The following is a 461,373-nucleotide window of genomic DNA, read 5'->3' on the forward strand; positions in this document are numbered from 1 at the left end:
AAAGGAAATAGATTGATCTCCTTGTAAGTGACAGATTAGCAGCCCTGTATCTTGCTCTGGAAAGAAACCTTTTGGCATAGTGATAAAGAGAAAGACCATAAGGATAATCGTCGCAGGGATAGACAGGACGACTAGTACAGGATGTTTTAAGGCGGTCTTTAAAGTATCTTGGTAAAAATAGCTAAGCCCATTTAAAAATGCTTCGCATCCATGGCTTAGTTTTTCAGTGAATGTTGGTGTTGAGTTTTTCTTTTTAGCTGATGGGCGTGATAAAATATACGCACACATCATAGGGGTTAATGTCAAAGATAAAAGCAAAGAGGCCAATAAAGCGATTGATAAAGTCATTGCGAATTCATGAAATAATCTTCCGACCATACCTCCCATAAAGAGAATAGGTAAAAAGACTGCAATCAAAGAAACTGTGATTGAGATAACCGTAAAAGAAATTTCTTTTGCACCGTAAAGGGCAGCTTTTTTTGGAGATAAGCCTGCTTCTATATGACGGTTGATATTCTCTAAAACAACAATCGCATCATCCACAACAAATCCCGTGGAAATCGTCAGTGCCATCAAAGAAAAATTATTTAAAGAATAGCCTAATAATTTCATCATACCAAAGGTGGCAATGATAGATGTTGGCACGACAATGGCGGGGATAATTAAAGAGCGTAGATCTCTTAAAAAGAATAATACAACAATGACAACTAACACCACAGACAGAATCAATGTCATCTGTGTATCTGCTAATGATGCACGAATGGTTAAAGAACGATCAATGGCAACATGAATATTAATATCTGGTGAGGATGACGCTTGAATTTGAGGAAGCCTGGCGTTAATCGCATCAGTTGTGTCAATTATATTTGCCCCAGCTTGTGGAAAGATAACGGCAATAATTGAGGGTTCATTATTATAGAATCCAGCATTATGAATATCTTCAACACTATCCGTGATAGTAGCGACATTTTTCAACATCACAGGGGCGTTGTTACGATATGCAATAACGATGCTTTTATAATCATCGGCCTTAGGAGCTTGATCATTTGTGGCAATTTCAAAGCGTTTATTGCCTTCATCAATAAACCCTTTTGGGGTATGTGCATTTGTAGAGGCAAGGGCAGCCCTGACATCTTCAAAGCCAATACCATATTTAAATAGAGGAAAAGGATTTAAATCAATTCGAACAGCGGGTAAAGAGCTGCCACCAATTTCAACTTGTCCAACACCTTCAACAGCTGAAATTTGTTGTTGTAAAACATTAGTAGTGTAGTCATAAAGCTGTGCAAGTGTTTTAGTTTTAGAAGTAATCGCAATAATCATAATCGGTGCAGCCGCAGGATTCATCTTGAAATAAGATGGATTAGACCGCATCGAGGTTGGTAAATCGGCTCTGGCAGCTTGCAAAGCGGCTTGGACATCGCGCGCCGCGCTATTAACATCACGGGACAGATCAAATTGCATAATAATTCTGACCTGTCCCTGAGTGGATTGCGAGGTCATTTCATTCGTGCCAGGTATTTGTCCTAGTCTTTTCTCCAAAGGGGCTGCAATAGAGGATGCAATTTGTTCTGGTGTTCCTCCTGCTTGTTGAGCTCTGATCATAATCACAGGCATATCAACATTAGGTAAGTCTGCAATAGGTAATAACCGATACCCCAAGATCCCGCTTAATAATAACGCAATCGTTAGTAAAATAGTACCAATGGGACGTTTAATAAAAAGCTTGGAAATATTCATTGCCCAGCTTTCTGCGAAGAATGTTTTTGCCGATAGCGTGATAAGCTGCGTTTACGCAGCCATAGACTGATCCGTTCCATGTATAAATAAACTACGGGAATGGTAAATAAGGTTAAGAGTTGACTGGCGACCAATCCCCAAAAGATACATACCCCCAAAGGGTGACGTAATTCTGATCCCGTGCCTGTACCAAGCATCATCGGAACTGCGGCAAACATTGCGGCCAAAGTTGTCATTAAAATTGGGCGAAAACGCAGTAATGCTGCTTGATGAATGGCTTCTAAAGAAGATTTTTTTTCAACTCTTTCTGCTTCTAGGGCAAAGTCGATCATCATAATGGCATTCTTTTTAACAATACCAATAAGCAGCACAATACCAATAATTCCCATAATATCGAGGTTACTGCCATCTATCCACAATGCAAATAACGCCCCAATAGCAGCAGAAGGGAGGGTGGAAAGAATAGTAATAGGATGGATAAAGCTTTCGTATAAAATTCCCAGCACAATATAAACAGCGACTACAGCAGCGATAATTAAAAATAGTTCATTACTTAGGCTTTTTTCAAAAGCTGATGCTATCCCTTGAAAGTTGGTAACGAAACTTTTGGGTAGGTTAAGCTCTTTTTCTGCTTGGGTAATAGCTCTTGTTGCCTCTCCTAAAGATGCGTGATTAGCAACGTTAAATGAAATGGTTGTAGCAGGGAATTGCTTGTAATGTGTCAACAATAAAGGTGCTGTTGAGTATTCAACCCTGGTAACCCCAAGTAATGGGACCAAACCAGCAGTTGGATTTCGTGTTGGGCCACTGGTGCTGGTAGAGCCACCACTAATCCCAGGAAGATATAGTTGACTTAAGGATTTAATTTGTTTTTGGAATTTTGGTTCCGATTCAAGAATAATCCTGTATTGATTAGACTGAGTATAAATTGTAGAAATCTGACGCTGGCCAAATGAATCATAGAGAACATTATCAATAGTTTGAGGTGTGATAGAGTATCTTGCTCCGGTGGTACGGTCTAAGAGAACGTTGGCAACCAGACCTTCTGATTGAAGATCAGAGGTAATATCTGTTAAAATAGGGTTTTGTTTGAGTTTTTCAACAATACGAGGAACCCATACTTTAAATTGGTCATAATCGGGGTTCTCTAGTAGAAATTGATATTGTGTGGCACTAAAGGATGTTTCAAGAGATAAATCTTGAACAGGTTGAAGATAAAGTTGTGTACCAATGACTTGATGTGCTGCTAGACTAATTCTTTTAGAGATCTCTTCGGCGGTAGCAGAGCGCTTACTGCGTTCTTTTAAATTGACTAAAAAACGTCCCTGATTGATGGTCATGTTTTGTCCATCAATTCCTATAAAAGAGGAAAGACTGACAACATCAGGGTCTTTTAAAATAACATTTGCCAGCTCTTGTTGTTTTTTAGATACAATCTGCAAAGAAGACGTCTGTGACATTACAGACATTCCTTGCAAGATGCCATTATCTTGAACGGGGAAAAATCCTTTGGGGATATAATAAGCTAAAATAAAAGTCAGGAATAAAGTACAAATAGTAACAGTTAAAGTAGCAGGTTGATGGCGAAAAACAAATTGCAATCCACGATCATAAAGGGCAATTGTCTTGTGAATCAAACGGTCAAAGAATGTGTCTTTTTGATGAACTTCGTGTTGTTCTTTTAACATACGTGCGCATAACATCGGCACAAGGGTCAAGGAGACAATTGCAGAGATCATGATAGTTACAGATAAAGTGACTGCAAATTCATAAAATAACCGTCCAATAACATCTCCCATGAACAGTAAAGGGATTAAAACTGCAATGAGTGAAATGGTCAAAGAAATAATAGTAAATCCAATTTCAGCAGATCCTTTAAGAGCTGCGGTCATTCGATCTTCACCCATTTCAATATAACGGCTGATATTTTCAATCATAACGATGGCATCATCTACAACAAACCCAGTTGCAATGGTTAATGCCATTAAGGATAAGTTATCCAGTGAAAATCCCAGCAAATACATAATAGCCAAGGTTCCGATTAAGGATAAAGGCACAGAAAGACTAGGGATGATGGTAGCAGGAATATTTTTTAAAAAAATGAAAATAACCCCAATAACCAAGAGCACAGCCAGAAACAATTCTAATTTTACATCGTGAATAGAAGCCCGAATGGTTATTGTACGATCTGTTAATGGAATAATAGAGATTCCAGTAGGTAAAGAGTTTTCTAGTTGTGGCAGAATAGCTTTGATATTATCAACCACATTAACAACATTAGCACTCGGTTGGCGTTGCACATTTAAAATTAAGGCCGGGGTTTTATTCGCCCATGCTTGCAGTTGAGTGTTTTCTGGCCCTTGTACAACTGTTGCCACGTCTCTTAGACGAATGGGTCCACCATTACTATAGGCAATAATTTGATTTAAGAGTTGCTCTGGGCTTTTAATTTGTCCATTGACTTGTAAGGTAATGGAACGTTGTGGGCCGTCGAAATTCCCTGTGGGTGAATTGACATTAACATTGCCGATAGTTGTACGTACACTGTCCAAATCAATACCATAGGATGTTAATTTGGGAATATTCATCTGCACGCGAATGGCTTTGCGTTGACCACCTGACAGGGTAACCAAACCTACGCCAGAGATTTGACTTATTTTAGCTGCTAACCTTGTGTTGACGTAATCTTCAACCTCGGTCAAAGGGAGCGTTGAGGACGTGATGCCTAGGGTAAAAATAGGTGTATCTGCAGGGTTGACCTTGGCGTAAATAGGGGGTGTTGGTAGATCAGAAGGGAGTAAAGAATTGGCTTGGTTAATTCCCTCTTGCACTTCTTGTGAAGCAACATCCATGGACATGTTCAAATTAAAACGCAGAGTAATAACGGATGCACCTCCAGAAGATTGAGAGGTCATTTCATCCAAGCCTGGTATTTTGCCCAGCTGTGTTTCCAAAGGGGCAGTGACAGAAGTCATCATAACCTCTGAGCTAGCACCTGGATAAAACGTCGAAACTACAATTGTTGGATAATCTACCTGAGGCAAAGCAGATAAAGGTAAAAAACGGTAGCCTAATATTCCACAAATCAGAATAGCAAGCATGAGCAAAGTTGTTGCTACGGGGCGCAGAATAAAAAGGCGTGAAGGATTCATCAGAATTATCCAAACTTAACGAGTAATAAAATTATTGAGGATCTTGGGGAATCGTTACTTTTGCACCGTTACGCAGCTGATCAATGCCGTCTGTAACGACTTTATCATTTAATTTTAACCCAGTTTCAATAACAGTATATTCTCCGTCATTATATCCTGTTTTAATATTTTGCAGCTTGACTGTAGAATTATCCTGAACGGTATAGACAAAAGACCCATCAGGTCCTGTTTGAATAGCATTATTCGGCACGGTTAGCACGTTATGAAGGGTTTCTACTAAAATATGTGCATTTACAAATTGATTAGGGAACAATTCCCAATTAGCATTTGGGAAAATTGCACGCATCCTTACTGTGCCTGTTGAAGTATCAATTTGACTATCAATAACGCTGGTCTTCCCATCGGCAAGTTTGGTTGTGTTATCGCTATTCCATGCTTCTACAGAGAGTTCAGGTTGTTTTTTTAAAGCATCTAATACCATACTTAGTTTATTTTCTGGTACAGTTAAAATAACAGAAATAGGGGTCATTTGCGTTAAAATAGCAATTCCATTACTTTGACCCTCGGTTACATAATTTCCAGCATCAACTTGCCTAATTCCAATTCGCCCATCGGCAGATGCGCGAATATGAGAATACATAATATTCAACTCTTGTTGCTTGATTAAGGCTTCATCAGCTTTGATTTGTCCCTCAAGTTGGGCAACTTTATATTGTTGATCCTGAGCAGTCATGGGGGCGATGCTATTTTGTTTTAATAGCTGTTGATAGCGTGCATTATCAAGTTTGGCTTGTTTAAGTAATGCTTGGTCTGCTTTTAATGTACCTTCATATTGTGCTTTTAGCGCTTCATATGGACGAGGATCAATCAAAGCAAGTAAATCGCCTTTTTTAACTTTTTGTCCCTCTGTAAAATAAACATCTTGTAAGTATCCAGATGTTCTGGCTGGAACGGTAATATTGGCAATGGGGATGACGGTACCGAGTTCAGTAAAAATAACGGGGATATCTGTATTTTTTGCCACCGCTATGGCAACAGGTTTGGGCAGAGCCTCTATTTTTTTCTCTGAGCTTGAAAAGGAAGAGTGGATAAAACGATATCCAATAACCAAAATAATAAGCAAAATAATCAGTAATAAAATTCTTTTAATCCATCGATAATGACGAGGAGGAGCGGATATTGAAGTTTCTGAGTGATGATCATTTTGTGATGAGTTGGTCGGCGTCATTAATTTTACGATCTTTTAAAAGAGTTTTATTAAAATTATATTTTTATTGAGTGCATTTTTAAGGCTTATTTGCATTAAAATAATGATTTTTTTATGACAGAGCTTACATAAAAACCAATAAATCATAATTTTGCTTAAAGATATAGTGTTTGGCGAAGATAAAAAACAGTGTTTTATATATTTTTCTATTGAAAATTAAGGATTTTATGGATTGAGTATGGACTTTGTTAAAGAGTGTTGCCATAATTAAAGTATCGAAGATATATCTAACGTTTTTTTAAGAGGAATGTCTTATTATGAGTAAAGATCTAAAAGATACAGTTAAAGAAGTCAGTGACAAAGTTGATACTGCTATTGACCAAGGAAAAGACACATTAAAAGATACAGCTGATAAGGCAAAAGATAGTTTGCATGATTTTAAAAACGATGCCAAGGACAGTTACCACGATCTTAAAAATGATGCCAAAGATAGCTTTCATGATTTAAAAAATAAAGCAAATGATCATTTTTCTGGTTTTCAAGGTAAAGCTGAAGATTTTGCTGCTACTGCCGAAGATGAATTTAACCGTTTATATGGCGATGAAGGAAAATTAGAATCTATGGTTAATTTTGTGCGTGATCGTCCATTTCTTTCTTTGGGTGTTGCAGCGTTAGTAGGTATAGTTTTAACGAAGATGATCAGATGTTGTGGTCATAAATAACCTAATTTTATCAAACTATCTATTATATATGATTTAAATATATAAGTAGCTATTTTTCTTTTTTTAAGAAAAATAGCTTTTTTTTATTTTCCCTCTATTTTTTTGCGACTCGTTGAGTATATTATGGTTTTATTTAAAACCGATACAGAGTATTCAAGCACAAATGCACTATGCAATTGAAATAGCAGGCGTTGATGAGGTGGGCGTTGGATGTATTGCGGGCCCTGTTGTGGCCGCAGCAGTAATGTTCCAAGGTCTTATACCGAAAGAGTTACGATGCCGTTTAGATGATTCAAAAAAAGTAAAAATAGCTTTGAGAGAGCAAATTTTTATGCAACTTATGAACTTGCCCCAAACTTACATTGGGATTGCAGCTGCCTCTGTTGCTGAAATTTTAGTATTGAATATTAAAAAAGCCGCAGGTTTGGCTATGCAAAGAGCTGTTCATAAACTCTCTTTATCGCCTAAACTTGTGCTAGTTGATGGGAATTCCTCTCCTGATTTTGGATGTATGGCGCAACCGATTATCAAAGGGGATGGATTATCTTTTTCTATTGCAGCAGCTTCTATTGTTGCCAAAGTTATTCGTGATCGTTTAATGGCGCGATTATCCAAAAAATGGCCTGCTTATGGTTGGGATAAAAATGTTGGTTATCCAACGGTTTTTCATCGTCAAGCTTTGAAAGAGTATGGATGTTCTCCACATCATCGCCAAGGCTTTATTACTGTAAAACAGCTTTCTTTTCAAATGAATTTTCTAAATAAAAAGGCGGCATTCGTGTCGAAAATGTTATGAGTGGTGCTGTCATGTTAGATCTTCCTTTGGATCAAGTGGTCAAAGGGGAGTGCGTTCAGGTAATGAAAAAGCTGCCATCGGCATCGATTGATTGTATTTTTGCCGATCCACCTTACAATTTACAGCTGCAAGGCGAGTTGCGTCGACCTGATGATACTGTAGTTGACGGGGTAACTGAGGAGTGGGATAAGTTCCAAAGCTTTGCGACTTATGATCAATTTTGCAGGGATTGGTTAAAGGAATGTCATCGTTTATTACGTAAAGATGGAACGATTTGGGTCATTGGTTCTTATCATAATATTTTTCGTATTGGTACAATTCTACAAGATCTTGGCTTTTGGATTTTAAATGATATTATTTGGCGCAAATCAAACCCTATGCCCAATTTTAAAGGGCGTCGTTTTACAAATGCTCATGAAACTTTAATTTGGGCAGCCAAAGGTGCAGATAGTAAATATCGCTTTAATTATCAGGCAATGAAAACGCTGAATGACGATCTTCAAATGCGTTCAGACTGGTTTTTACCTTTATGTACAGGGAATGAACGTCTTCGTAATGAGCATGGATTGAAACTTCATCCTACACAAAAACCTGAAAGCCTTTTATATCGAGTGCTTTTGTCTTCGACGAATATTGACGATGTTATCTTAGATCCTTTTGCAGGGACAGGAACGACATTAGCTGTAGCAAAACGTTTGCAACGCCGTTTTATAGGAATAGAGCGTCACCCTGACTATTTAAAGGCTATTAAAGCTCGTCTTGAAACAGAAACGCCACTTCCTGTAAAAGATATTAAACTTTCGCCTACAAAACGTGAAATTCCAAGAGTACCGTTTGGAAATTTGATAGAGCAAGGCTATATTCAACCAGGAACAGTGTTAATGGATCGGCAAAGGCGTGTTTTCGCAACAATAACTTCTGATAGTACAATTGTTAGCGGAAATAATAGAGGTTCTATCCATAAAATAGGCGCTGTAGTAATGAATGCACCATCTTGTAATGGATGGACGTTCTGGCATTTCGAACAAGATGGTGCTTTACACGCATTGGATGTGTTGCGCACCAAATATAACCAAGTTATGGAAAGTAAAAATTAATTTTTAAGGTTTAAATTATTTGTTTTGGAATCCTAAGAATCCAACTTCTGGCTTAGGAATTCCGCTGTTTTGAAGATGAGATCCCGAACCATTTACAGCAGTCAACGTGCCGTGTTTATTTTTACCTTTAACTGACATTTTTGCCTTACCATTTTTAACAGTAACACCTGAGGCTTCAGTTGATACGCTGGAAAGTTGTTGAGGCGAATTATTATATCCACGCATAGATAACAGTAAGAATGTAATTCGATCTCTGTTAAGATCAACAGACATTTCTAGTGGTGTTTGTCCTAAAATATTCTCAGCATATAAATCAGCCCCTCTACCCACTGCATCTTGAGCTAGGCGAAGATTGCCAGTGTTGATGGCATCAAACAAAGCTTGGGTTGGGTTTTTATCTTTATTTCCTGGATTTGCATTATCATCCCCATCTTCATCATCAGAATTTTGTTGTTTGGGTTGATGTTGTTGATGCTTGTTGTTTTGTGCATGGGGATGCCCTGTGACGGTTTGTGCATTTGCAGGTGCAAACAACATTGTCATACAGGCAGATCCTAGCAATAAGGAGAAGAGAGGCAATAAACGAGGTTGAGAAGTCATGATGCTAATTCCCATGGCATTACAATCGATCCTAGACAGTAGTTTTTTCTTTGTATCAAATCAAGTCCTAATCTGATGGTTGGTTTAAGAAAAACTTTCTTTATACCATGCCATAAAAATGCTTCCCAATCCAAGTATTAAGGCCAACCATGGCGATAAAATATGGTGAATAGATTGCTTTGTTGATGTATAAGTGACATGTTCTGGGAATTCCATAGAGCTTGCAGTATTACTGGCTTTGTCTTTTTTTACAATTTTAATTCCAGGAACTTTTAATTGATTGGGTTCATCTCCTAACCAATAAATACGTCCATAATTATCTAATAAGGGCGCAAGCTTCTGCCCAGTAACCGCCAATTCTGTCATTTCTATAGGATCAGTGGATTGAGAGGCAGCATAAGCCGTTAAATTACCGTTGGTTATTTTCCACAAACCCTCTTCTTTGGTGGAAAGCGTTGCGGTGGCTTTACCATTTTGGTGCATGATTAGCTGAATAGGCTGCAAAGTTCCTGAGGGGGAAGTTACTGTAAACTCTTTATTGCCCACATCATTTCCGAGTGTATGAAGCTCAATAGTAAGTTTTTGATCTTTAATAAAAGCACTAAGCCTTTCCTCTTCTAGTTCAGGCTCTTTCATTAACCAATGAGATAACCTGCGTAACAATTCGGCCTGAGGACCATTTTGATTAGTTCCTTTTGACCACAACCAGATTTGATCGGATAAAAGTAATGCAATACGACCTTTATCTACATGATTCAAAATCAGTAAAGGTGATTGATTGGGGGCCTGCATTAAAATTTGGCCTTTGGTATGGTTGGCTTTGAGGTGTCTAAACCATGACCCCCATTTTGTATTATTTCTATCTAGATCGTGGGTAATAGGATGTTTTTTACCTAACTCTGTTAATTCGGGTTTAAATTCTTGATTGATTACGTCTTTTGATGAGGAAACCGTGGCGGGCAGTATAGAACGTAAAGGAGAGTTTTGTAAAGAGAACTGGCTTGCATATTCAGGCCCAGCAATCAGTAAAAGACCACCACCATTTTTTACATAATTTGCAATAGAGGCAATATAATAAGGTGGTAAAGCAAAGCGATTTTCAAAATTATCTAAAATAATCAAATCAAACTGGTCGATTTTTTGCATGAAAAGCTCATTAATAGGAAAAGGTATTAATGCAAGCTCTGAATCAGGGATATTTTCATTTTGCTCACCTGACCGTAAAATCGTAAAATGTACTAAATCTACAGAAGGATCAGATTTTAGTAAGCTTCTCCATGCGCGTTCTCCTTGGTTTGGAGAGCTGGAAACTAATAACACTCTTAATTTATCGCGGATACCATTAATATAAAGTGTTTGATGATTATTGATTGCTGTAATTTCATCCTTTAGCGGAGAAACAGAAAGTCCGATAAGATTTTTCCCAGTATGCATGACAGGTATAGTAATTGTTTCTGGCTTACCAACGGGAACCTCCATTGTAATAGGTTGTTTGTCCTCTTGTACAATGGTTAAATGAGCAGATTTCTCATGGGCATCACCTGTATCGTTAACTTGAAGTTGAATCTTGGCCTCTTTACCAACAATTGTATAAGCAGGTGCATGGATAATTTTAAGATTACGGTCTGTTTGCTCTTTGGAGGCAGGTAATAATGCATATAAAGGAATAGTTTTTTTATTAGGTAGCGTTAGGAATTTGGGGAACTCTTTGGGGACATCATGCACCTGCCCATCTGTAATTAAGATGATCCCTCCTAATTGAGAGGCTGGGATTTCATTCGTTGCTTTTTGTAGTGCTTGAAAAAGCTGTGTGCCTTGTTGGGAAATATTATGCAAATTAATAATTTTCACACGTGTATTGGCAGGGATTTTATTTTGTAATTGCTGTAATGCTTGATTAGCAATTTCGGTGCGTTTTCCAATTGACATAGATTCAGATTGATCCATGACCATTAAAATCGTTTGAGGTAAAATTTCGCGGTGATTTTTTAAAATAATAGGCCCTGCTAGCCACACCAAAAAAACTAATAAAGCAATAAAACGCCAAATTAATCCCTTGTAAGATTGGTTAAAAAGACTGAAAGCCAATACAAGAACACAAGCAATCGCCAGGGCAATAATTCCCCAGACAGGCAATAATGGATCAAAATGAAGGTTCAATGAGGAAAGAGATTGAAACATTATTGTTGTTTTCCTAATTGCTTTAGCAAAGCAGAAACATGGACTTGATCGGCTTTATAACTGCCTGTTAAGGCGTACATGACCAGATTTAAACCAAAACGAAAACTCAAATTGCGCTGTTCCTCGGTATTGGGAAAAATGGGATAAGTATGGGATGCATCTGGGTTAACAGCCCAAGCATGTGCCCAATCATTTTCTCCAACGATGACAGAACTTACACCATCATTGACCAAAGGATTACTTTGCGCGATCCAAACAGGCATAGCATTATAACGTCCAGGAAATTCATGTAAAATATAAAAAGTTCTACTGAGGAGGTCTTTGTCTGATAAACGTGATAATGCAGGGATTTTTAGACCTTCAGTTGCAATTTTCAGGGCTTGTGATGTGCCAGAGGCTTCTCCTGCAAATTGATCCGCATGCGATGGTTCAATGGACGAATTGGAATCATGGCCTTGTGTATCTAAAACCAATAATCCACCATGAGCAATATAATCATTTAGCGCATCATTACGTTGTGGATTAGGCTGAATATCCGCTGTAATAGGCCAATAGATAATAGGGTAAAAGGCCAGATTATCTTTGCTTGGATCAACCTCTTGTGGGCTGGCTAATTGTAAAGAAGTTCTCTCATTGATAAATTTAGATAGACCTTCAAGTCCTTGCTTTGAAGCAGCATTAATTGTTGGATCCGAAGTATGAATATAAGCCAATCTGGTATGCAGGGCTGCATCAGGAACAGATGAGGGGGTTTGTGCAAACCCATGAAAGCTTAAACAGCACAAAGCAATGATTGTCATTGAGCTTGCTGCTGTGGTTTTTCTTAAATATCCTCGTAGAAATAAACTCACTAAAACATCAAGCAAGAACAAAGCAATACTGAGGACAATAAATAGGCTGCCCAGCGTATAAGATAAAGACACAGTTCCTAAATTGATGACCTTACCAATAGGAGCTGAAGCTTTTAAATCAGGTATATGCTCTCCCAGATTAAAAGCAACAGTTGTGCCGTTATTTCCATATAATCCAGGAGGATGTTCGGGGGAAATGGTTGCTTTTTGCAATGCTTCAAAAGAAAGTGCTTTGGCATAAGGCGTAGGAGCTTGTAACGATCCATTGCCATTTAACATTAAGATTGGATTTAATATTTCTCCTGCTTGTGTAGATTGCACGCCAAAAGAGATTTGAATTAGACGATTTAACATATCTTCAAACAGGCTAGATAAAGGTAACGAAGACCAATCTGGTGTGCTATTCGTATGAAATAATATAACCTGTCCTTTACCAGTCGAGCGGTGGGTAACCAAAGGCGTTCCATCCTCTAGCTTCGCCCATACATATTGATCATTATCAAGAGCAGGTTTAACTAGAACTTGTTTACTAATGGTGACATCCTTAGGGATGTTCAGTCCATTAAATGGAGATTCTTTGGGAAAAGGCGCGATTTTTTGGGGTTTTTCCCACGTCATAGCACCGCCAAGTTCTCTGGCTCCTTGTAACATAGGCAAGGGGATTAAAAGTGTTTCTTGTTGATTCAAAGCACTGCCTGCCAAAATGTCTCCAGAAAAACGGATCAACATGCCTCCTTTTTCTACCCATTGTTGCAGTTCTTTTTCAGTTTTGGGGTCGGAAAAAACAGTATCTGGGGCAACAAGCACGGATAAAGGTTGCGTCAGTAATTCGTGAACAGAACCTTCTTTTATTTCTCCAAGCGGCTCCAAGGCTTTCTTAAGGTAATATAAAGACCCCGTGAACGGTGTGTTGGTATTATTTGAGCTAGAAATAAAGCCGATAATATGTTTACGATCACGCTCATCAAGTAGATAAATACTGCCAGCCCCAGTATGATTGGCAATTTGTATGTAATCGATTTTATTACGTGCTTCTAAGGGCAAAGTAAATTCAATATCGGCCTTGGTTGTATGTGCTGGTATGATCTTTTTGATCGTTGTGATTACTTCACCCTGTTGCGTAAAAGCTTGCATGGTCATTTCTTGAGGAAGTGCTTGGGATAGGAGCGTAATGGATTGCTTGAACCCATTTTGAGTCTGTGTATTTTTCGTTAACAAGATCGGCGATAAATTTCCCTCTTGAGGGCGTATTTCATAAAGATTAGAGTTTTTTGTTATGATTTTTTGAAACAGTTGATCCTGAGGATGTTCAATTCCATCTGTAAGATAATAGATCGTTTTATAATGGGATGCGTTTTGAATAAGGTCAGCAGCTTTTTGATGATCAACAGACCAAGGCATTGGATGTAAAGGGTTAAATTGCACTGAAGAGCTGGTGTTGGCGGATAATGGTTTAATGATTAGTGCGTTATTTTGTTCATCATGAGCTGTTAATAACAAATGCACAGGTGTATTTTTTTGTTGAGCCTGCGTTAAAATTTGTGACGCATTATTTAAAAAATGTTGCCATTGAGGTGCCGAAGCCCATCCGTTATCAATCATTAATAAAATAGGTTCTTTGGAATGTTGGATCGATAAATCCTTGGATGGAAATACAGGTCTTGCCAGCCCAAAAATAAGTAACGCTACAGCAAGCAATCGCATTAGTATTAACCACCAAGGCGCATGAACTGATTCTTGAACTTTGGTTTGTAATTGATGTAACAATCGAATAGGTGGGAAAGATTGGGCTTTGGGACGAGGTGGGGTTGCTCGTAAAAAGAACCAAATTAAAGGAAGTAATAAAAGTGCGAATAAGAGGTAGGGGGTAAGAAAGATCATGTTAATCTTGGGTTGGTTTTATTTGACAAAATATTCCATGCTTGCAATAAAGTTTGAGCAGCATGTTGATCAGAGAAATCATACAATAAGGGAATACCAACATTTTGGCTGAGATTTTTAAGTTTTTTTTGATGCTCAGCCCATAACGTTTCGTAATCACTTGAGGATTGTGCATTATTGGACAAAATCAATCCTTCTTCGCCCTCCAACCCCCTAAATTCAATACGCCCTTTGAAGGGAAGTGTTTTTTCGGCAGGGTCAGCGACTTGTATTAACAAAAGATGGCTGGGACGCTCGGCCATTTTCTTCAAGAAGTTCGCAAGTTGATCATAAGGGTGTAAAAAATCGCTGATTAATACCGTCCAAGCATGTGGTGAAACTTGCTCTGGCATTGGAAAAGGGCTGGTAGAGGAAAAACTGTTAGATTGTGTTAACTGCTCCGCAAGTGGGTAAAGCTGGTGCGTGCCTCGAAAGCCATTAATTTGCTGATTGGGCAGTAATAATCTGACACGTTCTCCACCATTAAGTAATAAAGAACTCAGGGTTAATCCCAATAAAAAAGCTCTGTTTTGTTTGGTAGGTAAATCTTGCCTGGATCGCCAATGCATAGATCCTGATACATCACACCATAAATATAAAGTTTGAGTATTTTCTTCTTCTGTTTCTTTGACATAGGCTTTATTACTTTGGGCAGATTTGCGCCAATCAATCGTTTGAATTGATTCCCCAGGTAAAGCATGACGATATTGCCAAAATTGGCTGCCTTGCCCAGCACGTTTACAGCCATGACTGCCTGCAAGAACACTTCGGGCAATTTTATGAGAAGCCAATAATAAATCAGGTAAAGTGTGTGCTAAATGTTCGGACGAGGGAACAATAGACGTAAGGGAGGGCTCATGCGATTGCTGTGCAGAAGCAAGAGGCGATCTTTGCGATTTTTTATTAGACTTTATTTGTAAAATTTGCGACCACCAAGAACGCTCCACCATCATTAAATCGCTTTTTGCAAAAGAGTTTGGATAATATCATTCAACTGTATATTCTCTGCCCTGGCTGCAAATGTGAGTGCAATACGATGCCTTAAAACAGCAGGGGCTAATGCGACCAGATCTTCGTGATTAGGTGCTAAACGTCCATCAAGTAAGGCACGAGCACGTAATAATAAGACCAAAGCCTGAGCAGCTCTGGATCCTGGGCCCCAAGCAATATTTTGTTGAATAAAGGGATCATCACTGGTTTCTGGGCGAGCGTTACGTACTAGATTAAGAATACTATTAACTAAATTTTCACCAATGGGTAAGCGTCTGACCAAAGATTGTGTTTTGATTAACATTTCTGGGGTCATAACTTGTTGTGCTTGAGTTTCGTGATCTCCTGTGGTTGCCAATAACATGGCTTTTTCAGTTTGTTGATCAGGGTAACCCAAGTTTACTTGCACCATGAAGCGATCTAATTGTGCTTCGGGTAGAGGATAGGTGCCTTCTTGCTCAATTGGATTTTGTGTTGCCAATACATGAAATGGTTTTGGTAAAGAATAATCTTTGCCAGCAATAGATATATATTTTTCTTGCATAGCCTGAAGCAAAGCAGATTGGGTTCTGGGGCTGGCACGGTTAATTTCATCAGCCATTAAAAGCTGACAAAATACAGGGCCAGGAACAAAGCGAAAACTGCGTTTGCCTTCAGAATCTTCGTCTAGGATTTCACTTCCTGTGATATCCGCAGGCATGAGGTCGGGTGTAAATTGAACGCGTTTGGCAGATAACCCCATTACCGTTGCCAAAGTGCTGACCAATTTGGTTTTGCCAAGACCAGGGGCACCCACTAATAAAGCATGTCCTCCACTTAAAACACTGGCGAGGATTTGCTTTATTTCTTCTTGTTGTCCGAAAATAACGCGGCTTGTTTCGGTAATGATATTGGCTAGATGTGGAGCCAACTCATCTGCCAGCTGTATATCATCAGAGGTAAGGGGAAGGTGCTCGGCATTCATAGAATTATTGTCTAAAGAGGTCATGTGCATCATAAAGGGTTAAGATTGAAGATAAAAGTATAACAAAGATCTACTCGGTTGCAGTATAAAAGATTGTATGAGCATACTGCAAGTTTTGTAAAATATTTTAGTTATATTTATATATAAAAACGAATTTTTTGATGAAAAAGGCTATGAAATGGGTATCATAGAGAAAATACCATGCTTAGATGATTTAAATCAAATATGGAATTCTTTGCCCGATGCGCGCTTGGTGGGGGGAGTTGTCAGAGATTTGTTGGCAAACAAACCTATTGCTGATATTGATCTTGCCACTTCCGAGCCTCCTGAAAAAGTGATGGAGACTTTGAAAAATAAAGGTATTTCTGTGATTCCGACAGGATTATCACATGGGACTGTTACTGCGGTGATCAATCATTGCCCCTATGAAATTACGACTTTACGTAAAGATGTTGTGACAGATGGTCGTCACGCTCAGGTTGTTTGGAGTAATAGTTGGGAAGAAGATGCCGCACGTAGAGACTTTACGATTAACGCGATGTATTGTGATAAAGAGGGCCATATTTGGGATTTCCATCATGGGCAAGCAGATTTAAAAGCTGGCATTATTCGCTTTGTTGGTAATGCTAAGGAGCGGATCCAAGAAGATGTTTTACGTATATTACGTTTTTTTCGTTTTTACGCGCGATATGGTAAGGGAAAACCTGATAGTGAAGTCATTACTGCCATTCAATCTTTAAATAGTTTAATTTCAAACTTGTCCGCGGAACGTGTATGGTCAGAATTACAAAAGATTCTAATGGGACCGATTGCTGATCAAATTATAGGAATGATGGATCAGTATGATGTTTTGCCTGAGTTAATGCCCTTTGGTTATAATTTGTCTTTTTTTCAAAAATTTGTTCAGATTGGAGCTCCCCCTCAAGCGGTCTTGCGACTGGCTGGATTAGTTACAGCTTCCAGTCAAGTGGTTGCTAAGAAATTGCGGTTATCACGTAAACAAGAAAAGTTATTATGGGGATTGCAAAAAGATTATGAGATTGATCCTTTGAATACTGAAATTCAAAAAAGACAATTGCGTACTAAATATGATTTGGAATTACTTATAGGGAAAAGTTGGTTGCTACAAACCATGCCGTCTCATAATAAATCGCAAACTTGGAGTTTATGGCGGCACTCTTTGATGGATATGGAACAGCCTATTTTTCCCGTTATGGGGCAGGATTTAATTAATATTGGTATTCAACCAGGTCCTGATATAGGAAAAGCTTTAAAAACAATACAAGAATGGTGGTTGCATCATGGTTGCTATGCAGATCAACAAGAGTGTTTAAAGTGGTTTAAAAGCCACAGAGATAAAAGAATAAATTAAAACGTTTAATTCTTGTTGCTAAATGGGTTAAATAAAGAACGATGATATCGTGATATACGATTATTTTTGTAATTATATTTAAAGAAAATATATAGTGCCTACTATTTTAGAAAAACCAATCAAAAAAAATAAAAAACCGTTTTTTTCATCATTGTTTGGAAATAATCCAAGCTTTCCTTTTATGCAGCGTTTATGGAAGGAAGAAATCCGTTTTCATCCTAGGCGTATTGTTATCATTATTATTTTAACACTTATAATGGCGGGATTAACGGCTTTATATCCATTAGTAATTAAGCGTGCCCTTGATATGTTTAAGGATAATGACCCTCGAATTTTATATCAAGTGCCTTTGTTGGTAGTTATCGTAACAGCGGCCAAAGCAGCCTCTCAATATGGCCAAAGCTTGGCTATTCAAGGATTGGTTTTGGTTGTTATTCGTGGTTTGCAAAATAAAATGTTTTTGCATTTAGTTCATACGGATATTGCCAAGGTTGAAAAAGAGGCTCCTGCACAGCTAGCATCTCGCTTCACCACGGATGCACTTTCTATTCGTGAAGCAATGATCCGAGTAGTGAATGCTTTTGGTGATAGCATCACCGTGGTTGGTTTAGTTGCCTCTATGTTTTACATGGATTGGGAGCTCAGTTTGATTGCGGCTCTTTTATATCCAATTGCTGCGGTACCTATTCAAAAACTAGGGAAAAGAGTTCGTAGAGCGTCTGGTAATATGCAAGAACAAGTGGGTAAAACTGCCGCTTTATTGAATGAAACTTTCGCTCAGGCCAGAACTGTACGTGTTTATGGCATGGAAAAGCGTGAAATTGAACGTGCCGGGCATTCTTTTGATCAGCTTTACGATGCGACGCTCAAAATTATTAGTGGTCGAGCCAGAGTCGATCCAATTATGGAAGTTTTAGGTGGTACTGCCGTGGCTGCTGTATTAGGGTTTGCAGGCTGGCGGGCTGCTATGGGTGGCGCCACGCTGGGTGATTTTTCCGGATTTGTAGCAGCATTGCTTTTGGCAGCGCGTCCCTTGCGCGCATTGGGCTCTTTGAGTGCAGCTATGCAAGAGGGAATTTCTGGTCTTGATCGTATTTTTAAAATGATTGATGAGCCTATTGAAATTATTGATAAAAAAGAGGTAACTCCTTTGCCAGCAGGGCAAGGAAACATTAAATTCGAGGATGTTCACTTTATTTATCCTGGCCGTGAATTGGGTTTGCAAGGTCTTGATTTTAATGTAGAGCCAGGACTAACAGTGGCTTTAGTAGGGCCTTCTGGTGCAGGCAAATCAACAGCGTTAACTCTGATTCCCAGGTTACATGATGTACAAAAAGGGCGCATCCTTTTTGATGGTGTTGATTTGCGTGATATTGCTATGGGTGAATTACGTTCTGCAATTGCTTATGTTCCTCAGGACCCATTATTATTTGATATGTCCGTATTAGAAAATATTTTGATAGGGAAACCTGAAGCAACACAAGAGGAAATACAACAAGTTCTTGATGGAGCTGCGGTGACATCATTTCTTCATAATTTGCCTCAAGGAGTTAATACCAGAGTAGGACATGGTGGCCAATTATTGTCTGGGGGACAAAGGCAACGTGTTGCTTTGGCCAGAGCTTTATTACGAAATCCACGTTTATTATTGTTAGATGAAGCAACGAGTGCTTTGGATACAGAAAGTGAATATATGGTTCAACAAGCTCTGGTAAAGTTACGCAAAGATCGCACGACATTAATTGTTGCGCATCGTTTATCTACAGTACGTGCTGCTAATTTAATTATTGTGATGCATGATGGTTTGGTCGCAGAGTGTGGAAATCATGAAGCATTAATGGATTATAATGGATTATATGCAAGATTAGTTCAAACTCAGGATTTAAATCGTTAATTTTTGATTATATGTATTAAATAATTATTTTAAAAATGTGATAGGCTTAAGGGAAAATAAATGACAGATGCGGAGGAAGGGGCGGATCAGCAATCCGCTTCTGCAACAGAAGATATACAAAATAAAAAAAAGCGTTCTTTTAAAAAATATATAATTATTTGTTTATCTATAATTTTAATTTTTGGTGCTGCGATTTATTGGTGGTTAACGCGGCATGATGTTGATACAGATGACGCCTTTACTGCGGGGCGAATTGTGTATATCGCCCCTCATGTTAATGGATACGTAACTGACCTTTTAATTAATGATAACCAGTTCGTTCATAAAGGTCAGTTATTACTGAAAATTGACCCTAGAGATTATCAAGCAGCAAAAAAAGAAGCAGAAGGCAATTTAATTAGAGCTCAAGGTCAATATATTGCTTCTCAATATATGTTAGAAGTGGCCAAAAAGAACTATCCAGGTCAACTCAAAGTTGCTCAAGGGGATTTGGGTATTGCTAAATCTCAGGCCTTTAAAGCTAAAACAGAATATGTCAGACAGCACAGTATTGTTAAAGCTGCGACAACTCAACAAGCGATTGATTATTCTACGGCGGCTTATGATCAAGCTAAAGCAGAAATTACAAAGGCAGAAGGTAATTTATTAATTGCCGAACCAGTTGAAGCTAATATTCAAACAAGTAATAGTCAAATAAATGAACAAAAAGGTGCGCTGGAAGCCGCAGAAGCTAAATTAAGGCAGGCAGAGCTTAATTTAGGATGGACCGAGCTTAGGGCACCTCATGATGGTTGGATTTCTAAACGTAATGTTGAACAAGGGAATTATGTTACAACAGGCCAATCGATTATGGCTATTGTTGAACCCGAAGTTTGGGTGATTGCGAATTATAAAGAAACTCAAATTACAAATATGCGTCCTGGACAAAAAGTTAAAATTGATGTTGATGCTTATCCATTTTTAAATCTCAAGGGTCATATCGATTCTATTCAAGCTGGTACAGGGGCTGTGTTCAGTGCATTTCCTCCTGAAAATGCAACGGGTAACTATGTTAAAATTGTTCAACGTGTTCCTGTTAAAATTTTGATTGATGAAGGGTTAGATCCTAAAATCCCATTGGCTTTAGGACTTTCTGTTGTACCGACGGTCTATACAAAATGAGCCAAGCGATTGCACAAGAAGTTGATCGTGAGGACTGGAAACCAAAACACAATCCATGGTTGATTGCTGTTGTTGTAACGCTTGCTGCATTTATGGAAGTTTTGGATACGACAATTGTGAATGTGTCTTTACCTCATATTGCAGGAACGTTATCAACAACTTATGATAATGCAACTTGGTCTTTAACGGCTTATCTTGCAGCAAATGCAATTGTCTTAACAATCTCTGGATGGTTAGGGCGAGTCTTAGGGCGTAAGCGTTATTTCTTGATTTGTATTATTATGTTCACTCTATCTTCTTTCCTTTGTGGAATGGCCAGTAGTTTGGGAGAGCTAATTCTATTTCGCTTGATGCAAGGTTTTTTTGGAGGGGGGCTGCAACCTAACCAGCAATCCATTATTCTTGACATCTTTCCTCCTGATAAAAGAGGAGCAGCTTTTGGCTTAACAGCGATGGCAACAGTTGTTGCGCCTATTTTAGGCCCCTCATTAGGAGGATGGATTACAGATAGTTATTCTTGGCGTTGGGTTTTTTATCTGAATGTTCCTATTGGTATTGTGACGGTTTTTGCAGTTATGATGTTATTAGAAGATCCTCCTTGGGCTAAAAAACGTAAAGAACGTGTTGATGTCATTGGATTAACGTTAATTACTGTTGGGCTGGCGTGCCTTGAGGTCATGGTGGATCGTGGAGAGGATGCCGATTGGTTCGGATCAACCTCCATTTGTTGGTTGGCATTTTTTGCTGTTATTGGGATTGTTGGTGCGATTTTCTGGTTACTAAAAGCCAAAGACCCTGTTGTTGATTTGCGGGCTTTCAAAGATCGTAATTTTGCGGTCAGCTGTATTTTAATGGCAGGGTTGGGTGGTTGCTTATACGCTTCGGCTATTATTGTTCCGCAATTCTCGCAACAAATTATGGGCTATACAGCGTTTCTTTCAGGACTAGTTTTAACCCCAGGAGGAATAGTGATTGTATTTTTAATTCCTCTTGTCGGTCGCCTTATTAACTATGTGCAAATTCGATATGTCATTGCATTTGGTTTTTTTTGGATGGGGTGTTCAATGTTTATATCGGCACATCTTACCCCAACATTAGATTTTGATCATTTAGTTTTATATAGAATCTCACAAACAGCTTGTTTAGCATTTTTGTTTGTTCCTTTATCTACGATTGCGTTTATGACTATTCCTGCCAAATATAATGCCGATGCGTCAGCATTATTTAGTATGGTAAGGAATGTTTTAGGAGCGTTGTGTATTTCAGGCGCAACCGCTTTGGTCACTGAAACCAGGCAAGCTGATCAAGCACATATTGTTCATCATATGAGTCCGTTAAACCAGCCATATAATGAATATCTAGCGCACATGAAAGCAGTAGCTCAGCAGCTTGGTTATGCAGCGCAAGATCAAGCAACTTTTGCGATAAGTACTTTATATAAGGATTTTCAAAAACAAACAGCGATATTAGCCTATAATGACGTTTTTATAATTATTGGTTTTTGTGCGTTTCTTTTAGTGCCTTTTTGTTTTTTTCTAGATGGTTATACAGCCAGAAAGAAAAAAAATAGATAAACGCTATAAAAAAAGACATTCACTTTTAAAGGAATGTCTTTTTTATTATGATTATTATTAAAAATTAGTCTTGAGTATATTTCTTAAAATGATCTGCTATTTTACAATATATAGTGTGCTTGTATCCAGTTTTAATGCGATCTAACTCGGTAATATCAATCCATTTCCACTCATCGAATTCTTTTTCAATATCGCTGTCCAGATTGATATCAGAATCTTTGCCAGTAAAACGAACTGCAAACCATTTTTGGGTTTGTCCTTTAAATTTACCTTTCAAAGGATTTTTAATAACATCAGGTGGAAAATCATAAGCCAGCCACTCTGGATATTCTTCTAAAACTTCGATTTGGTCTGTGCCAATTTCCTCGAATAATTCGCGTTTAATTGCTTCACAAGGGTCTTCATTGGCATCAATCCCCCCCTGAGGGAAAGACCAAATTCCTTCCTGAGCCAAATCATGGCGCAGTGCAATAAAGATTTTTCCCTTAGGGTTAAAAATAATTGCTGCAACATTGCGGCGATAAGGAAGGTCAGTCATGATTTATATCCTATGAATTAGTGAGCAGCAGGAACGTTGTTTTGAGGTGGTTTTTGCTCATTATTAGCAGGTTTGTTTTCGTTTGCAGGTTTTGGTGTTTTTGCTGCTGGTGGTAATGGTTTGCTCTGATCTTTATTTTTTTTCCATACCTCAGGGTGCATGACAGGATCAGGTTTAATGACAGGAATTGGTGTGTCTTTTTCAACAGGTAATCCGGCCATAGAACGTACGACCTTTAATCCTTGCTGCAATTGAAAATCTGTGGCTGGATTGGCGTAATCATATTTAGGCCAGTTTTTAGGTGGCTGTTTTGGAATAGAACCGGCAATTGCGGGAAGATCATTTCTGACAGGTGGTTTTTCTTTGTTACCCCCTTCATTTTTGATAATGTGGTCAAGATCAGCTTCACGAATGCTGAATTCTGGTTCATCGTAACTATCTTGAACAGGAATGTCAGGGGTAATGCCCAGTCCTTGGATAGAACGACCAGAAGGGGTATAATAACGTGCAATGGTTAAACGAATAGCCCCGTTTCCTGGAATTGGCATAATAGATTGCACAGAACCTTTACCAAAAGTTTTGCCACCCAGAATGATCGCTCTACGATGATCTTGCAGTGCACCTGAAACAATTTCACTTGCAGAGGCCGAACCACCATTGGTTAAAACAACAATCGGAAGACCATTCGTAATATCTTTTCCACTGGCATTCCAACGTTGACTTTCTTTGGGGTCACGGGCTTTTGTTGAAACAATTGCGCCATCTTTGATAAAGTCACGACTTACTGCAATGGCTTGGTCTAATAGTCCACCAGGGTCGTTTCGAAGATCTATAATTAATCCAGCGAGTTTGCCACCAGCTTCTTTTTGAAGTTTTTCATACGCTTTTAACATACCTTTTTCGGTTTCTTCGTTGAACTGAGAAATGCGAATATAACCGATTTTTCCGTATAAAGCTGATTTAATGACTTGAATATGAATGATCTCACGCGTCATTGTGACTTTGATAGGTTTAGGTGTTTTTAACCTTAACAAAGTCAGTGTAATAGGGGTGTTGGGCTTTCCGCGCATTTTGTCAACAGCGGCATTCAAAGGTGTACCATCAATATTTTTACCATCAATAGCGATAATATAATCTCCAGCTTTGATACCAGCTCTAGCAGCAGGGGTGCCATCAATTGGAGAAACGACTTTAATATGGCCGTCTTCTTCTTGGACTTCCAAGCCTAATCCACCAAATTCACCTTTGGTTTGGATTTCCATATTATGATATTGCTTTTCAGTCATATAAGAGCTGTGTGGATCAAGCCCTGTTAACATCCCGTTTAAGGCATTGGTAATCAGATCGCGATCGGAAACAGGCTCAACATAATTAGCGCGAACCCGTTCAAAAACATCACCAAACAAGGTTAGTAAACGATAGGTTTCAGCACTTTTATCAGCATTTGTTTGGTCTTTTTTTACTTCTTGAGCCAAGGCTTGGACAATGAGATGGTTATTCGAAAAAGAAGACCATTGTCCCAATTGGGATCCAATTCCAAGCCCAACAATTAATAATCCAGTACTAACAAGCAGCCCTTTACGGAACTTCATGCTGATTTTCTCCTGATGACCTATCCCTTAAGGGAGGATTAACGTGAATAATGAAATCCAAAATCTTATTGTATTCTTTATGTATATTCTTTCTAGTATAAAATTAGAAAAAAATCGACTTATAAAAATGGTGATGGATTAATTGCGCGCTCACCATGTCTTAGCTGTACAAATAATGTTGGTCGCCCTGTGTTACCACCTCCAGACCACACAGGCATTCGACCTATGGCGACGCCTTTGCTGATACTTTGTCCAACACCTACATTTAAAGCACCCATACCAGCCAAGACAAAACGATAATTTTTGCCGCAATTCAGAATAACCATTTGACCATATCCACGAAACGGACTGGCGAATTCAATTTGTCCATTGCAAGGCGCACGAACCGAGGCCATAGATTGAGGTGCATAGGTTGTCCCTTGGGCTGGTCCAGTATCGGTTGAACTGCCCCACAAAGAAACGACGCGTCCTGCAACGGGGGCTCCTTTACTATTGGAACTGAGTCCTGGGCCATCATTACTTTGGGTAATAGTTTTAATTTCTTTTCTTGCAGATTCAGCTTTGGCTTGGTTTTTTAAACGTTCTGCTGCCAGTGCTTCGGCTCTTAAACGATTTTCTGCTGCTTGTCTTGAGGCCGTGATTTTACGAATAGCATCATTGATGTTGCTGGCTTTGGCCGCAGCTTGGGCTGCATCTTGGGAAACTTTAAACGCAGCTGAAGCAGAACGTTTTTGAATAGCTCTGGCTTCTTCTGTAGCTTTGGCTAGTTGATTGCGTTGTTGTTCTTGTTCTTTATGTAGTGCTTCTAGTTTTTTTGTTTCTTCAGTCAGTTTATTTTTTAATTCATCCAACTCTGTTTTATGTTTTTTGATAAGTTGCGCTTTTTGCTCTAACTGAGCAGAAATGCCTTTAATGACAGAAAGACCAAGAGTGGAGCGTGATGATTGTGGAGCTGCCAGTAATGTATCGGTTGGATACAGAGAAAGCCGTTCCATAACAGGTAAGAACTTAGAAAAATGCTTGGATTCTTCTTGGAGTTTTTGATCTAAAAGAGCAATTTTCTTTTTAAAAGCTTCTATTTGTTCTGCTAATAGTACAGATTTTTTTTCCGTCGTCTGTAAAGTCTGTGAAGCTTTGAGCATTTCTTGATTAAGTTGCTCTGCTTTTTTACGATCTTCAGAGGCCTTTTTAACAGCATCAGCTTTTTGTTGCTGTAAATTTTTAAGTTGGTTGGCGGTTTGTTGTTTTTGTTGTTGCAGTTTTATTTGCGCTTCTTTAGCTTGTTCCAAAGCTTCTTTGGCAGAAGAATTTTTTTCTGCTGCGGCAGAGTAATTTGTGAAAGAGGCAATAAGAAAAAGGGCACAACTGCCCCTTAAAACGATTTTTACAGATCGTTTAAAAGTAAAAGGGGTATGTTGTGCAACTCGTTTCAGAAAGCCCTCATATTATTCTTTAATCAGTGACTTTCCTGTCATTTCTTTGGGTTGAGGTAAATTCAACAATTTTAATATTGTCGGTGACAAATCTGCCAAACGACCATCACGTAATTGAACCCCAGGAACCCCCTCTAAAATCACAGGAACTTTGTCCAAAGTATGTTGTGTATGAGGTTCCCCAGTAATTGGGTCTACCATAATTTCACAGTTACCATGATCGGCGGTAATTAACAAAGCACCATTTTGTCCTTTAATGGCTTTTACAATTTCACCTACACTTTTGTCAACGGCTTCAACTGCTCTAATAGCCGCATCTAGCTTTCCTGTGTGTCCAACCATGTCTGGATTAGCGAAATTAACAACGATCAAATCATATTTTGCACTGCTAATTGCTTGAACAATTTTTGAAGTAAGTTCTGGCGCAGACATTTCGGGTTGTAGGTCATAGGTCGCAACTTTTGGAGAGTTAACCAAAATACGATCTTCACCAGGGAAAGGTTCTTCACGTCCACCATTAAAGAAATAAGTAACATGTGGATATTTTTCTGTTTCCGCTGAACGAAGTTGTTTTAACCCAGCTTTAGAAACGATTTCACCAATGACATTTTCATAAGAATCAGGTGGGAATAATACGCCCATATATTTGGTTAATACGTCACTATATTGTGTCATCCCCAGAACTTTAGAAAATTTAACGATTTTAGAACGTTTAAATCCATCAAAATCAGGGAACAAAAACGCATCCATTAGTTGGCGAATACGGTCTGCACGGAAGTTGAAAGACAAAATACCATCATTATCGTTCATACCTTGATAATCACCAATCACAGTAGGAAGGATGAATTCATCAGTAATTTTTTCTTTGTAAGAATCTGTAATGGCAGATAACGCATCTGATTTATGAGGCCCTTCGCCAGAAACCAAAGCATCATAAGCTTTGCTTACTCGATCCCAACGGTTATCACGGTCCATAGCATAATAACGCCCAGAGACAGTTGCAATTTTAACTTCTTTGGGGAGTTCTTTTAAAGCTTCTGATACAAAATCTTTGGCTGATTCAGGTGGGGTATCACGTCCATCTGTAAATACATGTAAAGTTACTTTGATTCCTGCTGCATGCAAAGATTTTGCAAGACCGACAGCATGGTCTTGATGAGAATGAACCCCACCAGGAGAGAACAATCCAAGTAAATGGCAAGTCCCACCATTTTTCTTTAATGTTTCAATAAAATCAACCATCAAAGGTCTTTGAAGAATAGAACCATCTTTGACAGCTTTACCGATTTTAGGGAGCTCTTGCATAATGATGCGGCCCGCACCAATATTCATATGTCCTACTTCTGAATTTCCCATTTGCCCTTCGGGAAGACCAACATCTTCACCACTAGCTTCAAGTAAAGCATGAGGGCATTCATTTAGGAGATAATCCAAGTTAGGAGTATTGGCATTTGCAATAGCATTATTTTTGTGTTCTGGATTATATCCAAACCCATCAAGAATGGTTAACATAACGGGACGATATTTTGTTTGAGACATTTTATATCCTATTCATTGAAACAAGTAAAAAATTAAATAAATGTTTTGTAATGTGCATTATAGAATGAGCTGATAAGAATATTATGGATACCACTATAACATAATAACAGACATTGCTTGTGAATTTTTTTATAAAAATAGTAAATGTTTTTATATAGTAAAAGTGTGTTTTGAATGTGTTTATCAATAGATAATATAATTATTAGGTATATGGTTGTGATATGCAAGATGTAATAAAAAGTTTTTCAAATTATAACCTAGAATTACTTGAAAATCTAAGATTTTTGCAAAAAGCAGATAAGGCGCTCATAGCATTATATTTAAATATATTAGAGAAAATCTGTATTGGATATAAAAATTGAGGTTAATTGCTGCTTGAGATAATATCGAAAGTTCAATTCACTATTTTAAAGGTGAGGATCTTCATAAAATTATAGCTTTAAATCGATAGTTTAATATATTTTTTGAGTGCATTTCCTTTTAATTTTATGGCTTAAAAAAAGAATACTTGATTATTTCCATTTTGATAAAACATATATAAAATATATATAAATAAATATTTTAAGTATGCAAAGTTTTATAAATGACAGATCAAATAGCAAAAGAACATTTATGGTTCTCTGACTTATCTTGTGAACAATTAAACGTAATGCGCGATCATGGAACCGAGCCTCCTGGAAGCAGCCCTTTAAATTACGAAAAGCGCCCTGGCACATATTATTGTGCGGGGTGTCAGACCCCTTTGTTTCATGGGGATATGAAATATGACAGTGGTTGTGGATGGCCTGCTTTTTTTACTGTTATAGAGGGAGCGGTTGAGATGGAGATTGATCATAGTCACCATATGACCAGAACTGAGGTTCATTGCGCGCGTTGCAAAGCACATTTAGGCCATATTTTCCCTGATGGCCCTATGCCTACAGGTGAACGTTATTGTATTAATGGTGTTTCCTTGAAGTTTAAAAAAGAAGATGTTTGATATTTAAGAGATTTTATAGGGAGAGTTGCTGTTATTGGCGACCAGCCAGAAGCAGAGTCCAATGACGGCAATCAAAGATAATGCAAGAAAAGCCATGTTATAATGGTAGTGTTTTGCTATTATACCTGCGATAGAAGGACTGAGAGAGGCACCAATCCCTTGAACGGTCATAATAATTCCTATTCCACTATTAATACGCCCCGATCCACTTAGGATTTTAGCCGTAAGGCCGGGAACTGCAACTCCCATCAATCCAGCGCCTATGCCGTCCAACATTTGCACAGGGATTAGAATAAAAGGATGTTGGATCATGCCTGCTAATAACCCTCTGATTGGTAATGCGATTAAGGCAAAGATAAAAATAGATTTGTAACCTTTAGTTTGCGCCATTTGAGATGCCAGTAACGCCATAGGGATCATGGTCATTTGGGCGATAATAATAGTTAATGCAGTGTAAGTCCCAGCATTTCCAGCAGTGCCTCTGGCTACCATAGCTTGACTTAATAAAGGCAACATCGCAGCATTAGCTAGGTGAAACAAAGTAACCGTAATTGCTAATACTAAAAGATGTGTATTTTTCAAAAGATCGGAAATAGGTCTGGGGTCTTTTTGGGTTTCATTCAGTCCTCTGGCAGCTTTATAATCAATTTTCTCGGGGCGAATAAATTGAATCGTGATGATGGATAATATTGTCCAAATAACCATTAAGGCAAAGACAGCTTTTAACCCAAAATAATAACTGAAGATCCCAGTCATCATTGCTGAACATGCATTACCACCATGATTATAAGATTCATTGCGTCCCAATTGATGATCAAATCCTTTTTGTCCAACCAGCCCAAGCGTAATAGCATTAATGGCTGGAGGAATGGCAGCTCCGGCAATAGCGGTCAGGATCTGTGCAGATAAAGTCACGTAAAAAAAGGGATAATAATAGTTTAAACAGCAGGCTAAAATAATTATCAGTGCTGAAATTATAATTATTGCACGTTTCGCATGAATAATATCAGCCAAGGTGCTGATAGGGGTGGTAATAATCATACCTGTCAAACCACTGATCGTCATTACCCAACCAATCTGGTCTACTTCCCAATGGTTTTGCTGTAAGAACACAGCTAAAAAAGGCCCAAGCCCATCGCGAACATCAGAAATGAAAAAATTGAGCAAGTTTAGTGGTATCATGTTCATACTGCAATATTTTCTATAAATAAATAGTGTTGGTGTAATAGCTCATAGTAATTCGTAAATATTTTTAAATACAATATTTATAAACAAAAACCGAGATATACTTATTTACAAATAATCACTTTTGATAAGTTATAGAACTATACTTTGTGATTATTGTTCTATGTAAATATGAGTGGTAACATTTTGGTTACTATAACTAATGATTAACATTGTTTGAATTTTTTCATCAAAGTGAGGCAATTATGGATCCGATTAAATTGATTATTATTGGAAATGGAATGGTAGGGCATAAATTTGTTGATGAGCTGTATAATAAAGCAGATCAGAACCAGTTTGATGTTACTATATTTTGTGCAGAACCATATGTTGCTTATGATCGTGTTCATCTCTCATCATATTTTTCAGATTATCAAGCTTCATCTTTATCTTTGGTTCCCCAGGGATTTTATGAAAATCATCATGTCCAACTTCTGCTTGGAGAGCAAGCGGTCTCTATCGATTGCCAAAAGAAAGAAGTCTATGGTGCTTCAGGTTGTATAGTTCCATATGATAAATTAGTTATTGCGACAGGCTCCAATGCTTATGTTCCGCCTATTCCTGGGGCTGATGGTAAAGATTGTTTTGTTTATCGAAGCTTAACTGATCTGGATAAGATTGCTGATTGTGCCAAACGTAGTAAAGTAGGCGCCGTTGTTGGTGGTGGTTTGTTAGGACTAGAAGCAGCAGGAGCTTTACGAAAATTACGAATTGAGACTCATGTTGTAGAATTTGCACCTATTTTGATGTGTGAACAGCTTGATGAAATGGGTGGTCAGCTTCTTCGTAAAAAAATAGAAGCAATGGATATCACTATTCACACGCATAAAAATACCAAACAGATTATTGATGCCGAGCATGGTAAGATAATGCAATTTGCAGACGGTTCATCCATTGCAATTGACTTTATTGTTTTTGCGACAGGTATTCGTCCAAATGATGCTTTGGCAAAACAAAGTCAGCTTTTGATAGGTCAAAAAGGTGGTATTCAGATTAATGAATATTGTCAGACTTCTAATCCCGATATTTATGCGATTGGAGAATGTGCGGTCTGGAATAGTCAGATTTTTGGCTTAGTTGCGCCAGGGTATAAAATGGCACAAATTGCAATTGATCACTTATTGGGTGAGGATACAGCCCCGTTTGTTGGTGCAGATATGAGTGCCAAATTAAAATTATTAGGCGTAGATGTTGGAAGTATTGGTGATGCAAAAGGTCGAACACCATCAGCAAATAGTTATATTTACTTAGATGAAAAACAAGAAATTTATAAACGTCTCATTGTAAGTGGGGATAATAAAAAACTATTGGGTGCTGTCTTAGTAGGGGATACATCTGATTACGGTAATTTGTTACAATTAATGTTGAACCAAATTGACTTGCCAGAACATCCTGATGCATTGATTTTACCTTCTTATACAGGAAGCAAACCTATTATTGGTGTTGAATCTTTACCAGATAGTGCGCCCATTTGCTCTTGTCTTGATGTGACCAAAGGCCAAATTGTTGCCGCTATTCAAGCGGGATGTCATACAGTAGATGAAATCAAAGCAACCACAAAAGCTGGAACTGGATGTGGTGGGTGTATCCCAATGGTTACACAAGTTTTAAATGCAGAGTTAAGTAAGCAGGGAATCGAGGTTAAGAAACAACTTTGTGCTCACTTTGCTTATACAAGACAAGAGCTATACCATTTAATCAAAGTTGGTAATATTAAAACATTCCAAGAGCTTCTTGAGAAACATGGTCAGGGTTATGGTTGTGAGATTTGTAAACCAACAGCAGCATCTTTATTTGCTTCTTGTTGGAATGAATATGTTTTGAAACCTGAATTAGTTTCGTTACAAGATTCTAATGATAATTTTTTAGGAAATATCCAAAAAGACGGCACCTATTCTATAATTCCTCGCTCTGCTGGAGGGGAAATAACACCTGATGGATTAATTGCTGTGGGTGAAATTGCTAAAAAATATAATTTATATTCTAAGATCACGGGCTCTCAACGAATAGCGTTGTTTGGTGCGAAATTAAATGAGTTACCAGAAATTTGGAAAGCCTTAATTGCTGCTGGATTTGAAACAGGACATGCTTATGCCAAAGCATTACGAATGGCAAAAACATGTGTTGGCAGTGAATGGTGTCGATTTGGTGTTGGTGACAGTGTTGCCTTTGGCGTAGAAATTGAGAATAGATATAAAGGAATCAGAACACCTCATAAGATGAAAATTGGTGTTTCAGGGTGTACTCGTGAATGTGCCGAGGCTCAGGGTAAAGATATTGGCTTGATAGCAACCGAAAAGGGGTGGAACTTATATGTTTGTGGAAACGGTGGAATGACACCTCGTCATGCTGATTTATTAGCTGGGAATTTAGACCGTGAAACTGTTGTAAAATATATGGATCGTTTTATGATGTTCTATATTCGTACCGCTGATAAATTACAGAGAACTGCGGTATGGTTACAATCCTTAGAAGGTGGCATTGATTACTTACGCAGTGTGATTATTGATGATAAATTAGGAATTAATGCTGAGTTGGAAAAGGATATAACAGGTTTACGCGAACAATTTAAATGTGAATGGAAAGAAACTGTTGAAAATCCACAATATCAGAAACGATTTGCACATTTTATGAATAGTGACTTACCTGATAATTTTGTGCAAATGGTCTCTGAACGTCAGCAACATCGTCCTGCAAAACCAGAAGAACGTATTTTTAGTTAAAGAGGAGAAGAATAATGAGTGAATGGATAACAATCTGCCAAATTAATGATCTTATACCTCAGACAGGAATATGTGCTTTAGTTAAAAATGAGCATGTAGCGATATTTCGACCAACAGAAAATAAAGAATTATACGCGATCAGTAATATTGATCCTTTTGCAAAAGCGAGCGTGTTATCAAGAGGTTTGATTGGTGAGCATAAAGGTGATTTATGGGTTGCCAGCCCTTTGAAAAAGCAACGTTTTCGACTGAAGGATGGTGTTTGTTTAGAAGATGTTGCGTATAATATTAAAGCTTATGACGTACGTGTAAGTAACGATAGTGTGGAGATCAGAGTAGATTAGGTTTTTAAAACGCATCAATGTTAAGGTAGGAGATACTATTTGATGAATATAGTATCTCTTACTTGTTTTTGGTAAGGTTGCTTTATTGGTAAATAATATATTGATTTATATTATAGAATAGAGAACGGTAATGGATGAAATGTGTTCGGATGAACGAGAACAATTCTCTTTAAAAATTACAGATTTTATTTCGCAGGAACTAAAGCTTCCTTCAGAGAATGTTACGCCTGATCTTATTATAAATAAAGGTCAGCATATGTTGGATTCAGAACAAATTCATATGATATTGGCGCGTATTGCTGATGATACAGGGGTCTCTATGATCTTGTTACGACGTACTTTTCCTTATTATCGTTATTTTATAACATTAAAATCAGATGTGTATGTGTCGTTTGGTGTTTTGTGTTTGCTTGTTGTGCCGATTATTTTCTTTACGGACAGAGAGACGGATGGTTTGATCTCTTTATTTCTATTGGTAATATCTTTTTTATTTTTTATAGGGGCATTTTTAAAATTTCTTGATACTGGCTTTATTAGAAATAGAAAGCCAGTATTAACTGTTCAATTATTTATAGAAATTATTATTTCAATCCTTCATAAATATTGTGATGAATGCATTTTTGGAGTTGGTTTTCAAGAGCGTCAGTTTTGGCGATATAAGATATATGAGGTGTGTAATCGGTATATTAATATATTTTTTCCCGCTAAAGAGTTCTCACCCGTTTTAATTGTTCCTTTATCAGACCCAGATGAATATGATATGGGAGTATTTATAGAGGAGTGTGGTGAAGTAATGTCACTTTCTTTTGAAGTAATTGATCAATCCGGAATCTATGACAAATATATAGAATATGATGAAGATGAACTGTTAACTGTGGTGCATTTTGCAGATTTATTAATTGATTTTTGGGCAGAGAATAAAATAAAGAAGCAAAATGAAAATGCATCAACTCTAGGGTTGAGATTAAATATTACAGATAAAATTGGATATCACGAGTAAGAACATAGAGTCATTGATAAACTCTATGTTTGTAAAAGGATTATATTCTTTCCACTGTATATTTTGCTTGTAAACACTCTACAATTTCTTGAGAATGTTCGGCACTACGTGCTTCAATCATAATTTCCAGAACTGCTGATTGCACGCTGGAGGTTGTGAAAAGACGTTGATGAGAAACTTCTATGATATTGCCATTCATTTCAGTCCCGATAATATGAGATATATCAGCCAAAACACCAGGGCGATCAGGAATAAAGAACCGTAATCTTAGCAAACGCCCTTCACGTAAAAGGGTGCGTAATAAAGTATTAGCTAAAATACGTGTATCAATATTTGCCCCGCTGATTGGGTAAGCAATATTTTTGTTTTTAAATCGTTCTGGATAGGTTAAAATGGCAGCCAAAGCATTGGCTCCAGACCCTTCTGTCACTTGTTTGGCATGTTCAGCGGTCAAAGTGATCGCATCTTCAATAGCTTGCTCAGGGACAGAAATAATATCATGAACGTATTTCTTAATAACTTCAGAAGTATGTTGTCCTAATTTGCGAACGGCAGTACCTTCGGCAATGGTTGCGCCACCTAATACAGGTAAATCTTTGTTCTGAGCAATAGAATAAGAGAAAAATTGATCACTCTGTACGCCAATAACTTTTGTATATGGGCGTAAAGCAGCGGCAGCTACGGCAAAACCAGAAATTAATCCACCCCCTCCAACAGGGACAAGCAAATAATCAATATCTCCAGGGGCATCTTCAAAAATCTCTAATGCTGCTGTACCTTGTCCAGCCATAACCCCAATGTCATCATAAGGATGAACAAAAATGCGACCATCTTTGGCCGCCAGTTGATCTGCGAATAAAGAAGCTTGTGTAAAATCTTCACCTTCTAAAATAATTTTCGCACCCCATGCAGCCGTACGATTGACTTTGGAAACAGGGGTAAATTTAGGCATAACGATGACGGCATCTATGCCCATTAATTGTGAATGTCGAGCGACACCTTGGGCATGATTTCCCGCTGATACAGTAATTATCCCACGTTTCTTCTCGTCCTCGGTAAGCATGGCCAACCGATTTGCCGCACCTCTTTCTTTGAAAGAGCCAACAGATTGCAGGTTTTCAAGCTTTAAAGTAACATTAGCATTAATGCGTTTGGACAAAGATTGACAAGCAATCGTAGGAGTACGAACAACGCGACCTTTAATCCGTTCAGCGGCGGCATAGATATCATCAATAGAAAGCATTATTTTAAACCAGACCTAAGCACCATAAGTTATATCAAGGATTTCATAAGAGCGATCTCCGCCAGGTGCAGGGACGGAAACTGTCGATCCTTTTTCTTTACCGATCAGGGCTTTTGCCAGAGGGGAAGAAATAGAAAGTAACCCTAACTTAATATCAGCTTCATGAACACCTACGATTTGATAGGTAATTTCTTTGTCGGTTTCTTCATCAACTAACAAAATTTTTGCACCGAATTTAACGGTATTTCCAGATAAAGTTGATGGATCAATAACTTGTGCAGAAGAAATAATTTGCTCAAGCTCTAAAATACGTCCTTCTGTAAACGATTGGCGATCACGAGCCGCATCATATTCTGCGTTTTCAGATAAATCACCATGGCTGCGTGCTTCTGCAATTGCACGAATAATTTCAGGGCGTTCCTTATCTTTGAGACGACGAAGCTCTTCCTCCAGACGTTGAAGCCCCTGAGCCGTCATTGGAAATTTTTGCAAGATTAACTATCCTTAAAAAAACGAACAATAGAGTAGTATAGCGAAAGTAATTGTAATAATAAATAGCTTTCTAAAGAAACAAATTTAGATATTTTAAATATGTTATTAATTCCTAAAAGATTGTCAAATATATTTATAATATGATTACGATGTTGATAGGGATACATATCTAAATGAATTTTTGTAAAAGTTTTTTCTTAATAATCGGTTTTTGGTTGTATCTTGGATCAACAGCTTATGCGGATGGGATATCTTTTGAGCATAAAGATTGGCAAATCGTTTGTGATAATACGCTTACATGCCGTGCAGCTGGATACTCTGTTGAAGATGCAAAAAATCGAGTTACTGTTTTGTTAGTTCGAAAAGCAGGAATAGGGCAGGATGTTTCTGCTTTGGTTAAGTTTGCAGATATAGATGATCAAACTGTTAAAACTACCAATAAAGTAACGTTAAAAATTGCAGATAAATCCTATGGTAAACTGGGATCAGAATCTATCCAAGATATTAATGATAAGCAAACCACAAATTCTTTAACAAAAGAACAAACACAAATATTAATATTAGCACTTAAAGGCACTTCCAAGATTGCTTTTGTTGATAAAAATGAAGAATGGGTATTGCCTGGAGATGGTGCCGTTGCAGTTTTGTTAAAAATGGATGAAGTACAAGGGCGTGTTGGTACGAGCTCAGCTTTGATTAAAAAAGGAAACCAACCTGAGAGTAAAGTTTTACCTGCATTACCAAAGCCTGTAATATTTCAGAAGCCTTTAATAAAAGGGGATCCAAAATCATGGCAATCTAAAGTTAATTGGTATGTTCTAAAACAAAAACTGTCAAACGGTAAGGATCTTGGTCCAGATAAGGAAAGAGGAGATTATAATTCTTGTGATCTATTGATAAAGGGTGACAGTGAATATAATAAATTTGATCCAAAAGTGGTCGCTATATTACCAAATAACCAATTATTAATTAGTGGTTTATGTGCGAGAGGAGCCTACAATGAAGTTTATGGTTATTGGATAATTAATCAACAAGAACCTTACCAACCTAAACTAATCACAACTATGGCGGATGGTGCTATTGATGATATTATAGAAGGTGATGAAATTTCATCAAGCAGTAAAGATAGAGGAATAGGGGACTGTTGGTCTCATAAATCTTGGATATGGAATGGTAAGAATTTTGTTAAAGCATATGATGGTAATAGTGGAATTTGTCGTAATATTGAAGCCGGTGGAGCTTGGAATTTACCAACTTATGTTACCACTGTTAAATAGGTTTTGAGTGCATAAAATGATCAAACTATGCTGGCAAAATTATAATGAGATTAAGGATCAACTTTCTATTGTTGAAAAGGATTGGCTGTTTGATAAGGGTTCTTTAACAAAAAGATTAATAGAATTAAGCCAGAATGCATTTTCGCTAGAAATATTATCAGAAAAAAAACAATTTCTAAGAGAGGATGAATATACAATTTTAAATATTTCCTCTTTACAACAAGCATGGGTGAGAGAGGTTATTTTAAAAGGAAATGATACCCCATGGGTTTATGCACGCAGTATTATTTTATCAGATTCTATAAAAGAAAATGATCCAGAGACTTTGAAAAATATAGGAAAACAACCTCTTGGGTCCATGTTGTTTAATAGAGGAAGTTTCAATAGGTCTATTATAGAGGTAACCCGTTATCCCAAAGAAATTATCTCTTTAGAATATATCCATACCTATTTGTGGGCAAGGCGATCCTGCTTTAAAAGCAATACACAGACAATCCTTGTACAAGAAATATTCTTGCCAGAATTTTGGAAGGCAAATTTATAAACATAGTATTATTTCTTTACTATCTTCATAAATTTACTTTGTAACCTGATATAACATATTTATAAGTTTAAATTGTGAGGAAAGTCTGCAGGTAATTCACTTGCTGCACATGCAATGACGCTTTCATTATTTATCCCACGATCCTTGATGAAAGTAATATTGGCAAATTCATCAATAATTTCAATTGGGTAGGTTGGTCCAGCCTCGCGGTAAAATTCCATTAGAGCAATTTGATCATTTTGAAAGCCTTTGCATCTTTCTGGGTGGTTAATAACCCAACGAGGGAAAAAGATGGTGCCTTGATAGAAGTTATCTTGTAGATTAATAACGATCCCTACATTAATGCCTGTTGGTTCTGTCCATGAAATTTTGCAGATTTCTTCTCCAATGCGAGCGATACTAACGGGTTGATTTTTAACCCATTTTTGACCAACAATACCGTAATGAATTCGATAATCAACGAGCTGTTCGTTTTTTATATAAAGTTCATAATTCCAACCATTATCATAAGTAAACATAAGTTGTTTACCTAGAAAATATGAGAGATCTTTTCTATCAAAAGTTGACATAGAAATTTCCTTTAATACTCATAGAACATACATATATTCTATACTTTATTTATTACAAATAAGAAATGATTTATTTTATTATAGGAAATAAGTTGTAATTACTTGAAATAAATAAGATGTTTGATCTAGGGAAAAGATATTATATCTTTTCCCTAAGTATAGTTTAATGCTTAAAATAAGATTGTAAAGGTGCTACATCTAATTGTCCTGCACGTAATGCAGAAATTGCATGAACCGCCGCCATGGCACCAGCCATGGTTGTATAATAGGGTATAGCATGAGTTAATGCAGAATGACGAATATCAAAACTGTCTGCAGTAGCTTGCGCACCTTGAACCGTATTGATAATCAGTTGGACTTCCCCAGAGAGAATTGCGTCAATACAATGAGGACGACCCTCTAGAACTTTATTGACAATTTTTGCTTCAATGCCAGCTTGCTTTAAGGTCTCAGCAGTTCCCCGTGTCGCAAGAATTGTAAAGCCCATTTCGGTTAATTTACGCCCTATAGAGGGTAAAGAAACACGATCATTGTGACGTACAGAGAGAAAAACATTGCCAGATAAAGGTAAGGTCACCCCAGCGCCTAATTGAGATTTTGCAAAAGCACGTTCAAAGGACGTATCAATTCCCATAACCTCACCTGTTGAACGCATTTCTGGCCCCAAGATAATATCCACATTGGGAAAACGTGCGAAGGGGAATACAGCTTCTTTGACCGCAACATGACCAGAAATAGAACGTTCAGTTAGACCAAAAGAGCTCAATTTCTCGCCAGCCATAACGCGAGCACCGATTTTTGCTACGGGAACACCCGTTGCTTTGGCAACAAAAGGAACCGTTCTGGATGCACGAGGATTTACCTCAAGAATAAAGACCTCGTTATTCTTAATGGCATATTGGACATTCATTAAGCCAACAATGCCTAAAGCCTTGGCTAGGGTAGATGTCTGTGCTTTAAGTTCAGTTACGATTGAAGGGGCTAGGGTATATGGGGGAATAGAACATGCACTGTCTCCAGAATGGATACCTGCTTGTTCAATATGTTCCATAACGCCAGCAACGTAAACATCCTCACCATCAGATAAACAATCAACATCTGTTTCTATTGCATCGCTTAGATATTGGTCAATTAATAATGGGCCAGAACTGACATCAATACCAGCAGATTGTAAGACTTCACGTAAATAACGATGCAGACTGTTTTTATCATAAACGATTTCCATCGCCCGTCCACCCAAGACGTATGAAGGGCGTACAACTACAGGATAGCCGATTTCTTCAGCGATCTGTTCCGCTTCTTCGCCATTGCGTGCAATTCCGTTTGAAGGTTGGCGTAAGCCGAGCTTTTTTAATAAAACTTGGAAACGTTCACGGTCTTCAGCCAAATCAATTGCATCAGCAGGGGTGCCAAGTAATGGAATACCAGCATCTTCAAGGGCTTTTGAAAGTTTTAAGGGGGTTTGACCACCATATTGCACAATACAACCTTTGACAGTCCCGTTTTCTTGCTCACGACGTATCAAAGAGATAACATCTTCGTTGGTCAAAGGCTCAAAATATAACCGATCAGAAGTATCATAATCTGTTGATACTGTTTCAGGGTTACAATTGACCATGATGGTTTCGTAACCCGCTTCTCTAAGCGCATAAGAAGCATGAACACAGCAATAATCGAATTCAATCCCTTGCCCAATACGGTTGGGCCCACCACCTAAAATAATGATTTTTTCACGGTCTGTTGGATTGCTTTCACAAACAGGTGTATTAAAGCTGCCTTCATAAGTTGAATACATATACGAAGTAGAAGAGGCAAATTCTCCTGCACAAGTATCAATACGTTTATATACAGGCAAAACTTTTAAATTTGCACGATGCTGTGCGATTTCTGCTTCTGTTTTATTTGTTAATTGTGCAAGTTGCTTATCAGAGAAGCCAAGCGCTTTGATTGATCTTAGTTGATAGGTGTCATTTGGTAGCCCATTGGCTTGAAGCTCTTTTTCAACATGAATGATTTTTTCAAGCTCACGTAAGAACCAAGGGTCTAAACGACACGCTTCGTGAATGCTTTCCAAAGAAATACCTGCACGAATAGCTTGTGCTGCCATCAAAATACGATTAGGGCGGGGCTGAGAAAGCGCACCGCGGAACGAGTCAATATCTCCATCACCAGGAACTTCAACAGGATCAAGCCCAGAAAGCCCAATTTCCATTGAACGTAGACCTTTTTGTAAGGCCTCTGGGAAAGAACGACCAATTGCCATAGCTTCACCAACAGACTTCATGCTGGTGCTCAGTAATGCTGGCGTTCCAGGGAATTTTTCAAAGGTGAAACGAGGAATTTTAACAACGACATAATCAATTGTAGGCTCAAAAGAGGCTGGTGTTGTTTTGGTAATATCGTTTTTTAATTCGTCTAGTGTATAGCCGATTGCCAATTTCGCAGCAATTTTTGCAATTGGAAACCCTGTAGCTTTCGAAGCCAGTGCAGAAGAGCGAGACACACGAGGATTCATCTCAATAACAACCATACGCCCATCAACAGGATTTAACCCGAACTGAACGTTTGATCCACCCGTATCGACCCCAATAGCACGCAAACATGCAATTGATGCATCACGCATACGTTGATATTCTTTGTCGGTTAATGTCAGGGCTGGGGCAACCGTGATTGAATCGCCTGTGTGAATCCCCATAGGGTCGATATTTTCAATGGAACAAATAATGATACAATTATCCGCACTGTCGCGAACAACTTCCATTTCAAATTCTTTCCAACCCAAAATACTTTCTTCGATCAGAACTTCTGTTGTAGGCGATGCATCCAAACCAGAGGTAACAATTTGTTCAAACTCATCTTTGTTATAAGCAATACCGCCACCAGAACCGCCAAGGGTAAAGGAGGGACGAATAACAGCGGGAAGCCCTGTGAATTTCAATGCTTCTCTGGCTTCTTCAATTGTATGGGCAATGGTGCTGCGAGGGCTTTCGATTCCAATTTTTTCCATGGTTTCACGGAATTTTAAACGATCTTCAGCACGATCAATCACGTCTGCTTTGGCACCGATGAGTTCAACATTATGTTTGGCTAGGAATCCAGATTTGTCCAATGCCATTGCTGTATTCAAAGCCGTTTGTCCACCCATTGTTGGCAGAATAGCATCGGGTTTTTCTTTGAGAATAATTTTTTCAACAGTTTCTGGGGTAATTGGCTCGATATAGGTTGCATCTGCCATATCAGGATCAGTCATGATCGTGGCAGGGTTAGAGTTAACCAAAATAACGCGATAGCCTTCTTCTCTCAACGCTTTACAAGCTTGAGCACCAGAATAATCGAATTCACATGCCTGACCGATCACAATCGGTCCAGCACCAATAATCATAATAGAGGATATGTCTGTCCGTTTAGGCATAGGAACACCTTATTGTTTTTTGTTAGGAGAGTGTTGATCCATTAATTCCGCAAAGCGTTGGAATAAATAATGGCTATCGGTGGGGCCGGGGCTGGCTTCTGGATGATATTGCACAGAAAAAGCAGGATATGTATCCGAAGCAATGCCTTCGTTTGATCCATCAAATAAATTGATATGCGTTTCATGTGCATCGGATGGTAGACTTTTTGGGTCAACGGCAAAGCCGTGATTTTGGCTGGTAATCTCAACGCGACCTGTTTTTAAATCTTTGACAGGTTGATTAGCACCACGATGCCCTTGATCCAGTTTATAGGTTTTGCCACCCAAAGCATGAGCTAAAAGCTGATGTCCCAGACAAATCCCAAAAATAGGAATGCGTTTTTCAAGCAATGTTTTTAAGACGGGCACAGTATAATGTGCAGTTGCTGCAGGATCGGCAGGGCCGTTGGATAAGAAAACGCCATCAGGATTATGGCTCAGGATTTCTTCGGCAGAAGCGGTGGCAGGCACAACGGTAAGGTTACAGCCAACTTCGACAAGATTACGGAAAATATTATGTTTGGCTCCAAAATCAATCGCAACCACGTTGTATGTTTTGCTTGGTTTTGGTGATGTCTCGTCACCCCAATGCCAAACCCCATTTTTCCATTGGTGCGATGTTGCACAAGTGACTTCTTTGGCTAAATCCATGCCTTGTAATCCGGGCCAAGCTTTTACTTGTTCTTGCAAGAATGGAATATCAAAGATGCCATCTTCTGGGAAATATAATAACGCATTTTGTGGCCCTTGGTCACGAATGCGTAAGGTTAAAGTGCGCGTATCAATGCCACAAATCCCAGAAACGTGATGTTGTTTTAACCATTCTTGTAAAGGACTGGTTGATCGCCAACTGGCTGGTTCTGTAATGGGTTGTTTAACAATTAACCCTTTGGCAACGATTTTATTGGCTTCGTTATCGTCAATATTTGTGCCAACATTTCCAATATGAGGAAAGGTGAAGGTAATGAGTTGCCCAGCAAAAGACGCATCTGTCAATGTTTCTTGATATCCAGTCATGCTGGTGGAAAAGCAAATTTCACCAATAGAAAGATTATCTTTGGAGGAAAATGCCCCAAATCCGATCCCCCATAAAAAAGTACCGTCCTCTAATAAAAGGACGGCATTGGCACCTGCGGGACAGGTATGAGGAATAGAATCGGAAAGTTCATTTGGTTGTAAATCAGACAATGTTAGACCCGTTTCTTGAATAATAGTTGCCCAATGTTTGGATGGAATGGCACGGGCTTGTTTCCACTTGCGGATAGCCTCGGTGCTGACTTTGGTAATGCGGGCGGCGTTTTCGATCCCCCCAAGACGAGAAATAATTGTATCAATATCCATCATGTCCTTGTGTCCTTTGCTGGACGAATGTCGTATACTATATATAGAGCATTGGGAAAAAAATTCCCAGAGCATTTATAAAATTTTTATTTTGGGAATTTTATTCCTGACCAAAGTTATGGTATAAACTATTTAAATTATAATCGGAGAAATATTGTGGATTTACGCGAGCGTTTTAAAGAAGAAATTAAAGTGGCAATGAAAGCCAAAGAAGCAGATAAATTGTCAACATTGCGTATGATAAGTGCCAAATTAAAAGATTTGGATATCAATGCCCGTCCAAAAGGAATTGACGCTGTAGGAGAAGATGAAATCATTGCAATGTTAAAAGGCATGATTAAATCTCGTCGTGAATCTGTGGAAATGTATAAACAAGCAGAGCGCCAAGAATTGGCAGAAAAAGAAGAAAGCGAAATTGCTGTGATTGAATCTTTCTTACCAGCACAGCTTGATGATGCCGCAATTGCAAAGGTTGTGGATGAAGCAATTGAAAAGACGGGTGCTACTTCTGTCAAAGAAATGGGTAAAGTCATGGCGTTCTTAAAAGAACATTATGGCGCAGTACTAGATTTTTCCAAAGTGGGTCCATTAATAAAAGCAAAATTTTCTTAATCGACAGGTGAGTTGTGGCGTTTGATCAGCGTTTTCTTGAGGAGTTACGACAACGGATTCCTTTACATAGTATTATATCAAGAAAAGTAAAAGTTACCCGATCAGGTCGCCATTGGAAGGCGTGTTGTCCTTTTCATGGGGAAAAGACGCCTTCATTTTATATTTATGACGATCATTTTCATTGTTATGGTTGCGGTGTTCATGGAGATGTCATTTCCTTTGTTATGCAAAACGAAGGTCGGACGTTTAATGAAGCTGTTACAGAACTTGCCTCTTTGGCTGGTTTAGAAGTTCCAGAGCAAACCCCACAACAAAAACAACGCCAAGAACAGCAGCATAATTTATATGAGTTAATGGCGTCGACTCATGAGTATTATCTATCTGAATTTCAAACGAATAAAGCCAAAATTGCTAGAGATTATTTATTAAATCGCGGTATTACACCGCAAACGATCCGTCATTTTGGTCTTTGCTGGTCAGGCGATGGTCGAGGAGGACTGATACAATATTTAAAATCTAAAGAATATAGTTTGGAGATGATCGGAGAAGCTGGATTATTGAGAAAGCAAGCTGATGGGCAATGGGGAGGAGAGCTCTTTTTCAATCGGGTAATATATCCTATTTGTGATCGAAGAGGGCGCGTTATTGCTTTTGGTGGACGAATTATTGGTGATGGGCAGCCTAAATACTTGAACAGCCCAGAAACACCTTTATTTTCAAAACGTAGAGTATTGTTTGGATTAAATAATTTATCTTCGGTTTATGCACGTAAAGAGATAGATCCACTTTATAATACAATATTAGTCGTTGAAGGCTATATGGATGTTATTGCCCTTTATCAAGCTGGCTTTCATGGTGCTGTTGCGCCATTAGGAACGGCTTTAACGCAAGACCAATTGGCTTTATTATGGCGTGCAAGCGCTCAACCTGTTTTGTCCTTTGATGGCGATGGGGCGGGACGCAGGGCAATGCTGCATGCGGCCGAAGAAGCTCTGCCAATTTTAACCCCAGAGCAGACTTTAAATTTTATTTCACTTCCAGATGGCGAGGATCCAGATAGTTATATTCAAAAAAATGACGCAGAAGCCTTTTTAGAAATTATCCGACATAAACAAAATTTAAGTAATGTTTTATATGATTTATCTGTTGAGGCAATGACAGATCGCTCTCCAGAGCAAAGGGCCGCATTGAGGGCACGTCTGATTTCAATTTCAGAACAAATTAAAGACCAAAATCTCGCAAAAGAATATCGCAAAGTTCTTTTGGATCAGTTTTATGCGCAGTTTTATCCTCGGAATGATAGATTTGATAATAAAACTACATTTGAGAAAAAACAAAAAAAAATTGCCAATGTGTCTATTGTTCGTCCGGTCTTGCAGAAGACGCAGGTCGAATATGAGCGCATGTGTATTTTAATTGCTCTATTATTTTATTGTCCCAGCATTATTCCAAGTGTTGAAGAAGCACTATGTCGTTTAGATTTGCCAGAGGATCTGGCAATGGCCAGAGAAATATTGTTGGATTTCCCCCTTGATTATGGAGATATTTATTTGTATTTAAAGCAAATTGGTAAGATAGAACTAATAGAAAAAATTACAAGCAATTCTAATTTAAACTTGTTAAATCAGAATAATTACGATAAAGTTACTGACTTTCAATTATTTGAAAAACAATGGTGGCATTTTTACGGGTGGTTAAATCTCCAAGAATTAGAGGAGCAAGTTACACAAGCACAACAAGCATGGATTAAATGTCCAGATGAAGCTCATCAACGCACATTAATTGCCAGATTAAATGCTTTAGATGCGGTAAAGCATGGAGAATTTGATGTATAATGAAGTGTTTTAATGAAAGTTTCATAATAATTTTAGTTTAGGTCTTGATTTATTTTAATAAAATATCATCTATAATAATGATTCCATTTTTTCGACTACATAGTTGTTCCGCTAGCCCGTTGTAGGTTTTAATGGTATGGGCGTTAAAAGAGCCGAGAAAAAGAATCAAACAAATGTATGTTCTATATTATTGGTCAAGTTATTATAAATATAAAAAAAATAGAACTATTAGGTAGTAAACTATTTTTTCTTTGAGGCGGAAACATGGTTGTAAAAGCAGCAGGTAAAAATGATGGAAATGCGAATGATCGTGATAATGACACGAGTTTGCTAGATGTCAGGTCTGCAGATGTAAAAAAATTGATCAGCAAAGGTAAAGAAAGAGGATATGTTACTTTTGATGAGTTAAATGCTATTCTTCCTCAGGACAAGATGTCTTCAGAGCAAATTGAAGATGTTATGGCTGCTTTTTCAGAGATGAGTATTCAAATTATTGAACACGAAGAAAATGAAGAGGAGAGCGCTGAAGAAGAAGGAGATGCCACAGAGACTGAGGCTGATTCTTCTGAATCTGACGAGGAAAGTGAAAGTCCTGTTGCTTCTGTTGAATCCACGGCAGGAAGAACTGATGATCCCGTTCGTATGTATTTGCGTGAAATGGGTGCTGTTGAGCTTTTGTCACGTGAAGGCGAAATTGCCATTGCCAAAAGAATCGAGGCTGGACGCAACCAGATGATTGGTGGACTTTGTGAAAGTCCACTTACTTTTAAGGCAATCATTGGCTGGCATGAGCAATTACAAGCTGGCGATATTTTACTTAGAGACATTGTTGATTTAGAAGCTACACAGATTGAATATGATCAGACTGGTTTGCCAGAAATGGAAGAGTCTTTGGTAGTTGCTGATGACACTGTTGAAAATGAAGGTGAAGAAGAGGGAGACGAAAATGGAGAGGATTCCAACGAAGAAAATAATCTTTCCTTATCAGCCTTAGAAGAAAAATATAAAGATGAAGTTTTTAGCCATTTCGAAGAAATTGAAAAAATTTATGTAAAAGTTTATCAGCTTCAGGTTCAACGTTTAGATGTATTGCAAGCAGGTGAAAAGCTTACCCCTAAATTTGAAAATGAATATGAAGAGTTAAGAAACAAGCTGATTATCGAAGTTCAGCAAGTTCATTTGCAAAGTAATAAAATTGAATTCTTGGTTGAGCAATTAAAAACAGTTTCTAAGAAATTAGCAACGTTAGAGGGTGGTCTCTTGCGTATGGCAGAGAAATGTAAAATATCTCGTGATGATTTCCTCTCCAAATATCATGGTTATGAACTTAATCCAGATTGGATTGATGCCGTTCGTGCTTTACCAGGAAAATATTGGAAACTTTTTGTTGAGCGCTATGAGGACGATATCAATAAGTGTCGTGATGAAATTGCCGAACTTTCTCAAAGAGTTGGCTTGCCAATTAGTGAATTTCGTCGCGTGTTCTCAACCGTTTCTTATGGTGAACGCGATGCTTCACGTGCTAAAAAAGAAATGATTGAAGCGAATTTGCGTTTGGTTATTTCTATTGCCAAAAAATATACGAATTGTGGCTTACAATTTTTAGATTTAATTCAAGAAGGCAATATTGGCTTAATGAAGGCGGTTGATAAGTTTGAATATCGCCGAGGTTATAAATTCTCTACTTATGCAACATGGTGGATACGTCAGGCAATTACACGATCTATCGCTGATCAGGCGAGAACGATTCGTATTCCAGTGCATATGATTGAAACGATTAATAAATTAGTTCGTACGTCTCGTCAGATGCTTCATGAAATTGGCAGAGAGCCTACTCCAGAAGAATTAGCTGAAAAACTTGGTATGCCTTTGGAAAAAGTCAGAAAAGTTTTAAAAATTGCTAAAGAGCCAATTTCCTTGGAAATACCTGTTGGGGATGAAGAAGATAGCCATCTGGGTGACTTTATTGAAGATAAAAGTGCTGTTATTCCTCTGGATGCAGCCATTCAAACCAATCTTCGTGAGGCAACAACGCGTGTGTTGGCATCCCTTACCCCAAGAGAGGAACGTGTTCTTCGGATGCGCTTTGGGATTGGAATGAATACGGATCATACTTTGGAAGAAGTTGGGCAACAATTTAATGTGACTCGTGAACGTATTCGTCAGATTGAAGCCAAGGCTTTACGAAAATTAAAACATCCAAGTCGCAGTCGCAAATTACGTTCTTTTTTGGATGATAATTGATTTTTTGATTTTTTTTTGACTATAAGGAGGGAGGGCATTTTGCCCTCTTTCTGTTTTTTGTGGTAAGTTTATGTCACCCCTTAATAATATTCGCCCAGCTACGCCTGTAACGGTTTCAATTACTTTTTTACGAATGGACCATCCTCCAATCCAGCCATTATTGGAGCTGCCAGTGAGATATTCTGTTGAGAAACTTTCCGTTGTTCCTATTCCTTTATATAGGTATGTTTATGGGACTGTTGGTAGGGAGTGTTGTTGGTGGATGCGCAGAGTGCTTTCTGATCAATATCTAGAACAATTATTTTCTAATCCTTTAATCGAAGTTTATTTATTAAAAGATGATGAAAATGTTGTTTGTGGTTTTTTTGAGCTGGATTGTACATTAGAATCTAACGTTAATATTGCTTATTTTGGATTAATGCCTCATTTGGTTGGGCAAGGGTTAGGAACCAGTTTTTTTCATCAGGCATTGCGAAAAGCCTGGCAGAAAGATCCTAGTTGTGTAAGAATTAATACATGTAATTTAGATCATCCTAGGGCTTTAGAGATATATAAAAAGGCTGGTTTTGAACCATTCAAAGTAGAGCAAGAACTTTGGAATATTCCTGATATTTTAAACCTGCCTATTCCAAAAAAATTTTTGAAGAAAATAAGATAAACTCTTGCATTCTTTATGTATTTGTGGTTTTAAAAGAGTTCTTCCCTGCCAAGGTTGTACGGCTATGCCTTGGCTATACCCAAAAAATGGAAGAATAATCGGTATTTTACTGGTTTTATTGGGTTGAAGTCAGCCGAAGGGAGATAATATGCCATTATACGAATGCGTGTTTATTGCACGTAATGATGTCACTCAACAACAAGTTGAGGAGATCGCTAATGGAGTTGCTTCTTTGATCGAAAGTGAAGAAGGCTCTGTACAAAAGCGCGAATATTGGGGATTACGCAACTTAGCATACCGTGTTAAGAAAAATCGTAAAGGCCATTATATGCTATTGGGTGTTGATGCAAAAGCAACAACAATCAAAGAAATTGAACGCCAATTTAATTTAAATGAAGATGTTCTTCGTTTTATGACATTGCGTATTGAAGAAATTGATGAAGCACCATCTGCCATTCTTTCTCGTAAAGGGGATGATAGCAGAGACCGTTCAGATCGTTCTGACCGTTCTTCAAGTAGTCGCTCTTCTAAACCATCTGGACGCTATGATAGTGGCCGTAAAAATGCAGAAGAAGACGATTTAAGCTCTGATAACAGTAATATCTCTGTTGATCAAGCTGAAGAAGTGGAGGCATAATCAATGTCAGAAACAGCTCAAGTAAATCCAGCTGCACGCCGTATTGCTGTGGGGGGACGTCGTCCTTTTCACCGCAGACGTAAAACATGTCCTTTTTCATCTGCAAATGCATCAAAGATTGATTACAAGGATATCCGTTTATTGTCTCGTTTCCTTTCAGAAAGAGGCAAGATTGTTCCAAGTCGTATCACTGCAGTTTCTGCAAAGAAACAACGTGAATTGGCACAGGCAATCAAACGTGCTCGCTTTTTAGCACTATTGCCTTACGTTCAAGACTGAGGGAGAAGAGATTATGGCTGCAACTGAAGTTATTCTGCTTCAAAGAGTAGAAAAACTAGGGCAAATGGGTGATGTCGTTAAGGTAAAACCTGGATTTGCTCGTAACTATTTGCTTCCTCAAGGTAAAGCAATCCGTGCAACGGCTGCTAATCGTGATCGTTTCGAAAGAGAACGTAGTCAGTTAGAAGCACACAATGTTAAACGTCGTGAAGAGGCAGAACGTCTCTTGGAACGTTTACATGGATTGTCAGTAGTTATTATTCGTCAAGCTGGCGAAAGCGGAAACCTATATGGTTCTGTAACTGCTCGTGATATTTCCGAGGCTGCTGTGAAAGAAGGCGTGACCTTCTCTCGTCAACAAGTGGAAATTTCACATCCGATTAAAGCATTAGGCTTGTATCAAGTTAAAGTACAACTTCATCCAGAAGTTCACTTGGATGCAAAAGTTAATGTTGCTCGTTCTGTTGAAGAAGCTGAACGTCAAGCAAAAGGCGAGGTTCAACACGTTGATGCTGCAGAAACACACGTTGATGCATCATCAGTGGAACATGTTAATGCTGAAATGTTAGAAAATGCACCTGTAGCAGAAGAAACAGCTGAATCAGCTGAATAAATGCACGATACATTTTCTTAATGTGAATAAAGGCGAGAGCTATACTCTCGCCTTTTTTTGCTTTATGTAATCAAATGTAAAATTTTTGGCATATAAGTCATTACCTATTTGTCTTTTTATAAAAAAAATAGGACAATTACGATATCAATTATAAATATCTTAATGCCTAGGAGCTTGAACATGTCTGGTTTATTGAAAGCTGTATTCAAAAAACTTATAAAAAAAGGTCGTTTAGAGGTCGTTTATCCAGATAAAAGGCGCGAGATATATGGTGATCAAAATGCAAAAGATTCCGCAGCAGTCGAAATTTTAACGCAAGAAACCTGTTTACGTTTATTAGTAAATCCTGGGCTAGCTTTTGGCGAGGGATATATGGATGAAACGATTAAACCGATAAATTGTTCTATTTATGATGTGTTGAATGTGATTTTACAAAATGATCTTGCTGAAGGACATTATGTAGAAAAAATAGCTTCTGTTTTAAGATTTGGTAAACGATTTTGGTCGCAATTAAATAGTTTAAAAACTTCTCAAAAAAATGTTGCCCATCATTATGATCTTAATGGGGCTTTATATAGTTTATTTTTAGATGAGGATCGACAATATTCTTGTGCATATTTTCGTACAGGAAACGAAACTTTGGATGAAGCACAACTAGCGAAAAAGAAGCACATTGCGGCAAAATTAAAACTAGACCAGCCAGGTCTAGAAGTTCTGGATATTGGCTGTGGTTGGGGAGGGATGGCTTTATTTCTAGCCAAAGAGTTTGATGTTCATGTAACAGGAATTACGCTTTCTCAAGAACAATTGCAGGCAGCTAAAGAACGCGCAAAAAAAGCAGGGTTAGAGCATAAAGTTTGCTTTGAGTTACGTGATTACCGACTTGTTGAAAAAAAGTTTGATCGCATTGTCTCAGTCGGTATGTTTGAGCATGTAGGTGTAAATTATTACGTTGAGTTTTTTAAAGATATTAATAAAATTTTAAAACCTGATGGTGTAATGCTTTTACACTCTATCGGACGTTCTGATGGTCCAGGCTCTACCAATCCTTGGATCAATAAATATATTTTCCCTGGTGGATATTCCCCATCGCTCAGCGAGGTCTTTGCTTCAGTTGAAAAAAGCGGTTTATGGGTTACAGATTGTGAAATATTAAGACTTCACTACGCAAAAACGCTAAGATTATGGCACGATCGTGTAAAAGAAGAAAAAGAAAAAATCATTCAAATGTATGATGAACGGTTTTACAGAATGTTTGATTTTTATCTATCAGCAAGCGAGTTATCTTTTTATTATCATAATCACATGAATTTTCAGTTGCAAATCAGTCCGAGTCTTGATGCCTTACCAATGACACGTGATTATATGTTTGAAGTTGAAGGTAAATTAGACTCATAGCCATTTATTTGTTGGTACAAACGAGCAAGTTGATCAAATTCTAAGATTGTTAGCGTTTCAGCTCTTCTTGTACCATCAATGTTTGCACCAGAAAGCAAGATGTCTCCACCAATGTTTCTTAAAGCACCTTTAAGCATTTTACGGCGTTGACCAAAAGCTGCTGCTGTCACTTTTTCCATTGCTTTAAAAAGATCTGCTGAAGGTTGCTCGGCTTTGGGAATGATATTAATGACCGCAGAATACACTTTAGGAGGTGGTGTAAAGGCGCCAGGGGGAATGTGCTTGACAATTACACATTGGGCAACCCATTGCGCTATGACGGATAAACGTCCATAAAATTCGGTGTTAGGAGCCGCACATACCCGTTCAGCGACTTCCTGTTGGAACATGAGCGTCAAACGGCTCCATTGCTGTCCTTGTCTTAACCACCCAAGTAATAACGGTGTTCCAATATTATAAGGAAGATTGGCTACAATTTGTCGAGGTGCTTCACATAGAGTGGTTAAATCTAGCTTTAAAGCATCATGCTCAACGATAGTGAACCGTTTGGGGTAATAAGTTTGTAGCTCGTGAAGTAATTGTAAAGCGCGCTGATCAACTTCAACACCGATAATTTTCTGAGCATGACTTCCCAGTAAAGCCCTGGTTAGTCCACCAGGGCCAGGGCCAACTTCTATAACGTTTTTATCGGTTAAATCTCCAGCCAAAGCAATAATTTGCTGATTAATCATAGGATCTAGTAAAAAATGTTGTCCCAGTGATTTTTTGGCGTGAAGATTATACTTATTTATGCTTTCTTTTAGACTGGGTAACTGGTTTTGATGCAGATTCATTGGTATTTGTGTGCATTTCAATAATTGCTTGACGGTGTAAATCACGATCTAATTGTTGGGAAACTTGTTCTACACGTTGGCTTAACAGTTGATTAGCAATTTCACTTGCAGAAATATCAGCAATATTCTTCTTTTCTTTTGAGCAAACCATGATCAGAGCAATACCATCAATCGAAACCAAAGGTTTACTGACTTGCCCTGGTTGTAAACCTTGTAAAACATTACCCATTTCAGGATTCATACGTTCAAGTTGCATCGGACCTGGATCAGAAGGCCGTGTTCCGCCCGCTTTTTGGTTTGCTTCTTCCACTTGTTGACACGTATGTAAAGATTGTTGCATTTGATTAACTTGCTTTAATACGCTGATTTGTTGTGGTGTCGGATTCTTAGGATTTAACTTAGAAGAGAACGGCAAGAAAACTTGTCTGATAGTCATCAGAGTGCCCATTTCATTACCGATTGTTCGTTTGCCACTTAACATTGCAATAATATAACCACCAGCCACTTTAATGGGGTTAGAAATAGCACCAACGGGCATTTTATTTGCTAAAGTAGCAACTTCTGGGTCAAGACTATCTTTTTGAACCCATCCTAATGAACCACCTTGTAGAGCACTTTGAGCTTGTGAAAACTGTGCTGCAACAATAGGGAAGGGAGCACCATTTCTTAACTGTTGAATAATAGTTTGAGTGAATTGTAATTCTTGTTCTGGATGACGAGCATTTTCAACAGGAACAAAAATTTCATTAAATAAATATTCAGGTTGCCCAACCTCTTGTTTTAATGCCTTTTGACGTTGTTCTACATCTTGAGCAGTAATACGATTTTGGCTGCCTAATTCTTGTTGAATAACTTGTCCCCAACCCAGCTGTAGGCGAATTTGATCAATCAATGTGCTCATAGAAACGCCGTCAGAAGAGAGCTGATTCCTAAGCGCATTGGGTGGCATGCCATTACGCTTTTCAATATCAGCAATGGCTTCAGCAATTTGTTCAGGAGCTATGTTGATATTTCTTCTAAGCATTTCTTGTGTATGTAAACGCTCGGTAATTAATTGCTTGATTAATTGAGGACGCATACGTTGCATTACATCAGGCGTTAAGCGAATGCCAGCGGTGAGTTGGAATAATTGCTCTCTGTTATTAACGTCTCTTTGTGTTAAAAGCTGACCATTAATAACTGCAATAATTTTACTCTCGGCATCTCCTTGTGCATCAGGGATAGAATAACTCTTACCCATTGCTTTGGAATTGACACCTGAAGAAGATGGGTGATTTTTATGTTCGGCGGCTATGGCAATAGAGGTTGTTGAACTTAGGAAGGTTCCAATCATGGCTAGACAAAGGCTTAACTTACATTGAGAGCGAAAAGAGGAGATACTATGTGTTTTATACATCATCCATTGATTCCAAAAGTTCCAAGCGTTTTAAAGGTTAGCATAAATAAAACTGTATCTGTATTTTGCTCACCATTAATCATTGTATATTGTTTAAGATAGATTACGTCCATGCTAAAGCAGTCATTTCTGTAACCAGCAGTTCCACCAATCGCAACATTTTCTTTTCTGGATAGGCTTCGTCTTCCGAAGGCTGATGCGTGCCAGTTCTTCCAATCCGTAGATGCACCCAATGTAAGTTCACTTGTTTTTTGATCAAACAAATTAGATGGGCCTTGAGCGCTAAAAGGATTACCCCAATAGTAGTAATAGGGTGTGATGGGCTCATAAATATACCCACCATTAATTCCGAAATGATTGAAACCTACGTTAAATATGCCTTCACCATATGTAACTTTTCCATCATATGGACTTACACGCATTCTTCCAGTTGTGCTGAAGTATTGTGATGGGCTAAGACGTAAACGACCTACGACGTCAGACATATGACGATTAACACCAGAATTTTCAGGCAAGTTCTTTGTTACATGTTCCAGATAGCTTTGTCCTACCAAGAAATCAACTTGACGGCCATCCCATGCCCAGTTTCCATGAACGCCAACATTAGCTCTGGCACCACCATCTAAACGGTCAGTTCCTTGAAAGCGATTAAGCGCAAAAAGGGTTGTATCGGAAAATTCATAGGCCAAGCTGTCTTCGTTAGGCATATTCCAGTTGCGTCCACCTTTGGAGTGAGGTGCTGCAATTAATTGCACAATAGGTTCTATAACTTGAGTACCTGTTGTATCACCAAGTTTAAATTCTCTCAGGAATGGCCAGTTCATCTTAACAGCTAACGTTGGTAAGGCTTGTCCTGAGAATTGCCTGCCACGTTTATCATTTAAATAAAGTGGTTGTTCGTATAAATGGGATGCATTGTAAATGTTTGAATCTACATGCAGCGTCACAAGCCACTTTTGTCCTATATCAGTATCAAAAGGTCTATCCCAATTCAGAGATGCTTGACCTCTTTGATCGCTGACACCATTAGAGCGATAGAGAACAAAATTAGTTGTATTAAATGAAAAACGACCACCTAAAGCATCAGGTTGCCCAAAATAGTTGTAAGTGTATCGAGGAAGGACGAAGGGAAGATCTGAGCTATTAACAGTATAATGATTGATACCCTGATAGCCTTGTAGAGTGACCTTGGAGTAAGCGCCCTCACCAAAACCTTCTAAATAAAGATCGGAATTTAATGTATCTTGCCCGTATCCATTAATACGGTAATCTTGCATATAGAAAGAAGATGTAGCAAGGTTAAGATTAGCGCCATAGCGCCAATTCTGATTTAACGCCCATTCTGTCTTTAAGAATAAATATCCTTGTGCACCATTATCTTTACTATGGGTAGAATAATCGCCTAGTTCTCTTTGTCTTCTTCTATGGTTAATTGTATCGTCAGCTATACCACCTTCAACACGTAGCATGCCTTGATTAAACCTGGCTCTATATATAGCGCTTAATTGAGGGCCTGTTTTTGTAGCAAAAAGTGGATTAAAGGTTAAGTCTGACCATTTGTTCATGGCCCAGTAATAAGGGATGGTTGTATAGGCCCCCATATATTTACCACTAAAGTTAATACTGGGGATTAAAAAACCACTTTGGCGTTTAACAGAAGGATCGACGATTGAAAAGAAAGGCATATAAAAAACAGGAATGCCAAAAAAATCAATAAAAGTATCAGAAAAATCAATACGTTGATTTTCCATATCTCGAATGGCTTGATAGGAACGTAATTGCCAAAATGGTGCCTTTTTAGGATCTTTTTCACAAATTGGACATGCTGTATAAACAGATCTGCTGAAATCGTGAACTTTTCCCCCAGTACGACGAGCACCATTAGCAGCTAGTTTCCCATTATCCGCGAGTAATGCATAAACTTGATCCATGACCCCTTCACGCATATTTTCACCTAATTGAACATGTTGGGTAAATAAGATTTCCCCGTCAGGTTCAACCATAGAAACATTTCCGTTGGCTGTTGCAATATTCGTGGTACGGTTATAGACAACTTTGTCTGCACGCAAAATATGGTCATTTTGCCAAATATGTACATCACCTTGCCAAGTAACTTCTCCAGTTTTGGAGTCATAAGATACGTTATCTGCTTGAAAGGTAATCGGATCCTTTCCAGAAAAGGGTGTTCCACTATTTTTACCAATATTAGAAGTCGCAATTTGAATTTGTTGTTGAGCAAAACCATCTTGATCAACAAGCAAACCAATGCCGCCAATAGATCCGCTGACTATACTGATTAACAGCAAAGTTTTACGTTTGTTTTTACGAGCCAACTTTCTGGCTAACTTTTTAAAGAGTGCGGGTGAAGAGTAATTACGCATCAGCCATCTTCCAAGTGAATAAGAAGAGATATTGCTAAACAAAGTCCAGCAGCGGTAGGTGCCCAAGCTGCCATAAAAGCTGGTAAAGCACCAGATTCACCAAATTGCTCTGCAATTTTCGAAATTGTAAACAAGGCAAATCCAGCAGCAACTCCAGAGCCAATCATTCTTGCGACACCACCTCTACGTGTTGATCGTGTTGCAAATCCAGCAGCAACCAAAGCCATTGTACAGGCCAGTAATGGTTGTGCCAGTAGTGCTTGGAAACGCAAGCGATGACTGATAGAAGAAAATCCAGATTCGTTTAGCAAACGAATGAACCCTGGTAAAGACCAAAATGATAAGGTATCAGGTGAGGAGAAGCTTTCTTCAATATTTGATAATGACAGATTTGTTGGCAATTTAATGGTTCCTAAATTGACAGGCAGTTTATCTGGTTTAATAGAGCGTGCATTATTTAATACCCAATAATGTTGATGTTCTAAATATCCCGAAGGCGATTCAATACGAACCAGTAAATGGTCATTATCGTCAAGTCTGAAAATACTGATTCCTTCCATATGAAGGACATTATTCTGCACTTTCACCTTTTGAGCATGTAAAATTGCAACACCTTTCAGGCCCAGCCCTTGATCAGATTGGCGAACCCATAAAGACCCACCGGATAAGGTTGTTAATTTTCCTCCGTTTGTATTTAAATAGGTTTGATCAAGAATTTCAGCTTTGCGAAATAGGTTGGAAGATATTGGTGATATTACCATAATTGAAAATAGTCCCAACATAAACGCGCAAACTACAGGAGCAGTTAGAAATTGCCATGCAGAAATCCCAGCTGCGCGAGTTACGATTAATTCTGATGAACGTGTTAATCGCCAAAAGCAAATAATCCCACCCAATAGAATACCAAAAGGGAGAATTTGCATACAGAAATTGGGAATATGGTATAAAGCAATAGAGGTTGCAATACTGGTTGAAACATGTGGTTTGGTCGCAACACGACGCAATAAATCAATAAAATCAAATAAAGATACAAGTGCGGTTAACGCAAGTATCATAGATACTGAGGCAAAACTGAATTGTTTTGCAATGTAAATTGAAATTGTACGAGCAATTAACATGTTTTATCTGCCTTTTTTTGTAGAAGATAAAAGGACAGGATTATTGTTTTTGCTTTTAAGCTCGGGTAAAAAAAGAATAAATGAAGCAATAATACCAGGTAGAATTGCTATAACCCATATCAAAGGAATAGCAGCCATATTTCTGGTTGCAATATTTTGTACGATTAAAATCAATGACATTAATCCAACAATTGTAAAAATTGCCCCTAAGGGTCTTAAAATATTACCATATCGAGCAAAATTGCCTTTTAATACGCTTACCAAGGCAATCATTGTAAACGATAAAATCGTTAATGGTGAAGTTAAACGCCGATGAGCTTCGACTGCCAGCTTGCCATAATCCCGATCGAATACTGCTTGTTGATCAGGATGTAGTAATTCATATAAAGACATTTCGGTAGCATCTTTGAGGCGCGCAGTTTGTTCTTTATTCGAGGAAAGATCAATCGTATTACGTTCGAAATTTAATACATTTAAGCGCCCTGTTTTTTTATCAATAACTTCACGAGATCCGTTAAGGAGGACAACTTGAGGTTTATCGTTAATAATAACGATATTACCACTTTCGGCCAAGATTGTAGCCTTATTATCTGGTTGCCTAGCATCTTCTACTAAAATGCCTTTAAGAACGCCGTTATGATCTTTGGAGCGAATATAAACAGTCAAGTTATTAGAGACACTTGTAAAAACACCTTCTTGCAACATAAAAGCAGCCATCTTATTGCGAATTTTAAATTCGTTTTTACGAAAAGAGTGATAAGCAGCAGGTACAATCCATATATTTAATAAATAACATATAATCGTTGCAGCTATTGCACATATCATACCAGGCTTTGCTAAAGCAAATGAAGACATGCCAGCAGCCCGCATAACAATAATTTCTCTGTCCCCAGCTAGACGATTATATATGAATTGAACAACGACAAAAGTGGTAATGGGTAAGATAACAGCAACAAAAGAAGGGACTAGTAACCCTGTCAGCTCTAGGAAAACGCCTAAAGATAAACCACGGTCCACAACCAATGATACAAAACGCAAAGATTGTGTAAGCCAAATTAATGCTGCCAACCCTCCTGTTGTGGCCACTAACGCGATCAATAATTGATGTAAAATGTAGCGGTCAAACATAGGGAGACGCAAGGAAGTAAATAAACGCATATGAAAATTATCCCACCTTGTTCCCTAGATCTTTCTTCTTTACTATTATTAAGTCGAAAAAGAAAACAAAAACTGTAAATTACATACTTAAATAAAGACATTTCACTGTTGCGTTTCATTAAGTCAACAGTGAAGGCCTTTGTAATTTTTTATATAATCTAATCAATTGTTAAAGTTGAACGATATTAATATAGTTCAGATTAAGACAATATTATGGTTTATGTGCTTGTATCTGGAAATATTTTCCCAGGGTTCAAAAGGTTCCTAGGATCCAGGCTCTGTTTGATTTTTTGCATAAGCTCAAGTTCAGCACCACCGCGCCAAGAGGGCATCATATAGTTCTTTAACTGTCCTATGCCATGTTCTGCTGAAAAAGATCCTTCAAGATCATAAACAACTGCACATACCGCGTCCATGAGGTCATGACTTTTACTCATAAAATCATTTCCATTATCATTGGATGGTTGAACAAGATTGAAATGAATGTTTCCATCTCCAAGATGCCCAAATGGTACGACTTGTATTCCAGGGCATAGATCTTCGCATGCTTTGGTTGCACGGGTAATAAATTCAGGAATAGAAGATATTGGAACAGAAACATCATTTTTAATATTTGCGCCAGCGCGTTTTTGTGATTCTGCTTGTTCTTCTCGAAAACGCCAGAGGCTTTGGCGTTGAGTTTCACTTTCTGCTAGCACAGCATCTAAAACAATTTCTTCCTCAAAAGCATGTTCTAATACTGTTTCAAAGAGTTCTCTTAAACCATTACCTTGCGCGGGAAGCGCTAATTCTATTACGATGTAAACAGGTGCTTTTGTTTCTAATGGACATTTTAGTTCTGGAAATTGCTTTAAAACTAAATCCATGCCTTTTTGAGAGATATATTCAAAAGCTTGTAAGGCGGCTGGATTATGGTTGTTAAACAGATGTAATAATTTTAAGGCATGATCTAAATCTGGTACAGCACATAGAGCTACTTCAGTAGAACGGGGATAAGGGTGAAGATGTAATACAGCAGCAGTAATAATCCCTAAGGTTCCTTCAGAACCAATAAAAATCTGTTTTAATGCATAGCCAGTATTATCTTTCCTGAGCCTGCGCAAATTATGCAAAATCTGTCCATCAGCTGTAACGACTTCTAACCCCAATACAAATTCTCTGGTATTTCCATAGCGTAGGGTATTATTACCCCCAGCATTTGTAGCAATAATACCGCCAATTTGAGCTGAACCTTGAGAGGAAATAACGATGGGTAGATATAACCCAGCATTTTTGGCTGCATTTTGTGCTTCTTCTAAGATAACACCAGCTTCCAAAGTAATCGTAGAATCAATTTTATCAATGTTGCGAATTTTATTCATACGACTAAGGCTTAATACAATTTGATTACCTTGCTTTGGAGGTGTTGCACCACCTACAAGGCTTGTATTCCCACCTTGAGGAATAATTGCGACGTTACGTTGTGCACATAACTTGACAATATTTGCTACTTCTTGGGTATTTTGTGGTCTAATAACGGCAATACTATTTCCCCGAAAGATTTCTCGCCAATCAGTGTTATAGCTTTTTGTATCCTTTGGGTTAATCAGAATTCCTTGTGTACCGACAATCGCTGTCAGATCATGAATAAAGCTGTTCGTATCCATAAATAAATCCATTAATGAAGGTAAATTGTATTGTCGGGTTGATGAGGTTGATTAAAGGCGGTATTCACGACTGCAGTACCTGCAATACCGAAAAATAAACCACAAAGTAAAGATACAATGACTAACACAGTTTTAAAAGGGGACTTTTCTTGAACGACAGAGAGGGCAGATTGCATTTCAGCTCTGGAACGTTGTGTTAGTAATAATTCTGATCTTAAAGCTTCATTTTGCCTTCTTAGATTTCGGATCGCTGAATCGAGTTGGTTGATACTGTGTGTAAGATCAGAGATTTGAGAGCGAGCTTTGATAAGATCAGCAGAATCATTGCTTTTTTTGGATTGAGAATTGCTTGTTTTTCTGGGTGGAGGATTATTGACAATGTTAGTAAAAAGATTTTTTAATGCACCACCTGTAGTCGCATTTTTTTTTGCTCTTTTTTTGATAGCTTCCAATGCATTGGCGGACTGCCCTGGCTGATCCTCTAAAACTAAGGCCAGAATATCAGATAGGACTTTGAGTTCTTTTGGGTCTATTTTTTGATTCATTGTTATCTATGCTAATCTTGGTGCTGCAGCACGGGTAAGCCTGTCACAAATTGCAAGTCCAAGACCCGTTTTGGGAATGGGCATAACTGCAATTCCTTTTAACCCAAGTTCTCTTCCTTGAACATCTAAAAAGCGTAAACATGCAAACAAATTTTGAGCAGCCTCTTCTAAATTAGCTGTGTTACTTAGATTTTTAGAGAGACCAGTATGTTCGATTGGTGGGCCAAATGCAAGTAGTGCCTCATCAGGAAAAATTTCATGGCAATTAAGTCTCACGGGTAAATGGGGTGCGTAATGTGAGCTCAGTTGCCCTGGGGCTATAATTTTTGTTTCTATGGGCTGGTTCGAGATAATTGGGCCGCAAATGGGAATAAGGTCTTCCAAAGTCACGCCACCTGGGCGCAACAGGGTTGGGACATTATTACTTAGATCAAGAATGGTGCTTTCGACGCCAACTTGGCAGGGGCCAGAATCAATAATAGCATCAATTTTATGATTAAGCTCTTGAAAGACGTGTTGCGCCGTAGAAGGGCTGATCTTACCAGAACTGTTGGCCGAAGGGGCAGCAATGGGTTTTTGGCTGAATTTAATAAGTTGACGTGCCACTTTTGTACTAGGAATACGCACTGCCATGGTTGATAAATTTGCCGTGGCAATAGGACTGATTTGAGTGTTGGTATTCTTTTTTTGTGGTAAGACCAATGTTAAAGCACCAGGCCAAAATTTAAGGGCAAGCTCGTGGGCTAGTTCAGTTTTAATTACAAATTGAAAAACATGATCAAGATCAGAAAAATGAATAATAAGAGGATTAAAACTGGGACGACCCTTGGCTTGATATATTCTTTGCACAGCTTGACTATTCGTCGCATCTGCACCCAGTCCATAGACAGTTTCTGTGCCAAAAGCAACGATACCGCCTTGTTTAATAATAGTTGCAGCTTGTTTAATTTCAGAAATGGAATCAGAAAATAAAGACGTCATCATAAATTAATCACACAAGTTACTTAAAAAACGATCAATTAAGGTTCCAGAACAAAAGAAAGGAGGGATGCGAGAACCTTCCTTACCATATTGTAAAGGTTGATTATCTAAACCGCGCAAATATCCTCCAGCAGCTTCTAAGATGGCCTGAGGAGCAGCCGTATCCCACTCCATAATAGAATTAAAGCGAAAATGCAAATCTGCCTTACCTTCGGCAATACGAATTATTTTTGCCGCAGATCCCATTGCGTTGACTGAACAAGTGGGAAAACCTTCCAACGCTTTACTAAGTTGAGGATCGTTAACATGGTGATGAGAGGTAATAATGCGAAAACCATTTTGGGGGAGAGGACTTACATGAATAGGGGTTTTACCATTTTCATCAATACGCCAAGCACCTTTACCTATAATTCCGCAAAAAATTTCTTGATGAGCAGGTAATGCAACCACGCCTATTACAGGTTTGCCATTACGAACAAGACCAATATTAATAGTAAAATTTTTGCTGCCTCGAATAAAGCCTTTTGTTCCGTCCAAAGGGTCTACAAGCCAAAATTCTGATCCTATTTGAGTGTGTATCCCTTTGGAGGCCTCTTCTTCAGCGATGATGGGAATAGAAGGAACGGCCGTTCGTAAACCTTGGAGAATAAGGTTTTCCGACGCTTGATCCGCTTGGGTTACGGGGCTTTGGTCTGTTTTTGTAGAGACAATCACCCCTTCTTCACGGATTTTATTGATAATGATTGCAGCTTGTTGTGCTAAATCAATTGCCAGTTCCATTAATTGTTGGTCAGAGACAGGATGCATTATAAAATCCGAACCCAAATAATATGTCAGGTAATTTTAAGGTAATAATACTCTCACATTAAAGTGAATTTTATTTTATAATTCAATTATCGTTTAGAGAATATACCAAAAATATCACGGTAAGTAGATATTTATAAAATGTAGTAAAGTTAAATAACTTTTCTATATAGAAATTATTGCTGGGTATGAATTATTTTTATATAAAGAAACTGCATTTAATTTGGCAATTATTATAAAAAAATGCAACCCAATCCTTATTAAATACAGCCAAAGTGATGGTGGATAATCCCATTATGCTGAGTTTATAAGAATTGGAAAGTCTTAAAGCAATCGTTGTTAAAGTCGATCATTTTACCGTTCATAATGGTAATTAGGATTTAATGAATGATTTGTTAAAATTGATTATTGATCAATGATAGTTAATATATTTTAATTGATCAATATGGTTCTTTATCGATTGAAAATATTGAAAATAATAAATATATCTCTATTTTAGAGGCTGATAGTTGGGAGAATTTACTATTCAGATTAATTGAATTTTCTTAAACACTAGGCAAATAACGGATTATCACGGGCTCTATAAATTCTAATTTTAGTTTATGGGGCAACGATTCTTAGATTATTGGTATAAGTTCAATTGGTATTCTTGTAGATAACGTAATTGAGCATTCTATTGCTAGATTTTTATCATAACTTTTTAATTTAATGATAAAATCATAAACAATTATTAATGTATATAAAATTTAATTATTAGAGAAGTATGATGAGTAATATGGTTTATTGCAGAGGCTGTGGAAAACAAATTGATGAAAGTGATTCTTTTTGTCCTCACTGTGGTACTGCACAAAAGGTTATGAATACAAATGTTAATCCGAACGTTTATTCTGGTGACAATGTAAATATGAACCCCAATGTCGGCGGAATGTCGCAAAAAAGACTGGCAGCAGCGTTGTTTGCATTTTTCTTGGGTGGGTTTGGTATTCATAAATTTTATCTGGGACAAGTGGGAATGGGAATTTTATATTTATTGTTCTGTTGGACAGGTATTCCTTTTATTGTTGGATTTATCGAAGGTATTATTTATATTTGTATGTCTGATGCGGATTTTACGGCTAAATATGGTAGATAATTTTTTGATTTGTTTTGTTTAAATACTGAACTATCATAAAGAAAAATAAATTTCTTTGCTCTTTGGTTTCTATGCTGGATATTTTTGTTATAGTAAGCATAATAGATGTCAATTTAATTAAGCATATTTTAAAATAACAAAGGAATATTCTCATGATACCAACAGTTAGTTTTGCAAGTTTAAAGAAACCAGAAAAAGGTGATATTGTTCTTTTTGTTTTCGAAGGTGGAGAGCACGGAGATTCTTTTCGTGTGATTAACAAAACCTTAGGTGACGCTTTAACACGTGCAATGGTTGCAGAAGATTTTACAGGCAAATTGGGACAGGTGTGTAAACTTGTCTCTCCCAGCGCTGAATATACTCATGTTGTGATTGTTGGTTTAGGTGTAAAAGAAGAGTTTTCGAATGATAAAGCTCGTCAAGTAGGCGGTGCCGCAGCAAAAGTATTAAACCATAAAACAACATCAATTACGTTGATGACAGATTGGGACTTTACAGAATATTCAACTTATATTGCATTAGGTGCTTTGTTGAGTGTGTATGAATTTAACAAATATTGCACAGAAAAAAATAAGAAAACAGATACTAAATATTTGCAAGAAATCCAGGTCTTAACGTCTGATTACGAAGCTGCCCAAAAAGGTTGGTCTAATATTGCCGCAATAGCCGAAGGATCTTATTTAACCAGAAATCTCGTTAATGAGCCAGCTAATCATCTTACACCTCCAGAATTTGCAAAACGCATTCAAGAGTTAGAATCTTTGGGAATTTCTATCGAAGTGTTGGGCAAAGCTGAAATGGAAAAATTGGGCTTTGGTGCTTTACTTGGTGTCGCACAAGGAAGTGATGCAGAACCTAAAACTGTAATTATGCAGTGGAAAGGTAACCCAGAAGATAAAGAAGCACCAATTGCTTTCTTGGGTAAAGGGGTTACTTTTGACTCTGGTGGAATTTCCATTAAGCCAGCTGGTGGTATGGAAGATATGAAAATGGATATGGCAGGGGCCGCTACAGTAGTAGGGTTAATGAAAACCTTGGCTACACGCAAAGCCAAAACCAATGTCATTGGGGTTGTTGGGTTGGTTGAAAATATGTTATCAGGCAACGCACAACGTCCAGGCGATATTGTTACCAGTGCATCAGGTCAGACCATTGAAGTATTAAATACCGATGCTGAGGGGCGTTTGGTATTGGCAGATATTCTTTGGTATACTCAAGATCGTTTTAAACCCCGTTTCATGATTAATCTAGCAACCTTAACAGGTGCGATTGTTGTGGCGTTGGGTTATGAATATGCTGGGTTATTCTCTAATAATGATGAATTATCCGAACGTCTCTCAACGATCGGGAATGACATTGGTGAAAAAGTATGGCGTATGCCAATGGGGCCTGCTTATGACAAAGCGCTGGATGCACAATTTGCTGATATGCAGAATATTGGTGGTCGTGATGGTGGCTCGATAACAGCGGCTCAATTCTTACAACGTTTTGTTAATAAAACCCCTTGGGTGCATTTGGATATTGCGGGTACTGCTTATACTGGTAAAGGCACGAATAATGGCCCCAAAGGTGCTACATCATTTGGTGTATGTTTATTAAACCAATTGGTCAAAGAGCATTACGAAGCCTAAGGATTTAATTGATATGGCCTCTATTGGTTTTTACCATTTAACCAAGACTTCTTTGGAACAAGCTTTGCCTGCTTTGTTAACTCGCACGATGCAGGTTAAAGAGCATGGTTTGGTGTTGTGCAAGGATGATGCGCAGGTAAAAATTTTAACTGAGGCCTTATGGCGGATAACGCATCCTGTATGGTTACCTCATGGCTGTCACACCTCTAAACATCAAGATATTTCCCCTGAGTGGCAGCCTATATGGCTTACAATATTCGAGGAAAATCTTAATAAGGCTGCCTTTCTTTTTTTAGTGAGAGGGCAGTCTTTAAGTGCTTTAAACTCATTTAAACGCGTCTTTGACTTATTTGATGGGAATGACGAGCAGGCAGTGCTTGAGGCACGTGAACGATGGCGTTTATTAAAACAAGATGGACATGAGTTGACTTATTGGAAGCAAACTGAAAAAGGATGGGAGCAAGGGGGAAAAGGCTGAATAAAGAAGGACTTTTGCTTATTTCTTTGATGAAATTACTATATTTTTTGTAGATTTTGCGTTAGTGAATAAACTCCATTCTAAATAATATTTCCTCAATGATAAAGGAATAAGGCTCTGTCTATTTTTATTCTAAGTTTGTTATTGTTGATAGTAGTCTTCATAGGGCTTCAAGGGGGAATAGCAGCAAAAAGATATTATCAGGGACGAGCTTTAACGGGATTAGAGAATGCCCCTTTGATTTTATCAGTAATAGGATGCTTTTTAACCTTTATCTATTCTGTATTTTACCTGTCATCTATATCGTTAATAATACCGATTTTAGGAAAAATATTTGGAATCAGTTTTTATCTTGATTCATTAAATTCCTTTTGTTTGTTTTGTCTCTTTTTTTGCGGCGCTTTATTTATTTTTTTTAAAAAAGAGCTTGGTGTTTCGCATTATTTTTTATTACCCTATGTCAATGTAACTTTACTATTATTGGCAGGTAATTTATTCTTTGTTATTGGGTTGCTGGCCTTCTTGATTATGATGAATTATGGATTATCTATTGGGAAAAGCCTAGCACCGTTTGTTGGTTTAGCTAGTTTGTTTTTGGGAATTATATTACTTCCTGCTCAAATGGGAGAGCAGGGTAATTTTGCTTATTTATCTTTTGAAACGATAAGACAGATTAGCTTTTCACCTTGGGTATTATTTTGTGTTTTAATAACCAGTGGTGCGTTAATGGGCTTTGTGCCTTTTTCTCAATGGCGAATGAATATAGCAAGACAAGGTAAAGGGGACGTTGTCTATAGTTTTATGCATCTTTTATTGTCGATGGCGGGTATCTACTTACTTTTGCGGTTTTACATCGACTTAGGTAAGCATAGTGAAACTTATTGGTTGTCATTTCTGGTAAAAATATTAGGTGTTATCGCGGCCTGTTATGCAGGATGGCAAAGTTTAGTTGTAAAGCAATTCCATGAACGAGTGAGCTGTCTATATATTTTAGGAAATGCAGTTCTTGTACAAACAATTGGTATCGTAACTTCTTTTATGGGCTCTGATCATCAACAATCGATCGCATTTGCGAATGATGCGCTTTATTTTGGTTTATTTGTTCAGTTTGTGGGCTTCACGTTTGTTTTTTTATTATCGGGATTTTTGAAAGATTATTATAACGCGAAACCTAAAGAAACTTTAATACCTTCATCTATATTAATTTCTTTATTCTTATTAAGCTTTTTACTCTCAGGATTACCCCCTTTTGCAGGGTTTTCAGTGTTTTGTGAAAATTTACAATTATTACTCTTCATGCCATCAGGGCATTACCTTAGTAACAGTTTATTAGGAATTCTTATTATCGGTTTGAATGCGGCGATTTTAATCCTTGGTGTACTGGGATGGATCAGGTTGATTTTGACAGGTGGAACGGGGTCATTGCAAAAAGCATTTTCTGAATTGTCAGAATATCTCTCTTTGAAATTCTTTGCTGAAGTAAAAATAGGAATATATTTTTTATTCATAATTACTTTATTACCAGGATTAATTTTTATTATAGCTCGTTCTGTTGCTGTGAATGTGATGGGGTTATCTCTATCGTCTCACAACTTTTTAACGTTTAGTGTAGACCCACAACAGACAGTTTTTATGCCTTGGTTAATTGCAGTTTTATTAACTGTGATTATGTTGATTATTACTTGGGTTGCACGTAAAGAAAAAAAGAAAACCTATGATTTTTTATTAAGAGACTCAATTGCGCAACCAAATATTCATCGTTCTGTTATCGTAGAAGAAACAAGTTTTTCTTTTGGTCAAGCTTGCTTTGAATCAATGTTGAAAAGACGGTTTTCATTGATCACTTCTTTTTCTACGGTAAATTATGTGATTTTTAAAAATTTGCTCAGGTTTAAAAAAAATTGCCTTAGTTATACACATCGACTTAATCTTTTAACATGGCAATACCAGAATTTTCTGATGTTATTTGTGCTGGCAATTGTGCTTATTTCGATCAGTTTTGTCGCACGGTGATCGCATGCTGTTTTGGTTTTTAAGTTTTGTGATTGCTTTGTTGCATTTAGGAATGATCTTGTTATTAGCACCTTGGGTCATGGGATTTCAAAAATGGTTGGAAGCAAAGATTCAAGGTTTACCAGCGGTTCCCTTTTGGTTTTATCGTAGAGAATTATACTCGGCTAATATTAAACGCCTTTCTAGTTTTTCAACGACCACATCTTTTTATAGTCCATTATTGCCTTACACAGGTTTGGGTGCAGTTATTATTGCAGCTTTGTTGGTTCCCACTTTTAGTGTTGGTATGGTAACTGGATCTTTAGCCGATTTGTTATTGATTATCGCTCTATTAATGGTTGTGCCTGTGGTCTTTTTCTTAACTGCCCTTCGATATACTTCGTTAAAGAGTTTGAAATTATTACAAACAACGCTTGTAGATAGTCTTTTATTTCTTCCTGTTTTATTTTTTATTGCAGCCATTATTCATTTTATAACTGGTAGTACATTTCTTGACGCTGTGGTGGTTTTCTTTCATCAGTTTGGAGAGCTACCTCTAATGGCTTATAGCCCCTTATTAGTGGCGGCTTGTTCATTATTTTTTGTGGTTTGGGATATGCCAACATTTTCACAAAAGGAAGGCATCGATGGATTTGGAGGGTCTGATAAAGGGCTGTTATTATATATTAATGATGTGAGATTTCTAGTTTGGTTATCTTTGATCGCTTTATTTTTATGGCCACAAAGTTTGGCGGTTCTACAATCTGGAGATCAAGATTTTACGATTTGGTTACGTGCGGTTCCTTTTGGATTATTGGCTTGGGTTACGAAGATTTTTGTAGAGTGCATAATTTTGGCTATCATGCGTAGTTTATTGCTATTTTCAAGTGGAATTTATCGTGTAGGGATTGCTGTTATTTTAAGTTTCTTGGCCATTATTCTGTATTTTGCTGGTTTAAGTGGAGCATAAAAATGTGGCTTTCCCTTTTTATTAGTATTTTATTGCTTGCTACAATTGGCGGAGTATCGCACCCTTCAGCGCAAAGTTTTTCTCATGCTTTACTGACGGTTTTTTGCTTACTTGCGGGGCAAGCCAATGCTCTTGATCCAATAATTGCGTTGAGTTGCATGGTTTTGTCATTTTTATCAGGAATAATTTTAAGTATTTTATTAAGAAAGCAATCATTTTCACGTTCGTTTAGAGAGCTATTCTCGGGTTTGTTTTTCGTCATTTTGATAGTATCATTAACGGTTTCTATTTTACCTCCGTCTTTGCCACGCTTAGAATATGGTATTGTTTTATCCATTATATTGATTGGTATGGTGTATAGTGTCTTGGGTAAGACAGTAGGAGGGCAGATTATGGGTATAGCTTGTGCGTTAAATGCACTGTCTGTAGTTGTTGGATTAAATGGCCGAGGAATGGCTTTCATTGCATTGGCAATATTTTATAGTGTTTTTTTAATCATGTCATTTATTGTTGTTTCTAGATTAAGGCATTATTGATCGTGGAAACTATTAATGATCTGGCTAAATTATTTTATTGGGGTTGTGTAATCTGGCCTCTAGTAGGAATGATTGGTATTTTCGCCTGTGAAGGACAAGCTGCCAGAGCACGCTGTCATTTTATCGTTTCTATTATATTAATTATTATTACTGCGTGTTCTGCATATTTGGCAGATGATTTCTTTTTATCAGCGATTTGGAGCAGTGACGGTTTAACAAGGTTTTTACGCTTTGCTATTGCGGTTGGTGCAGGAATATCGACCATTTTATTGCGGTTTTGGGCTCCTAGAAGCTTGTTTTTTTCTAAAGAAGATAAACGGCTTTTATGGAATTTAATGCTTTTTCATTTGCTTACAGCGGTATCTTTATTAGCCGTTGGGGTGAATAACTTATTTTTATCCTTGTTATTTATAGTTATTTTGGCAGCTCTACTAATGTCGGGTTGTATTTTTAATCAAGGGAGCAGCAGCATCAAGGCAGGATGGGCATATTTTCGTTTGGTTTTGTTATTTGCGGTGATGGCCGTTGTTGCAGCCTTTTTATTAGCTTCTGTCCCTATAGATAATGCACCTTATCTTGCAAAATTTAGCAGTGTTTTATTAAGTTTTAGTCTTGTGTTAATTGCAGGCCTTTTTCCAATGTCTCTGCCTTTTTTAGGTATGACAATGGAGTTGCCATTAACCCTAGGAGGGATTGGGTCTTTTATTCTATCGGTTCCTGTGATTGCAACCTTCCTGCGATTATACCAAATTCCTGCATATGAACCTCCTGAAAATTTATTAATTATTTTAGTAATAGTAAGTTTATGCTTTGTCATTTTAAATGAACAAAATCGTCAGCGTTCCTCTTTGTGTCTGAGTTCCTTATTTCTGGTGGCGTTGTCTATCCTAGGGGGCATTTTTGCCAATCATATAGAAGGTATTTATAGTGCATGTCTGTTTATAATTGCATTAGTGGTTTTTGCTCCATTAGGATATATGATGAGCCAAAAGCAACGTGATCATCAGGAAGCTTGTGAGGGTTGGGTTATGTTTGCACTCTCTGGATTGCCGCCAATCGGAATTTTTTGGGCATGTGCAGTATTATTTGCTTATTTAATGCAAACTATGCCTATGATTGTGGTTACTATTTTGGGATTATTTTTAATCAGAGGGTATATTTTATTTCAAAAAGGGAGAAATATATTTTTCTTACAAGGGATGTTTTCCAAGGAAATACAACTTATTCTGGGAATTATCGCTGTGCAAACCGTTTTATTGCCGTTATTGACGTCATCTTGGTTACAGCAAATTGCTGTTGAATTTGTAAAATATCATGGTGGGTCAGGATCATGACACAGTCTGAAACATCTTTTGTAACCCATTCTAAAGCTGTAGATCTAATTAAAAAGCACAAACGAGAAACTAAATTCTTCTTTAGGGTGGAAGAAGAGGAGTGGAGAGAAATTGTTTCTAAACTACCCATGGATCGCCTTATCTTTTTGGCAATGTGGTGCAGCGGTGAGGATATTAATGTTTTATTTTTAGAGAATGGTTTTCGCCCTTTAGGGGTTAAGGTAGCCTTTTCGGTTGATCGTTATTTAGCCATTTCCCAGATTCGTCCTGCGGCCATTATTTACGAACGTATGATTTGGGAGTTGTGGGGAAAAGAGGCGATGAATGCCAAGGATTTGCGTCCTTGGCTTGATCGTGGGATGTGGAAGCACACATGGCCCTTATCTATTAAACAAGGGCCTGTTTGTTGGCCACCTGAACCATATGATTATGAAATGCCTTTTGATCTTATTCAAAAGGGTGGAGAATTTGCAGTTATTGATCCTTCTTCATGTGATGGTTTTTCACCTTCACTGTGGCGCTTTGCTATGATGGGAGAAAGGATTATCAAAGCAGAATCTTTATATGGCTATACACATCGAAGCATTTTATCAAACTTGTCTGACAAAAATATTCTTGATGTTTTGCCGAAAATTAGTCGCATCAATGCTGTAGATAGTGTTGCTCATCAAATTGCTTTTTCTCATGCGATAGAAGATATTGCAGAGTTCATGCCAACGGTCGACGTATTACGAAAAAGAGTAATATTATCTGAATTATCGAAGGTTAATGCACATTTATTATATTTATCTAAGATTTTCAGAGATTTAAATATTGGAATTATTGCATCTCGATGTGAGTTAGCGCGTGAGTTATTAATGCGGTGGAGTGCGCATTATTATGGGCATCGATGGTTAATGGATTGTGTTTTTCCAGGAGCTGTACGTTCACTTGAAGAAATAGGAGAGGGGAGTGCTGAAAAACTTCCTGAAAAAGTGAAATATTTATGTGCAGAAGCATTCAAACTTATGCATGGTTTTCCAGGGTTAATGGATAGTTTACAAGGTATTGGTGTTTTAAGCACAGAGCAAGCAATTGCTTATAATATTGGTGGTATTATTGGGCGCTCTTCTGGCAGGGATATTGATATTCGTCGTTATATGCCTGAATATCGTCTTGAATGGCTTTCTCCACGTAATTATACCAGTGGAGACGTTTATGCACGAATGCAGTTACGCTTTCAAGAAATACAAAGTGCTTTACATATTATCGAAACAATATTGCAAGATGTTGAAGAGGCCTCTCCAGTAGAAGAAAAAAAAATAATCATTGAAACGCTTTACGGCGAGGGTATAGGCGTTTGTGAAGGTGTGCAGGGGGATTTATGGTATTACGTCAAAGTAGAGGCTGGTATTATCAAAGATATTTTTATTCGTGATCCTGCCTCTAATCAAGCCTATGTTTTGCAAGGGCTTTTAGAAGGTGAGCTTTGGGAAAATCAATCGATTATCAGAAGTTCATTTGGTATTTTATCAACAGGTGTGGACCTATAAAAGGATAAAAAATGGCTGTTATTCGTGCATTATTTGATTCTGTTTTTGGTAAAGTAAAGCCTTTGGATAAAAAAACAGGACATACCGATCAAATTTTGCATCTTTTTGCGGTGCCTTGTGGGGATTGTAATGGCTGTGTTTTAGAAGTGATGGCATTAAGAGGGGCAGCATTTGATATATCTGCAAGTGGTTTGGTCTTCGTTGATCATCCTGCTATTGCCAATATTTTACTGATTAGTGGAGTATTGACGCGATCAATGATTCCTTATCTAGAAAAAAACTGGGAGCTGATGCCTGAACCCAAAGCCATTGTTTCGATCGGATCTTGTGCAATTAATCAAGGTGTTTTTGAAGAAAATTACGCGGTCTTAAAAGAGAGTACTGGGGGAGAGGATTGCATTTTAGAAATAGAAGGCTGTCCCCCAGCACCCCAGCAAATTATGGAGGGGTTGTTGGGGTTGTTAGGTCTTTCTGTTCAAGTTGATCTAAACTCTCGCCCTCATCATCATCTGTCTCATCTGTCTCCTTGTGAAGAGCCTCAGCATCTGCTTTTAATAAACGAAAACTCCGATAGCTTAAAGGAATAGTTCCTAAATATAACAAGCCACTAAAAGCTAGTGTTCCCCAAGGGTCTGCAACAAGGGTCGTCGCATAGAGTGTTGTGCCTAAAAGTAGGGGCAAAACATACGTTGTTGGGACTTTGAAATTTTTAAATGACCAAATAGGAATCGTTGAAATGAGTAAGAAAGAGGTCATTACAAGCATAATAATTGTTAGTAATGGAGACTGTGCAATATCAATTAGAAAATTCCATTGAAGCTTTTTTGCTTCTAATCCAAGGAAAATTGGGAACAAAACAATACCGGCTCCTGCTGGGGCTGGCACTCCTGTAAAAAAATTACTGGCGTATTTTGGTTTGTCTTCATCTTCTAATGCAGCATTAAATCGAGCTAGTCTTAACGACATACAAACCGCAAACAAAGCACACGGAACAAAAGCATAACTTCCTTCATCTTTTAACGCCCACATATATAAAATGAAACACGGTGCGATCCCAAAAGAGAGAAAATCTGCCAAGCTATCAAGTTCGGCTCCAAATCTACTGGTGCCTCGTAAAAGACGTGCAATACGGCCATCTAGACCATCAAAACAACCAGCAATTAAAATAGCAATAACAGCTGTCGCAAATTCACCATGAATGGCACTGCGAATACCAATTAATCCTGCACATAGTCCTAACAAAGTTAAGAGATTAGGGATCATGCGATTAAAAGAGATACCTTTTACCCTAGGACGTATTTTTTGCCGCAATAATAATTTACGTCGTGCACGCAAGGATGAGTTCGATGTTTTAGAGTTTTGAGACAATGGTTTCCCCACCAATCATAGTTTGTCCAACTTGTACATTAGGAAGACAGCCTTCGGGTAAGTATAAATCAACGCGAGATCCAAAGCGAATTAATCCATAGATATCACCAGTTTCATATTGATTTTCAACAATAGCTTCACAAACAATACGACGAGCAATTAATCCAGCAATTTGCACAATAATTAATTTTTTGTCATTAGGTAAAGTCATACAAATAGCATTACGTTCATTATGTTCAGACGCTTTATCTAAAGAAGCATTTAAAAATTTGCCTTTGATATAAACACGACTGGTAACGGTACCTTTGGCTGGAATACGTTGTAAATGAACATTAAAAACAGACAGGAAAATCGAAACGCGCCATACGGGTTTTTCAGGCATACCAAGGTTAGCAGGTGGCATTATACAATCAATCGCAGAAACAGTGCCATCAGCGGGAGATACAATTATGTTTTCTTCTACAGGTATGATGCGTTTGGGATTTCGGAAGAAATACCAGACAAAACCAAATAAAATCAAACCAAGCTTGCCAATAAAACGGGTTAAACGCCAAGGTGTCATCCGTCCCAAAATTGAAACTGTTGCTGCAATAATAAGAAAGGGGTGGCTTGCGCGATGGGGTTTGCAAATACCAGATTTAATTGATTGTAAAATAGACATGTTGTCGTAACCTTTGGACGTAATATACTTATTGGTCTGAATTTGTAAGGTTCAGACTGGTTTTGGATAATTTTTCTTGTAGTATATAGTTTTTTTTCAAAGGCGTCACTGTAATTGGTGCATAAAGATTTTTTTCAATTTCAATGAGGTGATATCCACCAAGAAAAGGTACAAAGAATACCCCTATAAATTCTAGAATTTTATTATTTCGTAAAGAAAGTGAATTCATTACTTTAGGTGGAAAATATATTACACGTTCATAATGGCTGATATGAAACATATGTTGTTTCAAAATAATATTCAGCTTTTGAATAAAAAAGGAGTTTCTGTATCGTAAAGAAAGATTGTCAATTATGGACCACCAGCCTAGTTTATTAGGCAAGAGTAAAATAATTTTTCCATCATCATTTAAAGTGTTCCAGCAAGAACGTAGAAGTGAGTAAAACTGTTGTTGCGTTACTTTTGCATCGTGTACATACAAAATGCGGTCAATGCTGCAATCTTGCAAAGGAAAAGAATCTGTTGAAAAGCAGCAAGTTTTTTGGTTGTAATGGTATAAATGTTTTAAATTACAATTAGGGATAGAATCTAACACGCCATGGAGGTGGTAATGAGGATACCAGGTCTTTTGTGGAAACAAAGAAAATGTTTGTCCAAGGGTAAAAAGGGATAAACCACATAAATTGGGCCATAATTGGGTTAATTTATATTGAAGATAGGTTGTTATTCCTTGCTTTTTTTGACATTGATTAACTAGAATAGAATTAAAATCGTAGGCCATTGCAACTCTTTTTATAGATATTTTGTTTAGTTTATAAAAGTATAGTGGTCGAAATAAGGAGAAACTATGACTGTAACTATAGAACCTATTCCTTTCTTTGAATCAAATTATGCATGGTTAATGATTGATGAAAAGAGTAAAAATGCAGTTATTGTTGATCCAGGTGATGCAAAACCGATCTTACAATTTTTAAAAGAAAGGCAAATTTCTTTAAAAGCGATATTAATTACACATTTTCACAGTGATCATATCAATGGCATTACCGAATTAAAAAACATTTTTGAATGTAAAGTATATGCGCCATTAAAGGAAGCAGACAAAATTCCTGATATTGATCAAACTGTTCATGAAGGAGATATTATCTCTTTAGAGGGGATAGGGGATGTACAAGTAATTGAAACACCAGGTCATACATTGGGTTCTATTTGCTACTATATTTCTGATTTAAAACTGATTTTTACAGGAGATACATTATTTAGTTTAGGATGTGGTCGTTTGTTCGAGGGCACACCCGCTCAAATGTTCAACAGTTTAAATAAAATCGCGGCATTGCCAGAGGATATCAACGTGTATTGTGGACACGAATATACTGTCGATAATGGCCGTTTTGCGCTTTCTGTTTTTCCAAATTATCAGCCTCTTAGGAATAGGTTAGAAAATGTAAAACAGTTAAGGGAACAACGTTTACCAACTTTACCTGTTTTATTATCAGAAGAGAAAAGAACAAATCCATTTTTACTAGCAAAAAATATAACTGAATTCACAGATTTTCGCAGAGGGAAAGATCATTTTGTATAAGTCTTTACAAGTGCTTTAAAACGATCATACCAAAGAGTTTGTAAAGGAATTGCTCCCAGATATATAACCCCTTCACGGATGAATAATGTCAAATTTAATTGTGAAGGAAGTAATGTTTGGGAGAGTTCTTGTTTTAATTGTATACAACAATTAAGAGACATTAATTGTTGATAAATGGTTTGATCAATACCACTGAAATGAAGTGACATTTCGCCTGTAGGTAAAAGTTGTGGATGGGGAAAATACAATTTTCCTGTCGAATGAATAGATAAAGTGTTCCATGAAAAATTTATTTTTTGGATTAATAGTTTATATAAATTACTTGCAAAGTTCTGAGCGTTGTTATCTTTGATTAAAGCTGCTTGTAGTTGTATATTGTTTAATTTTTGAACTGGAAAAGAATCAAAGTTGACAAGAGCTTGCTGGATACTAATCTGAGAATAACCCAAGCTATTGCTTTGATCTTGGTTGCTATCCCAATGTAATTTGGTTTGTATATTCTTTAATTGTAAAGATTGAATGCCCCAAGTTGATTGAGAAATATTGGTATAGAAAATTTCTTTAGACTGTAGCGAAATTGTTTCTTTATGATAAGTTCCCAAAAAAGGTATGTAAAGATTCCATGGAGCCCCATGAAGCTGAACACAATCATGAGGGCAAAAGATTTGCTCTCCATCCAATCGTATAGCAAGACTAAAGGGGTGCCACAACGAATAAGAAAGTGTTGCTTGTTTTGCTTGCCAAAGTGTTTGAGATTCAGAAATTATGTTTCTTTGTATGGTAGGATAGGCAAGGGTAACTTGTGGCCAAAGTCTCCATGATGAAGTTGATATTAATTTATATTGAAACGTTAAGTTTTGTTTTTTTAAAAAATGCTGTTGGCTTGTTAAGAGGTAGTTTATATTGTTAATTAAATAAGTATGAGCAAATAAGTAATTACCCAATAAAACTAAAAAAACGATACTTATAAAAAAAAGTTTTTTATAAGTTGTTTTCTTTTGGATAAACAAATGTTTTCGGCGATTAAACATATAATATTCAAATATTTTCATATAAAACAGAGTCGTTGTATTAAAACATCCACAAGACAGATTCGCTTGAAATCAAGAAAAAAAATAAATTATTTTTTTGTTTGACTGTTGTAAAGCGCTAGAAACTCAAGCTTTCTAGCGAATCTATAAAAACTGCCAACGACTCTGGTCCTTAAAAGCTATACTAAAACATCCACCAAGTTATCCACAGGGTTATTAACTACGATTCTATACTGGACCAACTGCGCTCTATAGCCGCTAAAGTTTCTTTGCGATTGCTGGTATCAGTGATGGCTGGGTGAATAGTGATGTGGATAGTTCCAGGATATTTCTTAAAAGAATTTCTGGGCCAGCAATAACCAGAGTCAATGCTCACAGGTACTATTTTTAAGTTGAGTTGATTGGCAATAGCTACTGTTCCAGCATGTAATTTAACTTTTTCTCCTACAGCTGTGCGTGTACCTTCTGGAAAAATAATAATTTGTCTGAAATCATCAACAGCTTTCTGACAATCTTGGATCAGATTTTTAAGAGCCTTGATACCACCTTGCCGATCCAAAGGAATCATACCAGATAGTTTTAACATTGGTCCGACTAAAGGAATACGAATTAGCTCACGCTTCATAATATAGGCAGGACGTTCCAACAAATTCATCCAAACAAAAGTGTCAAATGCAGATTGATGCTGAGAGGCAATTAAAAAAGAATGTTCTGTGGGTAAATTTTCTTGACCAATAATCTGTGTAGAAATCATACATAATTTTTCAAGCCCTTGCAAAGTAAGGCGTGTCCATAATTGTGCGTAAGACAAAGCATGTTTCTTAGCAAAAAAACGAATAATAAAAGCAAAAATACCCATAAAAATAGTTAGGGTAACAAAATAGAGTGTAAATAAAATAGAACGAATGAAAACCATCAGAGATCAGCTTTTTATGGAATGTTTTTTAAAAAATCTTCTTTTGGGCGGGTAGTATGGATTAACCCTGTATAAGCTGCAAGGAATTTATTATATTCAAGAAAGAGTAGCCTTATTGAGTGTATATGTGAAAAAGTTTCTTTTTTATCATTACGAGCAACATAAGGATAAAGTGTAACATTATCTAATAAAGTCTGCATTTCTACAAGGGCACGACGAATATGATAACTTGAGGTTACAATAATCAACGAGTTTAGATTGTGATAATGTGCCCAAGCAGCAGTTTCAACAGCGTTTCCCATGGTCGAGGTTGCGCTGTGTCCTATGGTAATCCGATCGCGATCACTTTGGCTTAGGGTAAAAGGTAAGATTCTTTCTAAATCTTGTAACGTCGTCGTTGATTGAACCCCAGATATTAATAAATATTTTCCATGATTGGATTGTAATAACTTAACAGCAGTCTCAATGCGTTTAGCACCCCCTGTTAAAACCACAATTCCTTGAGCTGTAGGGGCAGGGGGATAATAGGTTATGGTATCAATAATAAACAAAACAAAACCACCCCCCCATAAAAGAATGGTTCCCAATATTCCCCACAGAATAAGCCATCTTGGTTTAGAACGTATTTTTCCCATGTTTTATGTTAAATGCCTTAGCCAGAAATATACGATAATGGTTGTGGTTATCCATCCTATTAAATAGTTACATATTGGTAAAAGAATAAACAACGCGAAAAGCTGAAAAGGGGTTGTAATCAAAAAATAAAACCAGCTAGCGTTGGATAATGCTTGCCAATTTGGATCGCTGCTGAAGGGCAAGCATAAATAGGTCAGGAATAAAAGCAAGGGAATTGAAAACACACTCCCTATTGCTCCACCGATGCTAGCAAGGTATGCGCTTCTATTTGCAAAACGTAGAGCAATATATGTATCTGATGCCCCTAAATTATGTATAATTTCAATAGTTTGTCGACACTGTATTAACCCATTTCTTGTGGATAAAGCAATGACGGTGGCAGCAACCGATATTACAATAAGAAGTGCCAGAAAGGCACTGGTTTGTAAGCTGTTGGCGAGTGCATTTAGTCGTTGATTCCAAAAATTACTTTGTTCGATGACAACATCAGGAATAATTTCTTTCAAAGACTTTTGTAAAGTATCTGAAAGAGGAGGATCATTTTTTAAATGAAGTTCAATAATTACAGGAATAGGAAGTGCAAAAGATTGAATACTCTCGTGAAGCCAAGGCGCTAATAACTCATCAATCTCTTTGTCGGTTAATTGATGAAAAGAGGTAAGTTCTTTTGATTTGGCTAATAAAGCAAGAATAAGTTGTGTTTTTGTTTTAGCTGTTGGTGAGACCGTTGTTTTATTATCAGAAAAAGGAATGTCACTTGTCGTTGGAATCTGTAAAATAACCGTTGAAGCTGCACCTGCACTCCATCGATTTGCCAGTTGTTGGCTTGCATATGCTCCAGCGATTGAAAGAGCAGCCAAAAATGCCATTGCTGCGACAAGAGGAATTAAATATTGCCCAGGTAATGCTCGTTGCAGCTTTAAACCATCTGTTGTTTTGTATTTAAACAGCATCACTTGTCCATAATTGTCCGTTTTCCAACTTTAAACGCGGGGCAGGAAATTGACGAATTAGCGCATCATTATGAGTTGCAATAATAATGGTGCATCCTAAGTCGTTCAAGTCATAAAATAAATCCATTAAGCGTTTTACTTGATAGTCATCCAGAGCATTAGTGGGTTCATCTGCCAGTAATAAATTGGGGCGATGAATTACAGCCCGTGCAATGGAAATTCGTTGCTGTTCTCCTCCTGACAAGAATTTAGGATAGACATATTTTTTATGCTCAAGCCCCATCCACCCCAGAATACGCATTGTCCAGCGTTGCACGGTTTCTTCGTCTGAATGTTGCAATCTTAATGGTAGTGCAACATTATCGAATACTGTTAAATTAGGGATTAGCCTAAAATCTTGATATACCATTCCAATGCGTTGCTTTAATTTGCAAAGTATTGATCTGCGTGCATGATTGGTAGGGGTGTCTAAAATTGTTACCAAGCCTGTGCTCGATTTTTTTTCAAGATGCAACATGCGTAACAAAGTGGATTTTCCAACTCCTGATGGTCCTGTTAACCAACAAAACCCACCTTGAGGAATATGTAAGTTTACATTTTCCAAAAGAGGAATATCGTCTTTATAGTTTAAACTGACACCATCAAGTTGAATCATGCGTAATGCTTTAACTCTTTCTTATGTTAGGCTAGGGAAAACCTTTTTTATAAACGTCTTCCTAAAAAGGCGGTAATGGTTGCACAAAGTGCTGTAAGCGCTATTAGTAAAATTCCATCAAAAATAAGAGAGGATGCAGTAATGATATGACCAGCAACATTAATAGAGGTTGGAATTAATTCTGTGCCACGTCCGACCATATCGCGTATTTGTGGATCCGCGGCATCGACCATACCAACAGCCGAATGGACCAAACTCGGTAAAATTTTCCACACAATGCCGATAATTAATAAAAGAGGCGCAAATATTTCAGCAATTTGCTGAATAAAGAAAAATATAAAATGACAAATAGCCCATATAATAGTCAAAATCATATGAAATAAAGCGTTATCTGGCATTGAATTTCTTTTGATGCGGCGTTGTTCAGGTGCAGAGGTGGCCAAACGTTCATTGGTGTGTGTAGTATCTGTGGGTATATTCACGAAATAATCCTCAAATAGACATTGAATTAGAACTGATTATCTTTCGGTTCGAAGTAATATGCAAGCCTATAAAAAGCAACTTTTTTGTATAGGAATAGCATCGATATACCATAATTCATCGATTATAACAGGGTAAACTGTATTTTATAGATGTATATTAAGGATTAAAATCTTTGATTTATAATAAATAACTATTTGATAGCGTGTCTAAATCAGTTACAAGCATGGGGATATGAACGATAGTTCTTTAGCGTAAAGGAGAACAAGCATGGATATGCTTCCAGCTGTTTTGGTTGTAGATGACGATCCTAAGATTTTGCAAGAGCTCAAGGAAATCTTGGGGGATCAATTTTGTGTCTATGCCACGCAATCTCCTCATTGTGCATTAGATATGATCAAAAGAGGTGTGCATTTCTCGGCGATTTTATACAATTATTGTATGCCAGCAATGTTTGGAAATGTTTTCTTTGCCCGTGTAAGAAATATTACCGTGGCAACGCGTATTCTTTTGGCCTCCAAAGATCGAACCGATTTTTTAATTACGGCCTTGAATCAGGGGGGGATTTCTTTTTTTATTCCTAAACCTTTAGAACCATTTACAGTAAAAGAGATCGTGCAACGCGCAGTTGCTCGTTCTGAATATCGCAGACAACTTAGGCACGAGCAGATCTTGTTAAAAGGACTTCTTGATCATTTGCCTTATGGACTGGCCTTTAAAGATGAGCAGGGCAAATTTACCAAAATGAATGAGCTGGCTGCAGCACGTAGGGGCTTGACGGTTCAAGAATGCTTGGGAAAAACCGAAGAGGAAATAGAACCCTCTTTTAAACCAGAAGAATTGTCTGCGTTTAAACAACGCTTACAAAAAGAAGAGCGCTTTGTTGCAACTTTGGAAGTGCCATCTCCACATTTACATGAGCCTTCACAATGGTTTGTGATTACTCGGTTATTACTGGGAAGGGCAAAAGGGGAAATCGCACGTTCTTCGGTTATTATGGAGCTTGATATTACCGAGCAGAAGGGGCTGGAGGCCAAGCTTCAACAGTCAGAAAAGTTACAAGCTTTGGGGACAATGGCTGGTGGTATTGCTCATGATTTTAACAATCTTTTAACAACTATGATAGGCTCTTTGGAGCTTTCAGAGCAATTGTTAGCGCAAGATCAGTTGCATGAAAAACAAATCTCCTCTGTAAAACGCTTACTGGTCAATGCTCTAGCAGCAGCACAAAAAGGATCAACTCTGACAGAAAGATTGCTTAGCTTTAGTCGCAGGAAAAAACTTTCTTTACAAGAAGTGGATGTTCGTAAGCAATTGCAAGAAAACTATGAATTATTATCGCAGACTTTATCAATGCGGCACGCGTCTCGCTGGAAAGAGACTAATAATACAGTGTTAAAAGAAAGTATTTATTTAGACATTCGCTATCAGGTTCCTATTGGTGTCTTAGTCAAAACTGACCCTTCACAACTGGAGTTAGCAGTGATGAATCTTTGTATTAATTCTGCTGATGCAATGCCTCATGGTGGAAGAATTATGGTCATTTTACATCAAGAGAGTATTGCTGACACATCATTACATAATAATCAACTGCCTCGTGGAGAGTATATCGTTATTACAGTCAAGGATGAAGGCGAAGGTATGTCCGTAGAAACGATTGCTCATATTTTCGAACCATTTTTTACAACCAAAGAGGTAGGTTGGGGAACAGGTTTGGGGTTGGCAATGGTTTATGGATTTGCACAACAATCTGGTGGTGATATTATGGTTAAAAGTAAACTTGGGGTTGGCAGTGCTATTAGTATCTATTTACCGATTTTGAACCAAGAAAATTAGGTCGATATATTAATAAAGCTACTGATAAAGTGACTTGAACTTTTATAGTATTCTATTGATTTTATATGTGTTGTCATTAACAATGTATCTGTTTGTCGTATGAATTTAATTCAAGATTAAGATGATGTCTGTTATAATTTCTTCTTTTTCTTCAGGGGTATAAGGAATAACATCATGAATGAAGAAGAAGATAAAATCAAAAAATTAATTTTAGTGGTAGAGGACGATTCTGTTTTACGTCCATTATTAGTTGAATTACTGAGCGAAATGCAGTTTAATGTGCTAGTTGCAGAGGACGGTCAAGCAGCATTAACTTTGTTGCAAGAGATAAATGGCCAGCAAAATAATATAGATTTATTACTTACAGATATTGGTCTTCCTGGTATTAATGGAAATGATTTGGCCAAAACGGCACGGAAAATGTGGCCTAATTTATCTATATTATTTATTACAGGATATGCTCATGGTGTTGGTCAATTACCAACGGATGATAATATAAAACTTATTACGAAACCTTTTTCTTTGGGTGCTTTGACAAGTAGGGTTGAAGAGCTCGTTACAAGATAATAAAAAGGTATTATATTTATTTAATAAAAAGGCTATTTGATATAAATGCAAAATCATAATTCACCTTCACATGATCCGATACAGTGGCATGGGACAACGATTTTATGTGTTCGTCGTGATGGTCATGTCACGATGGCAGGTGACGGCCAAGTAACCTTGGGACATACCGTCGTCAAAGGAAATGCAAAAAAAGTTAGAAGAATAGGATCTGGTGGTAATATCCTTGCAGGATTTGCAGGGGCTACAGCAGATGCATTTACTTTATTAGAGAGACTTGAGAAAAAATTAGAACGTTATCCTAATCAGCTGGAACGTGCTTGTGTGGAATTGGCACAAGATTGGCGTACGGATCGTTATTTGCGTCGATTAGAAGCTATGTTATTGGTTGCTGATCATTTGCACTCTTATACTTTAACAGGTAATGGGGATGTATTGGAACCAGAGGATGGTGTTGTCGCCATTGGTTCAGGTGGAAATTATGCGCTGGCTGCAGCACGTGCTTTATTAGGTGTTGATGGATTAACATCTGAAGAAACAGCACGACGTGCGATGGCAATTGCAGGTGAAATTTGTATATATACAAATTCCTCCCTTACCGTAGAGACATTGTCAGCCAAAGGTTAATAATTATGAGTGATACTATTCCTACCTATTCTCCTAAAGAGATTGTTGCAGAACTAGACCGTTATATTGTCGGTCAGAATGATGCTAAACGCGCCGTATCGATTGCCCTTCGTAATCGCTGGAGGCGTGCAAAATTGTCTGATAGTATTCGTGAGGAAGTCGTTCCCAAGAATATCTTGATGATTGGCCCAACGGGATGTGGTAAAACTGAAGTTGCACGTCGTTTGGCGCGTTTATCTCAGGCACCATTCTTAAAAGTTGAAGCAACAAAGTTTACAGAAGTTGGCTATGTTGGCCGTGACGTAGAAAGCATCGTACGTGACTTGGTTGAGGCTTCATTGATTATGTTACGCGATATTAAACGTCGTGATGTCAAAGAAAAAGCTAAAGATGCAGCGAATGAGCGCTTAGTGATTGCATTGGTTGGAGAAAGTGCATCTGCGGAAACTAAAAATAAATTTATGCAGATGCTATTAAATGGTGAGTTAGAGGGCAAGGAAATTGAAATCAGTCTTACTGATGTTTCTTCATCTGTAAATCAATTTGATATTCCAGGTATGCCTTCAGCTCAAGTCATTAACTTTTCCGATATGATGAAAGGGTTGATGAATAAATCTGAAAAATCTCGTAAGTTAACGGTTTCCAAAGCTAGAGAAGCATTAATCCGTGAAGAATCAGATAAGCTTTTAGATAATGATGCATTGGTACAAGAAGCTATTAATCGTACTCAAAATCATGGTATCGTCTTTTTAGATGAAATCGATAAAGTTTGTGCACGTTCTTATGAAGGTGGTGGCGGACGAGGGGGAGCGGATGTATCTCGTGAAGGGGTGCAACGTGATTTGCTTCCTTTGATTGAAGGGACTACCGTTTCTACGAAATATGGATTAGTGAAAACAGATCATATTTTATTCATTGCGTCTGGTGCTTTTCATTTAGCAAAACCTTCTGACTTATTACCTGAATTACAAGGGCGTTTGCCTATTCGTGTTGAGCTTGCAGCTTTAACATGTGAAGATATGCGTCGTATCTTAACTGAACCCGAACATTCTTTGTTAAAGCAATATATAGCTTTGATGGAAACCGAAGGGGTAAAATTAACCTTTACCGAAGATGCGGTTGATGCAATTGCCCAACTGGCTACGGATATTAATGAGCGGGTTGAAAATATTGGTGCACGTCGTTTGGCAACGGTAATGGAAAGATTGTTAGAAGAAGTTTCTTTTACAGCTTCTGAAAGACCTGGGGAAGCAATTGAAATTACGCGTGATGATGTTCAAGAGCGTGTAGCCTCATTAGCAAATAAAAGTGACCTTAGTCGCTTTATTCTGTAATCCTGTAATTTTGACCTGGACCACACGAGATTTATGAATGTCTGACCCTTTTATTGTTCCTCTAGAGCAGAGTGCATCCGAAGCTATTGAAGTTATTCGAGATGAATTGGAATTATTCGATGACTGGATGCAGCGTTATCGTTACTTGATAGATTTAGGGGAAAAGCTGCCAGTGTTCCCTCAAGAATGGCAGAATGATGAGTTTCGTGTCGTTGGTTGCCAAAGTCAGGTTTGGCTTAATTTTTGTGAAAAAGAAGGAAATCTTTTTTTTGCAGGCAGCTCTGATGCTGCGATTGTAAAAGGATTGGTAGCGTTGTTGCTCAGAATTTATTCTGGGCGATCTTATCATGAGATTTTAAAGATTGACCCCATTTTTATCAAAGATTTGGGCTTGGCTGGGGCGTTATCTGCTAATCGCAGTAATGGGGTTGCGTCAATGGTCAAAGCAATTCAAGGAATTGCACAAAGTTACTTATAATTTTATTTATAGATGTTTTTTTTATCCGTATAAGCGCGGAATTGTGATTTTGTTTTATTTTAAGAGCAGAGTAAAAATAAACAAAATCAACTTTTTCTTTGATTATAAAGAAAAAATATAGAGAGGCTACATATGAAACGGACTATAGGAGATTTTCTACTCGACAGATTGTCTCAAATTGGTGTTAAAGATATCCTTGGTGTTCCAGGAGATTATAATCTTCAACTTTTAATTCAAGCAGAAAAAAGAAAAGATATTAATTTCGTAGGTACTCGTAATGAGCTTAATGGTGGTTATGCTGCGGATGGATATTCTAGATTAAATGGAATTTCAGCATTACTAACGACCTATGGGGTTGGAGATCTTAGTGCAATTAATGCGATAGCAGGTGCTTATGCTGAATATGTTCCTATTGTTTGTATAACAGGTGCACCTCCATTAAATAGTATGTATCGACGTCGTTTTTTGCATCATACAACCGCAGAAGGTAACTTTGAAGATGTTATGAGCTGTTATCGATCTTTTACGGTGGCACAAGCAAGGATTGCACCTCAAAATGCAGTAGAAGAAATTGATCGTGTGTTACGTGCTTGTGTTCGTAAAAAACGCCCTGTTTATCTGCAAATTCCTTCTGATATTACGTTTTTTGAAATTGATGTTTACAATGAAAAGCTTTCATTGCGCCAGCAAACGAGTGATGCTCAGCAACTAAATGCTGTTGTTGCGTGTATAGAAGAAAAGCTTGCCAAAGCACAAAATCCTTCTGCGTTACTTGGAATGGCGTTAGATCGATTTGGGTTGCATGATGCTACTCAATCTATGATTGAAAATTTGCAGATACCTTTTGCAACAACATCTGCAGCACAATGTGTATTAGACGGTGACCATCCTCAGTGGATTGGTGGATATAGTGGACATTCATCTTCTGATTTAGTTAAAGCTGCGATTGAGGAATCAGATTGTTTATTTGGATTAAATGTCAAATTTACAGATAGTAATTCCAGTTATTTTACCCAAAAAATCCCAGAGAATATGATTGATATTCGTCCATTTAGAACGATCATAGGCCATCAAGTTTTTGAAGGTGTTTCTGCGATTGAGTTACTAAATCGTTTATCTGAGATAAAACCTCCTAGAAAATATCAAAACTGGAAACCAAAGACAGCTAAAACGGGTAATTCTTGGGTAGCCAAAAAAGATGAAAAACTTATTCAAAATCGCTTTTGGGAACGTGTGGAAAAATTCATTAAGCCTCATGATGTTGTCGTAACTGAAGCTGGAACTTCTATGCGTGGGGTTAAGATTTTAGATATGCCTTCTGGTATTACGATTATCAGTCAACCTTTATGGCTTTCTATTGGATATTCTTTGCCAGCACTCTTTGGATCTTCATTGGCACAGCCAGACCGTAGACAAATGATTTTCATTGGGGATGGTTCATTTCAATTAACTGCTCAAGAAGTATCTTCATTTTTTGAACACGATCTTAAGCCAATTATTTTCTTGATTAATAATAGAGGTTATACGATTGAGCGCGCCATTATGGGCTTTCATGCTAAATATAATGATATTCCGAACTGGAACTATCGTCAGTTATTTGATGCATTTAGTGATGGAAAAGAATATTTTGCCCGCCAAGTTAACACTGAAGATGATTTGGAAAAGGCATTAAATGAAGCTGAAAAAGTGCCAGATCAATTGCGTTTGATTGAAATTATGTTTGATCCTTTGGATATTCCCAAAGCGGTTCAATCTTCTGCTAATATGGTGGCGGCTTTTAATTATGGCCCAAGGGGTCTAAGAGAGCTTGATAAAAAGATAGATGATTAAGCTATTTATATAAAATATAAATTAAAAAACCAGTAAATAATTTATTTACTGGTTTTTTTATACGCTAATTTAACAAAAATATTTATTTTAAGTAATATTTTCTTGTTGAGGAACTTCGATATCGATTTCTAATGTAGAGAAATCATTACCTCTATCGACTTTGATCTGAATTTTTTCTTGATCAATAGAAATATGTTTTTGAATGACTTCCATAATTTCTTTTTGTAATTTTTGTAACAAATCTGAATTTGAATTTCTGGAAGACCGCTCATGTGCAAGTAGGATTTGTAAGCGATCTTTGGCAACAGGGGCAGAATTTTTCTTAGTAAACAAATTTGAAAAAAAACTCATGATCCATTCCTTCCAAGTAACCAGTTAAAGAATCCTTTTTTATCGGTAGGAACGGTTACTTCAATTTTGTCCCCTTGCAAACGTTTTACGGCCTCAGTATATGCGCGAGCTGCGGCAGAATTAGGGGAAGATAATGTAATAGGAGAGCCAAGATTTGAGGCTTTTAAAACATCCTCACTTTCTGGGATGATGCCAATCAAGGGAATTGAGAGAATTTCAAGAATATCATCTGTATTTAGCATATCGCCACGAGATGCTCGGCTAGCTGCATAACGAGTTATTAAAAGATGTTTTGGTATTTTTTCACCTTTTTGTGCTTTGTCAGTGGTACTGTCTAAGATACCAATTATACGATCACTATCGCGTACAGATGATACTTCTGGATTCGTAATAATAATGGCTTCATCGGCGAAATGCATAGCCATCTTTGCGCCGCGTTCGATTCCAGCAGGGCTATCACAGATAATCCAATCGAATTTTTCTTTAAGTTCGGTAATAACTTTTTCGACACCATCTTCGGTTAAGGCATCTTTGTCTCTGGTTTGTGAAGCGGCAAGAATATAAAGGTTTTCAACACGTTTATCTTTGATCAATGCTTGGGATAATGCTGCTTCACCTTGAATGACGTTTACAAAGTCAAAAACTACACGCCGTTCAGCCCCCATAACGAGGTCCAGATTTCGAAGTCCAACATCAAAATCAATCACAACAACACTTTGTCCTGTTTGCGCCAAGGCTGCCCCAATCGCAGCTGTTGATGTTGTTTTACCAACCCCGCCTTTTCCAGAGGTAACAACGATTACCTTTGCCATATTATTTCCTTTAATTCTTACCAGTTAGAAAATTATTACTTGATATTATGTAGCAATGCTAGAGATTTAGAAAGGGATTTACCCATTATTATTTTATTTTTATTAAAGGAGTTACAGTCATAACATCATGATCTAAGTAGACTTGTGCTGCTTTCATGCTTAAATGATCGTCGACTTCTTCTGCGGTCATGTAAAATCCATCAATTGCCATTAGTTCTGCCTCAAGTTGATAAGCAAAAATTCTGGCTTTGGGTTGACCACTAATCCCTGCAATGGCTCGGCCTCTTAATGCCCCATATACGTGAATAGATCCCCCGGCGACGATCTCAGCACCAGAGGCAACAGAATTAGTGATAATGACGTCTCCTTCGGGGAAAAGGATACTTTGACCAGATCTGACAGGCTCATCAACAATAAGACATGGGGTCGGTGCGTTTGAAGGTAGAGGATTAGCAGGCATATCTAAATTATCGATATGTTTTCCATTACCGAAAATAAAAGTTTTTGGCCAATTTTGAAGAGCGTCCCATGTGGATGATCCGCCTTCGACGCAAATTACTTGAATATTCCTTTGAGTTAAAGCAGTATGAAGTTCATCCAACCCTTCTTCATTTCCAGAGAGAAGTTCAAGATTAACAATAACAGGCTTACCCAAGAAAAAGAAAGAAGAGCTTTTGAGTTGTTGGTCCAAGCTTGATAACCAGTCAGACAAAGAGCCTTCTGGAGAGAGAACTAAGGCCAAGAAAGAGCGGCCTCTAATACGTATTTTGGGAAGAGAGGGAGAGGTGTCCGGCACGAATAATATTTCCTATTATACAAGCAGAAAGAAAGATCAGATTAACTTATAATGTTTTATTTAGGATGAAAATTAAAAATTGATTTTAATATCCATTTTATCTTTTTTTGTCACTTAAATATCTATTATTTTCCAAATTTTAAAAAATAGTGTTTTTTGGAAAAGTTTGATATTATAAATTGTTTTTTAGCAATATTTCATAGGATATTGAATGTAATGGTGATAAAGCTGTTAAATTTAAAAGTTCAATGTTATATTTTCATTCGTTTATGATTTTATAGAAAAAATGGCTAATTTATATGCGTATGTTGTATCATCTGCCTCTTTGTCCGTTTAGTCGAAAAATTCGCCTAATTATGGCAGAAAAACGGTTGTCTTTTGAATTAATGACAGAGACGGTGTGGAAAAGAAGACCAGAATTTCTTGCGATTAATCCTGCTGGAATGGTGCCCGTTCTGGTAGAGGAAACAGGATTAACTATTCCTGATTCTTATGCAATCTGTGAATATTTAGAAGAAGCTTACCCTGACACCTCATTGATGGGACGAACGCTTGCCGAGCGAGTTGAGGTGCGGCGTTTAACAGCTTGGTTTGATGATAAATTTTCGCGCGAAGTTACGCACAATCTTTTATATGAAAAAACCTTTAAACGTTTTTTTGGTAATAATAACCCGAATGCACAAGCGTTAAGAGAAGGTTATGAGAATATCAAAACACACCTTAATTATATTGCTGAACTAACTGAAAATAGAGTGTGGTTGGCAGGAAATAATTTATCTATGGCCGACTTTGCAGCTGCTGCGCATCTATCTGCATTGGATTATATTGGGGATGTAAATTGGGACAAGAATCCTTTGGTCAAAGATTGGTACGCACGTATTAAATCCCGCCCTAGTTTCCGTTCTTTGTTAAATGATCGAGTAAGTGGTGTTATTCCTCCGAAATATTATGCTGATCTAGATTTCTAATCATTTGGATGAGGGTATGAAGTCTGAAAAACCTGTTATTTTGCAAGTGTTGCCGGCCTTGGGGACTGGGGGTGTAGAGCGTGGCACTGTTGAAATGGCGCAGGCAATTATTAATGCAGGTGGAGTGGCTATTGTCGCAAGTGCCGACGGTATTTGGAAAAATGCATTAGAACGCATGGGTGCGGTTTATATTAATCTGCCTTTAAACTCAAAAAAACCTTGGGTGATTTGGAAAAATCAATTTGCTTTGGAAAAAGTAATTAAGGATTATCATGTTGATATCGTGCATGTACGTTCCAGAGCGCCAGCATGGTCTGCTTGGTTGGCAGCAAGAAAATCAATAGTTCATTTCATCACAACTTGGCATGGTGTATTCAGTGAAACTTGGAGAGGGAAACGCTGGTATAATCAAGTTATGACCAAGGGTGAGCGTGTGATTGCGATTAGTCATTATATTGCTGAACGATTGAAAAATAACTATGAAGTAAAAGAACAGATATTGCGTGTTATTCCTCGTGGTGTTGATTTAAAATCTTTTGATCCAGAGCATCTTTTAGGGGACAGAGTCGCTGATATTGCTCAGAGATGGAGAATTCCTGAAAGTAAAAAAATTATTTTATTGCCAGGGCGTCTAACAGCTTGGAAGGGACATGAATTGCTGGTGCGTGCGATGGCTAAGATTGGTTCAGAGCATCAAGATTGGATTTGTGTTTTTGTTGGGCCGTCGAAGGTCAAAGATCAGTTTACTCAAAAGCTTATGTTATTAGCAGAACAATTAAAAGTTAGAGATCGTTTATATTTTGTCGGCAATTGTCAAGATATGCCCGCAGCTTTGACATTGGCTAATATTGTCGTTGTGCCTTCTTTAAAGCCTGAACCTTTTGGTCGCGTTGTGATCGAAGCTCAGGCGATGGAAAAACCTGTAGTCGTGGCTAATCATGGTGGGGCTGCTGAAACGGTCATAGATGGTAAAACAGGATATGTTTTTGAACCTGGAAATTCAGATGCTTTGGCTGATTTATTACAGCAATTGATGGAACAATCAGAAGCTGATTTAAAATGGGTAGGAAGGCTTGCCAGAGAGGATGTGCAAGAGCATTATACGCTTGAGCAAATGCAACAAGCAACATTAAAAGTTTATAATGAGATCCTGCCTGAAACAAAACAATTAATGCTACTATGAATAGAACATCGAAAATTTTGGTGATCAGATTAGGTGCTTTGGGAGATTTTATACAAAGTTTTTATCCTTTTGCCGCTATTCGTCAATATCATGCACAAGATGAGATTACATTATTAACCACAGCGCCTTTTGTCGAGCTAGCACAGCATAGTCCTTGGTTTAACTCTGTAATTGTTGATGATAAGCCACATAAATTTAATATTGTGGGTCGATTAAAATTGCAAAAAAAATTGCAAGGGTTTGATTTTGTTTATGATTTGCAAACCTCTGGACGTTCCAGTCAATACTTTAAATTAGCAGGAAAACCACGATGGTCCGGCATTGCTAAGGGTTCATCTCATCCACATGATAACCCTAATCGTAACGAGATGCATACAATTGACCGTCAAAAAGATCAGTTACAAAGGGCAGGAATTACTGATTTTCCTGAACCTGATTTATCATGGTTAGCGGCAGAGACTGGTTCTATTCATAAACCTTATGCGATTTTGGTTCCTGGTTGTTCTATTAAACGACCTGAAAAGCGATGGCCTGTTGAATATTATGGAGAAATTGCCAAACTTTGTGTTGATCAGAGTATTCAACCTGTTGTTGTAGGCAGTCATGCTGAGCAAGCGCTTGTTGAGAGCATCAAAAAGCAGTGTCCACAAATAATTAGTTTAATTGGACAAACAACTTTGTTAGAGTTGAGTGCTATTATGAAAAAGGCAAAATTTGCACTGGGAAATGATACAGGTCCGATGCATTTAGGGGCTATGGTGGGGTGTCCCAGTGTGGTTTTGTTTTCATCTGGCAGTGATCCTCTATTAACTGCCCCGCGTGGACGTGATGTAAAAATAATATATAAAGAAAATTTAAAGGATCTTTCTGTAAAAAAGGTTGCGCAAGCGCTGAAGTGGGTTCATTAATTTCTTGTTGTTTTGAGATAAAGATTTGAATTTTTTTGTTCTGGAGATTTGATTATGCTTTCTATTACTTTGCCTGATGGTTCTATCCGAGAATATGATGGACCAGTAACAGGCTTGACGATCGCACAATCTATTGGGGCGGGGCTGGCCAAAGCAGCTTTGGCGATGGAAGTGAATGGTAAGTTGGTTGATTTATCTGTGGCCATTACCGAGGATTCAACCGTTAAATTTATTACTAGAAAAGACGAAGAAGCACTAGAACTGATTCGTCATGATACTGCTCATATTTTGGCTCAGGCAGTTCAAGAAATTTATCCTGGAACACAAGTCACGATTGGCCCTGCAATTGAGAATGGATTTTATTATGATTTTGCACGAGATGAGCCTTTTAAGCCAGAGGATTTAGAAAAAATAGAACGTCGTATGCATGAAATCGTGACACGCAACGAAGCTTTTATCCGCAAAGTCATGCCTCGCGATGAAGCGATTCAATATTTTGAAAAAATTGGTGAACATTATAAAGCAGAACTTATTCGTGATTTGCCAGAAACTGAAACAATTTCAGTGTATCAACAAGGCCCTTGGTTAGATTTATGTCGTGGCCCACATATGCGTACAACAGCTGATGTTGGGAATGCGTTCAAGTTGACCAAAGTTGCAGGTGCTTATTGGCGTGGGGATTCTAAAAATGCGATGTTATCTCGTATTTATGGAACAGCTTGGCGGGATAAAAAAGAGCTGGATGCGCATTTAACGCAACTAGAAGAGGCAGCACGTCGCGATCATCGTCGTATTGGTAAAGAAATGGACTTGTTTCACTTGCAAGACGAGGCCGCGGGTTCAATTTTTTGGCATCCTAAAGGATGGCAACTTTATACTACTTTACAAAATTATATCCAACGCACGCAACGTCGATATGGATATGTTGAAGTTCGTACGCCTCAGCTGGTTGATCGTTCCTTGTGGGAAGCCTCTGGGCATTGGGAAAAATTCAGAGAAAATATGTTTATTGCCTCTGTTGAAGATGAAGATCGTACTTATGCGTTAAAACCTATGAATTGTCCTTGTCATATTCAGATTTTTAATCATACGTTACGTTCTTATCGTGAACTACCTCTACGTATGGCTGAATTTGGCGCGTGTCATCGTTATGAACCTTCGGGTGCTTTACATGGTATTATGCGGGTGCGTTCTTTTGTTCAAGATGATGCGCATATTTTTTGTAGTGAAGATCAGATTACTTCTGAAACAGCTTTATTTGTTCATATGCTTTCTGAAGTATATAAAGACCTTGGATTTGAGAGTTTCCGTGTAAAATTTTCTGATCGTCCTGATGTTCGTGCAGGAGATGATGCAACTTGGGATAAGGCTGAAAACAGCTTAAAGGATGCTTGTAAACAAGTTGGTGTTGAATTCGAGCTTAATCAGGGTGAAGGGGCTTTTTATGGTCCTAAACTCGAATTTGTACTTAGAGATGCCATTGGTCGTGATTGGCAATGTGGTACATTGCAAGTTGATTATGTATTACCAGAGCGTTTAAAAGCATCTTATATTGGTGAAGATAGTGCCAGACACCGTCCTGTGATGTTACACCGTGCTATTGTTGGCTCATTTGAACGATTCTTGGGGATTTTAATTGAGCAGTATGCGGGTTCTTTTCCACTATGGTTAGCACCAGTTCAAGTCGTGGTTGCAACTATCGTTAATGATGCTGAAGAATATGCGCAAGAGGTCGTGGATTTATTGCGAGCAACAGGCATAAACGTAGAGCTTGATGCCAGAAATGAAAAAATAAACGCAAAAATTCGTGAACATAGTTTGCAACATGTTCCTGCTATTTTGGTCGTTGGGCGTAAAGAAGTTGAAGAACGAAAAGTTGCTATTCGCAGGCTGGGTGGCGCAGCACAAGAGGTGCTTGATCTAGATGAAGCGGTAGAGATTTTAACCAAAGAAGCAACTCCTCCAGATCATAATCGTGTTCCTGTTGCAAAACAAAAATTAAATCTTCATTGTGAAGGCTAGATCGTTTAATAAAAATAGATTATACTAAGAATCAAACAGTTTATATACCTTTAGAAAGAGTATCATACAGAATATATGTGCATTTATTGCAAAATAAAGTTATGTCTTTCTAAGGTAAATTATTAGAAGGAAAAGTAACCATAGTAGTAAAGACATCGACACCTCCCACGACAAACCGCGAAGGTCCGCTTGTTGATGAGGAAATTCGTGCACCTCAGGTTCGTCTTGTTGGTGCTGAAGGCGAAATGTTAGGCATTGTTGCGACACGTGAAGCTTTGAAAATGGCTCATGCAGTTGGGTTAAGCCTTTTAGAGGTTAGCCCGAATGCAGAGCCTCCCGTAGCAAAGATTCTTGATTACGGTAAGTTCAAATATGAACAACAAAAAAAGAAAAATGAAGCGCGTAAAAAACAAAAAGTCATTGAGATCAAAGAATTAAAAGTTCGTCCAAATATTGATCAAAATGACTACATGGTTAAATTAAATGCTGCAAAGCGTTTTCTTGCCGGTGGTGATAAAGTTAAGTTAACGCTTCGTTTCCGTGGTCGAGAAATGGCTCACCAAGAGTTAGGTGTTCAACTTTTAGAACGTTTTCGTTTGGATTTGGAAGCCGAAACTAAGGTAGAACAATTGCCAAAACTTGAAAATCGCCAAATGATTATGGTTTTAGCGCCACGTTAAAAAGATAAGGTATGTAAGAGATTACATACCTTTTTTATTATAATTAAATTTATAAAAAATCCTCGCTTTTCATATAATGATAGATTAATTTTACTCTGAGATTTTATAAAAATATTGTACTATATGAAAAGCATCAAGGAATTTTTTAATGACAATACAGTCCCGTTTTACTGGTTTTTGCCAAGAGGTTAAGGATGGGATTGTTGTCGGCTGGGCAATTAATATTGTCGCCCCTCAAGAGCATGTTATTCTATTTGTTTATATTGATGATCAAAAAATAGCTGAAATTAAATGTGATCAAAATAGAGAAGATATTCAAAAACAAATTAATTTCTTACGCGGAGATATTGGTTTCCAATTTATTATTCCTGATAAATTTCGAGATGAAAAAAAACATGAACTCTGTTTTCGTTTTTCAGATAACAATGTATTATTGTTTTTAGATCCTCAAAAACAAGGGGGAAGGTTGCCTTTTATATCATTTTCGCTATCTGAAAATAATAAGGTAAATCAATATGTTTCTTATATTGATGGATGGAAAAATGGCGCAATTAATGGTTGGATTTTAAAAAAAGATTTATATACAGGTCAGTATACGGGAAATTGTGAAGTTAAGGTTTTCGTTAATGGTACTGAATTAAAAACAATTTCTGCCAATCGTTATCGACCTGATGTTGCCAGTGCTTCAGGAGGGGATCCATATTGTGGTTTTTCCGTAGTTGTACCGACAACGTTAAGAAGACGTTATCGTGCAACGTTCAGGTTATTAATTTTGCCTGAGGAAATAGATGTCGAAGGCAGCCCTTATGAGGCAACGCTTATTGATGATGTTTTAGAACAACAGCTGATTGTAATGAACAATCATGTTGACTCTCTTTATAAAGAAATCACACAATTACGCAAAGAAATACAAAAACTTGTTGCTTTACCTGAATATGTCATAGAGGAATATGATGTGTGGGCAAGAAAATATTTTCCTTTTCTTGAGCCTAAAACTAAATCACTGCAACAACAAATAAGAAAAAAAAATATTCCTTTTCAGAATCCTCTGGTTACAATTATTTGTCCTGTTTATGACCCGGAATTACAATATTTCAGTGAGGCTGTTGAATCTGTATTTAGACAGACATATCAAAACTGGGAATTATTATTAATTGATGATGGTGGTAAATCAACAGAAATAAAAAAAGAATTAAAGTCTTTAGCTAAAGAAGACCCTAGAATTAAAGTAATTACATTAAAAGAAAACAAAGGTATCTCAGCAGCAACCAATGCTGGAATTAAAAAAGCAACAGGTGAGTGGATAACTTTTTTTGATCATGATGATTTGCTGGTTCCTCAAGCATTGGAAATAATGCTTTATTCTGCTTATTTGCAAAAGGCTAAAATTGTATATTCTGATGAGGATAAGCTTGAGAATAGTGGTATATATATTCAACCTCATTTTAAACCAGATTTTAATTATCGTTATTTGTTAGGTATCAATTACATTTGTCATTTTTTAATGGTTAGTGCCGATCTTGTTAAGAAAGTAGGGCAGCTTCGATCAAAATATGATGGTGCTCAAGATCATGATTTCTTATTACGTTTAACTGAAATCACGCCTCACGATACAATTTATCATTTACCTGAAATTTTATATCATTGGCGAATGACCCGTAACTCTACAGCTGAGACAATAGATCATAAACATTATGCAATTGATGCTGGTGTCGCATGTGTTAGTGATCATTTAAAAAGGATGAAAAAACCAGCTATAGTGTCTTCTTTGGATGGGTCTACGGCTTATCAGATTGAGTGGAAAAGCCAAACATCTCCCCATGTTGCCATTATTATACCTTTTAAAGATCAAGCAGAAATAACACAAGAATGTGTAGATCGACTATTAAAGAACACAAATTACATAAATTATACTATTTTACTGGTTGATAATGGTTCGTGTGAAGAGAAGACTTTACGATTTTTAGAGGAATATAAAAAGCATGATCGAATAGAAATTCTGCCAATTCATGAAGAATTTAATTTTGCTCGATTAAATAACTTAGCCGCAAACCATATCAAAGCTGAGTTTTATCTCTTTTTAAATAATGATGTTTTTGTAGATGATCCAAATTGGTTAACGAAACTGGTGAATGAAGCCGCTTTATTTGATGATGTTGGTATTGTCGGGAGCAAGTTATTATATCCTAATGGCCGTGTACAACATGCGGGTGTTATTGTATCGCTTACTCACGTTGCTGATCATTTGGGTAAAGGGGAGAAAAAAGATGACGAAGGATACATAAAGCGCTCTATATTATCTCAAGAATTGACAGCAGTTACAGCGGCAATGATGTTAGTTAAAGCCTCTGTCTTTCATGAGGTCAATGGTTTTAATGAAATTCATCTTAAGATTGCGTTTAATGATGTTGATTTATGCTTAAGAGTTAAAGAAGCAGGGTATAAAGTTGTTTTTTGTGCAGATTGTGTTGCTGTGCATCATGAAAGTCTCTCTCGGGGGAGTGATGATCAGCCAAAACATAAAGCCAGGTTTGAAGCAGAAATTAAATATATGAATGATACATGGAAAGATACGAAAATGTATCAAAATGATCCTGCTTATTCACCTTATTTTTTGCCTGAACCTCCATTTTTTCATAACTTAGTCGATCCTGATAAATAGAAATATGATTAAATCCCTATTTTCATAAGTGTTAATATTAATGAAAATAGGGATTATATAAATTATTTCTCGATCTGGTTAAAATCAGCTATCAGGCAAGCAGTTTGGTCGATTTGAGAAAGTAATTTAAGACGATTGCTGCGAATAGCAGAATTTTCGTCATTGATGGTTACCTTTTCAAAGAAAAGATCCAAAGGACCTTTTAGGGTTGTAATGCTGTTCATGGCCTTATCGAATTGTTCTTGTTTAACGGATGCACTGATTTGTTCCATGGCTTTATTCAATGCAGAAGAAAGATTTTTTTCTTCATCTTGTGTAAATAAAGCAATATCAGTTTCCCCTTGATGAGGTCCGTCTTTTTTATTTTCGATACGTAAAATATTGCTGGCGCGTTTAACAGCTGCCAGTAAATCTTTACCATCGTTTGTTGCAACAAAAGTTGTAATAGCTTCTACTTTTTTCAAAAGTTCAACTAAATCGGTAAACTGCTTGGTTGGGGCAACAGCAGATAAGATATCGTATCGAGAACCTTCACTGCGTAATTGCACATAAAGACGTTCGTAAATAAATTCTGATAAAAGTCCAAGATCTCCAGAAGATTGTAACGCTTGTGGCAAGCCAAGGACAGCAAAGTCAAAGAGCGCTTTAATATCAAGGCGAAGTTGATTTTCACGAATAATACGAATAACACCCAAAGCAGCACGACGCAAAGCATATGGATCACCAGAACCACTAGGTTTTTCACCAATAGCAAAGAACGTGGTTAAAAGATCAATTTTATCGGCCAGAGCTGTAATGATAGAAACTATTTGTGTTGGAACACTATCACTTGGGCCAACAGGTTTATAATGTTCAGAAATTGCAAGGGCAACTTCAGGGGATTCTTGGTCATGTTTGGCATAATACCCTCCCATAATCCCTTGAACCTCTGGGAACTCACCGACCATGCCTGTGGTAAGATCGGCTTTACAAAGTAAAGCAGCACGTTTTGCAATTTTTTCATCGGCTTTTAATTGTTTAGCAAGATATCCTGCTAATCGTTCTAAACGTTGGATACGCTCATATTGACTGCCAAGTTTGGCATGAAAAATCACATTTTGCAGTTGTTGATTACGTTGTTCCAAAGAAGTTTTGCGATCTTGATCCCAGAAATAACGAGCATCAGCAAAACGTGCACGTAAAACACGCTCATTTCCTGCGATAATTAGCTTGCCTTCATCATCAGGAATAATATTGGCAACAAATGCAAAGGCACTAGCAGGTGAACCATCTTTATTTTTTAAGGCAAAATAGCGCTGATTGACTCGCATAGATACTTGCATAACTTCAGGGGGGAGGTCCATGAAGATTTCATCAATTTTACCCAACAAAGGAACGGGCCATTCAACCAATCCTGTAACTTCGTTTAATAGTCCTTCATCAGGAACTAATTCCAGATTTGCTTTTTGCGTTAACGCTGTAATGTCATTAAGAATTTTTTCACGACGTTTATCTGGATCTGCAATGACGAAACGAAATTCTAATGTATCTTCCCATTGTTGTGCATTTTGTATTTCGAATATTTCAGGTGCAAGATAACGGTGGCCTTTTGTCTTATTACTACAAACCAACCCATGTGCGTCATCTTCAGAAGTAGCCAAATTTAATGGAATAATTAGTCCATCTAAAAGACAGGTAATATAGTGAAGAGGTCTAACCCAAGTAAATTGACTGCCATTACCCCAACGTTGAGATTTAGGCCAAGGGAATTTCCAGAAAATCTGTGGTAAAGCGTGAGCTATGAAATCTGTTGCTGATACTTCAGCGACATTCTTTTGTAATACCCAAAACCCATTTTCTTCAATAAGATCAGATTTTTGTGCTTGATGCTTACGCAAGAACCCTTCAAGCGCTTTTTCTGGTGCCGTTGTGCGTGGTCCGCGCTCTTGCACTTCTTGAGCTGGGATAGAATTTTTGATTGCTAGTTGAATAGCAATGCGGCGTGGTGTGCTGAATGTTTTAATCTGTTGAGGTGACAGATTACCCAGAGCATCACATAACAAGCGCTGAAGATTCTCAGTAGCTTGGCGTTGCATACGCGCGGGAATTTCTTCGGAAAATAATTCAATAAAAAGTTCTGACATCTTACTTTTCCTCTGCTAGCCAAGTTTCACAACAATGTTTAGCCAAGTTGCGAATACGACCAATATAAGAGGCTCTTTCATTCACACTGATCACCCCACGGGCATCAAGCAAGTTAAATAAATGGCTGGCTTTTAAACAATAATCATAAGCAGGTTGCGCCAATTTTTGATTAGCTAATGCTTCGGATTCTTTTTCTGCGTCTTTAAAGTGGCTAAATAGAATTTCCGTGTCTGCACACTCAAAATTAAAACGAGAATAATCTTGCTCTGCTCTAAGGAATACTTCACCATAAGTTAGACCATGATCATTAAACGCCAGATCATACACATTTTCGATACCTTGGATATACATTGCCAAGCGTTCCAAACCATAAGTAAGCTCTGTGGATGGAACCGAGGTTGTAATTCCTCCAACTTGTTGGAAATATGTAAATTGGGTGACTTCCATCCCATCGCACCAAACTTCCCAACCTAATCCCCACGCACCAATTGTTGGGTTTTCCCAGTCATCTTCAACAAAACGAATATCGTGTTTGCGAGGATCAATCCCAATTGCTTTATAACTTTCAAGTAAAAGTTCTTGGCTGTCTTTAGGTGAGGGTTTTAATAAAACTTGATATTGATAATAATGTTGCAAACGGTTGGGATTCTCGCCATAACGGCCATCTGCTGGTCTGCGGCAAGGCTGTACATAAGCCGCCTTCCAAGGGGTGTTTCCCAATGCGCGCAATGTTGTATGCGGGGATAGTGTTCCTGCACCAATTTCAAGATCATAAGGTTGTAAAATAGCACATCCTTTGGAATCCCAAAAATCATGAAGTTTTAAAATAAGTCCTTGAAAAGACAATGGACGGTTTAAAGAAGGTTTTGAAATCGTATTCGAAGGCATGAAGGTTATAATTCCAAGAAAACGAACAGAACAACAACATATTTTGAACAAATATTATTGTTATTTCTTTAGGTGTAAATAAAACAATTAACTATATAGTATATAGGATATAACACAATCAAAGCGAAAAAAAACTTGTTAAATTTGCTGTAAAAGCCACATACTATTACAAAGATTAAATCTTACAAAAAGGTTATGAATAAATGAATAATGAAGAACGTGAGCTTATTAATAAATTTTTTGATAGGGTCGGTGGTAGTGCCTCATCCCAACCTGGTTCCGTTCCTGTAGCGAATCAGATGCCGCCTGTTGATCCTGATGCAGACCGTTTGATTAAAGATAATTTACAAAAATACCCAGAGGCTGGGTATCGCATGACACAAATGGCAGTTGTGCAAGAAGCTGCGTTGGTTGAGGCACAAAATCGTATTCGTCAATTAGAATGGCAGGTGCAACAAACATCTCAACAAATGCAACAGATGCAACAACAAAGTCAAAACCAACCACCTGCATCTGGTGGCTTTTTGGGCGGGTTGTTTGGCGGAAATCGTCAACAAAGTCAGGCAGCATCACAAAATCAAGTTCCCCCTCCTGGGTGGGGAGCTCCGAATAACCAACAACAATTTCAAGGACAGCAACGCGGGCCACAGGGACAACCTGGACGTCCTTATCCTGGACAACAAGGGACTTATGGCGCCCCACCTCCTCAAAATTATCCTCCTGGATATCAACAAGGAATGTTCAATCGTGGCGGTGGCGGTTTTCTTGGTAGTGCTTTGACAACAGCAGCTGGGGTTGCTGGGGGAATGTTTGCTTATAATGCGCTTAGTGGCATGTTTGGTGGTAGCCATGCTGGTGGGGGTGCAGCAGCAGGAGGCGCCGTTGATCCAGCAGCGGCAGGTGCTGCTGATCCTTTTGGTGGTGGCGCAGATCCATTTGCTGGGACTGGAGCTGGGGTTGATCCTAATTTTGATGCAGGTGCAGGCACTGATGCTGGTTGGGGTGATGATACTTCTACTGATGATAGCGGCTGGGGTGGTGGTTCCGATGATAGTAACTGGGGCGACGATAGTTTTTAATAATCAGTTTCCAACTCTGTTAAGGAACTAATAATTTTACAGAGACAGGGCAATGATCTGATAATTTATTTTGCGCGTCATTGCTTTGTTCTTTGTATTTCATAACCCTTAGAGAGTCAGGTAAAAACCATTTATTAGCATTTGGGTCTATGATAAATCCATCAATGAAATAATTACCTTCCCAACAAGGATTAGCTTTGTAAGCGGTGGGGAAATATAGGTCTATATTGGATAATGATTTAAAAAATAAATCCTGTGGAGAAACAACCCGATTAAAGTCTCCTATGATGATAAAAGCTTGTTTTTCTTTGACGCGATTTTGAATCCATTTTTGTATAATTGGCTGTTGATCTTTTAATAAAATGCAAGATGGCTTCAGTTTCGGGCGGTCCAAGGGATAATCTTGACATCCAGATTTCAAATGAATAACGAGTATTCGCATGCTGCTTTGTTTTGTATAAAGAGTAATATCCAAGCCACTGCGTAGAGGGCGAAATCTATCAATATGACTCAGCTCTGTTAAATCCGAGTTTTGTTTTATATCTTTGAATATGTTTTTACGAACGGCAAGGGCTGTATGTTGAGCAATAGGGTCTTTTGAAATATAAAAGAGATATTGATCTTTTGGAAAAATTAAATTTAAAGTTTCAATAGAACCGACTTCTTGTAAAGCAATAATATCAGCCTGTAATTTTCCCCCATAGTGAAGCAACATTTTAAAATCAGCGGATTGCCTAAGATTGACATCTTGAGGAATAGGAAAGTTTTGAGTGTCTTTCTGTGAAACTAGCCACTCTACATTCCAAGTGGCCAGTTTTAGTATTGTTGCCCGTCCAGGCCTAGTGGTCAGTAAAAGTAATGTATAAAAAACATATAATAGAAACTTTTTATACATTAATGTTTAATAAATTATTCTTGTAATTTTCGTTCGTCAACTTGGCCTTGTAACAGGTCAATTGCTTGGCTGACGGTCATATCATGACGAGTTTCTTCGTTAAGAACATAAACCTGGCCATTGGGAATATCGTAATACCATCCTTGTAGTGCAATTTCATTTCTTGCTAGAGCCGCTGCAATAGAGGGGTGGGTACGAAGATGTTGTAATTGTAGTAAAACATTATGCTCGGTTAATGTTTGAATATTTTCAGGGCCAACATCAGTTGCCGTTAGAGCATCTGTAACAGCATGTGCTGTGGCTGCAAATCGTAACCAGCTTTTTACTGCAGGCATCGAATCTGTTTTTTCTGGATGAATTAATGCACTCATTGCACCACAATTAGAATGCCCACATACAATAATGGTTGATACTTTTAATGCGCATACGGCGTACTCAATGGCGGAGGTAACACCTCCCATAGCATTTCCGTATGCTGGAATGATATTTCCAATATTTCTTAAAACAAATAAACTGCCAGGATCTTGATCAGTCAGAAGTTCTGGGTGAATACGGCTATCTGCACAAGTAATAAAGAGTGTTTTAGGTTCTTGACCGTTGGCTAGTTTACTAAAAAGTTCTTTGCGCTCAGGAAATTTCTCTGTTTTAAAGCGTTTAACACCGTGTAAAAGATTTAATAAAGTCTGTTTAGGATTTGAGTCTGGCATATAATTTCTTTCATTTTTGTAAAACCAAGAAGCTGTTATTCAGCAAGAAGATAAAAATATCTTAAAGAGATAAGAGGATATTGCAATTTAATTTTGTATAAATTTTTGTTACAATAAAAAAAAGCAGGCTTAAAAACCTGCTTTTTTTGAATTTATGAAGCGATTTTTTTAATCTCTTTTAAAATAGCATCAAATGCTTTTTGGTATTGACTTGCATCGGGACCTCCTGCTTGGGCCATATCAGGTCTTCCACCTCCGCCTGTACCACCAACCGCAGCACTGGCAATTTTTACCAGATCAACAGCACTGATGGTTTGAGAAAGTACTTTATTAACAGCTACCACAAAAGAGGCTTTCTCCCCAAAAGAAGAGAAAACAACGGCAATACCGTTATTCATTTTTTTGACTAAGCTTTCTGCTAATGATTTTAGCTCTTTGGGAGCAACATCCCCAAGATTACGCATGATATATTCAATATCACCAACTTTATCTGTACTACCCTGTTTATCCCCTCCAACAGCGATTTGGTGTTGAAGTTTTGAAACTTGTTGTTTTAGTGATTTACGTTCATCAAGTAATTGCTGTAAGCGTTCTACCAATTGAATGGCTGGTGTATTCAATAAAGAAGCGGCTTCATGTAAAGAAGCTTCATTTTGTTTGAAATAACTTTCAGCAGCTGCGCCAGCCACAGCTTCAATACGACGAATACCAGCTGCAACACCGCTTTCAGAAATAATATGGAATAAACCGACTTCAGCTGTACTGGTAACGTGAGTACCACCACAAAGCTCAATAGACCAAGCTTTTTGTTTTTCTATGTCGTTACCCATAGCAACGACACGAACTTCATCGCCATATTTTTCACCAAATAACGCCATAGCACCCATTTTAACAGCCTCATCTGGGGTCATAATACGCGTTACTACGGGCTCATTCTTACGAATTTCAGCATTAATGGCGTCTTCAATTAACTTGAGCTCTTCGGAAGTTAATGGCTTTGAATGGCTAAAGTCAAAACGTAAACGATCAATAGAATTCAAACTGCCTTTTTGAGTAACATGATCACCCAGTTGGTTTCTTAATGCCTGATGTAGCAAATGCGTGGCAGAATGGTGGGCTTTGATTGCCTGACGCTCTGTATGATCTAAATCAGCTGCAACAGGCTCCCCGACTTTCACAGAGCCTTTGATGACTTTACCATAATGAACGGTCAGTTCACCTAATTTTTTTTGTGTATTGGTGATGCTAATAATGGCATTCTTAGTGGTAATATAACCTGTATCGCCTGCTTGGCCGCCACTTTCGCCGTAAAATGGGGTTTGGTTAAGAAGGATTGCAACTTCATCATTCTCTTTGGCTTCTTGCACGGATTGATTGTTAACAATTATAGCTTGAATTTCTGCATCGGCGGTTTCGTTTTTATAGCCTAAGAATTCTGTAGACCCATGTTTGTCTTTTAATTCAAACCAAACCGTTTCTGTGGCATTGTCACCCGATCCAACCCATGCAGCTCTGGCTCTGCTACGTTGTTCATTCATAGCAGTATCAAAACCTTCTTGATCAACGGTAAAGCCTTTTTCACGTAAAGCATCTGCGGTCAAATCAAGAGGAAAACCATAAGTGTCATATAGTTTAAATGCGACATCACCAGGAAGCTTTCCTTTACTTGGTAGTTTGTTAGTTTCGTCATCAAGTAAAGAAATTCCTCGATCAAGCATTGTTTTAAAACGTTCTTCTTCACCTTTTAAGGTTTCTGAGATTAATGCTTCAGCTTGAATGAGTTCTGGATATGCAGCCCCCATCTCTGTAATTAAAGCAGGTAATAATTTATAGAAGGTTGGTTCTTGTGTGCCAATCATATGTAGATGACGCATTGCACGGCGCATGATACGACGTAGTACATATCCACGACCATCTTTAGAAGGCAGTACACCATCAGCAATTAAAAAAGCAGCAGAGCGCAAATGATCTGAAACGACACGATGACTAACTTTGTGTGGTCCAAAAGGATCCGTATGAGTAGCCTCAGCAGATGCACGAATCAAAGCTTGGAATGTGTCAATATCGAAATTGTCTCTTTTCCCTTGCATGATCGCTGCAAAGCGCTCAAGTCCCATACCTGTGTCAATTGATGGACGAGGAAGAGGGGTACGTGTTCCAGGAGGGTCTTCAAAATATTGCATAAAGACCAGATTCCAGATTTCCACAAACCGGTCTCCATCTTCATCAGGCGAACCTGGAGGGCCACCAAAAACATCTTCACCATGATCGTAAAAGATTTCAGAGCAAGGCCCACAAGGCCCCGTATCCCCCATGCGCCAAAAATTATCAGAGCTGTTGATACGAATAATTCGATCATCAGAAAAACCTGCGATCTTTTTCCATAAAGTCGCGGCTTCTTCGTCCTCAGCGTACACAGTGGCAAGCAGCTTGTCTTTCGATAAACCAAATTCCCGCGTGATTAAATTCCATGCAAACTCAATTGCACCTTCTTTAAAATAATCACCAAAGGAAAAGTTACCCATCATTTCAAAAAAGGTATGATGGCGTGCTGTATATCCAACATTATCAAGATCATTATGTTTACCACCTGCTCTGACTACTTTTTGAGCAGTTGTTGCACGTGAGTAAGGACGATGCTCTTGTCCAGTAAATACGTTTTTAAATTGAACCATTCCTGCATTGGTAAAAAGCAAGGTTGGGTCATTTTGTGGAACAAGTGAAGAAGAGGGAACATGTTGATGATTATTTTTCTTGAAATAATCAAGAAAAGTAGAACGTATTTCGTTTGTACTGCGCATGGTAAAATAAATAATCCTAATCAGAATATAAACATGATCTGTTTAAAACATTTTTGGATAAAAAAATAGAGTAATAAAACTTTATGAACTATTTCACTATTTTTCTGATACTTTGCAAGTATAGCTGTTTAAACTTTTGCTGTGAAAGTTAATATTTTATGTCAGATGTTATTAAAGATACACTATCTTTATTTGATCGAGGTTTAATTGGACGTTTCCGTCGTGATTGTCAAAATGATTGGTTACAATTTACCCAACATAGATTTGTTAAAGAACTAGCAGCAGGCACATTGGAACAAAAAGAATTTCAGCAGTTTTTGATTCAAGATTATTTATATTTACATGATTATTGTCGTGTTGTTTCTTTGGCGATCTATAAAAGTAATGATTTCACAGAAATGCAATATTTTGCCTCTTTGATGCAAGGATTGTTAAATGCTGAGTTGCCTTTTCATATTAAATATTGTCAAGAGAGGGGAATTACGCAAGGACAGATTGAGAAAAGTTCGAAAACATTAGAACTTGTTGCCTATAGTCAGTATTTGTTAAGTAAATCTATGCAAGGAGATTTGTTAGATCTGATTGTGTTACTGTCCCCTTGTTTGGTGGGATATGGTGAGATAGGTTTGAGGATGTCAATTGATAAGTGCACAAATATCAAAAATAATCCTTATCAATCATGGTTGAATACATATACTGATTCTCTGTACATAGATTTGATAAAAAAAAGTTTTTATTTTATTGACGAACTAGGAAAAAAATATGGTGCTGAACAACGGTATCAAACGCTGTTAGAAAAATTTACAATGTCTGTACGATTGGAAAGTGCTTTTTGGAATGTTGGACGCGCCAATCTACTTGGGGCTATTTCCTAGTTTTTTTTGAAAATTTATTAGTATAAACAAGTTTGCGAGAGAGGTTAAAATTTGCAAGCATTCCAGCAGCGGCACCAGCGATTAATGCGATAATAGGGTGATTTAGGCAAGTTGTGCTTAGACTAAATAAAATAAAAACAGTACCGCGGTTTAAAAAAAACCCCATACTATTAGCAATAATATATTTTATCCATTGATATAAAATATATTGCTGTTTTCCCAATCCATTAAATGTCCAAAACCGGTTAATAAACCAATTTGATGTTGCAGCAATAAAATAAGCAATTAGGGTCGAGATGGTTAGTCCTATTAAAGGGCATAATAAATATACCGTGCTTGCATCAATTATTAAACCTGTAAACCCAACGAGTGCGAATTTGGTGAATTGTATCAGTTTTTTATGATGTTTATCAGGAGCTATATAATTGAAGAGCTTTTGAAATAATATATCAATAGAAGTTTTGACCACTCAGGAAAGACCTATAATGTTAAGTAATTATACGTATCTTATTTCATAAAAAAAAGGAGATATCAAAAGATACCTCCTTTTTTGAATTATTATCTAAATAATAAATTATTTAAGAATAATTTCTACGCGACGGTTTTGTGGTTCACGCACATTTGGTCCCGTTGGAACTAATGGATGAGATTCACCAAAGCCTTGTGTATAGATAGCACTTGCAGGAACGCCATCACGGATCAACTCAGCTTTAACGCTTTTTGCACGGCGTTGTGATAGACCCATGTTATATTTTGCACCAGCTGCGCCACCACGAGCAGATGAAGTATCGGTATAACCGTTAACTTCGATACGTGTTGTTTGAACGCGTGTAGATGCTTGAGCTGCTTCACGAACGATTTCACGAGCGCGAGGTGTTAAAGCATATTTATCGAAGTCAAAGAATACTAAGTATGTACGAGCAGCTTCAACTGGAGGAGGTGCTACAGTTTGAACTGGAGGAGGTGCTGGTGGAGCTGTATCAAATGCATAACGCAGACCTAAAATAAATTGGTGGTTGAAACGATGATCAACTTTACCATTACCTTTGTAAACACCATTACCAACCCAAGAAGTTGATTTATATGTAGATTGGTCTAATTGACCCATCATACGATATTCTGTTGTAACAGCAAGACCAGGTACGCCTGGGATGTCGTATGCAGCACCAACGATACCTTGGTATGCAAATCCACCATTGGTTCCACCAAGACGGTTTACGCTGCCATTACGGTAATTGGTTTGTAATGGACCCATATCTTGCCATAAGTAACCAGCACCAACACCAACAAATGGTGTAATAGGAACATCAATTCCGAATTGACGTAGATCGATATCATAAAGAACGTTTACTAATCCACCGTAACCTTGGTCATGTCCTTTGGTTTTGTATGCAGGTGATTCTGTACCTTTACGGCCATTAATGTTAGAATAGTTGTAAACGCCTTCTACTTCAACGCGAAGACCGTTACCAAAACCCCAACCAGCAGAACCAAAAGTTGTAAACCCGGTACCATGACGATACTGTGATTTGCTTCCTGCAGCACTGTTTGTGCCATTTGCACGTGTGCTAGGTGAGAATGTAGCATGTTGATTTTGAACTAAGTTATAACCACCACCCAAGCTAACATAAGGGCCAGTAATTGTGCTAGCCATCGCTGCAGCGGGTGTGGCTACTGCAAAAGTCGTTGCAAGTAATGCTGTACGAAGACGCATCTTGACTTATCCTTTTAATTAAGTTTTGAGCGATAGACCACCGATTAAGATGGAAGCTCTTAAATAAATGAAACTCTATAACTAGGTATTAATCTAATCAATTTTATTGTAAAACCAAGAGTTTTTTTTTGTTTTACATGCAGTTCTATAGCACATGTAATAAAAATAACACAATAAAATATCTCAGTTTTTTTTAACCGTTAAAGATTAGTTGTAATAATAATAAAGTTTAAATTGAATGACAATCGTGGAAATGTTATTCTTGATAGAGAAATTAAATGATGTGCTTTCCATACAACAAAAAAGGTTTCAAATACAGCCATCATTCATTAGTAATTTTAGCAAATCTTCTTCTCTAACATCTTGAGAAGTAAAAGTTTTTCCTATTCCATTGACAAGTATGAAAAGTACTTTTGTATTTTTTACTTTTTTATCATGTTGCAGATGTCTCAGCAGGCTTGATGCTTGTAAAGGGAATGAGAGGTCTCTAATGGATGTTGGTAGTCCTACGCTTTTGAAGTGATGTAAAACGCGATCTGTATCCTCTTGTGGGCATATTCCCATGCTTGTACATAGTTTAAAAATCAAACAACATCCCAAAGCAACAGCTTCGCCGTGAAGAATACGACCATCATAACCTAATTCTGCTTCTAATGTATGTCCTAAACTATGCCCTAGATTTAAAAGATTTCTACCCTTTGAATGTTGTTCAAACTCATCATTTTTAATGATTCGTGCTTTGAAAGCGCATGCTCGCTCAACGGCCTCATCAAGATAGTGAGATTCTTTCGAAAGAATTTTTTCTCCGTTATTTTCACACCATTCAAACAGTTCTATATCATCAATAAGGCCAGCTTTTACGATTTCAGCATAACCAGCCAACAATTCTCTTTGTGGAAGCGTGTTTAAAGTATGAGTATCAGCAATGACAATTTGCGGCTGATAAAAAGCACCAAGTAGGTTTTTACCAGTAGGGGTATTAATACCTGTTTTACCACCTACAGAAGAATCAACTTGTGATAATAAAGTCGTTGGAATTTGAATGAATGGTAAGCCTCTTAAAACAGTTGCCGCAGCGAACCCGCTTAGATCCCCTGTAACACCACCACCCAACGCAATAACTGGAGTTTGTCTTTCAACATTCTTTTCTAAAAGGGTGTTGACAACTTGTTCGTAATATTTGAAAGATTTTGTGTTTTCCCCAGGAGGAATCAATATTGTTTCATATTCTATTTGAGATAAAGTTAAACTGTTGGCTAAAGTTTGCAAATGAAATGATGCAACGTTTTCATCTACGACAATAAAAACTTTTTTCTGAGATAGGAGAGGCGTTAGTAAGATCCCTGCTTGTTGAAGCAAATTGGGACCAATTAGAACATTATATTGAGTATTAGATAGTGTAACAGGTAACGTGCGCATTTTTTTTGCTTGCTCCAAAATTGAAAGAATCTGAGTAAGGGTCGTTTCAATTTTATTGTCATGACAAGGGATTATATAGTCGGCTTCAGCATATACAGGATAACGTGTGGTTATAAGGTCTGATAATATTTCACGTTTATTACCTGAATTTAATAAAGGCCGATGGGTATGATGAGAGATGCGTTCTAATAACGTATCAACGTTACAATGAAGCCAAATAGTTGTTGCTTGTTCTTTTAACAGTTGACGAGTTTTAGCATGCATAAAAGCCCCACCACCCGTAGCAATGACAACAGAGGATTGTTTGATTAAACGGCGAATCACTTCGTGCTCAACGCGTCTAAATTCTGCTTCTCCATATTGTTCAAAGATATCTGTGATGGTACAACCAGCAGTCTTTTCAATTTCATGATCGGAATCAATAAAAGGAATAGAAAGATATTGAGCCAGTTTTTTTCCAATGGTTGTTTTACCAGCGCCCATTAAACCAATTAATATAATAGGGCCATTTTTTTTTATATCTTTGTTTATCATAAAATTTACCAAAAACTGTGATTTGTTTTAAATATACGAACTGAAAGAAAATATTGAAACAGTATAACTTAGATTTGTTTTCCTAAAACAACCTATCGTAAAGCTTGATGTGTTATGGTATGGAAACAGTGTATTGTAACGGCTAAATTATAGAAATCATAGATTTAAAATTTTTAAGGAAAGATGATGCGTCGTCCTATTGTTATTCTTCTTGGCTTTATTGTGCTTGTATTTGTTGTTGTAATTGTACTTTTTGGATTAAAGGGACCTGAAATGCCAATTCAAGAAGTGCATAAAGTTATTCCAATGTCTAAATTCCAACAACAAACACCAACTCAAGCAATTCCAGCGCTTCCCACGACTGCAAATAATGTTCAACAACCTATTCCTGCAATGCCTCAACCTGGTGCTACCCCTGTAAATGCAACAACAGGCAATGTCGGACAACCAACTGGGAATCCTGTAATCCAAGGCGTACAAGCACCAACGGCTCCACCACAACCTGTTAATACCCCAAGTAACGGGACAGGAAATGCAACTGGGAAACCTCAACCTAATACTCAATCAACGGTTCCTTTGATTATTCCTCAATCGAATAATGTTTTAGGGAATACCACTGCACAACCAACGGCTAATCCTCCACAGCCTATTCCGGCAATGCCACAACCTGGCGCTGTTCCTGGAAATGCTGCTGGAACCCCAGCACAACGTTAAGTTTGTTTAATTTATAATGAATAGTGCATATCTTGAGTCTTTTCTTGAAATGCTAACCGCAGAACGTGGGGCTAGTAAAAATACGTTACAAGCTTATCAGGCGGATTTATATGATTTTGGATCCTATTTATTTCAAAATCATAAAGAAGAACTAGAATCCGCCTCTAAGGAAAATATTCAAGCTTATTTTGAGTGGATGGGTAAAGAGGGAAAATCTGCACGTACCGCAGCTCGGCGGTTATCTTGCTTACGTCAATTCTATCGTTTTTTAGTCAAAGAAGGAAATAGGCAAGATGATCCATCCTATTTATTACAAAATCCTTATTTGCCACAGACATTGCCTAAATATTTAACAGAGCTTGAAGTTGGTCTTTTGTTGGATGCTTGTGATCTTTTGGAAGATTATCGAAGAGGATTGGTTGCCAAAGCCGCACTAGAAATTTTGTATAGTTCAGGATTACGAATCTCTGAATTGCTTAAATTACGTAAAGATCAAATCCAATCAGATATAAAAATTTTACGAATCTATGGTAAAGGCGGCAAAGAACGATTGATTCCTGTTTCCGATTCGGCAATCAATGCCGCGATTGATTTAAAGAAAAATGACCATTATTTACAAAGTATCTTTTTGTTTCCTGGCCGAAACCCGTTAAAAAATCTTACTCGGCAAGGTTTTGATAAAATTTTATATCAAGTCGCCTTGCAGGCAGATATAGATCCACAACGAGTTTCTCCTCATGTATTACGTCATTCTTTTGCAACTCATCTTTTAGCGCACGGGGCAGATTTACGCTCTTTACAAATGATGTTGGGACATGAAGATATTTCTACAACACAAATTTACACACATGTTCAAACCGAACATTTGCAAAAAACTGTTCTAAATCATCATCCTTTATCATGTGAAATTAAAAAGAAGTGCGATTAGAAATCATCACTAAAGATAAAATGATAGATTTTCTGGTAAAGAAGCTATAGAATTTTATTTATTTGTGATATTTGCGGATGATTATGCGTCAATTTTTAGATTTTGAAAAATCAGTTGCTGAACTTGAAACAAAGATTTTCGAGTTACAGCGTGTTGAAGACTCCTCTGATGATGTAAATATCTCAGAAGAATTAAAGCAACTTATCGAAAAAGCAGATAAGCAACTTATTGCTTTATATGCCAAGCTTACCCCTTGGCAAAAAGTTCAAGTTGCTCGTCATGCACAGCGTCCTCATGCTTTGAATTATATCCAAGCTTTTATCGAGGATTTTACACCTCTGGCTGGGGATCGATTATTTGCAGAAGATCACGCCATAATTGGTGGAATTGGACGCTTTCATGGGCAAACCGTTGTGGTCATTGGGATTGAACGTGGTTCAGATCTGGATACACGTTTACAACATAATTTTGGAATGGCTCGTCCTGAAGGATATCGCAAAGCACAACGCTTGATGCGTTTGGCTAGTCATTTTGATGTTCCTGTAATCACCTTAGTGGATACTCCAGGTGCTTGGCCAGGGATCGATGCAGAGGAAAGAGGGCAAGCAGAAGCTATTGCGAAGTCTATTCAGACTTGTTTGCGCACTTCTGTACCAATTATCGCTGTGATTATTGGCGAGGGTGGCTCTGGTGGTGCAATCGCACTGGCAACGGCAGATAAAATTTTAATGTTAGAACATTCAATTTATTCTGTAATTTCGCCAGAAGCGTGTTCTTCTATTTTATGGCGTGATGCATCTCAGGCTGCACAAGCTGCTGGGGCATTATGTTTGACAGCTCAAGATTTGTTGAGATTAAAGTTAATTGATCAAATTATTCCTGAACCTATGGGTGGAGCACAACGCGACCCTCAAATTGCGATCGAATCAGTAAAGAAAGCAATTCAAGAAGCTTTGGATCAATTAAAAGATATCCCTAAACAAGTTTTACAAGCTCAGAGAAGAGACAAGTTCTTGGCGATGGGTCGCCAAGAAGCAGAGTAAATTATTTAATGGGGTTCACCTTCTATAGGTTGATACCCCATCTTGACCAACAGATTATAAACCTCACTGGCGGCTTGCTCAACTGCTTGTTGATCTTGACCTTTGGTCACTAAGGCAACACCATTTTGTTTTTCATTTAGATAGAATGGATAAGATCCAATATCTGTTTGTGGAAATTTATTTTGAATTTCATTTAAATCAGCAGCAACTTTACCTTCAGAAGCATGATATGCGTACCATGTTTTCGAAATGATAGGTGGTCCATGACGTAAAGTAGGAATAATGCTATCCAGCATGGACTGCATGATTTGTGGAACCCCAGCCATCACAAATACATTACCAATTACATATCCAGGTGCAACAGAAATGGTATTAGGGATTGGTTTAGCACCTAAAGGTAAATGAGCCATACGTTGACGAGCTTCGTTAAAGTTTTCTTTGCCGATATAGTCTTCTAACAATTTAAAAGATTCTGGGTGAATTTGATTGGGAACACCAAAAGCTTCTGCGATACAATCAGAGGTAATATCGTCATGTGTTGGGCCAATTCCTCCTGTGGTAAAGACATAATCAACAGCTGCTTTGATTTCATTAACAGTGTTAATAATGACTTTTGGATCATCGGGAATAACTCTGGCTTCCTTGAGTTTAATTCCTGAAATTGCCAGACTTTTTGCAATATAATTAATATTAATATCTTGCGTGCGCCCCGATAAAATCTCATTACCAATAATAATAATTGCGGCTGTAGGATTCATTGAAACTTTCCTGTGACATAAAAATATAAAATGATCTAAGATCAAATAGCAGTTGCTTTATAGTATAAGCGAAGGATTAAGAATGATACATACAAAATTTTTCGAGCCAGTTTGTTTGTGGGATGCCAAAACGTTACTTGGGGAAGGGGTAGTTTGGGTAGAACGAGAACAAAGTGTTTATTTTGTAAATATCTTAGAAAAGAAAATTTATAAATATCATCTTCAAACTCAGACGAAAACGATCTGGAATGCTCCAAAACAACCAACTTTTATCTTTCCAACAACAGGGCATCTTTTACTTTGCGGAATGGAGGATGGATTATATTGGTTTGATCCAGCTCAAGGAAAATTTACTCAGTGGTTTGTCATGCAAGAGTCCCATGAAGGTAACCGATTGAATGATGGCTATATAGATTCTTTGGGACGCTTGTGGTTTGGTACAATGGATAAACAAGAGCAACATCCTTTTGGTTCGCTTTATTTATTAGATTTTCAAAAAGATGGCAAGATCTGCGCGGTTCCTCAGGATAGTCATTATACAGTTACAAACGGTCCTTTGATCATAGAAGAACAGCATAAATTATACCATAATCACTCAAATGAGCAGATCGTTTATCGTTTTGATTGGCAAGATTCTGGACAAATTACAAACAAAGAAAAATTTTTAGAATTGGATAAAGGATATCCAGATGGAATGGCCGTTGATATGGCAAATCATCTCTGGATTTGCTTGTTTGGTGGACACCAAATTAGTGTTTATTCTGTTGACGCAGAATTGGTGCAAACAATTCCAATTCCCAGTTTAAATATTACTAAAATTGCTTTTGGAGGAGATGATTACAAAACTGCCTATGTAACAACAGCGACCAAAGGAATGACTGAAGCCGACAAACAGCTTTATCCATTAGCAGGAGGATTATTTTCTTTTAAGGTTTCTACACCAGGTAAACCTCAAAATTTATTTCAAATTCCAGAAATGTCGATTTTAAAATAATAGGTCTTTGAGTAATGGAATAAAAGGTTTATCTGCCTCCATAACTAGGTAATTATCTAACTCATCAGCGGGGACCCATGCCAGCTGCTGATTCTCTCTGGGTTCTGGCAGGTTTTTCCATTTATGACAGACATATAAAGGCATGAGTAAATGGAAATCTGTATATTCATAAGAAGCAAAGGTAAATGGGGCTAGGCAGCTTTGGGAAACATCAACATTAATTTCTTCTTTTAATTCTCTAACTAAAGCAGCCTCTGGTGTTTCACCAGGCTCAATTTTCCCCCCTGGGAATTCCCACATTCCTGCCATAGATTTTCCTTCTGGCCTACGAGCCAGTAATAAACGGCCATCAATATCAATGAGTGCTCCTGCAACGACTAATAAGATTTTTTTGGGTATTGAGGATGATGGGTTTAAGGAAACTGGAGATTTTCCAGGGCAGATATCTTCACGTTTCAGCAAAAAATAGGATACGGGTTGTTCTGCAGCGCGAGCTAAAAACTTTTCTTTTCCTTTGCCAAAAGACTGATATCCACATTTTTTCAAAACAGAAATAGAGGCTAAGTTATCATCAGCAGCGGTAGCTCGAATGTAATTTATGTTAAGATTTGCCAAAGCCCAAGTACTGATACGCTGAAGGGCTCTGCTAGCAATTTTATTCCCCCAGTATTTATGAGCGATCCAATAACCGATTTTACCAAGTTGGTCTTTGCTATCCACACGCAGGCCAATACAACCAACAATTTGATCATTAGTATCATCAATGATAGAGAAATGATAAGAAGCGCCAGTGTGAATCTCTTGAATGATAGAATCAATCCATTTCTCAAGTAAAGGCTTTGGATATGGAAAAGGAACTTGGCTTAACATCCTGACGACATTCCAGTCATTAATCAATGGATGCAGCGCGTTTATATCCTCAGTTTGAATAAGGCGCAAGGTATAATGATCGATTTTTAATGGAAGTATAGAAACACTATGGTTCGTCATATTAACCTCGTTAATCGTTTATAATTTTTTAGCTGCAATTAGGAATTCTACATTCCCTTCGGGTCCTGTAATTGGACTGGTCTCAATTCCAAGTATTTCCCAATCTTCAAGAGATTCCCACCATATTTTAATTTCTTGGCAGACTTTTTCATGAATGACAGGATCGCGAACAACCCCTTTCGATCCAACATGTTCACGCCCTGCTTCAAATTGTGGTTTGATAAGCGCAACTGCCCATCCACCAGACTGGCATAAAGATAGGGGTGCAGGTAACACAGTTTTTAGGCTAATAAAACTAGCGTCACAGACCACCACTTGAATAGGGTCTGGTACAATATCTGTTGTTAAATAACGTGCGTTGCATTTTTCATGTACGACGACCCGTGCATCATTTCGGATCTTCCAAGCGAGTTGACCGTGTCCTACATCAATAGCATAAACTTTGTTGGCCTCATTAGTTAATAGCACATCGGTGAACCCTCCTGTCGAAGCACCAATATCTAAACAGTTGAGACCCTTAGGAGATAAATTAAAAGAAGATAATGCATGATTGAGCTTGACCCCACCACGAGAAACCCAAGGGTGAGGTTGTTGTTTAACATTCAGCTCAACATCTTCTCTAATCATATCCCCAGCTTTATTGACGCGCTGTTCTTTGCTGAAAACAAGGCCAGCCATAATAAGAGCTTGGGCTTTGGTGCGGCTTTCTACTAGCCCTCTTTCGACCAGTAAAATATCAATACGTTTTTTAGCCGCCATATGTACGAAGCTCTTTACAATTAAAATACAAGGGAGAGTTAGTTTTTACGATAAACAACATATTCCGCTAATGCACGAAGGTTGTCTGCTGTATCTCCAAAGGGTTCAAGATGGCGAATAGCTTTTGCCACTAAACGATCAGCTTCTTTTCTAGCATCTTCAATTCCTAGCAAAGAAACAAAGGTGGATTTACCAGCAGCACCATCTTTACCTGCCGTTTTACCTAATTCTTCTGCACTAGCTGTGGCATCTAAAACATCATCAGCAATTTGGAAGGCCGTTCCAAGATCTCTGCCATAGCTGATAATATGATTATGAAGATCAGGCGTCGCATTGCCAAGGATTGCACCTGCTTCAGCAGAGTAACAAATTAAACGTCCAGTTTTCATAGCATGTAAATTAAGAACTTCTGGAAGGGTTAAATGCGAATTTTCACCCTCCATGTCGATCACTTGCCCACCGACCATCCCTCTTGACCCACTGGCCTCTGCTAATGCTTGAACAAGTTGAATACGCACCATTGCATCTTCATGTGCTTCTTCCATAGCAATTAATTCAAAAGCTTTGGTTTGCAAAGCATCACCCGCCAAAATCGCAATGGCTTCACCATATTTAATATGAGTAGAGGGTTTCCCACGACGCAAGTCGTCGTCATCCATGGCAGGTAAATCGTCATGGATTAATGAATAAGCATGTAACATCTCCACAGAAGCACCAACGTAAAGTGCTTTTGATAAAGGATAATTAAATAAAGATGCAACTTCGGTTACCAGATACCCTCTGAGGCGTTTTCCACCACCAAGTACTGCATAACGCATGGCTTCCATTAAATTAGCTTCGCCACTTTTCATTCGTGGAAGCATTTTATCTAATGTTGTTTCAAGTTCTTTGGCACGTTGGATCAAAGAATTACGAAGGGTTTCAGCGTTATATTTTGTAGAAGAGGGGGAAGTCATAAGGGGGGTGACCTTCAAAGATTATTCAAGAGTTTCAGTAACAAGGCTGGCGTCATCTTTTTTTACAATAATTTGAACACGAGCCTCTGCTTCATTCAGTTTTTTTTCGCAATAACGGCGTAATTGCGCACCACGTTCATAAGAAACAATTGCTTCTTCTAGCTTTTGTTGACCAGTTTCAAGGTTATGAACAATTTTTTCTAGTTCGTTTAAAGCATCCTCAAATGAAAGAGAGGATAAATCATCGGTCATGATATCTTCCAATAGCTATTGAGTGTAGAAATATGGTGTACCTGTTTATAAGACGACTTGTCTTGATTGTATAGAAAATATTATGGTTATTTTCGTTTTATTAAAAAGGATAAAGATGCTCCTTGATCTGAAAAAGCAATAAGTGCATGTCCTGTTTGGCGACAAAATTCTTGAAAATCTTTGATAGCACTGCGGTCTGTTGCCAGAACACGTAAACAATCACCTTTTTGTAGTTTTTGTAATGCACGGTTGGCTTTTAAAACAGGCAAAGGACAGGATAATCCTTTGGCATCCAAAACCGTCTCAATCATGAAAATATTCCTAAAAAAGACCTTGTTTCCAAGGTCTTCAATACACTAATTTTAACTATTTGTATAGAATATTTGTGTTATTCCAGTTCTGAATGTTTCATTTCACCAGTATGGCTGTGTTTATAAGTAAAAACACGACAAATGCCAATAACTCCAAGAATTGCACAGGTGATGATGATTTGTGTTCTAGAAACACTATTAAAGAGCATTGCGATGACTACTGCAATCAAAGATAAAACAGTAAACCATGATAGATATGGGAAAAGCCACATTTGAAAAATAGGAAGTTGGTTTGCTTTTTCCATTTTTTTGCGTACATTAATCTGGGAAAGACCAATAGCAATATAAACAAATAAAATGATAGAACCAGCACAACTTAATAGATATGAAAAAGTATGGCTTGGAGAAATATAAGAAGCAATTGAAATAGCAATACCAATAAAAGAAGCTGTGATAATAGCACGTTTAGGCACACCATTGCTGGTGGTATGAATAAGCCATCTTGGAGCATCATTATATTCAGCCAGTTCAAATAATGTTCTGGATGTTGCATAAATTGAAGAATTTAAACATGAAAGAATAGCAATTAAAATCGTAAATTCCATAATATCTGCCGCATATGGAATATGAATGGCTTGTAATGCCATTAAGAACGGAGAAACCCCTGGAACAACTTTATCCCAAGGTACAATGGCTAAGATTACACCAATTGATAATACATAAAAAGCGATAATTCTAAAGACAATAGTTCTTGTAGCATAAGCAACATTTTCAGCAGGTTTATCAGATTCAGCTGCAGCAATAGTTGCGACTTCGGATCCTGTTACAGTAAATAAAACCGTTGGAATAATGGTCAAGATCGCAATTAAACCATTGGGGAAAAAACCACTATGTGTCCAAATATTTTCTATATGACCCTCTGTAAAACCAAATAAATGGGTGATTGCAATACCACCAACAACAATAAAAGCAGCAATTGCAACAATTTTAATCAGTGCAAACCAAAATTCAAACTCGCCATAACCACGTACAGAAAACAGATTGGTCAACATCATTGCAATTACCAGGATTGGTCCCAACAGCATTGTCGCAGTAAAGCTGTATTCTTTGGGGATATGCATATAATGTTGTAACATTTCGCCACCTGCAATTGATTCAGCGGCAATCGCAGAAATCCAGAATAGCCAATATCCCCATCCTAAAACAAAGGTAACATTATGCCCCAGTCCCCTACGAATATGGTTTAAAAAGGAACCAATTTCTGGCCTTTGGATAACCAATTCACCCAACATTCTCATCACAAAGAAAATCATAAGCCCAGTGATAATATAAGATAATAAAACGGCAGGTCCTGCAGCATGAATAGAAGCTGATGCACCAACAAAAAGACCAGCACCAATGATACCCCCCATAGAAATCATTACAACATGACGACGTTCAAGGGTATGGGCCAGCTCACCATCTTTTAATGGAGGAGAGATAATTTTTTCTTTGTTTTTTTTACTTGTCAATGGAAGGTCCTTTATTATCGTAAGTAATCATATTGTTAATGTAATCTAAAAGATGAGGCGTAATCTTTTCATTTATTGCAAAGTTCAAAAATTATCGTGAAATAACTTTGAAAATAAAATATTCTACGCAATCACCCATCTTAGGTTAGAGGATGGATGCTTTTGCTATAATAAAATAATTTTTGTTACTTTTAATATATTTTTGCTTATTTTATTTAATTTTGCAAATAGAGATTATGTTACATTAAAATAATTTATAAAAAAATTTGTTACAATTTTGGAAATATTTATTTATTTTTTACTCATTTTAGAAAATATAATTACATATTGGGGTTTCATTTTTTGATTAATAGGAAATAAAAACATAAGAGATTTTTACCTAATGTGCAAATTCACTGATAATTCATGAAAGAATATCATATTCATTCCAAAAAATAAAACCAACTTTCATGAACATTGAAGTTGGTTTTATATAAATCAATACAGCTTTATTGTCTTTAAGATAAATTACTTGTTTAAGACAAATTATGTTTTTTAGTTTTTATTTGCTTCGGAAGCATTTTCTGGTTTTTTCACATTAACCTTAGGTAAATTTAAAGCCAAAGAAAGCTCTTTTAAACGTTCTGGTGTCGTAGGAGCAGGGGCGCACATCATTAAATCTTCACCTTGTTGATTTAATGGGAACAAAATCACTTCGCGAATATTAGGTTCATCCGTAAGCAACATGACAATACGATCAACACCAGGGGCTGCACCACCATGAGGAGGGGCACCATAACGGAATGCGTTTAACATACCACCAAAGCGTTTTTCGACTTCTTCTTCTGGATAGCCAGCAATTTCAAAGGCACGGATCATAATGTCTGGGCGGTGGTTACGAATAGCACCAGAAGAAAGCTCGATACCATTACAAACAATATCATATTGATAAGCGTTAATTTCCAAAGGATCTTGACTGTTTAAGGCTTCTAACCCACCTTGAGGCATAGAGAAAGGATTATGAGAGAAATCAATTAATCCTGTTTCTTCATTAAGTTCATACATTGGGAAATCAACAATCCAACAGAAACGGAATGCGTTCTGTTCAATTAAACCAAGTTCTATTGCGATCTTTGTGCGCACAGTTCCAGAGAACTTAACCATTTCCAGCCCTTTGCCAGCCACAAAGAAAACAGCATCGCCATTTTGTAAGTTACAAGCTTGCTTGATCGCTTCACAACGTGCTTCGTCAAGGTTCTTAGCAATTGGGCCTTTGGCTGCACCAGTTTCATCAAAAGTGATATATCCAAGGCCACCCATTTTTTCTTCTCTAGCCCAACCATTGAGTTTATCAAAGAAAGAACGAGGTTTGCCACCAGCACCAGGAGCAGGAATAGCACGAACTTCACCGCCTTCAGCAGTAATTTTTGCAAATAATCCAAAATCAGAACCATCAAAAGCACTGGTTACATCGGTAATTTTTAAAGGATTACGTAAATCAGGTTTGTCGCTACCATACTCTTTCATCGCCGTTTTATAAGGGATACGTTCGAAAGGGGCAGGGCTGATTTTGTGGTTTGGTGCAAATTCTTTGAAAATGCCTTCCATAACAGGCTCAAGTGTTTCAAAAACATCTTCTTGAGTAACAAAAGACATTTCAAAATCTAATTGATAGAACTCACCAGGAGAGCGATCTGCACGTGCGGCTTCATCACGGAAACAAGGGGCAATTTGGAAATAACGATCAAAACCAGCAACCATTGCCAATTGTTTAAATTGTTGAGGGGCTTGAGGAAGTGCATAAAACTTGCCAGGATGTAAACGTGCAGGCACCAAAAAGTCTCTTGCACCTTCAGGTGATGATGCAGTCAGGATTGGTGTTTGGAATTCAGTAAAGCCTTGTTCGATCATACGATTACGTAGGCTAGAGATGACGTTTGATCTTAATAAAATATTACGATGCAGTCGTTCACGACGTAAGTCAATATAACGATAGGTTAAACGTAAATCTTCAGGATAATTTTCATTTCCATTAACTTGGAAAGGTAATACCGCAGCAGAAGACAAAATTTCGATATTATCAGCTTGAATTTCAATTTCACCCGTTGGTAGTTTTGGGTTAATAGTTTCGCCTTCACGTGAAACAACTTTGCCAGTAACGCATAAAACGCTTTCTACTCTGATTTTTTCAATGGTTTCCAGTAAAGAGGAATTAGCTGGAATAACAATTTGAGTAATGCCAAAATGGTCACGAAGATCAATAAACAATAATCCGCCATGGTCTCTTTTACTATGTACCCAGCCAGAAAGTTTAACAATTGATCCAACGTCATTTGCTCGTAGAGCAGCACAATTATGGGTACGATAGCGATGCATTGATTTATCCTATATCCTGTTATTAAATTTTAATTATAGTTTTTATGATATGAAAGGAATGATTACAACAAAAATGCTGTATCACTTGTTTAAAGTCGTGATTATAAAGGAGATAATGTATTCTTTCAAATTCATTCCTTGTTATTCGGAATTATAATCTACCATTAATTTTATAATATTAATTAAAGAACAAGGAGTGATAGAATTAATTCAGTAATATTTTGTATTTCTCTTTAGTTTCAAATCATTATATATCTGTTATAAATGAAAATAGCTAATAAACAATTTGAAAATAAGTTATGTTGCAAGCAGCTGTAGAATACATTAACACCATTAAAAAAAAGTTAAATATTCAATTTCCAGAGCTTCGTAAAATTTTCTACTTAAAGAAATTAACAATAATGACAAATATTAAGTGACCAATATTCAAGGCAATATTGTGTCTTTATATTCTTATTTAGACTTGCTGGAACGTAATGAGATCTATTAAATACAAGCCCATGAACCTAATTATTTAATAATTGGCCAGGATGGAGATCAAGGAAATTTTATTAATGCAAATTCTGTTAATCCTTCAGAAATTATTTACATCAACGATCTTGGTGCATTAGGGTGTTTAGAAATGGAACTGGTTGCATCGACTATTAACGCTTTTGTACAAAAAAATATAATAAATAAATCAACAAAGTCATAAAACGTCTGTGATTCTTAGCCCTAGCATCGCACGCCTTATTAAAATATTCCCTTAACTTCTCACCTTGTTTATGTTCAGAATAAATACGGCACAAAGCGTGCAGTGCGTCATCGTTTCTTCTGGTGCCAGCCTGTTCGTATTAAGAGAAAGTCTGGTCTACATGATAGTAAGTTAATTAAAGCAAAGTATTTTTAAAAAGAATTTTAAATCTCTATATAAATTACATATAAAAATTTATATAATTTATATAGAGGTTAATGTGATTTACTCTAAGTTTATGCATAGGTAGATAAGTTAAGAAAATGTAGTTTTACAATCTATATGTTGGGGTCGTATTGTGGTTAATAAAACCTCTAACTTATCATAATCCTGTAAAATGCAATCCAAAGTATATTGGTCTAATACGTTATAGAAAGCATCAAAAGCTTTATGTATTATTGTTTTGATCGCACAAGCCTCTTTAATGATACATTTTCCACATTTTATAGGTTGCTCGGTATCCTCTGTATGCCTGACGATACTGCCAAGGGTAATTTCCGAAGGGGGTCTGCTTAATTGTAATCCTCCTTTTCTCCCTCGAACAGTTGAAATCAAGTCAGCCTTTCCAAGGTGATGAACAACTTTCATCAAATGGTTTTGCGAAATATCATAGCAAGTTGCTATTTCGTTAATAGAGCTGAGACGATTTTGGTGGATACTCAGATAAACTAAAACTCTTAGCGCATAGTCTGTATATAAAGAAATTTGCATACAACACCTCATTCACTTAAAAAATATAAAGTAGAATTACAATATATTAACAGGCCTGGAGATATATACTATCAGTCCAGGCCTTTATGTATAAGTCTATATAATCATTAAGTCTTAGCGTTTCCACCACCCCGCACGAGGTGTTGGTGTAGGAGCATCATCATCTATGACAATTGGTTTAATTGCTGGAGTTTGGCTGTTATCTTTAGATGCCTCTTCAGCCTTAGACTTTGTTGACTTTGTTTGTTTGGTCGTTGTTTTTCGTGCCGTTGGTTTGGCTTTCTTTTCCTCTGTAGTTTTTGTAACTACTTTTTTTGTAGCACTCACTTTTCTGCCACGAGTTGTCTTTTGAACAGGCTCTACATTCAATTGATCAGAAGCAGCAGGAATTTCAGTGGGTTTATCCTCACTTGCTTCTACTGTTTTTTTCTTAGGTGAAGCGGTTGTTTTTCTGCTTTTTGTAACACCAGTTGTTTTTGTGGTTTTACGCGTTCTTTTAGCAGGTTTTTCTTCTATAACAGCATCATCTTTAACAGGCTCTGTGATAGTCGTTAAAGCTTTTGAAGTAGAGATTTTTTCCTTTATTTGATCATTCTCTTTTTTATCCGTAATTTCAATAGCAATAAAAGCAGGTGATTCTGGTTTGTTACTATTGATTTCAAGAGTATTTACAACAGGTTGTTGTTCAATTGTTGTAATGGGAGTAATGTCAATTGTCGTTGTATGAGTTATGTTCTCAGATGCCTCTTGTGTAACATTTTCATCGTTGTTCTGTTGATATTTATTACGTTTCCAACGTGGTTGGCGTGGATAGCGATTAGAGCGTTTAGGGCGATCTTCTTTTTTAGATGCAAAATATTCATCTTGATTAACAACAGGATGAAAACTGATATCAGGTTGTTCATCTTGATCATTTACAATAATCGCAGCAACATCCTGCTCAGGAACCGTTTCTATCGGTTCGATAAGTTCTGATTGTTCATCTTTGTGTTGTCGATAATTATTATAACGTGAGCGTCTATTATTATTGTTATTACGACGTTTACGTTGTTGATAAGAGTCTTTTTCTTCTGTCGCTTCTACAGCTTCAGAAGATTCGGATTGAATTGGAATTTCTCTTATAAAGGGGCTATCTTGTTGTAATAAAATATCAGCTTTTTCTTGCTCAGCCTCTAGCTCTTGTTCAAGGGCTTCATTAATTTCATGAGAAAATGAAATCTGTGAGTTTGGTAATGTGGTATCAATTTCTAAAATGATTTGTATTTTGTATTTACTCTCAATGTCTAATAACCAGCTTCTTTTCTGGTTTAAGATATAAAAAGCGATATCATTAGAATTGGTATATACAGTTAAAATACCAGGTTTTGACCTGCGTGCTTCCTCGTCAATTTGGCGTAAAATATGCAAGCAGGCACTTGGAGTGCTGCGAATAATTCCTGTTCCATTACAATGAGAGCAAGGGACGAAAGAAAACTCAGAAATAGAAGGTCGTAAGCGTTGACGGGTCATTTCTAATAAACCAAATGACGAAATGGAACCAACTTGGATGCGTGCACGATCTTTGTGAATAGCATTTTTTAAACGCTTTTCAACCATGTAATTGTGTTTTCTATTTTCCATGTCGATAAAATCGACCACAATTAACCCCGCCAAATCACGCAGGCGTAATTGACGTCCCAGCTCATCAGCTGCTTCTAGGTTGGTGCGTAACGCTGTTTCTTCTATGTCTTTTTCTTTAATAGAGCGCCCTGAATTGACATCAATAGCAACCAAGGCCTCTGTTTGATTAATGACTAAATACCCACCAGATTTTAATTGTACTGTTGGTGAAAGCATTTGATCGATTAAATTTTCAACTTTGTAATGAGAGAAGAGGGTTTGTTTTTGATCACGCCAAAGGTGCAGTTTACGCATGTTTTGAGGCATCAAAGCACGCATATAATCTCTGGCAACATTCCAACCATCTTCACCATCAATCAAAATTTCACCGATGTCAGGTGTATAGGTATCTCTGATAGCACGTTTTAAAAGGCTTGAATCTTCATAAATTAAGGATGGAGCAACAGCTTTCATCGTACGGTCACGGATTTCGTCCCATAAATGTAAAAGATATTCGCCATCTTTTAGCGCATCAGGTTTTGGACATTGTGCACCAGCAGTACGAATAATCATCCCCATGTGAGAAGGAATATTCAATTCGGCAATAATATCTTTTAAGCGACGACGTTCTGCAATAGAGGTAATTTTTCTTGAAATTCCACCGCCTCGGAGAGAGTTGGGCATTAAAACACAATATCTTCCTGCCAAAGATAGATATGTTGTTAAGGCAGCACCTTTATTTCCTCTTTCTTCTTTAACCACTTGGATTAATAATATCTGCCGTCTATGAATAACTTCTTGAATTTTATAGTTTTTTAATATGTTGGCGACAGGTTGGCTGATTTCATCATCATCATTAAATGTTGTCGTTTGCTGATCATCAGAAATATCATCATCTATTTGATTATCATCAAGATCATTTTTTTCGTTTTTATTTAGCTCAAGCAGTTTATTACGATCCGCAACAGGAATTTGATAATAATCAGGATGAATTTCACTGAATGCCAAAAAGCCGTGACGATTTCCACCATACTCTACAAATGCAGCTTGCAAGCTTGGTTCAATACGGATAACTTTGGCGAGATAGATATTTCCTTTTAATTGTTTTTTTGTGGCATTTTCAACGTCATAGTTTTCTATACAATTACCATCAAGGATAACGATGCGTGTTTCTTCTTTATAGCTGGCATCAATCAGCATTTTTTTATTCATGTTATATATTGCTCCGGTGATTGATCTATACAATCAAATAAATGTTTCTAACAATGTTTACGATGGGAGCGTGCATTTTATATTGTTTTTTACGACGCAACCATGAAACTTGTTAGAAACTGGTAAAACTGGTGATCTTGTTTATCAGATTTAGAAAATAATTACAGTATTAAAATTATTTTTAAATTTTATATTTGCACTTCTTTGTGCTTATCTTTATTAAAACAGCATAATTAAAAATAATTTGAAATAATTTTTAATAGGGTTTTATCAAAGTTTATGGCTAAAAATATCATTAGAAAGACTCTTTATATAAAATATAATAAATATGATTTTAACATGTAATTTTTACCACTATAAGTTGAGTGGTTTTCATAAAATTCATTATCTCAGAATTATAAGGTAACGCAAAGTCTTTTTTTAGTGTTTTTTAGGTTAATTAGTAACTTTAAATAAAAGAACTTTTTGAATTCTCGTCGAGAATCAGGCAATATGAGTTTGCATGGTTGTGAGTTGGTTTTGTTTAATCAAAAGTGTAAGCAGGAAAATGAGTGATAGCAAAGAAAAGAGCTATAATAAAATTATAAATAGAATAATTCCTAAAATATCAAGAAGAGTTATGCTATCTGCTTCTGTGGCTTTTATTATCCCGTCAATTGCTTTGGCGGTTGAAAAGAGCACAAGGAATAAATCTGTATCCAAAACAGTTCATAAAAACTCTGCTAAATCTGTAACCAAATCTCCTGCAATTCTTGGTAAGGCAAAGCGTGCTTTACCAGTTGTCATACTTGATCCTGGACATGGTGGTAAAGATCCCGGTGCAGTTGGATATTCTGGCACTTATGAAAAACATGTAGCTTACGCAACAGCGGTCGAATTATCAAGACAGCTAATGCGAACGGGTAAATATAATGTTAAACTGACACGTAATTCAGACAAATTTGTCCCTTTGGATGGTCGTGTTGATTTTGCTCAAGTAAATAAAGCAAATTTATTTGTTTCGATACATGCCGATGCCCTTAATAATCATTCAATCAAAGGGGCCAGCGTTTATACATTGTCTAATCATGCTTCTGATGCTCAATCTGCAGCGCTTGCCTCTGTTGAAAATAATGCTGACAAATATGGTGGTCCTGATGTGCACGTTGCTTCTCCAGCTGTACAAAAAATACTAGCAAGTCTAGTAAAGCTAGAGACAAAAAGAGAATCAGTTGCTATTGCACAAAATGTTGTAAATTCTTTTAAACCACGTCTGGGATTGTTACCTAACCCTAGACGATATGCTGCATTTGTAGTATTAAAATCTGTAAATATTCCATCAGTTTTGGTTGAGATGGGTTTTATGTCTAATCGAAATGATGAGGCAGCATTAAGAAGAGCAGGATATCGTTCTTTAGTTGCTTCTTCTATGTGTCAAGCAATTGATCGTTATTTTGCTATTGGTGGTAGTGTTACACATTTAGCTGGTTAAAATAAATATTTGATTTTTCAATTAAGAAATGATAAAATAGAAAGCATGCAATTTATGGTATTTAATCTCTATGTATTAGAGTAAATATCTATAGTTTTGTTGGATCTTTTGACTTATATCTCTATTATTATTATGCATGATAATAGAGATTTTTTTTGAAAAATTTACAGGCAATCATAATCGCCTGTAATCTTCATTCAGTTTAGTAACCTTGATTATAATTTCCTTGTTTAGGTCTGTTTGGTGTAGTTGCGGCTCCAACACCTGCGCCTAAGGCTCCCCCAGCAAGAGCACCGATAGCAGCGCCACCGCCACCGCCAGCAAGCGCACCAATGGCAGCACCTGTTCCGCCACCAATTAATGCACCTGTACCTGCACGTCCACCCATACTATATCCATTATCGCATGCAGTTAAAAAAGAGGTTGATAGAATAACAATGGCTAAACCAGTATAAGTGGATTTTAATATTTTTTTCATCTTTTAGTTCTTTCTTAAAGTTTGGCGTTTAAACAACTGCTTATTTGTATTCATACTATAACAAAATGTTTTCTTTTTGGCAGCCTTTTTTCTTATTTATAATCAAGTTAGGGGGGTGATATAATCCTTTGCGAAAATGTATTCTGATAATTATTATTATATTGAAGTTGTGATAGATTATATTTTTCGATTCGTATTAATTGATTAATTAATGTATAATTGATAAAAAATTACAAAATTTTGACATAGTTTAAAATTATTTAAAATTTCAATAGAAAGAAAACTATAATATCTCTTTTTTATGTTGTTTTTATGCAACTATGTTGATGTTGAGTTATGTTTATTATTAAAAACTGAAAAAAATAAAATAAATCTTTGTTTTTTATGAGATAGGGGTTGCTCCTAGCGCTGCAAATGGGTAATCCCAAAAGAGAGCTTTGTGATTTAGGGGCTATGTGTTTTCTATTCCAAAATGATGGATATAGAAATTATTGATAAGTTTGATTTAAAGCATTTAAAGTTTTGCTGTCGGGAGTTATGCATGTTTTCTCGTCTGTTCGGTTTTATGTCTGCAGACATGGCGATCGATCTTGGAACTGCCAATACATTGGTGTATGTCAAGGGTCAGGGAATAGTTTTAAATGAGCCTTCAGTGGTTGCAATTGCTGAAGTTCGTGGAAAAAAACACGTTTTGGCAGTTGGTGAAGAAGCCAAAAATATGGTAGGACGTACTCCTGGCAATATTACTGCTATTCGCCCTATGCGTGATGGGGTGATTGCTGATTTTGAAGTGGCAGAAGAAATGATTAAGCATTTTATCCATAAAGTGCATAATCGTCGGATGTTTGCTAGTCCTCAGATTGTTATTTGTGTACCTTCTGGTTCAACAGCAGTAGAACGACGTGCCATTCAAGAAAGCGCCGAGGGTGCTGGTGCGCGTAGAGTACAATTAATTGAAGAGCCGATGGCTGCAGCTATTGGTGCGGGATTACCTGTAACAGAGCCTTCTGGCAGTATGATTGTTGATATTGGTGGCGGTACAACAGAAGTTGCGGTAATTTCTTTGGGTGGGATTGTTTATGCTCGTTCTGTTCGTGTGGGTGGAGATCGAATGGATGAAGCCATTATAGCTTATATCCGTCGTCACCATAATTTGCTAATTGGTGAAACTTCTGCTGAAAAGATTAAGATGGAACTGGGTGCAGCTATTGCTACACCAACTGAAGATGGTGGACCTTGGCGTGAAGTGAAGGGGCGTGATTTGATGAATGGGGTGCCAAGAGAGGTTTTGGTTTCTCAGGAACAAATAGCCGATAGTTTGGCAGAGCCTATTGCGCAAATTGTTGAAGGTGTTTCTATAGCTCTTGAAAATACTCCTCCAGAACTGGCTGCTGATATTGTTGACAAAGGTATTATGTTAACAGGTGGTGGTAGTTTACTGTCACGTTTAGATGACGTTTTACGTCAAGCAACAGGGTTACCTGTTATTGTAGCAGAGAATCCTTTGGATTGTGTGGCTTTGGGCACGGGTCGAGCTTTGGAAGAGATGAAACGTCTAAGAAATATTTTAACAACAATGTATTAATATCATTTGTTCATTAATAATATTGATATCAATCAAATAGTGTGTGTTTATCCAATGCACACTATTACTGTATGAACTATAAACAATTGTAACTGTTTGTTCTAATAATGATTCCTCTATCTATTCATATTAAACAAGGGCTAGCAAAATTAGTATTGCCATTTTTATTTATAATGGCATGTTTAATTATGTTGATTGGTCAAGCACAACCAAAGATAATTGAAAATGTACGTTTAAAGGTGACTGATTTTTTGGCACCTGGATATGCATTGATAGAAGAACCTTTTAATTTATTATATAGTTTTGTCCGTAGTATAAAGGATATTCAAAATATCTCTGCAGAGAATAAAGCTTTAAAGGAAGAAAATTTACAACTTCATCGTTGGTATCACGTAGCGATTGGCTTAGCGGATGAAAACGCCCAGCTTAAGAATCAGCTTCATTGGATACCTGATCCAGTGCTATCGTTTGTAACAGCGCGTGTTGTTGCCGATGTTAGCGGTGTTTATCACAAAGCTATTTTAGTTGTGTTGGGTGAAGATCATTCGGTTCATCCTGGACAAGTAGCTTTAGATGGTTTTGGATTGGTGGGTAGAGTAACAGAGGTTGGCAATCGGTCTGCGCGGATACTGCTGATTAACGATGATTCTAGTCGTATTCCTGTAAGTTTAGAAAGCTCTCATGCACCTGCTATTATGGCAGGAGATAATACTTTAAACCCTCGATTAATTTTTTTTCCAGAAGATAAACACCCAATAGAGGGAGAGAAGGTTGTAACGCGTGGGCAAGGGGATGTGCTTCCTGCGGGTATTCCTATTGGTTATGTGCATTATTTTAAAAAAGGGCAACCCGCTGTAGTACCGTATTTACCATTGGATCATTTGAGAATGGTTCGAATTTTTAATTATGGAAATAAAGAGGTGGTCGCACCTGATGCACCAGGAAGAGTAATGCCTTCTGTTAAAAAAAATAGACAAGGGCCAGTAGCAAGCCCAAGCATGCTTGGGCGTGATAATAATGAATAAAAAAGATAATACTTACAATTTTAACGATCAGAAAAGCCCAGGAATAAGGCCATCATTGAGTAAATTTCAATGTATAGATATGGCTATACGTTCTTTTGTTCCCATGGGTTTTACTATCTTTGTGGTATTATTCTTATCGATCCCTTTTGATATTCCGGGCAAAAATGAGTTATTACCAGCAGTTGTTGTAGCTTCGGTTTATTTTTGGTCTATTTATCGTCCTAAATCTATGCCAGCAGTTGGTGTTTTTTGTATAGGATTTTTGATAGATTTATTAAATTTTTCTCCACCAGGAGTGGTGATTTTTATATTGTTGATTACTTATGGGATTGGAGTTACGCAACGTTTTAGGTTAGCCAAGTATAATTTTTTATTAATTTGGTTAATTTTTGCTTTTATTGCAATAGGAATGTTCATGTTACAATGGGTATTAACATCTTTATTTAGTTTAAAACTAATGCCGTATACCTCTTTTTTGTTTGAAATTATATTTGCAATTGGGTGTTACCCTTTATTATCTGTTTTATTTACTTGGGCACATCGTACTATTGCTAATCCTGCAAAAGTATAGGTGTTACTGTCAAGATGAAAAAAAAGAAGTCCTTTAACGCAAGTAAACAATTACAACAAGAAGCTCAATCTTCTAGGCGTGTTTTTACCCGTCGGGCGTTATTGTTGATTGCTACGCAAACAGGGATTCTTTCTTTATTAGCAAGTCGCCTTTACAAATTACAAATTACCGATGGCGATAAATATATTAAAATGGCCAAAAGTAATTTGATTAGTAAACGTTTATTAGCGCCCCCCAGAGGTAGCATTCATGATCGTTATGGGGATGTGGTTGCAAATAACAAGATTAACTGGAGAGCTTTATTAATCCCTGAGGAAGCGAGTGATTTCTCAGATATTATTGAACGATTTAGTCAATTAATTACTTTGGATGAGCATGATTATGCTCGTATTCAATGGGCTATTGATCACCAAAGACGTTTTATTCCTATTATGTTAAAGGATTTTTTATCTTGGGATGAAATGGCGTTGATAGAGGTCAATTCACCGACCTTACCAGGGGTTATTATTGATACCGGAACGAAGCGTGTTTATCAAACGGGTCCCTTGTTGGCACATTTGGTAGGGTATGTTGCACCTCCTAATGAAAAAGATGTTGCTGCTAATCCAATTCTTGCTCTGCCTGGAATACGTGTGGGGCGTGCGGGTATTGAAAAAACACAAGATGACGTTTTACGAGGTACAGCCGGTGATGTTGAAGTAGAAGTTGATTCTGTTGGGCGTATCATTACGACATTGGGGCGTAAGGAAAGCATCCAAGGCCAAGATATTCAATTAACACTAGACTTGCAGTTACAGCAGGAAGTGAACGATTTAATTGGTGAAGAAGCTGCAAGTGCTGTTGTACTAAACTGTCAAAATGGTGAAGTGATGGCGATGGTGAGCACGCCTTCATTTGACCCGTCTTTGTTTGATAGTGGGGTTAGTCACTCACAGTGGAAAGCGTGGATGAGTGATGAGCGTAACCCTTTAATGAGTAGAACGGTTGCAGGATTATATCCTCCAGGATCGACGTTTAAACCTGCTGTTGCTTTGTCTGCTTTGGAAGCTAAAATAATTACAGAGAATGATCGAGTTAACTGTCCAGGATATTATGATTATGGTGGAACACGTTTTCACTGTTGGAACAAGTACGGACATGGCTCGCTGAATTTACATGAAGCCATAAAATTCTCATGCGATGTTTATTTTTATGAAGTGGCACGTCGTACTGGTATGGATGCTATTCATAGAACTTGCCAAAAGCTGGGGTTAGGGGTTTCTTTGCCAATTGAGCTGACCCATGTCAAAGCTGGACTTATTCCTACACCATCGTGGCGTGAGAAACGTGGACATCATTGGAATGTGGGTGATACGATTGTCAGTGGGATTGGACAAGGGTTCGTGCAAGTCTCTCCGCTACAGTTGGCCACTTATACAGCACGTATGGCGACAGGAAAAAATATTAATCCACATCTCGTTAGAGCAAGGGATAATGTTATTACTCCAGAGGCTAACCCTGATTTTTGGCCGCAACTTGATATAAAGCCTGAATTTTTAAAGATGGCTCGTTTTGGAATGTATGCTGTTGTTAATGATGCTACTGGGTCTGGGAAAAAAGCTAAGATTAACTATAATGGTATGTTATTGGCTGGAAAAACAGGAACTGCTCAAGTTAAAAGAGTATCAAGAGCTATGCGTGAAAGTGGCCGTTTTAATTCTGCGAATTTACCGTGGAAATATCGCCCACATGCCTTATTTATTTGTTTTGCACCTTACGATAATCCACAATATGCGATTTCTGTTATTGTAGAACACGGAAATGCTGCGGCTTCGGTGGCTGCTCCTTTGGCAAGAGATATTATGTTAAAAACATTGCGTCGTGATCCTGCGAATAAGCAACAACGCGATGTAACAGAGCAAAAGAAACCTGAAGATCAAGAGCAACAACAGCCTCAGCCTCCCAAAGATTCACAAGATGAATAATAAGCTATATGCCGTATAGGTTCTTAATGAAGAGTAAAAACAATGGTTTTTGAAAAACGTTTACTAAGAGCAGAGCCCAACCTAAAGATTCTCAGTAAATTATGGCGTATTAATTGGTTGTATGTTGGCTTAATTTGTTTGCTGGCAGCAGTTGGTTATATTGCTTTATATTCTGCGGCTGGTGGGGCTGATTATCCTTATGCACGTCCTCAGATGATGCGTTTTGCAATAGGGTTTGTTGTGATGATTTCTGTGGCATTAACGCCATTGAGATTTCTTGCAAAACTCGCTTGGCCCTTATATGGGCTGGGTATTGTGTTGTTGTTGGCTGTTTTGCATATGGGTCATGTAGGTAAAGGAGCAGAGCGGTGGATTGTTATTGGAGGTATTGCTTTGCAGCCCTCCGAGCTTATGAAAATAGGGTTGGTTTTGTTACTGGCGACTTGGTTTCATAAAATCAGTTGGAAGCAAATGGGTAATCCGTTGCGCCTCGTTGTTCCAGCTTTTTTAGTATTAGTTCCTGTTGTTTTAATATTGAAAGAGCCTAATCTGGGAACAGCGGTCATTGTTGGCTGCATTGGTGCCTCAATTTTTTTTGTTGCAGGAATGCGTTTATGGTTAATTCTTTTATTGGTATGTCCAATACCGTTTGCATTTGAATTTATTTATAGTCATCTTCATGATTATCAAAAAGCAAGGATTACTACATTTTTACATCCAGAGAGCGATCCCTTAGGTGCAGGATATAATATTATTCAGTCAAAAATTGCTTTGGGTTCAGGAGGGATGTGGGGACAAGGTTTTTTACATGGAACCCAAGCACAATTAAATTTTTTACCTGAAAAACAAACTGACTTTATTTTTACCATGTTATCAGAGGAGTGGGGTTTTGTCGGTGGAGCTTGTATTATTGGGTTGTTACTGTTGATCATTATCGGAGGAATGATTTTTGCCATCCGTTCTAAAAATCAATTCGGTCGCTTGTTGGCTTTGGGGCTAACAATGAATTTCTTTTTCTACTGTGCAGTTAATTTGTCGATGGTAATGGGGGCTATTCCTGTTGGGGGGGTGCCTCTACCGATGGTGTCTTATGGTGGATCGGCAATGTTAACCGTTATGTTTGGGTTTGGGTTGTTATTATCGGTGCAAGTGCATAAAGATTCGACTTTTGGTATGGAAAAAAAAACCGAGGATTAAAGAATATGGCGGGTATTTTGCCTCCCACAGCAAAAATAAATGTTGCATATAGGCAGAGTATTTACCAGGCTGGATCTGTTGTAAGTCAAATTGGTCATTACCCTAAAGGCATTCCTAGACATCTAAATAAATCGATATTGGTCATGTTGAGTGCGTATAATCCAGGAGGAAGATTAAAACCCTTGGGATGGAATATGCGTATGATGCAAAAGTTAGAGCAATATTTATATCACTACGAATATTTTACAGGAACAGGTTCGTTAAAAGAGATTTCAGAGCCTCTTTTTATGGTGAATATTCCTGTATCAAAAGCAATATTACTCGCTAGGAAATTTCGGCAAAATGCAATTGTAGTTATTCGCTCTCAAAGGCGTTCAGCACTCGTTTTTTTGGCTTAAAAATCATTATTGGGATATTTTAATCTTTAAAAATAATCATAGGATTTTACAAATCTGTTCAAATTAGACCTAAATTATATTTATAACCACTATTAGCTATAGTCCAAGTTTTACATTTTCTGTTTGGTTTATATAAATAGTAAAAGAGTAAGATGCTAAATAATACAGACTAAAAGTAATCATTAAATTTTATAATCATAATATTAATATAGTTGAAATATAAAAGATGACTAAAACAACATCATAATCGCAAATTGAGGTTGTATAAAATCATTTGTATTATGACCATTTACAGTTAAAGCAGAGCCAACAATAACGCCGATTGTGGGTGACCAGTTATACTCAATGGCAGGTGCAATTTGAACATCATGAGAAGCCCCTGTAATATGGCGGTTATAAATAGCGTGTTTATCTGTGCCCCTTATTCTGGTTCCTTTGGCCCAATCATAGACAAAATCAAAAGAAAGAAGCCATTTTTTATTTAGGCCATATTCAAGAGAAAAGCCCGTATTTCCAAATAATCCAGGTCTTGCATTTCCTCTATATCCTAAGGAAGTCCCATAGTTACTGATGTTTTTAATATTAACAGAATTCAATGGCTGCCTTCCAACCCCCCAAACACGAACGCGAAAAGCACGGTTAAAAACTTTATAAGCTGCTTGGGATTGTAAGCCAAAACGTAATGCGTAGGTTCCATTACCAGCGCCGTCCAGAGCTCGTCCTAAATTAGAATAGTTTCCTGTTGGGAACGTCATGCCCAATATCGCGGTTACATTGGGTTGCAAAGTTCCGCGAATTTGATCAAGAATGCGATATTGAAACTCTATAGGTAAGTCTGCGAAATGAAGGCTGCTTGATGTTGTATGTCCATTCCACGCATAGCGAATTTGAGGGGTACTTTGTACAGAGAAATGATTGGTAACAGCGTATTTAACCAAGGTGAAATTAATAAAATTATCAGTTCTGTGTTGATTATTTTTAACATTTCCATTGGCTTGATAGGCACCACGACTGATAGTCATTTGAGCATAAGGCTCAATTGCCCAAAGACCAGCTTTGGCCATAGCACCAGATGGTGATAGTAAAGATCCAGTATAGCGTTGCTCATCTAAAATATTTGTTGTTTGTTGAGATGGCGGGATAACTTGAGCATTAGCATGTGATAATGATTGGTAAAAGATCCATGCAAAAATACAAATGTTTAAAAGGTAATAGTATTTTGTAAAATATGCATGTTTCATATAAGGATCCTTAGTCAACGTTAATCTGTAAGTTGACTTGATATTGATATTGTTTTTTCGTCTAATAATCCTGTTAAAAAAGTATTTTATTATAGGTTAAGACAAAATTAATAATGGATGGGATATTATAAAAACAACTCTAGAGAAAAACATTGATCTTTTGAGTTGTTTTCATCACTAAAAAGCAAAGTTTACTGCGAATTGAGGTTGCACAAAATCATTTGTATTATGACCATCCACAGTTAGTGCTGCGCCCACAATTACACCCATTGTTGGTGTCCAGTTATATTCAATAGCAGGCGCAATCTGAATATCATGAGAAGCTGCACTTACGTAACGTTCGAATGGACCATTTGTATAAGCACCTCTCATCCGAGTACCTTTTGCCCAATCATATTGAAAGTCAAAAGCCAAAACCCATTCTTTGGTAATTCCATATTCCAAAGAGAATCCCCAGTTTCCAAAGAGGCCAGATTTAGCATTTCCCTTATAGCCATCGTCTGTTCCATAGCTGCTGATATCACGTATATTTGCTGAAGTGAGAGGTTTTCTAGCAACCCCCCATAATCTAACGCGTAAGGCATGATTATTGATATCATATGCCGCTTGTGACTGTATTCCGAATCTCAGAGCATAAGAGCCACTTCCTGCTGCATCAAGAGCTCTACCTAGGTTAGTATAATCTCCTGTTGGAAAATTCATACCTAAATAGGTAGTAAAACTGGGAATGTATTTTTTGTTATTTTGGTCAATCCAACGATATTGTAATTCAACAGGCAAATCAGAAAAATGCACCGTACTTGCTGTAGTTCTGCCGTTCCAGTAATAGTTGACTTGTGGGGTGACCTGAACGCTCAGGTTATTGGTGATACCATATTTCACCAAAATAAAACTATCAGCAGAATCGGTTCTATGTTTATTGCTTCTGACGCGACCATCATTTAAATAACCACCACGGCTAATGGTTGATTGGAAATATGGTTCTATCATCAAAGATCCTGCCTGGGTCACAGCGCCTGATGGTGAAAGTAAGGATCCTGTGTATCTTTGAATATCAAGAATACTTACATTAGACGGCTTGTTTAGTACAGTGCTGTCAGTTGCTGCATTTGTTGACGGAACAGGTGTAATTGCAGAGTAATCTTGTGTTATTTTAGCATAGCTATGAGGTGCTAATGCGCAAAAAAAACCCATAGATAGAAAAGAGATTTTAAATTTTTGAGTCTGTTTTGATAATACTACAAAGGAAGGGTCTTTAAATAAAAAACGCATCAGCCTGTCTCCAAAAATGGGGGAAAAATTAAGGTTGAAACGATAGTTAATCGTTGGTTAGTGAATTAAGATACCAAGCTAATAAATATAAGATGAAAATACTATATGGAAAAAACATACGTACTTCATTTACTTTTGCTTGTGTGCATAGACGACACAATATTTAACATCATCTGGATCAAAGACGTTGTATATACACTTTTTTGTTAAATTAAGATGAGGGGGAGGTGAAAATAATTAATTATCAGCGTCTTTGGGGCGATGTCCAACAATGGCAGATATTTTCAAAAGGTGTTTATTGCGCCTAATTTGTAATTCTACAGTTGCTCCTGGATGGGATACAGCAATTGTTTTCATGAATGTACGTACAGTATCAACATGTTGTGAGTCAATCATTTCTATTCTGTCACCTACTTTGATTTTGGCATTATAAGCAGGGCCCTTTTTGTCAATATCAACAATTTTAACCCCGTTATGTCTATCATCATCACCAAGTGTAACACCTAACCATCCACGATCAATGAATCCTGTTTTGCAAAGTTGAGTAACGATAGGGGCAACAATTTCAGAAGGAATTCCAAATCCGATACCTACAGAGCTTCCCGTTGGGGAAACAATGGCGGTGTTTAATGCTACAACTTGTCCAGCAAGATTAAAGGAAGGGCCACCTGAATTTCCTGGATTCATTGGGGCATCAAGTTGTAAAAAATCATCAAAAGGTCCAGAACCAATGTCACGACCCCGAGCAGAAACAATTCCTGCAGTAACGGACGACCCTAAACCAAAAGGATTCCCTGTGGCTAGGATCCAATCTCCAACTTCTACTCTTTTACTATCGCCCCATATAACATAAGGTAAGGGGTGCTTTGCATCGATTTTAATGACAGCAATGTCTGTCAAAGAATCACTACCAATCACAGTGGCTGGAAACTGTGAGCCATCTTGCAGGGAAACAGTGATATCGTCTGAATCTCCAATAACGTGTGTATTGGTTACAATAATTCCACTGGGATCAATAATAAAACCCGAGCCAGCTTCGGTAATTTTTTGTTGTTGTTGATGTTGCCTTTGCCTAAATTCTTTTTCTAGAGGTGTTCCTTTGACAGAAGGTGGAATAATAATTTTCTTGCGACTTTTAATCGGAATATCTTGAGACACCGCGATATTCACAACAGCTGGTACAACTTTTTTAACTAATGGGGAAAAAGTTAAGGGACCATATTCTACGAGTAGAGGTGAGGTCTTGGCCAGTTCAGCAGAAGGAATAACTTTTTCAGGAGCAGGAGCAGGAGCAGGAGCAGGAGCAGGAGCAGGAGCAGAGCCATTGTCTTGCTTAGTGATGGTTTCGGTCTTTTTTGTGACCTCTTGGGCGACAACCGATTGCAGAACCATGGACACAAAAAAAGATGAGACACTAAAAAATAGTGCTGTTTTAAAAGTTGAACGCAAATGGAAAACTATGGGTAATTTAGGCATATTCATCAAGATTTATGCTCTGAGGCAATAGCAGGGTTTTCCGGCCAGTGATGTTTTGGATATCTTCCTTTCATATCTTTTCTCATATCTTTCCATCCTTCATGCCAAAAACGTTGTAGATCACTTGTAATCGCTTGGGGGCGATTAGCAGGCGATAATAAACAACATTGCAATGCAATTTTTCCTTTTGCAATGGTAGGGGTGGTATTTAATCCAAAAAAATATTTTGCTGGTGCAGAGACCACAGGTACAGCCTGAGTGTAATCAATATAAATTTTATGATTATTTAATGATATCGCTTTAGGTAAGAGCTGATTTAAATCTTTGCAAACTGTATATCCCAGATAGGCTTCAAGCATATCAGCAACATTAAGTTGTTTTACTTCGTTAAGACAAGTTAGTCCATTCATCCAAGGTAACAACCACGCTTCACAATTCTCAATAAGCGCTTTTTCTGATAAATCAGGTAAGGATTCAAAAGAAAATTGTGATTGTGCAATTTGATATCGAGCTAGCAATTGTTTGCTTTGTTCATCCCAGTTTAAGGTTTTGGATAGATTATTTTTGATATAACTGAATAAAACAGGAATGGCCTCTTTGGTGGAGGCAATGATATTGCGGTCTTGTAATGTAAGCCTGCCAAATTTAAGACGTTCTCTGATAATGACTTTACCACTGTTGGTATCTAAGGTTGTTTCTTGTTCAATTTCAGATCTTTGTTCAATAAAGCTGGAAAGGGCTTGTATTTTAACAGGGAAAGCCAAACAAATATTTGTGCGTTTATGTACATGCACACTGGCAACCGCCAACAGACCTTCTTTGGCAAAAGGATCTTGAGGTGATAAATGGGCAGCACCTCCTCCAGCAAGTCTAAAAGAGCCAATTTCACTGCGCCTTTGCGCCAAACGATCAGGAAAAGCAGCACAAATTAATAAAGCAGGATCTATTGCTGGGGGTTGCATTGCAGAGATTTGTAATCTTTTACGATAATCTTGATTAATTTTACGAATGCGATGCCATAGCCCTTGATCATTTCTTGAGATTGGAGGTTGGTGCAACCAAGCAAAGCGAAGTTTGATATCCACCGAAGCTGGCTCTTCATGACGCAATGGATCTCGTTCTTCTAATAAAGATGCAATATCTGCTGCTAATGCTTTTTCTTCGTTAGATCTGGCACTTAGCATCATGCAAGCAAGGCGTGGATGTGCTCCAAATTGTGCGACCTTATGTCCAAATTTGGTTATATGACCTTTATGATCAAGGCATCCCAACAGGATTAAAAGCTCTTTGGCTGCTTCCATAACACCGAGAGAAGGCTTGTCAGGAAAAGGAATATCCGAGATTTCGATCCCCATAATATCCGACCATGTTTGACAAACAAGTAAAAACTCACTGAGCTCGGCCTCTAATATTTCAGGGCGATCATGTAAAGGCAGGCTGCGTTCGGTGGCTTGTGTCCATAATTTGTAAACAACCCCTTCGCCTTCACGTCCAGCACGTCCTGCGCGTTGTGTCGCAGCAGCTTTGGAAATACGCTGCGTTTGTAGACGGGTTAACCCTGTATCAGCGTTTAGCTGAGGCATTCTGCGATACCCACCATCAATAACGATGCGAACGCCAGGAACGGTTAAAGAAGTTTCTGCAATAGAAGTGGCTAAAACAATCCGACGTGGTGTTTGATCAGAGGCTGGTCGCAAGGCTTTATCTTGCTCGGTGGCGGGTAAATCTCCGTAAAGTGGTAAAATTTCTGCATTTGGCAAAGAAAGCAGATTGATCGTTTTATGGATTTCGCCAGCACCTGGTAAGAAAGCCAGAATATTGCCTTTCTCAGAGTGATAAGCTTCGGTAATTTGAGCTGCCATCACTGAAGAAAGGTCTCTGATATGGGTTAGGTCTCTTTTACGGTGGTGTGTCGTAATTGGATAGTAATCCGTTTTACTTTCGATAATATCGCAATGCAGGATTTTTTGGAGATTTGTTAAAGACGGAGTTGCCGACATAGCAATTAAACGCAGATCTGGGCGAAGGTTAGCTTGTAGATTACGACATAGCCCTAGGCATAAATCAGCATCCAAAGAGCGTTCGTGAATTTCGTCAAAAATAATTCCAGCAACATCGTCTAGCAGCGGGTTATTGAGTAATCGCCTAAGGAATAAGCCTTGGGTAACGACTTCAATTTTTGTCTGGGCACTGATTGCCTTGTCCATACGTGTTCGGTAACCAATGGTTTTTCCGACTTCTTCATTTGATAAATGTGCCATTTGTCTTGCTGCTGCTCGGGTAGCAATACGACGTGGTTCCAACATAATCAGCTTTTTACTTTGTACCCATTGAGCGTCTTGTAAAGACAAAGGTACCAGGCTTGTTTTCCCCGTTCCAGGTGGGGCAACCAAGATCACATTTGGATGTTGATTTAAATAATCATAAAGTTTGGGCAGTGTCGATTGGATAGGTAGAGAAATATTTGGTATACTATACATAAGAATTCATGAGTATGAGGATAATGAATCAGATGGCTTATTTATTATTATCTTCATATATAAAAGACAAACCTAGTTTTATCAAAGGATAGTTTCATTGCGTGTTTGGTTTTTGTTTTTTCTTGGGATGATAGGCTTTATTACCTCGGGCTCTTATTCTGTTTTAGCTAAAGAAACTGATGCGGTTATCAGTAAACAGGATCAAACGACTATTTTGTCAGACAGTGATCACTATGATGGCCGTAAGGAACTGCTTTTGGGGTTGCGTATTAAACTGGCACCTGGGTGGCATACCTATTGGATTAATCCTGGCGATGCGGGGGAACCTGCCTCGGTCTCTGCCCAAATAAATAATTCTGGTGCTCAAGAAGGTAAAATTATGTGGCCGTCACCAGAGCAATTAACCGAAAATGGTTTAATGTCTTATATTTATAAAGGAGACGTTATCTTACCATTTAAAGTTTTGGTACCTGATGATCAGATTGGTAAAGATTTAAATTTTAAAGTTAAAGCCAGATGGTTAGTTTGCGCAGATGTTTGTATCCCAGAGGAAGGGGAGTTTGTTTTCGATTTACCAAAGGGACAGGCATCTATTTCACCAGACGCTTCTCTTATTCAACAGGCTTTATCGAAAAAACCAAAAAAAAGTCCATGGGATGTTTATATTACCTCATCAGGAAAGTTATGGGTAAAACAGGAGGGCGTTGATCCTGCACTTATAACCAAAGCATGGTTTATGCCAGAAAAAAGCGGTATAATCGACCAAGTTGCATCTCAAACACTTTACGTAAAGCCAGGTTTGCTAACCTTAGATATTCCTTTGGCAGTTAAAAAAGAATTACAGCAACCTGTTCATGGTGTTTTAGCCATTCAAGATGGCCAAAATCAAATACAGCATTTTTCGGTTCAAGCCAAAGTTGCACCTTTATCAACGCCTGTTCAAACGAGTTTACTTCTTTTGATCGGCAGTGCTTTTTTAGGTGGAATTTTATTAAACCTTATGCCTTGTGTATTTCCTGTTATTGCGATGAAACTCTTATCACTTAGTCGTATTGGGCAAGAACACATAAACGTGCGATATAAGAGCAGTATTGCTTATACAGCAGGCATTTTATGCTGTTTTATTATAATGGCATTTGCATTTGTAGGACTGCGGTGGATGGGATCGCAATTAGGGTGGGGGTTTCAATTTCAATCTGCGGGATTTGTTATTTTGTTATGCTGGTTACTTTTTGTCATTTCTTTAAATTTTCTTGGCGTATTTAACGTTCAATTTTCATTAAACAATACAGGTCCAGCAGGTAGATCATCAGAGTATTCCTCTGACTTTTTTACTGGCTTACTAGCGGTCTTGGTTGCAACGCCTTGTACGGCTCCTTTTATGGGGATAGCGATTGCAGGGGCATTGAATGCACCTTTGTGGATAAGTATTTTGATTTTTGTTGGTATGGGATTAGGATTGGCATTACCTTATGTTTTATTTGCATGCGTTCCTTCTTTTGCACGTATCTTACCACGTCCAGGTTTGTGGATGGATATTTTAAAACAATTATTAGCGTTCCCATTATTGCTTAGTTGTTTATGGTTGGCTTGGGTTGTTTATCAACATCAGCAATCAATGAGTTTTTTTGTATTACTCAGTGGATTTACAGGCCTAGGATTTGTTTGTTGGGCAATAGGATTAATACAACAGCTTTATATGCAAGGGATTTATAGAGTCTTTCGGATTTTCTTTGGTATTTTAATTGTGCTTATTTTGTGTTTACTCGGTGGTGGATTTTATTTTTTTGTTCATGATCAAAATGGTAAAATAGAAACACAATTAAAAGAAAATGTAATGACTTACTCTGCGCAAAAACTTGAATTGTTACGGAAGGATCATAAACCAGTTTTTATAAATATGACGGCTTCTTGGTGCTTAACTTGTATGGTAAATGATAAAGTTGCTTTGTCTTCTACAAAAGTACAAGAGGCGTTTAAACATCAGCATATTACCTATATGGTTGGGGATTGGACGCAGTATGATAAATCTATTGGTGATTTTCTCAAGGCGCATGGAAGAGAAGGGGTGCCGTTATATATTTACTATCCAGCTTATGGAAAACCAAAGATTTTACCACAGATTTTAACGTCTAATATTGTGCTTAGTTATTTGTCTGACTTAAAAAAATAGATTTTAAAAAAGCTGCATAATCAATAATGATCGATTTTTTCTTTTATTAAAGCACAATTATTTGAATTAGAATAATTTTCAGAATGATGATAAAACGACCACAATAATATATAAAAATAAAGGTTCAAGATAATGAAAGTTGGGTTGTTTATCCCTTGTTATATGGATGCGTTGGAACCAGAGGTTGGGATATCAACCTTAAAATTACTAGAGCGTTTTAATGTCGATGTGACTTATCCTTTTGATCAGACCTGTTGTGGGCAACCAATGACCAATACAGGGTGTCATAAAGAAGCTGCGGAAACAGAAAAATTATTCGTCAAGAATTTTGCCGAGTTTGATTATATCGTGATGCCTTCTGGCAGTTGTACTAACCAAGTAAGGCATCATTTTGATGCAATTGATCAAACCAAAGAGGTGCAACATGTTCGTAAAAACACCTATGATTTAGTCGAATTTCTACATGATATTTTAAAAGTAGATGCTTTTCCGTGGGCGACTTTCTCTCATAAAATAGCTATTCACTACAATTGCAATGCGTTAAGAGGATTGCGCCACGCCAGCATGTCTGAAAGGCGAGAACCATTTTTCTCAAAACCCAAAGATTTATTATCAAAAGTCAAAGGTATAGAATTCGTAGAGCTGGAACGTCCAGATGAATGTTGTGGATTTGGGGGGACTTTTTCTGTGTTTGAAGAAGGGGTTTCAGCCAAGATGGGGCAAGACAAAGTCATGGATCAACATCGCAGTGGTGCGGAATATGTGATTTCTGCAGACAGCTCTTGTCTAATGCATCAAAAGGGCTGTGCGATGCGTATGGGGGTTAATTTGAAATATGCGCATATTGCTCAGATCTTAAACGGGGATTTGTCATGAGTGCATTACAAGACGAAGCTCAACCAAGAGGTGCAAAAATCAAAGGTAACAAGCCTGTTGATCAATTAGAAGCCGCCAACCGTTTTATTGCAGCTTCTGCACATCAAAAAATGCATGATGAACGCTTATGGGATTTGCGAAAAAAACGTGATGCGCAAATGCATCTTATTTCTGAATGGGAAGAGTTAAGAGAGCTAGCCTCAGATATTAAATCGCATACTTTGGATCATTTGGCAGATTATTTAGAAGAGTTTGAACGTAATGCCAAGGCCAACGGCGTACATGTGCATTGGGCCAAAGATGCTCAAGAAAGTAATCAGATAATTACTGATATTTTAAAAGAACATAATGCCAAGACACTGGTCAAAAGTAAATCAATGTTGGGTGAAGAATGCAGATTACGCCAGCATCTAGAAGAAAACGATATTCATGTCATTGAGACAGACTTAGGAGAACGAATTCAGCAATTAGACCATGAAGATCCCAGTCATGTCGTGGTGCCAGCAGTTCATAAAACCAGAACCGATGTTTCCAAAGTGTTTGTCAAAACACTTAATGCTGAGCAGGGGAATAATGACGTTCACTATTTGGCGGAGACACAAAGGGAAAATACACGTCCTTATATCCTCAATGCTGATGCAGGAATGACTGGAGGGAATTTTCTGGTTGCTGAAACGGGTGCTGTGGTGGTTTGCACAAACGAGGGGAATGCTGATCTTTCTGCTAATACGCCGCCTTTGCATATTGTGACGGTGGGGATTGAAAAAATTATTCCCAAGATGGAGCATCTGGCAGTTTTTATTCGACTGTTATCACGCAGTGCTTTGGGGTCTCCGATCACGCAATATACTTCTTATTTTCGTGGCCCTCGTAAAGGGGGAGAAATGCATGTGGTTTTGGTGGATAATGGTCGATCAACCCGTCTTGCCAGTAAGAAATTCAAAGCAGGATTAAAATGTATCCGTTGTGGTGCTTGTATGAATACATGCCCTGTTTTTCGTCGCAGTGGTGGTTTAAGTTATGGCAGTGTTTATGCAGGGCCTATTGGATTAATTTTAAGTCCTACTTTTAATACGCATAAATATCGGAATTTACCTTTTGCATCGACTTTGAATGGCAGTTGTACGAACGTTTGTCCTGTAAAAATCAACTTACATGAACAGGTTTTTGCTTGGCGAGAAACATTGGCAGATGAAAAAGAACTCTCTTTATCAAAGCGAATTTTAATGACTGCGATGGGTAAGTTATTAGCCCACCCCAAGGCTTATCGAACTGCAGTGCAAACAGGGGATAAGGTTTTATCGTATTTGCCACATTTTGTTGTTTATAACAAACTTAATGCTTGGGGAAGGCAAAGAGATTTGCCGCCAGCACCCAAAGAAACTTTTCACAGTTGGTATGCAAAAAATTATAAAAATAAAGGAAAAACGGATGAGTAGTCGTGAGTTCATTTTAAACCAGATCCGTGAATCTTGTAATGCAGAGCCTTCTGTTGGGCCGAACGTTCCTTTATTTCATAAAGATTCATTCGATATTGTCGAGCAGTTTAAACAATCTTTACTGATTATGGGTGGAAAGATTATTGAAAAAGGTCAAAATGACCCTTTCGAATTTGTAAAAGCGAAATTGGAGGATGCTAAAGTTATTTGTTCACTAGTACCAGATATCGAAGGAAATAAAAAATTAACAGATAATATGCATCCCAAAGAGTTGCAGGATATAGATTACGGTGTTTTACGTGCGAGTTTTGGTGTTGCTGAAACAGGTTCGATTTGTTTAACGGATCAGGATTTATTGATTAATACGTTGGGGTATTTGCCTCAACACTTGATTGTGTTGCTTGATCCAAAACAGATCGTAGAGAATTTACATGATGCATATGCGCGTCCAGAATGGAAACAAATTCACTATGGGGCGTTGCATAGTGGACCTTCTGCTACCGCCGATATTGAAGGTGTATTAATTAGAGGGGCACAAGGAGTGCGTTCTTTATCTGTATTATTGATTACATAATTTTTTAGGATTGTTTTTAGTTATCCTAGTTGTAATTCCAGGTATCAATAATTTACATTTAAATATTGTAACTATTTATATTTAATAATCATAAAGACTGAATAAACCTTTACGATTATTGAAAAAAATTAATATTTATCGGGAACAGCTGAAGCTGGTAAAGTGCCTAGACTGCCCGTTGGCAGTTGATTTACTTTTGCTTTTTCAGGAGAATATTGTAATTTTTCTGATGCTTTGACGCTATCAGGTTTTCCACCTGGGAATACTGCACTAAGATCTTCATCGTCATTAGAACTAGATGGAGTGGTTGAATTATTCTTGTTTGTTGAATTGGGTGTTGCTTTTGTAGGTGCTGTTACAGCTCCAGGTTTACCTAGATCTTGAGTTTGGATACCTCCAGAAACAGGAGTGCCCGTTGCATCCACAATCCAATTTCCCAAATGCTTACGGATTTGGAATTCAAGCTCTACATTCATATCTTGCATCAGCTTTTGCGTTGCGTCATATAAATTACCTTTACTGCTGGCAGCACCTTTGGATGAATCTATATCATATGTATGATTAACACTTGCTTGAACAGAGGCAACTTTTTGGTTGTTGTTATTATAAATGGATAAGGTAGCATCCATTTGTCCATAAATACCGTTATGCCCTTGTTCTTGAAGGGAAGCACGGTTAATTGTAAAGATACCTTTTCCAGAAGAACCACGTGCTTGAAAGCGTGTATTAGCCATATTTTGCAAAGCAGTAGCAGGTAAAATAGGGCTAAGATTGGTAACATCACGATTATATTGTTGATTTTGTGATAAATTCTGCACATCCATTTGACTTACATTTAAGAAAATGGGGGTCAGATAATCATAAGTCAAAGGCGCAAATGTTTTAGGATCGTCATGAGAGCAAGCGGTAAGCCCAATTATGGGTGTAACCAATAATAATGCAGAAGCACATAATTTCAATTTTAATGAAGTTGTGTTTTTTTGGTTTGATGACATTTGATATTCCTTATGTGCAGAAAAAAGAAAATAACGACTTAACAATATTAAACGCAATTATAGAGATAATTTTGACAAGATACAGATTTTATTTTGTTGATTGAATTTCATTTTGGTTAAATACAAAATTATATCGACAAAATTCACAAGTCATAGTGATATTCCCTTCTTCATTCATATTCTCTAAATCGTTCTGGTTAAATGTTTTTAAGATATTTTGCAGACGCGAACGTGAGCAACGACAACCATAAGAAACAGGTTTAGGATTACCTATTGTAATGGGGGTGCTATTAAATAAACGATAAAGTAAATCATTATTACTTAAGTTGGTGTCTAATACTTCTTTTGCTGTGACTGTTTCAGCTAGAATGGTTAATGTATTCCATTCTTCTTCGTCATTGGTAATTTCTGCCTCATCCTTGAAAACAATAGAAGGGTCACTGGCAATTTTTTCTATAATTAACCCAGATGCTTGCCAACCTTCAGAAGTTTCTTCGCAAAATAACCGTATCCAGCTGTTTAATTGCTCACTCGTTTCAAAATAATGACTGGCCATTTCTGATAGGCTGTTACCTGTGATTTCAACCATTCCTTGATAGCTATCTTTGTCATTATGTTGATCAACAGTTAAAACAAACAAGCCTTTTTCAAATAATTCTAACGCTGTTGCTTGTTTAGGAAGCAAGTCGAGTTTTTCTTTATCATAGCGAGCGTAAAAGCGTAGCTGACCATTATGCGTGCAATCTACGACTAATAAAGAAACAGCACCTTCACCTTTTACCTGAAGCGAAAAAGAGCCTTCGAACTTAAGAGCTGCTGCTAGTCCTGAGACCAGAACCAATGCTTCACCTCCTAGTTTTGAAATCGCATGAGGATAGTTGTGACGTGATAATAAAGTATTTGCCAATCTATCGAGGCGAACAAGCCGCCCCCTGGCAGAAGGGAAGAAAAAAGGCGTAATCCCTGTCGGGATGGTTAAATCAGGAACATCAGGACGATCAGAAATATGTGTATGTTCAGTCATAAATTATGCTTCTTTGTATCGCTAAAGTTTTTTTAGTTACTTGTTGTTTGTTTTAACAGTTCTTCTTTGGATTTTTGGAAATCTTGCATAAATTCTTTATTTGCATGTAGCCTTGCAACAATTTCAGCACCTATGATACGCCCAGCATCCACATCGCTTTGCCAGTGTGCACCACAAATGACGCGACTTTGACCAAAATCATATCCTCTTTGTAAAATTTGATTTTGCTTTTGAGGAAACATTTCAGAAAGAATCAAAGCAGTTGACCACCCTAAAGCAGAGTGCCCAGAAGGATAAGAGCCGTCTTTCCTGAGCAGTTTATCATCTTGGGGCCAACAGGTTTGTGTTTTATAATATACAAAAGGTCTGATGCGTTGATAATGATTTTTAGCAATATCGGTACCTAAGAACCCACTATCAACCATTATGTGACGTAATAGATAATAAGTGTTTGGGGTTTTTTCTTTGGATATTACAATCCCCAAAGCCTGAGCAAACGGTTTTCCAATATTACTATCGGCAAGGTTCGCATCCGATTGAGCCAAAGCCCATCTTGGGGTGTTTATCAAGGTATGACCTTGTTTATATGCGGCTTGGTCTGCTAAAAAAGCAGGGCTGTCTTGTTGGGGAGGGGGAGGTAAAAGGGCTAGACTATTAGCAACGTCATCACGGTTTAAATAAGATTTATAGGGCTCGCTGGGTTTGGTTTGTAAAATAGAGTTGCTTTGTGCAGCAAAGGTATTTGATGTGAAACTTAAGACAATGCTTCCGGCGACAAAGAATATCGCTTTTGTTGAAATAGACATTATTACTCCCGTAAATAGACTGTATTTGTCACATAATTTTTTTTGATATTATTATTTTGATATGGTTATAACTAATTTAAAAATTAGTTTAATAAATTAGATATACTCGTTTTTATGGCTTTTAAACAGTATTTTTTATTATATGCTAGGTCACTGATTTTGTTAAATCTTAAATATGTTTTATAAGACCAAGCTGTGCGACCTAACTCATTGCAGTTTGCACCATCAAAATTACCAAATAAAAGGGTTTTTAATAAAGATTTAGGTTTTTGAAACACTTCCATTTTCCATAAGTCGTCCGTTAAAAAACGAAAAATAATAATGTTAGGTTGTGCAAGAGTGAAATGTGATACGTAATTTGAAGGATCACCCCAACAATCTATAATGAGGTTTGGAGGGTAAGGAAAAATTGTAACTGTTTCTAATAATAGACCTTTTTGTGTGACTAATGAAATAATTAAAGAGTATGTTTCATCTCTGTCATATGAGGAAAAAAGAATATAATAATCTATTGTCTTAAAAGTCTGATCTAAAAAGGTTCCTTTTATAATGCATTCTGTCTGATAACCATTGATATAAACTCTGCTTTGCCCCGTGTAGCCATCATTGGGTTTGAAAGTAGGCCTGATACAGATCTCATTTGTGTTTATAATATCGTCTTGCATGGATTGAGCTCATTCAGAAGGAATAAAAAAGGATCTATAAATATTATAGATCCTTTTCATTTAAGCGTAAAACTTCTTAAGGATTTTACTTAGAGCCATAGCTTCGCCAATCATTGCCCATCATAGACCAGATTAAAATGGCTTTGTGAGCATGAAGACGGTTTTCAGCTTCATCGAATACGACTGATTGACTGCTTTCGAAGACTTCTTCAGTTACCTCTTCACCAATGTGAGCCGGTAAACAATGTAAGAATATTGCATCCTTAGCAGCTAAGTTCATTAACTCACGATTAACTTGGTAAGGGCCTAATGCTTTGAGGCGTGCTTGTTTCTCATTATCACTATCTGACATGCTGACCCAAGTATCGGTTACAACAGCATCTGCGTTACGAACGGCTTCTTTGGGATCATTCGTGACATTGATTTTTCCACCATTTTTGCTGGCCCATTCCAAGACTTCCTTAGATGGAGCATAATTTGTTGGAGTTGCAAGGTTTAATGCGAATTCGAACTGTGTAGCAGCTTCTATCAAAGAACTTGCGACATTGTTTCCATCTCCAAGCCAGGCCAAGGTACGCCCTTTGATAGAGCCTTTATGATCTTCAAAAGTCATAATATCAGCAATAATTTGTGATGGGTGAGAGGTGGGAGTTAATCCATTAATGACAGGGACAGAGCTAAGCTCTGCAAGGCCTAACAAATCGTCAGTACATCCCGTTCTTAATACCATAGCATCTACAAAACGAGAGAGGACGCGTGCAGTATCAGCAATAGTTTCCCCACGACCAATTTGCATGCTATCCGTTGATAAAACAACAGAATGCCCACCTAGTTGATGAATACCCACTTCAAATGAAACGCGTGTCCGAGTTGAGGGTTTAGAGAAGATTAAAGCAACATTTTTACCTTGTAATGGGGCTGCGGGATGCAAAGGGTATTTTCTATTCTCTTGCATATCTTTCATTTGCTTGCCCAATATTATCATGTCTTGAAGGTCTTGTTTAGACAGATCACGAATATCAAGAAAATGTTTATATTTTTTATCTTGAGCGCTGTTTTTTTGAGAATTTGATAAACTGCTCATGGGCTTTGTTCCATACTATTTTGTAATTGTTGCGCAGCTTTGGCCAAACGATTTGCTCCTTCTTGGCATTCTTCTTCTGATACAATCAAAGGAGGAACAATTCGCACTACATTATTACCTGCGGCAACGGTTAATAAATTTTGATGCAAGGCTGCATTTTGAACTTCAACAGGTGCTAACTTGCCTTTTATCCCTAACATTAAGCCTTTACCTTTGACTTCTTCATAAATAGATGGGTATTGCTCAATGAGTTTTTGCAGCGCGTTTTTTAAATAATTCCCTGTCTTCGCAATATGATCCAAGAAACCAGGCGCAAGTAAAATGTCTAGCACTGCGTTTCCTGCTGCACATGCCAAAGGATTACCTCCAAATGTTGATCCATGTGTCCCAGCGGTTAAATGTTTGGCGATAGATTCTTTGGCTAAGAATGCTCCCATAGGAACGCCTCCTGCAATTCCTTTTGCCAAAGACATGATGTCAGGTTCAATATCCGTCCATTGATATGCGAACATTTTTCCAGTACGACCCATACCACATTGAATTTCATCAAAACCAAGGTATAGATTTTTATCATCACAAATTTTTCTAAGTTCACGCAAAAAATCTGTTGGAATGACATTAATTCCACTTTCACCTTGAATAGGTTCAATCAAGAAACCAGCCGTATGTTCATCAACAGCATTATGTAAGGCTTCTAAATCACCCACAGGAATATGTTTGATCCCAGGAAGTCTTGGTTCGAACCCTTCTAAATATTTAGGGTTTCCCGTAGCAGTTAATGTTGCCAAAGTGCGACCGTGAAAAGCATTTTCAAAACAAATAATATCCGTACGTTCTGGATGTCCATTTTTAAATTGTGCCCGACGTATGCCTTTGATTAAGCCTTCATTGGCTTCAGCTCCAGAGTTACAAAAGAAAACACTATCGGCAAAGCTGATCTCTACCAGTCTTTCTGCCAGTCTTTCTGCTTGTGGAATGCGATATAAATTAGAAGTATGTAAGACAAGCTTGGCTTGCTCAGCTATGGTTTTGGCTAGGTGAGGGTGATTATGTCCAATTGAGGAGGTCGCAATCCCAGCACCGAAATCCAAAAATCGTCGGCCGTCTTCCGTAATAAGCCAAGCACCTTGACCTTGCGTAAAAGCAAGGTCTGCACGATTATAGGTAGGCATAAGAACGGAAATCATAGTAACTCTTCTTTGTTAATTTTTTGATTAAATAAAAGAATCATATTCTGTTATTGTATTAATAATGTCAATTTCTTCTTGATGTTTTTATTTATTTATTCTTATATTTTACAATATAAAATAAGTATGTATAGATCTTTTGATAGAGTAACTGCCTGTGAAATTTCCTGATCTGCAAGAATATACGATGATGTATTTATCTCGGTATAACAATACCGAAAAAGGATTATTGCGTGTTTTAAAGGCCAGGTTGCAACGTTGGGCGATTAAGGCTGAAAAAGAAGGAATAGAATCTTCACAAATTAACAGCAAATTAAGGCAAGGGTATCAAGAAATACCTGATATTATTGCTAAAGTGAAGCAGCTGGGGATTGTTAATGATCAGGTTTTTACCGAGCACAAAGTGAGTTCTTTGATCAGATCAGGGCGTTCTCAAAAGGTCATACAAAATAAATTATTACAAAAAGGTGTTGCTTTTGATGTTGTTCAATCGGTATTAGATCAGTATCAAGATAAGGATATAGAATTACTTGCCGCTTTGGTTTATGCAAAAAAAAAGCGTATAGGTCCGTTTCGTCGCGTTGATCGCGAGTTTAATATAGAGACCAAACAAAAAGAGCAATCCTCTTTTGCTAGAGGAGGGTTTTCTTTTGCGATGACGGATAATGTTTTGTCTATGGAGCTTGTCGAGGCAGAGGAAATGATACAAAAGCTTCGGTCTTTATAAAGATAATTAGGGTATTATGGAATGGCTATACTCAGATCATTGATTGTATTTGTGTTTTTATTACCCTTACTTGCGGCTTGTGGTGGCCGCAGTTATAGCGGAAAGCTACAATGCGCTCCTTATGCGAGAAAGCTTACAGGGGTTGATCTTAGAGGATCTGCATATTCTTGGTGGTCACAGTCTCAAGGGAAGTATTCTCATACAAAACAACCTCAAAAAGGGGCTATCTTAGTATTTCGTAAAACCTCTAAATTGCCAGATGGACACGTATCTGTTGTAAAGAAAATCAAGGATTCACGTACAATTATTGTTGATCATGCAAACTGGGATGCACAAAGAATTAATCATAATGCTTCTGTGGTAGATGTTTCCTCTCGTAATGATTGGTCGTTGGTTCGTGTATGGTGGCCACCAATCAATAAATTAGGAACCAGGAAATATCCAACCTATGGGTTTATTATTCCAGGAAAAACTTAATTATATAAGCAGTGAGGTTATCTCTTTTAGGTAAAGATAATACTTTGTTTTGAATAGAGCCTTTTGTTTGTAAAAAATTATAATGAGTAAACATGACTCTCGGTTCTTCGTTGTTAAAAAATTTTTACCAACCCGATATCAGAATAAAAGGTAAGATGATAATCTTTTTGGTCTATGAGATGCTTCCAAGGAATATTCTTTGTAATTAATGTAATATTTTTTAATTTTGCATAGAACAAAAAATTATAGTATTACCCAACCAATCAGATTATGGTATGTTTCTTAATGATTTTATATAATATTTGGTTGTGATGTTTAAATGATTTGAATATCATTTTAACCCAAACATAAATATGAGGATACTATGGGTAGCTTAAGTATTTGGCATTGGCTGATTGTATTAATTGTCGTTTTATTATTATTTGGCGGTAAAAAAGTATCCACATTAATGGGCGACTTTGCCAAAGGTATTAAAGATTTTAAAAAGAACATAGCCGAAGAAGAAACATCGTCTAAAGGGTCTGACACACAACCCACTAAGACATTATCTGCATCAGATCACAAAGATGAATCTGTATCCTTTAATGAAAAAGAAACAACGACTGTATCTTCTGATTCTGATAAAAAATAATACTGCCAAAAGATAAAGTTCTTTTGAAGGGCAACGATAAGGAATATAGAGCCGTTTATGACTGTGATTTTTCAAAATGGTCAGCCAATTTCTCCTAAAGCAAGAGGAAGTGTGACTGCACTAGGGAATTTTGATGGTGTGCATCGTGGCCATGCATATTTATTACAAAGCTTACGTAAGCAGTGTCCAGATCGTTCTTTGTCTGTTGTAACTTTTGAGCCTCATCCACGCCAATTATTTTTCAAAGAAGATGCTCCCTTTCGATTAACCAATGCTGAAGAACGAAATGCTGCTTTGGCTGCGGTCGGTGTCGATACGATTTTTCAAATTAATTTTAATACTGATTTTTCTTCACTTAGTGCGCATGACTTTGTTCATAAAATCCTTCAAGAGCAACTGGGTGTGACTCATGTTGCTTGCGGTGAATGTTTCGCATTTGGTAAGGGGCGTAGTGGAAATATAGATTACCTTGCATCCGAGACAAAATCTTTGGGAATAGGGTTAACGGTTGTGCGGCCTTTGGAGGATGAAAAAGGGATTATTTCCTCTAGTCGTATTCGTCATTTATTGCGCAATGGACATCCTAAACATGCAGCGGAACTATTGGGACGTGTTTGGAGTGTCCAAGCGATTGTTCAACATGGCGATAAACGTGGCAGAACGATTGGATTTCCCACCGCGAATTTATTGATGGGCGAACATGTAGAACCAATGTGTGGGGTTTATGCGGTTAAAATAGCTTTACCAAGTGGGGAAATACATACAGGGGTTGCCAATGTTGGATATCGTCCTACTTTTGGTCATCATAATGAATGCCGCCTTGAAGTACACTTGTTTAATTTTGATCAGGATATTTATGGTCAAGAAATCAAAGTATGGTTGCATCAATTTATTCGTGCTGAAAAACGTTTTGATGGTCTTGATGCATTAAAGCAGCAAATTACAAAAGATGCGTTGGATGCAAAAGAATTTTTTAATGCTCTTGAACTAATTTAATAATTTGTTGATTATGAATTGAAAATAATCTGTTAAATAGGGTATTTCTGGCTTTTAGTTGCTATTGATCTTTAATTTTAAAAATTAATAGTTTTTTTATTTATTATTGTTACAGTTAGAATGACATTATGACTGAATCCAAATCGACCGATCTGTATCGTGATACAGTATTTTTACCGTCTACTTCCTTTCCTATGCGTGGTGGCTTACCAAAAAAAGAGCCTGAGATTTTGGCTCATTGGAAGAAGATAGGGTTGGATGCAGCCATACAGAAAAAATCGGATGAACGCTTGGCTGCGGGTCATAAAGTTTTTACGTTGCATGATGGCCCTCCATATGCAAATGGTCATTTACATATTGGTCATGCACTTAATAAAATTATCAAAGATGTTATTAATCGTTCACACCGAATGAATGGTGAAGTTGTTCGGTATATTCCTGGTTGGGATTGTCATGGCCTTCCTATTGAATGGCGTATAGAGGAACAATACCGTAAAGCGGGTAAAAATAAAGATGATGTTCCTGTTTTACAATTTCGTGCAGAATGCCGTAATTATGCCAAGGAATGGTTGACAACCCAATCTTCTGAATTTCAACGATTAGGTGTTCAAGGCGAATGGGAAAATCGTTATGCAACGATGGATTTCTCTTCTGAAGCAACGATTGTCGAGGAAATTGGTCGCTTCTTATTAAATGGCAGTTTATATCGTGGCTTGCGTCCTGTTATGTGGAGCCCCGTTGAAAAAACGGCTTTGGCAGAAGCAGAAATTGAATATCACGATCATACATCTGTGACGATCTTTGTTGCTTTTCCAATTGCTAAAGATTTAACCTCTAATCATGTATTAGAGGGTGCTTCTGCGGTTATTTGGACGACGACCCCTTGGACTATTCCAGCAAACAGAGCGATAGCATACAATAATGACATTAATTATCAAGTGATCATTGTTAATGCTGCTAGTGAGGAATCCCACGTAACTGTAAATGCTAAGTTTTTAATAGCACAGGATCTTGCTGATTCATTTTGTCAACAAGTTGGTATTACAGATCACGCTATTTTACATACATTTTCGGGGCATGAATTAAAAGGCTCTGTTGCAAAGCATCCTTATCATGGCAAGGGATTTGATTATGATGTGCCTTTATTAGCAGGTGAATTCGTAACAACAGAGGCTGGAACAGGGTTGGTTCATTGTGCGCCTGCGCATGGTGAAGACGATTTTTATCTTTGTCGTGACCATCAAATTGGTGTTGATGAATTGGTTCAAGATGATGGTGTATATGCTGATACTGTTCCATTATTTGCTGGTATTCACGTTTTTAAAGCAGCAGAGCCCGTTTGTGACCAACTTATAGAATCTTCTCAAAAAGCACGAGCAAATGGAGAAGCTTTTACGGGGTTAGTTGCAAGATCTTCTATTGTTCACTCTTACCCACATTCATGGCGTTCCAGAGCACCAGTCATTTATCGTGCCACACCACAATGGTTTATTGCGATGGATGATGATAGGAAAATTCGTCAAAATGCGCTGTCTGCATTAGAGGACGTTACCTTTGTTCCTGCTCAAATCCGTAATCGTTTGACCAGTATGGTGGCTTCTCGTCCAGATTGGTGTATCAGCCGTCAACGCGCTTGGGGCGTTCCTATTGCTGTGTTTGTCAATAAAGAAACCCGTGAAGTATTACGTGATGCAGATGTGATGCAACGTATTGTTGAGGCCTTTAAAGTCGAAGGTGCTGATGCTTGGTATACCTCACCAGCTTCTCGCTTTTTGGGGGATGGGTATAATGCAGATGATTTTAATCAAGTATTTGACATTGTTGATGTTTGGTTTGAAAGCGGTTCAACCCATGCGTTTGTGCTTGGTCAAGATAAGTTAAATTTCCCTGCTGACTTATATCTCGAAGGTTCAGATCAACATCGTGGTTGGTTCCAATCTTCTTTATTAGAATGTGTTGGTACGCGCGGTGTTGCTCCTTACAAAGCGATTGTCAGTAATGGTTTTGTGATGGATGAACAGGGACGTAAAATGTCTAAATCTTTGGGAAATGTTGTTGCCCCACAGGAAGTTAATGATACAATGGGCGCAGATATTTTGCGTCTTTGGGTCATGAATTCGGACACAAATGATGATTTGCGTATTGGCAAAGAAATCCTAAAGCAACAAGGCGATTTATATCGCAGACTACGTAATACCTTACGCTGGTTACTTGGCGGTTTGGACGGGTTTACTGATGCAGAGAAATTACCTTATTCAGAATTACCAGAGCTTGAAAAATGGGTTTTACATCGTTTAACCGAAGTCAATCAAGTCATTCAACAAGCAATAAAAACCCATGAGTGGGTTGGTGTTTATCCAATGTTACATAATTTTTGTAATGTTGATTTATCTGCCTTCTATTTCGATATTCGTAAAGATGCTTTATATTGTGATGGTCAAAGTAATCTTCGCAGAAGGGCAGCTAGAACTGTTTTAGATATCTTACATCGTTGTTTATGTGCGTGGCTTGCCCCTGTATTGTGTTTTACTGCAGAAGAAGCATGGGCGGCACGCTTTGGTGAAGAGCAAAGTATTCATTTAGAAGATTTTCCAACACTTCCTGCACAGTGGCATGATAAAGAGTTGGCTGCACGTTGGGTTCAAGTTCGTGCAATCCGTCGTATTATTACCACAGAAATCGAAAATGCAAGAAGAGAAGGCGTGATTAAATCTTCCTTACAGGCAGCTATTGAGCTAAGTTTCTCTGATAAAGAAGCCGCTTTGTTTGGGCAATATGATTGGGCTGAATTGGTAATTGTATCACAAGTGGACATCAATGTCGTGCCTGGTTCTGCTTCTCTTTATACTGAGGAAGAAGAACAATTGGGTGAACCTCATGCTCCTCCTGTTATAACGATTGCTTCTGGACAAAAATGTGCACGTTGTTGGAAGGTTTTGGATGAGGTTGGTGAAAGTGCTGATCATCCAGAATTATGCTTACGATGTGTTGATGTGGTTAGTTAGACGATTGTAGATCGAATGAATAATGTCTTAAAATTTTCTAAAAAATCACGAAAATGGCTATTCGGATTGATGATATTATTTGTTGTGCTGGTTTGTGACCAGCTCAGTAAATATTGGATTTTGAATATTTTTGACTTGCCAGAGAAAAGATCTGTCGAGATACTTCCTTGTTTGAATTTTACCATGGTATGGAATAAAGCCATTACGTTTGGAATGTTGGGTGATGTATTAGGTCAATATGCCCCAATCATTTTTGCAGTTTTAGCATTTTCTATTGCAGTTGGTTTGTTTGTATGGATGATAAGAGCATCTAAGCTATGTGTTATTCTTAGTTTAGGGGCAATTATAGGTGGTGCTGTCGGAAATATTATTGATCGTGTACGTTTTGGGGCCGTTGTGGATTTTATACATCTTCATGTTAACGGTTGGTCGTGGTATGTATTTAATATTGCCGACAGTGCAATTGTTTGTGGCGTAGGTATGTTGTTAATTGATGCTTTTTTCCGTCAAGGGTCAAAGTATTAGTCAATGTGTCTATTGAATGTTTGTTGATTTTTATTGTTAGTAAAGGGTGAGGCAAATTATGGTGCATAAGTTAAGCCTGAATTATTTGATGCCAGTTGGCTGTCTTATGACGGTGTTTCTTCTTTCTGCATGCTCAGGAGAGGATGTTTCTCGTGCTTTTGGGCTGAAACGATCAATGCCTGATGAATATACGGTGACGACGCGTTCACCGTTATCTATGCCTCCGTCAGAGAGTTTATTATTACCTGACAGCAATGCTGGACGTCCTGCAGGGCAATCTATTCGTCAACAAACGTTGGAAATTTTATCTCCTGATGTGGCGTTGGATAGAGATAAAGATGTTCCAAGTGCAGGGCAATCTGAGTTGGTTACTCAAGCAACACAATCTGCTGACACATCTCGTCAGCATGAGTTGGTTACCGATCAGGGATTTGTTGATCAAATTATGTTCTGGGACAGTGGTAAACCTGCTGATTTAGCAGTTGATGGGGCTGCTGAAAATAAACGTTTACATAATAATTTAAGCTTAGGGCTCAGCCCAGATCATGGGGCAACGCCGACGACAACAAAAAAATAAGGTGAATAATGTTTAGAGAAGATACAATCAAAGAGAATTCGTCTTCTCCAAAACAGAATAAAATTCGCCAATTATCCGAGCATACAATTAATTTAATTGCTGCGGGTGAAGTTATTGAACGTCCCGCAGCAGTTGTTAAAGAACTTGTTGAAAATGCTTTGGATTCTGGGGCGAATCGTATTGTCATTCATCTCATTAATGGAGGCATAGACCGTATCCAAGTGAAGGATAATGGATGTGGTATGTCTTCTGATGATTTATCTCTAGCCATAGAGCGTCATTGTACTTCTAAAATTATAGAAGAAGACTTGGTTCAGATCAAAACGCTTGGGTTTCGTGGTGAGGCATTACCTTCTATTGGTGCGGCAGCACGGTTAAAAATTATTTCACGTACGATGGATGCCTCACAGGCCTGGCAAATTCACGTTGAGGGTGGAAAAACAAAAGCCGTATCGCCTGCGGCGGGCCAATGTGGCACTCAGGTTATTGTAGAGGATTTGTTTTTTGCTACGCCTGCTAGGCGTAAATTTTTAAAAACACCTAGGGTAGAATTTTCTCGTTGTGAAGCAATGATTCAACGGTTGGCAGTGGCTCGACCTGAGGTGGCTTTTTGCTTGATTAGAGATGATAAAACGATTTTTGACCTTCCTATTCAAACGCGTAAAGAGCGAATTTTATCTATCTTAACCGATATTCGTGAAGAGGAATTAATCTTTATTGATTTCCAACGCGAAGAGTTGCACTTAACGGGGTTTATTGGTGCATCCTCTGTTAATCGATCTACAACGAATGGTCAGATTATGGTTGTTAATGATCGCCCTGTTGTAGATCCCGTCATGCAAACTGCTATCCGTGTTGGATATAGAGATGTGTTGGAAAAGGGACGACATCCAGTTGTTGCTTTATTTTTAACGGTGCCTATGGATCAATTAGATGTAAATGTTCATCCTGCCAAAACTGAGTTAAGATTTTCTGATGATGCCGCTGTTCGTGCGCTATTAATTGGCAGTATACAAAAAAGTTTAGCGATGGGGGCAGGGAATAGTGGCGTTCATCCTGAATCGTTACAAGTAGTTCCTAGGCAATATCAACAAAAATCGTCTAATATTCAATATCCTTCTGTGACACAACGTCTTTTTTCTGAACCGAATGATTTGTCTGTTATCCAAACTATAAAAAGTCAGGAAAATTATTCTTTTTTAAATGAAGGTGCTTTGTCTGTTCGAGATGTAGATAGTGCTTTGGTGCAGTTTTCAAAGTCTAATGGTGTGTCTAACCACTCAGAAATTAATTTGCCACTGGGAACTGCCATTGCCCAGATATTTAAAACTTATATTTTGGCTGTGACTACTGAAGATGAGTTTGTGATGGTTGATCAACATGCAGCGCATGAACGATTAACTCATGAAGCCTTAAGAAAACAATATTTGGAGCAGGGGATTCGTTCCCAACCCTTATTGTTACCAGAAGTCGTTGACCTAACGGATTCTCAGATACAATGTTTACTAGAATTCAAGAAAAATTTAGAGGGGTTGGGTATAGAGCTTGAATCTTTTGGAGGTAAATCAATTTTGGTAAGAGCATTACCTCAGTTATTAGGACCTATTTCAGCAAAAGAGTTGTTAACCGATCTCGTTGAAGAGCTGGAAGCAGATGAGCAAGCCAATCCAAATGAGGCAGATTCTTTGCATCTTCGCCTGGATGCTATTATATCAAGGATGGCCTGTCATCATAGTGTTCGGGCGGGGCGCATGTTAAATACGGATGAAATGAATGCGTTACTTCGTCAAATGGAGGAAACACCGCGAGCAGGGACTTGCTCTCATGGGCGTCCAACTTGGCTAAAATGGTCTAAAAAAGACATAGAAAAACTATTCCATCGTTCTTAAAAAAACTCTGAAAGCAAAGGGAATGATAGAAAAAATGAAATCATTTCTGGGCAATTTTGTTATAAAGATGTATAAACTTCCTATTATCGTATTTGAATCAATTAATTAATGAGAATACCGTGCACACAGTATTGCTTACACTCGTAACTTATTTGCCCTTACTCGGGGCTTTAACAATCTTCCTGATGCGTGGATCTTCTGAAGAAGTGGCACGTACCGCCAGATGGATAGCCTTATGGACAAGTGTTGTTGTCTTTGGTTTGTCTATCGTCATGTGGAGCCTTTTTGATCCAACATTACCTGGGTATCAATTTGCTTATCAAAGTGAATGGCTTGCAGGTTTTGGCGTGTCTTATCACGTCGGTGTCGATGGAATCAGTCTATTCTTTATTATTTTATCTACTTTGTTAACCTTGGTAGCAATTTTATCTGCATGGCAAATGATTACGGATCGTATTCGTGATTATATGGTTGCTGTTTTATTGTTGGAAACTACTCTTGTTGGGTTATTTTCTTCATTAGACATGGTCGTATTCTATTGTTTTTATGAAGCTACCTTAATCCCAAGCAGCATGCTTATTGGGATTTGGGGTGGACCAAAACGTATTTTTGCATCTTTACAATTCTTCTTATACACATTTACTGGCTCACTCTTTATGATGATCGGTATCTTGTGGATGTGGGTTCATACAGGTACAACTGATATTCCTGTATTAATGCATCAATCCTTCTCTGGAACAGTTCAGGGGTGGTTATTGCTTGGATTTGTATTGGCTTTCGGTGTCAAACTCCCACTATTTCCACTCCATGCTTGGTTACCTTCTGCTTATACTGAAGGTCCAGCACCAACGACTTTGTTGGTTTCTGGTGTTATGTCAAAGGCTGGCGCTTATGGATTGCTGCGGTTTGGCGTATTGATGTTACCAGAAGCATCTCATCGTTATGGGATGTTGATTATGATATTAGGGGTTTGTGCCGTAATTTATGGTGCAATTATTGCGTTGTCTCAAACTGATATTAAACGCATGATTGCTTACTCTTCTTTTTCACATATGGGCTTGATTGCTATTGGTTTATTCTCGTTAACTCCCGAAGGTATTAACGGGGCCCTGATGCAAGTAATTTCTCATGGGGTAACAATTGCAGCATTATTCTTATGTATCGCAGCAGTAACTTACCGTGTTGGCTCACGTTCCATTACAGAATTTGGTGGTGTTGCTAGTAAAATGCCAAAATTAGCTTTATTGGCAATGATCTTTATTATGGCGAATGTTGGCCTACCAGGAACAGGTGCCTTTGTTGGTGAATTACTTGTTATGGTTGGGGCGTTACAAGTTTCTTTCTGGATTGCATTATTGGGCGGATCCACCATGATTTTAGGTGCAATTTACACCCTAGTTTTATATCGTAAAGTTATCTTTGGAGGGGTTGTTAAACCTGCTGTAGATCATATGCGTGATCTTAGTGTCAGAGAGTTAACAATTTTGGTTCCACTTGCTTTGATCACACTGTGGATGGGAATTTATCCCAACAGCTTTCTGTCAGTATTTGATCCTGCAGTAATGTCTTTTACGTCTTCTGGTAGAGTGGCCGAGCTAACGTCTCATGCTTCTACAGTTGCTGTAAACAATATTGATGTTCATCAAATAGCTGTTCGCTAAAATGTGAAGGATTTTCTTCCTTTAAATGCTTTAAAGCCCATTGCAGCCCTTGGCTTTGCAGTGGGTTTTTTTTATGATGGTTTATAATTTATAACAAAGGATTATCTTAATGGCTCAGGATAAAGCGTCTTATCAATATATAGGGATTGGTATTCAGGCAACTGGAAATCGTCAAGAAAGTGATTCTATGGGAGCGGTTGAAGTTCCAGCAGATCGCTATTGGGGCGCACAAACACAACGTTCTTTGCACCATTTTAATATTGGTGGTGACGTTATGCCTCGTGAGGTTTACCATGCTTATGGAATCGTTAAAGGGGCAGCAGCCGAAGTAAATGCAGCCGCAGGACGTTTGGATAAAACGCTTGCTCAAGCAATTGTACAAGCCTCAAAAGAGGCTACAAAAGGTGAGTTAGACGACCATTTTCCTTTGTGCGTATGGCAAACTGGATCGGGCACACAGACTAACATGAATGCAAATGAGGTTATTGCTAATCGTGCGATTCAATTATTAGGTGGGCAAATTGGATCTAAAAAGCCAGTCCATCCAAATGATCATGTGAATATGGGACAATCTTCTAATGATAGTTTCCCAACGGCAATGCACGTGGCAATGGTTTTGGAATTAGAAAAGAAATTTTTCCCAGAATTAAATCAATTGGTCAAAGCAATTGAAGCTAAAGCAGAACAATGGTTTGAAGTTGTGAAAATTGGCCGTACACATTTACAAGATGCAGTTCCTTTGACTGTTGGGCAAGAATGGTCTGGCTGGGCTTCTCAATTAAAAGATGGTTTACAACGTGTTAAAGAAGCCGAAAGAAGTGTTTTTGAATTGGCCGCTGGTGGCACTGCCGTTGGAACAGGAATGAATGCTCCAAAAGGATTTTCTAAAGCCATTGCGGCAAAGATTTCTGAAATTACAGGCCAACCTTTTATTACAGCACCAAATAAATTTGCAGCTTTGGGTGGGCTTGATGGTATGGTTGCAGTGATGGCAGCATTACGTGGAATTGCAACGATTTTGATGAAAATAGCTAATGATACGCGTTGGTTAGCCTCAGGCCCTCGTTGTGGATTGGGTGAGCTTCATCTTCCTGAAAATGAACCGGGTTCTTCTATTATGCCAGGAAAGGTCAATCCTACACAATGCGAAGCTATGATTATGGTTTGTACACAAATTATGGGTCTTGATGCTGCTGTTGCAATTGCTGGATCTCAAGGAAACTTACAATTAAACGTGACACGCCCATTGGTAATCATGAATGCTCTACATGCTTCTCGTTTGTTAACCGATGCAGCCAAAGCTTTCCGTGAGTTCTCTGTTGAAGGAACAACTCTTAATGAAAAGCGCATTCAACATTATATTGATAACTCATTAATGTTGGTAACTGCATTGGCACCAGTTGTAGGTTATGATGGAGCTGCAAAAATTGCTCATTTGGGAGATGTTGAAGGGTTAAGCTTGAAAGAGGCCGCTTTAAAAACAGGTCTTTTGGATGAAAAACAATTTGATGAACATATCAAACCACGCCTTATGGCTGGTGATGGTGTAGAAGGGGCTTAATACCTTCTTTTTTAAATATTTTCTTTTATTATAAAGTAGTTAATGTATTTGATTAACTACTTTATTTTTTTATTCTACTAAAATAATTATTAATTTTTTTTATAATTGATAGTTTTTAAATATTAGTCCCTTTCTTAAAGCGCCAACAACAATTTTATTAGAAAATGAATTGATTTCATTAGTCTATTTAAAAAAAGGAGGTGCAAATTTTGCTTGGGAACATATTATAAGTATTATTAATATTTAATATGTTGGTTAGTGACGACAAAAACAATATATTATTATTTCTGATCGTGTGTTTACTTCATAGGAACAAAAAAACTGTCGATTTTATTAGAACAAAATTGCATCAGTAAAAGTAGAAGATACAAATATTTTATCATGAGATGATGGGGAAATACTATTTTTCAAATATCTAAAGAGTCCACTGTGCCAGCATGTTCTTGTATAAATTGAAAACGCATTTCGGATTTTTTCCCCATGAGATTAGAAACACGTTCTTCGGTAAAATCCTTATCTTCATAAGGAATAGTGACCTTTAATAAAGTTCTATGCTTAGGGTCCATGGTTGTTTCTTTAAGGTCTTTTGGAGGCATTTCACCTAGACCTTTAAAGCGTGAAACCTCTACTTTACCACGACCTTGACTGAGCTTATTTTGCTTTTTATCTTTATCTTTATCATCCATAGCATAAATACTTTTTTCACCCTGGGTCAATCGATAAAGAGGTGGTTGAGCCAGATAAAGTTTTCCTTGGTTTATGAGTTCAGGTAATTCTTGGTAGAAAAAAGTCATTAGAAGAGATGCAATATGTGCACCATCAACATCAGCGTCAGTCATAATAATGATGCGACCATAGCGTAATTTTTCGATATTAAAATACGATCCAATTCCACATCCTAGCGCCTCAATTAGATCTTTTAACTCTTGGTTATTATTCAGTTTTTGATTGGATGCGCTGGCTACGTTCAGAATTTTTCCACGTAAAGGTAAAATTGCTTGTGTCTCACGGTTACGCGCTTGCTTTGCAGAGCCACCAGCAGAATCACCTTCTACAATAAATATTTCTGTAACAGCTGCATTCTCTTTGGTACAGTCAGTTAATTTACCAGGAAGGCGTAACCGTCTTGTAGCGCTCTTTCGAGGAGTGTCTCTAGCTTCTTTGCGACGTAAACGTTCTTCCGCTTTTTCTAAAATTGCAAGGAATAATGTATCTGCTTGGCTTGGGTCTGCAGCTAACCAATGGTCTAGACGGTCTCGTAAAGCGGTTTCGACAAGTTTGATTGTTTCTTTGGAGCTGAGTTTTTCTTTAGTTTGTCCTTGGAATTCTGGGTCGCGAATAAAAACAGATAGTTTAGCTGCTAATGAACCTAGGACATCATCTCCTGTAATAATTGATGTACGTTTATTAGAGCGTTGATCCCCCCATGTTTTGATGCCTTTAAGTAAAGCATTTTTAAAGCCTTGCTCATGAGTTCCCCCAAGAGGTGTAGGGATAGTGTTACAAAAAGAGCTTAGCGAAGAATCACCTTTTGTAAGCCAAGCAATAGACCATTCAATACGGCCTGTATCTTTGCCTTGTGCATCCGTTGGTAAAGCAACATCGCCCGACCAAATAGGGCAGATTAAATTATTTAGGTCTATTTCTTCCCTTAAGCTGTCCTCTAAACCATTAGGAAAATGCAGTGTTGCCTGTGCAGGAACGTCACTGCCTTTAAGAAGGGATTCGTCACATGACCAACGAATGGTAACCCCTTTGAATAAGAATGCCTTAGCACGGCAAAGCTTAAAAAGTTGTTTAGGTGAAAAGTTAATATCGCCAAATATTTCTGTATCAGGGATAAAGCTGATTTGAGTCCCACGGCGATTTTGTACAACACCTATTTTTGTTAAAACAGAAGTTGGATTACCACGGCTATAGGTTTGTTGCCAAAGGATTTTATCTCTGGCAATCTCGACCTCCATCCACGAAGATAGAGCATTAACAACTGAGGAACCAACGCCATGTAATCCGCCAGCTGTGTTATAAATTTTATTAGAAAATTTTCCACCTGCATGTAAAGTTGTAAGGATAACTTCTAATGCAGATTTATCTTTATATTTTGGATGAGGATCAACGGGAATCCCACGACCATTATCTCGAATAGTTAATTTATTACCAATATCTAAACTGATTTGAATAATACTTGCAAATCCACCAACAGCTTCGTCCATGGAGTTGTCAAGGATTTCTGAGGCCATATGATGATATGCTGCCTCATCAGTACCACCAATATACATACCAGGTCGTCTGCGAACCGGCTCAAGCCCTTCTAAAACCTCAATATCTTTTGCATTATAATCACTAGAGATCGAAATAGAGGGCTGTTCTATGGATGGTTTGGAGTTATCAGAAGAAAATAAATCACTCATATTAGGACTGTTCCCACGAAAGGTACAATTTCATAAATTATTTTCTTCATATCTCTCAATCTATATTATTTTTTGCTAGTTTTTTTTGTATGGCGTACTGTGCTTTTTTTGCTCGTTCTTGCTTTGCTTTTTGAAGAAGGCGCATCACAGACTTCAATTGAAGTTGGTTGCATAATATCTTTGGCATCAGCATATTGAGATAAATCTGTTGCTGTTTTTAAAGGTTTAATCTCGTCGAACATGCTCATTCTTTGTAAACAGAAAATTGTTCCTGCTTTTAACCCTTGAGAAGATTGAACATTTGCCAATTGCGTAATATAATCGTCTTGTGCCTTTTGAGCACCTTTGCCGTAAGTAGTACGGAAATGACGTTTTAATTTAGATTCTTCTTCATTAACAATAGAACCAAATTGTTTAATAAATCCGTTATATTGGTCTTGTGCTTTACAAGAAAGGGCTGTGACCATAAGTTCACTTTTTAAGCCTTCGATATTAAAAGCATCGCGAGCAACAGACGTTCGGCAAGCTGCATTTGCAACATTAACCTGACCCAAAGTAAGGCCGCTAAGAATAAACCCAGAAAGAGCAAGACGTTTAATTGAAAAAGACATTCAATTCTCCAAATCAGGAAAGGGTAAATGATTATAAGAATATATCAAATGAATATAAAATAACCGATTCGATAATTTTTTTCAGCTATTTTTATTTTCTTAGCAACTCAAATCTGTATCAGTTCATATGATTTGCCTTTTCGATATAGCAGGTATTTGGTATAATGCAATAGTTTATTGTCCATTATTAACTTATCATGTGGGATAAAAAATCATTGTTTTATCTTCTATAAGTGATAAAGATAATTTTAATTTTCTAAAATTATATAAATATATTTTGTTTAAGTAATATGTATTGTGTAAATGAAATATTGAGTATGCTTTGGGCTGTTTGGATGTAGATCAAACATTTTATATAATTTATGTTATAAGTGAATGGTTTGCTTAATAATCATAAAACGAAAAATGGTTTTTCGTTGAATGCAATGGGGGCTAATAAGTGCGTCTTCAATTATCTTTAGTTTTGGTTGGTTTGGGTTTTGCTCTAACTGCATGTCAACATAATAATCTTACTTCTGTTGATAGTGAGGTAAATAACCCTTTTAAATACGACAAACGTTCTGCAGTATGTACAGTAACACCAATTGTCAAAGAAAAAGATGGTAGTTGGAAAACAACCATGGCTGTGCGTAGTGATGATGGTCAATGCCAATTTGTGGTAAATGATCCAGATTCAAAAGGTGCATTTCCCTCTTTTGGGATGACCGCTACACCAACAAATGGTAAAACATTTTTGTATAATTATGATAATCGCACTTATGTGCGTTATACACCAACAATGGCATATGCAGGTTCAGATAAATTTACTGTTAATCTGATTCATAAAGATGGAACATTAAAAACACCATTATCTGTTGATGTTACTGTTGATAACACGGGTGTACAAGTGCCTAAACCTGCTGTAGCAGCACCTGTAAGTAGAACAACAAGCAAAACGAAAGCAACCAAAAGTCGCAAAAAAACGGCTCGTCATTCTACTGTTAAGAAAAATTAGTTTTTTTAATAAATCAAACTTAAATAAATATGAAGTTATAGAACTTCATATTTATTTTTATATTGTGAAATAAATCGGATTAGGGCGAGGCCGCTTCATTCCTTTTTCCTCTGCATTTTTTATTAAGTCTTGCAGCGTAATTTTCGACGTATCTTTTAATATTTTATGATCTGTTTCTTCCCAAAAAGGTTTAACCACTTGTTGGTATAATGGAGACAGAATTTCTGTATATTTTTCTTTTTCCTGTACTGAAATTGCTTGAATGATGTTCGCAATTGTAATCAGCCGTTTGGGCTTACCTAAATGATATCCTCCATGAGGGCCTCTGGTGCTTTCTAAAATCGATGCTTTTGAGAGCAGTTGTAATAGGGGTTCAATACTTCTTTTAGGTAAATTGGTTCGTGTAGAAATATCTGCAGCACTGACCGTGTTATTACGACTGGAATAAAATGCAATATCTGTTACGATTAAAATAGCAATAATTGCACGATCTTGTCTTAAAATCATAAAAATTGTCCACCCTCAGGTTCTTTGTGTAAATAATAAATTTATTTGTGTTATAAAAATATATACAATCTATAGTAAGATAAAAAATAGGGTTATTCTATAGGAAATAATTTATTTACAACAAATTATAGTAAAATATTTTTTAATAAATTAAAAAAAGGAACAAAGTCAAATGGTTGATGCCCAAAATAATAATTTTGGTTTCTCTGAACCAAGAGGTAAAATTTATAACTCATTGATCGAAACCATCGGAGGAACTCCTTTGGTAAGACCTTCTAATCTTTTGAGAAAAGAGCAGGTTTCCGCAGATATTTTGCTAAAATTAGAGTGTTTTAACCCTTTGGCATCTGTAAAGGATCGTTTGGCAACAGCCATGGTTTTACAGGCAGAGGCAGATGGATTAATTAGTCCTCAGAAAAGTATTTTAGTTGAGCCTACATCTGGAAATACTGGGATTGGTTTGGCTTTTGTAGCAGCAGCAAGAGGGTATCGGTTAATTGTAACGATGCCTGAAAAAGCTTCTATAGAACGTAGAAAAATGATGCGTTTTTTAGACGCACAACTTGAACTTACACCTGGGCACTTAGGAATGGCTGGTGCGATTGCTCGTGCAGAAGAGATTGTAAAAACCACCGAAAATGCGTGGATGCCAAAACAGTTTGAAAATCCAGTAAACGCGGTTGTTCACGAGTTAACAACAGCCGAGGAAATCTGGCAAGATACTGCGGGTAAGGTTGATATTGTTGTTGCTGGTATTGGAACTGGCGGGACAGTAACAGGGATTGCTAAAGGATTAAAAAAGCATAATTCAAATATAGAGATTTATGGAATAGAGCCAGCTGAAAGTGCTGTGTTGAATGGTGAAGAACCTGGTCCTCATGGTATTCAAGGGATCGGTGCTGGATTTAGACCAAAAGTTTTAGAAACAGACTTAATTAAGCAAATTTTAATGGTATCTGAAAATGATGCATTGTCAGCTTCACGCAGGCTTGCAAGTCTAGATGGAATTCCTGTAGGAATCTCATCAGGTGCGGCTTTGCATGCAAGTTTATTGTTAGCATCACGCCCTGAAAATAAAGGAAAAATGATTGTTGCTATTGCACCATCTTTTGCAGAGCGTTATTTATCAACACCACTATTTAATGGTTTAGGATAAGTTACAACTTTATTATAGAAAAATAAAAAAAGCGGGAAATAATCCCGCTTTTTTTGAATTATTTATATATTAACGTAATATAATTTCTACACGACGATTTTGCGCTTCACGAACATTTGGTCCTGTAGGAACTAATGGATTTTCAGATCCATAGCCGTGGATATCAATATTACTTGCTGGGACACCATTTTTAATCAATTCAGCTTTGATGGTGCGAGCTCTTTTTAAAGAAAGTGCTACATTGTAGCGTTTTCCTTGTGCGTTAGGTGCAGCAGAAGAGTCAGTATATCCATCTGCTTCAATACGTGTGCTGTGCACGCTGTTATATGCCTGCGCAGCTTCTTTGACGATAGAAATTGAACGATCGTTTAGAGCGTAACTATCCCAAGCAAAAAAGACTAAATATGTACGAGATTTTCTTGATTGAGGAACTGTCGGTGCTGCCTCTACAGGTGTCGTTGGAGGAGGAGCAGGGTTGAATTCGTATCTTAACCCCAATAAAATTGAGTGGTTAAAGTAAGTAGTTGTGTCTCTGTTTCCTCGAGCTTGGCTATAGGCATGGGTTGTATTATACCCACCTTGTGTTCCCCAAACATCAGCTGTATGACTTTGTGGGCCTAACATCGTCCAAAAGCGATATTCTGTTGTAAACGACAATCCAACAACCCAAGGGGTTGGAAAAGACAGACCACCAATTGCTTGATATGAGAAATTCCCAAAAGTTCCACCTAGATGCTCTGTTAGACGATTATCAGATGTGCGTAATCTAACGCCATTCATTGATGACCAGCCATAACCAATACCAGCACCGAAATAAGGGAAAATATAGGGGCTTCCAACATCCATATCAAAAAGTGCATTTGCCATAAAACCGTAAGTTTGTTGGCGACCTTGCCCCCAAGCTTTATATGATCCTAGATTTTGATATTTTAATGGATTATTTCGATAGTTTCCTTCGACTTCAACTCTGAAGCCATTTCCTAACCCGTAACCAAGACTGGTAACAGCAGTAGCACCAGGAGTATATTTATCTCTACCTCCAGGCATAAACTTGTTTAATCGAACAACTTGATCCTGATTAAAACTCACGCCACCTGCACCAGTAACATATATTCCTTGAACAGGTTGCGCTTTAGCTGTGGATGCTAAGAACGATGTTACACAAAAAGATGCTGAAAGGCTGAATAGTGATGTCATTAATAGACGAAAGCGAAAGTTCATCTTAACCTTTAAACTCCTGTTTAGTGTAACGGCTGTTGCGTTATGATCAATATACTGATTGGAAATAGCGTGTTTTTTCATAAGAAAGAAGTAAAAAATCGATTTTTTAATAAAAAGTTTTCTTTTTGTCATACAAACATCACATATTTATACAAATTGCTGGATATGATTTTTAAATTTACGATTATTCACTAGTAATTAAATTTAAGGCTTGTTTATAAAGTGCTGGTTTAAGGATTAATGTATTAGCAATAGCAAGATCAGCATCCGTTCCCAGGGCAGCGGGGCAAGCGCTACGAATAGTTTGAATGGTTTTTGCATCTAAAGGTGGACGAGCTTTACGAGAGGCGGTAACGTTATTTTTGTAAAAAGAAGTGGGAGTTTTTAAAGCATCCATTTGTTTTTTAACAAATTGTTCTCCACGACTAGTGCATATTTGTGGCATGACCCCTAATCCTTGTAACGGCCATCCCAAAGGAGCTAAGACACGACTCCACGTAACGAATAACTCACCTTCATCAGGAAGTTGGGCTATGGTTTGTACCAATCCTTTTCCTAATGTTGTACTTCCGACAACGACGGCACGTTTATGATCAGCGAGGGCTGCTGCCATAATTTCAGCTGCACTGGCGGTATGCCCATCAACCAATATAACAATGGGTATTCCTTGAGTAAGATCACCACCTTGTACCGCCCAAATATGATTGGCTTCTTCAAATCTCCCTTGGGTAGTTGCGGCAATACCGTTATCTAAGACTAATGCTACGCTGGTGATGGCTTGTTGTAAAACCCCTCCACGATTACCTCTTAGGTCTATGATTAGACCTTTAATCTTCATGTCTTGAGTTGCCTGATCAAGATATTGACTAATCTCTTCAGCCGTATCAGTAGAGAAGGAAGTTACTTTGAGCATGACAATATTGTCGCTAGTAAAAGCAAAAACTGTTGCTGGTGGGACGGCTTCTCTTTTAATATGAACAGTTTTAACTCGTTTACTGCGTGCAGAGCCAACGGTTAAGGATAATGAAGAGCCTTCCTTTCCTTTTAACCATTTTACAATTGTATCTAAGGATTCCTTAGCTGTTTTTTTACCATCAACAGCATATAAACGCTGACCCAACATTAATCCACTGTCCCAAGATGGACCGTTTGGATTGATAGAAGAAATAATAAAAAAATTTCCTTGCTTTATGAGGGAAATACCAGCACTTGCATCTCCACCATCACGAGCATCTCGGTCTGTCGAAGCTGAACTGGGAGCAACGTAACGAGAATATGGATCCATATGATCAAATAATTCATCAAAAAAAGCTTGGATAACCCCTTGCTTACCAACAGACTGAATAGCTGTTGAGTTCTGCCAAGCGTTATACCAAATATTAATTACATTTTGTGACCAGATTTTTATATTATCTTTGTCAGTTGCGACAGGGATTGTGGCACTATAAATTAATTTTTGTACTTTATATAAATTTAACTTACCATTTTCCTCTTTTACAGAAAATGTTGGATCAATTGCATTCAATCCATTTAAGCCCCATAGGCATAATTGTTCAATAGAGTGCTCATCTAGGGTTCTGGGCTGTAAAAATGTTAGCGCTGTGGCGATAATATTAACATAGTTGCTTTGATCAAAATCTTTTTCAGGAGGTGCAGAAGAAGCATTCGGTTGTGTTTGCTGAGCCAAAGCAACGGAAAAGCTCATCACCATTACAAAGATGATGATGAGTAACCTCTTTGATAGCCACTTATAAGCAAGCATAATTGACACAATGAACTGCATGGCAGTTTCAAAAGTTGGATGAGTTGCTTGCCTTAACAGGACTGGAATCGTCTTTCTCCGCTTAGAGTAAAATCAACAATTAAAATCTCAAAGAATAATAGGACAAATTTTGTATATAACAATAGAGCATATGCATAATAAAGATAGCTTTTATGTTACAAAATACACATATTGTTACATAAAAATTACACAATACTGTTGCGTATTTAAGTTTACTTTTCTTTTTTTACAGCCTTTTTCTTTGTTGCAGTTGATTTTTTTGCTACTGCAGTTTTTGTTGTTGCTTTTTTAGTCGTGGTTGTTGTTTTCTTTTTCGTTGCTTTACCTTTTGTAGCTTTTCCCTTTTCCTCCAGAATAGATACTGCTGTTTCAATGGTCAAATTCTCTCCATTATCGCCCTTGGGTAAAGGCGCAACTGTTTTTTTATGTTGCAAGTAAAAGCCAAAGCGACCTTTGCGTAATAGGATCGGTTCTTTATCTTTGGGATGAGGCCCAAGATTATGAATTGAAGCCATTTTCTTTTCAATGACTTCTAAAGCACGTGGTAACCGAACGGTTAAAACATTATCTGTTTTATCGAGAGAGGCAAAAATACTTCCTACTTTAACGTATGGTCCAAACGGCCCAAGGCCAGCTTGAATTGCTTCGCCAGTTGTTGGATATTCCCCTAAATTTCTTGGTAAAGACAATAATCCCATTGCTTCGTCAAAAGTAATGGCATTACCATCCATACCTTTTGGAATAGTAGCACGTTTAGGCTTTTTCTTTTTATTTTCAGGGTCAGCTTCACCACATTGAATATAAAGGCCCCAAGGCCCGCGCTTTATAATAATTTCTTCATTAGTTTCAGGATGCTTCCCAAGAACGCGTGAGCCTTCTTTAAGGTCCTCTTCCTCTTCAGGATTAGCCCCTTCGACGCCTAATCTACGTGTGTACTGACATTCAGGATAGTTTGTACAACCAATAAAAGCACCATAACGTCCAAGTTTTAAATTAAGCCTACCATCTTCACAGGCTGGGCACTTGCGCGGATCACTGCCATCTGTAGATTCGGCAAAAAAGTGGCTGCCTAGATCATGATCAAGTGCGTCAATAACATCAGAGATTTTAAGGTCCTTAGTTTGCTCAATAGCTTTGGAAAAATCATCCCAAAAATCTCTAAGAACTTTTTTCCAATTGACTTTGCTATCTGAAATATCGTCCAGTTTTTCCTCAAGATTAGCCGTAAAATCTATATCGACATAGCGTTTAAAGAAAGAGGTCAAAAAGGCGGTTACCAAACGCCCTCTGTCTTGAGGAGTAAAGTAACGATTTTCTAGGGTTACATACTCTCTATCACGTAATACACCTAATATGGATGCATAAGTAGAGGGGCGACCAATCCCTAACTCTTCCATCTTTTTAACCAAAGAAGCCTCACCATAACGTGGTGGGGGTTGGGTAAAATGTTGTTCTGGAGTAATTGTTTTCGTCGTAACACCTTCTGCTTCTTTCATAGCAGGCAGCATAGTAGAGCTATCTTGTTTAGAAGGATCTTTTTCTTGATCCTCGGTAATATCTTTATAAAGCTTTAAGAAACCGTCAAAGGCAATCATTGACCCATTGGCTCTGAACAAATGTTCTTTATTTGAATTGGCAAGTGTTACAGCCACTTGATCCAATTCAGCTGATTGCATTTGACTGGCAACCGCGCGTTTCCATATAAGCTCGTAAAGCTTTTTTTGATCAGGTGTTAAATAAGAAGCTACTTGATTGGGTGTATAGCTTATATTGGTTGGGCGAATAGCCTCATGTGCTTCTTGGGCATTTTTAGCTTTGCTGGTGTAATGACGAGGTTTGGAAGGGAGATATTTATCTCCGAATTCAGATTCTATATGCTGGCGAATAGCTTGAATGGCTTCACCTGCCATTTGCACGCCATCTGTTCTCATATAGGTAATTAAACCGACTGTTTCTCCACCTAGGTCAATGCCTTCATAAAGTTGTTGCGCTGTACGCATGGTATTTTGCGCACTCATATGAAGTTTACGAGAAGCATCTTGTTGTAAAGTTGAGGTGGTAAATGGAGGAGCTGGATTCCGTTTGGTTTTTTTTCTTTCAACAGCATTAACAGCAAACTGTTCTTGTTGTAATATTTGAATAGCTTGTTGAGCTAGGTTTTCATTATTTAGATCAAATTGTTCAAGTTTTTTTCCTTGAAACTGTGTGAGCTTTGCCGTGAATGGTGCATTAGCTGGGGTTAAGAATGTACCACTTATGGTCCAATATTCTTTTGACTTAAAGATTTCAATTTCGGCTTCACGTTCACAGATTAAACGTAATGCAACGGATTGTACGCGTCCAGCACTACGAGAACCAGGAAGCTTTCTCCATAAAATAGGGGAAAGGGTAAAGCCAACTAGATAATCCAATGCACGTCGAGCAAGATAAGCCTCGATAAGAGGTTGATCCAGTTCACGTGGATGTTGCATTGCGTATTGAACGGCTTGTTTGGTAATTTCGTTAAAAGTTACGCGTTCAACATTAATATTCTTTAATAGCTTTTTATCTTCTAACATGGCACGAACATGCCAAGAAATTGCCTCTCCCTCGCGGTCAGGGTCAGTTGCTAGATAAAGGTTTTTTGCCCCTTTAAGGGCTTGTGAAATTGCTTTGATTTGTTTGGCACCACGTTCATCCGCAGCCCAATCCATAGCAAAATCTTCGTCAGGTCGTACACTTCCATCCTTTGGTGGCAGGTCGCGCACATGACCAAAGGAAGCAAGAACAGTATATTGATTGCCAAGATATTTGTTAATTGTTTTAGCCTTGGCAGGTGATTCTACTATGATGACGTCTGTCATTGGTTCTCCAGACGAGGATTAAGTGTAAAGTAAAGTCAAAAAATACAAAGAACAAGATAGTATCGTTTCTTTACAAAGAAGCAAATATTATTTTGTTGCTTGTTCATAGTCTGCGCTTATATATTTGTAAAGGTCAGAGGAAAAATTTATAAATTATTTAATAATCCTAAGGGGCTAGGATATATCCGTTGTGCTGAAAAATAATTTTATTGTTGATTTCAAGTAAAGCAATAACGCTGAGTGTTTCAGTAGCAGAATAAGAAATATTACGAATAATTAAATCTATAGGGGTAGGCGTTGTTGATAATAGAGCAATAATTTCTGCCTCTATAGAGTTGTCAACTGTATCTTGCTTATTCGTAGGTGTAACTATATCAGGACAGTCTTTTGGGGCGTTATCAGTGAATAAATCTTTTGTTAAATTAAATTTAGATTTTGTGCATATAGGGGATAGTTCTGGTAAGATATCTAGGGCATTTTCCGTTAGTACTGCCCCCATACGTAAAAGATTATTACTGCCCTTACAACGAGGATCCAGTGGAGAGCCAGGGACTGCAAATATTGGCTTATTATAATTTAAAGCAAGCTTGCTGGTAATAAGACTGCCAGAGTTAAGTGCGGCTTCTATAACGACACATCCATAACATAATCCAGCAATTAGTTTATTTCGTCGAGGGAAATGTGCTGCCTGAGGCATTGTACCTAGAGGGAACTCAGAAACAAGAACTCCTTTTTCAGCAATTGCTTGTTGTAGTTTTTGATGCTCTGTTGGGTAAACAATATCTACCCCACAAGCAATGGCAGCAATCGTAAAACCAGTATATAAAGCCCCTTTGTGAGCTGCCTGATCAATCCCTCGGGCTAAACCAGAGGTGATTCCAATTGAGTGTGACGATAAATCAGCAGCTAAGCTTTCAGCAATTTTTATACCATGCATGGATGCATTTCTTGCTCCAACAATAGCAATATTTCGTTGATGTAGAAAATCACGATTGCCTAAAACTGTAAGGACAGGAGGGGCATCATCAAGTTGTGTTAATAATTCTGGATAATCTTTGAAGCCATAGATTAGAAATTGCCCTTGCAGTTCAAAGGTTTTTTCAATCTCCTCTATAATAGAAGCAAGAGGAGGAGGAGAAAAATAAGCTTTTATTTTTTTATTTTTAATTATAGAGGGCAGAGCTTCTATGGCTGCTTCTGGAGAATGATATTTATTTAAAAGTTGATGGAATCTGACTGCTCCAACACCGTCTGTTCTGGCTAGTCTTAAATATGCTGCTAGCTTATGAATTGACAAATTGTTGGAGGTTTTATCCATTAGGTAGGGTCGGATAATGTAGATTGCTCTTTTTTATCCCCAATACGTGGTTCTGTTCCTTCTGCTAAACGATAAATATTTGCTTTATGTCTCCAAATAACAAGCAAACTGACAACCAAAGCTGGGAATAATAAAGGTTCTTTTAGATTAAAATGATATTCGATAATCACCACCAAAGGCCATGCAATAAATGCAGATAAAGCCCCAACAGAAGAGATCTTGGAAAATTTTGCTCCTAGAAGCCAAATAATACAACATAACACGCCTGAAATAGGGGTTAAAGCAAGGGCAACGCCTAATCCGGTAGCAACACCTTTCCCACCCTTGAAACCCAGCCATACAGGAAAACAATGTCCCAGAACTACAAAAATAGCCGCTAAAGAAATGGCTGGGGTCAAGTTTACTAGACCAAAAATATAACCACAAGAAACAGCAAAAGATCCTTTGCCCATGTCACAAAGTAATGTCAGTGCAGCAAGCTTTCTGTTGCCAGTTCGCAGGACATTGGTTGCACCAATATTGCCAGAGCCGATTTTACGGATATCACCTTCACCCCCGAGCTGACTAATTAACATTCCAAAAGGAATACTGCCAATCATATAGGCAATCAGTGCAATGCCAGCCATTAATGGCATGGCAGAGAAGGGAATATGCCACATCATGATGCATTTTGCCTTGTATAAACACGGCGACCAGATTTCCATGTACCTAAAACAACACCAGGTAACTCACGATTATCAAAAGGTGTATTTTGCGCGCGCCCTGGTAATTTACCTGCTTCGACCAACCATGTTTGGTCTGGATCAAAAAGGCAGAGATCTGCTTCAGCACCTAGGCTCAATGTGCCAAAAGGTTGCCCTAATAATTCTGCAGGACGATGGGTTAATAATGAAAGCGCACTGAGTAAAGACAGATTACTTTCCTTCATACGTAACAGGGTTACACTTAATAAGGTTACTAATCCCGTGCCCCCAGCGGCGGCTTCAGCAAAAGGTAATCGTTTGTCATCTACATCTCGAGGTAAATGATCTGAAGCAATAGCATCAATAGTACCATCACCCAGAGCTTGACAAACGGCTTGGCGATCCTCTTCTGATCTTAACGGTGGGGATAGTTTTGCGTATGTGCGGAAATCACCAATGGCCTCTTCATTAAGGTCAAAATAAACTGGGGCTGTATCACAGCTGACAGGTAATCCTTTAGTTTTGGCTTGTCGAATGAGAGCTAACCCTTCAGCAGTAGAAATATGCCCGAAATGTAATCGACAACCTGTTAATTCAGCAAGTCGTAAATCTCTTGCAATCATAATCGCTTCGGCAGCTGCTGGAATAGAAGGAAGGCCAAGTTTAGTGGCCAATTCACCTCTGGTAGCACTACCACTTTTGGCAAGTGAAGGGTCTTCTGGATGTTGCACAATTAAACAGTTATATCCACGTGCATAAGACATGGTAAGCATCATTAAGCGTGTATTTTCCAAGGCCTTGTTGCCGTCAGTAAAAGCAATCGCTCCAGCTTCGTGCAAAAGGCCTATTTCAGCCATTTCTTTGCCTTCACAGCCAACACTGAGAGCACCATAAGGCAAAATCGTTACAGATCGTGTTTCTTCACCTTTTGCCTTGAGTAATGAAACCAAAGCTGGGTTATCAATGGCGGGTTTACTATTAGGCAAGATCGCCATAGTAGTAATCCCACCAGCCGCACTGGCCTCTGCTGCGGTGGCAATGGTTTCGCGGTATTCATAACCAGGTTCACCAACCGTAACCCGCATGTCCACTAAACCTGGGCATAAAACTGCACCTTGACCGTCGATGGTTTCACAGTCTTCAGGTGTTTTTTCTGCTTCAGGTAAGTCAATAGCAGCAATTTTCCCGCCTTTGACAAGTAATCGCCCAAGTTTATCCAAGCCAGATTTTGGATCAATTAAACGCACATTGGTAAAGAGCAAAGGTTTCATGGTTGTGCCTTTATCTGAGAGAATTTTTCAAGAACGGCCATACGTACAGCAACACCCATTTCAACTTGTTCTTGAATGACGCTTTGAACAGGATCGTCGGCGACATTACTATCGATTTCTACGCCACGATTTAAAGGGCCTGGATGCATCACTAATGCTCCAGGTTTTGCAAGATTCAAGCGGCGACGATCTAAACCAAAGAAACGGAAATATTCTCGGCTGCTGGGGACAAGACCTGCTTGCATACGCTCTTTTTGCATACGCAGCATCATAATAACATCAACGTCTTTGATACCTTCATCCATAGAATAATAAGGTGTTGCCCCCATTTTGGCGATCGTTAATGGTAATAGAGTAGGCGGTCCAATGACACGTACATGACAGCCCATTGTCTTTAAAAGTAAAATATTAGAGCGCGCAACACGGCTATGTAAGATATCGCCACAGATAGCGATGGTTAATCCTGATAATTTACCGTAATGACGACGAATGGTCAGTGCATCTAGCAAAGCTTGTGTTGGATGTTCATGCATGCCATCACCCGCATTAATAACACTGGCATCGACTTTTTGAGCAAGTAATGCAGGCGCACCAGAATGTGCATGTCGAATGACGAGCAAGTCTGCTCTCATAGCATTCAGGGTATAAGCCGTGTCTAAAAGCGTTTCCCCCTTGCTGACAGAAGAGGTTGAAACAGACATATTGATAACATCTGCTCCTAATCGTTTGCCTGCCAATTCAAAGGACGTTCTGGTTCTGGTACTGTTTTCAAAAAAAAGCGTAATTAAAGTGCGTTCTCTAAGTAAAGTTCTTGGGGTTTTACGAGATCGGTTTAATAACGCATAATTATCTGCACGGTCTAATAAAGATTCTATATGATGAGGGGATAAGCCTTCTATTCCCAGGAAATGCTGTCCAAAGGGATTATCCATTGGTAACGGCTCCTAATCTAGCCAGAACTTCCTCTTTACCCAAAGCTAATAACGTATCATCAATTCCAGGGGACATCGTGCTGCCTGTAACAGCTGCGCGCAAAGGCTGGGCAACTTTTCCCAGTTTTAGTCCTTCTGCCTCTGCAAATTGATGAAGAGTATGGTTAATGCCTTCTTTGGTAAAAGGGGTTAATGTGGCAAGTTGTGATGCAAGTTTGCTTAACATACCACAATTTTCTTCGTTGAGTAGCTTTTGTGCTTTGTCTGTAAAATTTAAAGGGACTTGCGTGCAAAGGAACGCTGCATTTTCAGCAAGCTCTATCAAGTTTTTTGCCCGTTCTTTAAGCCCACTCATCAAGAATGAAATACGCTCTTGATGTTCCTGATCAAGCACATATCCTTCATGTTTAGACAATCGTTCGATGACATCTTGAGTAAGGCGAGAATCATCGGCTTGGCGCAACCAATAGCCATTTACATGGGATAGTTTAGCATAATCCATACGTGAAGGGGAACGTCCGACTCCATCTAGATCAAAAAGATTGATTTGTTCTTCGCGACTTAGGATTTCATCATCCCCATGTCCCCATCCTAAGCGTAATAAATAATTACATAAAGCTTCTGGTAAATAACCCTCTTCGCGAAACTCTACAACCGAGCTGGCACCATGACGTTTGGATAATTTAGCCCCATCGGGACCATGGATTAAAGGAAGATGCGCAAATTGGGGGATATCCCATTCCATGGCGCGATAAATCATTAGTTGTCTGAAGCTATTGGTTAGATGGTCATCTCCACGAATAACATGGGTAATTTCCATATCATGGTCATCACAAACAACTGCGTGTTGATAGGTCGGTGTGCCATCAGCGCGCAAGATAATCATGTCGTCAAGTTCGATATTAGCAACGGTAACCTCGCCTTGAACCAAATCATTAATAACTGTTTTTCCTTCGCGAGGGGCTTTGATTCGTACAGTGTAAGGCGCATCTGTGGGTGCTTCTGAAGGATCACGATCACGCCAATAGCCATTATAACGTGGCGGTTTCCCCTCGGCTTGTGCTTTGGCACGCATATCGGCAAGTTCTTCTTGGGTACAGAAACATTTATATGCCTTACCTGTTTTTAGTAAATGCAGCGCCACCTCTTGATGACGTTCAATACGGGTTGATTGATAAACAGGTTCATTATCAGGAGTTAATCCCATCCATGACAGACCATCAAAAATGACATCAACGGCTTTTTGAGTAGAGCGCTCTTTGTCTGTATCTTCGATACGAAGTAAAAATTGACCATTATGATGTTTGGCATAAAGATAATTAAAAAGTGCAGCTCTTGCATTCCCGATATGGAGTAATCCTGTTGGACTTGGGGCAAAACGTGTACGAACTGTCATAAGCGTCTTTCATAGTGCGCAAAGTTAAAATATATTTTCTATAAACGGTCATACTATAATTATTTATACGATATATGTGAAGTCTAGTTTCATATTTGTTAATATATTTATTTGTTGTTTAAATAATATGAATGTTTAATGACGTGCTAAATTCAAAACTGTTATTATTTAAAATTGAAGTCATTAGGATGGTTATCAAGACTGCCAGTCAATGCTGCGAATAGAATGGTTTTCCCATCAATAGATAGGTTATCTGGAACACTCAACCATTTCAATTTTTCACTTCCATCTTTCTCATTCATTGATGAGAAAACCCCAGCTATTTTTTTTGTTGTAGGTTCATAAATAAATGCAACTTTTTGTGAATTACAATCATGGGGTTTACATGAAGTCATTACTAAATATTGATTACCTTTGATTTTAACTTTTTGAGTTGGAGAATCTGTTCCTGCTTGGGTTATCCATTTTGGTAAATGTTGATCTGCAACAATCTTCTCTAACGCTTTCTTTGTGTTCTGATTAGTTGCTAGTTTATTAATAGTAACTTCATCTTGTGCATAGGCGTGTGTAGATAAGCCAAAAGTTGTTAACAAGAATACTGCAAGTATTTTTTTCATCAAATAAATTCCTATATCTATAAATAATTATAAAGTTAACTTTAATTAATTTTAACACCAACGCCTTTAATTTTGGTGCTGTCGCAAACTTAGAGTGTGTAGGATAATCTGTTATAAGTATGAATGGAATATTTATATTTAGGAACGGACGATGTTTTACGTTCTAAGTTTGCGACAGCAGCAAAATTGAAATTGCTTGATGATGGATTAATCTAAAATTTACTTACAACTAGATTGATCCGCAAATACAGGTAAATTATAATTTTTATGTTCATAAGTAGCGATAGGATGGTTTCATATCCTTATTATGAATTTCATTTTTCTTACTAATAATTTTAATTTTTTATTAAAAAATCGTTTGATACTTATTTGTTGTATTCAATCATAATTGATAATAAAACTTACATATAACTTTTCTAACGAACAACATACATACTTATTAGTCAAAATTACATCATGATCACCATGACCAAATAAAGTTTCATCATAATAAAAAAGAATATCCTTTTTATTGATATGATTATTTTTAAAATTAACGTTAATTTTATTCTCTACCCAAAATAATTTATGGCATATGATATGAATAGCTTTAAAGAGAAAATTAATATAGTTGTAATAATTTATGAATATTTTATAGTGATAACCAAGTGAAGCTAACTTTATATATTGGTTTTTATATAATATATTAATTATATATTGGTTTTTTATATAATATATTAAGATGAAGTTGATAAGTTATAGATAGGATTATTCAAACTTTTTTAAAAATTATTATCCAAGAAACAGAATTCTTAATCCTATGGATTCCTGTTGTTTTGGCATTTGGTTGTTTGATTTATTTTTTACTGCCTACAGAACCTAGCCTTTATTGGGGAGTGGCTGGTTTAGTCATCGGATTAGCTGGATGTGCGATTATTCGTTGCCGTTTTACAGCTTATCTTGGATGGTATCAAATGTGCTGTGCATTGTTTTTAGTGTCATCGGGTTTTTGTTTATCGTGGTGGCAAACGCATCGTCAAGAACCTTTTTATCATGTGCCTTTTCATGCAACGACAATTCAAGGAAAAATTAAAGCTGTTGAGTATTTAAACTCTGGAAAAAAGAGGGTTTCTATACAATATGTTCGCTTTTTAACACCGCCTGAATCTGATCAGCAAGAATGGCAGAGATTAGTTCTTTTTACACTTTCAAAAAATGATACGCAAATTTTAGAAAATGGTGATCTCATTCAAGCCAGAGTCATGTTGCACCGTCCATCTTCCCCGCAGCTTGTAGGAGGGTATGATTTACAATTTTATTCATGGTTTAAAAATATTGGGGCTTATGGTTACGCGCTTGAACCAGTAAAAATAATCTCTTTTCAGCCAGCATATTCAATCCAGTATCTCAGAGAGAAGATCGCTGCGCATATTCGAAAATTAGAGCCTGGGTCAGCTGGTGTAATTTCGCAAATTTTGCTGACAGGCATAGGGGGTGAATTAACTCAACAAGAACGTCATGCATTTGCAGCTTCGGGACTGGCGCATTTGCTGGCGATTGCAGGATTGCATCTAGGTATTGTTATGTCGATTGTAACGTTCACTGTGAGGTGGTTGCTTTTGCGTAGTGAATATATTGCTTTATATTGGCCAGTGAAACGCATAGCTATTATTATTGGTTGGAGTATCGGATGCTTTTATTTGGTTTTAACAGGATTACATTTACCCGCGATCCGCAGCTTGCTGATGGCCAGCATCGTGATGTTGGCTTTGCTTTGTAATCGCCCTGCTTTTTCTAAACATAATTTAATGCTAGCAGCTTTATTTCTGCTGTTATTATCCCCAGCCTCGGTGTTGAATGTTTCTTTTCAAATGTCAATGGCAGCCGTAATGGCTTTGGTTTCTGGTTTTCAATTGATTTATCAATGGATTGGTAAAGGGCATGTTCAAGATTCTTACTTTTATCGTTTTATAAAAATATATCTTTTAGAGGCGGCTTGGGTCAGTATTTTAGCAGGAACCGCGGTTGTTCCAGTAATAATGTTTTATTTTCATGAATTAAATCTTTATTTTGTTTTTGCTAATTTGATTGCTGTTCCTTTGATGGCTTTTTGGATTTTACCTATGGGGTTATTGGCTTTATGTACGATGCCTTTCGGTTTGGATGCTATTTTTATTAAATTGATGTGTTTTGGAATAGACGGAGTAATGTTTTTGGCTGAATGGGTGGCATGCTTGCCTTATGCCAGCATTGCAATTCCGGTATTTCCTGGTTGGGGATATTGTGTTTATTTCTTTGGATTATGTGTTTTATGTTTATGTATAACGCCTTTGCGTTGGAGCGGAGGTATTATGATGGTTGTAGGTATTTCTTCTATTTTTTTGGTGAACCCTCCAGATATTGTTACCGCTGCCAATGGGCGCATGATAGGCATTAAAAATAAACAGCAATTGCTAACGATATGTCAAGGAAACTGTGATAATTCTACGCTTGAAGAGTGGCGTAAAGTATTACATGTTAACTCTGTCAAGAATATTGCTCTAGATGACCATGATTACAATTATAATTGTAATCAGGATTATTGTTTTTTTTATGTGCAAAAAATAATAGTGATGTTCAATGCTGTACAAAAGGAACAAAATGCCTGTCAGCCTGGTCTTTTGGAATTTTCTTTTTTATGGAATGGATCAGTATGTCAGTACGGTTTCGCAATTAATAAAAAATCAAATTGGATAAATGGTGCCCATAGTATTTGGTTAACACCCTTTAAGGTTCGCACTGATCTTCAAAATAGAGGAAAGCGTCCATGGGTTATGCAACCTATTCAAAGAGGTATTCCTAAATTACCGATGGCACAAACTGAATAATTAAGGAGTAAGAATTTTATCAGGATAATGACATATTTTCGGGGCAGGGCAGCGCCAACATTCTGGTTTCCTTGCTTTGCAAATATAACGCCCATGTAAAATTAACCAGTGATGAGAATCTCTTAACAGATCTTTGGGAATGCGTCGGACGAGGGCCTTTTCAACCGCCAAGACATCTTTGCCAATGGCAAGGCCGGTGCGGTTCCCAAGTCTGAAAATATGCGTATCGACGGCCATAGTGCTTTGATTAAAAGCAATATTTAATACAACATTAGCTGTTTTTCGACCTACACCAGGCAAAGCCTCCAAGGCTTCTCGTTTGCCAGGAACCTCCCCTTTATAAAGCTCAATTAATTGTGCAGATAAGGCAACAACATTGCGGGATTTAGCACGCCATAAACCAATAGAGTTAATATATTGTGCCACACCGTCTTCGCCCAAAGCCACCATTGCTTGTGGTGTAGAGGCAATTTCAAAAAGTTTCTCAGTTGCTTTATTTACCGAAGCATCTGTTGCTTGAGCAGACAGAACAACGGCAACCAACAAAGTATATGGGGTGGTATAAATTAATTCACTTTGTGCATTAGGATTCTCTTTGGCTAGAAGTTCGATAAATTCACGAACCTCTGCCAAAGACATTGCAGTGACTTTTTTACCTGAAGCGACGCTTTTAGATGCCATAAATACGTAAGCTTAGCCCATAAAGCCCATGGGGCGACCACCCATGATATGCATATGAAAATGAGGAACTTCTTGTCCTGAATCCTTGCCTGTATTACTGATGACACGATAGCCTCCTTCTGAAAGGCCAAGCTCCTTGGCGACAAAAGCTACGGCTTTGGTAAAGGCGACTATTTCTTCGGGTGCCGCACGTTCGGCAAATTCTGCATAAGAAATATACGGATTTTTAGGTATGACTAAAGCATGAACAGGGGCTTGGGGTGCAATGTCGTGAAAAGCTAAAACAAAATCATTTTCATAAATGGCTTTACAAGGAATTTCTTTACGTAAAATTTTAGCAAAAACATTTTGCGGATCGTATTTGGTATGACTTGTGGGCATTGTTTTCTCCTATATATTTATGTCAAAGAATTATGAGGGCGAGCAGCTTTTTCTGTAATGCCGCTGATGCCTTCTCTTCGATGTAATTCAGTCCATACATCATCGGGGGAAACCCCAGCACTGACCCACATGACTAATAGATGATATAATACATCGGCACTTTCAGTGATCAATTCTTTTTGATTACCAGTTGCACATTCAATTAGGCACTCAATGGCTTCCTCGCCAAATTTTTCAGCAGTTTTTTTAGATCCTTTAGCCAGTAATTTGGCTGAATAACTTGTGTTTGGATCAGCATCTTTTCTGGATAGAATAACTTGATATAGTTGATTAAGAATATCTGCGTTGATTGGTGTATTCATGGATTTATTCTTGGTTCTTAATGATTATTTTGATAAACGAACGGGGATATTATTTTTTGCCAAATCTTCCTTAACTTGAGCAATTGTGAACTGCCCAAAATGAAATACACTGGCGGCCAATAATCCTGTTGCTCCTGTTTTTGCGCCTTCGGTAAAATGATGTAATTCTCCAACCCCACCACTGGCAATGACAGGAATTTTAACAGTTGAACATACTGTTTTAAGCAGTTCTAGATCAAAACCTTTGCCTGTACCATCGCGATCCATGCTGGTTAATAATAACTCACCTGCACCACGTTCAGCCATTTGTTTACACCATTCAGTAGCATTAATTCCTGTTGGATTGCGTCCTCCGTGGGTATAAATCTCCCACGAACCTTTACCATCAGAACGTGCATCGACAGCAACTACAACGCATTGGCTGCCAAATTTAGTGGCTGCTTCATTGATTAGTTCTGGCGTTTTGATGGCCGCAGAGTTTATTGCACATTTATCTGCACCGGCTAATAACAAAGCACGCATATCCTCAACGCGGCGCACACCGCCACCAACGGTCAAAGGTAAAAAGATTTTTTCGGCGGTACGTGTAACAACATCAAGGATGGTATCTCTGTTTTCGTGGCTGGCGGTAATGTCGAGGAAGGTTAGCTCATCCGCGCCTGCTTGGTCATAAACCAAAGCTTGTTCAACAGGGTCCCCCGCATCACGCAAAGAGACAAAATTAACCCCTTTGACGACACGACCATCTTTGACATCAAGACAAGGGATTACACGAGTTTTTAACATGTTTCCAAAACCTTTAATGCTTCGGCAATATTGATACGCCCATCATATAAAGCACGTCCTACAATGACGCCTTCTATGCCAGGCTCAGTATTAGCGATTTCGCGTAAAGCACGCAAATGTTCAAGATTACCCACACCACCACTGGCAATCACAGGAATGGATAAATGATGTGCTAATTCAGCTGTTTGCTCAAGGTCTAATCCAGATAACATCCCATCACGTTGAATTTCGGTAAAGATAATTGCCCCAGCACCGCTATCTTGCAGTTTTAATGCTAAATCCAAAGCTTTCATTTCAGAAGTTTCAGCCCAACCCTCAGTAGATACAAATCCAGATTTGGCATCAATTCCAATCACGATCTGATTTGGGAACGCTTTACAAGCATCATAGACAAGTTGAGGGTTTTTAACAGCAACGCTACCTAAGATTACGCGGGTGACCCCTTGAGATAGCCAAAACTCAACAGATTGTAAGTCTCTGATCCCCCCACCTAGCTCAACAGGAACCTCTGAATTCGCAAGGATTGCTTGCACAGCTTTAATATTCACAGGTTTTTTTGCAAAAGCACCATCTAAATCAACAACATGTAACCATTTACATCCTTGTTTGTGCCATTCTCTAGCTTGGCTGCCTGGATCATCAGAATAGATCGTTGCTTGATCCATTTCCCCTTGGCGCAGGCGTACACATTGCCCACCTTTTAAATCAATAGCGGGGTAGAGGGTTAATGGACGAGGAGCAGGAAGAGATGACATTAATAGTACTTTCTTGATTAAGAAGAGGAAGTATTTAAAAAAGACTTATAGAGAAAAAGGCCTTTAACAATTTGGCCGTCTATTCTTTGATAATAAGGATGGGTTGCCCAATGTAAATATTCATTTTGCAAATAAAACTGTAGTAACTTTTTCTGTGTTTCATCAATAATAACATTGATGATAGGAAAGCCAAGTTGAGATACGATTTGTTCCATTTTAGCAAGCAATCGTTGTTCAATACCCATATTTAACGCATAAGGAGCAACTGTGAAAATATCTATTTTTACAGAGATATCACATGAATTTATTTGTTTAGGTGGGGTATTTACTTCGCAAATACCTACAATATTACCATCGAGCCGTGCAACCAAGAGGGTCTTTTCAGGAACAAGTAAAACCCCTTTAAAATGATTTTCGATTAAATGTCGTGGAGGTGGTTTTGTCCATTTACAATGATACCCTTCAATAATAGAAGCCTCTAGTGTTTCACATAAAGAGTGAAGCTCTTCTTCATTATCAAGAGATATAATCTGTTCGATTTGTATCTTGGGAAGTAAAGTTGAATTATGGTGATCCATTGTAACACTTAATGTTGATGAAAGGGTAGGGTGATTTATAGTTCCCAAGTTAAAAAATTAGCTAAGATTCGCAAGCCAACTTGTTGGCTTTTTTCAACGTGGAATTGTGTTCCTATTTTATTGCCTTTAGCAATAATAGCAGGAACGGGGCCTTCATAATCTGTTGTAGCGATAATGGTATTTTGTTCTGCTTTGGTCAAAGCATAAGAATGTACGAAATATGCATGGTCTCCAGGTTTAATTCCTTCTAAAATTGGATGGCTTCCAACTTTGAATTGTAATTCATTCCATCCCATTTGCGGTAATGGTAGATTACAAGGTGTCATCGGGGCAATTTCACCCTCTATCCATCCTAAACCTTGAGTAATTTGATGCTCCAGTCCCCTTTGTGCCATTAACTGCATACCAACGCAAATTCCTAAAAACGGGATTTCTTGTTGTGTGCTTTGTTCAATAGCATTTAACAGATGAGGAATAGTTTGTAACCCATTCATACAATCAGCAAAAGCGCCTTGACCAGGAAGAATAATACGATCTGCCCCAAGGATTATTGCAGGATCATTGCTGATTTCTACTTTGACTGCAAGATTGATTTGTTGTGCAGCATACAAAGCTGCACGTTGTGCAGAGGCAAGGTTACCTCCGTTATAATCAATAACAATAATTTTTAAAGGAGATGTGATCATAATAATTATATCTTTTGGCTTAAATCTGGATATTGATCACATAATCTTAATAGAGCTGCTTCTTTGTTTCGTCCAGCAACGATGGTTTTAATTTTCCATCCCGATAAGGTTAGCTCGGCTCTTTGGAATTGATACGCAAAACAAGCAAGCAAGAAATGAATTAATATCAAAATGGCAATTGATGGGCTTAACCAAAAACGAATAGAAATACATAGGCTGAAAATAATTAATCCATGGATCCAGCTTTTTTGAATAAACAGGCCAATCGCCCCCAAAACAAACACTAACCAAGAAAAGCCATTTGGTACTAATTTAACAGTTTTGGGATGTTGTGGGTTGGTATAAACGGTAAAAAATTTCATAATACACCTTTGGTTGATGGAATATTATTCAATGCACGCATGTCGAATTCACTGGCACTTCGTAAAGCGCGTGCTGTGGCCTTAAAGGTTGCTTCGGCAATATGATGAGAGTTACGACCAGCATGTAAAATTGCATGTAAATTAATATGTGAGCTCATGACAAAGCCACGAAAGAACTCTTCAAAAAGCTCTGTATCCATTCGCCCAATTTTTTGTGTAGGAAATGGAATGTTCCATGCCAGATATGGGCGCCCAGAAATATCGATAATTACTTCGCTTAACGCTTCATCAAGAGGAACAGAGGCTTGTCCAAAGCGGCTAATACCCTTTTTATCGCCTATTGCTTGGCGAAATGCTTGACCCAATGCGATGCCAGTATCTTCGACACTATGATGGTCATCAATATGAAGATCACCTTTGACAGTTAAATTTAAATCAAACAAGCTGTGTTTGGTTAAAGCAGTCAACATATGATCAAAAAACCCAATTCCTGTATTGATTTCAGAGCGACCCGAACCATCGATATTCAGGATTAATTGAATATCAGTTTCCGAAGTTCGTCTGTGTATAGAGCTCTGTCTAGGTTGGGTCATGAAATCGTAATCCATAGATGATCATTGAGGTGGTGTATCGGTTCGAAATATAAGCCACAGAAAAAGAAAAGACAATCTTATAGAAATATAATAATATAAGAAAAACCGTTTTTTACCAGTTTTATAGCTATTTTAAATTTTTATCCAACAATATGGATGGTTAACTTATAAAATTATTCTATATATTCTGTATTCAGCCTAGTGGATTAGCAAATGACAAATATTGATTTCTTACTTTCTCGTTTTTCAAGCGTTGCGTTAAGAGACCCAGTACCAGATGATCAGCAATTGCATCAAATATTATCTGCTGCGATGTGTGCCCCTGATCATGGTCGTTTGCGTCCTTGGCGTTTTGTAGTTATTCCCAAAAATAAACGTGCGGAATGGTTGAAATCTGTCGAACAATCTATGACAGAACAAGGTTATGATTATCCAGAATCTTATATTAAAAAAGTCCAACATAATTTTTCTTGCGCACCTATGGTCATTGCCTTGGGTATGCGTAAAATTACCGAAAAGACCAGTGTTTCAATAGATGAACAATTGATGGCAAGTTCTGCTGCGGTGATGAATGTTTTAAATGCAGTGCATGCGTTAGGTTTTGCAGCAAAGTGGATTACAGGGCCTATTGATAATAAAGGCGTGGTTCAACATATAGGATTTTCAGAACCATATAGAATGCTTGGTTTTTTATTTGTAGGAACACTTTGTGACGCCGAACAAACACCTCCTCGTTTGAATGTTGATGACTATGTAGTGGTATGGGATGGAAAGCCAGCACAGTTTAAAGTTGATCAATAACCCGTTTAAATTTACCTAAAATAGAATTCATAGTAATGGAGAATATAAAATGCCGTTATCAGTAGATATGAAGGATGTTATCGTCATTGGCGGTGGCCCCGCTGGTTTAGCATCAGCCTTATCACTAGAAGCTCTGGGCTTAAAAGTGATTGTAATTGATCCTGCGCCATTGCATGCATTGCAGAATCCATCTTTTGATGGACGAGAAATAGCCCTCACACATCATACTGTTACTGCTATGCAGGCGATGGGGGCTTGGGATCATATCGAGCCTAATGATATTTCTTTCATACAAGAAGCTCGCGTTGAAAATGGTGAAGAAAATCATCCATTGATCTTTGATACCAAAGGTAAAGATGAAGATGCCTTGGGTTATCTGGTTCCTAACTTTGCTATTCGCAAAGCATTATTCGAAGTAGTACAAAAACGAGAAAATATTACAGTTTTATCTCAAGAAACCTGTGAAAAACTAAGTTGTTTCGTAGATTTTGTAACGGTAAAGTTAAAAGGTCAGCAACTAACAGCAAGATTAGCCGTGGTTGCAGATGGACGTTTTTCTAAAACCAGAGAAAGCCTTGGTATTGGTTATCATTTACATGATTTTCATCGTCATATGATGGTGTCCCGATTTGAACATGAACAGCCTCATCAAGGTGTCGCATTGCAGTGGTTTGACAAAGGACAGACGATTGCTTTACTCCCATTAAATGGGAATATTTCTTCGGTTGTTTTATCTTTGCCACCAGATGAAATGAATCGTGTTCGTGCTTTGGATGAAGATGCTTTTAATGCAGATATTAATGCCAGATTAAAAAATCGCCTGGGTAAAGTAAAATCAGTTTCAACACGTCATGTATATCCTTTAAAAACGGTTTTTGCTAATCGCTTTGAAACCCGTCATACAGCCCTTGTTGGGGATACGGCTATTGGAATGCATCCAATTACGGCACATGGATTTAATTTTGCGATGACGGCGCAAGAGCTGTTGGCTGAAGAGGTCTTTTCAGGGATCGAACGTGGTGAAGAAATTGGAGCAGCTCGACAATTGCGGAACTATGAACGCCGTCTAAGAGCCAAAACCTTACCTATGTTTACGGTTACGAATACAATTGCGACTTTGTATACTCGCGAAGAGAAAGGGTTGTGGTTGTTAAGACAGGCAGGAATGAAAGCTGCAAATCTGTTAAACCCTATTAAAAATAAAGTTGTTGATCAATTGATTGAAAAAGGTGGTCGATTGCCTTTTATGAAATAATGCTGAAAATATATTAATATTAATATATTTTTGAATTACTAATGATCAATTGTTGAATGGTTCAATCGGGTTATGAAGCATATTTTGAAATATGGCTCTTTTATTTTTTTACTGTCTATAAACTTATCTGTTTCAGCAAAAGTTGTTCATTCGATTGATCAAATACCATCCCAGATTCACAGCGAAGAGGGCAAAGCAGTTTTTGCACAAGAAATGAATGGTGATAAATTTCCAGATGGGTTTGGTAGTCATTTTTTGTCTATGCAAAGTGCTTTGAAGCCTCAAGATATTATCAAAATTATATATCCGCAGGGTAAAGATGAAAGGTGGAGTCTTATAGGGGTGAAGCCATGGCCTGGACAGAAAGACCGCTATATTGTAGTGGCTTGCTCAACAAAAATAACACAAAAGGAACTAGATAAAGATCAAAAAAACAGTTGTTCTTATGATATAAATCCTAAAAGTAAAATTGTTATAGCTGTTGTTGATTATGATGGTTCAGGAATGCTAAAATTAATAGCTCAACCTTATATAGAGACCGTTGTTGGGGATGAGAATGGTTATGTGGATGATGATAATGGAGATGCGCTGGAAAAGAGTGCATTTAACCTTAAAAATGGGAACGGTGAAGTTGTCGTAGGCAATTTGCAGCGCTTAGATTTTGCTCATTATCAGTTAAATTCACAAATACTTGCCTTTGGTATACGTTTTGGGGCAGAGGTAGGGTATGCAGGTGGAAATGATTCTACTCAAGCAATGACGTTATTTGCTATTTTACAAGGAACGCTTCGCCCTGTTCTGAAGGCGGATATGTATCATTTTGAAAACATTGCAGGTGATTGGCATAAAGATGGAACCCGAGATCATGATATCAGCGAAGAGGAGTATGTTTTATCCATTCTGCCGCACCAAACAACAGGGTTTTATGATATAAAACATACACAAAAAGGATCTCGTAATAATAATGGCAAAATTTATCACTGGAACGATCAGAAATTACAGTATCAATAGTTTGTCATTATTTTACTTTTATAATTCATTCTTACGCCGTTGTTGACGTAATACAGATTCAATCCAATCATTAAGCTCTCTGGTAGTTTTTTCAGCAGCTTCCAAATCTGGATATATATCAGGAAAACGCAAAGATAACCAACGCCAAGCAACTAAACGTTTATGACGTTTTTCTGCACGTTCTAACTCTTGCCGAGACGCATTGCTGGGGCTGGGCAGTTTTCCAGTGCTGGGTGCGGCAATGGTTTTTCCAGAAGCATGATCAGCAGCCCATCGGATTAAACGTTGAATACCATTATCGCGATCATCAACGGGACAGACTGAATATGTCCAACGATCTCTTAACTCTAATCCTTGCACACCTTCCAAAGCAGAGGCAATAGCAAATGTTTCCTCCATCGGAGCAAGTCGATAATTAGGATCATCAGAGCGCAATACCGCACGTTTTAACCTGGTTAAAACACCAAATAAACTATCAGAGTTAATTTCATTAGCAATAAGCTGCACAATCGCACTGTCTGGTTGCACCAAAGGGCGTAGGTCTTTTTGCTCTTCTGGTGGAGCTTCTAACTGACGACGAATAAAGTCGGGATCACCAGCGCCTGCTAATAATCCAACAGTGCCAGTTTCATGCTTACCATAACGCCCAGCTCGCCCGCCAATTTGCTTGACTTCTTGAGACGTTAACATTCGTCTGCTGGTCCCATCAAATTTATAAATTGTGCTGAAAATAATGCGTTTAATTGAAAGGTTTAATCCCATGCCAATTGCATCTGTGGCAATTAATATATCTGCCTGACCATCATTAAAGCGTTTGGCTTCTGCCCTGCGAACCTCTGGGCTTAAGGCACCGTAAATAACAGCAACACTATGGCCTTTTTGCATTAGGATAGCACGCAAATCTAAAACTTCACGTCTGGAAAATGCGATTAAAGCATCTCCTGCCTGTAACCGATTTATCCCAATAGGAGAGCTGGCAGTTTGTAAAGCACTTTTGCGTTGTAAAGAGATTTCTTCCCATGGATCATCACAAAGCCTAGCAATATTTTTAACAATAGGAATACATTCAGGTGAGCCCAATACATAAACGTGCCTAGCAGGCACACCCATGATGGCTGCTGTCCACGCGGCTCCTCTGTCTGGATCTGTAAGCATTTGTGCTTCGTCAATTAGGGCTACGTCAACAGGATTATCCATTGGGCACATTTCAACGGTGGCCGCAAGGAAACGACTATTAGGAATTAGTTGTCTTTCTTCACCAGTCTTTAAAGACGCTGCAATATTTCTTTCTGATAAAGCCTCTTTAAATTCATGAGCTAATAAACGCAAAGGTGCCAGTGCAATTCCACTTTCGCTTTCAGCCATTGTTTTTAAGGCAGTATAGGATTTTCCACTATTGGTAGGGCCGGTGACAATGGTGATACGACGTTTTAGACTGCGTGCTGTTACAAAGTGGCCTGCATAACGATCCATAGCGGCAACACTGGCGATGACTTTGTTTTTAATATTTAAATCGCCCAAATTAATATAGGCGTTTTTTTTATCTTTTGCTGGGGTGCCATCACGCCAATTTGAAATTTGTGAACGTAATGCTTTGATTTCTTTTGGATCAAAACGCCAAATTTCTTTTCCGTGTTTTTTAATTTTTTGCGCAACAGGGATCTTATTTTCTGCAATCCAACGCAGAACCTCTTTATGAGAGCAATGCAGCAAAGGTGGGATCTCTTTAAAAGAAACAAGGCTGGATTCCCATTCTTTTTGTTTCTTGATCTCATCTCTTTTACGATCACGAGCCGTTTGTTGGATTTCTTGATCTTTTTGTTGTTGCTTTTGCTCTTGATAGACAATTTCCTCAATGAACTGTTCTGTATCATTGGATTCTAGTCCAAAGGCTATTGCCACATCTTGAGCCATTAAGCGCAGAGCTTTGGTGCCGATAATAGGCTTACCGCTGTCTATTAAGTCAGTATATAATGTTTGAAAACAATCAATTGGACTTTTACCGTTTTGTCGCAAACGGGTGTGCAACGCTTGTTGTAAAGCAGATTGTAATGCGTCTTCACTGGGTTCAGGTTCGTGAACAAATGACACAGCCCAAGCAATATCTTCTGATTGTATCCAAGGTTTATTTTCCTGTTGAATCTGCCTGTTTAACCGTTTAGCCCATTCTTTTCTGCGAATAATGCAAAGCAGTTTTATAAAAGTAGCCGCAGTAATATGGTTGGTGTCAGGCTGAAGGTTCCTGGCAACCAGTTTTAATAAGCGGGGCTCTTCTTGCGGTGTCAGGCTAAGTGAGGTTTCTTGTAATGCTTGGTCTATAGCAATTTTAGCAGGAGATAAATTCATGGATTTCCAAAGATAAAGGATTAGTAAATAAACTATACAATATAGGTTTAATTAAATAACATATTGCAAGTTCAAAAAATTTTTATTGTTTATAATGAATATTTATAACACATTGATTTTTGGTTTGTTACTTTTAATATATTAAAGGATAATATGATCTATTATTTAAAAAAAGAGTAGTGATAAATTTGTAAATATAAAAATTTTTTAAATTAGGTTTTGAAATTTGTTCAATTTTTCTTGGGAATGGGTTAAAAATACTTTTTAAATGTGAATAATTTTTATTTACGCAATAATTTAGGTTAATTAATCAGGAGATCCCTTTATAATGTCTGAACCAATCGTTATTGATGATTCTTTTCGTCTAACAGACCCAACCAAAGAATATAGCCATTTAAATGCTGAAAAAGTGCTGAGTGTTCATCATTGGACAGACCGTTTATTTTCTTTTAAATGCACTCGTACATCCAGCTTGCGCTTTGAAAATGGACAATTTTGTATGATTGGGATCGAAGTTAACGGCAAGCCTTTGTTGCGTGCTTACAGTGTTGCCAGTGCAAATTATGAAGAAGAATTAGAGTTTTTGTCTATTAAGGTTCCAGATGGCCCATTAACCTCTCGTTTATGTCACATGCAAGTTGGAGACACGGTTCTAATTGGACGTAAACCGACAGGAACATTGGTTCTATCTAATTTAAAACCTGGTCGTAATTTATACTTTTTCTCTACAGGCACTGGGCTTGCTCCATTTATGAGCCTCATTCGTGACCCAGAGGTTTATGAAAATTTTGAGAATGTGATTTTAACTCATGGTGTACGTACTGTGGGTGAGTTGGCTTATCGTGATTATATTACAAAAGAATTACCAAACCATGAATTCCTTGGTGAAGATATTTCTAAAAAGTTAATTTATTACCCAACGGTTACACGTGAAGATTTCCCTGTTCGTGATCGTATTACAACCTTGATTAATAATGAAAAATTATTTTCGGATACAAATTTACCAGTGATGGATCCAGAGTTGGATCGTGCAATGATCTGTGGTTCACCAGAAATGTTGGCAGAAATTAAAACGATCCTTGAAAATCGCGGTTTTACCGAGGGGAATGGAAACTCACCTGGATCTTTCGTAATCGAAAAAGCATTTGCGGAGCAATAATCTATGACATATGACTTTGACCTTATCGTAATCGGTGCGGGTTCTGGTGGCGTTCGTTGTGCACGAATTGCTGCTGGACATGGAGCAAAAGTTGCCATCATTGAAAAACAACATTGGGGCGGAACTTGTGTAAATATTGGCTGTGTTCCCAAAAAACTGATGATGTATGCCAGCACTTATGGCGATTTGGTTGAAGATAGTCATGGATATGGATGGGATACGAAAAAAGGGCAGCATCATTGGCAACAGCTTATTGAGGCAAAAGACAAAGAAATCCATCGTTTAAATGGAATATATGTGTCTATGTTACAAAAGGCTGGAGTTACTATTTTTAAAGGTGCTGCTTCTTTTAAGGATGCGCATACAATTAATATTGCCCAAAGCGTTCTTTCCGAGGATGTAACTCAAGGGGCGTTAGACATCACGGCAAAACATATTGTGATTGCTACGGGTTCATCCCCAAGCCTTTTGGATATAGAAGGTAAAGAACATGGGATTGTTTCTGATCAAGCATTTTATCTCAAAGAACGTCCTCAAAGAATTTCTATTATTGGTTCAGGTTATATAGGGATAGAATTTGCTGGTATTTTTGCAGGTTTGGGATCTCAAGTTGATTTGATTTATCGTCAACCTGTGCCTTTGCGTGGATTTGATCAAGATATGCGCCAGGCCTTGTATGATGCTATTGCTGTGCGCCCAAATATCATGCAGCATACAGGCAAAAATCCTGTAAAAGTTGAAAAAAATGGTGATACGTATAAGCTTCATTTAGATGACGGTGATGTCATTGAGACCAATTGTGTATTTTTTGCGACAGGACGTCATCCGAACATTAGTGGATTAGCTTTGGACCATGCAGGTGTAGAAATTACTGATAAAAAGCAAGTTATTGTAGATGATAATTTTGTTACTTCTTCCCCTAATATTTATGCAATTGGGGATGTTATTGATAAAATCAATTTGACGCCAGTTGCGATTGCACAAGGTCATGCTTTGGCAGATCGCTTGTTCGCTGGTTACAGCAGAAAAGCAGCCTATGATTCTACCCCAAAAGCCGTTTTCTTTTATCCACCTTTGGCTAGTGTAGGTTTGTCCGAAGAGGAAGCTGTAAAAAAGGGTGAAGTAGAAATATATGTTTCTCAGTTTACTGCGATGAAGTATGTATTTACAGAGCGTAAAATCAAAACCTTTATCAAGATGATCGTTGATAAAAGAACTCAATTAGTTGTTGGTCTGCATATGTTGGGCGACGATGCCCCAGAAATTATGCAAGGTTTTGCCGTGGCAATTGCTGCAGGGCTGACAAAAGCCGATTTTGATCAGACAATTGGTATTCATCCATCCTCAGCTGAAGAACTTGTTACTTTAAGACAAGTAACAAGAACTAGCCAAAAACAATAATCACTTATCTTGGGGTTAACCAACCATTACCTGTTGAATCCCCAAGTTTTCCACTGCCCATAGGACCGCTTTCTCTGTATGCAGTTCCATAGCGAGATAGGTTAGCCCCACTAACTGCGTCTTTATTTTCAGAAAGAGCTCGTTGATGCTCTGGATCTGGGCCTTTGGTCATATCCATAGATGGTGCATATGTATATCCAGGAGGTGGTGCCCTACGTCCACGAACGGTAATATGTTCACCTCCACCAGATCCTTTATCCGCAGGGGTCTGTGTATGTATATTGGCAGATTGCCCTGAAAGACCTGGTAATGTGGCACTGTTAGAGTTCACATTCATCTCTTGTCCATAACTATTAGTTATAAATAAAGGGGTGATTAGGAATAGCCCATATAAGCTATGTTTCAGCCAGTGCATGTTTGTATCCTTTTATTTCTTAGCAGTAAGAACTGTATATTCTATGATGGTTACAATCTATTTTATATATAATTTGAAAGAAAATATAGATTCAAAATGATTTATTTATGGCATGATCTTATTCGAAGATTTATATTAATTTTACTTTGAGAAAAAAAATAAAAGTTAGCGTGGAACAATAGTCTGAACGAGCTGGATATTTATTTGTAAGTAAATTATTATGGATCTGAAAGAAATCACTTCGATCGTTTATAATGCTTGGTTGTAGAGAAAATGGTGGGCCACATTTTTTACTGAATTATGCTTGAGTATCTATGTGTTGCGCCAACACCTAAAAACAAATGTTCATGTTTTAAAGTGGAGTATGTAACAGGCACAAAACTTGGTATGATTTGGGCATTAATAAATTCTGCAAAATCAATCATAGTAGCTGCGAAATTTTATTATGAAACCTCTCCATATAATCATGAGGCTGGCCCCAGATTACCAAAATCGCTGCTCCCTTTATCGGGAGATCAAGAGGTATCTTTGTTGATTGATTTGCGACCAAACAGTTTTGGAAATATTTTGTATTATCTAGAGTTAACTTTTTATACGTTTGGTACTGATCATCAATGAATGGTGGAGAATTGGTTATGTTGCACCAACTTTTACAGGTATGCTCAAAGAGTTAAATACTGAAGAGATTATTTGTCAGCGTTATAATTTATAACCTGGAAACTATGGTTAGATTGATTTTGCATGTTCATGTTGGGAACAATAAGTTAGAATTTTATCGATGGTTAAATTTGCTGGCTAAGTAATCTCCAGCCCACTGAATTGCAGAAATCATGATGACCAACAGAACAATAACAATAGCCATTATATCAGATCTAAATTGTTGATAACCATATTGAATTGCGTATCGTCCCAATCCACCTGCACCAATCGTGCCTGCCATTGCAGAAATACCAACAATCAAAATAATGGTAACGGTAAAACCAGAAATTAATCCAGGCAGAGCTTCTGGTAATAAAACTTCTTTAATTATGGCGATACGGCTGCCGCCCATAGCTTTGACAGCTTCGATCAGCCCATGGTTAACTTCTCGTAATGATACTTCAGCGATGCGTGTAAAATATGGAATCGTAGCGATAGCAAGTGGGACAATAGCAGCTTCGGTACCAATAGCAGTTCCTACGAGAAAACGCGTAACAGGAATCAAAGCAACGAGTAAGATGATAAAGGGAATAGACCTGAAGATATTGATAATTACGCTCACAATGCGGTGGGGAATAGGGGAAGGCCTTAAACCATCTGGTGCAGTGATAATTAAAAATAATGCAATAGGCAGACCACCAACAAGGGTTAAAAACCCACAGGCAACAGTCATCTCAGTGGTTTCCCAAATCGCTTTATAAAGCTGTTCAAGCTGATAAGGAGAAATATTGCTGATATGACTAAGATATTGGTTAATTTGATCTATATTAAAAAGAGACATACCCAACTCTTTCGACGCTTTCGACACCCATTAAGGTTAATGCTTTCATGGTTTTATCACAATCCTCTGCACGTACGGCTAGGAATGAAGTTCCAATCGGAGTTTCTCGAATATGAGAAATACTTCCCTCTAATAAAGAGGCAGAAATAGAATATTCTTTTTGTAAGTCAGCAATTAAAGGTTTGCGAACAACGTTACCTAACATAATGACATGCAAAATGCCATAATCATTGGCTTGGGGAGTATCGCGTAATTGACTGATAATACTTTGAGGTAATGAAGGTTGTTCTTCGGTAAGCAACTGTTTGGTAGTTTCTGCTTTAGGATGGGAAAATACGTGGGTTACAGGACCTTCTTCAATAATTTTTCCACCTTGTAAAACAATCACTTGGTCTGCTAGCAGGCGGATAACACTCATCTCGTGTGTAATTAATACAATTGTTAAATTTAGTTGTTTATTAATTTGTAATAATAAATCAATGATAGAACGTGTTGTTTCTGGATCAAGTGCAGAAGTTGCTTCATCACAAAGCAAAAGGGCAGGGTCTGCTGCCAAAGCTCTAGCGATACCAACGCGTTGTTTTTGTCCACCTGAAAGTTGTGCAGGGTAATTATCAGCTTTGTCTGGCAGTCCAACAAGATTTAGTAGCTCTTGAGCTTTTTTGAGACGTTTTTCTTTGGATATGCCTGCAATTTTCAGCGGAAGGGCAATGTTTTTTAAAACAGTTTGATTGCTAATTAGATTAAAATGTTGAAAAACCAAACCTATTCTTTGTTGTAAAGGCAAAAGCTCTTTACGAGGAAGATTAGCAATATCCTTACCTTCGATTTTGACCTTACCCGTATCGGGTCTCTCTAATCCAGCCAAACAGCGTAATAAGGTTGTCTTTCCTGCGCCTGAATGGCCAATAATTCCCATGATTTCTCCCTTTTTAACAGAAAAGGAGAGGTGGGATAATGCGACATGATTACCAAAGTTGCGGCAAACATCTTCGAATTCAACAACAGGAGTATCAAGAGGGGTCGTAGAAGGTAAGGTCATTTTATTAAAAAGTCAGTATGCTAATAATTTTATTGCCACGCCGGTAAAATGGCTCCGTGGTATTTGTCTTCCATTGCTTTTTTAACGGCATCAGATTGAAAGCTTTCTACCAATTCTTTCATTTCAGGCTTGTTTTCATCACCTTTTCTGACAACAAGAATGTTGGCATAAGGGTTATGTAAACGATCTTCTTGTAACAAAACAGACTTAGGATCAATTTTTGCAGAAATGACATAGTTTGTATTAATAGCAGCCATGTCAACATCATCCAATGATCTTGCAAGTTGGGCTGCATCAAGTTCTACAAAGTTATAATGATGAGGGTTCTCAGCAATATCACCTAGGCTTGGTAAAGCAGGTGCATCCTTGTTTAGTTTAATCAACCCTTGTTTAACCAACAGGTTTAAGGCACGCCCTTGATTGGATGGGTCATTTGGAATACCGATTTTTGCACCATCAGCTAGATCTTTAATCGTTTTAATCTTATGAGAATAAAACCCTAGAGGTTCAACCCATGTTTTACCAATAACCGCCAATTTATATCCACGAGCTTTGACCTGAGCATCCATAAAGGGAATATGTTGAAATGCATTTGCTTCAATATCTTTGCCAACCAAAGCTTCATTCGGTAAATTATAATCGTCAAAATTTACCAGCTGAACGTTAAGCCCTTTTGTTTTGGCAACATTCTTAGCAACAACGGCCAAGTCTTCTTCGGGGCCAGAAACAACACCAACTTTAATGGTTTTTTCCTGAGAATCAGCTGCTTTTACCTGAAGTGCTGTAAAAGAGCAAAGTGCAAAAGCAACAGAACCTGCGAGTATAGCTCGACGAGACAAAGCGGAAAACATAAGCAATAACCCTTGTGATGCAAGTGAAAATGATCAGTTTGATTTTAAATTTGATTTTTAATATCTATAGTAAAATTTAAAAAAAACAATAGTTAAACTACAACTTATACAGATTATAGCTTTTTACATGATAGTTAAAAAAAAATTTTATTTGGTCAGAGGTATAATTGTTCCATTGTGTGTAAAAACTTAATTACGGATAATTCGTATAATTATATTAAAAATAATAATAAAATTAGATTTTTAACTTTGTTGGTTAATCAAAGGAAGATCTTGAAGGTATATTTTAAAATTTTTAAGGAAAATATATATTTTGCTATAGGAAAAATTTAAAAATACGATACACTATTTAAGGCTATATCAAGTTACAATTTTAATTGTATCTATTAAATAAAGCGTTATTTTGAATTTATTACTTTTTATTTTGATTAGGATCTATCCGATGAGCGATACTTCTTCGAATTCTGGAGCAAAACATTCTTCTTGGAAGCCAGATAGTTGGCGTTCTTTTCCAATTAAACATGTTCCTGAATATCCTGATCAATCTGCATTGATGAGTACAGAGGAAAAATTAAAAGGATATCCTCCTTTGGTGTTTGCTGGTGAAACACGCCAATTAAAGAGACAGTTAGCCTTGGCATCACAAGGCCAAGCTTTCGTTTTACAAGGTGGTCCATGCGCAGAAATATTTGAGGAATTTACAGCAGATATTATTCGTGATGTATTTCGTGTAATTTTACAAATGGCGATCGTTTTAACTTATGGTGCCAAAGTTCCAGTAGTTAAAATTGGACGAATTGCGGGACAGTTTGCAAAACCACGTTCTTCAGATAATGAAACCAAAGGTGATATCAGCCATATGTCTTATCGTGGTGACATTATTAATGGCATTGACTTTACCGCAGAATCCAGGATTCCAGATCCTAAAAGAATGGAGCTTGCTTATTTTCAATCAGCAGGCACCCTTAACTTGGTTCGTGCTTTTGCAAATGGCGGATATGCAAATTTACATGAGGTGCATCGTTGGAATTTGGATTTCGTTGAGCGCTCTCCTTTGGCACAACGTTACAGTGTTTTATCAGAAAAAATTGATGAAACATTAGCATTTATGCGCGCATGTGGTTTGACTGGGGATAATACTCCTCAGATCAAAGAAACAGATTTTTACACTTCTCACGAAGCGTTATTATTGCCTTATGAGCAAGCTTTAACCAGAATAGATTCAACGTCGGGTGAATGGTATGATTGTTCAGCACATTTTCTGTGGATTGGCGATAGAACACGTCAACCTAATGGGGCACATGTAGAGTTTTTACGTGGGATTAAAAACCCAATTGGGATCAAAGTGGGTCCAAGTGCAAATATTGATGATTTGTTGAAATTATTGGATATTTTAAATCCTGAGAATGAACCTGGGCGAATTTCGTTGATTGCTCGAATGGGTGCAAGTAAAATCAAAGAACTGCTTCCTCCTTTTGTTAAAGCTGTAAAAGCTTCTGGTAAAATTGTAACTTGGTTAAGTGATCCAATGCATGGTAATACGATCTCTACCAGTGATGGTACAAAAACACGTCCGTTTGATGAGATTTTATCAGAACTTATGGGATTTTTCGATGTGATGGCATCCGAGGGGGCTATTCCTGGTGGTATTCATGTTGAAATGACTGGTGCCAATGTAACAGAATGTATTGGTGGTGCTCATCATTTAACAGAGGCTGATTTGGGACAACGTTACCAAACATTTTGTGATCCACGTTTAAATGCAGAACAATCTTTGGAAATGGCCTTTTTAGTTGCTGAAGAATTGGCTCAACGTCACTTTGCGGCAAATAAAAGTAAATAATGTAGGCTTTAGAAAGAGCGTTGTATGACTGTTAAAGATAATAACCAAGAACGAGACGCGGTATTTAAAGGCTTGGTTGCTGTTCAGCAACCAAGTGATCTTGATATGGTGGCTGCACGCACAGATGCTTATTTTAATAGGACACAACATATCGTCCAGCATTATGGGGACAAAGAAGTTGTTTATGCTGTATTCCTACGTCGTCCAGTTTTATCAGCACCACGTTTAGCATTACAGTGGTTAGATAGACTCTTTGAACAAGAAAATATCAATGCGACTTATTATGTGGCTTTTCCAGAAGGGGAATGGGTAGGCGCTGGGCAGCCGATTTTGTATTTAAAAGGGTCTTTTGAACAGCTTGCTGTTTTGGAAACTATTTTATTACAAAAATTGGGTTCTTGTTGTGTTGCAGCTTGTAATGCATTTCAAATGGTGCAGACGCTGCCAGAAACTGATTTTATAGCTATGGGGGCACGTCATTGTGCAGGCTATGAAATGCAAGAGATGGTCGAATATGCGGCTTGGGTTGGTACGCAAGCTGCACAAAAAAAGAGTGGGTCAAAAGGGTTTATAGGTACAGCCAGTGCTAATACAGCTAAATTGTTTGGTTTAGAGAGTGGTTTTGGTACGATGCCACATGCTTTAGTGGGGTATGCAGGATCAACAGTTCGTGCAGCTGAAATGTTTCACGAACAATTTCCAGACCAAACATTAGGGGTTTTGGTTGATTTTTTTGGTAAAGAAGTAACTGACGGAATATCAGTTTGCCAACGTTTCCCTGAGTTGGCTGCACAAGGTAAAATTATGTTGCGTTTAGATACGCATGGTGGTCGGTTTTTAGAAGGGTTAAATCGACAAACATCATACTCTTTAATTATGCGTCATGCCCCTGAAACGCTTCAACGTTATTGTTCAGAAAAAGAATTAACGCACTTAACGGGGACTGGTGTTTCAGCAGCAGCCATTTGGTGGATGCGTGAACGATTAAACGAGGCAGGATTTGGTAAAGTCAAGTTGATTGCCTCTTCTGGGTTCGATGTGACTAAGTGTCGTATGATTGCAGAGGCGAAGGCTCCTGTTGATTGTATTGGTACGGGATCATTTATTCCTAATCTTTGGAATGAAACCTATGCAACTGCTGATATTATTGCGTATAATGGACAGTCTTTGGTTAAAAAAGGACGTGAATTCTTAGTTAATTTTGCACGTCAATATGTTTCTGGAATAGAATAGTTTGAAGAATAAAAAGCTTGATAGGAGATTGGTTTTTGGATAGTCAAAAAAATGAAGAGAGTGATGTAAAAGGTGAATATACTATTCATGTTTTTGACCTTTCCAGTGACCATGAGGATAAAGTTGTAGAAATTATTGATGGTTTTTACAATGAAGAGCACGCAGTTGTTTTTGCCCACGCCTATGTTCGCGCAAGCGTTGAACGTTGTCGTATTCCTGGCGGCACTAATCAAGAGATTTTTGATGCTTGGTCTGCATTTGGTGAAGATGTTAAAGTAATGAATAAAGAGGACGAGATATGGAATTCCTCTGATGAGATTATGTCTTTTGTTGAAAATAAATCGACACCCATGGAATGTGATTGGCGTTCATTGGATCCTCGCCGTTTAGTTGACGAGGATGAATTTCCCGAAGATGATAAAGAATAACCCCTGAGTTTTAAAGATAATTTAAATAGCGATAAGTTTTGAAGATGAAATTACGTTTTGCCCCAAGTCCTACTGGTTTAATGCATGTAGGGAATGCTCGTTTGGCTGTTGCCAATGCTTTGTTTGCTCGCCGTCATGGCGGCAAGTTTATGCTACGTATTGATGATACGGATGTTGAACGTTCCAAAGAGGAATATGTTCGTGAAATTCACAAAGCATTGGAATGGTTTGGTTTTTCTTGGGATGAATATATGAAACAATCCGATCGTATGGATCGGTATGCGATGGCGATTGAACGGTTAAAAGAATCTGGACGTTTATATCCTTGCTTTGAAACCAAAGAGGAATTGGATTTTAAACGTGAGTTACGCCGTCGCCAAAATAAACCCCCTTTATATGATCGTGCGATGTTAAGATTAACCCCTGAACAGCGCGAAGCAGCTGAAGCTAATGGAAAAGTGCCACATTGGCGCTTTAAACTTTCGGGTCGTGAAATCAGATGGGATGATTTGGTTATGGGGCAATGTCGTGTTAAGCTAACTTCTATTTCTGATCCGATTATGATCAAAGCGGATGGTACTGTTTTATACACATTGGCATCTGTTGTTGATGATTTGGAAACGGATATTACCCATATTATTCGTGGTGAAGATCATGTTACCAATACTGGTGTCCAAATTGATTTGATTGAGGCATTAATAGGCAAACCTAACACCATTAATTTTGCACATTTACCTTTGTTAATGGATGCTGATGGTGGGAAACTTTCAAAACGTCTAGGAAGTGTTTCTCTTAAAGAGTTACGCGAAGATGGGTTGGAGGCTAAAGCAATAGTTTCTTATCTTGCACGTTTAGGTACATCACGTGATCCGCAACTTTTATCTGTTGATGAATTGGCAAAAGATTATGATTTATCAACTTATTCACGTTCACCAGCACGTTTTGATATTCAACAAATGCTCATTTTAAATAAAAAATGTTTGCATAATATGGAATTTGCTGAGGTCAAAGATCGTCTTCCTTCTTCTATTACAGAAGAATTCTGGAATGTTGTTCGCCCTAATCTTGAGTTGTTAAGTGAAGCAAGATATTGGTGGGATTTGGTACATGAAGATATTATTCCTGAAGCCGCAGAGGAAGATAAAGAATATCTACAACAAGCACTTGATTCTTTACCAGAAGATCCTTGGACAGAAGAAACATGGGGACAATGGACGGCTAAGTTAAAAGAAGTTAGTGGCCGTAAAGGAAAAACATTGTTTCATCCATTAAGAATGGCATTAACACGCGAAGAAAAAGGTCCAGAAATGAAAGGGTTATTACCGATCATGGGACGCGAACGTGTTGTTCGTCGCTTGCAAGAAGCAGTTTCGCGTTAATTGTGATTGCTCATTAAGTTAAAGTAAAAAGAGCTAGGGGAGTAACCTAGCTCTTTTTTTATTGTATAAATTGTTAGTATTTATTTTAGTTATTACTTTTCTTAAGTATCATTATAGAAAACATAAAAATGACTAATCCACATATAGCAAGTGCTGATCCTACAATTCCAATAGAAGACCATCCCAAACCGATTGAAATAACAACTCCTCCTGCCCAAGCACCAATAGCATTGGCAAGATTAAAAGCGGAATGATTCATTGCCGAGGCTAATATTTGTGCTTTGGGTGCGAGATCCATTAAGCTTGCTTGCAAAGCGGGAACTAATGCAAATCCCGTGCCGATTAAAAGTAAACATATCAAAACCAACAAAGGTGAATGTGCAATAAAAGAGAATAAAGCGAGAAAAACAGCATTCCAAATTAACAAGCCAATGATTGTTTTGATTAAAGATTTATCTGCCATCCATGCACCAATAATATTGCCGATGACCATTCCCATGCCCCATAGAGCTAGAAAAATTGGAACCTGTAATTCTGTTTGATGGGTAACATATAATAATGTGGGGGTAATATAGCTATAAACAGCAAACATCCCACCAAAACCAATAGCAGCCGTTGCTAAGGTCAACCATACTTGTTTTGAATTCAAAGCAGATATTTCTTGTAAGGGGGAAATATTATGATTGGGTTGGATGGTTGGTATTGTGAATGGGAATAAAAATAGTAAGAGTAATCCACCAAAACTAATTAAATAAAATGTAGATTGCCATCCCCACAATTGCCCCATCCACGTGACCAAAGGAACACCCACAAGATTAGCCGCCGCCAATCCTAGCATAACACGTCCTATGGCTTGTGTACGTTGATGGGGCGGGACTAAATTTGCAGCAACCAGTCCTGCAGTTCCATAATAGGCACCATGGGGTAATCCTGATATAAATCGTGCAATGGCTTCTATAGTAAAATTTGATGCCAACGCGGATGTACCATTTCCAATGATAACAAGAATAATCAAAATACAGAGCAATTTTTTGCGCTCCATATTGGCCCCAATAATTGCCAGTAGCGGAGAGCCAACAATAACACCACATGCATAAATACTGATTAAATATCCAGCCGTAGGTATATTTATATGAAATGTTTGTGCAATGTTTGGTAACAAGCCCATTGCAGCAAACTCACCTGTGCCAATAAATAATCCACCTAATGCTAGAATAAAGTGTGCAGTCCATATTTTGGCTTTATCATTTTTATTGATGACCGCTGTTATATCCATATTGTTCACTCTTTTTAATTAAAATATTTTATGAAAATTAAATAGAGCGCGCTGTTCTTTATAAGATAACGAATGAAATTACTCTTTACAATGAACTAAAATTGTACACAATGTGCACTTAAAGTGAACGTTCAATGCATGGTGTCGGTTATGTCTCAATTAACACGGAGTGATCTTGGAGATTTAAATTTCTTTCGCGTGATTGTAGAGGCAGGAGGTTTCCGCAAAGCTGCGGATCAGTTAGATATTTCCCCTTCAGCTTTAAGTCGTTCCATGCGTAATTTAGAAGAACGTCAAGGCGTTCGTTTGTTTCATCGTACTAATCGCAGCATTAAAATAACCTCAGCAGGACAAGAGTTATTACAATCAGTTATAATGGGATTTGATACTATTGAAGCTGGATTAGAGGCACTTAATCGATATAGAGAGCATCCCACAGGATTATTAAAGATTAATGTTTTAAGTGATGCTGCACGCCTTGTTTTGGCACCTATATTGGCAAAATATACAGAAAAATATCCAGAGGTAAGGTTAGAGATCGCCGTGCAAGATACCGTCATAGATATTGTTAAGGATGGGTTCGATGCAGGGATTCGGTATGGTGATATTGTACCAGAGGATATGATTGCGTTGCGTTTATGTAAGCCATTGAATTGGATTATGGCTGCATCTCCAGATTATTTAAAACACGCTCCTGAATTAGAAAAACCAGATGATTTGCATTATCATAAATGTATAGGAACCAGAATGGGAAATGGAAAAATCTATCATTGGGAGTTAGAAAAGGGAAAAGAAAAATATGTGTTGTCAACGGATTGGACGATGATTGTGAATGAAACAATTTTGTCTATTGAAATTGCACAACGTCATGGGGGTATTTGCTATAATCTTGAAAACAGGATTGCAGATCAATTAGCAGAGGGGAGTTTAGTTAGGGTTTTGCCTGAATGGGGATCGATGGGCGAGGCTTTTTACCTTTACTATTCTAATCGCCGTCAATTGCCTAAGGCATTACAGGCTTTATTAAAGTTAATAAAAACATATCATTTTCAATAAACTTCTTTATAAAAACATTTTAAATACATATATAATTTGTTAAAAGATCTTTTCCTTTATATTAAAAACAGTTGTTAATACATGTCAAATCCTTTGAAAGTTGAACTTTTAAGCCCTGCGGGGACATTAAAATCCATGCGTTATGCGTTTGCCTATGGGGCAGATGCAGTTTACGCAGGACAGCCTCGATATAGCCTCAGAGTTCGAAATAATGAGTTTAATCATGAGAACCTTAAAATTGGCATTGATGAAGCTCATGCTCAAGGAAAATGTTTTTATGTGGTGGTGAATATTGCCCCCCATAATGCCAAATTAAAAACGTTCATCAAAGATTTAGAACCTGTTGTAGCAATGGGACCAGATGCATTGATTATGTCCGACCCAGGATTAATCATGATGGTGCGTGAAGCATTCCCAGAGATGGCAGTGCATTTATCTGTGCAAGCGAATGCTGTGAATTGGGCAACGGTTAAGTTCTGGCGACAAATGGGATTAACACGGGTTATTTTGTCTCGTGAATTATCGATCAAAGAAATCGAGGAAATTCATCAAAATGTGCCTGATATTGAGCTGGAAGTGTTTGTTCACGGTGCTTTATGTATGGCATATTCTGGACGCTGCTTATTGTCTGGGTATATTAATCATCGTGATGCGAACCAAGGGACATGCACGAATGCTTGCCGTTGGCAATATGGCGTTGAAGAAGGCACTGAAAATGAAGTTGGTGAGATTGTTAGTAAAAAACAAGAGCAATCTGGTGGATGTTGTAATGACAAGGAAGAGGTGCAGCCTACATTAGGTGAGGGACCATCGACTGATAAAGTGTTTGTTCTACGTGAAGGTACCCGACCAGAAGAAGAAATGACTGCGTTTGAAGATGAGCATGGCACGTATATCATGAACTCCAAAGATTTGCGTGCTATTCAACATGTAGAGCGTTTGGTGAATATTGGGGTTTACTCTTTGAAAATTGAGGGGCGGACAAAATCTCATTATTATGTTGCTCGTACTGCTCAAGTTTATCGTAAAGCGATGGATGATGCGGTTGCAGGTCGTCCTTTTGATACCAGCTTGTTAAGCACCTTGGAATCTTTGGCACATCGTGGTTATACAGAAGGGTTCTTGCAACGTCATAAACATAATGATTACCAAAACTATGAAACAGGGTCTTCGGTTTCCATTAAACAACAATTTGTAGGTGAATTCACAGGACAACGTCAAAATGGTTTGGCGGAAGTTACCGTAAAAAATCGTTTTGAGGTTGGTGATCGTTTGGAAATGATGACGCCAAAAGGGAATATTAGCTTTACCCTTGAAAAAATGGAAAATACCAAAGGTGAAGCCGCTACAGTTGCACCAGGAAATAGTCATACGGTATATATTCCGATTGCAGACGATGTGCAGCTGGAATATGCGTTATTGATGCGGTATTTAGGCGGTGAGTAATAGAGTTTTCTTAAATTAATTAAAAAAGCTGGCTTTTGTAAATAAAGCCAGTTTTTTTATATAAAAGCTGCTTGAGAATTGTAGGTTAAATGATACCTAGGGCATCCATTGCAGAAGCAACTCGAACAAAACCAGCAATATTTGCACCTGCAACATAATCACCAGGAATGCCATATTCGTCTGCTGTTTCAGCACAAAGATCATGAATTGTACACATAATTTCGGCAAGACGTTTTTCGGTTTCTTCGAAGGTCCAGCTATCACGTGATGCATTTTGTTGCATTTCTAATGCAGAGGTTGCAACTCCACCAGCGTTTGCCGCTTTACCAGGTGCGAATAAAACACCTGCCTTTTGGAAATTGGCGACAGCTTCTGGAGTAGAAGGCATGTTGGCACCTTCACCAACAGCAATAACACCGTTTTTAATCAACATCTCGGCATCTTTGCCTGTAAGCTCGTTTTGTGTTGCGGAAGGCATCGCAATATCACATGGCACTGACCAGATTGATTCGACCTCTTTGTAATATGTATTACCACCTTTTAATTTTACATATTGTGAAATACGTTCACGCCGTTTTTCTTTGATCTCTTTGACGATATCTAAATCAATTCCATCATCATCAACGATAAACCCGTTAGAATCAGAACATGCAATCACTTTAGCTCCAAGTGCTTGCATTTTTTGGATTGTATAAATTGCAACGTTGCCAGATCCAGAAACGATGACTCTTTTACCCTCTAGTGAGTGTTTTTTGGTTGCCAGCATACGCTCAACAAAATAAACAGCACCATAACCTGTGGCTTCTGTGCGAGCGCGTGAACCGCCGTAAAGTAAGCCTTTACCCGTGATTACACCAGCTTCATAACGATTGGTCAAACGTTTATACTGACCAAACATATATCCAATTTCACGGCCACCAACACCAATATCACCTGCGGGAACGTCTGTATATTCTCCAATATGACGGTGTAGTTCGCTCATAAAAGATTGGCAAAACCGCATGACTTCACCATCGCTGCGCCCACGAGGGTTAAAATCAGATCCTCCTTTACCACCGCCAATAGGCATTCCAGTCAATGCATTTTTAAAAGTTTGTTCAAAACCTAAAAATTTAATAATGCCGACATTGACTGATGGGTGAAAGCGTAAGCCCCCTTTATAAGGACCAAGAGCAGAGTTAAATTGAACACGAAAGCCACGATTAATTTGAACATTGCCAGCATCATCTACCCAAGGCACACGAAATATGATCTGACGTTCGGGTTCGCATAAACGTTGAATTAAACCGTTATCAGCATAATGTGGATTTTTGGCGATAACACGCCCCAAAGATCCCAGAACTTCATGAACAGCTTGATGAAATTCCGTTTCGTTATAATTTCTTTTTTTTACTTGGTTAAGAATAAGCTCAAGAGTTTCATTGTCATTGATAGACATCGCAATCTCCGTGTTCGTTCGTATGTTACATTTGTGTAAAGGAGTATAAAGCCTCAGATCGGATGAAAGGAATTAATAATTCCTAGAATAAAAATATAATTTAAAAGATAAACTAAAATGACACATAGAGTTTAAGTTAGTAACTATTTATATAAATGGGTCATTGGTTGTGTTGTTAAGTGAGTTATTATCAGCATAATATGGGGTTTGAAATTGATTTGTGGGAAAATAATTTTGGTTATTATAACCATCATATAGAGGAACAGGTTGAATATAATTGCCATCCCATTCTGGTTCCATATGTAAAATACGATCTTTAAGTGGGGGATGCGTGGAAAATATTTGACTGGCTGATGAGGAAAAGAACATATGACTATAGGCTTTGCTATTAGCGGTATGAATGATTGATCCTTCAACACTGCCACCGATTTTTTTTAATAAAGAGGCAACAGCATGTGGCATACGGGTGAATTGTGCCGAAGATGCATCAGCTAAAAATTCGCGCTGACGACTGATGCTGGCTTGCATAATATTTCCCCACAAGGCTAAGATCCAGCCAATTATCATAAAAATAAAAGCAAATATCATTGCAATCGCAGGACTAGAATCTTTTTTACTAGAAGAGTTGTGTCGACTATTTCCTCCAAAGCTTATTAAAACATAGTAACCTATTGTCATTAAAGCATACATTCCACAAATAATTGCAGTAAAACGTAAATTGATACGCATATCTTCATTAAGAATATGACTTAACTCATGTCCAACTAACGCCATTAACTCTTCACGGGTCAGAACGTCTAATGCTCCTTTGGTAATCCCAATAGCAACATCATTTAATGTGTATCCAGCTGCAAAGGCATTAATACTGGCTTCTTGATCAAGAATATAAACGTGAGGCGGGGGAATATTGGCAGCAATCGCCATTTCAATGACAATATTAATTAACTGTCTTTCTTGGAAATTGGTAGGCTGTTGAGGATCAATATAACGTCCTCCTAATTGCTCTGCGATAATATATCCACCGACCTTAAACTGATGAAATTTAAATAAGGCTACTGGAATAATAATTCCCAAGGTTCCTCCTAATAAGATATATGTGATATCCCAAGGATAAGCATCCCAACTTTGAGGAAAGTGACCTTTTTCAAAATACTCAATTGCTAGTGCGGTTAATATCGGAAGAATAATTGTTCCAATAATAAATAAAATAACAAAGCGTGTTGTATTATTACGAGCATTCTGTTGATGGGTAAAAAAACTCATTGGACTTAATTACGAGTTAAAATTAACTTTTGGCGCAGATTGTATTTGAATTGTATCCTCAAAGTCGAGAAGTTTTCCTTCTGCAGTATGACCAACCAAAGGAGCGATAAAAACTGCGGGAAATGTTTTCAATGCAATATTATAAGCCGTAACAGCATCATTATAGGCTTGCCTTGCGTAACTGACACGATTTTCAGTAGAGGTAATTTCCTCGCTCAGTTGCATTATATTGGTGTTGGCTTTTAAATCAGGATAAGCTTCTAGTTGAAGATTTAATCCACTTATATTACGATTTAGATTTTGTTCAGCTTTGTTAAGAGCTTGGATATTTTGACCATTACTTGGATCAGTGGAAGCATTTTGCAAAGCGTTCACGGCTCGGTTTCGAGCTTCGGTGACTTTGATTAAGGTTTCACTTTCGTGTTTTAAATAAGCCTTTGCTGTTTCAACTAAATTAGGAATTAAATCATAGCGACGCTTTAATTGCACTTCGATTTGCGAAAAAGCATTTTTAAACTGTGCTTTTAATCGGACAAGCTGATTATAAATTGAAATTAAAATAATAATTGCGATGATAGCAATGGCGATAATAATTACAGTGGTTATGTTCATGTTAATACTACAATTATGTAAAATGACTGATGAAATATAGTCTAACAAGAAATGATCAAAATCAGCAATAAAGTTTAAATATTAAATCAAATTGATAATAATGAAAAAAATTAAGTTTATTGCTGAATGGCTTAAAGAAATAGTGACTAAAGCTGTAAATCTTTCATAAAGAAAATATATGAGAATGCGTGTAGGAACCCAGCCGACGCTATATCAGATGATAATACGATTTTTAAATTAGAGAGATTATCCGCTTTATATGGAAAAGAGTTTTTTTAAAAACTAAGTTTTAATATCAATCTGAATGTTAAATTCGCAACAGGCTAAAGGCATAAAAATTCAACATCTTTAAAGTGATAGGAAAAAAGGCCAAACCTATATATGAATTACGTAGGTATTTTTAATAGGGTGGGGAAATAAAGATGAGTGCAAGTTTTATAGCGATTATTGTAATCCTAGTTGCTGTAGTTATGACCTTTGTCAAAGGTGTTAGGATTGTCCCTCAGGGTCAGCAATGGATTGTAGAGCGTTTAGGAAAATATAAGCAAACATTAGGGGCTGGATTGAATGTTGTCGTCCCTTATATTGACCGTGTTGCGTATCGTCTTTCTAATAAAGATCAGATTTTAGAAGTTCCTAGCCAAGATGTGATTACCAAAGATAATGCGGTCGTCACTGTAAATGCGATTTGTTTCGTTAAAATTGCAGATCCACAAAAAGCAGCTTATGGGGTAGAGGATTATGAGGAAGCAACTTCTGCTCTGGCGATGACGTCATTACGTGCGACAATTGGTAAAATGGATTTGGATGAGAGCTTGTCTTCTCGTGATGTTATCAAAGCTGAGTTATTAGGTGTTATGTCTGATCAAATGACGGATTGGGGATTGATTTTGCGCTCTATTGAGATCCAAGATATTGCGCCATCCCAATCAATGCAAGGGGCGATGGAACAACAAGCCGCAGCAGAGCGCCAACGGAAAGCCACAGAAACCAGAGCAGCAGGAAATAAGCAAGCTGCAATTTTAGAAGCAGAAGGGGTTAAGCAATCCACAATTTTGCGAGCAGAGGCAGAGCAAGAATCAGCGACTAGACAAGCAGCTGCGGCGATTTCTTTGGCCGAAGGTACGAAAAGAGCGAATCAACTTCTTGCAGAGAGCATAAGCGGTGAAGGTGGGCAAGCTGCTTTAAATTTCCAATTAGCTACGCGTTATGTTGATGCTCTTGCTGCATTGTCTCAAAGTCAAAATGCAAAAGTCATTGCAATGCCTGCAGAATTATCTCAATCAATTGGCAGTTTGATTAATGCTGGGGTAGTTCTTGGTACGACAGCGGAAATTAATACAAAGACTGCAAATTCTAAAGATAAATCATCGCTTAATTTTTCCTAGATACAGATTAATATTTAAACATTCATTGCGATAATAGCAATTGCAATGAATAATATCAAATAATTCAGATGCTGCTTTGTCTTACATTCAAATATATAAAGATATATATGAGCTGTATTAGTAAATTAATATTTGCTCAGTTTCAACTGTAGTGGAGTAAAATAGGGTGCTTATAGATTTACAGACAATATGGTTGATGTGGATTGTAATTGGGGGCATTTTGTTGCTCGTAGAGTTATTTACAACAACTTTTTTTGCTTTGTGGATGGCTGTTGCAGCCCTTATCCCAGCAGCAATTTCTTTTTTTGATCCGAATGTCAGCTTGGAATTTCAAATAATTATTTGGATTATGGCAATGTTTTTATGCGCATTTTTATGGATGCGTTTATCTAAAAGAGATACTCCTTTGGAAAATATAGATAAGGAACTTATTGGGCAAATTGGTATCTTGGCTAAAAAATGTGACGCGCAAAATAAAGGGGTATTATTACTGCAAAAGCCAATTGATGGCTTGTCTCAATGGGAGTGTTTGTCTGAAGAACCTATTGCTGCAGAAACACGAGTTATTGTGACTCAAAGAGTTGGACAAAGATTGCTTCGTGTGGATTACGAGAAAAAACAAGTTAGTCGAGTAAGGTGTTAAGCATGAATATAGAAGCATTAAGTTTAAATATAGGTATTGATGTGGTTGTTGTTTTTGTATTGCTTATTATTGTAATCATAGTGTTTATGAAGACAATACGTATTGTTCCCCAAGGGCAGCAATTAATTATCGAACGTTTAGGAAAATATAAAGTAACTCTTGGGGCTGGATTAAATATTTTAACACCATTTGTAGATAGGGTTGCGTATCGTTTATCGACTAAAGATCAGATTTTAAATGTGCCTAGTCAAGACGTAATTACCAAAGATAATGCGTTGGTAAAAGTCAATGCAATTTGCTTTATTAAAATTATTGATACTCAAAAAGCAGCATATGGCGTTGAAAATTATGAACAAGCAACGATTAGTCTTGTAATGACCTCTTTACGTGCAACGGTTGGTAAAATGGATCTGGATGAGAGTCTATCTTCAAGAGATGTAATTAAAGCAGAGCTGGTTAAGGCGATGGCAGATCAAATGACAGATTGGGGATTGATTTTACGTTCTATAGAAATTCAAGATATTGCTCCTTCTGCATCAATGCAAGTTGCAATGGAACAACAAGCAGCAGCAGAACGTCATCGTAAAGCAGCCGAAACCCAGGCAGCAGGAAATAAACAGGCTGCGGTTTTGGAGGCTGAAGGAATCAGGCAGTCCATGATTTTGAAGGCTGAAGGGATAAAACAATCAACCATATTAAAAGCTGAGGCAGAGCAAGAGGCCGCGGTAAAGCAAGCTGCTGCTGCAATTTCATTAGCAGAAGGAACGAAAAAGTCTAATGAGTTATTAGCTGAAGGAATGAGCGCAATTGATGGGAAATCAGCTTTAAATTATCAACTTTCCAAGCAATATATTGAGGCTTTGGCACTTCTATTTAAAAGTGAAAGTAATAAAGTGTTAATTATGCCTCCTGAACTTTCGCAATCCATGGGGAATTTAATTAACTCTAGCTTTATCTTGGGTGCTACGAACGAGTTAGATAAACATGAAAACGAAAACAAAAAATAGTAATTATTAAGCCTGTAATACAATCGTACAGGCTTAATTGTTCCCAGTGAAATGTTATTTCATTAACCAGATCGTAATAACCGCCCTGCATTGTTTTTGGCAAATAAAAGTAATAAAGATTCAATCGCTTCTTTTTGTTGTATTGGCGCTTTGGGTTCATATTGGAACCATTGCTCGGCGGATTGCCATGCGCGGTCAATCCATTGTTCTAACCTGATTTCATCAACAACTTTGAAATCAGGCAGTCCTGATTGCCTGCGGCCTGTCACTTCACCACCACCTCTGATTTTAAAATCCTCATCAGCAATTAAAAAACCGTCTTCTGTATCGCGTAATAGAGCAAGGCGTTTTTTTGCGGTAAAATTGATTTTGTCATCATGAAGTAACAAGCAATAAGATTGCTTTTCTCCACGCCCAACGCGCCCTCTTAACTGGTGCAGCTGAGCCAAGCCAAAACGTTCAGCATGTTCGATTACCATGATATTGGCATTGGGAATATTAACACCGACTTCAATGACGGTGGTTGCCACCAAAATTTTCGTTTGATTGTTTGCAAAAGCATCTAAAGCATCTTGTCGTTCTTGGCTGTCTTGTTGCCCATGTGCCAGCCCTACTTTATTTTCTCCAAAATGGTGCTTTAAATCAATAAAGCGATCTTTGGCAGCGGCAAGATCCATGACTTCGCTTTCTTCTACCAAGGGGCAAACCCAAAATATTTGACATCCTTGAGAAATCATACGCTCTACACCCTGCATGATTTGCCCCATGGTGCTTAAATTATGCAAGGTGGTGTGAATGGGTTTACGTCCTGCGGGCTTTTCGGTCAGACGACTTACTTGTAATTCTCCCCACCGTGTTAATAACAAAGTTCTTGGAATAGGGGTGGCGGTCATTACAAGAATGTCGGTATTTTCGCCTTTATCTCCGAGTTTTATACGTTGTTCGACACCAAAACGATGCTGCTCATCAATAATGACCAAAGCAAGATTATGAAATTCAACGCCTTCTTGAAATAAGGCGTGCGTACCAATGGCAATTTTTGCTGTGCCATTATGAAGTTTTTCTAAAACTTCCTTACGCGCATTGCCTTTGACAGAACCGCTGAGGAAAATTGTTTCTGCGGAACATAATTGTGAAAAAAATTCAAAATGTTGCCTAGCTAAGATTTCGGTAGGCGCCATAATTACCGCTTGAAATCCGGCCTCAACCGCATGTAAAGCGGTTAACAAAGCGACAATTGTTTTTCCTGATCCCACATCCCCTTGTAATAAGCGCAACATACGAAAAGGACGTTTTAAATCTTTTTTTATTTCCTTTAATGTTTTTTCTTGGGATTGGGTAAGGGGATAACCAAATTTCTGTAAGGCTTGATTGCAAAGCGTTTGATTGCCAATCAGTGCTCTGCCAGGATTTTTCTGAGTAGCACGCTTAGCCTGACCAATTGCTAATTGTTCGGCAAAAAGCTCATCAAACGCTAATCTTGACCGTGCTCTGCTTTCTGCGGCTTCATAAGATTGATTAACAAAAAGCTCGGGGAAATCACCTGGAAAATGTAAAAGATGTAAAGCCTCTTTAAAGCTGGGCCATTGATTTTTTTGAATAATAAGAGGGTCTATCCATTCTGGTAGTGTGGGGCATTTTGCTAGTGCACTGCGTAAAACTTTATAAAGATTTTTAGGAAACAACCCTGCCGTTAGTGGCCAAATAGGTTCAATTAAAGGAATCATATACTCATTTTGCAAAGGCTCTAGATAATGCGGATTGGTTATTTGTAATCGATTGCCATAAGTTTCCAACGTGCCAGAAACAATAATTTGTGTATTAGGTTTTACTTTTTTAGCCTGCCATTGAGAAAAGAAACTGAGTTCAGCATTTTTTGTGCCGTCAGTAACATGAACGCGCCATGGTTGCTTGCTTCGTAATGGTTTTTCAATGTGAATGACCTGTACCTTTAACGTGGCAATACGTCCTGGAATGGCATTTTGCAATGTTGGGCGATAGCGTCTGTCAATAATGCTTTCAGGAAGGTGAAGCAGTAAATCTATGACACGATGACCACCTGCCGCTTTGGCGATAAGTTGGCTTGTTTTTGGGCCAACACCTTCTAAATTAGATAAAGGTGCTAGTAATGGTACAAGAGCAAGTTGTGTGGTTGATGAAATAGAGGTTTCATCCATGAATGGGCTCGGCTATATATAAGAAAAATAATTTATTAGGACTATAAAGGATAACGCATCATGGATCAAAAAGAAAATATGATGGATCTGGAAATTCGCAAACGTCGTGTATTATATCAGGCTAATCATCGTGGAACATATGAAGCAGACCTTATGATTGGTCGTTTTGCCAGTGAATATGTGCCTGCTATGGACGAGCAAGAATTAGATGTGTTAGAGCATATTATGAGTTTTGATGATGCGGATTTAACTTTGTGGTTGACTGGATTTAAGGAAATACCCACATCATTAAATAGTCCAATGATACAAAAAATGTGTGATTTTGCTAAAACTATTCATTCAAAAGCCTAAGGGGAGCCAATTATAATGGGGGACGCCTTGTCAACACAGTCCAATTTGTTTTTGCCAATATGGGGTGTTCCAGAGGGATATGATGCGTTTTTATTAAAGCGGCATGCTGTGGAATGTTTTGCCAAGGATAAAAAAACATTAGTTCATGTTGCGCGTAATGATGCGGATATGATTCGTATTGCTGATTTATTGAATTTTATTGATCCTAGCCTTGAGGTCTTAAATTTTCCAGGTTGGGACTGTCTGCCATATGATCGAGTTTCTCCCAATAAACGTGTTGTTTCTGAACGTGTAGCAACCTTAACAAGCTTATTAGAACCTGCGACCTCTCCCAGAATAGTTTTAACTACGATTTCCTCACTTTTACAAAAGGTTGCCCCTCGCTCTGTTTTTTCAGGGCGTGCGTTAAGTTTAAAAAAAGGTGATAGTTTAGATCAGGAGTTTCTGATCGACTTACTTGTCTCTCAAGGGTACAACCGCACTGATACAGTAATGGAAGCAGGGGAATTTGCTGTAAGAGGGAATTTGTTTGACATTTACCTTGCGGGTGAGGAAGAGCCTGTTCGTTTAGATTTGTTTGGCGATGAGGTTGATTCTATTCGTTCTTTTGACCCTATCACCCAACGCTCCACAGGTTCTATGGATGCACTGGTTATGCGTCCAACAGCGGATTTTTCTTTGGATGAGGAAAGCATTGCTCGGTTCAGAGTAAAATGGCGAGATTTATTTGGTTTAACGGCAACGAATGATCCTCTTTATGATGCGGTTTCCAGTGGCAGAAGATACCAAGGAATAGAGCATTGGTTGCCTTTATTCCACGAGAAAATGGAAACATTTTTTGATTATGTACCCAAAATGTCTTTGTCTTTTGCTTATCAAGCAGAAGAGGCGTTGCAACCACGGCTTGAAATGATTGCAGATCATTATGAAGCTAGAAAACAGCCAGTAAGGCCTAATGAGGTTCCATATCGTCCTTTACCTTCTGATTATCATTATCTCAATCAAGAGATATGGGATCAGTGTATTGCGTCTTATAAAATCATTTCTTTTCAACCTTTCGCGAAACCTGAAGGTGCCACTGGTGTCGATGTCGGTGGACGCCCAGGTATTATGTTTGCTAAAAGTCTTGCCCCTTCAGAGCGAGAAAATGTCTTTTCTTTATTTGGAAAAAAGGTCTCTGAATGGAGATCTGCTGGTCGTAAAATCTTAATCGCAGCATGGAGTAAAGGTTCAAGAGAGCGTATTGCAACTTTATTAAAAGAACATAAAATCCCTACACAACAGCTCAATAATTGGGGTGAAGTCGAGAAGTCTAATGCGGGCATTGTTAATTTATTAACGATGGGATTAGATAATGGGTTTATTGCTGATAATTTCGTCTTGGTGTCAGAGCAGGATTTGCTTGGTGAGCGGATTTCCCGCCCACACCGTCAACGTAAAAAAGCAGAGCAATTTATATCAGAGGCATCTGAAATCAGTGAAGGCGACTTGGTAGTCCATCAAGAATATGGGATTGGCCAATATCAAGGGCTGGTTAATCTTGATATTGGTAATGCGCCACATGACTGTCTTTCCTTAATGTATTATGGTGAGGAAAAGCTTTTTTTACCCATCGAAAATATTGAGTTATTAAGCCGTTTTGGTTCTGATCAATCTGGTGTAGCTCTTGATCGACTAGGCAGTCCTGCCTGGCAAAAACGTAAAGCTACGATGAAGGCACGAATTCGCGATATGGCGGATGCGTTATTACGTACGGCTGCTACAAGGTTAATGAAAGAGGCTTCTGTTGAAACCCCTCCCGAAGGATTATGGGAAGAGTTTTGTGCAGGGTTTTCCTTTATTGAAACCGAAGATCAATCCAGAGCAGTGGCAGATATTATTCAAGATTTATCCTCTGGCCGTCCAATGGATCGTTTAATTTGTGGTGATGTCGGCTTTGGTAAAACCGAAGTTGCTTTACGTGCTGCTTTTATCGTTGCGATGGGAGGGGCGCAAGTAGCAGTAGTCGTTCCGACGACGTTGCTTGCTCGTCAACATTACCGTACTTTTATCAAGCGATTTGAAGGGTTTCCAATCAAAATTGCGCAATTATCGCGGATGGTAACTGCCAAAGAAGCAACGCAAGTGAAAAAAGATATTGCAGATGGTAATGTGAATATCGTGATAGGTACACATGCTTTGTTGGCTAAGGGCGTGCAGTTTGCAAATATTGGGATGTTAATTATCGATGAAGAACAGCATTTCGGTGTTGCGCATAAAGAAAAGCTCAAGTCTTTACGTGAAGATATTCATGTTTTAACTTTATCAGCAACACCACTCCCCAGAACATTACAGTTATCTTTGACAGGGATGCGTGAGATTAGTTTGATTGCGACACCTCCTGTAGATCGATTAGCTGTCAGAACCTTTATTATGCCTTTTGATCGCGTGGTTATTCGTGAAGCTTTACAAAGAGAGCGCTTTCGAGGTGGACAGGCTTTTTGTGTTGTGCCCAGAGTGCAGGATTTACAACCTTTACAAGAACAACTCTTAGAAATTATTCCAGATTTACGTTTGGTGCAGGCGCATGGTCGCTTAACACCGACCGAGCTGGAACGGGTTATGACAGAATTTAGTGATGGAAAATACGATGTATTGCTTTCAACAAATATTGTTGAAAGTGGCCTAGATATGCCTTCAGTCAATACACTGATTATCTATAAAGCGGATCGTTTTGGTTTAGGACAACTTTATCAGCTCCGCGGGCGTGTTGGGCGTGGAAAGCAACGAGGATATGCTTATTTAACATGGCCACAGCAGCATTTCTTATCCAAGAACTCTGAAAAACGCCTTGAGATCATGCAATCTTTGGATAATTTAGGTGCAGGCTTTACGCTTGCCTCACATGATTTGGACTTGCGTGGAGCTGGAAATTTACTTGGAGAAGAACAATCAGGTCACATTCGTGAGGTTGGGGTTGAGCTTTATCAAAAGATGCTAGAGGAAACAGTTGCTGCATTGCGAGCAGAACGCGATAATCAACCTATCGAGAATCAAGAATGGAGCCCTAATATAGTTCTTGGATTAGCTGTGTTAATCCCAGAGAGTTATGTAACAGATTTGACCGTAAGGTTGGGTTTATATCGTCGTATTGGTAATTTAGTGCAAGATGATGAAATAGAAGCAATGCGTGTTGAGTTAATCGACCGATTTGGTGATCTGCCAGATGAAGTGTCGAATTTATTGGCTATTGTTAAATTAAAAGCATTATGTAAAAAAATGGGTATTCAACGTGTAGACGCCGGCCCAAAAGGGGTTGTAGTTCAGTTTTTAAATAATAAATTCAAGAATCCCGATGGATTAATCCGGTGGGTTGCAGGAATAGGTGAAGGATATATGAAGTTACGTCCAGATGGAAAGCTTGTTTATTTGAGAGAAACTCCGTTTGCAAAGAGAGTGCAAAGAACACAGTTCTTATTAAATAAATTACTGGAAATTTGTAACGATTAATAAACGTTTATTAAATTGAAAAAAGATTTATTAATGATTTATTTATTTTATTAATAAATTATTAACTAAAGAATAATTTCTAAAGAATATTTTTTGTTTTTTATAGTAATATGGTTATAAAAAGCTTTACTTAACTGTTATTATTTTATAAACAGTTAATTATTCTTTACAATTTTTATTTTTATAAGATATTCTTTATTAGAATAAGTATGTTTCAAGATCTTTTTACTATAGCGGTCGGTTGGGTTCATCCATTATGTTGCAAAAAAATATTAATGACCTTTTAGTTTTTTTAAGTGTTGCAAAAGAGCGCAGTTTTACAAAAGCTGCTGCTAAGCTCGGTGTGTCTCAATCTGCGTTAAGTCATACAATGCGCAATTTAGAAGGACGCCTTGGGATTCGTTTGTTGATGCGTACAACACGTAGTGTTGCACCAACAGAGGCAGGGGAGTTGTTATTGAAAAATATCGCTCCTAGAGTTGAGGAGATGGAGCAGGAACTGAGTAGGGTTATTGATTTTAAACAACAACCTGCGGGAACTATTCGTCTTACTGCAGATGAGCATGCTGCTAATTTTATGCTATGGCCGCGACTAAGGAACTTTCTTAGAGATTACCCAGACATTAAACTAGAAATCGATGTTGATTTCGCTTTAAAGGATATTGTGTCAGAACAATATGATGCTGGTGTTCGTTTAGGTGAGTTAGTACATAAGGACATGATTGCTTTGTCAATTAGCCCAGAAATTCGTATGGCTGTGGTGGCATCTCCAGCCTATTTGGAAAAAACTAATATTCCAAAAAAACCAAAAGACTTACTCAAACATCAATGTATCAATTTACGTCTGCCTACTGCAGGGAATTTATATGCGTGGGAATTCGAGGTTAATAAGCGTGAAGTTAAAGTACATGTCGATGGACAATTAATTTGCAATACGTTAACTCAAATGCTGCAAGCTGCTTTTGATGGTTTTGGTTTTGCTTATGTGCCAGAAGATGAAGTTAATATTGCTTTACAACAAGGGCGTTTAGTTAGAGTGTTAGAAGATTTTTGCCCTAATATTCCAGGATATTATTTATATTATCCTAATCGACGTCAGCATAGTTTTGCTTTTTCACTATTCTTGAAAATCTTTCAACAATAAAACACAAAATAGTTTTTATTACTTAATAATAAGCAATCCTGTAATTAGTTATTACCTTATGCTTTGAAAAATGTGAATCAAGAGTATTTATAACAGAATTCTTGTAAAACATTTAACTAAAATAGTAAAATAAAGTACAATTTAAATCAATACTATATACGCTACGATTTGATTTAATTTATCGTAAATTTGACTATTTAGAGGAGCATAAAATGTATGATATTGCCATTGCACGTGCAATACATATTTTATCGATCGTTATTTGGATAGGAGGGGTATGTATGGTGACCACCATTTTGCTTCCTTCATTTCAACGTTACTTTCCTATTAAAGATCGATTAGATATATTTCATAAAGTAGAAGAACGCTTTGCATGGCAAGCAAGACTGGTTGTTTTATTGGCAGGTCTCTCAGGCTTTTATATGGTTTGGCGAATGGCAGCGTGGGGTCGTTTCGAGCATGTTTCTTTTTGGTGGATGCATGCTATGTTATTCGTATGGTTAATCTTTATGTTGATGTTATTTGTTTTAGAACCTTTTTTCTTAGAGAAGAAATTCAAGAAAATATCTAATGAAAGTCCTGAAAAAGCATATAAATTAGTTCAAAGATTACATTGGGTATTGCTTATTTTTAGTTGTGTTACCATTATTGGCGCTGTGATTGGAAGTCATGGTTTTAATATATTGAGTTAAAGGCACAATGGAATGAATGAGATAATTAAGGATATTCTTGTATTTTTAAAGAATATTCCTTTGGGTTGGTTTGATGCTTTCCGTCATTATTTTAACTATCATGGGCGCACGAGCAGAGCTGGGTTTTGGTCTTTTGCAATTTTGAACAGTATAATTGCATTATTATTATATTTTATTAGTTATTATTTTGGCTTAGTTTATCGTATTCAGATTTTCTTTCGATACCTAGATGCTTATTTGTTTTTCACTATCTATACTTTATTGACTCTTATACCATCCTTTTGCTTATGTATCAGACGTTTGCATGATTTAAATCTTAAAGGGTTTTGGTTTTGGATATGGTTAGTAGCTTTGTTTATTTCTTTACCTAATATCTATGTCAATTTTGTCTGTCAGTGGTTTTTATTATTCGTTTCTTGCTATCCTAGCAGTGATAGCACCAGATTTGGTGATAAACCAAAGGCATGGTTTACGACATAAATATCTACAGACAGATAATGCCCGTAGACATTTGTGGTCATTTTACCAAACAGGAATGGGAACGCTGTTTACTTTAAACAGGTTTCCTTGCCAGTCAATATCCCACTCTAGAATGTTATTTCCAGCATTACGCCCAGCGAATTTTGCCAAAATTAACGCTGTTTTTAACCTACTATTATTGGCTTCGTTACTTGCAGTAATTAATGCTTGCATATTCGTAATCCGAAAGGTTCCTTTTGCCGAGGTTAAGGTTGGTTTATTATTTAACGTCACATTACCATTAGCTGTAATAGCAGTTTGATTGTTGCGAAGATCCAAGCTGTTGATTTTCACAGGGAATGAAGCACCCGAAGAGGCTCGATCTGTATTGCCACTGGTTGATGCTAAGATCAAAGGATATACTTGATCTGTTGTTGTAAGGTTAATAGTTCCTTGTTCTGGGATTATGGCAGCGGGAACTTTATGTTGTGATAAGGTGGACAACCCTGAGAAACGAATAACAATTTGAATATTATTGCCCTGACCACTTAATTGGGCATTAAGAGTATTTGCTTTATACAAAACTTTACTGTTTTGAATACGCACATTATTCCACGTAAAGCTGACTTTATTGCCTTTTTTAAGACTTTTGAGTAAAGGGGATAAACTGTCTGTATAGTAAGTTTTGCTACAATCTTTCATCTGATGATTAAGGACAATATTTAATAGCCCTGTAGAAGTAATATTGGTTATTCTTTGTAATTGATCAGCAGATAAAATGTTATTACTTTTGCTAACGTTCAGTTGTTGAGCCGTAAGTTTGACAGCAGGATTGTCCGATGCTTGGACAATATAATTTGTGGCGTTTAATGTATTTGTAGTTGTGCTGCTGCTATCAACATTGATATTGGCACAAAAAGATTGCCATGTTTGTGAAGCGTGTGCTGTGTAAGAGGATAAGCTGCCTGTAGTAAGCAGTCCGAAAAGAGTAAGAAAAGTTATTTTTTTGTTCATCATGCTAAATTTTATAATAAATTATTGATACAATCTAATAAAATATATAGAGGTTTAATGAGATATCAAAGAAAGAATTAAGTTTTCTCTTATATTTTACCTGATCTTATTTAAGGTTACTCTTTATTATGTTTAAATTTATTGATCCTTTTTTGGTTTCATTACTATCAACTTTGTTAATTGCCAGTTTTTTTCCATGTTATGGCAGTGGTGTCGATTTTTTTAATCATTTAGCAATCATAGCAATTGCATTAATGTTCTTTCTGCAAGGTGCGAGGCTTTCTCGCAAAGCAATGCTTGAAGGTTTGTTTCATTGGCGATTACATTTACTTATTTTCCTTTGCACTTTTGCTTTATTCCCAGTTTTAGGCGTAACATTACATTATCTATTTCCCCAACTGTTGGTGCCAGGATTGTGGATGGGGGTTGTCTTTTTATGTTGCTTACCTTCGACCGTACAGTCTTCGATTGCATTTACTTCGATTGCCAAAGGCAATGTGCCAGCAGCAATTTGCTCGGCGACTGCCTCTAATTTAATAGGGGTCTTTATTACACCTTTACTGGCAGGGTTTATTTTTAGCAGCCAAGGGCATATGAAATTAGACGGCACGATTGATATTGTTTATCAGTTATTATTGCCATTTGTTGCAGGACAATTATTACAACCTTGGATAGGGGAGTGGGCCGTTAGAAATAGAAAGCTTCTTTCTTTTTCTGATCGAGGATCAATTCTGATTGTGGTGTATAGTGCCTTTAGTGAAGCTATGAATATGCACTTATGGCAAAAGCTTGATATTCAACAACTATTATATGTCGTTGGTATTGATGTGTTTTTGTTATTTTTGGTTTTAATCATTACTGCAATTGTCAGTAAGTTATTAAAATTCCCTTTGGAAGACCGTATTAGTATTGTTTTTTGTGGTTCTAAAAAGACTCTGGCGTCTGGAGTTCCGATTGCAAATGTATTATTTCCATCCAATATGGTAGGGATGATTATCTTGCCGTTAATGATTTTTCATCAAATCCAACTTTTTATCATCGCAATTTTGGCTAGGTATTGTGCAAAACTGGTTGATAAAAAAGAAAAAACAGAAGACGCGTCTATAAATCAAAGATAAATTAAAAAAACCACTTGCCAAAGCCCTATAAAATCGTATATGAATGTTTTTACAAAATCCGGAGGGGTGGCCGAGTGGTTGAAGGCAGCGGTCTTGAAAACCGCCGTGCGTTAATAGCGTACCGTGGGTTCGAATCCCACCCCCTCCGCCATATATTAAAACTTTCCTTTACATTGAAAATTATATAGTTTTGATGCTATTATTATACGCCAAGAGCGTTGGTGTATAGCAATGAATAATAATGAATTAAATAATTTTTATCGCGAATTTTCACTAAGAACTGATGGTTATATTGAGGCTGGTGATATAGATAACTTAAAGTCTACGGATCAACTATGTGATCAATATATTTTAGAATATCCTCAAATAGCGTATGGTTTTTGGTATTGTAAAGCTAATGTTGCATCTGCGCTCTTGCAGTTAGAGGATTTAAAAGCAGATCTTCAAAATACTGATAGCAAAGTCAAGCAAGCTCCTACTATTCAAATTGATCCAAGCTGGAAGCCCCTTATATATTTGCGCCGAGCGATACAGCACGATAGTTTTCGAAAGTGCCCGTCTAGATTTAAGGCAATGATATTAACGAATACAGGTAATGCTTTATGTGATGCGAGGCGATTTATAGAGGCAATAGAGTATTATGATCGGGCCACTGCTTATATTCCTCTTTTCAGCGTAGCTTTATATAGCCGTGGTAAGACTTTTTATCAATTAGCAAATTGGATGGCTCTTAATCCTGAAATAAAAGTAGATCCAACGGCAATTTATTTTTTATATGTTGAGGCAAAAAATAATTTTGATCAAGCTTTCCAAAAGGGAGCTATTTGGGAAACCCACCCCGATAATATAGAGGCTATGTGTAAAGAATATTATGAGCATTTATTACCGCATATTCATCAAACACAAGCCTTAGGCAAAATTAAAGGTTATAAGTTTCATTCTGATGATTTTTTTAAAGGCTCAGCGAAAAAGATTGCATATAAAAAATGGTCATTAAACGAGCATCTATATCTAGATCAGATTAGTTTGATATCTACCTATGATATCGGTGGGTATGATTATCTGCCTTTACCTCCTCATATATATCGTAAAGGAGAGCAACTGCCAGAGTTCTTTAATTGGTTCAGGTTATTAAAACAAGAATATATTGCGGCACGATATTTGTTATTTCAGGCTATAGAGCTTAAAGATAAAAAGCATTTTGCGGATGAAAATATTGATTTATTTTCATCAAATGAAGCCGAGTTAACATTCTCAGATAATACGGAGAAGCTTTATAAAAGTAATTTTGCATTTAATTTGGAAACAGCTTTAATGAAATCTTCTTTTAGTAAGGCTTATGGTATATTTGATAAAATTGCTGAGTTTATATTTGCTTTTTGGCAATTAGAGGTGAAAAAGAAAAATGGTGAAATAAATAAAGATCCAGTTATTTCTATTAGTAATGTTTGGTATAATAACCTTGAAATTAGACGAGGTTTAAACACAAATTTAGTAAACGAAAATAATTGGTTTTTAAAAGGATTATATCATTTGTCTTATGATATTGTGGGCAAAGAAATACCACAAAAATACATACTTCCAGAGTTTAAACAATTACATGAAATCCGTAATAAATTAGAACATTCGGGAGTTATGATTACCGAAAATGAGCACGCAATATCATCGCGACGATTAATGACGATTTCACGAGAAGAGTTCATAAAGCATAACATATCTCTGTTACGTTTGGTTCGCAATGCGTTGTTTTATCTAAGTATGGCTGTTGGGTTAGATCAATATAATTTTAAGAATAAAAAGTAAATTTTAGCAAATATTTATTAAATTGAGTATATAGAAAGTTTAATTATGAAAGGATTTAATATGGAGTATTCCAAATTTACATTCTTTTGGGAGCATAAAGAAGATGCTATTCACCCAGAGTGTAGTCAATTTTATAAAAGTTCTTTTACAATTGATGGGATTGAATTTAATTGCACTGAACAATGGATGCATTGGAAAAAGGCTATTATTTTTGGAGATCAAGAGATGGCTCAAAAAATCCTTAAAGCCAAGTCTCCGTTTGATCAAAAGAAACTGGGGCGTGAAGTTTCAAATTTTAATGCAGCCATTTGGTCATCTGTTGCTTTTGATATTGTTTTTCGTGGAAATATTGAAAAATTCTCACAAAATCTTCAATTACTTGAACGAATTGCAAAATCCAAAGGAACATTATTGGTAGAAGCTGCTCCTAATGATAAAATATGGGGGATTGGACTTGAGGCTTCTGACCCTAAAGCTATGGATAAAACGCAATGGCAAGGCCAGAATTTGTTAGGGATTATTGTTACTCGGGTAAGAGATATTTTATGCGTTGAAAGTTAAGGTTTTTTCAAGCTTGCAGTTTTTTCTTTTTTCCATATGTTAAGAAATAGGCTTTAAAGGGATAATGTGATGAATGATAATAAAGATGATTTTGGCATCAAGGAAAAATATGAATATGAGCTGCCAGGGGAGCCATTGAACCCTACTGGTGAACCACTAGGAAAATCATTTTTTTCTAACCCTTCGGCAGTTCCCTCTGATGTAAAATACATTGACCCTAATGAGTATTCAGGTCTGGGATATTTTAAATATTGGTTTATTGCATGTATTGTAATGTTGGTTCTCGGATTGACTTTTGAATTTGGGATTTTAGGCAAAGATGGAAAAGAAGGACCTTTATGTCGGTACCTTCCCAAAAACAAGGTTTGTTATTATTTGGCAGGGCCAGCACCTAAACCAGCACCTGTAACGTCTTCTACAAAATAGGGTATTACTCTGGTGTTGCCTCGGGTTTTTTATTGGCTCGTTGAACGGTCAAACGTTTAATGACTGGAACCATTAATTCGCTGATTTCTTGATACGCTTTTGCAGCAATGCTGTCTGGATCTTGTGCAACAATTGGCACGCCAACATCTGCACCACTGCGAATAGCTGGAATTAATGGAATTTCACCTAAGAAAGGAAAGCCTAAATTATTAGCTTCTTTTTTTGCACCATTTTCGCCGAAGATATAGGTTTTTTCGTTACAACATGGGCAAGAAAAATAAGCCATATTTTCAACTATACCTAATATAGGAGTCTTAGCTTTTTGGAACATAGCAATACCACGTCTTGCATCCAGTAAAGCAACGTCTTGAGGTGTAGAAACAATGATTGCACCATCAATTTGAATGCTTTGGGTTAAAGTCAGTTGCACATCGCCAGTCCCAGGAGGGGTATCAACAAGTAATATATCCAACTCTCCCCATTTGACGTCAGATAAAAGTTGTTTAATAGCGCCCATAACCATTGGGCCACGCCAAATCAAGGCTTGCTCGGGGGGAACCAACATTCCAATAGACATTGCAGAAATTCCCCAAGCAGTCATAGGGATCAATTTATGATTAATAACTTCGACTTGACCTTCTAGACCTAACATATGGGGAACAGAGGGACCATAAACATCGGCATCCATTAATCCTACTTTAAGTCCTTGATTAGCCAAACTTACAGCAAGGTTAATGGCAGTAGACGACTTTCCTACGCCTCCTTTACCAGAGGCAACGGCAATAATACATTTAACATCTTGTAAAGCTTCAATAGGGCCTGTTGGTTTAATCGGAGCATGTTTATGGGCTTGATGCGGTGTGGCGGGTTTTTGCTGAGCTGCATTGGCACTTGCAGCTTGACGAGGGGGAAATACTAAACGCTTATTGTTTCCTTCACCTGTATTAAGAAAGACGCGGGCTTGCACGATACCTTCGATTTGTTGTAAACGATGCTCAACTTTGGCACGCAAGGGTTCTGCAGCATCTTCGGGAACCTTGGCAATATTTAAAGTTAGATGTATTTTTTGCCCTTCAATTATCATATTTTCAATGATATTTGCATCAAGCAAACGTGTATTAGGCGACCATGGTAAAGTAAAGTCTGATAGAGCTTGGTGAATAGTTTGCTGATTGATGGAAACTGGGCTAGTCATCATGATACTTTCAAAAGGCAGAAGCGTGAAAAAATGATTGTAAAAAGATTTTATAGAACAGTATATAATAATAAATAATTTTTTTGTGTTTATTTTATATCTTCCTTTATAAGATGCAATAGGAAGTTACGCTCATTATTTTATTATAAAGGACTGGAATCCTGTCTACTCAACCAACAAAACCAGGCAGAGATCATCGTATTGATGCTTTGCGAGGCTTGGCATTGATTATGATGTATGTGGATCATATTCCAGAGGATCTTTTAAATCGGTTTACCATGCGTAATATTGGGTTTGCTGATGCAGCAGAGATCTTTGTTCTGCTTGCAGGATATGCGTCTTGGTTGGCTTATGGTAGGAAAGTTTCAAAAGACGGATTATGGGGTGTCTGTAAAAAGATTTTACATCGCTGTTGGAAAATCTATTTATTTCAAATGGGTCTGGTTTTAATTAGCTTGCTCAGTATTTATCAATGGCGACGTTTTTGGGTGTTGCCAGTAGATTTTTTAGAACCAGAACTGGCACATGGTTACAGCATTGCTAGGGAAATATGGCGATTACTGTTGTTGGATGCTTTGCCTAGTAATCTTAATATCTTACCACTTTATATTATTTTACTCGGAATATTCCCTTTATTATATTTATTGATACGTTGGCGATGGTGGTTGGCATTGGGGCTCAGCTTTCTACTTTGGCTTGGGGTGAATATCGACCCTTGGTTTAATTTCCCTAATTGGCTTGATCCTGATGGATGGTTTTTTAATCCTCTTGCTTGGCAATTTCTATTTACGATTGGCATTTATGGTGCGATCACCGCTGGAAAACACCACGGGGATTTCCCTTCAATTCCGTGGTTAAAATGGGGTTTAGGGCTTTATTTGCTTTTTTCATTCTTTGAGGCTTTTCCTTGGGAATATTGGGGATTGCCTGATCTAAGATTACTGCATGTGTCTGTACCAGCAAAGGCATACTTATCCCCATTACGGTTACTGGATGTTGTAGCAATATTCTATTTAGTACAATCTTCTGGATGGGCAAAGCGTTTCTCAGAAGGAAAAATTGGACAGTTTTTAGCTTTATATGGACGGCATTCTTTAGAGGTTTTTTCATTAAGCACTGTGTTTGATCTTTGGGGGCGTTTGATGTTTGCTAGTTGGGGAGAGAGTTGGACATTGCAATTTGTCGTAAATTGTATTGGTGTTTCTCTTTTATATATTTTAGCTGTTTATTTAGATAAAAAAAGAACCAAAGCAAAGGCTATGCAAAAAGCTAACAATTCTTAAAAGAAAAACAGTATATTTTGATTATTGAATTGCTTTCTTAATGGTTTACTTTTAAAGGATCTTAGCTATAATTTTTTAGCTGAATAATTAGCCTATAGAGTTTTGTAGGCTTTCATGAATTTTGAAATCCTCATTCTGAACGGGAAAATAGGCGAATGAAAATACGCACAAGCTCCTTGATACAATCATGTTGTTTGTTGTTAATAGGAACAACCTGTTTATTTCCTGTATCACAAGTGAAAGCACAGTTTTCTCTTTCTTCACTTTCTTTTCTTACCAAGAATGATCATACACAACGTCAATATCAGCATGTACCAGACAGTTTTGCCGATTTGGCAGAAAAATTATTACCCACTGTTGTTAATATCTCAACTAGTAAAGTTATCAAGCCAGGTCAGACAACGGATGATGATGAAGACGATGATGATGAAGACGATGATAACAGCGTAGCACCAGATCCGAATTCGCCCTTTGAAAAATTTTTTCGTAATTATATGAATCGTCGAGGGATTCCAGATGATGGGAACAATCACTTACAGGCCTTAGGATCTGGTTTTATTGTTGATCCAACGGGGTGGATAGTAACCAATTATCATGTCATCAAAGATGCCGATCAAATTATGGTCACTTTACAAAATAATCATATGTTAAAAGCAACGTTGAAAGGGTTTGATGAACGGACAGATTTGGCATTATTAAAGATCAATTCCAAAACACCTTTGACAGCAACCCATTTCGGTAATAGCGATCAGTCCAGAGTAGGGGATTGGATCTTGGCTATTGGTAATCCTTATGGATTATCTGGCACTGTGACATCGGGGATTATATCTTCACGAGGAAGAGATATAGAACAAGGCCCTTATGATGATTTTATCCAAACAGATGCACCAATAAACAAAGGAAATTCTGGTGGTCCTATGTTTAACATGAAGGGCGATGTTATTGGAATTAATACGGCTATTTTCTCGCCTTCTGGAGGGTCAATTGGCATTGCTTTTGCCATACCTTCTAATGAAGCTAAGAATATTATCGATCAATTAAAAGAAAAAGGTCATGTTGCCAGAGGGTGGGTTGGTATTCGTATTCAGGAGGTCAGTGAAACTATTGGGGATAGTTTAAATGTCCAACCGTTCCAAGGGGCTTTGGTCGTTCAAGTTGATCCTGCTGGTCCTGCTGCCAAAGCGGGAATCAAAGCTGGAGATGTTATCCAAAATTTAAATGGTAATGAGGTTACTGCGCATTCTATGCCACGTTTAATTGCTCAAATGCCTGCAGGAAACAAAGTAACCCTAGGCGTATTAAGGCAAGGTAAAGTCCTTGATTTGCCAATTACAGTTGCAAGTCTAGTCGAAGACGGTACAACCCAACCAGATACACATCACGAAGCTCAAATTGAAAAAAATAAAACTATTTTATTAAAAGATTTAGGATTTTCAGTCAGTAATATGACTGACCTTTTAAGGCAAAAATATAATCTTGCTGAAAAGCAGCAAGGGATAGTCATTGTTGCAACAGATGGCCGTAAAGGGAAAAATACGGCAGATATCAAAGTTGGTGATGTGATTGTTGGCACGAATAAAAGTAATATTACACAGGTTGCAGAATTACAAAAAGAGATTATCTTATTTAAACAAGAAAGCAAAAAGAAAGCACTTAAAAATCCTAGAATGCTATTGCTTATCCAAAGTGGGGATGCTTTGCGTTGGATTGCTGTTCCTGTAAATGATAAGAAAAAATGATTCTAATTGTTTGAAATGAATCAAGTATAAACTAATCCGATGAATGTGAAAAATGGTGTTTCAAAGCCTAAAAAAGCATGAAATTTACTCTGCTTTACAGCAGAGTTTACGCTTGCTGTTGTCAATTGCTTTATCTAGCTTAATTGCTTATGTCTGTAAGCTACATGAACCTTATTGGGCGTTAATAACGTCAGTCATTGTGACACAAAGTCGTATTGTTCAGACATTACAGACCAGTCGAGATCAACTTGTTGGTGCTTTGATTGGTGGGGCGGCAGGGTTAATAGCCATCCTTTTACAAGAATATTCACAATGGCCTTCTTTGATTGTTTTTACGATTGTCATTATTCCGATGGTGGCTTTGGTTGCATGGCGGCCTTCTATGCGTCTGGGTGTTGTAACACTTGCAGTAGTGTTTTTATTTCCATCTCCGGGAGGAATGTTTGAGCGTCCCTTTGACCGTATATTCTCTATTATTGTTGGTGTTATTGCATCTTTGATTGCCAGCTACTTGATTTTGCGTCCTCAGGCAAGGTGTAGTGCCTTTATTCACGCGCGCGTTGCTTTTGATAAAATACATATCTTGTTACATTCCGTACTCACCTCTCATATTGTTTGGGAAGAAGTTGAATCAATGAATGATGAGGTCACTGCAGAATTAAGAGATGTTGTCAGTGAAATTGCCGAGGCACGTAAAGAGCATCCTAATTATACTCTGGAACATTCAGATCCAACTTTGGTAAGGGTTTATCCAATTTTGAGACGTTTACAAAGTGATACTATCTTTGTTGCCAGAGCGATGGATGAATATCATCAAGGTTTACCTGATGAAACCAGAGATATTCTTAAAAATGCACTCAATGAGATTTTTGAACGTTTTATTTTTTTATGCGAAGAACAAGCAGGGCACACTGAGCCGTTTTTTTGTTCGAAACAAAAGGACAGTTTTGAAGGAATGGTTGAGCCAATTTTAACAGAAATGAAGAAAGGATGCCCACCAACAATACAATTTACTTTGGAAGCCTTGTGTCAAGATCTTGTTCGTGGGCATGATGTTTTTATGTATTCAAAAAAGTTACGAGCTTCTTCCTAGTCAACATTATTTATAAGAATGTAACTCTTCTTCGTTTAATTCTCTGGCTTCCTCGACAATCATAACAGGAATACCCTCTTTGACAGGATATGCCAAAGCAGCTTGGCAACTGATCAGTTCATTTTTTTCTCTGTCATAAATTAAAGGTCCTTTGGTTAAAGGGCATACAAGAATTGAAAGTAAGCGTTGATCAAGAGGTGGGGAAGAAGATTGATCTGTCATGGGAACCTTGCGATAGATAAAAATGAGAATTAAAGAGCAGCTTTAAAACTGCTCAGGAGATAATTAAGAGAAAAGAATGCTTGATAAGCGTCTTCTGGCATTTAAAGAGGCCTCATCATCTAGCCCCCATGCTTCAAACAAGCGTAATAACTGCTTTTTAGCAGCTTCATCATTCCAAGTACGATCTTTTTTGATAATCTCTAACAGCTCATCAGCTGCCTCTTGGCGTTTACCAGCAGCATTATAAGCCGTGGCCAAATCATAACGCGCTTGGTGATCATCGGGATTGGCGGCGACTTTATCAAGAAAGGTTTGAAGCTCGCTTTGTGCCTTTGTACCTTCGATAGCTAAATCAATTGCTGCTTTTGCTCTGGTGATTTCAGGATTTTCTAGCAAGTTTTCTGGAACTTGTTCCATAACTTCTTGGGCAGCTTCTGGGCCAGAATGAGCCAGTAAAGAGCGAATCATACCGCCCCAAGCTTCTGGTTTTTCAGGTTCCAGTTCCAAAGCTTGAGAATATGCTCCCATTGCTTCTTCATATTGGTTATTTTCGAGGAATTCTTTGCCTTGTTCGATGAAATCTGCACTGGGCATCGCAGATCCAGCCGTTTTTAAAACTTGATCTAGGAATTTTTGAATAGCACTTTCGGGTTGCACACCTTGAAATAAATCAACAATCTGTCCTTGCCAAAAAGCTGCGACCAAAGGAATAGACTGAATAGGTAGACCAATTTGTGCAAGCTGTTGTGCCAAAGCCTGGTTTTCATCAATATTCAGTTTAACTAATTTGACTCGCCCTTTGGCAGCAGTAACGACTTTTTCTAGAACAGGTGTTAATTGTTTGCAAGGACTGCACCAATCTGCCCAAAAATCAACCAAAACAGGAATGGTATTACTGCCATCCAGAACTTCTTGCATAAAGTTATTTTGATTACCATCGATAATGATGCTTTGATTGGATGAAGATGAAGCAACAGCAGAGCCGTCTTCTGTTAAAAGCTGTGCGGGGGAAGTAGGAGAGCTGTTAAAAGGCGTCATAGATTTGTCATATCCCGTATAAAAGAAGCATATCAAAAATGATACAAGTTTTATAATTTCTTTGAAAATTAAAGTGTTGGTTAAAAACATCTAATTTTAAAGTGTTAGGTTTATTATATCAATAAGGATATTCATAAACAAAAATAAAATTAATTTTTTCTAATTTTATTATTTTTCTCTTGCAAGGTTTTCAAAAATCTCTTAAAAGCAATTTACGCAATACAAAGCGGGCGTAGCTCAGGGGTAGAGCACAACCTTGCCAAGGTTGGGGTCGTGGGTTCGAATCCCATCGCCCGCTCCAGATTATTTAATCTGCAGCGATTTTCCATAAAATTAATTTAATAGCATTTATTATATACTCGTATTGTGCTAAACAATATTGTAACATTTTCGCAATGTATGATTTGGTTATTTGTTTTGTATTTTATAATAATTATACTGTTCACTGTGTTCTTTTGAGAGCGTTATAATGGATTTTAACATAAGCAGCAAATTACTTGAACGAATGTGGGAAACTATAGAGAAAACTGGTATCGCTATATTCAGACCTTGGGTAATGAAAAGGGATGCAAAGGCACGTTTACATATAGAAAATTTGGATAAATTATTAAATGTTCAGCTTGAAAAGCGTACTAATCAATTAAAACAAGATTCAACAAATATCAGCATCAATATAGATTCTATTGAAAAAATTTTAGTTCAAGATCCAACGTCTATAGATGTTGATGTAAAAGTTAGAAAAGAGCCTTATTTAAATGTAATAGCGCATCAAATAACAGAAAATATGGTGCAAAGAGAAATTCAAAAAGAAATTAATCTTGCCAATACATTAAAGGTTACAGCAGAAATTCTGTTACAAGATGATGGCGAACCTCCGACAGAACAGGTTGAACAGGATTGGATTGATCGTTTTAGAGAGGTAGCATCCAATACAACGACAGAGGAAATCCAACAATTATGGGGCAGAATTCTTGCCGGGGAAATTAAATCCCCAGGAAAACATTCGTTAAGAACGTTAGAATTTATAAAAAATCTTTCTCAAAAAGAATCTCAACAAATAGAGAAACTCTTTAGTTTTGTTATAGGTGGTAATGGAGTTGTTAGTAGTTGGGAGTGGTATGAAGTATTTCCAAGAGATGTGTTGGGTCAATTATCATTGGATTATCTTTATGACATGCAATCTTTAGGGATAATTACTGGTGTTGGGTTGAATCAAAGTATGTTGATTCGCCCACATTACGATCAAGATGTAAAGTATTATAGAATTTCTTTTAAAAATTGTAATTGTCTATGTGATAGCTACATTTTTAAACATGATGATGATAAAAACATAGACTTTTATGGCTATAAATTAACAAAACTAGGAGAAGAATTATACGATTTATGCTCTTTGGAAACAGATGTTGATTATTTAAATTACATTGTACAATCTTTAGAAGAACAGGGTTTTAAGAAAATTCCTCAAAATAAGATAAAATTAGATTTTGAATAATTACTCTCTTGCATAATTATAAAAAATATCGTAAATAACCTCTACGTTCAGAGCGGGCGTAGCTCAGGGGTAGAGCACAACCTTGCCAAGGTTGGGGTCGTGGGTTCGAATCCCATCGCCCGCTCCAATTTATTTATGCTTTTAATAATAAAGCAATATTCCATAAAATTTATTTATAACAATGAATATTTATGCTTTTCATCAAATGAAAATATAACTAGATTTTTTAATCCAAAGTTAATAGCTGTAAAAAAATTAACTCAAATACAAACACAATGTTATAAAGCAACCAAAGGTCCTTGGAAATTATATGTTGAGGATAGGGATCATGAATGTATTTCTAATTTTAATTATGACAGCAGAGAATGATATTGAGCTATTAGGGGTTATTTGTGAAGATCAGGATTTTATAGCTCATGCTCGTCAAGATATTCCAAAATCAATTGAAGAAATCAAATTGTTGAGATGGCAATTTTAAATTGAATTTTTACAGATATGAAGGATTATCCATATCTGTAACGTTTTATATTTTTATAAAATAGCCAACGCCTGATCTAGATCAGCAATAATGTCCGCAGCGTTTTCGATACCTATTGATAAACGAACGACGTCAGGTCCTGCACCAGCAGCGATCTTCTGAGCATCAGTTAATTGGCGATGCGTAGTAGAGGCGGGATGAATAACCAAAGACCGTGTATCCCCAATATTAGCTAGTAATGAAAATAGCTCTAATTTAGAGACGAATTGAACACAAGCATCATATCCACCTTTAATACCAAAGGTAAACACAGAGCCTGCACCTTTGGGGGCGTATTGCAGTTGCAATGCGTGGTATGGATTTCTTTTTAATCCAGGATAGGAAACCCAAGAAACTTTGGGATGTTTTTCCAGATAACTTGCCACTTCCATTGCATTGTCACAGTGACGTTGCATCCTTAAAGGCAAGGTTTCAATACCAGTTAATAGCAAAAAAGCATTAAATGGAGAGATGGTTGGTCCAAAATCGCGCATTCCTAAAATACGAGCCGCAAGCGCAAAAGCCATATTTCCAAAAGCTTCACTGGCGACAAGGCCAGCATAATCAGGGCGAGGCTCGGTGATTTTAGTGAATTTACTTGATTTTTTCCAATCAAAATTCCCACCATCAACAATAACGCCTCCCATAGAGTTACCATGCCCACCTAAAAATTTTGTTAAAGAGTGCACTACGATATTGGCACCATGTTCAAATGGGCGAATTAAATATGGGGTGGCCATTGTATTATCGACAATCAGGGGGATATTGTGCTTTTGTGCGATCTTGGCAATTTTTTCAATATCAACAATAATCCCACCTGGATTAGCAAAACTTTCGATAAAAATAGCACGCGTACGATCATCAATGACGGTTTCAAAAGTAGATACATCATCCGCATCAGCAAAACGAACATGCCAATCAAAAGACTTAAAAGAGTGAACAAATTGATTAATTGAACCGCCGTAAAGCTGACGTGCCGCTATAAAATTATCGCCTGGCTCCATTAATGTATGAAATGTTAGAAATTCAGCTGCATGACCTGAGGCAGTTGCCAATGCAGCGCTTCCGCCTTCCAAAGCTGTGATACGCTCTTCTAATACAGCTTGGGTAGGGTTTGTAATGCGGCTATAAATATTACCAGGATCAGCAAGTGCAAAACGGTTGGCTGCTTGATCGACATCATCAAAAACATACGCAGTCGTTTGGTAAATTGGGGTTGCCCTTGCACCAGTAGTGGGATCAGGGCTGGCACCCGCATGCACAGATAGGGTTTCAAATTGCGGCTTTTGCTTCATGGTTAAGTTCCTTATAGTTTGGATCATGTGGTTTTTGCGCAAATTAAAGTATAGCCAGAGTTGTTGTGATTTATCAAAAATAATTTCGATTATTCCTTTTTATAAAGGTAGATCGTTAGATTATTTTACAATGCTGTTTAACTCTGATTCAAAATGATATGTTCATCATTTACATATAAAATACCTATTTACAAAATATCAATCATTACAGGAAGATATATGAATAATATTCATAAAAGAGAGTATTAAGGAACTCAAAGGTCATAAAAATTAATTTGTTATTCTAGAAATTAACTGATGAATTTTAATACTACATTTAAATATTTATAAATATTTGGCTAAGAAGCATCAGTATAAATAAAAAGAACTTATTTTTTAAAATAGATTTGTCATAATAATATAAATCAAGCAATATAGATATTAACCTATTCGTTATTTGATCCATTTTGATAACGTTTAACAAAATATATAGGTTTTATTTATATCGTATGCTTTTATCAACTCATTATTAGTTAATTATAAATTATAAATTTTCATTACGACTCTAATAAATTGTAATATCTCAAAGTATTAAAGAGGTTATTGTTGTGAGTAATAAATTAAATAAAATGATTACCGTTGATGCTAATCAAGCAGCAGCATCTATTGCATATACCTTAAACGAAGTTATCGCTATTTATCCCATTACCCCAAGCTCGACTATGGCAGAGTATGCTAATAATTGTGCTGTACAACAATTGCCAAATTTATGGGGAGATATTCCCCGTATGATGGAAATGCAATCCGAAGGTGGGGCTATTTCGACTGTTCACGGAGCTTTACAAACAGGGGCCTTGGCAACGACATTTACCTCATCCCAAGGTTTATTGTTGATGATTCCTTCTTTATATAAAATTGCAGGGCAGCTTATGCCTTTTGTATTGCATGTGGCGGCCCGTACTATTGCAACCAGTGCATTATCGATTTTTGGTGATCATTCTGATGTGATGGCGGTTCGACAAACTGGTTGTGCATTATTATGTGCCAGTAATGTCCAAGAAGCTCAAGATTTTGCTGCTATTGCACAAATAGCAAGTTTAAAGAGCCGTGTCCCTTTTATTCATTTTTTTGATGGTTTCAGAACGTCTCATGAAATGAATAAAATTTATAGTTTAGAGATTGAAGAGCTTAAACAACTGGTTCCAGAAGATGCCATTCGCGAACATCGTAACCGTGCATTATCCCCAGAAAACCCTATTGTGAGGGGGACGGCAGCAAATCCTGATACTTATTTCCAAGCTAGAGAAGCAACCAATTTATGGTATGATGCGGTATATGCTCATGTTGAACAAACAATGCAGCATTTCGATATGGTGACTGGTCGCTATTATCACCCGTTTGAATATTATGGTCATCCCAATGCGACAAAACTTATTGTGCTAATGGGATCGGGTGCTGGACCTTGTGAAGAAGTGATTGATATGCTTTGTGATCAAGGAGAAAGGGTTGGATTATTAAAAGTGCGTTTATACCGTCCTTTTTCAGCTATGCATTTTTTAGAACAAATTCCTGAAACGATTGAAAAGATTGCTGTTTTGGATCGTACCAAAGAAGCTGGTTCGCAAGCTGAACCGCTTTATTTAGATGTGATGACTGCTTTTTCTGAGGCATATAGTCATGGCGAACGGTCATCATTGCCTAAAATTATTAATGGTCGATATGGGCTGTCTTCCAAAGAATTTGACCCTGATTGTGTGATGGCTATCTTTAATGAATTACAACAATCAACCCCTAAAAGGCGTTTTACTGTTGGGATTAATGATGATGTTACTCATCTTTCTATTAAATCCATTCCTGCTAATTTATCAGCACAACATAGCCTAACAGCGTTATTTTATGGTCTGGGAAGTGATGGGAGTGTTTCAGCTACTAAAAATACAATTAAAATTATTGGCGACCATACAGATAATTATACTCAAGGTTTTTTTGTTTATGATTCTAAAAAAGCAGGCGGATTAACAACATCACACTTAAGGATCAGTAAAAAACCAATTAAATCAACATACCTGATTCAAGGTGCAGATTTTGTTGGGTGTCATCAATGGCAATTTATTGATAAATATCCTGTGTTAGATAAGCTTAAAGCTGGTGGAGTATTTTTATTAAATACGCCTTATGAACCTGAGGATATATGGGAAAATTTACCTTATGAGGTTCAATCTGCTTTATTAGAAAAAGAAGCACGATTTTATGTTATAAATGCGTACAAAATTGCCCGTGAATGCAAGCTTGGCACGCGTATAAATACGATTATGCAAACTGCATTTTTTCATTTAACTTCTATCTTACCAGAGGAAGATTTCGAGAATTATTTAAAACAGGCGATTATTAAAAGCTATCAGAAAAAAGGGGATGCGATCGTTCAGAATAATCTTAAAGCGATTATCCAAGCAAAAAATGCAACCCATCAAATTCTGTTACAACCTATTTCTCTTGATAGTAAAGCGCTTTCTCCAATCGTTCCTGTTAATGCTCCTGAATTTGTCAAGGAAATCACAGGAAAAATGTTAATTGGATATGGTGATTCTTTACCTGTTTCTGCGCTACCCCCTGATGGTACATGGCCAACAGGAACAACTCAATGGGAAAAACGACGTATTGCAGAAATGATTCCGATTTGGAATAAGGCTTCAATGTGTGTGCAATGTAATATTTGTGTTGCAGCATGTCCGCATGCGGCTATTCGTGCGAAAGTTGCCAATAGCTCTGAATTTGTTAATGCGCCTGAAACATTACAAAGGCTTCCTGTTAAAGCCAAAGATTTCAAAGGGCAAGAATATGTATTACAAGTATCACCCGAAGACTGCACGGGATGTAATATATGTTACGAGGTCTGTCCTGCTAAGGATAAAGAAGATCCAAGCATTCGTTCAATTAATATGTTACCTATACAAGATCATTTGGAAATTGAAAAAAATAATTTTGAATTTTTTCAAACTATTTCTGATCGGCCAATATCTTCTATTGAACGCATAGATCTTCGCACATCTCAACTTGTTACCCCTTTATTTGAGTATTCTGGAGCTTGTTCTGGTTGTGGAGAAACGCCTTATATTAAATTATTAACGCAATTATTTGGTGAGAAATTGTTTATTGCTAATGCTACGGGTTGTTCTTCTATTTATGGAGGAAATTTACCTACCACGCCTTATACCACAAATTGTGAGGGGCGTGGACCAACTTGGGCGAATTCTCTTTTTGAAGATAATGCTGAATTCGGGTTGGGCTTTAGGTTAACGATTGATCAACATAAACAGCGTGTTTTAAGATTATTAGATAGTTTTCAAACAATCTTGCCGGCTACGCTGATTGATACATTAAAAAATGAACAAAATTCTGATCTTGAGCGTCGTAATGCTATGAGAGAAATGCAGGATTTACTGAAAGATAACAAGGATCTAAAAGCACAAGACTTGATTCATGACGCACATTATCTTTTACAAAAATCTATATGGCTTGTTGGTGGTGATGGATGGGCCTATGATATTGGCTTTGGTGGTCTGGATCATGTTCTCAGCACAGGGGAAAACGTTAATGTTTTGGTTCTTGATACCCAATGTTATTCGAATACAGGCGGACAACAATCAAAAGCAACCCCAATGGGAGCAATTACCAAATTTGGTGAATTAGGGAAAGAAAAATCCAGAAAAGATTTGGGATTATCAATGATGATGTATGGTAATATTTTTGTTGCCCAGATTTCTTTGGGGGCTCAGATGAATCAAACCATTAAAGCTCTTCAAGAAGCAGAGGCTTATCCTGGCCCATCTTTAATTATTGCATATAGCCCATGTGGAGAGCATGGATATAATCTGGCCTACAGTCATGAACATATGAAAGAGCTTACCAACTCTGGCTTTTGGCCTCTTTATCGATTTGACCCAAGTAAAAAAGACAGTGGTAAATCATTATTAACTCTTGATTCTAAGTTATCAAAAGAGCCTATTGTAAATATTTTGCACAAGGAACAGCGTTTTAATCGTTTGTGGAATACCGATCCAGAACGAGCAGATGCATTGATTGCACAACTCGATAAGGTTGTATCCCGACGTTATTCTTTACTAACAAAGCTTTCTGAAATGAATTTTGAATAGTGTATTAAAACATAAAAAGCCTCAATATGATTGAGGCTTTTCTTTTACTTATTTGTCTCTGTTATTATTTGTTGTTTTGCTTAGCTTGCTTAAGCATTTCATAAGAACGCGCATAGTGCGTTCGGAAATATTCTATATCTGTTTCTGCTAGTTTGTTTTCTACAAAAGCCCAGCTTAATAAGTAATCTTTCATTTCTTCTGGCAAATCAAGCTCTGTTGGAAATAAAGCAGTTATTGTTAAGGAGCCTTGTGATGCGTTTTGTATGAGTTTAGTTGCTCTGAATTTTAAGGGATATTCTATCCAATATTGATATTCTCCAATTTCGTTAATTAGAGTAATATTTTTAAGCAGCGCATAAGTTACCGTATTATGAGTTAAGTAATTTTGAAAATATAAATTCATAAAGGTAATTTTATCTTTGGCCTGATCAAAACTGGCAAATATATATATAAAATCAGATGGTTTTTTTACAAGATAAACACAAACATAATCAATCAGATAGTCGCAACAAATGCTAAGTGGGCTATTATTTTCGTTTACAGAGCACTCTTTAACTGCATGGGATAAGATTGTTGAGATTTTATCTTCTTCACACCATAATTGTTGTACAAATTCTGGGTTTTGAAAGGCAGTGTTTATATATTGTTGAGATGTCGGTGGTTGTTTTTCCATCATTACTCTTTCAAAAGTTCGTCTCTTGGGTTATTTATGATTTCTTGTGTATGCTTGTGAGGAATACTATTCATGTTGATGGCATTTTTTAATTCAGACCGATCAATATATAAAATAGCTTCTTCTCGACCAAAGAAATTGGGTAAGGGTGATAGGCTACAGGGCCATCGTGAGTTAGGATTTGTTCGATAGTTTTATTTTTATATCTAATTTTAGAATATTATAAAACCCAAATTGATTAGGGTGTGAATAAAAAATATTCATATAAAGATAAGGGTAAATTTTACTCTATGCAGTATTTAACCAGTTACTATCTTTATAGCCTGGTGGGAGATAGATATCGTATATTTATTTTGATTTTGTATGAATGTAGAGGCTTATATGAAATTTTTAATTACGTATTTTCATAGTTTCTTTGAAGCTCTGATATGGGAATACGGACAACTTTAGCCTCAATATTGTTATAATTTTGAATATGTTCAGGAAAGTAATGTTTGTTTATTATTAATGCTTGCTTGGTCAGCTTTTTCAATAACATAAATAACTGCACATATATTAGGTCGAATGAAATTGGCTGCTAGGATGGCATTATCAATGGCGCCCAGATGATGTTTATCAGCATATCGAGGGATAGTGCCTATGGTGTATACTTTCCAGTCATCGCTATAATTTTCTGGATAATTTTTATATGTGGTTGGAACAGTAATTTTTGTCGAGGGAATATGAGGGCTATTTAAAGCTTTATAAAATCAATTTGTTTTTGATATTCATACACTAAGGCATCTTCCTGAATCTTAGTTTGTTCTGGACTGTGTTGGTTGATGTCAATCGTATTATTATAAAACTATTCTCTAGAGTTATTTGCGAATGCTGTTTTAGGAGAATGACAATGAATAGTCTCTGCCAAAGACTGTGATATAGACAAAAATAAACCTACGGATATAAAAGGTAACGATAATAATTTAGGCGTATTCATAGTTTACAGTGCTTTATTTGATCAGAAAGTAGTCGCATATTATAACCAGTAAATGGTATTTTAAAGTTTTAATATGATTGATAATAAAGAAAACAAGCTATTATTTGACTTATAGGTGATTTTTGAAAAAATTATATATTGCAGCTTTATTGGGATTATGTATTAGCACTCAGGTAAAGGCGCAAATTACTTGCCCTTATGAGGCTTATGGAACGCCGACTTCTATTATGCCAACAACAGAGCAAAAAGCCTTGCCTATACAAACAGACGTCAGGGTATGTGATGAGGGATATGCATGGGGTTTTTCCAAGAAAACTAATGTTAATGTATATTCTGCTGAATTGCTTACGAAAGAGCAAGTTCAGAAGGCTAAAGAAATGAGGCGTTATGGAACTTTTGATAATAGAGATCCTTTGATACGAGACTATCGTAACTCGGGATATGATCGTGGTCATATGGCTCCCAGTGGAGATATGGGCAATTATGAATCTCAAGTTAAAACATTTATTCCTCAAAATCTGGTACCTCAAACCCGACAGCTTAATAGTGGCAAATGGAATTGGATAGAAAATCAAACCCGTCAAATGGCCATTCAATATGGATCGGTCTATGTCGTTACTGCTCCTTATTTCCAAGGTAATACTAAAAAAATTGGTGATGATCGTTTGTGGGTGCCGTATGCTACGTGGAAAGCAATTTATGTGCCAAAATTAGAACAAACTGGGGTTTATTTTTGCAGAAATACGCAAAAACCAATTTGTTATATACAAACTGTTGAATTTTTTACGCAAAAAACTGGAATAGATCCTTTTCCAAAACTTGATGCTTCTATTAAAGCAGCTCAGTTACCATTGCCAAAGATGGGAGAATATAAAAAGCAACAAAAAAAACATTATCAAAGAAAAGATTGGCAATAATAGGTGAGGGGTTATTTTTTTTATTGGTTTTTTATTTTGATTTTTCCTCATTTAGTTTAAGCTCAATAAAGTTTGAGCAAAAAAATATGGGCGATGATAGAAGGCAATGATTATAATTTATTAATGATCAAATAGTTGATTTTAAACATCATTATAATGAAGAATATTAAACGCATTGGGAATCATGAGAACCTAATGTAAAAAATTGTTTTAGTAACAGGGGCTTATTTAATTTATGTCTTTTATAGGTATTTTAATTCTTCAATTTTTCGCATTGATTATTCCTGGCCCTGATTTTTTCTTGGTCTCTAGAACAGGAATAACCGGAAATAAAACTGCGGTCTGTAAAGTGGTTGCAGGGATTTGTACGGGTGCCTTGATTTGGATGATTTTATCTATATTAGGGTTGCATATTTTGTTTCAGACCTACCCTGTGCTGATTAAGTTGGTCATGCTGGGTGGGGCTTGTTATTTATTATATCTCGCCTATGGGATAGTAAAGCGCTCTAATCAAAAAATGAGCAATCAAGCAGTTCAGGAAAAGCATTATTTTTTAAAAGGGATGATGTGTAATTTATCTAATCCCAAAGCGATTATTTATTTTGCCAGTATTTTTTCTGTTCTACCCTTGGGGTCTGGGATTGCGAACATTCTCCCAATTATTGTTTCTCTTATAATTGAAAGTTTTATTTGTTTTGTTGGATTGGGTTTACTTTTTTCTCATTCTTTCGTTAAAAGAAAATATCAGCAATATGCAAAAAAAATAGATATTGCGTCTGCGTTGATATTTGTCATATTTGCAGTATTTATGTTGGTAGAGTTCTTGCTATAGATCAGAATTTGTAACATACTTTTATATTCAATTTTGTTGATCTATTACAGGATAGAAAGATCAATTGAAAGCAATTTTATATATTTAAAGAGTTTGTCAAATGTTACAAATTATTCAATCCCCATCTAAATATATCCAAGGGCCAAATGCATTAAAAGAAATTGGTCATTATGCTAAATTATTGTCAGATCATTATTTGGTTATTGCTGATGATATTGTGATGAAAATTGCAGCCCCGATTATTGAGGAGAGTTTAAAAAAGGTTTCTATAGAAGGATTATTTGAACGTTTTGGAAGTGAATGCTCTAAAAAGGAAATCCAACGGCTTGGGGATGTTTTAAAAGCGAATAATTGTCGTGGTGTTATCGGTGCTGGTGGTGGTAAAACATTGGATACAGCAAAAGCTGTTGCTTATTATCACAAAGTGCCCGTATTAATTGTACCTACAATTGCATCAAATGATGCACCAACCAGTGCTTTGTCTGTGATTTACAAAGAAACTGGTGAGTTTGATGAATATCTAATGTTCCCCACAAATCCAGATATGGTTTTTATGGATACAACGATTATTGCCAAGGCTCCTGTTCGTTTATTTGTGGCTGGAATGGGGGATGCGCTTTCAACTTATTTTGAAGGAAGAGCATGTTCTCTTTCTCGTGCTCAGACTATGGCAGGAGGTCAGTCTACATTGGCAGCTATGGGGTTGGCACGTTTATGTTACGATACGCTTTTAGAAGAAGGTTACAAGGCAAAGTTAGCGGTTGAAAACGGTGTTGCAACTATCGCTGTGAACCGTATCGTAGAGGCGAATACTTATTTAAGTGGAATTGGGTTTGAAAGTTCAGGCCTTGCGGCTGCACATGCTATACATAATGGTTTTACTATTTTGGAAGAGTGCCATCATATGTATCATGGAGAAAAAGTGGCATTTGGAACCCTAACTCAACTTGTATTGGAAAATGCGCCAAAGGAAGAGTTGGAAACTGTTTTAGAGTTTTGTGATCGAATTGGTTTGCCGATTACTTTGGCTCAAATTGGGGTTAAAGAAGGGGATGGTTTTAAAGAAAAGAAAATTATGGATGTTGCCAAAGCGAGTTGTGCAGAGGGAGAAAGTATTCATAATATGCCATTTAAAGTTACGCCAGAGCAAGTCTATGCTGCGATATTAACAGCAGATGCTTTGGGAAAAGCTTGGCAAGCATAAGTGAAGGCTTTATAGTTTATCTTAGGATTTTATAAATGCACAGAAAGATTACTTTTTGTGCATTTTTATTATGTTAACTATATGATATTTTGCTTTTTAAATTTCATAATTATATAAAAACTGAGGATAGTATGACCTATGATGCGGTCTGGCCATTATGTATAATCTTAGTGATATTAATTGTTTTCCTCAGCTTGCCCATTCCTCTTTTTTATAGAATTCAAGTAGTAAGAAATTCCCAGGAGGATCGTTTATATACGATTGATGGCTTGCGTGGTTATCTTGCTTATTTGATTGTTTTTTTACATGCCACTGTTTGGTATAATTTAGTTCATAGTAAGGAATTTAAAGGAGCAGCAGGGAGTTATATAGACTTGCTGGCAACTACGGGTTTATGCGTTTTTTTTATGATTTCTGCATTTTTATTTTGGACTAGATGGTTAAAATATCAAGGAAAAATAGAGGTTATTCCCTTTTATATTAAACGGTTCTTTCGGATAGCCCCTGTTTATTATTTATGTATTTTATGTTTATTTATTGCGGTGATGAACAAAACGCACTGGCATTTAGACGTAACGGTTCTGAGTTTTATTAAACAGATATTTGCTTGGTTAACATTTGGATTATTCTCTTTTCCTTCTATCAATGGATTTGGTTTAACATCTTTGTTGGTGATGGGGGTTGTATGGACTATTCCTTACGAGTGGATGCTTTATTTAACATTGCCGATTATTGGAGTGTTCAGTAAAAATATTTGGTCATCGTTAAGTTTTGCAATTATTTTGTGTGTTTTCACCATTTTGGCACAATTTTACTGGAAAATACATTTTCTTGCTGAAAATGATATGATGCCCTTTGCTTCTTATGCAATTGGTATTTTGATTGCAACGTTGAAACAAATGCAGTGGCAACCCAGACTTAATGATTTCTGTGGATCTGTTATTATGGTCGGCTGTATTTGTTTGTTATTGTCTTTTTGTCATAAATATCCAGAACCCTTAATGCTTGTATTGGGTGGAATATTTTTTTATTGTGTTGTGTCTGGAGCTTCTTTGTTTGGTTTATTCAAATTGAAAGCCTCACAACGAATGGGCAGGGTTAGTTACAGCATTTATTTATGCCAAGGGTTAGTTTTATATTTTTTTAGCGATGTATTGATTGTGACAAAACATTTTATGATGTGCTCTATTTGGCATTATTGGGGTGTGTTATTAGGTGAATCTATCGTTCTTTTACTTGTAGCTTGTTGTTTATATATATTTATTGAAAAACCAAGTATGGATCGTGGTAAACAAATAGCAAGTAAACTAAGTCAGAAAACAAATATAAAGCATTTCATAACATGACATATTTTTCAATATGGCCTTTTTTTTTGATAATGGCTTTTTTATTATGTGTTTTGTCTTTTCCGTATTTTAGCAAAATAAAGGCTAACGCTTTTGGTGTGAATCATGTGCAAACTATTGATGGGCTAAGAGGTTTCTTGGCTTATGGAGTTGTTTTTTCTCATGGCCAGAATTTTCATACATTACTAGAAACAGGTCAATGGGCGGGCAGTCCTAATCCTTTTTATAATATGTTTGGAACTATTGCTGTTCGATTATTTTTTATGGTTACAGCCTATTTGTTCTGGTCTAAATTGTTGTCTTCTCAAGAGCGAATGAAGTGGCCATCATTTTATATCAAGCGCTTTTGCCGCATTGCACCTGTATACTGGTTTGCCTGCTTTTGTGTGTTTATAATTGTGATGATAGAAACGCACTGGACATTACAGGTTTCTTGGATAGCATTTTGTAAGCAAATAGGCGCTTGGTTGGCACTGGGAGTTTTACCTTTGCCTGATATTAATAATTATATGATGAGTTCTATGATTTTATTAGGGGTTGTATGGACGTTACAATATGAATGGTTATTTTATGGGTTATTGCCTTTTGTTTCTTGGTTTGCACAAAGTAAAAAAAGAGCATTGTATTTTATTGTTTACGCTATAGTAGTTATTTCTATCACAGCCTTTTTTACACATGCTTATCCAATATTCAGTCAAATATTAGCCGTTTTATTTATATTTTTAATGGGCATGCTTTGTGCAACTTTACAACAATATTTAAAAAAAATCCCTTTAAGCCCCTTAATACAGTCTTTTATTGTTTTGAGTATATTGATTGCGATCTTCGTGTTTGTTCCTGATGGTGTATATTTTTCTACAATTTTATTCGCTATAATTTTCTTTTTTATTATTTCTGGATGCTCTATTTTTGGATTACTTACGTTGCCTGCCTCTCAACGAATGGGAGAGGTCAGTTATGGTATTTATCTTTTACAAGGGATCGTATTTTATTGGGTGTATTCCGTTCAATTTATACGTCATTATGTGTTGCAAGGCTCAATAGAGTTTTGGTGTGTTATGACATTAATTACTAGCTTGATTTTATTCCTTGCAATATTCGTGCATATTTTAATTGAAAAACCAGGTATTCAATTGGGATGTATATTATCTCATTTATGGGATAGAAAAAAGCTGGCTTTCAATCAGAAGTTATGAGTCGTTAAATTTATTTTTTTGAGTGGATTTTTGGCAATTTGTGATGAGGTTTTTCATGCTGGCTAAGAATCTCTTTCCTTTGATTTTATCAGTTCTAAGGATATGTGGTTTATTGTCTGTATCTTTGAGAATAAACTCTGAATATCCAGCGTCATCAATATGGCCTTTTTCAGGCCAAGTAACTAAAGAGAACTGATATTGTCTGGAGGATCCCATCGTTACTGTAATTGAACAAATATGATCTGAATCGACACTGTAAATTCTTTTTCCATCAATGGTGGCTTTTCTGGGCATAGATTGTTGTAAATTGATGACAGCATCGACATAGAGCGTGTTACCATCTAAATTTTGAGCATAAGTTTGGTGACTTATCAGACAACCAGCACCAAGCGTAAAAGATAAAAGTAAGTTTTTCATTCTGTATGTCTTTTTAAAAATTTACATATAACCAGTAAGTATATTAAGTTTAAGGATGTTTTCCTAAGGGAATTCTTTGTAAAGCAGGGATTTGAGAAAAGCTGCAGTTTTTAGGATGATACTCTTCACAAGATGTAGTTTCTATGGAGTTACTTATCTCTTGATCATTTTGAGCAATGTTAAAAGAAACTTTACATGTTTTATAAGTAATAATTAGCTTCTTATGTTTCAATGCAAAAGGATCAATATATCCTGCGATTTCTGCATTACAGTCGGGAGATTTTAAAGAAATCATTCCGTAGGCTGGATAATAGGGCATATAAGATACAGATGCGTACTGATGTTGCGCCTTATGTTCATAAGCAATCATATTAATAGGTTGTTGCATTGTGATCGGTTGCGCTGTTGCAAAAGAGGGAGGTAACGTAATTGCGCCTGCAATACATAAAAAAAGGAATGGATATAATTTCATCTGATTATACTCTGATTTAATGTGGGTAAATGCGCGTTAAGGGAGATAAGGATGAAAAGCTGCAAAAATCGCCATGCCACGCTGTGCATGCTGGAGTTTCTTTTATAATTTTTAATTGGTTATCATTTTCTTTTTTTAAAGTAATTTTGCAAAGGGGATCTTCTGTAGAAGTAAATTCTATTTGAGATTTATTTTTCGAATCAATGATCGTATCACCATATGAATTTGCTTGGCAGGTAGGAGAATCATAGGTGATTAATGCTTTACCTGGTCGGTTAGTATATAAAGCAATAACATAGTTATTTTTATCTTGGTGCGCGCTGTAAAAATTAAGTTGGGGATCTGCTAAGACAGATTTCTCAGTAGTTCTTGTTATGTTTTTTGATAATTCTTGAGTATGTTTTGAGGTGATGGTTTTGTGATGAGTATCTGCAAAAACGGATGATATACCGCTTATGGCGAATAAAAAGCATACTCCAAAGAAATTTTTTTTAATCAACCGTTATCTCCAACTTACTGAGTTATAGATATAAAACAAACGTGCATATTCTAAGAAGAAATGACCAATTATATCAAGCTTTTTCTATTTTTTGAATAATTTCTGGATCATTATGGTTGAAACATCAAAGAAATTAAAGACTTCAAAGAGGATTAGATCCTCCTCTTTGAAGTCTTTAATTAATATAATGTAGAAAAAGATTTTTGAATTTGATCAAGATTATTAATTTTATTGGCTAGTAGAATTTGTAATAATAGTCGTGCTTTTTGAGGATTAAGATCTTCTGAAACAATAAACTGATTTTGATCATCATTCACTTCAACATTACGATTAACAAAACCACTGCCAACTCTGGTCGATCTGACAATAATTACCCCTTTTTTTCGAGCTTCTTGTAATGCTTTTAAGGCATCAGCTGATGTATTTCCATCACCAACGCCAGCGAGTATGATGCCTTTTGCACCTCTTTTTACAGCATCTTCAATAAGCCCTCCATCCATTTGTATATGAGAATAGATAATGTCTACCCGAGGAAATGGAGCTTGGCTAGGAAGCATAAAGGTAGTTGGTTTTTGCGAGATTGCAGGTTGGAAAAAATGAACATGCTCAGTATTAACAACACCAATAGGCCCAATATTAGGAGCCCGAAAAGCATCAATATTTTGTGTATTCATTTTTTGCACAGAACGTGCTGCAAAAATTGAATCATTCATGACTACCATAACTGAACGGTTTTGTGCCAACGGATTTGATGCGACCTTAACCGCATCGATAAGGTTTGCGCTTCCATCTGCGCTTGCATAACCTGCTGGACGCATTGCCCCGACTAAGATGATAGGTTTATGGTGAGGAATGACCTCATTTAAAAAAAAGGCAGTTTCTTCCATGGTGTCAGTACCATGTGTAATAACAATACCAGATATCTTTGGGTTTTCCTCAGCTTTTTGGATATGATGAGCTAAATCCAACAAAACATGATCTGACATATCTTGAGAACCGATTTGAGAAATAGCGCATACCTCTATATTTGCTTCATTTTTAAGTGCAGGGACTGATTTTATCAAAGATTCGCCAGAGGTTTGTGCAGCATGATACCCTAATTCTTTATCATTGGTTGCTTGGCCAGCAATCGTGCCACCCGTAGTCAAAATAAGAATTGTTGCTTTTTCTTGGATAGCATGGTGCATAGCATTTGCCTCTAAAGGTATTTGAGAAGGAGATGCGGATATAGGCTGTACAAAGCATGAAAGCCCCAAGCAAGTTAATCCAAATAAATATTTAAGCGTTACTTTGTCTGTTATATATTGCATAGCATAAACCCGTCGTTTTTATATGATAAAGCAGGTTATCAGAAATAATTATGTTTGATTCTTTGTAATCTGTTTTGCTTTTGATTAAAATAGCATAAATTAAAAGCTTCGTTATTTTTAAGATAAAAATTACAGTTCAATTTCTTAGGTGGCTTTATGGTGTTTCAGTGGTTTAAAAATAAAAATAAAACAACATTAAGAAATAGTAGCCCTCAGCAGCGATTATTAATTCCACCTATCTTACAAAATGGTCATCAGCTTGATTTTATTTATAAATTAGAGCGTCAAGCCGCTTCATATTTATTTGATTTAAGTTTGATATTACACCCAAATGAATCGATCGAAAAAGTGAGTTATGAAAGTGGGGATTCCTCACTTGGGTTAAAAGAATTCGTTTATAATTTAACTCAATTCACTGTCATAATCGATGGGGGATGGGACAATTGCAAATCAACTCTTTTGTTTAAAGTTGAAACAAATACTAAACAATTTTATCAATTTACCGTTTTAGTAACGATTATCAGTGATTTTAAAAATAAAGTCGATATTGATAAAGGGCAAAGAACATGCCGTTTATGGGCTTTAGATCGTAATCCAGAAGCAAACTATCTTCAAGAAGACCAAGAGCCTTGGATTGAAGGGGATATGATATTAAACTTGAATAATCGTTATTTATGGGAATATAGACAAGTTAACCAACAACAATCATGGATACCTTTATTCGTTATGAACGGAGTGACTGAACCAGTCATGACTGTTTACAATGATGCACAAAACCCTGGTGAGAGAATGATTTTAAATCAAATTCATTCTGATCAAGGTAAGATAAAGTCTAATGGCAAAGGTAATTTGTCTGTTCAAGGTGAAATCAGCACTGATTCAATTTATACCAAAGCCATCATAGCTGGTCATCCTTTGGGAGAGGGAATGTTGTTTACATCCCAAGGAATGATGGCTGGTCATAGTTTATATGTTGGTTCTACTGAGGCTAAACCTAAAAATATTTATATCGGAATGCCTGGAGTTGTATCAGCTAAACTAGTTTCTACTGATTATTTGCAAATTGCTCCTTTGTCGATCAAAGAGATACCTACTCATGTGACAAAAGGAACTTTGATTTTATGCTATGACTATAAAAGCTATTCAGATTTGGTGTTACTGTATGCGATTAAGGATAATCCTCAATCCCCCAGTGATTGGAAGCCTTTATTCTCTACTGAAGATTCTCAGGATAAGGTTCGATTGCCACCACGTCCCGCATCTACCTCAAGGCCACACTTATATCCAGTTTCATTTAATCCAAATATTCAAACAAGCAAATCTACTACAGATAATATTGTGGAAATTAGGCCTGTTGTAACTTCCGATAAAGAAGAAAATGTTGCTCCTTTTGATAATAAACATCTTGGGACAGAGACATATACAAGATTTCAGTTTGAAAGGGAAAATATTCCTGTAACTTTAGATAAAAAAATAATTTGGAAAAATTTAACGGTTAAAGATAATAAACAACATTTAAATGGCGATGGGAAACAATACTGGTCTGAAGATGATCATTATTGGAAAGTACCTGCGGATGGTTTGTTGCATATTCAAGGATGGATTTTATTTCCAGAAGAACAATTAAATCCATCTGAGCCTATTTCTTATCATGCTGGGGATATGTTCTTATTAAATATTGCCTGCAATCAACAACAAAAAAATGATATTTATCCATTAACACAATTAGAACTACCATTAATACCGTATGTGAACGATGTAACTCATCAAGTGTGTGCGCATCAACAACTTCCTTTTGCAATGACTTATCCTGTAGAACAAGGGGATAAAATTACATTTGTGGTTGCTTATATGCCTCAGAATTCAGCGTATGGTAAGCCAAAAGATTTATCTATTAAAAAGGCAGTGATAACATTATTTATGTCTTAATTTATTCTTTTGGCGTATTTGTTAATTTTTCGTTATTAGAATAAGCTAAAAATGGAGATGCTATTACAACATTCATATTGCGGTATAAATATTCCAGGGTGATGTCTATTCCTGACTCGTTATTTTTCGCACAAACAGCACCATAAAAGTGTATATTGTAAATATCAATTGGGAATTGATCAAGCAATGCTTGTGCGCATTGAGGTGTAATGGAATAGCAAGGAAGACCCGCAAACATTTTGGTAGGAATAAAGCTTGGTGTTATCGTTTGTGATAGGTAGGTTTCTTTATCTATTTTATCACCATAAGATCCAATTTGATTAAATCCGTGAAATTGATCAGTTTGTCCAACCTTAACCAAATATGAGATTAAAGAAGAGGGCAGGCCTTTGGCTGTTTGCAAGCGAATAGGCCAATCAAGATTATATCCCCAAGCAATAATATCATATTTTTGTTTATTTTCGATTAGCTCATTATTCATTTTCATAAAATCAGGGTGAACAATAACATCGTCCTCCATGATAGTAATACCATGCTCACTTTTTGCTGCAATTTTCCAAAGTTCTGAATGAGATTTTAAAATACCAAGGGATCTTGCGTCATAGTTATTTCGATCTGTAATTAAACCATCCATAATCAGTTGTCTACGTGCTAAACGATATCCGTCATAAGCAGTAAAAACATTTAAATGCTTAATTAAAAAAGGATTATTTGCTTTGAATTGCTCTAGACGTTCGGTATGACGTTGCAAGTTAATAAGATAGATTGGTAACATATGTTCCTCATCAGATCACATATATAAGGATGGTATAGGAGTTATATATAACTCCTCGCAACTGATTTAAAGAAAAAAAGTAAAAAAAATAATATTGGTAATGAGCGTTATTTATTTTCAGCATTTTGTAAAGGAGCAGCTGACCATATACGATAAGATAATTGAACGTCTTTTGGAATATAAACAACAATAGGGAGTTTACTATTATATCTTATAAAAGATAAATCCGTTTGAATGGTAATTGATTTTGACTGTGTGACTGCGGGAAAGCATGCCATTCTTGTAGATGCTGGCTGAGATATTTGGCTTAAAACATAATATTCATATCCCCATCCAGTCAAAGGTTTTATTTCAATCTTTCCGTTGATCATGATGTGATTACAATCTGCTTTCATAGTTTTTTGTGGAACTAATTCAACACGGTATGCGTCTTCGTCTTTTAAAGTCGGAAGTTGAATGACAACTCTTTTATACCCTAATTCTGCTTTTGGCCAAATTGACATAGGGTCTTTTTTGTTTGTTGCATTGCCTGTCATTGTATAAAAAATCATAGAAAAACAGCATAGTAAAAACAAACTAAATTTTGAAAGTGAAGTTTTTTTAAAAAAGTGCATTTTATTTTCCTTGAAAATAATGGTGTAAAGAAATATTTTAGCATAATGCTTACAAGAGCTGCTGAGAAACCTCTTCTGTTTTTTTTGAAGAATAACCTTGATTTGGATAAGTTATGAAACTTTATATTTATGAACATTGTCCTTTTTGTGTCATGACAAAAATGGTTTTTGTTTTAAAAAATTATCCTGTTGAGGTTGCTTATTTATTATATGACGATGTTCAAACTCCTATGCAAATGGTAGGGCGTAAGTTGTTGCCTGTTTTAGAATATAAACCAAATGTTTTTATGTCAGAAAGCAAAGACATTATTCAGTTTATTGATCAGAATCTAGGTCAACCCAAAGTGATTATACCAGAAGTGGATGAGATTACAGATTGGGTCAAAGGGGTAGAGCGTTTTATTTATCGTTTAACTTATCCTCGTTGGATACGAGCACCTTTCCCTGAATTTGGCTCAGAAGAATCTAGAAAATATTTTCATAATAATAAGGACCCTTCAGGCAGAGGTTTTATGTCAGATTTAGCTGATCCAGCTTTGTTACAAAGAGCTCAACGAGCTATTGATGATTTAGAAGATATTTTATTTGATTATCCTTTGATTGATCTTGAAAGAGATCTCTCTATGAGTGATTTCTCTCTTTTTGCACAATTGCATTCTTTGTCTATTATCAAAGGGTTGGTTTATGGTCCTACTGTCGACAGATGGCGGAACAAGGCTTCTGAAACTTGTTTTATTCCACTAAATGATGAATTTGCCAATTAAGGTATAAAGGCAGAGACAGTATATTGATAAAATATATTGCCTCAAAATCATGCTTAGATATAGTCTTTTGTTTGGTTGAACATCTCAGAAATTTTACTCATTTGATGCAATTTTAGAGCTACATTTAATGCAGTAGAAGGGCGTGATGGCGTAGGAGATAAAGGAATAGTATCTGCTGCACCAAGTTCTTTAAAATTATTGTCAATATTGTGAATTAATCCTGCTCGATCGATAGGGTTTAAATCGACTGCAAAGGCAGAAATCAGTTGTTGCATTAATAAAAGTGCAGCACTAAGTTGTTGATTTTCTAATTTTAAATTTTTAACTTCTTGTTGTAGTTGCTGAAAATCTTCTTTGGAAATGCATTGTTCACTCATATGTTGATCCAATCTATAAAATTAATAAATAATGTTTGTGATATAGTATAATATAAAGTTTATATGAATGAATGTATTTTTAATAGAAACTTTTAAATTTTACTAAGGCGAAATAACTTGATGATCAACAACTTTCCCAATAATAAGCAACACAGGGCTTTTAAAATGAGCTTGTTGCACTAATTGTGGTAAATTTCCTAGTGTCCCAATAAGGGTTTGTTGATTAGGTAAAGTTCCGTTTTGAATAGCAGCCGCGGGCCATGAGGGTGGCATACCCCTATCAATTAGCTCTTGGCATAATTGAGAAATAGTGCTTAACCCCATATAGATAACAAGTGTTTGCTGTTGATCAGTCATACTTTCCCAAGGCAGATTTAATTCACCTTCATGTTGAGTATGCCCTGTTAAAATTAAACAAGCCTGTGCACAATCGCGATGAGTAAGAGGAATGCCACTATAGGATGCACACCCATTGGCAGCAGAAATTCCTGGGATAATTTTAAAAGGAATACCAGCTTTGACCAAGGCTTCTGCTTCTTCACCACCACGGCCAAAGATAAAAGGGTCTCCGCCCTTTAATCGTAAAACACGTTTTCCCTTTAACGCATGTTCAATTAGCAGCTCGTTAATACTTTGTTGTGGTAGGGTATGTTTCTTTTTTTGCTTACCAACATATATCAACAAAGCATCACGACGAATTCGCTTTAGGGCCTCATTGGACAGTAAATGATCATATAAAATCACATCTGCATTTTGTAAACAATGAAGCGCTTTTAAGGTCAAAAGATCAGGATCACCAGGGCCAGCACCAACCAGCCATATTTCACCTTTTGTCAAGTCATGATGTTCTATTAATTCTTGTAAATGCGCAAAAGCTTGCTCTTCTTGATGTTGTTCGATGAAAGACGTGCCACGGCCATCTAAAAATCGTTCCCATAAACGTTGGCGCTGTTCAGTGACAGGAAGGTTTTTTTTTACCCAATGGCGATGTTTTCCCATAAAACGTGCCAAAGGTCCTGTGGTTTGATTGATAATGGGTTCTATGATTTCACGAATACGTCTACTTAAAACGGGGGCAGTCCCACCTGTTGAAATAGCAATTTGAACAGGATTTCGATCAATGATTGCGGGTGTAATAAAACTGGAATATTGTGGGTTATCAACGGCACATACTGGAATATTACACTCTTGTGCCCACTCAGAGATATAAGAATTGTATGTTTGATCATCGGTAGCAGCAAAAATTAAGCGTGCACTGCGAATATGGTGCTTAAAATGTTCTTTATCTTTAATATTTCCATAAAATTTTACGATCCCTTGTTGCTCTAGTTGCTGGAGCTCAGGACATAATTCTTGTGCAAAAATTTCTATGTGGGCATTCTTATCCAACAGTAATCGGATTTTTCTAGCTGCTATTTGCCCACCTCCGACAATAACAAGTCGGGAGTTATCAATGCGTAATGTAATAGGAAAATAAGAAAAGGGAGAGGGGGCATTCATAATATGAATATAAAACCTATCATTAAGGGAAATAGTAAGAATATATAATTAATGTTCATATCTTAATTTTATTTTGATTAAAAGAGAACTTGTTTTTTTAATTGTGAAATCAGAAAACTATAGTATGGAAGAGGAGTATTAAGAGCGTTAATATAAAAACTGTTATTTTTTTATAACGCTATATAAGTTTTTTATTTTTCTCATGCTTGCCCTCTTGTGATGAGCGGGGTTCTTTTGTAAAGTCAAACCAAGATGATAAAACTCATTGCTATTGTTTAATAAGGTCAGGATATTCCCGATGAGATCCTATATACAGGTTCGTCGTTTATTTACTAAAAGTGATTATCTATTTACATACCCTTATTTTCTTTTGTTTTTAAAATTATAAAGCATTTATAAAATGATTTTCTTAGAAACAATTTTTACTTTTCATACAAAAAAAGTTTAAAATATGACCCTTCGTAATCGATCGCTGCTTAATACGATTGCTTTTTTATCTGTTTTATTGGGCGCAATTATTTATACCATACTACATGTGCGTGAGGATCTCATTGGTTCCACACACTCATCGTCTTTGGCTTTTTTATTGTTAGGCTTGGCGTTAATTATTGCACTTGGTTTTGAATTTGTAAATGGTTTTCATGATACAGCTAATGCTGTTGCAACAGTAATTTATAGTAATTCTCTGCCTCCCACTTTTGCCGTGATTTGGTCAGGTATATGGAATTTCATTGGGGTTTTATTATCTAGTGGTGCTGTTGCTTATACAATTATTTCCTTACTTCCTATTGAACTGGTATTAAAAGTAGGAAGCGAAGCAGGATTCTCAATGATTTTTGCTTTATTATTAGCAGCAGTCATCTGGAATCTATTAACGTGGTTTTTTGGTATTCCTAACTCTTCATCTCATACATTGATTGGTTCAATCCTAGGGGTTGGATTAATGAATCAATTATTAATGGGGGATAGCGTTGCTAGTGGAGTAGATTGGGGGCAAGCATTACAAGTTTTTAAAGCGTTGATCTTCAGCCCCTTGGCAGGGTTTGTTATTGCATTATTATGTATGAATTTAATGCGGGTTTTATTACCCATTCCAACCTTATATCAAGCTCCTAAAGATGGGAAAGCCCCGCCTTGGCCTATGCGTTTGTTATTAATTTTAACCTGTACGGGTGTCAGTTTCAGCCATGGCTCTAATGATGGTCAAAAGGGAATGGGGCTGATTATGTTGATTTTGATCGGAACTGTTCCCACAGCATATGCTTTAAATAATGCAGTATCTTCAAAACAGGTTGAAGAATTTACGCATCAGGCAATTGTCGTAGATAAGATTTTGGCGAATTATGGTTCCGATACTGTATTATCATTAGAAGACAGTCGCGCTATTTTAACAAAAACAATTCAAAAAAATCATTTGTTACCCGATACTATTCCTGCAATGAGAACAATGTTGAAACTCATTCAAGTAGATGTTGGTAATAAAACAACTTTTAGAGAAGTTCCTGTAGAAAACCAAACAAATCTAAGAAATAATTTATATTTACTAGATCAAAATTTAATTCATTTTACGCACTTACAAGCTGATCTACCTAAAGAACAAGAAAAAATTATAGAGAATTTTGAGAGTGATATTGTTACTGCCATTCAATTTATTCCCCCTTGGGTCAAAGTGGTCGTTGCGATTGCATTAGGTCTTGGTACTATGGTGGGATGGAAACGCATTGTGGTAACGGTTGGTAAAAAAATTGGTAAGCATGAAATGAGTTATGGTCAAGGTGCAGTTGCAGAAACTGTTGCCATGACGATGATTCAAATGGGAAATGAGTTTCATATGCCCATTAGTACAACTCATGTTGTAACTTCTGCTATTGCGGGGACTTCTGTAGGCCGAGGAAATGGTATTCAGTGGAAGACCATTCGGAATATGGCGATGGCTTGGGTACTAACTTTACCGATGTCTATTATATTATCAGGTTGTTTGTTTTGGTTATTTTTGAAATTCTTTTAAGAATTTAGGTCAAGCGCCTTTCAATTGATAGAGTTCAAGGTAAGATGAAAAAACAGATTCTGTGATGGGATCTGTTTTTATTTTGAGATATTGCATAATTGGGAATTAAATAATGAAGTCAAAAATCGGAGATAGAGTATCTAAACTTGAACAAGAGGTAATTTCATTTTGTTATCCCTGGATATTCAAAGGATTTAGATGTTTTAGCCCTGAAACAGGACATAATTTAGCAATTTCTAGCTTGTTACTTGGATTTTGTGGGGGGCGTAAACCTTGGCAGGATGATCCAAGGTTAAAGATTAACGCTATGGGGTTATCTTTTCCCAACCCTATAGGACTGGCAGCAGGATTTGATAAAAATGCAATGGTAATTTCCCCATTATCCAGGCTTGGTTTTGGTGCTGTTGAAGTTGGAACAGTGACACCTCGCCCACAAGAGGGTAACCCTAAACCTCGGTTGTTCCGTTTGATTGAAGATGGCGCAATTATTAACCGTATGGGATTTAATAATGATGGAATTAATCGTGTTATCGGAAGATTAGCACGTATACGTAATATTCATGGACCATTTAAAACAAAAGTTCATATCCCTGTCGGGGTAAACATCGGGATTAACAAGATTGGGGCAAATCCTGAAAAAGATTATCCCTATCTTGTGGGTATGGTTTCTCATTATGCAGATTATATTGTCCTAAACCTTTCATCCCCCAATACTCCAGGGTTAAGGGACTTACAGCATCCCTCACGTTTGCGAAAAATCTTGGCAGCTATTAAAGATCAACATCCAGCGCATCCCCCTTTGCTAGTGAAGTTGGCACCAGATTTAGAGGAAAAAGAAGTCGAAGCTATTGTCGAAACGGCAATAGATGCGGGAATTACTGGGTTAATTTTAACGAACACAACGATTTCCCGTCCTGATGATTTGCAGGGAGATTTTCGTTATGAGCCTGGAGGATTATCAGGACGTCCAATTCGCAAAAAAAGCACAGAAATGTTGGCCAGAGTGGCTCGTCTTTCCAAAGGCCGATTAACATTGATTGGGTGTGGAGGAATTGAAACGGGTGCTGATGTGATTGAAAAAATCATGTATGGAGCAGACTTTACACAAGTTTATAGTGCTTTGATTTATAAGGGCCCAAGTTTAGTTCAAAATATGAAGCAAGAAATAATAGAGATTTTAAGTCGAGAAAATATTCAAAATATTTCTGAATTAAAAGGGGTAGCTCTTTAAAGTCAGAAAATAATAATTTTAGAGCTATCTTATAATTAAAGAAGATAGTTCTATATTATACTAATTATTGTATTTTGCGCGAAAACGTAGATCATTTAGATATTTTTTCATTGTGATTAGTTTATTTTCAGTTGAAGAATTTAAAAAATGAACCAATCCTCTCTTATTATTGCCACTGGGTGTAAGTGTAGTTTGTTGCGGAATACGGTATAAATACACCCATTTTTCCAATATATTAATTTCTACTTGCTTAAATTTTAATAAAATATAATTAGCAAAACGTTGGTCATAAGATACGCCGTTATATCCATTCTTTTGGATAAATCCATTAGTGGATCTTCTAATCATATCAAAAAATGGTTGTGTTGTTTTAGTATTATTAAAAAGTAATACTCCAGAAGAAAAACCAAACCCTTTAGGATTAAAAGGAACATGGTCTTCTTGCATTAACCGCCATCCATACCAATATCCACTGGTTTCTGGACCACCTTCATCAATTACCCCCTCTTTGCATGCATGAATAAGAGGGCTATTAATAAGGCTAATTAAAAGTTCATCTAATGGAGCATCACACATTATATCTGTATCAAGATAAAGTATAGGTTGTGCTTTTTTAAATATAGGATGGTCTATACGATATCTTGATATATACCAGTCAATTTTTTCTGAAGCAGGGACTATGATAAGGTGTAATCTTTTCTTTAGATTCAAAGAAGCGAGGAGTAGTAATAATTGGAAATCGTCTTTTTTATCTTCTGAAGTAAGAATTGCAATATCATGCTGCCAATGCCCAAATTCTATTAATGATTGTATAGCTGTATATACACATTCAAAGATCTCATTTTTACCAAAAGCACAAAAATAAATTAAAGGTCTATAAATTTTAAAAGAGGCAGCTTTCCAAGAATCGTGGAGAATATGGAATTCTTGAAGATTTGAGATATCAGAAGAAGGGCAAGCATTTAATATATCTTGATCACAAACAGTAATTTTCCCAAGTGTCCATATACCATCAGCATTTCTTTGGGGTTGAATAAGGTTATTATTTCCTAACTCTACCCATTGAGAACTCAGAATATAATCAAACCATTCTTGTGCATGCTGCATAATATTACCTTGAATAAATAGTATTCTAAAGGCCAGAATATGTGACCCTTAGAATATAGTGATTATGGAGTTGCAGGACCTTTGATAATTTGAGCAAGGTCTTGTGGGCGGATATAAGTTTGAAAGGCTTTTTGTACATCAACTGCGGTGGCTTTGTAATAGCTTTCAGCAGCAAGATGTGAACTATTTAAAGGCAGCCCTAAACTCGTATAAGTCAGATAACGACCTGCAATCCCACTAACACTTGATTCCTGTAATGGAATGCTGCGTAGCAAAGAGGCTTTGGCCAGTTGCAGTTCATCTTCGGTAATTGGCGATGTTTGCATAGCGCTAAGATCTTTTAGTGCTGCTTTGCGTGCCAAGGAAACCTTGTCTGGGTCTGCACCAAAGGTAATACTATAAGCGCCTCTGGTTTGAGACCAAGTAAAATCACTATTTACATTATATACATAGCCCGTTTTTACCCGTAAATCTTTGTAGAAGCGCCCAGCAAAACCGCCACTTAACACTTCATTTCCAAGATTTAAAAGGTAATGATCTGGATGGTGAATATCTAGGTCAATGCTTTCAACCAAAGCAACGCTATTTTGCACAGCGCTTTTGTCTGGGACATGGACATAAGAGCTTTTGCTGTTTGGGCGCTTAGGCATATTAAGATCAGGTTTTGGCCCTTCAGCTTTCCATTGACCAAAATATTTTTCAACAGTGGATTTTGCTTGTTCAGGAGTAATATTCCCCGCAACGACAATGGTGGTTAAATCTGGTCGATATGATTTTTTATAGAACTCATTTAAATCATTCAATGTTAGTTTCATGACTTGTTGAGGATTAGGTTGACGCAAGCTTGGGTCATTGGGTGGATTAATGGCTTTTGTAATTGCTCTGCTGAAATGATAGCCAGGAGATTGATATAATCCCACCAATGATTGAGAGGTTTGTTGCTTGACAATATCAAAGAATTTTTGATCGAAAGCAGGGTTAAGCTCGTTGTCAGCAAGCAATTGCACACCTCGGTCAAATTCTGGGGTTAATACAGACAAGGAAAAACTACTGCCAGCACTGACATCTGCTGCAATATCATCGACTGCTTTTCTAAATGCCAAGCGATCAAGACTTTTGGTTCCATATTTGAACATCTCATCAGTAATATCAGCAATGCCTTCTTTATCCTTACCCTCTTGCAAGCTTGGATTTTGTCTAATTTCTCCAAAAATACTGATTGTGTTACTGACATGTAAAGGTTGAACGATTAAACGTATACCATTACTGAGTGTCATATCGGTTGGAGCAGCACTTTCTTTGGGAATATTAAGCTTTTTAAGCGCATTTTCTGCCCATTCTGGAAGTTTAACAGGTTTATCTGGAACCGAAGCAAAAGATTCCGCTCCGCCATAGCCTTTGTTAGAAATTGGTTTTCCTGAATTTTCAGGTGTTAAAATAGCGGTAATAGCTTCTTCAGGATTTAAGATTTGTTTAGCCAGCGCATTGACTTGTTCAGGTGTAACTGCTTGATAAGCTGCAGCCATCTCATTGGGATCATTTAATCCTTGAAAAGCTAAAGCAGTTGACCAAGAACTGGCCAGTCCAGTAATGCTGTTGGCAGAGAAGGCAAGGCTTGCTATTTCTTTACGCTTTGCGGCTTCTACAAGTTCAGAAGGAACTCCGTGATCGTGAATATTTTGTAAGATTTGTTTAACTTCATTCAAAACTGGTTTGTAATCTTGCCCTTTTGGAAAAGCAGCAATAGCAACACCAAATCCAACATCACCTTTGGGAACATACTCGAAATCTGCCATAAGCGCCTTGCCTTGCGGAACCAAGCCATATAAGGCTCCACGTTGGCTGGAAATAACATCACTTAAAATATCAGCAACAGCAAAATCTTTCGATTTTTCACCAGGCATACGCCATGCAATGGTAACAAGGCTGGTTGGAAAATCAGTTGGATAGGTTAAAGTTTGTGCTTTGATTGGTTTCAGCGTAAAGGGTTTTGCTTGAGGAATGTCTTTTCGAGGAATAGCACTAAAATCTTTTTCAACTTGTTCAATGGCTTGTTGTGGATTTATATCTCCTGAAATAACTAAAATAGCATTATTAGGAGCATAATAAGTTTCATAAAATTTGCGCAACATGGCGGCAGTCGTTTTATTAAAAGATGGACGGGTTCCTAAAGCATCATGCTCGTAAGGTGTGCCATCAAACATAATCTTTTGTAGTTCAGAGACGTATTTATAAATTGGGTTTGATAAATCTCTGGAAACTTCTTGTTCAATTGCTCCACGTTCTTTTTCCCAATCAGCAGCATTGATACTGAGGCCACCCATCCGTAAAGCCTCAATTTTTAACATAATGTTTAAATCTTCAGCAGGAGCAGTATAATAATATTGGGTGATGTTTTCAGTGGTAAAAGCATTATAGCTGCCACCTAATTGTGCCCCAAGAACAGCAAGTTGATCTTTATCTAAACCTGTGCTACCGCGAAACATCATATGTTCCAAAGCATGAGCAGTACCTGGAAATCCGTTGGGTGCTTGATTAGAACCGACAAGATAACTGATTTGTGCGGTAACGACTGGGGCTAATGGATCCTTGACGACAATAACACGCAGACCGTTCCCAAGTGTTTTTCGGAGTACATCTTGTTTAACAAGGACAGAGGATTCTGGTATTGATTGTTGTGCATAGGCATTTTGAGGGAAAGAAAGAGTCCCCATAAAAGGGGTCGATGCCAGTAAAGCAAGAGAAAGCGTCGCTGTACCCAATGTTAATTTCATCGTTACTGTCGTCCTGTATTTATTGATATAATTAAGAATAGGTTAATGGAAAAAAGGCATTTAGTAAAATTAATATCGGTGATTATGATTACTCAGTGATTGGTGTATTCAGTATAGACAGGATCTTAATAATTTTGATTAAATAAATGATTTGTAATCATTATGAAATGTGGTTTGAAATTAAATTTAAAAAATCAATAGTTTCAATAGCTTTCTAACTATTTTAGATTGTTAAACAAGAAATAATATTATCGATATGGGTCTAAAAGACAAAGTTACAGTTATTACAGGAGCCCGCGCAGTTATTGGGTGGGCAGTTGCCAAAGGGTTTGCTAATGTACATATTGCTTTGGTTGCTCGTCAAAAGAGATGTTTAGAAGAGGCGGAAAAAGTCTCTTAGAGATAAATTTGATGTGATGGGTAACCCTATTTCTTCTGACGTGGCTATAGGCTGAGGGTGCTGATAACATTGCATCTCTTGTTAATAAAATCTTTGGCGGAGCGGATATACGAGTTAACAATACTGGTAGATGTTTAAACGAAACCATAGTGGAAGCATTTGAAGGTAAATGGCAGTTCTATTGGGCTTTGCACAGCTCAACTTTTTTGGTATAAACCAATTTATAACGTTACCAAAGTAGCTTTGATGATGTTTTCTAAAAACGTAAACAACTGAAGTTATCAAGGATAACATTTGTATTAATTGTATTAATCCTGGTTTAACTTTAACACCTGATTGAATTAAAACAGCCAAAGAATTAACTATAGATACTGGTGAAGATTGGGAAGGAATATCTAGAATTTGTCGCAGTTAAATACGCGACTATTAAACGGTTTACTTATCTTGAAGATCTAGCAATTTTTTGTTTTTTACGTTCAGACAAAGTATCTTATAGCCTTAGGTCATCATATTTTGTTAATAGTGGTATGTTAAATACGCTGTATGAGTTATCTAAGCTTATTGTGATAAATGCTAGAGAAAAAAATTTATCTTCTGATTCGATTATCGAATTATTTCGATATATCAGTAAAGACGGAGTAAACCGTCTTTACTAATAATGATTATTCTGCTGAATCGTCAGAATTTAAAGTGATATAACGTTCAATAGTGATACGTTTGATCAAATCGAATTGTGTTTCAATAAAATCAATATGACTTTCTTCCGATGCAAGGATACCCAAGAAAAGATCACGGCTAACGAAATCATGAACAGATTCGCAATATGCGATTGCTTCACGAAGGTCTTTACAAGCTTTGATTTCTAATGCGAGATCAGATTGCAACATTTCTTCAACGTTTTCACCAATTTGAATGGTGTTTAATCGTTGCATGTTTGGAAGACCATCAAGCATTAAGATACGTTCAATGATCGTGTCAGCATGCTTCATTTCTTCAATAGATTCTTGGTATTCTTTTTTACCGAGTTTTGTGATGCCCCAATGGTTTAAAGTACGAGAATGAATGAAGTATTGATTAATAGCAGTTAATTCGTTGGTTAATTGAATATTTAAAAATTCAATAACTTTTTTGTCTTTGATCATTTTTGTTTCTCTAGGAAAGTTATAATTATATTTTGTTTCTTGTAGGCTATTTATTAACCTTACTTGGTTACCATACCACTTTTATTCACATAAGTAAAAAGCATAAAGTGAAATAAAATTCATTTTTTCAATTTTTTTTAAAAAAAAACTGGACAATAGAGTTGAGAATGGTTATTAATATCATTATTAACAACTTTGTTGTCTTGGAGCGTTTTGGCAATGTATATTTGTTCATGTAGGGCTTTAACTGATAGGGATGTTGGTAACGCAATTCAGGGCGGTGCAGATCGCCCTAGTGCGGTCTATGAATCTTGTGGGTGCAAACCTGATTGTGGTCGGTGTGTTAACAGGATTGTTAATATGCTTAAAGAGCACAAGAAAGACGCTGTTCCGGCATAGATTTATATATTTTGTTTCTTGAACTTATCTCAGCTCGTTTGTAATGAACGGGCTTTTTTTTGTTTTTTATAATGTAGAATTGAAATTTAATTTACCTTGTTGGTTATATCTATTACTAATGAATGAATTAAAAATCGGCATCTAGAGGGAATAATGTCAAAAAATACTGATAATATATTGGTCAAAATTGACTTTTGGATACTCGATACGCTTTTTCAACCTCTTGCGAATCGTTTGCCAGGTGAAAAGATGAATCTGCGTGTGGGTACAAACTTAGTATTGGGTTCAGTAATTTTCTCATTTGCGTTTTTGTTATTACCCATGTTTTTGTATGGTGTAGGACTGTTTCATTCAACTTATAATTTAATGTCTTGTGTGATGATGAGCTGTTTTTATGCTTATGTACATCAAAGCCAAGGATTAGTTAGGGAGGGCTTCGTAAATCCCTTACGTTACCATTTGTTTGGTATTCGAATTATTTCGATTCCGTTCGCGCTTTATAGTGTTTATATATGGATGACCGCAGGTACCTTGGTGGGGCGCATTACTTTATTTTATTGTATCAGTAATATTTTGTCTGTCTGTGGACTTTATCTAGTGTCATGTAATGTTAACCCACCTAAAAAACAGGAACATCGTAAAGCTGTATTCTCTGAAAATCCATTTTCTTAACAGATTACTGTAGTTTGAAAAGCCAGAACAATTTTATACTATGGATGTGTTTTTTCATATTGAGTAATGCGTTGCTCGGCAAGCGCTCTCCATGGAGCATCTTGAGGTGCGGCTTCCAGAGCTTTTCGGAATAAATTAACGCTGTCAGTTGAGACTTTTCCCTCTATTTGAGTTTGTAATTCAGCGATTTGAGCTGCAAGGTTGGGATCATATTGCTGATTTAAAGCTTCTTTCCATGCCACTACAGCAGCAGGTAAATTACCCCGAGAAGCCTCAATTTTACCCAAGAGTAGATATCCCTCTACTCGTTTTGGATTCATCACTGATAAGGTTGTTAATTTGGCTTTTAATTGTTCAATATAAGGAACAATTTTTTTGTTCATTTCTTCTTGCTCGGCCATTCTTGGTGCCAAGGGTGCTGCGGGTAAAGCAGGAACGCCGTTCATTATGTACAATCCCATGGCCGCCATAGGAATACATAAAAGTCCCAAAGCAATGGCCACAAATCCGCTTGTGGATAAAACAGATTGTAAGGGAGCTGTTGTTGCAGAAGAGGGGTCACTTTTAAGTAGTCTTCTTTGTATTTCAAGCTGAGCTTGATCATATTCTGTTTTTAAAATTAATCCATGTTCTAAATAATTTTTTAGTTCTTTTAGCTGTGATTGGTAAACACGCAATGCGGATTGTTGTGCATTGGTGACTGTCGGGGCTTTGTATAATGTTATCCAACAAGGAAGTAAACAAAGTAAGCTAAAAAGAATAATAACGATCCATAACATTTTGTTTTACTCTTTCATTAACTCGGAGAGACGTTGTCGCTCTTCTTTACTTAGTTCTGTACTGGCTATTTTATTTTTTTTGCGCAATGTAACAAATGCCACCACACATCCTATGACCAATCCCAATACAGGCATGAACCATAAAAGAGCTGTGGTTAGGGTAAAAGGTGGACTTAAACGAATAAAATTTCCATAGCGATCTACCATCCATTGCATGACTTGCTGATCATTATCGCCACCTTTGATTCTCTGTCTGACCACTTTACGTAAATCCTTTGCTAGATCTGCACTGCTATCTTCAATGCTTTCATTTTGGCAAACTAGGCATCTTAACTGTGCGCCAATATGTTGAGCGCGTTGTTCTTGCACAGGATTTTTCAGCATTTCATCGGGACTGTCTATTCCAAAAGCAACTATTGGAGCAGAGAGGCCTAGACAAAAAAGGAAAATAAAAGTTATAAAACGCATGATTTTTTTCCTTACTTTAATAAGGAAAGAAGCGTTTGGGTGGAGTTAACGGTCAATGGCTTTGGATAATGCCATTTAATAATGCCTCCTGGCATAACCAAGAAGCTTTCTGGCACACCAGAAACACCCCACTCAATCCCAACATTACCATTATTATCCTGTCCGATACGTTGATAAGGGTTTCCGTTACGTTTTAAAAAACCCGAGACTGAGTTTTGTTTATCTTTGTAAGCAATGCCCCAAATCGAAATATGGCTGGATAATTGTTGTAACATACTCATTTCAGTCAGGCAGGGAATGCACCAAGAAGCAAAAAAATTAATTAAAACAGGTTCAGTTTGTTGTTGCAATTCTTGTTGATTAAACCCTGTGGATGGTGGTTGAGCTGACAAAGAAAAGGCAGGGATAGGTTTATTTAAAATGGGTGTGTTAATTTCTTTGGGATCAAAATTGCCTTTGCGTATTCCAGAAAGCATGGCCAAAAAACCACCACCTGCAACAGCGGCGGTGGCAAAGGGAAGAGACCATAATAAACGTCGACGGGTAATGTCTTGCATTTCAAACTTCCTTTATTCTTTTTCTATTGGCAGGGGTTCCAACTCTGAAACGACGATCCGTTAAAGTAATAAACCCACCAATAGCCATAATAAATCCACCAATCCAAATCCAAGGAGCCAAAGGATTATAATGTAGACGCAAGACAAATAAGGGCGTTGTTTGGGTACTATTTTTGCTGTCGCCTAAAACTGCATAAAGATCAGACATTAAATTTGTATGAATAGCCACATTTGTTATCACTTGTTTTTGGCGATCAAAGAAACGGCGCGAAGGGAGCATCCAAGTGATTGGTTTGCCATTTTTTGAAACTTTGATTACCGCTTCAGTGGAAATAAAATTAGGGCCTTGGCGATCATCTACATTAGTTAAGGTCCAATCATATCCAGCTAAATGAATAGTAGTTCCAATAGGCACCTCAACGATTTTTTGCTGGCTGGCGGCCATGCCAATAATGCCTAAGATTGTAATGGCAACGCCTATGTGTGCAATATACGTTGCATAAAAAGAGCGTGGCAGTCCGATTATACGATTATAACTATTGCTAATTGAAGTTTTAAACAAAGCAATATGCTTAATAAAGTCCGAGCAAGCGCTCAGTATAATCCATATACAAAGGCTACTAGCTAGCGCGGGTATAATTTGGTGTAAGATAAGGAAAGCAATAACAACATTTGAAATGGATAAGCATGCTGCGAATCCCAGTATCTTTGCTGTTTGCTTGATATTTCCTTTTTTAAACGCGATGACAGGGCCTATTGCCATAACCAAGAATAAAAAGAGCGCGATTGGAATAAGGGCATTATCGAAAAAGGGTTTACCAACAGAAAGGGTTTGACCATTAATCAGCTGAATAAAAGGGGGATAAAGGGTTCCCGTTAAAACCACTGCTGACATGGTGCAGAGTAAAATATTGTTTAAGACAATTGAACCTTCACGTGAAAAGAAAGCAAATATTCCTGTTGATGTCAATGTCGGTGCACGCCAAGCAAAAAGTAACAAAGCGCCACCACTAATGACGGCTAATAACAATAAAATAAATACCCCTCTGGCAGGATCAGAAGCAAAAGCATGCACAGAGTTTAAAATACCAGAGCGAACCAAGAAAGTTCCACTTAAAGAAAGGGAGAATGTGCCTATTGCCAGCAAAATCGTCCAGATTTTGAGCGATTCTCTTTTTTCCACTACTAAAGCAGAATGTAACAAAGCGGTTCCTGTCAACCATGGAAGCAAAGATGCATTTTCTACAGGATCCCAAAACCAATAGCCTCCCCAACCCAGAACATAATAGGACCACCAAGACCCCAAGGCAATGCCACACGTTAATAATGCCCAAGCCAATACTGTCCAAGGACGTACCCAACGTCCCCATGCCGCATCAACTTTACCTTCGAGTAAAGCTGCAACAGCAAAGGCGAAGGGGACTGCAAAACCAACGTAACCCATATAAAGAATAGGGGGATGAAAGGCTAGCCCAGGATCTTGTAATAAAGGATTCATACCTTGCCCATCCAAAGGTGCTGGCCATACACGAAGGAAAGGATTGGACGTGGTTAAACAGAAAAGCTCAAATCCAGCGGCACTGCCACCCATAATCGCTATGACTTTGGCACGTAAAGAAAGCGGAAGATGCTGACTATAGGCAGAGACAATGGCGCCAAAGAATGCCAAGATAAAAGCCCATAGTAAAATAGACCCTTCATGATTTCCCCAAACCCCTGTGATTTTATAAAGTAAGGGCTTATCAACAGCACTGTTTTGCAAGATATTTTGCACAGAGAAATCATCTGTAACCGCAGCTGTGACCAAACATGCAAAAGCCAACGTTAATGCTAAAAACTGTCCCCATGCCAAAGGAGAAGCCAAAGCCATTAAACGACTATTTTTGACTTTGGCGCCCATTAGCGGGATTAAACATTGTGCTCCTGCAAGGCAACAGGCTAATGCCAGAGTAAAATGACCAAATTCTGGGCTTAATATTTTTGAGATCACAGTCTTTATCCAAAGTCTATGGGTGAAGGCAAAAAATCATTCTTAACGAAAGCTGTTTTAAAAGAAAATAAGAAAATTGAAACTAAGTTGAGGTTTTATTGATATTTACAGCGTTATATTAAAAATAAGGATGAGTTTTTATATTGGAGTAGGTAATAAAAAAACTCATATTATTATTTTGGTTTTGTCATATGATCCCAGGTTTGGGCATCAGGTGGAGGGCCATATTTAGGATCCCACTTACCACTTTTACGGAGTGCTTCGGCAACTTCTTTGGGCATATAGGTTTCATCATGCTTAGCAAGAACCTCATTAGCAGTAAAAACATTGTTTTTATCCAAACTGCCAATAGCAATAACGCTTTGCCCCTCACGAAATAAATCGGGTAAAATACCAGTATAATGCACTTCAATAGCAGCTTGACCATCGGTTACTTTGAATTGTGCTGTAGGGGTTTGATCTTTGTGTGAGTAATGCAAAGAATTAGCCATAACCATTCCTCCTAATCGGATTGTTGTTCCTTGTTCAGTAGGATGGTTAATAAGCTGTGAAGGCGCTTTGAAATAAACAAGATTACTGGAAAAAGCAGAAAGGATTAAAATAATGGCAATGGCAAAAGAACCCATAGCAGACAGAGTAATCCATAATCTTTTTGTTTTACGTTTCATGATGGCTTATTGTTATTTTGCAGCTGGGAAAGTTTTTTTTGTACTTGTTTGAGTCTGGTCCAGGAATGCAAGGAAATTGTTCCAAGAGCGATAATAGTAATTCCATAAGCAGCAATCAAATAAGGTAAATGGGTCATAAAGGAATGGCCTATTCATTTAATAAAATGTGACGGATTTGACGTTCAAGAATAGCAGTTCGTAATCGAATACATACCAATGCAATAAAACCTAAAGCAAGCCCTGCAAAGCAAAAAAATAAAGGCCACATCATTGAAAAACTCATTGAAGGTGCATGGGTCAAACTGAATGTACTTGGTTGGTGTAAAGTGTTCCACCAATTAACACTAAATTTAATGATAGGTAAATCAAAAACGCCAACCAAAGCTAAAATAGCTGCAGCTTTATATCCTTTTTGTTGATCATCAAAGGCATGCAACAAGGTAATATGCCCCAAATATAAAAAGAATAAAACTAAAACAGAGGTTAATCTGGCATCCCATACCCACCATGTTCCCCACATGGGTTTCCCCCATAAAGAGCCTGTAATTAAACATAATGCTGTAATGACAGCACCAACAGGGCCGATTTCTTCTGCGGCTAAATCAGCCAAAGGGTGTTTCCAAATCAATGAGCATAAGGCACAGACCGCCAAAGCAAAATAACCACCGCTGGCTAGGATTGCCATAGGAACATGAATATACATAATTCGAACGCTGTCCCCTTGTTGCCAGTCAGCGGGCGAATAAAATAGTCCCCAAACTAGGCCAATAACTAGGCATAGTGCTGCACTAACATTAATCCAAGGTTGAATGATTGTTGCAAAGCGCAAAAAAAATCCAGGATTGGCTAGGCGGTGGATATTAAAGCGAGATTGTTGTTGAGGTGGCAAAGATGTATCTGTCATTTAAAGATATATATATCATAGAACAAAAATTAACATAGTATTACTAGTGAAAGATTTTTTTTTCAATTTTAAAAGTAGAATGATGATTTTTTATATGCATAATAAGTAATTATTAATGAATTTATAATAAGGAAATAAAAATGTTATTTGTTATTATGTGCACTGATAAACCTGATTGTACAGAATTAAGAATGGCTGTGCGTCCAGAACATTTAGCATATTTAAAAACCTATGAAAAATATTTAAAGCTTTGCGGCCCTTTATTAAATCAAAAAGGGCAAAGTTGTGGATCTTTGATAGTGATTGATATGGAAGATCGTCCAGCTGCTGAAGGATTTGCAATAAGTGATCCTTACGCTAAAGCTGGGCTGTTTGAGAGTGTTATTATTCGTCCTTACAAACTGGTGGCTTATGAAGGTAAAATGTTGGGGTTGTGATCAATAATTAATATTAAGTTGTAAATAATAAAAAAATTTCAAGGTAGAGAACAAGATGCGTCTTCAATATTTAAATCAGGCTGATTTGCCTACAGATTTCACTTATGATGATTATAAAGTCGGCGGATTATCAAAAATTGATTATGATCCTGTTACTGATACTTATTCTGCTCAATCAGACTTTGGGGATGATGGTAAACCAACCGCTGTGTATAGTTTTAAATTTACAGGACTATATAATTCAGATGGTTCACCACAAATAGAATTTGAAAAAAATGCACTTGATCTCTCAAAAATTAATAATATTGACTCTATTCGAAGAGATCCCAAGGGGGATGGATTTTGGGTAACAACTCAAGAAACGTCACCTAGTATTTACCATTATCATTTAGATGGTTCTCAAACAAAGCTTGATACAATTCCAGCAGAGAAAAGTTTCAAAGGGTCAACCTTTTCTCCTGATGGGTCATATTTTGTTTCAATGGAAAGGAATTTGATAAAGGATGCAACAGGATATACACGCATAACGAAGTTTGATAAAGAAGGGAATGTTGTTGCACAATATGCATATTATACCGACAGGCCTTCCGATATAGATGCTACCCCTAATGGAATCTTAGCAATACTTGCGTTAAATGATAAGCAATTATTAGTTTTGGAAAGAGGGTTTGGTGAACGTCAAAACGCTTTGACAGACAGTTCCATAAGCCACGTCAGGATTTATGAGATTAATCTTAATGATGCGCAAAATGTTTTAAATATCTCTCATTTAACTTCTGAAAATACAATACCTGTATTAAAAAAATTAATTTTCAATTCAATAAAGCCACCTATTAATCAAAGTTCAAATACCAAAGAAATTCAATTTAATAATATTGAAGGGATGAGCTTGGGGCCAACCTTATCTGATGGCAGATCGTCTTTAATATTAGTGTCTGATAATAAAAACAGCGAAACTCAAGAAAAAACACAATTTGCAAGTTTTGCTATTCAGCCTCAATATGATTCATTACAGCTTCATTATTTAAATCAGGTTGGGCTGCCTGTTGACTATATTTTTACGGACCCGACTAGTAATTTATCTTATACAATAGGGGGATTATCAGGGATTGATTATGATCCTAAAACAGATACTTACATTGTTGAATCTGATCATCAATCTGGACGTTACCCTGGTGCTTCAGTTGGGGAATCTGTAATATATCGTATTAAATTGACCGGATTAACAGATGTAAATTCTATACCAAAAGTAGAATTCGTAAGTGCGCAACCTTTACTTAATGAAAAAGGTCAACCGATTGCTGATGCTGAATCTATTCGCCTTGATCCTAATGGAGATGGTTTTTGGTATACAACAGAGGAAAAACCCTCTGGAATATATCATTATCATAAAGATGGTTCGGTCAGTAAAATTGCAGTTCCAAATAATATTGCTACTCGTGCGCAAGATAATTTGAGTTTGGAAGGGTCAACTTTTGCACCTGATGGATCTTATTATGTTTCTATGGAGCGTAATTTAACAGGAGATGCTACAGGATATTCTCGAATTACAAAATATGATGCTAATGGTAACATAGTTGCACAATACGCATATTATACAGATAGACCATCCACAATTGATGCAACCAGTAATGGTATATCTGAAATTTTATCCTTGGATAATAATACGCTTTTAGTTATGGAAAGAGGGGATAATACGAATCAAGTGGGTGCTTCTCAAGGAGCAGCTAGAAGTCGTGTGCGTATTTATAAGGTTAGTTTAGTGGGCGCACAAAATGTTTTAGATATAGAAAATATAAATTCTACTAATACTAAAACAATGGAAAAAATTAAAATATTTGATTCACAAGATCCTTCAATTATCAATAAACTTAATACGAATGAAACAAAGATTGATAATTTAGAAGGAATGACCCTAGGGCCTAAATTACCAGATGGCCGTCAGTCTTTAATTTTAGTTTCTGATAATAATTTTAATGCAAGCCAGTATAAAACACAGTTTATTAGTTTGGTATTAGACGATGGAGATGCTTGTTTTCTAGCGGGAACGTTCATTCGTGCGCAACAGGGAATGGTGCGTGTTGAGGATATTGTACCTGGAGATTTAGTATATTGCCTGGGGCACAATAATATTTGGCAGTTACGTCAGGTGACTTGGGTGGGGAAACAAACAACAACCGTGGTTGCATATAAACATGATGATTTAGCTGGATATCCTGTTTGCATTCGCCGAAATGCATTTGAAGAAGGCGTGCCTTTTGCTGACTTATACGTAACCGCCGAGCATTGTATGGTTTTTGATGGTTGTTTTGTTCCTGTTCGTTTGTTGGTGAATGGAAAAACAATATTTTATGATCATTCATTTAAAACGTATGACTATTACCATATAGAGTTAGAACGACACAGTATTATTTCAGCGAATGGTGCTTTGTCAGAAAGTTATTTAGATACAGGAAACCGTCATTATTTTACCAGCAAAGCGCTTAGTAATTATGCTTTATCTAATTCAAAAGATTGGGATAGAGACGCAGCAGCACCTTTAATTACAAAAAGAGGTGGTGCAAAAGCTATTTTTGATTACTTAAATCTTCGTGCAGATAAGCACTTTGTTCAGCCTGTTCAAGGAAAAAAAGAAAGAACGAATAATCCTAATTTATATTTAATTACGGATGATAGGAATAAGATTGCTCCTATAAAGATTGGGGATAAAGAGGCTTTGTTTGAGTTACCATCAACCGTTAAAAATGTTCGTTTGGTATCTAGAACTTATCGTCCATGTGATGTTTACGGACCTTTTTCAGATAACCGTTATGTTCATGGTGTTTTAGTAGGTAATATCACAAGACATCAAGATTATCATAAACATATTATTGATACCCATCTATCTGGAGGTGATCTGTCTGGATGGTTACCCCAGTCTCAAACTCATGCCAGATGGACATCAGGGAATGCTTTAATCCCATTAAACTCAATAGAGAGTGCTAAAAATACAATTTTATCCATCCAGATTTTAGAAACTGGCTCTTATTTAGTAGAGTAAGTAGATTATAATTTTTAAAAAGGGAATCTTTTTTCAAAATAGATTCCCTTTTTAATAGAAGATATCACTCTTCCAGCTTTATCAATACAAAATTAACGTTGAATTGCTGGAATATTTGAAAATTGTTGCTTTTATTTCAGTGATATTTCCCTCATTGATAGTTAAAAATATTTCTGAGCTTTGGTGATAAAGATTAAAGTCACCACCCCAAGATAAAATCTCTTTGTTCTCCAAAAGGGTTTGATAAACACAATTAACAGAATTGATTGTCACATCAAAATCATGAAATATGGTGTTTTTATTTATTTCTTTTGCAAAGCTAAAGAAAAATTGATTGGGCAGAGCTTGATAAAGAGTTAGTTTATATTGGTCACTCATTGTTCACTATAAATCTTTTGTGTTTTCTGCCCATGGAATAAGCTTTTTAGTGCCTATGGCTACTATTCCCCATAAGCATATTGTCATCATAGATAAAATAAATAATGCAGCAAACATAAGGTCGGTTTGAAATCGGCTATTAGCGTTTTGCATTAAAAATCCCAACCCAGAAGACGCGCCAACCCATTCCCCAACAACGGCACCGATGGGTGCAATGGCTGTGGCGATACGTAATCCAGAAGCAAAGGAGGGTAAGGCTGCGGGGATGCGAATAAATAGTAATTGTCTTAAGGGGGAGGAATTCATGGTTTTTCCAAGTTCTATCCATTCTGGTGGGGTACGGCTTAATCCGTCAAAAAAGGCAGAGGTCACGGGAAAGAAAATCATAATCATAGCCATAACGATTTTAGAGCTAATCCCAAACCCAAACCATAAAACCAGTAAAGGTGCCAATGCAAAGGTTGGAATAGATTGGCTGATTAAAATGACTGGCATTAACCACTGCCGAATAAAAGGGACTAAACTCATCATAAGTGCTAATATCATTCCCAAGCCGCACCCTAGGATAAGCCCTATGATTGTTTCGTTGAATGTGGTTAATGCAGCACTCCATAATAAGAGTTGATTGTCTTTAAAAGCGATAAAGACAGATATAGGAGAGGGCAGTAAATAGGATGGGATTCCTAAAAACAGATATATTCCTTGCCATATACACAACAAGCCAACCAATAATACTGGTATGCGAAAATAGAGAGGGATAGCATTCATGAGAGGGTGCTTTTCTCAATTAACAAAGTTAATAGATTGGCTTGCGCTTGTTGCACATGTAAATCCTCTGGATGGCGAGGAATAGCGCCTTGAATAGAGGGGATATCATAAATTTGCACAGGATTTCCAGCCAGCACTTGAATATGTTCGCCCAGTCGGCATGCTTCAAAAGGATCATGCGTGATTAATATAACTGTTTTTCCCTTTAAAAGCTTAGCTGTATAATCCTGCATTTTTGCGCGTGTTACACTATCCAACGCAGAAAAAGGCTCATCCATTAAGATTATTGAACGATCCTCATATAAGGTTCGTGCCAAAGCTGCGCGCTGACGCATTCCTCCAGAAAGCTGGGCAGGATATTGGTTATAAACTTGGCTTAATCCCACTTGTTTTAAAATATCTTGTGCGCGGTTTTTATCTGCTTTTTCTTTACGTAATTTGCTGCCTAACATAACATTCTTTAAAACTGTTGCCCAAGGCATAAGCAAATCTTGTTGCGCCATATAGCTGATTTGATGGGTCATGGTTTCAGGGTGATCAGAGATGATTTGACCTTGTGTAATAGGCAGTAATCCAGCGATCATTTTAAGCAAGCTGCTTTTGCCGACACCACTGGCACCCAATAAAATACTAAATTTCCCACCAGGAAAACAAGTGCTTAATTCAGAAAAAATAGGTTTATTTTGATAATTTAGTGTTAAGTCTTGAATATGAATAGTTGGGGCAATAGATAACACAATAAAATCACTTATTTAATGAGAAGGATGTGGCAAAAGGTCGAGTAATACGCGTAGGGAAGGCTAGTTTTTCATCCATGCCTCGTTGCAGGGAAAGATTAGGATTATAAAAAGGGTCATTATCACAAATTGCTTTATATTTAGAGCGGATGGATAATATTTCTTGTCGTTCTTTGCCTGCACGTATTCCTGTGTAATGATTTCCTAAAGATAAAGATTCAAAATGGGTCAGCTTGGCTTGTTGGCATTGTATGATTTTGAAATTTGCTTGACGTAACTTTAGGCAGAAATCAACATCATTATAAGCGATTTCATAGTTTTCATCAAACCCATGAACTTGTGTATATGCGCTGCGCCTAATTAACATACAAGCGGCTGTGACTGCGGAAATATCATGATCATAGGTTAAGGTAAAACGCTCAGAGTGTTCAAACCGTCCAATATGTTCACATAAATTGGCAGCTCCCATTAAAATTCCTGCATGTTGTATTTGTCCATTGGGATAGTATAGTTTGGCTCCTACAGCACCTACATTTTGATCTTGCATATGTCCCATCATAAAATCCAGCCAATAAGGTGTTTTAGGCCAAATATCATCATTAACAACACCAATAAATTCATGTTTGGCATAGCGAATACCGAAATTACAGCTAGCAGAGAAATTAAATTGATTCGTCTTTAACCAAACGATACGTAAGTTTTTATATTTGAGTAAAGGACGTATATACTTTCGTTGCTGTTTGGATAAAGAATTATTCTGAGAAATAACCAAGATAACTTCAAAATCAGGATATTTTGTATTTTTTAAAATGCTTTGAATACAGTTACGAATAGTTTTAGAGCTAATTGTGGTTGGGATAATAATACTGACAGGATTATTGGTAGAATAGAGCTTTATTTTTATAGGAAAGTTTTCCTGATTAATATTGAATTGCCAGTTTTTACAAGAAAGCTGTGTATGTACAATTTGTTGCATTTCCTTAAGAGCTTGAGCGCTAGGGGCGATACGGCGGTGGCTAAGAATAAAAGGAATATGGTGAATCCTCAGTTGTTGTTCCCACACATAGAGCGCTAAAGCTAAACGATAAGCATAAGCAGTTTGAAATTTTACATGAATTTGCTGATGGTATTTTTCAATAATATCCTGACGAAATAACCATATATCTTGGGTTAAAAACCCAGAAAGTAAGGTCAACGTTCCTATTTTAGGTTTAAAACAAGGAGAGACTCTTTGATTGTTATGATCTAACAGATCAGAATCTGCATAAAGTGCAGCTGGAAAGTGATGTCGTGCAGCTTGATCTGCAAAAATAGCTGAGGCATGAGCAGGTAATATTTCTCCGTTTTGCAAAATGGCAACATATGTGTGCTTTGCTTTTTTAGGTGTTTCCCATTGTTGGTCGACCCCATTATCTATGTCAGTATAAGTGGAATCCGAAGAACCATAAATTTTCAAATTAATCTTAGGCCAATCCGTAACATATTGGCTTTGGTAAAGAATTTCTTTTTCTTTCTTTCTCCAAACATCATATAAATTCAGCCATGTATTATAAGATAAATTGGTGTCAGATTGAGTATAATTTTGATTTAACGCAGTACGTAGACGTTTTTTTAAATGTTGAGGGGAACCAATAAATACTTTTAAAATTGATACAGGGTTCAACAATACTAGTAAACCAGCTGTAATTAGTCGTGATAATGGAATGATTTTAATAGAGGTTAATTTGGATAGAGATTTGGTATGTTCGATTGAGGTAATGCCAATTTTTTGACTATTTGGCGAAATATATAGAATACCCATTTTGTAAGAAGAGCAAAGAAAGGGAGTTGGTTGTAAATATTGAGTTTCCTCCCACTCTTGGCTGTCGTCGTGGTACAAGGACATCAGATAAGGCAGGGGTGTTTGGTTTTGAGAAATTTTACAAAGAATAAAACACCATTGATTTTGGTGCTTTTTATCCAAAGGATATTCTATAAAATCAGGATGAGTATAGGGCATATAGAATCTTTATAACAAAATAATAACAAAACAGCTTTTATTAGGGACTAATTTATTTAAAAATTCAAAATATATTTTAACAAAATAAACAACTTAAAAATAAAGTATTTTATAAGATTATCGAAAAATTTTACATAAAATTATTGTAATTTATTTATTATCTTATATATTATGTATTAATTGCAGTGATAACGATACATTGCTTTTTGAATTGCAAGGTTTCAACAGTTTTTATGAGCGAATGGATCATGATCAATGCAGAGTTTTTTTCATAATTATAAACCAAGTAATATCGTTGCCCTTATTTTATTAGGAGGCACAGGATTATATGATTCTGCAGGTGCTGCAACACCACAAACGAATATTGTGCATAGCAATGCAAATAGCAATGGCGTACCCAGCAATTTAACAGGGTTGAAAACAGTAGATACAGGACAGGGATGGTATGCTTGTGCCGAGACCGTACAAAGCTGTAATTTATGGAATGCTGTAAAAGTTGTAAATATTGATCCTTATCAAAATATAAAATTTGATATGGGAAAATTTTCCGTTAAATTTCCCAAGGGCCGGCCAACGCTTTCTTTTGATAATGATAAAGTGGTTTTATCTGTTGGGGGAATGTTTCAATATGATGTTGGAGGGTTTGTTGGGACGAATGCTAGGGATAGAGGCCCCTCTATGTCAGGTGTGCGTAACCATTTGAGGCGTGGTCGTTTTATCGTAAGTGCAAAATATAAAGATTTTGTAGTAACCGTAACTCCTGACCTTGGAACATCAGGTGTGCAAAATGATTCTCTGTTTGAGGCTTCTTTGCGTTATCAGGGCTTTCATCATACTTCTCTTGATATTGGATTGTTACAACCTCGTGTTACTATGGAGGATGCTGAAGGTTCTAATCTTTTTGAATTTGTTGAGCGTCCGATGGTTGTTGATCTTGTTCGTAATATTGCCGCAGCAAATGCGCGTTTATCCCTTGGTGGAACGCATTGGGAGAAAAGATATATTGTCGCAGCTTATGTAACAGGACCACGTTATGGATCTTATAAAAACTTTCAAGATAATCAGGTGGGGGGTGTATTTAGATTAGCAGGCCGCCCTGTGATTGCGAAAGATATTGATTTACATGTTGGTGTTTCTGGTTCTTTTGCATTTCATGGTGAAAATCGAAAATATTCAATGAATACAGGACAAGAAGCTCAGATATGGCTTACACGTCCTTTTTTAAAGACCAGAACCATTAATGGTGTCGATAGCATTTGGAGTGTAGGGCCACAAGTCTCTTTGCGGTACAAGAGATTATTATTTACCTCTGAATATTATTCTATTCATATGCAAAGAGCTGCTGTTAATGGAGAAAATGCACCTAATTTAAATTTTCCAGGATGGTATGTAAGTGCAAATTATACACTTTTTGGGCAACCTCGGATTTATGAGGCACAAAGAGGAGTATTTATTACTCCTATTGGGCCAACATTTAATCCAGCAGCAGGATATTGGGGTGCATTAGAGTGGTCTGCACGGTGGAGTGTTATGGATTTAAACAGCCATAAAAATCGGTATAATAGCGATAATAAGCTAATAGGTGTAAATGGAGGCAAGCAAACAGTTTGGTCTACAGGGTTTAATTGGTATCCTTCTTCTCAAGTGAAAGTGATGTTGGATTATAATCATATTCAAGCCTCTTCTTCTTTAAGAAATGATTATAACCCCAGGGGGAGAAACAGCAATTTGATCATATCTCGCTTGCAATACAATTTTTAAAATAAAGCTAAAGATACAAGGTGGTTATATTATCTTTTATTATTACCTGACCAAAATGTTACTTTTATATAATATATAATCATACATAAGATCATACATAAATTGTTTTACTGATGAATAATTGTTAAGAAAGTAGGCAGTTAAACCCATTATGGTGTGAGATATGTGTATATATAAAGAAGAAAAGCGCAAGAATGATCGTTTCGTTATATCATACTTAATTGGTATTGGTGTTTTTATATCCTGTGGAAATATTTCACTAGCTCAAAATATTACGACAACCCAAACTACAAAAAAGACCAAAAAAATATCTGAGGCACAACAACTTTCTGAGCTAGGTGAGCAAAAAACAGATTTTGGACAAGGTTACTACATATGTGCAGAAAGTGAAAAAACATGCACTATGTGGAATGCGATTAAAGTGGTAAATCTTGACCTCTATAAAGGCAAAAAATATCGTATTGGTGGATTGGATCTGACCTTCCCCAAAGGAAGGCCTACATTGATTTCGCAAGATAAACGTCTTAAAATTTCTTTGGGTATGGTTTTTAATTATGACGTCGGTGGGTTTATTGGTCCTGATAATAAATATGGTGAAAATGTTGCAGGATCTCGTGGATATATACGCCGTGGACGCTTTACTTTGGGTGTTCAATATGATGATTTTGTTTTAACGGTTAGTCCTGATTATGGTGAGTTTTTCAGAGGTACCTATAACCTGTATGAAGCCAACCTAGCTTACAAAGGTTTCAAAAATACAAATATTGTTATTGGATTATATCAACCCAGATCCTCTATGGAAGATGCAGAGAGCTCTACGGGTTATGAATTTATGGAACGCCCAGCCATTGTTGATGCCGTGCGTAATATTGCAGGCGGAGAGCCCAGGTTAACATTTGGCGCACAACATTATGGTAAACGTTATATGATTAGTGCTTATATAACAGGGCAACGTTTAGGCGAGGCTTTTCAGCAAAATTTTACTAATAATCAGATTGGTGGCGTATTTAGAGCCGCAGTTCACCCTATTGCAACCAGAGATATTGATTTGCATTTAGGAATGTCCAGCTCTTTTGCACTACATGGTGATAATAAAAAATACGGGATAAGTGCCAGACAAGATGCGCAATTATGGCTTAGTAAGCAATATATCCGCACAGGAACGCTGCAAGGGGTTGATAATGTTTGGTCGATGGGTCCTGAGGTTGGGTTTCGTTGGAAACGTGCAGTTTTACAATCCGAATTTTATAATATACATCTAAGCCGAAACTCTAGTTATGAAGAATATAGGCCCAATTATAATTTTAAAGGTTGGTATATTTTATCTTCGTACACAATTTTTGGTCAGCCTCGTACATATAATCAGGCAAGAGCGATTTTTGAGCCACCTAAGGGACCTTTATTTAATCCAGCGGCAGGATATTGGGGAGCTTTAGAATGGAATGCGCGTTTTAGCCAAATGGATCTTGACGATCGTGTGCATAGTTATAGCTCTTCTGGTAAGTTCCAAGGGGTGCAAGGAGGGAAACAAACTATGATTACCACTGGGGTTAATTGGTCTCCATCACAGCATATGCGTATTATGCTAGAATATCACCGTGTTCATGCTACTGGGTCAAAAGGAAATAGATATAATTTATATGGTAGAAAAAGTGATTTTATTACGTCCAGATTGCAGTTTTCGTTCTAGTAAGAATGATTCTATGTCTAGTTTTTATTATATTTTAGTAACTAATATCTTAATAGAATTATCAGATAAATAGTGTCGTATGAAGACTATCGTTAGTTTTACAAAATACAAAACGGTTAGAAATATTTTAATTGTTATAATTCGAAGATGGAATAAGCGTGTTATTATAGAATGTCAAAATACTTTACGAACAATTACTTGAGATAAAAACGCTAAAAAAGTATTTTGATATAATGATCTAAAAGGGGATCATAAAATGAAGCTTCTAATCAGAAAAATTCTTTTTACGTTAGTTTTAACCTTAGTGCCGTTTTCAGTATATGCACAACCTACAGATAAATTATACAGTTATAAGCAGTTTGGTGATCAATATGTGGTTAGCCTTAAAAATCACGTTGAAATATCTAAGGCTCTTACTGAATTTTGTAATGATCAACATATCAGGGCCGGTACAATCACTGGTATTGGCGCAGTCAAAGAAGCAACTTTGCGGTTTTTTAACCCAGTAACCAAAGTTTATAAAGATAAGGTTTTTGCTGAACAACTGGAAATTAGTAATTTAACGGGAAATATTGCTCAAAAAGATGGCAAATTATATCTTCATTTACATATAACTCTTGGGCGTGCAGATTATTCAGCTTTGGCAGGGCATTTACTGACAGCTGTTATTAATGGAGCAGGTGAATTTGTCGTTACTAAGTATAATGGAACACTTCCCAGATATTATGATCAAAATATTGGTTTAAATTTTTATCAGTTTAAATAAGATCCAATTGCTCGGTATATTTTTCTTGTTGCATTTGCACAGCATGTTCCAAATCAATAGATATAATTTGACTTACACCGCGTTCTTGCATAGTAACCCCGTATAGACGGTTCATGTGGCTCATCGTTAATTGATGATGGGTTACCACTAAAAAACGGGTGCCAGATTGTTCAGTCATATCAGTTATCAATGCACAAAAACGTTCTACATTTGGATCGTCCAAAGGGGCATCGACTTCATCCAAAATACATATAGGCACAGGATTACATCGACTAACGGCGAAAACCAAAGAAAGAGCTGTCAGTGCTTGTTCCCCACCAGATAGAAGGGAAAGGGTAGAAAGCTTTTTTCCAGGAGGTTGGGCATAAATCTCAAGCCCTGATTGTAAAGGATCTTCATGGGCCAGCAATTTTAAATAAGCACTTCCACCATTGAACATGCGGGTAAATAAATCTTGGAAATGTTGATTGACCTCGGTAAAAATGGCGCTGAGTTTTTCTTTGCCTTGTTGGTTCAGTTTTTGAATAGATTCTCTTAGTTGTTGTATGGCTAATGACAGCTCAGTATATTCTTTTTCGATCACGCTAAGTTGTTCTTGTTTTTCTTCACGCTCAATTTCTGCCCGTAAATTGACAGCTCCCAAAGCATTGCGTTCGGCAGTGTGTTCGCTAATTGTCGATTTAAGCTTTCTTTCAGAAGCATCACTAATATCTAAATCAGATTGCTGTCTTGCATATTCTTGAATAGCGGGTTCAATATTCGTTTTTAATTGTTCAAAAAGGGCTTCTGCTTGTTCTTGTTTAGCTTGAGCTTTAAGTAGATTTTCTCGAGCTTTAGTAGCATTTTGCTCAGTTTGTTGTAGTTGCTTTTGTGCTTGGATTCTATTTTGTTCAAGCTGTAATAATTGTTGTTGTGCTTGTTGATAAAGCTGATTAGCTTGTTCTTCAAGCTCTTTTAAAATGGTTTCTTTTTGTATAAGTTGCGGCAGTTGCTCATTAAGATCATTAAAATCTGATTGTAACAGTGTGATTTTGGCCAGAGTTCGCTTTTCTTCGTCTTGGGCTTGAAGCAAACGTTCTTGCCAATCTTTGGATTGCTCTTCCAGAGAAGCTTTTTGCTTTATCAGATTTTCTTTTTCACTCAGTAATAAATGATAAGCAAGACGTTCTTGCTCTTCTTGTTCTTTATTAGCTCTATAGATTTCTTGAAAACTGTGCAACTTGCTTTGAGTATGCTCTAATTCTGGACGTGTGGCGTACAATGTTTCGGCTTCATTTATATCTTTTTGCGTTGCATCAAGATGTTTTTTTGCTTCATCACAACGAGGTTTAAGGATTTCGATACGGCTATTTTGCTGAATATAAGTATCTTTGATTTTTTGATATTTAATTTTTGCTTCAGAAAAAGCCTCTTCAGCACGTTCTAGAGATTTTTGCAATTCAGTAAGTTGTTGTTCAAGAGCGTGTACATTTTGTTGCGCAGCTTCTTTGGCAGCCAAAGCCTGTTCAGGTTTTTCTTGCTGATTATGTTGAGTTTGATCCTGTAATAGATTTTTTTGTTTTTGTTCAATCTCTATTTTTAATTGCGACAATTTGTCTTGGGTCGTCTCAATACGTAAATGATTTTGTTGATCTTCATTGAGGCGCTTTTGTTGGAGGTCCTTAAGTTCAGAGAGTTGAATCTCTAAATTTTGTGAGTTTTGCTGAGCTTGGTTTAAGGCCTCTTTGGCATGTTGGACATCATCTTGGCATGATTTTACGATAATGGGATCTGGTTTAGGAAGTAATGCTTTTTGTTGAGCGACATCTAAGTTAGTTTGCTTATCTATAAAATCTTGTTGTGCTTGCAGATAAGCAGGTTCTAATGCTTCAAACTGTGTTTGTGCTGCTTGATCGCGATTTTTAAGATTCAAAAATTCTTGTTGTATTTTTTGAAAGGATTGCTCTGAGGTTTTATAGTCCGCCTGTTTTTCTGTTAATTGCCTTTTAAGAGTTTGTTGTTGAGTTATAGCCTCTTGATATTGTGTTTGTAGCGCGGGGTATTGTTGCTCTAGTTCAGCAAGTAATTCTTGTGTTTGTTTGAGGGTTTCTCTTTGTAACAAGCGTTGTGCTGCTTTATTTTGAACCCCTGCTTTTTGATGATAACCATCCCAACGCCAAACATCGCCTTGTTGGGTAATCAGGCTTTGTCCAAAGGTAAGGTTTTGAAAAAAAGTTTCGCCTTCTTCAACTGTTTCGACTACGCCTATATGATCAAATGCACGCTGCAAAGCAGGAGAGGGCTTAATAATCTGTGATAATTTACGAACATGTTGTGGAAAAGACGAATTACTGGGCGACATAGCAACCCAGCCTGTTGGTGTTTCTGAGCTTAAGGGACTTTCCAACCGCTCATCAAAAAGAGCAGCAATCCCAACAATCCATTCAGTTGGAATAGTGATAGATTCTAATACAGCAGGTAAGGATGCGTTATTTTGAATGCCCTGATCATGAGATAAAGCCTGAGCTAAGCCATCTTGTTTTGCATGTAGTTTTTGTAGCTCGGCTTCATGTTGATAAAGTGCTTTTTGTGTAACCTCAGCAGTTTCTGTAATTTGTTGATGTTGTAAGCTTAAAGTTTCCACTGTTTTTTGTAGCGTTTTAACTTCGTTTTGTTGTTGCGTAAATTCAGTTTTTTTATTTTCTAAAAGCTTAGGATCGACCCGTATCGATTTGGCCTTTTCAATTTGTTCAGCAAGACGGTTGGTGTTTTTTTGTGCTTGTGCAAAAGCATGTTGCGCAGATGCTAGGTTATTCTGACGGTTTTCAAACGTTTGCGTTGCTTGTTGAAAGCGAGCTTGTGTTTCAAGAAGTTTTTGGATGGCATCTTGATGGGCTTGTGTTGCCGATTGAGCAGTTTCTTTTGTTTCAAATAATTTTTTTTGTAGAATGCTTAGCTCGCCTGTAAATTGCGTTCGTATATCCTCGGTTAAAGTTTGTTTTTCAAGACTAAGTAATTGGCTTTTTAAATTATTTTGATTGCTTATAAGCTGGTCTAGCGTTTGGGTTTCTTGTCGAATTTTTTGTGCTAATTGAGTATATGTATGCTCAGTCTGTTGAGCATGATGTAATGCATTGCTTGCTTGTAACTTGGCTTCATTGAGCTGTGTATTAATGTGTTGTTTTTGCGTTTGAAGCTCTTGAACTTGCTTTTGGGCTTGTTGCTCAATGTTGGCAAGGGATTGAATTGTAACTTCTTGAGGCAGTTGTTCTAGGCAAAGTTCATATTCATGACTTAATTTTTGATATTCTTGCTCGGCATGCTGATGAGCATGTTTAGCCTGATGGTATTGTTGTGTAATATTTTGATATTGTTGCTGTTGTTCGGCCAGGATTTTTTCTTGTTCTTGAATGTCGGTATTAATAGTGGCCAGTTGATTTTCAAAGACTGTAATTTTTTTCTGAGAATCTTGTATTTTAGCAGGGTGATCCAATAGAGTCTGTTCAGTGTTTTTTAAATTTTCATGAATCTGATTTAGATCAGATTGCGTTTTTTTAACGCGCGTTGCTGTGGACAAGTGTTGTTCTGTTGCTTCGGTAATGCGTTCTTGAAGCTGGCGTAACTGTTCAGAAATTTTATTTTCTTGTTCTTGAATGAGGCGTGTTTCGCGGCGTTGTCCATCCCATTTAGCGCGTATTTGGGTTTCTTGTTGACGTACTTGGGGCAGTTTTTCTTCTATTATATTAAGTTCAGCTTGTTGTTTTTTATAACTTAATTCAGAATCCGTCTGTATTGTTTGAGCTTGAATATGTTTTTGTTCAAATAAACGTAAGCTGCGAATGGCACGTTGGAAATAGAGAGATTGTAAAGCGGTTTCTGTGTCCCTCAGTTCCGCAGATAGTCGCCGATAAATAGTGGCTTGTGAAGATTGTTCGTTTAATGATTGTATTAATAAAATCAGTTGTTGTTGTAAATCATCTAGACGAGCGAGATTTTCTTCGGTTGCTTTTAACTTTAACTCTGCTTCGCGTCGTCTGCTGTAAAGTCCTGCAATACCCGCGGCCTCTTCTAGAACTTGACGACGTTCTTCAGGTGAGGCGGAAATAAGTTGGGCAATACGGTTTTGACTGATAATGGCTGAAGATCTTGGACCAGATCCTAGATCAGCAAAAAATGTTTGTACATCCCTGGCACGTTGGACTTTGCTATTAATTCTGTATTGACTGCCTGAGCCTCGTTCGAGTTGTCGTGAGATTTGCAGTTGATCTTGTTGTTGAAAAGGGGCGGGGCCTATGTTTTGCGCACCTTCTAGAGTAAGGGAGACTTCGGCAATATTTCGTGCGGCTCTGCGTGTAGTGCCTGCAAAAATGACATCATCCATTTCTCCACCACGTAATGATTTGGCAGAGCTCTCTCCCATTACCCAACGTATGGCCTCGACAATATTTGATTTGCCGCAGCCATTAGGGCCGATAATCCCTGTTAAACCTGGTAAAATCTCTAGAGTGATTGGATCAGAAAAACTTTTGAATCCAGCGATTTTTAGATGTGTAAAGCGGATGGTCATACAGGGATATAAAGACTATGATTAAGGGGTTGGTTGACGGCTTAAAGCACTTGTAACGTTTTTCCCAAAATCTTCAATAGTTAATTCACCAACAGATGCTTGGCCGTTAAAAATAAAGGTCGGGGTGCTGTCAATTTTATATTTATCTTCGGCTTGTTTAACCTCTGCCAAAATTGCATCACGTAGATTAGTATCATTAGTGACTTGATCAAATTGAGCTGGATTCATGCCAGCCAAAGTTGCATATTTTTGAAGTTCTTTGGCAGGATCTGCGCCCTCTTTGAAAGCCCATTGATCTAAATTATCTAATAAAGCAAAAACAAAAGGCTTGTATTGATCAACAGGTAAGCTGCGTGCCACAATAGCAGCCATAAGAGCGATTTTATCTAGAGGAAAATCTTTGAAAATATAATAGACTTTTCCAGTGTTAATATATTGTTTTTCAATTTCAGGAAAAACAGTTTGAGCAAAACGACCACAATGCGCACAGGTCAAAGAAAACCACTCTTGGACATGGACTTTGGCATTAGGATTACCCAAAGCGCGAGGGGCTATGAAATTAGGGGCGACTTCTGCAGCTTTGGCTTGTAAATTGGTTGCCAATAAAGAGACTGCAGGAATAGCAGTGCTAAGAAAAAAACGACGTGTAATAAGCATTGATTATTCCAAAAAACAATAAAATTAAGTATAAGTGAGTGGGATTAAGCTCTATTTTATCATAAAAGCCTTAAAGCATGATAAAATTTTTTAACTTTTGAAAATTAAAACATGAATGAAATCAAATTTATCGTCGTTGTTTTAGCCACCACGGAAAATAAAGAAAACGGCTCCGACAATACATAAACCAGCCCAAATATAATCAAGTTTAAAAGATTGATGCATAAAAAATATACTAAACGGGATAAAAACCATCAAAGTGATGGCTTCTTGCATAATTTTTAACTCTCCCAAAGAGAGTTTTGTATAGCCAATACGATTTGCTGGAACTTGGATCATATATTCCCCCAAAGCAATACACCAACTGATCAGTGCTGCAATATACCAGGGTTTATTTTCTAGTGTTTTTAAATGTCCATACCATGCATACGTCATGAAAAGATTAGAAAACACCAGCATTGTGGCAGTGGTTAACCAAACAGGCACTTGAATTTTCCTTTGTAAATAATTTTAAAAAGATATTTTTTTATAGGTCATTTAACCAAATTTATTATAAGTTAACATTTGATAAATTATTTTTGATGTATAAAATAAAATTATTCAAAATACTTAAGACACTTACTTATTTTATATTTTTTTTTAATATGATCCAATAATAAAATATTCGTGATATATTGTTTCATGATCATATTCTGTCATAGGAGATTTTAGATGATTATTCTTTGTGGGGATGTTTTAATCGATTTTATTCCTGATAAAACTACAGATGGAGCAGATTGTTATTGCCCAGCCCCGGGTGGATCATGTGCGAATATTGCCGTGGCAATTGGTCGTCTTGGTGGTCAAGTTGGTTTTATGGGAGGCGTTTCTAATGATTTCTTAGGCGAAAAGCTGATGAATTTCTTGGAAACGTCAAATGTTGATACAAAATATGTTGCACGTGGCCCTCAACAAACGACGCTTGCTTTTGTTGAACTGGGTCAAGAAGAGCCACAATATGCCTTTTATGATGAAAACACGGTTTCTCGCCTTTGGGTACGTTCACAATCTCCTGGATTTACAGATGATGTCAATTTGATTCATATTGGGTCTACCTCTTTAATTGAACCTCCGATTTCTGAAGCATGTGAACAAATGTTCAGAATAGAAAAAGGAAAACGGATTCTTTCTATAGATCCTAACTGTCGTCCTAGTAATACATTGCATCCAGCTGTATATCGTGCGCGAATGGCGCGTTTAATCGCTATGGCAGATATCATTAAGCTTTCCAAATCAGATTTGCAATTTTTGATGCCAGATACTTCTTTTGATGAAGCTGCTGAGATGTGGATTTCACAAGGTACATCTATTGTGATTATTACCCGTGGCAGCCAAGGGACTTTATGTTATTTACCAGGTCAAAAAGTAATTAATGTTAAACCAGATTATATAGACGATGTTGTAGACTCGATTGGCGCAGGTGATACATTTATGGCTGCAACATTGACTTATTTGCAAAAAGCGAATTTGTTATCGCTGGATACTATTAAAACAATTACACCAGAGAAAATTACCAAAGCTTTGGAATATGCATCTGTTGCTGCGGCAATGATTTGTCAACGTCGTGGTGCTAATCCTCCTTGGGAAAAAGAGGTTGAAGCGCGGATTGCTTCTAAAAATTAAGGTTCTCAGAGTAAAGGTAAGGGATAAACATTTCCTTACCTTTTTTAACCGTTTTCCTTATTAGCATTTTGATCTGTCGTTTGTGTAGACCCAGGAAATACCCACTCATTAGGGATATGCATTCTAAGGCGACGGATATGTCTTGGATCAGCGTCTAATACCCTAAAGACCAAACCACAAGAGTGTGTTAAGACTTCGCCTTTCGTAGGAACGTGCTCTGCCAATCGAAAAACTAATCCACCAATTGTATCAATATCTGAATTATGTTCTTCTTCGGTTAAGAAAACACCAATATACTTTTCAAGGTCCTCAAGAGGCATTCTAGCATCAAGATCTAAGGTATTGCGATCGCGCTCCAATATCATTTCTACATCGGGATCGTCATGTTCATCCGCAATATCACCAACAATTGTTTCAACCAGATCTTCAATAGTAACCAGGCCATCAATACTGCCAAATTCATCAATTACTAATGCTAGATGAATACGATGCAAGCGCATTTGTAATAGTAAATCTAAGATAGGAATCTGGGGTGCTATAAAAAGAGGTTGCCTCAAGTGATTAGCGATATTAAATTCTTCTTGTTTACCTGTATAAGCGATTAAATCTTTGACATGAAGCATACCGATAATATTATCGAGCTCTGTATGATATACAGGCACACGCGAATGATTTTCATGTCGCATTACTTCCAAAGCTTTTTCAAACGAAATTGTATCATCGATGGCAAAGATATCGGCTCTTTGCACCATTACATCATCAGCAGTTTGTCCACGTAGGCGCAAGATATTAGAAATTAATAGTTTTTCTTGAGGGCTCAGTTCTTCTGCATTGGCATGTTGTGGAGATTGATCATGCGCATTTTCTTCATCAACTAAATTTACAATAGATTGGCGTAGATTCTGTTGTTTATTTTTATGAACCCAACGTGAAATAACTGATTTGAATCGAGCTTGTTTTTGTGGTTGTAAGGATTGTGCTTGATCTGAAAGGGGGTTGTTCTGTGTAGTAGGAGTAGGATTCATGGCTATATACTCCGTAGCGGATGAAGTTTCCAGGGATTAGGAATGTTTAGCTTTTGCAATAAAAGAGCCTCTCGCATTTCCATTTCTTTGGCTTCGTTAACATAAATATGATCATAGCCCCGTAAATGTAATAAACCGTGAATAATCAAATGTGCCAAATGATGCATAAAAGGTCTTTTATTTTGTCGAGCTTCATTTTGAATTGTTTGTAGCGCAAAAACAATATCACCCCCAACCATCCCCCCCGCAGGAAGTTCAAAGGTTAAGACATTGGTTGGTTTATTTTTACCTCTGAACTGTTCGTTTAATTTTTTTACTGAATGATCATTATCAAAACATAAATTGGTTTCTTCAGTAATAGGTAAGATCTGATGAATACGGTATAAAAGCGGCAATAGCTGAGGCATAAATCGACACCATTGTCGCTCTTGTATAATAAGCTTGTCTTTAAGTGTTTGCCTAGTCCGATAATTTTGCTGCATGAATTACGATTTATGAATAGTAGGTCGTTGTTGTGCATCCCGTTGGTCATAAGCTCTGACAATACGACTGACTAAAGGATGCCTTACGACATCTTGCGCCTGAAAACGCATAATTTCAATCCCAGAAATCCCTTCCAAGGTTTCTACAGCATCTTTTAATCCAGATTTTACATTCGAAGGAAGATCGATTTGACTTATATCCCCGGTAATAACCATTCTGGACCCAGGTCCTAAACGTGTTAAAAACATTTTCATTTGTGCGGTGGTGGTATTTTGTGCTTCGTCTAAAATAACATAAGCATGTTCAAGTGTACGTCCACGCATAAAAGCCAATGGGGCAACTTCAATTTCACCATTAGTGAGGCGTTTGATAACTTGATCACCAGGCATCATGGCATGTAGAGCATCATATAAAGGGCGAAGATAAGGATCTATTTTCTCTTTCATATCACCAGGTAAAAAACCTAAACGTTCACCAGCCTCAACCGCAGGGCGTGAAAGTATAATACGATCGACTTGACCAGAGAGTAACATGGAAACTGCTTGAGCAACGGCTAGGAAAGTCTTTCCAGTTCCAGCAGGACCAATTCCGAAAACCATCTCATGTTTGAATAGTAGCTTTAAATACTCTGCCTGCCCAGCTGTACGTGCAGAAATTGTGCCTCGGCGCGTGGTAATGCTTGGGGCATTGCTGATTGCAGAATCATTTTGTTCTGTAACTTGTTCAGGAGTATAAGTGTGATTGGCTAGAAGTCCATCTTGGGTCATTCGAATAATTGTATTCACAATGCTTGAGTTAATGTCTTTTTGATGAAATATATGACGATAGAGATTGGTTAAAACAGCTTTGGCCAGTTCAACTTGTTGTAAGCCCCCTTCGACAACTACATAATTCCCTCGGCATCCCAGTTTAATTTGTAATTCTTTTTCGATTTGCACCAAATAACGATCATGGTCGCCAATTAAATGAGCTAGTAGCAAATTATCATCAAATTGCAACGTTGCTTTGGTCGTTGATTCGTTCATTTGCTCTTCTGAGATTACAAGAGGGATATTATATTTTTGTTCGCTCAAAGGGGGATGCTTTCTTTAACAAGGTTACCAGATAAAGAGAAAGTTAAACATTCATTGACTTCTACTAAATGTTCTTGACCAATAAGACTTTCATCGCCTTGAACATGTACTGCTTGAAGGTACGGGGATTTTCCAGCTATTTGACCCTCTTTACGTCCTTTATTGGTGAATAATATCGGAATTGTACGCCCAACAGTATCTTGATTAAATTTCGTTTGCTGATCTTTAAGAACCGTTTGTAATTCTTGCAAACGGGCGTCTTTTTCATTTTCGAGAACTTGGTTGGTGGAAACAGCTGCAGAGGTGCCTGGGCGAGGGGAGTATTTAAATGAGTAAGCCATCGCAAACGTAATATCGTTAACCAGCTTCATAGTTGCTTTGAAATCATCAATACTTTCCCCAGGATGGCCGATAATGAAATCTGAAGATAAAGCAATATCGGGTCTGGCTTTTTTGATCTTATCAACAAGTTCATAGTATTCTTTTGCTGTGTGTCCTCGATTCATGGCCTTTAATACACGATCAGATCCAGATTGAACGGGCAAATGTAAAAACGGCATTAAAGCAGGCAGGTCACGATGTGCAGCAATTAACGAATCACTCATATCGTTAGGATGAGATGTTGTATAACGAATACGTTTCAACCCTGGGATGGTTGATAATTTTTCTGCCAGTTTAACCAGATCCCAAATATTTCCATCAGGGCCTTGCCCATGATAAGCATTTACATTTTGTCCCAGTAAAGAGATTTCTTTGACACCCAGTTCGCATAGACGTGTTGCCTCATCTATAATAGCTTGAACTGGCCTGCTTTCTTCGGCACCTCTTGTATATGGAACGACACAGAAAGAGCAGAATTTATCACATCCCTCTTGAATAGTTAAAAAAGCTGTATGTCCTTGTGCTTCTTCTGGAGCAGGGAGGAAATCAAATTTACTTTCAACAGGAAAATCTGTTTCAATGACATTCCCAGATTTGCGTGCTATGTCCAAGATCATTTTAGGAAGGCGGTGATAAGTTTGTGGCCCAAAAACAATATCGACATAAGGAGCACGTTTTAAAATAATCTCGCCTTCTGCTTGAGCAACGCAGCCTGCCACAGCGATAATAGTTTCTTGGCCTTGCTCTTCGCGATATTCTTTGATTTGTCTAAGACGCCCTAACTCTGAAAAAACCTTTTCCGTCGCTTTGTCGCGAATATGGCAAGTATTCAAAATTAAAATATCTGCTTTTTCAGATTTATCAGTGACTTTATAGCCCAGTGGGCGCAGTAAATCGACCATGCGATTACTGTCATACACATTCATCTGGCATCCCCATGTAATTACATGCAAAAACCGTTCTGTTGCTTGTGTAGAGTGTGTCATATTTGAAAAACTGGTGTCAACCATTCGCTAAGCAGCCTATTATATAAAAAAAAGATAGCTATAAGGCTTTTTTTAAAGAAAAAATGAGCCAAGCTATCTTTTTATAAAAATTAGAGGGTTGATACAAGTATTTTATATATGTTTGACCTTTAATTCCGCAGAAAAAATATCCCCTTCAAAGCGAATGGCACCTTGTAAGCTTTTGGAAAGTGTCTCAAAATGATTCCTGAAACGTAGAGCTAAATCTTCGGCTTGTTTATGATAGGCTTTTGGATCCGTCCAACAATGCATGGGATTTAAAAGCTCTGTTGGTATTCCATCTACTTTGGTTGGAATTTGCAATCCAAAATGTTCTTCAGTTTCAAATGGAACTTTGCTCAAAGAGTGATTTAATGCCATGTTTAATAATTGGCGAGTATGAGGTAATGAGAAACGTTTACCAATGCCATAAGCACCACCACTCCAACCAGTATTCAGTAACCAACACTGAATCTTTGGATTTTCTTCAAGGCGTTTCATCAGTAATGCACCATAAACATCTGCTGGCCTAGGGAGGAATGGCGCGCCAAAACAAGGGCTAAATGTTGCTTTGGGTTCCTTGCTAAGACCGCTTTCAGTGCCAGCAATACGAGCCGTATATCCCATTAAAAAATGGAAAATTGCTTGTGCATTGGTGAGTTTCGAAATGGGGGGTAATACTCCAAACGCATCCGCTGTCAACATAACGATATTGAGTGGTTGGCCACCTTTACCTGTTTCAGAGGCATTCGGAATGAAATTTACAGGATAACAAGAGCGCGTATTTTCAGTCAAAGAGTTATTATCGAAATCGGGAGAGGCATCAGAATTCAAAATAACATTTTCAAGCACAGAGCCAAAACGCAAAGAAGCATCCCAAATTTCAGGTTCTGTTTTCTTATTGAGATTGATGACTTTGGCATAACATCCACCTTCAATGTTAAACACACCAGTTTTAGACCATCCATGCTCGTCATCACCAATCAAAATACGCTCTGGGTCAGAGGATAATGTTGTTTTTCCGGTGCCAGAAAGGCCGAAAAATATGGCAACGTCACCGCTTTTGCTGATATTAGCAGAACAATGCATGGATAAAATATCTTCTGCTGGAAGTTGCCAGTTCATTGTAGAGAAAATAGATTTTTTAATTTCACCAGCATATTGCGTACCACAAATAACTATTAATCGTTCTTTAAAGGAGGTGGTAATAGCCGTCGGTCCATGTGTGCCACAGCGGTCGGCATTTAAAAACAGATGAGGCGCATGTAAAATAGTATAAGGTTGTCTGCTATTTTGTTTAACTTCTTCTTTTTCTTCTTCTGTTAAATCTTCGGGTCTGACAAACATATTTCTGGCAAAAAGCGCATGCCAAGCATTGGTTGTGATTAATCGGATTGGTGTGCAATGATTCATATCTCGGCCAGCATATAGATCTTGTATATATAATGCTTGCCCTTGAAGGTAACCACCAACCTCCGATAAAAGTTGTGTAAAATGAGCTGGGGAAAGTTTGTGATTAATATCGCCCCATTGAATTTGATCGCTGATCCCAGCCTCATCGACAACAAATTTGTCGCCTGCTGCACGTCCAGTGTAATATCCTGTTTTTACGACAAAGGCACCATCTTTGGATAAAATGCCTTCTTTATTACGAATTGCATGTTCAATCAGTTCAGCGCGAGACAGATTTATGTATAGAGTAGGTGCTTTTACTATTCCAGTTCCTTGTAGAAAGCTGGCAATAGCATCGTCTACTTGTTCATGATCACCGTGAGTATAAGAAAGGCTAAGTGATGCTCCTGTCACATAAGGTTTTATAACATTATGTGGTAAGGAAGAAGAATATGTCATAATTTTCAGAACCCTGATTTTTTAAAGTATAGGTTCATCATATTAAATAGTGAAAATTTCTAAAAAGGCTATTCACAAAAACGCTAGTTTATATCAATAGTCATTAAATTATTCAGAAAATTGAATATCACCTTGATAAAGAAGTAATATTAAAAATATTTATATGGTTTTTTTAATGTCTTCCTCTGACTTTCCTTGTCGTAAGCACGCAGTACCTTTTGCAATGATATCCCACGCTTTTTGTGAGAGTTGCTTTCTATTTTTAAAATCTTCGGGGTAAAGGGGATCATGATAAATAATTGAAGCTCTCATATCAGACCATTTACAAAAATCCCATAAATGTGGTGTCAGTTCCATATCACCATACCAAGAGTAGATCGGGCGGCGCAAACGATTAACAGGTAACATCCCTAAACGATCATAAACAACAGAAATAGGTTGAATAATAGGAATAGGATAAGTGACATTTTTGCTGATAGGTTTTGCTAGAACGAAAAAAGATGATAAAAATGGTGCTAGGTGAGAACCTTCTGTTGAGGTGCCCTCTGGAAAAAGAATTAGGTTACCACCTTCCTCTAGTCGTTTTTCCATAGTTTGTTGTTCTTTAATGGTTGATTGACGTTGTCTGCTGACAAATAAGACACGTCCCAAGCGGCATAAGGTGCTTATAACAGGCCAAGATCCAATCTCTTCCTTAGCAACAAAAGCCCCCGGTAGTAATCCTCCAAGAACAGGAATGTCTAACCATGATGTATGATTAACAATATAAATTATTGGTCGTTTTGGCGTGCCTGATTGATTATTTTGATTTTCAAGTTTACCAAAAATACGGAGATCAAGCCCGAGTATTCGACAAACATTTCTCCAATAAAACCGAGCAAAATTGATTTTTGTCTTTCCTGATAGTTTTATAAAAAAGCTTTGAAATGGCATACAAATTACGGTCCATCCCAAAATAATGATAATTTTTCTGGTTGCTCTTATTTTTTGATAAATTGTTGAAAATTTGGATAAAAAATGTGGATAAGTTATTGGAAGATTCTGAATATCAAAGGCTATGTATTGTTTTTTTTTGTCAGAAGAGCGCAAAAGAGAGTGGTTCATTTTGGATGAAGACGGTTTAAAGAGAATTTTTTGCAAGTTTTTTTTGAAAAGAGAAATATATTTCAAGGTATTATAGCTTATGTCAAAGGTTTTGAAAATTTAATGAACGTTCTGCCAACAGTAGTTCGGCATTCTATAAGAAGTTTGATGGAACTACAAGAAGATGTCTTAATAATCCTTGATAAAATGTTGTATATATATCACTATTTTTTTATAGTGTACATATTTTGGTTTTTCTGTCGTTTTTTTTTAATAATTATGTGGTTTTAACTATTCTGTTTGGGATAAAGGCTATTTTTAATAGTGTATAATTCAGGTTTGGTAATTATATTCTTTTTGCAAAAAGTAGAAACTTACTTAAGGTATGCCTTAACATCATGATCTATAGAGGGAATCAGGGTTTGTTGTTCATTGAATTACAATTAAAATATTATAATTTGTTGAATAAGATGAATGTTTCAAAGATTCTATCCCGCGTGTGTTGGGGGGTAACTGCTGGAGTGTGTTCATCTATTTATACAGTTTTGGCTGCGGACCCTCAAACCTATCGAGTTGAAATTCGTCCTACAGGTAACGCTGATATTGATGCAACATTATCGGATGTATCAAACCTTGTAACTTTAAAAAAAACCAAAGCAGTTGGTTCCTTTGCTTTGTCTGGGCGTATTAAAAGCGATTATGAGCGCTTACAAAGTGCTATGGATAGTTTTGGATATTATGATGCCAAAATCAAAATTGAAATTGGTAATGCTGAAGCTGTGTCAGAAAACAAAGAACAGAAAAAAAAGAAGAAAAAAGATGAAGCATCTTCTAATGTGAAGCGAGTTACCAATTTAACGAATACTATAGATGGGAACAACCCAGATTTACCTAATTTTATTGGTCATATCCCAGATAATCAAGACGCAGTCGTTGTAATACATATTGATAAAGGAAATCAATATCACTTGGGCAAAATCGAACTGGTAGAAAAGAAAACTCAACAACAAGTTGAACCTAATAACAAATCTACCAATTTAAAACCTCAAGAGATTTCAAAAACGATTACGCTAACAGACGACCAACAAAAAGCTTTTGCTTTGAAATCAGGCCAACCTGCGGCGTCTTCTGACGTTGTTGCTGCCAAAGGACGTTTGTTGACTTCTTTACGAGAGGATGGCCATGCCTTGGCCAAAATTAATGATCCAGTAGCATATCTGCGCCCTGATACCAAGACACTAGATATTGTCTATGAAGTACAACCTGGCCCTATTGTAGATTTAGGCGATATTGAGTTTAAGGGGTTGGAGAAAGTTCATGAAGATTTTATAAGAAAGCGTTTGTTGCTAAGTGATGGGCAATTATACCAACCTTCTAAAATTGAATCAGCAAGGCAAGATCTTTCCTCTCTTGGTGTTTTTTCTAGTATTGATGCAACAGCGGGAACCAAGCTTGATGCAAATGGACGCTTACCTCTTTTATTGACGTTTAAAGAAGCAAAACGTAGATCCGTTAGTTTTGAAGCAGGTTATTCAACAGATTTAGGAGGTCGTTTAGGCGTTCGTTGGTCACATAAAAATTTATTTGGTAATGCAGAAAAATTAAATTTAGTTGCCTTGGCAACGGGGTTAGGGGGGACTGCTCAAAAAGGTATTGGATATGATATTTATGCAGACTTTACGAAACCTGACTTTAAACGAAGAGATCAAGAACTTAATGCACGTATAGAGGCTGTAAAACAAAATTTGTATTCTTATGATCAAACTGCTTTTTTAATCAAAGCTGGGCTTAATCGTAAAATTAATAAACATTGGAGAGTTTCTGGTTATTTGGGTGCTATCCAAGAGCATATTATACAACGGCAATATAAAAATGATTATTCTTTATTAAATGTTCCTTTGGGTGCACGTTATGATAATACCGATCTTGCGAGCCCTATGATGTCTCCTACACATGGTATGAAAGCTTCTGTTTTGGCAACGCCGACGGTGTCGTTTGGGGATGGTACTATTTTCTTTGCAATTTTAGAGGGCAGTGCTTCGACGTATTTTGATTTAGCCAAAACAGGACTAACAAAACCAGGGGATAGTGTATTCGCATTCCGAGGAACAGTGGGCAGTATTCAAGGTGCATCAAGAATGAATCTTCCACCTGATCAACGCATGTATGCTGGTGGAACCTCAACAGTCAGAGGTTTTCGTTTTCAAGGCGTGGGCCCTCAATTCCATGGAACAAAATATGCTGTTGGTGGTAAGGCAATGGATGCTGGAACCGTAGAGTTTCGTCAAAAGTTAACAGAATCCTTTGGTACACAAGCTTTTATGGATGCGGGTCAAGTCAGTAAAACCAGCATGCCTTTTGAAGGGGATGTTCGGGTTGGTGTTGGTGCGGGTGTAAAATATTATACGCCATTAGGGCCTATTCGTTTTGATATTGCTGTGCCAGTTAATCGCCCACCGCGCGGGGATAAATTCGAGGTTTATATTAGTTTGGGTGAGACGTTTTAATTATGGATACAGAGTCACAGACTGCAACGAAACAACTAACATATAAAGTACGCTATCCTATTTTATGGCGTTTGATAATTTTCTTTATCGCTCTATGCAGCACGATTATTGTTCTTATATGTGCTGTGTTTGTTTTTGTTAATACACAAATAGGTAGAAACTATATTGCAGACAAGATCGAACAGACAACTGATGGCCATATTCGAATTCAAGGTTTATCGGGGTTTTCCCCTAGTGATTTAACCATCGCCCAAATACAGTTTAACAATGATGCGGTCGGGGTATGGGCGGAGGTAAAAGAGGTGCAATTAAAATGGTCACCTCTGGCGTTATTATCCAATGAAATTTCTATTCGTTCTTTGGTAGCCAAAGAAATTGATTTTTACAATTTACCACCAAAGCCTGAAAAAACAGATAATAACATTACTCAAACAGAACATAGATTTGCTGATTTACCCTATCAAGTTAATATTCAACATCTTCAAATAGATCATTTTTTTATTTCAGAGCAAATTGCCAAAAGAAATATATCGATTAGTGTTGATGGAAAAGTAAAAATTCGTAATCTTTCCAAAATAATGAACATTGACACATTAAAGGAAGCCTTCATGGCACATCCTAAATTACGTCTTTTAGCTGTAAAACAACCTGCGGATTTTCAATTTGGAGGTAAGATTAGCGGCAGCGTAGAAAATAAAGATGGAAAAGAGTATAATGCGCCGTTTCTCCCTTTGCATTTTTCTATCATGCTACCTGAATATCCAAAGCCTAACAGTAATAATGAATTAAAAATTTATCTTGGTTTAGGAGAAGAAATTTAATGCAGCCCATAGATCAGCAAACAACAGAATTACAAAAAGTAACCAAGAAGAAATGGCGTCAACGCCATCGTTTTTTATGGGTTTTAGGATGGTTGTTTGGGAGTTTGGTCGGTTTGGTTGTCGTCGCCATAGCTTGCTTGATAATTTTTGCAAATACACAAAAAGGGCAACATTATCTAGCCAAGCAGATTGGAGAATTAACTGGGCACAGTGTTGAGGTTAGTGGACTGTCCGGATCTTTTCCTAATCATTTGCGTGTGGATACAATAGAGCTGAAAGACCCTAAGATTGGGGTTTGGTTATCGTTAAAACAAACAGAACTTGATTGGTCTTTGCTGGCATTATTGCGTAAAGAAATACATGTAGATCGGTTATATGCCAAAGAAGTTAATGTTTATAATTTGCCCTCTTCGTCTGAACCTGCTTCAGCAAAAGATAGTTCAAGTTCGACTTCTGATATAGTAGTGTCTGCAAATATTAACGATATACAAATTGATAAATTATTTGTTGCGGATAAGGTTGCTCCTATCGATATCGCAGTAGGTCTCAAGGGTAAAATATTCATTCAAAATGTTTTGAAGGTTGCTGACTTTCAATCATTTAATGACTTATCGAATATTCATTTATCTTTGCATCTTTGGGAGTTAAATCAAGCAACAGACCTTCAATTACTAGCGGAAATTGGTAACCAAAAAATTGATAAATCTTCGTTAATAATTAATGCAAAACAGCAGTCTGATGGGTTGATTGAACGTTTATTAAAAATGGATCAGCTAACACCATTGTCTTTGAGTCTTTCTCTAAAAGGTCCTTTTGATAAATTACAAACAAAAATTGATCTCTCTGCAGCTCAAACAAAATTGAATGTAAATGGGGATATAGATCTTATTCATTCTGCAATGGATATCGCATTAACAGGTCATTCACCTGCTATGACATTAAGCCCCACGATTGGTTGGGGAGGATGGAATATAGATGCCAAACTTCATGGTGCATTTCAATCTCCTGCAGGGGCAGGTAAATTTGAGTTGACCGACCTAGCTGCCGGTGATGCGATGGTTAATAAATTACTGTTACAGTTCAAGGGAGAAGATTTAACTTCGTTGGCGGGTAACCAAGATAAAATCAGCAGTCCTTGGGTAAGGTTAAATTTGGTGGCTGATGGTCTTCGTATTCCAGGGGCTAAACCTAAGTTACTTGCAGGCAGTCCTTTGTCATTGGATGTCGTTTACCATCCCAAAGAAAAGGATGAATCTGTTGATTTGCAAATTAACCATCACTTAATTAAAATTTTTGGTCGCATTTTTATAAAACCTGCTTTGCATGGAAGCCTTGAGCTATATGTTCCAGAGCTGAAACCTTTGGCTGAAACAGGGAATGTTGATTTAAAAGGATCAACTGTTCTGAATATGGCGTTCGATTTGCCTGAGGATCCTAAAAATCCTATTCATATCGATCTTGATGGTCCATTGATGATTACAGGTGGATTGCCAATCGCAGTGCAAATGATTGGTCAGCAAGGTCATATTGGTTTGCATGCTCAAGTTACACAAGAACCAAAGCAAAAAGTGATACTTCAATCTTTGGTATTTAATGGCAAGCAAGTTAATTTAAATGCTCAAGGGTCATTGATTGACGAACAAGTAAAGGCTTTGCTTAATTTAGAAGTCAAAGATTTGTCTGCGGCGGCACCTATGGTGAAGGGTAAAGCAAATGCTCAAATGAATATCGATGGTTCTTTGCAGGATTTGGCAGCAACATTAAAATTATCTACAACATTAAGTACAACTGCTAATAGTGGTTATGTGTTACGCCCCAGCCAGTTGGAATTAACTGCAAATGCGCAACATGTTACGTCTAGACCCATTGCAGTAGTTGCCTTGATGGGCAATTTAGATCAAACCCCTGTTAATATAAAGCTTCAAGCAGGGCTTGCTGAAAAGGAAAAGCAATATTACCTAAAGCTTGAGCAGATGGAATGGCGTGGTTTAAAAGCTGTAGCTGACATAGTTTTACCTGAAAAGAGTATGTTACCTATTGGGACTATAAAATTGGATGTTGCACGTCTATCAGATTTTGGTCGTTTAATTAACCAAAAGATTGATGGTAATATTCATTTAGATATTCATAGCTTAGCAGAAAAAACATCAAAATTATTGATTGATTTGAACAGTCAGATAAGTATGCCTCAAGCTAAGATAGGAAAAATTGCTTTATCAGGTTATGTTGATAATCCTGTTGGCAAACCAAATGTAAATTTAAAACTGCAAGCCAATCAATTACAAGTTCCTAAGGTTGTTCAAGGAAATGCTTTGATGACTGCCAGTGGTGGGATGGATGCTTTAAAACTGACATTAAATGGTAATTTCCCTTCTCTTTTAGATGCAAAAGGCAATATAGATACAGCTTTAGTTTTGGATTTGCTTAAGAAAAAGGTGGATATTCAAAAATTTACAGCTTTGGTCAAAGGGGAAAATATACGTTTATTGGCACCTCTACAGGCTGAATTTGGTGAAAAATGGAGCGTTAATCGTTTAAGATTGTCTGTTGCCCCTGTGGGTGCCGCCCCAGCGACTGTTGATATTGCAGGCACAATAAAACCAAAACTAGCTATAACCGCGTCTATTCAAAATATTACCCCTGCATTGGCGAAACCTTTTGCTCCTGATCTACATGCCAAAGGTGTGATAAATATACAGGCACAATTAAAAGGCTCTCTTGAAAAACCTCAGGGAAATATCCGCTTAAATGCCCAGAATATGCAACTGACCACGGGTAGTGCGGCTTCATTACCGCCAGCACAATTAACCGCATTGGCCAATTTGAATGGAACTACTGCTAATTTAGATACCAGACTTCAAGTTGGGCAAAAAGTAAATGCTATTGTTAATGGAACGGTGCCTTTGCAACCTAAAGGGAATATTGCATTAAGACTGAATGGTGATATTGATCTAGCCGTGGCTAATGCAATTGTTGGTGCTTCTGGGCAGCAAGTGAAAGGCCTTATTAATATAGCTATGTTGGTTAATGGAAGCATGAGCTCTCCAGCGATTACAGGGGCTATTCATTTAACTAAAGGTAGTTTTAGAGATTATGCTCAAGGGGTTACTTTAAGAGATGTTCAAGCTTCTATTTTAGGGCAAAGAGATCGTATTGTGTTGCAATCTTTTTCTGCAAAAGCAGGAGAGGGAAGTATGAACGCAGATGGTCAAATTGGTATTTTTCAACCTGGTATTCCTGTTAATTTGCATTTCGGTATGAACAAAGCCAAACCATTAGTGAGTGATTTACTTACAGCGATATTGGATGGTGACATTAATATTAAAGGAATGGCAAAAACACGAATAGATGTAGGCGGAACAGTTAAAATTAAGCGTGCTGATATTAATATTCCTCATTCTATGGCGCGTTCGGTTGTCCCTTTGAAAGTTATACGCCCTGGGGATAAGGTTGAAACATCGCAGAGCAGTGGTACAGGGCCTGAAATTGGTTTGGATTTGACGATAAAGTCAGCAGGGCAAATTTTAGTTCGTGGCTTTGGCTTATTTACCGATATGGCGGGTTCTTTACATATTGGTGGTACAGCCAATGCACCCAAAATCAATGGTGGCTTTGAAATGCAAAATGGTCATATTGATATGGCTGGTATTTCTCTTGAATTTACCAGAGGGATTATTGGCTTTAAAGGAAGTAACGTAGATCATAAAATTGATCCTTCTTTGGATTTTGAAGTTAAAAAATCAGTAGAGGGTAATACAGTAAGCTTAGGCATTACAGGCTATGCCAGTTCTCCTAAAATCTCTTTAAGTTCTTCTCCACCATTATCTCAAGATCGTGTCTTGGCCATGTTATTGTTTGGTGTTGATTCACAAAGTTTATCGACAACACAAATGGCTGAAATTGGTGTGGCTTTGGCGACCTTAGGCGGGGAAGGTAGCGGGTTTGATCCTATAGGGACAGTGCGCAAATCCCTAGGACTGGATCGCTTGTCTGTTGGTGGGGGAAGCAGCAGCAGTAACCAAGGCCCGTCTTCAGGAACCAGCGTTTCTGCAGGAAAATACCTTATGAAAGGGGTATATTTGGGTGCAAAGCAATCCACAGGAACGCAAGGAACACAGGCAGAAATGCAAGTCGATATTACCAAACGTCTCAAAGCAACAGCTACTGTTGGTACAGGTGAAGATAAATCTGGGTTTGTAACACCAGATAACGATCCTGGCAGTAGCATTGGGTTATTATATAAATTTGATTACTAAAATTTATGTGGCTTTGTGTTTGCGAGCCATTTCTTGTAAAATAGAAGTGGCTTTTTTTACGACATCACTCCACACTCTGGGGCGAGTCTGGCGAATAATTCTGATTTTTGGATACCAAGGGCTATATTCTTCTCGTGAAATCCAGCGCCAGCAATTGTCAAATCGATCTAATAAAATTGCAGGACATCCAAGTCCTCCAGCAAGGTGAATAACCGAAGTATCAACAGAGATGATGATATCTAAATTCATCAATATCGCAGCAGTATCATCCATATCCTGGACTTCATCCATAGGATTAAATATAGAGATATCGTTAGGAAGATTATGAATTTGATCTGCATAATGTCCCATTTGTAAGCTAACAAAAGTAGTATTTTCTACAGAGCGTAATAAAGGTATCAGTTTCGATAAATCAATAGAGCGTTTGTTATCAGTCATCATAGCATGAATCTCACCAGGGTGAGGGGAACCTCCCCAAACGAGACCAACTTTAAGTTGTTTGGTTTGAGGCAGTTTATTTTTCCAATAAATAACTTTTTTACGGTCAGCTGTTAGATATGGTTTAAATTTGTCTTTTCTTGGATCAGCACTCAAGGCTCTGGGCAAGGAAATAAAAGGGCAATGCCAATCAAATGGTGGGGGTTCCTCACCTCCCACTTTCACTTTGGGTTTACCTTTAAGGCGCTCACATAGTCCTTTCATGGTTTCAGCAATCCATAATTCTACAATAGCACCCCGTTTGATAAGTTCTGGTACATAACGGAGGTACATTAAGGTATCCCCAAGGCCTTCTTCTTGAGTAATTAAAATCTTTTTCCCCGTAATATCCATGGTATCGGTAAGCGTAGGGAGAAGTGTTTCTTTGGGTAAAGTGCTGTGATTAGGAGTGTCAAGACGCCATTCATGTTCAACCCACCCTTGATAGTAATATTCAGCTTTCAGCAAACAGATAGAATAATTAACGCGTAACGCTGGCCAATTTGGTTGAAGCATAATAGCTTTGCGATAATATAATAAAGCCTGTTCTGTATCATTAACTGCATTATGATAAGAAGCAAGATTTGCAAGGATTGTTACGTTATTTTCATTATGTTTTTCTAAAATACTGTAGAGTTTTAACGTTTGCGGATATTTTCCCGCTTCAAAAAGGATTGTCGCTAAAATATTGAGTAGCCTTGCTTGATTTTTGGAGAAGGCTAAGCATTTTTTTATGTATAGAACGGCTTTGGCAGATTGTTTTGTCTGCTGTAAAACACTGGCATAACCAACATAAAGCAATTCGTCTTTCGGATGATTTAATAATGCTTCATGATAAACCTCAAAAATCGAAGGATATAAATTGTAACTCCCTAGATACGGTTCCAATTCGGCACAGCTGTGGCGTTGTGGTGAATCTTTGAGTTGTTGTGCAAGGCATAAATGATATGCAGCTTCTTTTGGTTGATTACAGCCAGCATAAGCAATACCAAGTAAAGTCATAATTGCTTGGCTCAGTTTATGATTTTTATATGGAAGCAGTAAAGTAAGTGCTTGCTCAAATTTTCCTTGGTGTAAAAGGAGGTTCGTTTGATTAATGAATATATCATCAGGAGACTTTAAAAAATTTGGCATTATTGATCAACAAAATAAAAGGTCAGAAACTATACGATTATTTATCAAATTTATTCATATTTTCCCAGTATTTTAATTTGCTGGTTTTACCAATCCCAGGATTAAATATATTGCAAGGGTCTAGCGTTTGATAGAATTTTCTTAATGTTTCTTTGGCATGATACAAATGACCAACATTATGTTCTGCTGGATATTCTGCACCTCTGTCATTCAAGATCTTTAACATTTCCTCTTCAAGTGCAAAGATATCATTGCCTTTATGGATAACATAATCTTGATGGAAAACATGACAGAAAAAATGACCATAATAAAGCTTATGCATACATTTGCTCTCAATTTCAGAGGGAAGCGTTTCGAGCCACTCTTTATCATTACGACGTAAAGCAATATCTAGGGCGAGTATATTTTCGACAGTTTTATGATGAATAGCACGATATCGAACAGCTGCCCCAGCAACGGCAAAGCGTTGTAAAAAAGCTTTACGACCTTCATCGGTATTACATTCAAAATATTGGCCAGAAGATCGCTCTTGAAAGAATTTTTTTAGATAGGAGCTTACTTGATCAATATCAGCTTTACCAACTTTTAAGAGTAAGTGATGCTGATATGTATTTGCATAGTGATTCATGCGTTGAGGTAAATGTTGTGGAAATAAAGTGCTGGCAAACTGGAGTATTTTATCACTGAGGTGCTCAGGTAAAAATTTAAATTTTTTAGAGAAATAATCAAAGCGATTTTTTAATTTAAAAAGTAATGGAATATAATCCGTTCCGAAAAAATTAATAAACAAGAAAGTATCTTTACCGTAAATAGCGGCAATATCATAGGCATCTTTATGAATATACTCTCCAGAAACAGGTATAATATGTTGTGATAATAGATCATAGCGTATTTGTGTTAAATCATCTGGATTATTAGTCCCAATATAGAACACTTTTGTTTCTTTTTCTTGTGCGAAAGAATCCAGCCTTACAGCAAAAATTGCAAGTTTTCCCGCGCATCCTGATGCTTCATGTAAATGTGTAGGGTTTGCATTATAACGTGCAGGGGTAGGGGCATTAACTTGGCATACAACTTCTTTATAATGATGATCAGAGCAATATTTATCTGTTTTTTGTATATGTGAGGCGTTAAATTGACCGTTTTCTAAACGTGTTAAGATTTCTTCTGGAGTATTTCCTAAATCAATACCTAGATGATTAACTAACTCTAATTTTCCTTCTGTAGTATATTGTGCAAATAAGGACATTTCAGTATAGGCTGGGCCTCGTTGTACTAATGCGCCTCCTGAATTATTACAAATGCCTCCTAGCACAGAGGCTCCAATACAAGAAGAACCAATAACAGAATGCGGTTCACGTGCATAAGGTTTAAGTTTTTTTTCAAGTTCATTCAAAGTAGCACCAGGTAAGCAAACAACCTGTTCTGCATTATTGATAAGATATATATTCTTCATTTTCATCGTGTTAATTAATACAATATCACGATCATAATCATTACCATCAGGGGTTGATCCCCCTGTTAATCCTGTATTCGCTGCTTGCATAATCACAATAGTATTTGCGTTAACGCAAGCTTGTAAAATATACCATTGTTTCAGTAATGTATCTGGTTGAACAACAGCGATTGCCCTACCTGATCCATATCGAAAACCATTGCAAAATAATCCCATCTTGTTAGGGCTGGTTATAATATTTCGAGCTCCAACAATGTTCGTTAAGGAAGATACTAGTTGCTGCTGAGTAAGGGATAAAGGTAAAGAGGGGCGTTTATTTTTGAAAAACATGATGGTTATAAACTTTATTATAAAATATTTTTTATTAATGATAAAAATAAAGAAATCGTATAATAACCTAAAAAAACTATTTATCAAAAAAAAAGAGGGTTATTTAAACCCTCTTTTTTAATAACCTGAAATTGATTAATTAAGCTGATTTCATAACTTCTGTTAATTCATTTAGAACAGTCGTTGTGTCTTTAGATTCTAAAACAGCAACTTCAGCTACGAAACGTTCTTGTGCAGCTTCAAATAATTTTCTTTCGCTGAAGCTTCCATCAAGACTGTCAACATTTCGGCGCAAGTCGCGTAAAACTTCGGCAATTTGAATAAGGTCACCAGAGTTAATTTTTTCTTGATAAACAACAGCTCGTCTGGCCCACATGCCTTTGTTATTTTGTGGCTTGCCCTTAATGGTCGACATGGCTTTGCTTACGATTTCTCTGGATGCAATTTTACGAAGTCCCGCTTTTTTTGCTTTTGACAAAGGGATACGTAAAGTCATTTGATTATCTGGAAAAGAGATTTGAATCATTTCCAGTTTCGTACCAGCGATATCTTCTACACCGATACGATCAACACGCCCAACTCCATGTGCTGCATACACGATGGCATCGCCTTCTTGAAAAGGAAAAGTATCTTTATTAGTTACTTCTTGGGTCGCGGTTTTCGCAATAGCAGCGCGTGCCATTTCATCTGTGACACCGCCTTTTGGGGAGGAACGGAATATATTCATTTAAACGACCTTATCATAATTTTGACATATTGTCACTAAAATTATTTATTCAGATTCGAAGAAACAATTGAGATATGGTTAATTAAATTTACCATTGAATACCATTCACAGGTGCAATCGGAGCACCTGTTGGATCGCCAATTTGCTCTAACAAATCAATTTCTAAACTGCGTGTCATGGTTAGCATCGGTAAAGAGTGTGGGCTTTCATCAAAGGGATTTTGTAAATCACTGCCGATTTTATCCAAGGCTATGAATAAGAACCCTACTAAAGCAGAGCCAAGCGGTGTTAACCAACCCAAAGTTTGTACCATAGAGAAAGGTAAGATAACACAAGTAATTTCAGTTAGAAAACGCGGTAAAGTAGAAAATTGAATAGATAAGGGCGTATTTTTAATTCTTTCCAAAGCGCCTTGAGCATTGGCAATATCAGACAAAATACGGTCTATTTGAGAGTGAATGGCACCATCAATCTTCTTTTTTTCACATTCCTGTGTAACCATTAATCCGATTTGAAATAAAACACCGTTGGGCTGATTTCTTAACCCTTTAATGTATTCTTGAATATGGACAGGTAACACACGTTTAACATTGCTATTTAATAAAGCATCTTTATTACGTAAGTGATATGCTAAAACATAAGCGTATCCAGCAATAGCACGGGTTAAATCTGGATGACCTTTTAAAATAGTAGAGCATTGTCTGGAAAAAGAACGACAATTATTGGTGATCAAGCCCCAATGAGATCTGGCCTCCCACCATCGATTATAGGCAGTATTATTTCTAAAATTCATAAATAATACCAGTACAGAGCCGATCATAGCTGTTGGTAAAGCTGATTGATCAAACATATCAATATGAAATAATTTATAACAAATAACAACCATCATATCCCATATGAATAGAATAAAAAGCGCCTTGATACTATCTTGTATGATAAATCTAAGGCCACGGCGGGCATTAACGACCATTAATTAATGTCTCTTATTGTTGTGGTTGCATTATTATAATAATAAATAGCTAATATATAAGTAAATTTAATGCTTACAAGAAAATATGTCATTTTTAAGAAAAAAAGATTTATATAAAATCCATTATTGCCAGAAATCACTTATCAGCTGCTCTTACCCGTTGACTTTCGGTGCGTAATTGCCCACATGCAGCCAAGATATCTCTGCCACGTGGGGTTCGAATAGGGGATGAGTATCCAGCTTGCATAATAATATCAGCAAATTTTTGCACTTGTTGGGTATGAGAAGGTTTATAATCGCTTCCTGGCCAAGGGTTGAATGGAATAAGATTAACCTTGGCATGAATACCTTTTAATAAACGAACCAATTCATGAGCTTCAGCTTCGCTGTCGTTAATACCCCGTAACATGATATATTCAAATGTAATACGTCGCGAATTGCTGGCTGCAGGATAACGACGACAAGCATCAAGGACATCTTTGATTGGATATTTACGGTTTAAAGGGACAATCTCATTTCGCAGATCGTCTCTGACAGCATGTAAAGAAATTGCCAGATTAATTGCCAAGTCACTTCCGCACTGATCCATCATAGGTACAACACCAGAAGTGGAAAGTGTAATTCTGCGCCTTGAGATACCGATACCCTCGTCATCCATAGCAATACGCATGGCTTTGGCAATGTTTTCATAATTATATAAAGGCTCACCCATACCCATTAAAACAATAGTTGATAATAATCTGGGACGATCTGCCGTAGGCGTTGGCCATTCACCATAACTGTCTCTGGTAGCCATAAACTGTCCAATAATTTCGGCAGCACCAAGATTACGTACCAGATTTTGCGTGCCAGTATGACAAAAACGACAAGAAAGCGTACAGCCTACTTGAGATGAAATACAAACAGCACCACGATCTGCCCTGCGGTCTGGAATATAAACCGTTTCTGCCTCTTGACCGTCTCTGAATTGGAAAAGGAACTTACGCGTTTCGTCTTTAGAGGTTTGCTCTGTCACAACTTTTGGTCTACTGACTACACAGCGATCTAATAATTTGGCACGCAAAGGTTTGCCAATAGAAGTCATTTCGTTAAAGTCCGTGGCCCCTTTGTGATAGATCCAATGCCACAGTTGCTTAGTACGAAAGCGTTGCTCTCCCATATCCACCAAAAACTGTTCTAATTCAGCACGGGACATTCCCACCAGCTCAGTTCTACCGTCAGGTAAAACCGGTGAAGGAGGAGAAAATTGTGCAGATTTAGCCAAAATTCTGGCTTTTTCTTCTTGGGTTAAATCCATCAAAGAAGGAGAGGTAAGAGTTTCAGCAGCGCTCATAAAACAAGATATTCCAAAATAAGAGAAAAAGAGAAAAATTAAGAACGAAGATAAGAGCCATTAATGTCAATATATCCTTTGGTAAGATTACAACTCCATATCGTTGCTGTACCATTTCCCAAATGAAGATCAACTTTAATTTTAACGGTTTCTTCTGACATATGACGATCAACTATTGTGCGGTCATAATCAGACAAAACCCCACCTTCATGAGCCACCCAAACCCCACCAATAGAAACGGATAAAGTGTCACGATTAGCAGGCTCTCCAGCTTTTCCAACAGCCATAACAACGCGCCCCCAATTGGCGTCTTCACCTGTAATCGCAGTTTTGACAAGTGGTGAATTACCTATAGCCATCGCAATTTTATGGGCAGATTCGTGACTGACGGCTCCATCAACGGTAATTTCGATCAGTTTACTGACCCCTTCACCATCTTTGATAACTAATAAAGCAAGCTCTTTCAGTATTTTTTCAAGGCTATTTGCAAAATCAGTCAGGCGTGGATCAGAAGCATCGGTAATCTCAGGAGTGTTGGCAATGCCTGTAGCGAATAAGAGGAGCGTATCAGAGGTGGAGGTATCAGAGTCTACGGTAATTGCATTGAAGGTTGTTTTAACTTTTTCCGACAATAATGCTTGTAAAACAGACGCGGGCAGTTTGGCATCTGTTGTTACAAAAGAAAGCATAGTTGCCATATCAGGGGCGATCATGCCACTGCCTTTTGCAATTCCTTGAATAATGACCGTTTCTGTGCCAATTTTGGTTTTCAAAGAATAGCCTTTGGCAAAGGTGTCTGTGGTTAAGATCGCTTGTGCTGTTTCTGTCCACTGATTATCATCAAGTTGTTGATAGAGTTTTGGTATAATATGTACAATTTTTTGATAAGGTAATTGTTCACCAATAACACCTGTAGAGGCTACAAATATTTCTTCTGCATGACAGCCAATAGCTTTTGCAGCAGCTTCAGCAGAATGTTGAACTGCTTCAAAGCCAGCTTTGCCTGTAAAAACGTTGGCAATACCTGCATTAACCAATAATCCTCTGGCTGTACCATTGCTTAAAACGCTACGACACCAATCGATAGGGGCTCCAGGGCATTTGTTTTTAGTAAATACACCAGCAACCGTTGTAGAAGGTGCAAATTCCATCAAAGTTAAATCCAAGCGCCCCGAATATCTCAACCCTGCTTCAATAGAAGCCAAGCGCACTCCAGGAACAGGAGGTAATGAAGGAAGAGCAACCGCTAGCGGAGAGGTTGGAAGTTTACTCATAATGAAAAGACCTTTGTCAATGAAGTGCAAAAGATTAAAAAATATTGGATTAATAATAAAACAGAAATAACATTTAATAATGATATTTTTAAGAATATAATCAATAGCGTGTAATCTTATAAAGACTAATATTCTATAATATGAACTTTTTTCAAGCTTTCTTCGTATAATTTCATAATTGCTTCTTTGGTTATTTGTTCTTTAATGCTTTGCCTGACAGAATTTAAGGGTGGAGTTGAGCTATAACGCTCGTTAATTTTTTGAAATAACACCCACCCATAATCCGTTTTAATAGGTGTTTTTGTATATTCATCATTGTGCAAAACAGAGATGGTTTGGGCAATAGAAGGTGTTAAGGTGTCTTCTTTAAACCAACCTATATCTCCTTGTTTTATTTTTCCATTTTGTAAATCAATAGAATAAATACTGGCAAGATCGGTAAAAGTATGTCCATCTTTGAGTTTTTGTAAAATAATCTGGGCTATTTCTGGAGTTTGAACAATAATTTGACGTAAATGCACTTCCTTGACATGCGGTTGATGTAAATAATGCGCGTTATAATAATGTTGAATTGCTTGTTCTGTTAAAAAAGGTTTTAGTTTTTCGAAAAAATAAGCTTGTGAAAGTTTTTGTTGAACCAGATTTTTAGTCGCAACTTGAATATCTTGCTGAACGGAGAGCTGCTTATCAATTCCATCTTTTTGAATTGCAACCATTAATGCACGGTCAACAATAAGTTGCTTAATAAGTTGCGGATATAACAATTCTTTTGGTAGAGATTTTAATTCTTGGGGTAGATTAGAAACTAAAGCTTCTACATCCTCTACCGTAATAGGTTCATTATTTACACGTGCTAATATTTGCTTTGGATAATTTGTAATTTCTAATGAACTTGGTGGTGCTTTGATTGGTTCGGATGTGCTTAACAAAGAAGAAGAAAAGTTATCATTAGGTAAAGAAAGAGCGGATATGGCCTTTACTGGATAAGAAAAAATGATTGTTTGAGTAATCGTAAAAATATAAAAAATAAATTTCTTATTACGAAATAAAACAATCATTTTTATCTAAATTCAACCTTATTGAGCAGTAGGAGGTGAGGGTGGTTGAATGGTATATTTTTTAATCACAGCATCATTCTTAGTAATTTGACTTTGTTTTACTGTGTCATCAATAACAGTTTTAACATTTTGTTGGATTAGCTTTTGGCGGATCATTGGTGTTACTTTATCCAATGGAGGAACAGGAACCTCTTTATACGCTAAAACTTGAATAACGTGGTAACCAAATGGACTTTTTACTGGCGTGGTGCTGGTTGTGTTTGCTTTCATTGCAAATGCAGCCTTGGAGAAATCAGGAACAAGCTCATCAGCTTTTACCCAACCAAGATCGCCACCATTTTGACCAGCTGTTGCTTTATCGATAGAACTTGCTTTTGCAAGATCAGCGAATTTTTTACCAGCTTTTAATTCCTTAATGATTTTTTCAGCTTCTGCTTGTGTTTTTACAAGAATATGACGAATATGAGCCTCTTTTAAAGGTGGTTTATTTGCATAATTTTCATCATAGAATTTTTTGATTGCTTCTGGAGTAATTGTTGGTTCAACTTTATTTTTCAAGAATGCATCTTGAATAATACTTGTTTTAGCAAGTTTTAATTGTTTTTGAACTTCTGGCGTATTTTCCAAGTTTGCTTTTTCTGCAGCTTGTTGAACAGCTTTTTGGTCAACCATTTGATCAACCATCATAGGCAATAAAACACCAGTAGGGATTTGGCTTAATTGAGCAGGTAATAGTTTCCGAGCATCTAAAACATCACCAACAGTAATATTTTGACCATTAACCGTTGCGAGGACTGTGCTTTTATCTGCATTTTCCAAAGAAGAAGCATCGTTTGTTGCTGCTGCAACTTCAGCTTTAGCAGGCTTAGCAGGTTCTTTAGCTGGTTCAGCGGCCATTAAAGCAGTGCTAAAAAGACTTGATGTAATTAAAAGACTTGCCGCAAAACGAAAAGTTTTATTAGAAATAGACATAAAAATACCTTAAAAATGATAAAGTTAGTGTTTGTTTTAACAAATTATACTTGAGGGCAATTATATCACATGAAAAAAAAATTGTCTTTAGTCAAATTTGATTATTTGGTGAAGTGAGACAAAGTAAAGAATATTAAAAAAATATATATTCACGAATGTCTATGATATGATATTAAAAGCTTTTTAAATATAATTATTGTTGACTTAGTTCTGCCTGAATTTGGTTAAGTTTAAATGAGATTACTGACGGACCTTGTGCTGACAGGCAGAGTTACGGGGTCGTTGTTTGGAAAATATTGATGTTTGCAAAATTTGCCCGTGCCATTATGGGCACCTCTAATGAGCGTTCATTAAAAGCCTATCAACGGCGAGTGCCTAAAATTAACAGTCTGGAGCCTGAAATACAAGCTTTGGATGATGTGGCTCTTGCCAATAAGACGATTGAATTTCGCAAGCGTCTTGCTGATGGTGAAGAGTTAGACGCGTTGTTACCAGAAGCTTTTGCTGTAGTCAGAGAAGCATCAAAACGCGTTTTGGGTATGCGTCATTTTGATGTGCAGCTTATTGGTGGGATGGTTCTTCATGATGGTAAAGTCGCAGAAATGCGTACGGGTGAAGGAAAAACACTGGTAGCAACACTTGCTGTTTATTTGAACGCTTTGCCAGCTAAGGGTGTGCATGTAGTTACAGTAAATGACTATCTTGCTTCTCGTGATGCAGAAGAAATGGGGCGTTTATATAATTTTCTTGGGTTGACGGTTGGTACAATTGTTGCCGATCTTAATGACAACGAACGTAAGGCTTCTTATCAAGCAGATATTACTTATGGTACAAATAACGAATTTGGTTTCGATTATTTGCGCGATAATATGAAATATAGTTTTGATGAAATGGTTCAACGTGACTTTTTTTATGCGATCGTCGATGAAGTTGATTCTATTTTAATTGATGAAGCACGGACTCCGTTAATTATTTCTGGCGTTGCCGATGACAGTTCGGATTTATACAGATCTGTTGATGAAATTATCAAAGAGATTGTCAAAGATCCTGAAAATTACGAAAAAGATGAGAAATTCAAAACTGTTATTCCGACTGAGATAGGAACAGAACGTATCGAAGCAACTTTACGTGACAAAGAGGTTTTACGTGAAGGGGGGCTTTATGACATCCATAATGTTGCCTTGGTTCATCATATGCAACAAGCGTTGAGAGCCCATACTTTATTTGCTAGAGACGTCGATTATATCGTTCGTAACGATAAAATTGTGCTGATTGATGAGTTTACTGGGCGTATGATGGATGGTCGTCGTTATTCTGATGGTTTGCATCAAGCTTTGGAAGCCAAAGAGCATGTAACGATTCAGCAAGAAAATCAAACATTAGCGTCAATTACATTCCAAAATTATTTCCGTTTGTATCCTAAATTATCTGGGATGACGGGAACAGCAATGACTGAAGTTGATGAGTTTGCAGAAATTTACAAGCTAGATGTTGTCTCCATTCCAACAAATTTGACAGTTCAACGTCAAGATGAGCATGATGAAATTTATCTAAGTGCGAATGAAAAATATGAAGCAGTTAGTAAATTAATCGAAGAAATTCATGCAAAAAAACAACCCATTTTGGTTGGAACGACGTCCATTGAAAAAAGCGAAATTCTTTCTAACTTATTAACAAAAAAGAAAATTCCTCATAATGTGTTAAATGCACGTTTCCATGAAAAAGAAGCACAGATCGTTGCGCAGGCGGGTGGATCTGGTGCAATTACAATTGCAACCAATATGGCAGGTCGTGGTACGGATATTAAACTTGGGGGGAATGTTGAAATGCTTATTCAACAACGACTCTCAGATATTGAGGACGAAGAAGAACGTAAACAAAAAGAACAAGAGTTACGTGAACATACAAAATTAGATCACGAACAGGTCAAAAGTAATGGCGGCCTATTTGTTATTGGAACGGAACGTCATGAAAGTCGTCGTATTGATAATCAGCTGCGTGGTCGTGCTGGTCGTCAAGGAGACCCAGGAAATTCACGGTTTTTCTTGTCTTTAGAAGATGATTTGATGCGTATTTTTGGTTCTGAGCGAATGAGCGGAATGCTCCAAAAAATGGGTTTAAAAGAAGGGGAGGCTATTGTACATCCTTGGATTAACAAAGCCCTTGAAAAAGCACAGAAAAAAGTTGAAGAACGCAACTTTGATATGCGTAAAAATACGTTGAAATATGACGATGTTATTAATGATCAACGTAAAGAAGTGTATTCTCAACGTCGTGAATATATGACTTTGGAAGATGTATCTGAAACTATTACGAACATGCGTAATGATGTGATTACATCAATGATTTTAAATTATCTACCAGAAAAATCATTCGCTGAACAATGGCAGACAGAAGAATTAACTCTTGAAGTTAAGCGCTTACTTAACTTAGATTTACCTATTAAAGAATGGTCAGAAGAACCAACAATCAGTATTGATGATATTGAAAATCGTATCAAAGAAGCCGCAGAAAATGCTCACGCGATTAGAGCTGCGAATTTTGGTGCTTCGATAATGCGTTATGTTGAAAAGCAAATTTTACTGACGACTTTGGATGGTGTTTGGAAAGAGCATCTTTTACGCCTTGATCAAATGCGTCAAGGAATTGGTCTTCGTGCTTATGGGCAAAAAGACCCTTTGAATGAATATAAAAAAGAGGCCTTTAACTTATTTCATTATATGTTGGACGAGTTGAATGAACGCGTTATTTCTACGTTATGTAGAGTAGAAGTGAATGTCACAACGGATGATGAAGCACCTGCTGATGATTTTCCCGAGGGACACTCTTTGCAAAGTTCACAAGGTGATGAGGTAGATATTTCTAAAGAGTGGACAGAAATTCTTGAGCAAGGGGACGATATTCCTCGTAATGCGCTTTGTCCTTGTGGATCAGGTAAGAAATACAAACATTGTCATGGCAGTTTGGCTTAGTTACTAAGTTTATTTAAAGATTAGAGAGAATTAAGAGAAAAATTTATGGCTGGACATTCTAAATTTAAAAATATCATGCATCGTAAAGGTGCCCAAGATGCACGTAGAGCAAGAGACTTTGCCAAAATTATTCGTGAAATTACCGTTGCTGCGAAAACAGGATTACCTGATCCTGCATTTAATCCACGTCTAAGGGCTGCTGTTGCTGCAGCCAGGGCGGTAAATATGCCCAAAGATAACGTTGACCGTGCAATCAAAAAAGCTGCAGGTAGCGGTGAAGGGGATAACTTTCAAGAGGTGCGCTATGAGGGTTATGGCACGGCTGGAGTTGCAATTATCGTAGAGGCATTAACAGATAATCGTAACCGTACAGCATCTGATGTTCGTGCAGCTTTTAATAAATATGGCGGCTCTTTAGGGGAAATGAATTCAGTTTCTTTTATGTTTGAACGTTTAGGTGTGATTACCTACCCAGAATCAGTTGCTGAATATGATGCTATGTTTGAGGCCGCAATTGAAGCTGAGGCTGAAAATGTTGATTTGGTCGATGGTTATTATGAAATTACTTGTCCAATGGGAAATTTCTTTGCGGTTCGTGACGCTTTGGAGAGTAAATTTAGTGATCCAGAGAGCGCTAAAATTGAATGGCGTCCAAGCAATACCGTGACGTTAACTGAAGATAATGCTCAAACTTTGTTAAAATTAATTGATACACTAGAAGATCATGATGATGTGCAGAACGTTTTTGCTAATTTTGATCTTCCTGATGATGTTGCAGAACGGTTATCGGTTTAAATTTTGTGGTTAGAATTCTAGGGATTGATCCTGGTCTGCGTTTTACAGGTTGGGGTATTATAGACGCTCAAGGAAATCGTCTTTCTTATGTTGCTGGTGGGGTATTGGCAACGGACAGTAAAACAGCAGTTCCCGAGCGTCTTTGTGTTTTATCAGATGGTTTAGAAAAACTAATTGAACAATATACTCCTGATGAAGCTGCGGTTGAGGAAACTTATGTTAACCAAAATGGTACAGCAACATTGAAATTAGGGTATGCTAGGGGAGTTGCATTGTTAATTCCAGCCAAGCGTAGTTTGTGCGTGATTGAATATGGTGCAAAAACAGTTAAGAGAGCTGTTGTTGGTACGGGTGCTGCAACCAAGGATCAAGTTACTATGATGGTTAAGCGTATTTTACCTACTGCTGTCATACAAAAGGCAGATGCAGCAGATGCTTTGGCAATAGCGATTTGTCATGCACATCATCGTACTAGCTTGAATTCTATTGCACTTGGGAAGGTGATGGCATGATTGGGCAATTAACAGGATTATTAGTTGAACAGGTCGAGGCTGATCGCTGTTTAATTGATGTAAATGGTGTGGGGTATGTGGTTTTTGTATCTAATCGTACTTTATCTCGTTTACCCAGAGCACCCGAAGTTGCCCGAGTTTTAATTGAAACCATTGTCCGTGAAGATGCTATTTTGCTTTATGGATTCGCCGATAGCTTTGAACGGGACTGGTTTCGCCTCTTAACAACGGTTCAAGGGGTTGGGGTACGCATGGCTCTTTCTATTTTATCAACACTTTCCCCTGATGAGATCAGCACAGCAATTATGACTGCTGATAAAGCTACATTAACACGTGCGCCAGGGGTAGGTGCAAGGCTTGCTGTTCGTATTTTGACGGAGTTGAGTAGTAAGGTTGCTTCATTATCAGATCAAGTGGTATCTGTGATAGCTTCAGAGGTAAAAGGTAAGGAATCTATCCCTAAAACAACGCAGATATTATCAGATTGTCTGTTGGCTTTGGAAGGTCTGGGATTTCGTCGCGTGGAATCTCAACCTGTTGTTGTTAAAGTTATTAAGCGTTTAAACGAAGAAGGTAAAGGTTCAGAATTAGATTTAGTGATTCGTGAATCTTTAAAAGAGTTAGCAAGATGAACTCTTTTGAGAACCGCCCATTTGATGCAACGAAACGACCAGAAGATAATTTTGAGGTTGCTTTACGCCCGCAGTCTTTGTCTGAGTTTACTGGACAAAAAACTTCAAGAGAAAATTTGTCTATTTTTATTCAAGCAGCTCGTAAGCGTGAGGAAGCGCTGGATCATGTGCTTTTACATGGCCCTCCAGGCTTGGGTAAAACAACTTTGGCTCAAATTGTATCTAAAGAGCTGGGGGTTGGGTTCAGGGCAACTTCTGGTCCTGTGATACAAAGGGCAGGGGATTTGGCTGCTATTTTAACAAATTTACAGCCAAGAGATGTTTTATTTATTGATGAAATCCATCGTTTGCATCCTTCTATTGAGGAAATTTTATATCCTGCGATGGAAGATTTTCAACTTGATTTAATAATTGGTGAGGGGCCTGCTGCTCGATCAGTCAGGATTGATTTACCCCCCTTTACACTAGTTGCTGCAACAACCCGTTCTGGGTTGCTTGCGACTCCATTGCGGGATCGTTTTGGCATTCCTTTGCGTTTAATCTTTTATACACCAGAAGAGCTAAAGTTGATTGTTGCTCGTGGCGCTAGAAAACTGGGTTTTGAATTAACGGATGATGGTGCCGTGGAAATTGCACGACGTTCTCGGGGGACGCCTCGTATTGCGGGGCGTTTGTTAAGACGTGTTCGAGATTTTGCTTTAATCACCCATAAAGAGGGGCAAGCTGTGAATAGCAAGCTTGCTGATGCGGCTTTATCACGCTTAGAAGTCGATCAAATGGGGCTTGATGCGATGGATCGGCGATATCTTATGCGTATTGCTGAATTTCATCATGGGGGGCCTGTTGGTGTAGAAACGCTAGCAGCAGCCTTGGCAGAATCCAGAGATACATTGGAAGATGTAATAGAGCCTTATTTGATTCAAGAAGGTTTGGTTTTGCGAACGAGTCGTGGACGTGTACTAGGAGAAAGAGGATGGAAACATTTAAATTTAGTTCCGCCGCCTTCTATTACGACACAATTTGATCTATTAAATGATACGACAGAAGAAGGAGAGTAAAATGGAAATTATGGCGCAAGAAGGCGACGAAGTGTTAACAAAAGCACGATTAATGTCCAAAGATGAGATCCAAAACTATCAATTTAGAATTTGTTATGAAGATACAGATGCTGGTGGTGTAGTTTATCATGCAAAATATTTAGGAATTGCAGAACGTGCAAGAACAGAATGTATCCGTCGTTTAGGTGGAACTGTTGCAGAGCTATATTATGAATATGGACAAATTTTAGTTGTTCGCCAAATGGAGATTCAATATAAAAAACCGCTTTTCCTTGATGATATGGCGAATGTAAGAACCAGCTTAATAACAGCTCTAGGGGCAAGTTGTTGGTTGTCGCAAGTGTTCTCGCGTGAGGATGAGATCGTGACTGAAATTAAGTTACAACTTGTGTGTCTTAAAAAGAGTGATTATACCCCATCTCCATTTCCACGTAATTGGCAAAAGATTTTTGATGCATTAAGTGAAGTTAACTCTTAAAAGAAAATTTCATTCAAATGAAAACGAGATTGTTTTTGTTTGCAAAAATAGTTAACACTTGTTTTATAGAGAAATAAAATCTTAGCCTCATTAGTATCAATTTTAGATGCTAATGAGATTCATAGTGCAGGAGGCATTTTTGGATCCAACGATTAATGCAGCAAATTTGGCTGCACCAGCAGCAGACTTATCCCCTTGGGCATTGTTTATTCACGCGGCACTTGTTGTTAAGTTAGTGATGATTGGTTTGGTTATTGCCAGTATTTGGGTATGGGCAGTTATCTTCGATAAAATTATTACTATTCGCAAAACAAAACGTCAGGCTGATGAATTTGAAGATTTGTTTTGGTCAGGTGGTAGTCTTGATGATCTTTATGATCAGTATGGAGTGAAACCTAATCATCCAATGGCTGCAGTATTCAGTGCAGGTATGGGGGAATGGCGCAGATCTGCACGTATTACTGGTCTTGATATGAGCAGTGATGGAGTAAAACAACGTATCGATCGTGCGATGTCTATTACCATTACCAGGGAAATGGAACGTTTAGAACGTTGGTTAACCTTACTTGCAACCGTTGGGCCAGTGGCTCCATTCGTTGGACTGTTTGGTACAGTTTGGGGAATTATGCATGCGTTCGCATCAATTGCTCAGTCAAATAACACCAGCCTTGCGGTGGTTGCTCCTGGGATTTCAGAAGCATTGTTTGCAACAGCCCTAGGGTTGCTGACTGCTATCCCCGCCGTTGTGGCTTACAACTTTTTTAGTCATAAGTTAAATTTGTTTGCTGAACGTTTAGAGGGGTTTGCAACTGAATTTTCTGCAATTCTTTCTCGTCAATCCGAAGCATCAATTTCTTCAAGTAAATCTGACGCTGTAGAAAACCAGGAATAAATTAATGGGATTTTCTGTTCAAGGTGGATCTGGTAGGGGTGGGCGAGGACGTCGTCGCCCTCAGGCAGATATTAACGTGACTCCAATGGTTGACGTTATGTTGGTATTATTGATTATTTTTATGGTCGCTGCACCGATGATGACCAGCGGTATTAACGTGGATTTGCCAAAGACAGATGCAAAGCCTGTTAATGCAGATACGAAACCCATTACTGTAACTGTCAAAGAAGATGGCTCTGTATATTTGGGCGATAATGTGGTGGATATGAACCAGTTGGTTGATCAGTTGCGCGCTGTATCACAAAATGACCCAGAGCATCGCATCTTTGTAAAGGGCGACCAGCATATTAATTATGGACGTGTGATGGAAATTATGGGCCGTATTACGGCAGGTGGGTTTACCCATGTTGCATTGTTGGCTCAGATGCCTAGTTCTGGATCAGCGCCTGCTGGGGGGCAACAACCAGCACCATTGCCACCAGCTGCACCTTCTCGTAATCCTTAATCTAAGGGATCTTTATCGATGCTGGGTATGTATCGTTCTGAACGTAAACTTTTTGGTTGTTCTATTGTCGCATCTATCGGAACGCACCTAAGTGTTGTTGTGTTAATGCTTTTGCTGCCTTTTCTTTTTCAATCCGCTCCTCCACCCAAACCTCCTGAAGAGCAACCTGTTGAGGTCGAATTTGAAAGCGATAATAGTGGGCAAGAGGTTCCTGCTAAGGCAGAGACTGATTCTCCCAATCCAAATGCACCTGCGCCTGAAAAATTAGATGCACCACCAGCACCAACGAAACCAATAGATGCGCCAACTGAGGAACCACCACCAGTACCTCCGCCGCCACAACCATTACCACCACCTCCGCAATCTGTTGCAAAAATGGAAAACGTTCAGCCTGTTCAAGAACAAGCGATGGATTCGCCTGCTGATTCTGCGGTCACATTACCTCCAGTTGTAGCACCTTTGACATCGTCGTCACAGTCTAAGTCTCCGGCACCACCATCTCCTTCACCGATGCCTGATGCATTACCAACAGAACATCAAACATTTTCTAAAATAACAAAACCCGAAAAAGCAACGCAAGAAGTGCCTGATACTTCTACATTGGAAGCAGCCATAAGCGCAAATCGTGCAGATCAAAAGCAAACACATCCTCCTAAATCTGCTGCGAACCCTCGACAAGGAGGTGCACCAAATGGTGGTGGCGCACGTAATGGGGATATTACCAAAGGGCTTTCTAAAGGACAGCAGGGTAAAATCGCATCCTCAGTAAGACGTTGTTATACACAAGATACAGCGGCGAAGGATTATGCAAATAATATTGCTCATATGGAAGTCACTGTGGATGAGACAGGTGAAGCGCGTATTGTTAAATTTGATGCAGCAACCCAGGCGAAAATGAATAGTGATCCAGCTTATCGTGCATTTGCAGAGCGTTCCAGAGATGCAGTGTTAAATCCAACTTGCTCTAAGCTACCGATTCCAACTAATTTATTGGGTAAAAGAAATACGGTTAAGTTTGTATTCCGTCCTTAATTTTTTGTGATAAAGGGAAGTTTGATGATAAGGCATAGCTGTATTATCTTATGTCTATGCATTATTCGATATAGCTTGTTATTTAGTTTTTAGTCATTTTCGTTTGCCTTCCCAATAGAGCAGTAGGCACCTGTAATGATCTCTAAGTCTGAAAAAGCAAAGGTTGAAATATTTAATTCGAATTCTTGGGATGTGAAGTTGATTTCTTCACCTCTAGCTGAGAGTTCCTATCAAGGATTTAACTCAAATACTGATAAGGTTAGGAAGAAGGAACTTAACAAGGGACTTTCCAGAGGTCAGCAATCTGCAATAGCATCCGCTATCCGTCGTTGTTATTCGCAAGACCTTTTGGCTAAAAATTATCGACTATATGTGGCATCCATGGTGGTTATAGTTGATAAATCAGGAATAGCAAAAATTGTAAAATTCGATACAGCAACGCATGCAAAAATAAATAGTGATCCGGCTTATCGTGCATTTACAGAACATGCTAGACAAGCGGCATTAAATCCAGCTTGATCTAAATTACCTATTCCAAGTAGTATGTTAGGGAAAAGTAATACGATTCGATTTGTATTTCGCCCTTAAATATGTCGTAATTCTATGGTAATTATTGTTTAATATAGAGTAAAATAAGGAAGTTAATTTTATGCGCCCGATTATTTCTGATAAAGAAGCTGATATTCTCAGTGATATGTTATTGCCTCGCCGTACAATGCTCTATGGATGTGCTGCTGTAGGTGGTGTTCTTGCAACACCTTTGTCTTCTGCTTTTGCACAGTCTGGGGACAATGCGCCAGGGGCTGCTGAAATTACAGTTGATCGTGCTCGTAACGAACCCATTCCTATTGTTGTCCCAAGTTTTGGGTCAGGTAATGGGGCAACGATTACTCAAGTTATTACTGATGATTTAAATAATACAGGGTTATTTCGTGTTATTAGTGCTACTTCATCATCTGCGACTCCTGATTTTGCATCATATAAGGCAATGGGCGCACGTGCAGTTGTAACTGGTAATACTTCTGGTGGACGTGTAGAGTTTCGTCTGTGGAATACACTGACAGGGCAACAAATCCAAGGAACTGCATATTCTTTTTCAGGAAGTGCCGAAGTTCGCCGTGTGGCTCATATGATTGGCGATGTCATTTATGAGCGTATGTTAGGTGAAAAAGGATATTTTAACACACGTATTGCGTATGTTTCTCAAACAGGTCGTCGCTCTAATCCAACTAAAAAATTGGCTGTTATGGATTATGATGGTGCAAATAGTCGTACTTTGACAAATGGGAAATGGCTTGTTTTAACCCCACGTTTCAGCCCCGTTAGCAATCAAGTCGCATTTATGTCTTATGTAAATGATCGACCTCGTGTGTATTTGTTTAATTTACAAACTGGGCAACAAAGATTGTTAGGGGATTTCTCTGGTATTTCCTTTGCGCCTCGTTTTTCTCCTGATGGGCGTTCAGTTGTTATGTCTGTGACACGTGGTGCAGGATCAGATATTTATGTTGTGGATCTTGCATCTGGTTCTAAAAGACAACTGACCAGTTCTGGTGCAATTGATACCAGTCCTTGTTATAGTCCAGACGGTTCTCAGATTGTTTTCTCTTCTGATCGTGGTGGAAAACAACAACTTTATATTATGAGTGCAAGTGGTGGTGGTGCCCATCGTATTTCTTATGGTAGTGGCAGTTATGCGGGTCCAGTATGGTCACCGCGTAAGGATGTGATTGCTTTCGTTCGCATCTCAGGTGGATTCTCATTAGGTGTTATGGCTCCAGATGGAACGGGGGAACGTATTTTAACGAAGGGTTACACTGTTGAAAGCCCAACTTTCTGTCCAAATGGTCGTGTTCTAGCGTTCTGTAATCAATCTGCAGCAGGTGCTGGTGGTTCAGGATTCTCGTCCTCTATCAAAACAATAGATGTCACCGGATTTAACGAACATTCAGTTCGAACACCAACGATGGCTTCCGGACCATCTTGGTCTTCTAGCAACACTTAAAAAATAAATGTTAAATATGTGTAAAAAACATAAGCAAAATAAAAACTTTTTGATAAAATAGTTTTAATCTTTGCCTGGTTTGCAGGTTTAGGTGGCAAAAGAGCATGTAATTAACATTGTTCTTTTGATTTATTTAATGTTTGTTTTATGCGATCATTTATCATTAGATAATTTGAAAGCTATTTTGTAGGAATACAGATGATGAAATTAAAGCTTCTTGGTGCTTTTGGTGCTGCATTGATGCTTGCTGCGTGCGGACATAGTGATGATAAAGGGGCGTCAACAGGAAATGGTGCTGCTCAACAAACTGTTAGTGGTGTAGTTCCTGGTAGCCAAGCTGATTTGGTTGCTAATGTTGGTGATCGCGTTTTCTTCCCATTTAATTCAAATAACTTGACCAGCGACGCACGTTCAACATTAAACCGTCAATCAGAATGGTTAAAACGTTATCCTAACGTTCAAGTTATGGTTGCTGGAAACTGTGATGATCGCGGAACTGAAGAGTATAATATTGCTTTGGGTTCACGCCGTGCGAACGCTGCTCGTGATTATTTGGTTTCTTTGGGTGTTTCTTCTGATCGTATTACTACGATTTCTTATGGTAAAGATCGTCCAATCTCTGAAGGCGATAACGAAGAAGCATATGCACAAAACCGTAATGCAACAACTTCTGTTCGTTAATAAATATTGATTGTTCAATATTGTTAAAAGCCGATGAAACGTACTATACGTTTCATCGGCTTTTTGTTATTTATAAAGTAAATCTTTTGTTCGATTTGTGATTATGGAAATCTTTATTTTATAGATGAATCCGATTTAAATATCTTTAAAGGATAATATAGATGCTATTTTTAAAAACCAGTTCTCAACAATCAGATTATTTATCATATAAAAAATTATTTAAAGGTGCTTTGTTAGGAGTATTTTTACTTTCAGGAGGAATGACTAGCGCCGCGTATGCACAAGATCGCGATATGATTTCAATACAAAATCAAATTGAAGCCTTAAAAGCACAAGTTAGTCAATTACAACAAATGCCATCATCATCTGGCAGCTCTGATCGTAATTCTAAGGGTAGTAGCCAAAATAATGGCGATCCAAGCGGCTTGTTACCTGAATTATTAACGAGAGTGAATAATTTAGAAGATCAACAGCGAATTATGCGCGGGCAACTAGATGATTTAACCAATCAAGTACAAACAAAAATTGATTTATTAAATAAAAAAATCGATGATGCAAATTTCGCCGCTGGTGGAAGTGGTGGTGGGGCAAGCACCTCAGCTGCAGCACCAACAGCGTCTGTTTCAGAAAAACCTACTCCTCAGGCTACCCCAAGTGCTGGAAGCTCTTTAAAAGATGGACAGCAAGCACTAATGAATAAAAATTATTCTGAAGCAGAATCTATTGCACAAAATATTATAAAAACACCTCAAGGTAAAAAATCTGTTCCTGCTCATTTCTTGTTGGCACAATCTTTAGCAGGTCAGCAACGATACAAAGATGCATCTGTTGGGTATTTTGATATTTATAAAAAATTTCCAGATTCTACACGTGCACCAGAAGCACTGTTAGGGGTCAGCATTACTTTATTGAAAAATGGCGATAGTGCCGCTGCATGCCAGGCTTTGGGATTATTGAATAATAAATATCCAAATGCGTCCAGCCGTATTAAAGGGGCAGCATCAAACCTACATAAAAAAGCAAAATGTTCTTAATGTTGAATAATGGATGATCAAGAAATTACTCCTCTTACTCAAGAGGAGTTCAATCAATATATAGAACCCTTAGGGCCATGGGGGGAAGATAGAGATAATATCTCTCCTATTGCAATAGCGGTTTCTGGTGGTGCAGATAGTTTATGTCTTGCTTTACTAGCCCATGGATGGCGAAAGAATATTATTGCGTTTATTGTTGATCATCAATTAAGAGATTCTTCTACGCAAGAGGCTTTTATTACACAAAAACGCTTGACTGACTTATCTATTCCATCTGAAATTTTAACACTAGATAATTTAAAATTAGGTTCAGCCCTAGAAGAACGGGCAAGAATAGCTAGATATAATGCTTTATTTGATGCATGTGAAGAAAAAGGATGCGTTGATTTATTATTAGGTCATCATGCAGGGGATCAAGCAGAAACAGTTTTAATGCGCATTCGTGCAGGTAGTGCTGCTGATGGTTTGGCAGGGATGGCCTCTATTATGGAGTTGCCTAACATCCGATTGGTTAGACCGTTATTATCTGTATATCCTCAACGATTACGTAAGACTTTGAAGCAAAAAAATGTTGCTTGGATAGAGGATAGTTCTAATCAAGATATGCGAATTCAAAGGAATAGAATAAGAAAAGAGCTTTCTTTGAGCTGGAGTAAGTCTGGAACGGTTTCTGTTTTATTAAAACGAGCATCTGAAGAAGGGTATTGTAGGATGAAGCGGGACCAAGAACAAGCAGATTTATTAGCTCAACAAGTTGAAATGAGACCTGAAGGATTTGCGATTTTATTTCCTAACTCAGTTGAGCCAAGGGCTTTAGGAGCAATAATTCGTACAATTTCAGGCTCTATTTATATACCGCTTTATCAGTCCATAGAAAGATTAAGTCGTCATTTGCGTGCTATGACCATTGGTGGGGTTAAAATACAACCAGCAGGCCGACTAGGTAAGGGATGGTTATTGTTTCGTGAAGAAGCAGCTATGCAGAATCGTATAAATGTCTATGAAGACTGTATTTGGGATCAGCGTTTTAGGGTCATTATTCCAAAAGATCAATTTAAAGCAGGAATTCAAATTGGTGCTTTGGGGAATGCTTATAAAGAATTTGCAAATCGTCAAACTCTACCTGCAGCTCTCTTGAGAGTTTTGCCTGCGTTTTGGGATGGCGATAATTTGTTGGCTGTCCCGCATTTAAATGTATTTTTGGATGATGTTATCAAAGAATGGCAAATTATTTTTCAACCCAAGCAACCAATGACACAAAGTTATCTTTTTTCAAGTGTATGAAAGAAATCAAATTTTGTTTAATATGGAAAATAAGTGAACAAAATAACTTTTAAGTCTATGAAAAATCTATTTTCGTTCTTATGTTAATTAGATAATAGTAAGCCATCAAACAAAATCATATTAATTTTGTTTAAAGGGTATGTAAAACAAGACGTGTTTGTATTGAACATTGAAATATAAAGTAGAATGAACAAAAAAAATTTTGGCCGTAATTTAAGTTTGTGGGTTGTCGTGATCGTTTTGGTCATGTTGGTTGTTGGGGTTTTCCGCCCCGAAACAGAGCAATCTGCTGGGGAACAAATTAATTATACTCAGTTCATGGATAATATTAATGCAGATAAAATCAAATCTGTAGTTATCCAAGACCGTAATTTAAATGGTAAGTATAAAGATGGTAAGTCATTTACGACATATCTTCCTCCTTTTACCAATGATTTACTTACCCAACTAGCTAATAAAAATGTAACAATTGAGTCAAAACCTTTGGATAATCAGCCTAATTTATTTTGGCGTTTGATTATTAATTTGCTTCCAACTCTATTAATTATTGGGTTGTTTATTTTATTGATGCGCAATATGCAAGGTGCTGGTGGTAAAGCCATGGGTTTTGGCAAGTCCAAAGCCAAGATGTTGACAGAAAAACAAGGTCGAGTGACTTTTGCAGACGTTGCAGGTATTGATGAAGCAAAAGCAGAGTTAGAGGAAATTGTTGAATTTTTAAAAGATTCTCAAAAGTTCCAACGCTTGGGTGGTAAAATTCCTAAAGGTGTTTTGCTTGTAGGCCCACCAGGAACAGGTAAAACTTTGCTTGCTCGTGCAATTGCGGGTGAAGCAAATGTTCCTTTTTTTACCATTTCAGGTTCTGATTTTGTTGAAATGTTCGTTGGTGTGGGTGCATCCCGCGTGCGCGATATGTTTGAACAAGGGAAAAAAAATGCGCCTTGTATTATCTTTATCGATGAAATCGATGCAGTAGGTCGTCATCGTGGCATGGGTATGGGCGGTGGAAATGATGAACGTGAGCAAACATTAAACCAAATGTTGGTTGAAATGGATGGGTTTGACAGTAATGAAAGTGTTATTTTGATTGCTGCAACCAACCGTCCTGATGTTTTGGATCCAGCCCTTTTGCGCCCAGGACGTTTTGATCGTCAAGTTATGGTTCCTAATCCTGATGTTGTAGGGCGTGAAAAGATTTTGCGTGTGCATATGCGCAATGTGCCTTTGGCTTCTGATGTTGATCCAAAAGTTATCGCTCGTGGAACCCCTGGATTTTCAGGTGCAGACTTGGCAAATTTGGTTAATGAGGCGGCTTTGTTGGCAGCTCGATTAAATCGCCGTACAGTTTCGATGATTGAATTTGAAAATGCCAAAGACAAAGTAATGATGGGTGCTGAACGTAGATCTTTGGTGATGAGTGACGAAGAAAAGAGAAATACTGCTTATCATGAAGCGGGACATGCTCTTTGTGCTCTTTTAATTCCTGGATGTGATCCTGTTCATAAAGCAACGATTATTCCTCGTGGTCGTGCGCTGGGAATGGTAATGAGCTTACCAGAAGGAGATCGTTATTCCGAAACTAGGTTAAGATGCAAAGCTCGCCTTGTATTAGCTATGGGGGGACGTTGTGGTGAAGAATTAGCCTTTGGTCCTGAAAATGTCACTAGTGGTGCCTCTGGAGATATCAAAATGGCAACGAATCTTGCTCGTAACATGGTTACAGAGTGGGGGATGAGTGAAAAACTTGGTATGATTAATTATGATGACAAAGACCAAGGTTATATGGGGCAAAGTAATACTGTTTCTGGTTCTACTATTCGGGAAATTGAGATTGAAGTTAAGCAATTAGTTGATGAAGCCTATGAGCGAGCAATGAATTTGCTAATTGAACACAGAGAACAGTGGGAAAGATTAGCAAAGGGTTTGTTAGAGTATGAAACTTTGAATGCAGATGAAATTCAACGTGTGTTACGTGGAGAGAAAATTGAACGTAGTTTAGTTGATGATTCGACTAAAAACCTTCGTTCATCTGTTCCTGAAGTTAGTTCGGAAGAAAAAACAGAATCTACAAATCAGATTAAACCTGAAGTAGAGATGGAAAATAAAGAATCAACGATTATTTCTCAAGAAAAAGCAGAAGGAAAAGAAGATAAAACAGAACCTACTGCTTGATTTATTTACTTAATAATCTGTTTTTTAAAAGTGAAAGAAGAAATTCTTTCACTTTTTTTATATCAAGACTTGGCGAATGCGCGATCTCTTTATATTAATTAAAAGATGCAAAAAGATTTATTTATAGAACCGCTGTCATTTTTATATGATGATATTGCCCAACAAGCGATCAAATCCAAAAAAGCTTATCCTTTTTTAGGTCAAAAGAAACTGGCCTTTTCTATGTTAAGGTCAATTAACTCAGATCAAAATGGATTGCCGATATCTATGGATGCTATTCCTATGCATTGGCAAGAAAAGTTAGAACAATTTTCCTTGCCATTACCTTTGGCAGGTTTGCCTAATGGTTCCTTAGTGATGGGTATTTTAAATATTACTCCTGATAGTTTTAGTGATGGTGGCAAGTATTTTCGACCTAATGATGCGGTTCGAGCTGCACATCAAATGGTTCAAGATGGTGCAGTTATTATTGATATTGGTGGAGAAAGTACCCGACCAGGATCTATTGCAATCACACCACAAGAGGAATGCGAACGTATTTTACCGGTGATTAAAGCATTACAAGGATGTGGTGCATTACTTTCAGTTGATACGCGCCATGCATATACAATGCGTTATGCCCTTGAGGCAGGTGTAGATATTATCAATGATATTTCAGCTTTAGAAGACCCACTAAGTGCCAAAATTATAGCTGACGCAAAATGTCCAGTGATGTTAATGCATATGCGTGGAACACCACAGACGATGGTAAACTATACAAATTATGATAATATCCTATATGATGTATTATTCGAACTTCAGCAGAAAATCGAGTTTGCAGAGCAAGCAGGCATTCATCGTGATCAAATTATTATTGATCCAGGAATAGGTTTTGCAAAAAATAAACAGCATAATTTATTGTTAATAAAACATTTTCCTATTTTTGCTAACTTAGGGTGTCGTTTATTGTTGGCGGTATCAAGAAAACGTTTTATTAAAGAGATTATGAGTAATATTGATTGTGAGCATTATGATTGGGGAACAATAGTTTCGTCTTTACCATTTATGATGGTTGGTAATGGTATTATTCGTGTGCATAATGTGCCAGCAATGGTACAGTCAATGAAACTATGGCAAGCTTTACATTAAAAGCAAAAAAGCTGTTTAAATCAAATAACCTTGGGCAAATAAATGAGCAATCAAAGAGTTTTTTTTGGAACAGATGGAATTCGCGGAACGGCTAATACTAATCCTATGACAGTTGAGGTTGCTCAAAAATTAGGGCAAGCAGTAGGTTTATTATTTTTGAACAAAGCTGATAAAAGACGACATCAAGTTTTAATTGGCAAAGACACACGTTTATCGGGTTATATGATTGAGAGTGCTTTGGTAGCAGGTTTTCTCTCTGCAGGTATGGATGTTGTAGTTGTTGGGCCAGTGCCTACTCCAGCGATTGCGATGTTAACACGCTCACTGAGAGCTGATTTAGGCGTGATGATTTCTGCCTCACATAATCCTTATTATGATAATGGGATTAAGATCTTTAATCGTGATGGATTTAAGCTTTCTGATGCTCAAGAAATTGAAATTGAGAATTTGATACAATCTGATTTTTCTAGTCAGTTAGCAAGCCCTAAACATATTGGACGAGCTGTTCGTTTGGATGATGCAGCGGGTCGATATATTGAACATGCTAAAGCTTCTTTCCCAAGACAATATCGTTTAAATGGATTGAAAATCGTTATTGATTGTGCCAATGGTGCCGCTTATAAAGTTGCCCCCACAGCTTTATGGGAGCTAGGGGCAGAGGTTATTTCTTTGGGATGCAATCCTAATGGATTTAACATTAATGATAAATGCGGTTCAACCTATCCAGAGGCTCTAGGAAAGGCTGTGATAGAGCATCAAGCAGATATTGGTATTGCCCTTGATGGGGATGCAGATAGAATGTTATTGGTTGATGAGACTGGTAAAGTTATGGATGGGGATCAAATTTTAGCATTGATTGCTTCTTCTTGGGCAGCCAAAGGTGATTTACCAAATAAATGTGTGGTTGCAACGATTATGTCTAATATGGGATTGGAACGTTTCTTAAATTCCAAAGATATTGAGCTGTTAAGAACTCGTGTAGGTGATCGGTATGTTGTTGAGAAAATGCGTGAGTTAGGCTGTATTATTGGTGGTGAGCAATCTGGGCATATGATTTTATCAGACTTCTCGACAACAGGGGACGGGCTGATAGCAGCGTTGCAAGTTTTGGCAGTTTTGGTTGAAAAGCAAGAGAAAGCAAGCAAAGTTTGTAATATGTTTGCGCCTTTTCCACAAGAATTAAGAAATATTCGCTTTGAGGGAAATGATCCTTTGACACATGAAAGTGTTAAAAAAGCATTGCGACAAGCCGAAGAACAGTTGGGAAAAGATGGACGGATTGTCCTCAGAAAAAGCGGTACAGAACCTCTGATTCGTGTTATGGCCGAGGCAGAGGATTACAGTACAGTAGATCAAATTCTTACGCAATTATGCACAATCATTAAAAAAGTTAATGAGAGTTGATCATTTTTTTTTGCTTCTTATTAAGAGGTAAGAAATAACATCATTTACCAGTTGGTTGGTTTGCACAAAGAAACTGGCTGGTGCTGAGAGTAATTGCTGGGTAGGTTGGATGTAAAGATCATTTGTTAAATCTAAAGAAGAACTGTTGATTAATCCTTGCAGAAGATATGGGGTTGTTTGTGGATGAAATTGTATACCAATAGCATTCTTTTTTATTTGGAAAGCTTGATTTTTACAAATTTGGCTTGAAGCTAATAAGGTTGCATTTTCAGGGATTTCAAATTCATCTGTATGCCAAAATAAACTGGTGAAATTATCTGGAAAATGAAAACAACCTTTTTTAGTAGTAGATTCGCCTTTAATAGGAAACCAACCAATCGCTTTATGAGGAGCAGGAGAGACTTTTGCTCCATAAATATTAGCGATCAACTGTGCGCCAAAACAGACGCCTAAGGTTGGAATATTCTTTTCAATAGCTTGTTTAATAAGCTCTTTTTCTTTTTTCAACCAAGGGTATTGATCCTCATCATGAACACTCATCGGTCCATTCAAGATAATGAGCAAGCTAGCAGAGTCAACATTTGGTAGAGGAGAATCTTGTTTATATAAAAAACAGATATCTGTCGCAAAGCCTTGTTCATGCAGCCATGACAGGATATATCCAGGTCCATCGGAAATAGTGTGCTGTAAAATAATAGCTCTCATTTTAGACCATTTCAAATATTTAAGTATAACTATTGCAGTTATTTTATAATACGTATAACTATATTTTAATATATACTAATTATAAGGTTATAATATTTATTTCTAATAAATTATATAAATAAAGCCCTCATTAAATAATAACGAGAGCTTCATTAATCAAGTTAGTTATAGATGTTTTCTATAAAAAGTTAAACTTAGAGAGTTGCTTCGCCTTTATGCCAGCTACATGGGCACAGACCACCATCTTGTAAAGCATCAACAATACGCAAAAATTCATCAGGATTACGGCCAACTGATAAATCATTAGCACTGACGTGACGAATAATGCCTTTTGGATCAACAACAAATGTTGCACGAAGGTTTACACCAGCTTCGTAATGTAAAACACCTAATGCAGAAGAAAGCTCACGTTTATTATCAGCTAGCATTGGGATGTTAAGATTTTTCAATTGTGCGTTATGTAAACGCCAATTTAAGTGGACAAAAGCAGAGTCAATAGAAAGACCATAAACAGCAACATCACGACTAGCAAATTCTTTTGCCATATCGCTGAATGCAACGATTTCTGTTGGGCAAATGAAAGTAAAATCCATTGGCCAGAAAAAGAATAATTTCCATTTTCCGCTGTCGTCTTTGTTAGAAATTGTTTGGAATTTACCTTCTGCACCTTGATCTAAGCCTGCTTGTCCTGCAGCAACGGCTTCTAGACTAAATGATGGGAATTGATCACCAACTGTTAACATATTTATCTCCATATAATTATTAAAAAGGAATAGATAATATTCTATACTCTATTTATATTTATGGGTATTTATGATTAAATATTCAAATGAATTCTTTAGTAATGAATGATTGAAAAAATCGATGGACATTCTTCCTTCACCACAACAGTTACGTTATTTGATTGCCCTATCTGAGCAAAGACACTTTGGTAGAGCTGCTAATGTATGCTCTGTAACTCAATCTACTTTGTCTGCAGGAATATTGAATTTAGAACGTCAGTTTGATGTTTCAATTTTGGATAGAACTGCTGGAAAAAGAGTAGTTTTTACCCCAATTGGTGAAGAAGTCATTGTACAGGCAAAAGCTGCTTTACAGGGCCTCGAATCGGTTAGAGATATTATTAATTTTTCCCAAGAGCCATTTTCTTCATCGTTGAAACTGGGGATAATTCCAACGATTGCACCTTATATTTTAACGCCTGTTATTCATAATATTAAAAATATATATCCAAAATTAACGCTTAATATTCACGAAGATTTGACTGAAAGTCTGATGGAAAAATTAGCAATTGGATTTTTGGATCTCTTGATTATTGCTATGCCATGTGATTGCAGTGGTGTGGAAACTTATGCTTTGTTCAAGGATGATTTTTATTTAATTATACCTAAAAATCATATTTTAGAACAGTTTGATAAAGTGCCTTTACAAAAAATAGATATTAAAGAAGTTATTTCTTTGCAAGATGGGCACTGTCTGCGTGATCAGACACTAGATATGTGTAGGCAAGGGCAAAGCTTTAAAGCAGTGACAGATGCGCAGAATGATTTTACCGCATCTTCACTAAAGACTGTTATTAATATGGTCGGAGCAGGTCTTGGCGTTGCATTTATTCCAAAGATGGCAATAGAAAGTGAAATTGTAGATCGCACTGATATTGTCGTCAGAGTATTGGATGGGAATCCGACTTGTCGTACCATTGGTTTGGCTTGGAGACGCAATTCTTTGAGAGCAAGTGAATTTAAACAACTTGAAAAAGTTTTTCAAAATTTAAAAATGTAGTCTTAGGATTTGACTTTTTCTTATTTTTCTTTATATAAGAGCTAACTTTCGAATTTATTGCCTTGGGTGGAATTGAAATTATGAAAATTAGAAACAGCTTACGTTCGGCTAAATTGCGTGACAAAGACTGCCGTATCGTTCGTCGTCATGGAAGAGTATATGTTATTAATAAGAAAAATCCACGTATGAAAGCACGTCAAGGTTAATCTTATTAATTCACATTTGATTTAGTCATTTTTTTAATGATGATCTTTTATGAATATGAATCTAAAAAAGGCTTCTAATTTACATTAGAAGCCTTTTTTGTATATAAAATTATGTTTAAATATCATAAACTAAACTAATATCTTTTAAACGAGAGAATAAAACATCAATTTTATTAAAGTCATTAATCTTATTCGGTCCAGTTAATAATCTATTGAGAGATCTTATGCATGGATATTTTTATTATTTTATTTGATGATTTTCGTACATTAGATGTCTTTGGTCCAGTGGATGTTTTTGGTGAAATAAAAGAATTTACACTTCATTATTGTTCAATTAATGGGGGTATAATTTATAATTCTCATCAAGTGCCCATAATGACCCAGTCTTTACCATTAAAATTACCGTATAATTCTGTGCTGTTTATTCCAGGAGGGATGGGTACGCGATTATTGGTAGATGATACGGTATTTATTTGTTGGTTAGATAAAATGATAGCTCAAGCCTTATATTGTTTAACCGTTTGCACGGGATCCGCATTGCTAGCAAAGACCAAGCGATTAAATGGCAAGTATGTAACTTCAAATAAAAATGCATGGTCATGGGTAACATCATTAAATAATCAAGTTAATTGGCAAGAGAAGGCTCGTTGGTGCGTTGACGGTCATCTTTATACATCATCAGGTGTATCAGCTGGTATTGATATGGCATTATGCTTTGTTGCTGATCTGTATGGTAAAGAACGAGCGATTAAAGTTGCAAATTTGATGGAGTATGTTTGGAATGATCACAGTCATAATGATCCTTTTTCAAGCTCATTATGACTTATTAATTATTTATTAGGTGTTGCTTTAGGTTTGTCTGCTAGGTCAGATCTAATCATTTCTACGTGATCTGGGCTTAGATCTTGCACTTGAGTTTCTGGTATCCCTTTGGCTAGCAAATAAATACGTGTAGAAGGAATTCCTTGATTAATTAATACAGCGCGAATAGCTAACCCACGATTTAATGCAGTACGGCGTGGTGTGGATAAATCATCAGCATTACCGTGACTGTAGGCATTTAGAAAGATCGTAGCATTAGGGTGCTGTTTTAATGTATTGGCGAAATCCATCACAGCTTTGAGCATAGATTCGTTAAGGTTGATACTATTTTCATCAAAAATAATTAAGGTGTGCTTGTTAGTAGCATGAACTTCGCCTTTTGCTTCTTTGATAATTTGTGGCATAGGGGGGGGGGCTGGTGGATGCAAGGGTACAACAATGTTTGCATCTTTAAATACAGGAACAGGGGGAGGTGCAGGAGGGATCGTTGGTAATACAGCAGGAGGCTTATTAGTGCTTTCCTGAGGCTTTGTATTTTGTGTAGCAGTTACTTTTTTGTGAGTGTCTTCTTTTTTTTGCTTCTTTTTAGCAGTCTGTTTTTCTTTTTTATGAGTTTTGGAGGCTTCTTTACTCTTTTTTTTATGTCCATCCCCTAAATTATTCAAAGCAGATTGATTAACATTTACCTGTGCCATTGCAACAGAAGAGGATAGCATTATGAAGGCCGAGCAAGCAGCTGTTAAGAAAAGCTGACTTCTTTTTTTAACAATAGAAAAAGGAGATAAAGGAAAATTCATGATACAGCCTAACAATCAACTTTCTTTAAAGTAGAATAAACTTGCTTAATGATAACATGCTAGTCAATTATTTATCGGGAGTATTTTCTGATATAATTTCTCTGATCTTAGAGAATAACGCTGCATTTGCGGCAACGGTATCTACTGACATTCCGATATCATTTAGCGGATTACCTTGTAAATCAGACGCATGACCACCAGCTTCGCGGACTAAAATTAAACCAGCGGCAACATCCCAAGGCTTTAAGCCCAGTTCCCAAAAACCTTCATATCGTCCCGCAGCAACCCATGCTAAATCCAACGCAGCAGCTCCAAAACGTCTGAGACCAGCAATTTGAGGCATCAAGGAACTTACAGTTTGTACAAACCCTTTTCTTTTCTGTTCAGTAGAAATAGCAAAGGGAATACCAGTTGCAAAAACAGCTTGATACATATCTCGCCTTGCAGAAACACGTAAGCGGCGTTCATTTAAAAATGAACCGATACCTTTTTCTGCCCAGAACATTTCATTGGCAACAGGGTTATAAACAAGACCAGATACAATTTCAATTTCACCATTTTCGTGGCGTTTTTGTAAAGCTATAGAAATCGCCCAATGAGGAATACCATGTAAAAAATTAGTGGTTCCATCCAAAGGATCAACAATCCAACGCCAGCTCCAATTGTCACTTCCTGAATGACCGCTTTCTTCCATTAAAAAAGCATAGCCAGGGCGTGCTTTTTCAAGCTCTGCACGAATGGTCGATTCGGCTCTAAGATCAGCTTGAGATACAAAATCTCCAGGTCCTTTGACACTGACTTGAAGCATTTCCACTTCGTTAAAATCTCGTAACAACCCACGTGCAGCTTTTTGTGCAGCGTTTTGCATTACCATCATATGAGGGGAAAGTCGAATAGCCATGAGAAAGTTCCTGAAAATTATAAGAAGGCTTGATTTTGATTAATTATAAATAAAACAGTAAAGATGTCTGTTTATATTTTGATAAAACAGGCATCTCAATCAATGTCATGTAAGATATAAACTTTAAGTAAGACTTAAGATTTAGATCTTTCAACGTAACTACCATCTTCGGTTTTAACAACGATTTTTTCTCCAGCTTCTACGAACGGAGGAACCATTGTTTTTACACCATTAGATAACATTGCTGGTTTATAAGAAGAGCTTGCTGTTTGACCTTTGACAACAGGTTCTGCTTCAACAACTTCCAAAGTCACTTGTGCAGGCAGTTCAACAGAAACCGGATCACCTTCAATTAATCTGACAATGATTTTCATATTATCTTGTAAGAAAGGTAATAAATCACCAAAAATATCTTTATGAAGCATGAATTGATCAAAAGTTTCTGGATCCATTAACACGATATTATCGCCGTCCTCATAAGAATAGGTAAATTCTTTGTCTTCGGCCATCAGACGCTCTACGGTATCAGCGGTACGCCAACGTTCGTTGGTTTTATTTCCTGTTTTCAGATCGCGCATTTCCACTTGGATAAATGCACCACCTTTGCCTGGCGTGATAATTTGTTGTTTAAGGACAGACCAGCGACGACCTTCATGTTCAATAACTTGGCCCGCACGAATTTGGTTTGCCTGTTGTTTCATTAGTTCTCTCTAAAAATAAACGAGTAAAAGGAAGATTTATAGTCTTCATATTAGAAAAAGGCAAGCTATTCACTACCTTAATCTTTTAAATTTGACGTATTTTATGATTGGGGTCAAGCACAGAATGAGGGGTTTGAGGATTAAAATATTCAGGACCTAAGGGGACTTTGCCATGCCCCCCAGGAATATCCAGAACATATATCGGCCATGCCAAGCCTGTTACCCTCCCGCGTAGTGCGTTTAACAAACGATGTCCTTGCTCAATTGGGACGTAAAATCGTGATGTTCCAGGGGCTTTATCAAGTTGATGAAGATAATAAGGTTTAATGCGCCACTCAACAAAAGCCCGAAGTAACGCCTCTAATGTTGTGACATTATCATTTATATTTTTAAGTAATACAGATTGGCTTAGCAAAGGGATGCCACTTTTAATCAAGGATTTTATAGCTTGATATGCTTGGGGGGTAAATTCTTTTGGATGATTGGCATGAACCACTACCCATAAAGCTTTATCGCTTTCTAAACTCTTAATAAATTTAGAAGTTAACTTGCTTGGAGCAGAAAATGGAACGCGAGTATGAATACGGATTGTTGTAATATGAGGGATTTGATCAAGGGTTTGTATAATATGATTCATCCGACGAGGCGAGAGGATTAAAGGATCTCCACCAGATAAAATAACTTCACGGATTTGAGGGTGCTCTTTAATCCATTGTAAGGCAGATTCCAGTTCTTGATCACTGAGTAACCCATTTTCAGGGCCTACTTGCTCTCGGCGAAAGCAAAAACGGCAATACACAGGACAGATAAGTAAAGGTTTTAATAAAACACGATCTTCATAACGATGAACAATACCAGGAATTGGCGATAAGGCTTCATCAGCAATAGGATCGTTTGACTCATCGGGTCGTGTAACTAACTCATCAGGATGAGGGATGTATTGAAGCCCAATTTCGTCTGTAGGTGTTTGAATAAGTTCTACCATCTCGGCAGAAATAGCAGTCGCATAGGTTTGAGAGAGCTTTTTTAAAGAAGAAATATCTTTGTGATCAATGAGATTTTTTTGTAAAAGTTCATGAACTGTGTGCAGGGTTTTATTATTCATTAGTAAACAGGACTTTGTTTTGTGTGTATTTGTAAAAATTCGTTTTATCTAAATGAAAAAATCGCATAATGATTAAAAAGATGTAAAGCAAATTAAGAGAAATACAAGGACTCTTTTATAGTGAATCAATCAGATTGTGCCTCTCTTGTAGATCGCTTGCCTTTGTTAAAACGCAGGCAGTTGATGATAAAGGCCATCAGAAGTTTTTTTGATGCCAAAGATTATTTAGAAGTTGAGACTTCTTATTTGGTCCAAGCACCTGGCGAAGAAGTGCACTTGAATCCTTTCCATACAATTTATGAGACTCCATACGGAGAAAAACGGATTTTATTTTTACATACAAGTCCTGAATTCGCCATGAAACGTATTATGGCTGAATTGCATCAACCCGTTTATCAGCTTGCCAGAGTATGGCGTAATAAAGAAGGCGGGCCAAACCATTCTCCTGAATTTACAATGTTAGAATGGTATCATCCTTATTGTTCTTTAACTGAGTTAATGAATGAAACAGAACAACTTTGTAAGAATTTGTTGCCTTGTGAGATAAATTATCAAAACCAAAAGATTCGTTTTGACATCCCATTTGAAAAGCTAACTATTCAAGAAGCTTTTCAGAAGTTTGTCGGTGTTGATATTTTATCATTGCTTGATGATGAGCGCAGATTAGCTGATGCTGTTGGCTATAACTTGCGAGATCATGAAACATGGGAAGATTTGTTTTTTAGGTTATTACTGGATAAAATTGAGCCTAATATTGGAAGGGATCGCCCAACATTTTTAACACATTGGCCTGTTCAACAAGCAGCTTTGGCTAAAATTGATCCTCATGATCATCGTGTTGCATTACGTTTTGAGCTGTATGCTGGAGGGTTGGAGTTGGCAAATGCATTCGAAGAGTTGACCGATCCCATAGAACAAAGAAAACGTTTTATTACAGATCGAAGTAAAAGAGCGGTTTTATATCCTGAGGCACCTCAATGGGAAATGGATGAGGCTTTTTTACAAGGATTATCCAAGATGCCACCTTGTTCAGGTATTGCGATGGGGGTTGATCGATTAGTTATGCTGGCAACGGGGGCTAAAAATATCCGAGATATTTTATGGATATAAAGTGTGTTTTATATTTAAAAACATTCAGAAAAATAGTATTGAGACCTTGTCGAAATGGTTGATAAAAGATAAAGCTAGATACCAAAGAATGGTAACGCTCATTTTAATGGTTCTTTAAGGGAATAAAAATGTCACAATCAGTAACAAAGGGTCTTGTTGTCATGTATAAAAAAAGAAAATCCGTTATGGGTGGCCTTTTGGGGATGGCAGGCTTGCTTGCTTTGGCTGGATGTGGTGGCGTTCCAGAACATGAGCGTGAATGTCAGTGGGAAGGTACCCCCTCATGGTATTGTCGTCATACTGCTAAAAAAGATACTTATTTTGTTAAGGGGAATACACAATCTTATTTTATCCCTGCCTATACAGGGCCAAAAGATTTCCCTATACCTGACATGCCTGTTTATGTTGATGAAACTTTGGATCAGACTTTGCGTGCTTCTGTTGTATTAGGGGATTACAAGCAAGCATTGCAGAAAACAGGGTTGTTAGCATTGGTAGAGCGCCAAGGACCTTATACGCTTTTTGCTGTACCAAATCACCCTATGGAACATCCGTCTTTCGCAGTTGAAGGCTCTTTAATGGATGTACAAAATGAGGTTCTGTTGAAACAGTTAATGGCATATACAATTGTTCTGGGTAATTATCCTCCTGCTAAATTAAGAGCGTTAGCTTTGAAAAATGGAGGCTCTGTTGAGCTTACTACTTTTTACAATCAAAAGTTAACTGTAACTATTGATCCTCAAACAGGTGAGTTTGTAACAAAAAATAAAGTAGGGCAAGTTAACAAGATTTGGGTGAATGGTATTCCTCAATCAAATGGCACTTTATATGTCAGTCAAGGTCTGCTTAACCTAGTTCCATAAGAAATTTATGCTTTCTGTGAATTGTTTTTCAATTATTCACAGAAAGCATAAAAAGAGAGAGTTACCTTTCTTTTTGAGCGTCTTCGATAGCTTTTAACATACTTTGAACTCCTTTTTCAGGCCCTTCTGGGTGTCTCCAAACTGCTCCAATCACAGATAGGAAATCAGCACCAGCTTGAACTAATGGTTTGCAATTGTCTGGAGTTATTCCACCAATTGCAACGACTGGTAATTCCATCATTTCTGACCACCAGCTTAATAACTCTATGGGGGCTCTAACATCGGTATCTTTGGATATTGTTGGAAAAAATGCACCAAAGGCAATATAATCAGCGCCGCCTTCTCCTGCCTTCATAGCCATATCACGACTATCATAACATGAAACACCTAACTGTAGATCATCCCCTAGTTGTGACCTTGCTAGCTCAATAGGGGTGTCATCCATTCCAATATGGGCGCCATCGCAACGATATTCTTTTGCTAAATCTGGACGATCATTAAGGATAAACGCAATATTTCTGTCTTGGACAATAGGTTGTAAAACGTCAATTGCCTTACGTATTTCATCGTCTGAAACATCTTTTAATCTTAGTTGAACAGCAGCAACAGGACCAGCCTCTAAGGCTTGGATAAGCAGAGGTTTAAATTCTAAAGCTGTAAAAGAGGGAGGGGTTATCAGATAAAGCTCACAAGGGTTCATAATCTTCTCAATGTTTTGGGATATGTAAATAAGATAGATATAAAAATATCGTTATATCTATTATGTCAATTAATCCAATTTGAATCAAAATTATATCATACAAATATAACTGAATTGTTATTGTTTTATCACTAGGAATAGTTTTATCGCTTTGTAAATCATGTATTTTACGATTAGGTATTTTTTCTTTGTTTGAAATGTGATTTATAACAAATGATCTGTTTCATTTGTAAAGCTGATAAAATGTGGGTTCTCTTTAGTAAATATATCGTGGTTGGTGTTGCTAATACGTTGCTAACTATGATCGTTATTTTTGCTTTGATGCACAGTGGTGTTAACCTCTATGTATCTAATGCAACAGGATATCTTGTTGGTATTATTTTTAGTTTTATTGTAAATTCACTTTTTACATTTTCAGCAAAATTAAGTTTTAGAAGCCTTGTAAAATTTTTCACGGCTTGTTTCATAGCGTATCTTGTTAATTTAGTTGCAATGAAAAGTTTTTTAATGGTTTTTCCTGAGAAAATATATCTACCTCAGTATAAAGCATACCTTGAGGTATATCTTGCACAGTTATGTGGTATGGGATTTTATACGGTAACTGGTTTTATTTTAAATAAATTTTGGGTGATGAAATGAATAACGAAATTATTAATCAAAATACAGTTCGTTCAGAGATTCCGTCTTTAGCAATCGTTGTTCCTTGTTATAATGAAGCAGAAGCATTTTCTCGTGGAGTAACTGAGTTATCTAAAGTTATCAATGATTTGATTGCAAAGAAAAAAATTAAAAATGATAGTTATATTCTATTTATAGATGATGGCAGTACCGATAATACTTGGTTTCAAATTAAACAAGCAGGCGAGGAAATGCTACATGTTCGAGGTTTGAAACTTTCAAGAAATCAAGGACAACGAGTGGCAATGTTAGCAGGGTTGACCTCTATAAATACGGATGTCAGTATTAGTGTTGATGTTGACTTGCAAGATGATTTAAATTGTATAGAGCAAATGATCGATAAATATATGCAGGGTAATGAGATTGTATATGGTGTTCGTGATGATCGCTCAAAGGATAGTATATTTAAACGTAATACTGCTAATATGTTTTATAAATTGATAAATTTGATGGGTGTTAATCATATTCCTAATCACTCAGAATATCGTTTATTAAGTAAGCGTGCCATTCATTGTTTATTAGAATATAAAGAACAAAATTTATATATACGTGGTGTCTTGCCTTTGATTGGTTTTAAAAGCGATAAAGTTTTTTATGCGCGTCAAGAACGAATTGATGGTCAAACAAAATATTCGTTTTTTAAGTTATTAAGTTTAGCAATTGAAGCTATCACCTCATTTTCTGTTTTTCCCTTAAGATTAATCGCTATTTTAGGGTTTGGAACCTGTATTTTGGCAATAATTTCAATGTTCTATGGAGTCATTAGTAAAATTGGTGGATTTGCTGTTCAGGGATGGTCTTCACTTATCATTTCAATTTTCTTCTTAAGCGGTGTACAGCTTTTGTCTTTAGGTGTAATTGGTGAATATATTGGAAAAATTTATATAGAAACAAAACAGCGCCCTAAATTTTTTATTGATGAAACCATAGGAAAATTTTAGTATTATATTCTGTTGGTCGGTTTAGTTAAAGTATCTGGTCAACATGAAATCAGAAAATGGGAAATGTTTATTTTACTAAAGTCGATTTTAAAAGTTAGCATAATCTATGCTGAATTATATTATTTAAATATATTCTGCTTAAAGTTCAAAACTTTGCTTTTTTAATGATTATTATACCCTAGAAAAACTGTTTATAAATTTATTTGAATGGTTTAGTTGGAATGTATATAGGTCGGTTTGTATATGTTTTTTATTAAATATTATCAATTTTGATATTTATTGAAAGCATTATGTATAGCATCAAGTTTGGTTATCAAAGAAAACGAACATCTTATTGATCTTGTCTTGGTATGATATTTATTTTCACTGCTGTATATATAACGTATAGTTTTAATATACTAAAGAGCCTATTAATCAACATTTCATATAAGCATCTCAAGTAAGGGATGGCGTTTTAAATCAAGAATTTATGACTAAATTACCCCAAGATTTTTCAGAAAAATAGATTTAACTTATCGTATACTTTGTGGTTTACACTCTAGTAGAAAGTAAAAAGAAATAAACGCTGAGTTTGGTAATAATTGAGTAAATGCAGTTTGGTGTTTACAAGATATGACAGTATAAAAAAAAATAAGATTTCGGCATAAAGCAGAAAGAATTATGATTTTATAATCAAATAAAGACTGTAAAGATAATTATATTGGAAATCTTATATACAGAGCTTCTGTTTATTATGAAATTATATAACAAGGAAGTTTAAACCTCCTTGTTATAATACAGTATATAAATGGCTCAAATTAGCTTTTGAAAATATTAATAATTTTATCTAGCATTGCCAAGGCATCTTCACGTTTGCGTTGGAATGTATTACGCCCGATGATGGCACCACTTGCACCACCATCATTAAGTCCTTGGAACGTATTAAATAATGTTTCTTCACTGGTTTGCTCACCACCTGAGAACAGAACTAAACGTCGACCAGCAAATGCGGATTGCATAATATGTTCAGTGCGTTTCGCAAGTGTTGAAATATCAATTTTTTGATCTTCATATACTTTTTTAGCAGCCCCTAAACATAAATGATCTGAAGGGGGTTTAACTTTAATGATATGCGCACCCATTTGAGCAGCGATATGTGCAGCATAAGCACAAATATCAACAGCAGTTTCTCCTGCTTTATCAAGGAATGGGCCTCCTCTAGGATAACTCCATACAACAGCAAGTAATCCTGCGTCTTTGGCTTCTTGGATTAAATTTTGTAAGATATCCATTTGTTCATAACAATAATCACTACCGGGATAGATGGTGTAACCAATACCAATACATCCTAAACGCAAGGCTTCTTTAACAGAACCAGTGATAGCTTGATTTTTGACGTCATTTAAACTGTTTGCATTGTTAAGTTTTAAAATAGTAGGGATTTGACTGCCATATGTAAAAGCACCACATTCCAAAGCACCTAAAGGTGCTGCGTAAGCACTTAAGCCAGCATCAATCGCCATTTGATAATGATAATGTGGGTCATATGCCGCGGGATTGGCAGCAAATGAGCGTGCAGGCCCATGTTCCATGCCTTGATCCACAGGCAGAATAAGTAATTTTCCTGTACCACCAAGTTTACCGTGCATTAAAAGACGTGTCAGATTGTTTTTTGTTGCTGCGTTATCGGCTTCATAATTTTCAAGGATACGCTTCACTTGAGGGGTTAGTTTCATGCTTAATTACCTGTTTAGAATTTAAGATATACACGAAACTTATTACTGTTTGTTTAAAAAGGCCATTCATATTATAGTGAGCATCAAGTAGATATATTTTAAATGAGGTGATTATTCTTAAAGTTCAAATCTAATAAATTAAACGTATTCGGTTTAGTATGCCAAATAGTAGCTCCTAGTGTTTGGGCACGATTTTGTATCGTGTTAAATTGGCTAGATTTCGATTCGAAAAAAATATGTTTTTGCCCCATTCTAAGGGATGCCATGGCTAATCCAGCATGGTCAAAGCAATCCAAAATATGAATAACAGAATATTGATGCAATATATCCACTGCTTTATTTATAAATGATAACCACCAGCGGACACCTATGTAAGTTATAGCATTTGGAGGGGATAGGAGGTAAACGCAGGGGGCTATTTTTTGAGTATTTTGTATAATATAACTTGTTTTTTTGGCAATCTCTGCAATAAAGTAAATATGTGCAAAATGGTTTACAATAAAACAAGGTGTTTGTGTTCGCATTAAATAATTATTTAATGATGTTGTGAATAGTTTTTTTTGTAGAAAAGTATAAGGATTTTCTGTCATTATTATAAAAAGTTTTGGTTACAATAATTATGTATTTGATTAGCTTTTAGTGTAATAAATATTTAGATAGAGAACCTTTAGAAAATAGTAAAGTTATTTGTTAGCTATAATAACAAGGGGTACAAAAGACGTGGTGCAATCAGACACGATGAATATCAATGTACAAGATGATAATATAGAGTTGTCTCCTTCATCCCATACGATGAATCCTTCTGAACAACGTTTGGAAAAAGCACTTAATTATATAGAAAATTTTTTAGAAGAGCAAAAAAATCAGTTAAATACAGAACCTGATTTAAATAATAAAGATGTTGTTCTTGCGAATTTAGATATATTGATTTCACGTATGCAAGATATATTACAACAATTTGATAGCGTAGAATAATTTAAAATATTAGAGAATTAATAAATGGCGCAGGTAACGATTTCTATTAATGGGTATGGATATACAGTTGGATGCACGGATGGACAAGAGCCTCACTTGCAAGCAATGGCAAAAGTCGTAGAACAACATATCGATCAGATTCGTAAAATTGGTGGGCAAAGTGGTGAAGGTAGGATATTGGCTTTGGCCAGCTTGTTAATAGCGGATAAATTACATGATATGGAAATTTATATTACCAATTTAGAAAAACAGTTAGATAAACAAAAATTAAAACAGCTTAAACAAGAAAACGAAGAACTCAAAAAAAGCCTAAATGATCTTGCAGATCGCGCAGAATCTATTGCAGGAAAATTAAATCTATCATAACATACCGCTATGGGGCTGCCTGGTTTGTTAGGTAAAACATACTCCCGGGCCGATAATCACTTCCAAGGGAACTGGCGCTGTCGTGACCGTGGTCTCGTTATACTGGTACCCACCTGTATTGACAGGTCTGGAAGAGTTGATAAACCGACGGCTAAGGTGGCTTCATTTTAAATTAGTTGATGTTAATGATTGATATTTTACAAGAAAAATGTGATTTACGAAATAGGCTTAAATTATTAAGAAGCCAGTCGGATCAGTATCATAAACAATATACTTCATTTCTTATCCAAAATATAGTTGAGTTTATTCACAACTCGTGTGCTACAAAAGACGTTATTGCCTGTTTTTGGCCATTGGATAATGAAGCTGATCTACGCCCATTACTGCATCAACTTATCCAATGTAATTATCAAGTTGCTCTACCTAAAACCCCTACCAAAGGAAATCCTCTAAGTTTTCATTTGTGGTCTCCAACAGTAACGATGCAAGAGGGGCGTTACAAAACAATGCATCCAAATACAGACATTATCGAGCCGAATTTCATTTTAGTTCCATTGATGGCTTTTGATCGTTGTGGTAATCGTCTTGGGTATGGTGGTGGGTATTATGATCGTACCTTACAACAATTTTCTGGGATAAATTGCGCTGGGGTTGCGTTTTCTTATCAAGAAGTGACACAGGTTCCAACAGAGAGATTCGACTTTGGGTTGCCTGTTATTATTACAGAGCAAGAAATTATTTATATATAAAGGGTTTACTGTGCGTATTGTTTTTTTAGGAGATATTGTTGGTCGCAGTGGCAGAGAAGTTGTTCTTCAAGAATTGCCGGCATTAAAAAATAAACTTGCTATCGATGTTGTTGTTGCGAATGCAGAAAATGCTAGTCATGGTTTTGGATTGTCCCCTGCAATTGCAGAGGATTTATTCAAAGCAGGTGTAGATGTTATTACGCTTGGAAATCACAGCTGGGATCGCAAAGATATCATTCCTTATATTCGCGAAAATCCCAAAATTATTCGCCCTTTGAATTATCCACCTAAAACTCCTGGGGCAGGGCATTATATTCATATGTTGCCTAATAATAAAAAGCTTTTAGTTATTAATGCGATGGGTCGTTTGTTTATGGATCCGTTGGATGATCCGTTTCGTATGATTGAGGAGCTAATTTCCAAATATCGTTTTGGCATTGATGTGCATGCTATTTTAATCGATATCCATGCCGAAGCTACCAGTGAAAAGGCAGCATTAGCACATTATTTTGATGGCAAAGTATCGGTTGTAGTTGGAACACATACCCATATTCCCACTGCGGATTATCGTATTTTACCCTCTGGTACAGCGTTTCAAACGGATGCAGGAATGTGTGGGGATTATAATAGCGTTATTGGAATGCAAAAAGAAGCCGCTATTTATCGGTTTGTCACGAAAATGTCTGGTATGCGTCTCAGTCCAGCAGAAGGACTTGCTACCTTATGTGGATTAGCCGTTGAAACAGACGATAGAACAGGGGCAGCTTTGCGTGTGGCACCTGTTCGATTAAAAGGCGACCTTGATCCTATTTTACCTAAATGGGATAAGTAAGACGAATATCATACTCTGTTTAGTTATTATGAATACGTTAAACAGAGTATAATATTATCGTCTTAATAAAATGTAATTCACGGTTAAATCTAACTCGAAGTGATCAGGTAAATCGGGTGGGATTTTAGGTAACTTGGCACCTCTAAACATACTTGTAATTGCAGTATCTAATGCATCTGAGCCTGAAGATCCTGTTAGGCTAACAGATAAAACATAGCCATCTCTATTTAAAGCAACATGTACTGAGGCACTGCCGTCTTCTCCATTATTGGCTGCATCGGGTGGATAGTATAAATGTTGTCTGATCCATGCATTAATAGCTGCTCCATAATCATCACTAACTCCTTGAATACTAATTTTTGCTGCATAGGGTACATTGATTTTGCCGTTTTTAACCAATGGGCCTGTAGACATATCAATACCTGAACGAGAGCCTTGAGGTAGCCTATGCGTTGCAGCTTTACGTCTTGATTTGTTGGGGTTTTCACTAAAATCAAGGCTTTGCATATTTGCGAAAGGATTGTCAGAAGCTTTGGGAGCAGTTTGTTGTCTTCGTTGTTGGCGCGGTGGGGTATAGCGATAGGTATATTGATGCGTTTTGGCAGGTTGTTTTTTAGGAGTTTGAGTTTGTGGTTTAGGAATCATTAACGGCACATTGCCGGTATCTGGCAAAGGTTCGGTCTCAGGTTCAGGTGCCTCAACACTTTTCTCCTCGGGTGGAGGCGATGATATCTCAGGTATAGAGGCAAGTGGAGGTGGTGGAGGTTGACCCTCTTCACCAGTAAGACCTTCGCCTGTTAACCCGCTAGATCCTGTTTTGTCAGGGGCAAAAACGACCTCGACAGGTTGTCCTTGCTGACTATTTCCATTTGTGGAAGGATGAGGATAAACTAAATACCATATATAAATTGCCGCAACTACCAAGATATGTGCTGTTAGTGAGCCTGCTAGATAAAGAATATCATAATGATTATAGGCATTATTTGTTGGTTGTAAAAGGGAGCCTGAAGCACAAACTTTTGGTAAGTTATTACTATTGTGTTTTAGAGAGGAAAGGGATGTTGTTGTAAACGCAGATGTTTGTTCTTGAGTTTGTTTCCCTTTTAATTTTGTTAAACTCAGAGAGCTTTCCGGTCTAAAAGATTCTTTACGAAGTAAAGGAAAGCCAGCAAATATAATCTTATTTTTTGATGATTTTTTTATATATTGTGGACGTAGCGAGGAAACAAGATCTGGATTAATAGAATCACTAATAGGATAAGAAACAATAGATCCGACATAACGGTCACGCGGAGATACCGTAGGGGCTTTACGTTGCAAAGGCTTGTCGTTCTGCTTCATTCTGTTTTTTGTCTTCGCCTACTTTTAATTACTAAGAATTGTATCTAATATCATTTCATAGAGTAAAAACAAAGATATTGAAATGAAACAAAATCGTATTTTTTTAATATTTTTATACTCTTGATAAAAATGCAAGAATATAATTTTTTTTAGAGTAAATTATGCTTGGCTGGCAAGAAAATATACAAAAAGCAATGCTCTTTTTGCAAGAGGCAGATCCAGACCTTGCAAAAGTAATGTGGTATGAAAAGACGTGTAGATTACAGGTTAAGGAAAAACAAGAACCTTATTTTGCATTACTAGAAGCTGTAGCTGGGCAACAACTTCATGCCAAAGCTGTAACGGCAATATTAAACCGGTTGAAAGCGTTAAATAATGGCAATTTACCAGATGCCCAGCAACTTTTAACCTTTAATGATACTGAGTTACGTAATTGTGGTTTTTCTTTTCGTAAAATTGCGACCTTACAAAAACTCGCTTTGGCAACTATAGAGGAGCAAGTGCCTTCTTATATACAAGCACAAACGATGTCTGATCAAGAACTGATCGATTTATTAACACAGCTTCCTGGGGTTGGTGAGTGGACAGTGGAAATGTTTCTAATCTTTACATTGGGGCGTTTGGATATCATGCCTGTGCATGATTTTGGTATACGTGAAGGTTGGAAGATTTGTAAGAATTTAACCGAGCAACCTAAACCTAAAGAGTTAAAAGAAAAGACACTATCTTGGAGCCCCTATCGTTCCATAGGGGCTTGGTATTTATGGCGTGCTGTCGATCAAAAAAAGCCAAAAGAAAAGCAAAATCCATTAACTTTATAAATCAGATAAATCAAGAATCATTTTTCCACTATGTTGCCCAGATTCCATAATCTCATGTGCTTTACGAACCTCATTAAAAGGAAAAATTTGATGGATCAAAGGAGAAATCTTTCGCATAGCCAGTAAAGGCCATACATGTTCATAGAGGGCTTTGGCAATATGACCTTTGAAATCGGAGGATCTGGGTCGCAGAGTGCTTCCACATATTGTTAATCTTTTAGTAACAATCTTTGCCAAATTAACGTCATTGGCTTTGATTCCGCCTTGAAAAGAAATAATGGCTAAGCGACCATCTTCGCTCAATGAATCAATATTTGCGTTTAAATAAGCTGCTCCCATAATATCTAAAATAATTTGAACACCTTTTTTCTCGGTTATTTCAGTAATACGTGTAACAAAATTTTCTTTCGTATAGTCAATGACCTCATCGGCGCCGAGTTTTTTACAAATTTCACCTTTTTCTTGACTGCCAACGGTTGCATAAACGGTTGCTCCAAAATTTTTGGCTAATTGAATAGCTGCTGTGCCTATACCCCCACTGCCACCATGAATCAAAACGCTTTCTCCAGCCTGAAGTTTGCCAATTTCAAATAAATTTGTCCACACTGTAAAAAAGGTTTCGGGTAATGCAGCCGCTTCATAAGCATTAAAATCTTTTGGCCAAGGTAGGCATTGCTGTTCAGGAACAGCACAATATTGAGCATATCCACCGCCATTGGTTAATGCGCAAACGCGATCTCCTGGTTGAAAGATAGAAGAGGAGGGCGCCGTTACAATTTCACCAGCAATTTCTAAACCTAATAAAGGACTTGCTCCTTTAGGAGGAGGATATAACCCTTTGCGTTGCATGAGGTCAGGACGATTTATTCCAGCAGCAAAAACACGAATTAAAACCTCTCCTGATGCGCATTGTGGAATAGGGAGGAAGTTTATCATCAGTTCTTCTGGTCCACCAGGATTTTGGACAATAATAGCTTTCATCTGTTGTGCATTCATGTCATGTTGCCTTATGAAAAAGAGTATCTTAAAAAATAATAGTAACATGAATAAGTATAAAACTTTTTTTCAAGATTAAGTTAATAAAGTTTTTTATTACAGGTAGGTAAAATGCTGTACGCAACCCCGTATGAATTAATACAACAACTTCCCAAAGGATATAGATTGTTAGGAATAGATCCTGGTTCCAAGCAAATTGGACTGGCTTTGTCCGATGTTTCTTTGATGTTGGCTTCACCCTTTGAAACCATTAAACGAGGGAAAGTCGCTATTTTTGCTCAATATATACAGCAATTAGCACAAAAAGAACATGTTGGTGGGCTGGTTTGCGGATTGCCTCTTTCAATGGATGGTGATTTTGGCCCAGCAGCGCAAGCTGCGAAAGACTGGATTAGCGCTGTGTCAATAGCCAGCCAATTGCCAGCATGTTTGTGGGATGAGCGTTTATCCAGCAGTGCAGTTAATCGTTTTCTTATACAAGAGGCCGATTTAAGCCGAAAAAAACGTAATGAAGTGGTAGATAAATTGGCAGCAAGCTATATGTTACAGGCTGCTTTGGACGTTGCTAAAAACCAGTGAAGGTATTTTTGGTTGCAGATGTTGCCCCCAATGCGTTCAGATAAGAAACATATTGGTTAATCTTAATCTTGGCGTTGTCCTCTGATACCTTAGGGATCGGGTTTCGTTTATTATATTGCCCTCTAAACTCCATTAAAGCCTGATATGCTTCATATCGATAACGTTTAAGACGTTCGAATGATGCTGGGTCAGGTTGCCCATATTGCCCATTAATATATTGTTCATTTAAAGTAAAGGCATCATTATAGTTTGTTTGGACTTTATCTATAACAGCTACGTTTTTTTGTGATTGGCTGCATGCAACAAGTAAATTGCATATAAAAAATAAATAAGCGAATTTGTAAAAAGAATGGTTCAAGGTCATGTACAATCACATATGATTATAAAATTAATATCTGTTGATTTTATAAGATAAAAAGAGGGTTAGAATGTGTTCATTCTAGTTATTAATATCAAACTTTGTAAATAATTTTATTTTTATATTTTATTAAAAAAATAATGAAACTCTTCCTCAGGTAGCTTTACGCCAATAAAAACGATTTCTGAGTAACGGTCTTCAGTATTATTCCACTTCTCACCCCATTCACTGTTATAGATTTGTTGAACGCCTTGGAAGATCAATCGATGAGGGTTGTGTTGAATATTGAAAATTCCTTTATAGCGAATAAGTTGTTTTTCAAAAACTTTAAGAATTTTATTTATCAACCGAGATAGTTTATCCGCATCAAATGCTTGCTTTCGATGAATAACGAATGAATTTACTTTTGTGTCATATGATATTTTATCGTCAATAATGGGGACGCATGAAAATAAAGAAGAGTTTGGTGATAGTTTAGGACTTAAAAAGTTTAATTCATCCAACAGCTTTAGATCAAGTTGCCCGTGTTTAAGATTATAAATAGGAGCAACTTTGTTCATATGTTGTATTTGATTTACCAATGGTTCTAGAAGTTCTGTAGATAAATCAGTTTTACTGAGCAAGATTAAATCAGCCATAGCAATTTGAGCTTGAGTAACATTAAAATGTTTAAAATGATAAAGTGCATTAATAGCATCTACTATTGTGATTGTGCCTTTGATATCAAATCGCTTAGAAAATATTTCATGTGTTAAAAAAGTTCGTAGGATTGGCGATGGATCAGCCATACCTGTGCATTCAATGATTAGTTGTGTAAAGTTAACCTCTTTACGGTCTAATTGATCAAGAAGCTCTTTTAAAGAAACCTCTAACTCAGCATGGCTATTACAACAAATACATCCATTTTTTAATGTTGTAATATGTATTGCGGTATTACTACTAGATAAAAAACTTGTATCTATGGCTATATTTCCGAATTCATTTTCAATAATAGCAATTTTATGAGTGGTTTGGTGATACAGGATATAATTCAATAACGTTGTTTTTCCTGCCCCTAGAAAGCCACAAAGTATAAAAACAGGAATAGAGGGTATCATTATTAATTTCCGATGATGAATAAAGCAATTTCATAACAAATAAAACGCGAAACATAAAAAATGCTCCGCGTTTGCTTAAATGATCTAGATTAAAAAATAAAGTAAAATGATGTATTATAAATTATTTTGATGGAAAGTATTTTGCCATTTTTCTTCGAATTGTTTTACTGCAATTCCAACAGCAGGATCTGCAATAAAGAGATCAAAAATATCAACAGGAAGTGTAATACCTTTACAACCAATCAACATACATTCAAGAGCTTGTCTTGGGCTTTTAAAGCTTGCAGCAACTAGTTCTTTTTCAGGGCAATGTGTTGATATTAAAGACTGAAGTTCAGATACGACTTCTGGACCATTTCCACCTTGAGCATCAATGCGGCTAACATAAGGAGAAACGTATTGAGCACCAGCTAGTAAACCTAGTAAACCTTGAGCTGCACCATATACAGATGTTGCTAATGTTGGGATACCTTGTGCAGTTAATTCTTTAATAACCTTTAATCCACAAGGAGTTACAGGCACTTTCACAACTAAATTTTCTACACGTTCGCGTAATTTTTGTGCATCATCAATCATTCCTTCAACAGTAGGAGAAATGACCTGAGCAAAAAGCGTTCCTTTTCCACCCATAGCATCTCGGATTGCAGGTAGAAGATCGAATAATGGAGTACCGCCTGCAGCTACAATCGCGGGGTTGGTTGTTACACCCCATACTGGGAACATACCAGAGATTCTTTTGATTGCTTTAACGTCGGAGGTATCTAAAAGTATTTTCATAGTCTCATAAGCCTTTTATTAGAATTAAAAGAAATCAAAATGATTTTTTTTTATATTATTGGTTAATAAAAGAATAAATATTGAATAAATAAATAAAAATAGTAATTTTATTAATAATTAAATAGATAAAAACAGCAATTTAATATCATATATTGATATTTTTTATTAAGAATATTTTATTTAAAAAGAGCATAAAGAATTGAATATTTTAATCGCTTCAATAGATATTATTGTAATCCAAAAAATAATTTTTGTTAAGCCATAATTATAAAAAAAATCAATTTTTTGTGAAGGCTTAACAAAACGGCATTAATTCAAGGGTTAAACAGAATAATACATTTCAAATTCAACAGGGTGAGGTGTATGTTCGAATCGGTAAACTTCTTCCCATTTAATTTTTGCGTAGCTTTCGATTTGATCTTTAGTAAATACGTCACCAGCTAATAAGAAATCATGATCAGCAGCAAGAGCATCAAGTGCTTCACGTAAAGAACCACAAACTGTTGGGATTTCTTTTAATTCTTCTGGAGGAAGATCATAAAGATCTTTGTCCATTGCATCGCCAGGATGGATTTTATTTTTAATACCATCAAGCCCAGCCATTAACATTGCTGCAAATGCTAGATATGGATTTGCCGTTGGATCTGGGAAACGGATTTCAACCCGTTTTGCTTTTGGACTGGTCACATATGGAATACGACAAGAAGCAGAACGATTACGTGCTGAGTATGCCAAAAGTACAGGGGCTTCGAATCCTGGGATTAATCTTTTATAAGAATTGGTTGATGGATTAGTAAATGCATTTAATGCTTTGGCATGTTTGATAATACCACCAATATAATAAAGTGCTTGATCTGAAAGATCTGCATATCCATTACCAGCAAAATTGGGTTTGCCATCTTTCCAAATAGATTGATGCACATGCATACCCGTGCCGTTATCACCATAAATTGGTTTTGGCATAAAGGTTGCTGTTTTACCATAGGAATGGGCAACGTTATGAACACAATATTTATAGATTTGCATGTAATCAGCAGAGCGAACTAATGTTGAAAATTCAATCCCCAATTCATGTTGTGATTGTGCAACTTCGTGATGTTGTTTTTCAATTGGAAGGCCCATTTCACCCATAGTGGTTAACATTTCAGCACGAAGATCATTGTCGCTATCTACTGGTGGAACTGGGAAATATCCGCCTTTAACTCCTGGACGATGGCCCATATTGCCTTCTGGATAGTCTTTCAAGTTTGAGCCAGGACCTTCGATACTGTCCAATTGGTGAATAGCAAAGTTAGGGCCTGTCCCAAATTTAACATTGTCAAAAATGAAGAATTCGGCTTCTGGACCAAAGAATGCTGTATCGCCAATCCCTGTTGATCTTAAATATTGTTCAGCAAGTTTTGCTGTAGAACGTGGATCACGATTATAAGCAACGCCCGTAGCTGGATCAATAATATCGCAAATTAAAATTAATTGAGGTTTTGCTGTGAATGGATCCATAACTGCTGTTGTTGGATCTGGCATCAGGATCATGTCACTTTCGTTAATAGCTTTCCATCCTTTGATAGAAGAGCCATCGAACATAATTCCATCTTCAAAGATATCAGCTTTGATAGTGGTGACATATTGTGTTGTGTGATGCCATTTACCACAAGGGTCTGTAAAGCGGAAATCCACAAATTCAACAGAGTTTTCTTGGATTATATCCATTACTTTTGCAATGGCTTCTTCTTTTGGGGTATCGGCGGACATTGTATTATTAGACATTATTAATTCTTCCTGTGTCTCTTTGACTTAAGAATATGAAAACCGTAATCGGTCATTATTTCAGAGTCTATATGAATGATAGTAATTATAAAGCTTCGGTGCCACTTTCTCCTGTTCGGATACGAATGGCATTTTCGACAGGGATTACAAATATTTTTCCATCACCAATGCGACCTGTGCGTGCTGTATTCATAATAATTTCAACTGCACGTTCTACTAAATCTTCGCTACAAACCAGCTCAATCTTTACTTTGGGTAAGAAATCAACAACATATTCGGCACCGCGATAAAGCTCGGTATGTCCTTTTTGTCTGCCAAAACCTTTTACTTCGGTAACAGTGATTCCTTGCAAACCAATTTCTTGTAAAGCTTCTTTAACCTCATCTAATTTAAAAGGTTTAATAATAGCTTCAATTTTTTTTATCATTCTATTTTCTCTTAAATAAAATTAAGCAAAAGGATTTGCTTAATTATTCAGATAGCGTCATTTAGTCTTTTCTGGGCATATTAAAAGCTATTTTATACAGGGTTGTCCAGTAAAAAATTAAATTGAAATATTAGGAAAACACTAGAAAATAAGCGTTGTATATGCCTAATAATTAAGCAGACTGTCTGTTTTATAAGCAATATAATTTTAAAGGTAAGATTAATGAGGTTTATTAGTAAAATACGTGCTTAAATTCATATCACTCGAAATATTAATTTAGAGTTTATAATTGAAAATATTTTAATAAATAAAAAATTAATACGCTTGAAAAATGAGCGTAATGTGATCGCAAATTGTATTAAATAGTCTCTGTTGTTGTTCTTTTTTTGCTCGAATTCGATTGTTGGCTATTTTATTTTCCAAGAGTGTGTGTTTGCATATTCGGTATGTTTTGACAATTTAATAAGATCGCTTGATTATTGTCAGATACTTTGAAAAAAATACCGAAGCTCATTCTAATGTTGTTCAAATGTATTAAGTGCTCCCAAAAAAACGAAGTTTAGGTTTTGGATCAATTTTAATTTTTTTTAAATTGAATTCAGGTTTTACCAGTCGGTGTTTAAAGTATAAATAATTTTCGAATAGAGTCGTGAAATATAAAATAGCTCTAAACAATATATAATATTTTCCATAAAACTGATATAAATCCAATTATTATTACAAAATAATAATTTGGAATATAATTCATGATGCATACCAATAAAAAAACATTACTTGCAATTTGCTTTTTGTCTTTTTTACCAATCACATTCGCTCAAGCGCAAAATACCTCCATAACTTCTAAAGATATAACAGTTTTAGAACAGCAAGCAAATCAAGGGGATGCTAATTCACAACTTGACCTTGGGTTAATATATTTAACAGGCCAAGGTAAAGCTGCGGATTATACTAAGGCCAAAGAATATTTTGAAAAATCTGCTAATCAAGGGAATGCCAGAGCACAAGATGAACTGGGGTATATGTATTATGAAAATAGAGGTGGTGGTATTCGTGATTATACCAAAGCAAAAGAACTCTTTGAAAAATCCATTGCACAAGGAGATTCAAGAGCATTAGCAGACCTTGGGTGGATGTATTATACAGGTAATGGCGTTCCTCAAGATTATGATAAAGCCAAAGAGTTGTTTGAACAGTCTGTTTCTTTAGGAGATGCACGGGGACAAGTGAATTTAGGATTAATGTATTATGAAGGTAAAATTTTGCCTCATAACTATGTAAAGAGTAAGGAGTTGTTTCAAAAAGCAATTCAGCAAGGATATGGCCGTGCTAATAATGGGCTTGGCTTAATGTATGATGAGGGGAAAGGCGTTACCAAAGACTATGATAAAGCCAAAAAACTATACGAAGAAGCGGCTAAATATGGCAGTACAGGTGCATTTAATAATCTGGGTTTGATGTATTACGATGGTCATGGGGTGCCACAAGATTATCAAAAGGCAATGGAGTATTTTCTGAAAGCTCTCGCAATGGGATATGATGCTACTACAGTCAATATCGGTTTGATGTATTATGAAGGTAAAGGTGTCCCTCAAAGTTATATCAAGGCAAAGGAATTGTATGAAAAAGCTGCAGAATTAGGAGGCCCCGAGGCTCAGTGTAACGTTGGTTTGATGTATGTTAATGGTCAAGGTGGCCCAGTAAATTATGTCGAAGGGAAAAGATGGTTAGAGAAAGCTGCACAACAAAAAAATGCTCTTGCTCAGTTTAACTTAGGCGCCATGTACTACAATGGCAATGGTGTTGATGAAGATGTTTTCCAAGCAAAAGACTGGTTTGAGAAAGCTGCAGCGCAAAATAATGCCGATGCTCAATATGCCCTTGGTGTAATGTATAACGACGGTAATGGTGTTCCTAAAGATATAAATAAAGCCAAGGAGTATTTTAAACAAGCATGCATAAATAAAAACCAACAAGGTTGTCAGTCATACGGTGAGCTTCAATAAAAATATTATGATAATTATATATTAATCATACCGTTAACATTATGAACTTATTATTATATTTTGAGAATTTGATGAAATTTTATAAATTATTTTTATTTCCTATTTTACTCTTTGGAAGCAGCATCAATAATGCATTGGCAACTGATGTTAACTCTTCCAACAAAAATCAGGTGCTATTTGATCAGTATAAAATAGATGTTTCTAAGGAACCTATTCAGATCCCATCAGGATATACTTACAAAGGAGACATGTGGGTTGATGAGTTGGGAAAACGTGTTGATCCAGTAAAGATTAATTTTGCAGGGCAATATTACCTTGGATTGCATAGTTGTGGTGCAGGATGCCGTTATTATACGCTTAACAATCTAGAAAATAAATAAGATTTATCAGCCTTACTGGATCAATTCACATCTAATCCAGATGAAGGTAAAAATACTTTTATTCAGTTATTTTATCAAAAGAATAGTAGACTTTTGATAGCACGTTACTTTAAAAATGATACGTTCAAAGAATATCATGATTGTCAGTTTTTGCTCAAAAATAATAAACTGGAAAGTATTGAGAAATGTTCAAGAACACCAAAGTAAATTTGATATTCTTATTGAGCTAGTTGAGTTAAGATTATCGATAAACAGTTTTAATTTTTGAGACTAAACATAGTGGGTTATTGGTTCATTATATAACCAAACAAAATGATATTTAGAGATTTTGACAATTTTTGGCTATGGCCTTTAACATTCTATGCCTTATAACTCCACTGACAGGTCTAATTAAATACCAATAATATGAAAAACTTCGCAGAGAATATTTATCAATGCAAAATACTCTTGTTTCAGTTGATAGTAATGTTTTCCCATGTTTCAAAGGCGTGACGTGAAAGTTTAAAACAAGCTTTGCTGACTTAGGTTGGTTAAATGATATGAAGTCTTGAGTATGTTGACAAGGACTTAATCCATAGTTTATTTCCCAAAAGCGCCCTAATAAACCGAAAACAATTTCTTGTTCATTCACTTTTTCAAGACATGTGAATTGCTTCATGCTAAAGGATTTTATTGTTTGAGTGTTATCTTTCTTTAGAATTCTATTGGGTAATTCTCGTAATATTATTGCAATTTTAAATAAATAATCACTTTGAGTATCATAATGAACAGCAGCGGATAATACCTTAATCGGTGTTGAATTAACGATAATAGAGTGCTGTTCACTAAAGTGATAAGAATGCAAATATTTATCAATTAGCATTATTTTTTTTGTTCAAAATTGGCTTTAGGAATTTCCCCGTATAACTTTGTTTGACTTTGGCGATATTTTCAGGGGTGCCTGTAGCAACAATTTGCCCACCACCACTTCCACCTTCTGGCCCAAGGTCAATAACCCAGTCAGCTGTTTTAATGACTTCCAGATTATGCTCAATCACAATAATAGTATTTCCTTGCTCAACCAATGTATGTAGAACTTCTAACAATTTACGCACATCTTCTGTATGTAATCCTGTTGTTGGTTCATCAAGAATGTAAAGTGTTCTTCCTGTGGCGCGTCTTGCCAATTCTTTGGAAAGTTTTATTCGTTGTGCTTCTCCTCCTGAAAGAGTAGTGGCTTGCTGTCCTAGATGAATATAACCAAGCCCAACTTGTTTTAAGATGTTTAAACGATCATAAATACGTGGGGCTGCTTCAAATAATGGTACAGCTTCATCAACAGATAGGTTTAAAATATCGGCGATTGAGTGGCCTTTGAATTTAATCTCTAAGGTTTCACGGTTATATCTTGCCCCTTTACAAGCGTCACAAGTCACAAACATGTCGGGTAAGAAATGCATTTCGATCTTGATGACCCCATCGCCTTGACAAGCCTCGCAGCGTCCTCCTTTGACGTTAAAGGAAAAACGTCCTGGTTTATAACCTCTGGCACGACTTTCAGGAAGTTCAGCAAACCATTCTCGAATAGGAGTAAATAGATCAGTGTAAGTTGCTGGGTTTGATCGAGGTGTACGGCCAATAGGGGATTGGTCAATATCAATAATTTTATCTAGATGTTCCAACCCTTTGATAATTTTATATGGGGATGGAACTGCATTTGACCCCATTAATTGTCTTGAGAGTGCTTTATATAAAGTATCAATGATTAAAGTAGATTTGCCACCTCCAGATACACCTGTAATAGCAATAAAGGTTCCTAAAGGAAAATCAACGCTGATATCTTTTAGGTTGTTCCCTGTGGCTCCCGAAAGTGTTAATAATTGCTTTTTGTTCGGTTTTCGACGTTTTTCTGGGACTGGGATAGATTTTCGGCCGCTTAAGTAATCACCTGTCAGGCTTTTGGGATTATTTTCAACTTCTTGTGGTGTGCCAACAGCAACTACTTCTCCACCTAGAATCCCAGCAGCAGGCCCCATATCAATCAGATAGTCAGAAGCTTTGATGGTATCTTCGTCATGTTCAACAACGATCAAAGTGTTACCAAGACCTTTAAGGCGTTCTAATGTTCCCAATAAACGCTCATTATCTCTTTGATGTAGACCAATTGAAGGTTCGTCAAGAACGTATAAAACGCCTGTCAAACCAGAGCCTATTTGACTAGCCAGTCGAATACGTTGGCTTTCTCCACCTGATAAGGTGGCTGAACCACGTGATAATGTTAAATAATCAAGGCCTACATCATTTAGGAAGTGTAAACGCTCAATAATTTCTCTTAAGATACGATGTGCAATTTCAGCCTTTTGTGGAGAAAGCGTTCCTTCAACACTAGAAAACCAATCTAGGGCTTGTTGAATAGGAAGTTCAGATATCTCAGCAATATTTTTTTGATCAACCTTTACGCATAACGCTTCTGGTTTTAATCTTGCCCCATGGCACGTTTTACAAGGATAGTCGGCTCGATATTTATTTAACTCTTCTTTTACAGAGTGGCTGTCAGTTGCATGATAGCGTTTTTCTAGATTTTTTATCACGCCTTCAAAGGGTTGATTTAATGTATAAGATTGTTTTTCGTCATGATACGTAATGGGAATATCATCTTGTGAACCATATAAAATAGTATCTTGAACTTCTTTGGGAATTTTTTCCCATGGTGTATCGCTATTGAGTTTAAAATGTTTAGCAATACTTTCCAATGCTTGTTGATAATAAGGCATAGATGTATTTTTCCACGCTAAAATCGCACCATCTTTCAAAGATAGTGTAGAATTTGGAACGATAAGCTGTGGATCAAAGAAGCTTTCTGTGCCGATACCATCACAGGCAGTGCATGCCCCTTGCGGTGCATTAAAAGAGAAAAGTCGAGGCTCTATCTCTTCAAGGGTAAACCCACTTTCTGGGCATGAATATCTGGCCGAGAAGCTTAATGTCAGAGGTTTTCTTTTTTCATCATCACGCAATACTTCTTCTACGCTGGCCAATCCATCAGATAAAGAAAGTGCAATTTCAAAACTATCCGCAAGGCGGCCTTCGATTTCTGGTTTTATAACAACACGATCGATAATTATTTCGATTGTGTGTTTAATTTTGCGGTTTAAGTTTGGAACATCATCAATATCATATAAACTTCCGTCAACTTTGACGCGCGTAAACCCTCTGCGTTGCAGCTCTGCCAGCTCCTTTTTATACTCGCCTTTTCGTGCACGAACTACAGGAGCCAATAGCATTAATCGAGTTTGTACAGGTAGCTCCATAATCCGATCAACCATTTGGCTGACAGTTTGAGCTTCGATGGGTAGTCCTGTAGCAGGGGAGTAAGGAGTTCCTGCCCGTGCCCATAACAAGCGCATATAATCATGAATTTCTGTAATCGTTCCAACTGTTGAACGTGGGTTTTTAGAGGTTGTTTTTTGTTCAATCGAAATAGCAGGAGATAAACCCTCAATTGATTCAACGTCTGGTTTGCCCATGAGTTCCAAAAATTGGCGAGCATAAGCCGATAGGCTTTCGACGTAACGTCTTTGACCCTCAGCATAAATTGTATCAAAAGCTAGTGATGATTTTCCTGAACCAGATAGGCCGGTAATGACAGTGAGTTGATTCTTGGGGATATTAACATCAATATTTTTTAAATTATGGACTTTTGCACCTCTTACAACAATTGTAGTAAGAGGAGATATTTTTTTTGAATTCATGATTTTATACATAAAGTTTAAGGGTGTTAGAGAATACTAATATAACTTTGAATAGAAATCATGCTATTCTTGATTAAAAGAGTATGATTTAGATTATTTTTTGATAGCAACGATTTCCATACCCATACCATATCTTTCGCTGATACCGTATTTGACTGGGATAAAACCACATTCTTTTAATAAGCTATATAGTCTTGTTCTTGAAAAATTGTGGTAATGCTCCATTTCACTCCAACAATAATTGATGTTTTGAGCATCACGAATTTTCCAAATGATTGATTCAGAGTTAGGTAAGGAAAGAAATAATACGCCTTTATTTCCCAATAATTCAAAAGTTTTTTGCAAGGCCTCTTTGGGATAAGGGATATGTTCAAGAACGTCAGCCATGCTGATTACTGAAATGGGATCATCACTATCGACGTGAAGTAAGTTTGTTTTATAGGCTGTGATACCGTATGATTGTAATTTCGTAACATTTTCTTCTCTTAAATCAATACCAATAGGTTTAAAACCGTATTCACAAGCTGTAAATAACAAAGAGCCATTACCAAAACCGACATCTAGCCACACACCATGATTTTGATAAGGGATAACTTTATCAATCATTCTTGCAGAAACAAGTCTTTGCTTTTCAATTTGATATCCAACTTGTTGTTCGGGATTGGTACCTTTAAAGAGGATTTCGAGAGCTTCTGGCGTATAATAGCCTTCTCTGAAAATATGTTTGCAAGAATTACATGATAACCACACCATTTGAGTAGACAGTGGAGCGATCCAGCGTTGATGATTTTGACAGTTTTCATTACGAATTAACGTCATTTTTGTATCATGGCAAAGGGGGCAATGAGTGTATTTAATAAGTTCTTGCATATCTAAAAACTCTTCGACCTTTATTATATTATTCAAATATTTCTAAAAATTAAAGTAGTTAAAAGAGTTTACCTCGTAAAACTCTTTGGTCTTTTTAATATAGATAGATTAATATAATAACTAAAAAGCATCATATAAATAGCTTTTGCGAAAATAATTAAAAGTTTTGAACTTATGCAAAGAAAAACGTATAAAGAAGTGTATTTGAAAAAAATTTGATAAGGTAAAGAAATAATGGCTGGCAGTGTTAACAAAGTAATCTTGGTCGGTAATTTAGGAAAAGATCCAGACGTTCGTAATACTCAGATGGGCACAAAAGTTGTTAATTTGACCCTGGCGACCAGTGACAGCTGGAATGATCGTCAAACTGGTGAACGTCGTGAAATTACGGAATGGCATCGCGTTGTTATTTTCAATGAACGATTGGCTGATGTGGCAGAAAAATACCTGCGCAAAGGGCGTAAAGTTTTTATCGAAGGGCAATTAAAAACCCGTAAATGGACTGATCAACAAGGGATGGAACGTTATACAACTGAAATTGTTGTAGATCGTTTCCGTGGCGAGCTTGTGTTGCTTGATAGTAACCGCAGTGGTGGTGGAGATGATATGGGACAATATGGTGATGATTATGCTTCTTCTCCTCCAATGGCGCCAACGTCACGTCCAGCTATATCTTCCTCTTCTAAAAATAAAGAAAGCGGTGGTGGTTGGGATTCTTCTATGCCAGGAAATAACGATTTAGATGATGAAATCCCATTCTAAAAATAACGAATTAATTTTATTAATTTTGTGATGTTAATATTAAAACTATAAAAACTGAACGGTTAAGTATTCATAATATGTTTTTTGTTCTTCTTTTTTTAATTTTTACTTTTATTCTTTTGCTTCTTTCTCAATATGGCAGAAGCAGACATAAAAAACTAATTACAATAACTATTATTATGATGATGGCTGGGATAATATGTTGGGGATATCACGAGATTTATTTTGCGGCTGATTACCCAACAAATATGAATAAAGGTGTTTTTAATGCTTTAGTAAATAAAGATTATGCTTTTTCAATTGGCATGATTTTATTGGCATTATCTATTCCTTGCATGTTATTTTGTTTACTCAGTAGACCTAAAGAGATTCGCGAAATAGATAAACCTTTAGAAGAAAATGATGATTTATATGGATAGTTTTAAATGATACTTTGGCATATTGATTCTAATTTACCTTTCCCATTGCCACCAATCTTAAATAGAGGGCTTGAGTTTTTACGAAACCTTGATTTACATCAATTAGTTCCTGGAAAGATAGATATAGATGGTGAAAAAATATTTGCAGAAGTTGTTGATACAATTACACATCTAAAAGAAGAATCTAGGCCTGAGCAGCACCAAAAATATCTTGATATTCATTATTTAATTTCTGGGGTGGAATATATAGGCACGGCTATCGATACGCAAGACAATCCCATCTATAAACCTTTTGCACTAGGTAAAGATATTCAATTTTACGAAGAAGTGAAGCATGAAACTTTTGTTGAGTTGTTTCCGGGAAGCTATGTCATTTTATTTCCACATGACATTCATAGGCCTTGCTGTTGCGTAACACAACCGGTGTCTATTCGTAAAATTATTGTAAAAATTGCGGTTGACGAATTATAGATGAGTTTAATTTATATTATAAGAACGTAATATTTATGAGTTAGTTTTACTTATTTTTGATAAATTATAGGTTTTATCCATATTACATTAGGTGTTTTATGGTTGTATTATACCTAAGCGTTTAGGGGTTTAGCTAAGTTATACAGTTTTTCGAGTATTTAAGCTGTAATCCCTCCCTTAATTTTGAAATAAGGCGCAATACACTCTTTAAAAGAGCTAAATTTATGAGTGCTTTATTTCATATTAAGCAAGTCTTGCTTGTAATTTTCATATAAAAAAATTATAGTTAATACAATTAATCATCGTCTTGAGATAGAGCGTTTATAAAGCCCAAACAGCCATTTATTAATATTGATGTATATTGTGTTAATAAAGGATTATCAAAGCTTTAAAGTGCTTTATTTTTTTTGATTAGATTTTAAAAATTTATAATAATTATAATTTATACTGGACTTACCTTGACCGACTTGCCAGAAAATACCCTTCCTACTTCGTTGACTGATATTGTTCCTGTAACCGTAGAAGAGGAAATGCAAACCTCTTATTTGGCTTATGCCATGTCAGTTATTGTTAGTCGTGCTTTGCCAGATGTTCGTGATGGGTTAAAGCCTGTTCATCGTCGTATTTTGTACTCTATGTTTGAAAGTGGTTTAACCGCTGATAAACCCTATCGTAAATCAGCTCGTGCGGTTGGGGATGTGATGAGTAAATATCACCCTCATGGGGATTCATCGATTTATGATGCCATGGTAAGAATGGCTCAACACTGGTCAATGCGCGTTCGTTTAGTGGATGGGCAAGGGAATTTCGGGTCTGTTGATGGGGATTCTCCTGCGGCGATGCGTTATACCGAAGCGCGTTTAGGCAAACCTGCTACTTTTTTACTAGAAGACATCAATCAAGATACGGTCGATTTCCAGGCAAACTATGATGAAACAGAGGAAGAACCTGTTATTCTTCCAGCAACTTATCCTAATTTGCTGATTAATGGCGCATCTGGGATTGCGGTGGGAATGGCAACGAATATTCCAACGCACAATCCAACTGAAATTATCGATGCGACTTTGGCGTTGATTGAAAATCCAGAAATGGATTTGCCAGAACTTATGCAAATTGTAACAGGGCCTGATTTTCCTACTGGTGGTATTATTCTTGGTCGTTCAGGTATTCGAAGTGCGTATGCTACAGGTCGTGGATCTGTTTTGATACGTGGACGTGCTAATATCGAAGAAATTCGTAAAGATCGCCAAGCAATCATTATTACTGAAATCCCTTATCAGGTTAATAAAGCAACATTGCAGGAAAAAATTGCAGAGTTAGTGCGTGCCAAGCAAATTGAGGGTGTGTCTGATATTCGTGACGAAAGTGATCGTTCAGGAATGCGGATTGTTATCGAAATTAAACGCGATGCAACCCCTGATGTTGTATTAAATCAACTTTATCGCTTTACTCAGCTACAAACATCATTCGGTGTGAATATGTTGGCGTTGAATAATGGTAAACCTCAGTTATTGGGGTTAAAGGATGCGTTAACAGCGTTTATTTCGTTCCGTGAAGAGGTTATTTTACGTCGAGCAAGGTTTGAACTGAATAAAGCAAGAGACCGCGCTCATTTATTGCTTGGACTAATGTTAGCTGTTGCAAATATTGATGAAGTTATTGCATTAATTCGTTCTGCGCCTGATTCAGCTACAGCACGTGAACAACTGATGCAGCGTTCATGGCCAGCAGCAGATATTCAATCTTATTTAGATTTAATTCAAGATGACGGTAATATCCTAGCCGATGGACGTGTTTATCTTAGCGAAACACAGGTTCGTGGTATTTTAGAGTTGCGTTTACAACGATTAACTGGGTTGGAACGCGAAAAAATTCAAAGCGAATTGATTGAAGTTTCTAAACGGATTGAAGAGTTATTGGCAATTATTGCTAGCCATATTCGCCGCATGGAAATTATGAGAGACGAACTGTTACGTGTTCGTGGGGAAATTGGATGTCCACGTGCGACTGAGATTGTGGATTATGAAGGCGATCAAACCGATGAAAGCCTGATTGAACCAGGTCAAATGGTGGTTACAATTACCAGAGATGGTTTCATTAAACGTACATCATTGGAAACATTTAGGTCTCAAAATAGAGGCGGCCGTGGTCGTAAAGGTGCTGGCAGAAGAGGGGATGATATTATCACACGTTCCTTTAATGCACATACACATCAGTGGGTTATTTTCTTTTCTTCAGGAGGGAAGGCCTATCGTGTAAAAGTTTGGCATTTACCAGAAGCAAGCCCAACATCTAAAGGTCGTGCTTTGGTTAATCTTTTACCTGATTTAGGTGGGGATGAAATTACAGCAGTATTGCCATTGCCTCAAGACGAGGAAATGTGGCCAAACCTTCATCTTGTCTTTGCGACCTCTAAAGGAGGGGTACGACGTAACCGTCTGAGTGATTTTGGTAATATTCGTTCTTCTGGCTTGATTGCAATGAAACTAGATGAAAATGAGCGTTTAATTGGTGTTGCAACCTGTCGCGAGGGTCAAGATATATTCCTTGCTTCTAAAAAGGGGCGAGCAGTTCGTTTCCAAATCACTGACGATACAGTTAGAGTATTTGCAGGGCGCGCCAGCACTGGGGTGCGTGGTATTCGCTTGGCAGACGATGATGAAGTGATGTCTATGTGTGTCTTAAATCATGTGGATGCTTCTGTTGCAGAGAGAACTGCTTATATTCGTTATAGTAATGCTAAACGTCGTGCAGAAAATGCAGATGTGGCGGAAGATATAGAAGAGGTTTTCGAAGTAGAAGAAGAGGATGGCAGTTCGGATACTGAACTTACGACAGAACGTTTGAGCGAGTTACAACATGCTGAAGAGATTTTGTTAACAGTAACTAATGCTGGGTTTGGTAAGCGTTCAACGGCTTATGATTATCGTGTCAGTGGTCGTGGTGGTTTGGGATTATCTAATATGAATTTGGCAGGTAGAAATGGCACGGAAATTGTCGCTACTTTTGCTGTTCTTGATAATACAGATGTGATGTTGGTCACAGATAAAGGGCGTTTGATTCGTGTTCCTGTTAATCAGGTTCGTATTACATCTCGTACCAGTATGGGGGTTACTTTGTTCCGTATTGATGATGGTGAGACTGTTAGCAGTGTATTTCCTGTGATTGACGATTCTGTGGATGAGGAAGAGAGTGATAGTGTTGCAGGTCAAGAAAATGATGGAGCACAAATTATAGAATGATTAATAGCAAGGAAACAACGCGTATAGGTTTTTATCCAGGTACATTTGATCCTATTACAAATGGTCATTTAGATATTATTAAACGAGCTGTAGGTTTGGTTGATAAATTGATCATTGGTGTAGCACTTAATGAAAATAAAAGCCCTTTATGGTCATTAGAAGAAAGAGTTGAATGTATTCATGCTGCGTTAGTTGAGGAGTTCGGAGAAGACTATCGCATATTGGGTAATGGTGAGTGTGCAATAAAAGTAGTTGGCTTTGGTAATTTATTAGTTGATTGTGTTAAAGAACATAATGCAAGTGTAATTATTAGAGGATTACGACAAGCTACAGATTTCGATATGGAATTTCAAATGTGTTTGATGAATCAACGTTTGGCTCCTGATATTGAGACTATTTTTTTAGTTGCAACAGAACAAAACCGTAGTATTGCGTCAAGTGTTGTTAAAGAGGTAGCACGTCTTGGAGGGGATATTTCTTCTTTTGTACCTAAAACAACGCTTAATAAATTACGACAGTCGATTTAATTTTTATAAAGAGAGAAAAAATGAGTACAGAAAGTAAATTACTTCAAATGGAATTAAAGCATGGAATTGTAAAAATTAAATTACGTCCAGATTTAGCTCCATTAGCTGCTGAACGCTTGTTGACGTTGGCAGAGCAAGGTTTTTATGACAATACCCCTTTTCATCGTGTAATCGAAGGTTTTATGGCTCAGGGTGGAGATCCCAGTGGTACTGGTATGCAAGGAAGTGATCTGCCAGATTTAAAAGCAGAGTTCACAAAAGACGAATCATTCCATAGAGGCATGATCGGAATGGCACGCACTATGGATCCAGATAGTGCCAATAGTCAGTTCTTTATCATGTTCGACGATGCACATCATTTGGATGGACAATACACAATTGTCGGTCAAGTTATTGAAGGTATGGAGTTTGTCGATCAAATTAAACGCGGTGCTGGAGCTAATGGTATAGTAAACCATCCTGACCAAATTATTAAAATGTCTGTTGTGACAGAATAATTTTTAAAAAAATGAAAATAGTGGTTGACTTCCTTTGAAATAACCACTATTTCAATGTTCATCGCTTGATACAAGCGGTCTCAAAAAAGAAGAGCCGGTAGCTCAGTTGGTAGAGCATTCGACTTTTAATCGAATGGTCGAGGGTTCGAATCCCTCCCGGCTCACCAAGACAACCTAGTCTTGAAAAGTTTTGATAAAATATTAATATACCATTATTAATATATAGTAAAGATTTATTACTACACCAGTAACTAAATATCAAACTTTTAAGTAATCCCTAATAAATTCTTCTTATTATCTTGTTCGATTCTAGTTAAAATTTTATAATGAAATTTAATTTATTTTTTTATTTCTAATTAAAATATATTTGGCGAATATACCTAGATTAGCTTGGTAAAGTAATTTAATTATTCAAAAAAGGGTCAATGAAATATTATTATTCATACTTATACACAATGAGATAATATTTATTGTGTTTTCTAAATTTAATCGGATCTCATAAATGTCGTTTAAAGGACTTCTTTAGGATCACAATGTTGCGATTTGGAGACGCATATGTTAGGCTAAAGAAAGTTATTTACGCTGCTTTTTCATTAATGTTTTTCATGATGCGTTAATATAATAACTATTATTTTGATTAGATGAAAATCATTTTAAAACATTAGTATTTAAATAAGAAAATTAGAGTGTAAACATATACTCATAGGAGATTTTTTGTGAAATATACTGTAGGTCAATATCTTGCTACTCGTTTAGCACAGTTGGGCTTGAACCATGTCTTTGCTGTTGCAGGCGATTATAATCTGACGTTGCTCGATGAAATGGCAAAAGTAGAAGATTTAGAGCAAGTTTATTGTTGTAATGAATTAAACTGCGGTTTTGCAGGTGAGGGTTATGCACGTTCTCGAGTAATGGGTGCATCAGTTGTAACATTTAGTGTTGGCGCATTCAGTGCTTTTAATGCTGTGGGTGGTGCTTTCGCTGAAAACCTTCCATTACTTTTAATTTCTGGTGCTCCTAATAATAATGACTATGGAAGTGGTCATATTTTACATCATACCATGGGATATTCTGATTATCGCTATCAAATGGATATGGCAAAGCAAATTACGTGTGAAGCTGTTTCAGTTGCACATGCTGATGAAGCACCATGTTTGATTGATCATGCTATTCGTTCTGCGCTTCGTAATCGTAAGCCCGCTTATATTGAAATTTCATGTAATGTGGCTAATCAACCTTGTACAGAGCCTGGACCAATCAGTAGCATCACCAACAGTCTTATTAGTGATGATGAAAGCTTAAAAGCTGCAGCTAAGGCTTGTTTAGATGCTTTAGAGAAAGCAAAAAGCCCAGTTGTTATTATCGGTGGTAAGATTCGCTCTGCAGGGTGTGCAGTTTCCAAAAAGGTTGCTGAACTAACTAAAAAATTAGGTTGTGCAGTGGCTACTATGGCTCAAGCCAAAGGTCTGTCTCCTGAAGAAGAAGCTGAATATGTAGGTACATTTTGGGGTGAAATTAGCTCACCTGGTGTTGAAGAGTTAGTTCGTGAATCAGATTGTCGTATTTATATCGGTGCTGTATTCAACGATTATTCAACAGTCGGTTGGACATGTAAATTAGTTGGTGAGAATGATATTCTTATTTCTTCACATCATACACGGGTTGGTCACAAAGAATTTAGTGGCGTTTACTTGAAAGATTTTATTCCTGTATTGACTTCTTGCGTTAAAAAGAACACGACATCTTTAGATCAATTCAAAGCTAAAAAAATTCCAGTAAAACAAGTTCCTGTTGCAGATGGTAAAGCACCATTAACAACAGTTGAACTTTGCCGTCAAATCCAAGGTGCTATAAATAAAGATACAACTATATACTTGGAAACTGGGGATTCATGGTTCCATGGTATGCATTTTAAACTTCCTAATGGTGCGCGTGTAGAGTCTGAAATGCAGTGGGGACATATTGGTTGGTCTATACCTTCTATGTTCGGATATGCAGTTTCAGAACCAAATCGTCGTAATATTATCATGGTTGGTGATGGATCATTTCAATTGACTGCACAAGAAGTATGTCAGATGATTCGTCGTAATATTCCTATTATTATTATTCTTATTAATAATAGTGGATATACAATCGAAGTTAAAATTCATGATGGTCCGTATAATCGCATTAAAAACTGGGATTATGCAGGTTTGATTAATGTGTTTAATGCGGAAGACGGTAAAGGTCTTGGATTAAAGGCGAAAAATGGTGCCGAGCTTGAAAAAGCAATGCAAACAGCATTGGCTCATAAAGATGGCCCAACATTGATTGAAGTTGATATTGATGCTCAAGATTGTTCTCCTGATCTTGTTGTTTGGGGCAAAAAGGTTGCTAAAGCAAATGGTAGAGCACCTCGTAAATTCCAAACATTCTAGTATGTTCTAAATTAAGTATTTAGAGACTTAGGATATTAAAAACTCCCTTTATTATTATAATAAAGGGAGTTTTATATTTTAGTTGATGTAGGGGACAAGCTATATTAGGTTCAGCTACTCTTTTAAATTTTCTATGATTTCATCATAAGGTTTATTTAAATAAATAGGTAAGACTTCTTGAGGTGTGCCGTCCATTTTTAAATAGCCTTGGTCAAGCCATAAAACGCGATTACACCATTTAGCAATAATTTCTGCTGAGTGAGTAGAAATAACTAGAATTTGCGAATTTTGTGCAATTTGCTCAATACGTTTGGTTGCTTTTAAGATAAAACCAGCATCGCCTGTTAAGAACCATTCGTCCATCATTAGTATTTGTGGATCAATTGCGGTTGTTAAACCAAAACCAAGTCTTAATTGCATACCAGAGCTGTATGTTCTGACAGGAAGGTCTAGGTAATTACCTAGCTCGGAAAATTCAGCAACACTCTCTTCAATCTCCTTAGTTTGTTTTTTTGAATACCCATTAATAGAACATTTGAGGCGAATGTTTTCCCTTCCGGTTAACTCAAAATTCATACCAACAGTAGGATCAAGCAAAGTGCTAATATTTCCTTCAATACGAATATGTCCTACGATAGGCTCATAAATTCCAGCCATTGTTCGTAACAATGTGGTCTTTCCAGCACCATTTTGACCAACCAATCCAACTCTATCTCCTTGATTAAGGGTAAAGTTAATATCTCGAAGGCTTTGAACAAGAATTTTTTTATGTTCATCTTTCTTTAAACGCCCTGAAACAAATAAATGAGTCATTTTACGTAAGTTGCGTGTATTCTCATGGTACAGCGGAAAAGAAATAGAAAGATTTTTTACAGAAATACTGGGCATGACGATTACATCCAGTAGGGAATACGAAAACGAGTTTTGCTAAAAATGAATAAAGCCAAAATCCATAAAATAAGGCTATATCCAATGGCAGCCAGCCATATAGAATAAGAAAGACTTTCTCCTAATATAGGCGATCTTACAATTTCAAATAAAGGGTAAAAAGGATTAAGCAAAATATAATTACTATTAAAATGTAGAGAGCTTGCTTTCCAAATTATAGGAGTAATAAAGAAAAAAGCTTGGGTAAAAGCAGAGATAATAGGAGGAATATCTTTGAAACGAGTTCCAAGAATTCCAAATAAAATCCCTATGGCAAGGCTATCCATGATCCATAAAAAGGTAGCAGGTAAAAGTAAATATAATGAATGTGGAACAATTTTAAAAATAGTAAAAACAACTATGATAACTAGTAAATTATGTCCAAGAATAAGAATATTGGCAAAGATTGTACGCCACACACAAATACTAAAAGGGATACGTTGTGATAAAATCAGTGTTCTGGCATTTGTAAAGATATTACAACTGTCGTTAATCATGCTACTGATATATGTCCATAATACAATTGATATTGATACGTAAGTAAAATAGCTTTTTAAATCAAGATGAAGTAAAAAAGCATATAGAATACCAATAGTTGTGATCTTAGTCCCCATAATGATTGTAATCCATAAAGGTCCAAGTATGGAACCACGATAGCGTAATTTAATATCAAGTAAACCTAATTTCCAACCAATTCGCCATTGCTTTATTCCTTGTAGTAAGTCAAGTAAAGCAAGTTTAATATTTTGATTTAGGCTGACAGAGCGCAAGTCAATAACAGGCTCTTTGGCTATTGTTGGATCTTGATCCGACATCATCGTGTCCTTGGAGGATATAAGGTAAAGAACTATATCAATAATAAGATTAATTTTACTGTAAAATCTTCAAATGAGAAAGGACTAAATATCTTTCTATAGTTTATTGCAAGGGATAGTAAGTGTTTATGTAATTATAATTATTTTATACTTTTTTATTTATGAATAAAATAAGTATATTTTATTAATTACTATAATTATCAAAGTAAATATAATTTATTTTTACCTATATATCAGTATTAACCTTTTAATATTTTTTATTTATTTAAACTTTTCTGTTCTCGAAAATATTATCAGGCTTCATATAGGCCAAATTTTAATTCTGGAGTATATTGTTTAAACGATAAGAGATTCTGCTTGGCAACATAAACGTGCGGTAAAATGAAAAATATATCTACAAATGAAGTTAAAGATGCAGTTTTAGTTGGTGCTGGTATTGTCAGTGCTACTTTAGGTGCATTATTAAAAGAGTTTAATCCAGACATTAAAATGGCCATTTTAGAAGTGCGTAGTACGGGAGCAGAAGAAAGCTCTAGCGCATGGAATAATGCAGGAACTGGCCATGCGGGTTTATGTGAATTAAATTACACCCCCTTTATTCCTGGACAAGAAATTAACTTAAAAAAAGCTATTTTTACAAATGCTCAGTTTGAGGTTTCCAGATCTTTTTGGAGCCATCTCGTTAAAGATGGTGCTTTTAAAACGCCTTCAGATTTTATTAATCCAGTTCCTCATTGTAGTTTCGTTCAAGGACAAGCAAATGTTGCTTTTTTAAAGCAACGTTATGAAAAGCTCCGCCAGCACCCTGGTTTTGATAAGATGGTTTTTTCTGATGATCATCAACAAATTAAAGATTGGGCTCCGTTGGTTGCTAATGGCAGACCAGCAACAGAAAAAATGGCGTTAACTCGTGTTGAAGGGGGCACAGACGTCAGTTTTAGCGCGTTGACTCACAAGTTACTTAATCATTTAGATGAACAACAAAATATTGAAGTTGGATATTGTGAAAAAGTAGAAGATATCAAACGTGTTGGTGAGCTATGGGAAATAAAAAGTAAAAATGTTATCACTGGAAAAGAAACCCTCATTCGTTCTCGGTTTGTATTTATCGGTGCTGGTGGTGCAGCTTTATTATTGTTGCAAAAATCTGGCATTCCTGAAGGACGTGGAGTGGGTGGTTTCCCAGTCAGCGGGCAGTGGTTACGTTGCGATAATCCTGAAATTGTTGAACAGCATCATGCTAAAGTTTATGGGTTGTCTACAGAAGGATTGCCAACAGTTGTTGCCCCGCATTTAGACACGCGAATTATTGATGGAAAAACATCTATTCTATTTGGACCTTATGCTGGATTTACCACTAAGTTCTTGAAGAAAGGCTCTTATTTTGACGCAATATCTTCTGTGCGATTAGATAATATTGAATCTATGGTTTCTGTTGGTATTCATAATCTTGATTTTATTCGCTATTTGGTGGATCAAAGTATGCAGACAATGGAAAAACGGATGAACGCCTTACATCGGTTTTATCCTCTTGCTAGAGAAAGCGATTGGAAACGACAAATAGCAGGTCAACGTGTACAAATTATCAAGAGAGATCAAAATGGTCGCTCTATTTTACAAATGGGTACAGAAGTTATTACGGCTCAGGACAAGTCTTTGGCGGCTTTATTGGGGGCTTCACCAGGAGCATCAGTATCAGTCTCCGTGATGTTGAACCTAATTGAGAATTGTTTCCCAGAACAAGTCAAAGGGCCTTGGGCAGATAAAATTAAGAAAATTTTCCCCGCACGTGAAGCAGAGTTACAAAAAAATTCTGATCTTTACAATAAAGTGCATGCGTTTGCTAATGAAACCTTACAATTACACTAGGATTTTGTATGATTATGTAAATAAAAACCCACTTATTAGTGGGTTTTTATTTTGATTGATCAGTCTAAATCTTTTAAGAAAGCATAATAATTATGCTGCCCTTGCTGAACACCGACTTTCATTTTTTTTATGATCGTTCTTGTTGTATTTCTTCGCCATAAGTTAAATAAAAACATTCCTAAAACACCAATAAATACCCCTATTGCCACAGATAACATATTGGTAGAAGGGAGTTTGCTCATCATCCAGCTGCTTACAGCTCCAAGAAGAAATTGAATGGTGCCTAATAACGCAGATGCACTGCCAACACGTCGACCATGAAGGATAAAAGCAAATATGGTACAATTAGGGAATACAAATCCTAAACATCCCATGATGATAACAATTGGGGCGCAGTGAAGAACGATACCTAAAGTATTTAAAGGGATGGGTAATAAGCAAATAATGATAAACAAAATGCTGGTCGCAAAAGCTATATTTGTTGCGATATTTAACATAATATAAGGGCGAATTTTATTTAATAATAAACCATTTACTTGGTTACATGCTGCGATAATAAAAGAGTTAATTCCAAACCATATTGCAAGTTGTAACTTTGTAAATCCCATTGATTTACTCAGAACATCTGGTGTACCGCTTAGATAAGCAAAAATCATAAAAAGGGCAAAGCCAGTAATCATTGTGTTGGTAAAAAAAATAGGTTCACGAACAATACGAATATAACGCCAAAAAATAGATCTTATAGAAGAATAGATGCGATATCTGTGCATTAATGTGTCAGGTAGATAAAAGTATACTATAAAACTGCCAATAATTCCGTATATACCCATGATCCAAAACAAGATTTGCCAAGGAAATTTGATAACAATCAGTCCCCCCAGAGTTGGGGCAACAATTGGGACGATACAACTGACGAGGGCCAGTTGCGCCATAATCTTAATTCCTTTAGAGCCTGATGAAATGTCTCTGACCATTGCTCTTGGTATAACCATTCCTGCTGAACCGCCCAGTGAAGACAAAAAGCGAAAAAAGCAAAAAACATAAAAATCAGAGAAAATTGCGCATCCAATAGAGCCAATGGTAAATACAATAATTCCAATCAAGAGGGGAGCCCTACGTCCCAAACGATCTGATATTGGTCCAATTGAAAGTTGGCCGAGTGCCAACCCAATAAACCATACCGTCAGAGTCATTTTGGCTGCACCATCACCATATCCAGCTAAATCTTCATTGATTTGTGGAAAAGCAGGCAAATACATATCTGTTGCCAAAGGCCCAATAGCCGTCAGCAAACCAAGTATAATAATGACCCATATAGATAGTTTTTCATTAAAACTATTCATTGTTGAAGGGGGTGTCGTAGAGATATCGCTCAAGATTTAATTTCCGCAAAGTAAGATAAAATTTTACAATAATGGACTGTTATATTATGGATTTTAGATAAAATTAATCTAATGGTTTATAAGGTTTTATAAAACAATACATAAACAGACGGTTATAACTGTGATATTAATCGCAAGTTGTTCACTGTTTGTTTACCTTAATTTTATAAAGAACGCAAAGCCTTATTCGAATAAAAGATTTGAATTTAATACTCACTCATACGCTAGTTATACATTTTATGGTTTAAAACCACAATATTGTAATGAGTAAGAGATATAATAGTATCTTTATTTTAACAATGGCTTATTAAAAAAATACAAAGAGTAAATTATGTTTTCTATCCTAAAATCTGATCTTGTTAACCCTTTTCAACCTATGGATGAACAGTTAAATCGAGAGTTAGATAAAACAATAACACAAGCTCTGGCAGAATTAAAACCAGACAATATTTTTGCTGATATAGATCAGTCAATCGTCTTGAGGATTATCGCTGAAGAAGATTGTGTTTTATGTGGTGCCCCTTGGGTTGATGGTTTGCTTGAAAAAATTCACTTTACGGGTAATATTCAATGGCATGCGATTGAGGGGGCAACAGTTTTAGGTGGTGATAAAATTTGCACTATTTATGGTAAAGCCAAAGAAATTATTGGAAAAGAAAAAATAATTCTAGATTTTCTAAGTTTATTTTCTTCTTTAACGACACAAGCCCGTAATTATGCAGAGCTTGTATCTGGAACTAAATCACTTTTATATTATGATTATTTGAATATTCCTGGATGTACACTATCTCAACAATATGCTGTTCATATTGGGGGGGCGCAAGGATATAGTGTTCTTGACGATGGTACATGTTTGATCAAAAGAGGGCATATCCATTTATTAAATGGAATATCTGCTGCATTAAAACAAGCACTTTGTCATTATTCTATTGATTTTATTAAGGTTGAAGTTTCTTCTTATCAAGAGCTTTCAGAGGTAGTAAAATTAGGTATCAAAAACATCAAGTTATGTTTTTTCACCCTAGAACAACTTGCACAAGCTCAAGAGCTTGTTAAAGAGAAAATAACATTAGAAGCCTATGGCAATGTCCATTTAAGTAATATTAAGCAAATAGCACAAATAGGAATTGAGCGAATTATTATGGATGATTTTGGAAAAAAAATTTCTATTATCAGTTATGCATTGTCTTATTTAGACGATTAATTTTGATCATGTAGAGTAATCTAACTCTTGTTTGTTTTTTTTGTTCTGTTATCCTACCTATTATTCATAGAAAAAGGATATAAATCATGCGGTTAAATTTTTTAACTAAAAATAAAACAACATTCGTGATGGCTGTTGCAGGGGCTGTATTAATGCTTTCAGCGCCTAAAATCATGGCAAAAGGCCAGATTTATAATAATACAGGTAAAGAAGTTGCTCATATCGATGATCGTGGGAATATCTATGATAACGTTACAGGTTTTAACGGCAGGGTAGAGCAAGATGGTTCTGTTTTTGGATCTGATAATAAATTAGTAGGGCGCGTTGATAATCGTGGTACGATTTTTGACAAAACCAATGTTCAAGTCGGTCAATATGACGCTACTAATGGAAATATCTATGACGCAAAACGTCAAGTGATTGGCCATTTACAAAAAGATGGTAATGTTTATGCGCCAGATGCTTCTTTGATCGGTAAGGTAGATCCAGGAAACATCATAGGTGCAATTATGTTGTTAAAGCATTAATTTATCTAATATTTTTTGTTTTAGCTTATTTACGCAATATAAATGTTGCCGTAGGTAGGCTAAAACTATGATCTTCTTTAAATTTAAGATCTACTTTGACATGAGCAGGCGCTTTTGTTTGAAGTTCGATAATAGCTTGAATACAAATTTCAGATGGTTTTGTTCTGGCAATCCAGCTATCAAATTCTAAATCCAGATCACGTTGGGTGATATTCGTTAATTTTAATCCATAAATAGAAAATAGATTTGTATATTCTGATAAATTATAATTTCTGACGTGTGAATGATCTCTTAATAATTCAATCGTTTGTAAAAAACTATCAGTCGTTTTATCCAAAGAGGAAATAGTATCAATAATAACTACCGTTCCTGTTGGTTTCAAGACACGTTGAATCTCATAGATCCCCTGGGCCAGATTATGCCAATGATGACTGCTAAAACGGCTAATAACCCAATCAAATTGCTGATCAGCAAAAGGGAGGGATTCTGCAGGGGCGTTTTGGGTCGTAATATTAAATAAAGATTTTTCTTTAGCTGTTTGCTGTACAGCATCCAACATTTTTTGGCTGACGTCACAAGCAATAACACTTTTTACTAATGATGCTACATTATAGCTGACATGACCGCCTCCACACCCTAAATCTAGCACAGAAGCATTCTGTTGATTTGATAATAAATGTTTGATTTGCTCTAAATCAGGTCCAGAAGCATGAACTTGGCTACTGACATAACTGTGTGCTCTTGGGTTATATGTGTTTGCAACGTATTCTTGAGGGGTATTGGCCATAATATTAACATACTTTAAAAATTATAATTTTAAACGATCTAGTAAAGTTTGAATCATTTGCAGATAGTAATCTCCAAATAAAACATAATGCACCATTGCAGGAAAAAGTTGATAAACAGGTAAACGTTCTTGCCAGTTGGGTTCTAGTAAAGAATAGCTATTATAAAAGGCATTTGGTGGACTTCCGAATATATTTAACATAGCAATATCGACTTCGTTATGCCCAAAGTAACAGGCAGGATCAATTAAATATGGACGGTTAATATGAGTAATAATGTTACCAGACCATAAATCACCATGTAATAAAGAAATAGGAGGATTGTTAGGAATATAATGGCCTAAATTACGAATTAATTTTTCCAGTTGGCTAGCAATTTTGGAGGGTAAATGATCAAGAAAACAAGCAAGGCGATTATTTCCCCAGAACAAAACCCAATTATTACAAAACTGATTGGTTATTTTGACCTTACCAAAAGCGTAATCTTCTTTCCATCCATATGCGCTATGATCTATCTGATGAAGTTTATTTAAAGTAAAGGCTAGGTTTTGCCATGCATCTTTGGAGAGGCAATTTGTTTCTTGAATAGCTTCCATAATCAAAATGTTAGCATTTGCGAAAATGACTTCTGGTACATCAATATGGTGCTCTGCTAAAAATCTTAGCATATTTCCTTCAATGACTGGGGAAAAACCATTTTTAATGACATAATTTCTTCCATCATTGGTATTAATTAATATCGTTTCTGAAAGATCACCTTGTGTTAAAGGTTGAGCTTTTTCGATTTTTTTTTTAAGTTCTTTTTCAGCAATTTCAACTAATAAAATTTTACTCATAATTTTTTCTCGAAATAATCAACTAGACAAGTTATTCCTAAATAAATCTGATTCCATGTTGCCTCGAAATCAGATTGATCCCCATAATAGGGGTCAGCAACAGCTTGTCGTTTATGATTAGGGGTGTAATCCATTAATAAAGAGATCTTATGTTCACTTTGTGGAGGTGATAGTTTCTTTAATTGGCTGATATTTTTATGATCCATACCGATAATATGAGTGAAATTTAAAAAATCATCAGGCTGAATCTGCCGACCCAGATAATGGTGAATGTCAATATTATGTCGAGCAACTTCTTTAATCGTACGTATATCAGGGGGTTCATTAACATGCCATCCCCCTAGCCCTGCTGAATCAATCAAAATATTAAGTTTTCTTTTATGAGTTTCAGCAATAAAAGCGGCCTCTGCCATTGGGGAACGACAAATATTACCCAGACATACAAACAGCACAGAAAAAGAAGAATGCATTTTTTGTTCCCAATTTGATCTTAAATATTTCTTAAAATATAGGCTTTTTAGATCAGATAAGTAAATTAAAAATCAAATTTTTTATTAATTTTTAAATAGAAATGAATTGATAATGTACTATTATTACAAACTTAAATCATTAGCACATTGAAATTTATTATGATTATAGATATAAGCAAACTAATATATTCAAATTAGATTTAATTAAAAGTTAGCTCTTACTTTTACGTAATAATATGTTTTATCAAACGATTATTATAAAACCTTATTATGAACTCTGGGGGATTTTAAGTGCCTGCTGGTGAAATTGTCGATCCAACCAAGGATTCAGTTAATCGTCTATGGCGTTTGTTTCTGCGGATTGGTATTCCTATTTTAGGCGTAATTTTGGTTGTGGTGGTTGTGGTTGGCGTGACACTGCATTCTTATCACAGCACAAAATCAGGAATTTTAAAACTAACTCATGTTATTTTAAAAACAGAGCAATCTCGTGTTTCTCAGGAGGTGATGAACTATCTAAGCCCTGCAACAGTCAGTAGTAAACTGGTTGTTGATATGCTGAGCCATATTCCAACTGAATATGAATCTGGCATGTTTTATACTTATGTGATGAGCAGTCTGCGTCAAACAAAGCAATTACAGTCTTTTTACTTGGCTAGTGAAGATGGTAATTTTACGATGATTGAACGTGTCGTGGACAAGCCTAACGAAGTAAGAGTAATAACATTAAAAGCTGATCAGCAAGGCGGACAATTCTTAGAAGAATATGCAACAGTTGATGGTAAAAAAATCAGTAGAAAATCCCTTCCAGCAAACGCATATGACCCCAGAGATCGCTCTTGGTACAAACAAGCTATGCAAAGTGGTAAGCTTGTATGGTCACCACCAACATTAATGCCTTCCAAAAAAGGGTTAGTGATTACGGCTTCCATTCCCTATAAAGATCGTGATGGTAAAAAAGGTGTTTTTGCTGTGAGTATTTCGTTGCAGCAATTAACAACATTCTTAGGTTCTTTGAGTATAAGTGAACATGCGCAAGCGATTATTGTTGATCGTCAAAAAAATGTTATTGCCTCACCGGGGTTATTATTACAATTCGGTGATAATGAATGGAGCCCTGATAAAAATAAGATTGATGCAAAGTATAATCCTGTGATTGCTCGTGCTTATGATCAATTCTTAGTAAATGGTGTTGGTATTCGTTCTTTTAAAATGGAAAAAGATGCTATTCCTGAGAAAAGCTCATTATCATCGGTAGTACCACCTCAAAGTATTGAGGGTAATTATATTAGTATTACTTCACAATTGCCAGAATCTGTTCAAAGATGGGTTGTATTAATTGTTATTCCAGAAAGTGACTTTTCTCATTTTGCTGTCACAGGGGGTAAACAAAATCTGTTATTCTCGTTACTGGTAGTGGCTTTGGCGGCAGCGATGGCTGGTGTCTTGATTTATCAAGGTCACAGAATGGATAAATTAGGGCAACGGTTTAAATATGTTAAAAACATTTCTGAACGAGAAAATAATGCTATTGAAATGATTGCTTCAACTCCAGAGGTTTTTGATCCTAGAAATGAGGCTTTGATTTTAACAGAAGGTGTATGTAACCTTGTTTCAGCGAAAAGGGTGAGTGTTTGGCATATTGCTGAAGATCAAAAAACGTTAATTTGTAATGATCTTTATACTATAGAAGATGGAAATCATGCCGAGGGAGTTCAGTATTCTATTCAAGAAATTCCAGATTTCTTCGAAGCGATTAGTGAAACAGAAACATTGCAAGTCGATGATGCGGCGAATGATTCTCGTATTGCTCAGTTTTATAAATTGTTTATGCGCTCTTCGGAAACGAAATCTGTGTTAATCACACCTGTTCTAGGTAAAAAGGGAACAATTGGTGCTGTTATTATTGAGGATACGCCTCATTTACATAGTATTAGCCATATAGCTAAGATCTTTGCTGGATTAGTCGCGATGCGTTTTGTTGCTGCACAAGTGCAATTTGAGGAACAAGACCATGTGCATGGTAAAGATATACAGCATGTATCAACTTCGATAGACAAACTAACGGATGATATACAAGATAATTTATCCACTTTAAAGCCAGAGGATAAAACAGAATTTTTGCTTGCCCCTGGTTCTGCACGATATAACAATATTCAATTTGAAACCCTAGATAAAGACGAGCAACAAGGGATCTATCCAGCAGTTTCGGTAATGAATATTGCCTTTAGCGGTTATTTAACTTCTGATATAGAAGAGGCATCAAAGCTAATAGCTCCTGTCAAAGAACTAGTTGTTGTTTTACAAGATATTGCTAAGAAGTATGGTTTATTCTACGTGAAAATTATGGGGGGTCATTTGGTTGCTGTTGCAGGGTGTACAAAAGAACCTGATGTAACTGCTCCTATTCGTTTGGCACATGCGGCATTAGATATGCGTGCTGCTTGTTTAGAAATGATTCCTGGTATGGGGGCAGAATCTAATTTCGGAATAGGAATGGATGTTGGGCCTGCAATTGGAACATGGTTTGGTAAAGAACCTAGAACTTTCAATTTGTGGGGACCAACTATTGGGATGTCTGCGTTAATGGCAAACATGGCAACAGATGGTGGGGCTGTACAAGTTACACAAAGTGCTTATGCATCGTTAAGAAATGATTTCTTATTTAGGCCCAGAGGGACCTTTTATATTCCAAAGGTTGGTATTTCGCATACATTTATTCTTGCTGGTAGACGATGAAGCATTTAAACGGTTTTGAACAAAAATCCTTTGAAAAACAAGATGATAAAAATCGAATAGAGACTATGCTTGCCGATTTGAATAAAGATGGCATAGATGACGTAGAGCAATATGTTAAAAATATTCGTAACCGTGAATCTCAAGAAACTCAACGTCTATCATTTCGGTTAAAAATGGTAGAAGAGGGGCGATTTGCATGGCTGCAAAAAATCGCGATTATTATCTTATGGTATCTTCTTCCTATATTATATGTTGTTGGTGAAAAAACACGCAGTTATTTTCGCTTTTTACTTGGTGTACTGGCAGCTTCATGGGGGATATTGGTGGAAAGCGCCTCGCCAATAACATGGCGCCGTACAGTAAAATATGAATTCAAAAGATCTTTGGGGCAAGTTGTTTGTGGAGGTTTTTTTAGCACATTTTTTACGGCAACTTTGGCTGGGTTAGCTGTGGTGTCTCAAGCAATTTTTTGGTTGGGAGCCGCAGGATTAACCAAGATGACAGGGCCTATTTTAATTACCGTGTTAGTTAGAGAGGTTGCTCCTATTCTTGTGGGTATGATATTGCTTGGTCGTAATGGTATATTGACGGTTACAGAATGCAGTTTGTTGGCAATGGGAGGTCAGTTGAAATCTTTGACTACGATGGGAATTGATCCTTTTATAACCATTGTTTTACCTAGAGCATGGGCTTTCACAATCGGCAGTTTTACTTTGGGAATGATTTTTGGAACAACATCATTATTTATGGGATATGTCGTAACGTATGCTTTGGGAACAATGCAAGATTCTATATGGACGTTTTATAGTAATATTTTATCTGCAATGTCCGTAGCTGACTATGTCCTGGTTCCATTAAAGTTTGTCGTTATGGGATTTATGGTTGGAGTTGGTTCCTGTATTACTGGAATGAATGTCAAAGTTGACGACGAACCTTCTACTTTATTGCCTAAAGGTTTTACTCGTGGAATAATGTTGATTATGGTTGTTAATATTTTGTTTACGTTGGATTTTTAAAAGAATGGCAAATAAGATATTATTAGAAGTTCATGAAGCAAAACCATCTTTTGAAGAAAACTACTTGCCGCCTGTTGCGTTTAACCTAAAAGTCAGAGCAGGCGATTGTGTTATTATAGAAGCTCGTGATCTTGAAGTTGCATCTGCGTTGGCAGATTTATGCACTGGTATGGTTCTATTAAGAGAAGGCAGCGTACATTTTAAAGGTTTAGATTGGTTTGCTTTAAAAGAACCACGTTTATCGGCTCTGCGGGGGAATATTGGTCGCGTCTTCCAAAGGAATGGATGGATGGATATGTATTCTATTGCGATTAATATATTACTGCCTTCGTTGCACCATACAAATATTGATGAAGAAAAACTGGCAGATCAAGCAATGGTTTTGTGTCATAGATTTGGATTGCCAGGGCTTCCTATGGATACTCCAAGGGAGGCAACAGTGATTGATTTGGCACGCGCAGCATGTGTACGCGCTTTGTTAGGAAAACCTGACTTGTTAATATTAGAATATCCAGCAGAAGGATCCTCTGCTGAATTAATGTCTCCTTTACTTGAGATGTTAAATACTGCACAAAATAGAGGGGTGGGTATTCTTTGTTTTACTCGCCAACTAAGTTTGTGGGATGATTACAAAGAACGTGTAACGCAATGGATGCGTTTACAAGAAAAAGGTTTAACCTCAATACGGCTGGGATGAAATGTTTAATAGTAAACGATATACAAAAACACGGCAGCTATTTCAGTTAAGATACGCCAATGAATGGACGGGTGGGCTGGTATTACTCTGTCTATTGGCATTTGTTGGGGCCGTCATTGAGGCTGGCGTTCTAAGAGATTGGATGACGCCCGCATCAGAACTGAATATTATATTGCCTCAGACTGGGGTGGATAATTTATCTGTGGGTGATAATGTTGAGGTTTTTGGGATTAATGCAGGAACAATTAAAAAAATCAATGTTAATTCTGACGGTGGGTTGTCCGCTGTTGCGGCGATTGATCCCCAATTAACCACGTTTATTCGTAGAGATAGTCAAGCAACCATTAAAAGGCAATTTGCAGTCGCTGGGGCTGCGTATGTTTCCATTACTCGTGGGTATAGCACAAAATTAAATTGGAAATATGCTGTATTGGTAGCCAAGACAGAACCAAACCCTGCTGATCAAATTTCTCAAATGGTTATGCAAATTCATGAACGTATTGTGCCAACAATGGACAGTGCTAAAAATATGATGGCATCTTTGGAGATGATTGTAGAGGGTATTCAACAAGGTAAGGGAACTGTTGGTCAGCTAGTGAATAATGATGAGCTTATACGTCGTGCTGAAAATATGGTTCAAACTTTGAATAATATTATTGATCAATTACAACCGATCGAAGAAAATCTTAATCATGTTGTAAAACATGCTGATCAAATGGTTGCTAATTTCGGTAAAGTTTCTAAAGATCTTTCCAAAGCTTCTCCTAATTTGGTACCTATTACGAAAAATCTAGTTCCAATTAGTAAGAATGTTAAAAATACAACTGAACAATTGCCAGCGATGATGATTCAGCTACAGTCAACCGTGGCAGATTTGCAAAAATTAATTGTTCAAGTCAAAGGTCTATGGTTGTTAGGTGGAAATGGTAAAGAACCACGTAAATCGAAACGTTTACCTGCACGAGAGGTCAGACCATGAGGATATTATATAAAAACTTTACCATATTAATCCCTCTTTTACTTGGAATGGCAGGTTGTGGCGGTACAGAGCCTCCTGAACCGACACGAGATGACCCTTTTGATCGTACGATGGATGTAGCGGACGAAGCAGTTTATTATGATCAACTGCAACAAGCAGAGATAAATTATAAAAAATCGTTTGATTATGCTTTGACCAGTGATGACGTTGCTAATATTGATGACGCTGGGTATAATCTAGCGACTATACAGTTAGGTTTAAATAATACTCAGGACGCACTGCAAACGGTTGTGCTAACAAATAATGAGTTGCGTATAAGAGGGCAAGAAAATAGCCCTCAACTTGATCTTGTCAGAGCAGCAATTTTATATCGTATGAACCGTTTAACTGAGGCAGCTCAAGCAGCACTAATGGCTGAGAAAAGTAAGCATGAAGATATTCAAGAACGTTCTTATTTTTTATCAGCGTTAATTGTAAATGATCAAGGAGATATAAATGCCCTTGGCCAATATGTACAAAAACTTGATCAGCTTTTGATTAATGGAAAACCCAAAAAAGAAGAAGAAAAAAGCTGGAAGGCTGATCAACAAGAACTGCACGCTTTGCTATCTTATAAACAAGGGCAATACCCTCAGGCCATGACTGCAGCCAAAACAGCGCAAGATATACGACGTGAACAAGTTGAATATCGAGCTATGGTCAGAACATTGGCATTACAGGGGCAGATTAGTGAGGCGATGAAGGATTTTGTTGCGGCTGCTCAGTTTTATGTGAGAGCAGGAAAAAGTGCTTTATTGTTGAAAGATTATCCTGATGCTAAAAAATATTTGGATCGTGCAACCAGTTTGCATGCTGACCCGATAACTTATCAATTGGCTTCTGATGCTTTGCTTGTTTTAACTAAAAAAACAAAGAAAACATCAAAATAGGTTTATTATATCGTGGTAATCATTATGAATGACTACTGCGATCTTTGATTACAAAAGCTGCTATTGTTAAATAGAACCATGCAAAAATAAGGGTGCTGCCACCCATAGGTGCAATGGGTAGGAGTGGTGGATGATTACCTGTCATAGCTGTATAGAACACAGCGCCACAAAATAACCAAAGCCCCAAATTAAAAGTAAATCCAACAATGTTCAAATGTATGGATGGTTGCCAAATTTTTTGTAAGATTGAAATTCCAATTAATGCTAGGCTATGAATAAATAAGATCGTATCCGCGATACGTGTCATATCCCTGCCAGCACCGACAAAATAACTGTCAGGAAGGTGAGAGGTAAGAGAAGACAAAATAACAGCAGTCATCCCATAAAAAGCGCCAGTTGCTAGCCAAAGGCGAGTAGAGAAAAAAGATGTCTTAGAAGTCATATGATAATAACCAGTATTATAACGAAGAAATAACCCATTTTTAAAAAAATTCTAAAAATAGTCAAGTTGATGAGAATAATTATTATTCTAAATAAATATTGATCGACTTTAATAATATGACATATTATTCAAAATGATATAAAAAATATGAGATTATTAAAAATACAAGTTTAATCAAGTTATATTAGTAGTTAAGAATAAAGAGAAAGTTGCTGATAATGTCAAAAATGATTTTAAAAGAAACGAGCACGATATATAAAGGACACTCTAAGTTAGAATTGGCGCAAATGCTCCAACAATATGATGATGGTCAAGAAGTATTATTATCAAGAGAAGTTTTGAAAGCACGTGATAGTGTGGTTGTTTTACTCTATCGTCAAGATACAAAGCAATTAGTTTTTACGTCTCAATGGCGTGCTCCGATTGTCTTTTGTGGAGATCAACGCCCAGTTATTGAAGCTTGTGCGGGTAATATTGATCAAGAGGATTTTGATTCTCATCCACAAGATGTTCTTGCCGCAGCCAATATTGCCGTTATAAGAGAAGTGCAAGAAGAAACAGGGTGGCATATTGCCAAGCTTGATTATTTATATGCTTTGTATAGTTGCCCAGGCATATCAACCGAGAAATTATACTATTACATTGCTTGCGTTGACAAAAGAATACAACAAGGTGGTGGTCTTCGTTCTGAAGGTGAAGATATTTTTGTTCTTGAAATGAGTTTGTCAGAAGCCATTGAAAAAATAAAAAATGAAGAGATTATTGATTTAAAGACTGTTGCCCTTATTCAATATTTACAAATTCATAAGGCAGTTTATCTGGAATAATTATCAGAATTGATGATATTTAAAGGGACGTTTGCATTCCACTCGTTTTCGTGTATGGTGGGTAAAAGAGAGTATAGTTACCTATTTGCTATAAGATAAATGGTAACAAAGAATGATAGGTATTTTTTTATTCTTTGATATAATGGTGACTATGAATAACGTATTATTTTATACAGATTATTATCTCAACCTATTCAACACTAATTATTTAAGGGTTTAAACGTGGTATTTCGTCGAGATCTTTTACGTTCAGCTGCAGGTATTTCTCTAGCCAGTATGGTAGGTGAAGCTGTGCAAGGTTCAATCATTCCTCAGGCTATGGCTGCTGATGCCAAGTCCAGTGATGGGGAAAAAGGGAAACCTTTTGATCAAACAACCGTACGGCAATTAGCCCGTGAAATAGCAAAAAAATCTTATAGCGCCCCAAGTGATAAGTTACCAGATGCGATTGATAAGTTAGATTTTGATGGATTTCGCAGTGTTGAATTTAAGCCAGAAAGTGCTTTATGGCGTGGCAGTAATTTAAATTTTGAAGTACAATTTTTTCCCCGAGGTTTTTTGTATAGGCCTCGAATAGATATCTATGAAGTGGTTGATGGTGTTTCTACACCTGTTACCTACAGCCCAGATATGTTCAATTACAGAAATCCTAAATTTCGTGTTGAAGACAATTTAGGATTTTCTGGCTTTAAGCTTATGACCAAGCTTAATCAAAACGATGTTATGGAAGAATTTGCGGTCTTTTTAGGGGCTTCTTATTTCCGTGCAGTTGCCAAAGGCCAACAATATGGATTGTCTGCACGCGGTTTTGCTAAGGGGACAGCGGACCCTCAAGGAGAGGAATTCCCACTATTCAGAGCTTTTTGGATTGTAAGGCCAACATCTGGAATTGAATCTCTGGTGATATACGCATTGTTGGATAGTCCTTCTTTGGCTGGGGCTTTTAAGTTCACAATTCGTCCTGGTGAAACAACAACTTTTGATGTGGAAAGTTATTTTTATCCACGCAAAACCATTGGTAATGGTGGTATTGCGCCATTAACAGGAATGTTTTATTTTGATGCTAATAATCGTAATCATGTGGATGATTGGCGCCCAGCAGCGCATGATAGTGAAGGGCTGTTAATCTGGACAGGAACTGGAGAGCAGATATGGAGACCATTAAATAATCCTGTTGATTTACAATATTCTGTTTTTTCTGATACAGCCCCAAAAGGTTTCGGCTTAATGCAGCGTAAGCGTGATTTTTCTCAATATGAAGATTTGGCGTTGCATTATGAGTTGCGTCCATCTTTATGGGTGGAACCAGTCGGTGAGTGGCAATCGGGCAGTGTAAATCTAGTTGAAATCCCAACACCAAGTGAAGTTAATGATAATATTGTTGCTTTTTGGCGCCCTAAACAACCTTTTAAAGAAGGTGGAGAATATTCATTTACTTATCGCTTGTATTGGGGATGGGATAATCCATGGAGCTCAGATTTAGCCAGAGTGGCAGCAACTCGTGTAGGGGCTGTTGTTGATAAGCCAGATGTTCGTTTTTTCTGTGTTGATTTCTTTGATGGACCTTTAAATCGTTATCCTACAAATAAACAACTAACTTTAAACGTTACAAGTTCTGCGGGTAAAGTAAGTAATATAGTTGTCGAGGCTAATCCAGCGTCACATGGATGGAGAACGACTTTTGAATTTGCACCAGAGAGTGCGAAAACAGCAGAATTAAAATGTGTGTTAATGGATGGTGACAATCCGATTTCTGAAAAATGGTTGTACCGTTGGACCGCTTAATCTTTTCTATATACTAGAAAAAAAGCCTGGATAAATTACATCCAGGTTTTTTATTTTTAAGACAAGTCGTTCAACCATTTTTTTGCGATATCGCGCGCATATTTAAAGTCAGAGCAATAAGTTAATCTGCCTTTTATTTTATATAACCCAGCACGTTTTAAGGCTAAAATCATCTCTGTGGAAGCACCAACAAAAATCAAAGATTGTTTATTGTTAAAAATTTGTTTTTTTATGGATTGCAAACCTGATATCGTCGTTCCGTCAATGCTAATGACATCTTTCATATCCAAAATTAATATTTTTTTATGTAAATTGTCATAGGATTTAAAAGAAGCAATAGTTCTTTCTGCGACGCCAAAAAATAATGGTCCATTAATATCAAAAACAACAACCTCATTTGTTATTTCATCAAGCTCTGGATGGTTTTCAATCATAGAAGTTTTTGATGCATGGGTCATACTGCGAATAAATAATACAGCAGATAGAGCAACACCGACTGCAACTGCAATCACCATGTCAAACACAATAGTTAATCCAAAACAAATTAACAAAATACTAACATCACTGCGCGGCGAGGTTTTTATTGTTTTAATACAATGTTTTGCCTCGCTCATATTCCATGCCACAATGAATAATAAAGCTCCAAGAGATGCCATGGGAACATATCCGAGTAAGGAGGCGAAAAGGACAACAGCTAATAACACAAAAATTGAGTGAATAATGGCTGCAATAGGAGACCTCGCACCACTACGAATACTAGTTGCAGTTCTTGCTATAGCAGCTGTTGCAGTAATCCCCCCAAAAAGAGGTGCTATAATATTTCCCAACCCTTGTCCGATTAACTCAGCATTTGGATTATGTTTTGTGTCGGTAAGTTCATCTGCAATGACTGCGCATAATAAAGATTCAATTGCTCCTAAGGTAGCAATGGCAAATGCTGGCCCTATAAGCGCATGAATAAGTTTAAAACTAATGACTAAAGGCTGTCCGTCAGGACCAGGTAAAGCCCACGGCATGACTAATGAAGGAGGAATAGGAGGAATACCATTACCGTCTATTCCATTGGCGTGCCAAGTAAAGCTAGAAGCAATTGTTTTGATATCGGCGCCATTAACGCTATTATTGATAAAATAAGCCACTATTCCACCAACAATAAGCCCAACGAGAGGTGCAGGAAGGGGAATTTTAAATTTAGGCCACATAATAAGCAAGATGAGCGTAAATAAACCAACACCCATTTCATAAGGGTTGATAGTGCCTAAAGAAGAAAAAATTATACCAAGATTACTAAGGAAATCATCACCAAGTTTTTCTGTACGTAGTCCAAGAAAGTCAGGAATTTGTAAAATAGCAATAATAATTGCAATACCAGCAGTAAAACCCAAAACAACAGGATAGGGGACAAAACGTATTAATTGTCCCATTTTGCTAACTCCCATTAAAAGCAGAATAATTCCCGCCATAATGGTTGCTAAAAGCAATCCACCAATTCCATAATCTTTAACAATAGGAAACAAAATAACGACAAAAGCAGCTGTTGGACCTGAAATATTAAACTTAGATCCCCCAGTTAATGCAATAAGTGCACCAGCAACAATGGCTGTATATAATCCATGTTCTGGTGGAACACCTGTTGCGATCGCTAATGCCATGGAAAGAGGAACAGCAACCGTTCCAATTGTTAATCCAGCTAGTGCATCATGTTTAAAATCAGAAAAGGAATATCCTTTACGAAAAGTTTCAATTATTCCCGTAGCAATAGGGGGAATTTTAATTATAGCTTTTTTATTTTGCATATAAAATCCTCGTTATAAGTGCGTCATAGATGATTATTTTCAAGAAGAACTGCAGAAACGAGACTTCAATCATGTAAAAATGGTAACAAGAATTTTTTAAAAAAAAAAGATAATTATTCTTAATATCAAATAAAAAATATTGTGAATTAAGAAAATAATAAATTTACTTTATATTATGCTGTCGTTGGCTTATAAAAGACAGTTACTGTTTTATTTAATATAGGAGATAAAAACTACTTATGACTGAACTTAATAATGTTTCGGGTCATAGCCAGGAAGAGAAAGTGAATAAGGATAATTTATCTGAAAACAAAAGATCAGACCAATCTATGTTCATAGCTTTGCCTCCTGATACTCCTATAGATATGCCAGTACAGAATTTACAGGCAAATCCAAACCTCTATGGCAGATCAAAAAAGATAGCAACGCAAGCACCAAATGTTTTGCTGAGACGGCTTTTTATTTTTATTGTCTCTATTTCTTTAACTGCATATGCATCTTATGAAATGAATTTGGTGTTTAATAGTTTTGGAATGACGGCTTTAGGGTTAATGATCCTTGTTATTTTTACCATTTTATTTTTCTGGATTGCATTTTCTTTTGCCTCTTCTTTGGGAGGGTTTATAGAACAGCTTAGCAAAAAAGGTGGGCTTTCTTTAGGTATCGATCCTAAGGAACCCTTGCCTGCATTGCACAAGAAAACAGCAGTTTTAATGCCGACTTATAATGAGGATCCTCATCGTGTATTAGCTGGATTAAAAGCGATCTATGATAGTATTCAGGCTACAGATCAAGGTGAGCATTTTGATTTCTTTATTTTGTCCGATACAACGAACCCAGATGTTTGGGTAGAGGAAGAGGCTGCTTTTTTACGTTTTCGCGAGCAAACAAAAGGTCATAATCATATTTTTTATCGCAGACGTTATAAAAATACAGACCGTAAGGCAGGAAATTTAGCCGAATGGGTGCGTAGGTTTGGTGGTGGGTATGATCATATGTTAACCCTTGATGCTGATAGCTTAATGGAAGGGGATACTATTGTTCGTATATGCTTTGCCATGGAAAGGCATGATGGGGTTGGTTTAATTCAGACTTTGCCTGTGATTGTAAATGGAACGACTTTGTTTGCCAGATTACAACAATTTGCAGGCCGTGTTTATGGTCCTACGATTGCGTATGGTTTGGCATGGTGGCATGGTTCAGAAAGTAATTATTGGGGACATAATGCGGTTATACGTGTTAAAGCTTTTGCTGAACAAGCAGGAATGCCTCATTTACCAGCTGTGCGTAAGCCTTTTGGCGGTATGATTATGAGTCATGATTTTGTCGAGGCAGCATTAATGCGTCGTGGACGCTGGGCTATTCATATGGTGCCTGCATTACACGGCTCTTATGAGGAAAGCCCTCCATCCTTAACCGATATCGCAGTGAGAGATCGACGTTGGTGTCAAGGAAATTTACAACATGCGATGATTATTCCAACTAAAAAACTTAGTTGGATAAGTCGTATCCATATGCTTACGGGAATTGGGGCTTATGCTATGTCCCCTTTGTGGTTATTATTCTTGTTAGTAGGAATTATGGTTTCTTTGCAAGCTTTGTTTGTGAAACCAGAATATTTTACAGGCACAGATAGAGTATTATTTCCAAATTGGCCTCAAGTCGATCCTGTTTTGGCGAAATATGTGTTTATTTTAACCATGCTTGTCTTATTAGCTCCCAAAATTTTGGCATGGATTGCTTTGTTATTTAATGAAGACTTGCGTAAAGGGTGTGGTGGTGCAACCAAAGCATTGTCTTCAATTTTTCTTGAAACATTTATTGGTGGATTAATTGCGCCGATTGCAATGTTAATTCAAACAACGGCTGTTACTTCTATTTTACTAGGATATGATTCAGGATGGAATGCCCAGCGCAGAGACGTTGGACATATTCCATTTAAAGATGTGGTGCGCGATTATTGGCGCCATATGGCTTTTGGGGTCATTATGGGATTAGGAGCGTGGGAGGTTTCTACATCTTTATTCTTTTGGATGACACCTGTATTACTAGGTTTATTACTTGCCATTCCACTGGTATGGGTGACTTCTAGTCAACGTTTTGGTGTTTTTTGTATGAAAATAGGGCTGTTAATCATACCAGAAGAAACTGCTCGCCCTGATATTTTACGACGTGATAGGATAGAGAAAAGAAGAGTGATGGATATGGAGGTGCAAGATGCATTTTCAACATTACTCAGTAATCCCAAGTTAATTGCGTTACATGTAGCTTTATTACCAGCTGAACGCTCAAAAGGTGATCCTATTAATGCAGATTATTTGGTGGGAATGGTCAAATTAAAAGAGTCTGACAGTCAAGAGCAAGCTATGCAAGCATTAACAAGCAATGAAAAATCAGCATTGCTAGGAAGTCGTAAAGCTATTGAAAGGTTTTTAAATCTTCCATATTTCTCTTAAATTAAAATAGCTTGCTATAGAATTTATATAATTTTAGCAAGCTATTTTTGGATATAATATTTTAGGATAATCAAAAGTTATTACTTATATTATTCAAATTAGAGCATTCTAAAACAACAATATTATCTTGATCTATATATCTTTTTATAGATATTATTTATTTAGATTTTAAAATGAATAAATAGTACTTTTATCATTCTCTTTTGTAAAAGTAAGTGAGTCATTTTCCAAAGCGTGTATTTTATCAACTAATTCGCATGCTGATTGTTGTTTGTGTTTTCCTACTTTTGTTAATAATACAAACTCAATATTTCGTGCTTTTGTTGAGTATCTTTGCGAGCTGACACGGTATCTTTTATAAGATTTTGCAAAAACGCGTACTTCACCAATTTCGCAATTCTGTCTGATCATATCATCCAAGTTGATAAAACCATCAGTACTATAGCTGGTGGCAATCCATTGGGTAGGTAAAGTTTCCAATAGTTTTTGATAGGCTTGGGTGGCTTGTTTCCGAACATTATAAGCACTTTTGCGTTCAGTTCTCCAATCTTTTCGGATGGCTGATTTTTCGTGTGGGATTATATGTGGGGAAAGGTCAGGTTTGTCCCATAAAGCAATACTATTTAACACATGATAGTTTGCTCCATAAGGATGTTGATTGTATGGAGGGTCTAAATAGGCAATGCTATAGTCTGGTAATTCCATATGTTGTAACTGTTCTGCTAAGGCTTGAGCATCCATACGGAATATTTGATTATTTTGACAATTATCATAAAACTGAATAGGGAATAACTGTAGATCTGCAGCAATACGATAAAGTGCAGTTTTAGTTTGTCCTCCCCAACCTTTATGAAACCCTTTAAAAACACCACTTGTATTTGCATGATAGCAAGCACAATAAAGTAATGGAGCTAATAGACATGCTTTTTGAATAGGAGTTAATAATTCTTTTTCATCCCATTGCGCAATCTGTTGACGGATTGCATCAATACGCATTCCATTTTTATGCATATAAAACATACGTTCTTTGGCTGTATCATAGTTTAGGTCATTTTGTGGGCATAGATGTTTGCTAACCCAATCCTCAATAGGAGGTAAATTATTGAGTTGTTGTATGATTTCCGTGTAGGTGAATTGATTAAAATAGGTTGGAGGCTGTTGAGTTTGAATAGAAGCTATATTTAAAGCTTGGCTATAATATTCCCAATCATTACAATAGACTTGAAACCCCATAGTCTTAGCCAAACGGCTGACAACTCCTGTTCCTGCAAAACAATCAATAAAAAGACCTTGATGTGTTTTAAGCCCTTTTTGGCTGGCAATTAACGTTTGTTGAATTAAATCTAGTAATTTACGCTTATTGCCAATATAAGGGATTAATTGATTAAATAGATAATCCTTGGTTTGATAAGACCCGTGTTTAGTTTTATTCCATTTCATTAAAATATACTTTTATTGTTATTGGGCCTTAAATTAAAAGGACATAATTTGTTAATTTATCTGTATGGTAAAATAGATAAAGCCAGTTTTATTAAAATAAACTTCAAAGCTTATTCGTATATGTTAGATATTTGATATTGATATTTATTTTATAAATATCAATAGGTAAGTTATCATAAATAAACAAAATCAGATTTATGATAACCTTGTATAAATAAAGCAGAATATAAAGTTGTATGTCGAATAATATTGGTAATTTGTTCCGCGACAATTGGTTTAGGATAATAACCAATTCCGAGACCTGCATGGGTCAGCATGGGTAAGTCATTAGCCCCATCACCAATAGTCAAGCTTTCTTGTGGTTTTAAATGTAGTTCTTTAGTAAGACGATCAAGATGAAATAACTTAGCTTCTTTACCTAAAATAGGAGGTATAACAGTGCCATCAAGCATATTATTAGCAATGCTAAAACGGTTGGCATGATTTTCGTCAAATCCGCATTTATCAGCAACTTTTTGAGTAAAAAATGTAAAACCGCCAGAAATTAATGCTGTATAGGCATTATGTTTTTTCATAGTGGCAACTAAAGTGTTTGCACCATGATTTAAATGTGTGTGCTGCCAGGTTTGCTCTAATAAATCAGCAGAAATCCCTTTTAACAACGCAATACGCTCATTCAAAGCATCAGTAAAAATAAGTTCTCCATTCATAGCGCGTCTGGTAATAGCCGCAATTTTTTCTCCAATACCGACTTCAGCCGCCAAATCGTCTAAAGTTTCACTTTGTACAATGGTACTGTCCATATCTGCAACAAGCAGCTTTTTCTTGCGATATTCATTGTGGGTGAGGAAAACATCAACAGGTTTTTTTGATAAAACAGTTTTAACGCGCTGGAAAACTGATAGAGCTTGGCTTTGTTCAAGGATATCGGGTAATGAAATATCTATGGCTTCTTGTTCAGATAGCCATATGGCATTATCAATAGGGATTATCTGCGCAATGAGGTCGATAATAGATTGATCCAAAATATTAGGAAGAGTTACAAGGGTTAAGATATAATTCATTGGATCAACCATTTCATGTCATAAAATACTGAATAAAAGTAAAAAATAACTATAAGAGACTATAAACAAGCCTCTTTATTACACATCATATTTATTATAAGTAAGTGGTTAATCAAGCAATAAGTAAAAAATCTTATTGTGTATAAAATATTGATTTATGAAAAGTGTGGTATTTAAATGTGTGGGTCTTTGGATCAGTCCAATTTGAAAAATAAAAAATTGCCTTGGGCTGTGCTTGTTGCAGGTCCAACATGCTCGGGAAAATCATATTTATCGTTAAAAATAGCACAAGCCTTAAATGGAACGATTATTAACGCTGATGCGATGCAGTGTTACAAAGATTTACGGATTATTACTACGCGTCCATCTATAGAGGACGAAGCAAGTGCGCCCCATCGCTTATATGGGGTATTACCGTGGGATCAAACGGGGAATGCTGGTTGGTGGAGAGAGCAAGCTTTATCAGAGCTAGAGCAAGTATCATCGCAAAAACGACTGCCTATTTTATGTGGTGGCACAGGAATGTATTTTCATTCGCTGATTCACGGTATTGCGTTGATTCCTGAACCTAGTGCTGACGCCAGGGCGGAGGCCAGACGTTCAATTGAAACAAAAGGCTCTCCTTTTGTTTATGAGTTGTTATCACAGGTTGATCCTCAAACAGCACAAACCTTAAATCCAACAGATTCTCAACGTGTTGCCAGGGCATGGGAGGTATGGCTTTCCACAGGAAAAGGATTAAAATTTTGGCAACAAGAAGCTCATTTACCTGGGGCTGCATATAATTTTATAGTTATCCGATTGGCTCCAGAGCGTGCGTTGTTAAAAGAAGCTGTTGCCGAACGTTTTACTGCAATGGTAGACGAAGGGGCAGTTGAAGAGGTTGCTAATTTTTTAAAAGCGGATCCTCCTGTGCAAGCCCCTTTACGAAGAGCATTAGGGGTTCCAGAGTTTGTAGCGTATTTATCAGGTGAAATAACGCTTGTTGAAGCGATTGACAACGCGGTGCGTAATACACAACGTTATATTAAACGGCAAGAAACATGGTTTTCCAATCGTGTTCTGGCTCCTTCAGTACAGGTTTGTATTTTTAATTCAAGAATTGATAAAAATTTGAAATTTTCAGAAAGTTTTATAGAAAAATCTATATCATTTATTAATTCTTTTATTGACGTTTGATAAAATATTGATTAGATTATTGAGACGTTTAAAAATACTATGCTGTTTTTAAATAATCAGTTTGAAATGAAGTTCGAAAAACTAAGGATTTACCGAAAATGACAAATGCCGAGCATAAGAAACCAGGCCCTGATCAATCAGGACAAACCGTTCATACAATGACTGGTGCTGAAGTTCTTCTCCAAGTGCTCGTAGATCTTGGTGTTGATGTTATTTTTGGGTATCCTGGCGGTGCTGTGTTACCAATTTATGACGCGATTTTTCAGCAAGATAAAATTCGTCATATTTTAACGCGTCATGAACAAGCAGCAGTTCACGCAGCCGAAGCTTATGCCCGTTCTACAGGTAAAATAGGGGTGGCTTTGGTTACCAGTGGCCCTGGGGCTACCAATACGGTTACTGGGTTGGTCGATGCGTTAATGGATTCTATTCCTATTGTTTGTATATCTGGACAAGTTTTTTCAAGCTTAATAGGAAATGATGCTTTTCAAGAGGCCGACACTGTTGGGATTACGCGTGCTGCTACTAAATTTAATTATTTGGTTAAAGATAGAGAAAAACTAGCAGATAAAATCAGAGAAGCCTTTTATATTGCAGGTTCTGGCAGACCCGGTCCTGTGTTAATAGACATTCCTAAAGATCTTCAAATGGCGCAGGTTCCTTACTCAAAGGAAAAAGTAGAAATCCACCCTTCTTATAAGCCTGTGACCGAGCCTAATCATCAGGCAATCAAAGATGCTGTTAAAGCAATGCGACGTGCAAAGCGCCCAATTTTTTATACAGGTGGTGGTATTATCAATTCTGGGCCTAGGGCTTCAGAAGGATTGAGAAAGCTTGTTAAATTATCAGGGTTTCCTTGTACATCAACCTTAATGGGGTTGGGGGCATATCCCGCGTCTGACAAACAATTTTTAGGTATGCTTGGGATGCATGGAACTTATGAAGCAAACTTGGCTACACATGGATGTGACGTCTTGGTTGCTTTAGGAGCTAGGTTTGATGATCGCGTTACAGGTAGCGTTAAAGATTTCTCACCGAATGCTTTAAAAATTCACGCGGACATTGATCCATCTCAAATCAATAAAATTGTTTTGGTTGATATTCCCATTATTGGAGATGTTGCTCGTACGATTGATTTAATGATCGAAGAGTGGGAAAGAAATGAAGATCCAGTTGATCAAGTAGCATTAAGAGAATGGTGGGAGCAAATTGAACAATGGCGTGCAGTTGATTGTTTGAAATATCAACAAGATATGCAAGTTGGAGAGACAATTAAACCCCAACATGCTATTCGCCGTTTAAGTGAATTGGCCAATGCTAAGGGAAAAGAAGCCTATATTTCTACCGAAGTAGGGCAGCATCAGATGTGGGCAGCACAATATTTTCCTTTTGAATCGCCTAATCATTTTATGACCTCTGGTGGTCTTGGTACGATGGGGTATGGGCTGCCTGCGGCGGTGGGGATTCAGGTTGCTCATCCTGACGCTTTGGTAATTGATATTGCTGGTGAAGCATCAACAATGATGAATATTCAAGAACTTGCAACAATCAAACAATATCGTTTACCTTTAAAAGTATTCATCTTGAATAATCGCTATATGGGGATGGTTCGCCAATGGCAAGAGCTTATTCATGGAGGGCGTTATTCGGAAAGTTACAGTGAAAGCTTACCTGATTTTGTTAAATTAGCAGAAAGCTTTGGTATTAAAGGAATGCGTGCTAGAACTATAGATGAATTGGATAGCATGATTAACGCGATGTTGGATGAACCAGGTCCTGTGGTTATGGAAATCCAAGTGGAAAGAGAAGAAAACTGTTTCCCAATGATTCCAGCAGGTGCACCGCATAATCAGATTTTGTTGGGCCCTGTCAAAGAAAAAGCTAAAGCTGCATCCTAAGCGTTGTTGTGTAAACTCATTTATCAGGAAAAAAACAATGGATTATATTGATAAAAAAACATTGCAACGCAGTGCGCAAGAAGAAAAAGACGAATTTATAAAAGCTATTTTCTCTTTGATTGTAGAAAATGAAAGTGGTGTTTTATCAAGAGTGATTGGATTATTTGCAGGGCGTGGCTATAATATAGAAAGCCTAACGGTTGCTCCTGTGGATGACCATGGACGTAAATCCAGAATTAATATTTTAACTTCTGGGACGCCGATGGTAATTAATCAAATAAAGGAACAATTAAATAAGCAGGTTCCTGTTTATCAAGTTGTTAATTTATGTCAGCACGGCCCTTATGTGGCCAGAGAGTTGGCTTTGATTAAAGTGGTTTCTAAAGGTTCTGAACGAGCAGAAGCATTAAACTTGGCTGATGCTTTTAGAGCACAAGTTGTTGATGCAAGTGTGGAATCTTTAGTGTTTGAATTGACTGGTAAAACAGAAAAGATTGATGCTTTTGTGGATTTATTACGTCCTTTGGGTCTGGTTGAATTATCTCGAACGGGGATTGCAGCCATCGGACGTGGCTGTCAGACAATTTAATTTTATTAATTTAATACAAGGAAAATAAAAATGCGTGTTTATTATGATCGCGACGCTGATGTTAATTTGATTAAAGGCAAAAAAGTTGCGGTTCTAGGTTATGGCAGCCAAGGGCATGCTCATGCAAATAATATGAAAGACAGTGGCGTCAAAGACGTTGCTATTGGTCTACGTCCAGGTTCTGCAAGTGCAAAAAAAGCTGAAGCCGCTGGTTTAAAAGTGATGAGCGTTGCAGAAGCGTCTGCTTGGGCTGATGTTGTTATGATTTTGACCCCAGATGAATCACAAGCTGAAACATATAACACCGAAGTTGTTCCTAACTTGAAGCAAGGTGCAGCGATTGCGTTTGCTCATGGTTTAAATGTGCATTTTAAATTGATTGAACCTCGTGCTGATCTTGATGTTTTTATGATTGCACCAAAAGGCCCTGGTCATACAGTGCGTTCAGAATATCAACGTGGTGGTGGTGTTCCTTGTTTGGTTGCTGTGCATCAAAACCCATCTGGTAATGCTTTGGAAATTGCATTATCTTATGCTTCTGCTATTGGTGGTGGTCGTGCAGGTGTGATTGAAACGACATTCCGTGAAGAATGTGAAACTGATCTTTTTGGTGAGCAAGCTGTTCTCTGTGGTGGTGTTGTTGATCTTATCCGTAATGGGTTTGAAACATTGGTTGAAGCTGGATATGCTCCAGAAATGGCTTATTTTGAATGTTTGCATGAAATGAAATTAATCGTAGATTTGATCTATGAAGGTGGTTTCGAAAACATGAACTATTCAATTTCGAATACCGCTGAATATGGTGAATATGTTTCTGGTCCACGTGTTATTACCAGTGAATCTCGTCAAGCAATGCGCGATATCTTGAAAGATATTCAAGATGGTACATTTGTTAATAAATTCATGACCGATAATAAAGTCGGTCAAGTAAGTCTTAAAGCACGTCGCAACTTGTTAAATGAACATCAAATCGAAAAAACAGGCTCAAAATTACGTGAAATGATGCCTTGGATTGCTAAAAATCGTTTGGTAGATAAAAACAAAAACTAATTTCTAATTAGTATATAAAAGAAAAAGCTCTATATCTTAGATATGGAGCTTTTTTTTATTTATAATTCGAATGTAATATAGGTAATGGGATTCAAACTAAGAAGAATAGAGTAACAGAATGGATGAGAAATACTCGGATATTGATCTATGTGAAGCTTTATCAGAAATATTTGTTGATAATGAAGTAGAGTATTACGGTATCGCTTATGTTGCAAAGCATTTTCCCATTGAACATGTGGAAACAGTTTATTTTGAATGGGTAGCACCCATATGTTATTCTAATCTTTAAACTCCCGTTCCTCCGATATGGATTGGATTTGATAGAGAGTGGTTATGGAAAAGCATACAAGAATATAGGGCTAAAAACAGTCAATTAGGAATTTTTAGAAAGTTCTTCCATAAACTTTTTCTTAATTATTTAAGAAATGAATATATTACAATATCTGGATGGATAGAGCTTAAACAAAATCTAGAATCTATAAAAGACTAAACTCACCCCTTTACGCCAAATTGATATTCTTTAACCAGATTAAGAACGTCTTTTTTCCTGCTTGAGTTAAAATTTGATTGTATTTTTGAGAATCTTTCCTCAGTTGATGCAAGTCTATTTTAGCACCCGTAAGCTCATTACTATGTCCAACCAACCATTGCTCTATTTTACTTGGATCAGCCTCCATATGAAATTGCAGTGCTAATATATGCTTCTTATAAGCAAAAGCCTGATTAGGACATAAATCACTTGAGGCGAGGGAGTGACATTCACTTGGAATATCAAATTGATCGCCATGCCAATGTAATACTGGAACATTCTCTAGTGATAGTAGTGGATTATTAGGTATATTTTTATTTATGGATAAAGCTGAAAAACCAATTTCTTTATGTTTCATTGGATAGACCTTTGCACCAAGTAAACGGGCAATGAGTTGACCACCAAGGCATATCCCTAATAACGGTTTTTCTAGTTCAATTATTTTTTTAATAAATTCGAGCTCTTGTATAAGGAAAGGGTAAAGCTCATTGTCAAATGCTCCTATAGGTGCACCAAGTACGATAATTAAATCATATTGAATAGGGTCTAAATTAGTAAAATCTGTAAGAGGAGCTTCAGCATACTGAATGTGAAGCCCTGCTTTAATGAGTTCAGGTTCTAGAATTCCAAGATCTTCGAAGTGAATGTGTCGAATAACTAAAGTTTTTTTCATTATTTTTGATTACCCACCCAATGCTACCAAACAATTGTTGACCCAAGCTGTTTTTGTAAATCTTTTGTTTTTTCCAAAACAGAGTGAATGGTTGGATTAGTTTTGTCTTTATCAAAAAGTAAGAATATTTGTCGGATAATATCAACAGCCGTATAACCTCGGTTATGTTCAAATAAGCTTTTTGCGCGATCATACATTCCCTGTGCGACGACTTCTCTAACTTTTATATTTTGATCATTTTTATAGAAATTTGTCAAAAGATCATAGGTTTGTTTTATCTCTTTACCTTTTTGCTGTTTGATTAAAAGCTCGGCTTTTTTAATAATAGCCAAAGCACCGTTATAACGAATGGATGGTAATGTTTTGTGATGAGCTACGGCAATAAGGCTGGTATATGTTGTCACAGCATTGTCATAAAGTTTCAATTTAACTTGTAAAGCGGCCATCGCCATATAGGCTTCACTTACTTTGAAATAAATATGTTCATTATGAGTATCCTTGAAGATGTTAATGGCTTGATTAAGAAGTTTTAACGCCTCATCATTGTCGTTTAATTGTTCTAATAAGGCACTAGCTTCTATATAAGAAGAGATTAACACACTATTAATCGTGTAATGATTATCATCATAATGATAGGACTGTATAATTAAATCGTAAGTAACAAGTGCCTGTTTATATTGCTGTGTAGCACTTAGGATTTGTGCTTTGGTTAATAAGGATCTAGCAACTATATCTTTAATTTTTGTAACGTCACTTTTAGAAAAACTCTCATAAATTGTGTTACATAAATTTAATGCTTCTGTATATTTTTTTTGTTGTAAAAAAATTTGTGCTTTCCCTAACAAAGCTGCAGCTTTGTATCGTGGATATTCGCCATTATCTTGATTAGAAATTAAAGTTAATAATTCGTCATAAGTTTTTAAAGCCGCAGATTGAGGATCATCACCGAAGAGATCTTTCTCTTCATTAGGAATAACTTTGACTCTGTGAAGGATTTCAGCACGGTATAAAAGGTTATGAGCTAAAAAATCCTTGATAATAGGTGATGTATCATCATTAAAAATTTTAATGAATATATTACTATTATAGAGTGCAAGCCCCCACTCTCTGTTATTTAAGCGATTTGCTGTGCGTGCCATTACGGATTTTGCTGCAATCAAACGAATAGTAGGGTCTTTTTCTTTAATAAATTGTTCTATAATAGAGGAATGAATGTTGAGTGCAGTATCAGTTTTTCCCCAATGATTTAAGATTTCTGTTTCTTTATACATTGCTTGTGCAACCATACGTTTAATTTCTATATTCTTGCTTTTTCCATAGACAGAAACAAGGTGAGAAAGGGTAATCATCGCAGGTTCGTATTGTTCTTGCTCTAGTAACAAACTTCCTTCTGTAAAGAGTGCCTGAGCTACATCAAATTTTAATTTTTTATTGTTACTTTTTAGATATAAATTGCTTAGTTGCTCCAAGGTTAGTATTGCATCATCTGTATTTTTTACGTCCACAAGAATTTCAGCTTTTTTGAGTAAAGCCTCTGCAACAGTTTCCTGAACTGTTGTGTTGCTTTTTTTACCATAAAAATCAATCAAAAAGCTAAAATCACCGATAGCTTGTAATTTTTTACCATTTTTTAAGTTTAAATATCCTGATTGTAAAGCAGCATAAGCACCACGTTCCATATGCGCTTGATGGCGATAATGTAAAATGACACCAATGACAACCATAAATAACAAGATAGAAATAGAGATTTTTTTATACATAACTATAAATATATCCTTTCTCTCTATTTTTTTCTATATTGATTTTAAATATAGTTTTTTGTTTAGGGAATATAAAAATTTTTATGCTCAATTCCCAAGATTTGTATTTGATCCAAAGAGAATACTTTATCATCACCAACCGTTGTAATACGAATCCATCGTGCTTTAATTCCCAAAGGGTGTATCCAATTATAATAAGTGCCATCAACCCCACCAAATAAATTGGATATTATTTTTTGATGTCTTTTAATCCATATTTCATGGTCTTCAGAACTTTCAATCATAAAATGATTCATGTTTTTAATATTAAGATCTATACTATTAAACAAACGAATATTTTTGATAATAAATGATTGTTGAAGATCAATTTCCCACCAAGGATTTCTTTCTTTTTTTGTAATTGTTTGTGTGGTCCCATGTAATTGACCACTGATTAAATTTTTGGCAAGTTCTTCTGTAGTGCTTTTGCCTGGTGTAGAGCTTTGTTGGCAAGGCTTATCATTTGATAAAATAGACAGTAAAGGTAATGGAGCGGGAAGAAGTGACTGTTTCCAAACGTTTTTTGTTATTTTTTCCCAATATTTATTAGGTGTATAATGATGTAAGTTAATCGTCTGAGTATCGTCTTGATATTTAAGTTTAATTGTGTTGCCTATATATAATGCTGATAGAGTATCAATTTCTTTTTGTACATCATTTGAGTTGCAGAAATGAGCGATGTAAGCAGTTGCGACAATTTGTGATTGAGTATTAGAGTTGATTGTAACTAATGCGCTATATGGAAAGTTTTCATAATATTTTTTCATGTTTTGATGAAGCACATTACATGAATGTTCGGTAAGATTGTCTTCTTGAATATGATGATCAATTTTTTTATCTAGATTATAAAAAAGATATTGATAGGGACAAGATTGACTTCGAACCATTAATTTAGTGTAAATACAAGGATAATTAACAGGTTGATTTTGTTTGAAATATTCTTGTAAATTCGTAGTTACTTTTTTTTCCCTATTTTCAAAAAAAATCATATTGAAATAAACTGCATTTATATTGCTAAAGCTGTTTAAAAAAGCTGTTACAGTTTGTTTTTCATGAATATATAAATAATCAACTATATCTAGAGTGATATACCATTCTGTTTCGTGCAGATAATTTCGAATAAAATGGAAATATAATTGGGTATTAGATTTAGAGAAACGATAATGATGGAATGTAATAAAAGGTTGTTTTCCAAGAGTAAAAGGCATAATTTGACGATATAAATCAGTTGGATCTTCGTCAGTGCAATAAAAATAGATATGTTGAATCCCTAATGCTTGGTGATAAGAGATCCATTCAATAATGTTTAAATCTTTAGATGATGCAGAAACGACTATACTCAAGTTATATTTAGGTAAAGGCCACTCTCCTTGATTATGTAGTAATCCTAAAGGTGCATAAGGATATAACATCAGTTCGTGGTCATAAATAAAATGTTTATAAGAGATGTTAGACATGATGATTTTTCTATATTACTTTATGTAATGTTTCGCCAAAAATTTGGATTTGATCTAGACCAATTTGCTTGTTATTTCCTGGGACAGCAAATTTAATAAAACGCCCAGAAATACCTTTTTCAGATGTCCAGACATATGGTGATCCATCTATACCACCATATAACTCGTTATTTGTTTTCTTTTCGATACATTGCCAAATTTGACCGTTAGTAGAAGCTAAAATATCAAATTGATGTGAGGTTTTGATATCTTGATCTATGTGATTGAATATTTGAATTTCGTGAATAATAAATATTTCTTGTAAATCAATTTGCCACCAAGGATTATCTTCTTTTTTTGTTAAATTTTGGGATCTTCCTATTAATTGACCGTTTATTAATTTCGCTGCATCCTCTGAGGGCGAGCATTCATGATCTGTAGAACTTTGAGATGTAGGTTTGTTGATCGATAATAAGTTCCAAAAATTAATTGGGAAAACGCTGTAATCCCACGCAGTAATAATTTGATTAATCCATAAATCGTGCAAAAAACTATCTTCAACCAGATTGAATTGATCAAAATAACCCATAAGATCTTTTTCAGTAATAGAATGGGGTAAACCACTGTAATAGGTGAATTGTTCATTTTCTTTTTGGTCTTCTATAAATTGAATAGAAGGGAGACCAAAATGAGCGATATAAGCCGTTTCTATAATTTGTTCGGAACAATTTTTTTGATTTAAGTAAATTTCAGCAAGTAAGGGATAATCTTTAAAATATGAAGATAGATCATCACCTATAACATTTGTTGTATTAAGTTTTGGCTCTAGATAATCATAATTTGTTTGGAAATTAGTAGAAAAGTGATGAAAAAGTTTACCATATGGAACACTGGAATTTTGTACCATTACACGAGTAATTGGGGAAATTTCATTTGCACGAAATGTATAGTTTAAAAGAATATCGCCATCTGGTGCAGATTCAAAATGACTGTGACCATAATGACAAAGATTGAAATAAATAGCGTCAATTTCTTGGTATTCTGGTTGCATAAAATCTTGGATAGTATCTGAATTTTTAAGACATAAAAATTCATCAATATTTAACCATAAAATCCATTTTGTTTCGTGAGCATAATTTCGAAAAAAATGGCAAAAAGCTTGATGTGCATTTCCAGGAGCTGAATAATGATAATAAGTTACAGAGGGAGGCGTTGTATTTAAAAAAGGTAATATTTGTTGATAAAACTGTACCGGATCATCATGATATGAGTAAATATAAAAGTGTGAAAAACCTATGAGTTGGTGATAGGTAATCCACTCTATAACTCTTTTACTATTGTCATTGGTATATAGAAATATAGAATGCTGATATTTAGGCTCTGGCCACTCACCAGAATTGCGAAAGACCCCAATCGGAATATGAGGATATAACAACAATTCTCTTTCTTCAATAATCTGGCGAATATCAACCATAATAATATAGTCCTGTTAATATAATTTTAACGAAATAATTCTATATTTTATTCTTTTAATTGGATATTTTAGGATGATCAAGAGTATTCTCTCTTTTTATATAAATGAAAATATACATTGTTTGTTTAAGTTAATAATATTTCTTTTGAGTATAATTTTTTAATTATGGGAGATATATTAATTTTATAAGATATTATCTTGATAAATATAAATAATTATGAGGAATTAAGGTTATGCAGAAAAGAAATTTAGGTAAAACAGGTCTTCAAATTGTTCCTTTGGTTTTTGGAGGTAATGTTTTTGGGTGGACGCTCAATGAACAAGAAAGCTTTAAAATCCTTGATGCAATCGTAGATTTAGGGCTAAATGCAATTGATACAGCTGACGTATATTCTCGTTGGGCTCCTGGTAATGTGGGAGGTGAATCAGAGACAATTATGGGGAAGTGGTTAAAGGCTAATCCACAGAAACGTGACAAATTATTAATTTTTACCAAAGTTGGTGCAGATATGGGAGGCGATAATAAAGGCCTTTCTAAAAGATGGATTATGCATTCAGTGGAGGCATCTTTAAAGCGTTTGCAAATTGATGTTATTGATTTGTATCAATCTCATTGGCCTGACCCAGATACAGCTTATGAAGAAACTTTATCTGCATATGACCAACTTTTGAAAGAAGGTAAGATCAAAGCGATTGGTGCTTCTAATTTGAATGCAGATCAATTATCAAGTTCTTTACAAGTAGCGAAAGAAAAAGGTTTGCCTGCTTATCAAATGTTACAACCAGAATATAATTTATATGATCGTCAACAATTCAATAAAGAATTAAGAGAACTGGTGGTTAAACAGAATATAGGGGTCATTACCTATTACAGTTTGGCTTCAGGATTTTTATCTGGAAAATATCGTAATAAGGCAGATTTAAAACAAGGCCCTCGTGGTGAAAAAGTGGCAGCCTATATGAATGATCGTGGTATGCGTATGCTGAATCTTTTAGAAGTTATTGCTCAAAAACATCAAGCTACTCAAGCTGAGATTTCTTTGGCATGGTTAATGGCACAAAAAGAAGTCACAGCGCCAATCGCAAGCGCAACAACAACCGATCAATTGCAAAGCCTTGTAAAATCGTTAACTATTCGATTAACAAACGAAGATTTAATAGCTTTAAATCAGGCTTAAATTTATTGATTATTATGATGGTTTGTTAATGGATAATAATATGATCATCATAATAATACAGCCAGCCCCAATCCAATCAGCCAATGTGAAATTAATTTTTAATAATAAAACTGAAAAGAGAACAGTGGCAAGAGGTTCTACGGTGGAAAGAACGCTGCCTTTGGCACCACCAATTTTTTTTATTCCTACCAGAAATAAAATAAACCCAGCCATTCCTCCAATGAAAACAATAAATAAGATAGCTGCCCAAGCTTCGAAATCCAGGTTTCCTTGAAGTTGCCAAAAAGGATGAAAAAAATTAGCAATTATAGCTCCTAAAAACATGCTCCATCCCGCTATAATAATGGTGTTATGCTTTTGTAATAAGGGAATAGAATATAAAGTATAGATTGCTGAGGTTAATGCTGAAACTAGACCATAAAAGATAGCATTGGGTGGTAATATAATTTCACTGAAATTGCCATTAGTAACTAGTAAAAAAGCCCCAATAATAGATAGGAAAATTGAAACTATCATATAAAAAGAAGGATATTTTTTTAACTGAATAGTAAGGAATATGGCAATAATAGCAGGGTATAAATATTGTAAAATAGTTGCAGTCGCTGCATTTGAATATTGAATAGCTTTGTAAAATGTTAGCTGAGAAATCCACATGCCTGCAACTGCCAGCACGATTAATCGAAAAGCTTCATTTTTACTTTGGAATGGGGCAAATACCTCTCTTCCGTAACGTTGAAAAGAAAAGAGCAAAATCAATACTCCAGGTAGCCCCATACGAATAACGATCATCCATTCTGTATTGATATGCTTGTACTGCAACGCATATTGCCCAATAATACCACCCAACCCCCATAAACACCCAGCGACAATTACGCAAAGAATTCCTATATTTTCATTCTTTTTTAAGTTTAAAGGGGAAATGGAAGAGGGCATATTATTGTCAGTTATATAAAGATTGAAAGAAATTTAATTTTAATTATTATTATATCGTTGTTGATGAGGCAATAATAAGCATCATTTTGAAAATAGATTTTATTGGGGAAATCATTTGGTAAGGCCTACAAATAAAGACGACTTGCTTTTATTATCGCAAAGTAATTATGAAAAAATAATTTCTACGGTAGACACTATTCCCATAGAAAAGCAATTCGGAACTTTTCCTTTTGAGGATAGGGATCGAAATATCAGAGATGTTTTAATTCATCTTTATGAATGGCATCAGCTTTATTTAAATTGGACAGAACAAAACACAACAAACAAAGAGATATTTCCCTTTATACCTGCGCCTTATAATTGGAAAACATATCCGTTGATGAATATTGAATTTTGGAAAAAACATCAGAGCACAGATTTTAATGTTGCCAAAAAATTGTTAGATCAAAGTCATCATCAAGTTATGAAACGGATAACTCAATTCTCAAACGAAGAATTATATACTAAAAATTTTTTTTCTTGGACTGGTAGCGCACATTTAGCGAGTGTTTCAATTTCTGCCACGTCAAGTCATTATGATTGGGCATTTAAAAAAATTAAAAAATATAAAAAACTAATGATATTGTAGAATATCTTCAGTTTATGTCTTATTGCGTTTAATTTTTTTTATTAGTCATCAACGTGATCTAATCATATTTGTTATTCAATCATTTATAGTTGAGTTTCAGAGAGGTTAGAAATATAAATAATAATTAAGTGTGGTATCTATTTATAATAGAGTGAAAATGATTTTAGACTTTATTGTTGGGGCATATTGTGCTTTGACTTATGCATGTATATTTGCAGTTGCAGTTCAAGAACTGCTTCTTTGTGCTTATGGTTTAAGTCTAAGAATATATAATCAAATAATAACATTATGAAGAAAGATCATTTAAACTTTATTTTTAGCCAATATTACAATCATCGCAATAATACAGGCAGCGCCAATCCAATCAACTATGCTAAATTTAACATTTAAAAAAATGACTGAGGAAAAGGCAGCAGCCAAGGGTTCAATCGTAGCAAGGATACTGCCTTTAGAACTGCCAATAATTTTTACTCCGATAAGATAAAGTAAAAATGCCAACATCCCAGTAGCAAAGATAATGAAGAGAATACAGATAATAGCTTGAAAATCTAAAATACCAGAAAATTGCCAAAAAGGATGAAAGAAATTTAAAACAATGCCACCAATTAACATTCCCCATCCTGCAATGGTGCTTGTATTATACTTTTTCAACAAAGGTATGGGTAAAAGTGTATAAGTAACTGAACCAATAACACATATAGAACCGTAAACAATTGCTTTAGCAGGCAAGGTGATATTATCAATCGATCCATCAGTTACTAGACAAAAAGCGCCAATGATAGCTAGAATAATTGAAATCATCACATAAATAGATGGACGTTTTCTTAGATAAATTGCCAGAATAATGGCGATGACTACTGGATATAAATATTGTAATATCGTAGCAGTTGCAGCATTCGAATATTTGATGGTTAAAAAATAAAAAAGCTGAGATGCCATCATTCCAACAATAGAAAAGATGATCAGTAACATCAGTTCTTGAGGGTTTTTAAGAGGATTGAAAATTGCCTTTTTATGTTTGCGGTAACATAAAGTTAATAACAATAATCCTGGAAGCCACAATCGAATTCCAATAATCCAAGCAGCATCAATATGTTTATATTGTAAGACATATTGCCCCACGACCCCACCAAATCCCCAAATACATCCAGCAACAATAATATAAATCATTCCTGCGCGTTCGCTGGTCAGATTGATTGTTTTAATTGAGTCAAGGGTTTGTCGGATACTAGAAATTGGCATAGGTTCAAAGCTTATTTATATTTAAAAGAGAAGTTATTCTTTCTGTATTTAATTTCTAATAAAAAAACAAAAGTTTTTTATTTATTTTGAATGATTTTGCTTGAGCTTATAATGAATAGTGGTTATATAAACACACTACGTTTACGGGTTGGGCTGAAATATAGGGCATGCCCACTTTGTGACGTGCTCCCATAATGGGATGTGAAACTTTGTATTCAAAGGAGATAGAAATGCCCAAGATGAAGACCAAATCATCGGTCAAAAAACGCTTTAAAATCACGGCTACTGGTAAAGTCCTGGCTGGTCCTGGTAATAAACGCCACGGTTTGATTAACCGTACTCAAAAAGCAAAACGTACCAATCGCGGTTCACAAACATTAGAACCACAAGATGGTCGTACGGTTAAACAATGGGCCCCATACGGCCTATCACGTTAAGGAATAATTGAACCATGGCAAGAGTAAAACGCGGCGTCACAACACACGCTCGTCATAAAAAAGTATTAAGTCAATCTAAAGGATTCCGTGGTCGTTCTTCTACGAACTATCGTATTGCTTTGGAACGCTTGGAAAAATCTTTACAATATGCATATCGTGATCGTCGCGTTAAAAAACGTGATTTCCGTGCATTATGGATTCAACGTATCAACGCAGCAGTTCGTGAACATGGCTTAACCTACAGCCGCTTTATCAATGGTTTGAACAAAGCAGGTATCGAGTTAGACCGTAAAGTATTAGCTGCGATTGCATATGATGATGCAGCAACTTTTGCAGAAATTGTTAAAAAGGCACAAGCGGCTCTCGCTTAAGTCTTAATAATAAGATTTGTCTGTTCATGAAAATGAGTAGAAAAGAGGGCTGTCTGCAAAGACGGCCTTTTTTGTTTATTTGAGGGTTGAGATGGATAACGATCTAGAAAGTATCAAGCAAGAAACACTTTTGGCATTGGATAAAGCACAAGATTTACGTGCTTGGGATGCTGTGCGTGTTGCAACATTGGGAAAATCAGCTTCATTAACGCAAAAACTCAAGGAATTGGGAAAATGCCCACCTGAATTGCGTAAAGAGCGTGGTGGAATTTTAAATAAATTACGCGATGAGTTAACTCAAGCGATTGAAACCCGTAAAGTAGTTTTAGAAGAAATTGCATTAAATGAAAAGCTAAGTGCAGAGGCAGTCGATATTACTATGCCTGTAACTGTGACGACGGGTTTTTTGCATCCATTACGCAGAACGATTGAAGAAATTACTGCAATTTTTGGCACGATGGGTTTTAAAGTTGCTGAAGGTCCAAATGTTGATACAGATTGGTTTAATTTCTCAGCATTAAATATTGATGAAAATCATCCAGCGCGTGCTGATCACGATACTTTTTATTTACCTTCTGACCCCCTTAATGGTCAGCAAAAAGTTTTGCGTACTCATACATCAACAGTACAAATCCGCACTTTGCTGGATCAAGAACCACCTATTCGTATCATTGCTCCTGGTCGTACTTATCGTGCAGATCATGACGCTACACATTCTCCAATGTTTCATCAATGTGAAGGAATGGTTGTGGAGAAAGGTCTTACCCTTGGGCATTTAAAAGGGTGTTTAGTGGATTTCTTACGTGCTTATTTTGGTATTCCACATTTACCTGTGCGTTTTCGCTCTTCTTATTTTCCTTTTACAGAACCTTCTATGGAAATTGATATTGGTTGGAATCGTAAAACAGGTGAATTGGGTGGCAGTTCAGATTGGTTAGAGATTTTGGGGTCGGGAATGATGCACTCCAGAGTGCTGGCTAATTGTGGTGTTGATCCCAGTGAATGGCAAGCTTTTGCTTTTGGTATGGGTATCGAACGCTTAACTATGTTAAAATACGGTATTTCTGATTTACGATCTTTTTACGAAGGGGACGTTCGTTGGTTACGCCATTATGGTTTTTCATCCTTTAGATCTGTTGCCTTGCATGAGGGGATATAAGCAATGAAATTTACTTTATCCTGGTTACGTGACCATTTAGATACTAATAAATCCCTTGATGAAATCTGTGCAGCCTTGAATGTTATTGGGTTAGAAGTTGAAGGGGTGGAAGATCCAGGTAAGACACTTGGTGCATTCAGAATTGCGCGTATTTTATCTGCCGCCCAACACCCAAATGCAGATCGTTTGCAAGTTTGCCAAGTGGACGCCGGTGAGGGATTTGAGAATGTTCAGGTTGTATGTGGGGCTCCAAATGCCAGAGCTGGACTGGTAACCATATTTGCTCCTGTTGGGACTTATGTTCCAGGCAGTGATATTACGCTTAAAGCGGGCAAAATCCGTGGTGAACAAAGTAATGGTATGATGTGCTCAACCGAAGAGCTTGGGCTTGGTGCAGAGCAAGACGGCATTATGGAGTTGCCAGAAGATGCCACTGTTGGTACATCTTATGTTGATTTTGCGGATTTAAATGATCCAGTAATTGAAATTTCGATCACACCGAATAGAGGTGATGCGCTATCTATTCGTAATATTGCCAGGGATTTGGCAGCGGTCGGTATGGGGACTTTGAAACCTTGGGAACCAAAAGCAGTTGAGGGTTCTTTTCCTTCAGAGATTACATGGGATAATCAATTCACCCAAGCTTGTCCGTGGATATTGGGGCGTACAATTACCAATGTAAAAAATGGCCCCAGTCCAGAATGGCTGCAAGCGCGATTAAGAGCTGTTGGCGTTCGTCCAATATCACTGCTTGTTGATATTACTAATTTCTTTACGTTTGATCTTGGTCGTCCATTACATGTATTTGACGTTGATAAAATTACAGGAAACACATTAACGCTTTGTCCTGGTCAAGGTGAAAAATTCATTGCTTTAGATGGCAAAGAATATCAAGTTACAGACAAAGATTGTGTGATTGCTGATCAATCTGGTGTTCAGTCTCTGGCTGGATTGATGGGCGGAGAGCATACAGGTGTAACAGAAGAAACTTCCAGTGTTTTTATCGAATGTGCTTTATTTAACCCAGTAACCATCGCATTAAGTGGCCGTCGTCATTTTATCACAACAGATGCCCGACAACGTTTCGAACGGGGTGTAGATCAAGCATTATTACCAGATGCAATGGAAGCTGCTACACAGATGATTTTGGATCTTTGTGGTGGGAAAGCCAGCGAAGTGGTAAGCGTTGGTGCTGAACCTGCGTGGCAACGCAATGCGACCTTACGTTTTGCACAGTTAAAAGAATTTGGTGGGATGGAAGTTGCTCCACACAAAGTAGTCGAGATTTTAACATCCTTGGGTTTTATAGTGCAAAATCAAGATGAGTTTTCGGTAACTGTTGAAATACCTTCATGGCGAAATGATATTGTGATGCCCATGAATATGTCACAACATCCCAGTATCGAAGCTGTGAGAGCTGTCGACCTTCAACAAATTGCACACGCAATGGAAGGTGAAGTTGATCTGATTGAAGAAGTTTTACGCATCATCGGTTTGGATCATGTACCAGAGGTTTCATTGCCAAGATGCCAAGCTATTCCAAAAGCAGCGTTGACCCCCGAGCAAGAACGCTCTACTTATTGTGCTCGTATATTAGCAGCGCGTGCTTTGGTAGAAACGGTTGGTTTTTCTTTTGTTGATCATGAGATTGCAGCGCGTTTGGGTGATGCTTCAGAGGATTTGCGTTTGCTTAATCCAATTTCAAATGATATGGATCAGTTGCGTCCAACACCTTTGGCTTCATTGTTACCAACAGCACAACGTAATATTGCTCGAGGATGGGCTAATATTGGATTTTTTGAAGTTGGCCCTGCTTTCGTTCAAGAGTTTGAAAAAACAATTGCCGCAGGCATACGTTATGGGGTAATGCCCCGCCAGATTAACGGTAAAGCACCAGAAGTTACCTTATGGGACGTTAAAGCAGATGTCTATACGGTGCTTGAAGGTTTGGGGGTTACTGTAGATTCTTTACAAGTAACAACTGATACGCCGATCTATTATCATCCTGGTCGTTCTGGTCGATTAAGCTTGGGCCCCAAAAATATTTTGGGTTATTTTGGAGAATTACATCCATCTTTGGTCAAAGAATTTGGATTTGACCAGGCACCTATGATTTTTGAAATTATGGTTGATAATATAATTTCTAAAAAAGCACAAAAGAAAAAACCACCTTTCTTGCCACCATTCCAACCCTTAAAGCGTGATTTTGCTTTTGTAGTGAAAAAAGACGTGCAAGTGGGTAAAGTGCTTAGTGCAGCCAAACAAGCTGATCGTCAATTTATATCTAACGTAGAGCTTTTTGACGTTTATGTAGGTGAAAAAGTATCAGAAGGAAATAAATCTGTTGCTATTCAAGTTACATTGCAGCCTCAGGATCACAGTTTAAAAGACGAAGAAATTGAGGCAATTTCCCAAAAAATTATCAAAGAAGTTTCGCGACTAACAGGTGGAACTTTACGGTAAAGTAAGAATATGAATAAAAGCCCATGTAGGTATTCTGCATGGGCTTTTTTTGTTTTACTATTCTTTATTTAAATTGGTTCGTATAATAATGTCATCTTTACAAAAAAACTCTATCAGAAAATCTAAACTTCTTGTAGCAACAGGTTCAGGTTTACTTACTATCTTACTTTGGTCAAGTTTGGCTGTAATGACAACTTCTTTGCCAAATATTCCCAGATTTCAGCTTTTATGGTTTGGATTTGGCGAAGCTTTTATTATTGGTAGTATTATCCTAGCCTTGACTGGGCGCTTACGAGAAATGGCTCAGCCTTTTGCACCTTGGTTTACGGCTTTTTGTGGGATTTTCTTTTTTCATTTATTCTACTTTGTTGGATTAAATTTTGCCCCCCCAGCCAAAGTGACGTTACTTTCTTATTTGTGGCCAACAATGTTGGTTGTTTGTATTGCATTTTTAAGCAAAAAACATTTTCATATTGCTTATTTATTTGGGGCACTGATGGGATTGATTGGAACAGTTTTCATTATGCCTGCTGATAAAGGTTCTGTCTTAACTTCTGGGGTCTTTTTTGGTTATTTCTTGGGATGTTTATGTGCAATTGTTTGGACAATTTATTCAATTGTTAATCGTAAATATACTTCTGTTCCAACAGGAATGATAATTGGCGTTTGTGGAGGAATTTCTTTGGTTTCAATGGCTATTCATTTTGCGTTTGAACCTACAATTATGCCGCAATCCTTTAAAGAGATGGCTATTATTTTATACTTAGGGTGTGGTCCTATGGGAATTGCGTTTTTGGCATGGGATTATGCAACCAAGAATGCTAATTTATCTTTAATGGGATCATTATCGTATTTAGCTCCATTACTTTCTACTTTATGGTTAGTTATTGCAGGGAGAGCACCTGCAACAGTTGGGTTATTAGTGGCTGTTATTTTGATTGTGGGTGGTGCTGTGGTTGCAACCTATCCATTAAAAAAAACAAAAGAATCATAAAATTATACTAGATTTATATGATCTGATATTTAGGAGATATATACATAATAATTAAATTTAATAAATACTGTATCTAGGATTATCATATTAGCATAACATCTAATTAAACTGTACAAGTCCATGCCAATTTGTGTGGGCTTTTTTAATTTAATATTTTGTTGGTTTATTAAAGATGTCCATTATTAAAAAGTCAGCCATTATAAAATCTAGAATGTTTTTAGGAACATCGGCTGGGTTATTAACGATTTTACTGTGGTCCAGCTCCTCCGTTACGATCACTTCTTTACCGCATATTCCAAGGTTTCAGCTTTTGTGGTTTGGCTTTGGTGAAGCATTTATTATTGGCAGTATTATTTTAGCTTTCACTGGGCGCTTACAAGAAATGGTGCAACCTATAGCATCTTGGTTAACGGCGTTTTGTGGTCTATTTTTCTTTTATGTATTTGATTATTTAGGACTTAGCTTTGCGCCTCCTGCCAAAGTAACCTTGTTATCTTATCTGTGGCCGATTATGTTGGTTATTGCGCTTGCAATTTTAAGTAAAAGACAATTCCATATTGCTTACTTATTAGGGGCAGTCATGGGCTTGGTAGGTATGATTTGTTTAATGCCTGCGGATAAAGGTTCTGTAATTAATTTTACAGTTGTTCTTGGGTATATTTTTGGCTTGTTAAGTGGTGTTGTTTGGGCAATTTATTCGATTGTTAATCGTAAATATGCTGCTGTTCCAACAGCAATGATGATTGGGGTGTGTGGCGGTATTGCATTGGTTTCTATGGCTATTCATTTTATGTTTGAAACCACTATCATGCCAAATTCTCTAAAAGATATTTGTATTATTTTGTATCTAGGATGTGGTCCCATAGGGGTTGCGTTTTTAGCTTGGGATTATGCGACTAAGAATGCAGATTTGTCTTTAATCGGATCGTTATCCTATTTAGCACCGTTACTTTCAACTTGTTGGTTAGTGCTGGCAGGAAGGGCCTCTGTAACGTTTAGCTTGCTATTTGCTGTTCTTTTAATTGTAGGGGGAGCTGTTGTTGCAGCCTATCCATTAAAAAAAGAAAAAGGATCGTAGTATTTTTTAGCAAAAGCGTATAGAAATATGCTTTAATATACTATTATTGTTTAAGTTATCATTTTTGCCTTGTTGGTGCCCCTATGACAGATACGCCTTTAGAATTAATCCGTAATTTTTCAATTATCGCCCATATTGATCATGGGAAATCAACCCTTGCTGATCGGTTGATTCAAGCTTGTGGTGGGTTAACCCAGCGAGAGATGCAAGCGCAAGTTTTAGATAGTATGGATATTGAACGTGAACGCGGTATTACCATTAAAGCGCAAACAGTAAGATTGCAATATAAGGCAAAAGATGGTCAAACCTATATATTAAATTTGATGGATACGCCGGGCCATGTTGATTTTGCATATGAGGTTAGTCGTTCCTTGGCTGCGTGTGAAGGATCCTTGTTGGTTGTTGACGCTTCTCAAGGGGTGGAAGCACAAACACTTGCCAATGTGTATCAAGCTATTGATGCGCGCCATGAAATTGTGCCTGTATTAAACAAAGTTGATTTACCAGCTGCTGATGTAGAGGCAACCAAAGCACAAATAGAAGAAATTATTGGTATTCCAGCAGATGATGCGATTGGAGTATCCGCCAAAACAGGGTTAAATATCGAAGCTGTCTTGGATGCTTTGGTAACACGTCTTCCACCACCAACAGGAGATGTCGATGCGCCTTTACAAGCACTGTTGGTTGATAGTTGGTATGATACTTATTTAGGTGTTATTATTTTGGTGCGTGTTAAAGCAGGACGCATCAAAAAAGGTATGCGTATTCGTATGATGTTTAACAATAGCACCTATAGTGTTGAACAAGTTGGTGTGTTTACCCCGCATATGCGCGAAGTAGAATCTTTAGGCGCAGGAGAGATGGGTTTTATTAATGCAGCAATTAAAACCGTTGCTGATTGTCATGTTGGGGATACCATTACTGATGATAAAAAACCAGCAGCCAAAGTACTGGATGGATTTAAACCGTCTGTGCCTGTAGTTTGGTGTGGTTTATATCCAATGGATGCGGATGATTTTGAAAAATTACGTGAAAGCTTAGGTAAACTGCAACTTAATGATGCGTCTTTTCACTATGAACCTGAAACTTCTGCAGCTTTAGGTTTTGGGTTTAGATGTGGTTTTCTTGGTTTATTACATTTAGAAATTATCCAAGAACGATTAAGTCGTGAATTCGATCTAAACTTGATCGCAACAGCACCATCTGTTGTTTATCATTTATTTAAAAATGATGGATCAATAGAGGATTTGCATAATCCTGCAGATATGCCTGATCCAACTTCTATTGATCATATTGAAGAGCCTTGGATCAAAGCCTCTATTATGGTGCCAGATGAATATTTGGGTGCTGTATTGGGATTATGTACAGAACGACGTGGAGAGCAGATCGATTTAACTTATGTTGGATCAAGAGCAATGGCAATTTATCGTTTACCATTGAATGAAGTTGTCTTCGACTTTTATGATCGTTTAAAATCTGCAACTCGTGGTTACGCTAGTTTTGAATATCAAATGGACGGGTATGAAGAAAGTGATCTTGTTCGGATCAGTATTTTGGTAAACCAAGAGCCGGTCGATGCTTTGGCATTTGTGGCCCATCGTTCTGTAGCAGAGAGTAGGGGGCGTGCTATTTGCTCCAAGTTAAAAGATTTGATTCCTCGCCAACTATTTAAAATTGCGGTTCAAGCAGCCATTGGTGGACGTGTTATTGCTCGTGAGACGATTGGGGCTTTGTCCAAGGACGTAACGGCCAAATGTTATGGTGGTGATATTTCCCGTAAACGTAAGTTGTTGGACAAACAAAAAGAAGGCAAAAAGCGGATGCGCCAATTTGGTAAAGTTGAAATTCCACAATCTGCTTTTCTTGCAGCATTGAAAATTGACCGATAATCCTATTTTCTATTCATAAGATGCGTTAGTTTGCTTTTATGAATAGAAAATTCAAGCCATTGGGTTTGATAAAATATTATTAAATTATATGTTAATCATTTCAACCTCAATAAAGGTTTTCGTGCGAGTGTGAATTATCTTGATGATGGTATTTATGAGGTAGTGTGGTGGCCTTTACTTAAAATGAAGTGAAGTATTAGTTAAACTCTTTAAATATGGGCGAGAATGGGAAATTATCATCCTATGATTTGCCATATCATTGTTCTGAAAAAACATCTTTGTTTTTTATATCAATGCATAGCTGATTTTGCAGAAGTTGATAAATATTTTTATAATATTTTATAAGTAAAACCTATAAAATCAATTAAAGATTTTAATCTTAAATTTATTCAGATCTAGGTTGATCATAGTGTCGATTTTTACTCTATGTTCTGCTCTTAATTTATGAGGTCATTATATAGTATCATTTTTGTGTATCTACATTATCCTAGTGTCATATACTTCTGTGTAAGATTGATGTTGGTTAGCTTTGAAATATACCCTAATTATATTTACAAAAATTTTTGAAAGAGGATAAGTTTTACATGTGAGTATCTTGTTTCAGATAAAATAATGAGGAACTTCATTGTTTTATCAAGCTTTAACCACAGGCAGTTCATTCCACTTTGTTGTATATCGCTGGCTTAATAAGTCTCGTTTTAAGTTCCATGGTGCATTTGCGTTTGTGCCACCAAAGCTGATGGTGTTGCTTCCCATTTTTTTATTGATTGTATCTAGTGTTTGCATCAAACGATTACTATGTTTTTTTACCTCCTCATCTTCGATAGGGCTAAAAAAATTGAGTTGCCGTTTATCCTGATTAATAACGTCCAACATCATTACGCCTGCTTTTTGGTAAAAGTAATTTTCTTTAAATATTTGATAAACACCATTCTGGGCTGCCTTAATAATATCACGAGTATCATTTGTTGGATAGAGAAGGGGAATGACGATTGATGGATGGTATTGAGATTGTTGTTCACCAAAACGATTGGTTTTTAAAAAGACAAGAACTGCTTGTGCCAATGAATGTTGAGCGCGCAGTTTTTCTGCACCTTTACTGGCATGTAGCCGAATAGCTTCCTGCAGATCATTAAGATCATTTGTAGTTTTTCCAAAGCTACGAGAAGTCATGATATTCTTTTTGGGTGTATGTATTCCTTCTAGTTCAATACAAGGAGTGCCGCGCAATTCTAAAATAGTGCGTTCTAGGACAACAGAGAATTGTTTGCCTAGAAGATTGGCATTACAATTTTTAAGTTGCCATGCTGTTTGAATACCCATATTAGTTAATTTGGCTGATATTTTCCGACCGACGCCCCAGATTTCAGAAACAGGAAGTTGCTTTAAGGTGGTTTCAAATACAGTATTATCAAGTTGTAATCGATAAACGCCGTGGTGCTCTGGGTTCTTTTTGGCAAGATGATTAGCGATTTTAGCTAACGTTCGGGTTGGTGCTATTCCAATTGAAACGGGAATGCCCGTGCATTTACGAATTATTATCCTCAGAGAGCGACAATATTCAATTGGATTTTGTTGATATTGCAGGCGCAAAAAGGCCTCGTCAATTGAATAAAGCTCTGTGTCGTAGATATAGTCTTGAACAATAGAGAAGACCCTTTGGCTCATATCACCATAAAGCTCATAATTAGAGCTGAGTAAGGTTATTTTCTTTTTGATATGAGGTGGAATTTTAAACGCGGGCATTGCCATTGGTACAAAAGGTTTAAGTTCATTGGATCTGGCAATAACACAACCATCATTATTTGAAAGGATACCTATAGCTTTCCCTTCTAGTTTGGGATTAAAAACGCGCTCACAAGAAGCGTAGAAGTTATTGCAGTCAATTAAGCCATACATAATTGAGAATCAATCAATAAAGAAATTTATTTAAAATATCTATTTTTAGTAATAAATTCAATGACTTTTTTCAAAATAAACATTTCCTTTTTTATGATTTTTTAAACAATTTTTTTTCATCAAAGGAACACAAAATGTTTAAAGTCACTGTGGATATTTAGATATTTTATTTGAAAATGAAATTGTAACTCCAGCCTTGAATTGTTTAGGTTTTGGCGGTGCTAGAGCCACTAATCAAGTTAGGGCTACATTTTTGGCATAGAAATATGCTGAAAGTTGCACGTATCTAAAACAACTTGGCAAAAACTCTGCTATGGATACTATGCAGATGGAACCAACGACATATAATCATATTTAAAATTTTTTGCAGCACAGATAAACGAAAAAAATTCGTGAGGTTTGACATTTTTAATAGCTATATCTGATCAAGGCTTCTTCGTTTTAGCCATAATAGCCCTATTAAAACATTGATACCCCTTATTATACCCCTATTTTTATGGGATGCAATGGGTCTGTTTGATATCATATGGGATCTTTATTAATGAAATAAATGGCTGTTTTATTTTGAATTTGGTATTATTTGAAACAATATATAAATCTTATATGGCGGAGAGAATGGGATTCGAACCCATGGTACGCTATTAACGCACACACGCTTTCCAAGCGTGCGCCTTAAGCCGCTCGGCCATCTCTCCTAAAGATTGCCTCAGTAAAAAGAACAATATCAATTTTTTCATAAGAGGCAAGTAAAAAAAATTATTTTCTGATTTTTTTAATTATTAGTTGAGAATAATGAGGATTTAAGTCGTCTGAAGCATTTTATTGTTTTTTTTAGGTCATACTAAAAGAAATATATATATCAAAGTGATCCATAAGTGCTTTTATTTGTTTGGTTTTACAAAGATTATTGCTATTAATTTCGTATGACTGTTTATTTACGTTATATGCTGTTTTTATGTATTTTAATTGGTACGGGATTACCATTATTGGTAAGGCCTGCTTTGGCATATTATGGTAATAACCAATATTTTGGATATTTGCAAAATACGCATTACCGACAAAGACAACAAATGATGGATACACCCATGGTTGTGCCAGATCATTTGGGGGCTGACACAGATAAAATTCCAACGCTATCCATAAAATCTTGCGTTGAATTGAATAATATTGAGGTCACAGGGGTTACAAAAATCTCTAAAGCGGCGATCAACACTATTACTCATCAATGGAAAGGTCGTTGTGTAAGTTTACAAGATATTAATATTATTTTGGGGGATATCAATAAGCTTTACGTTAAGCACAGGCTTGTGACATCTCGTGCATATTTGCCTAAGCAAGATATTTCTGGAGGTTATTTAAAAATTATAATGCTAGAAAATAAGGTCGGGTCTTTTGAATTTTCTGGCAGTGCTCAACCTTCAAATGAAATAACGGCTTTTCCTTGGGTGAGTGGGGGCGTTCTGAATCTAGATGATTTAGAACAAGGCTTGGATAATATGAATCGTTTATCAGGTTGGGAAGCGTCATTAAAATTCCTGCCTAAAACAAAAGATACAGATACTGTTGTTCATATCGATGTTCCCAAGACCAGTATGATTCATGGAAAAGTATTAACAGATAATAACAGTCAAAGTAGTTCTGGTAGAACAATGGGGCGAGCTTTTGTGAATGTCTCAGATCTTTTTGGTTTATTAGATCTATGGTCATTTGAATATGATCATTCTTTGAATAACAGACAAAGTCAAGGTCACAACTCTTTTTTAGATGCAGAAGGGTCTATTCCTTTGGGGCCTTGGTTGTTATTTGGAGGTTGGTGGCGCTCAGATGAATTTTATTATATGCCTCCACAGCCTGATACAAAAAAGCGTTTAGATACAGTACAAAAAGATTATCGTATTGGTGTTTCAAGAGTAATTGCACGTCATAAGGTGGATGTGACAACATTAACAGTTTCCTATGAGTTAAAAGATTTTCGAAATAATACGAATTATGAAAGGCTACCTTCGCAAAGTGCAAAATTGGCTTCTTTGAACATTGGTGTTGGTGAATTTTTGAAAATATGGGGACGAACTTGGTATATTAATATAGGGGCAAAGGTTGGACTGGGAGGTATGGGTACAAAAACTTGGGTGGTTAACCAAGGAAAATATGCGCCGCATACACAATATGTTAAACCATATTTAAATATCGATGGATTCAAACCAATTACAAAAACAATAACTTGGCATACTGTGATTCACGGTGAGTATAGCAGCCAAAATCAATATGGAAATGAATGGTTTTCTATTGGTGGTCCATATACCGTTCGAGGGTTTCTTAAAAAAACAGCAATAGGAAATGCAGGTATTTTTATGCGTAATGATTTATCTTGGCAATTACCAACAAAACATCTTGTATGTGCTGGATATGATGGTTTTTGTGAATTTTTTTTAAAAGATATAGAGTTATACGTTATTGCTGATGCAGGAATGACCAGAGCGGTTTATACATATGATAATATGCCCAAAATATTAAAAAGTGCCAATATAGCAGGGACAGGGATTGGTCTTCGTAAATCAGATGGTATTTTAATATGGGATAGCTCTGTATCCCATGCGATTTCAACATCAGGACTGTCACCAGAAGGATGGATTGCTTCTTTTCAAGTGGGTGTTAAATTATAAGAGGCTAAGTCAAAGTTTGTGCAAATTTCTGTAAAGTTTCATGATGTAACAAGGTTACTTCTGTAGATGCTGCTAGTTGTCGAGCAGAGATCGTATAGGCAGCATTTGAAACAACAGCGGCATAATGAGCATGATAAAAAATTTTGGCAGCATTAACTTCTTGTACAGCTTTGTTTCCAACGGGTTTGCTATATAATTTACACTGAATAATAAAGGTAATACCGTTTTTAACAGCAATCACATCGGCCCCTTGATCACCACTAGCAGTGGTCACATCAGCATCCCACCCTTTTAATCTTAGAAGTTCAGCACAATAGGCTTCATAATCAAAAGGATCCATTGTGGGGGAATATTCAATCTTAGTTTTTTTGTAACTCTTAAAGAAAGTTTTTTGTGTTCTAGGAGGATATTTGGCAACAGATAAAATCTTTTTGATCGTGTTTTTGTGAATTTGAGGATAATATTCCAATAGATGATTTTCGGTTAATATAGGTTTTATTTTAGTGCGAATAAAGCGGTTTACCTCTTGTATCCATTTGTCTTCAATAAGGCTGCCATATGCATCTTTATATAAAAGCTGGTCACGTTTAATATATAAAATACTAGCATTTTGTTCAATTTGATCAGTAGCAATTTTATATGCTTTGTTTAGGCGATAGCGATTTCTGCGTTTTTTATAAAAATAGGCTATACACTTAAATAAATGACGACCGAATAGTAATAAAAATACGACTAAACCCATTCCATATAAAAGTTTATTTTCTTGTAATGAAAGATTTAACCAAGATGTTAAGGTGGGGCTATTCACTTTATCAAAAAAAACTTGTAGTTCAGGCATTGGGTTTTTATCTAAATATTGTAATAATGAAGAAATAATAGAATTACAGCCTTTTAAAGAGAACGCGATATATTCGCGGTCTTGGGTAATATAAGCTTTGTTTTGTGTAATAAGATTTTGAATTAAAATCTGCACTTGGGAAGTTTCTAAACTCGTGCCAAATTTTGCTTGATTACGGATATCCTTAATTTGTTTTTTAAGGATAAATACTTGCTTACCAAGTGTAAAATTTAAAGATCGAATATCTTGAAGAGTATCATTATTTTCTTGATATGAAATTTGTAAGATTGACTGTTTTTTTGGAGAAATAAACAGATTAATTGTAAACAGCTTATCTTTACCACTAATGGTTATTTGTTGTGGCTTGGTATTGACAGAGGATCGCCAGATAGATGTATCCGCAATCATTTGTGATGTTGCAAAACGAGGTACTATAAAAAAACATAAACCGGATAAAGTCAAAAAAATAGAATAGAATTTAAATTTCATAAATAGTTATCAAATAAACTTAATAGCATTTACCTTTTGGGGCCAATATGAACGTAATCTAGGCTAAAAGTATTTTAAAAGTAAAGATGATTTTATGATTAGGAATATACAATAATTATATATTCACTTTGAACTATATTATAAAATACTGATTTTATTCGATATTTTATACCATAAAATAGAGTTTTAAAAGAGAGAGAAAAGCGCCAAATTCAAAAAAATAGACGTTTATATTATAATACTATTTTATATAATTTGTATGTTTTATGGTATAGTTTATATCAGTTAAGGCTACAAATCGAATCGTAAAAATGAACAAGCCAAGTATTCAAAAGAGAAGTGGATCGTGGAGATGTTATGTCTTTATGTAAGGCATTTGTTTATCTACAACATTTGATACAAATAAAAAAGTGGTAAATATTTTAGAGTCGTCATTGATGATTGGCTATCAATATTCTGAGTATAAGAAACGGTAAGTAATCCAAAAGCGAACACATAAGCGAGTAATAATTTCTCCGTATTTTTCTTTATCGAAATGATATTGTTGCATGGAGTGTTTGGCAAGGTCTATTTCTTGTCTAGTTTGTCTTTTATATGTTTTAAATCATCATCTATTTTATCAATTTTTTCTAAAAGGATATAATAACTGTGTTTAGGACTTTGGTTTGATGGATTTATTGATGCATTTTTTATAAGTTGTTGTAAGGCATGTGGAAAAGATGAAAATACCATTTGTTTATTAAGTTTATTACTGTCTTTTTCTCAAGATAATTTTCAATTTTTGCTTTTAAGTCCAAAGGTATTCTTAATCTAAAGTATGCTAAATCGTCCATAATAGATCTTAATATTTTTTTTATAAATTACACATTTTCTTATTGACAAAAATAGCCCTATTTGGGCTATGTCAAGATAAAGAACTAAAATGAATAATAGTAAACGTACAAATCAAGAATATTTATCGAATTACCAAATTGGATAAAGAAAGAAGCAGAGCAAATATACGTTGTTTAAGTGTTTAAATTTTATTTTTTATTAATTAAACAAAGAAGAAAAGTAACGGTTACGTCGCCAAACTACCCCGTTGCTTTTCTTAAAAAAACCTTAGAAAAAAAGATGTGACTGATTGGATAATCATCTTAATCATGCTTATAATCAATCCAGTGAATTGATTATTGCTGGTAATAAAATCAGACAAGTTAACGCAGATTATTATAGCATTTACAATTTTCATCGTGCATCTGGAAGGGATGATTCTAAAAAGCCAAGTATATGGTTAAGATACGAGCAAAAAAAGATTTAGTTGATGAATTGAGGTCGGTGGGGATTCCGGCGCGCCCTATAAATGTAATAATAATTGGAACGGATGGTGACCGTGGTATTTGTGTAGTTGAAGAACTTGTTTATACCTATGTAATATGGATCAGCCCATCTTATAACTTACAGGTCATTCGTTCTCACGATGCTTTAAATCAAGGTAAATATTTAACCACCCATCATTTTTACGAAGTATATTAATGACTTATACTGAAAATTGTATCTTACTCGAAAATGAGAGTAAGTGATTAAAAACCAAAAGTAGACGGTTACGATCGGATTTCATTATCCGATGGGTTAATGTGTATTACGGATGTAGATATTAATTTACAGATTAATCCTAAAAATTTGTTTTATTATTTAAAAGAAAAAAAATGTATTTGTCGCAGTGTAGAAAATGAAAACTGGATTGCGTATCATGAATAAATCCAAAATTGTAGAGAAAAACATGTTTATCGAGCGTCCATGAGTGATTTTTCGTTAGAACCAGCTGTATTGGTCTTATCGAAAGCTGTGCAAATAATATCAAAAACTGATCTTCAAGGTGGGGTATCGTTTTGGCATAATAATAGATTAATTTTTATAGCAAGTGTTTCTAAAGCAAACATATTTTCTAAAAATAATTGTTAGGAATAAGTATATGAGATGCGCAAGTCAAATCACAGCTTCTCAATCAACAGATAATACAGTAATAGTGCCTGTCGGTTGTCTTGATGAAATACAAATTGAGTTACAGTGCAAAGCACTTTTTGAATCTATATATTATAATTTTTTTTACAAAATCATTTGCAGCATAATGAAACAATCACTTCTGTTGTCTCAGAATCATCCGATAGGACTGGTGGTGGTGTTGATAACATTAATACTGCTAATCAGTTTTTAAAATATCGAATTTTAGGTGGTAACTTGAACACTTATGCAAGAATTCGATTTATTATACAATTAATACTAATTCTGTGCGTAAATTTGGTGTTTCATTATCAATAACACTTATGCAAGAATTCGATTTATTATACAATTAATACTAATTCTGTGCGTAAATTTGGTGTTTCATTATCAATTATGGCTGCGGGTATTGTTAAAGATGGTAATGTAGCGGCGCATTATGTCGTCGGGAATAAAAGCAACCAAGATCCACAAGGGGATATTTGCACGCAAGATATTCAAGGCGATGCTGGAACACAGTTTCTGACTTCTAATCATGATCCTGTTGGGGTTGTTGCAGGTCCAAAGGGAAAGCCAGCTTCTATTAAAATTGGTTCTGTTCTTATTGGTGAACTTGAACAGGTGTTGTGATTGAAAATGTCGGGAATTTAAGTGATGTTGTTTCAAATTTTATAGCCCTACGTGGGGATAGGGGAGAAACTGGTAAAGATGATATCAGTTACATTAATGAGGGAAATGCAGATATTAATGTAAACAGGATTACGTCAGACGAAGGTAATATAAAATCTGATGGTTTCTGTAATTTATCTTTATCTGGGGTCAAGTTGAAAGACATTAATAACTTAACTTCTTTCGACCATTTGCTACAAGAAACGATCTGTTTTGATTCAAATAAAAAACAATTTTTAGTAAAAGAGGGTAGAGAAATGATTCCGTTGAATGTAACTAATTTAAACTTAGAACAGCAGTATAAATTAAATAATGGGGTGCAGCCTCTAAATTTTGCACCTGATCATTTAAACATATCTACTGGTGGGAACTCGGATGGCAATGGGGTAAAGGTCGGATATTTATATGTCGACACAAAAGCAATATTACCAGTTCCGCCTACAATGCAAATCAGAGTAACATTTACTCTATGGATAAAAGATAAAGATTTTGATTACCACATAGCAGGGTGGCTTAACAAATGGAATGTTAGGGCGAACCCAGCAAAAAATACCGTCTCTGTTTATAATGGAAACGATAAACAATATGAAGTATTATGTAGCTCTTTGACATCCAAAGACGGTCTTAAATTAAATGATGGTAACAATCATATACTCCATATCAACGTGAATGGTGGATACGAAGGTTTTAACTCTTTCTCCATTGATGGAGAATATTTTAATAGAGGCTATTCAGTTTATAATGGAGCAATGACAGAATTACGGTTCAGAGGTGACGAAAATATAGTTGTTCCGACTGATGAATGTTCTGTAAAAGATATATTTTTGTCATCTACTCAAAGAACAAAAGTAGATAAACAGCCTGTTGATATATCTAACTATGATTATGAAGCTTACTATCCTTGTCTAAATAATAACTATACAAATGGTAAAATCGCAGATGGATTTTTACTTAAAGCGACTAGTAATTTCGATAGTTTTCAATGGTTAAACCCATATTATTTTACTGTTGAACCGTATAAAAATAAAAGCATATTTACCTCCGAGGGAATGACTGGTGGAGTTGCTTCATTTAATGTGAGTATGAGTGTTCCCACCTTTACATTTGAATGTCAGTTTAAATTTAGTTCTACCATTAATGATACTAGTATTAGACGAGTTATTTGTGGACGTTATCAAGGAAATTATTCCATAGGATTGACTGCGAAAAGCGATAACAAACTAACCATTAAATATCATAATGCGAACCCTGATGTTGAGGTTACACTTGTTGACACATTAACGCTTGATATATGGCACACTCTGGCTATCTCATCCAATAATAATCTGATGCAAGTTTTTATCGATGGAAAATTACTGCATACAAAATATTTTGTCACAAACTTCGAATATTTTTATATTCGTAGTCTTGATTATAACGCATATATTGTAGAGGAAAATTCATTAATTATTAAGAACATATCATTACTAATAGGGAAAGCTAAATATGCAGACAAAGATTATGATCCTTCTTTAACACCAATCAGCGCAACTAATTTTAATACGAACGGTTTTTTCTATCCTTTAAAAGATAGTAGAATTAAAAATGAAAATGAAACTTCTCCCTTGGTTAAAATCACGAATATTACAGGAAGCTTTTCGTTAAGGACGGTTAAAGCAGGGAAAACCTCGAAAGCGTATATTTCACAACCTACAGTCAGTTATACGCAAGATAATACACCTGTTATTATCAATACTAAGGGAGCCAGTGTGTTGGTTACAAGTTATAGTAATGACGTATTAAAGGAAACGATTTAACATGTTGGTTTATCCGAATAATACACAACTAAATTTTTCAAAGGGAACCTGGTTACTTCAAGGAACAGATTCTACATGTTATTCTTCTGGTGCTAATTTTAATTTTACAACGAATGCTTTAACTATCGGCACAGGTATTATTAAAATTCATTTTGAGTTACCCAATGTTGCTGCTGGATATGAACCAATAGTAGAATATCGAATTAATGATGCGTATTACGGTTACACAAAAGCGATTGCTCCTATCGAGATAAAACTGCCAGTAGGATTTAAGAATGCTACCACTGACCCATTTATGAAAAATTGTAGTTCTCATTATATTGAGATATGGGTTAAGTCTACGTCTTTTGATAAACAAAGATGGACTATTGGTGATGTTAAAAACAATAATGTGTTAACGGTTAAATCTATAGAACTACCAGATGGAAGCAGTTTATGGGATACAAAACCTTATAATTTAACAGCGCTAGCGATTGGGTCATCCTCAAGCGAGGGGTGGGGGGTATTAAGTGAAACTAATGGCGATAGGATTAATACTGATGCTACTTTATCGTGGGGGGTGTTAATAGGAAAATCATTAGGGTTAAATATATCAACTGTAGGCTATGGAGGGACAGGTTTCTACAAAACTGGTAACGGAAACGCTCCTAATATCTTCACATATTTCGAATATATGGATAATGATATTAAAAGAGATTGGTCTGGAATTGATATAGCACTTATTAATATTGGCACGAATGATGGTAATTTGTTATTTGATGATTTTATAAATGCAAATATTTTTTTTGTTAAAAGATTAAGGGAAGTAAAACCTACTTTAAACATTATATTTACAAGTCCTTTCCAAACAGGAACAAGGTTAGCTGAATTTTCAAGATTACGATCACAATATCAAGATGATGGTTTAGTGCATTTTGTAGATGCAGATTTTTCAAATATTTTGCAAGGACATCATCCACAAATTGGTCAATACAAAAGTTTAATTATACCTACTATCTTGCCTTCTGTTGCCAAAGTTATTTACGGAAACAATAAAGAAATCATCATTAAAAAAACTATTAAAGATAGTGATCCAACCAGCCACACTTTTTATACTTTGAAATAAATGATATTCGAACCACCTCAAAATTTGAGGTGGTTCGAATGAAATTTAATATGGGTAATTCAGAATTTTTTATACAGTTATTCCAATATCTTCTTGGTATAATTTCAGTGGATATTGCGGGCAATATTGTTGCTGTGGTGACGGTTATAGTAATGTTATGCACATGATTGTAAGTTTTTGGAAATAGCCAGAAATGACAAATAAATTATACGAACTTTAAAAAATTCACACTCTGGCCACGTTTAAAATACCATCAGTTCCTGTTAAGGAGAACAAAGATGGTAAAAATAGTTAAGTTAATTTTATCCATAGGTTTGTTAATGTCTTGCCCTTTGCTTTGTAAAACTTGATGAGCAGAAGATTGGCTACATTTCTTGCCTCTTCTTTGCTTATTGGGGGAACATTGAATATTTCAGTTTATGGTCAATGGCATTTCAGCTTAGTTGCATGGGATGTATTCGCTGCGATTAATCTCTACGCGCTTTCAAAAATATTGAGAGGCTAGAGAAAACTAGGAATCTTTTTGCGCTGCTGGTGGGAAAGTATAGTACAGTGGATCAAGGCTGCATGATTCGTGGCTAATACCAGTTGTGGCAATTAATGTCCCAATATCATTCGTTATCCAAACAATTTGTGCATTGATCAGGACGTGGCGGGAGAGATAGGTGTAATATTTGTTAAATTTTAAAAATTATGACAATACAATGATATATCTTCTTTGATGATTTAATATGAGAAGCTTTATGTCAGATAAATTATATTTAAACTCAAAATATTTGAAGAGCATGGAATAAACTTTCAATCTTTTTTAAGATTTTATCCCTGTTGATCGTGCTAGTGGTGATGGAGGAAATGATGGATATATCCTTGGTTTGAGCCGCTATTTTCATGTATATGCTTCATCTAGTATTCGTTTAACAAATAGCATTACTAAGAGTAGCTCAGACTATATTATAAAAAATTAGAGGGAGATTTTTAAAAATTATATAATAATTGAGGAGAGATAAAACATTATTTGTTTGTAATGAATGATTGTTTTGAAGGATAATTTTCTAAAGTTGGTCAAAGTTTGTTACCAATGAAATAAAAGAGTTCATTATAGGCTTTCTTTTTTTTGATACTGCTGACATTGGTTATTTTGATAGTGAACCTTTAGGGAAAAATTATTGGCTATATTTTAGATATAGATATCAAAAAACTTTGCTTTTTGGTTCGCCAAAAATAGCATCAACTTTTGATTGAAAATTAGTATTTAACAATTTATCCCCTGAGTTCAAACATAAATTGCAATGACGATTAATGATGGTGATAAAATTCAAAACATTTTAATAAAGCTGAAGCAATTGCAACATCTAAGATTCATTGCTTTGCTTTGGTTTTAATTTTGCGTGGTTATTGTAAGGAAACCATGAATATGCTGTTGCATGACAGCTCATACTTCCTAACAAATAAGAACAAAATTGTTCCAATTTATTATTAAAAAATGAAAATTATCGCAAAAATTAATACTAATGAGGGTAAGACAGAAGTGGAAATTAATAGATACCACTTCTAACAAGTAATTGAAGCTTTATAGGTAAAATATAGGCAGCTAGTATCGATACTCTTATTGAAAGATTTTTTACTTGATCCACAAATTATTTGTAGGTTTAATTACACCAAAATATACTGTAATATATTAATTTTATTTAACAGTTGGTGCCCCAAAGAAGAGTTGAACTTCCACGACCTTGCGGTCACAGGTACCTGAAACCTGCGCGTCTACCATTCCGCCATTGGGGCTTATATGCTGCCTTTTATATAAAGAAGGGGTGTAGGTCAATTATTTTTGATGATGAAGTGATTTATATTTCCTTTTGAATCAGGACTTGGCTAGCATAGTTCATTAAAAATAATCTAATTTTAAATAAAGGCGGTATTACATGACAAATAAAATAAATTTATCCTTGGATCAAATTTATGATTTATCTTTTAAAATATTGTTTAAATATGGGGTATCCGAACCTCATGCCAGTGCAATTGCCAAAGTAATTTTGGCTGGGGAAAGGGATGAGTGTATTTCTCATGGTGTTTATCGTTTGGGAGTATTGGTACATACTATAAATCAAGGTCATGTTTCCAAAACAGCCGAGCCAAAAATGACTATAGACGACACATCGATTGTGAAAGTAGACGCACAATATGCGTTTTCACCGCTTGCTTTTGAAAAAGGTGTCGAAGAGCTAGCACGAAAAACTAAACAAGTTGGAATTGCTGCCTTACAGATTAATCATTGCTACCATTTTTCAGCTTTATGGCCTGAGGTAGAGATAATTGCAGCACATGGCCTGGTTGGAATAGCAATGACCCCAAGTCATGCCTGGGTAACACCAGCAGGTGGTAATTATCCTGTGTTGGGAACTAATCCTTTGGCCTTTAGCTGGCCCAGAGAACATGCAGTTAATCCATATGTTTTTGATTTTGCCACCAGTGCTATTGCACGTGGAGATCTTGAGCTTCATGACCGTACCAACACAGAATTACCTGATAATGTTGCTATAGACCGTGATGGGAATATAACCAAAAATGCTAAAGCCGTTATTGATGGGGGTTCTATGTTAACATTTGGTGGATATAAAGGCAGTGCTTTATCGACAATGATTGAACTGATGTCTGGTGCATTACTCGAAGATTTAACTAGTCAAGAATCTCTTGATCTAGATGCAGGAAAAAAAAGTTTTCCTTGTCACGGTGAACTGCTTTTTGCTTTTGATCCTAGTAAATTTGGTCTGGGAAATATTGCCAAAACAACTGCTAGTGCCGAGCGATTATTTAAATCTATAACGGATCAAGGTGCACGGCTTCCTTCACAGCGTCGTTTCGCTGCTCGAAAACGTAGCCAAGAAAATGGGGTCTTTATCTCAAAGCATATTTACTCTGAAATCCAAAAACTCTTGGAATAAAATTTACTCATTCGAAGTCGATATTTGCCAATATTTATTAGTGATTTTAAATAAATAATAATAAATATCTCAGCCGAGTTTTGTTATTTGAACCTTGATCAATATATCCATGAAGTATAAAAGGAATAAAAGAGTGAATTTAGTTTGATATTTGTTCAAGGAGCGTCTAGGTGAGTGATAAACGTAAAGTAGCAACGGTTATTGGTAATAATAAATTCGTAGAAGGCTATGTTGTAGAGCGGCTAGTCAAAGCAGGATATATTGTTCGTGTTGCTGTTCCCAAACCTTCACTGGTAAACACGATTAGACCCTTTGGAAATGTTGGGCATATCACCCCTTTATATTGCTCTGTTATCGAGGAAAATACCGTTATTCGTGCCATTGAGGGTGCGGATATCGTTGTTAATTTATCAGAGCTTGCTTTTGGAAAAAATAAATCAAAACTTGAGTTATATAATGTTCAAGCAGCGCAAAATATTGCACGTATTTGTGCTGCTGCAGGGGTAAAGAAATTTATTCATTTCTCTGCTTTAGGTGCATCATCAAATAGCCGTTCTGCTTATTTAGCGAGTAAGAAAAAGAGTGAAGATGTCGTATTGCAAGTTTGTCCATCAGCAGTCATTTTACGTACCAGCATTATCTTTGGGCCAGAAGATGAGTTCTTAAATAAACTAGGTAATATGGCTAGCTATTTCCCAGTTATGCCTGCTTATAAGGTGAATACGAAATTACAACCTGTCTATGTTGGGGATGTTGCTGACGCTGTGATGAAAGTCGTTCAACAATCTGAATCTGCTGGTAAAATCTACGAGCTTGCAGGTCCAGAATCTTATACTAATCGTGAGTTAATTAACTGGCTTGTATCGTGGCTTAGAACCGATAATAACGTCAGTGGATTAAGTTTAGTATTAATTCGTTTGATGGCATTTACATTACAATTTATGCCTGGTGCGATAATGACGCCTGCATTGTTGAATATGATGGAATATGATTCTGTTTTAAGCCAAAAGGAAAATGGATTATTAGCATTGGGAATTGTTCCAAAACCCTTGGAATTAATTGCACCTGTTTATTTATATTGCTATCGTTCTATTAATGATTTTACCGAATTAAAGCGTTTGCAACGTCGTATAGAGCATTAAAACCTTATAAAGTAGCTGATATTTCAATTATTTTTACAATAGGTCAGTAGTACTGTCTTTTATTTGATTAGGGAATAGCATAGACATTAGGAACAATTAATTTTAATCGTAAAAGCGATGGATATATTATGCCCAATGTCATGTTAAAATTTATTTCTCTTGATCAGCAGCAACCCGAAAAACGCCCTGCGGAAATTCGCAAGGCAGATTTTTTGGAAACGTATCGTCGATTTTCCGATGAACAAGCGAAAACACAAGCCAGCCGTTGTTCGCAATGCGGTATTCCTTTTTGTTCTACAAAATGCCCTGTATCAAATTATATTCCTGATTGGTTAAAGCTTACAGCTGAAGGCCGTTTAGAAGAAGCATATGCTTTGTCTTTTGAAACGAATAGTTTTCCTGAATTGTGTGGGCGTATCTGTCCTCAGGATCGTTTATGTGAAGGTGGCTGTGTTATTGAGCCAGGATTTAAAAGCGTTACAATTGGTGCAGTCGAAGCTTATATTACGGATCAAGCGTTTAAAAGTGGATTTGTTCAACCAATTGCACCTGTGAAAGAGCAAACTCAATCTGTCGGGATTGTAGGTGCAGGACCTTGCGGAATGGCTGCGGCAGTTGTGCTGCGTCAACGAGGATATCAAGTTCATATTTATGATCGTTATGATAGAGCAGGGGGATTGCTGACTTATGGTATTCCGACTTTCAAGCTTGAAAAAGAAATTGTTGCAAGACGTCAAAAATGGTTAGACGATTCTGGGGTAATATTTCATTTTAATATAAATATTTCCGATAAAACAGACCAAGGAACACTTTCCTTTGCAGAATTGCGAACCAATCATGATGCCGTTTTTGTTGCGACGGGCGTTTATCAGAAAAAAGAAGTAAAATTATTGGGCAGTCAATTAAAAGGGGCTGTTCAAGCACTTGACTATTTAATGGCTTCTCAAAGAACAGGCCAACCAATATCTCCTGAAATTGATGCTAGAGGTAAAGATGTCGTTGTCATTGGTGGTGGTGATACAGCCATGGACTGTTTGCGTACAGCCATACGCCAGGGGGCTAAGTCAGTCAAATGTCTATATCGTCGTGACAAAGTGAATATGCCAGGATCAATGCGAGAAGTTAAAAATGCAGAAGAAGAAGGTGTAGAATTCATCTGGCAAGCTGTTCCAGAAGCTTTTATTGGCAGCGACAAAATTGAATCTATTCGTGCTTTAAGAACAGAGTTAGGTTTGCCTGATGCTGGTGGACGTCAAAGTGTCAGGGTCATTGAAGATAGTCACTTTACATTACCTGCAGATATGGTGATCAAAGCATTAGGATTTGATCCAGAGAATTTATCTGAGTTATGGAATGACAATACTTTAGAAGCTTCTCGGTACGGTACTGTCAATGTAGATAAACATAACTTTATGACATCTATAGAAGGTGTATTCGCAGGCGGAGATATTGTTCGAGGCGCGAGTTTGGTTGTATGGGCGGTCAAAGATGGTCAAGATGCAGCTTCTCAAATTGCCAAATGGTTAAAAGAACAATAATTAAATTTAAACCAACAAATAGAAACAAAATATTCAGTTAACAAAAGCCAGCCCAAAGAATGGCGAGGTTTTAATCATCTATAGGCGGATAAAAAGATGAGCGATACAGATTTTATTGAAGATAGAAAAAGAAATGAAGCAATCCTGAACAGTGCAGGTGTGTATTCTCAGGAACAAGAACATGATGCTTGTGGTGTGGGCTTTGTAGTTGCCTTGGATGGTAAAAAACGTCGTGATGTAGTGGAAGCTGGGTTAACGGCATTAAAGGCATTATGGCACAGAGGGGCTGTGGATGCCGATGGGAAAACAGGCGATGGTGCAGGAATTCATGTCGAGATTTCCCAAGAGTTCTTCTTAAAATCAATACGCAGTGGTCATCATCATATCAAAGAAAATGGCTTGGCGGTTGGAATGGTATTCTTGCCAAAGAATGATTTGTCCAGTCAAGAACGTTGCCGTCAGATTATAGAAACAGAGATTATTGCTTTTGGATATGCAATTTATGGGTGGCGCCAGGTTCCTATTAATACAGATTGTATCGGTGAAAAAGCGAACGCAACACGTCCAGAAATTGAGCAAATCTTAATTAGCAATACGCAAGATCATTCTGAAGCTGAATTTGAACGTAATCTATACATTATCCGCCGTAAAATTGAAAAAAGAGCAATCGAAAGTCACGTTGATTTATATATTTGCTCTTTATCTTGTCGTTCTGTTATTTACAAAGGTATGTTCTTAGCCGAAAATGTTGCTGATTTTTATCCAGACTTGTTGGATGAGCGCTTTGTCAGTCGTTTTGCAATTTATCATCAACGCTATTCAACCAATACTTTCCCTACTTGGAAATTGGCACAACCTTTCAGAAAAATTGCTCATAATGGCGAGATTAATACGCTATCGGGTAATATAAATTGGATGAAAAGCCATGAAACCCGCCTTTCTCATCCTGACCTTGATGCGTATATGGCAGATCTAAAACCTGTTATTCAATTTAATGGCTCTGATACAGCGGCTTTGGATAATGTGTTTGAATTATTAACATTTGCTGGGCGTAATGCACCAACAGTGAAATCATTAATGATTCCGCCTGCAATGGGAATGCAAGATGGTCTTACCCAAGAAGTCAAGGATATGTATGGCTATGCGAATGCGGTGATGGAGCCATGGGATGGACCAGCAGCATTATGTGGAACTGATGGTAATTGGGTGATTGCTGGGTTGGATCGAAATGGATTGCGTCCTTTACGTTATACGATTACTTCTAATAACCTGATGATTTTGGGCTCTGAAACAGGTATGGTGCGCGTTCCTGAACCAGAGATTTTGGAAAAAGGTCGTCTTGGCCCAGGGCAAACCATCGGTTTTGATATGCAAAACTGTAAATTATATAAGCCTGACGAAATAACTGAGATGCTGGTTAAGCGTCATGATTATAGTAAATGGGTTAAAAACACACAGCAGATTACGTCCATTGTCAGAGATCAAGAAAATGAACTGAGCTTATTTCCTCAAGAAGAGCTTCGTAGAAGGCAACTTGCTGTTGGAATGACCTTGGAGGATATGGAAACGGTGCTTCAGCCAATGGTTGAATCTGCTGCTGAAGCAATTGGGTCTATGGGAGATGATACCCCATTAGCAGTGCTTAGTGATCGTTATCGTGGATTGTCTCATTATTTCCGTCAACGTTTCAGTCAGGTTACAAACCCACCGATTGATAGCTTGCGTGAAACTCAAGTGATGACCTTAAATACACGTTTGGGTAATTTGGGTAATATTTTGGATGAATCTTCTGATCAATGTCAGATGTTAAAATTATCTAGCCCCGTTCTTACCATCAGTGAGTTTAGTGCGTTACAAGATTTCTGTGGCAAAACAGGTGTCACAATAGATTGTAATTTCACAGTTGCCGATGAAGAGAAAGGGCTGCGACAAGCAATTGGACGTATTTGTCTGGAAGCAGAAGAAGCCGTCAGAGCGGGTTGTACTCATGTGTTTTTAACGGATGAAAAACAAACCAGAGAACTTGCTCAAATTCCAATGATCTTGGCAACTGCTGCGGTACATACACATTTGGTACGTCAATCCTTAAGAACGTTTACGTCTTTGAATGTGCGTTCTGCTGATACTTTGGATGTGCATTCTATTGCGGTCTTAATTGGGGTAGGGGCTACAACCGTCAATGCTTATTTAGCTCAAGAATGTATTGCGGATCGTCATAAACGCGGCCTTTTTGGTGATATGTCTTTGCGTGAAGCGATGAAACGTTATTGCAAGGCTGTGGACAAGGGCCTGCTTAAAATTATGGCCAAGATGGGAATCTCGGTTGTAGCCTCTTATCGCGGTGGCTATAATTTTGAAGCGATTGGATTGTCTCGTGCATTGGTTGCTGAATTCTTCCCTGGGATGTCTTCGCGTATTTCAGGTATTGGGTTATCAGGGATTGCGCATAATGTCAGTACTTTTCATGAAAAAGCTTGGGATCCCAATGTAAAAATCTTACCGATTGGTGGATTATATAAGTGGCGCAAACAAGGTGAAAAACATGCTTTGAGTGGAGATGTAATTAAACTGATCCAACAAGCCGTTGAAAAAGATAGCTGGCCTTTATATCAAAAATATTTAGAAGCAATTAAAGAGCAGCCTCCAATGGCTTTGCGTGATTTATTTGATTTTCAATCTTCTAATAAACCAATTCCTGTTGAATCTGTTGAAAACATTACGCAATTAAGACGGCGATTAATATCTCCTGGTATTTCATTGGGAGCGTTAAGCCCAGAAGCACATGAAACCCTAGCTATTGCGATGAATCGTATTGGTGCGCGTTCTGATTCTGGTGAGGGCGGAGAGGATGCAAGTCGTTATAAACCTCGTGCTAATGGGGATAATGCATCTTCTGCGATCAAGCAAATTGCCTCAGGACGTTTTGGCGTTACGGCTGAATATTTAAATAATTGTCGTGAGATCGAAATTAAAGTTGCTCAAGGCGCTAAACCAGGCGAAGGTGGTCAGCTTCCAGGTTTTAAAGTGACGGAATTAATTGGTAAATTGCGTCATGCTGTGCCAGGGGTTACGTTGATTTCTCCACCGCCGCATCATGATATTTATTCCATTGAAGATTTGGCACAGCTTATTTACGATTTAAAACAAATTAACCCTGATGCAACGGTTGCGGTTAAATTAGTTGCGTCTTCTGGGATTGGAACGATTGCTGCTGGGGTTGCAAAAGCCAAAGCGGATACAATTCTAATTTCTGGGCATAATGGTGGGACTGGTGCTTCTGCTCAAACTTCAATTAAATATGGTGGTATCCCTTGGGAAATGGGGCTTGCTGAGGCACATCAAGTTTTGATGCTTAATCGCTTGCGTCATCGGATTACGTTGCGTGTTGACGGTGGGATTAAAACTGGTCGAGATGTCGTGATTGCAGCGATGTTAGGTGCCGAGGAATTCGGTATTGGAACATTAAGCCTTATTGCGATGGGCTGTATTATGGTGCGTCAATGTCATTCTAATACATGTCCAGTAGGTGTTTGCACACAAGACGAAAATCTACGTAAGAAATTTGTTCAAGATGGTGCAGATCGGGTTATTAACTTATTCTCTTTTATTGCTGAAGATGTAAGGAATATTCTTGCTTCTCTTGGTTTTTCTTCATTAAAAGAAATTATTGGACGAACAGATTTATTAAAACAAGTTTTGCGTGGGGCTTCTTATCTTGATGATTTAGATTTGAACTCTTTGCTTGCTCGTGTTGATGCAGGCCCATATGCAAGATATTGTACACGTGAGGGTCGTAACGAGGTTCCTGAAACTTTGGATGCACAAATGATAGTCGATGCGCAGCCTTTGTTTGAGCACGGAGAAAAAATGCAATTGCGTTATAATGTTGAAAATACATATCGTGCAATTGGAACTAAAATTTCTTCTAAAATTACACGTCGTTTTGGTATGACAGGGTTGGCAGCTGATCATTTAACAATCAGACTAAGTGGTTCTGCAGGGCAATCATTGGGGGCTTTTGCAGTTCAAGGGTTGAAACTGGAAGTTTTCGGTGATGCCAATGATTATGTTGGTAAAGGTTTGTCTGGCGCAACCATCGTTGTCCGCCCTGTGCCAGAAACCAAACTGATCTCACATCATAATATGATTATTGGAAATACAGTTTTATATGGTGCAACCTCTGGGCGTTTATATGCTGCTGGAATTGCTGGTGAACGTTTTGCCGTGCGCAATTCTGGTGCTATTGCTGTGGTTGAAGGTTGTGGTGCCAATGGGTGTGAATATATGACGGGTGGAACGGTTGTTATTCTTGGGGAAATTGGTGTTAACTTTGGTGCTGGTTTTACAGGGGGAATGGCTTTTGTTTATGATCCTCATGCACAATTTAATGATCGTGTTAACTCTGATAGTGTTCAGTGGCAACGTGTTATTGATTCGAAATGGGAAGAAGTTTTGCGTAACCATATTGAGCAACATGTCAAAGAAACAGAAAGTCGATATGCAGCGTCTTTGTTACATGAGTGGCAAAATACATTACAGCATTTTTGGCATATTGTGCCTACTGAATATGCCAAAGCAATTAATTTTCAATTTAAAGAAACTGCAATTCAAAAATCAGCCTAATTTAACTTAGTATTCAAGCTCTGCTGTAGGAGTGTATTTAATACACTCCTATTTTTTTGAAATTGCAAAAAGAGTTATAAAATCAATCTGGAGATTTTCATAAAATAGCAGTTGTTGTTTTGTAATTAAATTTATCGTTCTTATTGTGATCAAAATATGATACATAATATAGTCAAGTAAGTATTTTAAACGAGGCAGATAGTTTCATAACGGAATATATGTAAGATCATAATGATGTGATTTAATAGATCATCGATTGATTTCTCTGTTTAATATGCGTTTATAAAAAGATATCATATTTATTTTAAACGGAGAGAGATATAAATATGCCAGTTACCGGCCTGGCTACTGTTTTACTAGCAACAGCCATTCTTTTAGTTATCGTCAGTGCCGTTCAGCCTTTGGCTAAACGGATTGAATTATCCGAAACAGTTTTGTTGGCGATTGTGGGGATTATCCTTGGGGGGGCTGCTGATCTTGTATTACATAGCTCTCATATTTTTATTTTTGATACCGCGGCCGAAGTGCTGTTGGATTTTCCGATAAATAGTGAGGGGTTCCTTTTAATATTTTTGCCGATCTTGGTTTTTCAGGCAGGACTTGCAATCGACGTGCGCAGGCTTGCTCATGAAATGGGAACGGTTTTGTTATTGGCGATTGTGGCGGTGGTGTTATCTACTGCGATGATTGGGCTGGCTTTATATCCGTTTTCGGGTATGCCTTTGATTGTTTGCTTATTGGTAGGATCCATCGTTGCAACAACAGATCCATCCGCAGTGGCAGGCATTTTTCGTGAAATTGGTGCTGCGACACGTTTAACACGCCTTGTTGAAGGGGAATCTTTGTTAAACGATGCTGCTGCAATCTCTATCTTTTCGACGTTAATTGCAGCAATTATTGCTCATAAAGAAGTGCATTTTATGAGCTCTGCTGCTAGTATTTTAATCTCTTTTGTGGGCGCAGTCATCGTTGGTTTTGTTTTTGCACGTCTTGCTTTGTGGATGATTGTGGCATTAGGTTCTACGTCTGGTCGTGCGGGTGAGATTACATTAACAGTTGCTTTGCCTTATATCTCTTATATTGTTTGTGATGATATTATTGGATTTTCAGGTGTAGTTGCTGCAGCTGCAGCAGGTTTGACTTTATCAGCCTATGGCCCTTCAACGTTTCGTCCTCAGACTTGGCGATTTTTGAATGAAATTTGGCAACAAATAGTCTTTTGGGCTGGGTCTTTGTTGTTTGTTTTAGCCTCAATGCTCGTTCCTCGTTTATTGATTGGAATGACCAAGTGGGATTGTGTGCTGATTTTAATTGCTACGATTGCAGGGTTAATTGCTCGCGCTATTGTAATCTTTGGCATGCTGCCTATTTTGGCTGCTACTAAGATTTCACCTCCCGTTCCAACACCGTTTAAAGCAACGATGGTTTGGGGAGGGCTGCGTGGTGCTATTACTTTGGCGTTGGCGTTGGCCGTTACTGAAAATGAGTTGGTTTCCACACCGATTTCTCATTTTGTTGGAATTATTGCCACGGGATTTGTGTTAATCACTTTGTTGGTTAATGGTACGACCTTACGGGCTGTTGTTGTTTATTTTCGTTTGAACGAATTAACGCCTATAGATCAAGCCGTTCGTCATCAAATTATTAGTATTGGTTTGGGCAGAGTCCGTGATAAAACCAGGCGTACTGCGAACGAGTTTGGTTTTAATAATCAAACAACGGGATATGTTATTGAGGAGCTCGACAGGCGTATAGAGGAAGAACAAGAGGCTAATACTTTTGATACGGCAATTGGAAATCGTCAACGAATTACCCTAGCGTTGATAACGATTGCTGCGCAAGAACGTTCTATTTTGCTTGACTTATTCCGCATGCAGGGATTGCCTAGACGGGTTATGGAGACTTTGTTACGCTCAGCAGAAGCAGCCATTGATGGTGCTTGGCAAGATGGTCGTTATGGGTATGTAAAGGCAATGCATAAACGCTTGCATCCGCCTTTACGCTTTCGTATCGCACAAAATATTCATCGCACATTACACATAGATCGTCCATTAATGTATTGCATGATGGAACGTTTTGAGATTTTGTTGGTTTCAAGATTTGTATCTATTTCTTTGACACGCTTTGTTAAGCGTCGGATAGAACCCACTCTTGGGACGCGCGTTGCTGAAATTATTTCTGAGGTTTTAGATCGTCAAAATCGCATGTTAGATGATGCTCTAGAAACAATGCGTATGCATTATCAAGGTTACATAGAAGCTTTAGAGGCTCGTTTTTTAAAGATGGTTTCTCTTAGATTTGAAACTGAGGAATATGATGGGTTATTGACTGAATCTTTGATTAGTGAAGAGTTGCATCAAGAGCTAGATAAAGGGATTGAAAAGCGTTACTCAAGATATAATCGTCGTTTAAAATTTAATTTAAAAAGCGGGATTGAGCAACGAGTGCAAGAGTTGCCTTGTTTACGTGGCATTCCACAAGCGGTGTTGTATGATTTAAGTCTGTCAATGTCGATTTATTTCGTTTTTCCTGGGCAAAAAATTTACTCTCGTGGAGAACGAATTAAAAATGTTTTCTTTATTAGTAATGGTTTGTTCGAAACACATATAGAAGATAAAGCATTTACGTATGGTGCAGGAGATGTTTTAGGGGCGAATGAATTAATAGCAAGAAAACATAGAACAGCCTCAATTTATCGTTCCTTGCGATTTGGTTATTTATTAACTATGCCTATTGATGTGTTCAAGCGCTTAGTATCTGAGTATCCTGTTGTTCGTCATAATTTAGTGCAAATTGACTTTGCACGTAATCGCCCAGAGGCTGAATACGATTCAAAAGACACAATGCCTTTGTTAGAATATATGCCTCCAGCAATTGAAGGTAAGTCAGTTTCCTCTCTTAAAGCTCAAAGAGAAAATGATAATCAGGAAAATACTGTTGAACAGGAAGAAAACTTATCATCAGGAACAAAAGAAGATCAATCTCATGTTGTCGAGCCACGAAACTCTGAAGAAAAAAACGGTGAAGATCCTTTTCAATAGATTAAGTTATGAAAAGTTAATTAATCATAAGGGAAAGAATATTTTCCTTTATGATTAAGGTAGCCACTGGAACTCTAAAACAGACATAGTATATTATGATTACATTAAATATTAATAATAAAATGGTTAATTTGGATGTTTCCGAAGATATGCCACTGCTCTGGGTTTTGCGCGATATTATAGGACTGACAGGAGCTAAATATGGTTGTGGAACAGGAGAATGTGCTGCCTGCACGGTGCATTTAGATGGTAAGCCTGTGCGGTCTTGTATCCTGCCCGTAGGTAATATTGGTGAGAAATCAATTATTACCATTGAAGGATTGGGGAACGACCCAATTGCACAAAAAATACTTGATGGTTGGGTTGAAAAACAGCCTACACAATGCGGATATTGTCAACCAGGTCAAATTATGGCCGCTATCGCTTTACTTCATGAGAATGAAAAACCCAGTAAAGAAGAAATCAATATTGCTCTTTCTGGACATATTTGTCGTTGTGGGATGTATCAGCGGATAAGAAGTGCTATTAAAGTTGCGATTGGAAGCACAGAAGATGAGTGACATATCAAGACGTGCTTTTTTAACGAGGGCTGGAGCTTTGGCACTTGGATTTTCTTTTCCTTTATTCTCAGGGAAAGCTCAGGATAGCCAATCATCATTAAAGTTTAAAAATTCTACTGACGATGATAACCGTAAGTCTTCTCTTGAATATCATAATGCTTATATTGAAATTACACCCAGTAATGAAGTTGTTTTCCGTATTCCTGATATTGAATTAGGGCAAGGGATTTATACAGCAGCAGCAATGTTATTGGCCGAAGAGCTGGAAGTTGAGCTATCTGCTGTAAAAGTACGGCCTGCCTTACCTAGTCCAGAATATATTTTAAAGGGTGAATTGACAGAAATTACTTGGGGATCTGGGTCAACTCAAAAAGATTGGTTACCTCTTCAACAGGCTGCGGCAACTTTACGAATAATGCTGATTGAATCGGCAGCACAGTTTTGGAGAATAAATCCAGATCAATGTTATACACAAAAAGGGCAAATATACGGGCCAGACAATCGACAATCACCGTATTCACAATTTTTAGTACCAGCAGATAAATTATCTATACCCAAAGACATTATTTTAAAGAAAAAAGAAGCTTATAGTCTAATAGGTAAGTCTCAACCAAGGGTAGATACGCCTTCAAAAATTAATGGTAAAGCGATATTTGCTGCGGATATTAGCTTACCAGCAATAAAGACAGGTTATATGATTGCTTGTCCGGTTGTTGGGGGCAAATTAGTTCGTATTCATGATCAACAAGCAAGGCAGGTTCAAGGTGTTGTTGATATATTGAGCCTTGAAGATATGGTTTGCATTATTGCAGAGCATTTTTGGGCTGCTTCTAAGGCTGCAAAGTTGTTAAAAATTGAATGGGATTTTGGCCCTAATGGAACGACTTCAACCGATAGTATTTATAAACAACTTATTCAAGCAAGTGATCAAAAAGGAATTGTCGGATATAGTAATAGTTCTGTAAAAATCGAAACGGCTTTGGCTGCAACCAGTCACGTTTACAAAATGACTTATAGGCAACCCATGTTGGCACATGCTGCATTAGAAGCTTTGAGTTGTACTATAGAGATTAATGATAATCATTGTGAAATATGGTCTTGTTCACAAACGCCTTTAAGAACTCAGGAACGAATTGCAGAGCTCCTAAAAAGAGATAAAAAAGATATTATTTTTCATAATGTCTATGTAGGGGGCAGTTTTGGCCGTCGCTTGGATGATGATTATATTCTTCAAGCTGTTAAATTTGCACAAAAAATTTCATATCCTTTGAAATGTGTTTGGTCTCGAGAGGAAGATTTTCTGCAAGATCATGTGCGTCCTCCATATTTAGATCAGATTGAAGTTGGGGTTGGTGCTGATGGGTTATTAACGACAGTTAAACATAACCTTGTTGGGCCTTCGATTATGGCAAGGTGGGATAAATCACAATTAACCAAAGAGGGAATGGATCCCGATTTATTTTTGGGGATTAATACAATTCCTTATGAAATACCACATTATCAGCTGAATTATACTAGATGTGATATTGATGCGATTATTCCTGGTTGGTGGCAAGGTAATGGTGCAACGCGAAATGTTTTTGTGATAGAATCTATCATTAACAAATGCGCGGTTAAAGCCAAGAAAGACGTGATTGAATATCGTAAGCAATTAAAAGTAGATGCAAGAGCAACAGCAGTAATGGATCTGGTTGCTCAACATGCACAATGGGATCAACCACTTTCAAAAGATATAGGTAGAGGCTTTGCACTAGCACATGTTTTTAATAGCTATATTGCAATGGTGGTCGAAGCTGAGGTTACTGCAATGTCAGTTGTACGTTTACACCGTGTGATTGTGGCTGTTGATTGTGGATTGGCAGTTAATCCAGATCAAATTGCAGCTCAAATTGAAAGTAGTGCAATAATAGGGCTAGGTTCAGCCCTTTATAATGAGGTTCAACTTGAACAAGGGAAAATAGTACAGCGTAACTTTAATCAATATCGTATATTACATATGAATGAAGCACCACAAATAGAAGTGCATATTATAAAAAGTGATGAGGCACCTTCGGGCGTAGGAGAGCTGGGTACAATTGTTGCTGCTCCTGCATTAGCACATGCTTTAGGATCAATTTTGAACAAACAATTATATAGTTTGCCCTTGAATAAATATTTGCTTTAAATTTAAGATAAATTGATCTTAATATTTTAGTTAAAACCAGAGATTGAAATGTTTAAAAATCATAATAAGTCAATAGGTTATCTGGTCGGTGTTGGTTGTGGATTTATTGGAATAGGCCTTGGAAGTCTATTAGCATTATACGGTGTCGTGTTAGGACATCTATATTTAAAAGATGGGACTAATTTTGTTAATAACTGGCAGTCTTTAGGCCTAGATGTAGGAATTATAAGCGCAATAATAGGTATTATTTCATCAATATATGGAATAATAATTAACAGATTTAAATATTAATAATTATGGTTTGATAAGGTTTAGAATAGGTTTATGATTAATTTTTCTTGTTATTTAATTCAAAAAGCGTTTGTAAAAGGAATAATTCTTGTTGTTGTTTTATTGCCTTTTGAACAGGTTTTGGCACAAGAAGATCAAATTGTTCTAAAGCAAGCTCAGATTGCTAAAGGAGAATATTTATTCCGTGCTTCGGGCTGTCAAACTTGCCATACCGCTGAGGAGGATAAATTTTTAGCTGGAGGCAAGGCATTTCGGATTAAAAATCAAGGCATTGTTTATTCTTCCAATATTACATCTGATAAAGAAACAGGTATTGGTAATTATACGGATGAAGAATTTATTCGTGCTTTACAAGATGGTGTTGGGCATAAAGATAAGCATTTATACCCTGTGATGCCTTATTCTGCTTATAGCTTAATGAGCACAGACGAAATCTTAGCAATCAAAGCTTATTTAGATCAACAACCTGCTATTAAGAATAAAGTTCATCAGGAAGATATGGTTTTTCCATATAATATGAGATGGGCAATTCGTGCATGGAACTGGAAGAATGACACAGAGGGGCATTTTCAGAGCAATCCTGACAAATCTGCACAATGGAACCGAGGTAAATTTTTAGTAGAGGGCCCAGGGCATTGCGCATATTGTCATTCTCCCAAAGATTGGTCTAATGGCAGGGCTTCAACCAATGATTATTCTGGCTCAACTTATAATGGTTGGATTGCGTATAATATTTCCTCTGATGGGGATACGGGAATTGGTTCTTGGAGCGATAAAGATCTGCAACAATATTTATCCAAAGGTTATGTTGAGGGGCATGGGGCAGCCGTGGGTCCGATGGCAGAAATTATTAATACAAGTTTATCTCAACTAAGCCAAAAAGATATTCGTGCGATTGTGATTTATTTACGTTCCTTACCAGCCAAAGAAAAAGGAGAAGGCGCGGCTAATATTTCTCCAACTGATCTTGAAAATGCAGAGCCCAGTCGCAGTCATGGCAGTCATTTATTCGCAGCCCTGTGCGCTTCTTGTCACCAACAAAATGGTCAAGGGCGACAAGGTGAGTATGAAAGTCTGTGGGGTTCTAAAACGGTAACGTTGACCAAAGGGACTAACTTAATTCGGGTTATTTTAGAAGGTTCAGAGCTAAAAGATTCCAAATTAGGAATATTTCCTATGCCAGGTTTTAAAGATGGATATAGTGATCAAGATATTGCTGATATCGCAAATTATGTGATCGCGCATTTCGGAAATAGGAATGGACATGTAACCGCAAAACAAGTAAAGCAAGAACGGGCGCAATTAAAATTGCAGTAATCCTTTTATTTATATCAAAAAGAGATATGATCATGATTAAAAAAACACTTGTTATTACTGGTCTCATGGCTCAATTTGTTTTGGTTCCAGCAGCATTTTCCATGAGCTGCAACAATCCTATTAATGCTTATGATAGAACCTATTGTGCATCTTTAAAAATGACTCAATTGGATAAAGAAATTAATGAGCAATATGGGAAAACTATTAAAGTTTTAAAACCTGAACAAAAAAAAGAAGTTAAACAAGCACAAATCCAATGGATCAGAACTCGTGATAATGAATGTTCTAATGGTGGTACTGTAGCCGTAAATTGTGTAAATGATAAAATGACAGCACGCATTGAATTGTTAAAATCAATTGAAAGAGAATGTTCCAGCTCTGGTTGTGATAAAGCGTTATTATCAAAAGTTGAATAAGATTTAATTCCATATAATCAAATTTTATTTCAATATGATGGTGATATATCATAAAATCTTAATAATTTCTTAATGATATCTTCATTGTTATTTATTAACATTGTTCTCTAAACCTATTGGTATAATTTTTATTTATAACGATGGGTTTATCATGAACGTAAAGTTTTCTTTTCTATCCTCTTCTTGTATTGCCAGCCTATTATTTATTATTCCGTTATTATGCGTTACGGATATTGCGTTGGCACAAACAACGCAATTAAATACCCCTCAATTACAAGGGATGGATAATTTTCGTGATCTTGCTGGAATTGATACAGCCTATTCGACATCTCATAATGGCGTGATGAGACCTGGAGTTTTTTATCGTTCTAATGCAATAACACCTGTTGGTAATGACCTTAGTGTGATGGAAAAATTAAATATAGGCACTGTTATTGATCTGAGAACAGATGCGGAAATAGCAACAACACCAGATACACTTTCTCCAAATACTTCTTATTACCATGTTGATATTATAGGCAATCAAAATAGTGTTGTTACCCTAAATTATGGTAGTTTAAACAAAGATCAGATCAATAGTATGATGCAGCAAACAGAGCGCAACTTTGTAACCGATCCTTATGCCAGATCTGGTTTTGGTAATGAGTTAAAAATACTGGCAAATGCTGATTCCGCAGCATTATTTCATTGTACAGCTGGAAAAGATCGCACAGGTTGGACTGCGGCAGTATTACAGTCTCTTGCAGGTGTGGATAAACAAGATATTGAGTCTAATTATCTACAAACCAATAAATATACGGCTTCGCGTATTAATGCAACGGTGGCAAAATTACCAACGTCTATGCAAGAATCATATCGCACCATTATGTCTGTAGATCAATCATGGCTTGAAGCAGGATTGGATCAAGTTGCTCAAACTTATGGCACAATGGATAATTATCTGAAACAAGGATTGGGATTGGATCAAGCCACTATTTATGTATTGCGTGGAAAAATGGTGCGTTATTTAACCTTGCCTGGTCAAGAAAACTTTAAAGGAAATGCAGCCTCTGGTGCAAATCTATTAAACGCATTGCAAGGGACTGCTTTATCGGGGGCTTATACGAATTATAACTACTATCTTCAATCCGCAATCGATCAAGGGTCGTTGAATGGTTTGGAAATGCGTGTTGGTGGGCAGGTTTATGCTGATGCAGCAAGTTATTTATTGCGCCAGCCTTCTAAAATGAATGATATGCTGATGCCTTTGACAACAGGCAGAGAAATGAAAAAGGGTGAAACCGCATTTTGGATGCAGGGGTTAAGTAATTACCTTAGCACAGATGCAAGAAAAGGTTTCAATTCCAGTAATGAATATACAGGTGGCACTGTCTTTGGATTAACTCATCGTTTTAATCAAAAACTATCGGTTAACGGTGGGGTGGGTTATAATTATGGTAATGTTAACAGCAATGGTGGACGTGTGACTACTAATAGTGGTTTTGTGACATTGGGTGGAAACTATGCCTTTAGAGGGCTTGATAATTCTGGTGCATGGATAAGGGCACAGGCAAATATCGGCTATGTTAATTATCAAAGCGAACGCCAATTAGGGAATGGTTTTGGTACAACAAATGGTAATACCAGCGGTGCTTATTATAGTGGTCGTACTATGGCTGGATGGTTATTCAAAGCACAATCATTCACGATTGATCCTTCAGTTGGGATACAAGTGACCAGTTTACATTTAGGTCGTGTTCGAGAGAAAGGGAGTGAGCTGGCATTAAATATGTCTAAATACGATAAAATACAACCAAGTCTTGTTGCCAATATGGATATTAACTTTGATCCATTACACTCTGGACAATGGAGTTTTATGCCTGGGGTTACATTGGGGTATGAACGAATTTTAAATAATGCCAGTGTTAATCAATATGGCACTATTTATGGAGTAGGCGTTAGACAATATTCAGCATTCAACAGCCCTAATATTTATAAAGCAGGTGCCCGTTTAACCGCTAAAAGAGGGCAGTGGTCATTTAATATCAGTGCTGATTACTATGGTGCTGGGTTAAACAGTCATGGTGTTAATGGGATGTTAGGGACAACACTGAATTTTTAATGGAATCACATAATACTTAAATACCGTTATGTATGTTTTATGACGGTATTTAAGTATTTTATAAATCTTACTCTTTGATAGATTTGTTGTTTGTTAAATTAACACTGCTAATTGCAATAAAAATTACAATAACACCAGTAAATTGTAAAATACTAATCTGTTCATTAAGAATGAAATAAGCGAAAATAATCGCAGCAGGTAATTCCAGTGCTGATAAAACACCGCCAATTCCTGCTGTTATTTTTGGCATACCTTTTGCAAAAAGTAACAATGGTAAGATAATGGAAAAACAAGCGATAATCATTCCCCATTTTAAGGATAAAGGAATGATTGAAAGATTAATTGACCATCCCCAAAGAATACAAATGATAATAAAAGCGCCCAATGAAATATAATATGCTCTTCCAAAGGCAGATGCTTGAGGGGCTAAATTATTGGTAACCATAATTGTTATGGCATAACAAACACCTGACATGAAGCTTAAAAATAATCCTAATGGAGAAATAACAATTTCTGTGCCGATGAGATTGGTTGTTAATATTGTTCCTAATAAAACACCGATAATACAGAGGATTTGAATAGGTGAAGGGATAGTTTTTTTAAAGAAAAAATCTAAAACTGAAGTAATCCAAACCGATTGCATCAGCATCACGGCGGCAATGGCAACGGACACATATTCTAATGAAGTAAAATAAAAAGAGTTTGTTAGTGCCAAAGCTGTACCAGACAGAATAAGGTGTCTTTTTGCGCTGGGGTCTAATTGTGTTTCATTGGGGTTAATTTTCTTGCTGCTAAAGAAATAGAGTATGCCCAAAGCAAGGCAGCCAAAAAAGAATTGAAAAAAAAGAATATTAGCTTCAGTGATGCCGTCTTGTTTAGACAGTTTAATCAAAGAAGCTGGTAGCCCATAGCTGATCGTGCCGAGGAGGACTAAGATAATACCTTGTAGCTTTGCGGACATTATTTATATATCAATCTAACTTATTGAACTGAGAAAAATATTCTGAATGGTTTATGTTTTATAGTGAACAAAGGATTAGTAATCATATAGCAAAAAAACAATCTTATAATAATCCGTTAAGTTGTCATATAATTTAGCCATTTATCATTCCCAAAATTTCTTTGGCAGCGACACGGGAAGGCAGCTCATTATTCGGGCCAGAAAGTTGGTGCATAATTTCGGTAAAAGCATCTTGTTGAGCTTTGGCTTTTTGTGGATCTGTCAATAATCCCAGTAATGTTGCTGTTAAATGTGCGGGGTTGCAGTCTTCTTGTAATAACTCAGGCACAACTTCCTTGTTTGCTAATAAATTTAACATACAAACGTAAGGAACCTTGATCATACGTCTGGCAATCATCGCTGTGATAGGATTTACGCGATAAGTAACGATCATGGGCACTTTGGCCAAAGCGAGTTCCAACGTTGTTGTGCCAGATTTGGTCAAGGCAGCATTGGCGGCGGCATAAGCATTATATTTATCTTGTTGATCATGAATGATAATTGGTTTAATAGGCCAGTCCTGTACTGTATGCTCAACGTGTTCTTTGGCAAGGGGGGAGGTTGGAATAACAGCAACTACATCATGCAGTTGACGTTTTAATAAAACTAAAGTCTGTTTAAAGACTGGCATTAATTTAGGGAGTTCTGAACGACGACTGCCAGGCATTAATAATAAAACTGGAGCAGTTTCAGGAACTTGATGTTCTTTTCGAAATTGCTGGCCATTGCCATGATGCACATCGGTTTCTAAAATAGGATGCCCTACAAATGCACTGTCCAGCCCGTGTTTAGCAAAGAATGATTTTTCAAAAGGCAGTAAACAAAGTAATTTTTCCCATAATCCAGGGAATTTCTTTACTCGGCTTTCATGCCATGCCCATACTTGAGGGGCAACATAATGCACTCTGGGGATATGTAAATCTGCAATCTTTTTTAGCAGCCGCAAAGAAAAACCAGGGCTGTCAATTGTGACCACGACATCAGGCTGTTTCAGTTGAATATCTTGTGCCGCTTGGTTTAATCGATTGGATAACATATGGATCTTCGGCAGCACTTCAACCAAGCCCATTACGGCTAAGTCTTGCATAGGAAATAAAATTTCCATGCCTTGTTCCTGCATTTTTGTTCCACCAACACCATAAAATTTTAGGTCAGGATTGAAATGGCGCAAAGCTTTGATTAGTTTGGCACCCAATTCATCCCCACTGGTTTCACCAGCTAATAGCCAAATTTTATGTGTCGTTGCACTCATAATGTTGCTCTTATTGATAATTATTGATGGTAAAGTTGATTTGGATCCATTAATGGCTTGCTAACCTCAACAATTTCTCCATGACGATAAGCATGAAAGAAACAATTGCGTCTTCCTGTATGACAAGCTACTCCTTTTTGATCAACCAATAATAAAAGTGTATCTCCATCACAATCAAGGCGCATTTCAACCAGCATTTGAACTTGTCCAGAAGTTTCACCTTTGCGCCATAATTTTTGGCGGCTGCGAGAATAATAACAAACTTGTTGTTTTTCAAGGGTTTCTATAATCGATTCTTTATTCATCCAAGCCATCATTAATACTTCGCCTGTATCATGTTGCTGAGCAATTGCAGCAATTAACCCGTCTGAATTAAATTTCATCATGGATAAAAAAGAATTAATGGATGAATCTGTCATTCTGTATAGACCTTTAAAGCGAGATAAAATAATATTCTTTGTAGATATTATTTTGCCCAGTATAAGTATGATATGCAATCATCTACAATAAAAAATATTTTGTTTATTACTTCAACCCGATTGGGAGATGCCGTCATCTCTACTGGGATATTAAACTATTTAATACAAACTTATCCTAATGCTGACTTTACCATTGCTTGTGGCCCAGTCGCTGCGGGGGTGTTTGAGAGAATGCCTAGACGTAAAAAAACGATTATTATGGAAAAACAACGCTATGATATGCATTGGTTTAAATTATGGAAACAATGTTTTTTATGTCACTGGGACATGGTTGTAGACCTTAGGGGATCGGGTATCAGCTATGCTTTGTGGGCTAAAAACCGTAAGATTATCCGTGGTGGGCGTATCAAAGAAAGAAAAATAGAGTATTTGGCAAAATCTTTTAATTTACAGCCTGCACCGTTGCCCATGATGTGGACAGGAGAACAAGATATTGATCTTGCCAAACAGTATTTGTCTGATAATCATTATATTGCATTAGCACCAACAGCAAATTGGGCAGGTAAAGTTTGGAGTATTGACCGCTTTATAGTCTTGGCAAAAAAAATATTAGTAGAGTTTCCAAAAAGCCAATTTGCAGTTTTTTACGGGCCAGGTTTACAAGAATATGAAATGGCTAAACCGTTATTAAATGAGGGTTTGCCGATTATTAACGTGGGGGGTGATTTTACATTATCTCAGGTTGCATCAATGTTTTTGCGATGTAAAGCATTTGTTGGTAATGATTCAGGATTGATGCATTTAGCAGCTGCTTGTCAAATTCCTGTCTTAGGATTGTTTGGTCCAAGCCAAGTTTCAGAATATGCCCCAGCAGGGCTTAATTCACAGGCTGTTGTGGCTGAGGGTGAAGAAGGTAAAGCATCAATGGATAATTTATCTGTTGATAGGGTTTTTGAAGTATTGAAAAAAATGTTAGAACAACAAAATACAATTATTCATTAGTATATATAGATTTTGAATTGGATTGAATAAATGGATAAATTACGTATTGCTCATGTAATGGCGGGTGCAGTTAATGGGGGGGCAGAGTTATTTTATGAACGACTTTGTGCCGCTCAATATGAACAAGGATTGAATGTTTTACCTATTATTCGTCAAAATCAAAATCGGTTCGAATTATTAAGAAACGCTGGATTATGGCCAAGAGAGCTCTCTTTTGGTAGCAAAATGGATTTTAGGACTAAGCGTAAATTAAAACAATATTTAACTGAATTTTCTCCGAGGGTATCAGTGGCTTGGATGAACAGGGCAGCTTATTTCATGCCAGTAGGTGATTGGGTTTCTGTGGGGCGATTAGGTGGGTTTTACGATTTGAAATATTACAAAAATTGTGACCATTTGGTCGGGAATACCAAAGGGATTGTTAAATGGTTAATTGAACAAGGTTGGCCAAAGGATCGGGCACATTATGTACCTAATTTTGCTAGAGATTTTCCTAATGTCGTTCCAAAACGTCCTAATTTTATTCCTCAAACAGCGCCTTTCTTAATTGCGTTGGGGCGTTTACATACCAATAAAGGATTTGATACCTTAATTAAGGCTATGCCTTTTCTTAAAGATGCACATTTATTCATTGCTGGTGAAGGGGAAGAGCGTGCTCATCTTGAGCAATTAACAGAAACATTAAATGTTTCAGACCGTGTGCATATGCCAGGATGGGTAGAAGATATTTCTCAGCTATTAGGGGCCTGTGACGTGTTTGTTTGTTCCTCACGTCATGAACCGTTGGGAAATATTGTACTAGAAGCATTTGCAGCAACAAAACCAGTGGCTGCCTTGGCATCTCAAGGCCCATTAGAGTTAATTACTGATGGTGAGAATGGGTTGTTATCTCCTTTGGAGGATGAAAAATTACTTGCTCAATCAATACAAAAACTGTTGGATAGTGCTGACTTTTCAAGTAAAATAGCAAAAGCAGGTAGGAAAAAATTCGAAACAGAATTTAGTAAAGAAACAGTATTGCAACAATGGTATGACTTCTTGAGTAAAGTTGAAAAAGTGTAATGTGTGGTCTGGCAGGAATTGCCCTTAAACCAGGATGTTCAGTTTCTGATGAACAAAAAAAATTATTAAAAGAGGCTCTTGTCCACCGTGGTCCAAATGGAAATGGAGAATGGGTGGGGCAACATGCTGTTTTAATTCATACGCGTCTTTCTATTATTGATCTTGAGGGTGGGAAACAACCTTTATCCTTTCAAGATAAACAGTTTGTGGTTGCTAATGGTGAAATTTATAATGATCTAGAGCTTCGTCATAGTTTTTCAGATTATCCTTTTCAAACAGGCAGTGATTGCGAGGGAATAATCCCATTATGGCAGCAATTCAAAGAAAAATTTCCAGAAAAATTGCGAGGCATGTACGGGATTGCATTGGTTGATATGGATGAACACACAGTTATTTTAAGTCGTGATCCATTTGGAGTTAAACCTTTATATTATGCTGGTGTCGAACAAGGGATTGTTTTTGCTTCTGAAGCACAAGCTTTGATCAAAGCTGGTTTTGTTCAACCCTTACTTCGCCAACAAGGATTGGCGGCTTTATTACAACTTCAGTTTGTGCCAGGGCAAGAGACGATTTTTAAGAATATTCATCGCTTATTACCCGGAGAAACGCTGGTCATTAAAGATGGCACGATCCTCAGGAAGGATCGTATAGAAGTCTTTAAAAACCAAACTCAAGAAATTTTTGATGTAAATCTTGCTTTGAAGCAACTTGATCAAATTCTTGAAGATACAGTGCGCATTCATGAACGCTCTGATGTGCCTTTTGGTCTGTTTCTATCTAGTGGTATCGATAGTTCAATTATTTTAAAAATGATGCAACGTTTAGGCCAAGAAAAACGGGTAAAAGCATGGACGGCGCGTTTTGAAACGGATACGCATCAAGGGTATGTTGCAGATGAAACGGACCAGGCAGCGTTTTTAGCAAAACAAGTTGGGGCAGAGCATCATATTTATTCCATTACCCAACAACAAGTGTGGCAACATTTACCTCAGATCGTGGCCTGTATGGATGATCCAGTAGCGGATTATGCAATCATCCCTACTTGGTTTTTAGCCAAAGAAGCCAGTAAGAATGTGACGGTTATTTTATCAGGTGAGGGTGGTGATGAGCTTTTTGCTGGGTATGGTCGTTACCGTAAAGCCAGCCAGCCTTGGTGGAAAGGTGGCAGGAAGATGTATCGTAAGGGTGTTTTTGATCAGACAGATTATTTGAACGTTGATCTTACTTCATGGCGGGATGAAATCATAGCGTTTGAAAATCAATATGATTTTTCTGGCCTGTCACGCCTAACTAAAGCACAAAAAATTGATATAGAGACCTGGTTGCCGAATGATTTGTTAATCAAACTTGATCGATGTTTAATGGCACATGGAATAGAAGGTCGTGTTCCTTTCTTAGATAAACAAATAACTGCATTTGCATTTAATCTGTCTGATTCGTTAAAAGTTCAAAATAGGCAGGGAAAGTGGATTTTACGCAAGTGGTTAGAACAAAATTTTCCTGAATCCAGACCTTTCACAGCGAAATTAGGTTTTAGTGTTCCCATTGGTTTGTGGATTGAACAACAAGCATTGATTTTGGCACCATTAGTTTCTAAACAAATAGGGATACAAGAAATTGCTTTTTCTGATAAAATAGTAAAATTATTTGAGAAAGCCTCTGGTCGAAAAGAGCGCTATATGGCATGGAATTTATTGTTTTATGCTTTGTGGCATCAAATACATATTGTGGGGAAATCTCCAAACGGTTCCGTAACTGATATTTTGGCAGCTTAGAAGAGAAGTAAAGTGAAACGATGCATTACGATTTAATATTAAAAAATGGCGTTTGTGTTTTTCCTTGGGGTGAGGAAAAAACGAATATTGGTATTAAAAATGGCCGTATTATTTCTTTGACTGTTGAGATAAGCGATGAGGCAGAACAAATTCTTGACGCCCAAGGATTGCATGTATTGCCAGGATTAATGGATTGTCATGTCCATTTTCGAGAACCGGGAAATGCTCTGGTTGAAACAATTGAAACTGGAACTAAGGCTGCGGCTTTGGGTGGATTAACCACGGTTTTTGATATGCCAAATACCAATCCGGTTACGGCTGATTTGGAAACAGTGCAATGGAAGCAAAAACGTGCTTCTGAAACCAGCTGGATCAACTTTGGGTTTTATATTGGTGCAACCCGTGAAAACACTAAAGATTTAGCGAGTTTAGAATCTCAAAAGGGTGTATGCGGCATTAAAGTTTATGCTGGT

General features: G+C 37.0%; 391 protein-coding genes, 6 tRNA genes, 1 other RNA gene and 5 pseudogenes (2 of these 403 only partly in view). 217 read left to right on the forward strand and 186 right to left on the reverse strand.

Annotation, left to right across the window (positions count from 1 at the left end; all coding sequences use genetic code 11):
• The 3 genes in view from COMX_RS00570 to COMX_RS00580 are tightly spaced (at most 31 nt apart) and all read right to left on the reverse strand, a layout consistent with a single transcriptional unit that may run on beyond the window.
• A protein-coding gene (locus COMX_RS00570) for an efflux RND transporter permease subunit (protein WP_034335840.1) crosses the window boundary here: on the reverse strand, positions 1 to 1,740 show its 5' portion. It extends 1,545 nt beyond the left edge of the window; the window shows 1,740 of its 3,285 coding nt (coding positions 1-1,740); it begins with the start codon at positions 1,738 to 1,740; the stop codon falls past the left edge of the window.
• The gene (locus tag COMX_RS00575; protein WP_034335842.1) at positions 1,737 to 4,892 is read right to left on the reverse strand and encodes an efflux RND transporter permease subunit; all 3,156 of its coding nucleotides are present in this window, start codon (positions 4,890 to 4,892) and stop codon (positions 1,737 to 1,739) included. Before COMX_RS00575 ends, COMX_RS00570 begins: the two co-directional genes overlap by 4 nt.
• 31 nt (positions 4,893 to 4,923) lie before the next feature.
• Positions 4,924 to 6,120, reverse strand: coding sequence for an efflux RND transporter periplasmic adaptor subunit (locus COMX_RS00580; RefSeq protein ID WP_034335845.1), 1,197 nt, complete (start codon positions 6,118 to 6,120; stop codon positions 4,924 to 4,926).
• Positions 6,121 to 6,416: 296 nt separating this feature from the next.
• On the opposite strand from COMX_RS00580, the gene COMX_RS10530 reads away from it, so the two are divergent.
• The 3 genes from COMX_RS10530 (at position 6,417) to COMX_RS00595 (ending at position 8,714) form a co-directional block, all read left to right on the forward strand.
• Positions 6,417 to 6,821 carry a DUF883 family protein gene (locus COMX_RS10530; protein WP_051461747.1) on the forward strand — a complete coding sequence of 135 codons (405 nt, stop codon included), beginning with the start codon at positions 6,417 to 6,419 and terminating at the stop codon, positions 6,819 to 6,821.
• A 163-nt stretch (positions 6,822 to 6,984) separates the two neighbouring features.
• Positions 6,985 to 7,617 carry a ribonuclease HII gene (locus COMX_RS00590; protein ID WP_034335848.1) on the forward strand — a complete coding sequence of 211 codons (633 nt, stop codon included), beginning with the start codon at positions 6,985 to 6,987 and terminating at the stop codon, positions 7,615 to 7,617.
• On the forward strand, positions 7,614 to 8,714 hold the full coding sequence (locus tag COMX_RS00595) for a site-specific DNA-methyltransferase (protein WP_034335851.1): 1,101 nt from the start codon (positions 7,614 to 7,616) through the stop codon (positions 8,712 to 8,714). The genes COMX_RS00590 and COMX_RS00595 overlap by 4 nt, the downstream gene beginning before the upstream one ends.
• A 15-nt stretch (positions 8,715 to 8,729) precedes the next feature.
• Here the strand turns inward: COMX_RS00595 and COMX_RS00600 are convergent, their stop codons facing one another.
• From COMX_RS00600 to COMX_RS00620, 5 genes are all read right to left on the reverse strand, one after another.
• Complete coding sequence (locus COMX_RS00600) at positions 8,730 to 9,314, reverse strand: hypothetical protein (protein ID WP_051461748.1); 585 nt, start codon at positions 9,312 to 9,314, stop codon at positions 8,730 to 8,732.
• Between the two features lie 84 nt (positions 9,315 to 9,398).
• Complete coding sequence (locus tag COMX_RS00605; protein WP_034335854.1) at positions 9,399 to 11,495, reverse strand: hypothetical protein; 2,097 nt, start codon at positions 11,493 to 11,495, stop codon at positions 9,399 to 9,401.
• Positions 11,495 to 14,227, reverse strand: coding sequence for a DUF4159 domain-containing protein (locus COMX_RS00610; RefSeq protein ID WP_034335856.1), 2,733 nt, complete (start codon positions 14,225 to 14,227; stop codon positions 11,495 to 11,497). Before COMX_RS00610 ends, COMX_RS00605 begins: the two co-directional genes overlap by 1 nt.
• Entirely contained in the window at positions 14,224 to 15,216 is a 993-nt protein-coding gene (locus COMX_RS00615) for a DUF58 domain-containing protein (protein WP_161631834.1), read from the reverse strand. Before COMX_RS00615 ends, COMX_RS00610 begins: the two co-directional genes overlap by 4 nt.
• Positions 15,217 to 15,218: 2 nt before the next feature.
• A complete protein-coding gene (locus COMX_RS00620) occupies positions 15,219 to 16,253 on the reverse strand; it encodes an AAA family ATPase (protein ID WP_034335860.1) in 1,035 nt (344 codons plus the stop codon).
• Positions 16,254 to 16,398: 145 nt separating this feature from the next.
• Here COMX_RS00620 and COMX_RS00625 point away from each other — a divergent pair, with 145 nt between their 5' ends.
• From COMX_RS00625 to COMX_RS00640, 4 genes are all read left to right on the forward strand, one after another.
• The gene (locus COMX_RS00625; RefSeq protein ID WP_034335863.1) at positions 16,399 to 17,592 is read left to right on the forward strand and encodes a CCA tRNA nucleotidyltransferase; all 1,194 of its coding nucleotides are present in this window, start codon (positions 16,399 to 16,401) and stop codon (positions 17,590 to 17,592) included.
• Positions 17,593 to 17,773: 181 nt separating this feature from the next.
• Positions 17,774 to 19,486, forward strand: coding sequence for an ABC transporter ATP-binding protein (locus COMX_RS00630; RefSeq protein ID WP_051461953.1), 1,713 nt, complete (start codon positions 17,774 to 17,776; stop codon positions 19,484 to 19,486).
• Positions 19,487 to 19,546: 60 nt separating this feature from the next.
• Positions 19,547 to 20,647 carry an HlyD family secretion protein gene (locus tag COMX_RS00635; protein ID WP_034335866.1) on the forward strand — a complete coding sequence of 367 codons (1,101 nt, stop codon included), beginning with the start codon at positions 19,547 to 19,549 and terminating at the stop codon, positions 20,645 to 20,647.
• On the forward strand, positions 20,644 to 22,221 hold the full coding sequence (locus COMX_RS00640; protein ID WP_034335869.1) for a DHA2 family efflux MFS transporter permease subunit: 1,578 nt from the start codon (positions 20,644 to 20,646) through the stop codon (positions 22,219 to 22,221). The genes COMX_RS00635 and COMX_RS00640 overlap by 4 nt, the downstream gene beginning before the upstream one ends.
• Before the next feature lie 64 nt (positions 22,222 to 22,285).
• Here the strand turns inward: COMX_RS00640 and COMX_RS00645 are convergent, their stop codons facing one another.
• From COMX_RS00645 to gpmI, 4 genes are all read right to left on the reverse strand, one after another.
• Positions 22,286 to 22,759, reverse strand: coding sequence for an RNA pyrophosphohydrolase (locus tag COMX_RS00645; RefSeq protein WP_034335872.1), 474 nt, complete (start codon positions 22,757 to 22,759; stop codon positions 22,286 to 22,288).
• Positions 22,760 to 22,776: 17 nt separating this feature from the next.
• A complete protein-coding gene (locus tag COMX_RS00650; protein WP_034335875.1) occupies positions 22,777 to 24,351 on the reverse strand; it encodes a S41 family peptidase in 1,575 nt (524 codons plus the stop codon).
• Between the two features lie 119 nt (positions 24,352 to 24,470).
• Positions 24,471 to 25,640, reverse strand: a complete 1,170-nt coding sequence (locus COMX_RS00655) for a murein hydrolase activator EnvC family protein (RefSeq protein WP_051461750.1) — start codon at positions 25,638 to 25,640, stop codon at positions 24,471 to 24,473.
• 156 nt (positions 25,641 to 25,796) lie between these two features.
• Positions 25,797 to 27,323 (reverse strand): 2,3-bisphosphoglycerate-independent phosphoglycerate mutase, encoded by a 1,527-nt coding sequence (gene gpmI, locus COMX_RS00660; protein ID WP_034335878.1) that lies wholly within the window; start codon positions 27,321 to 27,323, stop codon positions 25,797 to 25,799.
• Between the two features lie 583 nt (positions 27,324 to 27,906).
• Between gpmI and msrB the strand changes: the two genes are divergently transcribed.
• Positions 27,907 to 28,302, forward strand: coding sequence for a peptide-methionine (R)-S-oxide reductase MsrB (gene msrB / locus COMX_RS00665; protein ID WP_034335880.1), 396 nt, complete (start codon positions 27,907 to 27,909; stop codon positions 28,300 to 28,302).
• A 3-nt stretch (positions 28,303 to 28,305) separates the two neighbouring features.
• On the opposite strand, the gene COMX_RS00670 is transcribed toward msrB, so the two are convergent.
• Entirely contained in the window at positions 28,306 to 29,484 is a 1,179-nt protein-coding gene (locus tag COMX_RS00670; RefSeq protein ID WP_051461954.1) for an MFS transporter, read from the reverse strand.
• A 248-nt stretch (positions 29,485 to 29,732) separates the two neighbouring features.
• Here COMX_RS00670 and nirB point away from each other — a divergent pair, with 248 nt between their 5' ends.
• The 3 genes from nirB to COMX_RS00685 all read left to right on the forward strand — a co-directional run bounded on the left by nirB (position 29,733) and on the right by COMX_RS00685 (position 33,593).
• Positions 29,733 to 32,249, forward strand: a complete 2,517-nt coding sequence (gene nirB / locus COMX_RS00675; protein WP_034335883.1) for a nitrite reductase large subunit NirB — start codon at positions 29,733 to 29,735, stop codon at positions 32,247 to 32,249.
• 14 nt (positions 32,250 to 32,263) lie between these two features.
• Positions 32,264 to 32,593, forward strand: coding sequence for a nitrite reductase small subunit NirD (nirD, locus tag COMX_RS11415; RefSeq protein WP_034335885.1), 330 nt, complete (start codon positions 32,264 to 32,266; stop codon positions 32,591 to 32,593).
• A gap of 130 nt (positions 32,594 to 32,723) precedes the next feature.
• Positions 32,724 to 33,593 carry a hypothetical protein gene (locus COMX_RS00685; RefSeq protein WP_034335888.1) on the forward strand — a complete coding sequence of 290 codons (870 nt, stop codon included), beginning with the start codon at positions 32,724 to 32,726 and terminating at the stop codon, positions 33,591 to 33,593.
• A 40-nt stretch (positions 33,594 to 33,633) separates the two neighbouring features.
• Here COMX_RS00685 and COMX_RS00690 read toward each other — a convergent pair whose 3' ends face one another.
• Positions 33,634 to 34,836 carry a threonine ammonia-lyase gene (locus tag COMX_RS00690; RefSeq protein WP_034335890.1) on the reverse strand — a complete coding sequence of 401 codons (1,203 nt, stop codon included), beginning with the start codon at positions 34,834 to 34,836 and terminating at the stop codon, positions 33,634 to 33,636.
• 15 nt (positions 34,837 to 34,851) lie between these two features.
• Positions 34,852 to 35,328: a transcription elongation factor GreA gene (gene greA, locus COMX_RS00695; RefSeq protein ID WP_034335892.1), complete on the reverse strand. Its 477-nt coding sequence runs from the start codon at positions 35,326 to 35,328 to the stop codon at positions 34,852 to 34,854.
• A gap of 173 nt (positions 35,329 to 35,501) precedes the next feature.
• On the opposite strand from greA, the gene COMX_RS00700 reads away from it, so the two are divergent.
• Together COMX_RS00700 and COMX_RS00705 are read left to right on the forward strand one after the other, a co-directional pair.
• Positions 35,502 to 36,605 carry a DUF1176 domain-containing protein gene (locus COMX_RS00700; RefSeq protein WP_034335896.1) on the forward strand — a complete coding sequence of 368 codons (1,104 nt, stop codon included), beginning with the start codon at positions 35,502 to 35,504 and terminating at the stop codon, positions 36,603 to 36,605.
• 16 nt (positions 36,606 to 36,621) lie between these two features.
• Entirely contained in the window at positions 36,622 to 37,149 is a 528-nt protein-coding gene (locus COMX_RS00705) for a chorismate--pyruvate lyase family protein (RefSeq protein ID WP_034335899.1), read from the forward strand.
• Between the two features lie 59 nt (positions 37,150 to 37,208).
• Here the strand turns inward: COMX_RS00705 and COMX_RS00710 are convergent, their stop codons facing one another.
• From COMX_RS00710 to carA, 3 genes are all read right to left on the reverse strand, one after another.
• Positions 37,209 to 37,718 carry a phenolic acid decarboxylase gene (locus COMX_RS00710; protein ID WP_034335907.1) on the reverse strand — a complete coding sequence of 170 codons (510 nt, stop codon included), beginning with the start codon at positions 37,716 to 37,718 and terminating at the stop codon, positions 37,209 to 37,211.
• 163 nt (positions 37,719 to 37,881) lie between these two features.
• A complete protein-coding gene (carB, locus tag COMX_RS00715; RefSeq protein ID WP_034335911.1) occupies positions 37,882 to 41,130 on the reverse strand; it encodes a carbamoyl-phosphate synthase large subunit in 3,249 nt (1,082 codons plus the stop codon).
• 9 nt (positions 41,131 to 41,139) lie between these two features.
• Positions 41,140 to 42,510, reverse strand: coding sequence for a glutamine-hydrolyzing carbamoyl-phosphate synthase small subunit (gene carA, locus COMX_RS00720; protein ID WP_034338586.1), 1,371 nt, complete (start codon positions 42,508 to 42,510; stop codon positions 41,140 to 41,142).
• Between the two features lie 156 nt (positions 42,511 to 42,666).
• Here carA and COMX_RS00725 point away from each other — a divergent pair, with 156 nt between their 5' ends.
• The 8 genes from COMX_RS00725 (at position 42,667) to COMX_RS00760 (ending at position 50,786) form a co-directional block, all read left to right on the forward strand.
• Positions 42,667 to 43,122, forward strand: coding sequence for a GatB/YqeY domain-containing protein (locus COMX_RS00725; RefSeq protein ID WP_034335914.1), 456 nt, complete (start codon positions 42,667 to 42,669; stop codon positions 43,120 to 43,122).
• 14 nt (positions 43,123 to 43,136) lie between these two features.
• A complete protein-coding gene (gene dnaG, locus COMX_RS00730) occupies positions 43,137 to 44,957 on the forward strand; it encodes a DNA primase (RefSeq protein ID WP_034335917.1) in 1,821 nt (606 codons plus the stop codon).
• A 264-nt stretch (positions 44,958 to 45,221) separates the two neighbouring features.
• Complete coding sequence (gene rpoD, locus COMX_RS00735) at positions 45,222 to 47,201, forward strand: RNA polymerase sigma factor RpoD (RefSeq protein WP_034335920.1); 1,980 nt, start codon at positions 45,222 to 45,224, stop codon at positions 47,199 to 47,201.
• A gap of 70 nt (positions 47,202 to 47,271) precedes the next feature.
• On the forward strand, positions 47,272 to 47,859 hold the full coding sequence (locus COMX_RS00740) for a GNAT family N-acetyltransferase (protein ID WP_034335923.1): 588 nt from the start codon (positions 47,272 to 47,274) through the stop codon (positions 47,857 to 47,859).
• A 148-nt stretch (positions 47,860 to 48,007) separates the two neighbouring features.
• Positions 48,008 to 48,496 carry a 30S ribosomal protein S6 gene (rpsF, locus tag COMX_RS00745; RefSeq protein ID WP_034335926.1) on the forward strand — a complete coding sequence of 163 codons (489 nt, stop codon included), beginning with the start codon at positions 48,008 to 48,010 and terminating at the stop codon, positions 48,494 to 48,496.
• Positions 48,497 to 48,499: 3 nt separating this feature from the next.
• A complete protein-coding gene (gene rpsR / locus COMX_RS00750) occupies positions 48,500 to 48,775 on the forward strand; it encodes a 30S ribosomal protein S18 (RefSeq protein WP_034335929.1) in 276 nt (91 codons plus the stop codon).
• A gap of 13 nt (positions 48,776 to 48,788) precedes the next feature.
• Entirely contained in the window at positions 48,789 to 49,388 is a 600-nt protein-coding gene (rplI, locus tag COMX_RS00755) for a 50S ribosomal protein L9 (RefSeq protein ID WP_034335932.1), read from the forward strand.
• A 180-nt stretch (positions 49,389 to 49,568) separates the two neighbouring features.
• Complete coding sequence (locus COMX_RS00760) at positions 49,569 to 50,786, forward strand: SAM-dependent methyltransferase (protein WP_034335934.1); 1,218 nt, start codon at positions 49,569 to 49,571, stop codon at positions 50,784 to 50,786.
• Here COMX_RS00760 and rsmA read toward each other — a convergent pair.
• The 9 genes from rsmA to cysQ form a co-directional block, all read right to left on the reverse strand.
• Positions 50,750 to 51,619 (reverse strand): 16S rRNA (adenine(1518)-N(6)/adenine(1519)-N(6))-dimethyltransferase RsmA, encoded by an 870-nt coding sequence (gene rsmA / locus COMX_RS00765; protein WP_051461751.1) that lies wholly within the window; start codon positions 51,617 to 51,619, stop codon positions 50,750 to 50,752. The two genes, COMX_RS00760 and rsmA, sit on opposite strands and share 37 nt — an antisense overlap.
• Entirely contained in the window at positions 51,570 to 53,018 is a 1,449-nt protein-coding gene (locus tag COMX_RS00770; RefSeq protein WP_051461752.1) for a peptidylprolyl isomerase, read from the reverse strand. Before COMX_RS00770 ends, rsmA begins: the two co-directional genes overlap by 50 nt.
• Complete coding sequence (locus COMX_RS00775; RefSeq protein ID WP_051461753.1) at positions 53,015 to 55,396, reverse strand: LPS-assembly protein LptD; 2,382 nt, start codon at positions 55,394 to 55,396, stop codon at positions 53,015 to 53,017. Before COMX_RS00775 ends, COMX_RS00770 begins: the two co-directional genes overlap by 4 nt.
• A complete protein-coding gene (gene lptG / locus COMX_RS00780; RefSeq protein WP_034335936.1) occupies positions 55,396 to 56,514 on the reverse strand; it encodes an LPS export ABC transporter permease LptG in 1,119 nt (372 codons plus the stop codon). The genes COMX_RS00775 and lptG overlap by 1 nt, the downstream gene beginning before the upstream one ends.
• A 3-nt stretch (positions 56,515 to 56,517) precedes the next feature.
• A complete protein-coding gene (gene lptF / locus COMX_RS00785; RefSeq protein ID WP_034335939.1) occupies positions 56,518 to 57,672 on the reverse strand; it encodes an LPS export ABC transporter permease LptF in 1,155 nt (384 codons plus the stop codon).
• Positions 57,673 to 57,890: 218 nt separating this feature from the next.
• Positions 57,891 to 59,318 carry an FAD-binding oxidoreductase gene (locus tag COMX_RS00790; protein ID WP_051461754.1) on the reverse strand — a complete coding sequence of 476 codons (1,428 nt, stop codon included), beginning with the start codon at positions 59,316 to 59,318 and terminating at the stop codon, positions 57,891 to 57,893.
• Positions 59,319 to 59,329: 11 nt separating this feature from the next.
• Positions 59,330 to 59,863, reverse strand: a complete 534-nt coding sequence (locus COMX_RS00795) for a hypothetical protein (RefSeq protein ID WP_034335941.1) — start codon at positions 59,861 to 59,863, stop codon at positions 59,330 to 59,332.
• 6 nt (positions 59,864 to 59,869) lie between these two features.
• Positions 59,870 to 60,844, reverse strand: coding sequence for an L-threonylcarbamoyladenylate synthase (locus COMX_RS00800; RefSeq protein ID WP_200867614.1), 975 nt, complete (start codon positions 60,842 to 60,844; stop codon positions 59,870 to 59,872).
• A gap of 6 nt (positions 60,845 to 60,850) precedes the next feature.
• Entirely contained in the window at positions 60,851 to 61,651 is an 801-nt protein-coding gene (gene cysQ / locus COMX_RS00805) for a 3'(2'),5'-bisphosphate nucleotidase CysQ (RefSeq protein WP_034335946.1), read from the reverse strand.
• Between the two features lie 763 nt (positions 61,652 to 62,414).
• Here cysQ and COMX_RS11330 point away from each other — a divergent pair.
• The 9 genes and pseudogenes from COMX_RS11330 to COMX_RS11255 form a co-directional block, all read left to right on the forward strand.
• A complete protein-coding gene (locus COMX_RS11330) occupies positions 62,415 to 62,780 on the forward strand; it encodes a TM2 domain-containing protein (protein ID WP_034335949.1) in 366 nt (121 codons plus the stop codon).
• Positions 62,781 to 62,935: 155 nt separating this feature from the next.
• A complete protein-coding gene (locus tag COMX_RS00815; protein WP_371827973.1) occupies positions 62,936 to 64,411 on the forward strand; it encodes a leucyl aminopeptidase in 1,476 nt (491 codons plus the stop codon).
• A gap of 13 nt (positions 64,412 to 64,424) precedes the next feature.
• Positions 64,425 to 64,889 carry a DNA polymerase III subunit chi gene (locus COMX_RS00820; protein ID WP_034335953.1) on the forward strand — a complete coding sequence of 155 codons (465 nt, stop codon included), beginning with the start codon at positions 64,425 to 64,427 and terminating at the stop codon, positions 64,887 to 64,889.
• Between the two features lie 147 nt (positions 64,890 to 65,036).
• On the forward strand, positions 65,037 to 66,902 hold the full coding sequence (locus COMX_RS00825) for a hypothetical protein (RefSeq protein WP_152534135.1): 1,866 nt from the start codon (positions 65,037 to 65,039) through the stop codon (positions 66,900 to 66,902).
• A gap of 4 nt (positions 66,903 to 66,906) precedes the next feature.
• The gene (locus tag COMX_RS00830) at positions 66,907 to 67,851 is read left to right on the forward strand and encodes a hypothetical protein (RefSeq protein WP_034335959.1); all 945 of its coding nucleotides are present in this window, start codon (positions 66,907 to 66,909) and stop codon (positions 67,849 to 67,851) included.
• Positions 67,852 to 67,853: 2 nt separating this feature from the next.
• On the forward strand, positions 67,854 to 68,387 hold the full coding sequence (locus COMX_RS00835; RefSeq protein ID WP_034335962.1) for a hypothetical protein: 534 nt from the start codon (positions 67,854 to 67,856) through the stop codon (positions 68,385 to 68,387).
• Between the two features lie 2 nt (positions 68,388 to 68,389).
• Positions 68,390 to 69,721: a hypothetical protein gene (locus COMX_RS00840; RefSeq protein WP_034335965.1), complete on the forward strand. Its 1,332-nt coding sequence runs from the start codon at positions 68,390 to 68,392 to the stop codon at positions 69,719 to 69,721.
• Positions 69,718 to 71,253, forward strand: coding sequence for an NADH-quinone oxidoreductase subunit D-related protein (locus tag COMX_RS00845; protein ID WP_034335968.1), 1,536 nt, complete (start codon positions 69,718 to 69,720; stop codon positions 71,251 to 71,253). Before COMX_RS00840 ends, COMX_RS00845 begins: the two co-directional genes overlap by 4 nt.
• A 149-nt stretch (positions 71,254 to 71,402) precedes the next feature.
• A pseudogene (locus COMX_RS11255) lies at positions 71,403 to 71,648 on the forward strand (NADH-quinone oxidoreductase subunit B family protein); the annotation flags it as partial.
• 43 nt (positions 71,649 to 71,691) lie between these two features.
• On the opposite strand, the gene COMX_RS00855 reads toward COMX_RS11255, so the two are convergent.
• From COMX_RS00855 to COMX_RS00865, 3 genes are read right to left on the reverse strand one after another with little or no spacing between them, the layout of a single operon-like run.
• Positions 71,692 to 72,621: a CDP-alcohol phosphatidyltransferase family protein gene (locus COMX_RS00855; protein ID WP_084051481.1), complete on the reverse strand. Its 930-nt coding sequence runs from the start codon at positions 72,619 to 72,621 to the stop codon at positions 71,692 to 71,694.
• Entirely contained in the window at positions 72,605 to 73,282 is a 678-nt protein-coding gene (locus tag COMX_RS00860; protein ID WP_034335974.1) for a phosphatidylserine decarboxylase, read from the reverse strand. Before COMX_RS00860 ends, COMX_RS00855 begins: the two co-directional genes overlap by 17 nt.
• Before the next feature lie 28 nt (positions 73,283 to 73,310).
• Positions 73,311 to 74,063 (reverse strand): hypothetical protein, encoded by a 753-nt coding sequence (locus COMX_RS00865; protein WP_034335977.1) that lies wholly within the window; start codon positions 74,061 to 74,063, stop codon positions 73,311 to 73,313.
• A 66-nt stretch (positions 74,064 to 74,129) separates the two neighbouring features.
• On the opposite strand from COMX_RS00865, the gene gloB reads away from it, so the two are divergent.
• Positions 74,130 to 74,861 (forward strand): hydroxyacylglutathione hydrolase, encoded by a 732-nt coding sequence (gene gloB / locus COMX_RS00870; RefSeq protein WP_034335980.1) that lies wholly within the window; start codon positions 74,130 to 74,132, stop codon positions 74,859 to 74,861.
• On the opposite strand, the gene COMX_RS00875 is transcribed toward gloB, so the two are convergent.
• The 6 genes from COMX_RS00875 to COMX_RS00900 all read right to left on the reverse strand — a co-directional run bounded on the left by COMX_RS00875 (position 74,849) and on the right by COMX_RS00900 (position 79,534).
• The gene (locus tag COMX_RS00875) at positions 74,849 to 75,913 is read right to left on the reverse strand and encodes a DUF2125 domain-containing protein (RefSeq protein ID WP_034335982.1); all 1,065 of its coding nucleotides are present in this window, start codon (positions 75,911 to 75,913) and stop codon (positions 74,849 to 74,851) included. The genes gloB and COMX_RS00875 overlap by 13 nt on opposite strands.
• A gap of 199 nt (positions 75,914 to 76,112) precedes the next feature.
• Positions 76,113 to 76,808: a lysophospholipid acyltransferase family protein gene (locus COMX_RS00880; RefSeq protein WP_034335984.1), complete on the reverse strand. Its 696-nt coding sequence runs from the start codon at positions 76,806 to 76,808 to the stop codon at positions 76,113 to 76,115.
• A 14-nt stretch (positions 76,809 to 76,822) separates the two neighbouring features.
• Entirely contained in the window at positions 76,823 to 77,443 is a 621-nt protein-coding gene (locus COMX_RS00885; RefSeq protein WP_051461756.1) for a YdcF family protein, read from the reverse strand.
• Positions 77,444 to 77,446: 3 nt separating this feature from the next.
• Complete coding sequence (locus tag COMX_RS00890; protein ID WP_034335987.1) at positions 77,447 to 78,397, reverse strand: cell division protein FtsX; 951 nt, start codon at positions 78,395 to 78,397, stop codon at positions 77,447 to 77,449.
• The gene (locus tag COMX_RS00895; protein ID WP_034335990.1) at positions 78,387 to 79,052 is read right to left on the reverse strand and encodes a cell division ATP-binding protein FtsE; all 666 of its coding nucleotides are present in this window, start codon (positions 79,050 to 79,052) and stop codon (positions 78,387 to 78,389) included. Before COMX_RS00895 ends, COMX_RS00890 begins: the two co-directional genes overlap by 11 nt.
• 47 nt (positions 79,053 to 79,099) lie before the next feature.
• A complete protein-coding gene (locus tag COMX_RS00900) occupies positions 79,100 to 79,534 on the reverse strand; it encodes a hypothetical protein (protein WP_051461757.1) in 435 nt (144 codons plus the stop codon).
• A 268-nt stretch (positions 79,535 to 79,802) separates the two neighbouring features.
• Here COMX_RS00900 and COMX_RS00905 point away from each other — a divergent pair, with 268 nt between their 5' ends.
• The 6 genes from COMX_RS00905 to COMX_RS00930 all read left to right on the forward strand — a co-directional run bounded on the left by COMX_RS00905 (position 79,803) and on the right by COMX_RS00930 (position 86,201).
• Positions 79,803 to 81,368, forward strand: coding sequence for an ATP-binding response regulator (locus tag COMX_RS00905; protein WP_051461758.1), 1,566 nt, complete (start codon positions 79,803 to 79,805; stop codon positions 81,366 to 81,368).
• A gap of 174 nt (positions 81,369 to 81,542) precedes the next feature.
• The gene (locus tag COMX_RS00910) at positions 81,543 to 81,935 is read left to right on the forward strand and encodes a response regulator (protein WP_034335993.1); all 393 of its coding nucleotides are present in this window, start codon (positions 81,543 to 81,545) and stop codon (positions 81,933 to 81,935) included.
• A 45-nt stretch (positions 81,936 to 81,980) separates the two neighbouring features.
• Positions 81,981 to 82,559 (forward strand): ATP-dependent protease subunit HslV, encoded by a 579-nt coding sequence (gene hslV, locus COMX_RS00915; RefSeq protein WP_034335995.1) that lies wholly within the window; start codon positions 81,981 to 81,983, stop codon positions 82,557 to 82,559.
• Positions 82,560 to 82,564: 5 nt separating this feature from the next.
• Positions 82,565 to 83,893 carry an ATP-dependent protease ATPase subunit HslU gene (gene hslU / locus COMX_RS00920; RefSeq protein ID WP_034335997.1) on the forward strand — a complete coding sequence of 443 codons (1,329 nt, stop codon included), beginning with the start codon at positions 82,565 to 82,567 and terminating at the stop codon, positions 83,891 to 83,893.
• A 37-nt stretch (positions 83,894 to 83,930) separates the two neighbouring features.
• A complete protein-coding gene (locus tag COMX_RS00925) occupies positions 83,931 to 84,371 on the forward strand; it encodes a SufE family protein (protein ID WP_034335999.1) in 441 nt (146 codons plus the stop codon).
• 132 nt (positions 84,372 to 84,503) lie between these two features.
• Positions 84,504 to 86,201, forward strand: coding sequence for an alpha-keto acid decarboxylase family protein (locus COMX_RS00930; RefSeq protein WP_034336002.1), 1,698 nt, complete (start codon positions 84,504 to 84,506; stop codon positions 86,199 to 86,201).
• Positions 86,202 to 86,288: 87 nt separating this feature from the next.
• Here COMX_RS00930 and minE read toward each other — a convergent pair whose 3' ends face one another.
• The 3 genes from minE to minC form a co-directional block, all read right to left on the reverse strand.
• Positions 86,289 to 86,552, reverse strand: coding sequence for a cell division topological specificity factor MinE (gene minE, locus COMX_RS00935; RefSeq protein ID WP_034336004.1), 264 nt, complete (start codon positions 86,550 to 86,552; stop codon positions 86,289 to 86,291).
• A complete protein-coding gene (gene minD / locus COMX_RS00940) occupies positions 86,549 to 87,364 on the reverse strand; it encodes a septum site-determining protein MinD (RefSeq protein ID WP_034336007.1) in 816 nt (271 codons plus the stop codon). Before minD ends, minE begins: the two co-directional genes overlap by 4 nt.
• A gap of 88 nt (positions 87,365 to 87,452) precedes the next feature.
• Positions 87,453 to 88,160 carry a septum site-determining protein MinC gene (gene minC / locus COMX_RS00945; RefSeq protein ID WP_034336009.1) on the reverse strand — a complete coding sequence of 236 codons (708 nt, stop codon included), beginning with the start codon at positions 88,158 to 88,160 and terminating at the stop codon, positions 87,453 to 87,455.
• 299 nt (positions 88,161 to 88,459) lie between these two features.
• On the opposite strand from minC, the gene fzlA reads away from it, so the two are divergent.
• The 6 genes from fzlA to COMX_RS00975 all read left to right on the forward strand — a co-directional run bounded on the left by fzlA (position 88,460) and on the right by COMX_RS00975 (position 96,583).
• Positions 88,460 to 89,128: an FtsZ-binding protein FzlA gene (gene fzlA, locus COMX_RS00950; RefSeq protein ID WP_034336011.1), complete on the forward strand. Its 669-nt coding sequence runs from the start codon at positions 88,460 to 88,462 to the stop codon at positions 89,126 to 89,128.
• Positions 89,129 to 89,144: 16 nt separating this feature from the next.
• A complete protein-coding gene (locus COMX_RS00955; protein ID WP_034336014.1) occupies positions 89,145 to 90,311 on the forward strand; it encodes a glycosyltransferase family 4 protein in 1,167 nt (388 codons plus the stop codon).
• Positions 90,308 to 91,219, forward strand: a complete 912-nt coding sequence (locus COMX_RS00960; RefSeq protein WP_034336017.1) for a glycosyltransferase family 9 protein — start codon at positions 90,308 to 90,310, stop codon at positions 91,217 to 91,219. Before COMX_RS00955 ends, COMX_RS00960 begins: the two co-directional genes overlap by 4 nt.
• 54 nt (positions 91,220 to 91,273) lie before the next feature.
• Complete coding sequence (gene thrS / locus COMX_RS00965) at positions 91,274 to 93,241, forward strand: threonine--tRNA ligase (RefSeq protein WP_034336020.1); 1,968 nt, start codon at positions 91,274 to 91,276, stop codon at positions 93,239 to 93,241.
• Positions 93,242 to 93,381: 140 nt separating this feature from the next.
• Complete coding sequence (infC, locus tag COMX_RS00970) at positions 93,382 to 93,921, forward strand: translation initiation factor IF-3 (RefSeq protein ID WP_034336023.1); 540 nt, start codon at positions 93,382 to 93,384, stop codon at positions 93,919 to 93,921.
• 148 nt (positions 93,922 to 94,069) lie between these two features.
• Positions 94,070 to 96,583, forward strand: coding sequence for a glycosyltransferase family 2 protein (locus COMX_RS00975; protein WP_034336026.1), 2,514 nt, complete (start codon positions 94,070 to 94,072; stop codon positions 96,581 to 96,583).
• Positions 96,584 to 96,645: 62 nt separating this feature from the next.
• Here COMX_RS00975 and glyS read toward each other — a convergent pair whose 3' ends face one another.
• Together glyS and COMX_RS00985 are read right to left on the reverse strand one after the other, a co-directional pair.
• Complete coding sequence (gene glyS, locus COMX_RS00980; RefSeq protein ID WP_034336029.1) at positions 96,646 to 98,706, reverse strand: glycine--tRNA ligase subunit beta; 2,061 nt, start codon at positions 98,704 to 98,706, stop codon at positions 96,646 to 96,648.
• 1 nt (position 98,707) lies between these two features.
• Positions 98,708 to 99,595 (reverse strand): glycine--tRNA ligase subunit alpha, encoded by an 888-nt coding sequence (locus COMX_RS00985; protein ID WP_034336031.1) that lies wholly within the window; start codon positions 99,593 to 99,595, stop codon positions 98,708 to 98,710.
• Between the two features lie 203 nt (positions 99,596 to 99,798).
• On the opposite strand from COMX_RS00985, the gene COMX_RS00990 reads away from it, so the two are divergent.
• On the forward strand, positions 99,799 to 100,674 hold the full coding sequence (locus COMX_RS00990) for a DUF2076 domain-containing protein (RefSeq protein WP_034336035.1): 876 nt from the start codon (positions 99,799 to 99,801) through the stop codon (positions 100,672 to 100,674).
• Positions 100,675 to 100,693: 19 nt separating this feature from the next.
• Here the strand turns inward: COMX_RS00990 and COMX_RS00995 are convergent, their stop codons facing one another.
• From COMX_RS00995 to alaS, 3 genes are all read right to left on the reverse strand, one after another.
• Positions 100,694 to 101,569: an endonuclease/exonuclease/phosphatase family protein gene (locus tag COMX_RS00995; protein ID WP_051461760.1), complete on the reverse strand. Its 876-nt coding sequence runs from the start codon at positions 101,567 to 101,569 to the stop codon at positions 100,694 to 100,696.
• A 14-nt stretch (positions 101,570 to 101,583) separates the two neighbouring features.
• The gene (locus tag COMX_RS01000; protein ID WP_034336038.1) at positions 101,584 to 102,276 is read right to left on the reverse strand and encodes a carbonic anhydrase; all 693 of its coding nucleotides are present in this window, start codon (positions 102,274 to 102,276) and stop codon (positions 101,584 to 101,586) included.
• Positions 102,277 to 102,428: 152 nt separating this feature from the next.
• The gene (gene alaS / locus COMX_RS01005; RefSeq protein WP_034336042.1) at positions 102,429 to 105,077 is read right to left on the reverse strand and encodes an alanine--tRNA ligase; all 2,649 of its coding nucleotides are present in this window, start codon (positions 105,075 to 105,077) and stop codon (positions 102,429 to 102,431) included.
• 158 nt (positions 105,078 to 105,235) lie between these two features.
• On the opposite strand from alaS, the gene tenA reads away from it, so the two are divergent.
• Positions 105,236 to 105,952: a thiaminase II gene (gene tenA / locus COMX_RS01010; RefSeq protein ID WP_051461761.1), complete on the forward strand. Its 717-nt coding sequence runs from the start codon at positions 105,236 to 105,238 to the stop codon at positions 105,950 to 105,952.
• Here tenA and COMX_RS01015 read toward each other — a convergent pair.
• The 3 genes from COMX_RS01015 to aroB all read right to left on the reverse strand — a co-directional run bounded on the left by COMX_RS01015 (position 105,942) and on the right by aroB (position 109,619).
• Complete coding sequence (locus COMX_RS01015) at positions 105,942 to 106,421, reverse strand: GtrA family protein (protein ID WP_084051482.1); 480 nt, start codon at positions 106,419 to 106,421, stop codon at positions 105,942 to 105,944. The genes tenA and COMX_RS01015 overlap by 11 nt on opposite strands.
• 105 nt (positions 106,422 to 106,526) lie before the next feature.
• A complete protein-coding gene (locus COMX_RS01020) occupies positions 106,527 to 107,666 on the reverse strand; it encodes an OmpA family protein (protein ID WP_034336043.1) in 1,140 nt (379 codons plus the stop codon).
• A gap of 309 nt (positions 107,667 to 107,975) precedes the next feature.
• On the reverse strand, positions 107,976 to 109,619 hold the full coding sequence (gene aroB, locus COMX_RS01025) for a 3-dehydroquinate synthase (RefSeq protein ID WP_034336044.1): 1,644 nt from the start codon (positions 109,617 to 109,619) through the stop codon (positions 107,976 to 107,978).
• A 186-nt stretch (positions 109,620 to 109,805) separates the two neighbouring features.
• On the opposite strand from aroB, the gene COMX_RS01030 reads away from it, so the two are divergent.
• From COMX_RS01030 to COMX_RS01040, 3 genes are all read left to right on the forward strand, one after another.
• A complete protein-coding gene (locus COMX_RS01030) occupies positions 109,806 to 110,333 on the forward strand; it encodes a hypothetical protein (protein WP_034336046.1) in 528 nt (175 codons plus the stop codon).
• Between the two features lie 16 nt (positions 110,334 to 110,349).
• Entirely contained in the window at positions 110,350 to 111,261 is a 912-nt protein-coding gene (locus COMX_RS01035; protein ID WP_034336048.1) for a site-specific tyrosine recombinase XerD, read from the forward strand.
• An 83-nt stretch (positions 111,262 to 111,344) separates the two neighbouring features.
• A complete protein-coding gene (locus tag COMX_RS01040; RefSeq protein WP_034338618.1) occupies positions 111,345 to 112,304 on the forward strand; it encodes an acetyl-CoA carboxylase carboxyltransferase subunit alpha in 960 nt (319 codons plus the stop codon).
• A gap of 5 nt (positions 112,305 to 112,309) precedes the next feature.
• Here COMX_RS01040 and COMX_RS01045 read toward each other — a convergent pair whose 3' ends face one another.
• Positions 112,310 to 113,062 (reverse strand): competence/damage-inducible protein A, encoded by a 753-nt coding sequence (locus tag COMX_RS01045; RefSeq protein WP_034336050.1) that lies wholly within the window; start codon positions 113,060 to 113,062, stop codon positions 112,310 to 112,312.
• A gap of 82 nt (positions 113,063 to 113,144) precedes the next feature.
• On the opposite strand from COMX_RS01045, the gene COMX_RS01050 reads away from it, so the two are divergent.
• Positions 113,145 to 114,056: an SMP-30/gluconolactonase/LRE family protein gene (locus COMX_RS01050; RefSeq protein ID WP_034336052.1), complete on the forward strand. Its 912-nt coding sequence runs from the start codon at positions 113,145 to 113,147 to the stop codon at positions 114,054 to 114,056.
• Here COMX_RS01050 and COMX_RS01055 read toward each other — a convergent pair.
• The 9 genes from COMX_RS01055 to COMX_RS01095 all read right to left on the reverse strand — a co-directional run bounded on the left by COMX_RS01055 (position 114,048) and on the right by COMX_RS01095 (position 125,445).
• Positions 114,048 to 115,046 (reverse strand): bifunctional GNAT family N-acetyltransferase/(deoxy)nucleoside triphosphate pyrophosphohydrolase, encoded by a 999-nt coding sequence (locus COMX_RS01055; RefSeq protein WP_034336054.1) that lies wholly within the window; start codon positions 115,044 to 115,046, stop codon positions 114,048 to 114,050. The two genes, COMX_RS01050 and COMX_RS01055, sit on opposite strands and share 9 nt — an antisense overlap.
• 18 nt (positions 115,047 to 115,064) lie before the next feature.
• A complete protein-coding gene (locus tag COMX_RS01060) occupies positions 115,065 to 115,805 on the reverse strand; it encodes a TlyA family RNA methyltransferase (RefSeq protein WP_034336056.1) in 741 nt (246 codons plus the stop codon).
• A 38-nt stretch (positions 115,806 to 115,843) separates the two neighbouring features.
• Positions 115,844 to 116,761, reverse strand: a complete 918-nt coding sequence (locus COMX_RS01065) for a polyprenyl synthetase family protein (RefSeq protein WP_034336058.1) — start codon at positions 116,759 to 116,761, stop codon at positions 115,844 to 115,846.
• A 21-nt stretch (positions 116,762 to 116,782) separates the two neighbouring features.
• Entirely contained in the window at positions 116,783 to 117,013 is a 231-nt protein-coding gene (locus tag COMX_RS01070; RefSeq protein WP_034336061.1) for an exodeoxyribonuclease VII small subunit, read from the reverse strand.
• Between the two features lie 86 nt (positions 117,014 to 117,099).
• A complete protein-coding gene (locus COMX_RS01075) occupies positions 117,100 to 117,324 on the reverse strand; it encodes a sulfurtransferase TusA family protein (protein ID WP_034336064.1) in 225 nt (74 codons plus the stop codon).
• 77 nt (positions 117,325 to 117,401) lie between these two features.
• Positions 117,402 to 118,835 carry an amino acid permease gene (locus COMX_RS01080; RefSeq protein WP_034336067.1) on the reverse strand — a complete coding sequence of 478 codons (1,434 nt, stop codon included), beginning with the start codon at positions 118,833 to 118,835 and terminating at the stop codon, positions 117,402 to 117,404.
• Between the two features lie 534 nt (positions 118,836 to 119,369).
• Complete coding sequence (gene aspS, locus COMX_RS01085; RefSeq protein WP_034336071.1) at positions 119,370 to 121,190, reverse strand: aspartate--tRNA ligase; 1,821 nt, start codon at positions 121,188 to 121,190, stop codon at positions 119,370 to 119,372.
• Between the two features lie 988 nt (positions 121,191 to 122,178).
• Complete coding sequence (locus COMX_RS01090; RefSeq protein WP_034336074.1) at positions 122,179 to 122,634, reverse strand: RrF2 family transcriptional regulator; 456 nt, start codon at positions 122,632 to 122,634, stop codon at positions 122,179 to 122,181.
• Positions 122,635 to 122,748: 114 nt separating this feature from the next.
• The gene (locus tag COMX_RS01095) at positions 122,749 to 125,445 is read right to left on the reverse strand and encodes an Rne/Rng family ribonuclease (RefSeq protein ID WP_034336078.1); all 2,697 of its coding nucleotides are present in this window, start codon (positions 125,443 to 125,445) and stop codon (positions 122,749 to 122,751) included.
• Between the two features lie 619 nt (positions 125,446 to 126,064).
• On the opposite strand from COMX_RS01095, the gene COMX_RS01100 reads away from it, so the two are divergent.
• Positions 126,065 to 126,916, forward strand: coding sequence for an N-acetylmuramoyl-L-alanine amidase family protein (locus COMX_RS01100; RefSeq protein ID WP_034336080.1), 852 nt, complete (start codon positions 126,065 to 126,067; stop codon positions 126,914 to 126,916).
• 202 nt (positions 126,917 to 127,118) lie between these two features.
• Here the strand turns inward: COMX_RS01100 and COMX_RS01105 are convergent, their stop codons facing one another.
• Positions 127,119 to 127,394, reverse strand: coding sequence for a hypothetical protein (locus COMX_RS01105; protein ID WP_034336083.1), 276 nt, complete (start codon positions 127,392 to 127,394; stop codon positions 127,119 to 127,121).
• Between the two features lie 541 nt (positions 127,395 to 127,935).
• On the opposite strand from COMX_RS01105, the gene COMX_RS01110 reads away from it, so the two are divergent.
• The 6 genes from COMX_RS01110 (at position 127,936) to COMX_RS01135 (ending at position 134,134) form a co-directional block, all read left to right on the forward strand.
• Positions 127,936 to 128,979, forward strand: coding sequence for a rod shape-determining protein (locus COMX_RS01110; RefSeq protein WP_034336086.1), 1,044 nt, complete (start codon positions 127,936 to 127,938; stop codon positions 128,977 to 128,979).
• A gap of 107 nt (positions 128,980 to 129,086) precedes the next feature.
• Positions 129,087 to 130,004 carry a rod shape-determining protein MreC gene (mreC, locus tag COMX_RS01115; protein ID WP_034336089.1) on the forward strand — a complete coding sequence of 306 codons (918 nt, stop codon included), beginning with the start codon at positions 129,087 to 129,089 and terminating at the stop codon, positions 130,002 to 130,004.
• On the forward strand, positions 129,997 to 130,575 hold the full coding sequence (gene mreD, locus COMX_RS01120) for a rod shape-determining protein MreD (RefSeq protein ID WP_235176722.1): 579 nt from the start codon (positions 129,997 to 129,999) through the stop codon (positions 130,573 to 130,575). Before mreC ends, mreD begins: the two co-directional genes overlap by 8 nt.
• A 14-nt stretch (positions 130,576 to 130,589) precedes the next feature.
• A complete protein-coding gene (mrdA, locus tag COMX_RS01125; protein WP_034336093.1) occupies positions 130,590 to 132,539 on the forward strand; it encodes a penicillin-binding protein 2 in 1,950 nt (649 codons plus the stop codon).
• 42 nt (positions 132,540 to 132,581) lie between these two features.
• Positions 132,582 to 133,736, forward strand: a complete 1,155-nt coding sequence (gene rodA, locus COMX_RS01130) for a rod shape-determining protein RodA (RefSeq protein ID WP_034336096.1) — start codon at positions 132,582 to 132,584, stop codon at positions 133,734 to 133,736.
• Between the two features lie 5 nt (positions 133,737 to 133,741).
• On the forward strand, positions 133,742 to 134,134 hold the full coding sequence (locus COMX_RS01135) for a DUF3293 domain-containing protein (protein WP_034336098.1): 393 nt from the start codon (positions 133,742 to 133,744) through the stop codon (positions 134,132 to 134,134).
• A gap of 230 nt (positions 134,135 to 134,364) precedes the next feature.
• Here the strand turns inward: COMX_RS01135 and COMX_RS01140 are convergent, their stop codons facing one another.
• The 4 genes from COMX_RS01140 to hrpB all read right to left on the reverse strand — a co-directional run bounded on the left by COMX_RS01140 (position 134,365) and on the right by hrpB (position 140,603).
• Positions 134,365 to 135,375, reverse strand: coding sequence for a hypothetical protein (locus COMX_RS01140; protein WP_051461762.1), 1,011 nt, complete (start codon positions 135,373 to 135,375; stop codon positions 134,365 to 134,367).
• A 177-nt stretch (positions 135,376 to 135,552) separates the two neighbouring features.
• Positions 135,553 to 136,647 (reverse strand): transporter, encoded by a 1,095-nt coding sequence (locus COMX_RS01145; RefSeq protein ID WP_051461763.1) that lies wholly within the window; start codon positions 136,645 to 136,647, stop codon positions 135,553 to 135,555.
• 237 nt (positions 136,648 to 136,884) lie between these two features.
• A complete protein-coding gene (locus COMX_RS01150) occupies positions 136,885 to 138,039 on the reverse strand; it encodes a S1C family serine protease (RefSeq protein ID WP_371827974.1) in 1,155 nt (384 codons plus the stop codon).
• Positions 138,040 to 138,128: 89 nt separating this feature from the next.
• Positions 138,129 to 140,603 (reverse strand): ATP-dependent helicase HrpB, encoded by a 2,475-nt coding sequence (gene hrpB, locus COMX_RS01155; RefSeq protein ID WP_034336101.1) that lies wholly within the window; start codon positions 140,601 to 140,603, stop codon positions 138,129 to 138,131.
• 97 nt (positions 140,604 to 140,700) lie between these two features.
• Here hrpB and COMX_RS01160 point away from each other — a divergent pair, with 97 nt between their 5' ends.
• The 4 genes from COMX_RS01160 to COMX_RS01175 all read left to right on the forward strand — a co-directional run bounded on the left by COMX_RS01160 (position 140,701) and on the right by COMX_RS01175 (position 145,665).
• On the forward strand, positions 140,701 to 142,776 hold the full coding sequence (locus COMX_RS01160; RefSeq protein ID WP_034336103.1) for a protein-disulfide reductase DsbD family protein: 2,076 nt from the start codon (positions 140,701 to 140,703) through the stop codon (positions 142,774 to 142,776).
• A 132-nt stretch (positions 142,777 to 142,908) separates the two neighbouring features.
• Entirely contained in the window at positions 142,909 to 143,652 is a 744-nt protein-coding gene (locus tag COMX_RS01165) for a (Fe-S)-binding protein (RefSeq protein ID WP_034336107.1), read from the forward strand.
• Positions 143,649 to 145,091: a lactate utilization protein B gene (locus COMX_RS01170; RefSeq protein WP_034336109.1), complete on the forward strand. Its 1,443-nt coding sequence runs from the start codon at positions 143,649 to 143,651 to the stop codon at positions 145,089 to 145,091. Before COMX_RS01165 ends, COMX_RS01170 begins: the two co-directional genes overlap by 4 nt.
• The gene (locus tag COMX_RS01175) at positions 145,084 to 145,665 is read left to right on the forward strand and encodes a LutC/YkgG family protein (protein ID WP_034336112.1); all 582 of its coding nucleotides are present in this window, start codon (positions 145,084 to 145,086) and stop codon (positions 145,663 to 145,665) included. Before COMX_RS01170 ends, COMX_RS01175 begins: the two co-directional genes overlap by 8 nt.
• 128 nt (positions 145,666 to 145,793) lie before the next feature.
• Here COMX_RS01175 and COMX_RS01180 read toward each other — a convergent pair whose 3' ends face one another.
• From COMX_RS01180 to COMX_RS01205, 6 genes are all read right to left on the reverse strand, one after another.
• Positions 145,794 to 146,660 (reverse strand): hypothetical protein, encoded by an 867-nt coding sequence (locus COMX_RS01180; protein ID WP_051461764.1) that lies wholly within the window; start codon positions 146,658 to 146,660, stop codon positions 145,794 to 145,796.
• Between the two features lie 88 nt (positions 146,661 to 146,748).
• Positions 146,749 to 147,684, reverse strand: a complete 936-nt coding sequence (gene hslO, locus COMX_RS01185) for an Hsp33 family molecular chaperone HslO (protein WP_034336114.1) — start codon at positions 147,682 to 147,684, stop codon at positions 146,749 to 146,751.
• 32 nt (positions 147,685 to 147,716) lie between these two features.
• Complete coding sequence (locus tag COMX_RS01190) at positions 147,717 to 148,490, reverse strand: acid phosphatase (RefSeq protein ID WP_034336115.1); 774 nt, start codon at positions 148,488 to 148,490, stop codon at positions 147,717 to 147,719.
• A gap of 83 nt (positions 148,491 to 148,573) precedes the next feature.
• The gene (locus tag COMX_RS01195; protein ID WP_034336117.1) at positions 148,574 to 149,155 is read right to left on the reverse strand and encodes a hypothetical protein; all 582 of its coding nucleotides are present in this window, start codon (positions 149,153 to 149,155) and stop codon (positions 148,574 to 148,576) included.
• Between the two features lie 85 nt (positions 149,156 to 149,240).
• Positions 149,241 to 150,239 carry an ornithine carbamoyltransferase gene (gene argF / locus COMX_RS01200; protein WP_034336119.1) on the reverse strand — a complete coding sequence of 333 codons (999 nt, stop codon included), beginning with the start codon at positions 150,237 to 150,239 and terminating at the stop codon, positions 149,241 to 149,243.
• Positions 150,236 to 151,426 carry an aspartate aminotransferase family protein gene (locus tag COMX_RS01205; protein WP_034336121.1) on the reverse strand — a complete coding sequence of 397 codons (1,191 nt, stop codon included), beginning with the start codon at positions 151,424 to 151,426 and terminating at the stop codon, positions 150,236 to 150,238. Before COMX_RS01205 ends, argF begins: the two co-directional genes overlap by 4 nt.
• 157 nt (positions 151,427 to 151,583) lie before the next feature.
• Between COMX_RS01205 and COMX_RS01210 the strand changes: the two genes are divergently transcribed.
• From COMX_RS01210 to fumC, 10 genes and pseudogenes are all read left to right on the forward strand, one after another.
• Positions 151,584 to 152,153, forward strand: coding sequence for a regulatory protein RecX (locus COMX_RS01210; protein WP_034336123.1), 570 nt, complete (start codon positions 151,584 to 151,586; stop codon positions 152,151 to 152,153).
• Positions 152,154 to 152,174: 21 nt separating this feature from the next.
• Entirely contained in the window at positions 152,175 to 152,630 is a 456-nt protein-coding gene (locus COMX_RS01215; protein WP_034336126.1) for a CHAP domain-containing protein, read from the forward strand.
• Between the two features lie 364 nt (positions 152,631 to 152,994).
• A pseudogene (locus COMX_RS11470) lies at positions 152,995 to 153,153 on the forward strand (twin-arginine translocase TatA/TatE family subunit); the annotation flags it as partial.
• Between the two features lie 165 nt (positions 153,154 to 153,318).
• Positions 153,319 to 154,257 (forward strand): bifunctional riboflavin kinase/FAD synthetase, encoded by a 939-nt coding sequence (locus COMX_RS01225; RefSeq protein WP_034336129.1) that lies wholly within the window; start codon positions 153,319 to 153,321, stop codon positions 154,255 to 154,257.
• Between the two features lie 128 nt (positions 154,258 to 154,385).
• Entirely contained in the window at positions 154,386 to 157,262 is a 2,877-nt protein-coding gene (gene ileS, locus COMX_RS01230) for an isoleucine--tRNA ligase (RefSeq protein WP_034336131.1), read from the forward strand.
• Between the two features lie 15 nt (positions 157,263 to 157,277).
• Complete coding sequence (gene lspA, locus COMX_RS01235) at positions 157,278 to 157,787, forward strand: signal peptidase II (protein WP_034336132.1); 510 nt, start codon at positions 157,278 to 157,280, stop codon at positions 157,785 to 157,787.
• A gap of 58 nt (positions 157,788 to 157,845) precedes the next feature.
• Positions 157,846 to 158,364: a DUF3035 domain-containing protein gene (locus tag COMX_RS01240; RefSeq protein WP_034336134.1), complete on the forward strand. Its 519-nt coding sequence runs from the start codon at positions 157,846 to 157,848 to the stop codon at positions 158,362 to 158,364.
• Between the two features lie 8 nt (positions 158,365 to 158,372).
• Positions 158,373 to 160,253, forward strand: a complete 1,881-nt coding sequence (gene mutL, locus COMX_RS01245) for a DNA mismatch repair endonuclease MutL (RefSeq protein WP_051461765.1) — start codon at positions 158,373 to 158,375, stop codon at positions 160,251 to 160,253.
• Between the two features lie 119 nt (positions 160,254 to 160,372).
• Positions 160,373 to 161,914, forward strand: a complete 1,542-nt coding sequence (locus COMX_RS01250; RefSeq protein WP_084051483.1) for a complex I subunit 4 family protein — start codon at positions 160,373 to 160,375, stop codon at positions 161,912 to 161,914.
• Positions 161,915 to 162,023: 109 nt separating this feature from the next.
• The gene (fumC, locus tag COMX_RS01255; RefSeq protein ID WP_034336137.1) at positions 162,024 to 163,475 is read left to right on the forward strand and encodes a class II fumarate hydratase; all 1,452 of its coding nucleotides are present in this window, start codon (positions 162,024 to 162,026) and stop codon (positions 163,473 to 163,475) included.
• Positions 163,476 to 163,882: 407 nt separating this feature from the next.
• On the opposite strand, the gene parE is transcribed toward fumC, so the two are convergent.
• Positions 163,883 to 165,886 carry a DNA topoisomerase IV subunit B gene (gene parE, locus COMX_RS01260; protein ID WP_034336139.1) on the reverse strand — a complete coding sequence of 668 codons (2,004 nt, stop codon included), beginning with the start codon at positions 165,884 to 165,886 and terminating at the stop codon, positions 163,883 to 163,885.
• Between the two features lie 65 nt (positions 165,887 to 165,951).
• The gene (locus tag COMX_RS01265) at positions 165,952 to 166,497 is read right to left on the reverse strand and encodes a hypothetical protein (protein WP_034336142.1); all 546 of its coding nucleotides are present in this window, start codon (positions 166,495 to 166,497) and stop codon (positions 165,952 to 165,954) included.
• Between the two features lie 439 nt (positions 166,498 to 166,936).
• Here COMX_RS01265 and COMX_RS01270 point away from each other — a divergent pair, with 439 nt between their 5' ends.
• Positions 166,937 to 167,491, forward strand: coding sequence for a hypothetical protein (locus COMX_RS01270; RefSeq protein WP_200867589.1), 555 nt, complete (start codon positions 166,937 to 166,939; stop codon positions 167,489 to 167,491).
• A gap of 57 nt (positions 167,492 to 167,548) precedes the next feature.
• Here COMX_RS01270 and COMX_RS01275 read toward each other — a convergent pair whose 3' ends face one another.
• Positions 167,549 to 167,998 carry an RrF2 family transcriptional regulator gene (locus tag COMX_RS01275; protein WP_034336146.1) on the reverse strand — a complete coding sequence of 150 codons (450 nt, stop codon included), beginning with the start codon at positions 167,996 to 167,998 and terminating at the stop codon, positions 167,549 to 167,551.
• 172 nt (positions 167,999 to 168,170) lie between these two features.
• Here COMX_RS01275 and cysK point away from each other — a divergent pair, with 172 nt between their 5' ends.
• Positions 168,171 to 169,154 carry a cysteine synthase A gene (cysK, locus tag COMX_RS01280; protein WP_034336148.1) on the forward strand — a complete coding sequence of 328 codons (984 nt, stop codon included), beginning with the start codon at positions 168,171 to 168,173 and terminating at the stop codon, positions 169,152 to 169,154.
• Between the two features lie 69 nt (positions 169,155 to 169,223).
• Here cysK and COMX_RS01285 read toward each other — a convergent pair whose 3' ends face one another.
• From COMX_RS01285 to ivy, 9 genes are all read right to left on the reverse strand, one after another.
• Complete coding sequence (locus COMX_RS01285) at positions 169,224 to 170,375, reverse strand: OmpA family protein (RefSeq protein WP_034336150.1); 1,152 nt, start codon at positions 170,373 to 170,375, stop codon at positions 169,224 to 169,226.
• A gap of 184 nt (positions 170,376 to 170,559) precedes the next feature.
• Positions 170,560 to 172,080, reverse strand: coding sequence for a S41 family peptidase (locus COMX_RS01290; RefSeq protein ID WP_034336152.1), 1,521 nt, complete (start codon positions 172,078 to 172,080; stop codon positions 170,560 to 170,562).
• A gap of 290 nt (positions 172,081 to 172,370) precedes the next feature.
• Positions 172,371 to 175,001 (reverse strand): type I DNA topoisomerase, encoded by a 2,631-nt coding sequence (gene topA, locus COMX_RS01295; RefSeq protein WP_034336155.1) that lies wholly within the window; start codon positions 174,999 to 175,001, stop codon positions 172,371 to 172,373.
• Positions 175,002 to 175,167: 166 nt separating this feature from the next.
• The gene (gene dprA / locus COMX_RS01300; protein ID WP_051461766.1) at positions 175,168 to 176,319 is read right to left on the reverse strand and encodes a DNA-processing protein DprA; all 1,152 of its coding nucleotides are present in this window, start codon (positions 176,317 to 176,319) and stop codon (positions 175,168 to 175,170) included.
• Positions 176,319 to 176,981, reverse strand: a complete 663-nt coding sequence (plsY, locus tag COMX_RS01305; RefSeq protein WP_034336158.1) for a glycerol-3-phosphate 1-O-acyltransferase PlsY — start codon at positions 176,979 to 176,981, stop codon at positions 176,319 to 176,321. The genes dprA and plsY overlap by 1 nt, the downstream gene beginning before the upstream one ends.
• Positions 176,978 to 178,273, reverse strand: coding sequence for a dihydroorotase (locus COMX_RS01310; RefSeq protein ID WP_034336161.1), 1,296 nt, complete (start codon positions 178,271 to 178,273; stop codon positions 176,978 to 176,980). The genes plsY and COMX_RS01310 overlap by 4 nt, the downstream gene beginning before the upstream one ends.
• Positions 178,270 to 179,205, reverse strand: coding sequence for an aspartate carbamoyltransferase catalytic subunit (locus tag COMX_RS01315; RefSeq protein ID WP_034336164.1), 936 nt, complete (start codon positions 179,203 to 179,205; stop codon positions 178,270 to 178,272). The genes COMX_RS01310 and COMX_RS01315 overlap by 4 nt, the downstream gene beginning before the upstream one ends.
• Entirely contained in the window at positions 179,198 to 180,601 is a 1,404-nt protein-coding gene (gene gltX / locus COMX_RS01320; protein WP_034336167.1) for a glutamate--tRNA ligase, read from the reverse strand. Before gltX (COMX_RS01320) ends, COMX_RS01315 begins: the two co-directional genes overlap by 8 nt.
• A gap of 164 nt (positions 180,602 to 180,765) precedes the next feature.
• Positions 180,766 to 181,218 (reverse strand): Ivy family C-type lysozyme inhibitor, encoded by a 453-nt coding sequence (ivy, locus tag COMX_RS01325; protein WP_034336170.1) that lies wholly within the window; start codon positions 181,216 to 181,218, stop codon positions 180,766 to 180,768.
• A gap of 815 nt (positions 181,219 to 182,033) precedes the next feature.
• Between ivy and COMX_RS01330 the strand changes: the two genes are divergently transcribed.
• Positions 182,034 to 184,064 (forward strand): ComEC/Rec2 family competence protein, encoded by a 2,031-nt coding sequence (locus COMX_RS01330; protein ID WP_034336172.1) that lies wholly within the window; start codon positions 182,034 to 182,036, stop codon positions 184,062 to 184,064.
• Here COMX_RS01330 and nth read toward each other — a convergent pair whose 3' ends face one another.
• From nth to hisB, 8 genes and pseudogenes are all read right to left on the reverse strand, one after another.
• Complete coding sequence (gene nth, locus COMX_RS01335; RefSeq protein ID WP_051461767.1) at positions 184,065 to 184,745, reverse strand: endonuclease III; 681 nt, start codon at positions 184,743 to 184,745, stop codon at positions 184,065 to 184,067.
• Positions 184,746 to 184,757: 12 nt separating this feature from the next.
• Positions 184,758 to 185,126 carry a histidine triad nucleotide-binding protein gene (locus COMX_RS01340; RefSeq protein WP_034336175.1) on the reverse strand — a complete coding sequence of 123 codons (369 nt, stop codon included), beginning with the start codon at positions 185,124 to 185,126 and terminating at the stop codon, positions 184,758 to 184,760.
• Positions 185,127 to 185,143: 17 nt separating this feature from the next.
• On the reverse strand, positions 185,144 to 185,488 hold the full coding sequence (locus COMX_RS01345; RefSeq protein ID WP_034336178.1) for a phosphoribosyl-ATP diphosphatase: 345 nt from the start codon (positions 185,486 to 185,488) through the stop codon (positions 185,144 to 185,146).
• A gap of 24 nt (positions 185,489 to 185,512) precedes the next feature.
• Positions 185,513 to 186,274 (reverse strand): imidazole glycerol phosphate synthase subunit HisF, encoded by a 762-nt coding sequence (gene hisF / locus COMX_RS01350; RefSeq protein WP_034336180.1) that lies wholly within the window; start codon positions 186,272 to 186,274, stop codon positions 185,513 to 185,515.
• A pseudogene (gene hisA, locus COMX_RS11475) lies at positions 186,268 to 187,607 on the reverse strand (1-(5-phosphoribosyl)-5-[(5-phosphoribosylamino)methylideneamino]imidazole-4-carboxamide isomerase). The gene hisF and the pseudogene hisA overlap by 7 nt, the downstream one beginning before the upstream one ends.
• 35 nt (positions 187,608 to 187,642) lie before the next feature.
• Entirely contained in the window at positions 187,643 to 188,293 is a 651-nt protein-coding gene (gene hisH, locus COMX_RS01360; protein WP_034336182.1) for an imidazole glycerol phosphate synthase subunit HisH, read from the reverse strand.
• Positions 188,294 to 188,298: 5 nt separating this feature from the next.
• On the reverse strand, positions 188,299 to 188,655 hold the full coding sequence (locus tag COMX_RS01365; RefSeq protein WP_034336185.1) for a hypothetical protein: 357 nt from the start codon (positions 188,653 to 188,655) through the stop codon (positions 188,299 to 188,301).
• Positions 188,652 to 189,248: an imidazoleglycerol-phosphate dehydratase HisB gene (hisB, locus tag COMX_RS01370; RefSeq protein ID WP_034336188.1), complete on the reverse strand. Its 597-nt coding sequence runs from the start codon at positions 189,246 to 189,248 to the stop codon at positions 188,652 to 188,654. The genes COMX_RS01365 and hisB overlap by 4 nt, the downstream gene beginning before the upstream one ends.
• A gap of 213 nt (positions 189,249 to 189,461) precedes the next feature.
• Here hisB and COMX_RS01375 point away from each other — a divergent pair, with 213 nt between their 5' ends.
• The 3 genes from COMX_RS01375 (at position 189,462) to COMX_RS10535 (ending at position 192,315) form a co-directional block, all read left to right on the forward strand.
• Positions 189,462 to 190,049, forward strand: coding sequence for a nitroreductase family protein (locus tag COMX_RS01375; RefSeq protein ID WP_034336191.1), 588 nt, complete (start codon positions 189,462 to 189,464; stop codon positions 190,047 to 190,049).
• A 49-nt stretch (positions 190,050 to 190,098) separates the two neighbouring features.
• Positions 190,099 to 191,304, forward strand: a complete 1,206-nt coding sequence (ubiM, locus tag COMX_RS01380; RefSeq protein WP_084051484.1) for a 5-demethoxyubiquinol-8 5-hydroxylase UbiM — start codon at positions 190,099 to 190,101, stop codon at positions 191,302 to 191,304.
• A gap of 72 nt (positions 191,305 to 191,376) precedes the next feature.
• Complete coding sequence (locus COMX_RS10535; protein ID WP_051461768.1) at positions 191,377 to 192,315, forward strand: hypothetical protein; 939 nt, start codon at positions 191,377 to 191,379, stop codon at positions 192,313 to 192,315.
• 18 nt (positions 192,316 to 192,333) lie between these two features.
• Here COMX_RS10535 and COMX_RS01390 read toward each other — a convergent pair whose 3' ends face one another.
• Positions 192,334 to 194,661 (reverse strand): helicase-related protein, encoded by a 2,328-nt coding sequence (locus tag COMX_RS01390; protein WP_034336194.1) that lies wholly within the window; start codon positions 194,659 to 194,661, stop codon positions 192,334 to 192,336.
• A 328-nt stretch (positions 194,662 to 194,989) separates the two neighbouring features.
• Between COMX_RS01390 and COMX_RS01395 the strand changes: the two genes are divergently transcribed.
• A complete protein-coding gene (locus COMX_RS01395; protein ID WP_034336197.1) occupies positions 194,990 to 195,820 on the forward strand; it encodes a ferredoxin--NADP reductase in 831 nt (276 codons plus the stop codon).
• A gap of 3 nt (positions 195,821 to 195,823) precedes the next feature.
• The gene (gene gorA, locus COMX_RS01400) at positions 195,824 to 197,221 is read left to right on the forward strand and encodes a glutathione-disulfide reductase (protein ID WP_034336200.1); all 1,398 of its coding nucleotides are present in this window, start codon (positions 195,824 to 195,826) and stop codon (positions 197,219 to 197,221) included.
• A 4-nt stretch (positions 197,222 to 197,225) separates the two neighbouring features.
• Here the strand turns inward: gorA and COMX_RS01405 are convergent, their stop codons facing one another.
• Entirely contained in the window at positions 197,226 to 197,636 is a 411-nt protein-coding gene (locus tag COMX_RS01405) for a hypothetical protein (RefSeq protein ID WP_051461769.1), read from the reverse strand.
• A gap of 357 nt (positions 197,637 to 197,993) precedes the next feature.
• Between COMX_RS01405 and COMX_RS01410 the strand changes: the two genes are divergently transcribed.
• Positions 197,994 to 198,254: a hypothetical protein gene (locus COMX_RS01410; RefSeq protein WP_152534137.1), complete on the forward strand. Its 261-nt coding sequence runs from the start codon at positions 197,994 to 197,996 to the stop codon at positions 198,252 to 198,254.
• Positions 198,255 to 198,408: 154 nt separating this feature from the next.
• Here the strand turns inward: COMX_RS01410 and COMX_RS01415 are convergent, their stop codons facing one another.
• The 3 genes from COMX_RS01415 to COMX_RS01425 are packed head-to-tail and all read right to left on the reverse strand — an operon-like array spanning position 198,409 to position 201,009.
• A complete protein-coding gene (locus COMX_RS01415; RefSeq protein ID WP_034338645.1) occupies positions 198,409 to 199,062 on the reverse strand; it encodes a methionine ABC transporter permease in 654 nt (217 codons plus the stop codon).
• Positions 199,063 to 199,102: 40 nt separating this feature from the next.
• Positions 199,103 to 200,158, reverse strand: coding sequence for a methionine ABC transporter ATP-binding protein (locus COMX_RS01420; RefSeq protein ID WP_034336205.1), 1,056 nt, complete (start codon positions 200,156 to 200,158; stop codon positions 199,103 to 199,105).
• A 29-nt stretch (positions 200,159 to 200,187) separates the two neighbouring features.
• Positions 200,188 to 201,009: a MetQ/NlpA family ABC transporter substrate-binding protein gene (locus COMX_RS01425; protein WP_034336207.1), complete on the reverse strand. Its 822-nt coding sequence runs from the start codon at positions 201,007 to 201,009 to the stop codon at positions 200,188 to 200,190.
• Between the two features lie 442 nt (positions 201,010 to 201,451).
• Here COMX_RS01425 and COMX_RS01430 point away from each other — a divergent pair, with 442 nt between their 5' ends.
• The 4 genes from COMX_RS01430 (at position 201,452) to gltX (COMX_RS01445) (ending at position 205,892) form a co-directional block, all read left to right on the forward strand.
• Entirely contained in the window at positions 201,452 to 202,852 is a 1,401-nt protein-coding gene (locus COMX_RS01430) for a class II 3-deoxy-7-phosphoheptulonate synthase (protein WP_034336209.1), read from the forward strand.
• Between the two features lie 105 nt (positions 202,853 to 202,957).
• Positions 202,958 to 204,085, forward strand: coding sequence for a beta/alpha barrel domain-containing protein (locus tag COMX_RS01435; protein ID WP_235176796.1), 1,128 nt, complete (start codon positions 202,958 to 202,960; stop codon positions 204,083 to 204,085).
• A 35-nt stretch (positions 204,086 to 204,120) separates the two neighbouring features.
• Entirely contained in the window at positions 204,121 to 204,513 is a 393-nt protein-coding gene (locus COMX_RS01440) for a hypothetical protein (protein WP_034336214.1), read from the forward strand.
• Positions 204,514 to 204,557: 44 nt separating this feature from the next.
• A complete protein-coding gene (gltX, locus tag COMX_RS01445) occupies positions 204,558 to 205,892 on the forward strand; it encodes a glutamate--tRNA ligase (RefSeq protein ID WP_034336217.1) in 1,335 nt (444 codons plus the stop codon).
• 85 nt (positions 205,893 to 205,977) lie between these two features.
• Here gltX (COMX_RS01445) and COMX_RS01450 read toward each other — a convergent pair whose 3' ends face one another.
• Complete coding sequence (locus COMX_RS01450) at positions 205,978 to 207,168, reverse strand: MFS transporter (RefSeq protein WP_051461770.1); 1,191 nt, start codon at positions 207,166 to 207,168, stop codon at positions 205,978 to 205,980.
• A 150-nt stretch (positions 207,169 to 207,318) separates the two neighbouring features.
• Here COMX_RS01450 and COMX_RS01455 point away from each other — a divergent pair, with 150 nt between their 5' ends.
• Positions 207,319 to 208,224 carry a LysR family transcriptional regulator gene (locus COMX_RS01455; protein ID WP_034336219.1) on the forward strand — a complete coding sequence of 302 codons (906 nt, stop codon included), beginning with the start codon at positions 207,319 to 207,321 and terminating at the stop codon, positions 208,222 to 208,224.
• Between the two features lie 81 nt (positions 208,225 to 208,305).
• Positions 208,306 to 209,670 carry a prephenate-dependent tRNA uridine(34) hydroxylase TrhP gene (trhP, locus tag COMX_RS01460; RefSeq protein WP_034336221.1) on the forward strand — a complete coding sequence of 455 codons (1,365 nt, stop codon included), beginning with the start codon at positions 208,306 to 208,308 and terminating at the stop codon, positions 209,668 to 209,670.
• A gap of 85 nt (positions 209,671 to 209,755) precedes the next feature.
• Here the strand turns inward: trhP and gdhA are convergent, their stop codons facing one another.
• From gdhA to COMX_RS01475, 3 genes are all read right to left on the reverse strand, one after another.
• Positions 209,756 to 211,108, reverse strand: a complete 1,353-nt coding sequence (gene gdhA, locus COMX_RS01465; protein WP_034336223.1) for an NADP-specific glutamate dehydrogenase — start codon at positions 211,106 to 211,108, stop codon at positions 209,756 to 209,758.
• Positions 211,109 to 211,255: 147 nt separating this feature from the next.
• A complete protein-coding gene (locus COMX_RS01470) occupies positions 211,256 to 212,371 on the reverse strand; it encodes a M48 family metalloprotease (RefSeq protein WP_051461771.1) in 1,116 nt (371 codons plus the stop codon).
• 9 nt (positions 212,372 to 212,380) lie between these two features.
• Positions 212,381 to 212,983: a LemA family protein gene (locus tag COMX_RS01475; protein WP_034336226.1), complete on the reverse strand. Its 603-nt coding sequence runs from the start codon at positions 212,981 to 212,983 to the stop codon at positions 212,381 to 212,383.
• Positions 212,984 to 213,405: 422 nt separating this feature from the next.
• Between COMX_RS01475 and COMX_RS01480 the strand changes: the two genes are divergently transcribed.
• From COMX_RS01480 to COMX_RS01490, 3 genes are all read left to right on the forward strand, one after another.
• Entirely contained in the window at positions 213,406 to 214,371 is a 966-nt protein-coding gene (locus COMX_RS01480) for an SPFH domain-containing protein (protein WP_084051485.1), read from the forward strand.
• A gap of 166 nt (positions 214,372 to 214,537) precedes the next feature.
• Positions 214,538 to 215,014: an NfeD family protein gene (locus COMX_RS01485; protein WP_152534139.1), complete on the forward strand. Its 477-nt coding sequence runs from the start codon at positions 214,538 to 214,540 to the stop codon at positions 215,012 to 215,014.
• A 2-nt stretch (positions 215,015 to 215,016) separates the two neighbouring features.
• Positions 215,017 to 216,021, forward strand: a complete 1,005-nt coding sequence (locus COMX_RS01490) for an SPFH domain-containing protein (RefSeq protein ID WP_051461772.1) — start codon at positions 215,017 to 215,019, stop codon at positions 216,019 to 216,021.
• A gap of 62 nt (positions 216,022 to 216,083) precedes the next feature.
• On the opposite strand, the gene recG is transcribed toward COMX_RS01490, so the two are convergent.
• Entirely contained in the window at positions 216,084 to 218,198 is a 2,115-nt protein-coding gene (recG, locus tag COMX_RS01495) for an ATP-dependent DNA helicase RecG (RefSeq protein ID WP_034336233.1), read from the reverse strand.
• Between the two features lie 60 nt (positions 218,199 to 218,258).
• Here recG and COMX_RS01500 point away from each other — a divergent pair, with 60 nt between their 5' ends.
• The 5 genes from COMX_RS01500 to COMX_RS01520 all read left to right on the forward strand — a co-directional run bounded on the left by COMX_RS01500 (position 218,259) and on the right by COMX_RS01520 (position 224,354).
• Complete coding sequence (locus tag COMX_RS01500) at positions 218,259 to 218,549, forward strand: FAD assembly factor SdhE (RefSeq protein WP_034336235.1); 291 nt, start codon at positions 218,259 to 218,261, stop codon at positions 218,547 to 218,549.
• Between the two features lie 15 nt (positions 218,550 to 218,564).
• Positions 218,565 to 222,038, forward strand: a complete 3,474-nt coding sequence (gene mfd, locus COMX_RS01505) for a transcription-repair coupling factor (RefSeq protein WP_051461773.1) — start codon at positions 218,565 to 218,567, stop codon at positions 222,036 to 222,038.
• Between the two features lie 256 nt (positions 222,039 to 222,294).
• Positions 222,295 to 223,182, forward strand: coding sequence for a LysR family transcriptional regulator (locus COMX_RS01510; protein ID WP_034336237.1), 888 nt, complete (start codon positions 222,295 to 222,297; stop codon positions 223,180 to 223,182).
• 212 nt (positions 223,183 to 223,394) lie between these two features.
• The gene (locus tag COMX_RS01515; protein WP_034336239.1) at positions 223,395 to 223,874 is read left to right on the forward strand and encodes a membrane protein; all 480 of its coding nucleotides are present in this window, start codon (positions 223,395 to 223,397) and stop codon (positions 223,872 to 223,874) included.
• A gap of 12 nt (positions 223,875 to 223,886) precedes the next feature.
• Positions 223,887 to 224,354 (forward strand): DUF805 domain-containing protein, encoded by a 468-nt coding sequence (locus tag COMX_RS01520; protein WP_034336242.1) that lies wholly within the window; start codon positions 223,887 to 223,889, stop codon positions 224,352 to 224,354.
• 42 nt (positions 224,355 to 224,396) lie between these two features.
• On the opposite strand, the gene COMX_RS01525 is transcribed toward COMX_RS01520, so the two are convergent.
• Positions 224,397 to 225,347, reverse strand: coding sequence for a hypothetical protein (locus COMX_RS01525; protein WP_152534140.1), 951 nt, complete (start codon positions 225,345 to 225,347; stop codon positions 224,397 to 224,399).
• Between the two features lie 128 nt (positions 225,348 to 225,475).
• Here COMX_RS01525 and COMX_RS01530 point away from each other — a divergent pair, with 128 nt between their 5' ends.
• The 5 genes from COMX_RS01530 (at position 225,476) to COMX_RS01550 (ending at position 229,255) form a co-directional block, all read left to right on the forward strand.
• Positions 225,476 to 226,465 (forward strand): bile acid:sodium symporter family protein, encoded by a 990-nt coding sequence (locus COMX_RS01530; RefSeq protein ID WP_200867590.1) that lies wholly within the window; start codon positions 225,476 to 225,478, stop codon positions 226,463 to 226,465.
• Between the two features lie 60 nt (positions 226,466 to 226,525).
• Positions 226,526 to 226,616, forward strand: a tRNA-Ser gene (locus tag COMX_RS01535).
• A gap of 80 nt (positions 226,617 to 226,696) precedes the next feature.
• Entirely contained in the window at positions 226,697 to 228,268 is a 1,572-nt protein-coding gene (locus COMX_RS01540) for an LA2681 family HEPN domain-containing protein (RefSeq protein ID WP_034336250.1), read from the forward strand.
• 60 nt (positions 228,269 to 228,328) lie between these two features.
• On the forward strand, positions 228,329 to 228,829 hold the full coding sequence (locus COMX_RS01545) for an NADAR family protein (RefSeq protein ID WP_034336252.1): 501 nt from the start codon (positions 228,329 to 228,331) through the stop codon (positions 228,827 to 228,829).
• A gap of 69 nt (positions 228,830 to 228,898) precedes the next feature.
• Positions 228,899 to 229,255: a hypothetical protein gene (locus COMX_RS01550; protein WP_034336254.1), complete on the forward strand. Its 357-nt coding sequence runs from the start codon at positions 228,899 to 228,901 to the stop codon at positions 229,253 to 229,255.
• Positions 229,256 to 229,259: 4 nt separating this feature from the next.
• Here COMX_RS01550 and COMX_RS01555 read toward each other — a convergent pair whose 3' ends face one another.
• The gene (locus tag COMX_RS01555) at positions 229,260 to 230,450 is read right to left on the reverse strand and encodes an Mrp/NBP35 family ATP-binding protein (RefSeq protein WP_034336257.1); all 1,191 of its coding nucleotides are present in this window, start codon (positions 230,448 to 230,450) and stop codon (positions 229,260 to 229,262) included.
• A gap of 200 nt (positions 230,451 to 230,650) precedes the next feature.
• On the opposite strand from COMX_RS01555, the gene COMX_RS01560 reads away from it, so the two are divergent.
• From COMX_RS01560 to COMX_RS01570, 3 genes are all read left to right on the forward strand, one after another.
• The gene (locus COMX_RS01560; protein ID WP_051461774.1) at positions 230,651 to 231,733 is read left to right on the forward strand and encodes an OpgC family protein; all 1,083 of its coding nucleotides are present in this window, start codon (positions 230,651 to 230,653) and stop codon (positions 231,731 to 231,733) included.
• Positions 231,734 to 231,888: 155 nt separating this feature from the next.
• Positions 231,889 to 233,472 (forward strand): Do family serine endopeptidase, encoded by a 1,584-nt coding sequence (locus COMX_RS01565; RefSeq protein ID WP_235176732.1) that lies wholly within the window; start codon positions 231,889 to 231,891, stop codon positions 233,470 to 233,472.
• Between the two features lie 52 nt (positions 233,473 to 233,524).
• On the forward strand, positions 233,525 to 234,565 hold the full coding sequence (locus COMX_RS01570) for an FUSC family protein (protein ID WP_051461775.1): 1,041 nt from the start codon (positions 233,525 to 233,527) through the stop codon (positions 234,563 to 234,565).
• 6 nt (positions 234,566 to 234,571) lie between these two features.
• Here COMX_RS01570 and COMX_RS01575 read toward each other — a convergent pair whose 3' ends face one another.
• Entirely contained in the window at positions 234,572 to 234,787 is a 216-nt protein-coding gene (locus COMX_RS01575; protein ID WP_034336260.1) for a Trm112 family protein, read from the reverse strand.
• 63 nt (positions 234,788 to 234,850) lie between these two features.
• Positions 234,851 to 235,825, reverse strand: coding sequence for a thioredoxin family protein (locus COMX_RS01580; RefSeq protein ID WP_034336263.1), 975 nt, complete (start codon positions 235,823 to 235,825; stop codon positions 234,851 to 234,853).
• A 226-nt stretch (positions 235,826 to 236,051) separates the two neighbouring features.
• On the opposite strand from COMX_RS01580, the gene COMX_RS01585 reads away from it, so the two are divergent.
• The 4 genes from COMX_RS01585 to COMX_RS11165 all read left to right on the forward strand — a co-directional run bounded on the left by COMX_RS01585 (position 236,052) and on the right by COMX_RS11165 (position 237,795).
• Positions 236,052 to 236,126 (forward strand) — tRNA-Gly (locus COMX_RS01585).
• Positions 236,127 to 236,294: 168 nt separating this feature from the next.
• Complete coding sequence (locus tag COMX_RS01590) at positions 236,295 to 237,317, forward strand: DUF2806 domain-containing protein (RefSeq protein ID WP_084051486.1); 1,023 nt, start codon at positions 236,295 to 236,297, stop codon at positions 237,315 to 237,317.
• Between the two features lie 52 nt (positions 237,318 to 237,369).
• Positions 237,370 to 237,444, forward strand: a tRNA-Gly gene (locus tag COMX_RS01595).
• 201 nt (positions 237,445 to 237,645) lie between these two features.
• Complete coding sequence (locus COMX_RS11165; RefSeq protein ID WP_200867591.1) at positions 237,646 to 237,795, forward strand: hypothetical protein; 150 nt, start codon at positions 237,646 to 237,648, stop codon at positions 237,793 to 237,795.
• Between the two features lie 53 nt (positions 237,796 to 237,848).
• On the opposite strand, the gene COMX_RS01605 is transcribed toward COMX_RS11165, so the two are convergent.
• The gene (locus tag COMX_RS01605; protein WP_034336269.1) at positions 237,849 to 239,129 is read right to left on the reverse strand and encodes an O-acetylhomoserine aminocarboxypropyltransferase; all 1,281 of its coding nucleotides are present in this window, start codon (positions 239,127 to 239,129) and stop codon (positions 237,849 to 237,851) included.
• Positions 239,130 to 239,716: 587 nt separating this feature from the next.
• Here COMX_RS01605 and nifJ point away from each other — a divergent pair.
• On the forward strand, positions 239,717 to 243,262 hold the full coding sequence (gene nifJ, locus COMX_RS01610; RefSeq protein ID WP_200867593.1) for a pyruvate:ferredoxin (flavodoxin) oxidoreductase: 3,546 nt from the start codon (positions 239,717 to 239,719) through the stop codon (positions 243,260 to 243,262).
• A 64-nt stretch (positions 243,263 to 243,326) separates the two neighbouring features.
• Here the strand turns inward: nifJ and COMX_RS01615 are convergent, their stop codons facing one another.
• Together COMX_RS01615 and COMX_RS11340 are read right to left on the reverse strand one after the other, a co-directional pair.
• Entirely contained in the window at positions 243,327 to 243,935 is a 609-nt protein-coding gene (locus COMX_RS01615; RefSeq protein WP_034336273.1) for a hypothetical protein, read from the reverse strand.
• A gap of 844 nt (positions 243,936 to 244,779) precedes the next feature.
• The gene (locus COMX_RS11340) at positions 244,780 to 244,911 is read right to left on the reverse strand and encodes a hypothetical protein (RefSeq protein ID WP_255343260.1); all 132 of its coding nucleotides are present in this window, start codon (positions 244,909 to 244,911) and stop codon (positions 244,780 to 244,782) included.
• Positions 244,912 to 245,033: 122 nt separating this feature from the next.
• Here COMX_RS11340 and COMX_RS01620 point away from each other — a divergent pair, with 122 nt between their 5' ends.
• The 5 genes from COMX_RS01620 to COMX_RS01640 all read left to right on the forward strand — a co-directional run bounded on the left by COMX_RS01620 (position 245,034) and on the right by COMX_RS01640 (position 250,406).
• Positions 245,034 to 245,828, forward strand: a complete 795-nt coding sequence (locus COMX_RS01620; RefSeq protein ID WP_051461776.1) for a DNA/RNA non-specific endonuclease — start codon at positions 245,034 to 245,036, stop codon at positions 245,826 to 245,828.
• Positions 245,829 to 246,063: 235 nt separating this feature from the next.
• The gene (locus COMX_RS01625) at positions 246,064 to 246,660 is read left to right on the forward strand and encodes a LysE family transporter (protein ID WP_034336277.1); all 597 of its coding nucleotides are present in this window, start codon (positions 246,064 to 246,066) and stop codon (positions 246,658 to 246,660) included.
• Positions 246,661 to 246,760: 100 nt separating this feature from the next.
• Entirely contained in the window at positions 246,761 to 247,864 is a 1,104-nt protein-coding gene (locus tag COMX_RS01630; protein ID WP_034336279.1) for a glycerol dehydrogenase, read from the forward strand.
• 131 nt (positions 247,865 to 247,995) lie between these two features.
• Positions 247,996 to 249,210: an acyltransferase family protein gene (locus COMX_RS01635; protein ID WP_034336283.1), complete on the forward strand. Its 1,215-nt coding sequence runs from the start codon at positions 247,996 to 247,998 to the stop codon at positions 249,208 to 249,210.
• Between the two features lie 32 nt (positions 249,211 to 249,242).
• On the forward strand, positions 249,243 to 250,406 hold the full coding sequence (locus COMX_RS01640) for an acyltransferase family protein (RefSeq protein WP_161631835.1): 1,164 nt from the start codon (positions 249,243 to 249,245) through the stop codon (positions 250,404 to 250,406).
• Here COMX_RS01640 and COMX_RS01645 read toward each other — a convergent pair.
• From COMX_RS01645 to COMX_RS01660, 4 genes are all read right to left on the reverse strand, one after another.
• On the reverse strand, positions 250,401 to 250,823 hold the full coding sequence (locus COMX_RS01645; protein WP_034336287.1) for a hypothetical protein: 423 nt from the start codon (positions 250,821 to 250,823) through the stop codon (positions 250,401 to 250,403). The two genes, COMX_RS01640 and COMX_RS01645, sit on opposite strands and share 6 nt — an antisense overlap.
• 49 nt (positions 250,824 to 250,872) lie before the next feature.
• On the reverse strand, positions 250,873 to 251,295 hold the full coding sequence (locus COMX_RS01650) for a hypothetical protein (RefSeq protein WP_034336290.1): 423 nt from the start codon (positions 251,293 to 251,295) through the stop codon (positions 250,873 to 250,875).
• A 16-nt stretch (positions 251,296 to 251,311) separates the two neighbouring features.
• Complete coding sequence (locus COMX_RS01655) at positions 251,312 to 251,794, reverse strand: hypothetical protein (RefSeq protein WP_034336293.1); 483 nt, start codon at positions 251,792 to 251,794, stop codon at positions 251,312 to 251,314.
• A 179-nt stretch (positions 251,795 to 251,973) separates the two neighbouring features.
• On the reverse strand, positions 251,974 to 253,104 hold the full coding sequence (locus COMX_RS01660) for an asparaginase (protein ID WP_235176734.1): 1,131 nt from the start codon (positions 253,102 to 253,104) through the stop codon (positions 251,974 to 251,976).
• Between the two features lie 156 nt (positions 253,105 to 253,260).
• Between COMX_RS01660 and COMX_RS01665 the strand changes: the two genes are divergently transcribed.
• Positions 253,261 to 255,033 carry a hypothetical protein gene (locus COMX_RS01665; protein WP_034336295.1) on the forward strand — a complete coding sequence of 591 codons (1,773 nt, stop codon included), beginning with the start codon at positions 253,261 to 253,263 and terminating at the stop codon, positions 255,031 to 255,033.
• A 1-nt stretch (position 255,034) separates the two neighbouring features.
• On the opposite strand, the gene COMX_RS01670 is transcribed toward COMX_RS01665, so the two are convergent.
• Both COMX_RS01670 and eco read right to left on the reverse strand, forming a co-directional pair.
• Entirely contained in the window at positions 255,035 to 255,808 is a 774-nt protein-coding gene (locus COMX_RS01670) for a glycosyltransferase family 25 protein (RefSeq protein ID WP_034336297.1), read from the reverse strand.
• Positions 255,809 to 255,915: 107 nt separating this feature from the next.
• Positions 255,916 to 256,422, reverse strand: coding sequence for a serine protease inhibitor ecotin (gene eco, locus COMX_RS01675; protein ID WP_084051487.1), 507 nt, complete (start codon positions 256,420 to 256,422; stop codon positions 255,916 to 255,918).
• A 113-nt stretch (positions 256,423 to 256,535) separates the two neighbouring features.
• Between eco and grxB the strand changes: the two genes are divergently transcribed.
• Positions 256,536 to 257,186 (forward strand): glutaredoxin 2, encoded by a 651-nt coding sequence (gene grxB / locus COMX_RS01680; RefSeq protein WP_034336301.1) that lies wholly within the window; start codon positions 256,536 to 256,538, stop codon positions 257,184 to 257,186.
• A gap of 53 nt (positions 257,187 to 257,239) precedes the next feature.
• On the opposite strand, the gene COMX_RS01685 is transcribed toward grxB, so the two are convergent.
• Both COMX_RS01685 and cysG read right to left on the reverse strand, forming a co-directional pair.
• Positions 257,240 to 257,563: a hypothetical protein gene (locus COMX_RS01685; protein ID WP_034336304.1), complete on the reverse strand. Its 324-nt coding sequence runs from the start codon at positions 257,561 to 257,563 to the stop codon at positions 257,240 to 257,242.
• A gap of 102 nt (positions 257,564 to 257,665) precedes the next feature.
• On the reverse strand, positions 257,666 to 259,063 hold the full coding sequence (gene cysG, locus COMX_RS01690; RefSeq protein ID WP_084051488.1) for a siroheme synthase CysG: 1,398 nt from the start codon (positions 259,061 to 259,063) through the stop codon (positions 257,666 to 257,668).
• A gap of 451 nt (positions 259,064 to 259,514) precedes the next feature.
• Between cysG and COMX_RS01695 the strand changes: the two genes are divergently transcribed.
• Both COMX_RS01695 and COMX_RS01700 read left to right on the forward strand, forming a co-directional pair.
• Positions 259,515 to 261,071 (forward strand): inorganic phosphate transporter, encoded by a 1,557-nt coding sequence (locus COMX_RS01695; RefSeq protein WP_034336311.1) that lies wholly within the window; start codon positions 259,515 to 259,517, stop codon positions 261,069 to 261,071.
• A 112-nt stretch (positions 261,072 to 261,183) separates the two neighbouring features.
• Positions 261,184 to 262,302: a quinone-dependent dihydroorotate dehydrogenase gene (locus COMX_RS01700; protein ID WP_084051489.1), complete on the forward strand. Its 1,119-nt coding sequence runs from the start codon at positions 261,184 to 261,186 to the stop codon at positions 262,300 to 262,302.
• 60 nt (positions 262,303 to 262,362) lie between these two features.
• On the opposite strand, the gene COMX_RS01705 is transcribed toward COMX_RS01700, so the two are convergent.
• Both COMX_RS01705 and COMX_RS01710 read right to left on the reverse strand, forming a co-directional pair.
• Positions 262,363 to 263,409, reverse strand: coding sequence for a glycosyltransferase (locus COMX_RS01705; protein ID WP_034336314.1), 1,047 nt, complete (start codon positions 263,407 to 263,409; stop codon positions 262,363 to 262,365).
• A 62-nt stretch (positions 263,410 to 263,471) separates the two neighbouring features.
• On the reverse strand, positions 263,472 to 266,183 hold the full coding sequence (locus COMX_RS01710) for a M16 family metallopeptidase (protein ID WP_034336315.1): 2,712 nt from the start codon (positions 266,181 to 266,183) through the stop codon (positions 263,472 to 263,474).
• Positions 266,184 to 266,439: 256 nt separating this feature from the next.
• On the opposite strand from COMX_RS01710, the gene COMX_RS11170 reads away from it, so the two are divergent.
• Positions 266,440 to 266,583: a hypothetical protein gene (locus COMX_RS11170; RefSeq protein WP_200867594.1), complete on the forward strand. Its 144-nt coding sequence runs from the start codon at positions 266,440 to 266,442 to the stop codon at positions 266,581 to 266,583.
• Positions 266,584 to 267,245: 662 nt separating this feature from the next.
• Here COMX_RS11170 and bfr read toward each other — a convergent pair.
• The gene (gene bfr / locus COMX_RS01715) at positions 267,246 to 267,725 is read right to left on the reverse strand and encodes a bacterioferritin (RefSeq protein WP_034336318.1); all 480 of its coding nucleotides are present in this window, start codon (positions 267,723 to 267,725) and stop codon (positions 267,246 to 267,248) included.
• 219 nt (positions 267,726 to 267,944) lie between these two features.
• Here bfr and COMX_RS01720 point away from each other — a divergent pair, with 219 nt between their 5' ends.
• Positions 267,945 to 268,124 (forward strand): (2Fe-2S)-binding protein, encoded by a 180-nt coding sequence (locus COMX_RS01720; protein ID WP_034336320.1) that lies wholly within the window; start codon positions 267,945 to 267,947, stop codon positions 268,122 to 268,124.
• 153 nt (positions 268,125 to 268,277) lie between these two features.
• Positions 268,278 to 268,796, forward strand: a complete 519-nt coding sequence (locus COMX_RS01725) for a hypothetical protein (RefSeq protein ID WP_034336323.1) — start codon at positions 268,278 to 268,280, stop codon at positions 268,794 to 268,796.
• Positions 268,797 to 268,834: 38 nt separating this feature from the next.
• Here COMX_RS01725 and ccmI read toward each other — a convergent pair whose 3' ends face one another.
• The 7 genes from ccmI to COMX_RS01755 form a co-directional block, all read right to left on the reverse strand.
• Positions 268,835 to 269,575, reverse strand: coding sequence for a c-type cytochrome biogenesis protein CcmI (ccmI, locus tag COMX_RS01730; protein WP_034336326.1), 741 nt, complete (start codon positions 269,573 to 269,575; stop codon positions 268,835 to 268,837).
• Positions 269,576 to 269,581: 6 nt separating this feature from the next.
• On the reverse strand, positions 269,582 to 270,043 hold the full coding sequence (locus COMX_RS01735; RefSeq protein ID WP_034336329.1) for a cytochrome c-type biogenesis protein: 462 nt from the start codon (positions 270,041 to 270,043) through the stop codon (positions 269,582 to 269,584).
• A gap of 11 nt (positions 270,044 to 270,054) precedes the next feature.
• Positions 270,055 to 270,600 (reverse strand): DsbE family thiol:disulfide interchange protein, encoded by a 546-nt coding sequence (locus COMX_RS01740; protein WP_034336332.1) that lies wholly within the window; start codon positions 270,598 to 270,600, stop codon positions 270,055 to 270,057.
• Position 270,601: 1 nt separating this feature from the next.
• The gene (locus COMX_RS01745; RefSeq protein WP_034338679.1) at positions 270,602 to 272,578 is read right to left on the reverse strand and encodes a heme lyase CcmF/NrfE family subunit; all 1,977 of its coding nucleotides are present in this window, start codon (positions 272,576 to 272,578) and stop codon (positions 270,602 to 270,604) included.
• Positions 272,579 to 272,763: 185 nt separating this feature from the next.
• Positions 272,764 to 273,258 carry a cytochrome c maturation protein CcmE gene (gene ccmE, locus COMX_RS01750; RefSeq protein ID WP_034336335.1) on the reverse strand — a complete coding sequence of 165 codons (495 nt, stop codon included), beginning with the start codon at positions 273,256 to 273,258 and terminating at the stop codon, positions 272,764 to 272,766.
• Positions 273,255 to 273,395 (reverse strand): heme exporter protein CcmD, encoded by a 141-nt coding sequence (gene ccmD / locus COMX_RS11430; protein WP_084051490.1) that lies wholly within the window; start codon positions 273,393 to 273,395, stop codon positions 273,255 to 273,257. Before ccmD ends, ccmE begins: the two co-directional genes overlap by 4 nt.
• 11 nt (positions 273,396 to 273,406) lie before the next feature.
• The gene (locus COMX_RS01755) at positions 273,407 to 274,162 is read right to left on the reverse strand and encodes a heme ABC transporter permease (RefSeq protein ID WP_051461777.1); all 756 of its coding nucleotides are present in this window, start codon (positions 274,160 to 274,162) and stop codon (positions 273,407 to 273,409) included.
• 140 nt (positions 274,163 to 274,302) lie between these two features.
• On the opposite strand from COMX_RS01755, the gene COMX_RS01760 reads away from it, so the two are divergent.
• Positions 274,303 to 274,599, forward strand: coding sequence for a YciI family protein (locus tag COMX_RS01760; RefSeq protein ID WP_034336338.1), 297 nt, complete (start codon positions 274,303 to 274,305; stop codon positions 274,597 to 274,599).
• Between the two features lie 55 nt (positions 274,600 to 274,654).
• On the forward strand, positions 274,655 to 277,639 hold the full coding sequence (locus tag COMX_RS10540) for an esterase-like activity of phytase family protein (RefSeq protein WP_051461778.1): 2,985 nt from the start codon (positions 274,655 to 274,657) through the stop codon (positions 277,637 to 277,639).
• 81 nt (positions 277,640 to 277,720) lie between these two features.
• On the opposite strand, the gene COMX_RS01770 is transcribed toward COMX_RS10540, so the two are convergent.
• From COMX_RS01770 to COMX_RS01785, 4 genes are read right to left on the reverse strand one after another with little or no spacing between them, the layout of a single operon-like run.
• Entirely contained in the window at positions 277,721 to 278,017 is a 297-nt protein-coding gene (locus COMX_RS01770) for a hypothetical protein (RefSeq protein WP_034336341.1), read from the reverse strand.
• 6 nt (positions 278,018 to 278,023) lie between these two features.
• Complete coding sequence (locus tag COMX_RS01775; RefSeq protein ID WP_034336344.1) at positions 278,024 to 278,785, reverse strand: ABC transporter permease; 762 nt, start codon at positions 278,783 to 278,785, stop codon at positions 278,024 to 278,026.
• Positions 278,782 to 279,522, reverse strand: coding sequence for an ABC transporter ATP-binding protein (locus COMX_RS01780; RefSeq protein ID WP_034336347.1), 741 nt, complete (start codon positions 279,520 to 279,522; stop codon positions 278,782 to 278,784). The genes COMX_RS01775 and COMX_RS01780 overlap by 4 nt, the downstream gene beginning before the upstream one ends.
• A gap of 7 nt (positions 279,523 to 279,529) precedes the next feature.
• The gene (locus tag COMX_RS01785) at positions 279,530 to 281,521 is read right to left on the reverse strand and encodes a glycosyltransferase family 2 protein (RefSeq protein WP_034336350.1); all 1,992 of its coding nucleotides are present in this window, start codon (positions 281,519 to 281,521) and stop codon (positions 279,530 to 279,532) included.
• Positions 281,522 to 281,776: 255 nt separating this feature from the next.
• Here COMX_RS01785 and COMX_RS01790 point away from each other — a divergent pair, with 255 nt between their 5' ends.
• The 3 genes from COMX_RS01790 (at position 281,777) to COMX_RS01800 (ending at position 285,738) form a co-directional block, all read left to right on the forward strand.
• Positions 281,777 to 283,282 (forward strand): OprO/OprP family phosphate-selective porin, encoded by a 1,506-nt coding sequence (locus COMX_RS01790; protein WP_051461779.1) that lies wholly within the window; start codon positions 281,777 to 281,779, stop codon positions 283,280 to 283,282.
• Between the two features lie 163 nt (positions 283,283 to 283,445).
• The gene (locus COMX_RS01795) at positions 283,446 to 284,972 is read left to right on the forward strand and encodes an OprO/OprP family phosphate-selective porin (protein ID WP_051461780.1); all 1,527 of its coding nucleotides are present in this window, start codon (positions 283,446 to 283,448) and stop codon (positions 284,970 to 284,972) included.
• Between the two features lie 256 nt (positions 284,973 to 285,228).
• The gene (locus tag COMX_RS01800; RefSeq protein WP_034336353.1) at positions 285,229 to 285,738 is read left to right on the forward strand and encodes a PPC domain-containing DNA-binding protein; all 510 of its coding nucleotides are present in this window, start codon (positions 285,229 to 285,231) and stop codon (positions 285,736 to 285,738) included.
• Here COMX_RS01800 and COMX_RS01805 read toward each other — a convergent pair.
• The 3 genes from COMX_RS01805 to COMX_RS01815 form a co-directional block, all read right to left on the reverse strand.
• Positions 285,731 to 290,284 (reverse strand): AAA family ATPase, encoded by a 4,554-nt coding sequence (locus tag COMX_RS01805; RefSeq protein WP_034336356.1) that lies wholly within the window; start codon positions 290,282 to 290,284, stop codon positions 285,731 to 285,733. The genes COMX_RS01800 and COMX_RS01805 overlap by 8 nt on opposite strands.
• A 21-nt stretch (positions 290,285 to 290,305) precedes the next feature.
• Positions 290,306 to 290,941, reverse strand: coding sequence for a thioredoxin domain-containing protein (locus COMX_RS01810; RefSeq protein ID WP_034336359.1), 636 nt, complete (start codon positions 290,939 to 290,941; stop codon positions 290,306 to 290,308).
• Between the two features lie 141 nt (positions 290,942 to 291,082).
• On the reverse strand, positions 291,083 to 291,427 hold the full coding sequence (locus COMX_RS01815) for a DMT family protein (protein ID WP_034336362.1): 345 nt from the start codon (positions 291,425 to 291,427) through the stop codon (positions 291,083 to 291,085).
• A gap of 225 nt (positions 291,428 to 291,652) precedes the next feature.
• Between COMX_RS01815 and COMX_RS01820 the strand changes: the two genes are divergently transcribed.
• On the forward strand, positions 291,653 to 292,603 hold the full coding sequence (locus COMX_RS01820; RefSeq protein ID WP_034336365.1) for a carbohydrate kinase family protein: 951 nt from the start codon (positions 291,653 to 291,655) through the stop codon (positions 292,601 to 292,603).
• A gap of 44 nt (positions 292,604 to 292,647) precedes the next feature.
• Here COMX_RS01820 and COMX_RS01825 read toward each other — a convergent pair whose 3' ends face one another.
• The 6 genes from COMX_RS01825 to COMX_RS01850 all read right to left on the reverse strand — a co-directional run bounded on the left by COMX_RS01825 (position 292,648) and on the right by COMX_RS01850 (position 299,353).
• The gene (locus COMX_RS01825) at positions 292,648 to 293,628 is read right to left on the reverse strand and encodes a hemolysin family protein (RefSeq protein WP_034336367.1); all 981 of its coding nucleotides are present in this window, start codon (positions 293,626 to 293,628) and stop codon (positions 292,648 to 292,650) included.
• Between the two features lie 2 nt (positions 293,629 to 293,630).
• On the reverse strand, positions 293,631 to 294,110 hold the full coding sequence (gene ybeY / locus COMX_RS01830; protein WP_034336369.1) for an rRNA maturation RNase YbeY: 480 nt from the start codon (positions 294,108 to 294,110) through the stop codon (positions 293,631 to 293,633).
• Positions 294,111 to 294,113: 3 nt separating this feature from the next.
• A complete protein-coding gene (locus tag COMX_RS01835) occupies positions 294,114 to 295,136 on the reverse strand; it encodes a PhoH family protein (RefSeq protein WP_034338694.1) in 1,023 nt (340 codons plus the stop codon).
• 44 nt (positions 295,137 to 295,180) lie between these two features.
• Complete coding sequence (gene miaB, locus COMX_RS01840; protein ID WP_152534141.1) at positions 295,181 to 296,575, reverse strand: tRNA (N6-isopentenyl adenosine(37)-C2)-methylthiotransferase MiaB; 1,395 nt, start codon at positions 296,573 to 296,575, stop codon at positions 295,181 to 295,183.
• A 108-nt stretch (positions 296,576 to 296,683) separates the two neighbouring features.
• Entirely contained in the window at positions 296,684 to 298,420 is a 1,737-nt protein-coding gene (gene pckA, locus COMX_RS01845) for a phosphoenolpyruvate carboxykinase (ATP) (protein WP_051461782.1), read from the reverse strand.
• Positions 298,421 to 298,579: 159 nt separating this feature from the next.
• A complete protein-coding gene (locus COMX_RS01850; RefSeq protein ID WP_161631836.1) occupies positions 298,580 to 299,353 on the reverse strand; it encodes a lysophospholipid acyltransferase family protein in 774 nt (257 codons plus the stop codon).
• A 620-nt stretch (positions 299,354 to 299,973) separates the two neighbouring features.
• On the opposite strand from COMX_RS01850, the gene COMX_RS01860 reads away from it, so the two are divergent.
• From COMX_RS01860 to COMX_RS01870, 3 genes are read left to right on the forward strand one after another with little or no spacing between them, the layout of a single operon-like run.
• Entirely contained in the window at positions 299,974 to 302,010 is a 2,037-nt protein-coding gene (locus COMX_RS01860; protein WP_235176736.1) for an autotransporter assembly complex protein TamA, read from the forward strand.
• A 2-nt stretch (positions 302,011 to 302,012) separates the two neighbouring features.
• The gene (locus COMX_RS01865; RefSeq protein ID WP_034336378.1) at positions 302,013 to 302,831 is read left to right on the forward strand and encodes an AsmA family protein; all 819 of its coding nucleotides are present in this window, start codon (positions 302,013 to 302,015) and stop codon (positions 302,829 to 302,831) included.
• Positions 302,831 to 307,087: a translocation/assembly module TamB domain-containing protein gene (locus COMX_RS01870; protein WP_051461784.1), complete on the forward strand. Its 4,257-nt coding sequence runs from the start codon at positions 302,831 to 302,833 to the stop codon at positions 307,085 to 307,087. Before COMX_RS01865 ends, COMX_RS01870 begins: the two co-directional genes overlap by 1 nt.
• Before the next feature lie 3 nt (positions 307,088 to 307,090).
• Here COMX_RS01870 and COMX_RS01875 read toward each other — a convergent pair whose 3' ends face one another.
• The 8 genes from COMX_RS01875 to COMX_RS01910 form a co-directional block, all read right to left on the reverse strand.
• Positions 307,091 to 308,698: a tetratricopeptide repeat protein gene (locus tag COMX_RS01875; protein WP_034336381.1), complete on the reverse strand. Its 1,608-nt coding sequence runs from the start codon at positions 308,696 to 308,698 to the stop codon at positions 307,091 to 307,093.
• 37 nt (positions 308,699 to 308,735) lie between these two features.
• Positions 308,736 to 310,484, reverse strand: coding sequence for a D-lactate dehydrogenase (gene dld, locus COMX_RS01880; RefSeq protein WP_034336384.1), 1,749 nt, complete (start codon positions 310,482 to 310,484; stop codon positions 308,736 to 308,738).
• Positions 310,485 to 310,623: 139 nt separating this feature from the next.
• A complete protein-coding gene (locus COMX_RS01885) occupies positions 310,624 to 311,211 on the reverse strand; it encodes a CarD family transcriptional regulator (protein ID WP_034336386.1) in 588 nt (195 codons plus the stop codon).
• A gap of 88 nt (positions 311,212 to 311,299) precedes the next feature.
• The gene (locus COMX_RS01890; protein ID WP_034336388.1) at positions 311,300 to 312,181 is read right to left on the reverse strand and encodes a bestrophin family protein; all 882 of its coding nucleotides are present in this window, start codon (positions 312,179 to 312,181) and stop codon (positions 311,300 to 311,302) included.
• A gap of 136 nt (positions 312,182 to 312,317) precedes the next feature.
• Positions 312,318 to 313,514 carry a 23S rRNA (adenine(2503)-C(2))-methyltransferase RlmN gene (gene rlmN / locus COMX_RS01895; protein ID WP_034336391.1) on the reverse strand — a complete coding sequence of 399 codons (1,197 nt, stop codon included), beginning with the start codon at positions 313,512 to 313,514 and terminating at the stop codon, positions 312,318 to 312,320.
• 38 nt (positions 313,515 to 313,552) lie between these two features.
• Entirely contained in the window at positions 313,553 to 314,788 is a 1,236-nt protein-coding gene (gene argJ, locus COMX_RS01900) for a bifunctional glutamate N-acetyltransferase/amino-acid acetyltransferase ArgJ (RefSeq protein WP_034336393.1), read from the reverse strand.
• Positions 314,789 to 314,913: 125 nt separating this feature from the next.
• Entirely contained in the window at positions 314,914 to 315,846 is a 933-nt protein-coding gene (locus COMX_RS01905) for a peptidylprolyl isomerase (protein WP_034336396.1), read from the reverse strand.
• Positions 315,847 to 315,864: 18 nt separating this feature from the next.
• Complete coding sequence (locus tag COMX_RS01910) at positions 315,865 to 316,818, reverse strand: peptidylprolyl isomerase (RefSeq protein ID WP_051461785.1); 954 nt, start codon at positions 316,816 to 316,818, stop codon at positions 315,865 to 315,867.
• 299 nt (positions 316,819 to 317,117) lie between these two features.
• Between COMX_RS01910 and secA the strand changes: the two genes are divergently transcribed.
• The 17 genes from secA to glmM all read left to right on the forward strand — a co-directional run bounded on the left by secA (position 317,118) and on the right by glmM (position 335,402).
• On the forward strand, positions 317,118 to 319,790 hold the full coding sequence (gene secA / locus COMX_RS01915; RefSeq protein ID WP_034336399.1) for a preprotein translocase subunit SecA: 2,673 nt from the start codon (positions 317,118 to 317,120) through the stop codon (positions 319,788 to 319,790).
• Positions 319,791 to 319,835: 45 nt separating this feature from the next.
• Positions 319,836 to 320,585, forward strand: coding sequence for a YebC/PmpR family DNA-binding transcriptional regulator (locus COMX_RS01920; RefSeq protein WP_034336402.1), 750 nt, complete (start codon positions 319,836 to 319,838; stop codon positions 320,583 to 320,585).
• Between the two features lie 5 nt (positions 320,586 to 320,590).
• Positions 320,591 to 321,097 carry a crossover junction endodeoxyribonuclease RuvC gene (gene ruvC / locus COMX_RS01925; protein WP_034336403.1) on the forward strand — a complete coding sequence of 169 codons (507 nt, stop codon included), beginning with the start codon at positions 320,591 to 320,593 and terminating at the stop codon, positions 321,095 to 321,097.
• Positions 321,094 to 321,729: a Holliday junction branch migration protein RuvA gene (gene ruvA / locus COMX_RS01930; RefSeq protein WP_034336406.1), complete on the forward strand. Its 636-nt coding sequence runs from the start codon at positions 321,094 to 321,096 to the stop codon at positions 321,727 to 321,729. Before ruvC ends, ruvA begins: the two co-directional genes overlap by 4 nt.
• On the forward strand, positions 321,726 to 322,787 hold the full coding sequence (gene ruvB / locus COMX_RS01935) for a Holliday junction branch migration DNA helicase RuvB (RefSeq protein WP_034336408.1): 1,062 nt from the start codon (positions 321,726 to 321,728) through the stop codon (positions 322,785 to 322,787). The genes ruvA and ruvB overlap by 4 nt, the downstream gene beginning before the upstream one ends.
• 1 nt (position 322,788) lies before the next feature.
• The gene (locus COMX_RS01940) at positions 322,789 to 323,265 is read left to right on the forward strand and encodes a YbgC/FadM family acyl-CoA thioesterase (RefSeq protein WP_235176738.1); all 477 of its coding nucleotides are present in this window, start codon (positions 322,789 to 322,791) and stop codon (positions 323,263 to 323,265) included.
• A gap of 112 nt (positions 323,266 to 323,377) precedes the next feature.
• Entirely contained in the window at positions 323,378 to 324,157 is a 780-nt protein-coding gene (gene tolQ, locus COMX_RS01945; RefSeq protein ID WP_200867595.1) for a protein TolQ, read from the forward strand.
• 4 nt (positions 324,158 to 324,161) lie between these two features.
• Positions 324,162 to 324,662 (forward strand): protein TolR, encoded by a 501-nt coding sequence (tolR, locus tag COMX_RS01950; protein ID WP_034336410.1) that lies wholly within the window; start codon positions 324,162 to 324,164, stop codon positions 324,660 to 324,662.
• Between the two features lie 18 nt (positions 324,663 to 324,680).
• A complete protein-coding gene (locus COMX_RS01955; protein ID WP_034336413.1) occupies positions 324,681 to 325,694 on the forward strand; it encodes a hypothetical protein in 1,014 nt (337 codons plus the stop codon).
• A gap of 135 nt (positions 325,695 to 325,829) precedes the next feature.
• Positions 325,830 to 326,213 carry a hypothetical protein gene (locus COMX_RS10545; protein WP_051461786.1) on the forward strand — a complete coding sequence of 128 codons (384 nt, stop codon included), beginning with the start codon at positions 325,830 to 325,832 and terminating at the stop codon, positions 326,211 to 326,213.
• A gap of 130 nt (positions 326,214 to 326,343) precedes the next feature.
• Positions 326,344 to 327,699, forward strand: a complete 1,356-nt coding sequence (gene tolB, locus COMX_RS01965) for a Tol-Pal system beta propeller repeat protein TolB (protein ID WP_034336416.1) — start codon at positions 326,344 to 326,346, stop codon at positions 327,697 to 327,699.
• 201 nt (positions 327,700 to 327,900) lie between these two features.
• Entirely contained in the window at positions 327,901 to 328,380 is a 480-nt protein-coding gene (gene pal, locus COMX_RS01970; protein WP_034336418.1) for a peptidoglycan-associated lipoprotein Pal, read from the forward strand.
• A 161-nt stretch (positions 328,381 to 328,541) separates the two neighbouring features.
• Positions 328,542 to 329,414 carry a tol-pal system YbgF family protein gene (locus COMX_RS01975; protein WP_051461787.1) on the forward strand — a complete coding sequence of 291 codons (873 nt, stop codon included), beginning with the start codon at positions 328,542 to 328,544 and terminating at the stop codon, positions 329,412 to 329,414.
• Positions 329,415 to 329,423: 9 nt separating this feature from the next.
• The gene (gene tilS / locus COMX_RS01980; RefSeq protein WP_034336421.1) at positions 329,424 to 330,698 is read left to right on the forward strand and encodes a tRNA lysidine(34) synthetase TilS; all 1,275 of its coding nucleotides are present in this window, start codon (positions 329,424 to 329,426) and stop codon (positions 330,696 to 330,698) included.
• A 186-nt stretch (positions 330,699 to 330,884) separates the two neighbouring features.
• Positions 330,885 to 332,870, forward strand: a complete 1,986-nt coding sequence (ftsH, locus tag COMX_RS01985; RefSeq protein ID WP_084051491.1) for an ATP-dependent zinc metalloprotease FtsH — start codon at positions 330,885 to 330,887, stop codon at positions 332,868 to 332,870.
• Between the two features lie 105 nt (positions 332,871 to 332,975).
• Complete coding sequence (folP, locus tag COMX_RS01990; protein ID WP_034336423.1) at positions 332,976 to 333,998, forward strand: dihydropteroate synthase; 1,023 nt, start codon at positions 332,976 to 332,978, stop codon at positions 333,996 to 333,998.
• A 42-nt stretch (positions 333,999 to 334,040) separates the two neighbouring features.
• Entirely contained in the window at positions 334,041 to 335,402 is a 1,362-nt protein-coding gene (gene glmM, locus COMX_RS01995; RefSeq protein WP_034336426.1) for a phosphoglucosamine mutase, read from the forward strand.
• Here the strand turns inward: glmM and COMX_RS02000 are convergent, their stop codons facing one another.
• Together COMX_RS02000 and COMX_RS02005 are read right to left on the reverse strand one after the other, a co-directional pair.
• Positions 335,403 to 336,107: a type 1 glutamine amidotransferase gene (locus tag COMX_RS02000; protein ID WP_034336428.1), complete on the reverse strand. Its 705-nt coding sequence runs from the start codon at positions 336,105 to 336,107 to the stop codon at positions 335,403 to 335,405. It lies immediately after the preceding gene.
• Positions 336,108 to 336,301: 194 nt separating this feature from the next.
• Positions 336,302 to 336,850 (reverse strand): peroxiredoxin, encoded by a 549-nt coding sequence (locus COMX_RS02005; RefSeq protein ID WP_034336430.1) that lies wholly within the window; start codon positions 336,848 to 336,850, stop codon positions 336,302 to 336,304.
• Between the two features lie 121 nt (positions 336,851 to 336,971).
• On the opposite strand from COMX_RS02005, the gene COMX_RS02010 reads away from it, so the two are divergent.
• The 3 genes from COMX_RS02010 to COMX_RS02020 all read left to right on the forward strand — a co-directional run bounded on the left by COMX_RS02010 (position 336,972) and on the right by COMX_RS02020 (position 338,917).
• Positions 336,972 to 337,889 carry a hydrogen peroxide-inducible genes activator gene (locus tag COMX_RS02010; RefSeq protein WP_034336433.1) on the forward strand — a complete coding sequence of 306 codons (918 nt, stop codon included), beginning with the start codon at positions 336,972 to 336,974 and terminating at the stop codon, positions 337,887 to 337,889.
• Between the two features lie 80 nt (positions 337,890 to 337,969).
• The gene (ykgO, locus tag COMX_RS02015; RefSeq protein ID WP_034336436.1) at positions 337,970 to 338,095 is read left to right on the forward strand and encodes a type B 50S ribosomal protein L36; all 126 of its coding nucleotides are present in this window, start codon (positions 337,970 to 337,972) and stop codon (positions 338,093 to 338,095) included.
• 228 nt (positions 338,096 to 338,323) lie between these two features.
• Positions 338,324 to 338,917 carry a DJ-1/PfpI family protein gene (locus COMX_RS02020; protein WP_034336439.1) on the forward strand — a complete coding sequence of 198 codons (594 nt, stop codon included), beginning with the start codon at positions 338,324 to 338,326 and terminating at the stop codon, positions 338,915 to 338,917.
• Positions 338,918 to 338,925: 8 nt separating this feature from the next.
• Here COMX_RS02020 and COMX_RS02025 read toward each other — a convergent pair whose 3' ends face one another.
• The 4 genes from COMX_RS02025 to COMX_RS02040 form a co-directional block, all read right to left on the reverse strand.
• Complete coding sequence (locus COMX_RS02025; protein ID WP_034336442.1) at positions 338,926 to 339,714, reverse strand: OmpA family protein; 789 nt, start codon at positions 339,712 to 339,714, stop codon at positions 338,926 to 338,928.
• Positions 339,715 to 339,781: 67 nt separating this feature from the next.
• On the reverse strand, positions 339,782 to 340,591 hold the full coding sequence (locus COMX_RS02030; protein WP_034338720.1) for an inositol monophosphatase family protein: 810 nt from the start codon (positions 340,589 to 340,591) through the stop codon (positions 339,782 to 339,784).
• 158 nt (positions 340,592 to 340,749) lie between these two features.
• Positions 340,750 to 341,316: an elongation factor P gene (gene efp / locus COMX_RS02035; protein ID WP_034336445.1), complete on the reverse strand. Its 567-nt coding sequence runs from the start codon at positions 341,314 to 341,316 to the stop codon at positions 340,750 to 340,752.
• 85 nt (positions 341,317 to 341,401) lie between these two features.
• Positions 341,402 to 342,421, reverse strand: coding sequence for a lysine-2,3-aminomutase-like protein (locus COMX_RS02040; RefSeq protein WP_034336448.1), 1,020 nt, complete (start codon positions 342,419 to 342,421; stop codon positions 341,402 to 341,404).
• A gap of 120 nt (positions 342,422 to 342,541) precedes the next feature.
• Between COMX_RS02040 and epmA the strand changes: the two genes are divergently transcribed.
• Both epmA and COMX_RS10550 read left to right on the forward strand, forming a co-directional pair.
• Positions 342,542 to 343,531, forward strand: coding sequence for an EF-P lysine aminoacylase EpmA (gene epmA, locus COMX_RS02045; RefSeq protein WP_034336451.1), 990 nt, complete (start codon positions 342,542 to 342,544; stop codon positions 343,529 to 343,531).
• A gap of 128 nt (positions 343,532 to 343,659) precedes the next feature.
• On the forward strand, positions 343,660 to 344,394 hold the full coding sequence (locus COMX_RS10550) for a fasciclin domain-containing protein (protein ID WP_051461789.1): 735 nt from the start codon (positions 343,660 to 343,662) through the stop codon (positions 344,392 to 344,394).
• A gap of 61 nt (positions 344,395 to 344,455) precedes the next feature.
• On the opposite strand, the gene thiE is transcribed toward COMX_RS10550, so the two are convergent.
• Positions 344,456 to 345,094: a thiamine phosphate synthase gene (thiE, locus tag COMX_RS02055; protein WP_034336454.1), complete on the reverse strand. Its 639-nt coding sequence runs from the start codon at positions 345,092 to 345,094 to the stop codon at positions 344,456 to 344,458.
• A 270-nt stretch (positions 345,095 to 345,364) separates the two neighbouring features.
• Here thiE and COMX_RS02060 point away from each other — a divergent pair, with 270 nt between their 5' ends.
• Both COMX_RS02060 and COMX_RS02065 read left to right on the forward strand, forming a co-directional pair.
• Positions 345,365 to 345,733, forward strand: a complete 369-nt coding sequence (locus COMX_RS02060; protein WP_200867596.1) for a GtrA family protein — start codon at positions 345,365 to 345,367, stop codon at positions 345,731 to 345,733.
• Positions 345,730 to 346,713: a glycosyltransferase family 2 protein gene (locus COMX_RS02065; protein WP_051461790.1), complete on the forward strand. Its 984-nt coding sequence runs from the start codon at positions 345,730 to 345,732 to the stop codon at positions 346,711 to 346,713. The genes COMX_RS02060 and COMX_RS02065 overlap by 4 nt, the downstream gene beginning before the upstream one ends.
• 797 nt (positions 346,714 to 347,510) lie before the next feature.
• Here COMX_RS02065 and COMX_RS02070 read toward each other — a convergent pair.
• Together COMX_RS02070 and COMX_RS02075 are read right to left on the reverse strand one after the other, a co-directional pair.
• Positions 347,511 to 348,428, reverse strand: coding sequence for a class I fructose-bisphosphate aldolase (locus tag COMX_RS02070; RefSeq protein WP_034336460.1), 918 nt, complete (start codon positions 348,426 to 348,428; stop codon positions 347,511 to 347,513).
• Between the two features lie 98 nt (positions 348,429 to 348,526).
• Positions 348,527 to 349,018, reverse strand: a complete 492-nt coding sequence (locus COMX_RS02075; RefSeq protein WP_034336463.1) for a hypothetical protein — start codon at positions 349,016 to 349,018, stop codon at positions 348,527 to 348,529.
• Positions 349,019 to 349,148: 130 nt separating this feature from the next.
• On the opposite strand from COMX_RS02075, the gene COMX_RS02080 reads away from it, so the two are divergent.
• From COMX_RS02080 to COMX_RS02095, 5 genes are all read left to right on the forward strand, one after another.
• Positions 349,149 to 349,403 (forward strand): hypothetical protein, encoded by a 255-nt coding sequence (locus COMX_RS02080; RefSeq protein WP_152534142.1) that lies wholly within the window; start codon positions 349,149 to 349,151, stop codon positions 349,401 to 349,403.
• 24 nt (positions 349,404 to 349,427) lie between these two features.
• Positions 349,428 to 349,769, forward strand: coding sequence for a cell division protein ZapA (locus COMX_RS02085; RefSeq protein ID WP_034336471.1), 342 nt, complete (start codon positions 349,428 to 349,430; stop codon positions 349,767 to 349,769).
• A gap of 9 nt (positions 349,770 to 349,778) precedes the next feature.
• Positions 349,779 to 349,936: non-coding RNA, 6S RNA (gene ssrS, locus COMX_RS10865), on the forward strand.
• A gap of 18 nt (positions 349,937 to 349,954) precedes the next feature.
• Entirely contained in the window at positions 349,955 to 350,518 is a 564-nt protein-coding gene (locus tag COMX_RS02090; protein ID WP_161631837.1) for a 5-formyltetrahydrofolate cyclo-ligase, read from the forward strand.
• 10 nt (positions 350,519 to 350,528) lie between these two features.
• The gene (locus tag COMX_RS02095; protein WP_034336475.1) at positions 350,529 to 351,350 is read left to right on the forward strand and encodes a TIGR00282 family metallophosphoesterase; all 822 of its coding nucleotides are present in this window, start codon (positions 350,529 to 350,531) and stop codon (positions 351,348 to 351,350) included.
• A 54-nt stretch (positions 351,351 to 351,404) separates the two neighbouring features.
• Here the strand turns inward: COMX_RS02095 and COMX_RS11275 are convergent, their stop codons facing one another.
• Positions 351,405 to 352,691, reverse strand: a complete 1,287-nt coding sequence (locus COMX_RS11275; RefSeq protein WP_051461791.1) for an energy transducer TonB — start codon at positions 352,689 to 352,691, stop codon at positions 351,405 to 351,407.
• 161 nt (positions 352,692 to 352,852) lie between these two features.
• Here COMX_RS11275 and COMX_RS02105 point away from each other — a divergent pair, with 161 nt between their 5' ends.
• A complete protein-coding gene (locus COMX_RS02105) occupies positions 352,853 to 353,512 on the forward strand; it encodes a DNA-3-methyladenine glycosylase family protein (protein WP_051461792.1) in 660 nt (219 codons plus the stop codon).
• On the opposite strand, the gene COMX_RS02110 is transcribed toward COMX_RS02105, so the two are convergent.
• A complete protein-coding gene (locus tag COMX_RS02110; protein ID WP_235176741.1) occupies positions 353,507 to 354,508 on the reverse strand; it encodes an NAD(P)H-quinone oxidoreductase in 1,002 nt (333 codons plus the stop codon). The genes COMX_RS02105 and COMX_RS02110 overlap by 6 nt on opposite strands.
• Positions 354,509 to 354,619: 111 nt before the next feature.
• Between COMX_RS02110 and ruvX the strand changes: the two genes are divergently transcribed.
• On the forward strand, positions 354,620 to 355,087 hold the full coding sequence (gene ruvX, locus COMX_RS02115) for a Holliday junction resolvase RuvX (protein ID WP_034336478.1): 468 nt from the start codon (positions 354,620 to 354,622) through the stop codon (positions 355,085 to 355,087).
• On the opposite strand, the gene COMX_RS02120 is transcribed toward ruvX, so the two are convergent.
• From COMX_RS02120 to COMX_RS02140, 5 genes are all read right to left on the reverse strand, one after another.
• On the reverse strand, positions 355,074 to 355,451 hold the full coding sequence (locus COMX_RS02120) for a hypothetical protein (protein WP_034336481.1): 378 nt from the start codon (positions 355,449 to 355,451) through the stop codon (positions 355,074 to 355,076). The two genes, ruvX and COMX_RS02120, sit on opposite strands and share 14 nt — an antisense overlap.
• 113 nt (positions 355,452 to 355,564) lie before the next feature.
• A complete protein-coding gene (locus COMX_RS02125; protein WP_034336484.1) occupies positions 355,565 to 356,542 on the reverse strand; it encodes a GTP-binding protein in 978 nt (325 codons plus the stop codon).
• Positions 356,543 to 356,656: 114 nt separating this feature from the next.
• Positions 356,657 to 357,319 carry a transaldolase family protein gene (locus COMX_RS02130; protein ID WP_034336488.1) on the reverse strand — a complete coding sequence of 221 codons (663 nt, stop codon included), beginning with the start codon at positions 357,317 to 357,319 and terminating at the stop codon, positions 356,657 to 356,659.
• A 321-nt stretch (positions 357,320 to 357,640) separates the two neighbouring features.
• On the reverse strand, positions 357,641 to 359,071 hold the full coding sequence (glnA, locus tag COMX_RS02135; protein ID WP_152534180.1) for a type I glutamate--ammonia ligase: 1,431 nt from the start codon (positions 359,069 to 359,071) through the stop codon (positions 357,641 to 357,643).
• Between the two features lie 100 nt (positions 359,072 to 359,171).
• Positions 359,172 to 359,510: a P-II family nitrogen regulator gene (locus COMX_RS02140; protein ID WP_034338735.1), complete on the reverse strand. Its 339-nt coding sequence runs from the start codon at positions 359,508 to 359,510 to the stop codon at positions 359,172 to 359,174.
• Positions 359,511 to 360,259: 749 nt separating this feature from the next.
• Between COMX_RS02140 and COMX_RS02145 the strand changes: the two genes are divergently transcribed.
• Both COMX_RS02145 and COMX_RS02150 read left to right on the forward strand, forming a co-directional pair.
• Complete coding sequence (locus COMX_RS02145) at positions 360,260 to 361,516, forward strand: SEL1-like repeat protein (RefSeq protein WP_051461793.1); 1,257 nt, start codon at positions 360,260 to 360,262, stop codon at positions 361,514 to 361,516.
• A gap of 71 nt (positions 361,517 to 361,587) precedes the next feature.
• On the forward strand, positions 361,588 to 361,896 hold the full coding sequence (locus tag COMX_RS02150) for a hypothetical protein (RefSeq protein WP_034336493.1): 309 nt from the start codon (positions 361,588 to 361,590) through the stop codon (positions 361,894 to 361,896).
• 319 nt (positions 361,897 to 362,215) lie between these two features.
• Here COMX_RS02150 and COMX_RS02155 read toward each other — a convergent pair whose 3' ends face one another.
• The 3 genes from COMX_RS02155 to COMX_RS02165 all read right to left on the reverse strand — a co-directional run bounded on the left by COMX_RS02155 (position 362,216) and on the right by COMX_RS02165 (position 366,497).
• Entirely contained in the window at positions 362,216 to 362,758 is a 543-nt protein-coding gene (locus tag COMX_RS02155; RefSeq protein ID WP_034336496.1) for a hypothetical protein, read from the reverse strand.
• Positions 362,748 to 365,627, reverse strand: a complete 2,880-nt coding sequence (uvrA, locus tag COMX_RS02160; RefSeq protein WP_034338740.1) for an excinuclease ABC subunit UvrA — start codon at positions 365,625 to 365,627, stop codon at positions 362,748 to 362,750. Before uvrA ends, COMX_RS02155 begins: the two co-directional genes overlap by 11 nt.
• A gap of 93 nt (positions 365,628 to 365,720) precedes the next feature.
• Positions 365,721 to 366,497, reverse strand: a complete 777-nt coding sequence (locus COMX_RS02165; protein ID WP_235176742.1) for a class I SAM-dependent methyltransferase — start codon at positions 366,495 to 366,497, stop codon at positions 365,721 to 365,723.
• Between the two features lie 234 nt (positions 366,498 to 366,731).
• Here COMX_RS02165 and ssb point away from each other — a divergent pair, with 234 nt between their 5' ends.
• From ssb to COMX_RS02205, 8 genes are all read left to right on the forward strand, one after another.
• Complete coding sequence (ssb, locus tag COMX_RS02170) at positions 366,732 to 367,259, forward strand: single-stranded DNA-binding protein (RefSeq protein ID WP_034336499.1); 528 nt, start codon at positions 366,732 to 366,734, stop codon at positions 367,257 to 367,259.
• Positions 367,260 to 367,336: 77 nt separating this feature from the next.
• Positions 367,337 to 367,678, forward strand: coding sequence for a hypothetical protein (locus COMX_RS02175; RefSeq protein WP_034336502.1), 342 nt, complete (start codon positions 367,337 to 367,339; stop codon positions 367,676 to 367,678).
• 6 nt (positions 367,679 to 367,684) lie between these two features.
• Positions 367,685 to 368,149, forward strand: a complete 465-nt coding sequence (locus COMX_RS02180) for a YhcH/YjgK/YiaL family protein (RefSeq protein ID WP_034336505.1) — start codon at positions 367,685 to 367,687, stop codon at positions 368,147 to 368,149.
• A gap of 458 nt (positions 368,150 to 368,607) precedes the next feature.
• Positions 368,608 to 371,391 (forward strand): DNA gyrase subunit A, encoded by a 2,784-nt coding sequence (gene gyrA, locus COMX_RS02185; protein WP_034336508.1) that lies wholly within the window; start codon positions 368,608 to 368,610, stop codon positions 371,389 to 371,391.
• Positions 371,388 to 371,918: a pantetheine-phosphate adenylyltransferase gene (gene coaD, locus COMX_RS02190; protein WP_034336511.1), complete on the forward strand. Its 531-nt coding sequence runs from the start codon at positions 371,388 to 371,390 to the stop codon at positions 371,916 to 371,918. Before gyrA ends, coaD begins: the two co-directional genes overlap by 4 nt.
• Before the next feature lie 20 nt (positions 371,919 to 371,938).
• Complete coding sequence (locus tag COMX_RS02195; RefSeq protein WP_034336514.1) at positions 371,939 to 372,415, forward strand: peptidylprolyl isomerase; 477 nt, start codon at positions 371,939 to 371,941, stop codon at positions 372,413 to 372,415.
• A gap of 91 nt (positions 372,416 to 372,506) precedes the next feature.
• Positions 372,507 to 372,582 (forward strand) — tRNA-Lys (locus COMX_RS02200).
• Between the two features lie 549 nt (positions 372,583 to 373,131).
• Positions 373,132 to 374,832, forward strand: coding sequence for an alpha-keto acid decarboxylase family protein (locus COMX_RS02205; protein ID WP_034336516.1), 1,701 nt, complete (start codon positions 373,132 to 373,134; stop codon positions 374,830 to 374,832).
• Between the two features lie 114 nt (positions 374,833 to 374,946).
• On the opposite strand, the gene COMX_RS02210 is transcribed toward COMX_RS02205, so the two are convergent.
• Positions 374,947 to 375,720 carry an ABC transporter ATP-binding protein gene (locus COMX_RS02210; RefSeq protein WP_034336518.1) on the reverse strand — a complete coding sequence of 258 codons (774 nt, stop codon included), beginning with the start codon at positions 375,718 to 375,720 and terminating at the stop codon, positions 374,947 to 374,949.
• Between the two features lie 5 nt (positions 375,721 to 375,725).
• Positions 375,726 to 376,574: an ABC transporter permease gene (locus COMX_RS02215; protein ID WP_034336522.1), complete on the reverse strand. Its 849-nt coding sequence runs from the start codon at positions 376,572 to 376,574 to the stop codon at positions 375,726 to 375,728.
• A gap of 381 nt (positions 376,575 to 376,955) precedes the next feature.
• Between COMX_RS02215 and mqo the strand changes: the two genes are divergently transcribed.
• On the forward strand, positions 376,956 to 378,443 hold the full coding sequence (gene mqo / locus COMX_RS02220; protein WP_152534144.1) for a malate dehydrogenase (quinone): 1,488 nt from the start codon (positions 376,956 to 376,958) through the stop codon (positions 378,441 to 378,443).
• 59 nt (positions 378,444 to 378,502) lie between these two features.
• On the opposite strand, the gene COMX_RS02225 is transcribed toward mqo, so the two are convergent.
• Positions 378,503 to 379,819 (reverse strand): multidrug effflux MFS transporter, encoded by a 1,317-nt coding sequence (locus COMX_RS02225; protein ID WP_152534145.1) that lies wholly within the window; start codon positions 379,817 to 379,819, stop codon positions 378,503 to 378,505.
• Between the two features lie 337 nt (positions 379,820 to 380,156).
• On the opposite strand from COMX_RS02225, the gene COMX_RS02230 reads away from it, so the two are divergent.
• Both COMX_RS02230 and COMX_RS02235 read left to right on the forward strand, forming a co-directional pair.
• Positions 380,157 to 381,029 (forward strand): nicotinate-nucleotide diphosphorylase, encoded by an 873-nt coding sequence (locus tag COMX_RS02230; RefSeq protein WP_034336525.1) that lies wholly within the window; start codon positions 380,157 to 380,159, stop codon positions 381,027 to 381,029.
• An 86-nt stretch (positions 381,030 to 381,115) separates the two neighbouring features.
• Complete coding sequence (locus COMX_RS02235; protein ID WP_034336528.1) at positions 381,116 to 381,556, forward strand: 5-fold beta-flower protein; 441 nt, start codon at positions 381,116 to 381,118, stop codon at positions 381,554 to 381,556.
• Between the two features lie 25 nt (positions 381,557 to 381,581).
• Here COMX_RS02235 and COMX_RS02240 read toward each other — a convergent pair whose 3' ends face one another.
• From COMX_RS02240 to COMX_RS02250, 3 genes are read right to left on the reverse strand one after another with little or no spacing between them, the layout of a single operon-like run.
• Positions 381,582 to 382,343, reverse strand: a complete 762-nt coding sequence (locus COMX_RS02240) for a class I SAM-dependent methyltransferase (RefSeq protein WP_034336531.1) — start codon at positions 382,341 to 382,343, stop codon at positions 381,582 to 381,584.
• Between the two features lie 21 nt (positions 382,344 to 382,364).
• Complete coding sequence (locus COMX_RS02245; protein WP_051461797.1) at positions 382,365 to 383,177, reverse strand: fructosamine kinase family protein; 813 nt, start codon at positions 383,175 to 383,177, stop codon at positions 382,365 to 382,367.
• Complete coding sequence (locus tag COMX_RS02250) at positions 383,174 to 383,647, reverse strand: low molecular weight protein-tyrosine-phosphatase (RefSeq protein ID WP_034336534.1); 474 nt, start codon at positions 383,645 to 383,647, stop codon at positions 383,174 to 383,176. Before COMX_RS02250 ends, COMX_RS02245 begins: the two co-directional genes overlap by 4 nt.
• Positions 383,648 to 383,938: 291 nt before the next feature.
• On the opposite strand from COMX_RS02250, the gene COMX_RS02255 reads away from it, so the two are divergent.
• From COMX_RS02255 to COMX_RS02275, 5 genes are read left to right on the forward strand one after another with little or no spacing between them, the layout of a single operon-like run.
• Positions 383,939 to 386,386 carry a cache domain-containing protein gene (locus COMX_RS02255; protein WP_034336536.1) on the forward strand — a complete coding sequence of 816 codons (2,448 nt, stop codon included), beginning with the start codon at positions 383,939 to 383,941 and terminating at the stop codon, positions 386,384 to 386,386.
• Entirely contained in the window at positions 386,383 to 387,402 is a 1,020-nt protein-coding gene (locus COMX_RS02260) for an MlaE family ABC transporter permease (protein WP_034336539.1), read from the forward strand. The genes COMX_RS02255 and COMX_RS02260 overlap by 4 nt, the downstream gene beginning before the upstream one ends.
• Positions 387,403 to 387,406: 4 nt before the next feature.
• Entirely contained in the window at positions 387,407 to 388,099 is a 693-nt protein-coding gene (locus COMX_RS02265; protein WP_034336543.1) for a P-loop NTPase family protein, read from the forward strand.
• 1 nt (position 388,100) lies between these two features.
• Entirely contained in the window at positions 388,101 to 389,078 is a 978-nt protein-coding gene (locus COMX_RS02270; RefSeq protein ID WP_034336546.1) for an MlaD family protein, read from the forward strand.
• A complete protein-coding gene (locus tag COMX_RS02275) occupies positions 389,075 to 390,007 on the forward strand; it encodes a tetratricopeptide repeat protein (RefSeq protein WP_034336548.1) in 933 nt (310 codons plus the stop codon). The genes COMX_RS02270 and COMX_RS02275 overlap by 4 nt, the downstream gene beginning before the upstream one ends.
• A 22-nt stretch (positions 390,008 to 390,029) precedes the next feature.
• On the opposite strand, the gene COMX_RS02280 is transcribed toward COMX_RS02275, so the two are convergent.
• Positions 390,030 to 390,449, reverse strand: a complete 420-nt coding sequence (locus COMX_RS02280) for a DUF423 domain-containing protein (protein ID WP_051461798.1) — start codon at positions 390,447 to 390,449, stop codon at positions 390,030 to 390,032.
• 218 nt (positions 390,450 to 390,667) lie between these two features.
• Between COMX_RS02280 and COMX_RS02285 the strand changes: the two genes are divergently transcribed.
• Positions 390,668 to 391,276 (forward strand): NUDIX domain-containing protein, encoded by a 609-nt coding sequence (locus COMX_RS02285; RefSeq protein ID WP_034336551.1) that lies wholly within the window; start codon positions 390,668 to 390,670, stop codon positions 391,274 to 391,276.
• A gap of 276 nt (positions 391,277 to 391,552) precedes the next feature.
• Entirely contained in the window at positions 391,553 to 393,061 is a 1,509-nt protein-coding gene (locus tag COMX_RS02290) for a glucan biosynthesis protein (protein ID WP_051461965.1), read from the forward strand.
• A gap of 56 nt (positions 393,062 to 393,117) precedes the next feature.
• On the opposite strand, the gene dauA is transcribed toward COMX_RS02290, so the two are convergent.
• Complete coding sequence (dauA, locus tag COMX_RS02295; protein ID WP_034336557.1) at positions 393,118 to 394,857, reverse strand: C4-dicarboxylic acid transporter DauA; 1,740 nt, start codon at positions 394,855 to 394,857, stop codon at positions 393,118 to 393,120.
• Between the two features lie 239 nt (positions 394,858 to 395,096).
• Here dauA and mdoH point away from each other — a divergent pair, with 239 nt between their 5' ends.
• Entirely contained in the window at positions 395,097 to 397,313 is a 2,217-nt protein-coding gene (mdoH, locus tag COMX_RS02300) for a glucans biosynthesis glucosyltransferase MdoH (protein ID WP_084051494.1), read from the forward strand.
• A 168-nt stretch (positions 397,314 to 397,481) separates the two neighbouring features.
• Here the strand turns inward: mdoH and COMX_RS02305 are convergent, their stop codons facing one another.
• Positions 397,482 to 398,753: a DNA adenine methylase gene (locus COMX_RS02305; RefSeq protein ID WP_034336560.1), complete on the reverse strand. Its 1,272-nt coding sequence runs from the start codon at positions 398,751 to 398,753 to the stop codon at positions 397,482 to 397,484.
• Positions 398,754 to 398,926: 173 nt separating this feature from the next.
• Entirely contained in the window at positions 398,927 to 399,817 is an 891-nt protein-coding gene (gene serB, locus COMX_RS02310) for a phosphoserine phosphatase SerB (protein ID WP_235176744.1), read from the reverse strand.
• A gap of 177 nt (positions 399,818 to 399,994) precedes the next feature.
• Between serB and miaA the strand changes: the two genes are divergently transcribed.
• From miaA to COMX_RS11485, 5 genes and pseudogenes are all read left to right on the forward strand, one after another.
• Entirely contained in the window at positions 399,995 to 400,996 is a 1,002-nt protein-coding gene (gene miaA, locus COMX_RS02315; RefSeq protein WP_051461799.1) for a tRNA (adenosine(37)-N6)-dimethylallyltransferase MiaA, read from the forward strand.
• Between the two features lie 98 nt (positions 400,997 to 401,094).
• Positions 401,095 to 402,894: a biosynthetic-type acetolactate synthase large subunit gene (ilvB, locus tag COMX_RS02320; protein WP_034336565.1), complete on the forward strand. Its 1,800-nt coding sequence runs from the start codon at positions 401,095 to 401,097 to the stop codon at positions 402,892 to 402,894.
• A gap of 37 nt (positions 402,895 to 402,931) precedes the next feature.
• Positions 402,932 to 403,483: an acetolactate synthase small subunit gene (gene ilvN / locus COMX_RS02325; protein WP_034336568.1), complete on the forward strand. Its 552-nt coding sequence runs from the start codon at positions 402,932 to 402,934 to the stop codon at positions 403,481 to 403,483.
• A 30-nt stretch (positions 403,484 to 403,513) separates the two neighbouring features.
• Positions 403,514 to 404,533, forward strand: coding sequence for a ketol-acid reductoisomerase (gene ilvC, locus COMX_RS02330; RefSeq protein ID WP_034336571.1), 1,020 nt, complete (start codon positions 403,514 to 403,516; stop codon positions 404,531 to 404,533).
• 118 nt (positions 404,534 to 404,651) lie between these two features.
• Positions 404,652 to 405,023, forward strand: a pseudogene (locus tag COMX_RS11485) (DUF7079 family protein).
• A gap of 10 nt (positions 405,024 to 405,033) precedes the next feature.
• On the opposite strand, the gene COMX_RS02340 reads toward COMX_RS11485, so the two are convergent.
• The 4 genes from COMX_RS02340 to COMX_RS02355 all read right to left on the reverse strand — a co-directional run bounded on the left by COMX_RS02340 (position 405,034) and on the right by COMX_RS02355 (position 410,444).
• A complete protein-coding gene (locus COMX_RS02340) occupies positions 405,034 to 405,735 on the reverse strand; it encodes a glutamine amidotransferase (protein ID WP_034336573.1) in 702 nt (233 codons plus the stop codon).
• Positions 405,736 to 405,758: 23 nt separating this feature from the next.
• Positions 405,759 to 407,495: a tetratricopeptide repeat protein gene (locus COMX_RS02345; RefSeq protein WP_034336575.1), complete on the reverse strand. Its 1,737-nt coding sequence runs from the start codon at positions 407,493 to 407,495 to the stop codon at positions 405,759 to 405,761.
• A gap of 62 nt (positions 407,496 to 407,557) precedes the next feature.
• On the reverse strand, positions 407,558 to 408,991 hold the full coding sequence (locus COMX_RS02350; RefSeq protein WP_034336577.1) for a discoidin domain-containing protein: 1,434 nt from the start codon (positions 408,989 to 408,991) through the stop codon (positions 407,558 to 407,560).
• A gap of 10 nt (positions 408,992 to 409,001) precedes the next feature.
• Positions 409,002 to 410,444, reverse strand: a complete 1,443-nt coding sequence (locus tag COMX_RS02355; protein WP_034336579.1) for a discoidin domain-containing protein — start codon at positions 410,442 to 410,444, stop codon at positions 409,002 to 409,004.
• 233 nt (positions 410,445 to 410,677) lie between these two features.
• On the opposite strand from COMX_RS02355, the gene COMX_RS02360 reads away from it, so the two are divergent.
• Positions 410,678 to 411,622: an aldo/keto reductase gene (locus tag COMX_RS02360; RefSeq protein WP_034336581.1), complete on the forward strand. Its 945-nt coding sequence runs from the start codon at positions 410,678 to 410,680 to the stop codon at positions 411,620 to 411,622.
• A gap of 12 nt (positions 411,623 to 411,634) precedes the next feature.
• Here COMX_RS02360 and COMX_RS02365 read toward each other — a convergent pair whose 3' ends face one another.
• Positions 411,635 to 412,555 carry a DMT family transporter gene (locus tag COMX_RS02365; RefSeq protein ID WP_034336583.1) on the reverse strand — a complete coding sequence of 307 codons (921 nt, stop codon included), beginning with the start codon at positions 412,553 to 412,555 and terminating at the stop codon, positions 411,635 to 411,637.
• Between the two features lie 115 nt (positions 412,556 to 412,670).
• Here COMX_RS02365 and COMX_RS02370 point away from each other — a divergent pair, with 115 nt between their 5' ends.
• Positions 412,671 to 413,183: a ClbS/DfsB family four-helix bundle protein gene (locus COMX_RS02370; RefSeq protein ID WP_034336585.1), complete on the forward strand. Its 513-nt coding sequence runs from the start codon at positions 412,671 to 412,673 to the stop codon at positions 413,181 to 413,183.
• A 303-nt stretch (positions 413,184 to 413,486) separates the two neighbouring features.
• Here the strand turns inward: COMX_RS02370 and COMX_RS02375 are convergent, their stop codons facing one another.
• Positions 413,487 to 414,425, reverse strand: a complete 939-nt coding sequence (locus COMX_RS02375; protein ID WP_034336587.1) for a DMT family transporter — start codon at positions 414,423 to 414,425, stop codon at positions 413,487 to 413,489.
• Between the two features lie 230 nt (positions 414,426 to 414,655).
• Here COMX_RS02375 and rpmI point away from each other — a divergent pair, with 230 nt between their 5' ends.
• The 7 genes from rpmI to lepA all read left to right on the forward strand — a co-directional run bounded on the left by rpmI (position 414,656) and on the right by lepA (position 422,816).
• The gene (gene rpmI / locus COMX_RS02380) at positions 414,656 to 414,862 is read left to right on the forward strand and encodes a 50S ribosomal protein L35 (protein ID WP_034336589.1); all 207 of its coding nucleotides are present in this window, start codon (positions 414,656 to 414,658) and stop codon (positions 414,860 to 414,862) included.
• Between the two features lie 14 nt (positions 414,863 to 414,876).
• A complete protein-coding gene (gene rplT, locus COMX_RS02385; protein ID WP_034336591.1) occupies positions 414,877 to 415,233 on the forward strand; it encodes a 50S ribosomal protein L20 in 357 nt (118 codons plus the stop codon).
• A 91-nt stretch (positions 415,234 to 415,324) separates the two neighbouring features.
• Positions 415,325 to 416,392 carry a phenylalanine--tRNA ligase subunit alpha gene (gene pheS / locus COMX_RS02390; protein WP_034336593.1) on the forward strand — a complete coding sequence of 356 codons (1,068 nt, stop codon included), beginning with the start codon at positions 415,325 to 415,327 and terminating at the stop codon, positions 416,390 to 416,392.
• 3 nt (positions 416,393 to 416,395) lie between these two features.
• On the forward strand, positions 416,396 to 418,855 hold the full coding sequence (pheT, locus tag COMX_RS02395) for a phenylalanine--tRNA ligase subunit beta (RefSeq protein ID WP_034336596.1): 2,460 nt from the start codon (positions 416,396 to 416,398) through the stop codon (positions 418,853 to 418,855).
• Positions 418,856 to 418,943: 88 nt separating this feature from the next.
• Entirely contained in the window at positions 418,944 to 419,849 is a 906-nt protein-coding gene (locus COMX_RS02400) for a DMT family transporter (RefSeq protein WP_034336599.1), read from the forward strand.
• 172 nt (positions 419,850 to 420,021) lie between these two features.
• Positions 420,022 to 420,927 carry a DMT family transporter gene (locus COMX_RS02405; RefSeq protein WP_034336601.1) on the forward strand — a complete coding sequence of 302 codons (906 nt, stop codon included), beginning with the start codon at positions 420,022 to 420,024 and terminating at the stop codon, positions 420,925 to 420,927.
• 83 nt (positions 420,928 to 421,010) lie between these two features.
• Positions 421,011 to 422,816 carry a translation elongation factor 4 gene (gene lepA, locus COMX_RS02410; RefSeq protein WP_034336602.1) on the forward strand — a complete coding sequence of 602 codons (1,806 nt, stop codon included), beginning with the start codon at positions 421,011 to 421,013 and terminating at the stop codon, positions 422,814 to 422,816.
• 633 nt (positions 422,817 to 423,449) lie between these two features.
• Here lepA and COMX_RS02415 read toward each other — a convergent pair.
• The gene (locus tag COMX_RS02415) at positions 423,450 to 424,715 is read right to left on the reverse strand and encodes a Y-family DNA polymerase (RefSeq protein ID WP_034336605.1); all 1,266 of its coding nucleotides are present in this window, start codon (positions 424,713 to 424,715) and stop codon (positions 423,450 to 423,452) included.
• 604 nt (positions 424,716 to 425,319) lie between these two features.
• Positions 425,320 to 425,410, reverse strand: a tRNA-Ser gene (locus COMX_RS02420).
• A 228-nt stretch (positions 425,411 to 425,638) separates the two neighbouring features.
• On the opposite strand from COMX_RS02420, the gene COMX_RS02425 reads away from it, so the two are divergent.
• Positions 425,639 to 427,378, forward strand: coding sequence for a ShlB/FhaC/HecB family hemolysin secretion/activation protein (locus tag COMX_RS02425; RefSeq protein WP_051461800.1), 1,740 nt, complete (start codon positions 425,639 to 425,641; stop codon positions 427,376 to 427,378).
• Positions 427,379 to 427,382: 4 nt separating this feature from the next.
• Here the strand turns inward: COMX_RS02425 and COMX_RS10555 are convergent, their stop codons facing one another.
• A complete protein-coding gene (locus tag COMX_RS10555; protein WP_161631839.1) occupies positions 427,383 to 428,624 on the reverse strand; it encodes a restriction endonuclease in 1,242 nt (413 codons plus the stop codon).
• A 1,204-nt stretch (positions 428,625 to 429,828) separates the two neighbouring features.
• On the opposite strand from COMX_RS10555, the gene COMX_RS11065 reads away from it, so the two are divergent.
• The 8 genes and pseudogenes from COMX_RS11065 (at position 429,829) to COMX_RS11175 (ending at position 434,760) form a co-directional block, all read left to right on the forward strand.
• Positions 429,829 to 430,005 carry a hypothetical protein gene (locus COMX_RS11065; RefSeq protein ID WP_161631840.1) on the forward strand — a complete coding sequence of 59 codons (177 nt, stop codon included), beginning with the start codon at positions 429,829 to 429,831 and terminating at the stop codon, positions 430,003 to 430,005.
• A 17-nt stretch (positions 430,006 to 430,022) separates the two neighbouring features.
• A complete protein-coding gene (locus COMX_RS02435) occupies positions 430,023 to 430,220 on the forward strand; it encodes a hypothetical protein (protein WP_034336606.1) in 198 nt (65 codons plus the stop codon).
• 63 nt (positions 430,221 to 430,283) lie between these two features.
• Positions 430,284 to 430,445, forward strand: a pseudogene (locus COMX_RS11435) (phage antirepressor KilAC domain-containing protein); the annotation flags it as partial.
• 606 nt (positions 430,446 to 431,051) lie between these two features.
• Entirely contained in the window at positions 431,052 to 431,315 is a 264-nt protein-coding gene (locus COMX_RS02445; protein ID WP_034336609.1) for a hypothetical protein, read from the forward strand.
• Positions 431,312 to 433,150, forward strand: a complete 1,839-nt coding sequence (locus tag COMX_RS02450) for a LamG domain-containing protein (protein ID WP_034336611.1) — start codon at positions 431,312 to 431,314, stop codon at positions 433,148 to 433,150. Before COMX_RS02445 ends, COMX_RS02450 begins: the two co-directional genes overlap by 4 nt.
• A 1-nt stretch (position 433,151) precedes the next feature.
• A complete protein-coding gene (locus COMX_RS02455; RefSeq protein WP_034336613.1) occupies positions 433,152 to 434,255 on the forward strand; it encodes an SGNH/GDSL hydrolase family protein in 1,104 nt (367 codons plus the stop codon).
• Between the two features lie 38 nt (positions 434,256 to 434,293).
• Positions 434,294 to 434,422 (forward strand): hypothetical protein, encoded by a 129-nt coding sequence (locus COMX_RS11345; protein ID WP_255343261.1) that lies wholly within the window; start codon positions 434,294 to 434,296, stop codon positions 434,420 to 434,422.
• Positions 434,423 to 434,616: 194 nt separating this feature from the next.
• Complete coding sequence (locus COMX_RS11175; RefSeq protein ID WP_200867598.1) at positions 434,617 to 434,760, forward strand: hypothetical protein; 144 nt, start codon at positions 434,617 to 434,619, stop codon at positions 434,758 to 434,760.
• A gap of 1,191 nt (positions 434,761 to 435,951) precedes the next feature.
• Here COMX_RS11175 and COMX_RS02460 read toward each other — a convergent pair.
• Positions 435,952 to 436,037: transfer RNA gene (locus tag COMX_RS02460), tRNA-Leu, on the reverse strand.
• Between the two features lie 140 nt (positions 436,038 to 436,177).
• Here COMX_RS02460 and COMX_RS02465 point away from each other — a divergent pair.
• From COMX_RS02465 to COMX_RS02515, 11 genes are all read left to right on the forward strand, one after another.
• Positions 436,178 to 437,197: an Ldh family oxidoreductase gene (locus COMX_RS02465; protein ID WP_034336615.1), complete on the forward strand. Its 1,020-nt coding sequence runs from the start codon at positions 436,178 to 436,180 to the stop codon at positions 437,195 to 437,197.
• A 170-nt stretch (positions 437,198 to 437,367) separates the two neighbouring features.
• Complete coding sequence (locus tag COMX_RS02470; protein WP_051461802.1) at positions 437,368 to 438,339, forward strand: complex I NDUFA9 subunit family protein; 972 nt, start codon at positions 437,368 to 437,370, stop codon at positions 438,337 to 438,339.
• Positions 438,340 to 438,467: 128 nt separating this feature from the next.
• A complete protein-coding gene (locus tag COMX_RS02475) occupies positions 438,468 to 439,877 on the forward strand; it encodes an NAD(P)-dependent oxidoreductase (protein ID WP_034336618.1) in 1,410 nt (469 codons plus the stop codon).
• Between the two features lie 96 nt (positions 439,878 to 439,973).
• Complete coding sequence (gltB, locus tag COMX_RS02480; RefSeq protein WP_034336621.1) at positions 439,974 to 444,500, forward strand: glutamate synthase large subunit; 4,527 nt, start codon at positions 439,974 to 439,976, stop codon at positions 444,498 to 444,500.
• A gap of 326 nt (positions 444,501 to 444,826) precedes the next feature.
• A complete protein-coding gene (locus COMX_RS02485) occupies positions 444,827 to 447,541 on the forward strand; it encodes a cation:proton antiporter (protein WP_051461803.1) in 2,715 nt (904 codons plus the stop codon).
• 95 nt (positions 447,542 to 447,636) lie between these two features.
• Entirely contained in the window at positions 447,637 to 448,101 is a 465-nt protein-coding gene (locus COMX_RS02490) for a (2Fe-2S)-binding protein (RefSeq protein ID WP_034336624.1), read from the forward strand.
• Complete coding sequence (locus COMX_RS02495; RefSeq protein WP_034336627.1) at positions 448,094 to 450,265, forward strand: xanthine dehydrogenase family protein molybdopterin-binding subunit; 2,172 nt, start codon at positions 448,094 to 448,096, stop codon at positions 450,263 to 450,265. Before COMX_RS02490 ends, COMX_RS02495 begins: the two co-directional genes overlap by 8 nt.
• A gap of 48 nt (positions 450,266 to 450,313) precedes the next feature.
• Positions 450,314 to 450,556: a hypothetical protein gene (locus COMX_RS02500; protein WP_034336630.1), complete on the forward strand. Its 243-nt coding sequence runs from the start codon at positions 450,314 to 450,316 to the stop codon at positions 450,554 to 450,556.
• Between the two features lie 33 nt (positions 450,557 to 450,589).
• Entirely contained in the window at positions 450,590 to 451,873 is a 1,284-nt protein-coding gene (locus tag COMX_RS02505) for a c-type cytochrome (protein WP_051461804.1), read from the forward strand.
• 32 nt (positions 451,874 to 451,905) lie between these two features.
• Entirely contained in the window at positions 451,906 to 452,289 is a 384-nt protein-coding gene (locus tag COMX_RS02510; protein WP_034336634.1) for a lysozyme inhibitor LprI family protein, read from the forward strand.
• 151 nt (positions 452,290 to 452,440) lie between these two features.
• Positions 452,441 to 454,390 (forward strand): tyrosine-protein phosphatase, encoded by a 1,950-nt coding sequence (locus COMX_RS02515; protein WP_051461805.1) that lies wholly within the window; start codon positions 452,441 to 452,443, stop codon positions 454,388 to 454,390.
• A 67-nt stretch (positions 454,391 to 454,457) separates the two neighbouring features.
• Here COMX_RS02515 and COMX_RS02520 read toward each other — a convergent pair whose 3' ends face one another.
• The 3 genes from COMX_RS02520 to hisI form a co-directional block, all read right to left on the reverse strand.
• A complete protein-coding gene (locus COMX_RS02520; protein WP_034336637.1) occupies positions 454,458 to 455,351 on the reverse strand; it encodes an EamA family transporter in 894 nt (297 codons plus the stop codon).
• A gap of 133 nt (positions 455,352 to 455,484) precedes the next feature.
• The gene (gene lpxB / locus COMX_RS02525; protein ID WP_034336639.1) at positions 455,485 to 456,642 is read right to left on the reverse strand and encodes a lipid-A-disaccharide synthase; all 1,158 of its coding nucleotides are present in this window, start codon (positions 456,640 to 456,642) and stop codon (positions 455,485 to 455,487) included.
• Positions 456,643 to 456,662: 20 nt separating this feature from the next.
• Complete coding sequence (gene hisI / locus COMX_RS02530) at positions 456,663 to 457,061, reverse strand: phosphoribosyl-AMP cyclohydrolase (RefSeq protein ID WP_034336641.1); 399 nt, start codon at positions 457,059 to 457,061, stop codon at positions 456,663 to 456,665.
• Between the two features lie 72 nt (positions 457,062 to 457,133).
• Between hisI and COMX_RS02535 the strand changes: the two genes are divergently transcribed.
• The 4 genes in view from COMX_RS02535 to COMX_RS02550 are tightly spaced (at most 30 nt apart) and all read left to right on the forward strand, a layout consistent with a single transcriptional unit that may run on beyond the window.
• Positions 457,134 to 458,063: a glycosyltransferase family 9 protein gene (locus COMX_RS02535; protein WP_034336644.1), complete on the forward strand. Its 930-nt coding sequence runs from the start codon at positions 457,134 to 457,136 to the stop codon at positions 458,061 to 458,063.
• A gap of 30 nt (positions 458,064 to 458,093) precedes the next feature.
• Positions 458,094 to 459,125 (forward strand): glycosyltransferase, encoded by a 1,032-nt coding sequence (locus COMX_RS02540; RefSeq protein WP_034336647.1) that lies wholly within the window; start codon positions 458,094 to 458,096, stop codon positions 459,123 to 459,125.
• Complete coding sequence (asnB, locus tag COMX_RS02545) at positions 459,125 to 460,900, forward strand: asparagine synthase (glutamine-hydrolyzing) (RefSeq protein ID WP_034336650.1); 1,776 nt, start codon at positions 459,125 to 459,127, stop codon at positions 460,898 to 460,900. The genes COMX_RS02540 and asnB overlap by 1 nt, the downstream gene beginning before the upstream one ends.
• Positions 460,901 to 460,920: 20 nt before the next feature.
• A protein-coding gene (locus tag COMX_RS02550) for a dihydroorotase (protein WP_034336653.1) crosses the window boundary here: on the forward strand, positions 460,921 to 461,373 show its start. It continues 867 nt past the right edge of the window; 453 of the gene's 1,320 nt are visible here — the first part of the coding sequence; it begins with the start codon at positions 460,921 to 460,923; its stop codon lies off the right edge, out of view.

The sequence above is a fragment of the Commensalibacter papalotli (ex Servin-Garciduenas et al. 2014) genome (genome assembly GCF_000527695.1).
GTDB classification, from domain to species: domain Bacteria; phylum Pseudomonadota; class Alphaproteobacteria; order Acetobacterales; family Acetobacteraceae; genus Commensalibacter; species Commensalibacter papalotli.

What these genes read in the sequence shown, in the direction of transcription:
- COMX_RS01060 (WP_034336056.1), bottom strand. Translation starts at nt 115,805, where the DNA reads ATGGCGGCTAAAAAACGTATTGATATTTTACTGGTCGAAAGAGGGCTA.
- COMX_RS01545 (WP_034336252.1), top strand. Translation starts at nt 228,329, where the DNA reads ATGGAGTATTCCAAATTTACATTCTTTTGGGAGCATAAAGAAGATGCT.
- COMX_RS02030 (WP_034338720.1), bottom strand. Translation starts at nt 340,591, where the DNA reads ATGATGGTAATGCAAAACGCTGCACAAAAAGCTGCACGTGGGTTGTTA.
- COMX_RS02000 (WP_034336428.1), bottom strand. Translation starts at nt 336,107, where the DNA reads ATGAGAGCTATTATTTTACAGCACACTATTTCCGATGGACCTGGATAT.
- gltX (WP_034336167.1), bottom strand. Translation starts at nt 180,601, where the DNA reads ATGACAGTTCGTACACGTTTTGCCCCAAGTCCAACAGGATTACTCCAT.
- COMX_RS00690 (WP_034335890.1), bottom strand. Translation starts at nt 34,836, where the DNA reads ATGCTTTCTATTGATGATATCTATGCCGCCGCTGAACGGATTAAAGGT.
- COMX_RS01205 (WP_034336121.1), bottom strand. Translation starts at nt 151,426, where the DNA reads ATGATTTCCGTTCTTATGCCTACCTATAATCGTGCAGACCTTGCTTTT.
- COMX_RS01275 (WP_034336146.1), bottom strand. Translation starts at nt 167,998, where the DNA reads ATGATTTTAAGACAAGATCGTGCAATTATTGCTATTTTAATCGTAACA.
- COMX_RS01635 (WP_034336283.1), top strand. Translation starts at nt 247,996, where the DNA reads ATGACCTATGATGCGGTCTGGCCATTATGTATAATCTTAGTGATATTA.
- COMX_RS00575 (WP_034335842.1), bottom strand. Translation starts at nt 4,892, where the DNA reads ATGAATCCTTCACGCCTTTTTATTCTGCGCCCCGTAGCAACAACTTTG.
- COMX_RS01090 (WP_034336074.1), bottom strand. Translation starts at nt 122,634, where the DNA reads ATGCAAATTTCTTTATATACAGACTATGCGCTAAGAGTTTTAGTTTAT.
- COMX_RS11165 (WP_200867591.1), top strand. Translation starts at nt 237,646, where the DNA reads ATGAATGTATTTCTAATTTTAATTATGACAGCAGAGAATGATATTGAG.
- COMX_RS01500 (WP_034336235.1), top strand. Translation starts at nt 218,259, where the DNA reads ATGGATCAAAAAGAAAATATGATGGATCTGGAAATTCGCAAACGTCGT.
- COMX_RS01735 (WP_034336329.1), bottom strand. Translation starts at nt 270,043, where the DNA reads ATGCGTTTTATAACTTTTATTTTCCTTTTTTGTCTAGGCCTCTCTGCT.
- COMX_RS02465 (WP_034336615.1), top strand. Translation starts at nt 436,178, where the DNA reads ATGACAAATAAAATAAATTTATCCTTGGATCAAATTTATGATTTATCT.
- COMX_RS01000 (WP_034336038.1), bottom strand. Translation starts at nt 102,276, where the DNA reads ATGCCAGACTCAAATCCTAAACAGACTTTATTAAATCTTTTACACGGT.
- COMX_RS00885 (WP_051461756.1), bottom strand. Translation starts at nt 77,443, where the DNA reads ATGGGAAAAATACGTTCTAAACCAAGATGGCTTATTCTGTGGGGAATA.
- rsmA (WP_051461751.1), bottom strand. Translation starts at nt 51,619, where the DNA reads ATGAATCTGCATCAAAACCAGTTACCCAGTCTAAAAGAAAGCATAAAT.
- COMX_RS11275 (WP_051461791.1), bottom strand. Translation starts at nt 352,691, where the DNA reads ATGAAGCAGAACGACAAGCCTTTGCAACGTAAAGCCCCTACGGTATCT.
- COMX_RS00880 (WP_034335984.1), bottom strand. Translation starts at nt 76,808, where the DNA reads ATGGTTTTCATTCGTTCTATTTTATTTACACTCTATTTTGTTACCCTA.
- dprA (WP_051461766.1), bottom strand. Translation starts at nt 176,319, where the DNA reads ATGGATAAAACCTCCAACAATTTGTCAATTCATAAGCTAGCAGCATAT.
- rpsF (WP_034335926.1), top strand. Translation starts at nt 48,008, where the DNA reads ATGCCATTATACGAATGCGTGTTTATTGCACGTAATGATGTCACTCAA.
- COMX_RS00995 (WP_051461760.1), bottom strand. Translation starts at nt 101,569, where the DNA reads ATGTATAAAAAGTTTCTATTATATGTTTTTTATACATTACTTTTACTG.
- COMX_RS02500 (WP_034336630.1), top strand. Translation starts at nt 450,314, where the DNA reads ATGTTTAAAAATCATAATAAGTCAATAGGTTATCTGGTCGGTGTTGGT.
- COMX_RS01905 (WP_034336396.1), bottom strand. Translation starts at nt 315,846, where the DNA reads ATGATTGTTTTATTTCGTAATAAGAAATTTATTTTTTATATTTTTACG.
- COMX_RS00890 (WP_034335987.1), bottom strand. Translation starts at nt 78,397, where the DNA reads ATGCTGTTTAAATACAAAACAACAGATGGTTTAAAGCTGCAACGAGCA.
- COMX_RS01760 (WP_034336338.1), top strand. Translation starts at nt 274,303, where the DNA reads ATGTTATTTGTTATTATGTGCACTGATAAACCTGATTGTACAGAATTA.
- COMX_RS02270 (WP_034336546.1), top strand. Translation starts at nt 388,101, where the DNA reads ATGTTTAATAGTAAACGATATACAAAAACACGGCAGCTATTTCAGTTA.
- COMX_RS01700 (WP_084051489.1), top strand. Translation starts at nt 261,184, where the DNA reads ATGAAGTCAAAAATCGGAGATAGAGTATCTAAACTTGAACAAGAGGTA.
- COMX_RS01435 (WP_235176796.1), top strand. Translation starts at nt 202,958, where the DNA reads ATGGTGGCTGCACGCACAGATGCTTATTTTAATAGGACACAACATATC.
- COMX_RS01725 (WP_034336323.1), top strand. Translation starts at nt 268,278, where the DNA reads ATGTCAAAAAATACTGATAATATATTGGTCAAAATTGACTTTTGGATA.
- COMX_RS01670 (WP_034336297.1), bottom strand. Translation starts at nt 255,808, where the DNA reads ATGTTACCAATCTATCTTATTAACTTGCAACGTCATACCGAACGTCTA.
- COMX_RS01685 (WP_034336304.1), bottom strand. Translation starts at nt 257,563, where the DNA reads ATGAGTGAACAATGCATTTCCAAAGAAGATTTTCAGCAACTACAACAA.
- COMX_RS01860 (WP_235176736.1), top strand. Translation starts at nt 299,974, where the DNA reads ATGAATGTTTCAAAGATTCTATCCCGCGTGTGTTGGGGGGTAACTGCT.
- plsY (WP_034336158.1), bottom strand. Translation starts at nt 176,981, where the DNA reads ATGATGTGGCATATTCCCTTCTCTGCCATGCCATTAATGGCTGGCATT.
- tilS (WP_034336421.1), top strand. Translation starts at nt 329,424, where the DNA reads ATGGATGATCAAGAAATTACTCCTCTTACTCAAGAGGAGTTCAATCAA.
- ivy (WP_034336170.1), bottom strand. Translation starts at nt 181,218, where the DNA reads ATGAAAAAAATACTTGCAGTATTCTTGTTAACAACTTTTGGCTTATCT.
- COMX_RS02515 (WP_051461805.1), top strand. Translation starts at nt 452,441, where the DNA reads ATGAACGTAAAGTTTTCTTTTCTATCCTCTTCTTGTATTGCCAGCCTA.
- alaS (WP_034336042.1), bottom strand. Translation starts at nt 105,077, where the DNA reads ATGCGCAGTACAAACGAAATACGTTCTACTTTTCTTGATTATTTCAAG.
- mfd (WP_051461773.1), top strand. Translation starts at nt 218,565, where the DNA reads ATGGGGGACGCCTTGTCAACACAGTCCAATTTGTTTTTGCCAATATGG.
- uvrA (WP_034338740.1), bottom strand. Translation starts at nt 365,627, where the DNA reads ATGAATTCAAAAAAAATATCTCCTCTTACTACAATTGTTGTAAGAGGT.
- COMX_RS00600 (WP_051461748.1), bottom strand. Translation starts at nt 9,314, where the DNA reads ATGACTTCTCAACCTCGTTTATTGCCTCTCTTCTCCTTATTGCTAGGA.
- lptG (WP_034335936.1), bottom strand. Translation starts at nt 56,514, where the DNA reads ATGTTAATTGCTCGTACAATTTCAATTTACATTGCAAAACAATTCAGT.
- lpxB (WP_034336639.1), bottom strand. Translation starts at nt 456,642, where the DNA reads ATGAGTGCAACGACACATAAAATTTGGCTATTAGCTGGTGAAACCAGT.
- COMX_RS01530 (WP_200867590.1), top strand. Translation starts at nt 225,476, where the DNA reads ATGTTTAAATTTATTGATCCTTTTTTGGTTTCATTACTATCAACTTTG.
- ruvA (WP_034336406.1), top strand. Translation starts at nt 321,094, where the DNA reads ATGATTGGGCAATTAACAGGATTATTAGTTGAACAGGTCGAGGCTGAT.
- COMX_RS01795 (WP_051461780.1), top strand. Translation starts at nt 283,446, where the DNA reads ATGTGTATATATAAAGAAGAAAAGCGCAAGAATGATCGTTTCGTTATA.
- ykgO (WP_034336436.1), top strand. Translation starts at nt 337,970, where the DNA reads ATGAAAATTAGAAACAGCTTACGTTCGGCTAAATTGCGTGACAAAGAC.
- COMX_RS00975 (WP_034336026.1), top strand. Translation starts at nt 94,070, where the DNA reads ATGACAATACAGTCCCGTTTTACTGGTTTTTGCCAAGAGGTTAAGGAT.
- COMX_RS01820 (WP_034336365.1), top strand. Translation starts at nt 291,653, where the DNA reads ATGATTATTCTTTGTGGGGATGTTTTAATCGATTTTATTCCTGATAAA.
- hisI (WP_034336641.1), bottom strand. Translation starts at nt 457,061, where the DNA reads ATGACAGATTCATCCATTAATTCTTTTTTATCCATGATGAAATTTAAT.
- COMX_RS00910 (WP_034335993.1), top strand. Translation starts at nt 81,543, where the DNA reads ATGAATGAAGAAGAAGATAAAATCAAAAAATTAATTTTAGTGGTAGAG.
- COMX_RS02485 (WP_051461803.1), top strand. Translation starts at nt 444,827, where the DNA reads ATGCCAGTTACCGGCCTGGCTACTGTTTTACTAGCAACAGCCATTCTT.
- COMX_RS01340 (WP_034336175.1), bottom strand. Translation starts at nt 185,126, where the DNA reads ATGCCCACAAGTCATACCAAATACGATCCGCAAAATGTTTTTGCTAAA.
- COMX_RS01940 (WP_235176738.1), top strand. Translation starts at nt 322,789, where the DNA reads ATGGAAATTATGGCGCAAGAAGGCGACGAAGTGTTAACAAAAGCACGA.
- COMX_RS11345 (WP_255343261.1), top strand. Translation starts at nt 434,294, where the DNA reads ATGAAATTTAATATGGGTAATTCAGAATTTTTTATACAGTTATTCCAA.
- aspS (WP_034336071.1), bottom strand. Translation starts at nt 121,190, where the DNA reads ATGCATCGCTATCGTACCCATAATTGTGCTGCTCTACGAGCAAATGAC.
- COMX_RS02195 (WP_034336514.1), top strand. Translation starts at nt 371,939, where the DNA reads ATGAGTACAGAAAGTAAATTACTTCAAATGGAATTAAAGCATGGAATT.
- COMX_RS00700 (WP_034335896.1), top strand. Translation starts at nt 35,502, where the DNA reads ATGAATTTTTGTAAAAGTTTTTTCTTAATAATCGGTTTTTGGTTGTAT.
- COMX_RS00620 (WP_034335860.1), bottom strand. Translation starts at nt 16,253, where the DNA reads ATGATGCACATGACCTCTTTAGACAATAATTCTATGAATGCCGAGCAC.
- COMX_RS01100 (WP_034336080.1), top strand. Translation starts at nt 126,065, where the DNA reads ATGCTATCTGCTTCTGTGGCTTTTATTATCCCGTCAATTGCTTTGGCG.
- COMX_RS01525 (WP_152534140.1), bottom strand. Translation starts at nt 225,347, where the DNA reads ATGAACAAAAAAATAACTTTTCTTACTCTTTTCGGACTGCTTACTACA.
- COMX_RS00790 (WP_051461754.1), bottom strand. Translation starts at nt 59,318, where the DNA reads ATGGATACGAACAGCTTTATTCATGATCTGACAGCGATTGTCGGTACA.
- COMX_RS01310 (WP_034336161.1), bottom strand. Translation starts at nt 178,273, where the DNA reads ATGAAACCTTTGCTCTTTACCAATGTGCGTTTAATTGATCCAAAATCT.
- COMX_RS02265 (WP_034336543.1), top strand. Translation starts at nt 387,407, where the DNA reads ATGGCAAATAAGATATTATTAGAAGTTCATGAAGCAAAACCATCTTTT.
- ssb (WP_034336499.1), top strand. Translation starts at nt 366,732, where the DNA reads ATGGCTGGCAGTGTTAACAAAGTAATCTTGGTCGGTAATTTAGGAAAA.
- secA (WP_034336399.1), top strand. Translation starts at nt 317,118, where the DNA reads ATGTTTGCAAAATTTGCCCGTGCCATTATGGGCACCTCTAATGAGCGT.
- COMX_RS01515 (WP_034336239.1), top strand. Translation starts at nt 223,395, where the DNA reads ATGTATGATATTGCCATTGCACGTGCAATACATATTTTATCGATCGTT.
- nirD (WP_034335885.1), top strand. Translation starts at nt 32,264, where the DNA reads ATGAGTGAATGGATAACAATCTGCCAAATTAATGATCTTATACCTCAG.
- COMX_RS02245 (WP_051461797.1), bottom strand. Translation starts at nt 383,177, where the DNA reads ATGAGTAAAATTTTATTAGTTGAAATTGCTGAAAAAGAACTTAAAAAA.
- ilvB (WP_034336565.1), top strand. Translation starts at nt 401,095, where the DNA reads ATGACAAATGCCGAGCATAAGAAACCAGGCCCTGATCAATCAGGACAA.
- COMX_RS02180 (WP_034336505.1), top strand. Translation starts at nt 367,685, where the DNA reads ATGATACTTTGGCATATTGATTCTAATTTACCTTTCCCATTGCCACCA.
- COMX_RS01035 (WP_034336048.1), top strand. Translation starts at nt 110,350, where the DNA reads ATGAATAGTGCATATCTTGAGTCTTTTCTTGAAATGCTAACCGCAGAA.
- COMX_RS01475 (WP_034336226.1), bottom strand. Translation starts at nt 212,983, where the DNA reads ATGAACATAACCACTGTAATTATTATCGCCATTGCTATCATCGCAATT.
- COMX_RS01720 (WP_034336320.1), top strand. Translation starts at nt 267,945, where the DNA reads ATGTATATTTGTTCATGTAGGGCTTTAACTGATAGGGATGTTGGTAAC.
- COMX_RS02475 (WP_034336618.1), top strand. Translation starts at nt 438,468, where the DNA reads ATGCCCAATGTCATGTTAAAATTTATTTCTCTTGATCAGCAGCAACCC.
- argJ (WP_034336393.1), bottom strand. Translation starts at nt 314,788, where the DNA reads ATGAGTAAACTTCCAACCTCTCCGCTAGCGGTTGCTCTTCCTTCATTA.
- COMX_RS02065 (WP_051461790.1), top strand. Translation starts at nt 345,730, where the DNA reads ATGAATAACGAAATTATTAATCAAAATACAGTTCGTTCAGAGATTCCG.
- COMX_RS01590 (WP_084051486.1), top strand. Translation starts at nt 236,295, where the DNA reads ATGGATTTTAACATAAGCAGCAAATTACTTGAACGAATGTGGGAAACT.
- ruvB (WP_034336408.1), top strand. Translation starts at nt 321,726, where the DNA reads ATGAACTCTTTTGAGAACCGCCCATTTGATGCAACGAAACGACCAGAA.
- COMX_RS00865 (WP_034335977.1), bottom strand. Translation starts at nt 74,063, where the DNA reads ATGGCCTACGATTTTAATTCTATTCTAGTTAATCAATGTCAAAAAAAG.
- COMX_RS02455 (WP_034336613.1), top strand. Translation starts at nt 433,152, where the DNA reads ATGTTGGTTTATCCGAATAATACACAACTAAATTTTTCAAAGGGAACC.
- COMX_RS10550 (WP_051461789.1), top strand. Translation starts at nt 343,660, where the DNA reads ATGTCACAATCAGTAACAAAGGGTCTTGTTGTCATGTATAAAAAAAGA.
- COMX_RS01110 (WP_034336086.1), top strand. Translation starts at nt 127,936, where the DNA reads ATGTTTTCTCGTCTGTTCGGTTTTATGTCTGCAGACATGGCGATCGAT.
- gdhA (WP_034336223.1), bottom strand. Translation starts at nt 211,108, where the DNA reads ATGTCTATCAATGACAATGAAACTCTTGAGCTTATTCTTAACCAAGTA.
- tolR (WP_034336410.1), top strand. Translation starts at nt 324,162, where the DNA reads ATGGGATTTTCTGTTCAAGGTGGATCTGGTAGGGGTGGGCGAGGACGT.
- lptF (WP_034335939.1), bottom strand. Translation starts at nt 57,672, where the DNA reads ATGCGTTTATTTACTTCCTTGCGTCTCCCTATGTTTGACCGCTACATT.
- rplI (WP_034335932.1), top strand. Translation starts at nt 48,789, where the DNA reads ATGGCTGCAACTGAAGTTATTCTGCTTCAAAGAGTAGAAAAACTAGGG.
- COMX_RS00595 (WP_034335851.1), top strand. Translation starts at nt 7,614, where the DNA reads ATGAGTGGTGCTGTCATGTTAGATCTTCCTTTGGATCAAGTGGTCAAA.
- hrpB (WP_034336101.1), bottom strand. Translation starts at nt 140,603, where the DNA reads ATGTATAGTATACCAAATATTTCTCTACCTATCCAATCGACACTGCCC.
- ftsH (WP_084051491.1), top strand. Translation starts at nt 330,885, where the DNA reads ATGAACAAAAAAAATTTTGGCCGTAATTTAAGTTTGTGGGTTGTCGTG.
- hisB (WP_034336188.1), bottom strand. Translation starts at nt 189,248, where the DNA reads ATGACCCAACCTAGACAGAGCTCTATACACAGACGAACTTCGGAAACT.
- COMX_RS01910 (WP_051461785.1), bottom strand. Translation starts at nt 316,818, where the DNA reads ATGTCTATTTCTAATAAAACTTTTCGTTTTGCGGCAAGTCTTTTAATT.
- COMX_RS00830 (WP_034335959.1), top strand. Translation starts at nt 66,907, where the DNA reads ATGCTGTTTTGGTTTTTAAGTTTTGTGATTGCTTTGTTGCATTTAGGA.
- COMX_RS00860 (WP_034335974.1), bottom strand. Translation starts at nt 73,282, where the DNA reads ATGTCTATTTTACAATCAATTAAATCTGGTATTTGCAAACCCCATCGC.
- COMX_RS01290 (WP_034336152.1), bottom strand. Translation starts at nt 172,080, where the DNA reads ATGAGCTTTTCCGTTGCTTTGGCTCAGCAAACACAACCGAATGCTTCT.
- COMX_RS01800 (WP_034336353.1), top strand. Translation starts at nt 285,229, where the DNA reads ATGAAGCTTCTAATCAGAAAAATTCTTTTTACGTTAGTTTTAACCTTA.
- COMX_RS01375 (WP_034336191.1), top strand. Translation starts at nt 189,462, where the DNA reads ATGACAAATATTGATTTCTTACTTTCTCGTTTTTCAAGCGTTGCGTTA.
- ruvX (WP_034336478.1), top strand. Translation starts at nt 354,620, where the DNA reads ATGCTGTACGCAACCCCGTATGAATTAATACAACAACTTCCCAAAGGA.
- COMX_RS01810 (WP_034336359.1), bottom strand. Translation starts at nt 290,941, where the DNA reads ATGCTTATTACACGTCGTTTTTTTCTTAGCACTGCTATTCCTGCAGTC.
- COMX_RS00710 (WP_034335907.1), bottom strand. Translation starts at nt 37,718, where the DNA reads ATGTCAACTTTTGATAGAAAAGATCTCTCATATTTTCTAGGTAAACAA.
- COMX_RS01955 (WP_034336413.1), top strand. Translation starts at nt 324,681, where the DNA reads ATGCTGGGTATGTATCGTTCTGAACGTAAACTTTTTGGTTGTTCTATT.
- COMX_RS02150 (WP_034336493.1), top strand. Translation starts at nt 361,588, where the DNA reads ATGAAATTTTATAAATTATTTTTATTTCCTATTTTACTCTTTGGAAGC.
- COMX_RS10530 (WP_051461747.1), top strand. Translation starts at nt 6,417, where the DNA reads ATGAGTAAAGATCTAAAAGATACAGTTAAAGAAGTCAGTGACAAAGTT.
- cysG (WP_084051488.1), bottom strand. Translation starts at nt 259,063, where the DNA reads ATGAATGCCCCCTCTCCCTTTTCTTATTTTCCTATTACATTACGCATT.
- COMX_RS01580 (WP_034336263.1), bottom strand. Translation starts at nt 235,825, where the DNA reads ATGACGCCTTTTAACAGCTCTCCTACTTCCCCCGCACAGCTTTTAACA.
- COMX_RS01070 (WP_034336061.1), bottom strand. Translation starts at nt 117,013, where the DNA reads ATGACCGATGATTTATCCTCTCTTTCATTTGAGGATGCTTTAAACGAA.
- COMX_RS01775 (WP_034336344.1), bottom strand. Translation starts at nt 278,785, where the DNA reads ATGAATGCTATCCCTCTCTATTTTCGCATACCAGTATTATTGGTTGGC.
- COMX_RS00635 (WP_034335866.1), top strand. Translation starts at nt 19,547, where the DNA reads ATGACAGATGCGGAGGAAGGGGCGGATCAGCAATCCGCTTCTGCAACA.
- COMX_RS00640 (WP_034335869.1), top strand. Translation starts at nt 20,644, where the DNA reads ATGAGCCAAGCGATTGCACAAGAAGTTGATCGTGAGGACTGGAAACCA.
- minD (WP_034336007.1), bottom strand. Translation starts at nt 87,364, where the DNA reads ATGGCAAAGGTAATCGTTGTTACCTCTGGAAAAGGCGGGGTTGGTAAA.
- COMX_RS01870 (WP_051461784.1), top strand. Translation starts at nt 302,831, where the DNA reads ATGCAGCCCATAGATCAGCAAACAACAGAATTACAAAAAGTAACCAAG.
- COMX_RS01430 (WP_034336209.1), top strand. Translation starts at nt 201,452, where the DNA reads ATGAGCGATACTTCTTCGAATTCTGGAGCAAAACATTCTTCTTGGAAG.
- COMX_RS01345 (WP_034336178.1), bottom strand. Translation starts at nt 185,488, where the DNA reads ATGAATACACCAATCAACGCAGATATTCTTAATCAACTATATCAAGTT.
- COMX_RS01420 (WP_034336205.1), bottom strand. Translation starts at nt 200,158, where the DNA reads ATGACCTTACCTTCTACGACCCCTCTTGATACTCCTGTTGTTGAATTC.
- aroB (WP_034336044.1), bottom strand. Translation starts at nt 109,619, where the DNA reads ATGATAAACAAAGATATAAAAAAAAATGGCCCTATTATATTAATTGGT.
- ileS (WP_034336131.1), top strand. Translation starts at nt 154,386, where the DNA reads ATGACTGAATCCAAATCGACCGATCTGTATCGTGATACAGTATTTTTA.
- COMX_RS02110 (WP_235176741.1), bottom strand. Translation starts at nt 354,508, where the DNA reads ATGAATGCACAACAGATGAAAGCTATTATTGTCCAAAATCCTGGTGGA.
- glyS (WP_034336029.1), bottom strand. Translation starts at nt 98,706, where the DNA reads ATGTCAGAACTTTTTATTGAATTATTTTCCGAAGAAATTCCCGCGCGT.
- COMX_RS02125 (WP_034336484.1), bottom strand. Translation starts at nt 356,542, where the DNA reads ATGATACCCTCTATTCCTGTTTTTATACTTTGTGGCTTTCTAGGGGCA.
- COMX_RS01170 (WP_034336109.1), top strand. Translation starts at nt 143,649, where the DNA reads ATGAGTGCATTACAAGACGAAGCTCAACCAAGAGGTGCAAAAATCAAA.
- COMX_RS01390 (WP_034336194.1), bottom strand. Translation starts at nt 194,661, where the DNA reads ATGAATTTATCTCCTGCTAAAATTGCTATAGACCAAGCATTACAAGAA.
- COMX_RS02210 (WP_034336518.1), bottom strand. Translation starts at nt 375,720, where the DNA reads ATGCCCAGTATTTCTGTAAAAAATCTTTCTATTTCTTTTCCGCTGTAC.
- COMX_RS01570 (WP_051461775.1), top strand. Translation starts at nt 233,525, where the DNA reads ATGGTGTTTCAAAGCCTAAAAAAGCATGAAATTTACTCTGCTTTACAG.
- COMX_RS01575 (WP_034336260.1), bottom strand. Translation starts at nt 234,787, where the DNA reads ATGACAGATCAATCTTCTTCCCCACCTCTTGATCAACGCTTACTTTCA.
- serB (WP_235176744.1), bottom strand. Translation starts at nt 399,817, where the DNA reads ATGAATTATATCTTAACCCTTGTAACTCTTCCTAATATTTTGGATCAA.
- COMX_RS01490 (WP_051461772.1), top strand. Translation starts at nt 215,017, where the DNA reads ATGAATATAGAAGCATTAAGTTTAAATATAGGTATTGATGTGGTTGTT.
- hslU (WP_034335997.1), top strand. Translation starts at nt 82,565, where the DNA reads ATGAGTGATACTATTCCTACCTATTCTCCTAAAGAGATTGTTGCAGAA.
- COMX_RS02280 (WP_051461798.1), bottom strand. Translation starts at nt 390,449, where the DNA reads ATGACTTCTAAGACATCTTTTTTCTCTACTCGCCTTTGGCTAGCAACT.
- carB (WP_034335911.1), bottom strand. Translation starts at nt 41,130, where the DNA reads ATGCCTAAACGGACAGACATATCCTCTATTATGATTATTGGTGCTGGA.
- COMX_RS00740 (WP_034335923.1), top strand. Translation starts at nt 47,272, where the DNA reads ATGTCACCCCTTAATAATATTCGCCCAGCTACGCCTGTAACGGTTTCA.
- COMX_RS01605 (WP_034336269.1), bottom strand. Translation starts at nt 239,129, where the DNA reads ATGAAGCAAAAGCCGCAATTTGAAACCCTATCTGTGCATGCGGGTGCC.
- COMX_RS02215 (WP_034336522.1), bottom strand. Translation starts at nt 376,574, where the DNA reads ATGTCGGATCAAGATCCAACAATAGCCAAAGAGCCTGTTATTGACTTG.
- COMX_RS01150 (WP_371827974.1), bottom strand. Translation starts at nt 138,039, where the DNA reads ATGGTTCTGCAATCGGTTGTCGCCCAAGAGGTCACAAAAAAGACCGAA.
- thrS (WP_034336020.1), top strand. Translation starts at nt 91,274, where the DNA reads ATGCTTTCTATTACTTTGCCTGATGGTTCTATCCGAGAATATGATGGA.
- COMX_RS02240 (WP_034336531.1), bottom strand. Translation starts at nt 382,343, where the DNA reads ATGGCCAATACCCCTCAAGAATACGTTGCAAACACATATAACCCAAGA.
- COMX_RS02290 (WP_051461965.1), top strand. Translation starts at nt 391,553, where the DNA reads ATGGTAGGTGAAGCTGTGCAAGGTTCAATCATTCCTCAGGCTATGGCT.
- COMX_RS01030 (WP_034336046.1), top strand. Translation starts at nt 109,806, where the DNA reads ATGCGTCGTCCTATTGTTATTCTTCTTGGCTTTATTGTGCTTGTATTT.
- cysQ (WP_034335946.1), bottom strand. Translation starts at nt 61,651, where the DNA reads ATGCATCCTGTCTCTGACCAACAATTAATGGAACTGGCAATTGATTTA.
- COMX_RS01640 (WP_161631835.1), top strand. Translation starts at nt 249,243, where the DNA reads ATGGCTTTTTTATTATGTGTTTTGTCTTTTCCGTATTTTAGCAAAATA.
- rplT (WP_034336591.1), top strand. Translation starts at nt 414,877, where the DNA reads ATGGCAAGAGTAAAACGCGGCGTCACAACACACGCTCGTCATAAAAAA.
- hisF (WP_034336180.1), bottom strand. Translation starts at nt 186,274, where the DNA reads ATGTTAAAAACTCGTGTAATCCCTTGTCTTGATGTCAAAGATGGTCGT.
- COMX_RS01480 (WP_084051485.1), top strand. Translation starts at nt 213,406, where the DNA reads ATGAGTGCAAGTTTTATAGCGATTATTGTAATCCTAGTTGCTGTAGTT.
- COMX_RS01265 (WP_034336142.1), bottom strand. Translation starts at nt 166,497, where the DNA reads ATGTCTTTTTCAATTAAACGTCTTGCTCTTTCTGGGTTTATTCTTAGC.
- COMX_RS01520 (WP_034336242.1), top strand. Translation starts at nt 223,887, where the DNA reads ATGAATGAGATAATTAAGGATATTCTTGTATTTTTAAAGAATATTCCT.
- COMX_RS00960 (WP_034336017.1), top strand. Translation starts at nt 90,308, where the DNA reads ATGAATAGAACATCGAAAATTTTGGTGATCAGATTAGGTGCTTTGGGA.
- COMX_RS01550 (WP_034336254.1), top strand. Translation starts at nt 228,899, where the DNA reads ATGAATGATAATAAAGATGATTTTGGCATCAAGGAAAAATATGAATAT.
- COMX_RS02085 (WP_034336471.1), top strand. Translation starts at nt 349,428, where the DNA reads ATGGCGCAGGTAACGATTTCTATTAATGGGTATGGATATACAGTTGGA.
- COMX_RS02155 (WP_034336496.1), bottom strand. Translation starts at nt 362,758, where the DNA reads ATGCTAATTGATAAATATTTGCATTCTTATCACTTTAGTGAACAGCAC.
- mqo (WP_152534144.1), top strand. Translation starts at nt 376,956, where the DNA reads ATGAAAAATATATCTACAAATGAAGTTAAAGATGCAGTTTTAGTTGGT.
- COMX_RS00610 (WP_034335856.1), bottom strand. Translation starts at nt 14,227, where the DNA reads ATGATCTTTCTTACCCCCTACCTCTTATTCGCACTTTTATTACTTCCT.
- rpmI (WP_034336589.1), top strand. Translation starts at nt 414,656, where the DNA reads ATGCCCAAGATGAAGACCAAATCATCGGTCAAAAAACGCTTTAAAATC.
- COMX_RS01135 (WP_034336098.1), top strand. Translation starts at nt 133,742, where the DNA reads ATGGCGGGTATTTTGCCTCCCACAGCAAAAATAAATGTTGCATATAGG.
- bfr (WP_034336318.1), bottom strand. Translation starts at nt 267,725, where the DNA reads ATGATCAAAGACAAAAAAGTTATTGAATTTTTAAATATTCAATTAACC.
- COMX_RS01740 (WP_034336332.1), bottom strand. Translation starts at nt 270,600, where the DNA reads ATGCAAGACATTACCCGTCGACGTTTATTATGGTCTCTTCCCTTTGCC.
- nth (WP_051461767.1), bottom strand. Translation starts at nt 184,745, where the DNA reads ATGGCATCTAAAAGCGTCGCTTCAGGTAAAAAAGTCACTGCAATGTCT.
- COMX_RS02495 (WP_034336627.1), top strand. Translation starts at nt 448,094, where the DNA reads ATGAGTGACATATCAAGACGTGCTTTTTTAACGAGGGCTGGAGCTTTG.
- COMX_RS02090 (WP_161631837.1), top strand. Translation starts at nt 349,955, where the DNA reads ATGATTGATATTTTACAAGAAAAATGTGATTTACGAAATAGGCTTAAA.
- COMX_RS00795 (WP_034335941.1), bottom strand. Translation starts at nt 59,863, where the DNA reads ATGAATCAAAAAATAGACCCAAAAGAACTCAAAGTCCTATCTGATATT.
- COMX_RS01510 (WP_034336237.1), top strand. Translation starts at nt 222,295, where the DNA reads ATGTTGCAAAAAAATATTAATGACCTTTTAGTTTTTTTAAGTGTTGCA.
- ccmE (WP_034336335.1), bottom strand. Translation starts at nt 273,258, where the DNA reads ATGAAACGTAAAACAAAAAGATTATGGATTACTCTGTCTGCTATGGGT.
- COMX_RS02520 (WP_034336637.1), bottom strand. Translation starts at nt 455,351, where the DNA reads ATGTCCGCAAAGCTACAAGGTATTATCTTAGTCCTCCTCGGCACGATC.
- COMX_RS11170 (WP_200867594.1), top strand. Translation starts at nt 266,440, where the DNA reads ATGGGTCTAAAAGACAAAGTTACAGTTATTACAGGAGCCCGCGCAGTT.
- COMX_RS01660 (WP_235176734.1), bottom strand. Translation starts at nt 253,104, where the DNA reads ATGCAATATATAACAGACAAAGTAACGCTTAAATATTTATTTGGATTA.
- COMX_RS00650 (WP_034335875.1), bottom strand. Translation starts at nt 24,351, where the DNA reads ATGAAGTTCCGTAAAGGGCTGCTTGTTAGTACTGGATTATTAATTGTT.
- COMX_RS01285 (WP_034336150.1), bottom strand. Translation starts at nt 170,375, where the DNA reads ATGAACTTTCGCTTTCGTCTATTAATGACATCACTATTCAGCCTTTCA.
- COMX_RS02405 (WP_034336601.1), top strand. Translation starts at nt 420,022, where the DNA reads ATGTCCATTATTAAAAAGTCAGCCATTATAAAATCTAGAATGTTTTTA.
- cysK (WP_034336148.1), top strand. Translation starts at nt 168,171, where the DNA reads ATGGTTGATGCCCAAAATAATAATTTTGGTTTCTCTGAACCAAGAGGT.
- COMX_RS00615 (WP_161631834.1), bottom strand. Translation starts at nt 15,216, where the DNA reads ATGGTGGAGCGTTCTTGGTGGTCGCAAATTTTACAAATAAAGTCTAAT.
- topA (WP_034336155.1), bottom strand. Translation starts at nt 175,001, where the DNA reads ATGACAGACGTCATCATAGTAGAATCACCTGCCAAGGCTAAAACAATT.
- COMX_RS01850 (WP_161631836.1), bottom strand. Translation starts at nt 299,353, where the DNA reads ATGCCATTTCAAAGCTTTTTTATAAAACTATCAGGAAAGACAAAAATC.
- miaA (WP_051461799.1), top strand. Translation starts at nt 399,995, where the DNA reads ATGTGTGGGTCTTTGGATCAGTCCAATTTGAAAAATAAAAAATTGCCT.
- COMX_RS00955 (WP_034336014.1), top strand. Translation starts at nt 89,145, where the DNA reads ATGAAGTCTGAAAAACCTGTTATTTTGCAAGTGTTGCCGGCCTTGGGG.
- pckA (WP_051461782.1), bottom strand. Translation starts at nt 298,420, where the DNA reads ATGACATATTCTTCTTCCTTACCACATAATGTTATAAAACCTTATGTG.
- COMX_RS01315 (WP_034336164.1), bottom strand. Translation starts at nt 179,205, where the DNA reads ATGGATAATCCCTTTGGACAGCATTTCCTGGGAATAGAAGGCTTATCC.
- COMX_RS01065 (WP_034336058.1), bottom strand. Translation starts at nt 116,761, where the DNA reads ATGACTTCCCCCTCTTCTACAAAATATAACGCTGAAACCCTTCGTAAT.
- COMX_RS01920 (WP_034336402.1), top strand. Translation starts at nt 319,836, where the DNA reads ATGGCTGGACATTCTAAATTTAAAAATATCATGCATCGTAAAGGTGCC.
- carA (WP_034338586.1), bottom strand. Translation starts at nt 42,510, where the DNA reads ATGGATATTGATACAATTATTTCTCGTCTTGGGGGGATCGAAAACGCC.
- fumC (WP_034336137.1), top strand. Translation starts at nt 162,024, where the DNA reads ATGGCTCAGGATAAAGCGTCTTATCAATATATAGGGATTGGTATTCAG.
- COMX_RS01055 (WP_034336054.1), bottom strand. Translation starts at nt 115,046, where the DNA reads ATGACGAACCATAGTGTTTCTATACTTCCATTAAAAATCGATCATTAT.
- COMX_RS01785 (WP_034336350.1), bottom strand. Translation starts at nt 281,521, where the DNA reads ATGCCCTATACTCATCCTGATTTTATAGAATATCCTTTGGATAAAAAG.
- COMX_RS01665 (WP_034336295.1), top strand. Translation starts at nt 253,261, where the DNA reads ATGGTGTTTCAGTGGTTTAAAAATAAAAATAAAACAACATTAAGAAAT.
- COMX_RS01075 (WP_034336064.1), bottom strand. Translation starts at nt 117,324, where the DNA reads ATGATTGAGACGGTTTTGGATGCCAAAGGATTATCCTGTCCTTTGCCT.
- COMX_RS01240 (WP_034336134.1), top strand. Translation starts at nt 157,846, where the DNA reads ATGGTGCATAAGTTAAGCCTGAATTATTTGATGCCAGTTGGCTGTCTT.
- msrB (WP_034335880.1), top strand. Translation starts at nt 27,907, where the DNA reads ATGACAGATCAAATAGCAAAAGAACATTTATGGTTCTCTGACTTATCT.
- COMX_RS01050 (WP_034336052.1), top strand. Translation starts at nt 113,145, where the DNA reads ATGATACATACAAAATTTTTCGAGCCAGTTTGTTTGTGGGATGCCAAA.
- thiE (WP_034336454.1), bottom strand. Translation starts at nt 345,094, where the DNA reads ATGAACCCTTGTGAGCTTTATCTGATAACCCCTCCCTCTTTTACAGCT.
- COMX_RS02145 (WP_051461793.1), top strand. Translation starts at nt 360,260, where the DNA reads ATGATGCATACCAATAAAAAAACATTACTTGCAATTTGCTTTTTGTCT.
- COMX_RS00875 (WP_034335982.1), bottom strand. Translation starts at nt 75,913, where the DNA reads ATGAAAATATTTGAATATTATATGTTTAATCGCCGAAAACATTTGTTT.
- COMX_RS02425 (WP_051461800.1), top strand. Translation starts at nt 425,639, where the DNA reads ATGACTGTTTATTTACGTTATATGCTGTTTTTATGTATTTTAATTGGT.
- lspA (WP_034336132.1), top strand. Translation starts at nt 157,278, where the DNA reads ATGAATAATGTCTTAAAATTTTCTAAAAAATCACGAAAATGGCTATTC.
- COMX_RS02175 (WP_034336502.1), top strand. Translation starts at nt 367,337, where the DNA reads ATGTTTTTTGTTCTTCTTTTTTTAATTTTTACTTTTATTCTTTTGCTT.
- COMX_RS00630 (WP_051461953.1), top strand. Translation starts at nt 17,774, where the DNA reads ATGCAGCGTTTATGGAAGGAAGAAATCCGTTTTCATCCTAGGCGTATT.
- COMX_RS02400 (WP_034336599.1), top strand. Translation starts at nt 418,944, where the DNA reads ATGTCATCTTTACAAAAAAACTCTATCAGAAAATCTAAACTTCTTGTA.
- COMX_RS02360 (WP_034336581.1), top strand. Translation starts at nt 410,678, where the DNA reads ATGCAGAAAAGAAATTTAGGTAAAACAGGTCTTCAAATTGTTCCTTTG.
- COMX_RS01805 (WP_034336356.1), bottom strand. Translation starts at nt 290,284, where the DNA reads ATGACCATCCGCTTTACACATCTAAAAATCGCTGGATTCAAAAGTTTT.
- COMX_RS01365 (WP_034336185.1), bottom strand. Translation starts at nt 188,655, where the DNA reads ATGAAATTTTTTACCGTTTATACCAACCCACAACATCCCAAAACTGTT.
- COMX_RS00990 (WP_034336035.1), top strand. Translation starts at nt 99,799, where the DNA reads ATGAATAATGAAGAACGTGAGCTTATTAATAAATTTTTTGATAGGGTC.
- nirB (WP_034335883.1), top strand. Translation starts at nt 29,733, where the DNA reads ATGGATCCGATTAAATTGATTATTATTGGAAATGGAATGGTAGGGCAT.
- rlmN (WP_034336391.1), bottom strand. Translation starts at nt 313,514, where the DNA reads ATGAGCGCTGCTGAAACTCTTACCTCTCCTTCTTTGATGGATTTAACC.
- COMX_RS00895 (WP_034335990.1), bottom strand. Translation starts at nt 79,052, where the DNA reads ATGATTCAACTTGATGGTGTCAGTTTAAACTATAAAGACGATATTCCT.
- eco (WP_084051487.1), bottom strand. Translation starts at nt 256,422, where the DNA reads ATGCACTTTTTTAAAAAAACTTCACTTTCAAAATTTAGTTTGTTTTTA.
- COMX_RS00985 (WP_034336031.1), bottom strand. Translation starts at nt 99,595, where the DNA reads ATGCCTTCGAATACGATTTCAAAACCTTCTTTAAACCGTCCATTGTCT.
- mreC (WP_034336089.1), top strand. Translation starts at nt 129,087, where the DNA reads ATGATTCCTCTATCTATTCATATTAAACAAGGGCTAGCAAAATTAGTA.
- COMX_RS01705 (WP_034336314.1), bottom strand. Translation starts at nt 263,409, where the DNA reads ATGCAGCATGCACAAGAATGGTTTGATTATATTCTGAGTTCTCAATGG.
- COMX_RS00820 (WP_034335953.1), top strand. Translation starts at nt 64,425, where the DNA reads ATGGCCTCTATTGGTTTTTACCATTTAACCAAGACTTCTTTGGAACAA.
- folP (WP_034336423.1), top strand. Translation starts at nt 332,976, where the DNA reads ATGCAAAAAGATTTATTTATAGAACCGCTGTCATTTTTATATGATGAT.
- glnA (WP_152534180.1), bottom strand. Translation starts at nt 359,071, where the DNA reads ATGTCCGCCGATACCCCAAAAGAAGAAGCCATTGCAAAAGTAATGGAT.
- lepA (WP_034336602.1), top strand. Translation starts at nt 421,011, where the DNA reads ATGACAGATACGCCTTTAGAATTAATCCGTAATTTTTCAATTATCGCC.
- COMX_RS00930 (WP_034336002.1), top strand. Translation starts at nt 84,504, where the DNA reads ATGAAACGGACTATAGGAGATTTTCTACTCGACAGATTGTCTCAAATT.
- COMX_RS00905 (WP_051461758.1), top strand. Translation starts at nt 79,803, where the DNA reads ATGGATATGCTTCCAGCTGTTTTGGTTGTAGATGACGATCCTAAGATT.
- COMX_RS02165 (WP_235176742.1), bottom strand. Translation starts at nt 366,497, where the DNA reads ATGCAAGAACTTATTAAATACACTCATTGCCCCCTTTGCCATGATACA.
- COMX_RS11330 (WP_034335949.1), top strand. Translation starts at nt 62,415, where the DNA reads ATGAGTAATATGGTTTATTGCAGAGGCTGTGGAAAACAAATTGATGAA.
- COMX_RS00775 (WP_051461753.1), bottom strand. Translation starts at nt 55,396, where the DNA reads ATGCGTAATTACTCTTCACCCGCACTCTTTAAAAAGTTAGCCAGAAAG.
- COMX_RS02285 (WP_034336551.1), top strand. Translation starts at nt 390,668, where the DNA reads ATGTCAAAAATGATTTTAAAAGAAACGAGCACGATATATAAAGGACAC.
- COMX_RS10545 (WP_051461786.1), top strand. Translation starts at nt 325,830, where the DNA reads ATGATCTCTAAGTCTGAAAAAGCAAAGGTTGAAATATTTAATTCGAAT.
- COMX_RS00670 (WP_051461954.1), bottom strand. Translation starts at nt 29,484, where the DNA reads ATGATACCACTAAACTTGCTCAATTTTTTCATTTCTGATGTTCGCGAT.
- hslO (WP_034336114.1), bottom strand. Translation starts at nt 147,684, where the DNA reads ATGACTGAACATACACATATTTCTGATCGTCCTGATGTTCCTGATTTA.
- asnB (WP_034336650.1), top strand. Translation starts at nt 459,125, where the DNA reads ATGTGTGGTCTGGCAGGAATTGCCCTTAAACCAGGATGTTCAGTTTCT.
- COMX_RS00760 (WP_034335934.1), top strand. Translation starts at nt 49,569, where the DNA reads ATGTCTGGTTTATTGAAAGCTGTATTCAAAAAACTTATAAAAAAAGGT.
- dld (WP_034336384.1), bottom strand. Translation starts at nt 310,484, where the DNA reads ATGTTTTTCAAAAATAAACGCCCCTCTTTACCTTTATCCCTTACTCAG.
- COMX_RS01040 (WP_034338618.1), top strand. Translation starts at nt 111,345, where the DNA reads ATGCGTCAATTTTTAGATTTTGAAAAATCAGTTGCTGAACTTGAAACA.
- COMX_RS01770 (WP_034336341.1), bottom strand. Translation starts at nt 278,017, where the DNA reads ATGAGTGACCAATATAAACTAACTCTTTATCAAGCTCTGCCCAATCAA.
- COMX_RS01885 (WP_034336386.1), bottom strand. Translation starts at nt 311,211, where the DNA reads ATGAATATATTCCGTTCCTCCCCAAAAGGCGGTGTCACAGATGAAATG.
- gorA (WP_034336200.1), top strand. Translation starts at nt 195,824, where the DNA reads ATGACATATGACTTTGACCTTATCGTAATCGGTGCGGGTTCTGGTGGC.
- gpmI (WP_034335878.1), bottom strand. Translation starts at nt 27,323, where the DNA reads ATGTCTCAAACAAAATATCGTCCCGTTATGTTAACCATTCTTGATGGG.
- COMX_RS02040 (WP_034336448.1), bottom strand. Translation starts at nt 342,421, where the DNA reads ATGAATAATAAAACCCTGCACACAGTTCATGAACTTTTACAAAAAAAT.
- COMX_RS01865 (WP_034336378.1), top strand. Translation starts at nt 302,013, where the DNA reads ATGGATACAGAGTCACAGACTGCAACGAAACAACTAACATATAAAGTA.
- COMX_RS01650 (WP_034336290.1), bottom strand. Translation starts at nt 251,295, where the DNA reads ATGAAATTATATCCATTCCTTTTTTTATGTATTGCAGGCGCAATTACG.
- COMX_RS01875 (WP_034336381.1), bottom strand. Translation starts at nt 308,698, where the DNA reads ATGCCAAATTTTTTAAAGTCTCCTGATGATATATTCATTAATCAAACG.
- COMX_RS00770 (WP_051461752.1), bottom strand. Translation starts at nt 53,018, where the DNA reads ATGATGTATAAAACACATAGTATCTCCTCTTTTCGCTCTCAATGTAAG.
- COMX_RS01625 (WP_034336277.1), top strand. Translation starts at nt 246,064, where the DNA reads ATGTCTTTTATAGGTATTTTAATTCTTCAATTTTTCGCATTGATTATT.
- COMX_RS00835 (WP_034335962.1), top strand. Translation starts at nt 67,854, where the DNA reads ATGTGGCTTTCCCTTTTTATTAGTATTTTATTGCTTGCTACAATTGGC.
- COMX_RS01095 (WP_034336078.1), bottom strand. Translation starts at nt 125,445, where the DNA reads ATGAATAAAAAAATGCTGATTGATGCCAGCTATAAAGAAGAAACACGC.
- COMX_RS02415 (WP_034336605.1), bottom strand. Translation starts at nt 424,715, where the DNA reads ATGTATGGCTTAATTGACTGCAATAACTTCTACGCTTCTTGTGAGCGC.
- pal (WP_034336418.1), top strand. Translation starts at nt 327,901, where the DNA reads ATGAAATTAAAGCTTCTTGGTGCTTTTGGTGCTGCATTGATGCTTGCT.
- recG (WP_034336233.1), bottom strand. Translation starts at nt 218,198, where the DNA reads ATGGATGAAACCTCTATTTCATCAACCACACAACTTGCTCTTGTACCA.
- COMX_RS02355 (WP_034336579.1), bottom strand. Translation starts at nt 410,444, where the DNA reads ATGGTTGATATTCGCCAGATTATTGAAGAAAGAGAATTGTTGTTATAT.
- COMX_RS02070 (WP_034336460.1), bottom strand. Translation starts at nt 348,428, where the DNA reads ATGAAACTAACCCCTCAAGTGAAGCGTATCCTTGAAAATTATGAAGCC.
- COMX_RS02345 (WP_034336575.1), bottom strand. Translation starts at nt 407,495, where the DNA reads ATGTATAAAAAAATCTCTATTTCTATCTTGTTATTTATGGTTGTCATT.
- COMX_RS01395 (WP_034336197.1), top strand. Translation starts at nt 194,990, where the DNA reads ATGTCTGAACCAATCGTTATTGATGATTCTTTTCGTCTAACAGACCCA.
- COMX_RS02365 (WP_034336583.1), bottom strand. Translation starts at nt 412,555, where the DNA reads ATGCCCTCTTCCATTTCCCCTTTAAACTTAAAAAAGAATGAAAATATA.
- COMX_RS01615 (WP_034336273.1), bottom strand. Translation starts at nt 243,935, where the DNA reads ATGGAAAAACAACCACCGACATCTCAACAATATATAAACACTGCCTTT.
- COMX_RS01020 (WP_034336043.1), bottom strand. Translation starts at nt 107,666, where the DNA reads ATGCGTCTTCGTACAGCATTACTTGCAACGACTTTTGCAGTAGCCACA.
- COMX_RS01540 (WP_034336250.1), top strand. Translation starts at nt 226,697, where the DNA reads ATGAATAATAATGAATTAAATAATTTTTATCGCGAATTTTCACTAAGA.
- COMX_RS01195 (WP_034336117.1), bottom strand. Translation starts at nt 149,155, where the DNA reads ATGCAAGACGATATTATAAACACAAATGAGATCTGTATCAGGCCTACT.
- rpoD (WP_034335920.1), top strand. Translation starts at nt 45,222, where the DNA reads ATGGTTGTAAAAGCAGCAGGTAAAAATGATGGAAATGCGAATGATCGT.
- COMX_RS02505 (WP_051461804.1), top strand. Translation starts at nt 450,590, where the DNA reads ATGATTAATTTTTCTTGTTATTTAATTCAAAAAGCGTTTGTAAAAGGA.
- COMX_RS01790 (WP_051461779.1), top strand. Translation starts at nt 281,777, where the DNA reads ATGCAGAGTTTTTTTCATAATTATAAACCAAGTAATATCGTTGCCCTT.
- pheS (WP_034336593.1), top strand. Translation starts at nt 415,325, where the DNA reads ATGGATAACGATCTAGAAAGTATCAAGCAAGAAACACTTTTGGCATTG.
- COMX_RS02305 (WP_034336560.1), bottom strand. Translation starts at nt 398,753, where the DNA reads ATGAAATGGAATAAAACTAAACACGGGTCTTATCAAACCAAGGATTAT.
- COMX_RS02510 (WP_034336634.1), top strand. Translation starts at nt 451,906, where the DNA reads ATGATTAAAAAAACACTTGTTATTACTGGTCTCATGGCTCAATTTGTT.
- COMX_RS02025 (WP_034336442.1), bottom strand. Translation starts at nt 339,714, where the DNA reads ATGAATTTTCCTTTATCTCCTTTTTCTATTGTTAAAAAAAGAAGTCAG.
- gloB (WP_034335980.1), top strand. Translation starts at nt 74,130, where the DNA reads ATGACTGTAACTATAGAACCTATTCCTTTCTTTGAATCAAATTATGCA.
- gltB (WP_034336621.1), top strand. Translation starts at nt 439,974, where the DNA reads ATGAGCGATACAGATTTTATTGAAGATAGAAAAAGAAATGAAGCAATC.
- COMX_RS00605 (WP_034335854.1), bottom strand. Translation starts at nt 11,495, where the DNA reads ATGTTTCAATCTCTTTCCTCATTGAACCTTCATTTTGATCCATTATTG.
- ccmD (WP_084051490.1), bottom strand. Translation starts at nt 273,395, where the DNA reads ATGACCCATTTACCTTATTTGATTGCTGCTTATGGAATTACTATTATC.
- COMX_RS00925 (WP_034335999.1), top strand. Translation starts at nt 83,931, where the DNA reads ATGTCTGACCCTTTTATTGTTCCTCTAGAGCAGAGTGCATCCGAAGCT.
- COMX_RS01175 (WP_034336112.1), top strand. Translation starts at nt 145,084, where the DNA reads ATGAGTAGTCGTGAGTTCATTTTAAACCAGATCCGTGAATCTTGTAAT.
- COMX_RS02260 (WP_034336539.1), top strand. Translation starts at nt 386,383, where the DNA reads ATGAAGCATTTAAACGGTTTTGAACAAAAATCCTTTGAAAAACAAGAT.
- COMX_RS02490 (WP_034336624.1), top strand. Translation starts at nt 447,637, where the DNA reads ATGATTACATTAAATATTAATAATAAAATGGTTAATTTGGATGTTTCC.
- glmM (WP_034336426.1), top strand. Translation starts at nt 334,041, where the DNA reads ATGAGCAATCAAAGAGTTTTTTTTGGAACAGATGGAATTCGCGGAACG.
- COMX_RS02235 (WP_034336528.1), top strand. Translation starts at nt 381,116, where the DNA reads ATGCGGTTAAATTTTTTAACTAAAAATAAAACAACATTCGTGATGGCT.
- mreD (WP_235176722.1), top strand. Translation starts at nt 129,997, where the DNA reads ATGAATAAAAAAGATAATACTTACAATTTTAACGATCAGAAAAGCCCA.
- COMX_RS00590 (WP_034335848.1), top strand. Translation starts at nt 6,985, where the DNA reads ATGCACTATGCAATTGAAATAGCAGGCGTTGATGAGGTGGGCGTTGGA.
- COMX_RS01565 (WP_235176732.1), top strand. Translation starts at nt 231,889, where the DNA reads ATGAAAATACGCACAAGCTCCTTGATACAATCATGTTGTTTGTTGTTA.
- COMX_RS01180 (WP_051461764.1), bottom strand. Translation starts at nt 146,660, where the DNA reads ATGTCATCAAACCAAAAAAACACAACTTCATTAAAATTGAAATTATGT.
- COMX_RS01215 (WP_034336126.1), top strand. Translation starts at nt 152,175, where the DNA reads ATGGCTATACTCAGATCATTGATTGTATTTGTGTTTTTATTACCCTTA.
- hisH (WP_034336182.1), bottom strand. Translation starts at nt 188,293, where the DNA reads ATGATCACATCTCCTTTAAAAATTATTGTTATTGATTATAACGGAGGT.
- COMX_RS02005 (WP_034336430.1), bottom strand. Translation starts at nt 336,850, where the DNA reads ATGTTAACAGTTGGTGATCAATTCCCATCATTTAGTCTAGAAGCCGTT.
- grxB (WP_034336301.1), top strand. Translation starts at nt 256,536, where the DNA reads ATGAAACTTTATATTTATGAACATTGTCCTTTTTGTGTCATGACAAAA.
- rodA (WP_034336096.1), top strand. Translation starts at nt 132,582, where the DNA reads ATGGTTTTTGAAAAACGTTTACTAAGAGCAGAGCCCAACCTAAAGATT.
- COMX_RS01045 (WP_034336050.1), bottom strand. Translation starts at nt 113,062, where the DNA reads ATGAATCCTACAGCCGCAATTATTATTATTGGTAATGAGATTTTATCG.
- COMX_RS11340 (WP_255343260.1), bottom strand. Translation starts at nt 244,911, where the DNA reads ATGAATACGCCTAAATTATTATCGTTACCTTTTATATCCGTAGGTTTA.
- ilvC (WP_034336571.1), top strand. Translation starts at nt 403,514, where the DNA reads ATGCGTGTTTATTATGATCGCGACGCTGATGTTAATTTGATTAAAGGC.
- COMX_RS02120 (WP_034336481.1), bottom strand. Translation starts at nt 355,451, where the DNA reads ATGACCTTGAACCATTCTTTTTACAAATTCGCTTATTTATTTTTTATA.
- COMX_RS01225 (WP_034336129.1), top strand. Translation starts at nt 153,319, where the DNA reads ATGACTGTGATTTTTCAAAATGGTCAGCCAATTTCTCCTAAAGCAAGA.
- ccmI (WP_034336326.1), bottom strand. Translation starts at nt 269,575, where the DNA reads ATGTTATGGATCGTTATTATTCTTTTTAGCTTACTTTGTTTACTTCCT.
- mdoH (WP_084051494.1), top strand. Translation starts at nt 395,097, where the DNA reads ATGACTGAACTTAATAATGTTTCGGGTCATAGCCAGGAAGAGAAAGTG.
- mutL (WP_051461765.1), top strand. Translation starts at nt 158,373, where the DNA reads ATGTTTAGAGAAGATACAATCAAAGAGAATTCGTCTTCTCCAAAACAG.
- COMX_RS00580 (WP_034335845.1), bottom strand. Translation starts at nt 6,120, where the DNA reads ATGACGCCGACCAACTCATCACAAAATGATCATCACTCAGAAACTTCA.
- COMX_RS10535 (WP_051461768.1), top strand. Translation starts at nt 191,377, where the DNA reads ATGAAGCATATTTTGAAATATGGCTCTTTTATTTTTTTACTGTCTATA.
- COMX_RS00800 (WP_200867614.1), bottom strand. Translation starts at nt 60,844, where the DNA reads ATGACGTCTTTATTTTCTGATTCCATTTCTGAAATTAAACAAGCTGCA.
- COMX_RS02535 (WP_034336644.1), top strand. Translation starts at nt 457,134, where the DNA reads ATGCAATCATCTACAATAAAAAATATTTTGTTTATTACTTCAACCCGA.
- miaB (WP_152534141.1), bottom strand. Translation starts at nt 296,575, where the DNA reads ATGGTTGACACCAGTTTTTCAAATATGACACACTCTACACAAGCAACA.
- ilvN (WP_034336568.1), top strand. Translation starts at nt 402,932, where the DNA reads ATGGATTATATTGATAAAAAAACATTGCAACGCAGTGCGCAAGAAGAA.
- COMX_RS01695 (WP_034336311.1), top strand. Translation starts at nt 259,515, where the DNA reads ATGACCCTTCGTAATCGATCGCTGCTTAATACGATTGCTTTTTTATCT.
- argF (WP_034336119.1), bottom strand. Translation starts at nt 150,239, where the DNA reads ATGAGCAGTTTATCAAATTCTCAAAAAAACAGCGCTCAAGATAAAAAA.
- COMX_RS00845 (WP_034335968.1), top strand. Translation starts at nt 69,718, where the DNA reads ATGACACAGTCTGAAACATCTTTTGTAACCCATTCTAAAGCTGTAGAT.
- COMX_RS01405 (WP_051461769.1), bottom strand. Translation starts at nt 197,636, where the DNA reads ATGCACTGGCTGAAACATAGCTTATATGGGCTATTCCTAATCACCCCT.
- COMX_RS02540 (WP_034336647.1), top strand. Translation starts at nt 458,094, where the DNA reads ATGGATAAATTACGTATTGCTCATGTAATGGCGGGTGCAGTTAATGGG.
- rpsR (WP_034335929.1), top strand. Translation starts at nt 48,500, where the DNA reads ATGTCAGAAACAGCTCAAGTAAATCCAGCTGCACGCCGTATTGCTGTG.
- COMX_RS01470 (WP_051461771.1), bottom strand. Translation starts at nt 212,371, where the DNA reads ATGAGTTTTTTTACCCATCAACAGAATGCTCGTAATAATACAACACGC.
- COMX_RS01425 (WP_034336207.1), bottom strand. Translation starts at nt 201,009, where the DNA reads ATGTTTTCCGCTTTGTCTCGTCGAGCTATACTCGCAGGTTCTGTTGCT.
- COMX_RS01190 (WP_034336115.1), bottom strand. Translation starts at nt 148,490, where the DNA reads ATGTCTATTTCAACAAAAGCGATATTCTTTGTCGCCGGAAGCATTGTC.
- trhP (WP_034336221.1), top strand. Translation starts at nt 208,306, where the DNA reads ATGTCAAATCCTTTGAAAGTTGAACTTTTAAGCCCTGCGGGGACATTA.
- COMX_RS02010 (WP_034336433.1), top strand. Translation starts at nt 336,972, where the DNA reads ATGGACATTCTTCCTTCACCACAACAGTTACGTTATTTGATTGCCCTA.
- tenA (WP_051461761.1), top strand. Translation starts at nt 105,236, where the DNA reads ATGTCAGATGTTATTAAAGATACACTATCTTTATTTGATCGAGGTTTA.
- COMX_RS02230 (WP_034336525.1), top strand. Translation starts at nt 380,157, where the DNA reads ATGTTTTCTATCCTAAAATCTGATCTTGTTAACCCTTTTCAACCTATG.
- pheT (WP_034336596.1), top strand. Translation starts at nt 416,396, where the DNA reads ATGAAATTTACTTTATCCTGGTTACGTGACCATTTAGATACTAATAAA.
- tolQ (WP_200867595.1), top strand. Translation starts at nt 323,378, where the DNA reads ATGAGATTCATAGTGCAGGAGGCATTTTTGGATCCAACGATTAATGCA.
- mrdA (WP_034336093.1), top strand. Translation starts at nt 130,590, where the DNA reads ATGAAAAAAAAGAAGTCCTTTAACGCAAGTAAACAATTACAACAAGAA.
- COMX_RS01140 (WP_051461762.1), bottom strand. Translation starts at nt 135,375, where the DNA reads ATGAAACATGCATATTTTACAAAATACTATTACCTTTTAAACATTTGT.
- dauA (WP_034336557.1), bottom strand. Translation starts at nt 394,857, where the DNA reads ATGCAAAATAAAAAAGCTATAATTAAAATTCCCCCTATTGCTACGGGA.
- COMX_RS01835 (WP_034338694.1), bottom strand. Translation starts at nt 295,136, where the DNA reads ATGAACGAATCAACGACCAAAGCAACGTTGCAATTTGATGATAATTTG.
- fzlA (WP_034336011.1), top strand. Translation starts at nt 88,460, where the DNA reads ATGCGTATGTTGTATCATCTGCCTCTTTGTCCGTTTAGTCGAAAAATT.
- COMX_RS01455 (WP_034336219.1), top strand. Translation starts at nt 207,319, where the DNA reads ATGTCTCAATTAACACGGAGTGATCTTGGAGATTTAAATTTCTTTCGC.
- COMX_RS02275 (WP_034336548.1), top strand. Translation starts at nt 389,075, where the DNA reads ATGAGGATATTATATAAAAACTTTACCATATTAATCCCTCTTTTACTT.
- COMX_RS01105 (WP_034336083.1), bottom strand. Translation starts at nt 127,394, where the DNA reads ATGAAAAAAATATTAAAATCCACTTATACTGGTTTAGCCATTGTTATT.
- COMX_RS02350 (WP_034336577.1), bottom strand. Translation starts at nt 408,991, where the DNA reads ATGTCTAACATCTCTTATAAACATTTTATTTATGACCACGAACTGATG.
- COMX_RS01825 (WP_034336367.1), bottom strand. Translation starts at nt 293,628, where the DNA reads ATGAATCCTACTCCTACTACACAGAACAACCCCCTTTCAGATCAAGCA.
- COMX_RS00625 (WP_034335863.1), top strand. Translation starts at nt 16,399, where the DNA reads ATGGGTATCATAGAGAAAATACCATGCTTAGATGATTTAAATCAAATA.
- COMX_RS02105 (WP_051461792.1), top strand. Translation starts at nt 352,853, where the DNA reads ATGCTTGGCTGGCAAGAAAATATACAAAAAGCAATGCTCTTTTTGCAA.
- COMX_RS10555 (WP_161631839.1), bottom strand. Translation starts at nt 428,624, where the DNA reads ATGATTGCGGATACATCTATCTGGCGATCCTCTGTCAATACCAAGCCA.
- COMX_RS02020 (WP_034336439.1), top strand. Translation starts at nt 338,324, where the DNA reads ATGGATATTTTTATTATTTTATTTGATGATTTTCGTACATTAGATGTC.
- efp (WP_034336445.1), bottom strand. Translation starts at nt 341,316, where the DNA reads ATGAAACAACAGGCAAACCAAATTCGTGCGGGCCAAGTTATTGAACAT.
- coaD (WP_034336511.1), top strand. Translation starts at nt 371,388, where the DNA reads ATGATTAATAGCAAGGAAACAACGCGTATAGGTTTTTATCCAGGTACA.
- COMX_RS01975 (WP_051461787.1), top strand. Translation starts at nt 328,542, where the DNA reads ATGCTATTTTTAAAAACCAGTTCTCAACAATCAGATTATTTATCATAT.
- COMX_RS02075 (WP_034336463.1), bottom strand. Translation starts at nt 349,018, where the DNA reads ATGACAGAAAATCCTTATACTTTTCTACAAAAAAAACTATTCACAACA.
- COMX_RS01555 (WP_034336257.1), bottom strand. Translation starts at nt 230,450, where the DNA reads ATGACTAGCCCAGTTTCCATCAATCAGCAAACTATTCACCAAGCTCTA.
- COMX_RS01145 (WP_051461763.1), bottom strand. Translation starts at nt 136,647, where the DNA reads ATGCGTTTTTTATTTAAAGACCCTTCCTTTGTAGTATTATCAAAACAG.
- COMX_RS01890 (WP_034336388.1), bottom strand. Translation starts at nt 312,181, where the DNA reads ATGGTCGTTAATGCCCGCCGTGGCCTTAGATTTATCATACAAGATAGT.
- COMX_RS00685 (WP_034335888.1), top strand. Translation starts at nt 32,724, where the DNA reads ATGGATGAAATGTGTTCGGATGAACGAGAACAATTCTCTTTAAAAATT.
- COMX_RS01165 (WP_034336107.1), top strand. Translation starts at nt 142,909, where the DNA reads ATGAAAGTTGGGTTGTTTATCCCTTGTTATATGGATGCGTTGGAACCA.
- COMX_RS02375 (WP_034336587.1), bottom strand. Translation starts at nt 414,425, where the DNA reads ATGCCAATTTCTAGTATCCGACAAACCCTTGACTCAATTAAAACAATC.
- parE (WP_034336139.1), bottom strand. Translation starts at nt 165,886, where the DNA reads ATGAGTGATTTATTTTCTTCTGATAACTCCAAACCATCCATAGAACAG.
- COMX_RS01645 (WP_034336287.1), bottom strand. Translation starts at nt 250,823, where the DNA reads ATGAAAAACTTACTTTTATCTTTTACGCTTGGTGCTGGTTGTCTGATA.
- ubiM (WP_084051484.1), top strand. Translation starts at nt 190,099, where the DNA reads ATGCCGTTATCAGTAGATATGAAGGATGTTATCGTCATTGGCGGTGGC.
- minE (WP_034336004.1), bottom strand. Translation starts at nt 86,552, where the DNA reads ATGAGTTTTTTTTCAAATTTGTTTACTAAGAAAAATTCTGCCCCTGTT.
- COMX_RS01450 (WP_051461770.1), bottom strand. Translation starts at nt 207,168, where the DNA reads ATGGATATAACAGCGGTCATCAATAAAAATGATAAAGCCAAAATATGG.
- tolB (WP_034336416.1), top strand. Translation starts at nt 326,344, where the DNA reads ATGCGCCCGATTATTTCTGATAAAGAAGCTGATATTCTCAGTGATATG.
- COMX_RS00645 (WP_034335872.1), bottom strand. Translation starts at nt 22,759, where the DNA reads ATGACTGACCTTCCTTATCGCCGCAATGTTGCAGCAATTATTTTTAAC.
- COMX_RS10540 (WP_051461778.1), top strand. Translation starts at nt 274,655, where the DNA reads ATGCGTCTTCAATATTTAAATCAGGCTGATTTGCCTACAGATTTCACT.
- hslV (WP_034335995.1), top strand. Translation starts at nt 81,981, where the DNA reads ATGCAAAATCATAATTCACCTTCACATGATCCGATACAGTGGCATGGG.
- COMX_RS02250 (WP_034336534.1), bottom strand. Translation starts at nt 383,647, where the DNA reads ATGCATTCTTCTTTTTCTGTGCTGTTTGTATGTCTGGGTAATATTTGT.
- COMX_RS02340 (WP_034336573.1), bottom strand. Translation starts at nt 405,735, where the DNA reads ATGAAAAAAACTTTAGTTATTCGACACATTCACTTCGAAGATCTTGGA.
- gltX (WP_034336217.1), top strand. Translation starts at nt 204,558, where the DNA reads ATGAAATTACGTTTTGCCCCAAGTCCTACTGGTTTAATGCATGTAGGG.
- COMX_RS01710 (WP_034336315.1), bottom strand. Translation starts at nt 266,183, where the DNA reads ATGAAATTAACATTGGGTACAGCGACGCTTTCTCTTGCTTTACTGGCA.
- COMX_RS00705 (WP_034335899.1), top strand. Translation starts at nt 36,622, where the DNA reads ATGATCAAACTATGCTGGCAAAATTATAATGAGATTAAGGATCAACTT.
- COMX_RS02130 (WP_034336488.1), bottom strand. Translation starts at nt 357,319, where the DNA reads ATGAAAATACTTTTAGATACCTCCGACGTTAAAGCAATCAAAAGAATC.
- ybeY (WP_034336369.1), bottom strand. Translation starts at nt 294,110, where the DNA reads ATGCAGCAAAATTATCGGACTAGGCAAACACTTAAAGACAAGCTTATT.
- COMX_RS01755 (WP_051461777.1), bottom strand. Translation starts at nt 274,162, where the DNA reads ATGACAGATACATCTTTGCCACCTCAACAACAATCTCGCTTTAATATC.
- COMX_RS01630 (WP_034336279.1), top strand. Translation starts at nt 246,761, where the DNA reads ATGTTACAAATTATTCAATCCCCATCTAAATATATCCAAGGGCCAAAT.